The sequence below is a fragment of the Spinactinospora alkalitolerans genome (genome assembly GCF_013408795.1).
GTDB classification, from domain to species: domain Bacteria; phylum Actinomycetota; class Actinomycetes; order Streptosporangiales; family Streptosporangiaceae; genus Spinactinospora; species Spinactinospora alkalitolerans.
This window is the reverse complement of sequence record NZ_JACCCC010000001.1, coordinates 1307669-1769041: the sequence shown is the minus strand read 5'-3', so window position 1 is coordinate 1769041 and position 461373 is coordinate 1307669. Positions and strand designations below refer to the sequence as shown.

At 72.5% G+C, this 461373-nt stretch carries 384 protein-coding genes, 8 tRNA genes, 1 pseudogene and 3 riboswitches (2 of these 396 only partly in view); of the genes and pseudogenes, 158 read left to right on the top strand and 235 right to left on the bottom strand.

The features are described from left to right. Positions 1 to 418: the 5' portion of a GntR family transcriptional regulator gene (locus tag HDA32_RS07880; RefSeq protein WP_179642570.1), read on the bottom strand. The gene continues 281 nt to the left of window position 1, outside the view; the window shows 418 of its 699 coding nt (coding positions 1–418); the start codon lies at positions 416 to 418; the stop codon falls past the left edge of the window. Positions 419 to 624: 206 nt separating this feature from the next. After that, positions 625 to 1875 (bottom strand): molybdopterin molybdotransferase MoeA, encoded by a 1251-nt coding sequence (locus HDA32_RS07875; protein WP_376766943.1) that lies wholly within the window; start codon positions 1873 to 1875, stop codon positions 625 to 627. Between the two features lie 220 nt (positions 1876 to 2095). Between HDA32_RS07875 and HDA32_RS07870 the strand changes: the two genes are divergently transcribed. From HDA32_RS07870 to HDA32_RS07855, 4 genes are all read left to right on the top strand, one after another. Beyond that, positions 2096 to 2168: transfer RNA gene (locus tag HDA32_RS07870), tRNA-Gly, on the top strand. A 41-nt stretch (positions 2169 to 2209) separates the two neighbouring features. Next, a tRNA-Cys gene (locus HDA32_RS07865) sits at positions 2210 to 2280 on the top strand. A 13-nt stretch (positions 2281 to 2293) separates the two neighbouring features. After that, positions 2294 to 2367: transfer RNA gene (locus HDA32_RS07860), tRNA-Val, on the top strand. A 230-nt stretch (positions 2368 to 2597) separates the two neighbouring features. After that, positions 2598 to 3317 (top strand): PIG-L deacetylase family protein, encoded by a 720-nt coding sequence (locus HDA32_RS07855; RefSeq protein ID WP_179642569.1) that lies wholly within the window; start codon positions 2598 to 2600, stop codon positions 3315 to 3317. A 228-nt stretch (positions 3318 to 3545) separates the two neighbouring features. Here HDA32_RS07855 and HDA32_RS07850 read toward each other — a convergent pair whose 3' ends face one another. Continuing rightward, positions 3546 to 4004, bottom strand: a complete 459-nt coding sequence (locus tag HDA32_RS07850; protein WP_179642568.1) for an ATP-binding protein — start codon at positions 4002 to 4004, stop codon at positions 3546 to 3548. Between the two features lie 312 nt (positions 4005 to 4316). On the opposite strand from HDA32_RS07850, the gene HDA32_RS07845 reads away from it, so the two are divergent. The 7 genes from HDA32_RS07845 (at position 4317) to HDA32_RS07815 (ending at position 9509) form a co-directional block, all read left to right on the top strand. Then, on the top strand, positions 4317 to 4853 hold the full coding sequence (locus HDA32_RS07845; RefSeq protein WP_179642567.1) for a YbhB/YbcL family Raf kinase inhibitor-like protein: 537 nt from the start codon (positions 4317 to 4319) through the stop codon (positions 4851 to 4853). Positions 4854 to 4969: 116 nt separating this feature from the next. Beyond that, positions 4970 to 5602, top strand: coding sequence for an HAD family hydrolase (locus HDA32_RS07840; protein WP_179642566.1), 633 nt, complete (start codon positions 4970 to 4972; stop codon positions 5600 to 5602). A gap of 227 nt (positions 5603 to 5829) precedes the next feature. After that, complete coding sequence (locus tag HDA32_RS07835) at positions 5830 to 6834, top strand: ATP-grasp domain-containing protein (protein ID WP_179646540.1); 1005 nt, start codon at positions 5830 to 5832, stop codon at positions 6832 to 6834. Further along, complete coding sequence (locus HDA32_RS07830) at positions 6831 to 7655, top strand: 3'(2'),5'-bisphosphate nucleotidase CysQ family protein (protein WP_179642565.1); 825 nt, start codon at positions 6831 to 6833, stop codon at positions 7653 to 7655. The genes HDA32_RS07835 and HDA32_RS07830 overlap by 4 nt, the downstream gene beginning before the upstream one ends. A gap of 187 nt (positions 7656 to 7842) precedes the next feature. Then, positions 7843 to 8265, top strand: a complete 423-nt coding sequence (locus tag HDA32_RS07825; protein WP_179646539.1) for a DUF1707 SHOCT-like domain-containing protein — start codon at positions 7843 to 7845, stop codon at positions 8263 to 8265. Between the two features lie 272 nt (positions 8266 to 8537). Continuing rightward, on the top strand, positions 8538 to 8957 hold the full coding sequence (locus HDA32_RS07820; RefSeq protein WP_179646538.1) for a DUF1707 SHOCT-like domain-containing protein: 420 nt from the start codon (positions 8538 to 8540) through the stop codon (positions 8955 to 8957). A gap of 90 nt (positions 8958 to 9047) precedes the next feature. Continuing rightward, on the top strand, positions 9048 to 9509 hold the full coding sequence (locus tag HDA32_RS07815) for a DUF1707 domain-containing protein (RefSeq protein ID WP_179642564.1): 462 nt from the start codon (positions 9048 to 9050) through the stop codon (positions 9507 to 9509). A 79-nt stretch (positions 9510 to 9588) separates the two neighbouring features. Here HDA32_RS07815 and HDA32_RS07810 read toward each other — a convergent pair whose 3' ends face one another. Beyond that, entirely contained in the window at positions 9589 to 10083 is a 495-nt protein-coding gene (locus HDA32_RS07810) for a DUF3145 domain-containing protein (protein ID WP_179642563.1), read from the bottom strand. 219 nt (positions 10084 to 10302) lie between these two features. Between HDA32_RS07810 and HDA32_RS07805 the strand changes: the two genes are divergently transcribed. From HDA32_RS07805 to HDA32_RS07785, 5 genes are all read left to right on the top strand, one after another. Continuing rightward, complete coding sequence (locus HDA32_RS07805; protein WP_312863085.1) at positions 10303 to 10860, top strand: RNA polymerase sigma factor; 558 nt, start codon at positions 10303 to 10305, stop codon at positions 10858 to 10860. Positions 10861 to 10908: 48 nt separating this feature from the next. Beyond that, positions 10909 to 11394 (top strand): hypothetical protein, encoded by a 486-nt coding sequence (locus tag HDA32_RS07800; protein WP_179642561.1) that lies wholly within the window; start codon positions 10909 to 10911, stop codon positions 11392 to 11394. Between the two features lie 237 nt (positions 11395 to 11631). Continuing rightward, entirely contained in the window at positions 11632 to 14235 is a 2604-nt protein-coding gene (locus HDA32_RS07795) for a CHAT domain-containing protein (protein WP_179642560.1), read from the top strand. Between the two features lie 62 nt (positions 14236 to 14297). Further along, a complete protein-coding gene (locus HDA32_RS07790) occupies positions 14298 to 14735 on the top strand; it encodes a DUF2203 domain-containing protein (RefSeq protein ID WP_179642559.1) in 438 nt (145 codons plus the stop codon). A gap of 71 nt (positions 14736 to 14806) precedes the next feature. Beyond that, positions 14807 to 15214 carry a DUF5709 domain-containing protein gene (locus HDA32_RS07785; protein WP_179642558.1) on the top strand — a complete coding sequence of 136 codons (408 nt, stop codon included), beginning with the start codon at positions 14807 to 14809 and terminating at the stop codon, positions 15212 to 15214. A gap of 136 nt (positions 15215 to 15350) precedes the next feature. On the opposite strand, the gene HDA32_RS07780 is transcribed toward HDA32_RS07785, so the two are convergent. The 5 genes from HDA32_RS07780 to HDA32_RS07760 form a co-directional block, all read right to left on the bottom strand. After that, positions 15351 to 16004 carry an MBL fold metallo-hydrolase gene (locus tag HDA32_RS07780; RefSeq protein ID WP_179642557.1) on the bottom strand — a complete coding sequence of 218 codons (654 nt, stop codon included), beginning with the start codon at positions 16002 to 16004 and terminating at the stop codon, positions 15351 to 15353. A 73-nt stretch (positions 16005 to 16077) separates the two neighbouring features. Beyond that, positions 16078 to 16863, bottom strand: coding sequence for an enoyl-CoA hydratase-related protein (locus HDA32_RS07775; RefSeq protein WP_179642556.1), 786 nt, complete (start codon positions 16861 to 16863; stop codon positions 16078 to 16080). A gap of 235 nt (positions 16864 to 17098) precedes the next feature. Continuing rightward, entirely contained in the window at positions 17099 to 18241 is a 1143-nt protein-coding gene (locus HDA32_RS07770) for an alkaline phosphatase family protein (protein ID WP_179642555.1), read from the bottom strand. Positions 18242 to 18323: 82 nt separating this feature from the next. After that, positions 18324 to 18917, bottom strand: coding sequence for a DUF5998 family protein (locus HDA32_RS07765; protein WP_218882370.1), 594 nt, complete (start codon positions 18915 to 18917; stop codon positions 18324 to 18326). Between the two features lie 297 nt (positions 18918 to 19214). Continuing rightward, positions 19215 to 21938, bottom strand: coding sequence for a bifunctional acetate--CoA ligase family protein/GNAT family N-acetyltransferase (locus HDA32_RS07760; RefSeq protein ID WP_179642554.1), 2724 nt, complete (start codon positions 21936 to 21938; stop codon positions 19215 to 19217). Positions 21939 to 22156: 218 nt separating this feature from the next. On the opposite strand from HDA32_RS07760, the gene HDA32_RS07755 reads away from it, so the two are divergent. Further along, positions 22157 to 23044: a carbohydrate kinase family protein gene (locus HDA32_RS07755; RefSeq protein ID WP_179646536.1), complete on the top strand. Its 888-nt coding sequence runs from the start codon at positions 22157 to 22159 to the stop codon at positions 23042 to 23044. Positions 23045 to 23384: 340 nt separating this feature from the next. Here the strand turns inward: HDA32_RS07755 and HDA32_RS07750 are convergent, their stop codons facing one another. Then, the gene (locus HDA32_RS07750; protein ID WP_179642553.1) at positions 23385 to 25532 is read right to left on the bottom strand and encodes a RecQ family ATP-dependent DNA helicase; all 2148 of its coding nucleotides are present in this window, start codon (positions 25530 to 25532) and stop codon (positions 23385 to 23387) included. 225 nt (positions 25533 to 25757) lie between these two features. Between HDA32_RS07750 and HDA32_RS07745 the strand changes: the two genes are divergently transcribed. Next, entirely contained in the window at positions 25758 to 28598 is a 2841-nt protein-coding gene (locus HDA32_RS07745) for a glycosyl hydrolase (protein WP_179642552.1), read from the top strand. Between the two features lie 55 nt (positions 28599 to 28653). Here the strand turns inward: HDA32_RS07745 and mnhG are convergent, their stop codons facing one another. From mnhG to mbhE, 7 genes are read right to left on the bottom strand one after another with little or no spacing between them, the layout of a single operon-like run. Beyond that, positions 28654 to 29037, bottom strand: coding sequence for a monovalent cation/H(+) antiporter subunit G (gene mnhG, locus HDA32_RS07740; protein WP_179642551.1), 384 nt, complete (start codon positions 29035 to 29037; stop codon positions 28654 to 28656). Beyond that, on the bottom strand, positions 29024 to 29302 hold the full coding sequence (locus HDA32_RS07735) for an MrpF/PhaF family protein (protein WP_179642550.1): 279 nt from the start codon (positions 29300 to 29302) through the stop codon (positions 29024 to 29026). The genes mnhG and HDA32_RS07735 overlap by 14 nt, the downstream gene beginning before the upstream one ends. Next, positions 29299 to 29952 carry a Na+/H+ antiporter subunit E gene (locus tag HDA32_RS07730; protein ID WP_312863084.1) on the bottom strand — a complete coding sequence of 218 codons (654 nt, stop codon included), beginning with the start codon at positions 29950 to 29952 and terminating at the stop codon, positions 29299 to 29301. Before HDA32_RS07730 ends, HDA32_RS07735 begins: the two co-directional genes overlap by 4 nt. After that, positions 29949 to 31475: a Na+/H+ antiporter subunit D gene (locus HDA32_RS07725; protein WP_179642549.1), complete on the bottom strand. Its 1527-nt coding sequence runs from the start codon at positions 31473 to 31475 to the stop codon at positions 29949 to 29951. Before HDA32_RS07725 ends, HDA32_RS07730 begins: the two co-directional genes overlap by 4 nt. Further along, positions 31472 to 31846 (bottom strand): NADH-quinone oxidoreductase subunit K, encoded by a 375-nt coding sequence (locus HDA32_RS07720; RefSeq protein WP_179642548.1) that lies wholly within the window; start codon positions 31844 to 31846, stop codon positions 31472 to 31474. Before HDA32_RS07720 ends, HDA32_RS07725 begins: the two co-directional genes overlap by 4 nt. Beyond that, the gene (locus tag HDA32_RS07715; protein ID WP_179642547.1) at positions 31843 to 32481 is read right to left on the bottom strand and encodes an MnhB domain-containing protein; all 639 of its coding nucleotides are present in this window, start codon (positions 32479 to 32481) and stop codon (positions 31843 to 31845) included. Before HDA32_RS07715 ends, HDA32_RS07720 begins: the two co-directional genes overlap by 4 nt. A 2-nt stretch (positions 32482 to 32483) precedes the next feature. After that, positions 32484 to 34973: a hydrogen gas-evolving membrane-bound hydrogenase subunit E gene (gene mbhE / locus HDA32_RS07710; RefSeq protein ID WP_179642546.1), complete on the bottom strand. Its 2490-nt coding sequence runs from the start codon at positions 34971 to 34973 to the stop codon at positions 32484 to 32486. Between the two features lie 556 nt (positions 34974 to 35529). Here mbhE and HDA32_RS07705 point away from each other — a divergent pair. The 4 genes from HDA32_RS07705 to cds1 all read left to right on the top strand — a co-directional run bounded on the left by HDA32_RS07705 (position 35530) and on the right by cds1 (position 40264). Continuing rightward, positions 35530 to 37995, top strand: coding sequence for a DNA gyrase/topoisomerase IV subunit A (locus tag HDA32_RS07705; protein ID WP_179642545.1), 2466 nt, complete (start codon positions 35530 to 35532; stop codon positions 37993 to 37995). Between the two features lie 163 nt (positions 37996 to 38158). After that, complete coding sequence (locus tag HDA32_RS07700) at positions 38159 to 38662, top strand: beta-class carbonic anhydrase (protein ID WP_179642544.1); 504 nt, start codon at positions 38159 to 38161, stop codon at positions 38660 to 38662. A 56-nt stretch (positions 38663 to 38718) separates the two neighbouring features. Beyond that, positions 38719 to 39045, top strand: a complete 327-nt coding sequence (locus tag HDA32_RS07695; protein ID WP_179642543.1) for a tetratricopeptide repeat protein — start codon at positions 38719 to 38721, stop codon at positions 39043 to 39045. Positions 39046 to 39130: 85 nt separating this feature from the next. After that, complete coding sequence (cds1, locus tag HDA32_RS07690) at positions 39131 to 40264, top strand: L-cysteine desulfhydrase Cds1 (protein ID WP_179642542.1); 1134 nt, start codon at positions 39131 to 39133, stop codon at positions 40262 to 40264. A gap of 454 nt (positions 40265 to 40718) precedes the next feature. Here the strand turns inward: cds1 and HDA32_RS07685 are convergent, their stop codons facing one another. After that, the gene (locus tag HDA32_RS07685) at positions 40719 to 42824 is read right to left on the bottom strand and encodes a DNA gyrase/topoisomerase IV subunit B (protein WP_179642541.1); all 2106 of its coding nucleotides are present in this window, start codon (positions 42822 to 42824) and stop codon (positions 40719 to 40721) included. A 357-nt stretch (positions 42825 to 43181) separates the two neighbouring features. On the opposite strand from HDA32_RS07685, the gene HDA32_RS07680 reads away from it, so the two are divergent. Next, the gene (locus HDA32_RS07680) at positions 43182 to 43412 is read left to right on the top strand and encodes a DUF7455 domain-containing protein (RefSeq protein WP_179642540.1); all 231 of its coding nucleotides are present in this window, start codon (positions 43182 to 43184) and stop codon (positions 43410 to 43412) included. Between the two features lie 77 nt (positions 43413 to 43489). Here HDA32_RS07680 and HDA32_RS07675 read toward each other — a convergent pair whose 3' ends face one another. After that, complete coding sequence (locus HDA32_RS07675; protein ID WP_179642539.1) at positions 43490 to 44203, bottom strand: GNAT family N-acetyltransferase; 714 nt, start codon at positions 44201 to 44203, stop codon at positions 43490 to 43492. Between the two features lie 151 nt (positions 44204 to 44354). Between HDA32_RS07675 and HDA32_RS07670 the strand changes: the two genes are divergently transcribed. Further along, complete coding sequence (locus HDA32_RS07670) at positions 44355 to 44534, top strand: hypothetical protein (protein ID WP_179642538.1); 180 nt, start codon at positions 44355 to 44357, stop codon at positions 44532 to 44534. Further along, positions 44528 to 45325, top strand: coding sequence for a peroxide stress protein YaaA (gene yaaA, locus HDA32_RS07665; protein ID WP_179642537.1), 798 nt, complete (start codon positions 44528 to 44530; stop codon positions 45323 to 45325). The genes HDA32_RS07670 and yaaA overlap by 7 nt, the downstream gene beginning before the upstream one ends. A 20-nt stretch (positions 45326 to 45345) precedes the next feature. Here the strand turns inward: yaaA and HDA32_RS07660 are convergent, their stop codons facing one another. The 3 genes from HDA32_RS07660 to HDA32_RS07650 all read right to left on the bottom strand — a co-directional run bounded on the left by HDA32_RS07660 (position 45346) and on the right by HDA32_RS07650 (position 50832). Then, positions 45346 to 46323 carry a hypothetical protein gene (locus HDA32_RS07660; protein ID WP_179642536.1) on the bottom strand — a complete coding sequence of 326 codons (978 nt, stop codon included), beginning with the start codon at positions 46321 to 46323 and terminating at the stop codon, positions 45346 to 45348. Between the two features lie 414 nt (positions 46324 to 46737). After that, positions 46738 to 48456, bottom strand: coding sequence for an RNA polymerase sigma factor (locus tag HDA32_RS07655; RefSeq protein WP_312863083.1), 1719 nt, complete (start codon positions 48454 to 48456; stop codon positions 46738 to 46740). A gap of 279 nt (positions 48457 to 48735) precedes the next feature. Next, positions 48736 to 50832: a SpoIIE family protein phosphatase gene (locus HDA32_RS07650; protein WP_179642534.1), complete on the bottom strand. Its 2097-nt coding sequence runs from the start codon at positions 50830 to 50832 to the stop codon at positions 48736 to 48738. Positions 50833 to 51568: 736 nt separating this feature from the next. Between HDA32_RS07650 and HDA32_RS07645 the strand changes: the two genes are divergently transcribed. Beyond that, the gene (locus HDA32_RS07645; RefSeq protein WP_179642533.1) at positions 51569 to 51823 is read left to right on the top strand and encodes a hypothetical protein; all 255 of its coding nucleotides are present in this window, start codon (positions 51569 to 51571) and stop codon (positions 51821 to 51823) included. Positions 51824 to 51997: 174 nt separating this feature from the next. Further along, positions 51998 to 53584: a hypothetical protein gene (locus tag HDA32_RS07640; protein WP_179646534.1), complete on the top strand. Its 1587-nt coding sequence runs from the start codon at positions 51998 to 52000 to the stop codon at positions 53582 to 53584. Positions 53585 to 53826: 242 nt separating this feature from the next. On the opposite strand, the gene HDA32_RS07635 is transcribed toward HDA32_RS07640, so the two are convergent. From HDA32_RS07635 to rnhB, 4 genes are all read right to left on the bottom strand, one after another. Beyond that, entirely contained in the window at positions 53827 to 54624 is a 798-nt protein-coding gene (locus tag HDA32_RS07635; protein WP_179646533.1) for a tyrosine-protein phosphatase, read from the bottom strand. 20 nt (positions 54625 to 54644) lie between these two features. After that, entirely contained in the window at positions 54645 to 55373 is a 729-nt protein-coding gene (locus HDA32_RS07630; protein ID WP_179642532.1) for a nucleotidyltransferase family protein, read from the bottom strand. Positions 55374 to 55500: 127 nt separating this feature from the next. Beyond that, positions 55501 to 57909 carry an AAA family ATPase gene (locus HDA32_RS07625; RefSeq protein ID WP_179642531.1) on the bottom strand — a complete coding sequence of 803 codons (2409 nt, stop codon included), beginning with the start codon at positions 57907 to 57909 and terminating at the stop codon, positions 55501 to 55503. Positions 57910 to 58069: 160 nt separating this feature from the next. Continuing rightward, positions 58070 to 58756: a ribonuclease HII gene (gene rnhB, locus HDA32_RS07620; protein ID WP_179642530.1), complete on the bottom strand. Its 687-nt coding sequence runs from the start codon at positions 58754 to 58756 to the stop codon at positions 58070 to 58072. A 217-nt stretch (positions 58757 to 58973) separates the two neighbouring features. Between rnhB and HDA32_RS07615 the strand changes: the two genes are divergently transcribed. Together HDA32_RS07615 and HDA32_RS07610 are read left to right on the top strand one after the other, a co-directional pair. Continuing rightward, a complete protein-coding gene (locus HDA32_RS07615; protein WP_179642529.1) occupies positions 58974 to 59666 on the top strand; it encodes a hypothetical protein in 693 nt (230 codons plus the stop codon). A gap of 295 nt (positions 59667 to 59961) precedes the next feature. Continuing rightward, positions 59962 to 60153, top strand: coding sequence for a hypothetical protein (locus HDA32_RS07610; RefSeq protein ID WP_179642528.1), 192 nt, complete (start codon positions 59962 to 59964; stop codon positions 60151 to 60153). Between the two features lie 258 nt (positions 60154 to 60411). Here HDA32_RS07610 and HDA32_RS07605 read toward each other — a convergent pair whose 3' ends face one another. Further along, complete coding sequence (locus HDA32_RS07605) at positions 60412 to 61875, bottom strand: SPFH domain-containing protein (RefSeq protein WP_179642527.1); 1464 nt, start codon at positions 61873 to 61875, stop codon at positions 60412 to 60414. Then, positions 61872 to 63605 carry an SPFH domain-containing protein gene (locus tag HDA32_RS07600; RefSeq protein WP_179642526.1) on the bottom strand — a complete coding sequence of 578 codons (1734 nt, stop codon included), beginning with the start codon at positions 63603 to 63605 and terminating at the stop codon, positions 61872 to 61874. The genes HDA32_RS07605 and HDA32_RS07600 overlap by 4 nt, the downstream gene beginning before the upstream one ends. A gap of 474 nt (positions 63606 to 64079) precedes the next feature. Between HDA32_RS07600 and HDA32_RS07595 the strand changes: the two genes are divergently transcribed. Continuing rightward, positions 64080 to 64340, top strand: a complete 261-nt coding sequence (locus tag HDA32_RS07595; protein WP_179642525.1) for a hypothetical protein — start codon at positions 64080 to 64082, stop codon at positions 64338 to 64340. Between the two features lie 87 nt (positions 64341 to 64427). Here HDA32_RS07595 and HDA32_RS07590 read toward each other — a convergent pair whose 3' ends face one another. From HDA32_RS07590 to HDA32_RS31715, 4 genes are all read right to left on the bottom strand, one after another. Then, on the bottom strand, positions 64428 to 64856 hold the full coding sequence (locus HDA32_RS07590) for a CBS domain-containing protein (RefSeq protein WP_179642524.1): 429 nt from the start codon (positions 64854 to 64856) through the stop codon (positions 64428 to 64430). A 219-nt stretch (positions 64857 to 65075) separates the two neighbouring features. Continuing rightward, positions 65076 to 68975: a vitamin B12-dependent ribonucleotide reductase gene (locus HDA32_RS07585; protein WP_179642523.1), complete on the bottom strand. Its 3900-nt coding sequence runs from the start codon at positions 68973 to 68975 to the stop codon at positions 65076 to 65078. A 144-nt stretch (positions 68976 to 69119) separates the two neighbouring features. After that, positions 69120 to 69575, bottom strand: a complete 456-nt coding sequence (gene nrdR, locus HDA32_RS07580) for a transcriptional regulator NrdR (RefSeq protein ID WP_179642522.1) — start codon at positions 69573 to 69575, stop codon at positions 69120 to 69122. 410 nt (positions 69576 to 69985) lie between these two features. After that, the gene (locus HDA32_RS31715; RefSeq protein WP_218882367.1) at positions 69986 to 70390 is read right to left on the bottom strand and encodes a LysM peptidoglycan-binding domain-containing protein; all 405 of its coding nucleotides are present in this window, start codon (positions 70388 to 70390) and stop codon (positions 69986 to 69988) included. A gap of 502 nt (positions 70391 to 70892) precedes the next feature. Here HDA32_RS31715 and lexA point away from each other — a divergent pair. Then, a complete protein-coding gene (gene lexA / locus HDA32_RS07570) occupies positions 70893 to 71603 on the top strand; it encodes a transcriptional repressor LexA (protein ID WP_376766942.1) in 711 nt (236 codons plus the stop codon). Between the two features lie 131 nt (positions 71604 to 71734). Next, positions 71735 to 72817, top strand: coding sequence for an alpha/beta hydrolase family protein (locus HDA32_RS07565; RefSeq protein WP_179642520.1), 1083 nt, complete (start codon positions 71735 to 71737; stop codon positions 72815 to 72817). 126 nt (positions 72818 to 72943) lie between these two features. Here HDA32_RS07565 and HDA32_RS07560 read toward each other — a convergent pair whose 3' ends face one another. The 4 genes from HDA32_RS07560 to leuS form a co-directional block, all read right to left on the bottom strand. Then, positions 72944 to 73777 (bottom strand): hypothetical protein, encoded by an 834-nt coding sequence (locus HDA32_RS07560; RefSeq protein ID WP_179642519.1) that lies wholly within the window; start codon positions 73775 to 73777, stop codon positions 72944 to 72946. A gap of 131 nt (positions 73778 to 73908) precedes the next feature. Continuing rightward, positions 73909 to 74667, bottom strand: a complete 759-nt coding sequence (locus HDA32_RS07555; protein ID WP_246334262.1) for a hypothetical protein — start codon at positions 74665 to 74667, stop codon at positions 73909 to 73911. 606 nt (positions 74668 to 75273) lie between these two features. Beyond that, positions 75274 to 75903 (bottom strand): hypothetical protein, encoded by a 630-nt coding sequence (locus HDA32_RS07550; RefSeq protein WP_179642518.1) that lies wholly within the window; start codon positions 75901 to 75903, stop codon positions 75274 to 75276. Between the two features lie 96 nt (positions 75904 to 75999). Next, complete coding sequence (gene leuS / locus HDA32_RS07545) at positions 76000 to 78495, bottom strand: leucine--tRNA ligase (RefSeq protein ID WP_179642517.1); 2496 nt, start codon at positions 78493 to 78495, stop codon at positions 76000 to 76002. Between the two features lie 308 nt (positions 78496 to 78803). Here leuS and HDA32_RS07540 point away from each other — a divergent pair, with 308 nt between their 5' ends. Both HDA32_RS07540 and HDA32_RS07535 read left to right on the top strand, forming a co-directional pair. Then, complete coding sequence (locus tag HDA32_RS07540; RefSeq protein WP_179642516.1) at positions 78804 to 79238, top strand: DUF6406 domain-containing protein; 435 nt, start codon at positions 78804 to 78806, stop codon at positions 79236 to 79238. Positions 79239 to 79318: 80 nt separating this feature from the next. Then, positions 79319 to 80866: a long-chain-fatty-acid--CoA ligase gene (locus HDA32_RS07535; protein ID WP_179642515.1), complete on the top strand. Its 1548-nt coding sequence runs from the start codon at positions 79319 to 79321 to the stop codon at positions 80864 to 80866. Between the two features lie 81 nt (positions 80867 to 80947). On the opposite strand, the gene HDA32_RS07530 is transcribed toward HDA32_RS07535, so the two are convergent. From HDA32_RS07530 to HDA32_RS07485, 10 genes are all read right to left on the bottom strand, one after another. Further along, positions 80948 to 81097 carry a hypothetical protein gene (locus HDA32_RS07530; RefSeq protein WP_179642514.1) on the bottom strand — a complete coding sequence of 50 codons (150 nt, stop codon included), beginning with the start codon at positions 81095 to 81097 and terminating at the stop codon, positions 80948 to 80950. Positions 81098 to 81107: 10 nt separating this feature from the next. After that, positions 81108 to 81335, bottom strand: a complete 228-nt coding sequence (locus tag HDA32_RS07525; RefSeq protein WP_179642513.1) for a hypothetical protein — start codon at positions 81333 to 81335, stop codon at positions 81108 to 81110. 174 nt (positions 81336 to 81509) lie between these two features. Next, complete coding sequence (locus HDA32_RS07520; protein WP_179642512.1) at positions 81510 to 82559, bottom strand: glycoside hydrolase family 3 protein; 1050 nt, start codon at positions 82557 to 82559, stop codon at positions 81510 to 81512. Further along, on the bottom strand, positions 82556 to 83407 hold the full coding sequence (locus HDA32_RS07515; RefSeq protein ID WP_179642511.1) for a carbohydrate ABC transporter permease: 852 nt from the start codon (positions 83405 to 83407) through the stop codon (positions 82556 to 82558). The genes HDA32_RS07520 and HDA32_RS07515 overlap by 4 nt, the downstream gene beginning before the upstream one ends. Then, positions 83404 to 84378: a carbohydrate ABC transporter permease gene (locus HDA32_RS07510; RefSeq protein ID WP_376766941.1), complete on the bottom strand. Its 975-nt coding sequence runs from the start codon at positions 84376 to 84378 to the stop codon at positions 83404 to 83406. The genes HDA32_RS07515 and HDA32_RS07510 overlap by 4 nt, the downstream gene beginning before the upstream one ends. 2 nt (positions 84379 to 84380) lie before the next feature. Further along, positions 84381 to 85658: a sugar ABC transporter substrate-binding protein gene (locus HDA32_RS07505; protein WP_179642510.1), complete on the bottom strand. Its 1278-nt coding sequence runs from the start codon at positions 85656 to 85658 to the stop codon at positions 84381 to 84383. A 220-nt stretch (positions 85659 to 85878) separates the two neighbouring features. Next, positions 85879 to 87135: a cytochrome P450 gene (locus tag HDA32_RS07500; protein WP_179642509.1), complete on the bottom strand. Its 1257-nt coding sequence runs from the start codon at positions 87133 to 87135 to the stop codon at positions 85879 to 85881. A gap of 170 nt (positions 87136 to 87305) precedes the next feature. Beyond that, positions 87306 to 87761 (bottom strand): hypothetical protein, encoded by a 456-nt coding sequence (locus HDA32_RS07495; RefSeq protein ID WP_179642508.1) that lies wholly within the window; start codon positions 87759 to 87761, stop codon positions 87306 to 87308. A gap of 94 nt (positions 87762 to 87855) precedes the next feature. Then, positions 87856 to 89121: an SAM-dependent methyltransferase gene (locus HDA32_RS07490; RefSeq protein ID WP_179642507.1), complete on the bottom strand. Its 1266-nt coding sequence runs from the start codon at positions 89119 to 89121 to the stop codon at positions 87856 to 87858. A 52-nt stretch (positions 89122 to 89173) separates the two neighbouring features. After that, on the bottom strand, positions 89174 to 90592 hold the full coding sequence (locus HDA32_RS07485) for an FAD-binding oxidoreductase (protein WP_179646529.1): 1419 nt from the start codon (positions 90590 to 90592) through the stop codon (positions 89174 to 89176). A gap of 206 nt (positions 90593 to 90798) precedes the next feature. Here HDA32_RS07485 and HDA32_RS07480 point away from each other — a divergent pair, with 206 nt between their 5' ends. Continuing rightward, the gene (locus tag HDA32_RS07480; RefSeq protein ID WP_179642506.1) at positions 90799 to 91599 is read left to right on the top strand and encodes a glutamate racemase; all 801 of its coding nucleotides are present in this window, start codon (positions 90799 to 90801) and stop codon (positions 91597 to 91599) included. 372 nt (positions 91600 to 91971) lie between these two features. On the opposite strand, the gene HDA32_RS07475 is transcribed toward HDA32_RS07480, so the two are convergent. Continuing rightward, positions 91972 to 93435, bottom strand: a complete 1464-nt coding sequence (locus tag HDA32_RS07475; RefSeq protein WP_179642505.1) for a hypothetical protein — start codon at positions 93433 to 93435, stop codon at positions 91972 to 91974. Positions 93436 to 93600: 165 nt separating this feature from the next. Between HDA32_RS07475 and HDA32_RS07470 the strand changes: the two genes are divergently transcribed. From HDA32_RS07470 to HDA32_RS07460, 3 genes are all read left to right on the top strand, one after another. Continuing rightward, the gene (locus HDA32_RS07470) at positions 93601 to 93954 is read left to right on the top strand and encodes a hypothetical protein (protein WP_179642504.1); all 354 of its coding nucleotides are present in this window, start codon (positions 93601 to 93603) and stop codon (positions 93952 to 93954) included. A 57-nt stretch (positions 93955 to 94011) separates the two neighbouring features. Further along, complete coding sequence (locus HDA32_RS07465; RefSeq protein ID WP_246334261.1) at positions 94012 to 95229, top strand: AI-2E family transporter; 1218 nt, start codon at positions 94012 to 94014, stop codon at positions 95227 to 95229. Between the two features lie 213 nt (positions 95230 to 95442). Continuing rightward, positions 95443 to 95967 carry a DUF6315 family protein gene (locus tag HDA32_RS07460; RefSeq protein WP_179642503.1) on the top strand — a complete coding sequence of 175 codons (525 nt, stop codon included), beginning with the start codon at positions 95443 to 95445 and terminating at the stop codon, positions 95965 to 95967. 33 nt (positions 95968 to 96000) lie between these two features. On the opposite strand, the gene HDA32_RS07455 is transcribed toward HDA32_RS07460, so the two are convergent. The 8 genes from HDA32_RS07455 to nadD form a co-directional block, all read right to left on the bottom strand. Then, the gene (locus HDA32_RS07455) at positions 96001 to 98082 is read right to left on the bottom strand and encodes an ATP-dependent DNA helicase (RefSeq protein ID WP_179642502.1); all 2082 of its coding nucleotides are present in this window, start codon (positions 98080 to 98082) and stop codon (positions 96001 to 96003) included. Between the two features lie 90 nt (positions 98083 to 98172). Continuing rightward, positions 98173 to 98958: a DUF427 domain-containing protein gene (locus HDA32_RS07450; protein ID WP_179642501.1), complete on the bottom strand. Its 786-nt coding sequence runs from the start codon at positions 98956 to 98958 to the stop codon at positions 98173 to 98175. A gap of 175 nt (positions 98959 to 99133) precedes the next feature. Then, on the bottom strand, positions 99134 to 100279 hold the full coding sequence (locus tag HDA32_RS07445) for a hypothetical protein (protein WP_179642500.1): 1146 nt from the start codon (positions 100277 to 100279) through the stop codon (positions 99134 to 99136). 568 nt (positions 100280 to 100847) lie between these two features. Beyond that, positions 100848 to 100920, bottom strand: a tRNA-Ala gene (locus HDA32_RS07440). Between the two features lie 250 nt (positions 100921 to 101170). Further along, a tRNA-Ala gene (locus tag HDA32_RS07435) sits at positions 101171 to 101243 on the bottom strand. 386 nt (positions 101244 to 101629) lie between these two features. Further along, positions 101630 to 102256 carry a histidine phosphatase family protein gene (locus HDA32_RS07430; RefSeq protein WP_179642499.1) on the bottom strand — a complete coding sequence of 209 codons (627 nt, stop codon included), beginning with the start codon at positions 102254 to 102256 and terminating at the stop codon, positions 101630 to 101632. 89 nt (positions 102257 to 102345) lie between these two features. Further along, positions 102346 to 102750, bottom strand: a complete 405-nt coding sequence (rsfS, locus tag HDA32_RS07425; protein ID WP_179642498.1) for a ribosome silencing factor — start codon at positions 102748 to 102750, stop codon at positions 102346 to 102348. 61 nt (positions 102751 to 102811) lie between these two features. Continuing rightward, complete coding sequence (gene nadD, locus HDA32_RS07420) at positions 102812 to 103474, bottom strand: nicotinate-nucleotide adenylyltransferase (RefSeq protein WP_312863082.1); 663 nt, start codon at positions 103472 to 103474, stop codon at positions 102812 to 102814. Between the two features lie 214 nt (positions 103475 to 103688). Here nadD and HDA32_RS07415 point away from each other — a divergent pair, with 214 nt between their 5' ends. Continuing rightward, on the top strand, positions 103689 to 104741 hold the full coding sequence (locus HDA32_RS07415; protein ID WP_179642497.1) for a M48 family metallopeptidase: 1053 nt from the start codon (positions 103689 to 103691) through the stop codon (positions 104739 to 104741). A gap of 46 nt (positions 104742 to 104787) precedes the next feature. Here HDA32_RS07415 and HDA32_RS07410 read toward each other — a convergent pair whose 3' ends face one another. The 4 genes from HDA32_RS07410 to HDA32_RS07395 form a co-directional block, all read right to left on the bottom strand. Then, positions 104788 to 105975: an ROK family transcriptional regulator gene (locus HDA32_RS07410; RefSeq protein WP_179646526.1), complete on the bottom strand. Its 1188-nt coding sequence runs from the start codon at positions 105973 to 105975 to the stop codon at positions 104788 to 104790. A gap of 166 nt (positions 105976 to 106141) precedes the next feature. Continuing rightward, on the bottom strand, positions 106142 to 107116 hold the full coding sequence (locus HDA32_RS07405) for a hypothetical protein (RefSeq protein WP_179642496.1): 975 nt from the start codon (positions 107114 to 107116) through the stop codon (positions 106142 to 106144). A gap of 111 nt (positions 107117 to 107227) precedes the next feature. Then, complete coding sequence (locus tag HDA32_RS07400; protein ID WP_218882365.1) at positions 107228 to 109990, bottom strand: PQQ-dependent sugar dehydrogenase; 2763 nt, start codon at positions 109988 to 109990, stop codon at positions 107228 to 107230. A gap of 138 nt (positions 109991 to 110128) precedes the next feature. After that, positions 110129 to 111094: a sugar phosphate isomerase/epimerase family protein gene (locus HDA32_RS07395; protein ID WP_179642495.1), complete on the bottom strand. Its 966-nt coding sequence runs from the start codon at positions 111092 to 111094 to the stop codon at positions 110129 to 110131. Positions 111095 to 111655: 561 nt separating this feature from the next. Between HDA32_RS07395 and HDA32_RS07390 the strand changes: the two genes are divergently transcribed. Genes HDA32_RS07390 through HDA32_RS07360 form a run of 7 tightly spaced genes read left to right on the top strand, consistent with a single transcriptional unit; the run spans position 111656 to position 118820 of the window. Continuing rightward, positions 111656 to 112891, top strand: coding sequence for an inositol-3-phosphate synthase (locus tag HDA32_RS07390; protein ID WP_179642494.1), 1236 nt, complete (start codon positions 111656 to 111658; stop codon positions 112889 to 112891). After that, positions 112888 to 113742, top strand: a complete 855-nt coding sequence (locus HDA32_RS07385; protein ID WP_179642493.1) for an SCO3242 family prenyltransferase — start codon at positions 112888 to 112890, stop codon at positions 113740 to 113742. Before HDA32_RS07390 ends, HDA32_RS07385 begins: the two co-directional genes overlap by 4 nt. Continuing rightward, positions 113739 to 114605 carry a sugar phosphate isomerase/epimerase family protein gene (locus HDA32_RS07380; RefSeq protein ID WP_312863081.1) on the top strand — a complete coding sequence of 289 codons (867 nt, stop codon included), beginning with the start codon at positions 113739 to 113741 and terminating at the stop codon, positions 114603 to 114605. Before HDA32_RS07385 ends, HDA32_RS07380 begins: the two co-directional genes overlap by 4 nt. 11 nt (positions 114606 to 114616) lie before the next feature. Continuing rightward, the gene (locus HDA32_RS07375) at positions 114617 to 115348 is read left to right on the top strand and encodes an EboA domain-containing protein (RefSeq protein ID WP_312863080.1); all 732 of its coding nucleotides are present in this window, start codon (positions 114617 to 114619) and stop codon (positions 115346 to 115348) included. 55 nt (positions 115349 to 115403) lie between these two features. After that, on the top strand, positions 115404 to 116267 hold the full coding sequence (locus HDA32_RS07370; RefSeq protein WP_179642492.1) for a TatD family hydrolase: 864 nt from the start codon (positions 115404 to 115406) through the stop codon (positions 116265 to 116267). A gap of 4 nt (positions 116268 to 116271) precedes the next feature. Then, positions 116272 to 117441, top strand: a complete 1170-nt coding sequence (gene eboE, locus HDA32_RS07365; RefSeq protein WP_179642491.1) for a metabolite traffic protein EboE — start codon at positions 116272 to 116274, stop codon at positions 117439 to 117441. Then, positions 117438 to 118820, top strand: coding sequence for an alkaline phosphatase family protein (locus tag HDA32_RS07360; RefSeq protein WP_179642490.1), 1383 nt, complete (start codon positions 117438 to 117440; stop codon positions 118818 to 118820). The genes eboE and HDA32_RS07360 overlap by 4 nt, the downstream gene beginning before the upstream one ends. 64 nt (positions 118821 to 118884) lie before the next feature. On the opposite strand, the gene HDA32_RS07355 is transcribed toward HDA32_RS07360, so the two are convergent. Both HDA32_RS07355 and HDA32_RS07350 read right to left on the bottom strand, forming a co-directional pair. Further along, on the bottom strand, positions 118885 to 119322 hold the full coding sequence (locus HDA32_RS07355; RefSeq protein ID WP_179642489.1) for a CBS domain-containing protein: 438 nt from the start codon (positions 119320 to 119322) through the stop codon (positions 118885 to 118887). A 132-nt stretch (positions 119323 to 119454) separates the two neighbouring features. Continuing rightward, complete coding sequence (locus tag HDA32_RS07350) at positions 119455 to 120711, bottom strand: glutamate-5-semialdehyde dehydrogenase (protein WP_179642488.1); 1257 nt, start codon at positions 120709 to 120711, stop codon at positions 119455 to 119457. A gap of 353 nt (positions 120712 to 121064) precedes the next feature. On the opposite strand from HDA32_RS07350, the gene HDA32_RS07345 reads away from it, so the two are divergent. Continuing rightward, the gene (locus HDA32_RS07345) at positions 121065 to 121925 is read left to right on the top strand and encodes a type IV toxin-antitoxin system AbiEi family antitoxin (RefSeq protein WP_512700859.1); all 861 of its coding nucleotides are present in this window, start codon (positions 121065 to 121067) and stop codon (positions 121923 to 121925) included. A gap of 132 nt (positions 121926 to 122057) precedes the next feature. Here HDA32_RS07345 and proB read toward each other — a convergent pair whose 3' ends face one another. The 16 genes from proB to HDA32_RS07265 form a co-directional block, all read right to left on the bottom strand. Continuing rightward, positions 122058 to 123191 (bottom strand): glutamate 5-kinase, encoded by a 1134-nt coding sequence (gene proB, locus HDA32_RS07340; RefSeq protein WP_179642486.1) that lies wholly within the window; start codon positions 123189 to 123191, stop codon positions 122058 to 122060. A gap of 146 nt (positions 123192 to 123337) precedes the next feature. Next, positions 123338 to 124702, bottom strand: coding sequence for a GTPase ObgE (obgE, locus tag HDA32_RS07335; RefSeq protein WP_179642485.1), 1365 nt, complete (start codon positions 124700 to 124702; stop codon positions 123338 to 123340). A 197-nt stretch (positions 124703 to 124899) separates the two neighbouring features. Beyond that, positions 124900 to 125172 carry a 50S ribosomal protein L27 gene (gene rpmA, locus HDA32_RS07330; RefSeq protein ID WP_179642484.1) on the bottom strand — a complete coding sequence of 91 codons (273 nt, stop codon included), beginning with the start codon at positions 125170 to 125172 and terminating at the stop codon, positions 124900 to 124902. 15 nt (positions 125173 to 125187) lie between these two features. Further along, entirely contained in the window at positions 125188 to 125499 is a 312-nt protein-coding gene (gene rplU, locus HDA32_RS07325; protein WP_179642483.1) for a 50S ribosomal protein L21, read from the bottom strand. A gap of 230 nt (positions 125500 to 125729) precedes the next feature. Further along, positions 125730 to 128585: an Rne/Rng family ribonuclease gene (locus HDA32_RS07320; protein ID WP_179642482.1), complete on the bottom strand. Its 2856-nt coding sequence runs from the start codon at positions 128583 to 128585 to the stop codon at positions 125730 to 125732. 160 nt (positions 128586 to 128745) lie between these two features. Then, entirely contained in the window at positions 128746 to 129528 is a 783-nt protein-coding gene (locus HDA32_RS07315) for a TIGR03936 family radical SAM-associated protein (protein WP_246334260.1), read from the bottom strand. 595 nt (positions 129529 to 130123) lie between these two features. Further along, on the bottom strand, positions 130124 to 132058 hold the full coding sequence (locus HDA32_RS07310) for a TIGR03960 family B12-binding radical SAM protein (protein WP_179642480.1): 1935 nt from the start codon (positions 132056 to 132058) through the stop codon (positions 130124 to 130126). Positions 132059 to 132137: 79 nt separating this feature from the next. After that, positions 132138 to 133250: a rod shape-determining protein RodA gene (gene rodA, locus HDA32_RS07305; RefSeq protein ID WP_246334758.1), complete on the bottom strand. Its 1113-nt coding sequence runs from the start codon at positions 133248 to 133250 to the stop codon at positions 132138 to 132140. Between the two features lie 119 nt (positions 133251 to 133369). Then, positions 133370 to 135598 carry a penicillin-binding protein 2 gene (gene mrdA / locus HDA32_RS07300; protein ID WP_179642478.1) on the bottom strand — a complete coding sequence of 743 codons (2229 nt, stop codon included), beginning with the start codon at positions 135596 to 135598 and terminating at the stop codon, positions 133370 to 133372. Further along, complete coding sequence (gene mreD / locus HDA32_RS07295; protein WP_179642477.1) at positions 135595 to 136143, bottom strand: rod shape-determining protein MreD; 549 nt, start codon at positions 136141 to 136143, stop codon at positions 135595 to 135597. The genes mrdA and mreD overlap by 4 nt, the downstream gene beginning before the upstream one ends. Further along, positions 136140 to 137276 (bottom strand): rod shape-determining protein MreC, encoded by a 1137-nt coding sequence (gene mreC, locus HDA32_RS07290; protein ID WP_179642476.1) that lies wholly within the window; start codon positions 137274 to 137276, stop codon positions 136140 to 136142. The genes mreD and mreC overlap by 4 nt, the downstream gene beginning before the upstream one ends. A 55-nt stretch (positions 137277 to 137331) precedes the next feature. Continuing rightward, complete coding sequence (locus HDA32_RS07285) at positions 137332 to 138366, bottom strand: rod shape-determining protein (RefSeq protein ID WP_179642475.1); 1035 nt, start codon at positions 138364 to 138366, stop codon at positions 137332 to 137334. A 179-nt stretch (positions 138367 to 138545) separates the two neighbouring features. Beyond that, positions 138546 to 138953, bottom strand: coding sequence for a nucleoside-diphosphate kinase (gene ndk / locus HDA32_RS07280; protein ID WP_179642474.1), 408 nt, complete (start codon positions 138951 to 138953; stop codon positions 138546 to 138548). Between the two features lie 104 nt (positions 138954 to 139057). Next, positions 139058 to 139390 (bottom strand): DUF4233 domain-containing protein, encoded by a 333-nt coding sequence (locus tag HDA32_RS07275; protein ID WP_179642473.1) that lies wholly within the window; start codon positions 139388 to 139390, stop codon positions 139058 to 139060. A 2-nt stretch (positions 139391 to 139392) separates the two neighbouring features. Then, complete coding sequence (locus HDA32_RS07270) at positions 139393 to 140688, bottom strand: bifunctional folylpolyglutamate synthase/dihydrofolate synthase (protein ID WP_179646522.1); 1296 nt, start codon at positions 140686 to 140688, stop codon at positions 139393 to 139395. A 203-nt stretch (positions 140689 to 140891) separates the two neighbouring features. Next, complete coding sequence (locus tag HDA32_RS07265; RefSeq protein WP_179642472.1) at positions 140892 to 142343, bottom strand: LVIVD repeat-containing protein; 1452 nt, start codon at positions 142341 to 142343, stop codon at positions 140892 to 140894. Positions 142344 to 142618: 275 nt separating this feature from the next. Here HDA32_RS07265 and HDA32_RS07260 point away from each other — a divergent pair, with 275 nt between their 5' ends. Further along, positions 142619 to 143302 (top strand): DUF305 domain-containing protein, encoded by a 684-nt coding sequence (locus HDA32_RS07260; protein ID WP_179642471.1) that lies wholly within the window; start codon positions 142619 to 142621, stop codon positions 143300 to 143302. A 35-nt stretch (positions 143303 to 143337) separates the two neighbouring features. On the opposite strand, the gene HDA32_RS07255 is transcribed toward HDA32_RS07260, so the two are convergent. After that, positions 143338 to 143847 (bottom strand): septum formation initiator, encoded by a 510-nt coding sequence (locus HDA32_RS07255; protein ID WP_179642470.1) that lies wholly within the window; start codon positions 143845 to 143847, stop codon positions 143338 to 143340. Between the two features lie 102 nt (positions 143848 to 143949). On the opposite strand from HDA32_RS07255, the gene HDA32_RS07250 reads away from it, so the two are divergent. The 5 genes from HDA32_RS07250 (at position 143950) to HDA32_RS07230 (ending at position 147443) form a co-directional block, all read left to right on the top strand. After that, entirely contained in the window at positions 143950 to 144654 is a 705-nt protein-coding gene (locus tag HDA32_RS07250) for a response regulator transcription factor (RefSeq protein ID WP_179642469.1), read from the top strand. Then, entirely contained in the window at positions 144651 to 145955 is a 1305-nt protein-coding gene (locus HDA32_RS07245; protein ID WP_179642468.1) for a sensor histidine kinase, read from the top strand. The genes HDA32_RS07250 and HDA32_RS07245 overlap by 4 nt, the downstream gene beginning before the upstream one ends. Before the next feature lie 106 nt (positions 145956 to 146061). Then, a complete protein-coding gene (locus tag HDA32_RS07240; RefSeq protein WP_179642467.1) occupies positions 146062 to 146625 on the top strand; it encodes a PepSY domain-containing protein in 564 nt (187 codons plus the stop codon). A 123-nt stretch (positions 146626 to 146748) separates the two neighbouring features. Beyond that, positions 146749 to 147036 (top strand): hypothetical protein, encoded by a 288-nt coding sequence (locus HDA32_RS07235; protein ID WP_179642466.1) that lies wholly within the window; start codon positions 146749 to 146751, stop codon positions 147034 to 147036. Continuing rightward, entirely contained in the window at positions 147033 to 147443 is a 411-nt protein-coding gene (locus HDA32_RS07230; RefSeq protein ID WP_179642465.1) for a PIN domain-containing protein, read from the top strand. Before HDA32_RS07235 ends, HDA32_RS07230 begins: the two co-directional genes overlap by 4 nt. A gap of 54 nt (positions 147444 to 147497) precedes the next feature. Here the strand turns inward: HDA32_RS07230 and clpX are convergent, their stop codons facing one another. From clpX to HDA32_RS07205, 5 genes are all read right to left on the bottom strand, one after another. Beyond that, on the bottom strand, positions 147498 to 148778 hold the full coding sequence (gene clpX, locus HDA32_RS07225; protein ID WP_179642464.1) for an ATP-dependent Clp protease ATP-binding subunit ClpX: 1281 nt from the start codon (positions 148776 to 148778) through the stop codon (positions 147498 to 147500). A gap of 285 nt (positions 148779 to 149063) precedes the next feature. After that, positions 149064 to 149723, bottom strand: coding sequence for an ATP-dependent Clp protease proteolytic subunit (locus tag HDA32_RS07220; protein ID WP_179642463.1), 660 nt, complete (start codon positions 149721 to 149723; stop codon positions 149064 to 149066). 66 nt (positions 149724 to 149789) lie between these two features. Beyond that, entirely contained in the window at positions 149790 to 150350 is a 561-nt protein-coding gene (locus tag HDA32_RS07215) for a ClpP family protease (RefSeq protein ID WP_312863405.1), read from the bottom strand. A gap of 294 nt (positions 150351 to 150644) precedes the next feature. Then, positions 150645 to 152048, bottom strand: coding sequence for a trigger factor (tig, locus tag HDA32_RS07210; RefSeq protein ID WP_179642461.1), 1404 nt, complete (start codon positions 152046 to 152048; stop codon positions 150645 to 150647). Positions 152049 to 152264: 216 nt separating this feature from the next. Next, a tRNA-Pro gene (locus HDA32_RS07205) sits at positions 152265 to 152339 on the bottom strand. 110 nt (positions 152340 to 152449) lie between these two features. Between HDA32_RS07205 and HDA32_RS07200 the strand changes: the two genes are divergently transcribed. Continuing rightward, positions 152450 to 152523 (top strand) — tRNA-Gly (locus HDA32_RS07200). A gap of 98 nt (positions 152524 to 152621) precedes the next feature. On the opposite strand, the gene HDA32_RS07195 is transcribed toward HDA32_RS07200, so the two are convergent. The 10 genes from HDA32_RS07195 to HDA32_RS07150 form a co-directional block, all read right to left on the bottom strand. Then, the gene (locus HDA32_RS07195) at positions 152622 to 153812 is read right to left on the bottom strand and encodes a tyrosine-type recombinase/integrase (RefSeq protein ID WP_179642460.1); all 1191 of its coding nucleotides are present in this window, start codon (positions 153810 to 153812) and stop codon (positions 152622 to 152624) included. Further along, entirely contained in the window at positions 153812 to 154036 is a 225-nt protein-coding gene (locus HDA32_RS07190) for an excisionase family DNA-binding protein (RefSeq protein ID WP_179642459.1), read from the bottom strand. Before HDA32_RS07190 ends, HDA32_RS07195 begins: the two co-directional genes overlap by 1 nt. Further along, complete coding sequence (locus HDA32_RS07185) at positions 154036 to 155724, bottom strand: replication initiator (RefSeq protein WP_179642458.1); 1689 nt, start codon at positions 155722 to 155724, stop codon at positions 154036 to 154038. The genes HDA32_RS07190 and HDA32_RS07185 overlap by 1 nt, the downstream gene beginning before the upstream one ends. Next, positions 155725 to 157125, bottom strand: a complete 1401-nt coding sequence (locus HDA32_RS07180) for an FtsK/SpoIIIE domain-containing protein (protein ID WP_179642457.1) — start codon at positions 157123 to 157125, stop codon at positions 155725 to 155727. Next, positions 157125 to 157379 (bottom strand): hypothetical protein, encoded by a 255-nt coding sequence (locus HDA32_RS07175; protein ID WP_179642456.1) that lies wholly within the window; start codon positions 157377 to 157379, stop codon positions 157125 to 157127. The genes HDA32_RS07180 and HDA32_RS07175 overlap by 1 nt, the downstream gene beginning before the upstream one ends. 96 nt (positions 157380 to 157475) lie before the next feature. Next, positions 157476 to 157739: a hypothetical protein gene (locus HDA32_RS07170; RefSeq protein WP_179642455.1), complete on the bottom strand. Its 264-nt coding sequence runs from the start codon at positions 157737 to 157739 to the stop codon at positions 157476 to 157478. Next, entirely contained in the window at positions 157739 to 158152 is a 414-nt protein-coding gene (locus tag HDA32_RS07165) for a plasmid replication, integration and excision activator (RefSeq protein ID WP_179642454.1), read from the bottom strand. The genes HDA32_RS07170 and HDA32_RS07165 overlap by 1 nt, the downstream gene beginning before the upstream one ends. Positions 158153 to 158273: 121 nt before the next feature. Continuing rightward, positions 158274 to 159005 carry a GntR family transcriptional regulator gene (locus tag HDA32_RS07160; RefSeq protein ID WP_179642453.1) on the bottom strand — a complete coding sequence of 244 codons (732 nt, stop codon included), beginning with the start codon at positions 159003 to 159005 and terminating at the stop codon, positions 158274 to 158276. A 70-nt stretch (positions 159006 to 159075) separates the two neighbouring features. Continuing rightward, complete coding sequence (locus HDA32_RS07155; RefSeq protein WP_179642452.1) at positions 159076 to 159294, bottom strand: hypothetical protein; 219 nt, start codon at positions 159292 to 159294, stop codon at positions 159076 to 159078. Between the two features lie 6 nt (positions 159295 to 159300). Beyond that, positions 159301 to 159573, bottom strand: a complete 273-nt coding sequence (locus tag HDA32_RS07150; protein ID WP_179642451.1) for a hypothetical protein — start codon at positions 159571 to 159573, stop codon at positions 159301 to 159303. Positions 159574 to 159861: 288 nt separating this feature from the next. Here HDA32_RS07150 and HDA32_RS07145 point away from each other — a divergent pair, with 288 nt between their 5' ends. From HDA32_RS07145 to HDA32_RS07120, 6 genes are all read left to right on the top strand, one after another. Then, positions 159862 to 161280, top strand: coding sequence for a helix-turn-helix domain-containing protein (locus HDA32_RS07145; RefSeq protein WP_179642450.1), 1419 nt, complete (start codon positions 159862 to 159864; stop codon positions 161278 to 161280). After that, positions 161277 to 161813 carry a flavoprotein gene (locus tag HDA32_RS07140; protein WP_179642449.1) on the top strand — a complete coding sequence of 179 codons (537 nt, stop codon included), beginning with the start codon at positions 161277 to 161279 and terminating at the stop codon, positions 161811 to 161813. The genes HDA32_RS07145 and HDA32_RS07140 overlap by 4 nt, the downstream gene beginning before the upstream one ends. 33 nt (positions 161814 to 161846) lie before the next feature. After that, positions 161847 to 162503, top strand: a complete 657-nt coding sequence (locus tag HDA32_RS07135; RefSeq protein ID WP_179642448.1) for a hypothetical protein — start codon at positions 161847 to 161849, stop codon at positions 162501 to 162503. Between the two features lie 419 nt (positions 162504 to 162922). Further along, positions 162923 to 163228: a hypothetical protein gene (locus HDA32_RS07130; RefSeq protein ID WP_179642447.1), complete on the top strand. Its 306-nt coding sequence runs from the start codon at positions 162923 to 162925 to the stop codon at positions 163226 to 163228. A gap of 416 nt (positions 163229 to 163644) precedes the next feature. Beyond that, positions 163645 to 164148, top strand: coding sequence for an adenylyltransferase/cytidyltransferase family protein (locus HDA32_RS07125; protein ID WP_179642446.1), 504 nt, complete (start codon positions 163645 to 163647; stop codon positions 164146 to 164148). A 152-nt stretch (positions 164149 to 164300) separates the two neighbouring features. Next, the gene (locus HDA32_RS07120; protein ID WP_179642445.1) at positions 164301 to 166187 is read left to right on the top strand and encodes an ABC transporter ATP-binding protein; all 1887 of its coding nucleotides are present in this window, start codon (positions 164301 to 164303) and stop codon (positions 166185 to 166187) included. A gap of 84 nt (positions 166188 to 166271) precedes the next feature. Here HDA32_RS07120 and HDA32_RS07115 read toward each other — a convergent pair whose 3' ends face one another. The 9 genes from HDA32_RS07115 to HDA32_RS07075 form a co-directional block, all read right to left on the bottom strand. Beyond that, complete coding sequence (locus HDA32_RS07115) at positions 166272 to 167879, bottom strand: MDR family MFS transporter (RefSeq protein WP_179642444.1); 1608 nt, start codon at positions 167877 to 167879, stop codon at positions 166272 to 166274. A 147-nt stretch (positions 167880 to 168026) separates the two neighbouring features. Further along, a complete protein-coding gene (locus HDA32_RS07110; protein ID WP_312863079.1) occupies positions 168027 to 168617 on the bottom strand; it encodes a TetR/AcrR family transcriptional regulator in 591 nt (196 codons plus the stop codon). Between the two features lie 395 nt (positions 168618 to 169012). Then, on the bottom strand, positions 169013 to 169771 hold the full coding sequence (locus HDA32_RS07105) for an aminoglycoside adenylyltransferase family protein (protein WP_179642443.1): 759 nt from the start codon (positions 169769 to 169771) through the stop codon (positions 169013 to 169015). Positions 169772 to 169982: 211 nt separating this feature from the next. Then, complete coding sequence (locus tag HDA32_RS07100; RefSeq protein WP_312863078.1) at positions 169983 to 170525, bottom strand: (2Fe-2S) ferredoxin domain-containing protein; 543 nt, start codon at positions 170523 to 170525, stop codon at positions 169983 to 169985. Positions 170526 to 170630: 105 nt separating this feature from the next. Continuing rightward, positions 170631 to 171452, bottom strand: coding sequence for a M23 family metallopeptidase (locus tag HDA32_RS07095; protein ID WP_179642442.1), 822 nt, complete (start codon positions 171450 to 171452; stop codon positions 170631 to 170633). 398 nt (positions 171453 to 171850) lie between these two features. Next, a complete protein-coding gene (locus HDA32_RS07090) occupies positions 171851 to 172063 on the bottom strand; it encodes an antitoxin (protein WP_179642441.1) in 213 nt (70 codons plus the stop codon). 158 nt (positions 172064 to 172221) lie between these two features. Next, a complete protein-coding gene (locus tag HDA32_RS07085; RefSeq protein WP_179642440.1) occupies positions 172222 to 172446 on the bottom strand; it encodes an antitoxin in 225 nt (74 codons plus the stop codon). Between the two features lie 89 nt (positions 172447 to 172535). Next, positions 172536 to 173876, bottom strand: coding sequence for a magnesium transporter (mgtE, locus tag HDA32_RS07080; protein ID WP_179646519.1), 1341 nt, complete (start codon positions 173874 to 173876; stop codon positions 172536 to 172538). A 308-nt stretch (positions 173877 to 174184) separates the two neighbouring features. Further along, on the bottom strand, positions 174185 to 175288 hold the full coding sequence (locus tag HDA32_RS07075) for a PP2C family protein-serine/threonine phosphatase (RefSeq protein ID WP_179642439.1): 1104 nt from the start codon (positions 175286 to 175288) through the stop codon (positions 174185 to 174187). 309 nt (positions 175289 to 175597) lie between these two features. Here HDA32_RS07075 and HDA32_RS07070 point away from each other — a divergent pair, with 309 nt between their 5' ends. Next, the gene (locus tag HDA32_RS07070; protein ID WP_179642438.1) at positions 175598 to 176872 is read left to right on the top strand and encodes a GNAT family N-acetyltransferase; all 1275 of its coding nucleotides are present in this window, start codon (positions 175598 to 175600) and stop codon (positions 176870 to 176872) included. A gap of 443 nt (positions 176873 to 177315) precedes the next feature. On the opposite strand, the gene HDA32_RS07065 is transcribed toward HDA32_RS07070, so the two are convergent. From HDA32_RS07065 to HDA32_RS07045, 5 genes are all read right to left on the bottom strand, one after another. Then, the gene (locus tag HDA32_RS07065) at positions 177316 to 177783 is read right to left on the bottom strand and encodes a ribose-5-phosphate isomerase (RefSeq protein WP_179642437.1); all 468 of its coding nucleotides are present in this window, start codon (positions 177781 to 177783) and stop codon (positions 177316 to 177318) included. Positions 177784 to 177891: 108 nt separating this feature from the next. Beyond that, complete coding sequence (locus HDA32_RS07060) at positions 177892 to 178032, bottom strand: hypothetical protein (protein WP_179641193.1); 141 nt, start codon at positions 178030 to 178032, stop codon at positions 177892 to 177894. A gap of 213 nt (positions 178033 to 178245) precedes the next feature. After that, positions 178246 to 179670 (bottom strand): aldehyde dehydrogenase family protein, encoded by a 1425-nt coding sequence (locus HDA32_RS07055; protein ID WP_179642436.1) that lies wholly within the window; start codon positions 179668 to 179670, stop codon positions 178246 to 178248. 536 nt (positions 179671 to 180206) lie between these two features. Beyond that, entirely contained in the window at positions 180207 to 180371 is a 165-nt protein-coding gene (locus HDA32_RS07050) for a hypothetical protein (protein ID WP_179642435.1), read from the bottom strand. 56 nt (positions 180372 to 180427) lie between these two features. After that, positions 180428 to 181039: a mycothiol-dependent nitroreductase Rv2466c family protein gene (locus HDA32_RS07045; protein ID WP_179642434.1), complete on the bottom strand. Its 612-nt coding sequence runs from the start codon at positions 181037 to 181039 to the stop codon at positions 180428 to 180430. Positions 181040 to 181290: 251 nt separating this feature from the next. On the opposite strand from HDA32_RS07045, the gene pepN reads away from it, so the two are divergent. The 3 genes from pepN to HDA32_RS07030 all read left to right on the top strand — a co-directional run bounded on the left by pepN (position 181291) and on the right by HDA32_RS07030 (position 186151). Beyond that, positions 181291 to 183840 (top strand): aminopeptidase N, encoded by a 2550-nt coding sequence (gene pepN / locus HDA32_RS07040; RefSeq protein ID WP_179642433.1) that lies wholly within the window; start codon positions 181291 to 181293, stop codon positions 183838 to 183840. 162 nt (positions 183841 to 184002) lie between these two features. After that, positions 184003 to 184746, top strand: a complete 744-nt coding sequence (locus HDA32_RS07035) for an IclR family transcriptional regulator (RefSeq protein ID WP_179642432.1) — start codon at positions 184003 to 184005, stop codon at positions 184744 to 184746. 115 nt (positions 184747 to 184861) lie between these two features. Then, on the top strand, positions 184862 to 186151 hold the full coding sequence (locus HDA32_RS07030) for an SLC13 family permease (RefSeq protein WP_179642431.1): 1290 nt from the start codon (positions 184862 to 184864) through the stop codon (positions 186149 to 186151). 51 nt (positions 186152 to 186202) lie between these two features. Here HDA32_RS07030 and malQ read toward each other — a convergent pair whose 3' ends face one another. Further along, complete coding sequence (malQ, locus tag HDA32_RS07025; RefSeq protein ID WP_179642430.1) at positions 186203 to 188257, bottom strand: 4-alpha-glucanotransferase; 2055 nt, start codon at positions 188255 to 188257, stop codon at positions 186203 to 186205. A 146-nt stretch (positions 188258 to 188403) separates the two neighbouring features. Here malQ and HDA32_RS07020 point away from each other — a divergent pair, with 146 nt between their 5' ends. Next, entirely contained in the window at positions 188404 to 189612 is a 1209-nt protein-coding gene (locus tag HDA32_RS07020; RefSeq protein ID WP_246334258.1) for an MFS transporter, read from the top strand. 64 nt (positions 189613 to 189676) lie between these two features. Here HDA32_RS07020 and HDA32_RS07015 read toward each other — a convergent pair whose 3' ends face one another. Further along, a complete protein-coding gene (locus HDA32_RS07015; protein WP_179642429.1) occupies positions 189677 to 191107 on the bottom strand; it encodes an amidase in 1431 nt (476 codons plus the stop codon). Positions 191108 to 191467: 360 nt separating this feature from the next. Here HDA32_RS07015 and HDA32_RS07010 point away from each other — a divergent pair, with 360 nt between their 5' ends. Then, positions 191468 to 192130, top strand: a complete 663-nt coding sequence (locus HDA32_RS07010) for a nuclease-related domain-containing protein (protein WP_179646518.1) — start codon at positions 191468 to 191470, stop codon at positions 192128 to 192130. A gap of 246 nt (positions 192131 to 192376) precedes the next feature. Then, complete coding sequence (gene ilvD, locus HDA32_RS07005) at positions 192377 to 194248, top strand: dihydroxy-acid dehydratase (protein ID WP_179642428.1); 1872 nt, start codon at positions 192377 to 192379, stop codon at positions 194246 to 194248. Positions 194249 to 194317: 69 nt separating this feature from the next. On the opposite strand, the gene HDA32_RS07000 is transcribed toward ilvD, so the two are convergent. Next, entirely contained in the window at positions 194318 to 194521 is a 204-nt protein-coding gene (locus tag HDA32_RS07000) for an FmdB family zinc ribbon protein (RefSeq protein ID WP_179642427.1), read from the bottom strand. Between the two features lie 355 nt (positions 194522 to 194876). Here HDA32_RS07000 and HDA32_RS06995 point away from each other — a divergent pair, with 355 nt between their 5' ends. Further along, on the top strand, positions 194877 to 195257 hold the full coding sequence (locus HDA32_RS06995; protein ID WP_179642426.1) for a MerR: 381 nt from the start codon (positions 194877 to 194879) through the stop codon (positions 195255 to 195257). Between the two features lie 43 nt (positions 195258 to 195300). Continuing rightward, complete coding sequence (locus HDA32_RS31345) at positions 195301 to 195432, top strand: hypothetical protein (protein ID WP_281370373.1); 132 nt, start codon at positions 195301 to 195303, stop codon at positions 195430 to 195432. Positions 195433 to 195532: 100 nt separating this feature from the next. On the opposite strand, the gene HDA32_RS06990 is transcribed toward HDA32_RS31345, so the two are convergent. Further along, entirely contained in the window at positions 195533 to 196033 is a 501-nt protein-coding gene (locus tag HDA32_RS06990) for an HNH endonuclease (protein ID WP_179646517.1), read from the bottom strand. Between the two features lie 364 nt (positions 196034 to 196397). Here HDA32_RS06990 and HDA32_RS06985 point away from each other — a divergent pair, with 364 nt between their 5' ends. The 3 genes from HDA32_RS06985 to HDA32_RS06975 all read left to right on the top strand — a co-directional run bounded on the left by HDA32_RS06985 (position 196398) and on the right by HDA32_RS06975 (position 200397). Next, positions 196398 to 198497, top strand: coding sequence for a prolyl oligopeptidase family serine peptidase (locus tag HDA32_RS06985; RefSeq protein WP_179642425.1), 2100 nt, complete (start codon positions 196398 to 196400; stop codon positions 198495 to 198497). Between the two features lie 143 nt (positions 198498 to 198640). Further along, complete coding sequence (locus HDA32_RS06980; protein ID WP_312863076.1) at positions 198641 to 199108, top strand: acyl-CoA thioesterase; 468 nt, start codon at positions 198641 to 198643, stop codon at positions 199106 to 199108. A 92-nt stretch (positions 199109 to 199200) separates the two neighbouring features. Continuing rightward, the gene (locus tag HDA32_RS06975; RefSeq protein WP_376766940.1) at positions 199201 to 200397 is read left to right on the top strand and encodes an MFS transporter; all 1197 of its coding nucleotides are present in this window, start codon (positions 199201 to 199203) and stop codon (positions 200395 to 200397) included. Here HDA32_RS06975 and HDA32_RS06970 read toward each other — a convergent pair. From HDA32_RS06970 to HDA32_RS06865, 22 genes are all read right to left on the bottom strand, one after another. Continuing rightward, positions 200375 to 200890, bottom strand: a complete 516-nt coding sequence (locus HDA32_RS06970; protein ID WP_179642424.1) for a globin — start codon at positions 200888 to 200890, stop codon at positions 200375 to 200377. The two genes, HDA32_RS06975 and HDA32_RS06970, sit on opposite strands and share 23 nt — an antisense overlap. A gap of 168 nt (positions 200891 to 201058) precedes the next feature. Further along, positions 201059 to 202723, bottom strand: coding sequence for an energy-dependent translational throttle protein EttA (gene ettA / locus HDA32_RS06965; protein ID WP_179642423.1), 1665 nt, complete (start codon positions 202721 to 202723; stop codon positions 201059 to 201061). Positions 202724 to 202774: 51 nt separating this feature from the next. Continuing rightward, positions 202775 to 203842: a DUF4192 domain-containing protein gene (locus HDA32_RS06960; RefSeq protein WP_179642422.1), complete on the bottom strand. Its 1068-nt coding sequence runs from the start codon at positions 203840 to 203842 to the stop codon at positions 202775 to 202777. A 58-nt stretch (positions 203843 to 203900) separates the two neighbouring features. Further along, positions 203901 to 205259: a GGDEF domain-containing protein gene (locus HDA32_RS06955; RefSeq protein WP_179642421.1), complete on the bottom strand. Its 1359-nt coding sequence runs from the start codon at positions 205257 to 205259 to the stop codon at positions 203901 to 203903. 723 nt (positions 205260 to 205982) lie between these two features. Then, positions 205983 to 208595 (bottom strand): YfjP family GTPase, encoded by a 2613-nt coding sequence (locus tag HDA32_RS06950; protein WP_179642420.1) that lies wholly within the window; start codon positions 208593 to 208595, stop codon positions 205983 to 205985. Next, positions 208592 to 210367 (bottom strand): GTPase, encoded by a 1776-nt coding sequence (locus HDA32_RS06945; protein ID WP_179646514.1) that lies wholly within the window; start codon positions 210365 to 210367, stop codon positions 208592 to 208594. Before HDA32_RS06945 ends, HDA32_RS06950 begins: the two co-directional genes overlap by 4 nt. A 32-nt stretch (positions 210368 to 210399) precedes the next feature. Then, positions 210400 to 211731, bottom strand: coding sequence for a uroporphyrinogen-III C-methyltransferase (gene cobA / locus HDA32_RS06940; protein ID WP_179642419.1), 1332 nt, complete (start codon positions 211729 to 211731; stop codon positions 210400 to 210402). Between the two features lie 336 nt (positions 211732 to 212067). Next, the gene (cobT, locus tag HDA32_RS06935) at positions 212068 to 214737 is read right to left on the bottom strand and encodes a nicotinate-nucleotide--dimethylbenzimidazole phosphoribosyltransferase (RefSeq protein ID WP_179642418.1); all 2670 of its coding nucleotides are present in this window, start codon (positions 214735 to 214737) and stop codon (positions 212068 to 212070) included. Between the two features lie 194 nt (positions 214738 to 214931). Continuing rightward, a complete protein-coding gene (gene cobC / locus HDA32_RS06930; RefSeq protein ID WP_179646513.1) occupies positions 214932 to 215957 on the bottom strand; it encodes an Rv2231c family histidinol phosphate aminotransferase CobC in 1026 nt (341 codons plus the stop codon). Between the two features lie 1000 nt (positions 215958 to 216957). Beyond that, complete coding sequence (locus HDA32_RS06925; RefSeq protein WP_179642417.1) at positions 216958 to 217869, bottom strand: sirohydrochlorin chelatase; 912 nt, start codon at positions 217867 to 217869, stop codon at positions 216958 to 216960. A gap of 79 nt (positions 217870 to 217948) precedes the next feature. Continuing rightward, complete coding sequence (locus HDA32_RS06920) at positions 217949 to 218563, bottom strand: precorrin-8X methylmutase (protein ID WP_179642416.1); 615 nt, start codon at positions 218561 to 218563, stop codon at positions 217949 to 217951. Further along, complete coding sequence (locus tag HDA32_RS06915) at positions 218560 to 218814, bottom strand: 4Fe-4S dicluster domain-containing protein (RefSeq protein ID WP_312863074.1); 255 nt, start codon at positions 218812 to 218814, stop codon at positions 218560 to 218562. Before HDA32_RS06915 ends, HDA32_RS06920 begins: the two co-directional genes overlap by 4 nt. A 177-nt stretch (positions 218815 to 218991) precedes the next feature. Continuing rightward, positions 218992 to 220746 carry a precorrin-3B C(17)-methyltransferase gene (gene cobJ / locus HDA32_RS06910; RefSeq protein WP_179642414.1) on the bottom strand — a complete coding sequence of 585 codons (1755 nt, stop codon included), beginning with the start codon at positions 220744 to 220746 and terminating at the stop codon, positions 218992 to 218994. A gap of 133 nt (positions 220747 to 220879) precedes the next feature. Then, positions 220880 to 222154: a precorrin-6y C5,15-methyltransferase (decarboxylating) subunit CbiE gene (cbiE, locus tag HDA32_RS06905; RefSeq protein ID WP_312863073.1), complete on the bottom strand. Its 1275-nt coding sequence runs from the start codon at positions 222152 to 222154 to the stop codon at positions 220880 to 220882. Next, positions 222151 to 222618 carry a GNAT family N-acetyltransferase gene (locus tag HDA32_RS06900; protein WP_179642413.1) on the bottom strand — a complete coding sequence of 156 codons (468 nt, stop codon included), beginning with the start codon at positions 222616 to 222618 and terminating at the stop codon, positions 222151 to 222153. The genes cbiE and HDA32_RS06900 overlap by 4 nt, the downstream gene beginning before the upstream one ends. Positions 222619 to 222735: 117 nt before the next feature. Beyond that, positions 222736 to 223899: a cobalt-precorrin-5B (C(1))-methyltransferase gene (locus tag HDA32_RS06895; protein WP_179642412.1), complete on the bottom strand. Its 1164-nt coding sequence runs from the start codon at positions 223897 to 223899 to the stop codon at positions 222736 to 222738. Further along, on the bottom strand, positions 223896 to 224756 hold the full coding sequence (gene cobM / locus HDA32_RS06890) for a precorrin-4 C(11)-methyltransferase (RefSeq protein ID WP_312863072.1): 861 nt from the start codon (positions 224754 to 224756) through the stop codon (positions 223896 to 223898). Before cobM ends, HDA32_RS06895 begins: the two co-directional genes overlap by 4 nt. Then, the gene (cobI, locus tag HDA32_RS06885; RefSeq protein ID WP_179642411.1) at positions 224753 to 225493 is read right to left on the bottom strand and encodes a precorrin-2 C(20)-methyltransferase; all 741 of its coding nucleotides are present in this window, start codon (positions 225491 to 225493) and stop codon (positions 224753 to 224755) included. The genes cobM and cobI overlap by 4 nt, the downstream gene beginning before the upstream one ends. A gap of 1 nt (position 225494) precedes the next feature. Beyond that, complete coding sequence (locus HDA32_RS06880) at positions 225495 to 226106, bottom strand: GNAT family N-acetyltransferase (RefSeq protein WP_179642410.1); 612 nt, start codon at positions 226104 to 226106, stop codon at positions 225495 to 225497. Then, entirely contained in the window at positions 226106 to 227491 is a 1386-nt protein-coding gene (locus HDA32_RS06875) for a cobyrinic acid a,c-diamide synthase CobB (RefSeq protein ID WP_312863071.1), read from the bottom strand. Before HDA32_RS06875 ends, HDA32_RS06880 begins: the two co-directional genes overlap by 1 nt. Positions 227492 to 227831: 340 nt before the next feature. Beyond that, positions 227832 to 228434 (bottom strand): cob(I)yrinic acid a,c-diamide adenosyltransferase, encoded by a 603-nt coding sequence (gene cobO / locus HDA32_RS06870; RefSeq protein WP_179642408.1) that lies wholly within the window; start codon positions 228432 to 228434, stop codon positions 227832 to 227834. A 26-nt stretch (positions 228435 to 228460) separates the two neighbouring features. Further along, on the bottom strand, positions 228461 to 230467 hold the full coding sequence (locus HDA32_RS06865) for a VWA domain-containing protein (RefSeq protein ID WP_218882860.1): 2007 nt from the start codon (positions 230465 to 230467) through the stop codon (positions 228461 to 228463). A gap of 74 nt (positions 230468 to 230541) precedes the next feature. Beyond that, a riboswitch (cobalamin riboswitch) is annotated at positions 230542 to 230726 on the bottom strand. A 219-nt stretch (positions 230727 to 230945) separates the two neighbouring features. On the opposite strand from HDA32_RS06865, the gene HDA32_RS06860 reads away from it, so the two are divergent. Beyond that, complete coding sequence (locus HDA32_RS06860) at positions 230946 to 232364, top strand: amidase (protein ID WP_179642406.1); 1419 nt, start codon at positions 230946 to 230948, stop codon at positions 232362 to 232364. A 113-nt stretch (positions 232365 to 232477) separates the two neighbouring features. Continuing rightward, complete coding sequence (locus tag HDA32_RS06855) at positions 232478 to 233890, top strand: APC family permease (RefSeq protein ID WP_179642405.1); 1413 nt, start codon at positions 232478 to 232480, stop codon at positions 233888 to 233890. A 12-nt stretch (positions 233891 to 233902) separates the two neighbouring features. Here HDA32_RS06855 and HDA32_RS06850 read toward each other — a convergent pair whose 3' ends face one another. Then, on the bottom strand, positions 233903 to 234163 hold the full coding sequence (locus HDA32_RS06850) for a DUF6504 family protein (RefSeq protein ID WP_179642404.1): 261 nt from the start codon (positions 234161 to 234163) through the stop codon (positions 233903 to 233905). Positions 234164 to 234535: 372 nt separating this feature from the next. Between HDA32_RS06850 and HDA32_RS06845 the strand changes: the two genes are divergently transcribed. Further along, positions 234536 to 236770, top strand: coding sequence for a serine/threonine-protein kinase (locus tag HDA32_RS06845; protein WP_179642403.1), 2235 nt, complete (start codon positions 234536 to 234538; stop codon positions 236768 to 236770). 79 nt (positions 236771 to 236849) lie between these two features. Continuing rightward, positions 236850 to 237815, top strand: coding sequence for a quinone oxidoreductase family protein (locus tag HDA32_RS06840; RefSeq protein ID WP_179642402.1), 966 nt, complete (start codon positions 236850 to 236852; stop codon positions 237813 to 237815). A 75-nt stretch (positions 237816 to 237890) separates the two neighbouring features. Here HDA32_RS06840 and HDA32_RS06835 read toward each other — a convergent pair whose 3' ends face one another. From HDA32_RS06835 to cobN, 4 genes are all read right to left on the bottom strand, one after another. Further along, entirely contained in the window at positions 237891 to 238982 is a 1092-nt protein-coding gene (locus HDA32_RS06835; protein ID WP_179642401.1) for an SPFH domain-containing protein, read from the bottom strand. 65 nt (positions 238983 to 239047) lie between these two features. Further along, on the bottom strand, positions 239048 to 239488 hold the full coding sequence (locus HDA32_RS06830; protein ID WP_179642400.1) for an NfeD family protein: 441 nt from the start codon (positions 239486 to 239488) through the stop codon (positions 239048 to 239050). A gap of 175 nt (positions 239489 to 239663) precedes the next feature. After that, entirely contained in the window at positions 239664 to 242537 is a 2874-nt protein-coding gene (locus HDA32_RS06825; RefSeq protein ID WP_179642399.1) for a penicillin acylase family protein, read from the bottom strand. Positions 242538 to 242849: 312 nt separating this feature from the next. After that, entirely contained in the window at positions 242850 to 246710 is a 3861-nt protein-coding gene (gene cobN / locus HDA32_RS06820) for a cobaltochelatase subunit CobN (RefSeq protein ID WP_179642398.1), read from the bottom strand. Between the two features lie 97 nt (positions 246711 to 246807). Then, positions 246808 to 246932, bottom strand: a riboswitch (cobalamin riboswitch). An 89-nt stretch (positions 246933 to 247021) separates the two neighbouring features. Here cobN and HDA32_RS06815 point away from each other — a divergent pair. The 6 genes from HDA32_RS06815 (at position 247022) to HDA32_RS06790 (ending at position 251915) form a co-directional block, all read left to right on the top strand. Beyond that, positions 247022 to 247354, top strand: a complete 333-nt coding sequence (locus HDA32_RS06815; RefSeq protein WP_179642397.1) for a hypothetical protein — start codon at positions 247022 to 247024, stop codon at positions 247352 to 247354. Between the two features lie 84 nt (positions 247355 to 247438). Next, positions 247439 to 247996 carry a hypothetical protein gene (locus tag HDA32_RS06810; protein ID WP_179642396.1) on the top strand — a complete coding sequence of 186 codons (558 nt, stop codon included), beginning with the start codon at positions 247439 to 247441 and terminating at the stop codon, positions 247994 to 247996. Positions 247997 to 248199: 203 nt separating this feature from the next. After that, positions 248200 to 248853 carry an ABC transporter permease gene (locus HDA32_RS06805; RefSeq protein WP_179642395.1) on the top strand — a complete coding sequence of 218 codons (654 nt, stop codon included), beginning with the start codon at positions 248200 to 248202 and terminating at the stop codon, positions 248851 to 248853. Further along, positions 248846 to 250147, top strand: a complete 1302-nt coding sequence (locus tag HDA32_RS06800) for an ABC transporter ATP-binding protein (protein WP_179642394.1) — start codon at positions 248846 to 248848, stop codon at positions 250145 to 250147. Before HDA32_RS06805 ends, HDA32_RS06800 begins: the two co-directional genes overlap by 8 nt. After that, positions 250144 to 250929 (top strand): ABC transporter permease, encoded by a 786-nt coding sequence (locus HDA32_RS06795; protein ID WP_312863070.1) that lies wholly within the window; start codon positions 250144 to 250146, stop codon positions 250927 to 250929. Before HDA32_RS06800 ends, HDA32_RS06795 begins: the two co-directional genes overlap by 4 nt. A gap of 11 nt (positions 250930 to 250940) precedes the next feature. After that, positions 250941 to 251915, top strand: a complete 975-nt coding sequence (locus HDA32_RS06790; protein ID WP_179642393.1) for a glycine betaine ABC transporter substrate-binding protein — start codon at positions 250941 to 250943, stop codon at positions 251913 to 251915. Here the strand turns inward: HDA32_RS06790 and HDA32_RS06785 are convergent. Together HDA32_RS06785 and HDA32_RS06780 are read right to left on the bottom strand one after the other, a co-directional pair. Beyond that, a complete protein-coding gene (locus tag HDA32_RS06785; RefSeq protein WP_179642392.1) occupies positions 251912 to 253438 on the bottom strand; it encodes a cobyric acid synthase in 1527 nt (508 codons plus the stop codon). The genes HDA32_RS06790 and HDA32_RS06785 overlap by 4 nt on opposite strands. Positions 253439 to 253765: 327 nt before the next feature. Continuing rightward, positions 253766 to 254740 carry a cobalamin biosynthesis protein gene (locus HDA32_RS06780; protein ID WP_179642391.1) on the bottom strand — a complete coding sequence of 325 codons (975 nt, stop codon included), beginning with the start codon at positions 254738 to 254740 and terminating at the stop codon, positions 253766 to 253768. 620 nt (positions 254741 to 255360) lie between these two features. On the opposite strand from HDA32_RS06780, the gene HDA32_RS06775 reads away from it, so the two are divergent. After that, positions 255361 to 255433, top strand: a tRNA-Arg gene (locus HDA32_RS06775). A 276-nt stretch (positions 255434 to 255709) separates the two neighbouring features. Here the strand turns inward: HDA32_RS06775 and HDA32_RS06770 are convergent. Next, complete coding sequence (locus tag HDA32_RS06770) at positions 255710 to 256783, bottom strand: methyltransferase domain-containing protein (protein ID WP_246334255.1); 1074 nt, start codon at positions 256781 to 256783, stop codon at positions 255710 to 255712. 833 nt (positions 256784 to 257616) lie between these two features. Between HDA32_RS06770 and HDA32_RS06765 the strand changes: the two genes are divergently transcribed. Then, positions 257617 to 259299 (top strand): BCCT family transporter, encoded by a 1683-nt coding sequence (locus HDA32_RS06765; protein WP_179642390.1) that lies wholly within the window; start codon positions 257617 to 257619, stop codon positions 259297 to 259299. A 211-nt stretch (positions 259300 to 259510) separates the two neighbouring features. Further along, on the top strand, positions 259511 to 259849 hold the full coding sequence (locus HDA32_RS06760) for an STAS domain-containing protein (protein ID WP_179642389.1): 339 nt from the start codon (positions 259511 to 259513) through the stop codon (positions 259847 to 259849). A 52-nt stretch (positions 259850 to 259901) separates the two neighbouring features. Here HDA32_RS06760 and HDA32_RS06755 read toward each other — a convergent pair whose 3' ends face one another. From HDA32_RS06755 to egtA, 12 genes are all read right to left on the bottom strand, one after another. Beyond that, positions 259902 to 260099, bottom strand: a complete 198-nt coding sequence (locus HDA32_RS06755) for a hypothetical protein (protein ID WP_179642388.1) — start codon at positions 260097 to 260099, stop codon at positions 259902 to 259904. A 33-nt stretch (positions 260100 to 260132) separates the two neighbouring features. Beyond that, positions 260133 to 260489, bottom strand: a complete 357-nt coding sequence (locus tag HDA32_RS06750; RefSeq protein WP_179642387.1) for a DUF8129 domain-containing protein — start codon at positions 260487 to 260489, stop codon at positions 260133 to 260135. Positions 260490 to 260537: 48 nt separating this feature from the next. Beyond that, positions 260538 to 261743 (bottom strand): zinc-dependent alcohol dehydrogenase, encoded by a 1206-nt coding sequence (locus HDA32_RS06745; RefSeq protein ID WP_179642386.1) that lies wholly within the window; start codon positions 261741 to 261743, stop codon positions 260538 to 260540. A gap of 107 nt (positions 261744 to 261850) precedes the next feature. Next, a complete protein-coding gene (locus HDA32_RS06740) occupies positions 261851 to 263443 on the bottom strand; it encodes a polyamine aminopropyltransferase (RefSeq protein ID WP_179642385.1) in 1593 nt (530 codons plus the stop codon). Then, positions 263443 to 263862, bottom strand: coding sequence for a DUF350 domain-containing protein (locus HDA32_RS06735; RefSeq protein ID WP_179642384.1), 420 nt, complete (start codon positions 263860 to 263862; stop codon positions 263443 to 263445). Before HDA32_RS06735 ends, HDA32_RS06740 begins: the two co-directional genes overlap by 1 nt. Before the next feature lie 51 nt (positions 263863 to 263913). Next, positions 263914 to 264336, bottom strand: coding sequence for a hypothetical protein (locus tag HDA32_RS06730; protein ID WP_179642383.1), 423 nt, complete (start codon positions 264334 to 264336; stop codon positions 263914 to 263916). After that, positions 264326 to 264883, bottom strand: coding sequence for a DUF2617 family protein (locus HDA32_RS06725; RefSeq protein WP_179642382.1), 558 nt, complete (start codon positions 264881 to 264883; stop codon positions 264326 to 264328). Before HDA32_RS06725 ends, HDA32_RS06730 begins: the two co-directional genes overlap by 11 nt. A 4-nt stretch (positions 264884 to 264887) precedes the next feature. Continuing rightward, on the bottom strand, positions 264888 to 265487 hold the full coding sequence (locus HDA32_RS06720) for a DUF4178 domain-containing protein (RefSeq protein ID WP_218882855.1): 600 nt from the start codon (positions 265485 to 265487) through the stop codon (positions 264888 to 264890). A 222-nt stretch (positions 265488 to 265709) separates the two neighbouring features. After that, positions 265710 to 266675: an L-histidine N(alpha)-methyltransferase gene (gene egtD / locus HDA32_RS06715; RefSeq protein ID WP_179642380.1), complete on the bottom strand. Its 966-nt coding sequence runs from the start codon at positions 266673 to 266675 to the stop codon at positions 265710 to 265712. A 15-nt stretch (positions 266676 to 266690) separates the two neighbouring features. After that, positions 266691 to 267425 carry an ergothioneine biosynthesis protein EgtC gene (gene egtC / locus HDA32_RS06710; RefSeq protein ID WP_179642379.1) on the bottom strand — a complete coding sequence of 245 codons (735 nt, stop codon included), beginning with the start codon at positions 267423 to 267425 and terminating at the stop codon, positions 266691 to 266693. Positions 267426 to 267561: 136 nt separating this feature from the next. Then, positions 267562 to 268893: an ergothioneine biosynthesis protein EgtB gene (gene egtB, locus HDA32_RS06705; RefSeq protein WP_179642378.1), complete on the bottom strand. Its 1332-nt coding sequence runs from the start codon at positions 268891 to 268893 to the stop codon at positions 267562 to 267564. Next, on the bottom strand, positions 268890 to 270092 hold the full coding sequence (gene egtA / locus HDA32_RS06700; RefSeq protein ID WP_179642377.1) for an ergothioneine biosynthesis glutamate--cysteine ligase EgtA: 1203 nt from the start codon (positions 270090 to 270092) through the stop codon (positions 268890 to 268892). The genes egtB and egtA overlap by 4 nt, the downstream gene beginning before the upstream one ends. Before the next feature lie 162 nt (positions 270093 to 270254). On the opposite strand from egtA, the gene HDA32_RS06695 reads away from it, so the two are divergent. The 3 genes from HDA32_RS06695 (at position 270255) to HDA32_RS06685 (ending at position 273962) form a co-directional block, all read left to right on the top strand. Continuing rightward, entirely contained in the window at positions 270255 to 270728 is a 474-nt protein-coding gene (locus HDA32_RS06695; RefSeq protein ID WP_179642376.1) for a hypothetical protein, read from the top strand. A 115-nt stretch (positions 270729 to 270843) separates the two neighbouring features. Further along, on the top strand, positions 270844 to 272826 hold the full coding sequence (locus tag HDA32_RS06690) for an acyl-CoA dehydrogenase family protein (protein WP_179642375.1): 1983 nt from the start codon (positions 270844 to 270846) through the stop codon (positions 272824 to 272826). A gap of 275 nt (positions 272827 to 273101) precedes the next feature. Then, positions 273102 to 273962 carry an aldo/keto reductase gene (locus tag HDA32_RS06685; RefSeq protein WP_179642374.1) on the top strand — a complete coding sequence of 287 codons (861 nt, stop codon included), beginning with the start codon at positions 273102 to 273104 and terminating at the stop codon, positions 273960 to 273962. Positions 273963 to 273983: 21 nt separating this feature from the next. Here the strand turns inward: HDA32_RS06685 and HDA32_RS06680 are convergent, their stop codons facing one another. The 8 genes from HDA32_RS06680 to HDA32_RS06645 form a co-directional block, all read right to left on the bottom strand. Continuing rightward, on the bottom strand, positions 273984 to 275072 hold the full coding sequence (locus HDA32_RS06680; RefSeq protein ID WP_179642373.1) for an acetate/propionate family kinase: 1089 nt from the start codon (positions 275070 to 275072) through the stop codon (positions 273984 to 273986). A 30-nt stretch (positions 275073 to 275102) separates the two neighbouring features. Next, a complete protein-coding gene (locus HDA32_RS06675) occupies positions 275103 to 277538 on the bottom strand; it encodes a phosphoketolase family protein (protein ID WP_179642372.1) in 2436 nt (811 codons plus the stop codon). An 80-nt stretch (positions 277539 to 277618) separates the two neighbouring features. Then, positions 277619 to 278230: a TetR/AcrR family transcriptional regulator gene (locus HDA32_RS06670; RefSeq protein ID WP_179642371.1), complete on the bottom strand. Its 612-nt coding sequence runs from the start codon at positions 278228 to 278230 to the stop codon at positions 277619 to 277621. A 26-nt stretch (positions 278231 to 278256) separates the two neighbouring features. Beyond that, on the bottom strand, positions 278257 to 279414 hold the full coding sequence (locus HDA32_RS06665; RefSeq protein ID WP_179642370.1) for an acyl-CoA dehydrogenase family protein: 1158 nt from the start codon (positions 279412 to 279414) through the stop codon (positions 278257 to 278259). Further along, on the bottom strand, positions 279411 to 281378 hold the full coding sequence (locus HDA32_RS06660; RefSeq protein ID WP_179642369.1) for an acetyl/propionyl/methylcrotonyl-CoA carboxylase subunit alpha: 1968 nt from the start codon (positions 281376 to 281378) through the stop codon (positions 279411 to 279413). The genes HDA32_RS06665 and HDA32_RS06660 overlap by 4 nt, the downstream gene beginning before the upstream one ends. 117 nt (positions 281379 to 281495) lie before the next feature. Next, on the bottom strand, positions 281496 to 283094 hold the full coding sequence (locus HDA32_RS06655) for an acyl-CoA carboxylase subunit beta (protein WP_179642368.1): 1599 nt from the start codon (positions 283092 to 283094) through the stop codon (positions 281496 to 281498). Next, complete coding sequence (locus tag HDA32_RS06650; RefSeq protein ID WP_179642367.1) at positions 283091 to 284809, bottom strand: acyclic terpene utilization AtuA family protein; 1719 nt, start codon at positions 284807 to 284809, stop codon at positions 283091 to 283093. Before HDA32_RS06650 ends, HDA32_RS06655 begins: the two co-directional genes overlap by 4 nt. Positions 284810 to 284921: 112 nt before the next feature. Then, positions 284922 to 285407 (bottom strand): Lrp/AsnC family transcriptional regulator, encoded by a 486-nt coding sequence (locus HDA32_RS06645; RefSeq protein WP_179642366.1) that lies wholly within the window; start codon positions 285405 to 285407, stop codon positions 284922 to 284924. Between the two features lie 314 nt (positions 285408 to 285721). Here HDA32_RS06645 and HDA32_RS06640 point away from each other — a divergent pair, with 314 nt between their 5' ends. The 11 genes from HDA32_RS06640 to HDA32_RS06590 all read left to right on the top strand — a co-directional run bounded on the left by HDA32_RS06640 (position 285722) and on the right by HDA32_RS06590 (position 296991). Next, positions 285722 to 286081, top strand: a complete 360-nt coding sequence (locus HDA32_RS06640) for a hypothetical protein (protein ID WP_179642365.1) — start codon at positions 285722 to 285724, stop codon at positions 286079 to 286081. A 202-nt stretch (positions 286082 to 286283) separates the two neighbouring features. After that, on the top strand, positions 286284 to 287330 hold the full coding sequence (locus HDA32_RS06635) for a thiamine pyrophosphate-dependent enzyme (protein ID WP_179642364.1): 1047 nt from the start codon (positions 286284 to 286286) through the stop codon (positions 287328 to 287330). After that, positions 287327 to 288343 (top strand): alpha-ketoacid dehydrogenase subunit beta, encoded by a 1017-nt coding sequence (locus tag HDA32_RS06630; protein WP_179642363.1) that lies wholly within the window; start codon positions 287327 to 287329, stop codon positions 288341 to 288343. The genes HDA32_RS06635 and HDA32_RS06630 overlap by 4 nt, the downstream gene beginning before the upstream one ends. Before the next feature lie 7 nt (positions 288344 to 288350). Continuing rightward, the gene (locus HDA32_RS06625; RefSeq protein ID WP_179642362.1) at positions 288351 to 288671 is read left to right on the top strand and encodes a biotin/lipoyl-containing protein; all 321 of its coding nucleotides are present in this window, start codon (positions 288351 to 288353) and stop codon (positions 288669 to 288671) included. A gap of 11 nt (positions 288672 to 288682) precedes the next feature. Beyond that, the gene (locus HDA32_RS06620; RefSeq protein WP_179646508.1) at positions 288683 to 289441 is read left to right on the top strand and encodes an alpha/beta fold hydrolase; all 759 of its coding nucleotides are present in this window, start codon (positions 288683 to 288685) and stop codon (positions 289439 to 289441) included. Positions 289442 to 289664: 223 nt separating this feature from the next. Continuing rightward, positions 289665 to 290729, top strand: a complete 1065-nt coding sequence (locus HDA32_RS06615; RefSeq protein WP_312863068.1) for a BMP family lipoprotein — start codon at positions 289665 to 289667, stop codon at positions 290727 to 290729. 114 nt (positions 290730 to 290843) lie between these two features. Then, positions 290844 to 292436: an ABC transporter ATP-binding protein gene (locus HDA32_RS06610; protein WP_179642361.1), complete on the top strand. Its 1593-nt coding sequence runs from the start codon at positions 290844 to 290846 to the stop codon at positions 292434 to 292436. After that, entirely contained in the window at positions 292433 to 293869 is a 1437-nt protein-coding gene (locus HDA32_RS06605) for an ABC transporter permease (protein ID WP_179642360.1), read from the top strand. Before HDA32_RS06610 ends, HDA32_RS06605 begins: the two co-directional genes overlap by 4 nt. Then, a complete protein-coding gene (locus HDA32_RS06600) occupies positions 293866 to 295113 on the top strand; it encodes an ABC transporter permease (protein WP_179642359.1) in 1248 nt (415 codons plus the stop codon). Before HDA32_RS06605 ends, HDA32_RS06600 begins: the two co-directional genes overlap by 4 nt. A 52-nt stretch (positions 295114 to 295165) precedes the next feature. Further along, entirely contained in the window at positions 295166 to 295573 is a 408-nt protein-coding gene (locus HDA32_RS06595; protein ID WP_312863067.1) for a cytidine deaminase, read from the top strand. Between the two features lie 146 nt (positions 295574 to 295719). After that, on the top strand, positions 295720 to 296991 hold the full coding sequence (locus HDA32_RS06590; RefSeq protein WP_179642358.1) for a thymidine phosphorylase: 1272 nt from the start codon (positions 295720 to 295722) through the stop codon (positions 296989 to 296991). Here HDA32_RS06590 and HDA32_RS06585 read toward each other — a convergent pair. The 5 genes from HDA32_RS06585 to HDA32_RS06565 form a co-directional block, all read right to left on the bottom strand. Then, the gene (locus tag HDA32_RS06585; RefSeq protein ID WP_218882360.1) at positions 296942 to 297595 is read right to left on the bottom strand and encodes a DUF6058 family natural product biosynthesis protein; all 654 of its coding nucleotides are present in this window, start codon (positions 297593 to 297595) and stop codon (positions 296942 to 296944) included. The two genes, HDA32_RS06590 and HDA32_RS06585, sit on opposite strands and share 50 nt — an antisense overlap. Then, a complete protein-coding gene (locus HDA32_RS06580; RefSeq protein WP_179642357.1) occupies positions 297588 to 298340 on the bottom strand; it encodes an ArsR/SmtB family transcription factor in 753 nt (250 codons plus the stop codon). Before HDA32_RS06580 ends, HDA32_RS06585 begins: the two co-directional genes overlap by 8 nt. Before the next feature lie 51 nt (positions 298341 to 298391). Next, a complete protein-coding gene (locus HDA32_RS06575) occupies positions 298392 to 298952 on the bottom strand; it encodes a DUF488 domain-containing protein (RefSeq protein WP_179642356.1) in 561 nt (186 codons plus the stop codon). 287 nt (positions 298953 to 299239) lie between these two features. After that, positions 299240 to 300889, bottom strand: a complete 1650-nt coding sequence (locus tag HDA32_RS06570) for a phospho-sugar mutase (protein WP_179642355.1) — start codon at positions 300887 to 300889, stop codon at positions 299240 to 299242. Between the two features lie 139 nt (positions 300890 to 301028). Next, positions 301029 to 301832, bottom strand: a complete 804-nt coding sequence (locus HDA32_RS06565; protein ID WP_179642354.1) for a purine-nucleoside phosphorylase — start codon at positions 301830 to 301832, stop codon at positions 301029 to 301031. 323 nt (positions 301833 to 302155) lie between these two features. Here HDA32_RS06565 and HDA32_RS06560 point away from each other — a divergent pair, with 323 nt between their 5' ends. After that, entirely contained in the window at positions 302156 to 302539 is a 384-nt protein-coding gene (locus HDA32_RS06560) for a hypothetical protein (protein WP_179642353.1), read from the top strand. A 321-nt stretch (positions 302540 to 302860) separates the two neighbouring features. Here HDA32_RS06560 and HDA32_RS06555 read toward each other — a convergent pair whose 3' ends face one another. Genes HDA32_RS06555 through deoC form a run of 4 tightly spaced genes read right to left on the bottom strand, consistent with a single transcriptional unit; the run spans position 302861 to position 306710 of the window. After that, on the bottom strand, positions 302861 to 303373 hold the full coding sequence (locus HDA32_RS06555) for a GNAT family N-acetyltransferase (RefSeq protein ID WP_246334254.1): 513 nt from the start codon (positions 303371 to 303373) through the stop codon (positions 302861 to 302863). Positions 303374 to 303415: 42 nt separating this feature from the next. Then, positions 303416 to 304330, bottom strand: a complete 915-nt coding sequence (locus tag HDA32_RS06550; protein ID WP_218882359.1) for an aldehyde dehydrogenase family protein — start codon at positions 304328 to 304330, stop codon at positions 303416 to 303418. Next, positions 304320 to 305762, bottom strand: coding sequence for an aldehyde dehydrogenase family protein (locus HDA32_RS06545; RefSeq protein ID WP_179642351.1), 1443 nt, complete (start codon positions 305760 to 305762; stop codon positions 304320 to 304322). The genes HDA32_RS06550 and HDA32_RS06545 overlap by 11 nt, the downstream gene beginning before the upstream one ends. Positions 305763 to 305765: 3 nt before the next feature. After that, positions 305766 to 306710 (bottom strand): deoxyribose-phosphate aldolase, encoded by a 945-nt coding sequence (deoC, locus tag HDA32_RS06540; RefSeq protein WP_179642350.1) that lies wholly within the window; start codon positions 306708 to 306710, stop codon positions 305766 to 305768. Between the two features lie 143 nt (positions 306711 to 306853). On the opposite strand from deoC, the gene HDA32_RS06535 reads away from it, so the two are divergent. Further along, positions 306854 to 307528 carry a hypothetical protein gene (locus HDA32_RS06535; RefSeq protein ID WP_179642349.1) on the top strand — a complete coding sequence of 225 codons (675 nt, stop codon included), beginning with the start codon at positions 306854 to 306856 and terminating at the stop codon, positions 307526 to 307528. Positions 307529 to 307826: 298 nt separating this feature from the next. Here the strand turns inward: HDA32_RS06535 and HDA32_RS06530 are convergent, their stop codons facing one another. Further along, positions 307827 to 308873 carry a LacI family DNA-binding transcriptional regulator gene (locus tag HDA32_RS06530; protein WP_246334253.1) on the bottom strand — a complete coding sequence of 349 codons (1047 nt, stop codon included), beginning with the start codon at positions 308871 to 308873 and terminating at the stop codon, positions 307827 to 307829. Positions 308874 to 309146: 273 nt separating this feature from the next. Here HDA32_RS06530 and HDA32_RS06525 point away from each other — a divergent pair, with 273 nt between their 5' ends. The 9 genes from HDA32_RS06525 to HDA32_RS06485 all read left to right on the top strand — a co-directional run bounded on the left by HDA32_RS06525 (position 309147) and on the right by HDA32_RS06485 (position 320566). Continuing rightward, the gene (locus HDA32_RS06525) at positions 309147 to 310667 is read left to right on the top strand and encodes a sugar ABC transporter ATP-binding protein (RefSeq protein WP_179642347.1); all 1521 of its coding nucleotides are present in this window, start codon (positions 309147 to 309149) and stop codon (positions 310665 to 310667) included. Then, positions 310664 to 311704: an ABC transporter permease gene (locus tag HDA32_RS06520; protein WP_312863066.1), complete on the top strand. Its 1041-nt coding sequence runs from the start codon at positions 310664 to 310666 to the stop codon at positions 311702 to 311704. The genes HDA32_RS06525 and HDA32_RS06520 overlap by 4 nt, the downstream gene beginning before the upstream one ends. Next, positions 311694 to 312794: an ABC transporter permease gene (locus HDA32_RS06515; protein WP_376766938.1), complete on the top strand. Its 1101-nt coding sequence runs from the start codon at positions 311694 to 311696 to the stop codon at positions 312792 to 312794. The genes HDA32_RS06520 and HDA32_RS06515 overlap by 11 nt, the downstream gene beginning before the upstream one ends. 2 nt (positions 312795 to 312796) lie before the next feature. Next, on the top strand, positions 312797 to 313870 hold the full coding sequence (gene rhaS, locus HDA32_RS06510; protein WP_179642345.1) for a rhamnose ABC transporter substrate-binding protein: 1074 nt from the start codon (positions 312797 to 312799) through the stop codon (positions 313868 to 313870). Between the two features lie 13 nt (positions 313871 to 313883). Then, positions 313884 to 314201, top strand: coding sequence for an L-rhamnose mutarotase (locus tag HDA32_RS06505; protein ID WP_179646503.1), 318 nt, complete (start codon positions 313884 to 313886; stop codon positions 314199 to 314201). A gap of 99 nt (positions 314202 to 314300) precedes the next feature. Further along, a complete protein-coding gene (gene rhaI, locus HDA32_RS06500; RefSeq protein WP_179642344.1) occupies positions 314301 to 315467 on the top strand; it encodes an L-rhamnose isomerase in 1167 nt (388 codons plus the stop codon). Positions 315468 to 315472: 5 nt separating this feature from the next. After that, complete coding sequence (locus tag HDA32_RS06495; protein WP_312863065.1) at positions 315473 to 316927, top strand: BNR repeat-containing protein; 1455 nt, start codon at positions 315473 to 315475, stop codon at positions 316925 to 316927. 82 nt (positions 316928 to 317009) lie between these two features. Beyond that, a complete protein-coding gene (locus HDA32_RS06490; RefSeq protein WP_179642343.1) occupies positions 317010 to 319061 on the top strand; it encodes a bifunctional aldolase/short-chain dehydrogenase in 2052 nt (683 codons plus the stop codon). Between the two features lie 50 nt (positions 319062 to 319111). Continuing rightward, entirely contained in the window at positions 319112 to 320566 is a 1455-nt protein-coding gene (locus HDA32_RS06485; RefSeq protein WP_179642342.1) for a rhamnulokinase, read from the top strand. 252 nt (positions 320567 to 320818) lie between these two features. On the opposite strand, the gene HDA32_RS06480 is transcribed toward HDA32_RS06485, so the two are convergent. Continuing rightward, positions 320819 to 321511 carry an HAD family hydrolase gene (locus tag HDA32_RS06480; protein WP_179642341.1) on the bottom strand — a complete coding sequence of 231 codons (693 nt, stop codon included), beginning with the start codon at positions 321509 to 321511 and terminating at the stop codon, positions 320819 to 320821. Positions 321512 to 321737: 226 nt separating this feature from the next. On the opposite strand from HDA32_RS06480, the gene HDA32_RS06475 reads away from it, so the two are divergent. After that, positions 321738 to 322208 (top strand): PTS sugar transporter subunit IIA, encoded by a 471-nt coding sequence (locus HDA32_RS06475; protein ID WP_179642340.1) that lies wholly within the window; start codon positions 321738 to 321740, stop codon positions 322206 to 322208. After that, the gene (locus tag HDA32_RS06470; protein WP_179642339.1) at positions 322205 to 322501 is read left to right on the top strand and encodes a PTS sugar transporter subunit IIB; all 297 of its coding nucleotides are present in this window, start codon (positions 322205 to 322207) and stop codon (positions 322499 to 322501) included. The genes HDA32_RS06475 and HDA32_RS06470 overlap by 4 nt, the downstream gene beginning before the upstream one ends. A 101-nt stretch (positions 322502 to 322602) precedes the next feature. Here HDA32_RS06470 and HDA32_RS06465 read toward each other — a convergent pair whose 3' ends face one another. Further along, complete coding sequence (locus tag HDA32_RS06465) at positions 322603 to 324180, bottom strand: MFS transporter (RefSeq protein WP_179642338.1); 1578 nt, start codon at positions 324178 to 324180, stop codon at positions 322603 to 322605. A gap of 141 nt (positions 324181 to 324321) precedes the next feature. On the opposite strand from HDA32_RS06465, the gene HDA32_RS06460 reads away from it, so the two are divergent. Continuing rightward, the gene (locus HDA32_RS06460) at positions 324322 to 324981 is read left to right on the top strand and encodes a TetR family transcriptional regulator (RefSeq protein WP_179642337.1); all 660 of its coding nucleotides are present in this window, start codon (positions 324322 to 324324) and stop codon (positions 324979 to 324981) included. Between the two features lie 9 nt (positions 324982 to 324990). Here the strand turns inward: HDA32_RS06460 and HDA32_RS06455 are convergent, their stop codons facing one another. After that, entirely contained in the window at positions 324991 to 326235 is a 1245-nt protein-coding gene (locus HDA32_RS06455; RefSeq protein WP_179642336.1) for an FUSC family protein, read from the bottom strand. Between the two features lie 147 nt (positions 326236 to 326382). Between HDA32_RS06455 and HDA32_RS06450 the strand changes: the two genes are divergently transcribed. Continuing rightward, the gene (locus tag HDA32_RS06450) at positions 326383 to 327153 is read left to right on the top strand and encodes an enoyl-CoA hydratase-related protein (RefSeq protein WP_179642335.1); all 771 of its coding nucleotides are present in this window, start codon (positions 326383 to 326385) and stop codon (positions 327151 to 327153) included. Here HDA32_RS06450 and HDA32_RS06445 read toward each other — a convergent pair. After that, the gene (locus HDA32_RS06445) at positions 327150 to 328412 is read right to left on the bottom strand and encodes a heparan-alpha-glucosaminide N-acetyltransferase domain-containing protein (RefSeq protein ID WP_312863064.1); all 1263 of its coding nucleotides are present in this window, start codon (positions 328410 to 328412) and stop codon (positions 327150 to 327152) included. The two genes, HDA32_RS06450 and HDA32_RS06445, sit on opposite strands and share 4 nt — an antisense overlap. 356 nt (positions 328413 to 328768) lie before the next feature. Here HDA32_RS06445 and HDA32_RS06440 point away from each other — a divergent pair, with 356 nt between their 5' ends. Together HDA32_RS06440 and HDA32_RS06435 are read left to right on the top strand one after the other, a co-directional pair. Continuing rightward, positions 328769 to 329782: a C2 family cysteine protease gene (locus tag HDA32_RS06440; RefSeq protein WP_179642333.1), complete on the top strand. Its 1014-nt coding sequence runs from the start codon at positions 328769 to 328771 to the stop codon at positions 329780 to 329782. Positions 329783 to 329784: 2 nt separating this feature from the next. After that, the gene (locus tag HDA32_RS06435) at positions 329785 to 330168 is read left to right on the top strand and encodes a hypothetical protein (RefSeq protein WP_179642332.1); all 384 of its coding nucleotides are present in this window, start codon (positions 329785 to 329787) and stop codon (positions 330166 to 330168) included. A gap of 15 nt (positions 330169 to 330183) precedes the next feature. Here HDA32_RS06435 and HDA32_RS06430 read toward each other — a convergent pair whose 3' ends face one another. Together HDA32_RS06430 and HDA32_RS06425 are read right to left on the bottom strand one after the other, a co-directional pair. Next, positions 330184 to 332160 carry an acetoacetate--CoA ligase gene (locus HDA32_RS06430; protein WP_179642331.1) on the bottom strand — a complete coding sequence of 659 codons (1977 nt, stop codon included), beginning with the start codon at positions 332158 to 332160 and terminating at the stop codon, positions 330184 to 330186. 251 nt (positions 332161 to 332411) lie between these two features. Further along, entirely contained in the window at positions 332412 to 333887 is a 1476-nt protein-coding gene (locus HDA32_RS06425) for an aminotransferase-like domain-containing protein (protein WP_179642330.1), read from the bottom strand. Between the two features lie 114 nt (positions 333888 to 334001). On the opposite strand from HDA32_RS06425, the gene HDA32_RS06420 reads away from it, so the two are divergent. Beyond that, positions 334002 to 334508, top strand: coding sequence for a DUF3291 domain-containing protein (locus HDA32_RS06420; protein WP_179642329.1), 507 nt, complete (start codon positions 334002 to 334004; stop codon positions 334506 to 334508). On the opposite strand, the gene bioD is transcribed toward HDA32_RS06420, so the two are convergent. Both bioD and HDA32_RS06410 read right to left on the bottom strand, forming a co-directional pair. Next, positions 334465 to 335232, bottom strand: coding sequence for a dethiobiotin synthase (gene bioD, locus HDA32_RS06415; RefSeq protein WP_179642328.1), 768 nt, complete (start codon positions 335230 to 335232; stop codon positions 334465 to 334467). The two genes, HDA32_RS06420 and bioD, sit on opposite strands and share 44 nt — an antisense overlap. Further along, the gene (locus HDA32_RS06410; RefSeq protein ID WP_179642327.1) at positions 335229 to 336617 is read right to left on the bottom strand and encodes an adenosylmethionine--8-amino-7-oxononanoate transaminase; all 1389 of its coding nucleotides are present in this window, start codon (positions 336615 to 336617) and stop codon (positions 335229 to 335231) included. Before HDA32_RS06410 ends, bioD begins: the two co-directional genes overlap by 4 nt. A 152-nt stretch (positions 336618 to 336769) precedes the next feature. On the opposite strand from HDA32_RS06410, the gene HDA32_RS06405 reads away from it, so the two are divergent. Together HDA32_RS06405 and HDA32_RS06400 are read left to right on the top strand one after the other, a co-directional pair. Further along, positions 336770 to 337951, top strand: coding sequence for an 8-amino-7-oxononanoate synthase (locus HDA32_RS06405; protein ID WP_312863063.1), 1182 nt, complete (start codon positions 336770 to 336772; stop codon positions 337949 to 337951). A gap of 296 nt (positions 337952 to 338247) precedes the next feature. Beyond that, a complete protein-coding gene (locus HDA32_RS06400) occupies positions 338248 to 339360 on the top strand; it encodes an SGNH/GDSL hydrolase family protein (protein WP_179642325.1) in 1113 nt (370 codons plus the stop codon). Between the two features lie 15 nt (positions 339361 to 339375). Here HDA32_RS06400 and rocD read toward each other — a convergent pair whose 3' ends face one another. Continuing rightward, entirely contained in the window at positions 339376 to 340653 is a 1278-nt protein-coding gene (gene rocD / locus HDA32_RS06395) for an ornithine--oxo-acid transaminase (protein ID WP_179642324.1), read from the bottom strand. A 443-nt stretch (positions 340654 to 341096) separates the two neighbouring features. Between rocD and HDA32_RS06390 the strand changes: the two genes are divergently transcribed. From HDA32_RS06390 to thiD, 3 genes are all read left to right on the top strand, one after another. After that, positions 341097 to 342740, top strand: coding sequence for an acyl-CoA synthetase (locus HDA32_RS06390; RefSeq protein ID WP_246334252.1), 1644 nt, complete (start codon positions 341097 to 341099; stop codon positions 342738 to 342740). Positions 342741 to 342789: 49 nt separating this feature from the next. Next, positions 342790 to 343896 carry a serine/threonine-protein kinase gene (locus HDA32_RS06385; RefSeq protein ID WP_179642323.1) on the top strand — a complete coding sequence of 369 codons (1107 nt, stop codon included), beginning with the start codon at positions 342790 to 342792 and terminating at the stop codon, positions 343894 to 343896. Positions 343897 to 343942: 46 nt separating this feature from the next. Then, positions 343943 to 344037: riboswitch (TPP riboswitch) on the top strand. Further along, complete coding sequence (gene thiD / locus HDA32_RS06380; protein WP_179642322.1) at positions 344026 to 344853, top strand: bifunctional hydroxymethylpyrimidine kinase/phosphomethylpyrimidine kinase; 828 nt, start codon at positions 344026 to 344028, stop codon at positions 344851 to 344853. Its footprint overlaps the riboswitch before it by 12 nt. A gap of 80 nt (positions 344854 to 344933) precedes the next feature. Here thiD and HDA32_RS06375 read toward each other — a convergent pair whose 3' ends face one another. Together HDA32_RS06375 and HDA32_RS06370 are read right to left on the bottom strand one after the other, a co-directional pair. Then, a complete protein-coding gene (locus tag HDA32_RS06375; RefSeq protein ID WP_179642321.1) occupies positions 344934 to 346349 on the bottom strand; it encodes an alanine/glycine:cation symporter family protein in 1416 nt (471 codons plus the stop codon). A 185-nt stretch (positions 346350 to 346534) separates the two neighbouring features. Beyond that, positions 346535 to 346807 (bottom strand): DUF6457 domain-containing protein, encoded by a 273-nt coding sequence (locus tag HDA32_RS06370; RefSeq protein ID WP_179642320.1) that lies wholly within the window; start codon positions 346805 to 346807, stop codon positions 346535 to 346537. A gap of 95 nt (positions 346808 to 346902) precedes the next feature. Here HDA32_RS06370 and HDA32_RS30510 point away from each other — a divergent pair. Continuing rightward, positions 346903 to 348102 (top strand): annotated as a pseudogene (locus HDA32_RS30510) (glycosyltransferase family 4 protein); the annotation flags it as partial. A 62-nt stretch (positions 348103 to 348164) separates the two neighbouring features. Here the strand turns inward: HDA32_RS30510 and HDA32_RS06365 are convergent. After that, positions 348165 to 349442, bottom strand: coding sequence for a pyridoxal phosphate-dependent aminotransferase (locus HDA32_RS06365; RefSeq protein ID WP_179642319.1), 1278 nt, complete (start codon positions 349440 to 349442; stop codon positions 348165 to 348167). 136 nt (positions 349443 to 349578) lie between these two features. Here HDA32_RS06365 and HDA32_RS06360 point away from each other — a divergent pair, with 136 nt between their 5' ends. Then, a complete protein-coding gene (locus HDA32_RS06360) occupies positions 349579 to 350544 on the top strand; it encodes a LysR family transcriptional regulator (protein ID WP_179642318.1) in 966 nt (321 codons plus the stop codon). Here the strand turns inward: HDA32_RS06360 and HDA32_RS06355 are convergent. From HDA32_RS06355 to HDA32_RS06330, 6 genes are all read right to left on the bottom strand, one after another. After that, complete coding sequence (locus tag HDA32_RS06355; protein WP_179642317.1) at positions 350526 to 350909, bottom strand: winged helix-turn-helix transcriptional regulator; 384 nt, start codon at positions 350907 to 350909, stop codon at positions 350526 to 350528. The two genes, HDA32_RS06360 and HDA32_RS06355, sit on opposite strands and share 19 nt — an antisense overlap. Before the next feature lie 106 nt (positions 350910 to 351015). Beyond that, positions 351016 to 351315: a hypothetical protein gene (locus HDA32_RS06350; protein WP_312863062.1), complete on the bottom strand. Its 300-nt coding sequence runs from the start codon at positions 351313 to 351315 to the stop codon at positions 351016 to 351018. A gap of 330 nt (positions 351316 to 351645) precedes the next feature. After that, entirely contained in the window at positions 351646 to 352956 is a 1311-nt protein-coding gene (locus HDA32_RS06345) for a glycosyltransferase (protein WP_179642315.1), read from the bottom strand. Further along, positions 352953 to 353867, bottom strand: coding sequence for a DMT family transporter (locus HDA32_RS06340; protein WP_179646500.1), 915 nt, complete (start codon positions 353865 to 353867; stop codon positions 352953 to 352955). Before HDA32_RS06340 ends, HDA32_RS06345 begins: the two co-directional genes overlap by 4 nt. 415 nt (positions 353868 to 354282) lie before the next feature. Next, positions 354283 to 355755 carry a fused MFS/spermidine synthase gene (locus HDA32_RS06335; protein ID WP_179642314.1) on the bottom strand — a complete coding sequence of 491 codons (1473 nt, stop codon included), beginning with the start codon at positions 355753 to 355755 and terminating at the stop codon, positions 354283 to 354285. Between the two features lie 61 nt (positions 355756 to 355816). Continuing rightward, on the bottom strand, positions 355817 to 356764 hold the full coding sequence (locus HDA32_RS06330; RefSeq protein WP_179642313.1) for an NAD(P)-dependent oxidoreductase: 948 nt from the start codon (positions 356762 to 356764) through the stop codon (positions 355817 to 355819). 338 nt (positions 356765 to 357102) lie between these two features. Between HDA32_RS06330 and HDA32_RS06325 the strand changes: the two genes are divergently transcribed. Next, positions 357103 to 358683 carry a beta-N-acetylhexosaminidase gene (locus tag HDA32_RS06325; RefSeq protein WP_312863061.1) on the top strand — a complete coding sequence of 527 codons (1581 nt, stop codon included), beginning with the start codon at positions 357103 to 357105 and terminating at the stop codon, positions 358681 to 358683. A gap of 194 nt (positions 358684 to 358877) precedes the next feature. On the opposite strand, the gene HDA32_RS06320 is transcribed toward HDA32_RS06325, so the two are convergent. Beyond that, positions 358878 to 360116 (bottom strand): type III PLP-dependent enzyme domain-containing protein, encoded by a 1239-nt coding sequence (locus tag HDA32_RS06320; RefSeq protein WP_179646499.1) that lies wholly within the window; start codon positions 360114 to 360116, stop codon positions 358878 to 358880. 126 nt (positions 360117 to 360242) lie between these two features. Continuing rightward, a complete protein-coding gene (locus tag HDA32_RS06315; RefSeq protein WP_179642311.1) occupies positions 360243 to 361145 on the bottom strand; it encodes a glycerophosphodiester phosphodiesterase in 903 nt (300 codons plus the stop codon). A gap of 262 nt (positions 361146 to 361407) precedes the next feature. Here HDA32_RS06315 and HDA32_RS06310 point away from each other — a divergent pair, with 262 nt between their 5' ends. Further along, positions 361408 to 362412 carry a hypothetical protein gene (locus HDA32_RS06310; protein ID WP_179642310.1) on the top strand — a complete coding sequence of 335 codons (1005 nt, stop codon included), beginning with the start codon at positions 361408 to 361410 and terminating at the stop codon, positions 362410 to 362412. Between the two features lie 88 nt (positions 362413 to 362500). Here HDA32_RS06310 and fahA read toward each other — a convergent pair whose 3' ends face one another. Both fahA and HDA32_RS06300 read right to left on the bottom strand, forming a co-directional pair. Continuing rightward, the gene (gene fahA, locus HDA32_RS06305; protein WP_179642309.1) at positions 362501 to 363697 is read right to left on the bottom strand and encodes a fumarylacetoacetase; all 1197 of its coding nucleotides are present in this window, start codon (positions 363695 to 363697) and stop codon (positions 362501 to 362503) included. A gap of 117 nt (positions 363698 to 363814) precedes the next feature. Further along, positions 363815 to 364987: a homogentisate 1,2-dioxygenase gene (locus HDA32_RS06300; protein ID WP_179642308.1), complete on the bottom strand. Its 1173-nt coding sequence runs from the start codon at positions 364985 to 364987 to the stop codon at positions 363815 to 363817. A gap of 98 nt (positions 364988 to 365085) precedes the next feature. Here HDA32_RS06300 and HDA32_RS06295 point away from each other — a divergent pair, with 98 nt between their 5' ends. Further along, positions 365086 to 365832 (top strand): phosphotransferase, encoded by a 747-nt coding sequence (locus HDA32_RS06295; RefSeq protein WP_179642307.1) that lies wholly within the window; start codon positions 365086 to 365088, stop codon positions 365830 to 365832. A 215-nt stretch (positions 365833 to 366047) separates the two neighbouring features. Here the strand turns inward: HDA32_RS06295 and HDA32_RS06290 are convergent, their stop codons facing one another. Then, entirely contained in the window at positions 366048 to 367730 is a 1683-nt protein-coding gene (locus HDA32_RS06290; RefSeq protein ID WP_179642306.1) for an FAD-dependent monooxygenase, read from the bottom strand. 84 nt (positions 367731 to 367814) lie between these two features. Beyond that, complete coding sequence (locus HDA32_RS06285) at positions 367815 to 368774, bottom strand: MBL fold metallo-hydrolase (RefSeq protein ID WP_179642305.1); 960 nt, start codon at positions 368772 to 368774, stop codon at positions 367815 to 367817. 255 nt (positions 368775 to 369029) lie between these two features. Between HDA32_RS06285 and HDA32_RS06280 the strand changes: the two genes are divergently transcribed. The 3 genes from HDA32_RS06280 to HDA32_RS06270 all read left to right on the top strand — a co-directional run bounded on the left by HDA32_RS06280 (position 369030) and on the right by HDA32_RS06270 (position 373775). Next, positions 369030 to 370808, top strand: coding sequence for a gamma-glutamyltransferase family protein (locus tag HDA32_RS06280; protein WP_179642304.1), 1779 nt, complete (start codon positions 369030 to 369032; stop codon positions 370806 to 370808). A gap of 180 nt (positions 370809 to 370988) precedes the next feature. Beyond that, positions 370989 to 371714 carry an IclR family transcriptional regulator gene (locus tag HDA32_RS06275; protein WP_179642303.1) on the top strand — a complete coding sequence of 242 codons (726 nt, stop codon included), beginning with the start codon at positions 370989 to 370991 and terminating at the stop codon, positions 371712 to 371714. Between the two features lie 723 nt (positions 371715 to 372437). Then, entirely contained in the window at positions 372438 to 373775 is a 1338-nt protein-coding gene (locus tag HDA32_RS06270) for an IS4 family transposase (protein WP_179641472.1), read from the top strand. Between the two features lie 25 nt (positions 373776 to 373800). Here HDA32_RS06270 and HDA32_RS06265 read toward each other — a convergent pair whose 3' ends face one another. The 14 genes from HDA32_RS06265 to rimP all read right to left on the bottom strand — a co-directional run bounded on the left by HDA32_RS06265 (position 373801) and on the right by rimP (position 391408). After that, a complete protein-coding gene (locus HDA32_RS06265; protein ID WP_179642302.1) occupies positions 373801 to 374988 on the bottom strand; it encodes a C40 family peptidase in 1188 nt (395 codons plus the stop codon). A gap of 118 nt (positions 374989 to 375106) precedes the next feature. Beyond that, positions 375107 to 376825 carry a bifunctional 3'-5' exonuclease/DNA polymerase gene (locus HDA32_RS06260; protein WP_179642301.1) on the bottom strand — a complete coding sequence of 573 codons (1719 nt, stop codon included), beginning with the start codon at positions 376823 to 376825 and terminating at the stop codon, positions 375107 to 375109. 812 nt (positions 376826 to 377637) lie between these two features. After that, positions 377638 to 378381 (bottom strand): 4-hydroxy-tetrahydrodipicolinate reductase, encoded by a 744-nt coding sequence (gene dapB / locus HDA32_RS06255; RefSeq protein ID WP_179642300.1) that lies wholly within the window; start codon positions 378379 to 378381, stop codon positions 377638 to 377640. Between the two features lie 64 nt (positions 378382 to 378445). After that, entirely contained in the window at positions 378446 to 379804 is a 1359-nt protein-coding gene (locus tag HDA32_RS06250) for a M16 family metallopeptidase (protein WP_179642299.1), read from the bottom strand. A gap of 86 nt (positions 379805 to 379890) precedes the next feature. Further along, entirely contained in the window at positions 379891 to 382182 is a 2292-nt protein-coding gene (locus tag HDA32_RS06245; protein ID WP_179642298.1) for a polyribonucleotide nucleotidyltransferase, read from the bottom strand. 378 nt (positions 382183 to 382560) lie between these two features. After that, complete coding sequence (gene rpsO / locus HDA32_RS06240) at positions 382561 to 382830, bottom strand: 30S ribosomal protein S15 (RefSeq protein WP_179642297.1); 270 nt, start codon at positions 382828 to 382830, stop codon at positions 382561 to 382563. Positions 382831 to 383100: 270 nt separating this feature from the next. Beyond that, positions 383101 to 384048: a bifunctional riboflavin kinase/FAD synthetase gene (locus tag HDA32_RS06235; protein ID WP_179642296.1), complete on the bottom strand. Its 948-nt coding sequence runs from the start codon at positions 384046 to 384048 to the stop codon at positions 383101 to 383103. Positions 384049 to 384477: 429 nt separating this feature from the next. Further along, positions 384478 to 385389, bottom strand: coding sequence for a tRNA pseudouridine(55) synthase TruB (gene truB / locus HDA32_RS06230; protein WP_179642295.1), 912 nt, complete (start codon positions 385387 to 385389; stop codon positions 384478 to 384480). A 65-nt stretch (positions 385390 to 385454) separates the two neighbouring features. Beyond that, positions 385455 to 385901 (bottom strand): 30S ribosome-binding factor RbfA, encoded by a 447-nt coding sequence (gene rbfA / locus HDA32_RS06225; RefSeq protein ID WP_179642294.1) that lies wholly within the window; start codon positions 385899 to 385901, stop codon positions 385455 to 385457. A 4-nt stretch (positions 385902 to 385905) separates the two neighbouring features. Continuing rightward, positions 385906 to 386202 carry a DUF503 domain-containing protein gene (locus tag HDA32_RS06220; protein WP_179642293.1) on the bottom strand — a complete coding sequence of 99 codons (297 nt, stop codon included), beginning with the start codon at positions 386200 to 386202 and terminating at the stop codon, positions 385906 to 385908. A 116-nt stretch (positions 386203 to 386318) separates the two neighbouring features. Then, positions 386319 to 389333, bottom strand: a complete 3015-nt coding sequence (gene infB / locus HDA32_RS06215) for a translation initiation factor IF-2 (RefSeq protein ID WP_179642292.1) — start codon at positions 389331 to 389333, stop codon at positions 386319 to 386321. Positions 389334 to 389574: 241 nt separating this feature from the next. Continuing rightward, complete coding sequence (locus HDA32_RS06210) at positions 389575 to 389829, bottom strand: YlxR family protein (protein ID WP_312863060.1); 255 nt, start codon at positions 389827 to 389829, stop codon at positions 389575 to 389577. Positions 389830 to 389851: 22 nt separating this feature from the next. Next, positions 389852 to 390889, bottom strand: a complete 1038-nt coding sequence (gene nusA, locus HDA32_RS06205) for a transcription termination factor NusA (protein WP_246334721.1) — start codon at positions 390887 to 390889, stop codon at positions 389852 to 389854. Between the two features lie 24 nt (positions 390890 to 390913). After that, positions 390914 to 391408, bottom strand: coding sequence for a ribosome maturation factor RimP (rimP, locus tag HDA32_RS06200; RefSeq protein ID WP_179642290.1), 495 nt, complete (start codon positions 391406 to 391408; stop codon positions 390914 to 390916). Between the two features lie 318 nt (positions 391409 to 391726). Here rimP and HDA32_RS06195 point away from each other — a divergent pair, with 318 nt between their 5' ends. Beyond that, positions 391727 to 392251: a hypothetical protein gene (locus HDA32_RS06195; RefSeq protein ID WP_179642289.1), complete on the top strand. Its 525-nt coding sequence runs from the start codon at positions 391727 to 391729 to the stop codon at positions 392249 to 392251. Then, positions 392251 to 392694 carry a ferritin-like domain-containing protein gene (locus tag HDA32_RS06190; RefSeq protein ID WP_246334250.1) on the top strand — a complete coding sequence of 148 codons (444 nt, stop codon included), beginning with the start codon at positions 392251 to 392253 and terminating at the stop codon, positions 392692 to 392694. The genes HDA32_RS06195 and HDA32_RS06190 overlap by 1 nt, the downstream gene beginning before the upstream one ends. A gap of 29 nt (positions 392695 to 392723) precedes the next feature. Here the strand turns inward: HDA32_RS06190 and HDA32_RS06185 are convergent, their stop codons facing one another. Continuing rightward, on the bottom strand, positions 392724 to 394493 hold the full coding sequence (locus HDA32_RS06185) for a proline--tRNA ligase (protein WP_179646498.1): 1770 nt from the start codon (positions 394491 to 394493) through the stop codon (positions 392724 to 392726). 191 nt (positions 394494 to 394684) lie between these two features. On the opposite strand from HDA32_RS06185, the gene HDA32_RS06180 reads away from it, so the two are divergent. Continuing rightward, positions 394685 to 395530: a spermidine synthase gene (locus tag HDA32_RS06180; RefSeq protein ID WP_179642287.1), complete on the top strand. Its 846-nt coding sequence runs from the start codon at positions 394685 to 394687 to the stop codon at positions 395528 to 395530. 46 nt (positions 395531 to 395576) lie between these two features. On the opposite strand, the gene HDA32_RS06175 is transcribed toward HDA32_RS06180, so the two are convergent. Together HDA32_RS06175 and HDA32_RS06170 are read right to left on the bottom strand one after the other, a co-directional pair. Beyond that, positions 395577 to 396257 (bottom strand): hypothetical protein, encoded by a 681-nt coding sequence (locus tag HDA32_RS06175; protein WP_179642286.1) that lies wholly within the window; start codon positions 396255 to 396257, stop codon positions 395577 to 395579. A 46-nt stretch (positions 396258 to 396303) separates the two neighbouring features. After that, complete coding sequence (locus tag HDA32_RS06170; protein ID WP_179642285.1) at positions 396304 to 396990, bottom strand: hypothetical protein; 687 nt, start codon at positions 396988 to 396990, stop codon at positions 396304 to 396306. A 348-nt stretch (positions 396991 to 397338) separates the two neighbouring features. On the opposite strand from HDA32_RS06170, the gene HDA32_RS06165 reads away from it, so the two are divergent. The 7 genes from HDA32_RS06165 (at position 397339) to HDA32_RS06135 (ending at position 404508) form a co-directional block, all read left to right on the top strand. Further along, on the top strand, positions 397339 to 398262 hold the full coding sequence (locus tag HDA32_RS06165) for a DMT family transporter (protein WP_312863059.1): 924 nt from the start codon (positions 397339 to 397341) through the stop codon (positions 398260 to 398262). A gap of 100 nt (positions 398263 to 398362) precedes the next feature. Continuing rightward, the gene (locus HDA32_RS06160) at positions 398363 to 399544 is read left to right on the top strand and encodes a sensor histidine kinase (RefSeq protein WP_179642284.1); all 1182 of its coding nucleotides are present in this window, start codon (positions 398363 to 398365) and stop codon (positions 399542 to 399544) included. Next, complete coding sequence (locus tag HDA32_RS06155; protein ID WP_179642283.1) at positions 399541 to 400206, top strand: response regulator; 666 nt, start codon at positions 399541 to 399543, stop codon at positions 400204 to 400206. Before HDA32_RS06160 ends, HDA32_RS06155 begins: the two co-directional genes overlap by 4 nt. A gap of 213 nt (positions 400207 to 400419) precedes the next feature. Then, positions 400420 to 401661, top strand: a complete 1242-nt coding sequence (locus HDA32_RS06150) for a cytochrome ubiquinol oxidase subunit I (protein WP_179642282.1) — start codon at positions 400420 to 400422, stop codon at positions 401659 to 401661. Between the two features lie 32 nt (positions 401662 to 401693). Then, positions 401694 to 402752 carry a cytochrome d ubiquinol oxidase subunit II gene (locus HDA32_RS06145; protein WP_179642281.1) on the top strand — a complete coding sequence of 353 codons (1059 nt, stop codon included), beginning with the start codon at positions 401694 to 401696 and terminating at the stop codon, positions 402750 to 402752. Between the two features lie 682 nt (positions 402753 to 403434). Then, entirely contained in the window at positions 403435 to 403800 is a 366-nt protein-coding gene (locus HDA32_RS06140; protein WP_179642280.1) for a hypothetical protein, read from the top strand. Between the two features lie 60 nt (positions 403801 to 403860). Further along, positions 403861 to 404508 (top strand): TetR/AcrR family transcriptional regulator, encoded by a 648-nt coding sequence (locus tag HDA32_RS06135; RefSeq protein ID WP_312863058.1) that lies wholly within the window; start codon positions 403861 to 403863, stop codon positions 404506 to 404508. 173 nt (positions 404509 to 404681) lie between these two features. Here the strand turns inward: HDA32_RS06135 and HDA32_RS06130 are convergent, their stop codons facing one another. The 8 genes from HDA32_RS06130 to HDA32_RS06095 form a co-directional block, all read right to left on the bottom strand. Continuing rightward, positions 404682 to 405728, bottom strand: coding sequence for an FkbM family methyltransferase (locus tag HDA32_RS06130; RefSeq protein WP_179642279.1), 1047 nt, complete (start codon positions 405726 to 405728; stop codon positions 404682 to 404684). Positions 405729 to 406438: 710 nt separating this feature from the next. After that, on the bottom strand, positions 406439 to 406738 hold the full coding sequence (locus tag HDA32_RS06125; protein WP_179642278.1) for a Dabb family protein: 300 nt from the start codon (positions 406736 to 406738) through the stop codon (positions 406439 to 406441). A 574-nt stretch (positions 406739 to 407312) separates the two neighbouring features. Then, complete coding sequence (locus HDA32_RS06120) at positions 407313 to 407582, bottom strand: DUF6406 domain-containing protein (RefSeq protein WP_179642277.1); 270 nt, start codon at positions 407580 to 407582, stop codon at positions 407313 to 407315. Between the two features lie 220 nt (positions 407583 to 407802). Then, positions 407803 to 408912 (bottom strand): barbiturase, encoded by a 1110-nt coding sequence (bar, locus tag HDA32_RS06115; RefSeq protein ID WP_179642276.1) that lies wholly within the window; start codon positions 408910 to 408912, stop codon positions 407803 to 407805. Positions 408913 to 409032: 120 nt separating this feature from the next. Further along, positions 409033 to 409977 carry a carbamate kinase gene (locus HDA32_RS06110; protein WP_179642275.1) on the bottom strand — a complete coding sequence of 315 codons (945 nt, stop codon included), beginning with the start codon at positions 409975 to 409977 and terminating at the stop codon, positions 409033 to 409035. Positions 409978 to 410123: 146 nt separating this feature from the next. Continuing rightward, a complete protein-coding gene (locus HDA32_RS06105; protein ID WP_179642274.1) occupies positions 410124 to 411098 on the bottom strand; it encodes an NmrA family NAD(P)-binding protein in 975 nt (324 codons plus the stop codon). Next, the gene (locus HDA32_RS06100) at positions 411095 to 412969 is read right to left on the bottom strand and encodes a hydantoinase B/oxoprolinase family protein (RefSeq protein WP_179642273.1); all 1875 of its coding nucleotides are present in this window, start codon (positions 412967 to 412969) and stop codon (positions 411095 to 411097) included. Before HDA32_RS06100 ends, HDA32_RS06105 begins: the two co-directional genes overlap by 4 nt. 3 nt (positions 412970 to 412972) lie before the next feature. Further along, positions 412973 to 415093 (bottom strand): hydantoinase/oxoprolinase family protein, encoded by a 2121-nt coding sequence (locus HDA32_RS06095; protein ID WP_179642272.1) that lies wholly within the window; start codon positions 415091 to 415093, stop codon positions 412973 to 412975. Positions 415094 to 415387: 294 nt separating this feature from the next. Between HDA32_RS06095 and HDA32_RS06090 the strand changes: the two genes are divergently transcribed. From HDA32_RS06090 to HDA32_RS06080, 3 genes are read left to right on the top strand one after another with little or no spacing between them, the layout of a single operon-like run. Continuing rightward, entirely contained in the window at positions 415388 to 415900 is a 513-nt protein-coding gene (locus HDA32_RS06090) for a (2Fe-2S)-binding protein (protein ID WP_179642271.1), read from the top strand. Continuing rightward, a complete protein-coding gene (locus HDA32_RS06085) occupies positions 415897 to 416889 on the top strand; it encodes an FAD binding domain-containing protein (RefSeq protein WP_179642270.1) in 993 nt (330 codons plus the stop codon). Before HDA32_RS06090 ends, HDA32_RS06085 begins: the two co-directional genes overlap by 4 nt. Further along, positions 416886 to 418958: a xanthine dehydrogenase family protein molybdopterin-binding subunit gene (locus HDA32_RS06080; protein ID WP_179642269.1), complete on the top strand. Its 2073-nt coding sequence runs from the start codon at positions 416886 to 416888 to the stop codon at positions 418956 to 418958. Before HDA32_RS06085 ends, HDA32_RS06080 begins: the two co-directional genes overlap by 4 nt. Positions 418959 to 419029: 71 nt before the next feature. Here the strand turns inward: HDA32_RS06080 and secA2 are convergent, their stop codons facing one another. The 9 genes from secA2 to HDA32_RS06035 all read right to left on the bottom strand — a co-directional run bounded on the left by secA2 (position 419030) and on the right by HDA32_RS06035 (position 431509). Then, positions 419030 to 421330 (bottom strand): accessory Sec system translocase SecA2, encoded by a 2301-nt coding sequence (gene secA2, locus HDA32_RS06075; protein ID WP_179646495.1) that lies wholly within the window; start codon positions 421328 to 421330, stop codon positions 419030 to 419032. Between the two features lie 99 nt (positions 421331 to 421429). Further along, the gene (locus HDA32_RS06070) at positions 421430 to 422011 is read right to left on the bottom strand and encodes a GTP-binding protein (protein WP_179642268.1); all 582 of its coding nucleotides are present in this window, start codon (positions 422009 to 422011) and stop codon (positions 421430 to 421432) included. 191 nt (positions 422012 to 422202) lie between these two features. Then, positions 422203 to 422871, bottom strand: coding sequence for an SRPBCC family protein (locus tag HDA32_RS06065; protein WP_179642267.1), 669 nt, complete (start codon positions 422869 to 422871; stop codon positions 422203 to 422205). Beyond that, positions 422868 to 425321 (bottom strand): aerobic carbon-monoxide dehydrogenase large subunit, encoded by a 2454-nt coding sequence (gene cutA, locus HDA32_RS06060; protein ID WP_179642266.1) that lies wholly within the window; start codon positions 425319 to 425321, stop codon positions 422868 to 422870. The genes HDA32_RS06065 and cutA overlap by 4 nt, the downstream gene beginning before the upstream one ends. Then, on the bottom strand, positions 425318 to 425863 hold the full coding sequence (locus tag HDA32_RS06055; protein ID WP_179642265.1) for a (2Fe-2S)-binding protein: 546 nt from the start codon (positions 425861 to 425863) through the stop codon (positions 425318 to 425320). The genes cutA and HDA32_RS06055 overlap by 4 nt, the downstream gene beginning before the upstream one ends. Further along, positions 425860 to 426774: an FAD binding domain-containing protein gene (locus HDA32_RS06050; RefSeq protein ID WP_179642264.1), complete on the bottom strand. Its 915-nt coding sequence runs from the start codon at positions 426772 to 426774 to the stop codon at positions 425860 to 425862. Before HDA32_RS06050 ends, HDA32_RS06055 begins: the two co-directional genes overlap by 4 nt. Before the next feature lie 77 nt (positions 426775 to 426851). Beyond that, positions 426852 to 428324, bottom strand: a complete 1473-nt coding sequence (locus HDA32_RS06045; RefSeq protein ID WP_179642263.1) for a uracil-xanthine permease family protein — start codon at positions 428322 to 428324, stop codon at positions 426852 to 426854. 430 nt (positions 428325 to 428754) lie between these two features. After that, a complete protein-coding gene (locus tag HDA32_RS06040) occupies positions 428755 to 429681 on the bottom strand; it encodes an SHOCT domain-containing protein (protein ID WP_179646494.1) in 927 nt (308 codons plus the stop codon). Positions 429682 to 429868: 187 nt separating this feature from the next. Continuing rightward, positions 429869 to 431509, bottom strand: a complete 1641-nt coding sequence (locus HDA32_RS06035) for a PucR family transcriptional regulator (protein ID WP_312863057.1) — start codon at positions 431507 to 431509, stop codon at positions 429869 to 429871. A gap of 320 nt (positions 431510 to 431829) precedes the next feature. Here HDA32_RS06035 and HDA32_RS06030 point away from each other — a divergent pair, with 320 nt between their 5' ends. From HDA32_RS06030 to HDA32_RS06000, 7 genes are all read left to right on the top strand, one after another. Beyond that, the gene (locus HDA32_RS06030) at positions 431830 to 432603 is read left to right on the top strand and encodes an oxamate carbamoyltransferase subunit AllH family protein (protein ID WP_179642261.1); all 774 of its coding nucleotides are present in this window, start codon (positions 431830 to 431832) and stop codon (positions 432601 to 432603) included. Further along, complete coding sequence (locus tag HDA32_RS06025; protein ID WP_312863056.1) at positions 432593 to 434104, top strand: AllF/FdrA family protein; 1512 nt, start codon at positions 432593 to 432595, stop codon at positions 434102 to 434104. Before HDA32_RS06030 ends, HDA32_RS06025 begins: the two co-directional genes overlap by 11 nt. Positions 434105 to 434294: 190 nt before the next feature. Next, positions 434295 to 435716: a YlbE family protein gene (locus tag HDA32_RS06020; RefSeq protein ID WP_218882350.1), complete on the top strand. Its 1422-nt coding sequence runs from the start codon at positions 434295 to 434297 to the stop codon at positions 435714 to 435716. Positions 435717 to 435821: 105 nt separating this feature from the next. Continuing rightward, positions 435822 to 437141 (top strand): histidine--tRNA ligase, encoded by a 1320-nt coding sequence (gene hisS, locus HDA32_RS06015; protein WP_179642259.1) that lies wholly within the window; start codon positions 435822 to 435824, stop codon positions 437139 to 437141. 237 nt (positions 437142 to 437378) lie between these two features. Beyond that, a complete protein-coding gene (locus HDA32_RS06010; RefSeq protein ID WP_179642258.1) occupies positions 437379 to 439853 on the top strand; it encodes an ATP-binding protein in 2475 nt (824 codons plus the stop codon). Positions 439854 to 440437: 584 nt separating this feature from the next. Further along, the gene (locus HDA32_RS06005; protein ID WP_179642257.1) at positions 440438 to 442903 is read left to right on the top strand and encodes a helix-turn-helix transcriptional regulator; all 2466 of its coding nucleotides are present in this window, start codon (positions 440438 to 440440) and stop codon (positions 442901 to 442903) included. A 524-nt stretch (positions 442904 to 443427) separates the two neighbouring features. After that, a complete protein-coding gene (locus tag HDA32_RS06000; RefSeq protein WP_179642256.1) occupies positions 443428 to 444288 on the top strand; it encodes an AMP-binding protein in 861 nt (286 codons plus the stop codon). A gap of 58 nt (positions 444289 to 444346) precedes the next feature. Here the strand turns inward: HDA32_RS06000 and HDA32_RS05995 are convergent, their stop codons facing one another. After that, positions 444347 to 444832 (bottom strand): ATP-binding protein, encoded by a 486-nt coding sequence (locus HDA32_RS05995; RefSeq protein WP_179642255.1) that lies wholly within the window; start codon positions 444830 to 444832, stop codon positions 444347 to 444349. Between the two features lie 429 nt (positions 444833 to 445261). Here HDA32_RS05995 and HDA32_RS05990 point away from each other — a divergent pair, with 429 nt between their 5' ends. The 7 genes from HDA32_RS05990 (at position 445262) to HDA32_RS05960 (ending at position 454337) form a co-directional block, all read left to right on the top strand. Continuing rightward, a complete protein-coding gene (locus tag HDA32_RS05990) occupies positions 445262 to 446236 on the top strand; it encodes an ATP-binding protein (RefSeq protein WP_179642254.1) in 975 nt (324 codons plus the stop codon). 549 nt (positions 446237 to 446785) lie between these two features. Further along, the gene (locus HDA32_RS05985; protein WP_179642253.1) at positions 446786 to 448408 is read left to right on the top strand and encodes an ABC transporter substrate-binding protein; all 1623 of its coding nucleotides are present in this window, start codon (positions 446786 to 446788) and stop codon (positions 448406 to 448408) included. A 40-nt stretch (positions 448409 to 448448) separates the two neighbouring features. Then, positions 448449 to 449399: an ABC transporter permease gene (locus tag HDA32_RS05980; protein ID WP_179642252.1), complete on the top strand. Its 951-nt coding sequence runs from the start codon at positions 448449 to 448451 to the stop codon at positions 449397 to 449399. Then, positions 449396 to 450307 carry an ABC transporter permease gene (locus HDA32_RS05975; RefSeq protein WP_179642251.1) on the top strand — a complete coding sequence of 304 codons (912 nt, stop codon included), beginning with the start codon at positions 449396 to 449398 and terminating at the stop codon, positions 450305 to 450307. The genes HDA32_RS05980 and HDA32_RS05975 overlap by 4 nt, the downstream gene beginning before the upstream one ends. Further along, a complete protein-coding gene (locus HDA32_RS05970) occupies positions 450304 to 451959 on the top strand; it encodes an ABC transporter ATP-binding protein (protein ID WP_179642250.1) in 1656 nt (551 codons plus the stop codon). The genes HDA32_RS05975 and HDA32_RS05970 overlap by 4 nt, the downstream gene beginning before the upstream one ends. Before the next feature lie 799 nt (positions 451960 to 452758). Next, positions 452759 to 453421: a Crp/Fnr family transcriptional regulator gene (locus HDA32_RS05965; protein WP_179642249.1), complete on the top strand. Its 663-nt coding sequence runs from the start codon at positions 452759 to 452761 to the stop codon at positions 453419 to 453421. Between the two features lie 94 nt (positions 453422 to 453515). Next, a complete protein-coding gene (locus HDA32_RS05960; RefSeq protein ID WP_179642248.1) occupies positions 453516 to 454337 on the top strand; it encodes a hypothetical protein in 822 nt (273 codons plus the stop codon). A 345-nt stretch (positions 454338 to 454682) separates the two neighbouring features. Here the strand turns inward: HDA32_RS05960 and HDA32_RS05955 are convergent, their stop codons facing one another. Next, a complete protein-coding gene (locus tag HDA32_RS05955) occupies positions 454683 to 455525 on the bottom strand; it encodes a GNAT family N-acetyltransferase (RefSeq protein ID WP_179642247.1) in 843 nt (280 codons plus the stop codon). Positions 455526 to 455684: 159 nt separating this feature from the next. Continuing rightward, a complete protein-coding gene (locus tag HDA32_RS05950; RefSeq protein ID WP_376766937.1) occupies positions 455685 to 457229 on the bottom strand; it encodes an alpha/beta hydrolase in 1545 nt (514 codons plus the stop codon). A gap of 219 nt (positions 457230 to 457448) precedes the next feature. On the opposite strand from HDA32_RS05950, the gene HDA32_RS05945 reads away from it, so the two are divergent. Then, entirely contained in the window at positions 457449 to 457928 is a 480-nt protein-coding gene (locus tag HDA32_RS05945; RefSeq protein ID WP_179642246.1) for an Lrp/AsnC family transcriptional regulator, read from the top strand. Positions 457929 to 458106: 178 nt separating this feature from the next. On the opposite strand, the gene HDA32_RS05940 is transcribed toward HDA32_RS05945, so the two are convergent. The 3 genes in view from HDA32_RS05940 to HDA32_RS05930 are tightly spaced (at most 49 nt apart) and all read right to left on the bottom strand, a layout consistent with a single transcriptional unit that may run on beyond the window. After that, positions 458107 to 459804 (bottom strand): flavin monoamine oxidase family protein, encoded by a 1698-nt coding sequence (locus HDA32_RS05940; protein WP_179642245.1) that lies wholly within the window; start codon positions 459802 to 459804, stop codon positions 458107 to 458109. Positions 459805 to 459853: 49 nt separating this feature from the next. Further along, entirely contained in the window at positions 459854 to 460681 is an 828-nt protein-coding gene (locus HDA32_RS05935) for a carbon-nitrogen hydrolase family protein (RefSeq protein ID WP_179642244.1), read from the bottom strand. After that, positions 460678 to 461373, bottom strand: partial view of an amino acid permease gene (locus tag HDA32_RS05930; RefSeq protein WP_179642243.1) — the 3' end only. 804 nt of this gene lie beyond the right edge of the window; the window shows 696 of its 1500 coding nt (coding positions 805–1500); its start codon lies beyond the right edge, outside the window — the gene reads right to left on this strand; it ends in the stop codon at positions 460678 to 460680. The genes HDA32_RS05935 and HDA32_RS05930 overlap by 4 nt, the downstream gene beginning before the upstream one ends.

The following is a 461373-nucleotide window of genomic DNA, read 5'->3' as shown; positions in this document are numbered from 1 at the left end:
TGGCGTCGGTGTCGCCGACCTCCAGCCCGGCCACGCCCTCGCGCCACAGCTCCCGCAGCCGCTCGACCCCCTCGCCGGCGGCGTTGCGCGCGGCCAGCCGCGCCGACTCGGTCTCCAGCAGCGCGCGCACCGCCAGGAGCTGCTCGGCCTCGCTCTCGGTCGGCTGGTGCACGAACGCGCCGTAGCCCGGGCGCAGGTCGACCCACCCCTCGTTGCTCAGCCGCTGCAGCGCCTCGCGCACCGGCTGGCGGGACACCCCGAGCCGGTCGGCCAGTTCGTTCTCCACCAGGTGCTGCCCCGGCGGCAGCTGCCGGCGGGTGATGAGCTCCAGGAGTGCCTCATAGACGCCTTCACGCAGTGGCACCGGTCGCTGCACCCGGTTCGTCAGCAGCCCCTTGGAAAGCCGGGTTGAGGCCATAGATGTGAGACTCCGTATCCGTCACGCCGGAAATCAGCGGGGTCAATGGGGTAGTCGTGCCCCGCAGTCTACTCAGTGCCGGGCCACCGCTCCCGCTCCCGGACGGCCGCCGGCCGGTCACCTGCTCGACGAGCCGCGTTCCAGCCTCATCACACCGGCGGGGCGGCACAAGGGGACCAAAGTCCCGTTCCCGACCGGTCCCCCCGCTAGCGGGGCAGCCACAGCAGCTCCGCCGCCGGCCCCGTCCAGTCCGGCGGGACCACGGCGAGGGCGTCGGCCATGGCGGCGCCGCGCAGGACGCCCGGGCGGTCGTGGCCCACCGGCTCGGCGTGCCCGCCGTCGGCCCGCACGGCGATCAGCCGGGTGTCGCGATGGTGCGGCGCGACACCGGCACCGTCGCGCAGCGGCAGCGTCCTGGGCGGCGCGGCGCCGGGGTCGAGCCGCCCGGTCAGTGCCGCGAGCACCGGCACCAGCAGGGTCAGCGCCGCCGCCAGCGCCGCGTTGGGGTTGCCGGGCAGTCCCACGACGACGGGGCCGGGCGCCCGCTGCGGACCGAAGTGGCCGAGCAGTTGGGGATGGCCCGGCCGGCAGGCCACGCCGTCGACCACGACGGTGACGTCCAGCTCGGCCAGTGCCGTCCGGAGGTGGTCGGCCGGACCGGTGGAGGAGGCGCCGCACACGACGACGACCGAGACGTCGGGTCGGCGCGCGGCGCTCTCCAGCGCCGCCGCCATGGCGCCGAAGGTGTCGTCGACGTAGCGGGGGTCCTCCAGGGCCGCACCCGCCCATCCGGCGAGGCCGGGCAGCATCGGGCCGATCGCGTCGCGCACCGTGCCGGGGGCCGGGAAACCGGAGCGGCTGAGCTCGTCCCCGGTGATCAGGGCGGCCACGCGCGGGCGGCGGACGGTCAGGGCGTCGTGGGCCAGGCTCGCGGCGAGGCCCAGGACAGCGGGGGTGACGGCCGTGCCCGCCGGCAGCACCGTCGCGCCCGACGGGACGTCCTCGCCGGCCCGGCGCACGTGCCGGCCGGGGACCGCGTCCCCGTGGACCGCGTCGCCGCGGCGCTCGGCGTTCTCGTAGGGCAGCACCGATTCGGTCCCGTGCGGCACCCGCGCGCCGGTGGCGACCTCCACGGCCCGGGAGCGTCCCAGCTCCTCCGGGGGCGCCTGCCCGGCCAGCACCCTGCCGACCACCGTCCAGGGCCCGGGCCCGGCGACGGCGTAGCCGTCCATGGCGGAGGCGTCGTAGGAGGGCACTCCGACCAGGGCCGCCAGGTCCTCGGCCAGCACGGCCCCCAGCGCCTCGCGCAGGGGTGCGCGCACCGCCTCCGGACGGGCGCAGCGGCCCCCGATGTCGCGTGCGGCCTCCCTGGCCGCGGCCCATGGCGTCACCGCCCCGTGGCCGTGGCAGCGGGTCGTGGTCTCGTGCCGTCGATCGGCGTCCCCGTGAACTCGCACGTCTCTCTGTATATCGCCGACCGTCGGCCGCGGTTCCGTTCACCACGCGGGTCCGGCGCGGGGAACCGGTCGGGTCGCCCCCCTCACCGGACCCGCCCGACTGTGGCCCAGGTCGCGCCGGTGCGCCCGGCATTCTGATTTGCCGTCTGCGCAGATTCCGCTAAAGTTCTAGGTGCAGGAAGGGCACCGGGCCGGTGAACGGCGCGGAACCGGCCGGCACGCGGACGTGGCTCAGCTGGTAGAGCATCACCTTGCCAAGGTGAGGGTCGCGGGTTCGAATCCCGTCGTCCGCTCGGAGATCAGGGGGAGCCTCGCGGCTCCCCCGTCTGAATCCGGTGGAGTGGCCGAGAGGCGAGGCAGCGGCCTGCAAAGCCGTCAACACGGGTTCAAATCCCGTCTCCACCTCCGAGGAACACTCGGGCGGTTAGCTCAGTTGGTTAGAGCGCTACCTTGACACGGTAGAGGTCACAGGTTCGAATCCTGTATCGCCCACGAGTCGGCCCGCGTCGGTCGGCGGCTTTCGGCCGCCTGCCCCGCGGGCCGCTGCGTTTGCTGTGCTTGCCGTGCTTTCCAGGGGGACGTCTCGCCCCCAATGCGGATCACACCCGCAGACTCGCTGTCCAGGTGGAGCGGCGGGCCGGTACCGGCCCGCCGCTCCGGTGTTTCGCGCCGGGATCCTGCGGGCACCGCACATCCGGGTCGAGTACGACGGAGGGAGCCGGATGCCGGTCGGCGCCGAGGTGGAGCGGGCGCTGGTGGTCATGGCGCACCCGGACGACGTGGACTTCGGATGCGCCGGGACGATCGCGCTGTGGACGGACGCCGGCATCGAGGTGAGCTACCTCATGGTCACCGACGGCGACGCCGGCGGTGACGAGCGCACCGGGGACGGCGCGGACATGGCGCGCGTGCGCCGGGCCGAACAGCGCAAGGCCGCCGAGATCGTCGGCGTGCACGACGTGCGCCACCTGGGCTACCCCGACGGGCGGCTCGTCCCCTCCCTGGAGCTGCGTCGCGACATCGCCCGGGTCATCCGGCAGGTCCGGCCGCAGCGCATGATCATTCCCAGTCCGGACCGCAACTGGGAGCGGATGGCGCCCAGCCACCCCGACCACCTGGCGGCCGGTGAGGCGGCGATCAACGCGGTCTACCCCGACGCCCGCAACCCGCACGCCCACCCGGAGCTGCTCGCGGAGGAGGGCCTGGCCGCATGGACGGTCCCGGAGGTCTGGCTGTCCAACGGGCTCGCGCCCAACCGCTGGCCCGACATCACCGGGACCTTCGAGCGCAAGATCGCGGCGATCGCCGCGCACGCCAGCCAGGTCTCCGACGTCGAAGGGCTGAGCGGCGCGATGCGCGACTGGCTGGCCGCCAACGCCGCCCGGGGCGGCCTGCCCGAAGGCCGCCTGGCCGAGAGCTACCAGGTGGTCTCGACGCTCTAGCGTCCTGAGTCGCTGTTCGATGAACCCTGTCGTGCCGGGGTAGTGCGCTCAAGACTCATCGGGTTCCCGAGGTGGCATTGGCGAAGCTGCCCGCGGACCGCGTCACTCCCCTACCGTGTCCTGCTCCGCAGGCTCCGCGGTGTGACACAGCAGGGACCCCGCCGCGGCCCTGATGATCCGAGCACTCTACCTCCGCTGAAATACACATCGGATCAGCGACTCGGCACACTAGCCGTGTTGTCCGGCGGTCGGCTCCAGCGGGAGTTCGCACCACACGACCTTGCCCCCGGTGGGCGGCAGGTAGTGTCCCCACCGCGCGCTGACCACGTCGATCAGGTAGATGCCCCGGCCCTCCTCGGCCTCCGGGCCGACGTCCTTGAGGACCGGGGGGCGGGTGTCGGAGTCCCAGACCGAGAGGCGCAGCACCTCGCCGTCGACCCGCAGCTCCAGCATCACGGTGCCGAGGTTCGTGAGCTCGCTGTAGCGCGGCGTCCGCGTCCCGGTGGGGCCGGTGGCGTTGACCGCGTTGGTGACCAGTTCGGAGACCATCAGCTCGGCGCTCTCCAGGAGGTCGACCAGCCCCCATTCCTTGAGGCACTGCAGGGCCTCCCTGCGGGCGCAGCCGACCGCGGTGGGCATCGCGACGTAGCGCACCATGCGCACGTGGCCGGGGCCGGGACCCGTCATCACCGACGACCAGAGCTCCGCGCGCGGCGCCCGCACTCCGCAGGCGCCGGCGGTCTCCGCGTCCGTCCGCGGCGGTTCATGAGCGCTCCCCCGATCCGAGACGTCGGCCGACCGCGGCGCCGATTTTCGCGCCCTGCGTTGACCGGCCGGCGTTCGCGCAGTTCGCAGCCAATTGTAGTAACCGGGGCCGCCGGGCCCGGAAGGCTCCCGCCGTTTGTCCGCGGCCGGTGAAACCGCCTGCGGCGAGGGCATCGCACGATCATCGTGGGGTAGAACCGAAGACCGTAATACTCACCCGACTGGGAGGTATCCGTGGCTCAGGCGCCATCTCCATATGACTTTCTTCCCGACGTGCCGTCGTTCACCGTGACCAGCGACGACGTCTCCGACGGCCAGACGCTGCCCAAGGCCCAGGTCAGCGGGATCATGGGCGCGGGAGGCGAGGACGTGTCACCGCACCTGGCGTGGAGCGGCTTCCCCGAGGGCACGAAGAGCTTCGCCGTGACGTGCTTCGATCCCGACGCGCCCACGGCGAGCGGGTTCTGGCACTGGGCGGTCTGCGACATCCCGGCGGGCACCACCGAGCTCCCGTCCGGCGCCGGGGACGAGAACGGCTCCGGCCTGCCGCAGGGCGCCGTCACGATCCGCAACGACGCCGGCGGCAAGCGCTACATCGGTGCCGCTCCGCCCTCCGGGCACGGACCGCACCGCTACTTCTTCGTGGTGCACGCACTGGACGTGGAGTCGCTGGGCATCGACGACACCGCGAGCCCGGCGTTCCTCGGCTTCAACCTCTTCTTCCACACGCTCGCCCGAGCGGGCGTCACCCCCGTCTACGAGCAGGCGTGACCGACCGTTGAGGGGCCGCCCCGGCGGGGCGGCCCCTCAACGCGCCCGCTCGGGCATCCCGTGGAACGCGTCCGAAAAGCAGCACACCCCCGACCGAAGCGAAAGGCCGAACGAGCATGCCGATCACGCCCCCCGCCCCCTCCCCCGTCACCACCGTGGTCTTCGACTACGGCGAGGTCATCTCGGTTCCGCCGCCCGAAGAGGTCCGGGCGAAGCTGGAGCGGCTCAGCGGAGCGCGGCCCGAGGAGTTCTGGGCCGCGTACTGGGCCGAGCGCCGCGCCTACGACGCCGGCGTTCCGGCGTCGGAGTACTGGGGCAGGGTGGCCGGGCGCATCGGCGCCGAGTGGGACGCCGCGCGGCGCCAGGAGATCTGGGCCGCCGATGTGGGCGGCTGGCTCTACGCCTCGGCCGCCAGCGTCGCCGTCCTGGACCGGCTCGCCGGCCACGGCGCCCGGCTCGCACTGCTGTCCAACGCCCCCTCCGACATCGCGGGGGCGCTGCGGGCCTCGCCCCTGCTGGAGCCGTTCGACGCGCTGTTCTTCAGTTGCGACGTCGGCGTCTGCAAGCCCGACGCCGCGATCTACACCCACGTGCTGGAGGAGCTGGGGGCCGCACCGGCGGAGACGGCGTTCATCGACGACCGCGAGGAGAACATCCTGGCGGCCAAGGAGCTGGGCATCGACGCCCACCACTACGCCGGGACCGCCGACATGGAGGCGTTCCTCACCGACCGCCTGGGCCCGTTCTGACCCGCATCGCGGGGCTCCCCCCACGCCGAACCGGGCCATCCGGTTGTCCTGGGAACCGGAACCGGCCATAGCCGCGCACGTTCAAGAACAGGGACCTACCCTCGAAGGACGAAGACCGTCGGTCCCCGCTCACCACGCAGATCCGCACCGATCACCCCCACAAATCCAATATCGATCGGAAAGGTTCACCGGTGTCTGCTGAAGAGCTTTCCGGGCAGCCGACCGTCGTGGTCACGACCGCGGGCTCGGCCTCGACCTCAGGAACGATCCTGCACCTGCGCGAGCGCGGTTACCGGGTCGTCGCAACCGACATCGACGCCACCGCACCGGGACTGTACGTGGCCGACCGCGGCTACCTGGTGCCTCCCGGCGACACCGACGACTTCCTGCCGGAGATGCGCGGAATCTGCCTCAAGGAGGACGCGGCCGCGGTCGTCCCGCTGGTCGACGAGGAACTCGCCGTCATCGGTGAGCTGGAGGACGAGGGCATCGCCGTCTTGCTCCCCCGCTCCGGCTTCGTCACCGCCTGCCTGGACAAGTACGCGCTGATGAAGCGGCTGGCCGAGGTCGGCATCCCGGTGCCGGCGACCCGGCTGGCCTCGGACTGGGCCGGCGACCTGGAATTCCCGCTCGTGGTCAAACCGCGCTCGGGGCGGGGCAGCAGGGGCGTGGCCGTGTGCGAGTCGGCCGCCGAACTGGGCCGACTGCTCAAGGACGCCCCCTACTCCGCGGGCGACCTCGTCCTGCAGGAGCAGATCACCGGGCCGGAGTTCACCGTCTCCGTCGTGGCCTGGCGCGACGGCGCGGTGCAGGCCGTGGTCTCCAAGGAGATCATCCTCAAGCGCGGGGTCACCAAGTTCGCGGTCACCCGGCGCAACGACCGCGTGGCCGAGGTGTGCCGCGCCGTCCAGCGCGAGCTCCGGGCCGACGGCCCGTTCAACGTCCAGCTCGCCCTGGACGCGGCGGGAGAGCCCTTCATCTTCGAGATCAACCCGCGCTTCTCCTCCACGGCCCCACTGACCGCGGCCTCCGGCGTGGACGAGATCGCCGGGCTGCTCGGCCAGGCCCTGGGCGGCGGGCCGGCGCTGACCGACAAGTGGCACGAAGGACTGGTCATGGTGCGCCGGTGGGCCGACGAGTTCGTCGACGAGGCGCACTTCGGCTCGCACGGCTTCAGGCCCGGCCGCGAGATGCCGGACTACCTGGGGCCCGTCGTGCAGGCCCTCCGATGAACACCGACCGGCCCGGCCGGATCGCGCACGAGCTCGCCGACGCGCTGTCGTGGGCCGTGCTGGAGGTCGGCGTCCTGCTGCGCGAATGGCGTGCGGACTCCCGGGCCACCAGCGGCTCCTGGGAGGGGCTGCAGTTCAAGGCCGGGGCCGACGCGATGGCGCACGACGCCCTCAGCTCGCGGCTGCGGGCGATCGATCCGGGGATCCCGGTGCTCAGCGAGGAGGATCCGGCCTCGCTGGCGTCCCGACCCGACCGGTACTGGCTGATCGATCCCGTCGACGGCACGGCCAGCTACGCGCACGGCTTCCCCGGCTACGTCACCCAGGCCGCGCTGATGGCCGACCGCGGACCCGTGCTGTCCGCCATCTACGCCCCCGAGCCCGACGTCATGTACGCGGCCGTGCGCGGCATGGGGGCCACGGCGAACGGGCACTCGCTGCTGCCCTGCGGCGCCGCGCCGCCGGGCAGCGGCACCCTGATCGACAACACCCCCGAACCGCGGGGCATCGCCCGCGCCGTCCACGACCGCTTCGGCTACACCGCCTACCTGGAGTGCGGGAGCATCTCGCTGAAGCTGTGCAGGATCGCGGAGGGGTCGGCGCACCTGTTCGTCAAGGACGTCCCGGTGCGCGACTGGGACGTCGCCGCCCCGGAACTGCTGCTCGCGGAGGTCGGCGGCGCGCTGCGCAGACTGGACGGGTCGGCGTTCGACTACAGCGGAGGCTTCGAGCACACCGGACTGATCGGCGCGGCCGACCCCGCCACGTGCGCCGCGGTCGCCCGGTGGTACCGCGAGAGCGGCGGGGACGGGCTCCGGTGACATCGGCGGCGTCGGCCCGTCATCCGAAAGGCGTAGTGCGGACCGGCCGGATGAAGGATGTGCGGCCCGGTCCCGGATTCCTAGACTGGCGCTCACGGCGCGCGCCGAAGTCCGTCGCGGCCGCGCGGGGGGAGTGAGGAAAGTGGAGGCGCATCCGGTGCCGGGGGAGATCAGTTCGCAGGACCACATTCGCGCCGCCGACGCCGACCGCGACGCCGTCGCCGAACGCCTCGCCACCGCGCTCGCCGAGGGCCGCCTGGACCTGGAGGAGTACGACCTGCGGTTGAGTTCGGCCATGCGGGCCGCCACCCTGGGCCAGCTCGAACCGCTGACGGCCGATCTGCCGCTCCGGCAGGAGGCCCGCTCCCCCGAGCCCCCGGCCTCCGATGCCGGCTCCGGCGACGCGTCGCCGTGGCGGGAGTGGTTCGACGAATGGCGCTCCTGGCTGGGCGGGGCCGTCATCATGGTCGCCATCTGGGGCGGAACCAGCCTCCTCAACGGGGAGCCGCAGGCGTTCTGGCCGGTGCTCCCGCTGGGGATCTGGGCGGCGATCCTGATCGCCGGCCTGTTCTGGCCCCAGCACGACGGATGCGGCGGGAAGAGCGGGTGACCGGCGTTTCGCCGGCGGCGCCGGACGACCGCCTCACTGATGTTTGACGATCGCGTTCGCACAGGCCGCCGGCCGTCGCAGTGCGCGCAGGCCGCCGGCGGCGCAGCAGGTCCGAGCCATGGAAATCCCGCCCAGCCCCGCGAACGCGGCGGTCGGGGTTCGATCGGCCCCTGACGCCTTTTCACCCGTCCCACCACGGCGTATCGTGAATTTTCCCATCATCGGTGCGTAGGGGGTGGGCGTTGGACGACGAACGCGTTCCGCAGAGCCGCATGCGCGCCTCGGACGCCGACCGCGACGCCGTCGCCGAGCGTCTCGCGATCGCTCTCACCGAAGGCCGCCTCGACCTCGCCGAATACGAGCGCCGCCTGGACCTGGCCATGCACGCCGTCGTGCTGGGCGACCTCGCGCCGATCACCGCCGACCTGCCCGAGCCGCCCGCGCCCGGAGCCGAACCGGCCGACCTCGTCAAAGCGGGCCACCTGCCGGTCGTCTCGCCGTGGAAGGACTGGATCGACGAGTGGCGGTGGTGGCTGGGCGGCGCCATCATCATGACCGGGATCTGGGGCGTCACCAGCGTCATCGGCGGGGCCCTGCTGCCGTTCTGGCCGCTCGTTCCGCTGGGGATCTGGGCCGCGATCCTGGTCGCCGCCGCGGTGTGGCCGGACGAGAGCTCGGGCAGCCGCCGCTGAGCGCCCGGCGCCGGGCCCGCATAGGCTGGTCGTCGAGAAGGGCCGCATTGTCGAACCGCTGCGACGATTCCGCGTGAAGGTGAGGCGAGCATGGACGACGATCGCGTTCCCCCAGAGCGGCTGCGTGCCTCCGACGCCGACCGCGACGCCGTCGCCGAGCGTCTCGCGGCCGCCCTGTCGGAAGGCCGGCTGGACCTGACCGAGTACGGCGAGCGCCTGGATTCGGCGATGCGGGCGAAGACGCTGGGCGAGCTCGCGCCGATCACCGCCGACCTCCCCCCGCCCGCCCCCGTGGAGCGCGGCTCCGACCAGATGGACCCCGCCCGGCTCGGCGCGGCCGACGTGTCGGCCAGGACGTGGCGCGACCGCTTGGAGCCGTGGCGGGGACTGGCCGGGGTCTCCGTCATCATGATCGGGATCTGGGGCGTCACCAGTGTCCTCGCCGGAAGCCTCCTGCCGTTCTGGCCGCTGTGGCCGATCGGCTTCATGTTCGTCTTCGCGCTGGCCAACGCGGTGAGCGGCGAGACCGGCGGGAACAGGGACGACGGTTAGGGCGCCGGTCCCGGCGTTGTCCGGTCCCGAACCGGCGGTCGCGCCTGCGACCGCGTCGGGACCGGCGGGGGAAGAAGGGTCATCCCGCGGCGTGCAGCCAGCGCACGGGGGCGCCGTCGCCGGCGTAGCGGAAGGGCTCCAGCTCCTCGTCCCAGGCCCGTCCGGTGAGGCGGTCCAGTTCCTCGGCCAGGTCGACGCCCTGCGCCGCCGCGCGCTCCATCGCGTTGCGCAACCGCGCCTCGGGCACCAGCACCTCGCCCAGGGCGCTCGTCACCGCCGAGAACACACCGAGGGTGGGAGTGTAGGCATAGCGCACTCCGTCACATCCGGGGCTGGGCTCCTCCGTGATCTCATGGCGCAGCCGCTGCCAGCCGTTCAGGGCCGAGGCGATGGCACCGGAGGTACCCGGCGCGCCCTGCCAGTTGAGCTCGGCGCGGTAGGTCCCCGGGGCCGCGGGCTGTGCCTCCCAGTCAAGTTTCACAGGTACGCCAACCACGCCCGCGACCGCCCACTCGACGTGTGGGCACAGCGCCGCAGGCGCGGAGTGGACGTACAAGACGCCACGTGCGGACACCGAACCTCCTGATACGAACGAGTGCGCTTCCCCGACGCCCTCGTACCCACAGAGGAGATGTCCGTGTTGGGTATTCTCCTCGCCCTATTGTGCCCCATGAGTATCACCGGCACCAGGGCCGTCGGTGGCCGAAACCGGCAGACACCCCGCAACCGCCGTGCCGAACGGTTAGCGTGTTCCTCCGGCGTGGCGGGATGTGTGATTTTACTGGGGGTACGGGTGAGTGACCAGCCCCAGGACGCGACTTCCATCGCGGACCTGGTGAAGCGGGCGGCCGAGAGCGACGACCGGGCGTGGGAGGAGCTGCACGCGCGCTACTCCGGGCGGCTGTGGGTGGTCATCCGCTCCTACCGGCTCTCCTTCCACGATTGCCAGGACGTCGCCCAGACCGTCTGGTGCAACCTCAGCGAGAACCTGACCCGGCTGCGCGACCCCGCCCGGGTCGGCGCGTGGCTGGCCGTCACCGCGCACAACGAGTGCCGCAGGCAGGTCCGGCTGCGTCGGCGGACGCACCCGTACGACCCCGGCGGGCTGGACCGCCCCGACCACCGCAGTCCCGAGGCCGTCCACCTCGCCGCCGAAGGCGCCGCGGCCGTGTACGGGGCGCTGAGGCGGCTGGACCACCCCGACCGGCTCGTGGCGCTGCTGCGCCTGGAGGCGCCGGAGCTCGGCGCCGACGAGGTCGCCGAGTTGGCCGGCGTACCGGTCGGCGAGCTCGGCCGCATCAGGCGCCGTGCGTTCCGCCGACTGCGCCGGCTGCTCAGCGAGTGGCCGTGAGCTGGGCACCGCGCCGACCCGATGTGGACCCGCAGAAAGGCGACGAGGATGTCCACCGATGACGCCCCCACCGACGACGAGCGGTTCGTGACCTCGCTGCGCGGTCCGGATCCGCTGCTGGAACCGCCGCCCGAGGAGGTCGGGGCCGCGGCGCGCACCGCCTACGCCGCGCGGCGCGCCGACGCCCTCGTCGCCGATGTCCACGGCGACTCCGCCGAGGACCCGCCCGCGGGGCTGCGCGCGGCCGCCGGTCCCCTCGACGTCGCCGCCGACCCGCGGCTCCTGGTGTTCCGGGCGGCGGGCGTCGCGGTGAGCCTGGAGATCACCTGCCACGGCGACCTGCGCGACATCGCCGGGCAGATCGCCCCTCCCGGGGCGAGCGCGGTGGAGGTCCGCTGGGCCCGTGGTCACTGCGGCGGGGAGGTCGACGCCGCCGGGGCCTTCGTGGTCCGCGACGTGCCTCGGGGGCCGATCAGCGTCCTGTGCCACCGCCCCGGCGCGACGCCGATCGCCACGCGCTGGATCGCCGTGTGAGCGACCGGGAGCGGGTGGCGGGCCCGCCGAGGGCCGGTCCGGCGGCTCGGACCCACCCGGCTTCTCGGCGACCCCGGTGGAAACCGCCGGCGTTTTTCGGTGATGCCGCCACGCGGACGCGCTCCGCGTGTTATTCGTGAAGACGATGGGCGGCGGACCGTCATCGGCCGATGGCCGTACGTCGCCCCGTGACCGCTCCACCCCGCACGCTCGTCAACGGATGAAGGGCGATGGTGCATGACGGTTCGGCGAACCGAAGACGAGACGGCCCACCAGATCACCCTTGTCGCACGGGACCCCGCACGGGCCCATCTGCACGCGAGACGGCTGCTCGCCCGTTCGTCCGAACCCCGCACCAGATCCATCGCGCTGCGGCTGCTGGGACTGGCCCAGTACGAACTGGGCGCGGTGCGGGCCGCCGACCGGACGCTGGGCGAGGCCTCCGAGGTCGCCGACCGGGCCGGTCTGGCGGACGCGGCGGACCAGGCGCGCGTCTCACGGCTGGGGCTGCTGGCCCGCAGGGGAGGCGGCGGGGCGCTCGGCCCGCTGCTGGACGACGCGGTCCGCCCCGAACGCCCCGCGCAGGCGTTCGCACTGATCAACCGCGGGGTGTCGGCCTGCCAGCTCGGCCGGTTCGAGGCCGCGCTCGCCGACTTCGACGCCGCGATGCACCGGATGGGGCCCGATGCCGACGCCCGGCTGCTGCCCGGGCTGCTGTGCAACCGCGGGCTCGCGCTGATGTACGCCGGGAGGTTCGCGGAGTCGGCCGAGGACCTGTCGCGGGCGCTGGCGCTCACCGAGCAGCACGCCCTGGACCACCTGCGGGGGCTGACCCTGCAGAACCTCGGCTGCCTGGCCGTCGCCGAGGGCGACGTCGCGCGGGCCGTGCTCCGCTTCGACTCGGCCGAGGTACTGCTCCCCGAGCAGCGCAGGACCACGCTGCGGCTGGACCGGGCCGACGCCCTGGTGGCCGCGGGCATGCACAGGGAGGCCGGTGCGCTGCTGCGCTCGCTGCCGCGTTCGGGCGGGGATGCGCGCCCCGACGCCGAGTACGCCACGACCCGCCTGATCCGCGCCAAGCTGCATCTGGGCAGGGGCGACCGGACGGCCGCCGCGGCGCAGGCCGGGGAGGTGCGTGCGGCGTTCGCTCCCGACTCGGTCTGGGCGGAACTGGCGCTGCAGATCGAGTGGTCGGCGCGCTTCGTCACCGGTCGGCGGGAGCGGCCGCGGCCGGTCCCGCCGAGCGTCGGGGCCGCGGGGACCCGCTCCGGCGCCGCCGAAGGCCCCAGTGGCAGCGGGGACGTCGACGCCGCGGACGATCCGGCGCGGCCGGGCCGCTCCGGGGATCCGCTGCGGCTGCCGGAGTGGGCCGCGGACCTCCCGGCCACCGCCGGGACCGCCCGGCTGCTGGCCGACGCCGTGGCGACCGCGCCGCTGGGGCCGCCGACGCTGGCCGCACCGCGGCCCGGGCACGCCCGCGCGCTGCGGGCGCTGGCAGCGGGCGACCGCGCGGCCGTCCGGCGGGAACTGCGGCGCGCCCTGGCCGGATCGGACCGTGCTCCGGCGGCCGCGGGCCACCTGGAAACCGCGGCGCACGCCCGCGCCTCCGTTGCGGAGCTGGCCCGGCTGGGCGCCGAGATGGCGCTGTCCTGCGGCGACGCGACCGAGGCCCTGGAGTGGCTGGAGTGGCCCGAGCGCGCCGGGGAGACCGCCCCCGCGGCGCGCCGGTGCCGCGACGCGGGCTGGCTGCGGCTGCTGGACCGCTACCGCGCCGCGCACGTCCGCGCGGCGGCCGGGGACGAGGCCGCCGGGGCGGAGCTGTACGACCTGGAGACCCGGCTGGGCCTGGCGCAGTGGCACCCCGGCTGCCCGGCTCCCGCGGTCGGCGCGCCCTCGTCCGGCCCGGTGACGCACGGGATCGCGGCCGCACTGGACCGGCGCGCGTTCGTCCGCTACACCCGGCTGCGCGGAGCGCCGGTCGCCATCACGCTGGTGGACGGCCGGGCCAGGGCGCACCCGCTGCCGACCGCCCCCGCGCTCGGCGACGCGATCGACACGCTGCTGCACGCGGCGCGGCGCGACGTGACCGCCCCCGGCACCGGCGCGGGCCCGCTCACGGCCGAGCGCGCCGCCCTGGTCGCGCGGCTGCTGGTGGAGCCGGTCGCCGACGCGGTCGCCGACCGCCCCCTGGTGATCGCCCCGCCCCCGGAGGCCCAGGCGCTGCCGTGGGGCCTGCTGCCCGGTCTGCGCGGGCGTCCGGTCAGCATCGTCGCCTCGGGCCGGGCGTGGCTGCGCTGCCGACGGCGGAGGCTGCCCAGGACCCCCCGCGTGCTGCTCGTCGCCGGGGCCGGGCTCCCCGGAGCCGAGGCGGAGATCGAGGCGTTGCGGCGGGAACGCCCCGGCGCACGGGTGCTCAGCGGGGCGCGGGCGCACGCGTCGGCGCTGGTGCGCGAACTGGGGCGCGCCGATCTCGCCCACGTCACCGCGCACGGCGGCGTCCCCGCGGACGCCCCGATGCGGTCGGGGATCTCGCTGGCCGGCGGCCCCCTGTTCGCCTACGACCTGGAGCGGGTGCCGCGGCCGCCGGCGCTGACCGTGCTGTCCTCCTGCGCCGTGGGGCGGTCGGTGCCCTCCCCCACCGGGGTGCCGCTGGGCCTGGGCGCCGCCCTGCTGGCGTGCGGCGGCGGGACCGTCATCGCCAGCGTGCTGCCGGTGCCCGACATCGGGACCGCGGCGGCGATGGTCCGGCTGCACGCGGCGCTGCGCTCCGGCGCACCGGCGAGCCGGGCGGTCGCCGACCACCTGGCCGGCTCCGGTTTCGTCTGCTTCGGCGCCGGCTGAGGGCGCGGCGCACCGGACCCGCCCGGGAGCACGATCCCGGGCGGGTCGAATACGGTACGGATATGGGTGACACCGATGACGTCGTGCCGGGTCCGCAGCCGTGGGGCGCCGGCGGCGGCGAACCGCGGGTCTTCAGCGTCGCCGAGGCGCACGCGCTGCTGCCGCAGGTCAGGAAGCGGGTCGACGAACTGGTGACGGTGCGGGCCGATCTGGCCGAGCTCGCCGCGGACCTGCGCGCGGTGGGCGAGTCCGCGCTCGGCGGAATGGCCGAGCTCAAGGCGAAGGAGGCGCGGCTGAGCGAGATCCGGGCGTGGTTCGGCGAGAACGGCATCGAGGTCAAGAACCTGGCGCCGGTGCTGATCGACTTCCCGGCGGTGCTCAGCGGCGTCTCGGTCCGGCTGTGCTGGCTGGAGGGCGAATCCGGGCTCGGCTGGTACCACCGCAGCGATCTGGGCTTCATCGGGCGCCGCCCGCTGCCGCCCACCGAGCGGGAGCGCTGATCCGCCCGGCTTTACCGCTTCGGTGAGCGGCGGGCCGCATATCCCGGCGGATGCGGTGGTAGGGGGCCGACATGAGTGAGAACCGTCCCGAGAACCGCGTCGACCCCATCAACGACCAGGCCTCCGACTGGGAGGAGGTCGGCCTGCCCGCGCAGGAGGACAGCACCGAGGACAGTCCGCTGCCGCAGGAGGAACCGGTCGCGATGGACGAGTTCGGGACCACCGGCACCGAGCGGGAGGCCGGGGAGCCCTTGGACACCGCGCTGTCGCGGGAACAGCCCGACGTCGAAGAGCAGTCCCCCGACCCGGTGGACGCGGCCGAGACCGATCCCCGCTCCGAGCGCCTCGTCTCCGAGGACGAGGGGGTGCGCGAGGACCACGAAGGCACGCTCATCGCCGAGGACACGGGGTTCGACCGCGGCGTCTACAGCGCCGAGGAGCAGGCCGTCCGCGAGGAGGACGAGTCGGAGCTGCCGTGAAAGCCGGTTGACCGCCCGGCGGGACGAGGGGATGACGAACGAGCGGTCCCCCGCCACCCCGGTCGGCTCGTGAGCGCCCGTAGAGACGGCCGCCCGCCCGGGGATCCGCAGGACGCGCGGCCGTCTCCGCGGGTCGCTACCAGCCCCGTTCGCGCCACTCGGGCAGCTGCGGGCGCTCGGCGCCCAGCGTGGTGTCCTTGCCGTGGCCGGGGTAGACCCAGGTGTCGTCGGCCATCTCGGCGAAGACCCGCTCCTCCACGTCGGCCAGCAGCGACCGGAAGTCGGCGTCGCTCCCGGTCTTGCCGACGCCGCCGGGGAACAGGCTGTCACCGGTGAACAGATGGGTGCGGCCGCCCGGTTCGTCGTAGCGCAGCGCGATCGAGCCGGGCGTGTGGCCGCGCAGGTGGACGACCTCAAGCGCGCACCCCCCGACCGGGATCGTCGCGCCGTGCCCGACCGGGACGTCCACCGAGACCGGCAGCGCGTCGCTGTCGTCCGGGTGGGCGACGGTGCGGGCGTTCGTGGCGCCGACCACCTCGGCCAGCGCCTGCCAGTGGTCCTGGTGCCGGTGGGTGGTGATCACCTGGGCCAGGCCGGTGTCGCCGATGAGATCCAGAATCCGGTCGGCCTCGTTGGCCGCGTCGATCAGCGTCGCCTCACCGGTGCGGTTGCAGCGCAGCAGGTAGGTGTTGTTGTCCATCGGGCCCACCGCGAGCTTGCTGATGGTCAACTCGGGCAGTTCGCGCACGTCGGCGGGTCCGCCGACCCGCGTATCTCCGGAGTAAGTCACGCCCCCCATTGTGCTGGGTGCGCTCCGTCGGCGCCACGCCCGCCGCCGGAGCGGCGGGCGGCGGGCGCGGGGGTCACAGCGCCCAGCGCGGCGGGCGCTTCTCGAAGAAGGCCGCGCGCCCTTCGGCGGCGTCGTCGCCGCCGAAGAACTCCCGGGACAACTCGCCCATGTCGGCGAACGCGGCCTTGCGCTCCCGGTAGCCGGACTCGTTGAGCAGCGCCTTGGTGCGGTTCAGGGCGCGCGGCGCGCACTGGCGCAGGCCGTCCAGGATCCGCTCGGTGACGGCGCCGACCTCGTCGTCGGGCACCGCGCAGGTGAGCAGGCCGGCCTCTGCCGCGGCGCCGGCGTCGAACGCCTCGCCGGTGAGGAAGTACCGGCTGAGCTGGCGGTCGTGCATCCTGGCCGAGACCGGGACGGAGATGATCGCAGGGACGACGCCGATGCGCACCTCCGTGAACGCGAACGTCGCCGACGCGGGCGCGACGGCGATGTCGGCGGCGGCGACCAGCCCGATGCCGCCCGCGCGGGCCGGGCCGTTGAGCCTGGCGACGACCGGCTTGGGCGCGTCCATGATCGCGGAGAACAGGTCGGGCATGCCGGGCGCGTGGGGGTCGGGATCCTGGCCGGCGCGCTCGGCCGCGATCTCCTTCAGGTCCGCGCCGGCGCAGAACACGGGGCCGGTGCCGGTGAGCACGACGGCGCGGACGGTGTCGTCGGCCACCGCCGCGGCCAGCTCCTGGGCGAGCTCGGTGCGCAGCCGCGCCGAGAGCGCGTTGCGGTTGTGCGGCGAGTCCAGGGTGATGGTGGCGATGCCCCGGTCAACGTCCCCGCGCACCAGCGGCTCGGCGGCTTCCGGCATGGGTGCCCCTTCCATCGTCGTCAGTGGCCTGCACGGCCCCTCTTGGGTGACCTCGAAGATATCGGCCCCGCCTCCGCGCGGTCCGGCCTCCCGCCTCTTTCGGAAGGTCCGGCGAGGACGGCGGTGGGTCCGGGCGGGCGCGTTGAGAACCGTCGCAAGCTCGCCTGGGCACCTGGAACCCGCTGCCTGTCCGCCTGGCCGCCGACGACTGAGGCCGGGCGGGACCGAGGCGGTCTCAGCAGACGGCCGGGCTCGCGCGCAGCAGCGGCACGCGGAGTTCGGCCGGGGTCAGCGAGCCGTGCTGGCCGACGAGCCGCGACTCCACCGGTTCACCGACCGGGGCGACGAGCGCGACGCCGTCGCGCGCCAGCGCCAGGACGTCGCCGATGCGCGGCAGGAACTCATCGGCCACCGCGCCGAACCACCCGGCCGCCACGGCCTCGGCACGGCCGACCACCACCGCCCGCCCGGCCAGCCGCTCCCGCCACGCGGCGAGCACGTCGTCGGCCGCGCCGTCGCGGGCGTGGACCTGGCGGACCCTGGCCTCACCGGCGAGCAGGCGGACGCCCGCGCTCAGCTCCGGGTCGGACTCCACGTCGATCCGGCCGTCGGGGCCGGTGTCGACCATGCCGTGGTCGGCGGTGACGTAGAGCGCGGAGTCGGCCGGCAGCGCGTCGGCGAGCTGCTCGGCGAGCCGGTCCACCAGGCCGAGGTGGTGCCGCCAGTACGGCGAGTCCACCCCGAACATGTGGCCGTAGGTGTCGAGGTCGGAGTGGTAGACGAAGACGTAGCCGCGGTCGGCCGACTCCAGTGCGGCCTCGGCCTTGACGGCCAGCTCGGTGATGTCGTCGGCCGCGACGTAGCGGCTGCCGCGCGCTGAGGCGCGGCTGAACCCGGTGCCCTCGAACCTTCCCTCGGCGATGTAGGCGGTGGTCACACCGGCGGCCTCGGCCCGCTGGTAGACGGTGCGCCGGGGCTGCCAGACCGCGGGGTCGATCTCGGCGTCCCAGCGCAGCGAGTTCATGATCCGGTCGCGGCCGGGGACGGCGACCTGGTAGCCGAGGATGCCGTGGCCGCCGGGCGCGCACCCGGTGCCGAACGAGGTGAGGCTGGTGGCCGTGGTCGTGGGGAAGCCCGCCGTGATGGGCCCGGCCGCGTCGAGCAGTGAGGCCAGGAACGGGGCGCGGCCGCGGTTGGCGCGCAGCGGTTCCCAGCCCATGCCGTCGACGAGGAGCACGCAGGCCCGGCGGGTCGGCGGCAGGCCGAGCGCGTTGGGCTCCCCTTCGACCCCCAGCGAGGCGAGCACCGAGGGCGCGAGATCGGCCAGTGACGCCGCGCCGTAGCGCGGCGTCTCGAAGCCCGCGGTGTCCGTGCTCACTTGACCCCTTCCTCATCGGCTTCTTCGGACCCGCCGGTCCCCGGTCGGCTCCGCCGCCGGGCGGCGCCCCGCTGCGGCGGTGTCACCGGGTGGTGGCCTCCGACAGCGCCTGGGCGAAGTCGACCATGTTGGCGACGGCGTCGGCGCCGTCGGCGGCCTGGCTGACCCGCAGCGTCAGCGGCTCGGCGGTGATCGCCCCGGTGTAGCCGTGGTCCAGGTCGCAGGACTCGTCGGCGCACGCGGCGGGTTCGAGGTCGATGTGGGCGATGGCGCCCCAGTTGACGGCGAGGTTGATGCTCAGCACGACCTCGCTCGGCGGCGTGCCGGGGACGTAGGCCGCGGGGTCGGGGACGACCCTGGTCAGCGCGACGGACTGGATGGTGCCGAGCTTGATGGCGTCGGTGGTGGTGGAGGCGTGCGGGCGCTCTTCGGGGGCGGCCGGCGGGTGCTCGTCGGTGTGGCACACGATCAGCCGGGTCGGGGTGAGCACCAGGACGGTGATGTGCCGCCGCACCTCCATGCCGGGATCGAAGGTCGCCTCGTGGTGGACCACGGAGGCATCGGCGGTCTCCCCGCCGAGGGTCGCGGCCACGGCGTCGGCCACGAGTCCCGGGTAGTACCCGCTGCGCTCGATCTCCAGGCGCCAGTCGGTGGACACAGCACGCGTTTTCCTCATGCTCCCATCCTGCCCTCTCCCGGTGACCGAACGCACCCGCGCCGGCGGTCGGCGCAGCGGCACCACGGGTAACGCACCACGATCCGGGTAGGGGGGCGGCATGGACGCGACAGTGCCTCCCGTACCGACACCGCCGCCGCCCGGACCACCCCTGCCCGATCCGGAGCCGGCCCCGCCCGAGCCCAGCCCCGTCCCGCCCGAGCCTCCGGGCCCGATGCCGCCCGATCCCGAACCGCAGCCCGAACCGGCGTGAGGGCCGGAGAACGGCCGACCGCGGCCGACCGCGGCTGATCGCGGCTAATACGGAACCCGCAGTCGCCGGGGGCCGTAGTCGAGACGGACTTCGGGCGCCTCGCGCAGCCAGACGCGGGCGCCCAGGACGTGGGCGCCGTCGGCGTTGACGATGACCGGGTCCAGGTCGACGTGGGTGACCTCCGGCAGCGCGTCGACCAGGCGCGAGACCCGGATCAGCAGCTCCTCCAGCGCCTCCACGTTGGGCTGGTCGGCCAGTGACGAGGCGCCAGCGGGCAGGCCGAACAGCAGCGGCGAGGAGCGTACCGCTCGGACCAGGTCGGCGGCGTCGGCGTCGGTCAGAGGGGCCAGCCGGTAGGCGCGGTCGTCGAGCAGTTCGGCGGTGACGTCGGCGAGCCCGAAGGCGACCACCGATCCGAACGACGGGTTCTCCCCCGCCCGGATCACCGTCGGCACGCCGGGGACGGCCATCCGCTGCACCACGAGCATGGCGTCGTCGCCGAGCCGGTCGTGCAGCGCGATGTAGGCGCCCCGCACGTCCTCCGGCGAACGCAGGTCGGCGCGGATCCCGCTGCCGCCCGACCGCAGTCGCAGGTCGGGGGCGTTGGCCTTGACGACGACCGGGTAGCCGAGCTCCTCGGCCGCGGCGACCGCGGCGTCGCCCGAGGCCACCGGGATGTCGGTCCAGACCTGCACGCCGTAGCAGTCCAGCAGCCGCCGCGCGACGGCGGCCTCCACCGCGGTCTCCTCGTTGTGCACCGGTTCGCTGGTGAACCAGACCGAGTGCGGGGCGGTGCCGGCGGCCTCGGCGTCGGCGAGGGCGGCGCCGATGAGCCGGCGGGCCGCGGCGCGGTCGATGCCGGCCAGTTCGGGGTGTCGGCCGGGGTCGCGCTCGCGCCACATCGCGTACCGGGTGGCGTGGGCGAGCGCGCGCACCGCGTCCTCGGGCGCGGGGTAGGACGGCACGGACCCGCGCAGCGTCTCGCCGTCCTCGTCGACCTGCCGGAGCTCCTCCGGCAGCCCCTGGTAGCCGAGGTAGGTGGTGACGATCGGCTTGCCGGACGCAGCGGCCTTGGCCCGCATGACCTCGGCCACGTCGCTGGAGATCGGCGTCAGAGCGGGGATGAACACCACGACGACGGAGTGCACCGACTCGTCGGCCAGCGCGGCGCTGAGCGCGGCGTCGAAGTCGGCGGCGGTCGCGGTGGGGCCCAGGTCCACCGGGTCGTGCGGCCGCAGGCCCGAACGCAGGCAGGCGTCCTTGGCCAGCAGGCCGAGGGAGTCGGAGTTGCCGACGATGCCCACGCGCGGCCCCGAGGGCAGCGGCTGGTAGGCGAACAGCTGGGCGACGTCGAACATCTGCGTGATGTCCTCCACCCGCACGACGCCGGCCTGCTGGAACAGCGAGGTCACCGCGTAGTCGGGCAGCGCGAGCGCGTTGGCGGCGTGGCCGGTGGGCACGCCCTGGGAGGAGCCGCCGGTGCGCACGGCGACGACCGGCTTGTGCTGGGCGAGCCTGCGGGCCAGCCGGCTGAACTTGCGCGGGTTGCCCAGCGACTCCAGGTACTGCAGGACGACCTCGGTGCCGGGGTCCTCCTCCCAGTACTGCATGAGGTCGTTGCCCGAGACGTCGGCCCGGTTGCCCGCGGAGACGAAGGTGGACAGGCCCATGCCGCGCTGGGCGACCCGCTGCAGGATCGCGCGGCCCAGCGCACCGGACTGGGAGAAGAAGCCGATCCGGCCGCGCGAGGGGATGTCCGGTGACAGCGTGGCGTTCAGCGAGACCGCGGGGTCGGTGTTGGCGATGCCCAGGCAGTTGGGCCCGATGACGCGCATGCCCGCCGCCCGCGCGGTGCGCACCAGCTCGTCCTGGCGGGCGCGCCCGTCGGGGCCCGCCTCGCCGAAGCCGGAGCTCACCACCACCAGCCCGTACACGCCCTTCTGCGCGCACTGGTCGACGACGTCGGCGACCATGTCGGCGCGCACCGCGACGATGGCGAGGTCGACCGGGTCCGGGATGTCCAGGACGCTGGGGTAGGCGCGGACGCCCGCGACGGCCTTGGCCTCGGGGTGCACCGGGAAGACCGGGCCCTGGAAGTCGCCGGCGATGAGGTTGCGCAGCGAGGTCTGGCCGATGGTGTGCGCGGTCCTGCTGGCGCCGATGACCGCGACGGACTCGGGGAAGAGCAGCCGGGCGATGGAACGGGACTCCGCGCGCTGCTCCCTGGCCCGCATGACGTCCCTGGAGTCCTCGGTGGGCTCCAGGTCGAGGGTGAGCCGGATGACGCCCTCGTCGAAGGTCTGCTGCGCGGTGTACCCGGCCTCGCGGAAGACGTTGATCATGCGCCGGTTCTCCGGCAGCACGTCGGCGATGAACCGCCGCACGCCGCGTTCGCGGGCGGCGGCCCCGATGTGCTCCAGCAGCACCGAGGCGATGCCGCGCCCCTGGTGGGAGTCCTCCACGACGAAGGCCACCTCGGCCTCGTCCCCGCTCACCTTGTCGTAACGCACGACGGCGACCATGGGCTCGCCGATGGTCGCGATGAGGGCCACCCGGTCCTCGTAGTCCACGGTGGTGAACCGTTCGACGTCGCGCCGGGACAGCTTCGGATAGGGCGCGAAGAAGCGGTAGTAGATCGTCTCGGGCGACAACCGGGAGTGGAACTCCTGGAGCAGGTCGCCGTCCTCGGGAGTGATGGGCCGAAGATGCGCGGTGCCGCCGTCGGTGAGGACCACGTCGGCTTCCCAGTGTTTCGGGTAAGGCTGCACGGTTTTGAGGGTAAACGAGTTTGCCGCCGCCGTGCGGGAGCGAAGGGCCCGGATCGCCGCTCGGCCCCGCTCGGGCGGCCGGGCCCGAGTCGGCGGTGACATGGTTCTTCTGCCACTTCGTTACCCATGGCAACCCAGGAACCTGTTAACGTCAGGGGCACGCTTTTGACGGGTCGTCGCGCGAAAACGGTCGGCGAGGTGGTGACGGTATGACGCGAGTGGTCGTGATCGGTGATCTCATGACCGATGCGGTTGCGCGGGCTTTCCATCCATTGGCGCGCGGCAGCGACACCCCCGCGTCGGTGATCACCTACGGCGGCGGCTCCGGCGCCAACGTGGCGGCGTGGCTGGCCCTGGAGGGCGCCGAGACCGCACTTGTCGGCCGGCGCGGTTCCGACATCACGGGGCGCACCCGCGAGATGGAGCTGATGGGCTACGGCATCGACGCCCGCATGGTCATGGACCCGGAGCGCCCCACCGGCACCTGCGTGGTCATGATCACGCACCGGGGCGACCGCACGATGCTCAGCGACCCCGGCGCCAACGCCGCGCTGCAGCCCGAGGACCTGCCCCGCGACGTGTTCGGGCCCGACGGGCACCTGCACCTGTCGGGGTACACGCTGCTCAGCGAGGGCTCGCGCCGCGCCGCCCGGGTGGCGCTGCGCATGGCGCGCGAGTCGGGCATGTCGATCTCGGTCGACGGCGGTTCCCACGCCCCGCTGGAGCGCGCCGGCGCCGAGCACTTCCTCGACTGGACCAACGGCGCGCGGCTGCTGTTCGCCAACAACGACCAGGCGACCGTGCTGACCGGCCGCGAGGAGGCCGAGGCCGCCGCCAAGGTGCTGACGGCCTGGTACCCCAACGTCGTGATCAAACTGGGTGACGCCGGTGCGCTGTGGGCCTCCAAGACCCGGGACGACATCGTCGTGGTCCCCGCCGAGCCGGTGGAGCCCTCCCCGGGGTCGATCGGCGCGGGTGACGCGTTCATCGCCGGCTTCCTCCCGCCCTGGCTCATGGGCAAGCACCCCAAGGACGCCCTGGCCGGCGCCCAGCGCCTGGCCGCCCGCGCCCTGCACCAGCCCGGCGCCCGCCCCGACCTGGGCTGAGGCTGCGAGCACCGGGGATTCGCCGCCTTAACCATTGGGGTGCGAAACCCCGGCCATAGGGGTTCGCGGTGAACGGGCGGCCCGCCGTGCGACCGCAGGCCCATATGCGGGATGCCCGGCTCCGCGCGAAGCGCACCGGATGTCCTGCGGTCTGGACCGAACCCCCCGGTGTCGGTCCCAACCGGAGGCCGCGGGTCTGCTTCGCGCACGGGTGCGCAGTTCACCTCAACGGGCCTTCGGCCACACGAGAGAACGCACCCGCACGGACCCCCTCCTGGGGCGGGCCTTGCAGACCCCTTGCGGCCAAGGCCTCCTTACCCCAGAGGCGGGCTTCGGAACCCTAGCTCCGCGCGGCCAGGGTCAGCGGGAGCACGGCCTCGGCCCCGGCCTCGCGCAGCCGCCTGGCCGCCACGGTGAGGGTCCAGCCGGTGTCGGTGTGGTCGTCGACCAGCAGCACCGGGCCGTCGATGCGCGCGAGGGCCGCGCCGACCCGGTCGGGCACGGTGAGGGCGTGCCACACCGACGCGAGGCGCTGGGCGCTGTTGTGGCGACGCGGGCCGGCGCCCTGCGGACGGGTGTACTCCAGGAGGCCGACGGGCTCCAGGCGGCCCGTCCTCGCCAGCCGCTCGGCCAGATCGGTGATCATCCGCGGCCGGGTCGCCGAGGGCATCGCCACCACGCCGACCGGGCGCTCCCGCCACGGCCACGCCGCCAGCACCGTGATCAGACCCTGGAAGACCTGATCGCTCACCGGCTCGTCGGGCGCGTCCTCGGCCAGGATGCGGCGCAGCGTGTTGCCCCAGCCGATGTCGGTGAGGCGGGCCAGCGCCCGGCCCTCCTCCGCGCGGTGTTCGGGCCGGATGGTGCCCGCGGCGTCGATGTCGAGCGCGGCCATACCGGTGGGCCACTGCCTGCGCGGCGCGATCGCGGTGCCGGGGCGGCTGAGGTGGCCGGCCGCGGCCTCCCGCTGCTCGGGGTCGATCTCGACCGGCCACGCGCGCCCGGTACAGGCGTCGCAGCGGCCGCAGGGGCGCGCCCCCGCGTCGTCGAGCTGGCGGCGCAGGAACTCCATCCGGCAGCCGTCGGTGGCGATGTAGTCGAGCATCGCCTGCTGCTCGGCCTTCCGGGCCGCGGCCACCGCGGCGTAGCGTTCGGCGTCGTAGGCCCACGGGGCGCCGGTGGCGGTCCAGCCGCCGCGCACCCTGCGCACGGCGCCGTCGACGTCGAGCACCTTGAGCATCTGCTCCAGCCTGCCGCGCGCCAGGTCCACCTGGGCCTCCAGGCGCTGGGTCGACACCGGGCCGCCGGCCTGGGCGAGCGCGTCGAGGGTGCGGCGCACGGTCTCCTCCGGGGGGAAGGCCAGGCCGGCGAAGTAGGCCCAGATGTCGCGGTCCTCGCGGCCCGGCAGCAGGATCACCTCGGCCCGGTCCACGCCCCGGCCGGCCCGGCCGACCTGCTGGTAGTAGGAGATCGGCGACTGCGGCGCGCCCAGGTGGACGACGAAACCCAGATCGGACTTGTCGAAGCCCATCCCGAGCGCGCTCGTGGCGACCAGCGCCTTGACCCGGTTGCCCAGCAGGTCGTCCTCTGCCCGCTGCCGCTCCTCCTGATCGGTCTGGCCGCTGTAGGAGCGCACGGCGTGGCCCCGCTCGGCGAGGAACGCCGCGGTCTCGGTGGCGGCGGCGACGGTGAGGGTGTAGACGATGCCCGATCCGGGCAGCTCGTCGAGGTGCTGGGCCAGCCAGCTCAGTCGGGCGGTGCTGTCGGGCAGGTCCACCACCGCCAGGTGCAGGCTCTCGCGGTCGAGCCCGCCGCGCAGCACCAGCGTGCCGGCGTCGTCGCCGACCTCGAGTTGCTCGGCGACGTCGCGGGTGACCCGTTCGTTGGCCGTGGCCGTGGTGGCCAGCACGGGGATACCGGACGGGAGTTCGCGCAGCAGGGTGCGGATGCGGCGGTAGTCCGGCCGGAAGTCGTGGCCCCAGTCGGAGACGCAGTGCGCCTCGTCGATCACCACCAGGCCGGCCCCCGCGGCGAGCTCGGGCAGCACCCGGTCGCGGAAGTCGGGGTTGTTCAGCCGCTCGGGGCTGACCAGGAGCACGTCGACCGCTCCGGCCTCGATCTCGGCGTAGGTCCGCGCCCAGGCATCGATGTTGGCGCTGTTGATGGTGTGGGCCCGGATGCCGGCGCGCTCGGCCGCGGCGATCTGGTTGCGCATCAGGGCCAGCAGCGGCGAGATGATGACGGTGGGCCCCGCGCCCTCGGCGCGGCGCAGCGCGGTGGCGACGAAGTACACCGCGGACTTGCCCCAGCCGGTGCGCTGCACCACGAGTGCCCGGCGCCGCTCGGCGGCCAGCGCGTGGATGGCCGCCCATTGGTCCTCCCGCAGCCGCGCCGCGTCGCCGGCGAGCGCGCGCAGATGGCGTTCGGCCGCCTCGCGCATGGCGGAGTCGCTGCCGACGGTGGTCCCGGGTGCCGCGGAGGTAACCATGTCCCCTTGCTATCAGAGCCGGGGGACCTTCCGCGGCGCCGTCCACAGCCCCGGATTCCACACCTCCCTCACCCTGTGCAACATCTGCGTAACGGAACGAGCTCCCAGTGTTGACCCGGATGAGGTGATCTGGCTCTCTTTATCTGACTCCCGTCATATGGGAGCGCTCCCGATCACCCTGGGGATGACCGCACCTCTATCCCTCCCGACTTCGACGAGGTTGCCATGTCCCAATCCGTCCAGAGCCGATGGCGGCGCGCCGGAACCCCCCTCGCCGCCGTCGCGCTGCTCGCCGCGGCGTTTCTGACCGCACAGGCCTCCCCGGCCTCGGCCGACCAGATCGAGGTCGGCGCCGGAAGCTACGGCACCGAACCGCCGCCCGGCGGCTCCGGCCCGAGCGACCTCAACGGCCAACCGGTCTCGCCCAAGGTCACCGACGACTTCGACCAGCCGGTCGCGACCAACGACTGGTGGTCGTCGCTGATCTTCCAGCGCTACCCCGGCAATCCCTACGGGGAGAACCTCCACGCCCATCCCCTGTCGCTGCACGCCCGGTCCGGCGGGATGGAGATCGGCCACGCCCGCGAGCACGCGATCGTCGGCGACGGCATGAAGTACGAGTTCACCCACTCCCCCGACCTCGTCCTCGGCGTCCAGGGGCTCCAGGCCCCCGGCGCCAGGGTCGCCGGCTACACCGACTGGACCGTGACCGCCGACCTGTCGGACGGCTCGCGGACCCTGCGCACCACCATCGGCCACGGCCTGCCGTTCGCCTACGCCGAGCTGTCCGGCGGTCCGGCCGAGGTCGCCTTCACCGCGCCCCCGTCCGTCTGGCACGAGGACGGCTCCGTGCTCGGCGCCACCGTCAACGGTGGGCACTACGCCCTCTTCGCCCCGTCCGGGGTCGCCTGGACGCGATCGGGCGACACCTTCCGCGCCGACGTCGGTTCGCGCGGCTACGTCTCGGTCGCGGTCCTGCCCGACCCCGGCGACCTGGACCTCTTCGAGGACTACGCCTACTCCTTCGTCACCGGCACCACCCTCGACTACGGCTACGACGCCGAGTCGGCCACGCTGACCAGCCGCTACGAGGTGACCACCGAGGCCAAGGAGGGCTCGGCCGAGGGCACGCTCATGGCGCTCTACCCCCACCAGTGGAAGGAGACCACCACCCCGCTGACCGACCTCGCCTACGCCTCCCCGCGCGGGGAGATGCGGGTCGCCGAAGGCACCGGGTTCGAGACCGAGCTCACCACTCAGGGCATCATGCCCAGCCTGCCGACCGTGGACAGCGCCGACCACGACCGGATCCGCGCGCTGATCGACGAGGAGCTCGACGCCGAGGACCCGTGGAAGGGGGCCACCGACACCTACTGGACCGGCAAGGCCCTGGGACGCCTGGCCCAGCTCGTGCCGATCGCCGACTCCATCGGCTACGACGAGGGCAGGGACGAGCTCCTCGGCCTGCTCAAGGCCAGGATGGAGGACTGGCTGACCGCCTCGGGCGACGGCGACGACGCCATGTTCGCCTACGACGCCGAGTGGGACACCCTGATCGGCCACCCCTCCAGCTTCGGCGCCGACCAGGAGCTCAACGACCACGACTTCCACTACGGCTACTTCGTCACGGCCGCGGCCACGATCGCCCGCTACGACCGCGCCTGGGCGAGCGACGACCAATGGGGCGGCATGGTCAAGACGGTGCTCAAGGACGCCAACAACCCCGACCGCTCCGATGACCGGTTCCCGTGGCTGCGCTCCTTCTCGCCCTACGCCGGCCACGGCTGGGCCTCCGGGCACGCCGGTTTCGCCGCGGGCAACAACCAGGAATCCTCGTCGGAGGCCATGCACTTCGCCGCCTCCACCGCGCTGTTCGGCGCGCTGACCGGCGACGAGGAGCTGCGCGACCTGGGCGTCTACATGCACACGACCCAGGCCTCGGCGATGAGCCGGTACTGGCAGGACTCCGACGGCGACACCTTCCCCTCCGACTTCGGCCACGACGTGGTGGGCATGGTCTGGGGCGACGGCGGCGACTACCGCATCTGGTGGGACGGCGGCGACGAGGAGCACTACGGCATCAACTACCTGCCCATCACCGCGGGCTCGCTCTACCTCGGCCACGGCCCCGAGCACGCCGCGCGGATGCACCGGTCCCTGGTGGACCGGCTGGGCCGCGCCCCGGAGGTCTGGCGGGACGTGCACTGGGCGCACCTGGCGCTGTCCGACGGCGACGCGGCGCTGCGGGAGTTCGAGGCGCAGTGGCGCGACTACGAGCCGGAGTCCGGCTCCTCCAAGGCCCACACCTACCAGTGGGTCTCCACGCTCGCCGAACTGGGCCGCGTGGACACCTCCGTCACCGCCGACACCGCCCACTACGCCGTGTTCGACAACGGGGACACGCGCACCCACGCGGCGTTCAATCCCGGCGCGGCGCCCCTCACCGTGGACTTCTCCGACGGGGCCACGCTGACGGTGCCGCCGGGGCAGGTGGCGACCGAGGCCGGCGGCAGCGGCGACCCCGATGCCCCGGACGACCCCGGGGAGCCGGACGACCCCGGGGAGCCGGGCGGCATCGGCGACGGGACGCTGCACCTCACCGACGGCGGCGCCCTGTCGCCGGAGCCCGGTGCGTCCGCGGCGGCGGTCGCCGTCCCGTCAGCGGACGGCGCCAACCACGACGGCGCGCCCAATGATCCGGTCGTCTTCGAGGCCGACGGCCTCACCGGGGACTTCACCGGCGAGGGCACCGGGTTCGCCCTGGCGGTGGACTCCGGCGGCGCGGTGGGCAACGCCGTGCAGGTCCGGGTCTCCTACGACCTGGAGGGCGACGGGACCTTCGACCGGGTCGAGACCTACGCCTACTTCGCGACCGACGACCTGCCGGGCTGGGAGACCTACCGCCATTCCCAGGGCCTTGAGTCGGCCGACGGCGAACTCGGCGACCTCGACGGCGGGACCGTGCGGGTCGAGCTGTGGAGCGCCCTGGGGCACCAGGAGTCGCAGGTCCGGGTGAACGCCCCCGACGGCGGGCAATCGGTGCTCACCGTGCCGTTCACCGGCTAGGACGGCACCCTTCCGTGCGGGCCGCCCGGGTGCCCGCGCGGGAGGGGCCGCTCCCTCACCCGCGCTCGTCCTCCGGACCGGCTCGGGCGTGCTCGTCGGCCCTGGCGTGCTCGACGGCCTCGGCCAGCTCGTCGACCACCAGGTACTCCTCGTTGGTCTCGCCCCGGCTGTAGGCCACCCGGCCCAGCGTCGGGGCGAGCACCGGAGCGGTGGCGAGCTGGAACATCGCCACCAGCGCCAGCGGAACGGCCGCGCCGAGGTCGGGGAGCTGGAAGGCCGACCCCAGCAGGATCAGCAGGAGCCCGACCGTGTCGGGCTTGGTCGCGGCGTGCAGGCGGGTCAGCAGGGTCGGGAACCGCACCAGGCCGATGGTGCCGATCATGGCGAACAGCGCCCCGGTCGGCACCAGCACGGCGGTGATCCAGTCATTCGCGGTCATAGGTCCGCCGTTCCGCGAAGCGCGCCGCCGTCAGGGGTCCGAGAAACCCCAGCAGCGCGATCGTCACCATCAGCCCGACGTAGGCGTCGTCCTGCCGGATCGCGCCCTCCACCGCGATCGCGCTGACCAGCAGCACCGACAGCGCGTTCAGGGAGACGATCCGGTCGAGCACCGACGGACCGCGGACCAGCCTGATGAGCGTGCACACCGCTCCGACCCCCAGCATGGTGAAGACCGCGACGTAGACGTAGTCCAGGCCGCTCATGACGCTCCTCTCTCGTTCCGCTCGATCGCCGCGACGAACTCGCGTTCGGCCCGGTCGAAGTCGGCCAGGTCCTCGGCGGTGCCGAACGCCCGGACGAACAGCTTCTCGGTCCGGCGCACCTGCCTGCGCAGCCCCTCCACCGCATCGGGGGAGTCGATCGGGATCCCGTGCACGTAGATCACGCCCTGGTTCCGGTTGAGCTCGATCACCAGGCTGCCGGTGACCATCGACAGCCCCACGCTGACCATGGCCAGCAGGAAGTCGGAGTCGGTGCGCATCGGCACCGCCACGATCGCGCCCCGGACGCGTTTGGGCCGCCACAGCACGTGGAACGCCACGTGCGTGCTGGAGGCGAACAGGTCGTAGCCGATCCTGCCGGCCAGCCGCAGCGCGGCGAAGGGGCGGAAGACCAGCCGCACCGGGATGTGCGGCAGCTTCGCCACCGAGTAGCACATCGACGCCACGGCGAAGCCCGCGATGAGCGTTCCCGGAGCGGGGTCGCCCCACAGGACCGCCCACATCACGGTCAGCAGGAGCACCGTGGGCAGCCGCATGAGCAGCCGCTTGGTCCGGGAATGCCCCGCCTCCACCGCGCTGGAGCTCGAATCGGAACCGCGGTTGGCCGCGGGGGTCAGGTCGGCCTCGTTCACCCTGCTCCCTCCCCCATCACGGCCTCGATGTAGGCATCGCCGTCGACCAGGTCCCGCGCCGCGGTGAAGCCGACCTCGGCGAGCGGACCGCCCGCCGCCATCACGAAGAGGCCGACGCCGACCATGACGCCGGTCATGGCCGTCATGAACCGCAGCCCTCCGAGGTTGGCGCCCCTGCGCAACTGCTCCTTGGCCTCGACCATGTCCGGCAGCGGCGTCCCCCAGAACGCCCGCGTCCAGATGCGGAAGACCGCGATGAGCGTGAGCAGGCTGGTGAGCACACCGACGGCGACACCCGTGTGGACCAGCCACCCTCCGGCCGCGATACCGGCTTCGAACAGCGCGACCTTGGCGATGAACCCGGAGAACGGCGGCATCCCGGCCAGGCTCAGCGCCGGCAGGAAGAAGAACAGCGCGAGCGCCGGCGACACCGTCGTCAGACCGCGGATGGCGCGCAGCGACGTGTGCCCCACGTACTGCCGCATCAGCCCGTTGACCAGGAACAGCGTCGCCTGCACCACGATGTGGTGCACGAGGTAGACGATCACCCCGGCGATACCGGCGACGGTGCCGATCCCCAGTCCGAGGATCATGTAGCCGATGTGGCTGACCAGTGCGAACGACACCACCCGGTTGACGTCGTCCTGAACCAGCGCCCCGAAGATGCCGACCAGCATCGTCGCGATCGCCGCCCACAGCAGCACCGCCGAGATGTCGTCGCGGACGAACAGCAGCGTCTGGGTGCGGACGATCGCGTACACCGCGACCTTCGTCAGCAGCGCCGCGAAGATCGCGGAGATCCGGGTGAGCGCGACCGGGTAGCTGTCGGGCAGCCAGAAGTGCATGGGCACGATCGCGGCCTTGATGCCGAACACGACGAAGAACATCAGCGCCAGCACCATGCGCAGCTCGGGCGGTGCGGCGCCGAGCTTCTCGGCGATGTCGGCCATGTTCACGGTGCCGGTGAGCGCATAGACCAGCGCGATCCCGGTCAGGAACAGGATCGACGAGGTCAGGCTGATCGTCGTGTAGATCATGCTGGCGCGCACCCTGGCCCGGGTGGGGGCCTGGGTGATCAGCGCGTAGCTGGCGGTCAGCATGACCTCGAAGCCGACGAACAGGTTGAACAGGTCGCCGGCGATGAAGCTCAGGCAGACGCCGGCGGTCAGCACCAGGTAGATCGGGTGGAAGATCTGCGGGGTGGCGCGGCTCAGGCCGCCGATGTCCTGGCCGATCGCGTACAGCAGCACGATCAGCAGGACCACCGAGGAGACCAGCACCAGCAGTGCGGCCATGGGATCGGCGACCAGGGTGATGCCCAGCGGCGCCGGCCAGCCGCCGGCCTGGCTCACCACGACGGTGCCGTCGGCGGTCTCGCGCAGCAGCAGAGCGGCGTCGGCGACCACGACCGCGAGCGTCAGCGTGCCGACGATCTGCTGGGAGCGGGGGGTGCGCCGCAGCAGCAGGGTCACCGCCGCGCCCAGCAGCGGCACCACGAAGGGGATGGCGAGGAGGACGTTCACGAGGAGTCCTCCGGCTCGGTCAGCCGCATGATGCGCCGGTCCTCCACGTCGTCGGGCACCTCGTCGTTCTCGTCGCCCAGCCACACCCGGTAGGCGAGCGCGAGCAGGAACGTCGTGACGCCGAACGTGATGACGATGGCGGTCAGCGCCATGGCCTGCGGAAGGGGATCCGACATCTCACCCGCGGCCCCGCCCAGCAGCGGCGGCACGGTGATGGCCTCGTCGGTGAGGATCAGGGAGAGGTTGGCGGCGTGGCCGAGCATGACGATGCCGAAGACCACCCGCATCAGCGCCCGCTGCAGCAGCAGGTAGAAGCCGCCGGAGTACAGCACGCCGACAGCGATGATCAGGATGAAGCTGGGCGTGGTCACCGGCCGCCACCCCCGTCCGCCCCGGTGCGCCGCTCCCGGGAGTGCCGTTGCAGCTGCTCTTGGCGCATCTCCTCCTCCTCGGCCTCCATGCGGGCCCCCAGGGCCGCCACCACCGACAGCACGAGGCCCACCACGATCAGGAAGACCCCCGCCTCGAAGAACAGCGCGCTGAGCAGTTTGACGTGTCCGAAGACCGGCAGCGTGAACTCCCATTTCGTCGCGTAGAGGATGGGTTTGCCGAACAGCAGCGGGAGAGTGGCCGTGGTGCAGGCGATCAGCATGCCCAGCGCCAGCAGCCCGTTGGGCCGCATCGGCACGCCGGCCGCGAGCTCGTGCCTGCCGCCGGCGATGTAGCGCAGCACGTAGGCCATGCTGGCCACCAGCCCGCCGGCGAACCCGCCGCCGGGCCGACCGTGCCCGGCGACCAGCAGGAACACCGCCAGGGTGAGGATCGCCGGGATCAGGATCCGCGCCACGACCTCCAGCAGCACCGATCGCGGGCCGAACGCCGGCCGGGTGACCGTGCTCAGCCACCGCTCCCGCGGCGCCTCCCAGTCCTCGGGCGGTCCGCCGTCGCCCGTCGCGATCCGGCCGGCCAGATAGGGGCGGTCCTCCCCGGGAACTCCGACAGCCATGGTCACCTCCTCTCGTCGTCGGGTCGGGCGGAGTCGTCGATACGCCCCTCCGAGGCGTTGCCGCCGCGCGTGCCCAGCGTGGCGGTCTCGGTGACCGGCTGCTGCGGCGCGCGCGTCGCCAGCTCGGCCTCGTCCTCGCCGACATCGGCGTCGGGCTCCTCCACCACCCGGCTCCTGCGGTTGAGCAGCACCAGCGACGCGACCGCGACCGCGGCCGTCACCAGCACGACGATCTCGCCGAAGGTGTCCAGCGCACGGAAGTCGGCGAGGATCATGTTGACCAGGTTGGTTCCGCCGGCCTCCACGGCGAGGGGCGCGAACCCCCGCGATATGGGGGGGTCGGTGCGGGCGTGGGTCATCAGCCACAGCGACACCGCGATGAACGTTCCCGCGGCCACGCACATCGCGACGGTCAGCCGCTTGGGCCAGCCGTCGGGGCGGGTGCCGAACATCGTCGGCAGCCGCCGCAGCACGAACACCAGGATGATCGTCGTGAGCGTCTCCACCAGCACCAGCGTCAGCGCCAGATCGGGCGCTCCGTGCAGCACGAACAGGCCGGCGATGCCGAAGCCCAGGGCGCTGATGAGGATCAGCGCGGGGAACCGCCGGTGCTCGCGCACCGTCGCGATCGCGGTGACCACGATGATCAGAGCGATCAGGAACTCCAGCGGGCTGTCCCACAGCCGGAACCCGCTGTCGGGGCCCGGCACCTCCACGCTGCCGTTGACCAGGGCGGCGAGCAGCCGCACACCGGGCAGCGCCAGCAGCACGGCCAGGATGATGCCGAGGTAGATCGGCAGCGAACCGCTCTGCGTGCGCCGGGTGACGCTGAGCGCGGTGGAGTAGATGGTGTGCAGGAACAGGTGGTAGCCGACCTCGGCGTCGGGCCAGCGCGGCATGGCGTTCTGCACCTTGGCCACCGCCTTGCGCCGCCAGAAGAGCACCGCGCCCACGACCACGATCAGCGCGGACAGGCCGAGGGCCGGGGTGAGGCCGTGCCACAGCGCGAGGTGGTAGGGCTTGCCGTGGTCATCGTAGGCCAGCGCGTAGCCGCTCGCGATCGGGTCGGCGAGGAAGGGCAGGACGCCCAGCGCCAGGCCGAGGGCCGAAAGCAGCACCGGTGCGGCGAGGAAGGCGCCCGAGGGCCGCGTGAAGCGGCGTTCGGAGACGGTGGCCTTGTCGGCGAAGGCTCCCCAGAAGAAGCGGGCGCTGTAGGCGAAGGTCAGGATCGAGGCGAACACCAGGCCGATCAACATGACCAGCGCCGCGGTCTGCGACATCTCCGGGGCGTGGCCGGGCACGAACGCCTCCAGGGCGGCCTCCTTGCCGACGAAGCCCAGCAGCGGAGGCAGTCCGGCCATGGACGCCGCGGCGAGCCCTGCGGCGGCGGCCAGGAGCGGCATTCGCCGGCCGAGTCCGCTGAGCCGGCTGATGGTGCGCGCACCGGTCTGGTGGTCGATGATCCCGACGGTGAGGAACAGCGTCGACTTGAAGAGGCCGTGCGCCAGCAGCATGCCGATGGCGGCCACGGCGGCGGTGTGGGTGCCGGCCCCGGCGAGCAGCGCCAGGAAGCCGAGCTGGCTCACCGTTCCGTAGGCCAGCAGCAGCTTCAGGTCGTCCTGGCGCAGCGCCCGCCACCCGCCGATGACCATGGTGGTCAGGCCGAAGGCGAGCACGAGCGCGCGCCAGGGCTCGACCTCGGCGAACCCCGGCGACAGCCGCGCGATCAGGTAGACGCCGCCCTTGACCATCGCCGCGGCGTGCAGGTAGGCGCTGACCGGCGTGGGCGCCACCATCGCGCCCGGCAGCCAGTAGTGCAGCGGCGCCTGCGCCGACTTGGCGAACGCCCCCGCCAGCACCAGCACCAGGGCCAGCGGCAGCCACGTGCTGTCGGTCGGCGGGTCGGCGACCAGGTCCGAGATCCGGTAGGTGCCGCCGATCCGGCCGAGCACGATGAACCCGATGAGCATGAGCAGGCCGGGGCCCGCGGTGGTGACCAGCGCCTGGACGGCCGCGCGCCGGGCGGTCTCCTTGTGGTCGTCGTGGCCGACCAGCACGAAGGAGGAGATCGAGGTCAGTTCCCAGAAGACGTAGAGCGCGAACAGGTTGTCGGTGGTGACCACGCCCAGCATCGCCCCGGCGAAGATCGCCATGGTGGCCGCGAGCCGGCCGAGCGCGCGCTCGTCGGAGTGGAAGTAGGCGGCGCTGTAGCAGAAGATGACGGCCCCGACGCCGGAGACGAGCAGCACCATGGCGAGCGCGAGGGCGTCGAGCCGGAAGTCGAGCGTGATGCCGAGGGCCGGGACCCACGGCACGGACGCGGACGCCGAGCCCCCCGCGACGATGTCCGGTGCCTGGGCGAGGGCCCAGGCGGTGGACAGGACCAGGGGAAGGCTCGCCACGATGAACGCACGAGAGCCCATGGCGCGGATCAGCGGCGGCATGAGCACCGCCACGGCGACGTGGAGCGCGATGATGAAGGGCAGCAGCATGAGTGTCGTTATCGGCGGTTGGACCGGAGGCGCGCCTTTCTCACCACCGGGCGGCGAACGGGGCTGGGTGGAGCGTTGCGGGCGGATGCGGACGTCTCAAAGGTTATCGGCAGTCCCTCGGCTCACCTTGACGTGGAGCGGAGCAGGTGTACCATTCGCTGCCCGTGCCGGGTCCGCCGTATTCATTACTCTCCGTGTTTCCACTGGTGATCCTGGAACCCGGGTCGGACGCACCACCGTACAGGGGGGCGGAATTCCCGAAATCGCAGTGTTTGATCTCACCGGATATCCGACCTGAAACTTGACGTCCCGTTTACCGGGCGGCCTCCTCCCCGGCTTCCGGCTCCGGGACCGGTCACGGAGCGTGGAGTCCATCGGCCCGATCCCCTGCCCCGCACCGCATGAAACGGCTCACTCCGCCGCTGCGGCACCGCCCCTCTCCCGCCCCGCGGCAGGGCGTTCTCCCGCCCTCGGCGGAGCGGTCGGGGCGGTCGGAACCGAATCCATCCGCGTCCCTGGTTCGCGATGGTCGCACGCTCAGGCCAGAATTACGGGCATGGCCCGTACTACGTCCCCACCCTCTGAGGAACTCGCTGAGAAGATCATCGACATCGACGTCTCCGAGGAAATGCGCGGCAGCTTCCTGGAGTACGCCTACTCGGTCATCTACCAGCGCGCGCTGCCGGACGCCCGCGACGGCATGAAACCCGTTCAGCGGCGCATCCTCTACCAGATGAACGAGATGGGCCTGCGCCCCGACCGCGCGCACGTCAAGTGCGCCCGCGTCGTCGGCGAGGTCATGGGAAAGCTGCACCCGCACGGCGACAGCGCGATCTACGACGCGCTCGTGCGGCTCAGCCAGTCCTTCGCCATGCGCGTCCCCCTCGTCGACGGCCACGGCAACTTCGGTTCGCTGGGCGGTGACGACGCCCCGGCGGCGATGCGCTACACCGAGGCCCGGCTCAACCCCGCGGCCCGGCTCATGGTCTCCTCCATCGAGGAGGACGTCGTCGGCTTCCAGCCCAACTACGACGGGCAGGAGACCGAGCCGGAGGTGCTCCCGGCGGCCTTTCCGAACCTGCTGGTCAACGGCGCCTCCGGAATCGCGGTGGGCATGGCGACCAACATGGCGCCGCACAACCTCGGCGAGGTCGTCGCCGCCGCTCGGCACCTCATCACGCACCCCGAGGCGACACTGGACGAGCTCATGGAGTTCGTGCCCGGCCCCGACCTGCCCACCGGGGGCACCATCGTGGGGCTGGACGGCGTCAGGGACGCCTACGCCAAGGGCCGCGGCACGTTCCGCACCCGCGCCACCGTCTCCATCGAGAAGGTCACGCCCCGGCGCACCGGTCTGATCGTCACCGAGCTGCCCTACAACGTCGGCCCGGAGAAGGTCCTGGGCCGCATCAAGGACCTGGTGCAGTCGAAGAAGCTGCAGGGCATCTCCGACCTCAAGGACCTCACCGACCGCAACCAGGGCCTGCGGCTGGTGATCGAGCTGAAGAACGGCTTCAACCCCGAGGCCGTCCTGGAGGAGCTGTACCGGCTGACGCCGATGGAGGAGTCCTTCGGCATCAACAACGTCGCGCTGGTCGACGGCCAGCCGCAGACCCTGGGCCTGCGCGAGCTGCTCTCGGTCTACGTCGGGCACCGCCTCGACGTGGTGCGCCGCCGCTGCGAGCACCGCCGAGCCAAGCGCGAGGAGCGCCTGCACCTGGTCGCAGGCCTGCTCGTCGCGCTGCTCAACATCGACGAGGTCATCGCGCTGATCCGGGACTCCGAGGACTCCGGCCAGGCCCGCCGGCGGCTGATGACCACGTTCGAGCTCTCCGACACCCAGGCGCGCTACATCCTCGACACCCCGCTGCGCCGCCTCACCAAGTACGACCGGCTGGAGCTTGAGACCGAGCGCGACCAGCTCAACACCGAGATCGCCGAGCTCACCGCGATCCTTGAGTCCGACTCCAAGCTGCGCAGGCTGGTCTCCCGCGAGCTGGGCGAGGTCGCCAAGGAGTACGCGACGCCGCGGCGCACCGTGCTCAAGGAGAGCTCCGGTCTCACCCGCAGCGCCGCGGTGCCGCTGGAGGTCGGCGACGACCCCTGCCACGTGCTGCTGAGCTCCACCGGCATGCTGGGGCGCAGCGCCGGCGCGACCCTGCCGCGGATGTTCGACGGGCCGCGCGCCAGGCACGACGCGACCACCTCGGTGGTGCCCGCCACCGTGCGCGGGGAGGTCGCCGTGGTCACCGACCTGGGCCGGCTGATCCGGCTGCCCGTGCTGGAGCTGCCCGAGCTGCCCGCCGAAAGCGCGGACGCGCCGCCGCTGGCCTCCGGATCCCCGGTGACGGAGTTCGTCGAGCTGGCGGAGGACGAACACGCGGTCTCCCTGGCGACCCTCACCGGTGACGAGTCCGGTCTGGTCGTGGGCACCAGGCAGGGCATCGTGAAGCGGGTCGCCCCGGACTACCCGCAGAACAAGGACGACTTCGAGGTCATCAACCTCAAGGACGGCGACCGGCTCGTCGGCGCCACCCAGCTCGTCACGGGCGAGGAGGACCTCGTCTTCATCACCTCGGAGGCCCAACTGCTGCGCTTCGCCGCCGGCGGCGTCCGCCCGCAGGGCCGCCCGGCCGGGGGCGTCACCGGCGTGCGGCTGTCCGAGGGCGCCCGCGCACTGTGGTTCGGCGCCGTCACCGCGCCGGAGGACTCGGTGGTCGTCACGGTCGCCGGCAGCTCCACCGCGCTGCCCGGCACGCAGGCCGGTGCGGCCAAGCTGACCCCCTTGGATGCCTTCCCGGTCAAGGGCAGGGCCACCGGCGGCGTGCGCTGCCACCGCTTCCTCAAGGGCGAGGACGTCCTGCTGTTCGGCTGGATGGGCCGGGCCCCGGCCAGGGCCTCGCGGGCCGACGGCGGGCCGGTGCGGCTGCCCGATGCCGATCCCCGCCGGGACGGCTCCGGCGAGGCGCTGCCCCGCCCCATCTCGGCGGTCGGCACCGGCCAGACCGATACCGGGCGGTGACGACGCGGTCCCACCGCATCCGGCCGCCACACCGCCACGCTACAGTCGGCAACAAAACTGTCACCTTATGTTCGATCCTCAGCGGCACCGGCGCCGTGTGGCCGCGACGCGGCCGCACGGCGCTCCCGTGCCGCGCGAGCACCCGCATTCCCTGGAGTTCCACATGAGCAATGCCTTCGACGACCTCTTCGCCGCGAACGCCGACTACGTCCGCGACTTCGGCCTGGCCGGGCTCGAACCGGTCGCCGCTCGCGGGCTGGCACTGGTGACCTGCATGGACTCCCGCATCGAACCGTTGGGCACGCTGGGGCTCAAGCCGGGGGACGCCAAGATCCTGCGCAACGCCGGCGCCCGGGTCACCGACGACACGCTGCGTACGCTGGTCCTGGCCACCTACCTGCTCGGCGTGGACCGGGTTCTGGTCATGCCGCACACCCGGTGCAAGATGGCCTCGGTCTCCAGTGACGACGAAGTGCACGACGGCATCGCCCGGACCTACGGGGTCGACACCCGCAGCCTGGAGTTCAACACCACGCCCGACCAGCGGGCCGCGCTGCGCCACGACCTGGAGCGCATCCGGCACCACCCGCTGCTGCCCGCGGACCTGCCGGTGAGCGGCGCCGTCTACGACGTGGACAGCGGCCGGGTGACGCCCTTCGAGGAGTGAGCGCGGGAATGCCGCGTCGGGCCCCGCTGTTGAAATGCCCGACGAAGGGAGTGCGCATGGCGCAGACGACCTACGACACCTTTGCCCGCGGCCGGCGGTTCTTCGACCTCGGCGACCCGATCAGCGCAGCCCGGATCCTGGCCCCGCTGGCCGAGGCCGAGCCCGACAGCCGGTCGGTCCTGGAACTCCTGGGACGTGCCTACTTCCACTCCGCGCAGTTGAACAGGGCCGAGGCGACGTTCCGCAGGCTCATCGAACTCGACCCCTGCGACGCCTGGGCGCACATCGCGCTCGCCCGCTCCCTGGAGCGGCAGAGCCGCGACACCGAGGCCGCCCCGCACCGGCGGATGCACGCGGCGATGGCCGGGGGCTCCCTCGACTGACCCGACGTGACCGCTCTAGCGAACAGAGGCGAACAACGGGCCGCGTCCCCGGGGACGCGGCCCGTTCGCGTATACGCTGTCGCTCATGACAGCCCCCTCGAACGACTCCGGCGGGTCCGGCTGGATCGACCGCTCCTGTGCGCGCACGCGCTCCTGGGTCGACGAGGCCATCCGCATGGTGGCGGCCGACGCGAACCGGTCGGCCGACACCCACCTGCATGTGTTCCCGCTGCCCGGGGAATGGGGCATCGACCTCTACCTCAAGGACGAGTCGGTGCACCCCACCGGCAGCCTCAAGCACCGGCTGGCCCGCTCGCTGTTCCTCTACGGCCTGGCCAACGGCTGGATCACCGAGGGCACCACGATCGTCGAGGCCAGCTCCGGTTCCACCGCCGTCTCCGAGGCCTATTTCGCCCGGCTCATCGGCCTGGACTTCATCACGGTGGTGCCGCGCAGGACCAGCCCCGAGAAGATCGCGCTGATCGAGCGCTACGGCGGGCGCTGCCACTTCGTCGACATCCCCGCAGAGATGTACACCGAGGCCGAACGGCTGGCCGCGGAGACGCGCGGCCACTACATGGACCAGTTCACCTATGCCGAGCGCGCCACCGACTGGCGGGGCAACAACAACATCGCCGAGTCGATCTTCGAACAGCTCTCCATGGAGCGCCATCCGGTCCCGGAGTGGATCGTGGTGGGCGCGGGGACCGGCGGCACGTCGGCGACCATCGGGCGCTACCTGCGCTACCGCCGCCACCACACGAGGCTGGCGGTGGTGGACCCGGAGAACTCCGCGTTCTTCCCCGGATGGGCCACCGGAGCCACCGACTACGCCACCGGCATGCCCTCGCGCATCGAGGGCATCGGGCGGCCCCGGATGGAGCCGAGCTTCGTGCCCTCGGTCATCGACCTGATGGTCCCGGTGCCCGACGCCGCGAGCATCGCCGCGATGCGGCACCTCAACGACGTCACCGGGCTGTGCGCCGGCGGCTCCACCGGCACCAACCTGTGGGGCGTGTGGCAGCTCGTCGCGAAGATGCGCGCATCGGGCATCCGCGGCAGCGTCGTCACGCTGATCTGCGACGGCGGCGAGCGCTACCGGCACAGCTACTACGACGACGACTGGGTGGCCGCCCAGGGCATGGACCTCAAGCCCGCCACGGCGACGCTGGAGCGCTTCCTGGCCACGGGAGAGTGGGACGACGCCCCGGCGAGCTGAGCGCCGGGGGCTTTCGCCTCAGCCGAAGGACGGAGCCCGCGGTGACCGGGCGATCCTCTCGCGTGGCCGAAGGCCCATCAAGGGATCGCCCCGGCGCCGCGCCGCCCACGCCGCCACCGTGCGTGCCAGGACGCGACCGGGGTTTCGGCGCGCGCCCACGGCGGCGGGCCGCCGCGCCCGCCGACTCCGGCCACCGAGGGCGTGAAACACCGACCACAGGAGTTTGAACCCCAACCCAAAGACTGAACGCACGCCGCCACCATGGGCTCCAGGCCGAAACCGCGGTGTCGGCCCGTGTCCACGGCGTCGGCGTGCGCTTCGCGTGCGGGAGGGCGATTTTGCGTCCACGGGCCTGGCGGCCACGCGAGAGAACCGCCCACCCGCACCGCCCTCCCTCCTTGGGCGGGCCTCAAAGCCCTTGGGGTGGCCGGGCCTGTACGAAGGCCCCCTCCACTTACGCGTCGATCCGGGCCAGGTCCAGCTCCTGGGCTCCCTGGGCTATGAACTGGCGCCGGGGCGCGACCTCGTTGCCCATCAGCAGGTCGAACACTGCCGCGGCCTCCTCGGCGTGCTCGACCCGGATGCGGCGCAGCGTGCGGTGGCGCGGGTCCATCGTGGTCTCGGCGAGCTGGTCGGCGTCCATCTCGCCCAGGCCCTTGTAGCGCTGGACCGGCTCCTTCCAGGTCTTGCCCTTCTTCTCCAGCTCCAGCAGCCTGCGGTGCAGCTCGGCGTCGGAGTAGGTGTAGATGTAGCGGTCCTCGGGCTTGGCGCCGCGCTTCTTGCGGACGTTGGTCAGCTCGATGCGGTGCAGCGGCGGCACGGCGGCGTAGACGCGGCCGGCCTCCAGCATGGGCCGCATGTAGCGGTAGAGCAGCGTCAGCAGCAGGCAGCGGATGTGCGCGCCGTCGACGTCGGCGTCGGCCATGAGGATGACACGGCCGTAGCGGGCGGCCTCCACGTCGAACGTCCGGCCCGACCCGGCCCCGATGACCTGCAGGATCGCCGCGCATTCGGCGTTTTTGAGCATGTCGGCCACCGACGACTTCTGCACGTTGAGGATCTTGCCGCGGATCGGCAGCAGCGCCTGGAACTCCGAGTCGCGGGCGAGCTTGGCCGTGCCCAGCGCCGAGTCGCCCTCGACGATGAACAGCTCGCTGCGGTCCAGCCCCTCGCTGCGGCAGTCGACCAGCTTGGCCGGCAGTGCCGAGCTCTCCAGCGCGTTCTTGCGCCGCTGGGTCTCGCGCTGCTGCCGGGCCGCCAGGCGGGCCTTCGCCGCGCCGACGACCTTCTCCAGCACGGTGCGGGCCTGCTGCTTCTCGGCGCGCCTGGTGGAGGTCAGGAAGTGCCGCAGTTCCTTGCCGACCACCTGGGAGACGATCCGGCTGGCCGCCGAGGTGCCCAGGATCTCCTTGGTCTGGCCCTCGAACTGCGGCTCGGGCAGCCGCACCGTCACGACCGCGGTGAGGCCTTCGAGGACGTCCTCCTTGATCACCGGGTCGTCGCTGGCCTTGAGCAGCTTGGCGGTCCGCAACTGGTCGTTGACGACCCGGACCAGGGCGCGCTCGAACCCGGCGATGTGGGTGCCGCCCTTGGGGGTGGCGATCACGTTGACGAAGGAGCGCACGTTGGTGTCGTAGCCGGTGCCCCAGCGCAGCGCGACGTCGACCTCCAGCCGGCGGTCCACGTCGGTGGGGGTCATGTGGCCGTTGTCGTCGAGCACCGGGACGGTCTCGGTGAACTGGCCGCTGCCCTCGATCCGCAGCACCTCGCTGATCGGGCCGTCGGGGGCGAGGTAGGTGCAGAACTCGCTGATGCCCCCGTCGAAGCGGAACTCCTCCTCGTAGACCGGCTCGCCCTCGGTGCGCTCGTCGCGCACCGAGATCGTCAGGCCCGGGATGAGGAACGCGGTCTGGCGGGCGCGGTCGAGCAGCGAGTCGCGCGCGATGTCGGCGTCCTTGAGGAAGATCTGCCGGTCGGCCCAGAAGCGCACCCGGGTGCCGGTGACCTTCTTGGCCACCCGCCGGACCTGGGAGAGGCCGGAGGCCGGCTCGAAGTCGGCGTCGGGGCCGTCGGCGGCGAAGGAGCCGGGGATGCCGCGCTTGAAGCTGATCGCGTGCGTGTGGCCCTGCCGGTCGACCTCGACGTCGAGGCGGCCCGACAGCGCGTTGACCACGGACGCGCCCACGCCGTGCAGCCCGCCGGAGGCGTTGTAGGAGCCGCCGCCGAACTTGCCGCCGGCGTGCAGCTTGGTCATGACCAGCTCGATGCCGGACAGCCCGGACTTGGGCTCGGCGTCGACGGGGATGCCGCGTCCGTTGTCGCGGACCTCCACCGATCCGTCGGCGTGCAGTACGACGTCGATGCGGGTGCAGAAGCCGCCGAGCGCCTCGTCCACGGCGTTGTCGATGATCTCCCACATGCAGTGGGTGAGCCCCCGGCTGTCGGTGGAACCGATGTACATGCCGGGCCGCTTGCGGACCGCCTCAAGACCTTCCAAGACCGAAAGGTGCCGAGCGGAGTAGTCCTCGGGGTCATGGACGGCTGCGGTGAGGGCGGTCACGTGGACACTCCTGCGAAATCGAGGGTTTCGAGCGCGCGCTGTTCTCGGGGGCGAGCGCGGACGGACAGGGGCAGGCACCGTTCGAGCGCGCCCGCCTGCTGTCGAGGCCGGTGGTGCGCGCTCGATTCCGATGCCATAGGCACAGTAGTTCGAATTGCAGGGTAGCGGCACTTACCGACATCCGTGTAGCGGGCGTGTCGCGGGGAGGGAACCCGACCAGATGAATCAGTTAAGTGGAGAGGTAGCTCACAAACCGGGCTGATTCCGCTGTCGGCGTACAGGAGGGCTGGTTGGGAAGCTCTTGGTCCGGTTAGATGTTGTCCTGAGTGACTAACGCCGAGCATTGAGGAAGGCGAAGTGACTGGAACCCTTGCCCCCACCCAGCCGCTGACGGCTGCTGACCGTTGCGACCGTTGCGGAGCGCAGGCGTACGTCCGAGTGGTTCTCAACTCCGGTGGCGAACTGCTGTTCTGCGCGCACCACATGCGCAAGCACGACGACTCGCTCCGTAGGATCGCCTCGGAGATCCAGGACGAGACCGACCGACTCCACTCGACTCCGGCCACGGCCGCTGAAAACGAGCGTTAGACATAGAGAGACTTGCGGCGGTGGCCCCCCGATGCGGGGGGCCACCGCCGAAGTCTGTCCGGGGGTCGTCTCCCGCGTCAGCCTCCGCTCCGGGGCCCGGGGGAATCGAGCACCCGGTAGTGGTACCCGCTGACGGCGCCGAACCCGGCCCGCCGGTAGAGCGCGCGTGCGGCGGCATTGTCCTCGGTCACCAGGAGGTAGCCGCGCCGGGCCCCCTTGTCGTGGCCCCAACGCAGCAGGGCGTCGAGCACCGCTGCGCCCAGCCCCGTGCCGCGCGCCTCGGGACGCGTGAACATGGCGTAGACCCCGACCCATTCACCGTTCAGCGCCGCGCAACCGCGCGCGAGACCGCTGCCGTGGACGGCGTAGCCCATCGCGGCCCGGTCCATGATGCGCCCGGTCACCTCGGCGGCGCGGCCGGACGCGTCCGGTTCGGCCCGCACCTCCCGCCAGGCCCGTCCCCGGCCCGCAGCGACGGCGACGTCCTCGCCCGCCGGGGGCCGCTCCCCCAGTTCCCGTTCCATGACCAGGCTGGGATCCACCACCCGGTAGCCCCGCCCGGCCAGCTCCGCGTCCAGCGCCTCGCCGCCCCGCCAGACCTGCACGCACGGCGCCAGTCCCCGGGCCGGATAGAACTCCTCCGGCACCTCGGCGCGGGCGCCCGGCTCCAGCGCGAACGCCGAATTGGCCCGCTTGGTCACGCCCTCGCTGTACCCCAGCCGCCACCCGCCGCGCTGCTCCACGTGCAGCGCCGGCCAGTCGGCCGCCACGCGCCCGGCCCAATCGTTCACCAGCTCCACCTCCCGGAGGAAGCAGCGTATCGAAGCCGTTCAGGACGGCATCGCCCGAGCACGGCCCGCAGCACGCGGTGCGTACACTCGTCATGTCCGTGCGTGCGGGGAGCGGGAAAGCCAGGAAAGCACCGTCGTTCGAGGAGGGGCCATGACCGAGATCCTGATCGACGGCATCGACGCGGAGACGCCGGCGTGCGCCGCCGAAATCCTGGGAACCCGCACGGCGGAGGACACGGTCGACGCGGCCCTGCGGGAGACCGTGCGCCGACCGGGAGGTGTCGACGCCCTCGCCCTGAAGCACGCGAGTCCGAAAGAGAACCCATGCTGATCCTGTTGCCGCCGTCCGAGGGAAAGGCCACCACGGGGGACGGGCCGCCGCTGGACCTCTCGGCTCTGAGCCTGACCGAGGTGACCGGGGCCAGGGAGCGCGTGCTGGCGGCGCTGGAGGAGCTGTGCGCTGGGCCGGTCGAGCGGGCCCGCGAGGTGCTGGGGCTGTCCGCGGGGCAGACCGACGCGGTCCGGCGCGACCGTGAGCTGCGCACCGCGCCGACCCTGCGCGCCGCCGAGCTCTACACCGGCGTGCTCTACGACGCCCTGCGGCTGCCGGAGCTGCTGTCCGGGGACGCCGCCGGGGTCGCGCGCGAGTCGGTGCTGGTCTTCTCCGGTCTGTGGGGCGCGGTCGGCGTCACCGACCCGCTGCCGCCCTACCGGCTGTCGATGGGGGTGAAGCTGCCCCCGCTGGGCGCGCTGGGAGCGTTCTGGCGCACGCACCTGAACGACCTCCTCGACAAGCATGCCGACGGGCGGCTCGTGATCGACTGCCGCTCGGCCGCCTACGCCGCCGCGTTCAAGCCCGGGACCGACACCGCCGCCCGCACGGTCACCGTCCGGGTGCTGCGGGAGACGACGGTGGACGGCACCGTCAAGCGGTCCGTGGTCAGCCACATGGCCAAGGCGACCCGCGGTGAGATCGCCCATGCCCTGCTGGCCGCCCGCGCCGCTCCGGAGACCCCGGAGGAGCTGGCCGCGGCGCTCAACGACCTCGGCCACACCGCCGAACTCGGCGCCCCCGCTCGCGCGGGCTCCCCCCGCGTCCTCAACGTCGTCGTGCGCGGCTGAGCCGGCCCCGCGGCTCCCCGTCAGGCGATGCCCAGGCGCTGCAGGGCGTCGGAGAACTCCTCGCCGGCGCTGCCGGCTCCCAGGTAGCTCCAAGGGATGACGTGCAGGCGGTCGCCGACCCGTTCCAGGTGAGGGCGGGCGGCGTCGTCCAACCCGCAGTCGGCCAGGATCGCCCCGAAGAGGTGGTGCGCCTCCAGCCCGCGCGGGTGCGGGGCCATCGTGGCGGTCCACTTGTTCGCGGCCGCCTCCAGCTCCTCGACGATCTCCATGGTGTAGTGGTCGACGGAGAACCGCACGAACGCCCGTGACTCGCCGCTCTCCAGCAGCGGGCGCCGCTCCCGCAGCAGGTACTCGGCGTGGGCGAGGGGGAGCATCGCGGTCAGCGGCTGGCCCGCGGGGGCCGCGTCCACCACCTGGCGGGCGAAGTCGAACATCTCCTCGTGCGAGCCGCCCCACTTCTCCGCCAGGACCTGCAGCCGCCCCCAGTGCGCCGACATCAGGGTCGGGCAGCGCTCGGCGATGTTGCGCCAGATGGCGTCCTTGTGGTCCCGTTCCAGCTCCAGGCCCAGCGCGAGCCACTGCATGCACTCCCACGGGACCGGGTCGGCGGTGTCGAGCTCGGCCGCGGCCAGCAGCGGCTCGCGCGCGTTGGCCAGGGTCGCGCGGAACAGCTTGAAGCGGTCCCTGCCCACGGTCTCGGCCCAGCCGCCGCCGCGGATCTGCCACGCCTCGTCGATGAGGGTGCGCCCCAGCCACAGCAGGATGTCGGTCGCGTCGGCCTCGGTGGCGTCCTCGGTCAGCAGTTCGGTGATTCCCCCGCTGCGCCCGACCGCGGCCCTGCCCAGGGCCTCCACCCGCTGCGCCCGGAGTTCGGGGTCCTCGCGCGTCTCCCGCAGCAGCGCCGTTCCGGCCGCCAGGTATCCCTCGGAGACCGCGTCCACACCGGCGTCCAGGGCGATGTCGTGCCACGTCCGGCCGACGATGAAGTCGGTTGCCACGGTGTTCCTCGCGGCGCGCCTACGCCGTCCGAATAGCCCCATGGACAGGAAGGCTAGCGGCCGCCCCCGCCCGGGAAGCTGGACTTTCCATAACGTTTTCCCTGTTTCGCGGCACAAAGCCGCAAACCAGGCGCGGGGCGCCGGTCACGGCCGACAAAAGTAACGAACAGGTCTCGGTTCTTTATCCCGCCCATACATCCCACCCGGCATCATCGTGGGTGTCGGATGAAGGGAAACAAGGGGAACATCGCGCGGCGCCCATCGACTCGGCACCGTCCGCGCAGCCTCGCCACACTCGCGGGTACACACGGCCGGGGCGACGGGCGCCGCACACGCGTGCAGGGCCGGCCTCCCCAGCGGGAGGCCGGCCCTGCACCGCGCAACAGACGTCGAAAAGACGAGGCGAAAGACGTGTCAGTCCAGGTAGTCGCGGAGCACCTGGGAACGCGACGGGTGCCGCAGCTTCGACATCGTCTTGCTCTCTATCTGCCTTATCCGCTCGCGGGTCACACCGTAGACCTTGCCGATCTCGTCCAGGGTCTTGGGCTGGCCGTCGGTGAGGCCGAAGCGCATCGAGACCACGCCGGCCTCGCGCTCGGACAGGGTGTCGAGCACCGAGTGGAGCTGCTCCTGGAGCAGGGTGAAGCTGACGGCCTCGCCCGGCTGGATCGCCTCGGAATCCTCGATGAGGTCACCGAACTCGCTGTCGCCGTCCTCGCCCAGGGGGGTGTGCAGCGAGATCGGCTCGCGGCCGTACTTCTGCACCTCGACGACCTTCTCCGGGGTCATGTCGAGCTCCCTGGCGAGCTCCTCCGGGGTCGGCTCCCTGCCGAGGTCCTGCAGCATCTGCCGCTGGACGCGGGCCAGCTTGTTGATGACCTCGACCATGTGCACCGGGATGCGGATGGTGCGGGCCTGGTCGGCCATCGCGCGGGTGATGGCCTGCCGGATCCACCAGGTGGCGTAGGTGGAGAACTTGTAGCCCTTGGTGTAGTCGAACTTCTCGACCGCGCGGATCAGGCCGAGGTTGCCCTCCTGGATCAGGTCGAGGAAGAGCATGCCGCGGCCGGTGTAGCGCTTGGCCAGCGACACCACGAGGCGCAGGTTCGCCTCGAGCAGGTGCTTCTTGGCCCGGCCGCCGTCCTCGGCGATCCAGTTCAGTTCGTCGCGGAAGTCGAAGGACAGCGCCTCGGACTCCTCGGCCAGCTTCTCCTCGGCGAAGAGCCCGGCCTCGATGCGCTTGGCCAGCTCCACCTCCTGCTCGGCGTTGAGCAGGGGGACCTTGCCGATCTGCTTGAGGTAGTCCTTGACCGGGTCGGCGGTCGCACCGGCGGCGACGACCTGCGCGGCCGGGGCGTCGTCGTCATCGTCGTAGAGGACGAACGCCTCGTCCTCGGAGGTGTTGGCCGCGGCCTTCTCCGGGATGCCGACGATCTCGGGCTTCACGCCCGAGCCGGCGACGGGGCCCTCGATGGTCTCGGTGCCGTCGTCGGTGTCCTCGACGAGCTCCAGCTCGGCGCCGGTCTCCTCGAACTCCTCGGCCGACTCGGCCGGCTCGTTCGGCTCGGTGGCCTCGAGGTCGACGTCCTCGTCCTCGGCCTCCTCGGAGTTGGGGTTGACCTCGTCCTTCTTCCCGTCGGCCTTGGCCGTGGCCTTCGCGGCGGTCCGCTTGGCCGGAGCCGCCTTGGCCGGGGCGCCCTTGGTTCCGGCCTCGCCGGCCGCACGCTTCTTGGCGGGGGCCGCCTTGGCCGGGACCGCCTTGACCGGGGCGGGCTTGGCCGGGGCTGCGGCGGAGTCGACGACCGCGGTCACGGTCTCGGGCTGCTCCTGCGCCGCTGCTGCGCGCTTCACCTTCGTGGTGGCGGTCTTGGGGGCGGCCGTCTTGCGGCGCGCGGATTTGCGGCGAGCGGGTGCGGACTCCGCAGCACCCACGACGAGGGTCACGCCTTCCTTGGTCAGGCTGCGAAGCACAGCCTGGGCCTGCGACATCGGAATGTCGGCCTCTTCAAAGGCACGGCGCACGTCCTCGGGCTCAAGGTACCCCTGGGACCGCCCACGCTCGATCAGCTGCTGGATGACTGGCTCTTGCAGCGACTCCGGCTGCTTGGAGCGGGTCGAACTGGCAGGTGACACAAACACCTCTCGAACGGACGTGTGGCGAGATTGCTGGACTCGACGACCCGAAGAGTCAGGAGGGAAGATGGCTTTCATTCCTCACTCAAGCCCGAGATCACCCCCGCCTGCGCGGGGACCACTAGGTTTCTCTAGAGCGTATGTGCCTTCTCTAGCGCTTCGGCACATCCGCCCAGTAGGATTTTCACCGCAGACGGACGCGGATCTTCCCCCGTCTGCACGGGGACCATTGTGGATCGTCTTCCACCTTAGGCAAGGCGGGAGAGTTCTTCGTACGGTCTAGTCGGCCGGCCCCGACTCCGATGCCGGCACGTGGACGGCGAGCAGCGTGACATCGTCGTCCTGCTCATACCCAGCGAGCATGTTCTCAACAAGGTACTCGAGCATCTTCTCCGGATCGCCCACCACCTCCGCTGGCGCCTGGGACGCGACGGCAACAAGTTCGTCCAACCCCGAGGCGACCGCTCGCCTCCGGTTCTCTACTAGTCCATCGGAATAGAGGACCACGGTGTTACCGGGCGGGACGAAAAATTTGTGGTGCTCCCTGCCGGAGGGCATCCCCAGCGGGGTGGCCGGCTCGGTCTCGACCAGCCTCGGCTCGGCGTCCGGGGCGACCAGCAGGGGCGGCAGGTGCCCGGCGTTGCCGAGGTAGCCGTGCCCGGTGTCGGGCTCCAGGACGAAGTAGGCCAGCGTGGTGATCTGCTCCTCGCGCTCGGTGGCCTCGAACATCCTGTCCAGGCCGGTGAGCACGTCGGCGGGCTCGGGCATGCTGAAGGCCAGCGCGCGCAGCGCGTTGCGCACCCGGCTCATGCCGGTGGCGGCCTTGATGCCCTTGCCCATGACGTCGCCGAGCACCCCGGCCACGCGGCCGTCGGAGAGCTTGAAGGCGTCGTACCAGTCGCCGCCCACCTGGACGTACTTGGTGCCCGGATTGTAGAACGAGGCGAAGCGCATGCCGCGCACCTCGGGCAGGTCCTCGGGCAGCAGGCTCTTCTGCAGCGCCTCGGCCGTGCGGTGCTCCCGCTCGTACAGCGTGGCGCGCTCCAGGGCGAGCGCGCACTGGCCGGCCAGGGCCTCCAGGAAGACGCGCTCCTCGTCGGAGACGTCGCGGGTGGAGTTGAACGCGAAGCGCAGCGCCCCGATGGCGCGCCCCGCGCTCATCAGCGGCAGCGCCACCCAGGCGCGCTCATCGGTGTGCCGCAGGTAGGTGACCGCGTCCTCGTCGTCCTCCAGCAGTTCCAGCAGTGCCTGCGGGGAGCCGGCGATGGCGGGTCTGCGATCGCGCACCGCCATCGTCATCGTGCTGGGGAACTCCAGGCCGACCTCGTGCGGCGGCGCACCGGGCAGGTCGGGGATGCCGTCGGGGTTGAGCAGCCGCAGCCGCAGCCGCTCTCGGTCGAGCAGGGCCACTCCGGTGCGGAACACCCCCACCGCCGTCTCGCCGATCTCGGTCATGACCGTGACGACCTGGTCGACGGTGAGCGCCTCGGCGAGATCGGAGGTGGCCTTCTGCAGCCGGACCGTGCGCAGCGCCGCCTCGCCCAACTGCTGGGTGAGGCGCTGGCGCATCTCCTCGGCCTCGCGCTGGGTGGTGACGTCGGCGTGGGTCCCGACCCATTCGACGACCTCCTCCTCGCGCAGCAGCGGCACGGCGCGGGAGTGGTAGTGCCGGAAGTCCCCCGAGCGCAGCCGGACCCGGAAGGTGGCGTCGAAGGCGGTCTTGTCCTGCACGGCGTCGTCCCAGTCGCGGCCCACCCGCTCCCGGTCGTCGGGGTGGACCGCGTCCAGCCAGCCGACGCGGAGGTACTCCTCCGGTGACTGGCCGGTGACCGCGCGCCATTCGGAGCAGTCCTCGTGGGGTCTGCCGCCGGGGTCGGCGGCCCAGACGATCTGATTACTGGCCTGCAGGAGCGATCGATAGCGTTCCTCGCTGCGACGCAACGTCACCTCTGCCTTGTGTCTTTCGCTGATGTCGACCGCGATGAGCGCGACCCCGGTGATCCGGCCGTCGAGATCATAGGCGGGAAACCAGGACAGCGCCCAGTGCCGGTCGTCGTCGGGCCGCCGGGGCGTTCCGCCGATCAGGTGGTGGTCGCTGTAGACCACCGACTCCCCCGCCAGGACGGCCGACAGCGCCGCCTCGTGGGCGTGGGCGTCGGGCTCCTCGAGGAGCTCCGAGGGCGTGCGGTCGCGGCAGTCGGCGGCCGGGCGCCCGTAGATCGCCGCGAGCGTGCGGTTGACCCGCTGGTGGCGCAGGTCCGGGGTGAAGAAGGCGAACCCGATGGGCGCCTCCTTCAGCAGGGTCTCGAGCAGCGCGGCGTCCATCGGATTCAACCCGGACAGGCGGGGAAACGGAACGGACGTCTCGGTGCTCATCCTTGACACCTCCGGGATCCTTTCCCCGTCGCTGGGGGTCTATGGCTGGGGAACTCCGGCCGCTCCAACGCCGGCGGCCGAGAACTTCACGGGATCCGGGAGCCGCGGGGACGGCGCCCGCCTCCTGGGAGCGGCGGCCCCTCGCCCGACCACCGTCGCGTGCTCCCAGTCGCCTCAGCATAAGCCACGGCGCATCGCCCTCGCCGAATCGGCCGCAGCGGACAGTAAGGAGACATAGCCGAAAGTGAATGATACGTCCTGCACTGGACCCTCAGCATAAAAGGTGGAATTTCGGTCCGGCCAATTCCCGTCCGCTCCGGTTCCGGCCGGGAACGCCGACGGCCACCGCTCAAGGCGGCCGCCCGGCCTCCGGCGGACCGCGCCCGCCCACCACGGGCCGCCGCCGACGGACTCGGGGCCGCGCTCGACGGTCCCAGGAGCGTCAAGGTCGCTTTGCCGAGCCTTTGCCCGACGGCCGCGAGGTCTGCGGCCCCGCGCTCCGCCGGAGACCGGGCGGTCGAGGAGCGCTGCGGCCATAAACGCCAGTGGAGCGCGCGGCAGCGCCCCCTCGGCGTTTCCGCCGTGGACGGGACCCGAATCGGGCCGCCACGGGTCAAGCCTCGCACAAAGCCTCCGTAAGAGCCGCCCGGCGAGGTCTTGACACCGGAGTCCGGCGTTGTGAAATGGATGGTGGTCGCCGTCCAGACCACCGCCATCGAGGGGGGCGTGAGCGAGGATGCTCAAGACGTACGACGCCGGTGACCTGCAACAGGTCACCGCCCAACTCCGAACCGAGTTCGACGCGCTGCCGCACAAATGCGTGGAACGCTGCGTCGCCGACACCTGGAGATGCGCCGAGCACCTGGGCTTCAAGGTCACCCCCGGTCTTGTGGAGCGCGTCGCCAGGGAGCACCTGCAGGCCATGATCAAGTCCGAGCCCCCATCGAGTCTCCGGCCGCCGCGGCTCGCCGGCCGCGACCGGCTCGGCTGAAGCGTCCACGGGCGCGCCCCGCACGGGGGCGCGCCCCCGCGGCCGCGGCGGCCGCTTCTTTGCCGGGATCGACCGTGGTCCCGGGCCGGTGTGCCTTAGGCTCAACGGGTGTCCGTACCGCCTCCCTCACGAAAACCCGGCCCCGCACCTCTGCCCGACGAGGTCTTCGCCGAGATGCTGCGCGCCGCGCGCGCCCTGCTCGCGATGCGGCACCCGCTCGACGCCGAACTCGTCATCAGCGAACTGCTCGGCGCCTGGTGGGGACGGCGCGTGCCGGGAGTCGACGTCGAGCGCCTCCTCGGCGAGGGGCTGGTCGAGTACGCCGCCGAATCCGGCACCCCCGCCGGACTGGCGCTGCTGGCCGGCATCGCCTCGCTCGGTCCCTCGCGCAGGCAGCGCGTCCTGGCCGAGAGAGCCGTTCTCGACCTCGTCAAGCAGGGCACCGCCCGCCCCGGATGGGCCGGTTCGCTGGGCGAGGTCCGCCCGGTCGCGGCCTATGTGTCCGGCTCCAGGTTCGGCGACACCGACGAGGTGATCTGCACCTTCCGCTACGACGAGGACCCCGGGGCCGACACCGGCGAGGCCGGCCACGCGCTGATCGCCGTCGTCGACCACAACGCCGGCGGCATCCTGCGCGACGCCTGGGTGACCTCCAAGGTCGACCGGCTCCTGGAGCACTGCCGCGGCAAGACCGAGAACGATCCCATGGCCGTGTTCGACCCGATCGAACCCGAGCGCGCGCGCACGCTGCTGGAGACCGCCGTCGAGCGGACCGACCAACTGCTGGCCTCGGCGGCCGGCGGCCGCGCGCCGCGCGACACCGGGATCGGCGACTCCGCCGACGGCCCCCTGGCCACCCACCACGCCCTGGTCCGCGCCCGCGCCCGAGCGCTGCCCCGCCCGCAGAACCCGGCCAGGCCCCCGAGCTGGCGCCGCGACCGGCGCGCCGTCCTGGCCGCGCGGTTCCTGGCCTCCGACGCCGCGGCGGAGCTGTCCGACAGCTACGCCGCCAGCCGCTGCGTGGACCACATCATCAACTACGGCTGCGACATCGACTCCGGTCGGCCGCTGCGGGTGAGCCCGCGCAAGGTCGAGGCGTTCCTGCTGACCTGGCTGCCCCGCCGGGTGGTGCTGCTGCCCGAGGAGCAGGAGGCGATGCCGCACGTACTGGCGGCGTGGATCCGCTGGGCCGGGCCGCGCGGCGGCCTGCCCGAGATCGCGGTGCACGCCACGCTGGACGCGCTGTGGGAGGCCATCGCCTCCTTCGCCACCTCCTACCGGGACCCCGCCGCCTCCTTCGGGCTGCGCCAGGAGGCCGTGCGCCGACTGCTGCCCGACGGCGACCTGTCCGCGCTGCCCCGCCGCATGTTCGCGTTCCCGCTGCTGGCCGGCGACCTGCTCTCCGACGACGCGGGCGACTTCGACCCCACGACACCGACGGGCCGCCGCGCGCTGCTGCGGCTGGACCACTTCGGCGAGTACGACGCCCCCTCGCAGCGGGGTCGGCACTCCGCCGACCAGGATCCCGGAGACGGCGCGGCCGGCACCTGCACCGACAGTCCGGAGGTCCAGGAGGTGCTGGCGGCGCACGAGCGACTGGCCGAACGGCTGTGGAAGGGCGATCCGCCCAACCTGTGGGCGGCGGCCCAGCGCCTGCTGGACCGGGGCCACACCAGGATGGCGGTGCTGGAGACGCTGCTCGACGTCCTGGACGAGTCCGAGGACGACGCGGGCCTGGCCAAGCGCCTCGACGACGTCTGACTGATGTTCGGCGATCGCGTTCGCACAAGGGGCCGGCTGTCGCAGTGCGCGCAAGCCGCCGGCGGCACAGCGGATCCGCCCCCGGGAAACCCCACCCCGCGAACGCGGCGGTCAGAGCCCGATGAGCGCCCCACCTCCGTGGAACACACATCGAATCGACGACTCGACGCACCAGATCGCTGACGGGAGTCGGAGGCTGTGGCCACAGCCTCCCGCGTCGCCGACCTCATAGGGCAGAACATCTAGGTCAGCAGGCGCTCGCGCAGCGCCGACACGGTCTCGGGCTTCAGCCGCAGGCCGCCCGCGACGTAGCCGTCGAAGGAGCCGTGGACCCTGTCCACCTCGGCGAACGCCGTTTCGAGGTACTCGGTGCGCACCTCCAGCATCGGCTTGACCTGGTCGGCGTCGATGCCCTGCGTCCGGACCATGCCCATCATCCAGTCGATGACCGCGCCGAGCCGGCCGTTGCTGGCGAGGTAGTCGGCGATGATCGCCTCCCTCGGCACGCCCAGCAGCGACAGGATGACGACGGCTCCCCAGCCGGTGCGGTCCTTGCCCGCGCTGCAGTGGAACACCAGCGGCAGCGGCCCGTGCGCCGCGCGCTCGACGAGTTCCCGGTAGCCGGCGCAGGCGTCCTCCGTGCCCACCAGCATCCGGTTGACCTCGTGCATGAACCGCTCGGCACCGTTGTCGGCCAGCAGGGCGTTGGCCCGTTCGGGGTCGGCGAAGACCGCGGCGAGGTCCCCGCCGGTCCTGTGGTCGCGCTGCACGTCCAGCACGACGTACTCGGCGCCCCGGGGCACCCGGTCGGCCGCGCGGTCCCGCTCGAACACGGTGCGCAGGTCGATCAACTGGCGCAGCTCCATGCCCTCCAGCACGGCCAGGTCGGCTTCGTCCAGCCGGGACAGGGCGTCGGCCCGGAACAGCAGGCCGCGGCGGACGCGCTCGCCGCCGTTCGCGGCGGCGCCGCCGAGATCGCGGAAATTGGGGGCGGTGGTCAGCATGGGGGCGTCATTGGTCACGGACGCGACGATACCGATCCGCCCCGAACCGGTGGCGGTCAGGTCGCCAGGGCGTTCCCGCGCAGCGCCGGGATCTGCTCGCCGGCCTCCTTGACGTCCTTGACCGTGTCCACGCCGCGCCAGAAGCCGTCGATGCGGTAGCCGAAGAGCCGCCCCTCCGCTGCCAGCCCGGGGAAGGTGGTGGACTCGTGGTCGCCCTTCTCCGGCAGCAGCGGCGTCGCCGCGGGCTCGAAGACGTAGACGCCGGCGTTGATCCAGAACGGCAGCAGGGGGCTCTGGGTGAAGCCCTCGATGAGTCCGCTGTCGGTGACGTCGACGATGCCCCAGCTCGTGCGGTACTGCGCCAGCGCCAGGGTCACCAGGCCGCCCTTCTCGCGGTGGTAGGCGGTGAGCTCGTCCAGCGGGAACCAGGTGAGGACGTCGCCGTTGAGCGCGAAGTAGGGGGAGTCGGCCTCCCGCAGGCCCGACGCCGCGAACCGCAGCGCGCCGCCCCGCCCCAGCGGTTCGTCCTCGACCAGGAGGCTGATCTCCGGCCCGTCGGGACGGGCGGCCAGGTGTTCGCGCAGCACCTCGGCCTTGTAGCCGCAGGACACCACGACGTGCTCGACGCCGTGCCCCGCCAGCCACTCCAGTTGGTAGTCGATGATGGGCCGGTCGGCGACCTCGACCATCGCCTTGGGTCGGGTGTCGGTGTAGGGGCGCAGGCGGGTCGCCTGGCCTCCCGCCAAGATGACGGCCTGGCCGATGGGGGCGGTGGAACGACTCATGCAGCGGACATTAGCAGGGCGTACCGCCGGATTGGGGGCGTCATCGGACCGATTTGCGGTGGAGCACCCTGGCTTGTCCCCTAGGTGGCCGTTCAGGCGACCGGAGGGCCGACCCCGGACCCGGACGTCATCCCTGGGTGACCTCGCCGTAGGCCTGCCGCAGGTCCGCGCTCGTGACCAGGGTGAGCTCCTCGGCGGTGGCCGCGTCGCCCAGCTCCTCCGAGACCCGCAGGTCGCGGTAGGAGCACGCCTTCTCGAACAGCGACCGGGCGAAGCGGCCGTTGCCGAACTCGTCGATCCAGCCCGCCTCGCAGACGTGGCCGAAGATCTGGTGCAGGTCCTCCCTGGCCTGCTCGTCGAAGGCGTCACCGGCCCCGGCGGCCACGCGGTCGGCGATCTCGGTCAGCTCCTCCGGCGTGTAGCTGGGGAAGGCCACCCGCACGTTGAACCGCGAGGACAGGCCCGAGTTGCTGGCCAGGAAGCGGTCCATCTCCGCCGGGTAGCCGGCCAGCACGATGACCAGCCGGGAGCGGTCGTCCTCGGCCCGCTTGAGCAGGGTCTGGATGGCCTCGGAACCGAACGCGTCACCTCCGCTGTAGCCCGGGTTGACCAGGGCGTAGGCCTCGTCGATGAACAGCACCCCGCCGAGCGCGCGGTCCACCAGCTTGTTGGTCTTGACGGCCGTGGCGCCCAGGTGCTCGCCGACCAGGTCGGCGCGGCCGGCCTCGACCACGTCGGCCCGGTTGAGCAGGCCGAGCGCCGCGAACACCCGGCCGAGGATGCGCGCCACCGTCGTCTTGCCGGTGCCGGGCGGGCCGACGAAGACGAAGTGCCGCATGGGCGGCTGGACCGGCAGCCCCTGCCCTTCGCGCAGCTTGGCCATCTGGAGCTGGGCCGCGATCGAGCGGACCTGCCGTTTGACCGGGTCCAGGCCGATCATCGCGTCGAGCTCGGCCAGGGCCTCGTCGACGTCGGGGGCCTTGGTGAAGCCGGGCAGGCGCTCGGTCAACTGGTCATAGGCCGTGGCGACGTCGGCCGCGCGGATCGTGACCAGCTCCTCGGGGGCGGGCTGGCGGCCGGACTCGCCGCTGGTGACGACGCGCACGTCCCTGGCCTCGGCGGTCTTCTCCACCAGGGAGCGGACGAAGCGGCCGTTGCCGAGCTCGTCGACCACCCCGCGCTGCGCCGCCTGGTCGAAGCGCGAGCGCAGCGCCGGGCGCGCCTGCTCGTCGAGCAGGTCGCCGCGCTGGTCGAACTGGTGCTCGGCGATGCGCTGCAGCTCCTCGGGGCGGTAGCTGGGAAACGTCACCCTGGTGGCGAACCGGGAGGCCAGGCCGGGGTTGGAGGCCAGGAAGCGGTCCATCTCCTTGTCGTAGCCGGCGAGGATGACGACGAGCCGGTCGCGATCGTCCTCGGCCCGCTTGAGCAGGGTCTGCACGGCCTCGTTGCCGAACCGGTCCGACTGCCCGTCGCCGTCGTTGACCAGCGAGTACGCCTCGTCGATGAACAGCACCCCGCCGAGCGCGCGGTCCACCAGCTCGTTGGTCTTGATCGCCGTCGCCCCCAGGTACTCCCCCACCAGGTCGGCGCGCTGGGCCTCGACCACGTTCGGGGAGGGCAGCAGCCCGAAGGAGTGGAAGACCGTGGCCAGCGTGCGCGCCACGCTGGTCTTGCCGGTGCCGGGTGGGCCGGAGAACACCAGGTGGCGCAGCGGCTTGTCGACCGCGTAGCCGGCGTCGGCGCGCAGCCGGGCCGCCTCGATGGACGCGGCGATCGCCCGGACCTGCTGCTTCACCGGGTCCAGGCCGATCATGTCCTCCAGCTCGGCCAGCGCCTCGTCGACGGGGACGGGCACGGCGGCGCTCTCGGTGCCGGTCCGCCGCGTCCCCCCTCGCCCGGCCGGGGACCGGCCGCGGCCCTGCGCCGCGGCGGCGCCGGGGTCCGGAGCGGTCGGCGCGTCCCCGCGCGGCCGGGTCTCGCGGTGCAGCCGGTAGCCCGCGACCGCCCGCCACAGCAGCGCGGCGCCCGCGGCGGCCACCGTGCACGTCACGCCGAGGGCCGGCGGAACGGCGTCGGTGAGCATGCTGGTCAGCGCCACGGCCAGCCCGAGGATGAGCCCGATGAGCAGCGCCAGCAGGGTCGTGTGCCAGACCGGGAAGGCCCGGATCCGGGTCGCAGCCAGCGAGACCAGCAGCGGCAGGAGGAGCAGGACCAGCACGACCGGGGCCCCGGCCAGGGGGATCTGGAACAGCGGGTAGGCGACGGCGATCCAGGCGACGCAGACCAGTGCCGCCGCGACGGCGGCCGAGGACCGCATCAGCGCGGCGAAGACGGCCAGGACCATGACCGTCACCGCGATCGCGGCGAGAACGGGGACGTCGACCAGGAAGGCGAGCAGGGCGGCGACCGTGACGGCGGTGAACCCCGCGGCCAGGCGCGAGCGCAGGGCCTGGCGGGAGTAGGCGTCGCGCAGCCGCTGCAGCGGTGGCGTCCGCGCGGGCCTGCCGGTGGTCCGGGGTTCGTCGTTGCGCGGCATCTCCTGACCCCCCTTTACCCGTACGGCCCCGTGCCCCCGGTTTTCGGTCGTCCTCTTCGCACAGCAGTACCCCGGGGCGAACCCCATACTGCCGTCAACGGCCGGGGTTTCATAAGGAGTGGAGGTCCCGAACCGCTCGGCGTGTCGTGCTCCACCCGGGTCACAGGATGCTGAGCTGGTCGCCGGCCGCCGGCCGCACTTTGCGCAGATGCCGCCATTTCGGCAGGTCATCGAGATAAGCCCAGGACATCCGGTGGTGCGGGGTCGGCCCGTGCTCGGCGAGCGCCGCACGGTGCACCGGTGAGGGGTAGCCCGCGGCCGTCCCGAAACCGTAACCGGGGAACTCCGGGTCGAGCCCGGCCATGAACGCGTCGCGGTGCACCTTGGCCAGTACCGAGGCCGCGGCGACGCTGACGCAGGTCAGGTCGGCCTTGATCCGGGTGCGCACGGCCCAGGGCCGACCGAGGTAGTCGTGCTTGCCGTCGAGGATGACCGCATCGGGCCGCCGGGCCAGCCCGGCCAGGGCGCGGCCGGCGGCGCGACGCAGCGCCTCGGTCATCCCGACCTCGTCGATCTCGGTGGGCTCGGCCCGTCCGAACGCGTGGTCGCGCACCCAGGGCCGGACCAGCTCGCTCATGGTGATCCGGCGCTTGGGGCTGAGCCGCTTGGAATCGGTCAGGCCCTCGGGCGGCTCGGAGCCGTCGGTGACCGCGGCGCAGACCACCACGGGTCCGGCCCAGGCCCCGCGGCCGACCTCGTCGATCCCCGCGACGAGCCCCGCCCCGCCCGCGGCGAGCTCCCGCTCCAGCTCGTAGGTGGGGGGTTCGATGGAGGATTTCGCAGACACCCGACCAAGCCTAGTCCGAACGCCGCATGCCCCTCCGCCGTTTCTCCGCTGTTTCCCTGTTTCCCCCGGTTTCCGTGCGTGTTACGCAATCCCGCCCCGCCGCTCCTCTATCCTGATGACGGGCCGTGCCTCGACGGCCGCCGACAACCTGACACGGCCGCGGCGCGACCGGTCGCCGCCGCCATCACCCGCAAAAGTCCGTTGGGGGCAACCCGCCATGTCCGCCGCCACTCCTCCGTCCGGTGGAACCCCGCCCCATGGGGGGACGACGCAGCCGGCCGGAGAGGACTCGGTCGCCAAGCTCATCGAGATCGCAGACAAGCCCACGTTCGGGCGGCGGCTGATCTCCTGGGGGTCCCGGCCGCCGGGGCGCCTCTACCTCCCGGCCTGCGTCCTGATCGGTCTGGCCCTGCTCTACGAGGACAGCATGCCGGGCGGCCACCTGCCGACCTTCGTGATCGGCATGGGCGGCGGCGCGCTCCTCGCCGGGATGGGCGCGCTGCGGCTGGGCACGGCGCTGACCGTGGCCCGGCCGATGATCAGGCACTACTGGCTGCGCTGGATCACCGCGCCCCTGATCGCCCTGGCCGCCATCGCGCTGTCGGTGAGCGACGCCCCGCTCCAGGCCCGGGTCGACGCCTCGGCGCAGGAGCTGCTGCACGTGCGCGACACCCTCAACCGCTCCACCACCATCCCGCTGAACGGCGAGTGGGTCGGCCTGTACCCGTTGAAGGCCGCGTCGGTGGACGACGGCGTCACCCGGTTCACCGTGCAGGGTGCCGGACTGCTGAACGAGTCCGGCCTGGCCTACAGCTCCGAGCCGCTGCCCACCGACGTCTTCGTCCCCGGGCACGGCGGCGTGGTCTACGAGCACATCTCCGGCAACTGGTACTCCTGGACCGAATACTGACCGGGCTTCGCCCGCCGCGTTCGCGGGTCGGAACGGGATCTCCGGGGCTCGGGCCTGCCGCGCCGCCGACGCTGCGCGCACCGCGGCATCCCGCCTCCTGGACGGGCCCGACCGTCGGACACCGGTGGGAGGCCCGGCCGGTACCGAGAAGGGCCCCGGGCAAACGCCGCGGCGGCGGTGGTTCTTCTCACCGGGGGCGCCCGGCCGCATCGGGCCGCGTCTCACTCCGTTCTTAACCTCGCCGGGGTAGACCTGAGATGGACGTGAATCGGTGCTTCGCCGAGCGAGGGACGGTATGAACGAATTCATGACAACTCTGCACCTGCGCATCTACGACGCGCTGGAGTCGCTGCGCCGGGCCAGGGAGAACGGGGACGAGGACCTGGCGGTGACGCAGGCCGGTGAGATCGAGGACCTCGTGGAGATCGCCGCCCGGCACGGCGTGGACATCGACTGCGGTTACCAGGAGCTCGCCCACGCGGCATGAGCGCGAATGAGGAGCGGGAACCCGCCGCGAGGGCCCGGGGGTGCGGTGGGGCGGCGCGGAAGGGCCGGAGAAACAACTGTTCCCGGATTCCGCTGCGGCACCTTTGCGACGGGTGACGGGAATCCGGGAACAACCTCCCCCCGATACGAAAACACTACGTCGGCGGGGTTCAAGACACGGCAATACGGGGTTCAACGATTGCCGACCGCGGCCGCATCCGCGTGAGGGGGCGCCCATGGGCGCCCCCTCGTCGCGGCGTCAGCGGCGGCGCTGCCGGCCGTAGCCCTCGCCCTGCTGGAACTGCTCCTGCATGGCCTGCTGCTGTTCCTGCTGGTACTGGTCCTGCATCTGCTGCTGGCGCTGGGCCGCCGCGGCCATCGCGCCCTGGGCCTGCTGGAAGACGTCGGAGGCGGCGGCCTCGGCCTCGGACTCGCGGCCGTCGCTCCGGGCCAGCGCCGAACGGCTCCGCCGCTGCTCCCCCAACCCGGGCAGGAACTGCGCCATGAGCAGCGTGGACAGCGCCGAGGAGTCTCCGGCTCCGCCCTCGGTGCGTACGACCACCGGTTGCGGCGCGTGCTCGGCGAGCGTGGCGCCGACGTCGAGCCGGCGGCGGGCCAGCTCATACTGCAGCACCGCGCGGTTGTCCCGGTAGGACGTCGCCAGGCGGCGCTGCGCCTTGGCCTCGTTCTGCGCGGCCACCAGGTCGGCCCGGCCCCGGGTCTCGATCTCGTAGCGGACCCGCTGCGCTTCGGTCTCCTGCTCCTCCAGCATCTGCGCGACGTCCTTGCGGGCCTTGTTCAGCGCCGCGTTGACCTCGACGATCTTGGCGTCGCGGGTCTTCTTGGAGCGCTCGATGTCCATGAGCAGCGTGTCGATGCGGCGCTTGCGGGTGAGCTCCCACTCCTGCTCGTAGGCCACCAGTTCCTTGGCGACACGCTCGCGGGTGGCCAGGTGCTGCTGGTACTGGTTGGGCAACTGGACATCGGGGATGTTGCAGCCCATGATGCGCACGCCGTAGCGGCTCAGTTGCCGGTTGAGCAGGTCCTGCATGTCCGCGACGTCGGAGCCGCGCAGGTCGTAGGCGCCCTCGGTGCGCACCCGGCGGCTGCGCTGGCGGATCGCGTCCTGCACCGCGTTGGACAGCACCAGGTCGAAGTTGCTGGCGCCGATCGTGCGCACGAAGGCCACCGCGTCGATGATGCGGAACTTCAGGAAGAACTCGATCGACTTCAGCGGCACGTTCTCGTTGGTCGGGCAGGCGAGCACCGGCGCGGTGTAGGGGATCTCGGTGGAGGTGTCGACCACGAAGTCGACCCGCGACCACGGGTGCCACAGGTAGTGCCGGCCCGGGTCGAGCACGCCGACCACGGCGCCGAACTTGGTGAGCACGCCGCTGGTGCCCTGCTCGATCTCCACGATCGACGAGCGCCACCACCACAGCACGGCCAGGAGCAGCGCGATGATCGCGACCACGAAGGCCGGGATCGCCGTCCACGTCAGGGCGAACGGCTGCACGAGCAGCACGATGACCGCGTAGCACAGCAGGTAGAGGCTGATCCAGATGAGGGTCATCCACTTCAGCCCGCGACTGTCGCGCGGGATGACGACGGGGACGAGCGCCCCCTGGTCGCCGCCGCGCAGCAGGCGCGCGATGTCGCTCCACCCGGCGAGCGACTCCTTGATGCTGGAGGAGCCGCGGCCGTGCGATGCCGGCTCAGTCATTCCTGACCTCCCTGGTACGGTCCGGCCTGGCCGCCCCGCCCGGATTCGGGCCACGGCCACTCGCCGCCGGGCGCCGGATCGGCGGGCGGCGCCTGCGCCTCGGGAGCGCTTCCGGTCTCGGCGATGTCCTCGATGCGCTCGTCGATCACGCCGTCGGAGACCGACCGGCGGATCTCCTCGACCCGATCGGCTCCGGGGACGTCGTCGGTGTGCGCCGGGTCGGGCGCCTCGACGGTCTTGTCCTCGGCCTCCAGCAGCTCGGTGATCTCGGCCTCCCTGGAGGCGATGCGCTCCTGGATCTCGCCGAGGCGGGTGCGGATGGCGGCCATGTCGGCGTCGGAGAACAGGTCCTGCTCGGCGCCTCCGATGATCTGCTGCGCCACCTGCAGGAAGTTGACGCTGGCGGAGTCGCCGTCGCCGATCTGCAGCACCTGGGGCAGACTGTCGGCCACGGACTCCAGCTTGGCCATCAGGTCCTGCTGGAAGCGGTAGTTCAGGATCTCCGGGGCCTCGGCCGCGCTGACCGCGCGGATGTCCAGCGCCTGGGCCTCCAGCAGCGCGGCGTTGGCGTTGGCGGTGCTCTCGGCCTCGACGAAGCGCTGGCGGGCCAGCGCGCGGGCCCGGTTGGTCTCGCGCTCCAGCGCGGTGTCCATCTGCGCCTGGTACTGCGCGATGTCGGCCTGGATCGCCGAGAGGGTCTCGTTCAGCGAGGCGAGCTCCTTGTTGAGGTCGCCCTCGTTCTGCTCCTTGCGCAGTTGGAGCTCGTACTCGTAGGTGTAGGCCTCCTTGGCCACGCGCACCATCTCCGGTGCGGCGAGGTCCATCCGGTACTCCTGGCTGGAGGGCTCGGCGTGCGTGATGTTGGCGTTGGTGAGCCGCACCGCGGGCAGGAACTGCTGGTTGAGCTGCTCCAGCAGGCGAGCGGTGTTCTCCCCGACCAGGTCGTAGATGTCGGAGGCCTGCGTGTCGTAGATGAGGCTGCGGGTGGTCTCGCTGATGGCGTTGTTCAGCTTGTCCTGGAAGCCCTGCACGGCGCCGAGGACGAAGATGAACTGCTCGGGGTCCTCGATCCGGAACTGCAGGAAGAGGTCGACCGATGCCTTGACGCCGCTCTTGGTGGGCGCCTCCCGGATGGGGGCGTTGAAGGGGTACTCCCGCGTGGTGTTGACCAGGTAGGAGACCCGCTTCCACGGGTTGAACAGGGTGACCCGGCCCGGGCCGACGATCTGCTCGAGCTTGCCGAACTTGGTGATCAGCGCCTGGCAGCCGTCGGGAACCATGACCATGCCCTGGCGCCACCACATGAACGCGGCGATGGCCAGGACGATGATCCAGAAGTGCGGGCCGAAGACGATCAGGGTGGCGCCGGGGATCGGGGCGGTGACCAGCGAGCCGAGGAGCCCGCCGATGGCCAGCAGGATCGGCGGCAGCATCGCGGTCAGGGTACGGCCCCGCGGAATGACCATCGGAGAGATGACGTGCACCGAGCCGCTGCGGTCCTGCTCGAACTTGCTGCGGTTGAGAACCTCGCCCGCATTGTCCAGCGAGGTGGTCTGCTGCTCGATCCGGGTGCCCACCGAGGCACCCTGCTCACGGGCGGCCAGGAAGTCACCGGGATCGAGCCCGAACCCCTCTGCCGCCTGGCCGAAGGCGCTGGACACCGCCTCTCGCGGATCGCCGCCCTGGGCGACCGCTCCTGCGGCCCCGCGCACCGTCTGTGCGAAGGACATGGGCATCGACTCCTTGTTTTCGAGGAACGTCGACTCGGACGCGACGACTCCGGTCACGGTTCCGCCGCCCTGGTCAGAGTCCTGGAATCCTCCCACATCGTTATGGTCCTCCGGATGGACGGAAAATAACCATCCGTTATCCGCGCGAGGCGCTCAGAAGGCCAGGGCGGTGAACCGCGCGCGGGCGCGTATCCGGGCCGAAGCCGAGGCTGTGGCCGCCGACCCCGCCGAGGCCCGGGCGGTCCTCGACGACGTGGAGCCGCTGCGCCCCTGGTGATCGGCTTCCATCCGGACGGGATGCGGTGGCCGATGTCCCCGGATCGCCTGCGAGGCGCGCAGGGCAGTAGGCTCCGATCCCGATTCACGTCCGCCGCGCGCAGCCGCGCCTACCGGGAGCAGCCGCAGATGACCGGTCCGTATCCGCCCCAGCCCCCGCCCCACCCCGGACCGCCGACGGGTCCGCACCTGAAGGGGATGACCGCCTGGCTCGTCATCCCCATCGTGATGTGCACCGTGCTCGCGTGCGGGGTGGCGGGCCTGCCGTTCAGCGTCACCGCGCTGGGATTCATGCTCGGCGTGCACAACGCCTACAACAGCGGTCGTTACGACGTCGCGGTGAAGCGGCTGCGCTGGGCGAAGGGCTTCGGCTGGACCGGCCTGGTGCTGGGCCTGCTCAACATCGCGGCCGGGTTGACCGCCGCCGTCTTCAGCGCCATGGAGGACGCGGGTCGGTGAACCGCTCCGGCGGCGGACGCCGACCGGCGTCCATGCGGACACCCGGGCCGCCCGCCACGCCGAGGAGGACCCGGGAGCCCGGCGGGTTCACCCCTGGGTGATGTAGTTCTCCAACTGCTGCCGGTCCTGCTCGAGCTGGCTCATCCGGCTCTTGACCACGTCGCCGATGCTCACGATGCCCGCGAGCGCGCCGTCGGCGAGCACGGGGACGTGCCGGACCCGGTTCTCGGTCATCAGGACGGTCAGCGCGTCGACGGTGTCGGAGGGCGCACAGGTGATGACGGCGGCGGTCATGATCTCCGAGACCGGGGCCTCCAGCAGCCCGGCGCCCCTGGCGTGCATCTGGCGCACCACGTCGCGTTCGGAGGCGATCCCCGCGACCCGGCCGGACTCGGTCACCACCACCGCCCCGATGTTGTGCCCGGCCAGCTCCGTCAGCAGTTCGGCGACCGTCGTGTCGGGCCCGACGGTCGCCACGTTCGATCCCTTGGCCCGCAGGATTTCAGCGATCAGCATGGCGGCCACCCTTCGCTCGGTGACCGAGGGTTACCCGCCTCCCACGATCGTTAATCCCCGCGGACAACCGGGGCCGGGCCCGAGTCCGGCCCGGGGAACGCGCCGCGACGGGTTCCCGCCGACGCGGGAGGGGGAGCCGGCCCGGGCCGACTCCCCCCTCTTCGGATCGCTGTCCCACCGCTCCGCCCGGGCGGAGGCCGCGTCGGAGGCGGTCTGCTCCTAACTGCAGCCGCTGGTGGAGCCGCAGCCCTCGCAGACGTAGCAGCTACCCGACGGACGCATCTTGGTGCCGCAGGTGACGCAGAGCGGGGCGTCGGCGGTGAAGCCCTGCTGCAGCTCGACCAGTTCCGTGGTGGTGTGGGCGCTGTCGGCGTCCTCGGCCCGCTCGACCCGGGCGCGCCCGGACTCGTCGCCGGCGACCGGCGCCGACTGGGCGTAGGACTCCACCTGCGCCGCGACCTGGGCCGGGTCCTCGCCGGCGACCTGGGCGGCGCGCTCCTCCGCCGAGAGCACGCCCAGAGCGGCGCGCTGCTCGTAGGGGAGGTGGTCCAGCGCCAGGCGGCGGAAGATGTAGTCGACCACCGACTGCGCCATCCGGATGTCGGGGTCGTCGGTCATGCCCGCCGGGTCGAAGCGCATGTTGGTGAACTTCTCGACGTAGGTCTCCAGCGGGACGCCGTACTGCAGCGCGATGGAGATGGCGATCGAGAACGCGTCCATGACGCCGGCCAGGGTCGAACCCTGCTTGCCGAGCTTCATGAAGACCTCGCCGAGGCCGTCGTCGGGGTAGGACCCGGCCGTGATGTAGCCCTCGGCGCCGCCGACGGAGAAGGAGACGGTCTCGCTCGGGCGCTTCTTGGGCAGGCGGCGCCGGACCGGGCGGTTGACCTCGATGACCTCCGGCTCGGCTGCGGCCTTGTCCTCGGTCTTGGCCGTGGACAGCGGCTGGCCGACCTTGCAGTTGTCGCGGTAGACCGCGAGCGCCTTCAGACCCAGCTTCCAGCCCTGGAAGTAGATGTGCTCGAAGTCCTCGACGGTGGCCTCTTCGGGCACGTTCACCGTCTTGGAGATCGCACCGGACAGGAACGGCTGGACCGCGGCCATCATCTCGACGTGGCCCATGGGCTTGATGTAGCGCTTGCCCATGGCGCAGTCGAACACCTCATAATGCTCGGGGCGCAGGCCCGGGGCGTCGACCACGTGGCCGTTCTCCGCGATGTGCTCGACGATCGCCTCGATCTGCTCCTGCTGGTAGCCCAGGTTCTTCAGCGCACGCGGGATCGCCTGGTTGACGATCTGCATGGAGCCGCCGCCGACCAGCTTCTTGAACTTGACCAGCGAGAAGTCGGGCTCGATGCCGGTGGTGTCGCAGTCCATCATGAAGCCGATGGTCCCGGTCGGCGCGAGCAGGCTCGCCTGGGCGTTGCGCCAGCCGTTGCGCTCGCCGGTCTTCAGGCAGTCCTCCCACGACCTCGTGGCCGCGGCCGCGATGTCGCGGTCCATCCCTCCGACGACGCGCAGGTCGTCGTTTGCCGCGGCGTGCTTGCGCATGACCCGCTTGTGGGCGTCGGCGTTCTTGGCGTAGCCGTCGTAGGGGCCGACGACGCCGGCCAGCTCGGCGCTGCGCTTGTAGGCGGTGCCGGTCATCAGCGAGGTGATGGCCGCGGCGACGGCGCGGCCGCCGTCGGAGTCGTAGGCGTGGCCGGTCGCCATGAGCAGCGCGCCGAGGTTGGCGTAGCCGATGCCGAGCTGGCGGAACGCCCGCGTGGTCTCGCCGATCTTCTCGGTCGGGAAGTCGGCGAAGGTGATCGAGATGTCCATCGCCGTGATGATCAGCTCGGTCAGCTTGACGAAGTTGCCGATGTCGAAGGTGTCGTCGTCGGTCAGGAGCTTCAGCAGGTTGATCGAGGCCAGGTTGCAGGAGGAGTTGTCCAGGTGGACGTACTCCGAACAGGGGTTGCTGGCGGAGATGCGGCCGCTCTCGGGCGCGGTGTGCCAGTCGTTGATCGTGTCGTCGTACTGCACGCCCGGGTCGGCGCACTCCCAGGCGGCCTTGGCCATCTTGCGGAAGAGGTCCTTGGCGTCCACCGTGGCGACGGTCTCGCCGGTGGTGCGCGAGACCAGGCCGAAGTCGGAGTCGGTCTCCACCGCGCGCATGAAGGCGTCGGAGACGCGCACCGAGTTGTTGGCGTTCTGGTACTGGACGCTGAACATGTCGGCGCCGCCGAGGTCGACGTCGAAGCCGGCGTCGCGCAGCGCGCGGATCTTGTGCTCCTCGCGCGCCTTGGTCTCGACGAACTCCTCGATGTCGGGGTGGTCGACGTCGAGGACGACCATCTTGGCCGCGCGGCGGGTGGCGCCACCGGACTTGATGGTGCCGGCCGATGCGTCGGCGCCGCGCATGAAGGACACCGGCCCCGAGGCGGTGCCGCCGGAGGACAGCAGCTCCCTGCTGGAGCGGATGCGCGAGAGGTTCACGCCCGCGCCGGAACCGCCCTTGAAGATGATCCCCTCTTCCTTGTACCAGTCGAGGATCGACTCCATGGTGTCGTCCACGGACAGGATGAAGCAGTTGTGCACCCGCAGGTTGCCGGAGAGGTACTCGCCGCTCTCGGTCTGGATGTCGTAGACCTCCATCGAACCGAGATTCTCGATCTCCGCGATCTCCAGCCGTTTGACCGGGTGGGCCGCCAGGCCTGGAACATCCAGGCTCGCCTCCAGCTTGGCTGCCTTGACCGGGTCGATGAAGCCGATCTCCGCGGCGAACGCGGCCCGTTCCCCAGCGCCCTGGATGCCAAGGCTCCAGGTGTCATGGCGGTCGGGGCGGGGCTCGGCCTTGCGCTTCACCCGGGAAAAGATTCCGTAGCGCAGCAGCAGCCGCTGGACTCCACGGACCAGTTCCTCAGAGATCATGTCCATTCCGATACGGACCGACCTCTCCCGCTCCGTGACATAGCCCTCGGCCTGGAAGATACTCCGCAGGTAGGCCGTGACCACCGGAAGCGGCGCCGTGAACAGGCGCTCCGGCACCCGCATGTCGACGCCGCGGGCGCGCAGACCCCATTTCGCCACGAAGTCCGCCAGCCCGGTTCCGTAGAGCCGGGTACGTCGGCAATCCAACGAGGTGTCCTGGGTCTCCACTCGCCGTTCATGGCGGTGGACATCGGGCAGCACCTGCTCCAGGCTCCGAGTCACCCAGTCCAGTTCGGCCTGGGTGACCGTCATCGCCTCGATCGTCAGCGAACGGTTCGTTCCTTCGTACTGACCGACGAAACCGTCTGACTGCAGCCAGCCCGCCAGCGCCGCCTCGGAGATCTCCGCGGTGGTGATCTCCGCTTCACCGAACGAATCACGTCGGTGCCACTGCAGTTGGTCGCCCGCTGTCAGATGTCCCGCGGGCACGAACTTCCCGCTGTGTTCGCCGGTGGCCTTCCAGACGAGGTGGTCCGCTGTCACGTCCAGCGTGTATCCCGCTTTGGTGTGCAGGCGCAGGACGTTCTTGATCCCGTTGGCCTTCGTCGCCAGAATCCGCGTCACGCCGGACGCGTCATAGACCTTGGCGCCGACCGTGTCGGACTCGACGAGCTCACCGATGGGAACGAGTCCCTGCGGGGTACTCACCAGCGCGTCATAGGGCTGGCACGCCGAGACCTGCTGCTTCGAGGCCGTGCCGACGTTGAACCACACCGGGGAGTTGAAGCTGAAGAGCTGGTGGACCAGCGCGTGCTTCAGCTCGTGGTCGAAGATCTCGGCGTCGTCGTCGGAGGCGAAGTAGCCGTTCTCCCTGCCGGTGGCGGTGTACTTGCCCGCCACCCGGTCGACGAGCTGCTTGAGGCTCCACTCGCGCTCCGGGGTGCCCACCGCGCCCCGGAAGTACTTGCTCGCGACGATCTGGGTGGCGTTCATCGACCACGCGGCGGGGAACTCCACTCCGCGCTGCTCGAAGTTGACCGAGCCGTCCCGCCAGTTCGTCATGACGACGTCGCGGCGCTCCCACTCGACCTCGTCATAGGGGTGTACACCGGGTGAGGTGAAGATGCGCTGCATCTTCAGTCCCTTGCGCTGGGCCTGCCTGCCCTTGCGAGTCGACGAGCCGCCCCGGCTGTCCGTCTCCGTCATTTCGCTCCCCCTGTTCTCGCCATACCCAATTCACGCCACCGCACGATCGACCGCCCCGGGTCGGGCGGCCCTCTTCGCGCTACGTCTGATCCGCATGTTCAGCGCCTTCGCCGGCGCCGCACGTCGGCGGCACCGCGCCGGCCGCTACGACGAGGACCGGTCGGCCCGCAGGCCGACGATCTCGTTCTCGAAGTCCTCCAGGGACTCAAAGCTCCGGTACACCGACGCGAAGCGGAGGTAGGCGACCTCGTCGAGCTCACGCAGCGGTCCCAGGATGGCCAGCCCGATCTCGTGCGCGGGGACCTCGGCCGCACCGCGTCCGCGGACCGCCTCCTCCACCCGCTGGCCGAGCAGGGCCAGCGCGTCCTCGTTGACCGGGCGTCCCTGGCAGGCCCGGCGCACTCCGGCGATGATCTTGGTGCGCGAGAAGGGCTCGGTGACACCGGACCGCTTGGCCACCATGAGCAGCACGGTCTCCTGGGTGGTGAAGCGGCGCTCGCACTCCGGGCACGAACGGCGGCGGCGTATCGCGACGCCGTCGTCGGTGGAGCGGCTGTCGATCACCCGGGTATCAGGATGACGGCAGAACGGGCAGTGCATGCCGGCACGCCTCCCCCCAGATCCACATCGATCATCTCCCCGCGCACGCGCGGGCGGCCCGTGCTCACCGGCGGCGGGCAGCCCTGCGGGCGCTCTCGTCCCCTCCGAGGCGAAGGCCCCGAAGAGATCAGGTACCTACTTAAGCACAATTTGTGGGCGGCTCGCCCCCAAGTAAGCACAAGATGTTGTGGTCAACTTATGACCGTTGCCGGGCGGGCGCAAACCGGTGGGAGGGGTTCCGAGACAAATTCTCAGGTCACCGCGGGGATAACGGGAACCGATCCGGGCGTGTCGCGCGCGGACGGTGTGAGAAGCCGCGCCGATCGGCGTGCCCGACGCCACTGCGCCGGCGTCACCGGCCGGAGGGCCGGCGGGCACCGGCGCCCGTCGGGCGGTGCTGCCGACGGCGGTCAGGAGGGCAGTTCGAGCTTCTGGCCGGGTTCGAGCGTGGTGCTGGTCAGGTCGTTGATCTCGACGATCTCGTGCACGGTCCGGCGGGGGTCGTCGTCGGGCCGCACCTGCTCGGCGATTCCCCAGAGCGTGTCGCCGTCCCTGACGACGATCGTCTCCGGGGGCGGCAGCATGAGCGAATCGGCGGAGGCTCCGGCGGGCGAGGCGCCCAGGGCCACGGCGACCAGGATCAGCACGGCGAAGCCCGCGGTGGTGACGGCGGCCAGGGTGGAGATGAGCACCACCCGCCCGCGCCTGGTCAGCCTGGCGCCGTGCCGGATCGGTTCGAACGAATGGAGGTCGGGAAGCTCCGTGAGCGCTCCCGGGGCCATGACGGCCACGCCGCCACCACTCTCAGCGCTCACGGGTTCTCCTAGCCATTCGGGGATCTCCAGGGACCAGTCGTAGACGTCGCGATGGTACGCGGGGCGCTCCGCCGGGGTGAGCGCACCCCGCGGCTTTCGCCGCCGAGCGCGCGGAGCCCGCTTCCGCGCGGGTCCGGCGACGGGTCCGCCGGATTCGGAGTCGGAGGGGAGCTGCAGAGCCGGTTCAGGCATCGTCCTCACCTTCGAACGCCAGTCCATTAGAACTAACGTTCGATTATTACCGCATCCCGCCGGATTTTTCAGCACCATCTCGAACGTTTGTTTGATATTGCCTTGCCCAAGCACTAATGTTGGACATGTTTCACTGCGGTATACCGGCGCCGTCGCTCATGCGACGCCGCTTCGATACACCGTCGTTACACGACCACGGACGACGACCGCTGACAGCCCACACCGAGAACACCGACCGCCGAGGAGGCCGGACGTGCCGGAGGAGAACCACGGAACACGGGAACCTCACGCGGACGACAGATCCGTCAGCGTGCTCCGGTCCGCCGCCACGGCCACAGACGCCCAGGCCTCTGCGACCCCGCCGGACTCGGCCCCGAAACTCACGGCCCGCCAGCAGAGCGTCCTGAACGTCATCCACCGTTACGTACGGCAACGCGGGTACCCACCGTCCATCCGAGAGATCGGCGATGCGGTGGGACTGTCCAGCCCCTCCAGTGTCGCGCACCAACTGAAGGTGTTGCAACGCAAGGGCTACCTCCACCGCGACCAGAATCGCCCACGGGCGGTCGAAATTCGCATTCCCGGACAGCCTCCGGTGCGCTCCTGGGACGGACTCGGCGACGAGCACCGGGCCGCCGACGTCACCCGCGCGGCCGACGTCCCGGTCGTCGGGCGGATCGCCGCGGGCGGTCCGGTCCTCGCCGAGGAGGCGGTCGAGGATGTGCTGACGCTGCCCCGGCAGATCGTCGGCGAGGGCCGGCTCTTCATGCTCAACGTCGTCGGCGACTCGATGATCGACGCCGCCATCACCGACGGCGACCTGGTCGTCGTGCGGCAGCAGCCCGACGCCAACAACGGCGACATCGTCGCCGCGCTGCTCGGCGACGAGGCGACGGTCAAGGCGTTCAAGCGCGAGGACGACCACGTCTGGCTGCTCCCCCGCAACAGCGCCTACGCGCCCATCAACGGCGACGAGGCCACCATCCTGGGCAAGGTGGTCGCGGTCATGCGCAAGGTGTAACGAGTCGGCCTCGATTTGGCACGGGCCCGTGATCCGCACCCGGATCACGGGCCCTTTCACCGTTCTGCGACTCAATGGTTACCGCGGCGCCGCCGATCCCCGTGGAACGAAAGCGGCATACGGTAGGGGGCATGGCCTCTCCGCCCCACCCCGTTTCGACGCGCGCGCTCGGCGTCCTCGCGACCGGCGGCGCCCTGCTGCTCTCCGTCGCCTGCGCTCCCTCCGACGACCCCGACGAGGCCGGAGCCGCGCCCTCCGATATCGCCGCGGCGGAGCGCGAGGTGAGCTTCGAGAGCGGGCCCGACACCCTGTACGGCACCTTCGCCGTCCCCGACGGCGCCGAGGGCTCGATCCCCGCCGCGCTGATCATCTCCGGGAGCGGACCGACCGACCGGAACGGCAACAGCGACGCGCGGCCGGACGCCGACACCAACGCCAACTTCGCCCGGGTCCTGGCCGATGCCGGAGTCGCCTCGCTGCGCTACGACAAGCTCGGCTCCGGGGAGACCGGAACGGCCTCGCGCGAGGAGGACGACCCGGTCGGCTACGGGGTGTTCGAGGACGAGATGGCCGCCGCCTACGCGGAGCTGCTCGCCCAGCCCGAGGTGGACCCCTCCAGACTGCTCGTGCTCGGCCACAGCGAGGGCAGCCTGTTCGCGCTGCGCGCCCCGCGGGTCGTGGCGGACCACCCGCCCAAGGCGCTGATCCTGGCCGCACCGGTGGGCGACCGCTACCTGGACATCCTCGACCGGCAGCTCACCGAGCAGGTGCGCACCGGCGAGAGCGCGGGGGCGCTCGACGCCGAGCGCGCCACGGCCCTGCTGTCCGACACCCGCTACGCCATCAGCCGGATCCGTGCCGACGAGCCGGTGCCCGAGGACCTCGCCCCCGAACTGGCCCCGCTCTTCGGTCCGAGCACCGAACCGTTCCTGCGCGAGATCGATGCCATGGACCCGGTGCGCCTCGCCGAGGAGCTGCCGGCGCGGGTCAGCACGCTCGTGCTGTGGGGGACGGCCGACTCCCAGGTCGTCGACGAGGAGGTGGACCGGCTCATGACCGGTCTGGACGACGGGTCGCGGGTGGACCTTCCCGACGCCGACCACGTCTTCCGGATCCACGACGACTCCCCCGGCGCACCCGTGCTGGACGCGGACCGGCCGTTCTCGCCCGACGCCGCACCGGCGGTCACCGACTTCCTGGACCGAGCACTCTGAGGGCTTCTCCGCCCGCCTGAGGGGTTCCCCGCGCCCGGCGGCACCGGCGTCACGGGCCGGGAAAGCGCGGCGGCCGCGGCGTCCGAGGACGCCGCGGCCGCGGTCCGTCAGTCCTTCCCGGTCCTCCTAGTAACCGCCGGTCGCGATCGCGTCGGCGGCCTCACGTGCCAGGTCCTCGGCCCCGTCGATCGCCTCCTGCTCGGGGACGGACTCCTCGAAGGCGTAGTCGGTCGCCTGGTCGTAGCACGAGGTGAAGTACATGTTGGACATCCGCACGCCCACGCAGCCGAGCTTGCCCTCGGTGTCGTACCAGGCCTGAGCTTCGTCGCCCAGGCCGTCGACCGGCGTCGTGGCGTAGCCCTCGCTGGCCGTCTCCAGGTCGGTCTCGGTCTCCTCGGCCCCGCTGACGCCCGAGCGGTCGTCATTGCGCATGATCTGCAGGTAGCCGAACGCCGGCATCCCGGTGTGGCCCGAACCCGTCTGCCAGGCGCACTCCCGGCCGTCCCACCAGTCCTGACCGCCGGTGTCCATCGCCTCGTCGGTGGACCGCTGGTAGTCGGGGACCAGCGTGGACAGCGACGCGCCCTCACCGATCGAGCAGTCGGGCAGCGTCGTGTAGTAGGAGGGGCCGGCGTCCTGCGAGTTCCCGGAGTCGCCGGAGCCGCCGGCGCTGCCGCCCCCGCCCGTCTCCGTGCCCCCGGAGTCGTCGCCCGAGGCCAGGAAGACGACCCCGACGATCGCGATGGCCAGGACGACCACGATCACGACGCCGATGATGGCGGCGATGGCGCAGCCGTTGCTCTTGCGCGGCTGGGGGGACGACAGGTAGGGGTTGGGGCCGTAGGGCCCCTGGGGGCCGCCCGGTCCGGGCGGCGGTGGCGGCCCCTGAGGACCTCCCGGTCCGGGGGGCTGGGAACCGTAAGGCCCCTGCGGGGGGCCGCCATAAGGTGGCTGAGCCATGTGCTGTTCCTCGTTTTGCTATGGGATGACGTTTGCGGGCCGCGGGCGGCGGTGTCGCCGAGCCGGACCACGAGAGGCCGCGTGGCCGGTGCCGTGCCGGGCACCCACCGGTTCACGCACGGGGGCGGTGGTCAGGCGCCGGCGCCGATGGTATCGACCACTTCGCGCGCGAAATCCTCCGCGCCCGTCTTGGCCTCCTCCTCGGTGACCGGCTCCGTGCCGCTGTAGTTCGTGGCCGCCTCGTAGCAGGTCGAGATGAACAGGTTGGACATCCGGACCCCGACACAGCCGAGCAGGTTCTGATCGTCGTACCAGGCCACGGCCTCGTCCCCGAGGCCGGACAGCGGTGTGGCGGGACTGCTCCCGACCTCCCTGTCCAGGTCGGCCTCGGCCTCGGCCTCGCCGCCGACACCCAGGCGGTTGCCGTTGCGGATGAAGACCAGGCTCGCACTGGCCGGCAGACCAGAGGTGGCGGCGGTCGTCGTCCAGTGGCACTGCCTGCCCTCCCACCACTGCTGCTCCCTTGTATCGATCCGTTCGTCGAGGTCGGCCTCGTAGTCGGTGACGAGCCTCGCCAGCGCCTCCCCCTCCCCTGCGGAGCAGTCGGGGGCCGCGTCGAAGTCGCCGCCGTCGCCGTTGAGCCACACGAACGTGCCGACGCCCCCGCCGCCCAGCAGCAGGACCGCGATGACCAGGCTCACGAGTGCGGCGATCGCGCACCCCCGTCTGCTCTTGGGTGCCTCTCCCAGGTAGGGGTCTGCGTCGGCCGGGACCGGGGACGGCCCGAAGCCGGTCGGCCGGGCCGGGCCCTGCGGACCGGGCGGACCCGGCGGGCCGGGCGGCCCGCCGGACGGTCCCGGCGGCGGCCCCCCGTAGGGTGGCTGGGCCATCGGCGAGTCCCCTTTCCTGCACCGAAGGTCAGGCTGATCAGCAGATCCACGTTACTGGTCGGCCACCCCCATCCCGGCACAAAACGGGCGGCGGTTACCTGATCGACACCGCGCGTTCCGGATCCGCGGTCCTCACGGGGTCCTGACGGCTCCGATGGAACGGACGCGGCCGATTCCGGCATCCGACCCCGCCGGAATCGACATGGTTACGACGCAGTCGGAAGAAGAGGGGTTCCACGGCGAAGAGGCGGGAACCGAAAATCCGTCGCGCTCGCCACCGGCGAGGCGCTGCGCCGTCCGGTGCACGGGTACGACCGGCCCCTCGATCGCTGATGGAAGAGGGCGGGACTGCTTCCAGGCCCTGCCTGACCTCTGCGAGCCTGATGGGGCTGTTGTCGGCGCGCAGCGTCTGGCGACGCGAAAGGCCGCGGGATCTCCGCCGTGCAGGTTCCCGGCCGTCTGTGGCGGGCGACCGGCACGGGACCGTGCGGCGTGACCTTCCGTACCGCCGGCGCGCTGACGGCAGCCTTCCCGGGCCGCCAGGGGCGAACGGGGAGCTGCGACCGCGGCTTTCCAAACCCCATCAACGATCTCGGCGCCGACCGGCTACAGCGCCGCCGCCAGCTCCTCGGCGACCGCGACCGCGCGGTCGCGGGCGTCCTCGTAGTCCAGCGCCGCCCCGTCGGCGTCCTCGTCACCGCCGTACCAGATCCGCACCACGAGGTTGTCCCGGCGGAAGGCCACCTCGGCCGCGCCCCGGACGGCCGTGCTCGGCCACATCAGCGCGTCCTCGCCCAGGGCCGCCACGGGGGCCGCGCCGTCCAGCTCCCCCACGGGGGCCAGACGCCGCATCTCCTCCGCCGCGGCCTGCTCACCGCTCGTCTCACCGGCCTTGTCGGTGAAGTGCGCCGTGAAGTCGACCTGGAGGGTGCGCGGAGCGGCGTCTTCGACGTCCACCGACGACCACGCGCAGCCGCCGGCGTCGGCGTTGACCAGCGGGCCCCGCTCGGCGGAGACCAGGACCGCCGAGGGCGCCACGGATTCGACGGCGCCGGAGCCGACGGCGTCGCAGCCGGGCGCCGCGGCGAAGGCGTCGGCGGGCGCGGCCTCGGCGGCCGGCCCGTTCGCGCCCCAGACGATCCCGCCCGCGATCGAGACCGCGGTGACCACCGCGACCCCGCCCGCCGCGAGCAGCGGGCGCACGGTCCGGTTGCGCCCGGCGCCGGTCTCGGCCATGGAATCCTCGCTCCGCTCCCGTGCTGAAGGCACCGCACGGAGGAGGACGGCTGGGCGCCTGCGCTCCGCGCGGCCGGTCGGGCCCGACAGGGTCGTCTAGCCCACCACGATGTTGACCAGCTTCGGCGCCCGCACCACGATCTTGCGGATCGGGCGGTCGCCGATGAAGCCCTGGACCTTCTCCGAGGCCAGCGCCAGGCGCTCCAGCTCCTCCTCGGAGACGTCGGGCGCGACCTCCAGCTTGTCCCGCACCTTGCTGGCCACCTGCACGACGCAGGTCACGGACTCCTGGACCAGCAGTTCGGGGTCGGGGGTGCGCCAGTTGCCGACGGCCACCGATCCGGTGTGGCCCAGGCGCTCCCAGCCCTCCTCCGCGACGTAGGGGGCGAACAGCGACAGCGCGACCGCGATGACCTCGGCGGCCTCGCGGACCGCGGGGTCGGCCGCGCCGGGGCCGGAGTCGATGGCCTTGCGGGCGGCCGTCACCAGCTCCATGATGCGGGCGACCGCGACGTTGAAGCGCTGGACCTCGACCAGCTCGGTCACCTTGTGCAGGGTCCGGTGGGTGACCTTGCGCAGCGCGAGGTCGCCCGCCGCCGGGTCGGTCCCGGGGGCCGAAGCCGCCCCGGCCTGCACCATGACCCGGAACGCGCGGTTCAGGAACTTCAGCGACGCGGCCGGCGAGACGTCGGCCCAGTCGATGTCCTCCTCGGGCGGGCCGGCGAACACCACGGTCAGGCGTACGGCGTCGACACCGTACTTGTCGATCTCCTCGCCCAGGTCGACACCGTTGTCCAGCGACTTCGACATGGCCTTGCCCTGGTTGATCACCTGGCCCTGGTTGAGCAGCCGGGTGAAGGGCTCGGTGAAGTCGACCATGCCCATGTCGTGCAGCACCTTGGTGAAGAACCGGCTGTAGAGCAGGTGCAGGATGGCGTGTTCGACGCCTCCGACGTACTGGTCGATCGGCCCCCACTTGCGGACCCGGTCGACGTCGAAGGGCGCGGTGTCCATCTGCGGCGAGCAGTAGCGCAGGTAGTACCAGGAGGAGTCGACGAAGGTGTCCATGGTGTCGGTGTCGCGCTTGGCGGCGCCGCCGCACTTGGGGCAGTCGACGTTGACCCAGTCGGCGGCCGCCGCCAGCGGGGAGATGCCCTTGGGGGCCAGGTCGGCGCCCTTGAGGTTCTCCGGCAGCTTGACCGGGAGCTGCTCGTCGGGGACGGCGACCTCGCCGCACTCGGGGCAGTGGATGATCGGGATCGGGGTGCCCCAGAAGCGCTGGCGGGACAGCAGCCAGTCGCGCAGCCGGTAGTTGATCGTCCCCTCACCGGTGCCGCGCTCGGCCAGGACCCCGATGATCCGCGGGATGGCGTCGCTCTTGGCCAGGCCGTCCAGCGGGCCGGAGTTGACCAGGGTGCCCTCACCGGGAGTGGCGACACCCGTCTCGACCGGGTCGGCCTCGCCGGTCTCGACGACCACGCGCACCGGCAGGTCGAACTTCAAGGCGAAGTCCAGGTCGCGCTGGTCGTGCGCCGGCACCGCCATGATCGCGCCGTGCCCGTACTCGGCCAGCACGTAGTCGGCGGCCCAGACGGGGATGCGCTCGCCGGTGACCGGGTTGATCGCGTGGCGCCCCAGGAAGACGCCGGTCTTCTCGCGCTCGGTGGACTGGCGTTCGATGTCGGTCAGCTTGGCCACCTGCCGGCGGTAGGCCTCGAACGCCTCGCGCCGCTCGGGCGCGCACAGTTCGTCGGCCAGGGCGGCGTCGGCCGCGACGACGAAGAAGGTCGCGCCGTAGAGGGTGTCGGGCCGGGTGGTGAACACGGTGACCGGCTCGTCGCGGCCCTCGATCGCGAACCTGACGTCGGCGCCCTGGGACCGGCCGATCCAGTTGCGCTGCATCAGCAGCACGCGCTCGGGCCACTTGCCCTCCAGATGGGCCATGTCCTCCAGCAGCCGGTCGGCGTAGTCGGTGATCTTGAAATACCACTGGTTCAGACTGCGCCGCACGACCTCGGTGCCGCAGCGCTCGCACCGGCCCTGGACCACCTGCTCGTTGGCGAGCACGGTCTGGTCCTTGGGGCACCAGTTGACCAGGCCGTTCTTGCGGTAGGCCAGGCCACGGTCGAAGAAGCGCAGGAACAGCCACTGGTTCCAGCGGTAGTACTCCGGGTCGCTGGTGTGCAGCCGGCGCGACCAGTCCAGGGCGATGCCGTAGCGCTTGAACGACTCGGCCTGGGTCTCGATGTTGGCGTAGGTCCACTCCGCCGGGTGGGAGTCGCGCTTGATGGCGGCGTTCTCGGCGGGCAGGCCGAAGGAGTCCCAGCCGATCGGGTGCAGGACGTTCTCGCCCAGTTGGAACCGGTAGCGCGCGACGACGTCGCCCATGGCGAACGCCTCGGCGTGGCCCATGTGCAGGTCGCCCGAGGGGTAGGGGAACATGTCGAGCACATAGCGGCGCGGGCGGTCGTCGGCCGGGTCCTCACTGGCCGCGAAGGGGTTCTCCTTCGCCCACCGGGCCTGCCACTTGTCCTGGAGGGCGCGGGCGTCGTAGGAGTCGCTCGCCACCTGGTCTCCGTCTACCGCTGTCATCGCTGGAACTGTCCTCTACCGGTTCACGCTCGGGGCACGTCACGCCTGACGGCTCCTCAGGGGTCCCGCCGCGTCGAGCGGGCCTACCACGGTGCCACCGCCAGTCGGGTGTCTGAGCTTCAAGGTTAGCGTGGCCCCGGAGAGCTCCTCGACGGTTTTCCACTCGCGCCCCGGGCCCGGCGGCCGGCCCTCCCTGTGGAGTGCGCGGCGTTTCGGCCGGGAACGGCGGCGGGTGGTGGGAGAATGCACGGACCGTGATCATTGCCGTGGTTTCCCGCCACGTCCGAGCATGTGGAGATCTGTTCAAGATGACTGTTCTCTGTCGCGTCCGCCGACTCGCCCGCTCCCTCTCCTTCGCCGTGCTGGGGCTGGGTGTCGCGCTGGGCGCCGCGGCCTGCGGTGGCGGAGAGGAGGAGGCGGCGGACGCCGGTGCCGCCGCCGAGAGCAGCCCGGCGCCGGTCCTCGGCGCGGACGACGGCCGCGTCCAGTTGACCGAGGACGTCGCCCAGACCATCGGGGCCGGCGGCGAGGAGGGCGCCTCGCTGCTGCTCACCGGTTACGAGGAGGGCGAAGCCCCCGCCGTGCTGATCAGCGTGGAGGAGGGATCGGGTGAGACCGCGGAGTACACGCTCGAACTCGGCGACACCTTCGACGTGGACGGCGCCTCGTGGCGGGTCTCGGAGATCGGGTTCAGCGACTCCGGTTCCATGCCCGGATCCGCCACGCTCACGAAGGAGGAGTGACGCCGGCGCCCCTGCTTCCACCTCGCAGGTTACTGTGCGGTAGAACAGTGGCCGACAGCACCTTTCCTACAGGAGGCGCGATGCTGAACCTGTCCACGCTGCTGGAGGACGGCGCCCGCAACCGGCCGGAGCGGGACGCCGTGGTCTTCGGCGACCTGCGGCTGAACTACACGCTGGTCAACATGATCGCCAACCAGGTGGCCGGCCTCCTGGTGTCCAGGGGCGTCCGCCCCGGCGACAGGGTCGCGATCGCGTGCCCGAACCTGCCGTACTTCCCGTTCGTCTACTTCGGCGCCCTCAAGGCCGGCGCGGTCGTCGTTCCCCTCAACGTCCTGCTGACGGCGCCCGAGATCGCCTACCACCTCAAGGACTCCGGAGCCAAGGCGCTGTTCGCCTTCACCGGCTCGCCCGAGCTCCCGCTGGGCGAGCGCGCGTGGACGGCCTTCGGCGAGGTCGAGACGTGCGAGACCTACATCGACCTGCCCGCGGCGGCCGGGGCCACCGAGTCGGCCATCGAGGGCGCCGAGACGTTCTGGGCCGCGCTGGACGGCCAGCCCGGGGAGTTCGAGACGGTGCGCACCGAGGCCGACGACACCGCGGTGATCATCTACACCAGCGGCACCACGGGCCGCCCCAAGGGCGCGCAGCTCTCGCACAACAACCTGCTGCTCAACGCCGTCGGCTCCGACGCGCTGTTCGACAAGGAGCCCGGCGGCCACGACGTCTTCCTGACCGTGCTGCCGCTGTTCCACATCTTCGGCCAGACCACGATGATGAACTGCGCGCTGTACCGGCACGGCACGATGGTGCTGCAGGCCCGTTTCGACGGCGACGAGGCCCTGGACCTCATGGAGAAGGAGGGCGTGACGATCTTCGCCGGCGTGCCCACCATGTACTGGGGCCTGCTCGGCGCCAAGGGCGGGCACGACCTCGCCAAGATCGCCGCCACCCTCACCACCGCCGTCTCCGGCGGCGCCGCGCTGCCCGGCGAGCTGACCAAGCGGGTCAAGGAGAGGTTCGGGGTCGACGTCCTCGAGGGCTACGGCCTGTCCGAGACCTCCCCGGTCGTCTCCTTCAACAACCCCAAGCGCAGGGCCAAGCCCGGTTCGATCGGCCTGCCCATCTGGGGCGTCGAGATGAAGCTGGTCGACGGGGAGTTCAACGACGTCGAGGGCGAGGGCCCCGGCGAGATCGCGGTGCGCGGCCACTGCGTGATGAAGGGCTACCACGAGCGGCCCGAGGTCAACGAGCAGGTGATCAGCAACGGCTGGTTCCGCACCGGCGACATCGCCCGCCGCGACGAGGACGGCTTCTACTTCATCGTCGACCGCTCCAAGGACATGATCATCCGCGGCGGCTACAACGTCTACCCGCGCGAGCTGGAGGAGGTGCTGATGGAGCACCCCGCCGTGGGGCTGGCCGCGGTCGTGGGCGTCGAGCACGAGACCCACGGCGAGGAGATCAAGGCCTACGTGATCCGCCAGGAGGGCGCCGCGGTCACCGAACAGGAGCTCATCGACTGGTCCAAGGAGCGGCTGGCCGGCTACAAGTACCCCCGCATCGTGGAGTTCCGCGACGAACTGCCGATGACCGCCACCGGCAAGATCCTCAAGCGCGAACTGCGCTGAGACCCGGACGCAGCGGGCCCGGCCCACTCGTGTCGCGCCGCGGGGCGGGCCGGCCGGGGGCAGGGGCCGGGCGCGGCGCCGCTATCGGCTCCCGGGCGGCGGCCAGTCGTGCCGTTCGCCCGATCCCGCGCAGGCGTGACAGGGCTGGTGCCGGGTCACGCGCTCGCCGTCGTCGTCGGTGGTGATGATGTCGATCTCGCCAGTGCCGTTGCAGGTTCTGCAGGTGGACATCGATGCCCCCTCAGGACAGCGGTCTCCACTGAGAGTCACATACCGTGCATCGAAACTCAATGCGCTTTCCGCAGGTCTTGCAGTGCGGGCCGGGGCTGTAGTCGTCCAGGTGCTCGGCATGCCTGTCGGCGAAGTAGCGCAGGTCCATGCAGGCGTTGCACCGGATCAGGACGTTGGTCGGGCTCTTGGGCCAGGGATAGTCCGGTTCGATCGGATGACCGTCCACCTCAACGTGCACGCGCTCTCCCCCTGCTGTGTGGTTGTCCGGGGCGCGGCGACGTCCCCCCGACACCGCCCTCCCCGCCGGTGGTGACCTGGTGGGACTCACTGTTGCCAACACGATCCACGAACATCGGGCGCCGGGTCAAGGCGACGCGGCGCGGGCCGCGGCCGCGCGTCCCGCGCCGGGCCGTCACCGGCCGCCCCGGTGCCGGCACCATGCGGCCAGTTCCGCGACCCGACCGGCCGCCTCGGCCAGGCGCGCGAGCGGGACCGAACCGTCGGCCAGCGCCGCGAGGATCCGGTCCCGCACGGTCAGGAAGATCGTCTCGTCGCTCTCGTCCCCCTGGTACGGGTTGCCCAGGCACAGCAGGTCCGCGCCGGCGTGCAGCGCGGCCACCGCGCCCAGCGCCAGCCCCTCCAGCGCGGTGCGGCTGCCGAAGTACTCGGCCATCGCGCGCATGTCCAGGGCGTCGGTCAGGGCCGCCCCGGTGAAGCCGAGCTCGGTGCGCAGCAGGGCGTAGGCCCGCGGCGACACGCTCGCGGGCGCGCTGTCCAGGGCCGGGATCCTGATGTGGCCGGCCATCACCGTGCGCACGCCCGCACCGATCGCGGCGGCGAACGGCACGAGTTCCCTGTCGCGCAGCACCGCCTGGTCGATGTCGATGACCGGCAGGGCGAGGTGGGAGTCGGTGGTGGTGTCGCCGTGGCCGGGGAAGTGCTTGGCCGTGGCGGCCACGCCGGCCGACTGCAGGCCCTCGACGAAGGCCGCGCCGTGCCGGGCCACCTCGCCGGCGTCGGAGCCGAAGGAGCGCTCGCCGATCACGGGGTTGGCCGGGTCGACGTTGACGTCGACCACCGGGGCGATGCCGATGTCGATGCCCGCCGCGCGCAGCTCGCGCCCCAGTTCCGCCGCGACCGTGCGGGTACGCCGCGGATCGCCTGCGGCGCCGAGCTCCCCGTGGCCGGGGTGGGGCGATCCCCTCTGCGCGTGCAGGCGGGTGACGGAGCCGCCCTCCTCGTCGCTGGCCACCAGCAGTCCCGGTCGCGTTCCGTGCAGGGCCCCGGACAGCTCCGCGGCGTCGCCGGTGAGGTTCGGCGCGAAGTACAGCACCGCGCCGAGGTCCTCCTCGATCGCGCGCGCCAGCCAGCCGGGCACCGACGTCCCGGTGAAGCCGGGCATGAGCACCGCGTGCACCATGCGCAGCACAGCGGGGTCGCGCGCGGGGCCGGCCGGAGTCATCCCTTCACCGCACCCGCGACCAGCCCCGACACCAGCCCGCGCTGGACGAGCAGGAAGAACACCATGACGGGCAGCGTGATGACCGTGGAGGCCGCCATCACCGAGCCCCAGTCGGTGGTGTACAGGCCGAAGAACTGGCGCAGCCCCACCGCCACGGTGTACTTGTCGCCCTGGTTCATGAAGGTCAGGGCGAGGATGAACTCGTTCCAGGCCGTGATGAAGGAGAAGATGCTGGTCGCCACGAGCCCCGGCGCGACCAGCGGGAACAGCACCGACCAGAACATGCGCCCCCAGGAGGCCCCGTCGATGTAGGCGGCCTCCTCGACCTCCACCGGGACGGCCGTGACGAAGCCGCGCAGCATCCAGATCGCGAACGGCAGCGACAGCGCGACGTAGACGATGCCCAGCCCCACCAGGGAGTTGAGCATCTGCAGGTCGCGCACGAGCAGGAACAGCGAGATGACCAGCGCCTCCAGCGGGACCATCTGGATGATCAGCACCATGACCAGGACCGTGGTGCGCAGCCGGAACCGGAAGCGGGCCACCGCGACGGCGGCGAGCAGCGCCAGCAGGCTGCTCCCCGCGACCGTGATCAACGCGACGATCAGGGAGTTGCGCAGGTAGGTGAGGAAGCCGGCCTCGGTCAGGACGTGGTCGAAGTGCCGCAGCGTCAGTTCGCTCGGGAGCAGCACGTCGATGCCCGAGGTGGCCCGCTCGGCGAACGCGCTGGTCAGCATGAAATAGGCGGGGAAGAGCGTGAAGCCGAGCACCCCGGCCACGGCGAGCCCCTTGCCCAGGGTGCGGGCGGTGCGCCGGGGCGAGCGCCGCCTCCCGGTCGTCGTGGTCATCGCAGCTCCTCGTCCCGGAACAGGGCGCGCAGGTAGACGACGGTGACGGCGAGCAGCATCAGGGTGAGCAGGACCGCGATGGTCGACCCCAGCCCGTAGTTCTGCTGGCCGAAGGAGCGCACGTAGGACCAGACGCCGAAGTTCAGCACGTCGGGGTTGGATCCGGATCCCCCCGGCATCAGATAGACCTGGGCGAACACCTTGAAGTCCCAGATCGTGGACAGGATGGTGACCACGGCGAAGACCGGCCGGATCGTGGGGACGGTGACCCGCCAGAACCGCTGCCAGGCGTTGGCGCCGTCCAGCAGCGCGGCCTCGTGCAGTTCGCGCGGGATGGTGAGCAGTCCGGCCAGCACGGTGACGGCCACGAACGGGAAGCCGTGGTGCACGATGTTGAGCGTGACGATGCCGTAGAACATCAGCCGCTCGGTGAACCAGTTGAAGCCTTCGGGGCCGAGCAGGCCGAGCGCGCGCAGCAGCTCGGCGACCAGCCCGCGGTCGACGTCGAAGATCCAGATCCACACGTAGGTGCCGGTGACCGCCGGCATCGCCCAGGCGAGCATGATGCAGCCGATGACGACGGTGCGCCACAGCGGCCGCAGCGACCGCAGCAGCAGCGCCACCAGCGTGCCGAAGGCGACGGTCCCGCCCACCGCGACCACGGCGAAGCCGACGGTGTTGGGCAGCACCACCGTCCACAGGTAGGGGTCGCCGAGCAGCCGGACGTAGTTGTCGACGCCGTTGTAGTTCGACTCGCCGGAGACCACGTTGCGCAACCCGTAGTCCTGGAAGGACAGCCAGACCACGCGGCCGAGCGGGAACAGCAGCAGGATCCCGATCACCAGCAGGGCCGGGGCCAGCAGCAGCCACGGGCGCAGCCGCCTGCGCAGCCGGGCCGTGCTCCGGGAGGCCGGGGGCCGGCCGGCCGCGGGAGCGGCCGGCCGTCGACGGGTCAGGACGGGTGCGCCCACGCTCAGGAGCCCTCGTTGAGCGTCTTCTCGATGGCCTCGGCCGCGGTGGCGGAGGCCTCCTCGACCGAGGCGTCGCCGGAGAGGATGGACTGCACCATCGTCTGCAGCACCTTCTGGCCCTGCACCTTGCCGTAGGCCGGGTCGGCCGGAACGCCGCGGCCGGCCTCGCTCATCTGGACGGCGAACGGCTGGACGAGGGGGTCGTCGGATTCGGTGAACGCGGCGAGCTGCTCCTGCTTGCCGGGGAAGTAGGTGGTCTCCTCGGTCCAGCGCGCGGCGTAGTCGTCGCTGGTGAGCAGTTGGACGTACTCCCAGGCCAGCTCCTCGTCCTCGGAGCCGTTGAACACCGACAGGTGGGAGCCGCCCACGAAGCTCGGGCTGTAGCCGCCGTCGGGGCCGGGGATGGGGAAGGCGGCGATGTCGCCCTCCAGGTCGGGGTTGCCCTCCAGGATCGCCTTGGGGGTCCAGCTGCCCGAGATCGCCATCGCCACGTCGCCGTCGATGAAGGCGTCCTGGACGTCGGTCTCCAGCCAGGTGGCCGCGCCGGTGGAGGAGGTGCCGTGCTCCAGGGCGAGGTCGGTGAAGAAGGCGATGCCCTCCCTGGACTCCGGGCTGTCGATCTCGGCCGACCAGGTGCCGCCGCCGTCCTGGACCGCGATGTCGCCGCCGGCGCCCCAGACGAACGGCAGCAGCGAGTACTCCGCTCCGCCGGGGACCGGGAAGGCGGTCATGTCGCCCTTCTCCTCGGAGACGGTGACGGCGGCCTCGCGCAGTTCCTCCCAGTTCCGCGGCTCCTCGATGCCGAGTTCGTCGAAGACGTCGGTGCGGTAGAGGACCGAGCGCAGCGCGGCGTGCCAGGGCACTCCGTACAGCCGGCCGTCGACGGTGCCGGCCTCGACCAGGCCGGGCACGTAGGTCCCGGTGTCGCCCACCCGATCGGTGAGGTCGGCCAGCGCGCCGGCCTCGGCGAACTCCGGGGTCCAGGTGGTGCCGACCTCCGCGACGTCGGGCATCGTGCCGCCGGCGATGGCGGTGACGAACTTGTCGTGGGCGTCGCCCCAGGGGATGAACTCGACGTTGACCTGCGCTCCGGTCTGCGCCTCGAACTCCTCGGCCACCTCGTCGAAGTAGGCGGAGGCGTCGGGGTTGGTTCCCTCCATGATCCAGACGTCCAGGGTCTGGCCCCCGCCGTCGGCGGATCCGGCACTCCCGCAGGCGCTCAGTGCCAGCGTGAGGGCCGCTCCCAGAGCGGCGGCGGACAGGACGTGTGTTCGGCCCATCGGATCTCCCGTCCTCGTTGCTGCGGGACGCCGCGGCACCCGTGCGCTCGTCTCACCGGCCCCGGCGACATGTAAGAAACCTACGCAAAAACGGGGCGGCTGTGAAGTAAACCACACGAGATGGAACCGTATCCCAAGACATGCACGTTAAGCGATAATAGCGACACGAAAGGTGACGGGAAATCCGCCGCTCCGCTGGGAGCGGCCTCATGGTCTCCGGCTAGAACGCGCAGGGCAGCGACTTGATGCCGTTGACGAAGTCGGAGAGCAGGCGCTGCGGTCTGCCCGTGGAGCGGATCCCGGGCACACGGCGGTGCAGTTCGCGGAACATCACGGTGATCTCGCGGCGGGCGAGGTGGGCGCCGAGGCAGAAGTGCGGGCCGGGGCCGCCGAAGCCCACATGGGGATTGGGGCTGCGGGTGACGTCGAAGCGGTCGGGGTCGGTGAACACCGTCTCGTCGCGGTTGGCCGAGGCGTAGTACAGGACCACCTTGTCCCCCGCCCGGTAGAGCCGGCCGTTCATCTCGTGATCCCTGGTGACCGTGCGGCGCATCCAGGTCACCGGGGAGGCGTGGCGGACGATCTCCTCGACCGCGGTCGCGGCGTGCGCCTCGAAGTCCGACCACCAGAGCTCGCGCTGGCCGGGGTGCAGGGTGAGCAGCTTGAGCCCGTGGGAGATGGCGTTGCGGGTGGTCTCGTTGCCGGCGACCGCCAGCAGGATGAAGAAGGAGCCGATCTCCTGGTCGGTGAGCGACTCGCCGTCGATGTTGGCGTTGACCAGCGCCGACGTCAGGTCGTCGGTCGGCTGCTCGCGGCGCCTGCCCGCCAGCTCCGACAGCAGCCCCGCCAGCTCGCCGCCCGCGGTCAGCAGGCGGTGGACCGCGACGTCGGGGTCCCTGCCGAGGTACTCGGGGTCGGCGCCGGCCAGCACGACGTTGGAGTTCTCGAACACCATGGCGCGGTGGCTCTCGGGGATGCCCATCATCTCGCAGATGACGACGAGCGGCAGGCGCGCGGCGACCTCGGTGACGAAGTCGCACGGCCCCTTCTCCAGCAGCTCGTCGACGATCTCCTCGGCGATCCGCTGGACGCCGTCCTCCAGCCTGGCGAGCATGCGCGGCGTGAAGCCGCGGCTGACGATGCGCCGCATGCGCGCGTGCCGGGGGTCGTCGAGATTGATCATCGAGCCGAAGAACTCGTTGAACTCCTGCGGCATGTCGGGGATGGAGACGGCGCTGGGTTCGGAGGCGAACACCGACGGCGTGCGGCTGGCCTCGACCACGTCGGCGTGGCGCACCAGCGCGTAGTACCCCGGCCCCGCGGGGACCGGCCCCATGTCGACCTCGTCGAAGAACACCGGCGGGTGCAGGCGCAGCCGCGCGAACGCCTCGTGGCGTTCGCTGAGCGGCCTGCCCCAGAAGTCCAGGTCCGACAGGTCGATGCCGTCGAGGTCGGAGGGTCGGGTCGCCTGAGACATGGGGGTGGCCCTTCGGGTCGGTGTGCGGCACGCCACCCCTACTCTTTACACGCGAGTGCTCTGTGTCAAGTGGCGGGGGCGCGGAGTCCGCCGGCGACGCCGCGGGGCCCGGCCGATGGCGGCCGGGCCCCGTGGTGGACATCGCTGCTGCGCGGGCGGTTTCGAGCCGGTCACTCCGCGATGCCCGAGGCGATGCGCAGGGTGGAGAGCAGTTCGGTGGGACTGTAGATCGCCTGCCCGATCGCCGCGGAGAAGGCGGCCAGCATGTGCATGAAGATCAGCGGATCGCCCTGGGTGAAACGCTCGGCGATCGCGTGCTCGCCGACCGAGTACGCCTCCCAGGCGCTGATCACCGCGAACTCGACCTCGGGGGGCAGCAGGTCGGCCACGGCCCTGGCGACGGCCTCGCGGGAGTCGGCGGGCTTCCAGACCACTCCGGTCTCCTGGACCCTGCGGGTGAGGAAGGTGGCGAAGACCTTCAGCTCCGAGGTCGCGTCGTCCACGCCGTCGGCGGCCGTGACGCCTTCGACCGCGCTCTCGACGGCGTCCCGGTCCTTGTTGACATAGGCGTCGATCAGTGCGATGGCGAGGTGCTTGATGTGGTCGACGTCGTCTGTTCCGGACATGGTCCCATCATGCCCCGCCCGGCCCGGGATTACCGAACCCGACATGGGGCCGGCGGGGGCGCCGACCGGTTCCGGCGCCCCCCGTCCCCGGGCCCTAACGCGCGGAAGGCTCGAAGTCCGGGCGCAGCGGCATGCCGGCGTCGGTCCCGTCGAGCTTGACACCGAGGATCTGGTGGAGCTGGACCACGTTCCTCTCGAAGCCCAGCACGCAGCCGGCCATGTAGAGCCGCCACACCCGCGCGGTGCCCTCGCCGACCTCCCGCACCGCGGCGTCCCAGTTGCGGTCGAGGTTGGCACCCCAGTCGCGCAGCGTCAGCGCGTAGTGGTCGCGCAGGTTCTCCTGGTGGTGGATCTCGAAGCCGGCGTCGTTCATCTTCGCCTGGAGCCAGCCCGGCCCCTCCAGCTCGCCGTCGGGGAAGACGTAGCGGTTGATCACGCCGCCCGGCACCCTCGGCGGCAGGTCGTTGCGGGGCCGGGTGATGCAGTGGTTGAGCAGTCGGCCGCCCGGCTTGAGCTTGGCGTGCAGGGAGGCGAAGTAGTCCGGTACGTTGCGCATGCCGATGTGCTCGGTCAGGCCGATGGAGCTGATCCGGTCGTAGACGCCGTCGGGCACGTCGCGGTAGTCCATGTGCCGCACCTCGGCGAGGTCGCCCAGCCCCTCCTGGGCGATCCTCTTCTGCGCCCACTCGGCCTGCTCCTTGGACAGCGTCACCCCGAGCGCCTTCACCCCGTACTCGCGCGCGGCGTGGATGACCATGCCGCCCCAGCCGCAGCCGACGTCGAGCAGCCGCATCCCCTCCGCAAGGCCCAGCTTGCGCGCCACCAGTTCGTACTTGTGGAACTGCGCCTGCTCCAGTGAGGCGTCGGCGGCCGGGTAGACGGCGCAGGTGTAGGTCATGGAGGGACCCAGCACCAGCTCGTAGAACGCGTTGGAGACGTCGTAGTGGTGGTGGATGGCCTCGGCGTCGCGCCCCTTGGAGTGGCGCGCGCCCAGGCCGAACAGCCGGGAGCGGCGCACCTCCTGCGGGGGCGGCGGCACCCGGTTGACCAGCTTGACCCAGCCGATGTCCCTGACGATCCGGGCGAACTCCCGCGGGGTGATGCCCTCGCCGAACGTGATCTCCGACATCCGCTGCAGCGCGGTGTACATGTCACCTTCAAGGTCGAGGTGACCGGAGACGTAGGCCCTGGTCAGCCCCAGTGCGCCGGGCGCCTGGGCAAGGTAGTTCAGTGCCACCGGGGTCCGGACGACGAGTGCGACGTCACTGTCCGGGTCACCCGCGGTGCTGCCGTCGTAGGCGCGGAACCCAACGGGTGCCGAGGCACCGACGACCCGTTCGAAGATCTCCGCCAACCTCATTGCTTTTCCCTTCTCACCGCACGTCGCCCCTCCCCTGATGCGGGCCGGCGTGTCACCTGTTTCCCACGCACTTGGCGTAGAGGCCGAGGAGTCGCTCGCCGGGGTCATAGGCGTGCTTGAGCCGCCGGTAGGCGTCTCCGTTGTACAGCCGCCAGAACTCGTCCTGCGTGTAGAACGCGTCGGAGTAGAGCGACTTGTGTCCGCCGAGCCGGCCGACCTCCTGCTCGACCAGGCGGTTGTAGTGGTGCACGCCCTGCCCCGGGCGCCTGGGGACCATGCCCCAGAAGCCGAAGTTGACGTACAGCCGGTCCTGCTCCAGCGGGTAGAGCGGCCAGACGTGGTCGTCACCCGGAGCGGGCTTCTCCCGCAGGCGCAGCGGGCACATCCAGATCGGCGCCATGCCGACCTCTGAGTGGAAGAAGTCGAGGAATTCCGCGCCGCGGTCGACCGCGACCTCGATGTCCTGGATGAGCGGCTCCGACTGCGGCCTGCCCCGGTAGTGGGCGAGCAGCCGGCTGAAGTCGGTGCGCCGGTCCAGGGCGACCAGTCTGCGGTAGACGTCGGAGCGCTTGAGCGAACGCGGCCACAGGCGGCGCACCGTCGGGTTGTGCAGGCCGAACGCGCGCGAGCACCAGAACCAGTCGGTGTCCCAGCGCCACAGGTAGTCGTGGACGGTGAGGTAGTCGCCCGGCCCTGGGCCCGCGTAGCGCGGGATGGAGGTGTGGTAGATGTCGGTGCCGGTGTAGTCGCTGGTCCAGGGGGCCCTGTCGACGAACGAGGCCAGGGTCAGGTACAACTCGCCGGGGGCGGCGGCCATGCCGTCGACGAAGTCCACCCGCTCGCCGTCGTGCTCGGCCGCGGCGCAGATCCGGGAGAAGGCGTCCATGGCCTCGCCCGCGTCGGAGAAGCGCAGGTGGCGCAGGTGCACGTACGGCTTGACCGGTTCCAGCTCGATGCGCAGGCGCAGGCTGTAGCCCAGGGTCCCGTAGGAGTTGGGGAAGCCGTGGAAGAGCTCCCGGTGCTCGTTGTCGCGCCGCGCCACGACGACGTCGCCGGAGCCGGTGAGGACCTCGATCTCCTGGACCGACTCGTGCGGCAGCCCGTTGCGGAAGGAGGAGGACTCGATGCCCAGGCCGGTGACCGCGCCGCCCAGGGTGATGGTGCGCAGTTGCGGCACCACCAGCGGCATGAGCCCGTGCGGCAGGGTGGCGGCGACCAGGTCCTCGTACGTCGTCATGCCGCCGACCTCGGCGACCCGCTCGACCGGGTCCACCGACAGCACCGAGTCGAAGGCGCCGACGTCGAGCCCGGGGGCGTCGCCGGAGTCGCGGAAGCGGAACAGGTTCGACGTGGGTTTGGCCAGGCGCACCGGAGCGCCGGCGGGAAGCCGGGCGTAGTCGCGTCGGAGCCGCTGGACGGCCGCGACGTGGTCGGCGAGGTCACGCTGGGAAGGCTGACGACTCACATTCACCCGCTTCGTCACAAGGGGTCATCGTATTTTCCGGCCGCGTCGAATGGCCAGCGACACGGCCACAGGCCACCATATTCCTACCTGCAGGTAACCGCACGGGGTTATCCCCGGCGCTCGCATGCCGTTGTTCACCTCGCGGAGCGGAGTGGATCGGGCGCGGTCCGTGGCCGCTCCGGAGCGGGCCGGTGGGCGTAGGATCGGCAGACGTGCGCATCGTCCTCGTCGACTCAGGGATCGGACTGCTCTCCACCGCCGCCGCACTGCGGAAGGCGCGCCCGGACGCAGATCTCACGCTGTCCATGGACCCCGACCACATGCCGTGGGGCCCGCGTCCCCCGGCCGAGATCGCCGAGCGGGCGCTGGCGGGGGCACGGGCGGCCCTGGACGGCGGGCCCGACGCGATCGTGGTGGCCTGCAACACCGCGTCGGTGCACGCGCTCGACGCGGTGCGCGCCGAACTGGAGCCGGGGATCCCGGTCATCGGCACCGTGCCGGCCGTCAAACCGGCGGCCGACCGCGGATCGCCCATCGCCATCTGGGCCACCCCCGCCACCACGGGGAGCCCGTACCAGAACGACCTGATCGAGCGCTTCGCCACCGGCGTGGCGGTGACGCCGGTGGCCTGCGACGGACTGGCCGACGCCGTGGAGTCCGCCGACGGCGCGGCGATCGACGCGGCCGTCGCCCGGGCCGCGGCGCGCACACCCGGCGGCGTCGCGGCCGTGGTGCTCGGCTGCACCCACTACGACCTGGTGAGCGAGCGCGTCATCGCGGCGCTGGGGCACCGGCCCGCCCTGTTCACCGCCGCCGGGGCCGTCGCGGCGCAGACCCTGCGCCGACTCGGTGCCGCCGCCCGGCCCGACGCGCCCCGCACCGGCACCGTCACCGTGCTGGCCAGCGGGCGCCCCGCCGAACTGCCCGCCGCCGCCCGCGGCTACCCCGCGGGCGCCCTGCTCTGTTCGGCCCAGGAAGATCTGCGGGAAGCCCCGGCTCCAGGGAGCCTTTAAGGTTCGCTCCAGGATGGAAGCGGCGCGCGGGTGGGCGATTCTCTCGCGCGGCCTCCAGGCTCGTGGACGGAAAAACCGCCCTCCCGCGCGCGAAACGCACGCCGACGTCATGGGTACAGGCCGACACCATGGTTTCGGCCCGGCACACGAAATGGCGGCGTGGGTGGCGCGGCGCCGGGGCGGTCCCCGGGGTGCCTCCGGCCGCGCGAGAGGATCGCCCGGTCACCGCGGATTCCATCCTGTGGCCGAGGTTCAAGGCACTTTTTGGTCGAGGACGGCGGGCACGGTCGCCCAGTCACCGCAAACCCCGGCACCGGATCGGGCTCAAAGACTTCCGGTGGCCGGGAGCGAGAATGGTGGCCGATCACCGCACTACACCGGCTCGTCCTGCGGGACGGCGGCGTCGGCGAGGGTGCGCACCAGGGCGCGGACCCCGGCCGTGTCGTCGCCGTGCAGCAGGGTCTCCAGCAGCGCCAGCGCCGCCGTCCGGTCACCGGGCGCGCTGCGGACCCTCCTCCACTGGGGTTCGGCCGCGGCATCGGTGAGCATCAGGGTGCGGCCGACCTGGCCGAGCGCGTTGAGCAGCGTGGTGTCGTCGGGCCGCCGGGCCAGTCCGGCCAGCACCAGGTCGGCCTGCTGCTCGGGGTCGACCTGCTCGGGCGGTTGCGCGTGCAGGTGGGCCAGGAGGCCGTCGGCCGGGACCGGCAGGACCGCGGCGGGGATCCGGCCGATCTCGGAACGGGCCTCGATCAGGTCCTCGCGCAGGTCGCCGCCGCGCCTGATCTCGGACAGCGCGCGCTGCGCCCGCTCGGCCGCGCTGCCGGCGACCCACCGCGCGCCTCGGGCGGCGGCGAGCCGCGCGGCGCTCAGCGACAGCTCCAGGCAGGGCCGATGCGACCCCACCCGCTCCAGGTGGCGCGACCACGTGGTCAGGGCGACGCCGACGCGCCAGTCGTTGCGCACCGCGCCCTGGGCGACGAGGTGCTCGACGGCCTCCACCCAGGCCGACCGGAGGTAGGGGTGCGCCTCGGCCTCACCGACATCGGGCAGCGCGGCCAGGGCCTCCTCGACCGGGTAGGTGCCGACCCGGGCCAGCCATGCCAGCAGCCGCACCCGCTCGAACCGGATCCGCCGGTGGGCATCGGCACGAGCGGCGCCGCGCGGCCAGTTCGCCACGCCCGCCCGCTCCAGGTGCCGCAGAGCGGCCAGCGCATCGGCGTGCCGGTCCAGGTGGCGCAGCGCCCGGACGTAGCCGAAGCCGTAGTACAGCCCGACGTCGGCACCGGTGGCGCGGACCGGGACCGCCCGGGTGTCCAGGTGGCGCACCGCCTCGTCGGGCCGCTCGTCGTCGACCAGCATGTCGGCGTGCGCGACCGCCAGGGACTCGAACGCCGGCGTCCCCGGCTCGGCGTGCGCGGCGGCCTCGGCCAGCAGCGCGGCCCGGTCCACCGCGTGACCGGGGCCGTCGATGTTGGCGTAGCAGTTCAGGACGTTCTCCGCCGCGCAGGCCGCCGGCGGGCACGTGCCGCCCGACGCCGCGGGACCCTGCGCGTGCGCGCCGCGCAGCCGCGCCTCGGCGTCGGCCAGGGCCGCGGTGCCCTCCTTGCGGTCGCCCACCCGCGCGGCGACGGGCCAGTGCCGCAGGTAGTTCTCCAGCCACGCGGCCCCTTCGGCGCCGCGCGCGGCGCGCAGCGCCGCGGGCATCTCGGCCCGGAGCCGGGCGGTGTCCCCCTCGGCCGCCAACCGCGGCATCCGGACCACCGATTCGGCGAGCTCGTCGTGTCCGTCGGCCCGCAGCTTCTGCGCCGTTTCGCCCACCCATGTCCACAGCGTCATGAACCCGCCCCCTTCGTGCGCGCAGACACCGAAAGTAGCAGCGTGATTACGCTCGCGTACGGGAAACGCGAAAAAGTCGCCCTCGCGCCTGCCTATAGACTTCGGAAGAACCGGGGGGATCACACGGGAACGGTTGCCACGCTGAGGAATGGGAGCGCTGCGGACATGGGTTGGCGAGACCGATTCGGCCTCCGGAAGGTGCGACGACGCAAGGGCGGGAAGAACCGCTTCGACCGCCACGCCGACGACACCGACATCACCGCGCTCATCGAGTTCGCCAAGAGCCGCGTGGGCGTGGAGTTCTACGTCGAGCCCGAGACGTTCGCCACCGGCACCACGGCCGTCGCGGTGGCCACCGACGGTGAGTGGATCCGGCGGCGGGTGGGTGCCCCCGAGGTCATAAAGAAGGTCGCGCACAACCTTGCGGCCCCGGCCTACGATGTTGAGATCGTCGGTTATCCCAAGCGCATGCGCGAGTGGACGGCGCGCAACAAACGAGGTCTGTCCCTGGAGGACTGAGCCGGGGCGGAACGGCCGTCCAGGCGTGCCCCGAGCAGAAGGAAGTCCCGGCGCCCCATGAGCGCTTCCAAGAACGAGCGGACGGCCCAGCGGCGGCCCTCCCCCGCCAAGAACGGCATGCCCTCCTGGCTGCCCAGGGCGATGATGCTGGCCGTGTGGACCATTGCGGCCTTCGGCATCGCCTGGTGGCTCTTCGTCCAGTTGCAGGACCTGCTCGTGCTGCTGCTGATCTCGCTGTTCCTCGCGCTCGCGCTGGAACCGGCCGTCAACTGGCTGCACCGGCACCGCTGGCCGCGCGGGCTCGCCACCGGCGCGGTCATGCTGCTCGTGTTCGTCATGGTCGCCTCCTTCTTCACCGTGCTGGGGTCGATGCTGGTCAGCCAGGTCGTCGATTTCGTCGACGAGCTTCCCGCGATGACCCGCGCGGTGCTGCGCTGGATCAACGCCACGTTCAACACCGACTTCTCGCCCACCAACCTGCTGAGCGAGATCTCCAGCGCCAGCGGGCTCATCGAGCAGTACGCCTCCAGCCTGGCCGGGAACCTGTGGGGCGCGGGGACGACCGTGCTGGTCCTGCTGTTCAACGGGCTGACGATCGCGCTGTTCACGTTCTATCTGTGCGCCGACGGCCCGCGGTTCCGCCGCACCATCTGCTCGGTGCTGCCGCCGCGCACCCAGCGCGAGGTGCTGCGCGCCTGGGAGATCGCCATCGACAAGACCGGCGGCTACATCTACTCCCGCGCCCTGCTCGCGCTGATCTGCGCCGCGGCGCACTACCTGGCGCTGACCGTGCTGGACATCCCGTTCGCGTTCGCGCTGGCGCTGTGGGTCGGGGTTCTCTCGCAGTTCATCCCGACGGTGGGCACCTACATCGGCGGCGTGGTCCCGGTGCTGGTCGCGCTGATGGAGGGCCCGTGGCCGGCCATCTGGATCCTCGTCTTCATCACCGTCTACCAGCAGTTCGAGAACTACGTGCTGCAGCCGCGCATCACGGCCAGGACCCTCGACATGCACCCCGCGGTGGCGTTCGCCTCGGTCATCGCCGGCGCCGCGATCCTGGGCGCACCCGGCGCGCTGCTCGCGCTGCCCGCGGGGGCCAGCCTGCAGACCTTCCTCAGCATCTACATCAAGCGCTACAGGGTCGAAGAGCACCCGCTGCTCGACGCCGATCCGGACGACGCGAAACCCAAACCTGAGCCGGCCGCACGGCGGGACGCCGAAACCGACGGCGATTCGGCCTCCGACGACTCCACGACCGTCGCCGACAACGCCTGACAACGCCCTGGCCTGGGAGCCGACCCCGCCCCGGCGCCCGATGCGTCCTATATCATCCCGAGTCCGCGTTTGGGAGGAAACAGACAGGCCATTCCGGCCGTACGTAGATCTTTTTGGGCATTGATGACGACAGTTTGCAGGAACTCCTTCACCGAACCGGTTCCCTAATGGAGGGTTCCCATCGCATACTCGCCTGGGAGGGGGACTGCCACGATGAAACAGGAGCTCACCGCTCTGTGCTGCGATTGCGGCGCGATCCGCAGGGTCAGCGCCTACCGCGGCATAGGAGAGGCGCAATCGGCCTACGGCCTTGCGAGGTGCGTTGTCTGGCGGTTGTGCCGACCGTGCGGCCACCGCACCTACCACGCCTACCTGCGCACCGACGACGACCGCGACGAGCTCGAAGACGCCCTGAAGCTGGACGACGCCCTGGCCGCCGAGGCCCTGGACGAGGAGATCGAGCAGATGCGGCTGTGCGGGGTCGAGATCGGCCACGCCCCCGTACCGGCGATCTGGGACGGCCAGCCGGTGGGAATGGTCACCCAGCGGCTCACCGACCACTCCTACGCCATCGTGCTCGACCCCAACGCCTCGGTCGTGGCGCGGCTGAAGCTCATCGACCTCATGTGGAACGAGCTGTCGATCGGCGACCACGACGACCGCTGGTACATCCACCCCGCCGACGACGAGTCCCCCGGCTACGCGGTCCGGCTCTTCGGCTACCGGCTGCGCCGCTAGCCGCCGGGCAGGCCGGTACGGCGCGGCGCCGTGTCAGACCGCGCTGCCCACCGGCGCGGCGGCGTCGAGCCGACGCAGCGCGGCGCGGGCCACCTCGGGGTCGGTGGTCCCCCAGTAGGGCGGCAGAGAGGCCCGCAGGAACCCCCCGTAACGCGCGGTGGCCAGGCGCGGGTCGAGCACCGCCACCACACCCCGATCGTCCATGGCGCGCAGCAGCCGCCCCGTCCCCTGGGCGAGCAGCAGCGCGGCGTGGGTCGCCGCCACCGACATGAAGCCGTTGCCGCCGTGCGCGCCCACCGCCCGCTGGCGGGCCGAGGACAGCGGGTCGTCGGGGCGCGGGAACGGGATGCGGTCCACGATCACCAGTTGCAGCGACGCCCCCGGGACGTCGACCCCCTGCCACAGCGACAGCGTGCCGAACAGGCAGGAGCGCTCGTCCTCGGCGAACTCCCCGACCAACTGGCCGGTGGAGTCGTCGCCCTGGCACAGGATCGGGTGGTCGAGGCGCTCGCGCAGATCCTCGGCGGCCTGCGCCGCGGCCCGCATCGAGGAGAACAGCCCCAGCGTGCGGCCGCCGGCGGCCTCGATCAGCCCGGCGATCTCGTCCAGGTAGCGCTGGTCGAGCCCGTCGCGACCGGGCGGCGGCAAGTGCTTGGCGACGTAGAGGATCCCGCTGCGGGCGTGATCGAAGGGCGAACCGACGTCCAGCCCCCGCCACCGCGGCTCACCGGCCGCGGTGTGGGAGTCGTCGGCGTCCTCCCCTGCCTCGCGCGCGTCCTCCGCCGCCTCCTCGGCCGCCGCGGGGCGGGGCCGGGTCTCCTCGCCCGCCGTCTCCCTGCCGAGCCCCCACTGCACGGCCAGCGTCGTGAACGATCCGCCGAGCGCGAGGGTGGCCGAGGTCAGCACGGTGGTGCGGTCGCCGAACAGCTTCTCGCGCAGCAGGCCGCCGACCGCCAGCGGCGCCACGTGCAGGCCCGGCGGCTGCTTGGGGCTCTTGGTGAGCCACACGACGTCGCGCCGGTCGCGCAGCGGCGGCTCGAAGGACTCCAGGACGCGCACGGCGGTGTCGTGCACCTCCTCCAGCGCGGCCAGCGCGAGCCTGCGCGCGGTGGCGGCCTCGGGGTCGTTCTTGTTCTCCGGGCCCAGCGCGGAGATGCAGCCGTGCGCGGCGTCGCGGACGCTCGCCACGGCGCCGGCCAGCGCCTCGGGCAGGTGGTCGACGCGTCCCGGCTCGGCGTCGGTGAAGATCAGCGCGAGTCCGTCGGCGGTCTCGCCGAGGCGCTCGGTCAGCTCGACCTCGCACAGGCGGGCCGCGCGCTTGGCCGCGGTCGCGACCGCCCGCTCGGTCAGCGCGCCGCTGGCCGCCGATGTCACCCGGTCGACGAGCTCGTGGGCCTCGTCGACCAGCAGCACGCGGTGCTCGGGCAGGATCTGGTAGCTCTGCATGGCGTCGATGGCGAGCAGCGCGTGGTTGGTCACCACGACGTCGACGCCGCCGGCCTCGGCCCGCGCCTGCTCGGCGAAGCATTCGACGCCGAACGGGCAGGCCGCGGCGCCCACGCACTCGTTGGCCGCGACCGAGACCTGCCGCCAGGCGAGGTCGCCGACGCCGGGCACGAGTTCGTCCCGGTCGCCGGTGACGGTCTCCTCGGCCCACTCGTGCAACCGCTGGACCTGCCGGCCCAGCGAGGACAGCGCGCGGGGGTCGAACAGTTCGACCTCGTCGGGCTCGGCGTCGGCCGCGGTCTGCAACCGGTGCCGGCACAGGTAGTTGCGCCGCCCCTTGAGGATGGCGAACGTGGGCTCGCGCCGGAGCAGCGGCGCCAGCGCGGCGGCCAGCCGGGGCAGGTCGCGGTCGATGAGCTGGCGCTGCAGCGCGATGGTCGCGGTGGAGACCACGACCGTGGTGTCGTTGGCCATGGCGTGCCGGATCGCCGGCACGAGGTAGGCCAGCGACTTGCCGGTGCCGGTGCCGGCCTGCACGACGAGGTGTTCCTCGATGTCGATGGCGGCGTCGACCGCTTGGGCCATCGCCACCTGCCCGTCGCGCCGCGCCCCGCCGAGGGCGCGCACCGCGGCGTCCAGTAGTTCGTCGACGTCCGGGAGATCAGCCACGCATGTGACAGTACCGGTCCGCGGAACCGGGCGGGGACCGTTGTCCACAGCCGCTCGTGCGGCGCGGCCGCGCCGCCGCGCCGGCCCCGGTCACTCCACCGTGACGGTCAGCTCGTCGTGCAGGAAGCACAGGTACTCGCGGACGTTCTGGGCGTCCTTGAGCGGATCGGGGTAGGACCAGGCGGCGTCGGCCACCTCGCGGTCCCCCACGCGCAGGTGCCAGTAGAAGGCCTGTCCCTTGTACGGGCAGTACGTCCGCTTCTCGCTGGGGACCAGCAGCTCGCCCCGGACCCCTTCGAGCGGGAGGTAGTGGCGATTGGGCAGGCCGGTCTCGGAAAGGACCCTCGGATGGTCGGTCAGCGCGATCTCCTCGTCCCCCAGCCGCACCAGCACCCGCCTGGCCGACCGGCGGACGTCGACCCGGTGGAAGGGGTCGCGCAGGTGGCCCTCGACCTGCTCCTCCTCGTCGTACCATGCGTCGGCCGCGTCCCAGTACATCGCCGCGAACCCGCGCAGCCAGGCGGCCTCGGGCACGGGCTCCGGATAGGCCCACACGGCGTTCTCCGCGACCGCGCCGTCCACCGCGACGTTCCAGTAGGCCGCGTCGCCCTTGTACGGGCAGTGGGTGGTGTGGCCGCTCGGAGTGAGCAGGTCCTGCGCGATGTCCTCGATCGGCACGTACAGCACCGGCAGCAGCCCGGTCTCGTGGACCAGGCCGCCCCGTTCGGAGTCCAGCACCGTGCGCCCGCCGATCACCGCCCGCACCCGCCGCGGGAACGGGTGCATGAAGAGCGCGTGCCGGGGCGCGTCGAGGGCGTAGTTCACCGTCGTGGGGGCGTCCGCGGCCAGTGGGCCCCCGCCCAGGGTCAGCGACATGGTCTTTCCTCTCCTCGCGTGATCGCCGTCGGCGGTGGTCATGCCCCGAAGAGCGGCGCGGCAGACATCGGCGCCGACGCCGCGGCGACGGCCTCCGCGAGCCGCCGGGCGAACGCGGGCGGGGCCCCGCCGATCGATCGGTGGGGCCCCGCTGACCGGATGCCGAAGACCGCCGTCAGGAGGTCTCGTCGGCGCCGGTGTCAGCCGACGCGGACCGGCGGCGGCGCGACAGGTACATCGCGGCGCCGCCACCGCCGACGGCGACCACCGCGGCGGCGATCAGACCGCCGAGCGCGGCGCCGGTGACGGGCAGACCGCCGTCGGCGTCGCCGTCCTCGCCGTTGTCGTCCGCGGGCGGAGCGGGCTTGTCGTCGCCGTCACCGCCGCCGTCGCCGTTGTCGCCGTCGCCGGGCGGGGTGCTCGGGTCACCGCCGCCGTCGCCGTCGCCGTCGCCGGGCGGGGTGCTCGGGTCGCCGCCGCCGTTGTCGCCGTCACCGTCGCCATCGCCGTCACCGTCACCGTCGCCATCGCCGTCGCCGTCGCCGGTGACGTCCTTGTCGCTGAAGACGCCGGTCGTGGCGAAGTCCAGGCGGTGCTCGAAGTACTCGCCTTCGGCGGGCGTGACGTTGAACTGCACCAGCAGCCAGGAGTTGGCCGTGGTGACGTGGTCGGCGCCGTTCTCCTCGAGCTCGGCGGAGTGCTTGGTGGCGACGACCTCGACCGTGGCGTCGGTGAACTCGAAGGTCTCGCTCCAGGAACCGCCCTGGAACTCGACGCTCTCGCCCAGGACCTTCAGGCCCTCGACCTCGATGCTGGTCGACGCGCCCGCGTCAGCGGTCCAGGTGGAGGTGGACGTGGCGGAGCCCAGTTCGAGGATCTCGGTCTGCGCGGTCTCGTCCAGGGTGGTGAGGAGGTCCTCCCCGCTCCCGCCGTCGCAGAGCCCGCTGTAGGACACACCGGCGATCGACGCGGTGGCGGTGAGCTCGTCGCCGGTGCGGGTCACCGAGCTCTCCGCGGACTCGGGAGCGCGGGAGTCGCCCCAGTTCTGCGCGCCGCCGCCGCTGGACCAGTCCGCCGAGGCGTCGCCGTCGGCGCGGTCGGTGCTGACATCGCCGACGGGGGGCGCGCTGAGGCAGAACTCGTCGGTGGCGATGCGGGCGTTGGCGTAGTGCGCGCCGCCGGTCCCGGGGGCCGAGGGGTCGGCCTGGGCCGGCGCCGCGGCGGCGAGCGTGAGCGCGCCGGCCGCGGCGAACACGCCGCCGGAGGCCGCCAGGCGCCGGGCGAACACTCGGGTGGGGGCGGCGGGGGATATCGGAGTCAAGGTCGACCTCTGCTTGTCTACTCGTCGGATGTCCTGGGCACGGATCACGGGGCTGTCCGCGCAGGCCGAGCGGGGGCGGAGAGATCCAAGCGGGAACAGGGGATGGACCGGTCGCGGCACGGGAACCGATGAGGGTGCCACTGCCCGTGCGCCTCAGGACGCGAATCGCCACACGATTCGCCAGGAGATGGAATCAACCTACATTCCGCGCTCATTTCACAGAAGCCATGAATCGCCACATTCGCGACACGGACGGTGAGGCCTCCCGGAGCGGTCGCCGAGCAGCGTCGCAGGACATCGGCATCGCCGCTGGTCAGTGGATGTTCGCGGAGAAGACCCTCGCTTCCTCACCCGGTCGCCGGTTGAGGTTTACCGCCTGGCCGTAACCGGCCAGGACAACGGAGCGGGACGCACTGACCACGCACCGCGCCGGAGCCGCGCACGAAAAATCCCGCATCCGACCGGATGCGGGATTTCGTTCCTCGGGGGCTCGGGGGTCGCCCCCCGGAAAACACAGCGGCCCGCGCGGAAGGTGACCGAAGGCCACCGACCAGCGCGGGCTGGCTCGTGGAGCTATGGGGATTCGAACCCCAGACCTCTTCCATGCCATGGAAGCGCGCTACCAACTGCGCCATAGCCCCTTGCTGCGAGTACAACTCTACATGACATCGGCGAGTGCTCTGACCAGTGCGCACAAGGACTTTCACGCCTTGACCGACCGCGCCGCCGCAGTCCCGCCTCAGCCCCGACCCGCGATCCGGCGCATTCCCAGCGACCTTGACCTTGTGGGTCCTGAAAACGTTGCGATAACCCCGACAAGGCCGAGATCGGCGAGAGAACCGCCGCAAAAAAGGCCGCCCCTGTGTGCAGGGGCGGCCCTTGAATCCGCTGTGGAGCTATGGGGATTCGAACCCCAGACCTCTTCCATGCCATGGAAGCGCGCTACCAACTGCGCCATAGCCCCCGATCGGGAAGTCCGCCGCAGGGTGTTCCCCGTGCCGACTCCCTGAACGATAGCGGAATCCACGCGGTTCGTCGAAACGAATCCGCCCGACCGGACGGCCCGGTTAGATGTACCGACCGTGGGGTTGGAGGGCTGTGGCCGGAGTTCTTTCGTTCACCACCGCATGACCTGGGGAGGCTGCCGTCAGCGCGCCGGCGCCTGCGGCGCTAAAGGTCCCGCCGCACTTGTCCGTGCCGGTCGCCCGCCATAGACGGCCGGGGCCTTGAGCGGCGGCGATCCCGCCACCTTTCGCGTCGCCGGACGCTTCGCGCCCGACAACAGCCCCACCGAGCCCGCGCGACCACAGCAGGGACCGGAGACGATCCCAGCCCTCTCCCATCAGCGATCTAGCGGTCGTCGCCGAGCACGCGCTCCTCGGGCAGGCTCGCCGCGTTGTGCTCCAGCAGCCGCCAGCCGCCCGAGCGCAGCGGGCCGAGCACCGACCACGAGCAGTTGCCGAGGGGCCCCAGCACCTCGCGGTACTCCGCCGGCAGGCCCAGCATCCGGTTGATGCCGGCGCGCAGCGCTGCGCCGTGGCTGACGACCACCAGGACCCCGTCGGCCGGCACCTTCTCCAGGCCGCGGCCGATCACCTCGGCCACCCGCTTGCCGACGGCGGTCATCTCCTCGCCGTCGGGGATGTCCATGTTCCCGTAGCGCTCGGGCCAGCGCTCCCGGATCTCGGTCCCGGTCAGCCCCTCCCACTGCCCGCCGGAGCGCTCCCGCAGCCCCTTGTCGTGCTCCACCGGCAGCCCCGTGCGGCGGGCCAGGGCCGCAGCGGTGTCGGCCGCCCGGCTCAGGTCGGAGGCGACGATCGCGTCGGGCCCCAGGGCGGTGAGGAGCCGGGCGGCGTGCTCGGCCTGGGCCGCCCCGGTCCGGTCCAACGGGATGTCGGTCTGCCCCTGGAAGCGCTTCTCCAGATTCCACGACGTCTGGCCGTGCCGCCAGCAGACGACGCGACGGGTCTCGGTCACAGGGCCTCACTTCTCACAACTCGCGGCCGCCTCGCTCCCGGCCGCTGGGAATCGTCCGGCGCCCCGGGAGCGGGCGGGGGCGACGGCTCCTAGGAGCCGTCGCCGGAGCCCTCGGCCTCGCGCACCGCGCCCTTGGCGGTGTCGGGGAGGGTGATCTCGGGGCAGTCCTTCCACAGCCGCTCCAGGCCGTAGAAGCCGCGCTCCTCCTCGTGCTGGATGTGCACGACGACCTCGACGTAGTCCAGCAGCACCCAGCGGCCGTCGCGCTCCCCTTCGCGGCGCACCGGCTTGGCTCCGGCCGTGCGGAGGCGGTCCTCGACCTCGTCGACGATGGAGCGCACCTGGCGGTCGTTGGGCGCGGAGCACAGGACGAACGCGTCGGTGATGACGAGCTGGTCGCTGACGTCGTAGGCGACGATCTCCTGGGCGAGTCTGTCGGCCGCGGCCTCGGCGGCGATGTTCACGAGCTCGACGGCCCTGTCCGTGGCGGTCACGATGTGCTAGCTGCCTCCCCTGGGTCTGCCTCGACGGCGGGGCGTCTCGCGCGGACGGCCGTCACGGCGTGCCGTCCATCACCCGATCGTCGAGGTAGAGCCCGGTCTTGTTGATGTAGCGGACGATGCCGTCGGGCACCAGGTACCAGATGGGTTCGCCCTTGCGGACGCGTTCCCGACACTCGGTCGAGGAGATGGCCAACGCGGGGATCTCCACGAGACTGACCTTGCCGTCGGGCAGTCCGGTATCGGTGAGCCGATGCCCGGGACGGTTACAGCCTACGAAATGTGCGAGCTCGAAGAGCTCGTCCACATTGCGCCAGCTCAGGATAGCGCCCAGCGCGTCGGCCCCGGTGATGAAGAACAGCTCCACATCGGGGCCGAGGATGTCGCGCATCTCGCGCAGCGTGTCGATGGTGTAGGTCGGCCCCGCCCGGTCGACCTCGATGCGGCTGACCCGGAACTGCGGGTTCTCCGCGGTGGCGATCACCGTCATCAGGTACCGGTGCTCGGCCGGGGTGACCTTGCCGGTCTCCTTCTGCCACGGCTGCCCGGTGGGCACGAACACCACCTCGTCGAGGTGGAACAGATGTGCGACCTCGCTGCCGGCCACCAGGTGGCCGTGGTGGATGGGATCGAATGTGCCGCCCATGATGCCCACGCGGCGCGGGCGGGACCGGCCTCCCTCGGCCGCCTCGGACGTGCTCGTCGGTTCGTTCGGCACCCTGCTGCTCCGTTTCGGCCCCGCTGTCGGGATTCGTGGTCAACGCCGAGATTAACCCGATGCACATCGGCGCTATTCCACCCCTACCCCCACACGTCGCCGCAAGTACCCGCGTACCCCTCCAGCGGGCGCCCCGCACCCGCGGGCAGAAACGCGTCATATCTCGATACCGGAAATCGTGGCGCGGCCCCTGATGGCGACATAGCATGCCGACATGGCCAACTCTCCCGACCGCACCCGCGTCCGACTCACCGCCATCTCCTCCCGAGCCTACGAGCACCCGGCCGATCGCGGCGCACTGGTCGCGTTGCGGTCGCTGCGGGGGTTCGACGAGGTCTTCAAACGGCTCTCGGGCCTGTTCAACGAGCGCGCACTGCGCCTGATGTTCCTCTCCAGCTCCGTGCGGGTGAGCGAGCAGCAGTTCCCCGAGGTCCACGACTACGTCCGCGACGCCGCCTACGTCCTGGACCTGGACGAGGTCCCCGAGCTCTACATCCAGCAGAATCCGCGGCCCAACGCCATGGCGATCGGCAGCAGCAAGCCGTTCATCGTCATGACGACCGGGCTGTTCGACCTCCTCGACGCCGAGGAGCAGCGCTTCGTCGTCGGCCACGAGGTCGGCCACATCCTGTCCGGGCACGCCGTCTACCGCACCATGCTGCTGGCCCTGATCGGGCTGGCGGCACGGGTCGCCTGGATCCCGCTCGGCTACATCGGCATCCGCGCGATCGTCGCGGCGCTGGAGGAGTGGTACCGCAAGTCGGAGCTGTCGTGCGACCGCGCCGGCCTGCTCGCCGCCCAGGACCCCGATGCCGCCAAGCGCGCGCTGATGAAGCTGGCCGGCGGCTCCCGGCTGGCCGAGATGAACACCGACGCGTTCCTGGAGCAGGCGCGCGAGTACGACCGCGGCGGCGACGCCCGCGACGGCCTGCTGAAGCTGCTCAACCTGGTGGGCCAGACCCACCCCTTCGCCGTGATCCGCCTCGCCGAGCTGGACCGCTGGATCAGCGACGGCTCCTACCGGCGCATCCTGGGCGGCGACTACCCGCGCCGCGACACCGACACCGACGCCTCCATCGGCGAGGAGGCCCGCAACGCGGCGAAGTCCTACCAGGAGTCCTGGGAGCGCACGGCCGACCCGCTGGTGGGCACCCTGCGCGACGTGGCCGGCAGCGCGGCCAGCGCCGGCGGCAAGCTGTTCGACACGGTGGCCGACCGCTGGAAGGGCGCCGGGCGCCGCGACGGCGGCGGCAACGGCACCGCCTGAGACGGCCCGACCGGGAGAGGGACCGCGGCCGCGCTCCCCTGGCCGCTCACTCCACCGCGTAGAGGGCGTCGCTGACCATGCGGGCGGCGCCCACCACTCCGGCGTCGTCGCCCAGTTCACTCAGCACGATCGGCATGTTGCCGGTGGCCAGCGGCAGCGAGCGCCGGTAGACCACGCCGCGGATCTCCGACAGCAGCAGGTGCCCGAGGTTGGCCACCCGCCCGCCGATGACGATCAGCCCGGGGTTGATGAAGGAGACCAGGCCGGCGAGCGTGAGGCCGACCCTGCGGCCGCCCTCGCGCACCATCTGCACCGAGCACGCGTCGCCGCGGGCCGCCGCGGCGCCGACGTCGACCGCGGTGAGCTCCCCCCGCTCCCCCAGCATGTCCAGCAGCACCCGGGAGCGCCCCGCGCGGGCGGCCGCGGTGGCGTCGCGGGCCAGCGCGGCGCCGCCGAACACCGCCTCCAGGCAGCCCTTCTCCCCGCACGCGCAGATCGGCCCGGACTCCTCGACGGTGATGTGGCCGATGTCGCCCGCGCAGCCGTCCACCCCGCGGTACATGTGCCCGCCGACCATGATCCCGCAGCCGATGCCCGTGCCGATCTTGACGAAGAGGAAGTTCTGCGCCGAGCGCGCCACCCCGGAGTGCTGCTCGCCCAGCGTCATCACGTTGACGTCGTTGTCCAGCAGCACCGGGCAGCCCAGCTCGCGCGCCATCGCGTCGCGGACCGGGTAGCCGTCCCAGCCCGGCATGATCGGCGGTGACACCGGGACTCCGCGGTCGAAGTCGACCGGCCCCGGCACCCCGACCCCCGCGCCGACCAGCCGGTGCGGGCTCTCCTGCTCGGCCAGGAGTTCCCTGGTGATGCGCAGGGCGGTGGGCAGCACGCTCTCGGGGCCCTCGCGGACGTCGATCTCCTCGGCGGCCTTGGCCAGGACGCGCAGCCGCCCGTCGGTGATGGCGACGCCCAGCGAGGTGGCGCCGATGTCGACGCCGGCGAACCTCAGGTCGGCGCGGAAGTCGACGATGGTGGAGCGGCGGCCGCCGCGCGAGGTGGCGGGTCCGGCGTCCCCGGCGAGTTCGAGCTCGGTGAGCCGGCCGACCTCGGCCGCGATGGTGGTCCGCGACACCTGGAGGCGGTCGGCGAGCTCGGCGCGGGACAGCGGCCCCTCGTCGCGGAGCAGCCGCAGGATCCTCGCCTGGGTCCGGGTCTCCGCCCTGCTCGCGAGCATTGCTGCCACGTGAGCATCCTGCCACACCGGCATCCCGGCGACGGCGGACCCGCTCCCCCTGTCTCCCCCGGTCAATCAGCACCCCTTGCCGTTGTGTCGCGCCGGGCACCGATCGGGCCCCCGCCGCGGCGGCGGGGGCCCGTCCGGTGCTCGAGAAGTGCCGGGGTCAGAACGCCTGACCGGCCTTCTCCGCCTCGGCTTCGGCCGCCTCGCGGCGGTCGTCGGCCTTGGCCTCCAGTCCCTCGGAGCGCTCCTGCACGGAGAGGGTGCGGGCCTGCGCCGAGCCGATCTCGCCCAGCTCTCCGTTGATCGTCCCACGCACGCGGTTGTCCTGCCCGGCCAACGCGACGGGGTCGTTGTCGCGGGCGGTCAGGTCGCCGCGGATGATGTTGTCGTCGATGTGGACGGTGGCGGTGTTGCCCTTCACGGTCACGTTGTTGTGCCAGTAGCTGGTCGCCGAGCAGCCGGCGACGGGGCCGTCGGAGCCGATCTGCACGGTGTCGGAGTTGCCGGTGTAGGTGGCGTCGCCGTAGACCTCGCCGCCGCAGAAGATGCTGCCGTGGGCGTTGCCGGCGACCCTGAGGTCGCCGTCGACCACGCTGTCGTAGAGGTCGGTGTAGCCGGTGCCGTCACCGGTGAAGTCGCCGCCGATGGTGGAGGACTCCGCGAAGAGGTCGCCGGTTCTGGCGTTGACGTTGCCGTCGACGCTGGAGCCGATGGAGAACACGAAGCCCTGCACGGTCGATCCGTCGACGGCGACCGCGCGCAGGTTGGCGGACAGCTCGCTGTCCTCCAGGTAGGCGCCGAAGGCACTGCGCGCGGTCACGGCCCCGCTGATCTCGGTGTCGGTGGTGTCGAGGTAGCCGTCCTCCCGGACGATGACCTTGCCCTTGAAGGTGCCGCCCTTGACGACGAGGTCGGCGCCGGCCCGCACGGTGACGTCGCCCTCGACGGTGGTTCCGGTCAGCGTGCAGGACTTGCCGGCGGGGACGACGAGGTCGCCGGGGACGGTGACGGCGCCGCCCTGCCCGTTGCAGGAGGTGACCAGGTCGGCGGCTGCCGGAGCGGCGAGGAACGCGCCGCCGCAGAGGGTGAGCAGTGCCGTCGTGGTCGTCGTGGCTGCGATGCTGCGGAGCTTCATGGGTTCCCTTTCTGGAGGAGACCGCGATGGGGGATGGCGGCGCCGGAGCACCTGGGGTGCCGCTCGGGCGGTTGTGCCGCCCGAGCGGCGTCGGACAATGGTACGGGCCGATCAGTCGCCGAGGCTCTCGATCACCCCTTGGGCCTTCCAGAACAGCTCCTCGGCGAGAGCGGAGTCGGGCACGTCGGCGCGAGCCATGTCCTGGAACTCCTCCAGTTGTGCGACCGCGGGTTCGGCCCTGCCGCCGTCGTGGTGCCGCACGGCCACGTCGACCTTGTTGGCCAGCCGCTTCTCGACCCTGCGGTCCAGGTCGGCGTCGGCGACCGCGGTCGCCAGGGCGTCCAGCCCGTCGCCGGCCGCGGCCGGCTCGGCGACCCCGTGGCCGCGGAAGAGCAGCGAGTCCAGGTCGACGCCGCCGGTCGTGGTGACGTAGAGCGTTCCGGTCTCCCCCGAGGTGTCGCCGAGGAAGGTGGAGGCGCTGACGTAGTCGCCGGCCCCGCCGGTCGCATCGACGGGGATCTCGCCGATCACCGGCCCGTCGGGGGCGTTCCAGCGCAGCGACACGGTGCCGCCGGCCTCCGAGGCGGCGCGCAGGGTCACGCCGCTGATCCCGGTGAAGTTGAACCGGTCGAAGGAGATCCAGTCGCCCTCGGCCAGCGAGCCGACCTTGCGCTGACCGCTGGCGCCGCTGTCGTCGACGATCTCGCCTCCGCTGAGCTCACCGGCCCACTCGGCCTCGCGCAGCTTCGGGGTGAGGTAGAGCGACGCCTCGCCCGTCGCGGCGGGGACGCCTTCGGCTCCGCCGTCGGTGTAGGTCAGCAGGAAGACGCCGTAGGTGTTCTCGGTCTCGCCGTGGTCGGAGTCCGAGGGGGTGGGGATGGTCCCCGAGCAGCCCTCGCCCGTGGCGCCGGGGTGGGCGTGGCTGTCGTGCCCGATGCCGAACTGCCAGGCGGCGCGGGCGCAGTCGACGGCGTCGCCGTCCTCGGGGTCGGTGATGGTGGAGTCGAAGGCGACGGGGTCGCCCCAGTCGAAGAAGCCTCCGTCGACGGGCGTGGTCAGGGTGACCTCGGGGGCGGTGTTGCCGACCACGACGGTGTCCGACACCAGGCTGAACTTCCCGGAGGTGTCGGTGACGCGCAGCCGGGGGAAGTACTCGCCCTTCTCCTCGTAGGTGTGGGTGGCGGTGGGGCCGGTCGCGGTGAACTCGCCGTCACCGGTGAAGTCCCACTCGTAGGTGAGCTCATCGCCTTCGGGGTCGGTGGAGGCCGAGGCGTCGAACTCCACGGTCAGCGGCGGCTGCCCGGAGCTCGGCGTGGCCGTGAACTGCCCGGCGGGCGTCTTGTTGCCTTCGGCGTAGTCGATCCGGTAGAGGCCGGCGTCGGGGTTCTCCGTGAAGAAGCCGGTGCCGTACTCCAGGACGTAGAGCGAGCCGTCGGGGCCGAACTCCATGTCCATGATGCCGCGCCAGGGTGGGGCCGCGATCGAGTCGAGGTGGTCGTTGGGCAGGACGTTCTCGATCTGGGAGACGGATCCGTCGGGACCGTCGACGGTCAGGGCCGCCAGGTAGTTCTGCGAGAACTCGCCGAAGAACGCCTTGCCGTCCCAGTGCTCGGGGAACTTGCCGGGAGCGGGGTTGTCGGCGTCGTAGTGGTACACGGGGCCGCCCATGGGGCCCTGGCCGCCGCCGCCGAAGGCGGTGAGCTCGGGCCATGGCTGGTCGTCGTCTGAGTCGCCGTACCACAACTGCGGCTCGGTGGCGGGGACGGGGATGTCGGTGAGGCCGGTGTTCCAGTGCGAGTTGTTGACCGGGGCGTCGCAGTCGAAGAACTCGCCCGGGGTGCCGGTGGCGAAGTCCCACTCGTTGTACTCGGCGTTGGGGCCGTGGCAGTAGGGCCAGCCGGCGTTGAGCGGCTCGGACGTGGACTGCCACTCCACGTAGCCCATGGGCCCGCGGTCGGGATCGGCCGTTCCCGCGTCGGGACCGTAGTCGCCCCACATCAGGGCGTCGGTCTCGGGGTCGACGGTCATCCGGAAGGGGTTGCGCACGCCCATGACGTAGATCTCGGGGCGCGTGCCCTCGGTGCCCGGCTCGAAGAGGTTGCCCTCGGGGACGGTGTAGGAGCCGTCCTCCTGCACGGTGATGCGCAGGATCTTGCCGCGCAGGTCGTTGGTGTTGCCCGCGGAGCGGCGCGCGTCGTAGCCGGGGTTGTAGCCGGGGGCGTCGTTGTTGGGCGCGTAGCCGTTGGCGCCCGGGGCCGAGGCCGGGGTGTTGTCACCGGTGGACAGGTAGAGGTCGCCCTCGGAGTCGAAGGCGATGTCGCCGGCGACGTGGCAGCACTGGCCGCGCTGGGTCTCGACCTCGATGATGGTCTGCTCGCTGGACAGGTCGAGGGCGCCGGCCTGCTCGTCCCAGGTGAACCGGGAGAGCCGGTTGTTGCCCTCCCAGGTGTCCCAGAACGACTCGTCCTCCCCCTCGGGCAGCCGGTTGGGGGCCGACCCGCTCGGCGTGTCCAGCGGCGGGGCGTAGTAGACGTAGACCCAGTTGTTCTCCTCGAAGTCCGGGTCGAGGTGGATCGTCTGGAGACCGTCCTCGGAGTTGGCGTAGACCGGGATCGTGTTGACGACCTTGGTGACACCGGTGCCGGGGTCGGTCAGCCGGACGTCGCCGTCGCGCGCGGTGTGCAGGATCCGCTTGTCGGGCAGGATCGCCATGTCGACCGGCTCGCCGACGCTCTTGGTCAGCGTGATCCGCTCGTAGTTGTTCCAGTCGGTGGCCGGGGCCGCGTTGGCGGTGGCGGGTAGGGCGATCGCGAACGCGCTCAGCAGGATGGCGCCCGCCAAGAGACTGAGCAGGCGTCGGGGGGCGGAGTTCACACGGGGCTCCTTGTGGCGTTGCCTGGGGGGTGACGGGGGGGCGCGCGCCGCGGCCCGGCGCCGCCGGGGCGAAAGGGCGCGGCGCCGCCCGATGTCGCGCGGCCTGGTCCGGCCGGCTCCAGCGGGGCGCGGCGCCGGTCAGCCGCGCAGGCGGTACATGGCGTCGTAGCTGCGCTCGGCGTTGCCGAGTGAGTTCACCGGGTGGGGCGGCGCGGCGGTCGAGCCGGCGTTGTCCTGCTCCCAGATGCCGTGGTGGGCCCCGCGGCTGCGGAGCGAGCTGAAGAAGCGCCGGTAGGGCAGGTCCCCGGCGCCGAACTCGATGATGTCGTAGCCGTTGCCGTTGTCGGGGTTGGTCTTGCCGTCCTTGACGTGGAACAGGGGGTAGCGGCGCGGATGGGCGTTGACGTAGTCGACGGGGTCGAAGCCGGGGTAGCGGTACTGGCCGGCGAAGGCCCAGTAGATGTCCATCTCCAGGAACACCAGGTCGGGGTCGGTGTTGTCCAGGAAGACGTCGTAGAGGCGGACGTCGGGCCGGTCGTCGGCGAAGGCGAACTCGCCCGCGTGGTTGTGCTGGTAGAACTTGATGCCGCGCGCTGCTGCGGCCGCCCCGAAGGTGTTGAACTCCTCCGCGGCGGCCTGGTAGCCGGCGACCGTGTTGACGTGAGTGGGGGCGTTGGCGGTGCCGACGTACTTCAGGCCGAGGATCTCGGCGTTGTCGAGCTCGCGTTCCGTGTCGGAGCGCCACGCGGACAGCCCCACGTGGCTCCCCACGGCCTTGAGCCCGTTGTCGTCGAGCAGTTGCCGGATCTGCGGGACGGTGATCGGGCCGACTTGGCTCTGGGTGTAGCCGGCGAACTCGATCTCCTGGTAGCCGATGCGCGCCAGCTCCTCGAACACCACGCGGAAGCCGAGCTCGGCGACCTTGTCGCGGATGGTGTAGAGCTGGATGCCGATCTTGCCCGGCGGGATCAGCCGACCGTTGGCGGCGTGGGCGGGCGCGGCCAGCGCCCCGGAGACGGTTCCGGCGCTCACCGCCACGGTGGTCGCCGCGAGTGTGCGCAGGAACCCGCGCCGTCCGAGTTCGGTCCTGTCGATTCTGGCCATGCCTTCTCCTTCGCGCACTCCGGGTGCTCCGCAGGGGTGACCCGCGCCGCGCTCGGCCGGGTCACCGGTGTGCCCGTGCGGCCGGCCTGGGCCGGTCGGGGGCAGCTCCCCGGCCACTCCGCGGTCGCCTAGCACAGGCTCGGGGTGGTCGGGCCGTCACAGGTGTGAAGTTACACACGGATCCCCGCAAAAGGAATATCTTTCACCGAAAATAATCGAACTTCGTCCAGTTGCCTGACAAAGCCGATCTTCCTCGACGGCGTCGATCCGGATCGAGTCCCGGCGGGACGCGGACGCGTCACCCGAGCAGTCACCACCTCTCTCACCAGTGGAAATACCACGTCCCTCGCCGTCATCCGCCCGGATGCGGCCGCCTCTGCCGGCCGCCCATCGGCCGCTGTTGCGGCCGCGGCTTTCGTCATCTGGTTGGCGAAGCGCCGTGACAAACCGTTTTCCGAGTCTTGACCGCTCGTAGCCGAGCGGTTTAGCTTTCGAGACATCCGACGTATGTCTGTGACCGGGAACACAGGCCTCTGGTCCGTGTGTCGCGAGGAGGACGCCATGTCAGCCCCCGTGCCCAAGCAGCCCCCCGAACCGGGAGCCGCCCGCCTCGCCGGGGAGGGCGATCCCCGGCCGCGCGGACGGATCGGCGCCTGGTTCATCGGGGCGCGCGGATCGGTCGCCACCACCGCGACCGTCGGGTCCCTCGCCCTCGGGGCCGGACTCGGCGCGCGGACCGGCTGCGTCACCGAACTGCCCGAGATCTCCGGTGCGGGACTGCCCGGAATCGGCGACATCGTCATCGGCGGCCACGACGTGAGCGCGGTCCCGCTGACCAAGCGGGCCGAGGAGCTGGCGGCATCGGGCGTCGTCCCCGCCCACCTGCCCGCCGCGCTGACCGACGCGCTCGCCGCCGTCGACGCGCGGCTGCGCCCGGGGGTCCGCGCCCTCGACGAGGAGCCCCAGCGGGCGACCGCCGCGCGCGTCGAGGCCGACTTGCGGGCCTTCCGCGACGAGCACCGGCTCGACCGCGTCGTCGTCGTCGACCTCACCAGCACCGAACCGCCCGCGCCGCAGACCCCGGCGCTGAGCGATCCGGACGCGCTGGAGCGCGCACTGGACGCCGGTGAGTCGCCGCTGCCGGGCAGTTCGCTCTACGCCTACGCCGCCCTGCGCGCCGGCTGCCCGCTGGTCGCCTTCACGCCCAGCCCCTCGGTCCGCCCGCCCGCGCTCACCGGGCTCGCCGAGCGCATGGGGCTGCCCTGGGCCGGCTCCGACGCCAAGACCGGCGAGACCCTGGTCAAGACCGCGCTGGCTCCGCTGTTCGCCACGCGCGCGCTGCAGGTGCGCTCGTGGGCCTCCTACAACCTCCTCGGCGGAGGCGACGGCGCCACGCTGGCCAGCGCGGACAACGCCGCGAGCAAGATCACCACGAAGGGGCGCGGCCTCGAGTCGATCCTCGGCCATCCGGTCGACGGCCCGCTGCACATCGACTACGCCCCCGACCTCGGCGACTGGAAGACCGCATGGGACCACATCTCCTTCGAGGGGTTCCTCGGGGTCCGGATGTCCCTGCAGTTCACCTGGGCCGGCTGCGACTCGGCGCTGGCGGCCCCGCTCGTGCTGGACCTGGTGCGCCTGATGGCGCGCGCCCACGAGACCGGCGCGACCGGGCCGGTCGGCGCGTTCGGCTTCTTCTTCAAGGACCCGGCCGGCAGCGAGGAGCACCGCCTGGCCGCCCAGTGGGAGGAGCTCACCGCCTGGTGCGCCCGGGCCGCGGCGGGAGGGGGCGCGTGAGGTGGCGCGACGCGGCCGAACTGGTGCGGCTGCCGGCCGCGCTGACCGTACCCGGTGACACCCTCGCCGGCGCGGCCGCCGCGGACTGGCCGGACGGCCGCCGCACGTGGGCGCTCCCGGTGGCGTCGACCCTGCTGTACTGGGCCGGCATGGTCCTCAACGACTACGCCGACCGCGCGGTCGACGCGGTCGAGCGCCCCGAGCGCCCCATCCCCTCGGGCCGGGTCAGCCCGGGCGACGCGCTCGCCCTGGCCTCGGGGCTGACCGCCGCCGGGATCGCGGCGGCGCGCTGGGGCGGCGGGCGCCGGGCCCTGCGGACCGCGCTCCCCCTCACCGCGGTCATCTGGTGCTACGACCTCGCGGGCAAGCGGGGTCCCCTGGGCCCCGTCCTTATGGCGAGCGCGCGCGGCCTGGACGTGCTGCTCGGAGCGGGCGGGCGACCGCGCGCCGCCGCCGTGCCGGCCCTCGCCCTCACCGTGCACACCGCCGGGGTGACCGCGCTCAGCCGCGGCGAGGTCCACGGCGCCTCCCCTGCCACGGCCGGGTTCGCCGTGGCCGCCACCCTGACCGGTGCGGCGCTGGCCGCGGCGCCGCAGCGCCCGAAGCGCCCGGCCGGCGCGGCCGCCGCATTCGCCGCGCTCTTCGCCACGACCGTGGGACGCGCGCAGGCCGCGGCCCTGCGCTGCCCGGACGCCGGTACCGTCCGCGGCGCAACCGGCGCCGGCATCCGCGGGATGATCCCGCTGCAGGCGGCGCTGCTGGCCAGGGCGGGGCATCCGGTGCGGGCCACCGCCCTGGTCTGCGCCGGCCCGGTCGCGCGCGCGGCCTCGAAGGCGGTATCGCCCACGTGAGCCTGCGCCTGGGGTACGGAACCAACGGGTTCGGCGGCCACCGCCTCGACGACGCCCTCGCCGTCATCGCCGGGCTCGGCTACGACGGCGCGGCGCTGACCCTGGACCACCCGCACCTCGACCCCTTCGCCGACGACCTGGCCGCGCGCACCGCCGCGGTGGCCCGCCGCCTCGACGACCTCGGCCTGGCCGTCGTGGTGGAGACCGGCGCCCGCTACGTCATGGACCCGTGGCACAAGCACGAGCCGACGCTGGTCTCGGCGGTCGGCCGGGAGCGCCGGACCGACCTGCTGCGCCGCGCCGTGCGGGTGGCGGCCGATCTCGGCGCCGAGGCCGTCTCGTTCTGGTCCGGCACCCTCCCGGAGGGCACCGACGAGCGGACCGGCTGGCTGCGGCTGGTGGACGGCGTCGCACCGGTGCTGGAGGAGGCCGAGCGGCTCGGGGTCCGACTCGCCTTCGAACCCGAGCCCGGCATGTTCGTCGACACCCTCGACGGCGTCCTGGAGCTGCGGTCCCGGCTCGGCGACCCCGAGCCGCTCGGCGTCACCCTCGACGTGGGGCACTGCGTGTGCAACGAACCGCGCAGCGCCCCCGAGACCGTGCGCGCGGCCGGCCCGCTGCTGGCCAACGTGCAGGTGGACGACATGCGGCCCGGCGTCCACGAGCACCTCGAACTGGGCGAGGGCGAGATCGACCTGCCCGCCGTGCTGGGCGCCCTGGTCGACGCCGGCTACACCGGGCTGGCGTCGATGGAGCTGCCCCGGCACGGCCACGCGGCCCCGGCGGTGGCGGCGCGCTCGATGGCGGCCCTGCGCCGGGCGCTGGCCGACGCCGGTGCGCCGCGCACCGCGACGACCACGTGAAGGGCGGAGACGTGAACGCAGGAGCGATGGGGGCGCTGCCCGAGGAGGCGCGGCGGCGGCTGCGCGCGCTGACCGATGAGATCACCGGCGACCCGGACGCCATCGCCGTGCGCTTCCCCGCCGCGGCCCGGCTCGTCGCGCGCGGCCCCGCCGACCCGGCCGACCCGTCGGGCCTGCTGGGGCCGACGCTGGACGACCGGGTCCGCGCGGCGCTGCTGGCGGCGCTGCGCGACGCCCCGGCCCTGAGCGGGCGGCCCGACCTGCTCGCCGAGGAGGTCGCCGCGCTCTACCGCTTCGGCGACTCCGACGAGAAGCGCGCCGTCCTGCGCGCGCTGGACGGCCTCGACGTCGGCGCGGTCGCCCCCGAGCTGATCGACGACGCGCTGCGGACCAACGACCCGCGGCTGATCGCCGCGGCCATGGGCCCCTGCGGCCACCGGTTCCTCACCGCGCCCGCCTGGCGGCACGGCGTGCTCAAGTGCCTGTTCACCGGCGTCCCGCTGGCCGCGGTGCACCGGCTGGACGAGCGCGCCGACGCCGAACTGGCCCGCATGGCCGGCGGCTTCGCCGTCGAGCGGGTCGCGGCCGGCCGGGCCGTGCCCGCCGACACCTGGCGCCTGGTGGGCGAGGACCCCGAAACGCTGCGGGCGCTCACCGCCGAGGCGCGGTCACCGCACCCCGACCGCCGCGCCGCCGCGGAGCGCGCGCTCGCCGAGCGGCGCCGCCCGCGCGCCCCCGGTTGACGCGAGCGGGCCGCACTCCCGCGCCGAGCCGCCCCATGACCCGGAGGAGACGAACATGCGCATCTTCGACCCGCACATCCACATGACCTCGCGGACCACCGGCGACTACGAGGCGATGCACGCGGCCGGCGTCCGCGCCCTCGTCGAGCCGGCCTTCTGGCTGGGCCAGCCGCGCACCAACGTCGGCTCCTTCTGCGACTACTTCGACGGGCTCGTCGGCTGGGAGCGCTTCAGGGCGGCCCGGTTCGGGATCAGGCACCACTGCACCATCGCGCTCAACCCCAAGGAGGCCAACGACCCCCGCTGCACCGGGGTGCTCGACGTCCTGCCGCGCTACCTCGCCAAGGACGGGGTGGTCGCGGTCGGCGAGATCGGGTTCGACTCGATGAGCGAGGCCGAGGAGAAGGCGTTCGCCCGCCAACTGGAGATGGCCGTGCAGCACGACCTTCCGGTGCTGGTGCACACCCCGCACCGGGACAAGGCGGCCGGCACCAGGCGCACCCTCGAACTCGTCGCCGCCTCGGGGATCGCGCCCGAGCGGGTCCTGGTCGACCACCTCAACGAGACGACCGTCGACCTGGTCGCCGGCACCGGGTGCTGGATGGGCTTCTCGATCTACCCCGACACCAAGATGGACGAGCACCGCATGGTGCGCATCCTCGCCGAGCGCGGCCCGGACCGGGTGCTGGTCAACTCGGCCGCCGACTGGGGGCGCAGCGATCCGCTGAAGACCGCGAAGACCGGGCGGGCCATGCTCGACCACGGGTTCGGCGACGACGACGTCGACCGGGTGCTGTGGCGCAACCCGGTGGAGTTCTACGGGCAGAGCGGGCGGCTGCTGCTCGACGACATCGAGGCCGGCGACCCGGGGGCGACCTTCGCCGGCAACTCGGTGCTGCGCGGCGGGCGGGAGGACTGAGGCGATGCGGCTGCGCCACCCCGACGGCACGCTCGTGCACGTCGCCTACTGCACCAACGTGCACCCCGCCGAGGATCTCGACGGCGTCCTCGACCAGGTGCGCCGCTACGGCGCGCCGGTCCGGGCCGCGCTCGGGCTGGACCGCGTCGGCCTGGGGCTGTGGCTGCCCGCTCCCCTGGCCCGCCGCCTGGCCGGCGACCCCGGCGAGACCGAGCGGCTGCGCACGGCCCTGGAACGCTCCGGCCTGGAGGTGGTGACCCTCAACGCCTTCCCCTACGCCGGGTTCCAGGCCCCCGTCGTCAAGGGTCGGGTGTACCACCCGGACTGGACCGAACGGGAGCGCCTGGACTACACCCTCGACTGCGCCCGCGTGCTCGGCCGGCTGCTGCCCGACGACGCCCGGCGGGGCAGCGTCTCCACGCTGCCGCTGGCCTGGCGCGCGCCCTGGGACGCCGGCCGGCGCCGACGCGCCCTGGACAACCTGGACCGGCTCGCCGCCGGCCTGGGCGCGCTCGCCGCCGAGACCGGGCGCCCGGTGCGCGTCGGCCTGGAACCCGAACCCGGATGCGTCGTGGAGACCACCGGCGACGCGGCGGAGCTGCTCGCCGCGGTCGACCGTGACCACATCGGGGTGTGCCTGGACACCTGCCACCTGGCGGTGGCCTTCGAGGAGCCCGACGAGGCGCTGGCGCGGCTGGCCGCCGCCGGCCTGCCGGTGGTCAAGACGCAGGCGTCGGCGGCGGTCCAGGCGCCGCGGCCGGCCGGAGCCGACGCCAGGGCCGCGCTGTCCTCCTTCGCCGAGGACCGCTTCCTGCACCAGGTGCGCGAGTCCGCGGCCGACGGGATCCGCGCGCGCGACGACCTGCCCGACGCGCTGGCCGGCGAGGCCCCCCTGGACGGCGACGGCCCGTGGCGGGTGCACTTCCACGTCCCGCTGCACCGCCGCCCGCTCGCCCCGCTGGAGGGCACCCAGGAGCACCTGTCCCGCACCCTCGCGGCCCTGTTCGGCCCCGGCGCGCCCGTCACCGACCACGTCGAGGTCGAGACCTACACCTGGTCGGTGCTGCCCGAGCACCAGCGGCCCGAGGGCGACGCCGGGCTGGTGTCGGGCTTGGCCGGAGAGCTCGCCTGGGTGCGCGGCCGACTCACCGAGATCGGACTGGAGGACGCATGAGCCGACTGCTCGTCATCGACGTCGTGGGGCTGACCCCGGCCCTGCTGGAGCACGCCCCGCGGCTGCGCGCGCTGGCCGACCAGGGGTGGCAGGCGCCGCTCGACACGGTGCTACCCGCCGTGACCTGCCCCGTCCAGTCGACCTTCCTCACCGGAGGGCTCCCCCGCGACCACGGCATCGTCGGCAACGGCTGGTACTTCCGCGACGTCGGCGAGGTCCACCTGTGGCGCCAGCACAACCGGCTGGTCCAGGGCGAGAAGGTGTGGGAGACCGCGCGCCGGCACCGGCCGGGATTCCGCACCGCGAACGTGTGCTGGTGGTATGCGATGGGCGCGACCACCGACTGGACCGTGACGCCCCGGCCGGTCTACCACGCCGACGGCCGCAAGTCCCCCGACTGCTACGCCCGCCCGCCCGCGCTGCACGACGAGCTGACCGACGCGCTCGGCCCCTTCCCGCTGTTCCAGTACTGGGGGCCGACCGCGTCGCTGCGCTCGACGGAGTGGATCGTGGCCGCGACCCGGCGGCTGCTGCCCCAGGCCGACCTCACCCTGTGCTACCTGCCGCACCTGGACTACGACCTGCAGCGTTACGGACCCGACGGGCCCGAGGCGCTCGCAGCGGTGCGGGCGGTGGACGCGGCCCTGGCCCCGCTGCTGGACGACGCGAGCGGCCTCGGCGCGAACGTCGTGGTGCTCAGCGAGTACGGCATCGCGCCGGCCGCGCACCCGGTGCACGTCAACCGGGCCCTGCGCGAGGCCGGGCTGCTGGAGGTCCACGTCCAGCACGGCATGGAGTACCTCGACCCGTGGACGTCGCGGGCCTTCGCCGTGGCCGACCACCAGGCCGCGCACGTCTACGTCGCCGACCCGGCCGACCTCGACGCGGTGGCCGACCTGTGCCGCGGACTGGACGGCGTCGACCTGGTGCTGGACCGCGAGGCCCAGGCCGCGCACGGCCTGGACCACGAGCGCTCCGGCGAACTGGTGCTGGTGGCCGACCCCGGGGCGTGGTTCACCTACTACTACTGGCTGGACGACCGGCGCGCGCCCGACTTCGCGCGGGGGGTGGAGATCCACCGCAAACCCGGCTACGACCCGGCCGAACTGTTCCTGGACCCCGCCGACCGCACCGCGAAACTGCGCGCCGGCCTGGGCCTGGTGCGCAAGAAACTGGGGCTGCGCTACGCGATGAACGTGGTGCCCCTCGACCCCGGCTGGGTGCGCGGCACGCACGGCAGGATCCCCGACGATCCGGCGCAGGGGCCGGTGCTGCTGTGCGGCGACCCGTCACTCGCCCGCGACCGGATCGCCGCCACCGACGTCTACGACCTGATCCTCGACCTGGCCGGAGTCCCGGTCCACGCTCGCCGGTCGTGACCTCGCGGACGCCGAACCGGCCGATGCTCTGAACGCCGGTGAGGTCACGACCGGCGAAGGGCCGCTAGCCGGTCACGAGGTCGGCCTCCCCCGACTTGATCGACCCGATCAACCGGGCGATCTGCTCCTCCGACAGGTTGGGCGCGAGGTCGGACTCGCTGATCATGCCGACCAGCCGGTGGTTGTCGATCACCGGCATCCGCTTGATCTTGTGCCGCATCATCCGGGTCAGGATCTGGTCGACGTCGTCGTCGGCGCCGGCGCAGAACGGCGTGCCCTCGGCCATTTCCCCGGCCCGGCACTCGTTCGGGTCCATGTCCTCGGCCAGGCACTTCACGACGATGTCGCGATCGGTGATGATGCCGTGCAGCCGGTCGTCCTCGCCGCAGATCGGCAGCGATCCCACGCCCAGGTCGCGCATCTTGTGCGCGGCCGCCATCACCGTCTCGTTCTCCCCCACGCATTCCGCTCCGCGGTGCATGATCTCCGCTGCAGTGGTCATGACTCTTCCTCCCCCGTGGCACGGGGCCCCGTGTCCGGGGCCCTGTGCGTCTCCCTACCCTTTTCGCGGCAGGGACCCGTTCTGCGCGGGTAAGCCGTTATTAAAGGTGCGAACGGCCCGGGGCGGGAGAGGTTAGCGGACGTGGCCGTCGCCGGTCACCACGTACTTGGTGGAGGTCATCTCCGGCAGGCCCATCGGGCCCCGGGCGTGCAGCTTCTGGGTGGAGATCCCGATCTCGGCGCCGAAGCCGAACTCGCCGCCGTCGGTGAAGCGGGTCGAGGCGTTGACCATCACCGCGGCGGAGTCCACCCGCGACACGAAACGCCGCGCGGCCGACTGGGAGTCGGTCACGATGGCCTCGGTGTGCGCCGTGGAGTACTCCCGGATGTGGGCGACCGCGTCGTCGAGGGAGTCGACGACCTTCACCGCGAGGTCCAGGGACAGGTACTCGGTGGTCCAGTCGGCCTCGGTGGCGGGCACGACGGCGTCGTCGAAGGGCCGGACCCGGTCGTCGCCGTGCACGGTCACGCCGAGGTCGCGCAGGGACGTCAGCAGCGGCGGCAGGAAGCGCTCGGCGATGCCGGCGTGCACCAGCAGCGTCTCGGCGGTGTTGCACACCGAGCAGCGCTGCGTCTTGGCGTTGACCGCGATGGCCAGCGCCTTGTCGAGGTCGGCCGCCTCGTCGACGTAGACGTGGCAGTTGCCCTCGCCGGTCTCGATCACCGGGACGGTGGACTCGTTGACCACGGTCTGGATGAGGGAGCCGCCGCCGCGCGGGATGAGCACGTCGACCAGGCCGCGCGCCCGCATGAGCGCCTGGGCGGACTCCCTCCCGGCACCGGGAACGAGCTGCACCGCGTCGGCCGGGACCTCGGTGCCCTCCAGCGCGCCGCGCAGCACGTCCACGATCACGGTGTTGGAGGAGTAGGCGGAGGAGGAGCCGCGCAGCAGCGCGGCGTTGCCGCTCTTCAGGCACAGCGCGGCGGCGTCGACGGTGACGTTGGGGCGGCCCTCGTAGATGATGCCGATGACGCCGAGCGGCACCCGGATCTGGCGCAGCTCCAGCCCGTTGGGCAGCGTCTTGCCGCGGATCACCTCGCCGACCGGGTCGGGCAGCTCGGCGACCTCGCGGACGGCGTCGGCGATCGCGGCGATCCGCTCGGTGGTGAGCGTGAGCCGGTCGATCATCGCCTCGCTCGTGCCGTTCTCGCGCGCGCGGGCGACGTCCTCGGCGTTGGCCTTGACGATCTCCTCGGCCCGCTCGACGAGGGCGTCGGCCGCGGCGAGCAGCGCGCCGTCCTTCACGGCCCGGTTGAGCGGTGCGAGGTCGGCCGCAGCGTCCTTGGCCCGCTCCGCGACTCCGCGAACGTCCCGCTCGATGTCGGTCATGGTGGTGTCCCGGCTCTCTCGATCTGGTCGGCTATGCCTGAAGGCTATCCGGTCGGCGATCCGATCAATCGACGAACGCCCCCTCATGCTCGGCACCGGCTGATCCAGTACAGGTCACAGAGCTCCCCGAACCACGACAGACTCGAGAAGGCTGCCGTCAGCGCGCCAGCGCTGGCGGCGCGAAAGGTCGCGGTCCACCGACGAGACAGCCCCCGGCCATCGGTGTACTCCGCCGACCGGCTGGCTCCTGTGGACAGCCGCAGCACCGCATCGACCGCACGGGCGAAACTCAGGCATGACGAACCCCCTGCCCCCATACGGAGCCCATATCTCCGGAGTCGACCCGCGTCGCCATGTCCGTGACTACGGCCGGAAGCTGTCGGCACGAGCGCAAGAACTCAGTGCCGCCGTACCAAACATCGTCTTCGTGGGCTGTACCGCAGCGGTGCTGCACGGCGTCGACGTCCTGCCGCTGGGAGCACCTGAGGCCCATTGGCCGCTGGAGGCCGCGGTGCCGTCCGGCGTCTGGCGTCTGGCGCCCAGGCATACCCGGGGCGGTGTTCCGCGAACTGAACATTCCCGACGAGCACACCGCGGCCGTCAGTGAAGTGACCGCCACCTCCTTGGAGAGGACCGTGACCGACTGCGCCGGATGGATGTCCCGGCCGCAGGCGCTGGCGGCGGTCGACCAGCTCCTGCGCGCCGGAGCGGTCGCTGCGGCGGCCGACAGGATCAGCCGGGCGGCGGCCGCCTCGCCTCACAGCGTCCGAGCACGCCAGATCCTTGCCGTGGCAGACGCCCGCTCCGAATCACCCGGCGAGAGCCAGACCCGCTGCCTGATCATCGACGCCGGATTCCCACGTCCCGAGTGCCAGATCCCGCTGTTAGGCGGGAAGGTGCGACTGGACATGGGATATCCCGAGCTGCATCAGGCGGTGGAGTACGACGGCCGTGAGCACCACTCCCTTGACGCCGCCCGCCACGATAAGGAACGGCGGCGCCGCATCGGCGACGCCGGCTGGAACGTTCTCGTTGTCACCCGCGACTCGATCCTGGTCAATCCAGAGATCTTCTACCGTCAACTCATGCGACGAATGCTCGATTCGGGTTGGCGGCCCCGTACAGGCGAGCTGAAGATGATCCAGCGCCGCATCAACTACATCTGCATGAAGCATCGACAGGCTCGTGAGCAGGGTCGCCTACTGTTCCTCTGACCGCTTCCGGTGGCACATGTCCGAGGACTGTCTTTACCCGTGACCTTTCGCGCCGCCAGCGCTGGCGCGCTGACGACAACCTTCCAGGTCACCAGTGGTGGACGGAGAACTGCGCCCACAGGGGCAGGACCGTCAGGGGGCCGGTGCGCTGCGGCGGGGAGTCCTCGACAGCAGCACCAGGCCGTCGCGGTGCACGATCTCGCGTTCGTACTCGGGGCCCAGTTCGCGGGCCAGCCAGCGGGTGGAGCGGCCCATCAGGTTGGGGATCTCGGCCGCGTCGTAGTTGACCAGGCCGCGCGCCACGGTCCGGCCGTCCTCGTCGCACAGGTCCACGGGATCGCCGGCCGAGAACTCGCCTTCGACCTTGATCACGCCCGCGGGCAGCAGCGACGCCCGCCCGCCCAGCACGGCGCGCACCGCGCCCGGGTCCAGGACCACCCTGCCCCGCCCCGCCGTGGCGTGCGCCAGCCACAACTGCCGGGTCGAGGGCCTGCGCCGCCGGGCCGGAGCGAAGAACGTCCCCACCGGCTCGCCGTCCAGCGCGGCCCCGGCGTTGGCCGCCGACGTCAGGATGGTGGGCACGCCCGCCTCCGTGGCGATCCGCGCCGATTCCACCTTGGTGACCATGCCGCCGGTGCCTACCCCGCGCCGGCCCGCGCTGCCGATGTCCACGCCTTCGAGGTCCTCCGGCTCCCGGACCTCGGCGATCCTGCGCGTGCCCGGACGGCTGGGATCGCCGTCGTAGAGCGCGTCGACGTCGGAGAGCAGCAGCAGCGCATCGGCCCGCAGCAGGTGCGCGACCAGCGCGGCCAGCCGGTCGTTGTCGCCGAACCGGATCTCGTGCGTGGCCACGGTGTCGTTCTCGTTGACGATCGGCACCGCCCCGATGTCGAGCAGCCGGGTCAGCGTCCGCTGGGCGTTGCGGTGGTGCGCGCGCCGCATCATGTCGTCGACCGTGAGCAGGACCTGCGCGGCCGTGAGGCCGTGATCGGCGAACGCCCTGGTGTAATGCGCCACCAGCAGGCCCTGGCCCACGCTGGCCGCGGCCTGCTGCGTGGCGAGGTCACGCGGCCGCGTGACCAGCCCCAGCGGCGTCATCCCCGCGGCCACCGCGCCGGAGGAGACCAGCACGATCTCCACGTCGGCCGCCCGCCGCGCCGCCAGCACGTCGGTCAGCTCCCGAATCCTGTCGCGGTCGATGCGGCCGTCGTGCGTGGTCAGCGACGACGACCCGACCTTGACGACGACGCGGCGCGCCCGCGTCATCTCCGCCCTGCGGCCCGCCGCCGCCCCGGGCTCCGCGGCCGCGGAGCCCGATCCTCCCCCAGACTGTGCGCTGTGCACGTCCCACGTTCCAATCTGCGTGTTCGCTCAAGCGGTCAGACGGCTGGAACAGGGGTCCCCGCGCGACGTCAGCCCAGCCGGGAGTCGGTGCCGCGCGGGCCGGTCGGGGCCTGGTCCACGTCGACCGTGGGGTCCCAGTCGAAGACCACGGAGTCGTCCTCGTCGCCGATGTAGACCTCGGCGCCCTCGACGGCACCGGCCTTGGCCAGGGCGTCCTCGATGCCGAGGCGGTTCAGCCGGTCGGCGAGGTAGCCGACGGCCTCGTCGTTGGAGAAGTCGGTCTGGCGCACCCAGCGGGCCGGTTTGTCGCCGCGCACCCGGAAGGTGTTGTCGCCGAGCGGGACCACCTCGAACGGGATCTCCCCGATCTCGCGCGGACGAAGCACCAGGCGGGTGGGTTCGGCCGGGGGCCGGGCGGCGCGCGCCGCGGCCACCTGCTCGCCCATGGCGAAGGACAGCTCGCGCAGGCCCTCCCTTGAGGCCGCCGAGACCCGGATGACCTTCAGCCCCCGCTCCTCCAGCATCGGCTGGACGAACTCGGCGAGTTCGCGGGCCTCGGGCACGTCGATCTTGTTGAGCACGACGATGCGCGGCCGGTCCGACAGGTCGACCTCGGTCCGCTCGCCGTAGGCGGCCAGCTCGGCCTCGATCACCTCCAGGTCGGAGATCGGGTCGCGGCCCTGCTCGTAGGTGGCGCAGTCCAGCACGTGCACCAGCGTCGAGCAGCGCTCGACGTGGCGCAGGAAGGCCAGGCCCAGCCCCTTGCCCTCGCTGGCGCCGGGGATCAGTCCGGGGACGTCGGCGACCACGAACTGGGTGGCTCCGGCCTCCACCACGCCGAGGTTGGGGATGAGCGTGGTGAACGGGTAGTCGGCGATCTTGGGCCGCGCGGCGGACAGCGCCGCGATCAGCGAGGACTTGCCCGCGCTGGGGAAGCCCACCAGGCCGACGTCGGCGATGGTCTTGATCTCCAGGCGGACGTCGATCTCCTCGCCGGCCTCGCCCTTCAGGGCGAACCCCGGGGCCTTGCGCCTGGGCGAGGCCAGCGCGGCGTTGCCCAGGCCGCCGTTGCCGCCCTGGGCGATGACCAGCCGGGTCCCCGGCCCCACCAGGTCGGCGACGACCTCGCCGGCCGTGGTCGTCACGACCGTGCCGTCGGGCACGGCGAGCACCAGCTCCGCGCCGTTGGCCCCGGAGCGGTGGCCGCCCTGGCCCGGCGTGCCGTTGCCGGCCTTGCGGTGCGGCCGACGCTGGTACTCCAGCAGGGTCGCGGTGTTGGTGTCGACCTCCAGGACGACGTCGCCGCCCCTGCCGCCGTTGCCGCCGTCGGGCCCGCCCAGCGGTTTGAACTTCTCCCGGTGCACGGAGGCACAGCCGTGCCCGCCGTCACCGGCCTTGATGTGCAAGACCGCTTCGTCGACGAAGTCGGGCATGTGTCTCTCCTGCCGGTTGAACGCACGTAGGGCGGGCCAGTGCTACTGGCCCGCCCTCGTGCTGCGAAAATCCACTGGCGCTGCACCGCGCCGACCCGGAAACGCTCCCGCTCGCGCGGGGAGCGCGTGGCCCTCGCCACCACCGGTCCCGGTGTCGGCCCCGTATCCGGGGTGCACAACGCTTCGGCGTGCCGACCCTATTCCGCGGGAACCGGGGCAGGGGCCGGGACGATGTTCACGGCCTTGCGGCCGCGCCGGGTGCCGAACTCCACCTGGCCCGCGACGAGCGCGAACAGGGTGTCGTCGCCACCGCGGCCGACGTTGTCGCCGGGGTGGAAGTGGGTGCCGCGCTGGCGGACGAGGATCTCGCCGGCCTTGACGGCCTGGCCGCCGAAGCGCTTGACGCCGAGCCGCTTGGCGTTGGAGTCGCGCCCGTTACGGCTGGACGATGCGCCCTTCTTGTGTGCCATTTCGAGCTCCTCCTGCTACTTCGAGGCGATGCCGGTGATGCGGACCTGGGTGTACTTCTGGCGGTGCCCCAGGCGCTTCTTGTAACCGGTCTTGTTCTTGTACTTGAGGATGTTGATCTTGGGGCCCTTGGCCTCGCCCAGGACCTCGGCGGTGACCTGGTAGCCACCGAGCTCGGCCGCATCGCTGATGACCTTGCCGTCGTTGACGACCAGCAGCGGCTCCCACTGCACCGTCGAACCGATCTGGTCGGTCACCTTGTCGATGTTCAAGACGTCATCGACGGAGACCTTCTCCTGTCGGCCGCCCGCTCGCACGATCGCGTACACCGGGAAACTCTCTTCCTGCTCGCTTCAGAAAAAATGCGCTCTAAATCGACCGCAGTCTCAACACCACTCGCCCACCCAACGGGGGCGTGGGAATCGAGGAGCCGGTCTCGGGCGCGCGAACGTTTGGGGCGCGCCGACGCACCGACCCTTAGATTACCATCCGCCCGTTGGGGGCGAGCACGTCCGCGGACGGTCCCGGGTGGGACCGCCCCGACCCGCCCCCGGGCCGGTCACCCCGCCTCGGCCACCGCCGATTCGGGGGCCGCCGCGGCGGACTTGCTCCGCCGGCTCCGGCGCCGACGCGGTCGCTCGGCGCCGCTGTCGGCCCCGTCGGCGCCGTCATCGGCGCCGGCGGACCCGGCCGCCTCCTCTGGCGCACCGGACTCCGCCTCGGAGCCGCCGGTGGCCGCGGGTTCGGCGGCCGCGGCCTCCTTCTTCCGGCGCGAGGACCTCCGGGTGGTCTTCTTCTCGGGCTCCGCCGGCGCCGCCTCGGGCTCGGCCGGCGGCTGCTCGGCGGGCTTGGCCTCCTCGGACCCGGCGTCACCGCCGGAGCCCTCGGCGGAGGAGGCGGCCTTGTCGGCCTTGTCGGCCTTCTCCTGCTTCTCGGCCTTCTCCGAGCCGCCCTTGTTCTTCTTCTTGCCGCGCCCGTTGCCGTTGCCGCCGTTGCCGCCGCCCGACTTGGTCTCGACCGGCTCGGTCGACAGGTGCAGGCCCCGGCCGTTGCAGCACTCGCAGGTCTCGGAGAACGCCTCCAGCAGCCCCTGGCCGACCCGCTTGCGGGTCATCTGCACCAGGCCCAGCGAGGTGACCTCGGCCACCTGGTGCTTGGTGCGGTCCCGGGACAGGCACTCCAGCATGCGCCGCAGCACGAGGTCGCGGTTGCTCTCCAGCACCATGTCGATGAAGTCGATGACGATGATGCCGCCGATGTCGCGCAGCCGGAGCTGGCGCACGATCTCCTCGGCCGCCTCGAGGTTGTTCTTGGTGACCGTCTCCTCGAGGTTGCCGCCCTGGCCGGTGAACTTGCCGGTGTTGACGTCGACCACGGTCATGGCCTCGGTGCGGTCGATGATCAGCGAGCCGCCGCTGGGCAACCACACCTTGCGCTCCAGCGCCTTGGCGATCTGCTCGTCGATCCGGTAGGCCTCGAAGACGTCGCGCTCGCCCGACCAGTGCGACAGGCGCTCGGCCAGGTGCGGGGCGACGTAGTCGACGTACTCCTTGACCGTGGACCACGCCTCGTCGCCGGAGACCACGAGGCTGGAGAAGTCCTCGTTGAAGACGTCGCGCACCACGCGCACGGTGAGGTCGGGCTCGCTGTTGAGCAGCGCAGGGGCGGTCGCCGACTTCGACTTGCGCTTGATCGAGTTCCACTGGGCGGCCAGGCGCGAGATGTCGCGCTCCAGCTCCTCCTCGCTGGCGCCCTCGGCCGCGGTGCGCACGATGACGCCGGCGTTGTCGGGCATGACCTTCTTCAGGATCTGCTTGAGCCGGGCGCGCTCCTTGTCGGGGAGCTTGCGGCTGATGCCGGTCATGGAGCCGTCGGGCACGTAGACCATGTAGCGGCCGGGCAGGCTGATCTGGCTGGTCAGCCGGGCGCCCTTGTGTCCCAGCGGATCCTTGGTGACCTGCACCAGGACCGACTGGCCCGACTTCAGCGCCGACTCGATCCGCTTGGGCTGGCCCTCCAGGCCGGAGGCGTCCCAGTTGACCTCGCCGGCGTAGAGCACGGCGTTGCGCCCCTTGCCGATGTCGACGAACGCCGCCTCCATCGAGGGCAGCACGTTCTGCACCCGGCCCAGGTAGACGTTGCCGACGTAGGACTTGTGGGAGGCGCGGTCGACGTAGTGCTCGACCAGCACGTCGTCCTCGAGCACCGCGATCTGGGTGCGCTCGCCGTTGCGGCGGACGACCAGGTCGCGCTTGACCGACTCGCGGCGGGCCAGGAATTCCGACTCGGTGATGATCGGCGCGCGGCGCCGGCCCTGCTCGCGGCCCTCGCGGCGGCGCTGCTTCTTGGCCTCCAGGCGGGTTGAGCCCTTGACGGCCTGCACCTCGTCCTGGGCGGGCGCCGCGGCGCGCGGCTCGCGCACCCGCACCACCGTGTTCGGCGGGTCGTCGGGGCCGGGGGCCTCCTCGCCGCCCTCACCGGCGGACCTGCGGCGACGGCGGCGGCGACGGCGGCTGGAGCCGCCGTCCTCCCCGGCGTCGTCATCGGTGGAGTCGGCCTCGACCTGCTCGATCTCGGTCGATCCCGAGCGCTCGTCGGCGGGCTCCTTGGACTCGCCGGCCGATTCCGCGTCGAATCCTTCGTCGCCGCCGCGCGACTTGCCCCGGCCGCGGCCGCCGCGGCGCCGCCGGCGACGCGAGGGGCGGTCGTCCTCGGCGTCCTCGCCCGCCGTCGGTGCGGTCTCCTCGTCCTCGGCCTCGTCGACGCTCTCCTGCTCCGGCTCGGCGCGGACGGGGGCCGTCTCCGCGCGCTCGCTCGGCACCGGCGGCTGGAAGAGCACCATCGGCGGTTGGAAGGACACCGCGGCGGGACCGGCGGGCGCCTCGGCGGGCCGGGCGGACTCGGCGGTCGGACGCTCCTCCGCCGCGGACCGCTGCTCGGCCGCGTCCCCGGGCTCGGCCGCGTCCCCGGATTCGGCGGCGGCCGCGGGCTCGGACCCGGTGGCGGCCGCAGCGTCATCGGCCGCGGCCGGCGCCTCGTCGGCCGCCTTGGCCTTGCGGGTGCGGGTCCGCGTGGTCTTGGGCGCGCCGGCGCTGCGCGTGGCGCGCGAGGTCTTCCTCCTGCTCTCCCGCGCCGGCTCGGCCTCGGCCGGGACTGACTCGACCGGGGCGTCGGCGTCCGCGGCCGCGGTCGTGGCGGGTACGGTCACCGGCGCTGCGGGAGCCGGCTCGGGCTCCGGCGGCGGCCCGGCGGGGCGGGTCGCGGCGCTGCGGCGCCGGGCCCGCTTCTCCCGGGCGGCCGTGTCGGCCTGCGCGGACGCATCGGTCGCCGCCGATTCCGTCGGCGCCGGTTCGTTCGGTTCAGTTGTATGTCCCGCGGTGCCTTCGGCACCGCTGCTGGGCTCGTTTTCGAGCATCCGGGCGGTCTCCCGTCAGAGTCCTCGGGCGCGGCGGCGGCGCGTTCGCCGCGGCCGCTGCGCGCGAGGACTGTCGTCGCTGTGTCGGCGCCGGTAGCGCGCTCGGCGATACCGGGTCAAAGTCCTGAAGGGCGCGCCCACGTTCCCCGAACGAGGTCACTCATGTGACGCGCTTTCGCGTGGGCGCCGACGACCGTGGTGCGTCCTCCGCGAGCGGGGCGATCCCCTCCGCCCCGCCACCGTCCTCGGCCCGTCCCCGCCCAGCACTCTGGGCCGCCGCGATGTCAGCGGCGAACGGGTCGGCGAGCACGCCGGAGGCCTCGTCAAGCGGCCCCTGCGCCAGCCGGGTCATCAGTGGTGATGACGGCGGCGCGAGGCCGGCCACCTGTCGAAGGCCGGTCACCACGTCGTCCGGTCGAACGGCAGGTGTCGTGTGCCGGACGACCATCCGAAGTATGGCATATGTCTCGTGTTGCTCCGTTGCGGCGCACCCGTCCACATCCAGGCGGAGGACGGGCGAGCGGGTGTCGAAGCGGCGGCGGCCCTTCTTGGTGAGCCGTTCCACCTCGATCTCGCCGGCCGCGAGGAACGCGGCCGCCGCGGCCGCGGCGTCGTCGGGGGCGACGCCCGGCAGTTCTACCTGCCACTCCGATGCCTCCAGGCGGTCGGCCAGACCGCCCGCCGCGGCCTCCACGACCCCGACGACGTCGATGCCCGCGGGCATCGCGTCGTCGAGCCGAACACGCACCTGTTCGGGATCGCAGGGCTCGGTCAGCGTGAGTTCGAAGTACTCCGCCTCACTCGCCACCCCCGTGGGAGCGGCGCCCGTGTAGGAGATCTTGGGATGAGGCGTGAACCCCGCTGAGAAGGCGACGGGAACCCGGGCCCGGCGGAGCGCGCGTTCGAGCGCGCGGGCGATGTCGCGGTGACTCGCGAACCGCATCCGGCCGCGCTTGGCATAGCGCACGCGCAACCGTTGGCCCTGGTTTCCGGTGGAGGGCGAGGTCGTGCCCTCAGGTGCGGGGGGCAGCGCTGCTCCTTTCCTCGATTACTCCCGTGTCCGGGTGCGCCCCGTCGGCCGGCGCGCACCCACCTGGGAGATCCACGTCCTATTCAGCGTACGGTGCGCTCCGGGAGCCTCGCGCCATCGGCCCGGGCGAACCGTCCGATTCGCGCGGCTCGGGAGGGTGTCAACCGATGAGCGGATGACACCTCGATCAGTGACGGATCACACACGTATGTGCTGTTCCCCTCGCGGGCGGACTTGAAAAGCCCCTGGAAGAGTTGCGTCGCCCACAGTTCACCCGCTGGTCACCGCCGATCGCCCTCACCACGCTGAACTGCGATGATCCGGAGAGCACAAAATTTTTCGCGGAATCCGGAAATCTTTGCCAACCTCCGTCGGGTGCTGATCGTCTAAGTACACGTATGGCCCGGCGCGAGCGGGGCGCCGGGCCATACACACGAGCACGAAAGCGGGCCCCGGCACCGAAGGAAGGTGCCGGGGCCCGCCGTCGTCGGTGTCGCCGACCGAGCGGTCACACCACGGTGAGCGGCAGCAGCTTGGACCTGTCGGCCGGACCGACCTGGATCTCGGTGCCCATGCTCGGGCACACGCCGCAGTCGTAGCAGGGAGTCCAGCGGCAGTCGTCGACCTCCAGCGACTCCTCGCCGTGCAGCGCGTCCTGCCAGTCCTGCCACAGCCAGTCGCGGTCCAGGCCGGCGTCGAGGTGGTCCCAGGGCAGCACCTCGTCGGCGTCGCGCTCGCGCACCGTATACCAGTCGACGTCGACGGGCTCGTCGGCCAGCGCCGCCTCCGCGCAGGCCGCCCAGCGCTCGTAGGAGAAGTGCTCGCTCCAGCCGTCGAAGCGGCCGCCGTCGCGCCACACCGCCTCGACGACCCGGCCCACGCGGCGGTCGCCGCGCGAGAGCAGGCCCTCGATGACGGAGGGGCGGCCCTCGTGGTAGCGCAGGCCCACCGACTTGCCGTACCGGCGGTCGGCGCGCAGCGTCTCCTTCAGCTTGTGCAGCCGCGCGTCGACGACCTCGTGCGAGGTCTGCCCGGCCCACTGGAACGGGGTCTGCGGCTTGGGCACGAACCCGCCGATGGAGACCGTGCAGCGGATGTCCTTGCGGCCGGTGACCTCGCGACCGGTCCTGATGACCTCGCGGGCGAGGTCGGCGATCGCGAGCACGTCCTCGTCGGTCTCGGTGGGCAGGCCGCACATGAAGTACAGCTTCACCTGCCGCCAGCCGGCGGCGTAGGCCGCGGTGACGGTGCGGATGAGGTCGGCCTCGGTGACCATCTTGTTGATCACCCGGCGCATCCGCTCGCTGCCGCCCTCGGGGGCGAAGGTCAGGCCGGAGCGGCGCCCGTTGCGGGTGAGCTCGTTGGCCAGGTCGATGTTGAAGGCGTCGACCCGGGTCGAGGGCAGGGACAGGCCGGTGTTGGTGCCCTCGTAGCGGTCGGCCAGCCCCTTGGCGATGTCGCCGATCTCACTGTGGTCGGCGCTGGACAGCGACAGCAGGCCGACCTCCTGGAAACCGGAGGACTTCACCCCCTGCTCGACCATCTGTCCGACGGCGTCCTTGCTGCGCTCGCGCACCGGGCGGGTGATCATGCCGGCCTGGCAGAACCGGCAGCCGCGGGTGCAGCCGCGGAAGATCTCCACGCTGTAGCGCTCGTGTACCGACTCCGCCAGCGGCACGATCGGGTTCTTGGGGTAGGGCCAGTCGTCGAGGTCCATGACGGTGTGCTTCTGCACCTGCCACGGCACGCCCGGCCGGTTGGGCGCGTACTTCTCGATCCGGCCGTCGGAGAGGTAGCCGACGTCGTAGAAGCCGGGCACGTACACGCCGCCGCCGGCGGCCAGGCGCAGCAGCAGCCCCTCGCGCCCGCCGGGGCGCCCCTCGCGCTTCCACTCGCGGACGACCTCGGTGACGGCCAGCGCGATCTCCTCGCCGTCGCCGAGCACGACGGCGTCGAGGAAGTCGGCGATCGGCTCGGGGTTGAACGCCGAATGCCCGCCGGCCAGCACGATCGGGTGGTCCTCGCCCCGGTCGGCCGCGCGGATCGGGATGCCGGCCAGGTCCAGCGCGGTGAGCATGTTGGTGTAGCCCATCTCGCTGGCGAAGCTGATGCCGAACACGTCGAAGGCGCCGACCGGCCGGTGGGCGTCGACGGTGAACTGGGGGACCCCGTGCTCGCGCATGAGCTTCTCCAGGTCGGCCCAGACGGCGTAGCTGCGCTCGGCGAGCACGCCCTCGCGCTCGTTGAGGACCTCGTAAAGGATCTGGATGCCCTGGTTGGGCACGCCCACCTCGTAGGCGTCCGGATACATCAGGGCCCAGCGGACCTCGGTCTCGTCCCAGTCCTTGACGACGGAGTTGAGTTCCCCGCCCACGTACTGAATCGGCTTCTGCACGCTGGGCAGGAGCGCCTCCAGACGCGGAAAGACGGATTCGATGGGCATGGCGACGGGCCTTTCGAAGGTGCCTGGGTCCACTCACGGATCCCTCCAGGCTAATCGCTGGCGCCGGCTGCCGGGTCCTTCAGTCGAACCCGCGGGCGCGGCCGTGGATGCTCAGCACCAGCCCGATCGCGATGAAGTGGGCGATGGTGGCCGTGCCCCCGTAGGAGACCAGGGGCAGCGGCAGCCCGGTGATGGGCATGATCCCCACCGTCATGCCGATGTTGATGAAGGACTGGAAGGTCAGCCACGCCGCGACGCCCGCGCAGACCAGGCGGCCGTAGGGCTGGTCGCATTCGGCGGCCACCCGCAGGATCCGCCACACGATCACGCCGATCAGCGCGATGATGGTGCCGCCGCCGATGAACCCGAGCTCCTCCCCCGCGACGGTGAAGATGAAGTCGGTGTGCTGCTCGGGCACGAACCTGCCGCTGGTCTGCTCCCCCTCGAACAGCCCGGTGCCGTTGAACCCGCCGGAGCCGACCGAGATGATGGCCTGATTGGCGTTGTAGCCGGCGCCCCGCGGGTCGGCCATCGGATCGACGAACGCCGTGAAGCGCGCGATCTGGTAGTCCTTGAGCAGCCCGGACCACCACACGGCCAGCGCGCTGAGCACGCCGCAGGAGATCAGCCCGATGGTCCAGCCGACGGAGGCGCCCGACAGCGCCAGCATGCCCAGGTAGAGGGAGCCGAGCACCATGGCGGTGCCCAGGTCCGGCTGGGCGAGGATCAGCCCCAGCGGGACCGCCAGCGCGACCAGGCTGAACAGCACGTCCCACGTGGTGGGCACGTGCTCGCCGTCCCGATGCTCGCCCAGCAGCGCCGCCACGCCCAGGACGAGCGCGATCTTGGCGATCTCGCCGGGCTGGGCCTGGAACGCGCCGATGACGATCCAGGACCGGGAGCCGTTGATGACCGCACCGAGCGGTGTGAGCACCAGGACCAGGCCGATCACGGCGGCGACGAAGACGACGGGCGCGTAGGCGTGCGACGTCCGGTGGTCCAGGCAGGCCACGACCAGGCACAGCACCGCCCCGATGCACAGGTGCAGCAGGTGGCGCTGCAGGTAGCCCAGGGCCTCGCTCGGATGGGTGTCGCCCGCGGTGGACGCCCACACCAGCAGGGCCCCCAGGAGCGACAGCGCGGCGACCGCGGCCAGCAGCGCCCAATCGATCCGGCGCGGGAGGCGGTCCATGACCAGCCGCCCCGCTCGGTTGTGCCACGACCTCTGCGGAAGGAACGGACTCTGGTGGAGCGACATGGTGGGCCATCTCCGGTTGGGACGACGGTGGACGGTGACTGCTGCGCGATCCGCTACTTGCGGTAGCCGTCGGGCGGGGCGACCGTGCCGTCGGGCCGGACCTGCGGCAGCTTCTCCGGCGGCGCGCCGCCGGGCAGGGCCGGTTCGCGCTCCCCGGCCTGCTCCTCCTCTCCGCCCTCGCCCGCCGGCCCGGCCTGCGGCGTCGGGGCGAAGCCGTAGATGCCCTCGTAGATCTCCCTGGCCACCGGGGCCGAGGCGACGCCGCCGGTACCGCCCTGGGAGATGAAGACGACGACGGCGAACTGCGGGTCGTCGGCCGGGGCGTAGGAGGCGAACCAGGCCGACTCCCGCTTGCCGACGATGGTCGCCGAGCCCGTCTTGCCCGCGATGGACACCTTGTCCTGCGGGAACCCGTTGAAGGCCCCGGCGGCGGTGCCCTCCTTGGGCACCTGGGTCAGCGCGTCCTGCAGGTACTCCAGCGTCGTGTCGCTGACCGGCAGCCGCTCGGTCCCGCCCGGCGGGATCCGCTCGGCCTGCTTGCCGTCGGCCGAGACGAAGGCCTTGCCGATCCGCGGCTCGTGCAGCGTCCCGCCGTTGGCGATGGCGGCGTAGGCTCGGGCGAGCTGCAGCGGGGTGACCAGCACGTCGCCCTGGCCGATGGCGAAGTTCGCCGCGTCGCCGGCCCGCCACACGTAGCCGTCGGCGCAGTGCTCCTCGGCGACGGTGTGCAGGTAGTCGGCGTGAGCCGGATCCTCCTCGGCGACCTCGGGGTAACCCGTCTCGGCCCGGCGGCAGCTGTTCTCGCGGGTGTCCTCCCAGTACTGCTGCTTCCACTCCCGGTCGGGGATGCGCCCGGCCGCCTCGTGCGGCAGGTCGATGCCGGTGGGCGAGCCGAACCCGTACCCCTTGGCCATCTCCGCCATCGCGTCCTCGGGGTGGGCCACCGGGTCCATTCCGCCGTCCTCCTTCCACATGTCGTAGGCGAGCTGGTAGAAGACGGTGTTGCACGAGACCACGATGGCCTTGTGCAGACTGATGCTGCCGTGGGCGCTGCTCTCGTAGTTGCGGAACGCGCGGTCGCCCACGGTGACCGAGCTCGGGCAGTTGTAGTCGGCGTCGAGCGGGGAGCCGTTCTCCACCGCGGCCGACAGCGAGGACGCCTTGAAGGTCGAGGCCGGCGGGAACTGCCCCTGCACGGCCCGCGAGATCAGCGGCTGGCCCGCGCCCTCAGCCAGCAGCCCCTCGTAGGTCTCCTGGTCGATCCCGCCGTTCCAGACGGCGGGATCGTAATCGGGCATGCTGGCCATCGCGATGACATGGCCGGTCCGCACGTCCAGGACCACGCTCGCGGCCGAGTCGGCCGGGTACCCGGACTTCTTCGACCGCTCCACGCCCCGCCTCAGCGCCTCTTCCACGATGCCCTGCACCTCGGCGTCGATACTGGTCACCAGATGCTGCCCCGGCTCGGGCGGGGTCTCGGAGATCAGCCCCCTGACGTTGCCCATGTTGTCCACGGCCAGCGTGCGCACCCCCGGGTCGCCGCGCAGGCGGGCGTCGTAGACGGCCTCCAGGCCGTCGCGGCCGACCCGGTCCACGCCGCTGAACTGGGCGCGCAGCTCCTCACGCTCGGCGAGTTCATCCTCGGTCACCGGCTGCAGGTAGCCGAGGAGCTGGGCCGCGTCCTCGCCGCCGGGGTATTCGCGGACGGCGTGCTGCTGGGCGGAGATCCCGGGGAAGTCCTCCTGCTGCTCCATGATCTGCAGGGCGACCTTGGGGGCGACGTCCTCGGCCAGGGTGATGGGCTGGTAGGGCGAGCCCGGCCAGCAGGGGCGGCTCACCTCCGGGCCGCACAGCCGGGTGCGCCGGCTCAGCTCCTCGAACGGGGTCCCGAGCACCTCGGCGACCCGGTGCAGCACCGCCTCGCCCTCGTCCTCCTGGGCGAGCAGTGCGTGGTAATCGGCCGAGACCACGAGTTCGGTGTGGTTGCGCACGAGCGGGCGCCCGACCGCGTCCAGGATCTGGCCGCGCGTGGCCGGCACGATGAGGTTCTGGGCGTGGTTGGCGGCCGCGCGCTGCTTGTAGTGCTCGCCCATCGGCACCTGCAGGTACCACAGCCGCCCCGCGAGCACGGCCATCAGGGCGATCACCAGCACCTGCGCGGTGAGCAGGGCGCCGCGCCCCCGGTGGCCGGGCCGGGAACCGGTCGGGCCGCCGGGGGCGCCCTTGCGCCTTCTGCCGCGTTTGGCGCCGCCGGCGCCGCTGATCCTCTTCCGGATGCTCATCGCGTCCTCCCCCCGTTCGACCAGGGGGCCTCTCCGATCGCGGCGAACTCGTTCTCGGCCAGGCCGCGCATCACCCAGAACACCGGGTACAGCACGAACGGGCTCACCACCATGGTCATGAGCAGCACCAGCGGCGTGGTGCCGAGCACGGCCGGCACGGTCACCCGCGGGTCGCCGAGCACGGCGCCGATGAAGGCGTAGCCCAGGGAGACGCCGACCGTGCTCAGCGCGACGATGCCGAAGGGCCACAGCCCGGAGTGCGCCATCGGCTCGCGCAGGGAGCCGACCAGGTAGCCGGCCAGGCACAGGAGCATCGCGTAGCGGCCGATCTCGTGGTCGGCGGGCGGCAGGGCGTCCACGGCCAGGCCCGAGGCGAACCCCGCCACGGCACCGGTGGCCGGCCCGGTGCGCAGGGCCAGCGCCGTGACGGCGAGCAGCACCAGGTCCGGTGCGACGCCCCAGGGCAGCGACAGCCGGTTGACCACGGCCGTCTGCAGGATCACGGCGACCGCGGCCAGCAGTGCCGCCACCAATCCGCGGGTCATGACGGCTCCTCCTCGTTCTCCCGGCCCAGCGGGCCGGTGTCGCCCGCACCGGAACCGTCTCCGGTGCCTCCGGGGGGCTCATCGGTGTCGACTCCGGTGCCCGGCTCGTCGGCCGCACCGGTCCCCTCCCCGCCGGTCCCCTGCTCCGGCTCCTGCCCGGTCCCCTGGTCGGCCTCCCGGTCGGCTTCCTGGTCGGCGGCGGCCTCCTGGTCCGCCCCGTCCCGGGCTGCGTCCTCCGCCCGGTCGTCGGGGCCGGGCACCGACGGCGGCACGGAGTCGCGCGGATCGCTCTCCGGCGCGGCCACGACCACGCCGACCACATCGAGGCGGCTGAAGTCGACGACCGGTTCCACGTCGGCGGTGCGGCTCAGCGCGCCGGGGGTGTCATGGACCTCGCTCACCGCGCCGATGGGCACGCCGGGGACGTACGGGGCGTTGTCGTGCGAGCCGAGCGAGAGGATCTGCTCGCCCTTCTCGACCGTCGCGGTCGCGTCCAGCAGTTCGAAGCGCATCGGTGCGGACGTGCCGACCGCCTGCGCGCCGCCGCTGACCACGCCGATCTCCTTGGAGCCGGCCAGCCGCGCGCCCACAGAAGAGGAGCCGTCGGTGACCAGCCGGACGGTCGAGGTGGTCTCGCCGGCCTCGGTGACCCGGCCGACCAGGCCGTCGCCGTTGAGCACCGTCATCTCGGTGTCCACGCCGTCGCGGCGGCCGACGTCGAGGGTGACGGTGTCGGCGTAGCCCTGGACGGTCAGCCGGGTGACGGCCTGGGCCGGCACGATCTCGTAGTCGCCCAGGGAGGCCAGGCGCAGCAGGTCGGCCAGGTCGTCGGAGCGCTCCCGTTCGCGGTCGCGGGCGGCGAGCTCCCTGGTCAGTTCGGTGTTGCGCGCCTGGAGCTCCTCGATCCGCTCGCTCGCGCCGGGCGCGGCCGCCAGCGCCCGGTAGGCGTCGGTGATCGGGGCGGTCAGGGTGGAGACCGCCGTCGAGATCGGGGCGAAGGCCATCTGGCCCGCGGTGCGCGCGGTGCCGATGACCGGGTTGCCGTCGGAGCGCGAGTCCAGGACGATCAGGACCGCCGACACCAGCAGCAGCAGACCGAGGATGAACCGGGACCGGGTGTTCTCGCGCAGCATCACGGGCCCCCTGTCGTCGTGGGCGGCGGTGCGGTGGCGGCGGGCGCCGGCATCGTCAGCGCCGCCGTTCCGGAACCAGCACCTGGTTGAGGCGCTCGTAGTTCTCCACGCAGGTGCCCGAGCCGATGGCGACGGAGTCCAGCGCGTTCTCGGCGAGGTGGATCGGCATCCCGGTCTCGTGCCGCAGCCGCTCGTCCAATCCGTTCAGCAGCGCGCCGCCGCCGGTGACGGCGATGCCGCGGTCCATGACGTCGCCCGACAGCTCGGGCGGGCACTTGTCCAGCGTGGTGCGGACGGCGTCGATGATCAGGGCGACCGGTTCCTCGATGGCGTGGCGGACGTCGGCGGCGGACATGACCACCGTCTTGGGCAGCCCGCTGACCAGGTCGCGCCCCCGCACCTCGGCGTGCAGCTCCTCGGGGCCGGCCGGGTAGGCCGAGCCGATGGCGACCTTGAGCTCCTCGGCGGTGCGCTCCCCGACCATCAGGGAGTACTCCTTCTTGACGAAGGTCATGATGGCCTGGTCGAGCTCGTCGCCGCCGACCCTGATGGACTGGGAGGTGACGATGCCGCCCATGGAGATGACGGCGACCTCGGTGGTCCCCCCGCCGATGTCGACGACCATGTTGCCGGTGGGCTCGTGCACCGGCAGGCCGGCGCCGATGGCGGCGGCCATGGGCTCTTCGATGATGTAGACGCGCCGGGCTCCGGCCTGGTAGCCGGCCTCCTTGACCGCGCGGTGCTCGACGGAGGTGATGCCGCTGGGGACCGCGACGACGAGGCGCGGCTTGGCGAAGTGGCGGCGGCGGTGGATCTTCTGGATGAAGTAGCGCAGCATGCGCTCGGTGATGTCGAAGTCGGCGATGACGCCGTCCTTCAGCGGCCGTACCGCGGTGATGTTGCTGGGCGTGCGACCGATCATCTGCTTGGCGTCGATGCCCACCGCGACGATTTTGCCGGTCGAGGTGTTCAGGGCGACGACCGAGGGCTCGTTGAGGACGATTCCCCGGCCTCGCACGTAGACCAAGGTGTTCGCGGTCCCGAGGTCGACCGCCATGTCGCGGCCGAGAAAAGCAAGGTTATTGGTCATTAAACGTCCTCAGCGGCACCAATCGGGTGCGGCTTGCCCGGGGCGGTCAATACGACGTCGATCCGCACGGACCCGGATCGAGCTACTCGTATCGTAACGCTGCGCATCCGAGCCGCTACGCAAACACACCGGTTGGCCGCGGCCGCCGAGGACGTGAAGGAGAGGCCGCGAAACTCAGGTCAGGCCAGGTCGGGGAAGAACAGCTTGATCTCGCGCTCGGCGGAGTAGGTCGAGTCCGAGCCGTGCACGATGTTCTGCTGCACCTCCATGGCGAAGTCGCCGCGGACGGTGCCGGGCGCGGCCGCGACCGGGTCGGTGGCTCCGGCCAGGGCGCGGAACGCCTCGACCGAGCGCTCGCCCTCCACGACCATCGCCACGAGCGGGCCGCCGGTGATGAACTCGACCAGGGACTCGAAGAACGGCCTGGAGGCGTGCTCCTCGTAGTGGGTCTTGGCGGTGCCGGCGTCGAGCGTGCGCATGTCCAGCGCGACGATCTTCATGCCCTTGCGCTCGATGCGGGAGATGACCTCGCCGATGATGTTGCGCCGCACGCCATCGGGCTTGATCAGGACAAGGGTGCGCTCCACGGTTGTTGCCTCCTCGGCGACTAGACGGTGATCGGTGGATCCGGTGGTTTCAGCGCGGCCATCCCTGGGAACGCAGCACCTCCGGCCGAGCGCAACCCTACCGGTTAGGCCCGATCGCCCGCGGCGGCTTTCATCGCGTCGGTGCGCCGCCCCAGGAGGACCCCGGCGACCCACAGCCCGGCGAAGACGACCCCGATCACGACCATGCCGGGGACCAGGACGGAGCTGGCCAGCAGCGCGGCCTGCAGCGCCCAGCCGGCGTAGAACGCCCAGCGGAACCGCTGCAGGCAGGCCAGCACCAGCGCCGCGGCGGCGAGCCCGCCCCACACGCCGCCGGCCAGCGCCGGGGAGTGCCCGCCGAGCTGGATCGCGACGGGAACGGCCAGGCCGATGGCGATCACCTCGAACGCCAGGACGACGGCGCAGATGGTGCGCACCCTCACTCCCCCTTCATGAGATGCGCGGCGTCGCCGGCGGTGACGACGGAGCCGGTGATGAGCACGCCCGCGCCGCCGAACTCGCCGCTCTCCTCGGCCAGCGTGACGGCCTGATCGATGGCGTCGTCCAGGCGCGGCGCCAGGTGCACCCGGTCGGGGCCGAAGACCTCCTCGGCGACCTCCTTCAGCTCCTCGGGGCCCATGCTGCGCTGCGAGGAGTTGCGGGTCACCACGACTTCGGCGAGCAGCGGCTCCAGCGGCTCCAGGATGCCGGCCACGTCCTTGTCGGCCATGATCGCGACGACGCCGACGAGCCGGCTGAAGGTGAACGCCTCCTCCACGGTCGCGGCGGCGGCGGCCATGCCGGCCGGATTGTGCGCGGCGTCCACCAGGACCGTGGGGCTGCGCCGGACGACCTCCATGCGGCCGGGCGAGGCGACGCCGCCCAGCGCGGTGCCCACCAGAGCGGGGTCGAGCTGGTCGTCGCCCTCGCCGGGCGCGGCGAAGGCCTCCACGGCGGCGACCGCGACCGCGGCATTGCCGGCCTGGTGCGCCCCGAACAGCGGCAGGAAGACGCCGTCGTAGCCGCCGCGCAGCCCCTTGAGCGCGACCTGCTGCCCACCGACGGCGATGTCGCGGTGCACCACGCCGAACTCCAGCCCCTCGCGGGCGACCCTGGCCCCGATCTCGGAGACGCGGCGCATCAGGACCTCGGCCGCGGCCAGCGGCTGCTGGGCCAGGACCGCGATGGAACCGGGTTTGATGATCCCGCTCTTCTCCTCCGCGATGCCCTCGACCGTGTCGGGGAGGAACTGGGTGTGGTCGATGCCGATGGGCGTGACCACCGCGACGTCGGCGTCGACGACGTTGGTGGCGTCCCAGCGCCCGCCCATGCCGACCTCGATCACGGCCACGTCGACGGGCGCGTCGGCGAACGCCGCGTAGGCCATGGCGGTGAGGACCTCGAAGAACGACATCGGCACGTCGCTGTCGGCGTCGACCATCTCCACGTAGGGCAGGATGTCGACGTAGGTCTCGACGAACCGCTCCTCGGAGATCGGTTCGCCGTCGATGACGATCCGCTCGCGCATGCTCTTCAGGTGCGGACTGGTGTAGCGCCCGACCCGCAGGTGCCGCTCGCGCAGCAGCGCGTCGATCATGCGTGCGGTCGAGGTCTTGCCGTTGGTGCCGGTCAGGTGGATGGCGCGGTAGCTGCGCTGGGGTTCGCCCAGCAGGTCCATGAGCGCGCTGATGCGGTCCAGCGTGGGATCGATGAGGGATTCGCCGGCGCGGGCCATGATGGCCGCCTCGACGGCGCGGTAGTCGGAGCTCGAGGTCACGTTCTTCCGAAGGTCAGGGTCGGTTCGGGTGCACTCCCGAGTCTAGGTCGTCGTCGCGCCGGCCCGGAGGCGGCGTGCGCCCCCGGCACCCGCGGGGCCGGGAGACGGCGGTGGCCCGCCGCCCCTCGAAGGGGCGGCGGGCCACCGGACCGCGTCGGAGACTACCGCCTGCCGGGCTTGTAGCGCGGCTGGCTCTGCGGGTTGAACTCCTCGTAGGTCACGTTCTCGGCGCCCCTGAGGCGGCGGTCGTTGACCTGCAGGACGTCCAGGCCCTTCTGGATGTCGGAGGAGTAGATGTGGCCGTTGTAGTAGTAGGCCGACCACGAGCCGCCCGTCACCATGCTGGTGTCGGAGAGCGGGCCGCGCTCGAAGTAGGCGATCTCCTTGGGACGCCTGGGGTTGTTGAGGTCGATGACCGACACCCCGCCCTGGTACCAGGACTGCACGAAGTAGTCCTTGCCGGGAACCGGGATCAGCGAGCCGTTGTGGGCGACGCAGTTCTCGGTGTCGGCCTGGTGCCGCGGGAGTTTGAAGTAGCTGGCGAAGTCCAGCTCGGGCTCGTTGCCGGTGCCGACCTTGCCCTTGACGTCGAAGATCGCGTCGGCGCCGCGCTGGGGGCCGACCTCCTCGTTGCAGGTGGCCGCGCCGCCGCCGCCCAGCTCGTCGGTGAAGAGGACGTTCTTGCCGTCGTTGGTGAAGGTGGCCGAGTGCCAGAACGCGAAGTTGTCGTCCTGGACGCGCTCGATCACCTCGGGCTGCAGCGGGTCGCTGATGTCCATCAGGACGCCGTCGCCCATGCAGGCCCCCGCGGCGATGTCGCGCTCGGGGTAGACGGTGATGTCGTGGCAGCCCTGGGTCGGCAGCAGCAGGCCGGGCTGGTCGTGGTTGCCGCCGTCGGGGAAGAGCACCGGCTCGCCGGCGATGGCGGCCGAGGCCGGATCGTCCTTGGGGACCTCGATGATCGAGATCTTGTCGTGCGGCGGCTGGCAGTTCGGGAAGCTCGACGACGGCGAGTAGGACGAGACGTAGATGTAGTCGGTCCCGTCGTCGCCCGGCACCAGCGTCTGGGTGTGGGAACCGCAGTCGGTGCGCACGGCCGAGACGTACTGCGGGTCGGCCTTGTCGGAGATGTCGAAGATCCGCACGCCCTCGAACGCGTCGGGGTCGGAGGCGCTGACGGCCGGGCTGCCGCAGTCCTCGTCGGCCCTCGGGTAGTCGACGGCGAAGTAGACCAGGTCGCCGCTGACCGAGACGTCGCCCTGGCCGCCCTGGCACAGCACCTGGCTGACGATCTGCGGCTCCGCGGGGTCGGAGATGTCGTAGATCGTGAACCCGTTGTAGTTGCCGCCGATGGCGTAGTCGCCGGTGAAGGCGAGGTCGCTGTTGAACGCCCCGGTGGAGGCGAAGGCGCCCTGCTTGGGCACGTTGGCGAGATGGACCAGGTTGTCGCTCGTGACGACCTCGTCCACGCCGGGAACGGTGTCCGCGGCGGCGGCCCCGGGTACCAGGGCCGTGGTGCAGGCGAGGGCTATCGATCCCAGGACAGCCACGCCGACGCGACTCACGCGCGATCGCAGCGACCGTCTTGTGGACGGTCTGGGGGATGCCGGCATGCTTGGCTCCTCTCCACTACACGCCGAAAATTAGCGAAAACATACAGAGAAGGTCCTACGTGTGCATAGAGGGCGAGAACCGCACTGAGCTGGAGAGAAGTTTCTGACCAGAGGTTTGCGCAGGTCGGAAAGGTACTATCACTCTCCGTAATCAGAGTGTGTTCTATGTCACACTGGACAATTCGGCGCTCTCCGCCCCAGAGTCGAAAAGGAAGTGACCGCAGCGAGGCGGTGACATCGGGAAAGGGGCGCGTGTGCGGCGTGGGCTTGTTGCGATGGCCGGTGCGGCCCTTCTCGCCCTGGGAGCCACCGCGTGCGGCGGCGGCGAGCAGGAGCAGGCCGGCGACGACATCCCGGTCCTGGCCCCGGGAGCGCCCGGCGAGTCCGCCTCCCCCGCCACCGACGAGCAGTTGGCCGCGGTCGAGGAGTCCCTCACGCACAACGAGGCCGACTTCGAGTATGTGAGCAGGATGGTCGCGCACCACGAGCAGGCCCTGGAGATGACCGATCTGGTCCCGGACCGCGCCGAGCGCGAGGAGATCGGCAAGATCGCCGACCGCATCGCCGCGGCCCAGGACCCCGAGATCGAGGTCATGGAGGAGTGGCTGGAGGCCAACGTCTACGGCCCGGCCAGGGAGAACTCGGCGCACCGCAACTACTGCGGGCTCGACGGGGGCGAGGGGCACGACCACGGCGGCGACTGCGTCGAGGTCGACCACTCCGACATGCCGGGCATGGCCAGCGACGCGCAGATGGCCGACCTGGAGGCCGCCGAGGGCGAGGAGTTCGACGAGCTGTTCGTCGAACTCATGGTGACCCACCACCAGGGGGCCGTCACCATGGCCGAGGAGGAGCTCCTGGACGGCCGGCACCAGGTGGTGCTGGAGATGGCCAACGACGTCATCGCCGAGCAGAGCGTCGAGATCGGCCGGATGCGGGAGGTCCTCGGCGAGGACTGACCGACCGACCGGGGCCGGGCCCGGCCCCGGGGGCTTCAGTCGTCGTCACCGTCGTCGCCCAGCAGCCGCGGCCCGTCCCCGCCGCAGGCGAGGATCACCTCCACGTCGTCGTCACCGCCCTCGAACTCCACCGAGACCTCGGAGCCTGGACCGACCTCGGCGTCGTCGACGGTGTAGCCCTGGGCCGGTGTCCACCAGTCCAGGACGGCGCTGCCGTCGGCGCAGGTGGCCGCGACCGTGCCCCCGGCGCTCTCGAAGACCTCGGACCTGCCGTCGGCCGGCGCGTCCGGATTGGTCTGCGCGCCCTCGGGCGGGGCGGGCGTCGATCCGCTCGGGCTCGGTTCGGGGGGCGGCCCGGCCGACGACGGCGAGGCGGAGGGCCCCGCGTCGGCCAACTGCCGCTCCACACTGGCCTGGGACATCGGCTCGACCGGCTCGGAGGTGATGCCGGTGCCGAGCAGGTTGACCGCTGTCACGCCGACGGCGACGGCGACGACGGCCGCCACCAGCCAGCCGCCGACGGCGAGGAGGGACTGGCGTTTCATGGCCCCCACTCTGCCGAGCCGAACCCTAAGAGAACCTTAACGGAGAGCTATCCGGACGTCTCGCCGACGATGCGCGACCAGGCGGTTGGCTACCGTTCAACCGTGGCCCAGTTACTGCTGATCGAAGACGATCCCACGATCCGCACCTCCCTCACCCGCGCCCTCGGCGAACGCGGGCACGCGGTCTCCTCGGCGCCCACCGCCATGGCCGGGCTGCGCGAGGCCGTCGACGCCGCCCCCGACCTCGTGGTGCTCGACCTCGGCCTGCCCGACCTGGACGGGCTGGAGATGCTGCGGATGCTGCGCGCCGTCTCCCGGATCCCGGTGATCGTCGCCACCGCCCGCGACGACGAGCGCGAGATCGTGCGCGCCCTGGACGTCGGAGGCGACGACTACGTGGTCAAACCGTTCAGCGCGGCGCAACTGGACGCCCGGATCCGGGCCGTGCTGCGCCGCCTGGGGGCCGGAGCCGACACCGACGAGGCGGTCGCCGTCAGCGGCCTGCGGGTCGATCCGGCCTCGCGGGAGGCCACCCTGGACGGCCGCCCCCTGGACCTCACGCCCAAGGAGTTCGATCTGCTTCACTACCTGGCCAGCCGAACGGGGCAGGTGGTCTCGAAGAAGGAGCTGCTCACCGAGGTCTGGCGGGTCCCCTACGGGGGTGCGGACAAGTCGGTGGACGTCCATCTGTCGTGGCTGCGGCGCAAGCTCGGGGAGACCGCGCAGCGCCCCCGCTACCTGCAGACGGTGCGCGGTGTCGGGGTGAAGCTGACCGAGCCGCGCGGCGGGGAGGACGGTACCGGGTGAGGCGGCGCCTGACGATCCTGGTCGGCGCCACCACGTCGCTGGTGCTGGTGGCCTTCCTGGTGCCGCTCGCGCTGCTGGTGCAGACGGTCGCCTACGACCAGGCGCTCAATTCGGCCTCCCTGGAGGCGCGGACGCTGAGCGTGGTGGCCGCCACCGGCGACGAGGCGTCGCTGCGCGCCACCGTGCAGCGCACCAACTCCGGGGAGCCGTTCCCGGTGACGGTCTTCCTCCCCGGCGGCCGGGTGATCGGCGAGCCGGCCCCGGAGTCGGCGGCGGTGCGGCTGGCCCGCAGCGGCCGGACGTTCAACGCCGAACTGCCCGACGGCGGGGTCGAGGTGCTGTTCAGCGTCGGGGCGCCGGACGGCACGTCGGTGACCCGCGTCCTGGTCAGCGAGGAGCAGTTGCGCTCCGGCGTCTACCGCGCCTGGCTGATCCTGGCCCTGATGGGCGTGGCGCTGCTGCTGATCAGCCTGGCCGTGGCGAACCGGCTGGCGCGCTCGCTGGTGCGCTCCATCGACGAACTGGCCGGCGCCTCGCACAGGCTCGCCGAGGGCGACCTGAGCGCCCAGGCCCGGCCGGACGGCCCGCCGGAGATCAACGCGGTCGCCGCGACGCTGAACACCCTGGCCGCCCGCATCAGCGACCTGCTCGTCGGCGAGCGCGAACGGGTGGCCGACCTCTCCCACCGGGTGCGCACCCCGCTCACCGCGCTCAAGCTCGACGCGGAGTCGGTGCGCGACCCCGAGGAGCGGGAGCGGCTGGAGACCTCCATCGCGGCGCTGGAACGGGCGGTGACGCAGAGTATCAACGACGCGCGCCGCCCGGCCGAGGACGGCGGCCGCTGCGACGCCACCCGGGTGGTGCGCGACCGGGTGGAGTTCTGGACCGTGCTCGCCGAGGACCAGGAGCGGCGCTTGGACGCGGAGCTGCCCGACCGCCCACTGGCCGTCGGCGTCGCGGGCGACGAGCTGGAGTCGGCGGTCGACGCGCTCCTGGGCAACGTCTTCGCGCACACCCCCGAGGGCACCGCGTTCTCGGTGCGGCTGCGCGCGGCCGACGGCGGCGGCGCGGTCCTGGTGGTCGAGGACGAGGGGCCGGGCCTGAGCCGGTCACCGCAGCGGGGCGAGAGCGGCGCCGGCTCCACCGGGCTCGGGCTGGACATCGCCCGCCGCGCAGCCGAAGGCTCCGGCGGGTCCTTCGCGGCCGACTCCCCCGTCGGCGCGCGGATCACCCTGCGCCTGGGGCCCGCCGGGGATCCGCGCCAGGCGGTGACCGCGCGCCGGGCGCCCGGGGCGTTTTGACGCTTTGTTTGCCCTCCTCCAGCAGATCTCCCGCGTTTTGGGGCAGCGGATGCACGAGCACGATCCAGCACCGGACCGGGCGAGGAGAGGAGAGGAGAGGAGAGCCATGCGAGGCTTCGGCGCCGCCGGCGGTCCCGGCCGGGTGGTCGCGGGCATGGCGGTGGTCATGCTGGCCCTGGTGAGCGGGTGCGGACGCCCTCCCGCCTACCCCGAGGGCGTGGAGATCACCGAGCAGCCGGGCGAGCCGGCCTTGGAGGAGGGCGACGATCCGGCGAATCCGGAGATCGACATCCTCGCGGCCGCGGACATGGCCGGGGAGCAGGTCCCCGAGGGCGTGCTCTACGACATCGAGCTGGAGCACGGCCGGGAATGGCACGTCGACCTCATGGTCGGCGACCGCAGCCGCGAGGTCGTCATCGACAGCGCGAACGGAAACATCACCGAGGGCAGCGGGCAGGGAGCGCCCGTGAGCGAGCCCTTCGACACCGCGCCCCCGGTGAGTCTGGAGGAGGCCGTGGACACGGCCTTGACCGAGACCGGAGGGAAACTGTCCAACGAGGCCAACCTCGCGTTCGAGGAGGGACGAACCACCTGGGAGGTCCACGTCGACGACGCCCGCGTCGTCAGCCTCGACGCCGACTCCGGCGAGGTCGTCGACATCGACGGCTGAGGCGGTCGATGCCGGTACCGGGATGCGGAGGCCGCCGTGCGCCATCCAGGATCCTGCACACCGGCGTCCGCTCTCGCGCGAAAGTCCAGGACAGGCCGATCCTACCCGAAGTAGGATCGGCGCATGAGCACGCAGAAGCTGTCCATAACGGTTCCCGAGGAGACGCTCCGGGAGATCAGACGCTCCGCCGAAGAGGCCGGGCTGTCGGTTTCCGCCTGGATGTCCCAGGCAGTGGAGTTGGTACTGCAGACCCAGGCCGGACTCGACTTCGTCGCCGAGTACGAGGAGACGCACGGTCCCCTCAGCCCCGATTCGGTCTCCCGGGCACAGGCCGAGATCCACGATGCGCTGGCCAGGTCGCACGCCGACAGCGGTGCAGCCGAGCACCTTCTCGAACGGGAGGCGTGTTGATCCAGGTCGTCGGCCGCCGGCCGGTTCTCTACGATGCCGGAGCGCTTCTCGCCGCCGAACGCGGTGACCCGGAGATGCTGTCACTGCATCGCGGCTTCTGCATGGAACTCATGCCCAGAATCATTCCCGCATCGGTGTTGACCCAGGTCTGGCGGGATGGAGCCTGCCAGGCCCGCCTGGCGCGCTTCCTCAAGAGCTGCAAAATCCACGCCACTCCGGAGGACACCGCGCGCGAAGCCGGATTGCTCCTGGGAAGATCCGGCACCAAGGATGTGGTGGACGCGACGGTCGTGGCCACGGCCAGAAGCCTGGGAGCCACCATGATCGTCACCAGCGATGAGGGCGACATCAAGAGGCTGTGGGAAGTCGCCGACAGCCGTGTGCACGTGACCATCCGGCACGTCTGAACAGCGGAGCGGGGAGTGGCGGCCGCCACTCCCCGCTCCGCCCGGCCGACGGCCTCAGGCGCTCTTCTCCTCGCGCTCGGTCTCGGCCGCGAGCTTGGCCCGGGGCACGATCGTGGGGTTGACGTGCTCCAGCACCGCCTCGCGGGTGATGATCACCTGCGCGACGTCCTCGCGGCTGGGGACCTCGTACATCACCGAGAGCAGGACCTCCTCGATGATGGCGCGCAGGCCGCGGGCGCCGGTGCCGCGGATGATCGCCTGCTCGGCGATGGCGTCGAGCGCGTCGTCGGTGAACTCCAGCTCCACGTTGTCGAGCTCGAACAGCCGCTGGTACTGCTTGACCAGCGCGTTGCGCGGCTCGGTGAGGATGCGGATCAGCGCGGCGCGGTCGAGGTTGTGCACGCTGGTGATGACCGGCAGCCGGCCGACGAACTCCGGGATCATCCCGAACTTCAGCAGGTCCTCGGGCATCACGTCGGAGAACTGGTCGGTGTCGTCGAGGTCCTGCTTGGAGTGCAGGATGGCGTTGAAGCCCATCCCCTGCTTGCCGACCCGCGACTCGATGATCTTCTCCAGGCCGGCGAAGGCTCCGCCGCAGATGAACAGCACGTTGGTGGTGTCGATCTGGATGAACTCCTGGTGGGGGTGCTTGCGCCCGCCCTGCGGCGGCACGCTGGCTGTGGTGCCCTCCAGGATCTTCAGCAGCGCCTGCTGCACGCCCTCACCCGAGACGTCGCGGGTGATCGAGGGGTTCTCGCTCTTGCGCGCGACCTTGTCGACCTCGTCGATGTAGATGATGCCGGTCTCGGCCTTCTTGACGTCGTAGTCGGCGGCCTGGATCAGCTTGAGCAGGATGTTCTCGACGTCCTCGCCGACGTAGCCCGCCTCGGTCAGCGCGGTGGCGTCGGCGATCGCGAACGGGACGTTGAGGATCTTGGCCAGGGTCTGCGCCAGCAGCGTCTTGCCCGAGCCCGTGGGGCCCAGCAGCAGGATGTTGGACTTGGCGATCTCGATGTCCTCGTCGCGCGGGCGGTCGCCCTCGGACTGGACACGCTTGTAGTGGTTGTAGACCGCGACCGACAGCGCCTTCTTCGCCTGCTCCTGGCCGATGACGTAGGAATCCAGGAATTCGTAGATTTCGCGCGGCTTGGGGAGGCTGTCCCATTTCAGCTCGGTGGCGTCCGCGAGCTCCTCTTCGATGATCTCATTACAGAGGTCGATACATTCGTCGCAGATGTACACACCCGGTCCGGCAATGAGCTTCTTCACCTGCTTCTGGCTCTTGCCGCAGAACGAGCACTTCAGCAGGTCTCCACCGTCGCCGATGCGTGCCACCCAGCTACTCCTTAAAACGTAGGCCACCCCGTCTTCGCGTCACCCGGCGTGGCGCGGGAACGCCGGTCCGCGGCCCTCCCGGGTCCCGGTGGCGGCGACAAGCCCATGTCCTGGACGAGCTACCGCCATTTCAGGATATGCGCTCCCTGCGGGGTGACCAACGGGATGATCTGTGCGTCGTTCCCACGAGCCTAAGCGAAGAAGCGGGCCGACCACACATCGCGCGGTGCGCGGCGTGCGATCCGCCGGCCCGTCTTCTCCCACGCGTCCTCATTGGGACCGACCCTACTTGACCGACGCCTTGCGGTAGGGGAACACGTCATCGATGATGCCGTACTCCTTGGCTTCCTCCGCGGTGAGGATCTTGTCGCGCTCGATGTCGCGCGAGATGTCCTCGGGCGTCTTGTCGGTGTGCCGGGCCAGCGTCGTCTCCAGCTGCTTGCGGATCCGCATGATCTCGTTCGCCTGGATCTCGATGTCGGTGGCCGCGCCGTAGGTGCCCTCGATGGCGGGCTGGTGGATCAGGACCCGCGAGTTGGGCAGCGCGGCGCGCTTGCCCTTGGTGCCGCCGGCGAGCAGCACTGCGGCGGCCGAGGCGGCCTGGCCGATGCAGACCGTGGAGATGTCGGGCCGCACGAACTGCATCGTGTCGTAGATGGCCATCAGCGCCGTGAACGACCCGCCCGGCGAGTTGATGTACATCGTGATGTCGCGGTCGCTGTCGATGTGCTCCAGCGTGATCAGCTGGGCCATGATGTCGTTGGCCGACGTGTCGTCGATCTGCACGCCGACGAAGATGATCCGCTCCTCGAAGAGCTTGTTGTACGGGTTCATCTCCTTGACGCCGTACGTCGTGCGCTCGACGTAGGAGGGCAGGATGTAGCGGCTCTGCGGAGACGCCGGCGCCATCCCGCCGCCGTAGGGGTTGAGGTTGTACTCGGTCATGTTCGAGCCTTCCACACTGTGGGTGTCCACACGGGTGAATTCGTCCTGAACCGGCGGCGGGGCCGGCTACCTGTTCCCGGACACCACGTCCGGGGTGTTGGACAGGACCTCGTCGATGAAGCCGTAGTCCTTGGCCGCGTCGGCGGTGAACCAGCGGTCCCGGTCGGCGTCCTTCTCGATCTGCTCGATCGACTGGCCCGTGTGCAGGGAGACGCGCTCGAAGAACATCCGCTTCACGTACATCAGCTGGTCGGCGAGGATCCGGATGTCGGACTCCGTCCCCCCGATGCCGCCGGAGGGCTGGTGCATCATGACGCGGGTGTGCGGCAGCGCGTAGCGCTTGCCGGGGGCGCCCGCGCACAGCAGCATCTGCCCCATGGAGGCGGCCAGGCCCATGCCCACGGTGCGGACGTCGTTGGGGATGTACTGCATGATGTCGTAGATCGCCATGCCGGCGGTCACCGAACCGCCGGGTGAGTTGATGTAGAGCGTGATGTCACGCTGCCGGTCCTCGGCGGACAGCAGCAGCAGCTCACCCACGATGCGGTTGGCGATGTCGTCGTCGACCTGCTGGCCGAGGAAGACGATGCGCTCGCGCAGCAGCCGCTGCGACGTCTGGTCGAACATCGGGGGAATAGGCGACTCGGCCGTACGGGCGTCGATTCGCATGGACTCATTGAAGGTCGGCGGCACTCTCGTCACCTGCTCCGGAATCGAAACGGTTGCGACGCTTGCGACACTAACGGTCTTCACCGCTCCTCTCGCACGGATCCCGCCCCTGTTCGCTTTGAGCGCAGGTGCCGGACGCCGCGGCCCGGGTGTTTCACGGGCGGCGAAACGCACACGAGTCCCGCCCCGGCCCGCGTGGGGTCGGAAGCGGGACTCGTGGTCGCGCGGGAGTGCGGCGAGAGCCAGAGAAAACTACGCCTTGCTGCCGGTCTCGGCCTCCTCGGCCGGTGCCTCCTCGGGGGCCTCGGCGGCGGTCTCGGGGGTCTCGGCGGCGTCCTCGGACTCCTCGGGGGCGTCCGGCTCGATCTCGTTGCCCGACTCGTCGGTGATCTTGGCCTTCTCCACGACCAGGCTCATGGCCTTGGCGCGGACGACCTCGGTGTAGGCGACCCGGATCTGGTTGGACTCGACCAGGTGCTGGGCGAGCTGGTCGGGGGAGATCCCCATACGCTGGGCCTGCTCGACCACGTACTGGCTGAGCTCGTTGTTGTCGGCGGCCAGCTCCTCCTGCAGGGCGAGCTGGTCGAGGATGAAGCCGGCCTTGACGGCCGATCCGGCGCCCTTGGTGAGCTCCTCCTCGAACTCCTCCTCGGTCTGCTCCTGGGCCTCGAGGTAGGACTCCTTGGTCAGCCCGCTCTGCGTGAGCTGCTGCTCCAGGCTCTGCCGGCGGCGGGTGATCTCCTCGTCCACCACGCTGTCGGGCAGCGGGATGTCGATGGAGTCGACCAGCTTCTCCAGCGCGCGGTCGCGGGCCTGGGAGAGCTGCTGGAGGCGGCGGGACTGCTCCAGGCGGGTGCGGACGTCGGCGCGCAGCTCCTCGATCGTGTCGAACTCGCTGGCCATCTGCGCGAACTCGTCGTCGAGCTCCGGGAGCTCCTTGACCTTGACGCTGTGCACGGTGACGGTGACGTCGGCCTCCCTGCCCTCGTACTCACCGCCCACGAGCTTGGTGGAGAAGGTCTTGGACTCGCCGGTGGACATGCCCTGGAGGGCATCGTCGAGCCCCTCCAGCATGGTGTTGGTGCCGATCTCGTAGGAGATGCCGCTGGCCTGCACGTCATCGAGCTTCTCGCCGTCGATGGCGGCGGACAGGTCGATGGAGAGGTGGTCGCCGTTCTCGGCGGGGCGTTCGGCGCCGGTCAGGGTGGCGAAGCGCTCGCGCAGGTTGCCGACCTGGTCGTCGACCTGCTCGTCGGTGACATCGGCGTCGTCGACCGTGACCTCGAGGCCCTCGTAGTCGGCGACCTCGAACTTCGGGCGGATGTCGACCTCGGCGGTGAAGGTCAGCTCGTCGCCGTCCTCCAGCTTGGTGATCTCCACGTCCGGCTGGCCGAGAGCGAAGACGTCCTTCTGCTGAACGGCCTCGTTGTAGAGCTCGGGAACCGCGTGGTTGACCGCTTCGCTGATCACCGCGCCGCGGCCGACGTAGCGGTCGATGAGCCGGGCCGGCGCCTTACCCGGGCGGAAGCCCTTGATCCGGACCTGCTTGGCGAGCGACTTGTATGTCACGTCGAAGGCGTGGTCGAGTTCCTCGAAAGGAACCTCGATGGTCAGCTTGACCCGGGTCGGGCTGAGCTCCTCGACATCGGTCTTCACGGGGCGGTACTCCTAGATTTCCGGCTGTTTTCCGGTACGACCCGGAACGGCACGCGGCAACGGCGCGAAGCGACGGCCGACGCCGACTGCGGGGCGCCACAAGAGATTGAGAACTCTGCGTGATTTTCTTGCCAATCACGCCAAGTCTAGGGCAGATACACGGGGACTCACGGCCGATGGACACTCGGAAGGACCCACGAGCCGCACGTCGTTTCGTCGGGGAGGCGGGATTCGAACCCGCGGCCTCATGCTCCCAAAGCATGCGCGCTAACCAAGCTGCGCTACTCCCCGTGAGCCTCACGCGGACACCCACGGATGGGCGCGACCAACGCTGCGGAGACTGTAGTCTTGTCTCCGTCGGCTCCACGAGTCTAGAGGAAACTCAAGAGGCCCGGCGCCATGCGGGCGTAGTTCAATGGTAGAACTCCAGCCTTCCAAGCTGGTCGTGCGGGTTCGATTCCCGTCGCCCGCTCCAACAGCCCAAGGGCCAGGCCGTCCCCGATGCCGGGAACGCCTGGCCCTCGGTCGTGTCGGGCACCGGCACGCCCCGTGTGCCCGTTGCGTGCCCGATGCTCAGATGCGGGCACCGGAGGACGGCGGGTCGCCGTCGTCGTCATCGCCAGACTCTTCGGTTTCCTCCGGTTCGACGTCGCGCCCGCGGACCGAATCGGCGAGTTCCTTTGCGGCCCGCTCCCCCACCGCATCACTCAGTTCCCTGGCCCGGTCCTCGCGCGCGTGCAGGTAGACCAGCGCCGCCCGCGTGCTGGAGTGCCCCATCCGGTTCATCAGCTCCCGCAGTGAGGCGCCGGCCTCGGCGGCGTAGGTGTTCCCGGCGTGGCGAAGGTCATGGAAGTGGACGCCGGGAAGCCCCGCCTCGGCGCGCGCGGACGTCCAGATCGCCGCGAAATTGGTGCGTCGCAGCGGATTGCCCCGCTTGCCCACGAAGACCAGTCCGTCCGGCCCCTCCTCGGCGTAGTCCGCCAGGTGCCGCCGCAGATCGGCGATGATCAGGCCGGGCAGCTGCACCGTGCGGCGGCTCGCCCTGGACTTGGGCGGGCCGAACCGGACTCCCCCGAGTTCATAGGCGGTCTCCCGGACGGTCACGGTCCGCCGGTCGAGGTCGAGGCGGTGCCGCCGGAGCCCGACCAGTTCGCCCCACCGCAGACCGCCGAACGTCGCGAGCAGCACGAGCGCCCGGTAGCGCGCCGGGACGGCACCGGCCAGCCGGTACACCTCGGCCACCGACAGCGCCGGACGCTCCTCGCTGTGCTCCTGGCCCGCGCCCTCGATGCGGCACGGGTTCTCCCGGATGAGCCGGTCCCGCACGGCGGTGTTCAGGACCGAGCGCATCAGCCGGTAGGCCTTGGCCACGGTCACCTTCCCGACCTTGGCCCTGCGCCGAGCGGCCCGCCAGGTGCGCACGTCGGACTCGCGGATGTCCTTGAGGAATATGTCGCCGAACGTGGGGTTCAGGTGCAGGCGCAGCAGGCTCTGATACAGGTCGGCCGACCTCGGCGCGAGGTCGCGTTCGGCCACCCACTTGTCGGCGTAGTCACGAAACGGCACCGACCCCGCGTCGGGGTCCCACCAGCCGTCGCGGGTGATCTCAGCCTCCTTGAGGGTGAGCCAGCGGTCCGCCTCCTTCCTGGTCGCGAAGGTGAAGGGGGCCGGCCGGTCGATGCCGTCGGGGCCGGGATAGCGCGCCTGCCAGCGACCGGAGTTGAGTTGCCGAACGCGTCCGAACCGCCGCTTCTTCGACGCCATTAGGCAGCCCTCCTCGTGTGCAGGCGAACGGGCTCGACGACGCCGGAGGCGATGAACTCATCCAGCGCGGTTTCCGGGATGCGCACGTGCCGTCCGATGCGCACGAAGGTGATCCGCCGTTCCTCGATGAGGCGACGCGGGTAGCGCTCGGAGGTGTTGAGCCGCTCGGCCGCTTGGGCCACGGTGAGCAGTCGGCCGGTGGCACGGGTCCTCTTCCTGTCCATCACGCCGCCCTTTCTCCGGTTGCCGAAAGATCGGTCTGCCGTGCCGCGTCGAGTTGGGCGCGGCGTTTGAGCGACTCCCCCACCGCGCGTAGAAGCCGGTGTTCGCGCGGGGGAACGTCGGGGTCGGTGGGTCGGGCGAGTTCCCAGGCGACGTCGTTGCTCGCTACGGAGAGCCGCACGGGCGAGCCGGGTTGCCCGGTGTCGTCGTCGGGGTCGGCTGTGGGGTCGACGCCGAGGGCGTCGAGGACCCAGGCCAGCCGGTCGGCCTTGTGGTCGGCCAGCGTCTTGCCCGACCATTTGCGCGAGACCAGCACGCGCCGCCCGGCATAGCCGAGGTGTTCGCGCTTGTGGGCTTTGGACCGGCAGTAGCCGGGGCGCAGGCCCGCTTTGGCGTCTTGGGGTTGGATGCCGTAGCGCAGCCAGTTGGCGCAGCGCGGCGAGCAGGGTTCGAACCGCAGCGCCTGCACCAGCCGGTCAACGTGGCGTTCCTGCGCGTCAGACTCGATCGTGTGGCATTCGGCGATGTCCTTGGTCAGGTACTTCGCCAGGTAGCGCACGCACCGGTCCGCGTCGGCCGACCCGGCAAGGACCCCTTTGGCATCCACCTGCGGACCGAACCGCACCACGTGCATCGGCTCAGCATCCAGGTCGTCATCGAGCGCGTCCAGTGCCTCATCCCAGGTGGGCAGGAGTTCCCCCGTCACGGGGTCGAGGTAAGTCCCGGCGTCCTCATCCCAGACCGGAACGCGCGCCCCCTCGTACTTCACTTCATCGGCCGCAGGCCACCACACCTGGTGGTAGGTCGCCGCCGCGATCTGGCGCAGCTCTGAGCGGGGAATCGTGCCCCGGGTGGCCATGTGCAGGTGCGGCGCGAGGCGACGTTGAGGTTCGACGGTGGCGAAGTACTGCACATCGAAGCCGGCCACCCGGCGCAGGTTCTGCACGAACCGGTCGATCAGCTTGGAAAAGTGCAGCGCATCCCGAGCCGCCCGCCGATAGTCGTAACTGCCCGGATCCACCGGAGTGCCATCACTCTTCACCCGCCCGTAGCTGTCACACGTGAGGGTGACGAACAGGGACGGCCGGAAGACCTTGCCCGAGGCCGGATCCTCGAAGGTCTGGCCCACGGTGCGCCGCACCATCGGACGCTTGGGCAGCTCCGGAGCATCCTGGCGCCGTTTCGTCGAGCGGACCCGCCGCGGCTTCGACGAGGAGCCCGAGTCCGGAGAGGGAGCGGCCTTGCCCCGCAGCCCCGAGCCAGTGATCTCCTCGTCGAGATCAGCGATCGCCGCATCCAGCGCCGCCAACGCATCCGGATCGGCATTGCCGGAGGAGGCCAGCGCATCGCGTTCGGCGGTGACCATCGCGCGCTTCTCCACCCAGGAGCGCTGCACCTCGGACGGCTCATCCGGAACCACGGTCGGTTCCTCGGCCAGGTGCCAGCCCTCCTCACACTGCGTCCGGCGAATGGAGCGCTTACGGCGCGCGCAGGAAGGGCAGCGGGATTCCAGCGTGGACCCGCACGGCACGTCCACGATCTCGGTTGCTCCCGTGGCCAGATCAGTACGCCGAAGAGATACCGGACGGATGCACACGCCCTTGTCTGCGGCGATCTGCTCGGCGACCTCCCGCGCCAGCGGTTGGGCCATCCGCTCGGCGCGGGTGGTCTTGCCGGTCGGAGTCGGCATTCAGGCGACCCCCTCAGCCGTCATGGCGTCGATGTCGGCATCGCTGACGAACGCGGCCCGCACCCGCACCGGCACCGGGGAGCCCTCCAGCCGGACGAAGGCCACCCCCGGCAAGTCCGGGTCGATCAGGTGCGCGTTCGCGCCTCTCTCGCGCGCCCCGTCGCCGAGCACCATGTCCACCTGGCTCGCTTCATCCAGGCGTAGCGCGATCTTGTCGGGGAAGAGGTTGCGCAGGTTCAGCACCTCCTTGCGCGGATCCTGGAGTGCGGCCAGCACCGACACCCCGACCGAGCGGCCCTGGCTAGTGAGGGTGGCGAGGGCGTTCTCGGCGCGGCGGCGGATGTCGCGGTCGGGGTGGTAGGCGGTCACAAACGCCACCTCGTCCACCACCACGGCCACGAACGGGTCATCCTGGGTGGGCGTATGGGTGCGCTGCTTGCCCGCATACCGCGCCGCCCGGTCCTGCATGGTGGCAACCGCCGCTTCGAGCAGGCCCACCGCTGTCTCCCCGGTGTCGGCATACCTGGCGAACAGGGACCGTCCGTAGGACAGCTCCATCCGCTTGGGATCGACCGCCCACACCTGCGCCGTACCGTCCTCGATCGCGGGCAGCATCGCGCGCACCGCCGACCAGATCACCGAGCCCTTACCGGCACCCGTCACCCCCACGGTGAGCACGTGGGTTCCGTGCAGCCGCAGCCGCCACGGGGCGCCGTCCTCACACAGCCCCATCGGCAGCGCCTTGAGATCCACCTCGGCCGGAACCTCCAGCGCGTCAATCGGGTCGGCCAGGGTGTCGAAGCGGGGGAACTCCAGCACCACATCCCGAGGCCCGTTGACGGTCACCCGGCACGACGGCGCGCCGAAGCCGTGCGCCAGCTCGCTCACCCGCTGTTCCACATCGGTCGGGGCGGTGCCGGCCACCAGGCGCACCCGCACCCGGTCCGACCACTCAGAGCAGGTCACCCGCCGGATGCGCGGCAGGTACTGGCGCTCCTGGTAGGACTCCGCCAACCCGGCGACCACCAGCACCGGTTGCCAGTGCCGCCGATACACCCACACCCACCGCCACGCCGCCAAAGCCCGCAGCGCCACACACCGCCGGAACAAGTCCGGCCACCGACGCCACCACACCAACAACCCCACATCGGCCACCGACCACACCACCGCCAGCGCCACCCAGCCGAACCAGTGCGCGACCGCAGCCGAGACCGCCACCGTGCCCACCGCGACGGGAAACCGGATAGGCAGCAGGACGAGCAGAGTCACGAGGCGGGTGATCCAGCGGGCGAGGATGAAAATCCCCGGGGTCTCCACCACCGGAGTGGAGAACCGCACCGTTTGCGCCGGAACCGGCGCGGTGGGCTGCACCGCGGCCCCGGCGTTCCTGGAACGCAGCATCACACCTCACCGCCGTCCAGGCCGCAGCGCTCCCGCACCTCGGCCAACTGGCGACGCACATCAGCCGCCACGTCCTGAGCTTCAGCGTCATCGGGGTGTTCGGCCGCGACGCGATCGAACAGCGCCGCCTTGCGTTCGAAGAACGCCACGTCCTCGGCCGGAGTCTCGGGCGAGGTCCCGCCGAAGCGGCCCAGGACCTCGGACAGGAAGTCCGCCACATCCCGGGCGGTCACGCGTTCTGGCTGTTCAGACATAACCTGGACACACCTCTTCCAAAGGATTCGCAGCTGGAGGGAGAGAGAAGGGGCGGCCATCGGTGTTGCAGCACCAGGCCGCCCCGCCTTGCTTTGCTACTGGGGATCGGTCGGCAGACCTCGGAACATCCGCTCGCACGCCACCGCGAACGCCTGGGCCTGTTCGGCCAGCAGCCGCGCGAACGCGACATCGGAGGCCGAGACCCGCGCCGTGTCGGAGGTGCCCAGGGTGAGCCGGGTTCCGGCCACCTCCAGCACCAGCACCGGCGTGCGCGCCGGGTAGGACCGCGCCGTGGCCGAGGAGCCGCCGCGTGCGTGCAGGCTCACCACGTTGGCCGCAGCACCGCCGCGCCCCGCCATCAGGCAGCGTCCTTCGCGGCCGGAGCCGAGCGACGTCCCGCACCGGCAGCGCCGGGAGCCTTCACGCCCCGGGCGCGCAGCGAGTAGGCCACGCGGGGACGGCGCCCGTTGTCGTCGACGTAGGGCATCACCGCCATCCCTTCGAACTCGATGGGGCGGAACGGCAGGCCCGGCACCTCATCGGGCAGCGTCGGGCACACCTCGGCGGCGACCTTGACCTTCACGCTCTTGGCCTTGCCCCGCGCCTCGGGGTCGGCGTCGATCACGTCCACCGCCCACAGCGGCAACCCCGACTCCTTGTCCAGCTGGGGCCGCTTGGTCTCGAAGTCGGTGATCGCCTCCACGCCCAGCGCATACGCCCCCGCCGGGAACACCGTCCCGAACGCCACCGGCAACGCACCCTGAATCGCCATCAGACCCATTCCCATCTATCAGGAAGCAGAAAAACCACAACCTGTACTGTCAGGTTGTGGTTCGACGGTATGCGAGCGAATCTGATAGGTCAAGTTGTGCAGGACTGATTTTCTGTCCGGTTCAGTTGAGCGGGTAGACATCGCGCAGCTCGTGCCGGTCACCGGGCAGCACGGCGTCAATGAGTTGCAGCGCCTTACCGTCGGCATCATGGCCGGTCACGACGATGTTGAGCACCGCAGAGCCCGGCGTGATCCCCAACGCCTGGGCCTCTTCGGAGGTCGCCGCGCGGGCGATGGTGCGTTCCACCGCGTGGTCAAGCCGGATCCTCTTGCGTTCGAACAGGTGCCGCCGGATGCTCGGCCCCAGTGGCTCAGCCGAGGTGAAGCGGGTGCCCGAGGCCAGTTCCAGCGGGAACCATGCCGAGACCAGTTCGGTCGGCCCGTCCTCGTCGCTGATCACGTACTGGCGCAGGAACGCCTTGACCGGAGTGGGCAGCTCCAGCAGGTTCGCCGCCCGGGGCGAGGCGACCACGATGCCGGCCTGCAGCAGCTCCGCCGACTGGGCCTCTTCGGAGCCCTCCAGTAGTTCGAGGCCGGGCCGGGACAGCTCTTCGGTCGCCTTGGGTGCCGTGCCGCGCACGTAGGAGCCCGAGCCGGTCTGGGTGTAGATCAGGCCCTCGTCGCGCAGCACGTCCAGGGCGTTGATGACCGTCGGCCGCGACACCTCGAACTCCTGGGACAGGCGTCCCTCGGAGGGCAGGGCGTTTCCCGGGCGGTAGGCACCGGAGGCGATGCGTTCGCGGATCACCCGCGCCACACGCTCGTATTTGCGTTCGCCGTCCTTGGCCGTCATCCCTACCATCCCAGGTCAGCCGACATGATCTATCAAATGAGACTAACAGCGGGACCTGTAGACGTCAGCCCTACAGGTGGTCTCCCGCCACACATTCATGCTCGCGCCGCACCAGTCGCACCTTGAGGCGCATCGTCGCCGCGTCGCAGGCGGTGAAGTGAATGCCCCCGTGCACGGCGATCCAGCCCCCGTCCGGCAGCGGCCGGAAAATCCATCCCGGATTCTCCCGGGCGAGCTCCTTGGCGATCAGCCCTCGAATCCGCGCCAACTGCGCGTCCAGCTCAACCACCGCCGGTCATCCCCGCCGGGGCAGCCGACCCTGAAGGTAGCGCACCACCCCGCGCGCCGCCGCCCACGGATCCGAGGCCACCGAACGCTGATACAACCCGTCGTGCAGCACATAGGAGCCCCGCTGGGTGGCCGAAACCCACACCGAGCCGCCCGGAGCCTCGATGCGCAGTTCGGCCAGGCCCTCGACCACGGCCGCGTCCACGCACAGCCACGCCAGCCGCGCCCGCAGCGCGTTCAAGTGCGCCAGCTCCCGCGCGGTGTTGCGCTCGCAGCTCACGCAGCGCCCTCCTGCGGCACCACCGCGGTCTCACCCGAGCCGCCGCAGTCCCAACAGTCCTCCCGCGACTTCTGCACGTCCAGCCGCGCGAAGTCCGCGCGTCGCAGAGAGCGCCGAGCCCGCACCCAGCGCCAGCCCCGCCCCCGGCAGGTGTTGCACGTACCGCCCGCATTCCCGTCCATGCAGACGACGATTCCGTTACGGGACAGGCGTTCCCATCCCCACTGGCTATCCCAGGTGGGGATAATGGCGGTGGCCGAATCCGCGAGACGCGATCGAGAGGCCCCGATGCCCGCACGAGCGTTGGAACCGATCGGCATTCCCGTATGGGCATGGCGCCGCGAGGAGACCCGCCGCCTCCTCCAGGAACGCGACGTCGCCGGCCTCCTGCGGTTCGCCCAACGGTACGGCGGAGCCAGTCAGACCAGACTCGCCGCCGCCACCGGAATCGCCCAGGGGCGTATCAGCGAGATCCTCAACGGCCGCAAGAGTGTCACCGCCTTCGAGGTGTTCGAGCGCATCGCCGACGGCCTGAACATGCCCGACCCCGCCCGGATGCTGTTCGGCCTGGCCCCGCAGAACCTGGCCATCCTCACCGGAGATGGCAGCGCCAACGCCGCCGCAGCCCCCGCCATCCCCGCGCCTAGCGTGGAACCCAACGGGCAGGAGGACAGCGTGAGACGACGCGAATTCGTTGGCCTTGCAGGATCGACCCTGTTCGGCGCGGCAGCGGCACCGGTGGCCGGGCTGGAGGACATCGCCACCGCCCTCACCCGCTACGCCCAGAGCGCCCCGAGCCCGCCACCGCAGAGCCTCAGCCTGCCGTCTCTGGCCAAGGCGGTCCGCGCGGCCAAGATCGGCTACCAGGCATGCCACTACTCCACCGTGGTCAAGCAGCTCCCCGGCCTGCTGTCGCGCCTGGACACCGCCACCCGGCACTTCGACGGAGACGACCACCTCAGAGCCCAGGTACTCAAGGCCGAGGCCTACCACGTCGCCGCCAGCGTCCTGCTGAAGTCGGAAGAACGCGGACTGGCCTGGTTGGCGGCCGACCGCAGCATGCAGGCCGCCGAGCGCAGCCAGAACCCCACCACCGTCGGCGCCAGCGCCCGTATCGTCACCCACGCCCTGATGAAGGACCGCCACTACGGCGCGGCGACCGAACTGGCCTTCACCATGGCCGAACGGCTCGACAGCGCCGAAGGCGAGCCCACGCCCGACTCGCTGTCGGTCTACGGCGCCCTACTGCTGCGCGGAGCAGCCGCAGCGGCCAAACGCGAAAACCGCGGCCAAGCACTGTCCCTGCTCGACGAGGCCGAGACCGCGGGCCGAAAACTCGGCGGCGACCACAACCACCAGTGGACCGCATTCGGCCCCACCAACGTCCTCTTGCACCGGGTCAACATCGCCGTATCACTGGGCGACGCGGGCAGCGCCATCGACCACGCCCGCCAGGTCGAGCTGGCCAACATCGACGTCACCGAACGCAAAGTCACCCTGTTCGTCGACGCCGCCCGCGCCTACAGCCAGTGGAACAAACTCGACCGCGCCTATGAAGCCCTCATGACCGCCGACCAGCTCGCCCACGAGGAACTGAAGGCCCGCCCGGTCGTCCACGACCTCATCAACGACATCAGTCAGCGCGCGAATGGCCACCTGCGCACCAACATCACCGAACTTGCCGAAAGGGTGGGCCTCACTCGATGAGCAACGGCAAAACGCTCTACGTCGTCGTCTGCGCGGCCGGCCCCGCCGCCGACGTCGGATTCCTCATCGACCAGGCCCACGAACAGGGCTGGACCGTCCAGGTCATCTCCACCCCGAACGCACTGGCCTTCATCGACACCGAAGCCCTCGAAAAACAGACCGGCTGCCCCGTCCGCAGCGCCCACCGCAAACCCGGATCCCCGCGCAGCCCCAAAGCCGACGCCATCATCATCGCCCCGGCCACCTTCAACACCATCAACAAACTCGCCAACGGCATCGCCGACACCTACGCCCTCGACGTGGTCAACGAAGCCATCGGCCTCGGCATCCCCGTCGTCATCCTCCCGTTCGTCAACTCCGCCTACGCCAACCGCGCCCCCTTCCAACGCAGCGTGGAACTCCTACGCAAAGAAGGCATCCCAGTCCTCATTGGCCCAGAGGTGTTCGAGCCACACAAATCAGGTAGCGGAAGAGAAAACACAGCCCATTTCCCGTGGTCCGCCCCTCTCAATGAAATAACTTTCAAGCAATAAGTTAGACGTCCGCCTGAAGAGACTTCGCGCAACGTGATTTTTGATCAGCTCATTTCCACGCTCGGCGCCGCCGGGGGAATATCGGCGATTGTAGCCTACCTCACCTCTAGAATTCAGAGAAGCGCTACCGTCGAATCAGCTCAGATTGCCGCCTCCGCCCAACTCAACTCCGCATTGCATCAACTTCAATCGCAGTCTGATCTAGAACGACAAAAAGTAACTCAGACTGAAAAACAAGCGTCCTTCCAGGCGCTGAGTGTCTGGCTGCACGACCTTGAAGTCATGATAGATGACATCTGGGCTGGACTCTGCGGTGAAGACCTCAGCGAAAGAGAGAATGCGCGGAGACTTATAGAGGAAATCCCGTGGGAGGGGCGACGCCTTCCACGCGAAATAGTGCAGAGGAAATACTTGTGGAGTAGTGAGACACGAAACCTGGTTGGTGAAATCATCGGCCATCTAGGGACCCTATACAACACATCCAAGGGCGCACTTGTCTGCCTGGATGACGAACGCACAATTTCCCCTTTTTACGGTAAAGACGAGAGGCGGGTTAGGTTAGGGGAATGCAAGTCGGAAGTATGGCAAGCTCGGAGTGATTTTCTGTCTCTTCGAGAGATGGTATATTCCAATCTTCATGATGAGACCTTCGTTCCCTCGAGTTTAAATTCGAATCGGTTGCCGAATTGAGCTGTATGAGATCAAGACGACGGCGCTTCGCGCCGTCGCTACCGGCTTGCCGTCCGCGCGCTCGGGCTGCGGGCTGGCGCCCGGTCCCGAGCGTGCGGACGGACGCCGGGATGGATTGAGGCGAAGGCCGACCGCAACTCATCCGGCCCCGCAGGGACGCGCCGTCGCGTTGGTCGGCTCTCAGAAGCGCCACAGCGACCTCTGAGTCTTCCGCGCTGTCGATCCGGCGTTCTGGGTCCCGAGGCACTCGATCGCGCGACTCTGACTGTCTGAGGCTGAGGCGCCGACGCGATCGAGCACCTCGGACCGGGACCGTGGTTGCTCACCGCTGGGGTTGCCGTGTGCGTCGCTGTAGGCGAGCATGAGCGCCCCACTATCTCGGGGGCACCCTTGGCCCCTACCGGAGCGGCGGAAGGCATATGGCGCTGCCTCAGAAGGGTTCACGGATCATCACGGTCGATGGCGTCGCCTACCGGTGGCGGGTGCGCAGCCGTCCCACCTACAGCCAGGGCATAGGTCAGGCGCCCATGACCTTCGCCGTCGAACTCGCCGACAGCCCCGGGCGGACACTCGTGGTCACCACCCCGCACCCGCATCCGGGCAACTGGATGGGAGCATCCGCCACCGCGATCACCCCTGCGGCCGTCGCCGCGAGCATCCGGGCAGCACTCGACGAGGGATGGCGGCCGGACTCCCCAGGAGCGACCTACCGCCTCAGCCGGTAACCGGGATCCGTGCCCGTTGCGTGCCCGTTGAGGGGAAGGATCACGGGGACTCACGGTCACTCAGAGAGCTCACTCAGGGAGCGACGGCCGGTTCCGTTGCAGGTGAGCCCTCTCACAGATCGACCGATCGGCGGGTCAGCGATCTTCCAAGCTGGTCGTGCGGGTTCGATTCCCGTCGCCCGCTCCACAGCAGCAAGGGCCAGGTCGTCCCCGATGCCGGGAACGCCTGGCCCTCGGTCGTGTCGGCGGTCGTGCCGCAGGGATGGCGGGGATCGGACGGCGGCGTGCCGCGGCGGGGGAATAGCCTGGTGCGCGGGGTATGTTCTTTGATCGGGCGCCGTCGCCCGTTCGACCGGCGCGATGGCGGCTCCGCCCGCGTCGCGGCCGGCCCGCGCGCCGTGCTGATGGGTGGAGTGATGACGAGGACCGATCCGCCGCGGGGCAGTGCGCCCGCGCTGACGCTGAACTGGTTTTCCCCGCCGTCGCCGACGGCCGGCCCCGTGATCGTCACCGGAGTCTTCGACGTCCTGCACGTCGGGCACGTGCGCTATCTCTCCGCCATCCGCGAGCGAGGGTTCCCCCTGGTCGTCGGGGTCGAGGCGGACGAGCGCGTGCGCGCGTGGAAGGGGCCGGGGCGCCCCGTCAACCCGGCCGAGGAGCGCGCCGAGGTGCTCGCCGCGCTGGCCTGCGTCGACGGGGTCTTCACCATCTCCGGCTCCCCGGACGTCACCGACTGGGAGCACTACGCCGAGCTGCTGCGCCCACTGCGCCCGGCGGCGCTGGCCTACACCAGCGGCGACCCCTACGCCGAGGCCAAGCAGCGCGGCGCCGCGGCCCTGGGGGCGCAGGCCTGGGAACTCCCGCTGACCGAGGGCCGCTCGACGAGCGCGACGCTGGGCCAGCTCACCCGCTCGCTGTGACCGGCGCGCCGGGCGCGCCCCCGACCGGCCTGGATTTATTCCCGCCCGCCCGGCCCCGTGTCCGCACCCTGCCACGCGGGAAGCTCCCGGTGACCGGCCGCGTTGAGGTGATCGTCCGATACGTCGGCACATGAGCGGAAATGGGGCCGGGCATGGCAATGATGATGGGCGGACCGCCCGCCTTCAGAGCACTCGTCAACGACGGCGCGGCGAGGGGCGCGCGCCTGCCGCCGGGCACCATCGGGCGCATCATCGGCTACGCACGGCCGCACTGGCGGTCCATCGTGGTGTTCCTGCTGGTCACGTCGTTCAGCGCCGGGATCGTGGTGGCCAACCCGCTGCTGCTGAAGGCCATCATCGACCGCGGGATCGCCCATGGGGACGCCTCACTGGTGACCGGGCTGGCGCTGGCCGTCGGCGCGCTGGCGCTGCTGGAGTCGGTCCTCGGCCTCACCGGCCGGTGGCTGTCGGCCCGGATCGGCGAGGGCGTCATCTACCTGCTGCGTACGCAGGTCTTCACGCACGTCCAGCGGATGCCGCTGGCGTTCTTCACCCGGACCCAGACCGGTTCGCTGATCAGCAGGCTCAACACCGACGTCGTGGGGGCCCAGCGGGCGATCACCTCGGTACTGCAGTCGGTGGTGTCCAACCTGATCAGCGCCGTCGCGGTGCTGGTGACGATGATGGCGCTGTCCTGGCAGATCACCCTGGTGGCGCTGCTGCTGGTCCCGCTGTTCGTGCTCCCCGCCAAGTTCATCGGGCGCAAGGTCGCCACGGTCTCGCGCGACGGGATGGAGCTCAACGCCGAGATGAGCTCGCTGATGACCGAGCGGTTCAACGTGGGCGGCGCCATGCTGGTGAAGCTGTACGGCCGGCCGGAGGAGGAGAGCAGGGGGTTCGCCCGGCGCGCCGGGATGGTGCGCGACATCGGTGTCACCCAGTCGGTCTTCGGCGGCCTGCTGTTCACCCTGATCGGCCTGATCACGGCGCTGGCGACGGCCACGGTCTACGGCATCGGCGGCAACCTGGTGATCGGCGGCGCCTTCGAGCTGGGCACCCTGGTCGCGCTCACGACGCTGCTGACGCGGCTGTACGGGCCGATCACCGCGCTGTCCAACGTGCACGTGGAGGTGATGACGGCGCTGGTCAGCTTCGACCGGGTCTTCGAGATCCTGGACCTGAAGCCGATGATCGAGGACGCGCCCGATGCGGCCCCGCTGCCCGAAGGTCCACTGCGGGTGGAGTTCGACCGGGTCTCCTTCCGCTACCCCTCGGCCGAGGAGTCCTCGCTGGATTCCCTGGAGCTCATGCCGCACGCCGAGACCCTCGACGACACCCAGGTGCTCAGCGAGGTCTCCTTCGCCGCTGCCCCCGGGCAACTGGTGGCGCTCGTGGGCCCCTCGGGGGCGGGCAAGACGACGCTGACCCACCTGGTCTCCCGGCTGTACGACCCCACTGAGGGGTCGGTGCGCATCGGCGGGCTGGACCTGCGCGGCGTCGAGGGCCAGTCGCTGCGCGACACCGTCGGCGTCGTCACCCAGGACACCCAGCTCTTCCACGACACCGTCGGCGCCAACCTGCGCTACGCCCGGCCCGACGCCGACGACGACGAGCTGATCGCGGCGATGCGCGCCGCGCAGCTCGGCCACCTGCTGGACGCGCTGCCGGACGGGTTGGAGACGATGGTCGGCGACCGCGGCTACCGGCTCTCCGGCGGGGAGAAGCAGCGGCTGGCGATCGCCCGGCTGCTGCTCAAGGCGCCCTCGGTGGTGGTGCTGGACGAGGCGACCGCGCACCTGGACTCCGAGTCCGAGGCGGCGGTGCAGGAGGCGCTGCGCACCGCGCTGGCCGGGCGCACCTCGCTGGTCATCGCGCACCGGCTGGCCACCGTGCGCGAGGCCGACCAGATCCTCGTCCTGGAGGACGGCCGGCTCCTGGAGCGCGGCACGCACGAGGAGCTGCTCGCGCACGGCGGCCTGTACACCGCCCTGTACCGCACCCAGTTCGCCGCGCAGGAGAAGCGCGGCGCCGCCCGGTGAGTCACGGCCCCTGAGGCCGGCGGGAGGGCGGGCGCGCACGGGCGCCCGCCCTCCCGCGTCGTCCCCGCCGGCTCGGGGCCGGTCCTAGACCCCGGCCGGCTCGGTGGTTCCGGCGGTCTCCTCCTGGGCCGGGCCGACCTGCGTCGACAGCGGCTTCTCGGTGACGAAGAAGGAGAGCACGAAACCGACGAACGCGATCGGGACGGCGAAGAGGAAGATCGGCGGCATCGCCTCGGCGAAGGCCCGCACGATGAAGTCCTGCACCTGCGGCGGGAACGCCTTGAGCATCTCGGGGGTCAGCGAGCTGATCCCGGCCTCGCCGCCCTGGACCTGAATGCCTCCCGCGGCCTCCGGCGGCAGGGACGCCATCTGGTCGTTGAGCCTGCCGACGAACAGCGCGCCGAAGACGGAGATGCCGAAGGACGCGCCGATCTGCCGGAAGTAGTTGGTCGCCGACGTCGCGGTGCCCAGGTCGCGCTTTGCAGCGGTGTTCTGCACGATCAGGATGAGGTTCTGCATCACCGAGCCCACCCCGAGACCCAGCACCAGCATGCCGGACGCGTTGAACAGGTAGGGCGTGTCGGCGTCCATCTGCGACAGCAGGACCAGGCCGACCATGATGACCGCCGTGCCGATGATCGGCCACTTCTTGTACCGGCCGGTGGCCGAGATGATCCGGCCGGTGCCGATGGTCGCCGTCAGCATGCCGGCCACCATCGGCAGCATCAGCAGGCCCGATTCCGTGGCCGTCGCGCCGTTGACCATCTGCAGGAAGGTCGGCAGGTAGGAGACCGTGCTGAACATCGCGATGCCGACGGTGACGCCGATGATCGAGGCGAGCACGAAGTCGCGGTCGGCGAAGAGGCGCAGCGGGATGATCGGCTCGGCGGCGCGGCGCTCCACGACCACGAACAGCGCTGCGGCGGCGACCGCGGCGGCGGCCAGGCCGAGGATCACCGGGTCGCTCCACGCGTACTCGTTGCCGCCCCAACTGGTGGCCAGGATGACGGCGGCGCTGGCTGCGGCGAGCAGGGCGGTGCCGAGGTAGTCCAGCCTGGGCTTGGGCCCGGAGGGCTTGGGCAGCCGCAGCACCACGGCGGTGACGACGAGCGCGACCGCGCCCAGCGGCAGGTTGATGTAGAAGATCCAGCGCCAGTCCATCTGGTCGGTGAAGAATCCGCCCAGCAGCGGACCGGCCACCGAGGACAGGCCGAAGACCGCGCCCATGAAGCCCATGTACTTGCCGCGCTCGCGGGCCGAGACGACGTCGGCGATGATGGCCTGCGCGCCGATCATCAGCCCGCCGCCGCCGATGCCCTGGACGGCGCGGAAGACGATGAGCTGGGTCATGTCCTGGGCGATGCCGCACAGCACCGAGCCGATCAGGAAGACCACGATGGCGAACTGGAAGACGCTCTTGCGGCCGAAGAGGTCGCCGGCCTTGCCGTAGATCGGCATTCCGATGGTCGCGGCGAGCATGTAGGCCGTGACCACCCAGGACAGGTGCTCCAGCCCGTTGAGTTCGCCGACGATGGTCGGCAGCGCCGTGGAGACGATGGTCTGGTCCAGCGCGCCCAGCAGCATCGTCAGCATCACGCCGACGAAGATCAGCTTGACCTGTCTGGGGCCTGGATTCGCGCCGGACGCCTCCGGTTCCGGCTCGGGCGCGGATCGCGCGGTGGTCGTACTCATTGGGCGAATGCTCCTGGTGTCGCGAAGGTCACGCCCACGCGTGGCCTGAGGTCATGGTCAGGACGGCGTGCGCCACCGCGGTGCTCGCGGTCGAACACGGCCGGGCGGGTCAGGTCCCGGCGGAAGGGGGGCCGGACGAGGCCGGGGTCAGATCCCCTGCTTCAGTACGTCGAAGGTTTCGGCGAGGATGCCGTGCAGCTCGCCGCGGCCGCCGTTGCACACCCAGCGCCGCATGGAGAACCGCATGGCCGCTGTGCCGACGGCCGCGGTCAACTGCGGCCGGACGGCGTCGGGGTCGTCACCGGTGCGTTCGGCGACGGCGACGGCTATGGCGCGCTCCGTTTCGATGAACGCGGTCATGAACTGGGGGCGGAGCAGCTCCGGGTAGCGCGCCATCAGCTCCTTGCGCCACCGGACCTCCTCGATCGACGGCGCGTACTCCTCGAAGGGCGATGTCAGGAGCAGTTTCAGGTCCTCCACCGTCTCGCCGGTCGGTCCCCCTTCGGCGAAGATCCGCATCGCCTCGGGCCCCGGCTGCGGCGGCCCGTCTCCGACCAGCGCCTCCTCCTTGGAGGAGAAGTAGTTGAAGAACGTCCGCGCCGAGACGTCGGCGGCCGCGGCGATGCCTTCGACCGTGACGTTCTCCAGCCCGTCCTCCGCGGCCAGCCGCAGCGCCTCGTGCTGCAGCGCCCGTCGCGTCGCCTGCTTCTTGCGCTCCCGCAGCCCCAAGGCGTCCACCCCCGACTTCCGACACCGACAATATTTGCACACTGCGCAAATTTTCGCAAAGCGCATTTATTATGACCCTTGTCTCACCCCGAGGAGGGAATGGAAGCGTCCCGCCCTCGCGGGCCCGGACGAGCACGGCCCTCGCCCCCGGAACGCGCTCCAACCCCCGGTCCCGGAGCCCTCTTCATCGTGACGGCGCCCCGGCCACGGCCGCTGCGAGTCGGCATGGACCGGTGTGGAGGAACGCTCCCGGTGGAACAGGAGCCGACCGGGATTCGACACCCCACCGGAGATCGTGCAGGCCGTCCTCGCCCTGCACCGGGTCGAGAGCGACCACCGCGCACGATGAAGGGCTCAAGGGTGCGACGTGCCGGCTTCGACCGCACCGCGCGCGGCTGCGGGCCTCAGCGGCGCGACAGCCGGTCGATCTCGGTGAGCACCCGGTCCACGTGCGGACGCACCTGTGCCCTCAACTCGCCGCTCCAGCCCTCCTCGGAGTAGCGGCGGTTGAGATACAGCTCCTTGGCGTGCTCCAGGACGGGGCGGCACTCCGGCGGGAGCCGGGCCAGGGCCCAGTCGGCGGCGGCGTCCTTCGGCTTGATCTCGCCGGTGGCGAGCGTGGTCCAGATGCGAGCCAAGGTCAGCACGACGTTGCGGGTGTCGCCGTCCAGTTCGTCGAGCAGGTCGGGGATGCCCGCCACGCTCGCCCGGAGCAGGTCCGCGTGCGGCACGGGGTCCAGGACCTGCGCCGGCGGCGGACCGGAGAGGGGATGGTCTCCGGCCAGCACCGTCGTGATCAGCAGGGCCAGATCCGGCATCGGTTCCGGCCGAGGGACCGCACCGGCCTCGAACTCCTCGCGCAGCCACTCGCCGTACAGGAAGTCACCGGTCGGCGGGAACCTCCACGGGCGGACCTCGGACTGGACGACCACGGTGAGTTCGATCGGGCGGGTCCCGTCCGCGAGACCGGAGATCGTGAGCAGTCCGCCGAGGAGTGCCCGTCGCCGCCGATCGTCCATGCGCCGCCGGGAGACGACGAGGACGTCCACGTCGCTGGCCGGTTTGAGGCCGCCGAGCACGCAGGATCCGTGCAGGTAGGTGCCGATGGCCTCACGGCCCAGCACGTCGCCGACCAGTCCCACGACCTCGCGAGTCCGATCCATCACCCCAGTGTCCACCACCGGCCGGGAGAGCTGCATCCGCTTTTCCCGGTGCGTGTGCACACTCCAGATCGTTGACGGGGCAAGACGGGGACTGCTTCCGGGCCCTGCCGTGGTCCCGCCGACCTGGTGAGGCTGTCGTCGGCGCGCAGCGTCCCGTGCGGGTGCGGCGGGGCCGGGAAGGCCGAATCGGAGCAGCAGGAGCGATCGGGCGTCACTTCTTCGACTTCTTTTTCTTTCCGGATTTCTCCTTGGCGCCCTTCCCGGTCGGCCCGTCCCGGCGGTCCTTCTTCTTCTCGGGCCTGTCGACCTTCTGCTCCTTCTTGTCCTTTTTGGCCTTCTTCTTTTCCTTCTCGGCCTTCTTGTCCTTTTTGTCCTTCTTCGGCTTCTTGGCGTCCTTGCCGGTCAGGTGGGGCTCCAGGGTGGTGGGGAGAGGGGCGATCCCCGGGCCGCCGGCGAAGATCCAGTCGTCGAGGTCGTCGATCAGCCGGTCCTCGGTGAAGTCGCCGAGCCATACCGGCCGCCCTCCCGCGGCGCGACCGGCCGAGGAGGGCTGGACCACCACGACGTTGGCCTTGAAGCAGATGCCCAGACACGTGCTGAGGCGCACCGGGACCGCTCTGCCCTCGTGGTCGCCCAGGGCGCTCAACCGCGCCAGTTGGCCCTTGTGGTCAACGCCGGGGCGCTTCTTCTTCGTGCCGCAGCAGCAGCCCCGGCACACCACGAGCCGGCACGGCCCGCCTGACGGCGTCACCACGTTCCACCCCTTTCGCGCCGATTCGCCCGTTTGTCGCTATCACCGTATCGGCGCAGTTCAGGGCGGTGAGCATCGGCACCTCGAGGGTGGGCGAGGGGCGCGGCCTCAGACCCGGAACGGCCGCCATGCCTCGGGCAGACCCGCGTCGGACAGGTCGGCGCACGCCTCCGCCGGCCAGCGGAACGGCAGCCCCGCCGCGAGCCAGGCGCGCGGGGCGTCCATGAGCTGGAAGCGCACCTGGGGTTCGGTCGAGCTCCCCGAATTGCCGCAGCGCGCGACGGGATCGCCGACCGCGACCCGGTCGCCCGGGCGCACCAGCAGCGATCCCTTCTTCAGATGGGCCAGCGCGGCGAAGGCGCCGTCGCCGAGATCGATGACCACGTGGTTGCCCAGCAGACCGGCGGGGCCGCGCAGTTCCCGGACCGCGCTCTCGGCGATCATGCCGAACAGCCACGGCCAGGAGGTGCGGCTGCGGTGGTCGCGCTGCCGATCGTGCGCGCGCACCACCACGCCGTCGACCGGCGCGTACACGGGCGCGCCGAAGCCGGGGAAGTCCTCGGGCGCCCGGCTCAGCGGCCGCCACCCGATATCGGGGCGGGAACCGTCGCCGGGTTCGGCGACGAGCCCGACGGCGTAGGTCTGGCCGTAGGCGTGCATGCCCTGGCTGGGGACGTGGTCGGCGGGGCTGCTCAGCGCCATCCACCGCCCGCGCACCGGCGGCGCGACCGTCCTCGGTTCGCCGCGCACCCGGCCCAACCGCAGGTAGACCAGCAGTCCGATGGCGAACACCGGACCCCGCACCCACCACGACAGGTGCAGCAGCCCGCCGAAGGCGAGCAGGAGCGCCCCGCCCCACATGAGCGGCACCCGGACTCGGGCCAGGAGGACGGGCAGGAGCGGCGGGCGCACGCGCGTGGAGGAGGGCATACCTCCATCTTCCCGGCGATCCCGGCCCTTCGGGCCCCGGGTCGGCGGTTCCAGCACCGGTGCGGTCGGAACCGCCGAGGAGCGTTGACCCGCTACCGGAATGCGCTAGAACCGGCGCGGGCGGCCGCGGCCGGAGGTGAGCCGGCGCAGGGCCCGGGTGATGGTGGCCAGTTCGTTGCCGCGGCCCCGGCGCGCCACCGGGCGGCGGCCCGAGTGGGACCTGCCGCCGGCGGGGGAACCACCGGCCGAGCGTGTGTGGAGGAGGCGCCGTGCCTCTCCGACGATTCGGTTGAGGGCGGACATGAGGGGTCACTCCCTTTGTTCAGGTCCTGCTTTTCCTCCTACTGCCCCGAATCGGCGTGATCACGCACCGGCTCCGCCTTTTCCGTCGGCGCGGATCACCGTCCTCCCCGGTAGGGCCCGCCGTGGTCGCGGCCGCGGCCGTGGTGCCGCTGTCGGCCGAGGTACTTCACGGCGGCCCCGGTCGCCTTGTCGACCTGCCGGTCGTACCTGCCGCCGGTACGCCGCTTCACGAACTCCCCCGCCGAGTGCACGCCTCGGCTCGCCTGGTGCGGATTCCTCCTGACGAAGTGCAGGACCTGTCGCAGCATGCTCTTCCAGCCGGCCATCCCCGTCACACCCTTTTCGTCCGTGTCGTCTCAGGCGCTCTGCCAGGAGAACGCGTCCGCGCCGCCGCGCGTTCCCCGCGTCTCCCCCTGGACAGCGGCGCGGCCCCGGCCACCAATGGGGCCGGGGCCGCGCGCGGACGCTACCGCTGCTCCTCGGGATCGTCCTGGCGGCGCTCGCCCTCCTCGCCCTGGCGGTCGAGGTAGTCGTTGGCCGCGCCGCCGGCCCGGTCGATGTGCTCGTCGTACTTGCCGCCGGTCCGGTCCTTGGCGAAGCCGGTGGCCTTGTCGATCCCCTCCGAGGTTTTCTCCCTGTTCTGGGTCGCCGCCTTCTTCAGCTTGTCGAAGGCGTCTCCGAGTCCGGCCATCGTCATTACCCCCTGTAGGACGCAGGCACGTTCCTTTTCGGCCATACCCGATCACGGACATCGGCATGCGTGAAATGCGGACTCGATGATCAGATGCCGAGGACGGCACGGGCGACGGTGAAGTAGATGAGCAGGCCGGTCGCGTCGACGAGGGTGGCGACCATCGGGGCCGAGACCACCGCGGGGTCCACGCCCATGCGGCGGGCCAGCAGCGGCATGCTGCTGCCGATGACCGCCGCCCAGGTGCAGATGGCGATCACCGAGGCCGCGACCGCCACCGCGATGTCGAACCCCACCAGGGACGATCCGATGATCAGCGCGATCAGCGCGAGCATGATGCCGAGCAGGAATCCGACCCGCGATTCCTTCCAGGCCACGCCGGGCAGGTCGCGGATCCGGACCTCGCCGACCGCCAGGGCGCGCACGATCGCCGTGGCCGACTGCGAACCGACGTTGCCGCCGGTCCCGGTCAGCATCGGCACGAACAGGGCGAGCGCCGTCACCTCCTCCAGGGTCCCCTCGAACCCCTGCATGACGTTAACCGTCAGGGTGGAGGCCACGATCAGCAGCAGCAGCCACACCGACCGCGCCCGGGCCAGGCGCAGCACGCCCACGGCGACGTAGTGCCCGGCCACCGGGCTGGCGCCGGACTGCCGGGCGATGTCCTCGGAGTCGGCGGCCTCGATGAGCTCCAGGGCGTCGTCGAAGGTCAGCAGGCCGACGAAGCGCTCCTCCGAGTCCACGACCGGCAGCGCGACCAGGTTCGCCTGCTGAACGAGGCGGGCCGCGTCCTCGGCCGGCTCGGTGGCCCGCACTCGGGGCACCAGGACGTCGACGACGTCCTTGATCGCGGTCTCGGGTTCGCTGACGACGAGGTCGCTGAGCCGCACCGTCCCGGCCAGGCGCCGCCCGTCGTCGACCACGGGCAGGATGTCGACGGTCTCGGCGTCGGTTCCCCTCGCGCGCACGACCTCCAGCGCCCGCCCCACCGTGAGGTCGCGGTGCAGGATGACCGTCTCCGGCGTCATGTACCGGCCGACGGACTCCTCCGGGTAGCCCAGCAGGGCCGCCGTCATCTTGCGCTCGGAGGGGCTGAGCCCGGCCAGCGCCCGCGTGGCGATCTTGGCCGGCGCCTCCCCGATCAACCGCGCGCGGTCGTCGGGGTCCATCTCCTCCAGCAGCTCGCGGAAGGCCCCGTCCCGCAGCCCGACGAGGATCTCCTGCTGGTGGAAGGGGTCGAGCTCCTCGAAGACCTCCAGTTCGCGGTCCTTGTCGAGCAGCCGGAAGGGGACGGCGGCCAGATGGCTGTCCATGCGCGCGAGTTCGTCGGCGATCTCGTAGGGGGGATGCTCGGCCAGCCACAATCGCATGCCGGTGAGGTCGTTGGCCTCGACCAGGTCGATCAGTTCGACCCGCTCTTCTTCGTCCATGCCGAGCACCCCCTCGTCATAACGCGCCATCCGGGAATCCGGTGGAAGCGGTCGCGCACCCCCCGGGGCACGCGCGGGCCGGGACACGGGGCCATGGGCGTGCGCGGACCGGCCGTGCACGGGCGGCTGCGGGTGTGCAGCGCTCCCGGATGCGGGATGGGCGTGCCGACTCGGCGGTCCGGGCCACCGACGCCGCGGGCGGTGGCACACACGTGGAACGGGCCGCGACGGCGAGGCGCCGCTCGTCTGCCCGGGGAACACACCGACCCTACCGGCACCGCGGACGATCGGGCGCACCCGCCCGGCTCTCAGGAGCGCCAGATCACCACGAGCGCGCAGTCGTCGTTCTTGTCCTTGCTGAGGGTGTCGACGACCTCGTGGGCCCCTGCCCCGAAGCCCCTGGTCACCAGCTGCTCGGCGACGCCCAGCAGGCGGTCGACCCCGGCGTCGAGGTCCTCGCCCGGGGTCTCGATGAGTCCGTCGGTGTAGAGCATGATCGCGTCGCCGCGGCGCAGCCGCCCCTTCACCGGGGTGTAGGTCATCTCGGGGATGACGCCGAGGACGACCCCCTTGGCCTCGGTCGTGGACCAGTTCCCGGCGCCGCTGTCGAACTGGACCGCCGGCGGGTGGCCCGCCGAGGTGATGAGGTAGTCCCCGGTGTTGAGGTCGATGCTCAGGTGAACCGCCGTCACGAAGCCCTCGCCCACGGCGGTGCGCATGAGGTAGTCGTTGCAGTGCGCGAGGAAGTCGGCGCTGGGAACGGCGCTGATCAGACCGCCGAACGCGCCGGACAGCAGCAGCGCCCGGGTCCCGGCGTCCACGCCCTTGCCCGAGACGTCGACCACGGCGAGGTCGAGGCGGTGGTCGTGGCGCATCGAGACCACGAAGTCGCCGCCGAAGGAGGACCCGCCGGCCTGCTGCAGGATCGCCGTGGAGCCCCATCCCTCGGGCATGTCGGGCAGCCGGCCCTGGGCGCGCAGCCGGTCGCGCAGCTCCAGCAGCATCTTCTCGCCGCTCAGGCCCTGCACGCCGAGCCGTTCGCGCACGCCCGACAGCAGGTAGGCCAGCACGGCGGTGACGCCGATCGTCACCAGCAGTCCGGGGCCCACCTGGCCGAAGTCCAGCGCGAAGGCGGTGAACAGCAGCACCGCCGCCACGACCACGAGCAGGAACGCGAGGCTCTTGCGCTTGAGGAGCAGTCCTCCGGCGAGCACCGTGAGGATGACCGCGCTGGGCGGGAACCAGCCGGGCGGTCCCCACACCGCGCCGATCCCGATGCCGACGGCGAGCACGACGAGCGTGATCAGCACCAGCCGGTACCGGAACAGCACCTTGCGCCTGAGCACCGCGACCAGTCGCTGCGCCAACGAGCGTGCGCGGCGAACGAGTCTGGGGGTGGTCGAGGTGTTCATCGTTGCCGAACTGTAGCGCGCGAAAGCATCCCGAGCACGTTGCGCCACGGATGCCGCGGCCGTGATTCGGCGTATGGGGTCGGCCGATATCCGCCCAGCGTGCAAGCCGGAAAAAGCGCAGAACTACTCATGGTCCAGTATGAGCCGAGAACCCGGCGGGCGTCAGGCCTTCCGTCCCCGTTCATCCGCGAATTGGAGCGAAATCACCCCCCGGGGGGAGACCCTGCGCGACGGGTCCGGGCGCCCCTGTCCGGCGGCACCGGCAAAACCATTGGCGCCGGCCGAGCTCCGGCTGATAGGGAGATGAGCATGTCCTTCTCGCACGACACGGCCGCCTCCGGCGGTGCCCTGCCATGGCGGATCCGCCCCATCGAGGAGCCGGAGTTCCCGACGTTCGTCGCCGTGTTCGAGGAGGCGTTCGCCTCCGCGGGTGATCCGTCCCGGCACGCCGAACGAGCCCGCCCGATCGCCGAGTTCGACCGCACGCTGGCCGCCTTCGACGGCGACCGCGTCGTCGGCACCACCGGCATCCGCTCCTTCACCATGACGCTGCCCGGAGGGCAGCGCCCCGTCGCCGGGGTCACGGCCGTCTCCGTGCTGCCCACGCACCGGCGGCGCGGCATCCTCAGCGCGCTGATGCGCCGCCAGCTCTCCGACATCCGCGAGCGCGGCCGCGAGGCGGTGGCGGCGCTGTTCGCCTCGGAGGCGCCCATCTACGGCCGCTACGGCTACGGCCCGGCGGCCAGGTCGGTGGACCTGACGCTGCGCCGGGGCGAGGGCGCGCTGCGCGCCGACGCCCCGCGCGACCCCGCGCTGCGCGTGCGGCTGGCCGCGCCGAAGGAGGTCCGCAAGGAGCTCGCCCTGGTGCACCAGGGCTCGGCGGCGCAGCGGGTGGGCGAGTTCGTCCGCGACGACAACTGGTGGAAGGTGCTGCTGGAGGACCCGGAGGACGAGCGCGGCGGGTTCAGCGAGGCCAAGTGTGCGCTGGTCGAGGACGACGCCGGCCCGCTCGGCTACGCGCTCTACCGCATCCGCCCGGCCTGGGACGCGCACGGCCTGGCCGACAGCGCGCTGCACGTCGGCCAGCTCCACGCCACGGCGCCGGCGGCCTACGCCCTGCTGTGGGAGCACCTGCTCAGCCGCGACCTCGTCACCACCGTCACGGCGGGCAACCGGCCGGTGGACGACCCGCTGCTGCACCTGCTGACCGAGCGCGACCGGGCGCGGTCGATCCTGACCGACAACCTCTGGGTCCGGCTGGTGGACCTGCCCCGGGCGCTGGAGCAGCGGGCCTACTCCGCGCCGGTGGACCTCGTCATCGAGGTGACCGACCGGGTCTGCCCGTGGAACGCCGGGCGCTGGCAGCTCTCGGCCGACACCCGCAACGCCCGCTGCGAGCCGGCCGAGCGCGAACCGGACGTGCGCCTGGACGTCGCCACCCTGGGTGCGGCCTACCTCGGCGGCACCCGGCTCGGCTCCTACGCCGCGGCCGGCCTGGTGACCGAGGAGCGCGAGGGAGCGGTGGCCGAGCTGGACACGGCGCTGAGCCACCCCACCCAGCCGCACTGCGGGGTCATCTTCTGACCGCTCCCGGACCCCGCGGACGATTTCGCCGACCGGCAGGGCTTTTCAGCGGCCCGCAGCCGTATTACCGTCGCAGCAGAGCGTGACCGGGCGAGCGAGCGGAAAGGCGGGCGGATCGGACGTGCCACGCACTCACATCAGCCTGTCCGCGGCGATGCGGGCGCGCGACGTCTCACGTCCGCATGCGGACATCGTCCCCTTCTCCGCGGGCGACGGCCCCGGGCACGCCGGGCCCGGCCCGGTCACGGGTGAGGAAGGAGGATCCGCGCCGGTGGAACGGCAGCGCAGCGGATCGGACTCCTCCGCGGACGCCCGGAAGGCAGTGACCGGGCCGGACGCCCTCGTGGTGCCGCCCGCGCCGCGGCCGAAGAAGCGGAACAGGCGCCGCCGGCGGCGGTGACCGCGGGCACGTCCCCAGGCTCCGGTGAGACCTCCGGCGGGCGTCAAGGCAGCGGCGGGAGTTCCCCGGTCCGCTCGTAGCGGCTCAGCATGTCGATCCGGCGGGTGTGGCGCTCCTCACCGCTGTAGGCGGTGGCCAGGAAGGCCTCGGTGAACCGCGTGGCCTCCTGCGCGGAGTGCATCCGGGCGCCGATGCTGACGACGTTGGCGTTGTTGTGCTCGCGGGCGAGCTCCGCGGTCTCGGTGCTCCACACCAGGGCGGCGCGGACCCCCTTGACCTTGTTGGCGGCCATCTGCTCGCCGTTGCCGGAGCCGCCGATCACCACGCCCAGGGCGCCCTCGTCTCCCGCGACGCCCTCGGCGGCGCGCAGCACGAACGGCGGGTAGTCGTCGGCCGCGTCGTAGCCGGCCGGGCCGGCGTCGACGACCTCGTGCCCCTGCTCCTTGAGCCAGGAGACGAGGTGCTCCTTCAGTTCGAAACCTGCATGGTCGGATCCAAGATAAACACGCACGAACCCCAGTGTCGCAGGTCATGGAAGCGGGCGGCGACCGGGGAGGCGCCGGGGAGACACGATCGCCCGGTGCCCTCGGGGGGCACCGGGCGATCGGGAGCGCCGCGGCTAGGCCGTCGCGACGTGGAAGATGGCGAGGCCCATCGCGCCGAACAGCACCAGCGAGGCCAGCGCCACCAGATTGCTCACGACCATGGCCATGACGTCCTTGCGCAGCGGACCGGCCTTGGACGGGGATGACTGGCTCAACTTCGACCACCTTGAAACGGATCGGGAAACGTCTGCACCGGATTCAACAAGAATTCTGGCACACCCCATCGCGGTCCCCGACGTGGTGTCGGTTACCTCGGCCCGGCCGGCACGGACAGACGAATCTCCAGGTCGTCGAGGAGCGGATCGGGCTCGGCGGAGCGCCGGCGCCCCACCGGAGGGGCGGGCGCGGTACGCCCGCCCGCACGGCCCCTACAGCTGGACGGCCTTCGTCTCGCAGAACTCCTCGAGTCCGAAGACGCCCCACTCCCTGCCGACACCCGACTGCTTGTACCCGCCGAACGGGGCGAGCGGGTTGAAGGCGCCGCCGTTGACCTCGATCTGGCCGGCGCGCAGCCGACGGGCGACGGCCAGCGCGTGCTCCTTGTCTCCGGCCCACACCCCGGCGGCGAGCCCGTAGGGGGTGTCGTTGGCGATCTCCACGGCCTCCTCCTCGGAGCCGTAGGGGATCAGCACCAGGACCGGGCCGAAGATCTCCTCCTGGGCGATGCGCATGTCGTTGCGCACGTCGGCGAAGACCGTGGGCCGCACGAAGAAGCCGCGCTCCAGGCCCTCGGGCGCCTCGGCGCCGCCGGTGGCCAGCCGCGCGCCCTCGGCCACGCCCTGCTCGATGTAGCCGCGCACCCGGTCGCGCTGCGCGGCGGAGACGAGCGGGCCCATCCGCACCCCCTCCTCGAAGGGGTCGCCGACCGTGAACTTGGCCGCGTAGCCGGCCGCGAGCTCGACCGCGGCGTCGTAGGAGTCGCGGTGCACCAGCATCCGGGTGAGCGCGTTGCAGCTCTGGCCGCTGTTGCGCATCACGTCGGCGACGCCCCGCTTGACCGCGTGGTTGAGGTCGGCCCCGGGCAGGATGACGTTGGGCGACTTGCCGCCGAGCTCCAGCGCGACCTTCTTCACCGTGGCGGCGGCCACCTCGGCCACGCGCTTGCCCGCGCGGCCGGAACCGGTGAAGGACACCATGTCGACGTCGGGGTGGGCGGCGATCGCCTCCCCGACGACGGGACCGGTGCCCGAGACGAGGTTGAACACCCCGGCCGGCAGGCCGGCGTCGTGGAAGAGCTCGGCCAGCGCGTAGGCGCCGAGCGGCGCGACCTCGGTGGGCTTGAGCACCACGGTGTTGCCGGCGGCGAGCGCGGGGACCACCTTCAGCACGATCTGGTGCAGCGGGTAGTTCCACGGGGTGATCGCGCCGACGACGCCGAACGGCTCGCGCACGACGAGGGAGGTGCCGACCTCCTCCCCCGAGAAGAACCGCTCGCCGACCTCGCCGCCGAGCATGTCCAGGTAGGTCTGGAACATGGTGAGGGGCAGGCCGGTCTGGATCTGGGAGGCGAACTTCAGCGGCGCGCCCATGTCGGTGGCCATGGCCCGGGCGATGTCCCCGGCCCGCTGGGTGAACAGCTCGTGGGCGCGGGCGAGGTGGGCGCGGCGTTCGGCGACCGGGAGCGCCGACCACGCGGGGAAGGCCGCCCTGGCCGCCGCGACGGCGCGGTCGACGTCCTTGGGGTCGCCGGCCGGGACCTGGTCGATGACCTCCTCGGTGGTGGGGTTGACCACGTCGATGGCCTGGGCCGAGGCGGAGTCGGCCCAGGCGCCGTTGAGGTAGAGGGATCGCATACGGGCTGCCTTTCCCAGAATCAGATTCCATTATTCGCCGGGAGACCGAGCGTAGCCCGCGCGGTCTTGAGCGCCGCCACCCGCCCTGGCTCCGATCCCCACCGAGGCTCGCATCAGTTGGGCGGTGCACCCGACGGGGACCGACCGCGGCTCGGTGACCGGGGGCCCGCCGTGCGGCCTCCATCGCCGACGCTTCTATGTCGAGTGAGGCGGCTACAGGGGGTGGGCTGCCGCGGTCGCGTAGTGATGGCGGCACGAGCGAATCCGCTACCCGCCCTTTCCGGTCCCGGCCGTCTCCGCCGGGGTGCGGGAGAGCCTGGAAGGGGAGGCCTGTGCGCGCCGCCGGCGCTACGCGCACCGCGACAGCCCCCCGGACGAATCCGCCTCCTCGTCACCGGCAGGCCGGCGCGACCAGGGAGTGTTTGACGAAGGCTTTCGGCTGCCCCTACTGTGCGCTGCTCCGCAAGCTCCGCGGCCTCGCACAGCGGGGGCCCTGCCTGGTGGCCGCGAGCCCGAAATGATTCGGAAAACACGACCTAACCCCAGTGCGGAGGACGCTCCTCCAGCAGCCGTGCGGTGTCGTCGGAGTCGAAGGCCGACTCCCCCCAGCCCGTCCCGCGCTCGTCACCGGTGATGTCGGGCAGGATCTCCAGGTCGTCGTCGAACGGCTCGACCCGGCGCTCGTCGTCCGGTGCGCTCATCACTCACGTCCTCCACTGCTGCGCCGCGGCTCGCCGCCGACGGCTCGTCGGTCGGATCAGTCGAAGATCGGATCGCGGGTGCGGCTGCGCTTCAGCTCGAAGAATCCATCGGTGCCCGCGACCAGCAAAACGCCGTCCCACAGTCTGCCCGCGTCCTCGCCCTTGGGCGCCGGCGACACGACGGGACCGAAGAACGACACGCCGTCGACCGAGATCACCGGGGTGCCCACCTCGTAGCCGACCCGGTCCATGCCGTCGTGGTGGGACTTGCGCAGGGCCTCATCGTAGTCAGCGGAGTCGGCGGCCTCGGCCAGGTCCCGCGGCAGGCCGACATCGGCCAGCGCGGCGGCGACCGTCTCGATGCCGCGGGGTTCCCTGCGGTTGTGGAACCGGGTGCCCAGCGCGGTGTAGAGCGGGCCGAGCACCTCGTTGCCCAGGCGCTCCTCTGCGGCGATGGCCACCCGCACCGGCCCCCAGGCGTCTTCGAGCATTCTCCGGTAGTCCTCGGGGACGTCCTTGTCCTCGTTGAGCACCGCCAGGCTCATCACGTGCCAGCGGGCCTCGATCGGGCGCACCTTCTCGACCTCCAGCAACCAGCGGGAGGTCATCCACGCCCACGGGCACAGAGGGTCGAACCACAGGTCGACCGGGGTGCGTTGCTCGGTCACGCTCGTCTCCTCAAGCTGTTCGGTGAAGCATCGGTGGAAGCGGGGCGGCGAAGGGCCGACGGCGGGGGTGCCGCCGCACCGGTTCGCCTCACCATGGCCAACCCCCGTAATCGGTTCCGCATTCCGCGCCGATGCGTGGCAGGATCGGACGGAGAATCTTCCGAGGTCGCCACGTGCCGCGCTGACCCGCGGGCTGGCGAGGAGTCATCGAAGACGGCCGGCGAGGACGGCGGCCGTGAAGGGAGCGGGCCGTGGCGGGCAACCTGACGCGCGAGGAAGCGAGGGAACGGGCTCGAATCCTCGACGTCACCTCCTATGACGTGGAGCTCGACCTCACCTCCGGCGATCAGACCTTCGATTCCACCACCGTGGTCAGGTTCGACTGCTCCGAGCCGGGCGCCGGTACCTTCGTGGACCTGGTCGCCGCCGGGGTGCGCAGCGTCGAGCTGAACGGGCGCGGGCTCGACCCGGCCGAGGTGTTCGACGGCGAGCGGATCGCGCTGCCGGAGCTGGCGGCGAGCAACGAGCTGCGCGTCGTCGCCGACGCCTCCTACATGCGCACCGGTGAGGGCCTGCACCGCTTCGTCGACCCGGTCGACGGCAAGACCTACCTGTACTCGCAGTTCGAGACGTCCGACGCGCACCGGATGTACGCCTGCTTCGACCAGCCCGACCTGAAGGCCACCTTCGAGCTGACCGTGCTGGCGCCGGCCGACTACGAGATCGTCTCCAACAGCGCGCCCGACGCCGAGCGCGAGCCGGCCGAGGACGCCGAGGACTCCAGGGTCCGCTGGCACTTCCCCGCCACCAAGCCCGTGTCGACCTACATCACCGCGCTGATCGCCGGCCCCTACCACGTGGTGCGCGACGAGCACGACGGCATCCCGCTGGGCGTCTACTGCCGGGCCTCGCTGGCCGAGCACCTCGACGCCGACGCGATCATCGAGGTCACCCGGCAGGGCTTCGACTTCTACCACGGCCTCTTCGGCCTGCGGTACCCGTTCGGCAAGTACGACCAGCTCTTCGTGCCGGAGTTCAACGCCGGGGCCATGGAGAACGCCGGCGCCGTGACGTTCCTGGAGGACTACGTCTTCCGTTCCCGCGTCACCGACGCCAGCTACGAGCGCCGCGCCGAGACGATCCTGCACGAGATGGCGCACATGTGGTTCGGCGACCTGGTCACCATGCGCTGGTGGGACGACCTGTGGCTGAACGAGTCGTTCGCGACGTTCGCCAGCGTCCACTGCCAGGCCGAGGCCACGAAGTGGAAGGACGCCTGGACGACCTTCGCCAACGTCGAGAAGGCGTGGGCGCTGCGTCAGGACCAGCTTCCCTCGACCCACCCGATCGCCGCCGACATCCCCGACATGCAGGCGGTCGAGGTCAACTTCGACGGCATCACCTACGCCAAGGGCGCCTCGGTCCTCAAGCAGCTCGTCGCCTACGTGGGCGTGGACGCGTTCTTCGCCGGCGTGCGCGAGTACTTCAAGGAGCACGCCTGGGGCAACACCGAGCTGGGCGACCTGCTGCGCCAACTGGAGCGCGCCTCCGGCCGCGACCTGTCGACCTGGTCGCGCGAGTGGCTGGAGACCGCGGGCGTCAACACGATGCGCCCGGAGTTCGAGGTGGACGCCGACGGCGCCTTCACCTCGTTCGCGGTGCTGCAGGAGGCCGCCCCCGACCACCCGACGCTGCGCTCGCACCGCCTGGCGATCGGCCTGTACGACCGCACCGAGGACGGGATCGTGCGCCGCGAGCGGGTGGAGCTCGACGTGTCCGGCGAGCGGACCGAGGTGCCGCAGCTGGTCGGCATGGCCCGGCCCGACCTCGTCCTGGTCAACGACGACGACCTCACCTTCACCAAGATCCGGCTGGACGAGCACTCGCTGGCCACCGTGGTCGACGGCGTGGGCGAGATCCGGGCGTCGCTGCCGCGGACCCTGGCCTTCTCCGCGGCGTGGGACATGACCCGCGACGCCGAGATGGCCGCCCGCGACTACGTCAGCCTGGTCCTCTCCGGCCTCAGCGGGGTCGGCGACGTCTCGGTCGCGCAGACGCTGCTGCGCCAGGCGGTCTCGGCGCTGTACAACTACGCCGATCCGGACTGGCGCGACACCGGCCTGACCCTGCTGGCCGGACGGCTGCAGGACCTGCTCACCGCGGCCGAGCCGGGCAGCGACCTGCAACTGGCCTACGCGCACGGCTTCGCCAACGCCGCGGTCTCCGGCGAGCACCTGTCGCTGCTGCAGGGCCTGCTCGACGGCGCGATCACCGTCGAGGGCCTGGAGATCGACACCGACCTGCGCTGGACCCTGCTGCGCAGCCTCGTGGTCAGCGGCACCGCCGGCGAGGAGGAGATCGCCGCGGAGCTGGACGCCGACCCGACCGCGACCGGCGAGCGCTCGGCCGCCGGCTGCCGGGCCGCGATCCCGACGGCCGAGGCCAAGGCCCTGGCCTGGGACCGCATCGCCGCCGGCGAGATGGCCAACGCCGAGTTCCGCGCGACCCTGCTCGGCTTCACCGAGCCGGCCCACCACGAGCTGCTGCGCCCCTACGTCGACCCGTACTACGCGCTGCTGGGCGAGGTGTGGAACAAGTGGACCGGTGAGTTCGCGCAGACGTTCGCCGAGATCGCCTACCCGCGCCACCTGATCGAGGAGGAGACGCTGCGCCGCACCGACGCCTACATCGAGGCGGAGAAGCCGGCTCCGGCGCTGCGCCGCCTGCTGGTCGAGGGCCGTGCCGGCGTGCAGCGCGCGCTGAGCGCCCGGACCAGGGACGCCGAGGCCGCGAAGCGGTAGCGGCCGCCCTGCGGCGACGGCGGAGGCCGCCGCGATCTTAAGGGATCGCGGCGGCCTCCGCTTTTTCAGCTCTTTTTCGTGCCGCTATTTGGCACACTTGTGACTCTTGTCTCGTGACGTAGCACACGGCTAAGGTACAACCCGGACATAAGGAGAACATTCGTGCGATCGGTCATCACCGCGCTGCACGTCCTCGACGCAGTGGCGGAGCGGCAGCCCATCGGGGTCAGCGACCTGGCCCGGGCGATGGACATCCCCAAGAGCTCGGTGCAGCGGGCGCTGCGCGCGCTGGAGTCGGCCGGATGGATCCGCTCCGTCGCGCCGGAGCAGGGCAGCGGCTGGGTCCTCACCACCAAGGCCGGAGACCTCGCCCAGCACATCGCCGGCGATCTGGGCGTCCGCGAGGCGGCGCTGCCGGTCATGGCCGAGCTGCGCGACCGCACCGGCGAGGAGGTCCACCTGACGATCCGTGAGGACCAGGAGGTCGTGGTGATCGAAAGGGTGGAGTCCACCCATCCGGTCCGCATCCACTGGCCCGCAGGGACCCGCTCGCCGTGCCACGCCAGCGCCAACGGCAAGGCGATCCTGGCCCATCTGCGCCCCGCGGACCTCGCCGTCGCCCTGCCCGGCCCCCTGCCCGGGTTCACCGAGTCGACCATCACCGCCCCCGAGAAGCTGCGCGCCGAACTGGCCGCCGTGCGCGCCCGGGGCTACGCGGTCGCGCGCAGCGAACTGCGCGCCGACATCGCATCGGTCGCCGCGCCCATCCTCTCCCCATCGGGGACCCCGATCGCGGCGCTGAGCGTGTTCCTGCCCATGCACCGCCTGGACGACGACACCGCCCCGCTCGGCGAGCTCGTGCGCGCGAACGCGCAGCGCATCGCCGCCGCCGTCGCGACCCGCTGACTCCTCGCCCCTCCCGTTCCGCCGCCCGGACGGCTCACGCCCGAAGGCGGCGGACGACAGGGTTCGTCCGGCCCTGTTCCCCGTCCCCGTCCCCGTCCCTTCTGAAAGAAACCCCATGTCACTACAGCTTCTGTCCGCCCTGGGCCTGGTACTGGTGTTCGCTGTCGCCATGGCCAGGCCGGTGAGCATCGGCGTGATCGCCCTCATCGCGGCATTCGTCGTCGGCACCGTGTTCGCCGGCGAGACCGCGGACGAGATCGCCACGGGCTTTCCCGGCGGCCTGTTCGTAACCCTGGTCGGCGTCACCTACCTGTTCGCCATCGCCAAGGCCAACGGCTGCGTCGACTGGATGGTCCAGAGCGCGGTGCGGGTGGTCCGCGGGCGTCCGGCCGCCATCCCCTGGGCGTTCTTCGCGCTGGCCGCGATCCTGACCTCCATCGGTGCGGTCAGCCCTGCGACCGTGGCCGTCCTGTTCCCCATCGCCATGAGCCTGGCCGCCGTCTACGGCATACGCCCGCTGCTGATGGGCCTGCTCACCAATCTGGGCGCCACCGCGGGGAGCTTCTCGCCGCTCGGCATCTTCGGCATCATCGTCAACGGCGTGATGGACGGCAACGACATGGGCTCCAACCCCGCGTTGCTGTACGCCACCACGTTCGTCGGCAGCCTGGTGGCCGCGGTGGTCACCTTTTTCCTCTACGGAGGGCGCGGGCTGCTGCGCCGCGGCTCCCCCGAGCAGGACGGCGGGTCCCCGGCCGAGGGCACCGGCGGCGGCACCGCCACGGTCACCGCGCTGGATCCGGTCACCCTCAACGCCGAGCGCATCACCACCCTGATCGGCTTCGTCGTCCTGGTCATCGGCGCGCTCCTCTTCGGAGTGGACATCGGCTTCCTCGCCGTGGCGGTCGCCGGCGCCGTCGCGGTCCTCTTCCCCGCCCACGCCAAGGGCGCGATCGAGCACGTCAGCTGGGGCGTGGTCCTGCTCGTCGGCGGCCTGGTGACCTACGTGGAGCTGCTGGAGCGGATCGGGACGATCGACTGGCTGGGCAGCGGCGTCGCCAACGTGGGCTCCCCGCTCATCGCCGCACTGCTGATCTGCCTGATCGGCGCAGTCGTCTCCGCCTTCGCCTCCACGACCGGCATGCTCAGCGCACTGATCCCGCTGGCGGTCCCGCTCATCGCCACCGGCCACATCGAGGCGCTCGGCCTGATGATCGCCCTGTCGCTGTCCTCCTCCCTGGTGGACGTGTCCCCGTTCTCCACCAACGGCGCGCTGGCCCTCGCCAACGCCCCGGAGAAGGAACGCGACCGCGTCTACCGCGGACTGCTCACCTTCGGCCTGGCGATGATCGTCATCGCACCGCTGGTGTCCTGGCTGGCGTTCGTCGTCCCCGGCTGGGTCTGACCGGTCCCGCCCGCTCCGCCCGTTCCGGCCGGAACGGGCGGGGCCGCTGTCTCACGTCCTCGGGTGGAAGTCCCCGGTGATCGGGTGCAGCACCCGGCGGGCCGACTCGACGAGCCGCGGATCGGCCATCAGCTCGTCGAGCAGGATCGGCTCGCCCTCGGCGTTGGTCAGCGGGATGCGCCAGTTCGGGTACTCGTCGCTGGTTCCGGGCTGGTTCTGCATGCGGCGCTCGCCCACCACGTCGGTCAGCGCGACGCCGATCATCCGGGCGGGGGTACGGGCCAGGTAGGCGTGCAGCGCCGCCACCACGGCACCGGGGTCGGAGACCGGATCGACGGAGGCGTCCAGGAGGCCGAGCTCCACCAGCAGGGCGCGCCAGGAGGCCACCTGGCGCTCGGCCTCGGCGCGCTCCTCCTCCGCCGGGCGGGTCAGCAGCCCCAGCCGGTCGCGCAGCTCGACGTGCTCGGCCGACAGGTAGGACGCCACGGGCGGCAGGTCGTGGGTGGCGACGGTGGCCAGGCAGTCCCGGCGCCACCGCTCGGGGCGGCGCGGTCCGTCGGCGTCGCGCTCGAACCACAGCACCGACGTGCCGAGGATGCCCCGGTCGGCGAGGTGGCCGCGCACCCACGGCTCCACCGTTCCGAGGTCCTCCCCCACCACGAGCGCGCCGCACTCGTGCGCGGCCAGGGCCAGCGCCCCGACCATGCCCTCGTGGTCGTAGCGGACGTAGGTGCCCTCGGCGGGCGAGGCCCCTTCGGGCACCCACCACAGCCGGAACAGCCCCATCACGTGGTCCACCCGGATCCCGCCGGCGTGCCGCATCGCCTGGCGCATCTGCTGGGAGAACGGCAGGTAGCCCTGCTCGGCCAGCCGGACGGGGTGCCAGGGCGGCTGCGCCCAGTCCTGGCCCTGCTGATTGAACTCGTCGGGCGGCGCGCCCACGCTGACGCCTGAGGCGAGGGCGTCGCGGTACATCCAGGCGTCGGCGCCGCCGGCCTGAACGCCCACGGCGAGGTCGTGCACGATGCCCACCGCCATCCCGGCGGTCCGCGCGCTGGCCTGCGCCGCGGCGAGCTGGTCGTCCAGGATCCACTGCACCCAGCGGTGGAAGTCGACCGTGGGCCAGCGCCGCAGCGCCTCGGCGCCCACGGCGTGCGCGCCCACGTCGCGCAGCGGCCGGGGCCAGCGCCGGTAGTCGAAGCCGTGCTCCTCGGCCAGCGCGCACCAGGTGGCGTACTCCACCAGCGGCGCGCCCTCGCGTTCGAGGTAGGCCTGGAGGGCCGCCTCCCGTGCGGGACTGCGCCGCACCTGATAGAGCATCTCCAGGGCCGCCCGCTTGGCAGACCAGACGGCGTCGCGGTCGAGCAGGTCGGCGGTGCGGCCCTGCTCGCGCAGCGGCCGGGCCAGGCGCTGGATCGCCTCCCGGTGCACCGGCTCCAGGTTGATGTACTCCGGGACGTCCTCGATGCGGATGTAGAGCGGGCTGGCGTAGCGGCGGCTGACCGGCAGATAGGGCGAGGGCTCGATGGGCGGGACGGGTTCGGTGGCGTGGATCGGATTGACCAGGGTGAAGGAGGCGCCGAGGTCACGGGCGCTCCAGTCGGACAGCTCGGCGAGATCGCGCAGGTCCCCCAGCCCCCAGGAGGCCCGGGAGCGCACCGAGTACAGCTGGGCCATGAGCCCCCACGTCCGGCGGTCGGGCACGGCCGGGGGCCCGGCGAGCCGGCCGGGCGCCACGAGCAGCGGGGCGCGGCTGCGGACGTCGCCGTGCTCGACGTGCAGCAGGTGCGTGCCGAGCGGCAGGTCGGGCCCGAGTTCGGCCCAGGAGCCGCTGTTCAGCTCCACCCAGGCCCGGGCCCCGTCGGGCAGCGACAGGCCGGGGGTGCGCCCGGATCGGGTGACGACCGCCGGCGGGAGCATGCGGCCGGCCTGGCGCTCCCAGTGCGCCTCCAGCGCCGCGCGGGGATCGGCGACGTCCAGCCCCAGGGCCGTCAGGACGTGGCGCAGGGTGTCGGCCGGCACGGTCACCCGGGCGCCGCGCCAGTCGACGTAGGTCGTCGCGACACCGTGTTCCTCCGCCAGCCGGGTCAGCTCAGCATCACTCACAGAAACCGATGATGCCCTATGCGTGGGGCCCTCGCCCGTCCACCATGCGAATGCCCCGGATCCCCGACGCATCGGGGGACCCGAGCCGGAGCGAAAAGCGACAGAGCACCCCATTCGCCACAGACCGGCACCGATCGACCGGCATAATGAACCGAGTGCTGACGTCCTACCGCCGGCTGCTCGGCGTCCCCCGTCTCCCCTCACTGCTCTTCTGGTCGCTGCTGGCCCGCCTGCACATCGCCGGGCTGCCCATCGCGGTGACGTTCCTGGTCGCCGGGTGGACGGACTCCTACGCGCTGGCCGGGCTCGTCTCCGGCGCGCTCACGGTGGGCACCGCGCTGGCCGGGCCGGTCCGGGGACGCATGGCGGACCGGGGCTCCACCGACCGGCTGATGGCCGGCTCCGGCCTCGGCTACGCCGCCGGCCTGGCCGCCCTGGCGCTGCTGCCCGCCGCGCTGTGGTGGGCCGCCATTCCCCTCGCCCTGGTCACCGGCCTCTTGCTGCCGCCGGCCGGCCAGATCGGCCGGGCGCTGTGGCCGCGCATCACCACCGGACCGGCGCGGCAGGCCGTGTACGCCTCCGAGGCCACCCTGCAGGAGCTGCTGTTCGTGGTGGGCCCGCTGCTGGCCGCGGGCGCGGTCGGTGTCATCGGAGGCCGGGGCGCCGTCGTCCTGCTGGCCGCGGTCTCCCTGACCGGCGCGCTCGGCTTCGCCGTCGCGCTGCGCCGGGCCGGTCTGACGGGGGTCGCGGGGATCGGCGGCGCGCAGGGAGGACCGCGGCGCTCCCTGCTCGGCCACCCGCCGCTGGCGCTGGTGATCGGGCTGTGCCTGCTGCTGGTCGGCGGCCTGGGCGCCGTCGACCTGGTGATCGTGGCCTGGGCGCGGGAGCTCGGCGCTCCGGGCTACGCCGGCGGACTGGCCGCGATCTGGGCGCTCGGTTCGCTGGTCGGCGGCCTGGTCGCCGGCGGCCTGCCCGGCGCGCCGCACATCCCGCGGCGGGCGTTCGGCGCGGCGGCGGGCACCGCCCTGCTCGTCCCGCTGCTGCCGCCGGTCCTGCACCTGCCCTCGCCGTGGCTGATCTCGCCGGTGCTGTTCGCCTCGGGTCTGGCGATCGCGCCGACCCTGGCCGCGGTGATGGACCGGCTCGGCGAGCTCGCGCCGGAGCACCGCCGCGCCGAGGCGTTCGGCTGGCTGTCCACCGCGACCACCACCGGGATCTCGTTCGCCGCCCCACTGACCGGTTGGCTGATCGACCTCGGCGGCGTCGCCGCCGGTGTGGCGGGGGCCGCCCTGCTCGCCCTGGGAGCCGCGCTCCTCAGCCTGTTCGTCCGGCCGGGCCCGAGCGCAGGGCGCTGACCGCAGGAGCCGCGGGACGGCCCCGCCGGGCAGGGGCCCGGCGGGGCCCGGCCGCCGCCTGCGGCTACTCCGTCCAGATCGGCGGTTTGCGGCCGATCCACGGCCGGGCGGCCTCCAACTGGGCCGACAGCGAGATCAGCGTCGCCTCCCCGCCCATACGCCCGGCGAGCATGACGCCGATCGGCAGCCCGTCCCCGTTCCAGTGCAGCGGGACGTTCACGGCCGGCTGGCCGGAGACGTTGTACACCGTGGTGAACGGGGTGAACAGCGTCATCCGGCGGAACTCCTCCGCGGGGTCGGCCCCCGAGTCGAAGTGGCCGACCTCCACCGGGGGCGCGGCCAGCGTCGGGTTGAGCACGGCGTCGTAGCGTTCCAGGCGCGGCAGGGCGGCCCTGACCCCCTGTTGCAGACCGGTGGTGGCGTCGAGGTAGTCGGCGATCGAGCTCTGCCCGGCGCGCTCGCGCAGCCATCGGGTGAGCGGGCGGAGCCGGCCCTCCTCGTGCTCGGGCACGGGGTAGCGCGTGGCCATCGCCGCCCACACGACCTCGAACAGGCGCAGCAGCGACCCGTCGAAGGGGGCGGGGATCTCCTCCACCTCGTGGCCCAGGCCCACCAGCAGCCGCGTCGCGTCCTCGTAGGCATCGACGACGTCGGGGTGCGGCTCCACGCCCGGCACCGGCGGGGTGGCGAACCGGGCGATGCGCAGCCGCCCGGGGTCCCGATCGGCGTGGGAGAGGAACGTCTCGCCCTCGGGCAGGGGCTGCGCGGTGTGGTAGTCGCCGGGCCGGTTGACCGCGATGACGTCGAGCATCAGCGCGGCGTCGCGCACCGTGCGGCTGAGCGGGCCGGTGGCGGACAGGCCGATGAGGTCCGGCCGCACCGGCGCCTGGGTGACCCGGCCCCGGCTGGGCTTGATGCCGTAGAGTCCGCACGCGCTGGCCGGGATGCGGATCGAGCCGCCGCCGTCGCTGCCCTGCGCCATCGGCGCCAGGCCTGCGGCGACCGCCGCCGCGGCCCCTCCGCTGGAACCGCCGGCCGAACGCGACAGGTCCCACGGCGTGCGCGCGGGCGGTGCGATGTCGTTCTCGGTGTAGCAGGACATGCCGAATTCGGGCGTGTTGGTCTTGCCGGTGAACACCGCGCCCGCCCGGCGCAGCTCGGCGACGAAGTCCTCGTCGACCTGCGCCACCTGGTCGGCGTGGACCCGGGAGCCCCAGGTCCAGCGCACGCCGGCGAGCATGTCCAGGTCCTTGATCGGGACCGGCACGCCCAGGAGGGGTGGGAGCTCATCCGGCGTGTCGGAGAGGACTCGATTTTCCGCTTTTTCGGCCTGTTCTCTGGCCAGCTCCGGAGTGACCGTAATAAAGGCGCCGAGAAGGTCGTCGAACCGCTCGATCCGGGCCAGGTAGTGATCGGTGACCTCGACGGGGGACAGCTCGCGGCGGCGGATGCGCTCCGCCTGCTCCACTGCGCTCAGATCATGAATCTCGCTCACGCACCGAGAGTAGGGTGCCGGGGATCCCGGGGCGCAGCGGGGGCCGGAGGGCCTCTCTAGAGAGGTGGGAAGAACCATCATTCCCGGCCAAGACTCTCCGAACACGTGAGAAAGCCCCTTCACCAAGGAACAAAAGTGTGAGTTTTCCCGGACTAGGACTCGGATAAGGATCGAACTACTCTCAGCATCGTGGAATCGGCAACCAGCACCAAGAACGGCAACGCTCCGTCCTCCGAGGACGCCCGCCGGCAGGGATCGGGCTCCACCTCTCCCTTTGTCACGCGCGGCGCCGACCGCAGGGATTCCGACGACTCCAAGGGAGCCAAGGACAGGACCCGGGCCACCTACGGGACCCTGCTGATGCCGGGAGCCGCCCGGCGCTGGTCGCTCCGCGGCGCCGCCGCCGTCGCCGCCGGGCTGCTGGCCGGGCTCCTCACCGCCGACTGGCGCATCGGCGCCACGTTCGCCGTGGCCGTCCTGATCGCCTTCCAGGTCCACTCCTCCAGGCGCCGGTCCGAGATCCCGCACTGGCGCAGGCCCTCGGCCGCCCAGCGTCGCACCGAGGCCCAGCTCAAGGTCATGAAGCGGGTCGGCTACCGCGTCCTGCACGCCCGCAGGACCCCCGGCGGCAACGGCCAGATCGACCATTTCGTCGTGGGCCGGCGCGGCGCGTTCGCGATCGACTCCGAGGCGTGGGACAAGCGGCTCCCGCTGCGCAACAAGCTGGAGAAGCTCTACCACGGCCGGTTCTCCAAGAACGAGCGCATCGACGAGGCGCTGGACGAGGCGCGCAAGGCCGAGCGGCTGATCAGCGAGGAGCTGGGCCGCCCGATCACCGTGCGGGCGTCGCTGGCCATCTACGGGCCCACCATGCCCTGGGACAGCCATCGGCTGCGCGGCGTCGACATCATCACCGGCACCAAGGTCCGCAGGTGGCTGCGCGCCGGCAAGGACCGGCTCAGCGACCGGGAGATCGAGGAGATCTACCTGGCGGCCGAGAAGGTCCTGCCGCCGCGGGGCTGAGCGGGCCGGACCGGGCGGCCGCGGTCGACGGAGACCCACATCTCACCATTTGAGATGATCGATCTTTGCCATCGAGACGCGAGCATTTCACCCGCGGGGATACCATCGGTAGAACTGCACGTTGTACCCGACCCCAAGGCGGGAACCGTCGCCCGGCACCGCTGCGCGCAGCGGACCGGCGGCCGCACCGGCTCCGCACCGCCTTGAGCACCCTGGTACCGGTTCGTCTCGACGGGAGCTCACCCCATGCCCGCGCTTCGCTCACGCACGGTCACCCATGGCAGGAACATGGCCGGCGCACGCGCTCTCATGCGCGCGTCCGGCGTGGAACGCGAGGACTTCGGCAAGCCGATCGTCGCGGTGGCCAACAGCTTCACCCAGTTCGTCCCGGGCCACGTGCACCTCCGCGAGGTCGCCGACGTGGTGGCCGGGGCCGTGCGCGAGGCCGGCGGCGTGCCGCGGGAGTTCAACACCATCGCCGTCGACGACGGCATCGCCATGGGCCACGGCGGCATGCTCTACTCGCTGCCCAGCCGCGAGCTGATCGCCGACGCCGTCGAGTACATGGTCAACGCGCACTGCGCCGACGCGCTCGTGTGCGTCTCCAACTGCGACAAGATCACCCCGGGCATGCTGCTGGCCGCCATGCGGCTGAACATCCCGACGGTGTTCGTCTCCGGCGGCCCCATGGAGGCCGGCAAGGTCACCGTGGTCGACGGCACCGCCACCAAGGTCCGCAAGCTGGACCTGATCAACCCGATGATCGCCTCCGCCGACGAGAGCGTCTCCCAGGCCGAGCTGGACGAGATGGAGGAGGCGGCCTGCCCCACCTGCGGCTCCTGCTCCGGCATGTTCACCGCCAACTCGATGAACTGCCTCACCGAGGCCATCGGCCTGGCGCTGCCCGGCAACGGCACGGTGCTGGCCACGCACGTCGCGCGCAAGCGGCTCTACGAGGACGCCGGCCGCCTCGTCGTCGAGGCCGCGAACCGCTACTACCGCGACGACGACGAGTCGGTGCTGCCGCTGTCCATCGCCACCCCCGCGGCGTTCGGCAACGCGATGGCGCTGGATGTGGCCATGGGCGGCTCCACGAACACGATCCTGCACCTGCTGGCCACGGCCACCGAGGCGGGCGTGAAGTTCGGGCTGCCCGAGATCGACGAGCTGTCGCGGCGGGTGCCCTGCCTGTGCAAGGTCGCGCCGAACACCGAGAAGTACCACATCGAGGACGTCCACCGGGCCGGCGGGATCCCGGCGATCCTGGGCGAGCTGGCCAGGGGCGGCCTGATCGACACCTCGCTGCCCACCGTCCACGGCAAGACCGTGGCGGAGTTCCTGGCGGAATGGGATCTGGGCTCCGACTCGGTCGACACCGAGGCGGTGGAGCTGTTCCACGCGGCCCCGGGCGGTCGGCGGACCACCAAGGCCTACTCCCAGGACGCCCGCTGGGACAGTCTGGACACCGACCGCGAGGCCGGCTGCATCCGCTCGGTCGAGCACGCCTACACCGCCGACGGCGGTCTGGCGGTGCTGTCCGGCAACCTCGCCCCCGACGGCGCGATCGTCAAGACCGCGGGCGTCGAGGAGGAGCTGTGGACGTTCACCGGCCCGGCCAAGGTGTTCGAGAGCCAGGAGGACGCGGTCGAGGGCATCCTGAACAAGCGGATCGAACCCGGCGACGTCGTGGTCATCCGCTACGAGGGCCCCAAGGGCGGCCCCGGCATGCAGGAGATGCTCTACCCGACCAGCTTCCTCAAGGGCCGCGGCCTGGGCAAGGCGTGCGCGCTGATCACCGACGGCCGGTTCTCCGGCGGCACCTCGGGGCTGTCCATCGGGCACGCCTCCCCCGAGGCCGCGGCGGGCGGTGACATCGCCCTGGTCCGCGACGGCGACGTCATCAGCATCGACATCCCGAACCGGGGCCTGGCGCTGGAGGTCGCGGCCGAGGAGCTGGCCGAGCGCCGCCGCGCCCTGCTGGAGGAGCTGGGCGGCTTCCGCCCGAAGGACCGGCAGCGCCCGGTGAGCGCGGCGCTGCGCGCCTATGCGGCGATGGCGACGTCGGCCTCCACCGGTGCCGCCCGCGACGTCACCCAGCTGGAGCAGCGGGGCCTGTAGCGACGACGAGAAGGGGGTGGCCGCGCGGACCGCGCGGCCACCCCCTCGCCGTTTCCAGCGCCGCGCGGCTCAGCCGCAGCACCCCCCGCCGCAGCACCCGCCGCCACCGCCGCTGGGCTGCGGCGCGACGCCGCCGACGGCGACGGTGGACAGCAGCTTCACGGTGTCGTCGTGGCCCTGCGGACACTCGGCGGGCTCGTTGGCCCGCGCCATCGGACGGGAGACTTCGAAGGTGTCACCGCAGGAGCGGCAGCGGTAGTCATAGCGAGGCATGGCACCAGGATAGGAGGCGCCGGTTCTCCACGTCTGCCTAGATTGATAGGCAAATTTAAGCCTAGCACCCTAGGCTTGTCGCACGGTTCGAGGTTCCAAAACTCCCGCCGAAGTCCTTCGCGCAGCCCGAGCGCACGCCCGTAGAAAAGGGCTCACTCTCCAGCGCAAGGTCACCGGTGGCCGCGTTCGGGGTTTCGGGGTAAGGGGTCGCATCAGGTCTGGCAGGTTCTCGACGGCAATGGAGACGTCGTCGCCCAGAGCATCATCCCCGGCCACAGCCATGATCTCGCTCGGGGAACGCTGAACGGCATCGAGGAAGCCTTGGAGCCGGCTTTTGGAAAGGGGTGGCTCGACCATGGATAGGCCGGTTTATCGCGTCACGGTCCGCCAGGAGGACAAGCGGTGGGTCGCCGTCACCGATGGCATCGCGGGCGGCGTTGTGGAGTCGCGGCGGCTGGACCGAATCGAGGATGAACTGCGCGACGGCCTGGCACTGCTCCTCGACAAGGACTTCGATTCCTTCGACCTGGAATGGGACTACCGGCTGCCCCCTCGGATGGCCCGAGCGGTCGAGGAGTTCGAACGGGCCCGCCGCGAGCGCGAGGCCGCCGAAGAGCACTACCGGCAGGCCGCACAAGAGGCAGTCGAGGCCCTCGACGGTCTCTCGGCCCGCGATGCCGGGATACTGCTGCACTTGAGCAATCAGCGCATCACGCAACTGCGCTCGGACCGGTGATCCCGTATGACCACAGAAGAGGAGTCGCACCCTGAAGAGCTTGATGACCTGGTGGCTCCTGGCCGGGTTGTCCCCGCCACGGCCTCCGGTCCGCTGCCCCCCGCCTCCGGGGCAGGTCGATGGCACCATCGACTCCGCCGAGGTCGTCTCCGAATTGCGCGAGGACCGGTTCTGACCGCCCTTCCTGAGATTTGAACAGGACTCCACTTCGGTGGCCGTAGAACCCACCGCGTCCGGGACCGGGTGGGACCCTTGACCGGTCCCGGACGCCGCGGCTACGCCGCGGTTCTCGCCATGTAGGGCGCCCACAGGGGGTCGCCGTGCTGCTCGCCGTTGATGAGCCGCCAGTGCAGCCCTCGGGGAACCGTGGGGGTGACGTTCAGCTCCCAGCCGAGCTCGTCCAGGAGACGGTCGGCCTTGCGGTGGTTGCACGTCTTGCAGGAGGCCACGACGTTCTCCCACACGTGTGCGCCGCCGCGGCTGCGCGGGATCACGTGGTCGATGGTCTCGGCCCGCTTCCCGCAGTAGGCGCAGTGGTGTCCGTCCCGGCGCATGAGCGCCACCCTGGTGAGCGGCACCCGGCGCCGGTAGGGCACCCGGATGTAGCGGCGCAGCCGGATGACCGACGGCACCGACAGCGCCGTGGTGGCCGAGTGCAGTACGGCGCCGGCGGCGTCGCAATGCACGACCTCGGCTTTTTCCCGCAACACCAGCAGGATCGCTCGGCGCAGCGGCACGGTCGTCAGTGGTTCATAGCTGGCGTTGAGCAGCAGCACGTGGCGGCTGACTGTGCCGCCCTCCGTACCGCGCCGGGCGCTCATGCCGACCTCCGGGCCGTCGGATCGCCGACCGCCCGTGTCTCGTCCCCGGCCAGCCTGTCGGCCAGCCAGGAGACCTCCCTGTGGACCGGCCGGGCGACCGGTACTGTTCGCGTTGCCACACGGACCTCCCGTGGGTGGTGCTTCCCGCCGAGTAACGTCCCGCATTCAGTTTGCTTTGTCAGACCAGGTTGCCGCCACCCCATTTATGCGTGGTGTCACGAAAACAACGAAGACCGGCGGGGCGCGGGAGCCGATGACCGTCCGGTGCGGGCGCCGGCGCGACGGGAGGGCCGCGCCGCGTGCGGATAGAGTTCATGGCATGCCTGAACCCCGCTACCCCTCCGCCGAGCGCCTGGAGCTCACCGAGGAGCTGCACGGCCGCCGGGTCCCCGATCCCTACCGCTGGCTGGAGGACCCCGACTCCACCGGGACCAAGGAATGGTCCAGCGCCCAGGACGCGCTCTTCGGCGACGCGGCCGCGGACCTGCCCGGCAGGCGGTGGTTCGGCGACCAGGTGCACGCGCTGCTGGGCGCGGGGTTCGAGGGCGCTCCGGCCTGGCGCGGCGAGCGGCGGTTCTTCACCCGCCGCACGGCCGAGCAGGAGCACGGCGTGCTCTACACCGTCGACCCCGGTTCCGGGGCCGAGCGCGCCCTGATCGACCCCACGGCCCTCGACCCGGACGGGACCACCACGCTGGACTCCTGGCGGCCGGACCGCGAGGGCCGGCTGCTGGCCTACCAGCTCTCCGAGGGAGGCGACGAGGAGGCCCGGCTGCGGGTCATGGACGTCGCCACCGGCGAAGCGGTGGACGGGCCGATCGACCGCTGCCGCTACTCCCCCATCGCCTGGCTGCCCGGCGGCGACGCCTTCTACTACGTGCGGCGGCTGGCGCCCGACCTGGTGCCCGAGGGCGAGGAGCAGTACCACCGGCGCGTCTACCTGCACCGGGTCGGCACGCCCGTCGAGGAGGACGTGCTGATCTTCGGCGAGGGCCGGGACAAGACCGAGTACTACGGCGTGGCGGTGAGCCGCGACGGCCGGTGGCTGCTGCTGACCTCCATCCGCGGCACCTCCTCGTGCAACGACGCCTGGATCGCCGACCTGGCGGAGAGCGGCCCGGAGGCGCCGCTGCTGTCGGTCATCCAGGAGGACGTGGACGCCGACGCCTCCCCCTACGTCGGCCGGGACGGCCGGCTGTACCTGTTCACCGACCGCGACGCGCCGCGCGGGCGGCTGTGCGTGACCGACCCGCGCACTCCGGGCCACGAGCACTGGCGCACCCTGATCGACACCGACCCCGGCGCGGTCCTCAGCGACTTCGCGATCCTCGACGGGGCCGAGCTGGAGTCCCCGCTGCTGCTGGCCGGGTGGCGGCGGCACGCGATCAGCGAGGTCACCGTGCACGATCTCGACACAGGGGAGCGGCTCGGCGAGGTCGCCCTGCCCGGCCTCGGCTCGATCGGCGGCCTTATGGAGCGCCCGGAGGGCGGCCACGAGGCGTGGTTCACCTACACCGACAACACCTCCCCCGTCGGCGTCCACCGCTACGACGCGCGCACCGGCGAGGTCACGTCGTGGGCGACCGCTCCGGGCGCCCCGGAACCGCCCGAGGTCACAACCGAGCAGGTCACCTACACCTCGCGCGACGGCACGCCGGTGCGGATGCTGGTGCTCTCCCCGCCCGACGCCGACGGCCCGCGGCCGACCGTCCTGTACGGCTACGGCGGCTTCTCCGTCTCGCTGACCCCCGGCTACTCGGCGACGGCGCTGGCCTGGGTGCGCGCCGGCGGCGTGTACGCGATCGCCAACCTGCGCGGCGGCCTGGAGGAGGGCGAGGAGTGGCACCGCGACGGGATGCTCGGCAACAAGCAGAACGTCTTCGACGACTGCGCGAGCGCGGCCGAGCACCTGATCGCCACCGGCGTCACCACCGCCGACCGGCTGTCGGTCATGGGCGGCAGCAACGGCGGCCTGCTGGTGGGGGCCGCGATCACGCAGCGCCCGGAGCTGTACGCCGCCGCGGTGTGCTCGGCCCCGCTGCTGGACATGGTGCGCTACGAGCGGTTCGGCCTGGGCCAGCTCTGGAACGTCGAGTACGGCAGCGCCGACGACCCCGAGGCGCTGGACTGGCTGCTCGACTACTCGCCGTACCACAACGTCGACGAGGGCGTGCGCTATCCGGCGACGCTGTTCGCGGTGTTCGCCAACGACACCCGGGTCGACCCGCTGCACGCCCGCAAGATGTGCGCGGCGCTGCAGCACGCGACCTCCGGGTCCGTGGCTGAGCGCCCGATCCTGCTGCGCTGCGAGGCCGAGGTCGGGCACAGCTCCCGCTCGGTCAGCCGCAGCGTCGGCCTGAGCGCCGACCAGCTGGCCTTCCTCGCCCACCACACCGGCCTGACGGTGCCGCCGGCCTGACCGCCGCAGGACGGCGCCCCGGTAGCCTCCTCACCGGTCCGGCCGTGGCCGCGCCCCGACCCGATCGGCCGGGGCGGTTCGGCCGTACCGGCCGGACGGTTGGCACAATCGGACATGCCGCGTCGAAGAAGGGATGAGCAGCAGTGACAGAGGTCGCGACAGAAGAGGCCGTGCGGAACGGGAGCGGGGACGGCGGGTCCGCGCGCCGGCACGTGCACCTCGCCCACATCCGGTTCGCCGACCTCGACCCGCTGAACCACGTCAACAACGTGCGGATGCTGACCTACCTGGAGGACGCCCGCATCTCGTTTCTGAGGTGGGACGACCGCGCCGACGGGCGGTCGCGGTTCGGCGGGCTGGTGGTGGCCCGCCACGAGGCCGACTACGTCCGGCCGCTGCTGCTGCGCCGCGAGCCGGTGCGCGTGGAGACGTGGGTGACCGAGGTGAGGAACGCCAGCTTCACGCTGGAGTACGAGGTCCTCGACGACGAGCAGGTCTACCTGCGCGCCAAGTCGGTCCTCGTGGGGTTCGACCTGGAGGCCCAGCGCGTCCGCCGCCTGGACGACGCGGAGCGGGAGTACCTGCTCGGCCACCTGGCCACCGGGAGGTAGCGTCCGCGGCGGCGGATCGGGCGCCGTCGCCGCCGACCGCTCGCCCGCAGCTCGGGGAAACCCGGATCAACACCGTTGACGAGCCTGGTCCGGTGATCGTGGGAAATCGTTGGTTCATCCTCTGTCTCGCCATCGTCGCCCAGATCGCGAGCATCTCCGCGCTGTTCGGGGTGCCGTTCGTCATCCCCGCCCTGCGGGAGGCCTACGGCCTGACGATCGCGCAGGCCGGGACGCTGGCGGGGCTGCCGAGCCTCGGACTGCTGCTGACCCTGCCGGGCTGGGGCGTGGTCATCGACCGCTACGGCGAGCGGTTCACCATGACGGCCAGCCTGCTGCTGACCGCGTCGGCGCTGTCCCTGCTGGCGGCGGTGGACGGGCCTGTCGCCGCCGGAGCCGTGCTGACCCTGGTGGGCGCGGCGGGCGGACCGGTGAACGCCGCAGGCGGACGGCTGGTGCTGGGCTGGTTCTCCGCCCGCGAGCGGGGGCTGGCGATGGGGCTGCGCCAGGCCGCCCAACCGCTCGGGATGGGGCTGTCGGCCGCGCTGATGCCGATCATCGCCGAGCGGCACGGCTTCGTCGCGGCGATGCTGCTGCCGGCCGCGCTCGCCGTGGCCATGGCTCCGCTGGTGGCGGTCTTCGCGGTGCGGCCCGGCCCGGACCCGCGGGGCGGGGACGCCATGATGGCGGCCGAGACCGCCTCGCCCTACCGGCACGCCGCCATCTGGCGGGTGCACGGCGTAAGCATGCTCTTGGGCGTCCCGCAGTTCACCGTGATGACCTACGCGCTGGTCTACCTGGTGGAGGAGCACGGCTGGTCGGCGCCGCTGGCCGGGGCGGTCATCGCGGGCACCCAGGTCCCCGGTGCGCTGGCCCGGCTGGGCACCGGGGCCTGGTCGGACCGGGTGGGCAGTCGGCTGCGACCGGTGCGGATCATCGCCGCGGTCTCGGGGGCCGCGCTGCTGCTGCTCGCCGGCGCCTCGGTCGCCGTTCCCGCGGCGGCCGTCGCGCTCCTGCTCGCCTGCCTGGTGCTGTCGATGAGCCACAACGGGCTGACCTTCACCGCCGTCGCCGAGACGGCGGGCCTGGCCTGGGCCGGGCGGGCCATGGCGGCGCAGAACTCGCTGCAGGCCGTCAGTTCCACGCTGACACCGGTGCTGATGGGCGTGGTGATCGCGTGGCAAGGGTTCACCTCGGCGTTCGCCGCCGCGGCGCTGTTCTGCGCGCTGGCCGTCGCCGTCGTGCCGGTGGGCCGCCGCTCCCCCGGCGCTACTTCAGCGAGATCCGGATGACCTCGCCGTCGCCGCCGTCGTCGTCGCCGCCATCGGACCTGACCGTGATGGAGGCGGGGTCGGCCGCCCGGGCGGCGGGTTCGGCCGCCTCCTCGGGCACGTTCACCATGCTGTGCGCGGCGTAGACCATGTACTCCCACAGTTGCCGGTCCAGCTCGGCCGGCAGCCCGAGGTCGTCGACCGCGGCGCGCATGTGGACCAGCCAGCGGTCCCGTTCGGCCGCGCCGATGCGGAACGGGAAGTGGCGCATGCGCAGCCGGGGATGGCCGCGGCGCTCGCCGTAGGTGCGGGGACCGCCCCAGTACTGGATCAGGAACAGCCGGAGCCGCTCCTCCGCGGGGCCGAGGTCCTCTTCGGGGTACATGGGCCGCAGCAGAGGGTCGTCCGCGACCCCTTCGTAGAAGCGGCGGACGAGGCGGACGAACGTCTCCTCGCCGCCGACCGCCTCGTAGAAGCTCACCGGGGCATCACTGTCATCGCGCGGGGAAGTCATAATCGTCTGCCAGCTTATGCCGTGGCGGCGCGGAAGGCGACCGTTGGTCGCCCTCCGCGCGAAGGCCGCCGGGAGAGTACGGCCCTGTCATGCCCTCCCGCTGCTTTGCGCGGGTGCCGGGGCCGCGCCGCAGCCTCCGCGGGCCCCGATCGCATCGCCGCCTCCGGGTCAACCCCGGGTGAGCTTGCGGTGCGTGACCGCGTGCGGGCGCGCGGCCTCGGGGCCGAGGCGCTCGATCTTGTTCTTCTCGTAGGACTCGAAGTTGCCTTCGAACCAGAACCAGTCGGAGCCGCCCTCCCACGCCAGGATGTGCGTCGCGACCCGGTCCAGGAACCACCGGTCGTGGCTGGTGATCACGGCGCAGCCGGGGAAGTCCAGCAGCGCGTTCTCCAGCGAGCCGAGCGTGTCGACGTCGAGGTCGTTGGTGGGCTCGTCGAGCAGCAGCAGGTTGCCGCCCTGCTTCAGGGTGAGCGCGAGGTTGACCCGGTTGCGCTCGCCACCGGAGAGCACACCGGCGAGCTTCTGCTGGTCGGAGCCCTTGAACCCGAACGCGGCGACATAGGCCCGGCTCGGGATCTCGACGTTGCCGACCCGGATGAAGGACTCGCCGTCGGAGACGGCCTCCCAGACGTTCTTGTCGTCGGCGATCCGGCCGCGATACTGGTCGACGTAGGAGATCTTCACCGTGTCGCCGACGTTGATGCTGCCGGAGTCCGGCTTCTCCTCACCGACGATCATCTTGAACAGCGTCGTCTTTCCCACGCCGTTGGGGCCGATCACACCGACGATGCCGTTGGGCGGCAGCGAGAAGCTGAGGTCGTCGATGAGGACGCGGTCATCGAAGCCCTTGGTGAGGTTCTTGACCTCCACCACGCTGGTGCCCAGGCGCGGGCCCGGCGGGATCTGGATCTCCTCGAAGTCCAGCTTGCGGGTCTTGTCGGCCTCGGCCGCCATCTCCTCGTAGCGCTGCAGCCGCGCCTTGCTCTTGGTCTGGCGCGCCTTGGCGTTGGAGCGGACCCACTCCAGCTCCTCCTGCAGGCGCCTCTGGCGCTTGACGTCCTTCTGGCCCTCGACCTTCAGCCGCGTGGCCTTGGTGTCGAGGTAGGTGGTGTAGTTGCCCTCGTAGGGGTAGAGCTTGCCCCGGTCCAGCTCCAGGATCCAGGTGGCGACGTTGTCCAGGAAGTAGCGGTCGTGCGTGATCGCGATGATCGTGCCGGGGTACTTCTCCAGGTGCTGCTCCAGCCACTGCACGCTCTCGGCGTCGAGGTGGTTGGTGGGCTCGTCCAGCAGCAGCAGGTCCGGCTGCTCCAGCAGGAGCTTGCACAGCGCCACGCGGCGCTTCTCGCCGCCGGAGAGCACCGAGATTTCGGCGTCGGCCGGCGGGCAGCGCAGCGCGTCCATCGCCTGGGCGAGCTGGCTGTCGAGGTCCCAGGCGTTGCGGTGGTCGAGCTTGTCCTGCAGCCTGCCCATCTCTTCGAGCAGCTCGTCGGAGTAGTCGGTGGCCATCTTCTCGGCGATCTCGTTGAAGCGGTCGAGCATCGCCTTGGTCTCGGCCACGCCGTCCTCGACGTTTTGCAGGACCGTCTTGTCCGGGTCGAGCTGGGGCTCCTGGGCCACCATGCCCACGCTGAACCCGGGCATGAGCCGCGCCTCGCCGTTCGACGGCTGTTCGACGCCGGCCATCAGCTTCAGCAGCGTGGACTTGCCCGCGCCGTTCGGCCCCACGACACCGATCTTGGCTCCGGGCAGGAACGACCCCGAGACGTCGTCCAGGACAACCTTGTCGCCGTGCGCTTTGCGCACATTTCGCATCGTGTAGATGTACTCCGGCATGTCTTCAAGACTAGGGCTTCGCCGCCGGTGCCCTGGCCAGTCCTCGAGGTCTCAGCCGCCGTCCTGCTCCGCGACGGGGGCACGGCCCTCCAGCCACTCTGGCGTGAAGTGCCGCCAGTCGCCGGGTGAGACGCCGCACCGCAGCGCCTGGCGGATCAGCTCCGCCATCGAGTAGCCGGGGACGGCGGCGTCGACGCGGTCCAGGGCGAGGTCGGCGAGTACGCCGTCACCGCTCAGCCATGCCGCGAAGGCCAGGAGGGAGCCGGGAGCGGCGCTGTAGGGCGGTTCGATCCGGCGCAGCACGTGCCGCCACAGCAGGACGTGGGCCTGGGCGCGCTCGCGGCGGATGTGCGCCCACGCCTCGTCGCGCACCCGCAGCGAGAGCAGCAGGACCCCGAGCCAGGCGATCGTGTCGGGGGCCTCGGGCGGATCGCCGCCGAGCGCCGCCGCGACGACCCGGCGCACCGTGCGCACGCCCTCGGCCCGGACGGCGATCTCGAACGCGGCGTGGCCGCCGGGATCCGAGCGGCCCCACAGCCGGGCGCACCGCGTCTCGGCCCGCAGGGTGGCCCGCTCCATGTCGGCCCGGCCCCGCCCGCCGATGGGCGCGATCGATGCGGCGAGGTCCTCCCGGTCGCGCCGGGCGGTGAGCCCCGCGGCGACGGCTCCGGCCGGGACCGCGGAGGAGCCGACGTCGTAGGCGGTTCCGCCGGGCGGACAGCACCGGGGCGAGCCGCACAGATGGGACCAGTAGCGGCCGCCCTGGACGCGCAGCGCCTCGGCGACGCGCACGCCGGATCCGGCCAGGATCTCCCGGACCGCCTCCAGGCAGGGGGTGACGCGTTCGGCCGGTCCGTACCCCACCGCCAGGACCCGGTCGCACCCCTGCCTGCCGAGCGGCGCGATCAGGGTGGAGGCGAGCTGCGCCGCCGCAGCGGGATCGGCCGGCAGGTCGCAGCGGGTGGTGAGGCGGACCCGGGCGGAGCGCCCGCCGAGGCCGATGACGATGACGTCGTCGCCCGGATGGAAACCGAGCAGGAACGGGATCGCGGCGATGATGTCGGTGGGGGTGGAAAGGGTCAGGACGGGGTTCGGGCGGGAGTCGCCATTGGTGACCATGCGTTCACGGTGCGGCACGGCCGCGGAGCGCGACAACCCGGATTTCAGGGGCTGTGGATTACTCCGCCGCCGGGGCCGTCCGACCTCCGCCGCCGGGGCGCCCGGCGGGCCGCTCGGTGAAGTCCGGCATGCCCGACACCGGCAGGCACACGCGGTTGCGCCCGGAGTCCTTGGCCCGGTAGAGCGCGAGGTCGGCGGCTGCCAGCAGTTCGATCAGGTCGCGGCCGTGCACGCGCAGCAGCGCCGCTCCGACCGAGATCGTGACGGTCACCGTGGTCTCGTCCACCGGCAGCGCCATGCGGCCCACCCGCGAGCGCAGCCGCTCCGCGATCCGGCACGTCTCGGCCATGTCCGCTCCGGGGAGCAGCACGACGAACTCCTCGCCGCCGAACCGCCCGACGACGTCGTACTGGCGCAACTGGTGGGTGAGGGTGGTGGCGACGCCGAGGAGGACCTGGTCGCCGAACAGGTGCCCATAGGTGTCGTTGACCCCCTTGAAGTGGTCGATGTCGATGATCAGCACGGCCAGGGGACGCCCCGAGCGCATCGCGCGCACCAGTTCGGCCTCGGCCTCGCGCTCCCAGGTGGCGGCGTTGAGCAGGCCGGTCTTGGGGTCGGTGCGGGCCGCGGTCTGGAGCTGCTGGAACAGCAGGCTGCGCTGGAGCAGCAGCACCGGCGGCAGGACGAGCGCCAGCAGGTACAGCGACAGCCCGCACAGGATCGCCACCGTGAGTCCCACGCACAGTTCGGCCCAGTCCAGCAGGATCGCCTCGCGGTCCCAGATCAGCCGGCGCCTGGGCGTCTCGCGCGCGCTGAGCCGCACCGCGCCGGCCACCAGCGCCGTGTTGAGGACGCTGAACAGCGCGCAGCACAGCACGGCGGCCAGGAGGCCCGGACCGCTGATCAGGACGCTCTGCTCGGTGATTCCGCTGACGCCGTCGAGGAGGACGACCTCGCCGGTGACGATCGCGTGGAAGGCCGTCGACGCGGTGAACCCCGCCAACGCCACCGACGCCACGCTGAAGACCCGCCGGAACACCACGGCCCGGCGGATCCGGAGCTGCAGCATCACATAGATCGGGATCGGCACGATCAGCGAGTAGAAGGGCGGCAGGAGCAGCAGCATCGGGATCCACCACGCGCCGAGCAGGTCCCGCACCACCCCGCCGGGCATGCCGAGCCTGCGCATGGCCTCCACGCAGACGACCCCGCAGGTGACCAGCGCGGCGGCGGTGCAGACCTCCTCCAGCCGGATCCGGGTGACCAGTCCGCCGGCGACCGCGAGCACGAGGTCGCACGCGATGACGAGGAAGACGAGGCACGCCAGCGGGCGCGGCTGCGCGAACAGCGGCCACGCCCGCATCCTGGAGGTCCAGGACCGCTCACGATCAGTAACGGCCGACCGCGCCACCGTCATTCTGGCCTCCCGACTTCCCGCCCGCCGTCCGATCCGGCGGAGTCAGCCGACCCCGTGGTCGGCGACCGCCCTCCGCGCCGGCGGGGTACCGACTGAGAACACGATGAGAGATTACATGGAGTAATACTGTAATTGCTAACTGTGCATCAGAGTGGGAAAACCGCTACATTGAGCCGTGCTGCACCGCATCGATGACGTTGTGGACGGTCATGCAGGGCGCCGCTGCCGCCGTGCGCGGCGACGGCCGGGGTGAGCCGCACGGCTCGGGAGGACCCCGTGACCGCCGGGCGGACCGGTGCCGGTGAAGCCGCCGAGACCCTCCGGATCCGGGCCCGGGCTCACCGGGCCGAACGGGGTCCCGGCGGGCGATCGCGCGAGAGCGCGGCCGATGACCAGGAGGGGGAAGGCGGGGCGTCTCCACCGGGTGATGCAGCCGGGTGGTCGGTGTGCCCGCCATCTGACAAGGGTTGGAGGAATGATGACCGCTGGCATCCAGTGGGTCTGATCCCGACGGCGTTCTTGTGAACGGTGACGCCGGGCGGGGGTCCTCCCCCCGTCCGGCGTCGTCGTGTTCAGCGGATACCGCCGATTCCACGGTCCCACTGGAACGGCGGCTCAGACCTGCTGCGCGGCCCCGCGTTCGGCCGGGTGGCGGGCGGCTTCACCGAAAGAGCGGCGGCGACGGTGGGCGTTCCTCGCCGCTCGGGCGCCCCGGCGCCGGCTTCAGTGGGTCTTCGTCGTCCGCGCGGCGGCCAGTGCCCGGCAGTAGCGCTGGTACTCCCCGAGCTCGCGCTCCATGGGGGCCGCGATCCGCTCGGCCGCGATGGCCCGCACCCGCTCGGTGCCCTGCTCCTCCACGCGCTCGCGCTGACGGGACGCCGCGACCGCGACGAGATTGCGGCAGCCGACGTCGGTCAGCCAGCCCACGAGCAGGGTCGCCACGAACACCACCGCGGCGAACGCGATGAAGACCGGGTCGTCCAGCACCGCGACCCCGGTCATTCCGCCGCCGATCCAACTGACCAGCAGCACCCCCAGCCAGACCAGACCGGCCCCCGCCATGGCGATCAGCAGGTACTGCCAGACGCGGACCGCCTGCCACCACGACGGCGTCTCGTCGGCGTCGGGCACCGCGTCGGCGATCGCCCGGCCCAGTTGGTCGGGCAGCTCGTCGATGTCGCGGCGCGCGGCGGAGCGCACCCGCTTGGGCCACGGCTCGGGCAGCTCCCCGGCGGCCCGGTCGGCGGCGTCGACGACGGCCGTGTCGATCTCGGCCTGCTGCACCCCGATCGGCCCGTTGAGCCCGCCCTTGACGTCCTCGCGCAGGAAGTCCAGCTGCATCGTGCGCAGCGGGTCGCGCCGCAGCCGGCGCACCCAGCGCAGGACCGGCCAGCCGACGAGCCCCGACCCGCGGCGCTCGTGCGCGGTCTCGGTGGCGTCGGCGATGGCGGAGACGCCGGCGGCCTCGGCCAGCTCGGTGACCAGGGCGCCGCGCGCGTGGTCGGGCAGGTGCGCCGCGCCGCCCCCGGCGTCGCCGTGGGCCTCGAAGTCCCGGGTGACCTGCTCCAGGTCGGCGACGAGGCGGTCGATCGAGGCCCGACGCTCGACCACCGTCTCCACCAGCAGCTCGCGCAGGTCGCGCATGCCGTGGCCGGTGACGGTGGAGGAGGTGAGCACCCGCGGGTGCACCCCGGACTCGGTCTCCAGCAGCCGCCGGAGGTCGGTGAGGAGCTCCTCGACCTCCTCGTCGTCCACCCGGTCCACCTGGTTCAGCACGGCGACCGTCACCGCACCGTGCCCCGCCATTTCGGCGAGGTAGCGGTGGTGGACCGCCGCGTCGGCGTACTTCTGCGGGTCGAGCACCCACACCAGCAGGTCGACCGACCCGATGAGGCGCTCGGCCTCGGCCGTGTGCTCGGCCCGGACCGAGTCGTGGTCGGGCAGGTCCAGCAGGATGAGTCCGGTGAGGTCGGAGTCGCCCTTGTCGAGCTCGCTGGCCCGGGAGTGGCGGTGGCGCGGCGGGACGCCCAGCCAGTCGAGCAGGCCGTCGGCGCCCTCGACGCCCCACACGCAGGCGTGCGCCGACGACGTGGTCGGCCGGGTGATGCCGACCCGGGAGAACTCCAGTCCGCACAGCGCGTTGAACAGCGAGGACTTGCCGCTGCCGGTGCCGCCGGCCAGCGCGACCACGGTGTGGTCGCTGGACAGCCGCAGCCGCGCCCCGGCGTGGCTGAGCAGGCCGCGGGCCCGGGTGATGAGCTCGGGACCGAAGTTGTCCCTGCCGATCTCGACGAGGGTGGCCAGGGCGTCGAGCCGCGCGATGAGCTCGGCGCGCGTCGTGGCCGGCATGGGGCGCCAGCTCTCCCGGGTGGCGGGCCGGTACTCCTCCTCGTCGCCGGCCTCGCTCCGGGCCTCCTCCGGCGGCGTCCACGCCGCGGTCCCCCGCCGATCGCCCTCGGGCTCGGCCTCCCCGTCCCCGGGGTCTTCCGCGGCGTCGGCGTCGACCCGGGGCAGGGGGCCGGTGCGCCGTCCGGCGATGGCATCCTCTTCGGTCACCGCTCCGACCAGGCTGCCGACCCAGTCGGCGAGGTTGTCGGGGTCGCCGGGGTCGCCGGGGTCGCCGCGACCGGCCGCACCGCCCTCGGCGGGGGCCCGGCGCGAGGGCGCGGCGTGCCGCCCGTGCGGGACCCGCTTGGGCAGGGGCTCCGGGTCCTCGGAGGCGCCGCGCTCGGCGGCCTCCTCATCGACGGACGCGTCCGGCCGCCCGTCGGTCCCCTCCCCGAGCGGCGCGGTCTCGGCGGCGTCGGCCGGTTCGGGGGCGGCCTCGGCGGCGGGGGCCTCCGGACGGCGGCGGGGAGGGACCGGCGCTCCCGGAGCGGGGTCCGCTGCCGCCGGAGCCGGGGCCTCGGGGCGGCGCCAGCCCGCGTCCGGGGCCGCCGTCGGGCCCTCGTCTTCCGGGTCCTCGGCGCCGCTCGGCACCGGACCGGGATCGGTGTGGGCGTCCACGGCCCGGCGCAGGTTCGGGTAGGAGCCGGTGGCCGCATCGCCGGAGCCGGGCCTGCGGGCCGCAGGGGACCGCTCCGCCGCGGGTCCGGCGCCCGTCTCGGGACCCCACGCGGACGTCTCCGCGTCCCGGGCCGGGCGGGTCCACGCCCCGCGCCACGGCCGCGCGTCCTGCTGGGCCGGGACGCCGTCGGCGTCGGACCGGCGGTCCTGCCCGGCGGTCGGCCCGGAAGGGGTGCCGTCACCGTGCGGGGCGGGCTCCGCTGCGCCGTCCCGGGGCCGCGCCGCGCCCGCTTCCTCGTCGGTCTGAGCGGGGTTCCGGTGAGTCGTCATCGCGCAATCTCAAGGTTGTACGTGGCTTGGTAGAGCTGGACGGCGTCGTCCTCGTCGGGCAGGTGCGCCGCTGCCAGCGCGTCGGTGAACCGCTGCCTCTCCTCCTGGAGGAGTTCGCCTGTGCGCGCCCGGAGGTCCTCGCGGGCCCTGGCCCCGATGTTACGCAGCGATTCGGAGCCGAACAGGGCTTTGAGCAGGCGCTGCGGGGCCGCGCTGGTCCCTTGCGACACCGCGACGTCGGAGGTGCCGAAGCCGAGCAGACCGATGATGAGGACCAGCGCGAACGCCTCCTCGTCGTAGGTGACGAACCGGGCCACCGACCGCTTGGCGACGCCGTCGGAGGCGATGAGGTCCACCACGGTGCGCCGCCAGGCCGCGATGGCCGTCCGCGCCCTGCGGGGCAGGTCCTCCGGGACGCCGGCGAGCTCGTGGCGCTCGGCGAGCGCCTCGGCCCCGGGGACGGCGCCCCAGCGCTCCACGACCTCCTCGGCCGCGCGCTCGGCCGAGGAGACGACCAGCGCCTCGACGCCGTCGCGGACCGCCTGGTCCAGCGCGTGCACCCTGGACGCGGGGTCGGTGCCGGCCTTGGCCCTGCGCCTGGTGCGCACGCGCAGGGAGCGGACGAGCTCGCCGCTCGCCGCGACGTCCTGCCAGCGGGCGAGGACGTTGCCGCGCAGCAGCGACCCGTTGCGGGTGGCCTCGTCGATCTCCGCCAGCGCGGCGGAGTGGGCGGAGTCGACGGCCGCGCCGAGGACCCTGCCCGCCTCGGCCTGCACCTCGACCTGCTTGGCGAGTTCGGGCACCCGGGTGCGGAAGCTGTTCAGCACGCCGGCGAAGGTCCGGCGCGAGACGGTGTCGCGCTGCACCAGGTCGCCGGCGACGTCGGCGAGGTAGTCGCGGACGGGGTCGGCGGTGTTGGCGGTGAACCTGCCCCCGGCGACCTGGTCGGTCTCGGGGATGGTGAACCGGGTGGCGTGGCCCAGGCCGTTGGCCTCCAGCATCGCGCCGAAGTGGTCGACCAGCTGGTCGCGGCCGCGCCGCGGCACGCGCGAGAGCACGACGGCCAGCGAGGTGTCGCGGTCCCGGGCGACCTGCAGGAACTCCCACACCCTCGCGTCGGCGTAGCGGCGGCTGGTGGTGACGAACACCCACAGGTCGGCGGCGTCGAGGAACTTGGCGGCGAACTCGTGGTGGGCGGCGACGGCGGAGTCGACGTCGGGGGTGTCCAGCAGCGCCACCCCCTCGGGCATGCACTCGCTCGCCGCCAGCACCAGCATGCCGTCCTTGCCCGGCATGGCCAGCCCCTGCTGGCGCACGCGCGGCAGCGTGGGCAGGAAGGACGCCTCGCTGAACCAGCCGACGTCGGCGGGGTTGCAGGCGAGCACCGGGCTGTTGGTGGTCGGGCGGCGCACGCCGGTGGTCGTGACCTGTTCTCCCACCAGGCTGTTGACCAGGGTGGACTTACCCGCTCCGGTGGACCCGGCCACGGCGATCAACAGCGGTGTGTCGGCCTTGCGCACGCGCGGCAGCACGTAGTCGTCGAGCTGGGCCAGAACGTCGCTGCGGGCGGTCCGGCCCTCGTCGGCGCCGGGCAGTCCCTCTGCGAATCCGAGGTCCTGGATCCGGACGCGCAGCGTTTCGAGGACCTTCTCCAACTGCGCGTCGCTGGCCACGGGACCACGGTGCTTCGGACCGCCGCGCGCGTCCGCGGACCGTCCGGGCGCCGATCGTCCCGGTCCCGTCGCTTCCGGCACAGCAGGCGGCCGGGTCATGGCGGTTCCGCCCTTCTCATCGGTCTTCGCGGTCACAGAACCCGATTCCCCTTGCGACCCGTGTCACTCCTGTCATCGGCCGATCGTGCCGCCGATTCACCGGACAGGGGCGGGGAACCGGCATGATCGGGCCCTCCGTGCAGTATGTCAAGCTCCCGGGCCGCGTTCACCACTTCTCCGATGACCACGATCGCCGGAGGCCGGACGCCGCCCTCGGCCGCGATCCCCTCCACGGTCTCCAGGGTCGCGACGACCGTCCGCTGGGTGGGCAGGGTGGCGTCCTGCACGATCGCGACGGGGGTGTCGGGCGCCCGGCCGTGCCCGATGAGCGCCGCGGCGATGGCACCGATCCGCTCGACGCCCATGAGCACCACCACGGTGCCGTTCACCCGGGCGAGCGCGCCCCAGTCGACGGTGGAACGCTCGTCGTCCGGCGCGACGTGCGCCGAGACGATGTGCACGTCCTGGGCGACGCCGCGGTGGGTGGCCGGGATCCCCGCGGCGGCGGGTCCGGCCAGCGCGCTGGTGACCCCGGGGACGACGGTCACCGGGACTCCCTCGCGCACGCAGGCCGCGGCCTCCTCGGCGCCGCGGCCGAACAGGAAGGAGTCGCCGCCCTTGAGCCGGACCACGAACCGGCCCTGCTTGGCGCGGTCGACGAGCACCCGGTTGATCTCCTCCTGGGTCGTCGAGCGCCCGTAGGGGATCTTGGCCGCGTCGACGATCTCGACGTCGCCGGGCAACTGGTCCAGCAGTGAGGTGGGGGCGAGCCGGTCGACCACGACCACGTCGGCCTGCGACAGCAGTTGGCGGCCGCGCACCGTGATCAGGCCGGGGTCGCCGGGGCCGCCGCCGACCAGGGCGACCCCCCGCAGCGGCTCGCGGCCCCTGCGCGCGTCCAGCGTGCCCTCGGCCAGCCCCTCGGTCACGGCGTCGCGCAGGCCGGCGGCGCGCCGCGGATCGCCGTCGGCGATCACCCCGACGGTGACGCCGGCCGCGGAGCCGCTGGCCGGGGTCCAGGCGCTAGAGGCGTGCCGGTCGTCGGCGCGCACGCACCACACCCGGACCGAGTCGGCCTCCTCGGCCACCGCGGCGTTGACCCCGGGGTCGTCGGTGGCGACGTGCACCAGCCAGAAGTCGCCGAGGTCCCCGTCGCGCACGTCCCCGGGCCGGTACCCGCGCCGCTCCCAGCTCAGCCGGCCGGCCGCGGCGAGGTCCTCCAGCGTCGCCGTGACCTCGGGGGAGATCAGGGTGACCCGCGCGCCCGCGTCGAGCAGAACGGGCACCCGGCGCTGCGCGACGCGGCCCCCGCCCACGACCAGGACATCGCGTCCGTCCAGGCGCAACCCTAGAAGGTACGTCACCGAGGCAGCCCTCCAACAATCGCAGAATGTGGCCCCTGCGTTCCCAGGCGGCCATGGTGCTCCGCCGCACGCCGGTCCCCACCATTGTGCGGTGCCCGGCCACGGGCGGCGCCCTCCTTCGGGCGTGTCGCCCCGCTCGGTCCCGCGCCGAGGGTCGGCGGCGCGGACGGCGAGCGGCCGTGCTCCTGCCTCCAAAAAAATACAGTGTCAAACCGGGATTACGGCTACGTCTCAATTCCCCGAAGCGATCCGGAACACTGTCCTCCGGGCGGCGCCGACGCGCTGACCGCGGGTTTTGGCCGCCCTCGGACCGGGGCCCCGGGGCGGCGAACCGGGTCACCGCCGCTCGGTCACACCGGCCGCGTCGAAGGTCGCCACGTCGCGCAGCGCGCGCACCGCGCCCTGCATGAGCGGGAGCGCGAGCAGCGCACCCGACCCCTCGCCCAGCCGGAGTTCGAGGTCGACCAGCGGGCGCAGCCCCAGGTGCTCCAGGACCGCGGCGTGCCCCGGCTCGCTGGAGCGGTGGCCGGCGACGCAGGCGTGCAGCGCGTCGGGGGCGAGCGCCGCGACGGCCAGCGACGCCGCGCCGGCGATCACCCCGTCGAGCAGAACGGGCACCCGCAGCGCCGCGGCGCCGAGGACGAACCCGGTCAGCGCCGCGTGCTCCAGGCCGCCGACGGCGGCGAGCACGCCCACCGGATCGCCGGGGTCGATGTCGTTGGCCTCCAGCGCCCGGCGCACGACCTCGATCTTGCGCTCGTGCGCCGCGTCGTCCAGTCCGGTGCCGCGGCCGGTCACCTCGGCCGGATCGCGGCCGGTGAACGCGGCGATGAGCGCGGCCGAGGGCGTGGTGTTGGCGATGCCCATGTCGCCGGTGACCAGGCAGCGGTTGCCGGCGGCGACCAGGTCGCGCGCCACCTCGATGCCGGCCTCGATGGCGTAGCCGGCCTGGGTCCTGGTCATCGCCGGGCCCTGCGTGCAGTCGGCGGTGCCGCGCGCGATCTTGCGGGGCAGCAGTCCGGGGACGCCCGGCAGGTCGCCGATGACGCCGACGTCGACGACGGTCACCTCGGCGCCCACCTGGTCGGCGAACGCGTTGACGACCGCGCCGCCGTCCAGGAAGTTGTGCACCATCTGGGTGGTGACCTCCTGCGGCCACGAGGTCACCCCCTGGGCGTGCACCCCGTGGTCCCCGGCGAAGATCGCGACGGCCGCGGGTTCGGGGACGGGCGGGGGGCACTCGCCGGCGAGGCCGGCCAACTGCACCGAGATGTCCTCCAGCACGCCGAGCGCCCCCGGCGGCTTGGTCATCCGGCCCTGCCGGTCGCGGGCGTCGCCGACGGCGCGCCGGTTCGGCGGGCCGATGGCCGCGATGGTCTCCTCCAGCAGGCTGGTGGGCTGCTCACCGGGCAGGCCCCGGCGTCCGTAGTGGTCGCGGTGCACGGCCCAGGACAGCGGCCGGCGCTGCGCCCAGCCGCCCAGCGCCAGTTCGGGCTCCGTCGGGAAGTCGTCGACGTAGCCGATGCACAGATAGGCCACGACCTCCAGGTGCGGGGGCAGGTCGAGTTCGCGGGCGAGGTCGCGCTCCTCGAAGAAGCTCACCCAGCCGACGCCGAGCCCTTCGGCGCGCGCCGCCAGCCAGAGGTTCTCCACCGCCAGCGCGACGGAGTACCCGGCGGTCTGCGGCTGGGCGTGCCGGCCCAGGGTGTGCCGTCCCCCGCGGGTGGGGTCGACGGTGACCACGATGTTGGCCGGGGTGTCGAGGATGGCCTCGACCTTGAGCCCGGAGAAGGCCCGTGCGCGGGCCCCGGGCAGCGCCCTGGCGTAGCGCTCGCGCTGGTGCCCGACGAGGTCCTGGACGCGGGCGCGCACGTCGGGGTCGTTGATGACGACGAAGTCCCACGGCTGCGAGAAGCCGACGGAGGGCGCCTGGTGCGCGGCCTGCAGGACGCGGATCAGCACCTCGTCGGGCACCGGATCGGAGCGGAAGCCGACGCGGACGTCGCGCCGCTCCCGGATCGCGCGGTAGACGGCCGCCCGCTCGGGATCGGTGTAGGCGTGCGCGGCCGAGGCGGGGCCGGCCGGGTCCGCGGCCGTCTCGGCGGGTTCGGAGGGCTCCGGCAGCGGAGCCGCGGCATGTGCGTTCACGGATTCGCCCTGCGGTTCGGGTGCGGCTGGTTCCGGCGGGTCGGCGGCCCGCTGCCCGGAGGCCGGATCGGCGACCGGGGCCGGGGCGGTCGCGGCGCCGTCGGCGGCCGGGGAGTGCGTACCGGGATGGTCGGGGACCGCGGGGGTCCGGTCGTACCCGGCCCCGCGGAACGGGATGACGTTCGGTTCCAAGGAGTGGTCCGTGTCCTGGTGGGGGGCCTCCTGCGGGACGCCCTGGTCGGCGGAGGGACGCGGTGGGGCCGCGCGGGCGGGCTCCGCGGCCCGCTGAGGGGCCTCCGCGGTCTGCCGCAGGCCCTGTTCACGGGTGTCCGGATCGACGGAGGGACGCGGCGAAGCCGCGCGGGCGGACTCCGCGGCCCGCTGAGGGGCCTCCGCGGTCTGCCGCAGGCCCTGTTCACGGGTGTCCGGATCGACGGAGGGACGCGGCGAAGCCGCGCGGGCGGACTCCGCGGCCCGCTGAGTCGTCTCCTGCCGGGCGCCCTGCTCCGCGGCCTCGGGGCCGCCCTGCTCGGAGGGCGCGGTGTGGAACGGGTTGGGCCGCTCGCGCCGTCCCTGGTCGGCTCCAGGCCGCCGCGCGGTCCCCGGTCCCGGGGCCGGCGGCGGGGGCCGGAGCGATCCCGCTCCGCGGCCCTGCTCGGGCAGGTCGTCGAGGAGCCCGCCGCCCCACGCCGCGGTGGGGTCGGGCCTGACGGCGTCCCAGCGGGTGGGATCGTGGCCGGCCCGCCCGTCCGCGCCGTACGGGCGCCCCTGCTCCCGCGGGGCCCACGGCCGGTCGCGCCGGGAGCGCTCCTCGCCCCGCCCGCGGTCGGCGGGGTCGCCTCCGCTGCCGCCGCTCATGGGGTGCCCCCGGCGCCGCGGAACACGCGGGGTGGAAGGGCTGCGCCGCCCGGCCGGGCCGCGGCGGGCGCCGGGGCGCGGTGAACGGGCATCGTGTCGTCGACGGTTGTCGGCAAGTCTCCCCCTCAGTGGTGATGTAGGGACGCCGGTCGTCTCCCCTTCGGCCGCGAAGCGAGCGGTATCCCCGGCACGGCCTAGAGCAACTCTGCCAGAATCCGGGTCATTCGGGAGTTGGTCCGGGAGTCTCGAACGGCCACGCGCAGATGGTCGGCGCCGAGTCCAGGGAAGGTGTCGCCCCTGCGGACCGCGACCCCGCGCTCCCGCAGGGCCGATCGGAGGCGCTGCGCACGCGGCGCCCGGAGCAGCAGGAACGAGGCCGCGGCCCCCGGGGTGACGTGCACACCGAGGCCGCGCAGGTCCGCGGCGAAGCGCTCGCGCTCCGCGGCCAGCCCGCGGGCCCAGGCGTCTGCCTCGGCGACCGCGCGTGGCGAAGAGCACGCCACGGTGGCGACGAGCGCGGGGGTCGAGACCGACCACAGCGGTTGCGCCTCGCCCAGTCGGCGCACCATGGCCGGCTCGGCCAGCAGGTAGCCGGCGCGCAGGCCGGCGAGCCCCCAGGTCTTGGTGAGGCTGCGGACGACCACGAGGCCGGGGAGGTCGGCGCGCGCGCTCAGCGACTCCGGTTCGCCCTCGACGCAGTCGGCGAACGCCTCGTCGACGACGAGGACGCGGCCGGGTCTGGCCAGTCCGGCCAGCGCGGCCGCCGGGTGCAGGACCGAGGTCGGGTTGGTGGGGTTGCCGACCATCACCAGGTCGGCGTCGTCGGGCACCGCGCGGGGGGCGAGGACGAAGTCCGGTTCCAGGACGGCCCGGTGCACCTCGTGGCCCGCCGCGCGCAGCGCCGCCTCGGGCTCGGTGAACTGCGGGTGCACCACGACCGCCCGCCGAGGCCGCAGGACGCGGGCCAGCAGCACGAACGCCTCCGCGGCGCCCGCGGTGAGCAGCACCTCCTCCCGGGCGCGGCCGTGCCTGCGGGCCACGGCACGCCGGGCCGGCTCCGGGTCGGGGTAGGCCGCGAGGTCGGCGATCGACGCCGCGACGCGCTCGGCCAGCCAGGGCGGCGGCGTCGCGGTGCGCACGTTGACGGCGAAGTCGAGCAGGCCGGGGCCGACCTCGGAATCACCGTGGTGACGGAGGTCGACGGAGCCGGATCCGGCCATGTCGTCGCATTCCGTCCACGGCGCACCGGGCAGGTGCCGGGTGACGGTGCCGGACCGGTGCTCATGGACCATCGATGCCCTCCTCGTTCTCCTCACCTCGTGAAACCCCGAAAGACCCCGCGGACCCGCACGGATCCCCGCATTCCCCGCGTCCCCACAACAGCCTTGAACTATATTCCGCGCCTGAACCGGCCGGCGGCTCGGGCCTGCTGTACGGCCTTGTTGGCCGGTCGGCCGGGTGGCGGGTGGCCTGGAGAAAAAGCAGCGCCAAGGGCGTCAGGGGCCCGGGCGGGCGCGCACGGTGATCCCTTCGCTGATCTTGACCTTGAGTTTCAACCTCGACCACAGGGGGTCGTGAAGGCCCGCCCCAGGAGGGGTGGCGCGCGGGTGGGCGATTCTCTCGCGTGGCCGAAGGCCCCTAGACGGAAACCGCCCTCCCACGCGCGAAGCGCACGCCGACACCATGGGCACAGACCGACGCCGCGATTTCGGCCCGGCGCCCAAGGCTGCGGTGCGCGGTCGCGTCCTCGGGCCGGGGTTCAAACCCTGTGGCCGGTGTCTCAAGCCCTCGGTGGCCGAGGTCGGCGGGCACGGTGGCCCGTGCTTTCCCCACACACCGAAACCGCGGTTGCGTCCTGGCGCCCACGGTGGCGGCGTGGGCGGCGCGGCGCCGGTGCGATCCCTTGAGGGGCCTACGGCCACACGAGAGGATCGCCCGGTCACCGCGGACCCCTCCTTGGGTTGAGGTTCACGACTCCCTGGGGTTGGGGGCGGCGTGCACCGTCGCCCGGTCGCCGCGGGTCCCTCCTGTGGTTGAGGCTTCACGATCCCCAGTGGCCAAGGTCACAACTCACGTTGACCTTGTGGGCGTTTCCGCCGCCCTCGGTGCCGCTTTCCTTCCAGGGCACCCGGTGGCCGACCGTGGGTGAGGCCACACAGCAGACCTCCGGCCGCCGAACCGCGACCGATCCCCGCCGGACCCCAGACCGACCGGGGCCCGTCAGTGCCCGTGGCCGTGGCCGTGGCCGTGCCCGTGGCCGTGGGACGGGTCGTCCGGGTGGTGGTGCGGGGTCTGCGGGGCGCCGACCCTGTCGGCGAAGCCCGGCATCGCGATCCGGTAGACGCAGGTGTCGCAGTTCATCCGGATGTCTCCGGCCACGGCCTCGTCGTAGCGCTCGGCGATCACGTCGGCCAGTCCGTCGCAGTCCCCGATCACCGGGGCGCAGCGGACGTCGAGCCCGGGATGGTCCGCGGCGAAGGCGTTGGCCTGGTCCACCACCCGATCCGGCAGGATCCCGGAGAACAGGAAGTAGGGCAGCACCACGATCCTGCGCGCACCCAGCCGGCGGATCCGCTCCAGCCCCTCGGGCACGCCGGGCCGGGCCAGCGAGATGAACGCCGGCTCCACGAAGTCGACCCCGCGCTCCTTGGCGTGGCCCTCCTGCAGCAGCCGCGCGACCTTGCACACCTCGGCGTTGGCGTCGGGGTCGCTGGAGCCGCGGCCGACCAGCAGGACGGCGGTGTCCCCCTGCTCATCCGCCGAGGCCTCCAGCACCTCGTCCATGCGCTCGGCGAGCAGCCCGAGCATCGTGGGGTGCGGGCCCAGCGGGCGGCCGTAGGAGTAGTCGAACCCCGGGCGGCGCTCCCGCTCGCGGGCGAGCGCGCCGGGGATGTCGCCCTTGGCGTGCCCGGCCGCGACCAGCATCATCGGCACCGCGACGACCCTGCGGTGGCCCCGGTCGTACAGGTCGCCGACGGCGTCGGTGAGCGGCGGCGGGGACAGTTCGATGAACCCTCCGGCGACGTCGCGGTCGTCGAACCGGCTGCCCAGGCGCTCGACGAACGCGGTGAAGTCGGCGACGCCCTTGGCGTCGCGGGTGCCGTGGCCGACCAGCAGCAGCGGAGGTCGCAATCCTTGTCCTTCCGGGTTGTGGCGGGGCGGCCGGGCCAGGGGGGTGGGAGGAGGGCCGACCGCGGGACGACGGGCTCCTTCAGCCCCCGGCCGGGGGCTCCTCCCCGGCCGGGGTGGGCCCGTACAGCAGTGCGTTGGCGGCCGCGGCGGCGACCGCCGAACCGCCCTTCTCCGAGACGTTGCTGACCTGCGGCAGGCCGCTGCCGCGCAGATCGGCCTTTGACTCGGCGGCGCCCACGAAGCCCACCGGCAGGCCGATGACGAGCACGGGGTCGACCCGGCGGGCGATGATCTCCATCAGCGCCGTGGGGGCGCAGCCCACCACCCAGACCGCTCCCGGGCCGACGTCGGAGTAGGCCAGCCGGACGGCGGCGGCCGAACGGGTGATGCCGGCGCTGCGGGCCAGCCGGGCGGCGATCGGGTCGCCGATGCGGCAGACGCTCTCGCGCGCGGTGATGCCGGAGGCGACCATGGCGACGTCGGTGACGATGGGGGCGCCGGCCGCGAGCGCCGCGGCGGCGGCCTCCACCGCCTCCTCGTCGATGACCAGGTCGGTGGCGTAGTCGAGGTCGGCGCTGGCGTGCACGACCCGCTCGGCGACCGCCCGGCTGCGGCCGGGCAGGTGCGACAGGTCGATCCGGGACCGCAGGATGCGGTAGGACTCCACCTCGATCGGGTGGACCTGGCGGTTCACGTGCGGACTCCCCCGGCGTGGTCGTGGACACGGACGTCGCCGCTCACCTCGGCGATGGCGTCGGCCGGGCAGATCTCGACGCACTCCAGGCAGCCGGTGCAGCGGTCGGCCAGGACGTCCAGCACCGGCTCGCCGGCGCCGCCCGCCCGGTGCGCCGGCCGGATCGCGTGCTCGGGGCAGGTCAGCAGGCACGCCCCGCAGGCCGTGCAGGCGGATGTGACGGCGACCGGCGCCGCAGTGAGCTCGGACACAGCCGCATCGCCCCTTCCACCTGGTGTTTCACCGCCTCGTTCGGTGCCCTCGGCGAGCCCGACCACCATATCCGCCGGACGGTTCGGGACCCGCGGACACGACCGTAGCGCAACGGTCCGGCCGCCCCCTCGCGAAGGGTCCGCTATCAGCGCCCCGCCCGGCAGGTCCGGCGCGACTCACCCCTTCCAGCGGTAGCCGCGCGGGGTGACGAACCGGCCCGCGACGGCGCGGCTCGCCGAGCCGCCCACCAGCACGACGGTGAACATGTCGACCTCGTCGACGCCGCCGGCGAGCATGTCCTCCAGCGTGGTGAGCCTGACGCGTTCGCCGTCGCGGGAGGCGTTGCGCACGTGGCCGACCGGTGTTTCGGGCGGGCGGTGCTCGGCCAGGATCTCCAGGGCGCGGGCGAGCTGCCAGTCGCGTCTGCGGCTGCGCGGATTGTAGAAGCACACCGCGAAGTCGCCCTCGGCCGCGGCGCGGACCCGGCGCTCGATGGCCTCCCACGGGGTGTGCAGGTCCGAAAGCGAGACGTAGGCGTGGTCGTGGCCGAGCGGCGCGCCCAGCAGGTTGGCCGCCGCGGCGGCCGCGGTGATGCCGGGGACGCCCACGACGTCGATGTCGGCACCGGCGAAGTCGAGCGCGGGGCTGGCCATCGCGTAGACGCCGGCGTCGCCTGAGCCGATCAGCGCGACGGCCGCACCGGTGCGCGCGGCGCAGACGGCGCTGCGGGCGCGCTCCTCCTCCTGGCCGAGCCCGCTGTCTAGGACCCGGGTCCCGGGCCGCAGCAGGTCGCGGACCTGGTCGACGTACTGGTCGAGGCCGACGACCACCGATGCGCGCCCGAGTTCGGCGACCGCGCGGGGCGCGGTGAGGTCGCGGGCGCCCGGGCCCAGCCCGACGACGGCGAGCCTGCCGCGGGGACGCAGCCGGGCGATCGCGACGGTGGCGTTGGCGGATTTGCGTTTGGCCACGACGAGCTCGGCCGCGCGCCCGGCGTCGGCGGCGGTGCGCAGCGCGGCGGCCTCGGCGACGCTGGGGGTGCCCACCTCGGCGCGCACGACCTCGCTGGGGTTGGGGACGTCGACCGCCGCGAGTTCGGCGGCCGGACGGGTGACGACGTCCCAACCGCGGTCGCGGGCGGCCGCCAGGATGCCGGCCTCGTCGGCCTTGAGGTCGACGGTCGCGACGGCCCGGACGGAGGCGGGGGCCAGCCCGGCGTCGGCCAGGGCCGCGTCGACGAGGCCGCCGACCTCCTCGGCCGGCGCGCCGCGCGCCGATCCGACGCCCACGACGAGGGACGGCGGCCGGTAGACGAGGGTGAGCGGGTGCCCGGGCCCGTCGGGGGTGCCGGGGCCGTCGGTCCGGTCGGTGACCGCGATGACGGCGGCGGCGTCGGCGGCGGGCGTCGCGGCGTCGGCGCTGTCCGGCAGCGCGGGCAGCGGCCAGTCGCCGGCCCCTTCGAGCCGGACCGGTTCGCCGGAGAGCAGTGCCGCGCCGACGCGCGCGAGCGGCCCGGGGTCGGCGACGGTGAAACCGAGGTCGGCGCCGTAGGAGTCCAGCGGGGTGCCGGCGACGCTGTCGCTGGCCGTGGTGACGACCGGCTCGCAGCCCAGGACGGCGGCGACGCGATGGGCGAGCTCGTTGGCGCCGTGGTGGCCGCCGAGCACGGCGACGGCGAACCGCAGCGACTCGTCGACGCAGACGACCGGCGGGTCGGTGCTCTTGTCGCCGAGAAGCGGGGCGAGCACCCGGACGGTGGCGCCGACGGCGAGGAAGCCGACGACGGCGCCGCTGCCGGTGAACGCCCGGCGCAGCGCCTCGGCGGGCGGCTCGGCCCGGACGACCTCCGCCTCATCGGGCCAGGCCGCGACCAGCCTCCCGGCCGCCGCCCGCCCGGCTGCCGTGACGGCGATGACACCGATGTCGGCCATGTGCACCTTTCTGTCGTGTTCCGTTCGATCGTGTCCCGATGGCGTCGATGACACCGGTGGCGTCTATGGCACCTACGGCGCCGGGTTGTCCACAGGCTTCCCGCACCGACTGGCCACGGGGGGTTGACAAGGGTCAGGATGTTGCCACGCGGTTCCCACCGGAGTCGGGTGGTCTGCCCCCGGACGGGGCGGGGCGTGCCGTTGCGCGGATCAGGGTGACCGGGTTGGTGGCGGCGAGACGCAGGGAGCCGTTGGGGAGGTCGGCCAGGCGCGAGGCCTGGAGTTGGGTGCCGCCGACCTCGTAGCCGTGGAGCAGCAGCAGGTCGCGCACGGACTTGATCCGGTCCACCGATGCCAGCGCCACCACGATGCGCTCGGGGCGGCACAGGGCGACCGCCGCTTCGATCGCGTCGTCGCCTCCTCCGCCGAAGAAGGCGGCGTCGACGCCGGTCCGTCCCGCGGCGCCCTCCAGCGTCCCGGGGGCCTCGCCCTCGACCACGCGGACACGCACGCCGTGGCGGGCCGCGTTGGCCCGGATGCGCGCGCAGTCCTCGGGACCGCGCTCGAAGGCGACGGCGTGCGCGCCGAACCGGGCGCACTCCACGGCCACCGAGCCGCTGCCGGCGCCGACGTCCCAGACGGTCCGGCCGGGGCGCGGCGCGAGGTGGGCGAGCGCCAGGGCGCGCACCTCCGCCTTGGTGATCATGGAGCCGCGGTGGTCGAAGTCCGCCTCGCCCAGCGCCCAGCCGTCGGGGGCGCCCTGGTGCCCCTGCAGCCACGACGCCGCCGGGGAGACGGCGCGGTCGGGGTCGACGGAGAGGACCACGTTGGGGTGGGCCCAGTCGCGGTCGGCACCGGCCGCAGCGGTGACCCGCGCGACGTCCTCCTCCGCCGTGCCCAGGCGCTGCGCGACGTAGACGTCGCGGCCCGCGTCGAGCAGCTCCCCGGCGAACGCCTCGGGCCCGGCGCCGCCGGGCGCGGTGAGGATCGCGGCCTTGGGGTGGGCCAGCGCGGCCGCGAGGGCGCGGCCGACGCAGCGCCCCCGGTCGGCGCGGCCGTGCGCGGATACGACGATCGCGTCGTCCCACGGCAGCCCGATGCGGGCGAAGGCGAGCGCGGCCGAGGAGACCGCGGGGACCACCCGGGGCCGGGCGCCCCGTTCCCGCAGCGCCCGCACGACGCCGAAGAAGCCCGGATCGCCCGAGGCCAGCACGACGGCGGTCCCGCGCCAGGCGAGCACCTCCTCCAGCGCGCCCGGAAGGCTCCCGATCGCGACGCGCCGCGCCCGCTCCGGCACGGGTGCGGCGGCGAGGTGCCGTTCGGCGCCGGCGACGCAGGTGGCGTCGGCGAGCGCGGCGGCGGCCGGAGCGCTGAGCGGACCGCCGTCCATTCCGACGACGGTGATCACTCCGGCGCCTTCTCCAGAGCGAGCTTGAAGCCGACGTGGGAGGCGGTGAAGCCGAGCCGCTCGTAGAAGCGGTGCGCGTCGGTGCGGGAGGCGTTGGAGGTGAGCTGCACCATGCGGCAGCCGCGGCGGCGCGCCTCGTCGACGGCCCAGCCGATCAGGCCCGAGCCGAGCCCGCCGCCGCGCATTTCGCCGCCGACCCGCACGGCCTCGATCTGGGCGCGGGTGGCGCCCCGGTGCGAAAGTCCCGGCAGGAACGTCAACTGCAGGGTGCCGATGATCTCCGCGTCGCGCTCGGCGACCACGAGGAGCTGGTGGGGGTCGGCGTCGATGGCGGCGAACGCCTCCCGGTAGGGGCCGAGGTCCCCGGGCGTCTCGCGGGCGGCGCCGAGCTCGTCATCGGCCAGCAGCGCCACGATGGCGGGAAGGTCCCTGGGGGCGGCGCGTCGAATGGAGAAATCGCTCACCCCCCAAGGATCCCAGGTTCCCTCCGGCCGCGGCCTCACGGGTCCTGGAACGCGCGGCCGCGGGGTTCGGGGCGGGCGGCGGGTCAAGGGGGCGGCGGGCCGGCGCACGGCCACGGGTCAGGGCCGGCGCGGATGGGAGGCCACCACTCGGCGGCCGGTGAAGTCGACCATGGCGACCTCGGCCTGGACCGCGCCGCCGGTGAAGCGGGTCAGCACGTCGGCCACCCTGCGGCACAGCTCCGTGCCGGCGCCGCCCAGCAGGCCGGCGCCCTCCCACAGCTCGTAGGCGTGCCTGCCGGTGTTGGCCGCGTCGACCTCGCGGGCCAGCTCCTCCGCGCCGCCGACGGCGCGGGTGATCTCGCCGAGCAGTTCGGTGGAGACCTTGGAACGGGTGTAGTGGGTCATCAGCACCCCCGCTGCGAGCTTGGTGAGCTTGCCGGCCATGCCGACGAAGACCACCCGGGTCAGGCCGTACTCGACCGCCCGGCGCAGCGCGGCCCCGGTGAAGTCGCCGACCTCGACGAAGCACACCCCGGGCAGATCGGGGTGCCGCGCCATCGCGCCCTTCTCGGTCCGGCCTCCGGTGCACAGCACGAGCGTGTCCTCGCCCTGGGCCGCCATCACCGACACGGCCTGTTCGACGCTGGCCCGCCAGGACGCGGTGGAGAAGGGGCGCACGACACCGGTGGTGCCGAGGATCGAGATGCCGCCGAGGATGCCCAGCCTGGCGTTGGTGGTCTTGCGCGCCATCTTCTCGCCTTCGGGCACGCTGATGACCACCCGCAGTCCTTCGGCGCCGACGTCGGCGGCCTCGCCCACCGCCTGGGCGATCATCGCGCGCGGCACCGGGTTGATCGCCGGGCCGCCCGGCTCCAGCCCCAGGCCCGGCCTGGTGACGACGCCGACCCCGATCCCGCCGTCCAGCTCCAGCCCGGGGTCGGCGCGCCGGGTCACGGTGGCGGTGACGTGGGCGCCGTGCGTGACGTCGGGGTCGTCGCCGGCGTCCTTGACCACGACCGCCTCGGCCCGGTCCGGCGACAGCAGCTCGCAGCGCTGGGTCGCGAAGGTGATCCGGCGGCCCGACGGCAGCGCCACCTCCACGACCTCCACGGGCCGGCCCGTGCGCAGCGCCTCGGCCGCGGCCTTCGCCGCCGCGGAGGCGCAGGTGCCCGTCGTCCAGCCGGTGCGCAGCGCTTTCCGGCGCACCTTCATCGTGCGCGGGAGGTCGGGTTCGCGCAGCTCGGGACCTGGCTCGGAGCCCGGCTCGGGGACGTCCGTCATGCCCGCCGCGCCCGCCGCAGCTCTTGGCGCGCCCCGGGTTCGGCGCGCCGGTGGCCGTGGAAGTGCCCCGGATGGTACAGGTGCGAGCGCGTGCCGCCGGCCGACAGCGCGGGGCCCACCAGCACCAGCGTGTGCTTCCAGAGCCGGTGCTCCTTGACGGTGGCCTCCAGCTCGCCGAGCGTGCAGCGCACCAGCAGCTCGTCGGGCCAGGTGGCCTGGTAGGCGACCACACAGGGCGTCTCGGGCGGGTAGCCGCCCTCCAGCAGCTCCTGCTGCAGCGGGCCGGAGCGCGCGGCGGAGAGGAACAGCGCCATGGTGGTGCCGTGCCGGGCGAACGCGCGCACCTCCTCGCCCTCGGGCATCGGGGTCTTGCCGCCGCCCAGGCGGGTGAGGATGACCGACTGCGCCACCTCGGGGACCGTCAGTTCGCGTTGGACCAGGGCCGCCACCGCGCTGAAACTGGACACGCCGGGGACGATCTCGGTGGCCGCGCCCAGTTCGGCGCAGCGGTCCACCTGCTCCTGCACCGCGCCCCACAGGGCCGGATCGCCGGAGTGGACGCGCACCACGGTCAGGCCGTCGCGGGCCGCCCGCTGGTAGTAGGGCAGGACGCCCTCCATGGGCAGCTTCGCCGAGTCGACGATCTCGGCGTCGGCGCGCGCGTGCTCCAGCACGTCGGGGTGGACCAGGCTGGCCGCCCAGATGACGACGTCGGCCGCTTCGATGGCGCGGGCGGCGCGGATGGTGAGCAGGTCGGCCGCTCCCGGTCCGGCCCCGACGAAGACGACCTTGCCGTTCTTGCCGCTCTCGCCGCTCCGGCCCTCACGGGCTCCTCCTCCGTTCACAGCTTCCCTCACAGCTTCCCTCCTCGCTCGGTGCGCCGCGCCGGCGCGATCAGCGTCGACAGGTACGGCAGCGCCGCACCGCCCAGGTCGGCGACCGGGGCGATCTCCTCGCCGTCCAGCCCCAGGCGGGAGCCGTAGACGGCGCCGTCCAGCCGACCGGTCTCGCGCAGCGCCTCGGTGACCTGGGGAGCGACGCGGCCGAACTTGTAGACGACGACGCTGCCGTCGCGGCCGAGGGCCCGGCGCAGGCCGTCCGCGCCCCCGGTCGCCGGAAGCAGCGTCAGCGGCTCGGTGCCCTCGACCAGCACGGTCGCGGATCGGGCCGCGAGGTCCTGCATGGCGGTGATCCCGGCGACCGTCTCGGTTTCGACTCCGGGCACCAGCTCCCGCACGGTCTGCGCCAGGTAGGTGAAGGTGGAGTAGACGTTGGGGTCGCCGATCGTGGCGAAGGCCACGGTGCCCGCGCCGCGCCCGAAGTGGCCGGCGACGGTCCGCGCGGCCTCGTCCCACGCCCGCACGCGCCGCTCGCTGCGCCCGTTGCGGTCGTTCAGCGCGAAGACGACGCGCTCGATCCGCCCGTGGTCGACGTGGGCGCGGACGGTGGCCTCGGCCCGCCCCTGCTCGTCCGGCGTCATGACCGGAACCAGCACGACGTCGGCCGCACGCATCCGCCGGATGGCCTTGACCGTGACCGACTCCGGATCGCCCGGTCCCACACCGACCCCGACGAGCCGTCTGCTCACACCCATGTCATCCCGTCTTCCTGTTCGTCCGCTGTTCGCCATCCGGTCGGCGCCGATCCAGGTCCGCCGGGATCAGGCTGTAGACCGCGAGGTCGGTGCGCCCCTCGTGCAGCGGCATGGCGTTGCGCTCGACGCCCTCGTAGCTGAAACCGGCCTTGTCCGCGACGCGGCGCGAGGCGGTGTTGCCCGTCGCCGCCTTCAACTCCACGCGCTCGAAGCCCTGGTCCAGCAGGGCCCAGCGGCTGATCGCGATGACCGCCTCGGGGGCGAGGCCCTTGCCGCGCGCCCATGGGGCCACCCAGTACCCCACCTCGGTGTTGCGGGCCGCCCACAGCGTGCGGGTCAGCCCGAAGGAGCCGACGAACGTGCCCGTCCACCGCTCCAGCGCGGCCCACTGCTGGCCGTCCCCGTCGGCCCGCGCCCGCGGCGCCTCCACCCGGCACCACTGCTCGGCGTCGGCGCGGGTGTAGGGCCGGCCGGGAGCGGGGATCGGCAGCCACCGCCGGGTGAGCGGGTCGGAGGCGCTGCGGTGGACGCCGTCGATGTCGGCCTCGGTGAAGGCGCGCAGGGTCAGCCGGTCGGTCTCCAGGACCACCATGGGCAGGACGTTCTCGGCCATCAGGCCTCCCTTCCGGCGCGGGTCCGCGCGACCGCGAGGAAGCGGGACGCGACGTGCGGGGCCCCCGCCCAGTGCAGGTGGAGGTAGGAGGCGTTCAGCGCCGCGCCGGCGAACCCCTCGGGGCCGCTCGCCTCCCACTGCCACGCGGGGTCGGCGCCGTGCGCGGGCGCGACGGCGGTGCGGTGGAACTCGTGGCCGTTCACCCGGGTCCCCGCCGGGGCGAGCACCGAGTCGCGCACCGCCACCGCCGCGCGGTAGCCCAGCGCGAGGCGCTCGCTCATGTGCGCCTCGGCCGGCACGACGCCGCACATGGGGGCGCCGTCGAGGCTGCGGGCGAGGTAGAGCAGTCCGGCGCACTCGGCCGCGATCGGGGCGCCGCGCGCGGCCAGGTCGGCGACCGCCCGGCGCAGCGGCTCGTTGGCCGAAAGCTCGGCGGCGTGCACCTCGGGGAACCCGCCGCCGATGACGAGCCCGGCGGTTCCCGCGGGCAGCCGCTCGTCGCGCAGGGGATCCACGGTGACGACCTCGGCCCCGCCCGCACGCAGCAGTTCGGCGTGCTCGGTGTAGGAGAAGGTGAAGGCCTGGCCGCCCGCGACGGCGACGGGGCCGCGCACCGGCCCGGCGTCCTCGGCCTGTTCGGCGGCCGGGTCCCACGGCGGCGCGGACAGCGGCGCCGCGTCGCGGGCCAGCGCCACGATGGCGTCGAGGTCGCAGGAGTCGGCGACCAGTGCGCCGAGGGACGCTACGGCCGCGTGCGCGGCGGAGCGGCGCTCGGCAGCGGGCACCAGCCCGAGGTGCCGCGAGGGTACGGCGACGGCGTCACTGCGCCGGATCGCGCCCAGCACCGGCACGCCGGTGCCGTCCAGGGCGTCGCGCAGCAGCTCCTCGTGCCGGTCGGAGCCGACGCGGTTGAGGACGACGCCGCCGACGCGCACCCGGGGTTCATAGGTGCAGAAGCCGTGCACCAGCGCCGCGACGGACCGGCTGGTGCGGGCGGCGTCCACGACCAGGATGATCGGCGCCGCGAGCAGGTCGGCGACGTGCGCGGTGGAGGCGAAGTCGCCGGGGCCGCGGAAGTGCCGCGGCTGCGGCGCCCCGTCGAACAGCCCCATGACGCCTTCGACCACCGCGATGTCGGCGCCGGCCGCCCCGTGCCGGAACAGCGGCGCGACGCGCTCCTCGCCGCACAGGACCGGGTCCAGGTTGCGCGGCGGCCGCCCGGTGGCCAGCGCGTGGTAGCCGGGGTCGATGTAGTCGGGCCCCGCCTTGTGCCCGGAGACCCGCAGCCCGCGCGCCGCGAGGGCGGCCATGAGCCCCGTCGCGACGGTCGTCTTCCCGCTCCCCGACGCCGGAGCCGCCACGACGACCCGAGGCACCTGCGACACGACGGTTCCTTTCGTCATGAGCCCACTGGGGGTCTTGAACCCCGACCATAGGAGGGACCCGCGGTGACCGGGCAACGGTACGCACCACCCCGGCCACCGGAAACCTTTGACTTCGCCCCAAGGTGGGATCCGCGGTGACCGGGCGATCCTCTCGCGTGGCCGAAGGCCCCCACAGGGATCGCCCACCCGCGCGCCATCCCTCCTGCGGCGGGCCTACAAGGCCCCCTGGGGTCAAGGTGGAAGGGACCCACCCGCACGCCATCCCTCCTGGGGCGGGCCTTAAAAACCCCCTGGTGCCGGGGTTCGTTCCCGGGGACCAAGGCTCGCACGCCCCGCCCCCTCACCACTCGATGCCGCGCTGGCCCTTCTGGCCGGCGTCCATCGGGTGCTTGACCTTCGTCATGTCGGTGACCAGGTCGGCCGCGTCCAGAAGGCGCGGGTCGGCGTCGCGGCCGGTGATGATGACGTGCTGGGTGCCCGGGCGGTCGCGCAGGGTCCGCACCACGTCCTCGACGTCGACCCAGCCCCACTTCATCGGGTAGGTGAACTCGTCCAGCACGTAGAGCCGGTACCTTTCGACGGCCAGGTCGCGCTTGATCTGGGCCCAGCCCTCGGCCGCGTCGGCCGCATGGTCGGCCTCGGTGCCGGGGCGCTGGATCCAGGACCAGCCCTCCCCCATCTTGTTCCAGGTGACGGCGCCGCCCTCACCGGACTCGCCGAGCACGCGCAGCGCCTTCTCCTCGCCGATCCGCCACTTCGCCGACTTCACGAACTGGAACACCCCGATCTCCCAGCCCTGCGCCCAGGCGCGCGTGGCCAGGCCGAACGCGGCGGTGGACTTGCCCTTGCCGACGCCGGTGTGCACGATCAGCAGCGGCCGGGCGCGGCGCTGGCGGGTGGTGAGCCCGTCATCGGGGACGTGGCTGGGTTTGCCCTGCGGCATGGTCGTTCGTCTCCTCGTTCGTCCGGTCAGGCCGCGCGGCGGGTGTGCCGCACCAGGCCGGTCAGCGCGTCGGCGCCCAGTTCCTCCAGGCCGACCCGCGCGCCACCCGTCTCCGCGGCCAGCCGGCCGGCCAGGCCCAGGCGCACCGGGCCCGATTCGCAGTCCACGACCACGCTCTGCACGCCCTGGGCGCGGATCCGGGCGCCGGCGCGCAGCGCGTCGTCGAGGCCGCCGTGGGTGGCCCTGCCGTCGGTGACGACGACGAGCAGCGGGCGGCGGCGCGGGTCGCGCATCCGTTCCACCCGCAGCACGTCGGCCGAGCGCAGCAGCCCCGCGGCGAGCGGGGTGCGCCCGCCGGTGCGCAGCTCGCGCAGCCGCCGCGCCCCCGCCTCGACCGATGACGTGGGCGGCAGCGCCACCTCGGCGCCGCGTCCCCGGAAGACGACCAGCCCGACCTTGTCGCGGCGCTGGTAGGCGTCGAGCAGCAGGCTCAGGACCGCGCCCTTGACCGCGCGCATGCGCGTCCGGGCCGCCATGGAGCCGCTCGCGTCCACGCAGAACAGCACCAGGTTGCCCTCGCGCCCCTCGCGGACGGCCTCGCGCAGGTCGCCGGACCTGAGCACCAGCCCGGGGCCGCTGCGGCCGCGGGCGCGCTGGTGCGGGGCCGCGGCGCGCAGGGTCGCCGGCAGGTGCAGCGCCGCGGCGCGCTCTCCGGGCGTCCGCGCCCCCGAGGTGCGCCCGAACGGGGTCTCGGCCCTGGAGCGGCGCCCGGGCGTGCCCGCACCGATGCCGGACACGCTGAGCAGCCGGGGCCGGTAGGTCTCGCCGGGGTCGGCCGCGGCGTCCTGCGGCGCGGGGCCGGACCCGTCCTCGGTCCGCTCGTCCGCCGCGTCGCCCGCCGCCTCCTGCGCGGCACCGGACCCGGGCGGCCGCTCGCCGGGCGCGTCGCCGGACGGCGCGCCGCCGTCACCGGGAGACTCCCCCGACCCGGGGCCGCCGTCGTCAGGGCCGTCCGGGTCGTCCTCAGGGCCTTTTGGGTCCGCATCACCCGCCTGGTCCAGCGCCTCCCGCAGTCGGTCCTCGTCGAGGTCAGGAGCGTCGAAGGGGTCGCGGCGGCGCCGGTGCGGCAGCGCGAGGCGGGCGGCGTCGCGCACGTCGTCGGCGGTGACCTCGGCGTGGTCGCGCCACGCCGCGAGCGCCATGGCGGCGCGGGCGGTCACCAGGTCGGCGCGCAACCCGTCCACCTCGAAGGCGGCGCACACGGCGGTGACCTGGCGCAGGGCGGTGTCGGTGAGCACGACGCCGGGCAGCCGCTCGCGCGCCCGGCGGATGTGCCGGGCGAGCTCGGCCTCCTCCTCGGCGCGGGCGGCGGCGAACGCCTCGGGGTCGGCTTCGAAGGCCAGGCGCCGGCGCACCACCTCGGCGCGCTCGGCGGGGTCGCGGGTCGCCGCGACCTCGACGGTCAGGCCGAACCGGTCGAGCAGCTGCGGGCGCAGCTCGCCCTCCTCCGGGTTCATCGTCCCGACCAGCAGGAAGCGGGCGGCGTGCCGCACCGAGACACCCTCGCGCTCGACGTGGGAGGTGCCCATGGCCGCGGCGTCGAGCAGCAAGTCCACGAGGTGGTCGTGCAGCAGGTTGACCTCGTCGACGTAGAGCACGCCCCGGTGCGCCGCGGCGAGCAGGCCCGGTTCGAACGCCTTCACGCCTTCGGTGAGGGCCCGCTCGATGTCGAGGGAGCCGACGAGCCGGTCCTCGCTCGCGCCCACCGGCAGCTCCACGAGCCGGGCCGGGCGGGTCCGCGCCGCGGCCGTTCCGTCCGCCTCCGCCGGATGCGGGCCGTCCGGGCACTCGGGATCGGGAGCCGCGGGGTCGCAGGCGAACCGGCATCCGGTGACGGCGGCCAGGTCGGGCAGCAGCGCAGCCAGCGCGCGCACGACGGTCGACTTCGCGGTGCCCTTCTCGCCGCGCACCAGCACGCCGCCGACGGCGGGCGAGACGGCGTTGAGCAGCAGCGCGAGCTTGAGGTCGGCCATCCCGACGACCGCACTGAAGGGGTAGCGGACAGCGCTCACGGGGGTCCTTTCCTTCCGGGTCTCCACGCCCGTACGGTTGGGTCGCGGTGCCGGGCAGTCTCCTGGCTCCCAGATCGCCGCTCCTCCGCGGCCTTCCCACCGGCGTCGCCGGCAGTGGCGCTGATCGCGGGTTCACTCCCTGGTCACAGTGGCGGGACCGTCCCGGATTCGCACCGGGTTCCTGCCATGGGCACCGCGTCCCAGCATGACACACCGGTCGGGACGGGCCGCCCGCCCGGGTGGACTCGCCGATACCTGTGAGCGAGGACGGCCTCCTGTCCGTACCTCCCTTCGGTCGGTACCTTGCCCTGGAACCATGGAGATGGACGAGAGTTGCCCAACCGGGCCGCGGGAATCGGCAAGATACCCCCTGGTCCGGGTCGAGCCGGTCCGGCTGTCATGGAATGCGGACCGCCCGATCGCACCTGCAGGAGCGCCCATGCACGAGGAGATCACCTACCGCTCGGCCCGGGAGCTGGCGCGGATGCTGCGCGCCCGGGAGGTGTCGGCCCGCGAGGTGGTCGGGGCGCACCTGGACCGGATCGCGGCGGTCAACCCCGCGGTCAACGCGGTGGTGACGGTGTGCGCGGAGCGGGCGATGGCCGAGGCCGCCGCCGCCGACGAGCGCCTGGCCTCCGGCGCCGGGGTCGGCCCGCTGCACGGCCTGCCGATCGCGCACAAGGACACCCACGAGACCGCGGGCGTGCGCACCACGTTCGGCTCGCCGGTCTTCGCCGACCACGTGCCCGAACGCGACGAGCTGATCGTGGAGCGGATGCGCGCCGCGGGGGCCATCACGATCGGCAAGACCAACGTGCCGGAGTTCGCGGCCGGATCGCACACCTTCAACCCGATCTTCGGGACCACCCGCAACCCCTACGACACCGCCAAGTCGGCCGGCGGCAGCAGCGGCGGGGCCGCCGCCGCGCTCGCCGCGGGGATGCACCCGCTCGCCGACGGCTCCGACATGGGCGGCTCCCTGCGCAACCCCGCCTCCTTCAACAACGTCGTAGGCCTGCGCCCCACCCCCGGGCGAGTGCCCACCCATCCGGCCCCGCTGGGCTGGTCCACGCTGTCGGTGCAGGGCCCGCTGGCGCGCGACACCGCCGACGCCGCCCTGCTGCTGTCGGTGCTGGCCGGTCCCGACCCGCGCAGCCCGATCGCGGTGGCCGAGCCGGGCGCCGGCTTCGCCGAACCGCTGGAACGCGACCTGAGCGGGCTGCGCGTGGCCTGGACCCCGGACCTCGGCGGCGCCTTCACCTGCGAACGGACCGTGCTCGACGCGCTCGCCCCGCAACTGAGGACGTTCGAGGGACTGGGCTGCCGGGTGGAGGAGGCCGCCCCGGACCTCAGCGGGGCCGACGAGGTGTTCCGGACGCTGCGCGCGTGGCTGTTCGAGAGCAACTTCGGCCCGCTGCTCGACGCCGACCCGGGCCGGCTCAAGGCCAGCGTCGTCTGGAACATCGAGGAGGGGCGCAAGCTCAGCGGGGCCGACCTCGCCCGCGCCGAGCGGCTGCACACCGCGCTCTTCCACCGCGTGCGGGAGTTCTTCGAGCGCTACGACGTGCTGCTGCTGCCGGTCAGCCAGGTCGCGCCGTTCGACGCGTCGCAGGAGTTCCCCACCGACATCGACGGCGAGGTGCAGGAGACCTACCTGGACTGGATGCGCTCGGCCTACTGCATCTCGGTCACCGGCAGCCCCGCGCTGTCGGTCCCGGCCGGATTCACCCCGGCGGGGCTGCCGGTGGGCCTGCAGATCGTCGGCCCGCACCTGGCCGAGCGCCGCGTCCTGGAGGTCGGGCACGCCTTCGAGCAGGCCACCGGCTTCGGCCTGCACCGCCCGCCGCTGGATCGCTGAGTTCCGCGGAGGCCGGGTGGGCCCGACACGCCGCGATATAGGGCGCGGGGGTATTCCATTTCGGCGCCCCAGGGGCAACGCTGGCCACACGTACGGTGACAGGAGGGACGCCCATGAACACGCGAAGCGAAGGGTTCATCCGGGTCCTGGGCCGGGGCGACGTCCTCGCCCTCGCCTTCGGTGCGATGATCGGTTTCGGCTGGGTCGTGCTCACCGGTGAGTTCCTCGACAGCGCCGGAAGCCTCGGCGCCGCGCTGGCCTTCGTCATCGGCGGCACGATCGTCGCCCTCGTCGGTCTCACCTACGCCGAACTGGTGTCGGCCATGCCGCGGGCGGGCGGCGAGCACAACTACGCCCTGCGCGGCCTCGGCGCGCACGGCGGTTTCGTCGCCTCCTGGGGCATCGTGCTGGGCTACCTCAGCGTCGTGGCCTTCGAGGCCGTGGCGCTGCCCGAGACCGTCCTCTACCTCTTCCCCGACATGCAGGCCGGCCGGCTGTGGTCGGTCGCAGGCTACGACGTCTACGCCTCGTGGGCCGCGGTCGGCATCGTGGCCGCGATCGTCATCACCGCGCTGAACTACGTCGGCATCCGCCCGGCCAGCGTCTTCCAGGTCATCGCCGTGCTGTTCCTGCTGGCGGTCGGGGCGACGCTGCTGCTCGGCGCGTTCGTCGGCGGCTCGACCGAGAACATGCGCCCGCTGTTCTCCGGCGGCGCGACCGGGCTCATCGCGGTGCTGGTGGCGACGCCGTTCCTGTTCGTCGGCTTCGACGTGATCCCCCAGTCGGCCGAGGAGATCAGGCTGCCCTACCGGCAGGTCGGCAAGCTGCTGATCCTCTCGGTCGTCTGCGCCAGCGCGTGGTACATCCTGATCATGCTGACGGTCGGCTCGGCCCTGTCGCGCGAGGGGCTGCTGGACGCCCAGCTCGCCTCCGCCGACGGCATGGCCGCGCTGTGGGACAGCCGGACCATGGGCACCGTCCTCATCCTCGGCGGCATCACGGGCATCCTCACGAGCTGGAACGCCTTCCTCATCGGGGCCAGCCGGCTGCTGTACGCGATGGCGGTGTCGGGCATGGTGCCGCGCTGGTTCGGCCGACTGCACCCGAAGTACAAGACGCCGGCCAACGCCCTGCTGTTCATCGGCGGGCTGTCGGTGCTCGCCCCGCTGTTCGGCGACCAGATGCTGACGTGGCTGGTCAACGCGGGAGGCATCAACATCGTCATCGCCTACATCATGGTGGCGACGTCGTTCCTGGCGCTGCGCCGCCGCGAGCCGGGGATGGCGCGCCCCTTCCGGGTCCCGGCCGGCACCGCCGTGGGCGTGCTCGCCCTGGTGCTGAGCCTGGGCCTGGCCGTGCTCTACCTGCCGGGCATGCCGGCCGCGCTGGCCTGGCCCTACGAGTGGCTCATCGTCGGCGGATGGTGGGTGCTGGGCGCGGTCTTCCTGTGGCGGCTGCCGCGCGTCGCCGCGGGCGCGGACGCCGAGGAGCGCCTCCTCACCGCGATCGCCCGCCGCGGGGGTTGACCCCCGCGCCGCTCACCTGTGCGTCCGGGAGAGCAGCCACTGCTCTCCCACCGAGTCGTAGCGGAGCTCGTAGACGTCGGCGCCGGGTTCGGGGCCGACCTGCACGCGCCAGAAGCGGCGCCGGGGCCGGCCGCTCCCGGCCTCGGGCGAGAAGTCCGAGCGCACGGTGACCCAGTGGTCCAGAATGCGCCGCACCACGTAGATCCGCCCCTCCCACATGAAGCGGACCGGTCTGCCGTCCTGCTCCCACACCGTGATCGGCGTGCCGTACATCCGCCCCACCAGCTCCCCTCATGAGACACGCGCCACCGAGGGCGCGCGGACCGGCTTTCGTCTGCGGGGAAGAGCAGACCTCTATTCGAACATCTGTTCCAACCCTATCGAAGATCGTCACCGCCCGGAAGCGTGTGAGCCGCCGCCGTGGCCGGATTCCGACCGGATTCCGACCGCGCGGCACCGGGTCCGGACGGCCGCCGGCGGTTCGCGGTGCGGCGCGTGCGCGTGGTTGACTCGTCTGCACACGAACGAGATTCCGATCGGCGCCGCGCCCCCGCCCCCTTACGCGGTCCGGGCCGCTGGGACCGCGTCCGGGGCTCGATACGCTATGAGGCGCGAATCACGCGATCCACAAAGGAATTCACCACTGTGACGTCAAACGGGCACGAGCGCGCCAAACCCCTCCGTACGGGTGATCCGCACGAACTGGGCGGGTACCGCATCGTCGGCCGTCTCGGCCGGGGCGGCATGGGCACGGTCTACCTCGCCAAGGACGAGGCCGACCGCTCGGTCGCGGTGAAACTCATCCATCCCGACCTCAGCGACGACGAGGCCTTCCGCCGCCGGTTCGCCCGTGAGGTGGAGTCAGCCCGCAGCGTGGCCCGCTTCTCCACCGCCGCGGTCATCGACGCCCGGCTCGAAGGCGACCCCCTCTTCATCGTCTCCGAGTACGTCGCAGGGCCCAACCTGGCCGAGGCCATCGCGGCCGACGGCACCATGTACGGCGGCACCCTGGACAGCCTGGCCATGGGCGTCGCGGCGGCGCTGACCGCGATCCACGGCGCCGGGGTCATCCACCGCGACCTCAAGCCGGCCAACGTGCTGCTGTCCTCCGTGGGCCCGAAGGTGATCGACTTCGGCATCGCGCGCGCCATGGACGACGACAGCGCCGTGACCCGCTCCAGCCAGCTCATGGGCACGCCGGCCTACCTCGCGCCCGAGCTCATCGAGGGCCGCGACATCACCGCGGCCTCCGACATCTTCTCCTGGGGCTGCCTGGTCGTCTTCGCCGGAACCGGCAAGGCCCCGTTCGACGCGCCGACCGTGCCGGCGGTGCTGCACCAGATCGTCTCCATGGCGCCCAACATGGAGGGCCTCGACCCCACGCTGCGGGAACTGGTCACGCAGGCGCTGGACAAGGATCCGGCCAACCGCCCCACCGCCCAGCAGCTGCTGAACCGGCTGATCGGCCAGGAGGATCCCAGCAGGGCGGTGATCGACCAGACGGTGGTGCGCTCCTGGACCCCGCCCTCCACCACGCGGCCGACCGGGATCGCCGCCGCCGGTGCCGCGGGAGCGGCCGCCGCCGCGGCGGCGGCCTCCGACGACCCCGCCGCGACCCCGCCGAACGGCGGAGAGGACGGCATCGCGACGGAGAACCTGTCGCAGCAGGCGACGGCCGCCATGCCGCCGGACGGTCCCGGGACCGCCGCCTCCCCCGCCACCCGGCCCTACGACCAGCCCTCGCCGCCGACCGGCGTCGCCTCCCACCCGCCGCAGCCCTCGGGCCCCCAGCAGCCCCCCTATGGTCCGCCTGGTCCGCCCTCCGGGCCGCAGCAGTCCGGCTTCGGCCCGCCGCCGGTGCAGCAGGGGCCCTACGGCCACGGGCAGCCCGGACAGCCCTCGTTCGGCTCCGGCCCCCAGCAGCCCCCGCTCGGACCGCCCTCCGGCCCGCAGAGTCCCTACGGCGGCCCTCCCGGCCCCGGGGCGCCGCCTCCCGGCGCCTCGGCGTCCGGCCCGGCCGGCGGGGGCCGGGGCAGGGTCAGGCTGAGGACGGTCGGCATCGCCGCGGGCGCCGTGGCCCTGGTCGCCGCGGCCGCGCTGGTCGCGGTGCAGGTATTCGGCGATCCGTCCTTCCCCGAGGGCACCCTGGTCTACGGCGAGGACTTCACCAGCGCCGAGACCGCCTGGGGGGACGAGTACGACAAGGAGTTCGAGGACGACTCCTCCTCCGGCCACGTCGACCAGCAGTTCGCGCTGCGGGCCACACAGGACGACCCCTCCTGGCAGAGCTACGCGCCCTTCACCGGGGGCACCCCCGAGCAGGCCTCCGTCAGCGTCGACATCACGGTCCAGAGCGGCCCGCCGTACGCGCAGGCGGGTCTGTTCTGCTCCGGCACCTCCGAGGAGGTGGACTACGAGAACGTCTACTCGCAGTACGAGGCGCTGGTGCGCCTCGACGGGTCGGGGGCCGTCATCCGCCGCAACGCCGGCCAGAACGGCTCGTCCACGATGAGCACCGTCGACTCCGTGCCCGGGTTCGTCGACACTGGGGAGAGCCGTTCGGCGGGGATCTCCGAAGGGGACCACGCCGCAGTGGACTACGCCGCGGGAGACGGCTCCACGGAGGGCTCCGAGCCGACCAACCGGCTGCAGATGACCTGCGAGCGGGATCAGGAGGCCGAAACGGTCACGATCCGGCTGTGGGCGGACGGCGAGTTCATCACCGAGGCCGTCGACGAGAACCCGCTGGAGCACGGCGCCACCGGACTGCTGATCCGGCGCGAGGGCGGGGGCAGCGGCGGCGACGCGGTCGTCTACTTCGACGACTACCAGCTCAGCGACATCGGGGAGCCCGGGACCCCTCAGCAGACCGGGGAATAGCCGGACGGCCGTCCGCCGCTGAAGCGGGCGTCATCGAACACGGGCACCGGCCCGGCGGTTACGGACAAGGAGCACCCGCATGCGCGCCATCGTCATCGAGGAGACCGGCGGACCCGAGGTCATGCAGATGGCCGAGGTCTCCGACCTCGAACCAGGCCCTGGGCAGGTGGTCGTCGACGTCGAGGCCCGGGGCGTCAACTTCATCGAGATCTACCAGCGCTCCGGCGCCTACGCCGTGCCGACCCCGTTCACCCCGGGTGTCGAGGGCGCCGGCACGGTGAGCGCCGTCGGCGAGGGCGTCACCGCCGTCTCCGCGGGGCAGCGGGCCGGCTGGGTGATGCTGCCCGGCTCCTACGCCGAGCGCGCGGTCGTCCCGGCCGACCGCGTCGTCCCGATCCCCGACGGCGTCACCTCCGAGCAGGCCGCGGCCGTGCTGCTGCAGGGGATGACGGCGCACTACCTGACCCACTCCACCCACCCGGTGCAGCCGGGCGACACCGTGCTGGTGCACGCGGCGGCCGGGGGCACCGGCCTGCTCATCACCCAGCTCGCGAAGCTGCGGGGCGCCAGGGTCATCGGCACCGTGTCCACCGAGGCCAAGGAGCGGATCGCCCGCGAGGCCGGCGCCGACGAGATCATCCGCTACACCGAGACCGACGTCGCCGAGGCGGTGCGGTCGCTGACCGGCGGCGCCGGGGTGGCCGCGGTCTACGACGGCGTGGGCGCCGACACCTTCGACGCGAGCCTGGCCAGCCTGCGCCCGCGCGGCGTGCTCGCGCTGTTCGGGCAGTCCAGCGGCGCGGTGCCGCCGGTCGACCCGCAGCGCCTCAACGCCGCCGGCTCGGTCTTTCTGACCCGGCCCAACCTCGCCCACCACGTCGCCGAGCGCGCAGAGCTGCTGGACCGCGCCTCCGACGTGCTCGGCCTGGTGGCGGCCGGGAGCCTGAAGGTGCACGTGGGCGGCCGCTACGACCTCGCCGACGCCGCCGGGGCCCACGCGGACCTGGCCGGGCGCACGACCACCGGCAAGCTGCTGATCGTCTGACCCCGGCTCCCGGCCCCCGGAAAGGAGCCCCGCGCTCCTCCCCGGGGGTGCGGGAGGAACGCGGGGCCGATCGGGTCAGGACTGCGTCCGCTGCCCCGGGAGCTGGGTCGGGCCCGCGGCCGCCGCCTCGGCCTCGGCCCTGGCGTCGGCCACCGCGGCCTCGGCGTTCTCAGCGGCCTCGTCGGCCGCCTGCGATGCGTTGCCGCTCAGCGGGTCGCCCGAGGTGAGCTGCGGCGTCCCCGCCTCCTCGTCCTCCTCCTCTTCCTCCGGTCGCTCGGGGCGCGGCTTGGCCGCGCCGCCGGTGCCCGCGAACCCCTGGGTGACGCTCTGGATGGCCTGGGTCAGCTCGCCGGGGATCACCCAGAAGGTGTTGTTCTCGCCGTTGGCCAGCTCCGGCAGCGTCTCCAGGTACTTGTAGGCGAGCAGCTTGGAGTCGGCGTTGTTGGCGTGCACCGCCTGGAACACCCGCTCGATGGCCTTGGCCTCGCCGTCGGCGCGCAGGATGGCGGCCTGCTGCTGGCCCTGGGCCTCCAGGATCGCCTGCTGCCGGGCGCCCTCGGCGGTGAGGATCCTGGACTGCCGCTCGCCCTCGGCCTGCAGGATGACCGCGCGCTTGTCCCGCTCGGCCCGCATCTGCTTCTCCATCGCCTCCTTGATCGTCGGCGGCGGGTCGATGGCCTTGATCTCCACCCGGTTCACCCGGATTCCCCACTTGCCGGTGGCGTCGTCCAGGACGCCGCGCAGCCGCGTGTTGATCTCCTCGCGTGAGGTCAGCGTGCGCTCCAGGTCCATCCCGCCGATCACGTTGCGCAGCGTGGTGACGGTGAGCTGGTCGATGGCCTGCAGGTAGTTGGCGACCTCGTAGGCGGCGGCGCGGGGCTCGGTGATCACGTAGTAGAGCACGGTGTCGATGTTGACCACGAGGTTGTCCTCGGTGATCACCGGCTGCGGACGTGAGGTGAACACCTGCTCGCGCAGGTCGAACTTGGTGTTCACCCGGTCCACGCCCGGGATGATGAAGTTCAGGCCGGGTTGGAGGGTGCGCAGGTAGCGCCCGAACCGCTCGATGTTGTAGGCGCGGGCCTGCGGCACGATCCGCACCGTGGACACGACCGCCACGATCGCGATGGCCGCGAGGACGATGAACAGGATCTCAAGTCCGAACATCTCTTGCCTGCCTTGTCAACGGGTGTGAGGTTGAGGTCATGCGTGCCGCCGAGGGCCTGGGAGGCTCACGGCAGCGCCTCCCTGGGGTAGACGACGGCCGTCGCGCCTTCGATCTCCATCACGTCCACGTGCACCCCGGCCGGGATCACCAGGGTCTCGTCGAGGGCGCGGGCCGACCATTCCTCCCCGGACAGTTTGATCCGCCCCTGGTCGCCGGTGACCTCTTCGATCACGAGGGCGGACTTGCCCACGAGGGCGGCGGTCCCTGAGCGCAGCGGAGGGGGCTGGCGCAGGTGGCGGCGCGCGATCGGCCGCACGAACCACAGCCCGGCGCCTGCGGTGACCACGAAGGCCAGGACCTGGGCGACGACTCCCAGTCCCAGCGCGCCGACGACGCCCGCGACCAGCGCGGCGATCGCCAGCAGCCCCAGTGACAGGGTCAGCGTGAAGATCTCCGCGACGCCCAATGCCACGGCCGCTACCAACCAGATAATCCACAACGGCATAATCACCGGCCTCCCGTCCAGTGTGGCGGGTATCTCTAAAGCTACCCCTGGACTCCGGGTGGACACACTTTTACCGGAGTCACAGCCGGGACACGGAAGAAACACGCCGCGCCCGCGGCGCGGGAGGGGCCGGGGCGGCCGCCGGGGCCGCTCCCCGGCGGCCGCCCCGCGCCGGTCACCGCCTCCGGTCGGCGAACTGGTGCACGATCTGATAGGTCGGGCGGTTCTGCCAGGCCACGCGGTACATGGCCACCCCGCCCAGCGGGGAGTGGATGATGGAGTCGGCGCAGAGCTGGTCGCCGGCCTCGCAGTCGGCGTCGCCCGGGTAGACCTCCTCGGCCGGCGTCGCCGCGGCCGCGGCGAGCGAGTCCAGCAGGACCCCGCGGCACCGCGCCAGGTCGCCGCCGCCGCAGTAGGTCCGCTCCAGCGGGCCGGCGACGTCCTCGCCGAGCACCGCGCGCAGGTCCTTGTCGACGTAGGACCACCAGCCGTACTGGAAGCTGGACCCCTTGTGCGCCTGCCCCTGGTCGACGCCGCCGGAACCGCCGCCGCCCGTGTGCCCCGACGGCGACTCGTCGACCTGGACCGCACCGGTCATCTGCGCGTACAGCCCTTCGCCGAGTCCCGGTTCGAACTGGGCCCTGACCAGCAGCGGCCACCAGGCGTCCATGACCCGGACGGCCTCGGCGTGCTCGTAGGCGCCCGCGCCCTTCTCCGGCTCCCTGCGCTGCGCGCCCGACTCCATCCAGGCGCGCAGGTCCGCCACTGTCGCGGCGAGGCCGGGATCCCCGATCGGCTCGCTCTCGACCACATCCAGCAGCTCGGGCAGCACCTGCTCGCCGCGCAGGTCGACGGCCGCGGCCTCCTCCATGACCTGGACCAGCGTGGCCGGGGTGAAGGCGTGGCCCTCGTCGACCAGCGCGCTCACCCGGCCGTCGAGCAGGTCGGCCCGGTGCACCGAGCCCGTCGCGTAGCCGGAGGTATAGCCGGCGGCGGGCTTGTTGTTCCAGTTGACGTAGTAGTCGGCGTTGCGGGAGTTGGGGTGCTGCTCCAGCGGGGTGTGGTCGGCACCGTTGGTGACGGGGTCCCAGTCGGACCAGCCGGCCGGGGAGTCGGCCAGGATCGGCATGGTCGGGTTGGTGCCCTCGGTGCGCACCGGGTTGGCGCCGGAGTTGACGTAGGCGATGTCGTCGGCGTCGCTGTAGTGCCAGTTGAAGGCGTAGCCGATGTCCATCGCCGCCTGCTGGAACTCCTCGGCCGAGGTGATGAGGCCCGGGTCGTTGAACTTCTGGAAGCCGATGATCGAGTCGACCTCGCGCAGGTAGGTGGAGCGGCGGGTGGCGAACGCCATCGGGGTGCCGTCGACCGTGCCGAATGAGTCGACCAGGCCGAACTTCGAGCGCAGCGCCGTCAGCGTGTAGGAGCCCGCCGCGGTCTGGTCGGCGACGGTCGGCTCCCACTCGTTGGCCACGCTGAGCTCCTCGAAGGGCACGCAGTCCGCCCCGTCGCGGTAGTGCCGGGACTCCACCGTCGGCTCGCCGCCGCCGGGCTCGCACAGCTCGACCGCGAAGGTGTCGGTGATGTCCTGGCCGGCCGAGGTCGGGCTCCACGCGTAGTCGGCGCCCCGGCCGATCTGCACGTAGAAGCTCACGCCGGGGAACGAGGCGCCGCGGGCGCTGATGCCGGGCCCCTGAAGCTCCTGGACCATCAGCAACTGGGGCGAGTAGTAGCCGGTCTGCGGCCCGGAGACCGAGATCGGGTTGCCGTCGGCGGTGTGCTCCCCGGAGACCACGAGCGCGTTGGACATGCTCGGCTCGCCCTCGAACAGGTCGGCGGGGAGCACGCCCTCGTTGAACACGCCCTCGGCCGCCGTCAGGTCGCCCGACTCCGCCATCTCCGCCAGCCGCTCGCGGTCCCGCTCCGGCAGGTCCTCGACCGTGCCGGCGCCGGCGCCCCCGTCGCCTTCCCCGTCTCCCGCGGACGCGGCCAGGGGGGAGGCGGTCGCGCCGCTGCGCGCCGACCCCGTCTCGTCGTGCACGATGTCGTAGGCGACGACGGAGCCGGGGTCGGGCAGCGCCTCGCCGACCGGGTCCTGCGGCGTCTGAGCGTAGGGGAAGTCGCCCTCGACCGTGACCACGGCCTCCGGGTCGTTCTCCATCCGCCAGCTCCGCCAGACCCGCTCGCCCTCCTCCGGGCCGTACTGGTCCTGGAAGGCGGCCTTGAGCAGGGCCGACCGGACCTCGCCGCCGCCCCCGCCGCCGAAGAGCAGGCCGACCATGGCCGCGATGCCGACGATGTCGGTCCTGGCGAAGTGCTCGATCTCGCCGGCCTGGGTGATGGCGTCCTTGTGGCCGGTGAGAACGTACTCGCCGGGGTAGTCGCGTCTCCTCTGCGACCGGTCGATGTAGGCGTTGACGCCTTCGAGGTAGGCGTCGACGTCGGCCAGCGCCTGCGCCCCGCGCTCCCCGCTCGCCGCGATCCGGTCGATCTGGGCCCGCTTGTCCTCCTCGGTGTAGGGGGCGCCGCGCCACAGGCTCTGCTCCAGCGCCCGGTTGCCCTCGGCGCCGCCGGCGAAGCTCGTCAGCTCGCCCCGGCCGAGGTTGCGCAGCAGGTCCATCAGGAACAGGCGGTCCTCGGCAGCGGCGTAGCCCGCGCCGTACATGGTGCCGTCGCGGGTGGTGCCGTAGATGTGCGGAATGCCGTGGTGCTCGTCGCGGACGACGGTGACGTCCTCGCGCGGGGAGTAGCGCCGGCCCACGTCCTCCTCGGCCACGCCGAAGGAGGCGTCGAGGAAGTAGTCGCCGAGCCGGTCGCCGGTCAGGCCTTCGTAGTCGTGCAGGAGGTCGTCGTAGGCCTCCAGTTGGGTGTCGGAGTGGGCGGGCCGGGTGCCGAACACCTGGTTGCCGAGGATCTCGACGAGGGTCGCGTCGCCGTTCTGGCCGGGCGCCAGGATGTCGTGGCACCCGTCGCCGCAGTAGTCCTCGACGGCCGCCATGAGTTCGGCCGCGTCGGGTCCGTCCGGTTCCGCGGCCGCCGGGGCGGCCGCCATCACACCTGTTGCCAGACACGCGACCGCCACACCTGCCGCGGCGACCGCGCGCCCTTGAGAGCGTCGGGCCATCTGCACACCTCGTTCACGGGGGGTTGGCGGCAGATTACGTACGGGAAACACATTCGCGAAAGAGTTTCACGTTCTCCGTCGGCCCGACCGCGCCCCCGCGCCCGAGAGCACCTCTCGGCCCCTCGCGTGCGACGCCCCCTATTACCAGCGGTAACCCCTCAACCACCCCGCCGGATCCACACCGATCCCCACCCGTCAACCCCCTGACCGGTTCCGGCCCCGTCCGCGCCGGGCGGGGCGCTACTCGCCGTCCTCCAGGGCGCCTTCGAGGTGGAGGTAGGTTTGACGCAGCCGGTCCAGGGTCTGCTGGTCGGGGGACTCCCAGAGGTCGCGGTCGGCGGCCTCCAGGAGGCGCTCGGTCATGCCGCGCAGGGCCCAGGGATTGGAGCGCTCCAGGAACTCGCGGTTCTCCGGATCGAAGACGTAGGTCTCGGCGAGCTTCTCGTACATCCAGTCGTCGACCACGCCGGCCGTGGCGTCGTAGCCGAACAGGTAGTCGACCGTGGCGGCCAGCTCGAAGGCGCCCTTGTAGCCGTGCCGGCGCATCGCCGCGATCCAGCGCGGGTTGACCACCCGCGCACGGAAGACCCTGCGGGTCTCCTCGCCCAGGGTGCGGGTCTTGACCTGGTCGGGCGTCGCGGAGTCGCCGACGTAGGCCGCGGGGTCGGCGCCGGTGAGCCTGCGGACCATCGCGACCATGCCGCCGTGGTACTGGAAGTAGTCGTCGGAGTCGACGATGTCGTGCTCGCGGGTGTCCTGGTTCTTCGCGGCCACCGAGATCCGCCGGAACGACGCCTCCATGTCCGTGCGCGCCTCCCGGCCCTCCAGCCCGCGGCCGTAGGCGTAGCCGCCCCACACCGCGTAGACCTCGGCCAGATCGGTGTCGTCGCGCCAGTTGCGGGCGTCGATCAGCGGAAGCAGCCCGGCGCCGTAGGCACCGGGTTTGGAGCCGAAGATCCGGGTGGTGGCGCGCCGCCAGTCGCCGTGCTCGGCGTGGTCGGCCAGCGCGTGGGCGCGCGGGTAGTTGCTCTCGGCCGGCTCGTCCAGCTCGCTGACCGCGGTGATCGCGTCGTCGATCAGGCCGATGACGTGCGGGAAGGCGTCCCGGAAGAAACCGGATATGCGCAGCGTGACGTCGATGCGCGGACGGCCCAGTTCCGCGAGCGGGACGACCTCGAAGCCGGTGACCCGGCGCGAGGCGTCGTCCCAGGTCGGCCGTACCCCCAGCAGCGCGAGCACCTCGGCGACGTCGTCGCCCTGGGTGCGCATGGCCGCGGTGCCCCACACCGTCAGGCCCACCGACTCCGGGTGGCGGCCGGTGTCGTCGAGGTGCCGCCGGACCAGCGAGTCGGCGAGCGCCTGGCCGACGTCCCAGGAGTTGCGCGAGGGGATCGCCTTGGGGTCGACCGAGTAGAAGTTGCGGCCGGTGGGCAGCACGTTGACCAGCCCGCGGGTGGGCGAGCCCGAGGGGCCGGCCGGCACGTGGCCGCCGTCGAGCGCGTGCAGCACCGCCTCGATCTCCCCGCTGGTCGCGGCCAGCCGCGGCACGACCTCCTCCGCGGCGAAGACGAGCACGCGCACGGCGTCCGCGGCCGCGTCCCCGTTCGGGAGGTCCCGCCCCAGCACCTCGCGCACCACCGCCTCGGCCTTGTCCGCGACCCAGCCGAGCTCGTCCATGCCCTCGACCAGGCGGCGGGCCAGCGCGTCGATCAGGTCGACCGCGTCGGAGGCGGTGCGCGCCGGGCCGGTGGCGAGCGCGATCAGCGCATCGGGGACGGCGACGGCCACACCGGGCTCGGCCAGCAGCGCCCGCTCCTCCAGTCCGAACCCGGCGGCCAGCGCGGCGCGCAGACCGGGCAGCGCGCCGGCCCGGCCGGCCCACACCTGCGCGGCCCGCAGCACCGCCATGACCAGGTTGACCCTGGCCTCCCCTTCGGGCGCCGCGCCGAGCACGTGCAGGCCGTCGCGGATCTGCACGTCCTTGATCTCGCAGAGGTAGCCGTCGACGTGCATGACGAAGTCGTCGAAGTCCTCGTCGCCGGGCATCTCCTCGGTGTGCAGGTCGTGGTGCAGCTCCGCGGCCTTGATCAGCGTCCAGATCTGCGCCCGCAGCGTGGGGGCCTTGTCCGGATCGAGGTCGCTGACCTGCGCGTACTCGTCGAGCAACTGCTCCAGTTTGGCGATGTCGCCGTAGGTGTCGGCGCGCGCCATGGGCGGCACCAGGTGGTCGACGACGGTGGCGTGGGCGCGCCGCTTGGCCTGGGTGCCCTCGCCGGGATCGTTGACGATGAACGGGTAGATCAGCGGCAGGCCGCCCAGCACGGCGTCGGGGGCGTCCTCGGCGGCCAGGCCCAGCCCCTTGCCCGGCAGCCACTCCAGCGTGCCGTGCTTGCCGAGGTGGATGACCGCGTCGGCCCCCATCCCCCCGTCCCCGGTGGCCGTCTCCAGCCAGCGGTAGGCGGCGAGGTAGTGGTGCGAAGGGGGCAGGTCGGGGTCGTGGTAGATCGCGATCGGGTTCTCGCCGAAGCCCCGCGGCGGCTGGATCATCAGCACGACGTTGCCGAAGCGCAGGGAGGCCAGCACGATCTCGGGGTCGCCGGAGGAGTCGTCGACGTAGAGCCCGCCCGGCGGCTCGCCCCAGTGCTCCCTGATGCCGTCGCGCAGCTCGGTCGGCAGCGCCTCGAACCAGCGGAGGTAGTCCGCCAGCGGGACCCGCGCCGAGGCCCGCGCGAGCTGCTCCTCGGTCAGCCACTCGACGTCGTGGCCGCCCGCGCCGATCAGCGCGTGGATCAGCGGGTCGCCGTCGTCGGCGCGGCGGTCCTCCTCCGGTCCCGGCACCCGCCACAGCGCGTCGTCGGGGCCGAGGTCGTAGCCGCGCGCCGCCAGCTCGCGGAGCAGCCGCACCGCCGAGGCCGGGGTGTCCAGGCCGACGGCGTTGCCGACGCGGGAGTGCTTGGTCGGGTAGGAGGACAGCACCACGGCCAGGCGGCGCTCGGCCGGCGGCACCGATCGCAGCCGGGCGTGGCGCACCGCGATGCCGGCCACCCGCGCGCTGCGCTCGGGGTCGGCGACGTAGACCGGGATGCCGCTGGCCGGGTCGGTCTCCTTGAACGAGAACGGCACGGTGATCAGCCGGCCGTCGAACTCGGGGATGGCCACCTGCATCCCGGCGTCCATCGGCGTCAGCGCGGCGTCGGAGGCCCGCCACTTCTCCCTGCCGGAGGTCAGCACCAGCCCCTGCAGGATCGGCATGTCCAGGGCTGCGAGCGCGCCGGCGTCCCAGGCGTCCTCGTCGCCGCCGCCGGCGTCGGCCGCCACCGCTCCGCGCTCCTGGTCGCGCTCGCCTCCGCCCTCGCTCCGCGGACGGCTCTCACCGAGTTCCCGCCACGCCTTCCGAGGACCGCCGCCCACTCCGCTCGCTCCTCGGCTCGCCGCTCCGCCCGCCGCCAGCACGGTCGTGATGATCGCATCGGCCCGGTCGAGCAGGGCGAACAGGTCCGGGGACGTCTCGCGCGACAGGCCCCGCAGCGAACCGGAGAACACCGGCAGCGCGTTGGCGCCCGCGGCCTCGACCGCATCGCACAGGGTGTCGATGAACGCGGTGTTGCCGGAGAGCTCGTGCGCGCGGTAGAAGACGACCGCCACCGTCGGGCGGTCCGTCCGCTGCGCGCGCTCACCGTGTACGCCGTGGTCGGGCATCTTCTCCGGCGCCTCGAACCCCTCGCCGGTGAGCAGCACGGTGTCGGAGAGGAACCGGGCGAGCTGGCGGAGGTTGCCGACCCCGCCCTCGCACAGGTAGGCGTGGGCGTCGGTGGCCACCCCCGAAGGGACGGTCGACAGCGCGACCAGCTCGGCGTCGGGTGCGGCCTCGCCGCCCAGCGCCACCAGCGGCACCCCGCTGCCGCGCAGCGCGTCGAGCCCGCGCGGCCACGCCTCGCGCCCGCCCAGCAGGCGCACCACCGCGACGTCGACCCCCTCCAGCAGGGCCGGGACCTCATCGGGATCGGTGCGCGCCGGGTTCGCGGTGCGGTAGCCGGCTTCGGCGGCGCTGGCGGCGAGCAATTCGGTGTCGGCCGTGGACAGCAGCAGGATCGTAGCCACGCGTGGTCCTTCTTCCGGTCGGGAACCGTCTTTTCGCGGTTCGTCGGGGCGGATCCGGCGGATCCGTCCCGGTCTCTCCCAGGTGCGCGACGGCGCGGAGTCTCCTGGCTCAGGCTTCTCGGCCGGCCCCGGCCTTCCCACCGGCGTGCGGCAGTGGCGTCGTGCGGGGCGGCTCCCCCTTCACAGTTGCGAAGACAGCCACGGATTCCCACCGTGTTCCTCAGCGCCGTCGCCCTCATCTTCGCAGAAGGGCGGGAGACAACAGGCCCACGCATCGGGCATTGTAGGACCGAACAGTCAAGGAGCCCCCCATGTCCGACAACGTTCACCCCACCACCGACACCCCGGCCGCAGACGCCGACCGCATCGAGGAGACGGCCCGCGCGATCGCGGCCAGGCTGGAGCGCAACGGCACCACCGCCTACCACTACGGCGGCGAGGACGACCGCGACGCCACCCGCGAGGCAGCCGAGCGCGCCGGGCGCATCCTCGACCGGCCCGTGTGCACCAGCATCGGCGAGGACCGCGTGTTCATCTGGCTGAAAGACTGGAGCCCCAGCCCGCCGGAGGAGGAACTGGGCAACGTCCGCCAGCGCGACCCCGCCGAGCGCGCGTTCCCGCCCCCCGGGGAACAGGGGTCCTGAAGGCGCGACCGAGCCGCTACCGGTCGCCGCCGGATCGGTCCCAAACGGTGCCGCGGGCCCTGCGGGTTTGGAAGAATCCTCGGCATGAGCCATTACCCCGACCCCCAGCAGGGCTCCGGCGACCCGTACTACGGACAGCCCGGCGGCACTCCGCACCCTCAGGACCCCTACGCGCAGGGCGGAGTCCCCTCGGGCGGCTACCCCTCAGGGCAGATGGTGCCCTACGACCAGGGCGCGCAGACCGGCGGCTGGCAGACCCCCGGGTACCAGCAGTCCGTTCCCTCCGGAGGGCAGCCGGTCGCCGCCCTGGGCGACATCACGGTGACCCAGACCGAGGTCATCACCCCGGGAGGCGCCTTCCCGCTGCGGGGCAGCACATGGAGCATCAACGACATGTCCCACGTGCAGGAGAAGATGGCCACGTGGGCGCTGGTCGTCGCCCTCATCGGCTTCTTCTTCATCTGCGTCTTCAGCCTGTTCTTCCTGCTGGTGAAGGAGAAGACGGTCAGCGGAAGCATCCAGGTCTCCGTGCGCAACGGCCAGGCCTTCCACACCACCCAGGTCGGGGTGTACGGCCAGGGCCAGATCAATCAGGTGCACCAGCAGTTCAACTACATCCGCTCCCTGGCCGCCGCCGCCTGACCCCTCCGCCGCACCGGGCCCGCCGGTCCTCCGGCGGGTGTTCCATCGCACACCGGCGTGTCTCCTCCGCCACACGTTTGGTAACAGAAAAGTCACCCTTTTTCCAAGGAGCGAGTACTCCACGACCAGCCGGTTAAAACCGGCCTCATGGCTGAAACCCCTGCTCCCCTACCCTCCCCCCGTGCCAGGGAGGCGGCCGCGTCGTGACCCTCTTGGAGTACATCGCGAGCCGTTCCGACAAGCTCGCCTTCCAGACGATCCAGCACGCGAGCATGATCGCCCAGTGCGTGCTCATCGCCGCCGCGGTCGGCGTCGTCATCGGGATCCTCGTCCACCGGAACGAGCGGGCGACGGCGATGGCCACCGGGACCACCAGCGTGATCTTCACGATCCCCTCGATCGCCATGCTCGGCCTGCTCATCGCCCCTCTGGGCCTGGGCGTCGCGCCGAGCGTCACGGCCATCACGCTGTACGCCCTGCTGCCCATCCTGCGCAACACCGTCGTGGGCCTCAACGGCGTCGACAGCACGCTGGTCGACGCCGCCCGCGGCATCGGCATGAGCAGGCTGCGGGTGCTCCTGCGCGTCCAACTGCCGCTGGCCTGGCCGGTGATCCTCACCGGCCTGCGCATCGCCACCCAGTTGGCCATGGGCATCGGCGCGATCGCCGCCTTCGTCTCGGGCCCCGGCCTGGGCGACCAGATCTTCTCCGGCCTGGCCCGGATCGGCGCGGCCAACGCGCTCAACGCCACGTTGGTGGGGACCCTGGGCATCGTGCTCCTGGCCCTGCTGTTCGACGCCGTCTTCGTCCTGATCGGCAAACTGACCACTTCTCGAGGAATCCGGATCCATGCCTGAGACCACTTCCGCCCCCCAGTCCCTGGCCCAGCTCGCCGCCGACGGCGAGAACGGCGGCGGCGTTCCGATCGAACTGATCGAGGTGTCCAAGCGCTACGGTTCCACCTCCGATGCGGCCGTGGACGACCTCACCATGACCATCCCCGCCGGCCAGATCGTGGTCCTGCTGGGCCCGTCGGGCTGCGGCAAGACCACCACGATGCGGATGATCAACCGGCTGATCGAGCCGACCTCGGGCCGCATCACGATCGGCGAGATGGACGCCCGCGCCCAGAAGCCCGATGAGCTGCGCCGCCACATCGGCTACGTGATCCAGCAGGCGGGCCTGTTCCCGCACATGACGGTGGCGAGCAACATCGCGCAGGTCCCGCAGATGCTCGGCTGGGACGGGCAGCGCATCACCAGGCGCGTGGACGAGCTACTGGAGCTGGTCGGCCTGGCCCCCTCGGAGTTCCGCGGCCGCTACCCGCGCCAGCTCTCCGGCGGCCAGCAGCAGCGCGTGGGCGTGGCCCGCGCGCTGGCCGCCGACCCGCCGGTGCTGCTGATGGACGAGCCCTTCGGCGCGCTCGACCCGATCACCCGCGAGAGCCTGCAGGACGAGCTGCTGCGGCTGCAGGAGGAGCTGTCCAAGACCATCGTCTTCGTCACCCACGACGTCGACGAGGCGCTGAAGCTCGGCGACCGCATCGCGATCCTGGACACCGGCTCCAAGATCGTGCAGTACGCGACGCCCGAGGAGATCCTGGCCAACCCGGCCAGCGACTACGTCGAGCAGTTCGTCGGCGGCGAGTCCTCCATGAAGCTGCTGAAGCTGACCCGGGTCCGCGACGTCGCGCTGGAGAACGCCGTGCGCACCGCCGCCGACGAGGACGTCGCCGAGGTGCGCCGCCGCATGGAGGAGGCCGAGTGCGACTGGGCGGTCGTGCTGGACGACCAGGAGCGCCCGCTGCGCTGGGAGAGCCGGGCCGACCTGGAGGACGCCTCCGGCCCCATCGGCGACCTGCCGAGCGGCGAGGAGGACCGGATCGACACCGTCATCTCCGGCCGCTCCACGCTGCAGGAGGCCGTCGAGGCGCTGATCAACGCCGACCAGGAGGTCGTCCCCGTCGTCGGCAGGCGCCGCCGCTACGTCGGCGCGGTGACGCTGTCGACGGTGCAGCAGGCGATCTCCGAGGTCAAGGAACGCGAACGGCGGCTCCGCCGCGAACGGCTCGCCGCAGGGGAGTCCGCCGTGTCGGTCACGGCGGCCCCGGCCGCTTCGGGGGCGACCGCCGAGGGCGGTGACCGCTCGTGAGCACCACCATGACCGAGACCGCGGGCTCCGAGGACCGCGCCGGCCGGGCGACGACGCCGGTGGGCGGCAGTTGGCGGGTGTTCATCACCCCGGCCGTCGTCGTGCTGCTCGCCGCGGCGGCGATGGCCTACCCGCAGTTCGCCGACCTGGACAGCACCGAGGCGCGTTCGCTCAGCCTCGGCTACATCGGCGTCAAGACCTGGGAGCACGTCCTGCTCACCCTGGCCTCGACGGTCCTGGTGCTGGCCATCGCGATCCCGCTGGGCATCCTGGTGAGCCGCCGCTGGATGCGCTGGTCCACGCCCGTGGTGCTGGCCATCGCCAACATCGGCCAGTCGGCCCCGCCCGTGGGCGTCATCGTCCTGCTGGCCGCCCTGGTCGGCATCGGCTTCTGGCCCGCGGTCGTCGGGCTGGTCATCTACAGCGTGCTGCCGGCGCTGCGCAACACCATGGTCGGCCTGCAGCAGGTGGACCCCTCACTGATCGACGCGGCGCGCGGCATCGGGATGCCGGCGCGGCGGGTGCTCGGCAGGGTCGAGCTGCCGCTGGCGATCCCGGTGATCCTCGCCGGCATCCGCACCACCCTGGTGCTGAACGTGGGCGTGGCGGGCCTGGCCGCCTTCATCGGCGCCGGCGGGCTGGGCGACCTCGTGGTGGCCGGCGTCAACACCAGCCGGGTCCTCACGCTGTTCATCGGGTCGGTCCTGATCGCCCTGCTGGCCCTGCTCGTCGACTGGATCGCGGGGCTGGTCACCAAGGCCCTGCAACCGAAGGGACTGTAATGCGTCGCCACATGCGTCTGACCGCCGCCGGTGTGGGGCTGGCGGCGCTGGCCGCCGGCTGCGGGCTGCAATCGGCCGCCGGGTACATCCCCCCGGTGGAACCCGGCTCGATCGAGCACCACCCGGAGCTGGAGGGCGAAGAGGTCCGGGTGACCTCCAAGGAGCTCACCGAGCAGCTCATCCTCGGCAAGATCGCCGTGCTGGCGCTGGACGCGGCCGGCTTCGAGGTGGTCGACCAGACCAACATCCAGGGCAGCGACAACGCCCGCCGGTCGATGCTGGCCGGTGAGAACGACCTGATGTGGGAGTACACCGGGACGGCCTGGCTGATCTACGAGGGCCAGGAGGAGGTGATCTCGGACCCGCGCGCGCAGTTCGAGGCGATCCGCGACCTGGACCTGCAGGAGAACGACATGGTCTGGCTCGACCCGCCGGCCCCGATGAACAACACCTACGCCATCGTGGTCACCCCCGAGACCGCCGAGGAGTACGACCTCGAGGGCATCTCCGACATCGAGAACATCCCGGAGAACGAGCGGTCGCTGTGCATGGACACCGAGTTCTTCAACCGCGACGACGGCCTGGCGTCGCTGCGCAGGGACTACGAGCTGTCCGAGGAGGAGTTCCCCTCCAGCTCCGACGTGATGTCCTCCGGCGTGGTGTACCCGGCCGTCAGCAACGGCACGTGCACGCTCGGCTCGGCCTACTCCACCGACGGCCGGATCAAGGCGCTCGGCCTGGAGCTGCTGGAGGACGACAAGGAGGCGTTCCCGATCTACAATCCGGCGATCACCGTGAAGCAGGACTTCGCCGAGAGGTACCCGCAACTGCGGGAGATCTTCGCGCCGATCGCCGAGGAGCTCGACAACGAGACGATCACCGAGCTCAACGCCCAGGCCGACCAGGAGGGGCAGGACCCCGTCTACGTGGCCAGGGACTGGATGGTCTCGGAGGGCTTCATCGAGGAGGGCGACAGCCTGGTCTAGAAGACGGGCGCCGGCGGGACCACCGGCAGGCCGCGCGGCGCCCCCGACTCCAGGAGCCGCCAGAGCGCCCCGGTGTCGGTGTTCGCCTCGACCAGGTCGCCCAGGGCGTCCAGGCGCGCGGTGCGCTCGGCGGCGAAGTCGGTGCCGGGGGCGCAGGCGAAGTCGCGGCCGGCGTGCGCGGCGACGTCGGCGAGGAAGGCGCGGCGGAACGCGTCGTTCTCCAGCGCGCCGTGCCAGGTCGTCCCCCACACCGCTCCCGAGCGGCAGCCGTCGAGGAAGGGCTCGGTGCCCGGCCGGGCGAAGTCGACCTCGATGGCGCCGTGGTGGATCTCATAGGCCCGCACCTCCTGGCCGTAGGCGGTGCCGCGCGGCCGGCCCAGGGTCTTGCCGGGCGCGAAGACGACCCGCGCGGGCAGCAGGCCCAGCCCGTCGACCTCGCCGGCGCCCGACTCCACGTCGTCGCGGATCCGCCCGGCCAGCATCTGGTAGCCGCCGCAGATCCCCAGCACCGGCAGGCCGCGCGCCGCGCGGGCGGCGACGGCGTCGGCCAGTCCCCGCTCCCGCATCCAGGCCAGGTCGGCGACCGTGGCGCGGCTGCCGGGCAGGATCACCAGGTCGGCGTCTGCCAGCTCGTGCGGCGCGGTCACGAAGCGCACGTCCACGCCGGGCTCGACGGTCAGCGCGTCGATGTCGGTGAAGTTGCTGATGCGCGGCACCCGCACGACGGCGACGCGCAGCGTCTGCGCGCCCAGCGGCGCGCGCATCGGCCCGCGGTCCACGCTCAGCGCCAGCGAGTCCTCGACGTCCAGCCACAGCCCGTCGAGCCAGGGCAGCACGCCGTGCACCGGGCGGCCGGTCAGCCGGCGCAGCATGTCCAGTCCGGGCTCCAGGAGCTCGGGGGCGCCGCGGAACTTGTTGATCACGAACCCCGCGATCAGCGCCTGGTCGGCCGGCTCCAGCAGCGCGAGCGTGCCGTGCAGCGCGGCGAAGACGCCGCCGCGGTCGATGTCGCCGACCACCAGCACGGGCAGGTCGGCGGCGCGCGCCAGCCCCATGTTGGCGATGTCCCCGGCGCGCAGGTTGATCTCGGCCGGGCTGCCGGCCCCTTCGCAGATGACGACGTCGTAGTCGGCGCGCAGCTCGGCGAGGGACTCCACCGCGACCTCGCGCAGCCGGTCCTTGAAGTCGCGGTAGGTGACGGCGTCGGCCTCGCCCACGGGGCGTCCGCGCACGACGACCTGGCTGCGGCGGTCGCCGCCCGGCTTGAGCAGGACCGGGTTCATGGCCGCGGTGGGTTCGATCCCGCACGCGGCGGCCTGCGTGGCCTGGGCCCGGCCGATCTCGGCGCCGTCCGGGGCGACCACCGAGTTCAGCGACATGTTCTGCGCCTTGAACGGGGCCACCTTCACGCCCTGGCGGGCCAGCCAGCGGCACAGCCCGGTCGCGACGACGCTCTTGCCCGCGTCGGAGGTGGTTCCGGCGACCAGCAACGCGGGGGCGTCGCCGACGCGTGCTGTCCGCATCAGGTCAGGTCCTCGTCTTCTCGATTCGCGGGCCCGGCCGTCGCGGCCGCGCCCGCCGGGTGAGGGGGTGCGCTCCGGGCCCCCGCGGGCCTGCGGCCCCGCCCTGGGCGGCGCGCCTGGTTTGGGCGGGAGGCCCGGACATCACGATATAGCCGGACGGCCGGGTGGGCGCGAGGGACGCCCCCGCAGGCGCGGCGGCGCACCGGTTCGCGCCGCCGCATCGGCCGAGGGGACCGACGAGGAGGAGCGCCACCGCCCGTCTCTGCGAACGCGGCGGGAGAGCGGGAGGCCCAGGCGGAGCTGCGGGCCCTCCGCATGGACGTGTTCTCAACCGCGTGAGCCCGGTCGGCGGGCCGGGATCCAGGCGGCGGCCGCCGCGAGCACGGCGGCCGCCGCGTTGACGGTCCGGGCCAGCCGGACGGCGCGGCGGATGTCGCGCACCCGCGGGCCGCGGCCCTCTCCGAGTTCGGGGCGGTGCTCCACCCGGCCGCCGTAGACGTTGGCGCCGCCCAGGCGCAGGCCCAGGGCGCCGGCGAACGCCGCCTCGCACTGGCCGGCGTTGGGGCTGGGGTGGCGGCGCCCGTACCGGCCGCGGATCCGCCACGCGGCGAGCGGACTGCCGGAGACCACCGGGGCCGCCGCGGCCGCGAGCACGGCCGTCAGCCGGGCCGGCGCCCAGTTGGCCACGTCGTCGAGGCGGGCCGCGGCCCAGCCGAAGCGCTCGTAGCGCTCGCTGCGGTGCCCGACCATCGCGTCGAGGGTGTTGACCGCGCGGTAGCCGAGCAGGCCGGGCAGGCCGAGCAGGGCGCCCCACATCAGCGGGGCGACAACGGCGTCGGAGGTGTTCTCCGCGACCGACTCGACGGTGGCGCGGGCCAGCCCGTCGGCGTCGAGGGTGCTCGGGTCGCGCCCGCACAGGTGCGGCAGCCGGCGCCGAGCCGCCGCGAGGTCGCCGGCCTCCAGGGCGTCGGCCATCCGGTCGGCCTCGCGCCCGAGCATGGCGCCGCCGACGACGGCCCAGGTGGCCGCGCCGGTGAGCGCGGCGCGCCGCCACGGCCGTGCGTCGCGCTGGCCCGCGGCTCCCAGCGCGGCGACCGGAAGCACGGCCAGCACGGTGAACGCGGCGCCCCGCGCCCGGCTCGGTGCGTGCAGGCTGCGCTCCAGTGACCCGGCGGCCCGCCCGAACAGCGCGACCGGGTGCCCCCGCTCGGGGTCGGGCAGCACGCGGTCCAGGGCCGCCCCTGCGAGCAGGCCGAGGGCGAGCGGCCAGGAGGTCTGCGTCGGGTGTCGCTGCGTCTGCACGGACCCAACCGTAATGCGCGCGACAGCGGCTTCGCCGTTTCCTTTTCCTTCCCATGAGGAGGAACGATCGTTAACAACTCTGCGTATCTCCTCGTATACCGTGAGTAGCAGCAGGACTCCCCTCGTGAACCTCCCCCCGTGTTCGGCCGGGCCGGAGAGGAGGGGACCTCATGAGCATCGCGCTGATCGCCGCGTTCCTCGTCGCCATCGGCCAGTACTGGACGTGGTAGGGCCACCGGGCGGCCGCGCGGCGGCCCCGATCGGGGGCTCGGGGTTCGCGAAACACCATTGATGCACGCCACCCCGGGGGTTGATCACCGGTAGCGTGTTCTGCGGGCGCCAATAGGAACCGGTTTGGTGGAGACCGCGCGCTAACGGGGCGCAACTACGAATGACCATAGTTGGTACAATTTCGTCCGCCCTTGGGTGACATCTTCCGAATACCCTAGAATGTCGCCTCAGAGCCAGGCGCGCACCACGCGGTACGGCGACTCACGACGCCGACCGCAACCGCGCACCCCTGGCGCCCGCACCACCGCCCGAGCCGCGCCGCGGCCTCCTCGTGAACCTCCGGACCACAGGGGCACCAGCGGCGACCGGCCACACCATAATTGAACCCGGCACCCGTAGCTCAGTGGATAGAGCACCGGACTTCTAATCCGATGGTCGCAGGTTCGAATCCTGCCGGGTGCGCCGAGAAATCCCAGGTCGCATCCGATTCAAGCGGTTTGGCGTCCTGACTGTGTCCGACGGTCGGATTCGCACAGGGGGCCGGCTGTCGCGGTGCGCGCAAGCCGCCGGCGGCGCAGCAGGCCCGAGCCCTGGAAATCCCCGACCCGCGAGCGCGGCAGTCAGAGCTCGATCAAAGGTCGTGCGGTCCGCGGCTTGCCGGGGTCCCGGTCGCTTCGGAGGCCGCCGGGAGAGCGCGGCCCCCTTCCCACGCCCGTCCCGCGCCGACGAGCCGGCCCCTCACGGAGTGAGCGTCACGATCGAGGGGCGCGCGCCGAACAGGCCGACCGAGATGACGTCGCGCGGCTGGAGCCCCGCTGACTTCGCGTGCGCGAGGTGCTCCTCCGCCTCGTGCAGGAGCAGCACCGCCGACCCCTGGGGGGCCAGCACGCGCCTGACTTCGCTGTAGAACCGCTCCGGATGTCCCGCCAAGGCGGCGTGCGCCTCGACCTGGCGGTCCCATGGCGGATTGCTGACGACCCGATCGATGCGGGCGGAGGCGACCGGCATCCGGCCGGCGTCGGCGACCGCCCAGGCGATCGCACCCGCTCCGTCGGCGCCCGCCGCAGCGGCGTTGGCCGCGGCCGCCGCGGGAACCTCCATGTCGCTGTCCGAGCCGAGCAGCCGTGCGCCAGGGGTGACGCCGCAGGACTCGATCAGGATCGTGCCCATCCCGCAGCAGGGGTCGAGCACGCGCATCCCCGGCTCGGTGCCGGACAGCCGGGCCATGGCCGCGGCGAGCGGAGGGTGCGTGGTGCCGGGCGTCGACGCCTCCTTGTAGGGGCGGCGGTGCAGGGGCCGCTCGGCGATGCGCAGCGCCAGCACCGCCTGCTCCCCCTCCACCGTGACCCGGAAGGACGCGCTCCCCTTCGGCGGCGCGCTCCCGCCCCGACGGGAGTGGTACGGCAGCCGCAGAGCGGCCGCCACCTGCTCGCCCACGGTGTCCTCGATGTCGTACCTGTTGTAGTTGCGCCGACCGAGGAACGACGCGGCGACGTCCACCCCTGAGGCCGTATCGGGGCCGCCGCACGCACGGCGCGTCCCGAGCAGCTCGCGCAGCGGCGCGTCACGCGCGAGCTCGGCGAAGGAGGGCAGGTCGGCCTTCGTGTGCCCGACACCGTCGATGACCGCGGCCAGGAGGAACAGGTCGTCGACGGTGCGGAGGCCGAGAAGCCGGGGGTCGGGGGCGGCCGCGGCGCACCACACCTCGCGATGGCGCAGATACTCCACCTCGCCCAGGCCCTGCTCCTCGATCTCCCGCGCCGCGATGTCCTCAAGGCCGCGCAGCGTCCGCGCCATCAGGCGAACAGCCATCGGTCACCGGTTCCTTCCTGTGGCGCATGACAGTGCGACGGACGCCCCGATCCGGCGGGGCGGGCGGACGTCCGCGCCCGAAGACACCTTACCGGCCCCCGAGAGGCCGGACCCGGGCCGAGCGCCGCCGCCGGAACCGCCCCGAACAGCCGGGAAGGCAGACGGGCCGCGAGTACGGCCGGAGTTCTCTTCGGGAGCGGTACGACAGAATCCAGGTCACGCGGAAGGCGACTTTTCGATCCGGCCGAATTAACGTCCAGCGGTGTGAACTCCGAATTGGCGCCCCGGGACCCCGGACCCGATTGGACGAGGTAAGTGAGGTACTTGAAGATCGGGCCGTTGCAGGACATCATCGATATTCACGGCAACCGTGCGGTCGGGCCCGGGCCAGCGAGTTCGTGCCGCACCGGCTTCAGCGGCGGGCCCGGCCGCGTTCGGGGCCGAACGTGGCCATATTCGTGCTGTCTCCGGCGGGGAAGGCGCCGGTCGCGCGCCGATCGCGGTGTTCGGCCGCAGGTGGGCTCCGGTCCGGGCCAATCAGTAAATAAACATCTCAACGGCGTCTCAATACGGCAACGGCATAGGATTGTTGACAACCAAAGTCGACCACCACTAATCTCCCGCTCTATCTCGAGTTCCAGACTCGTTCCCGCGGAGTATCCGGTCGGCTCCGGCCGGGTCACCACCGCGGATTCGGCGGAACTCCCCCTGGATGGAACGAGCGGGACACATTGGCGACATCGATCGGCATCCACTGAACAGACAGGCGAGTTCGCTCCTGACAGGGGAGCAGAAAAAGTTGGCCGCCACCAGATCACCGACCGGAAGCCGCGATGCTAGATAACCTCGCCCGCAGGTTCGGGCTACGCACCAATCCACAGATCTTCTTCGTCTCCACACTGCTAGCGGTCATATTCGTCGTTGGGACGATTCTCTTCACCGAGCAGGTGAACGAACTCTTCAGCAGCATGACGGGATTCATCCTGTCGTCTCTCAGCTGGTTCTACATCCTCGGGGTCACGGTCTTCCTGGGATTCCTGATCTGGATTGCACTGAGCCGATTCGGCGCGGTGCGCCTCGGCGGCCCCGACGCGCGTCCGGAGTACAGCAACGGGGCCTGGTTCGCGATGCTCTTCGCCGCAGGCATCGGCACCATTCTGATGTTCTGGGGCGTTGCGGAGCCCATCAACCACTACGCCAATCCGCCGCAGGCGCCGGTCGGGATGAGCACCGAGGAGTTCGCCCAGACCGCGGGTGCCGCCAAGCAGGCGATCACCTTCACCAACTACCATTTCGCCCTGCACACCTGGGCGATCTTCACCCTGCCCGCGCTCGCCTTCTCCTACTTCATCTTCAAGCGCGGGCTGCCGATGCGGGTCAGCTCGATCTTCCACCCGTTCCTCGGCGACCGGATCCACGGCCCCATCGGCAAGGTCATCGACGTCACCACGATCCTGGGCACGCTGTTCGGCCTGTCGGTGTCCATCGGGCTGGGCTCGGCGCAGATCAACAGCGGGCTCGCCCACCTGTTCGGCCTGCCGACCGACACCGACAACCCGGTCACCCTGGTCAACCAGCTCGTCATCATCGCGGTCATCACCGCGATCGCGACCATCTCGGTGGCGCTCGGCCTGGACAAGGGCATCAAGCGGCTGTCCAACATCAACATCGTGATGGCGATCGGGCTGCTGATCTTCGTGTTCTTCGCCGGGTCGACGCTGTTCCTCGCCAAGGGCGTGGTCGAGCAGACGGGCGACTACCTCGCCAGGATCATCCCGCTCGCGTTCTGGAACGACACCTACGCCGACACCGGGTGGCAGGACGGCTGGACGGTGTTCTACTGGGCGTGGACCATCACGTGGGCCCCGTTCATCGGGATCTTCGTCGCCCGCATCTCCAAGGGGCGCACGATCCGGCAGTTCGTGACGGGGGTGCTGGGCCTGCCCTCCCTGTTCAGCGTGGTCTGGTTCGGCGTCTTCGGCCTGGCCTCGTTCGACATCGAGCAGAACAACCCGGGAGCGCTGGTCACCCCGGTCGTGGAGGAGGGCGACATCCCCGGCGCGCTGTTCGCCTTCCTGGGGGCGTTCCCGGTGCCCGAGACCATCACCACCGTGATCGCGCTGATCGCGGTGGTGATCGTGGCGATCTTCTTCATCACCTCGGCCGACTCCGCCGCCCTGGTCATCGACATGATGTGCAGCGGAGACCAGAACACGCTGCCTCCGGCGCGCCAGCGCATCTTCTGGGCGATCCTGGGAGGCCTGGTGGCGCTCGCCTTGGTCGGCGGTGCCGGGGCGGCCGCGCTGGACGCCCTGGCCGAGGTCATCACCGTGGTCGGCCTGCCGTTCTTCATCATGTCGTTCCTGATGATGGCCTCGCTGGTCTCCGCCCTGCGCAAGGATCCCGACGTACCGGGCAACGAGGCGCTGCGGCACCAGGAGCACGAGCGGCCCGACTCCGGGACCGACAGCGAACCCGAGCCCGAGCCGGCGACGGCGCGCGCGGACGGCGACTGACCCCGCCGGCCCCGAAGGGCCCCGCCTCCCGACCGACCGGGGGGCGGGGCCCTCGCCGTTTCGGCCGCGATTCCGCGAATATCAGCAAAGCGCATTTTTGCCCGCGTTTTAAGAATTGCCTGATAGACAGAGAGGGCGGTCATTGAAGAGCGCGATCCCAGGTCAGGTCGGCGGCCTCTTCCGCCCCTTTCTCGAAGGAAAACGAAAGCGTATGCGTATCGCGGCCTCATTGCCGGTCCGACAGCACGGGCGGCACCTCGTCATCACGCTGCCCGCCGAAATCGATGTCTGCAACCGCGACGAGATCCTCGATCAGCTCCTGCCGCTGCTCAACTCCGGCCCCGGATCCCTCGTCCTGGACATGAGCGACACGACCTTCTGCGACTCCGCCGGGGTGAACCTGCTGATCCGCATCCGCCATCGTGCCCGGCTGCTGAAGCGCGACGTGTGCGTGGTCGCCCCGCACGGCGCCGTGCGCCGGGTCTTCGAGATCTGCGGCCTGGACCGCGCCCTCAAGATCCACCGCGACCCGGCCGGACTCCCGAGCTGAACGGGGCCGGGCCGGGGCCGCTCGCGCGCCCCGGCCCGGCCCCGCCGGCGGATTACACCCCCGGCTCGCGGTCCCCCTCGGGTCCGCGGCCGCGCTCGGTCCGCCGGACCGGCTCGTGGTCGGGTTCCCCTTGGAGTTCGCGGTTGGCCTCCTCGTTGGCCCCCTGGTCGTTGGCGATCCCCTCGTCCTCCAGCCGCTTGCGCTCGTGCGCCCGCTGGATGTCGTACTTGTGGCTTCCTGGTCGCGGCATGGTCGTCGCCCCCTGCTCCTTGCGCGATTGCGGTCAGGGTTTCGGATCGTCGCCCTTGGGGCGGGCCGGCTGGGCCGGCACGCCGTGCGGCGGCGCACTGGTCGGCGGGCTCACGCCGCCACCGCTGACGGAGGAACCGCCCTGCGGCGCCGGCGGCGTCTCCGGCCGGTTCTCCTGCGATCCGGGTGAGGGCCGTGCGCCCTCCGTCAACTGCGTGAGGCGCTGCTCGAGCATCTCCAGGACCGGCGTCCGTTTGCCGTGCGCCTCCTCATAGCCGATGAGCTCGCGCATCTGCTCCTCCGACAGCGAGCGGACGCGGTGCTGCAGCGTCCCCATCGGCAGGTGCTCGTAGTCCGGGATCGCGAGATCGTTCCTGTTCCTCTCGGGCATCGGCCTCCTCCAATCCTGCGGGGCGGTCGCGGGTCGCGCGGGGCCGCCCTACGCGGTCGTGATCGCCACCTTCGTCCAGCCGGGCTCGCGGTGGTCGAAGGCGCGGTAGGCCTCCATCACGTCGCCGATCGGCATCTCCTGGGTGAGCACCGAGGTGATGTCGACCGTCCCGCCGGCGACCAGTTCGATCAGCTCCGGGATGTACTTGCGGTGGTTGCAGTTGCCCATCTTCAGCGTCAGGTTCTTGTTCATGGCGGCGCCGATCGGGAAGCTCGTCATGGACGGCGGGTAGACCCCGATGATCGACAGCGTCCCCGCCTTGGCCACGGCCTCCACGGCCCACTGCGCCGCCTGGGACGGCGCGTCGCCCGGGATCCAGGTCCGGCCCTCGGGACGGGCCTGGGGCACGATCCGGGAGCGCTCGGCCTCGAAGTCGTCCTGCGACGACCCCTGCGCGGCGGGCCCCTCCTTGGGGCGCTCGGCGTCGACGCCCACGGCGTCGATCACCCGGTCCGGCCCGATCCCCCCGGTGAGCTCGACCATGGTGGCCACCGGGTCCTCGGCGTTGTAGTCGATGACCTCGGCGTGCAGCGTGCGCGCCTGCTCCAGGCGGCTGCGCACCCCGTCGACGGCCAGCACCCGGCCGGCGCCCTGCATCCGGGCGCTCAGGATCGAGAAGAGGCCCACCGGCCCGCACCCCATGACCGCGACGGTGTCCCCCGGGCTGATGTCGGCCAGTCGCGCGCCGAACCAGGCCGTCGGGAAGATGTCGGAGATCAGGATGGCCTCTTCGTCGCTCACCTGCTCGGGCAGCGCGACGAGTCCGACGTTGGCGAAGGGTACCCGCACGCGCTCGGCCTGGAGCCCGGGGAAGGACCCGGTCGCCTCCGGCCCGCCGAAGAACGCCGTCCCCGCGCGCTTGCCGCCGGGGTTGGCGTTGTCGCACTGGGCGAAGTAGCCGGCGCGGCAGTAGCTGCACGTGCCGCAGCCGATCGTGGAGGGGATGACGACCCGGTCGCCCGGCTGGAAGTTGCGCACCTGCGAGCCGACCTCGGTGACCACGCCGACGCCCTCGTGGCCGAGGACCGTCCCCGGCTGCATGCCCGGCAGCGTCCCCCGCACCATGTGCAGGTCGGTTCCGCAGAGCGCGCTGGTCGTGATCTGCACGACGGCGTCCTGCGGGTCACTGATCGACGGCTCGGCGACGTCCTCCAGCCTGATGTCTCCGACACCACGCCACACAACGGCTTTCACGGTCTCTCCTCCCATCCGCGGCGGGCTCGCGCCCGTTGCCGCCGAGGTGGACAACGGCTGACCCGGCCGCCTACCCGAGGCCGCAACCGTCAAACCGTGCGCGCTGGTCAGTACCCCCGCCACGCCTCCCGGTGGTAGTCGATGATGCGCGGGTGCAGCAGGGTGGAGGGCAGGGACTCGGTGGGCCGCCGGTCCTTGGGGAAGACCTGGGCCGCCCGCAGGGTGGCCTCGTCCAGGAAGCGCGTCCGCGGGTGCTCCTCGGGCAGCTCGGCCGGCGGGGCCTGCGCCTCGGCCGCCAGCAGGAAGCCCCAGTTGCCGAAGCTCGGCACGTCCACGTTGTAGGGGGTCGAGCGCAGCCCGGCCTCGCGCATGCTGCGCTCGACGCTCCAGTAGGCCTCGTTGGCGAAGTAGGGCGAGCCGGCCTGCACGGCGATCCGGCCGCCTTCGGCCATCGCCCGCCTGGCCAGGGTGTAGAACTCCACCGAGTACAGCTTGGCGGTGCCGACGTCGTCGGGGTCGGGCATGTCGGCGACGATCACGTCGAACCGTTCGCCGTTCTCGCGCAGCCAGGTGAAGGCGTCGGCGCTGACCACGTCGACCCGCTCGTCGTCGAAGGCGCCCTCGTTAAGTTCCGTGATCGCGGGGCGGGTGCGCGCGAGCTCGACCACGGCGGGGTCCAGGTCGACCAGCGTGACGTGCTCGACGTCGTCGTAGTCCAGGATCTCGCGCAGGGCCAGCCCGTCTCCCCCGCCCAGGACCAGCACGTCGGCGTGCGGGCCGTTCATCGCCGGGTGTACCAGCGACTCGTGGTAGCGGTACTCGTCCAGCGAGGAGAACTGCAGGTCCCCGTTGAGGAACAGCCGGGTGTCGACGCCGTCGAAGCTCCTGGTGAGCACGATCTCCTGGTAGTCCGACCGCTGCGCGTAGACGACCGGGTCGCGGTAGAGCGCCTGGCGCGCGTCCACCTCGAAGCGCTCGGAGAGGGCGAAGGCCGTGCCCAGCCCGGCCAGCACCAGGACCAGCCCCGCGGACAGGAGCACCCGGCCCCGGCGGCTCAGAGCGCCCCGGAACAGCCACAGCACGACCGCCACGCCCACGACCGCGTTGAGCGCGCCGACCACCAGCGCGCCCTTGGGCAGCCCGAGCAGCGGCAGCAGCAGGAACGGGAAGGCCAGGCCGCCGATCAGGCCGCCCACGTAGTCGGCGGCGAACAGGTCGGCGACCGCGCTGGCTGCGTCCTGCCTGCGGATGCGCTGGATCATCGTCATCAGCAGGGGGATCTCCGCGCCGATCAGGACGCCGATGACGAAGGCGATGGCCACCAGCGCCGGCTGGTACAGCGAGAACCAGGCGAAGGCGGCGTAGAGCAGCAGCACCGACAGGCCGCCGACCAGCGACAGTGCTCCTTCGACCACGGCGAAGAAGAACGCCGGCCGCCGCGCCAGCCGCTTGGCCGCCAGCGAGCCGACGCCCATCGCGAAGACCATGACCGACAGCACCACCGACGCCTGCGTGATGGTGTTGCCGAGCAGGTAGCTGCCGAGCGCGACGAGCGCCAGCTCATAGACCAGCCCGCAGGCGGCGCACACGAAGACCGCCAGCAGCACCAGGAACCGGGCCGCGCGCGGCCGGACCGGCATGCGCAGCGGTCCCGGGTCCTCGGAACCCGCGGCGGCGGGCGCCGTGGCGGTGTCCGACATCAGGAGATGGCCGCGGCGACGACCAGGGCGACGGCGATGTGGGCGCTGGCGTTGACCCAGGCCGCCGGGTGCAGCTCGTTGTCGCCGACGATCGAGCCGAGCCTGCCCGGGGTGAGCGCGTCGAGGATGAGGAACGAGGCGGCCATCAGCGCCAGGCCGACCGCGCCGTAGGCCGCCGTGCTGATCAGCCCGTTGGCCAGTCCCTCCTCGCTGGCCAGGATCGCCGAGACCACGACGAGCGCGGTTCCGAGGGTGTTGGCGGCCACGATGAGGGTGGCGTTGCGGTTGCGGTCGGTCCAGATCAGCTCGTGCAGCTTGCCGGGGGTGAGCAGGTCGACGGCGATGTAGCCCAGCGCCATGAGCAGCGTGCCGACGACGCCGTAGGCGAGGCAGGCGCCGATGTTGTAGAGCAGGTCCATCTGATCCTCATCTTGTCGGGGTGGGAGGAGGGGGAATCGGGGAGCGTGCGATCACTTTCCCCAGCCGGGGCCGCCGCCGCGGTTGCTGCTGCCGCCACCGGAGTAGCGCTCGTTGTCGGAACGGCCGGAGGAGCCGGAGTAGCCGGAGGAGCCGCGGGAGCCGGACCGGCAGCCGACACGGTCGAACTCGCCGTTCACCAGCCTGTAGTCGCCGCCGCGGTCGTAGACGTAGTCGTCTCCGACCCGGTCGTAGTCGCCGTTGCCGCGGTCGTAGACGTAGTCGCCGTCGACCAGCGCATAGCTGCCGTCGTTGCGGTCGTAGACGTAGTCGTCTCCGACCCGGTCGTAATCGCCGCAGTGGCGGCTGCCGCCGCAGCCGACGAGCAGCAGGCCGAACACGGCGGCGCAGGCGACGGCTCCGACGGCGGTCGGCCATCTCCGTTTCGCGGGGGTCGATGAGGCGTCAAAGGGCATCGCCGGGCGTCTCCGTTTCCGGTCTGGGGGTGGATCGGCGCAGGGAAACCGATGTCGTCGTCGTCACGAGCTCGCCGCTCTGCGGGTAGGCGTGCCAACTGCGCCAGCGGAGCGTGCGGCCGTCGGTCTCGGTGACCAGCCCGGTGACCGCGAGGGAGTCGCCGGGGAAGGTGGCGAGCAGCCCGCGCGGGTGGTCGGCGACGGCCAGGCTCGCCTGCGCCACCTCTTCGGCGAACGCCTCGGGGCCCAGACGCCGCACCGAGCTCGCGAAGTCGTAGTGGTGCGGCCCGGCGGCTGAGGAGGCCGCGTGGCGCGGCAGCCCGCCGGCGGCGCCGGGCAGGCAGGCCACGGTCTCGGCCAGGCGCTCCCGACCCGCCTCCAGCAGGACCTGGTGGGAGGCGCCCAGGATCCGCAGTTCGATCCGGACCGCGCCGTCGCCGGACTCCAGCACGCGCGCGGCCAGGGGCTCGACGGGCGGGTGTTCCAGGGTCCAGGTCAGGTCGGCGGCCCTGGTGTCGACGAACGGCTCGGTGATCGTCTGCCGCACCGCTTCAGCTTCCCGGGTAGACGGTGAAGGAGCCGGGCGCGACGGCGACGCCGAGGCTCGGCTCCCACCGGCCGTGGTCGAAGCGCTCGAACGCCAGGTGCCGCCCCTGCGGCGCCTCGTAGTCGGCGTAGTCCATGCCGCCCTGGGCGCGCAGTCCCGTGGTGCCTTCGGAGCGGTAGGAGGCGGTGCCGCGCTCCACCAGCCGGTAGCGGACGCCCTCCAGTTCGAGGGTGTCGGCGTGGGGGGTGAGGTCGAGTTCGGGCCGGGCCGTCCACATGACCATCTGGACGTCGGGGTCCTCCTCGACCGAGAGCCAGCGGCGCCCCTCCTCGACCTCCAGGAAGTGCTCGGCCCAGTCGTAGCCCCCCTCCGACAGCCGGAGGCTGCCGCGGATCCAGGTCCGCTCGGTCCCGAAGTCCAGCATGTCGCCGGCCTTGATCCGGGTGGGGTCGCCGCTGGTCTCGGCGACGTCGGCGAACGGGTCGCGCGGGGGCCGCGGGGACCCCGCATCGGGCGGGGCGGGCGCGCGGCGTGAGCGCCACAGCAGGTACAGCAGCACAGCGAGCACGGCGAGTACCCCCGCCGCGATCAGGACCAGCACCAGTTCTTGCACCGTTCGCCCCCCGGTTCCCGTTCGAGCCCTGGCACGCCGGGGCGAGCCTACCGACCCCCGACGTGCGCCGTTCGCGGCATCTATGACGGATGACCGCCAAATCGGGTTCCGTCCCGCTCGCGACGTCACGGCACCGCAACCCGCCCGCGACACGGCCGTGTCCGGGCACGGGGAACCGGGGCGCGGGGGAACCGGGGCGGGAGGGCCGGGCGCCTACCCCGGCTCGGCGACCACCACGGTGAAGTCGCCCGCGGGATCGGTCCAGGACCGCACGAGCGCGAACCCCGCGCCGGCCAGCTCGGTCCCGATCGCCTCGGGGCGGAACTTCGCCGAGATCTCGGTGCGCAGCTCCTCCCCCCGCGCGAAGCCGACCGTGAGGTCGAGCCCCGCGATGCGCACGCGCTGCTCCTCCACCGCGCGCAGCCGCATCTCGATCCACTCGGCCTCGGCGTTCCAGACGGCGGCGTGGGTGTAGGCGCCGACCCGGAAGTCGGCTCCGAGCTCGCGGTTGATGACCCGCAGCACGTTGCGGTTGAACTCGGCGGTCACGCCGCGCGCGTCGTCGTAGGCCGCCAGCAGGCGCCCGGGGTCCTTCACCAGATCCAGGCCGAGGAGCAGGGAGTCGCCGGCCCCCAGCGCCGTGCGCAGGTCGCGCAGGAAGGAGCCGCGCTGCGCCGGCGTCTGGTTGCCGATCGTGGAGCCCAGCATCGCGACCAGGCGCCGCCCTCCGGTGGGGAGCAGGTGCAGGTGCCGCTCGAAGTCGGCGACCACGGCGTGCACGGCCATGTCGGGGTGGTCCCGGGCGACCTTGGCCGCCGCCTCCTCCAGGAAGTCCCCGCTGACGTCGACGGGCACGAAGCGCCGCAGCGTGCCGGCCCCGCGCAGCGCGTCCAGCAGCAGCCGGGTCTTCTCCCCCGACCCCGACCCCAGTTCCACCAGCGTGTCGGCGCCGGTGACGGCGGCGATCTCAGCAGCGCGGGCGGCCAGGACGGCGCGTTCGGCGCGGGTCGGGTAGTACTCCCGCAGCCGGGTGATCTCCTCGAACAGGGCGCTGCCGCGTTCGTCGTAGAACCACTTGGGCGGCAGGGTCTTGGGCGCGGAGGTCAGGCCGTCCCAGACGTCGCGGCGCAGCGCCTTGGCCAGGTCGTCGGCGGTGAGATGGCGGTCGATGCGCAACATGGTGCCCTCCTGGCCTCATCGGACGGCCGTGATGGTGACGTCGTCGGTGGTGGCCGTGACCAGCGAGTCGTCGGGGACGCGCCGCCAGGCGGGGTCGTCGTCGCAGGGCTCGGAGGCGATCAGGACCGAGCCGTCGCCGTGGCGCACGTAGAGCGTGTCGCCGCAGGCGGTGGCGGCGAGCCGGGTGCCGTCGGCGGCGAGCAGGTTGTAGCGGCCGGAGGAGCAGGAGCGGGCCGCCTCGGCGACGGCGGCCAGCGCCCGCTCCATGGACTCGCCCTTGCGCCACAGCCGCACGGCCATGGCGAACAGCGGGGCCGAGTCCACCGGCGCCCGCGCGTCCAGGACCCCGGAGGGGATGGGCGGGCCCAGCGCCTCGGCGACGGACTCGTAGTCGGCGACCACGCCGTTGTGGCTGAACAGCCAGGTGTCGGCGCGGAAGGGCTGCGCGCAGGACTCGTCCACGGGGAACCCCACGGTCGCGTCGCGCACCGCGGCGACGACGCAGGCGGAGCGGGTGACCCGGGCGACGTCGGCGAAGGAGGCGTCGGCCCAGATCGGCATGGCGCGGCGGTAGCGCACGGGCTCGGAGCGGACGGGGTCGTACCAGCCGACCCCGAACCCGTCGGCGTTGACCGAACCGTGCACCTGCTCGCGCGGCGCGTAGGACTGCGCGTGCAGCGAGTGCGCGGAGGCATACAGCAGCTCGTGCAGGGTCTGGGGCGGCCCGAGGTAGGCCATGTGTCGGCACATCAGCGGCTCACCTCTCCGGTCGTCCACAGCCCGGCCACCGGAGGTGGCGCGCCGGGGGCCGCGCCGGGTTGACTTGAGAAAAGGGGTCCCCCCGGGACCTCACCTTCGGCGTGCCCTGCGCGGTGCGGCCCCGGCATCAGAGCCGCTCCGCGTCGCGGGCGCAGCGGAACCCGGCGAAGATCTGCCGGCGGATCGGGAGGTCCCAGTTGCGAAACGTCGCCCGCACCGCGCCGGGGTGGGTGGCCCAGGAGCCGCCGCGCAGCACCTTGGACTCCGCGCCGAAGAAGACCTCGGAGTACTCCTCGTAGGGGAAGGCCCGGAAGCCCGGATAGCCGCGGAAGTCGCTGGAGGTCCACTCCCAGACGTCGCCGATCATCTGGCGGACGCCGTGCGGCGAGGCCCCGGCGGGGAACGCCGCGGCCGGCGTGGGCCGCAGCAGGCGCTGGCCGAGGTTGGCCCGGTGCGCGTCGGGCTCGGCGTGGCCCCAGGGGAAGCGGTGCGAGGCCCCGGTCGCCGGGTCGTGGCGGGCCGCCTTCTCCCACTCGGCCTCGGTGGGCAGCCGCTTGCCGGCCCAGCGCGCGTAGGCCTGCGCCTCGTGGAAGCAGACGTGCTGCACCGGCTCGTCCGGCGGCACCTGCTCCACGCGCCCGAACCTGCGGCGCAGCCACTGTCCGGCCTCGCACCGCCAGAAGGCCGGCGCGCGCTTGCCCGAGCGGGTGCGCCACTCCCAGCCGGCGCGGCTCCACCAGCGGGGCTCGCCGTACCCGCCGTCGGCCATGAACTCCAGGTAGGCGGCGTTGGTGACGGCCGCGGTGTCGATCCAGTACGCCGGGAGGTCGACGGTGTGGGCCGGGCGCTCGTTGTCGTAGGCCCACGGCTCGTCGCTCGTCCCCATGGTGAAGGGGCCGGCCTCGATCAGCACCTCGGCCGCCCCGGGCGGCGCCCCGGGCCCCGGCGGACCGGGGTCGTCCAGCCGCGGCAGCACCGGGTCGCCGGTGCGGAGCTGGTGGGTGGCCAGCATGGTCTCGCCGTGCTGGTGCTCGTGCTGGATGACCATGCCGTAGACGAAGCCGCCGTCCAGCAGCGGCGATCCCGGGCCGAGGTCGGCCCGCTCCAGGGCCTCCAGCACGCGGGCCCGCACCCCGGCGTTGTAGTCCTGGGCCTCGCGCGGGGTCAGCAGGGGCAGGTGGATCCGCTCGGCGCGGGGGTTCTCGAAGGCGTCGTAGAGGGCGTCGATGTCGGGCCGGATCGCCTGCCGGCCGGCCGCGGTCCGCACCAGCCACTGCTCCTCGTAGTTGCCGACGTGGGCGAGGTCCCACACCAGCGGCGACATCAGCGGCGAGTGCTGCTTGAGGAGCTCCCCCTCGTCGAGGGCGTCGACGGTCAGTCCGTGGCTGCGCAGCCGGACCCCGTCGAGTTCGTCGGCGATGCGCTGCTTGAGCCGTTCTTCGTCGGGCCGATCGGTCATGTCCGTCCTTTCAGCGCGTCGTCGGCGGGGCAGCGGCCCCGCTCGACGTAGCGTTCGCGGTAGGCGTCCACGAGCGGGACGAGTTCTGCTGAGCCCATCGCGGGCAGCGCGGCAGCGGCGGCGGCGAAGCAGGCGCGGGCGCACGCGGCCAAGGCGGGATCGCCGAGCGCGTCCCTCGCGGCGGTGAGCCACGCGGTGCGGTCGGGGTCGGCCCCGCGGTACAGCTCGTCGGTCGCCGCGGCGGCGGCTTCGGCGGCGCCGGGGTCGTCGAGCAGCGCGGAGGCCACCGCGAGCGGCACCGCCCACCACCGGCCGGGCAGGGCGTCGATCATCCGCAGCTCCAGCCAGCCGTGCGGGCGCACCGGCGGGAACAGCGTGCTCAGGTGGTAGACGAGGTCGTCGAGGGTCGGGCGGCGGTGGTGGTGGCCGTCGGCCAGCCAGTCGCCGAACCGCAGCCCGGGGTCGATGATCCAGGGTCCGTCGGCGCGCCGGATCGTCATCAGCCTGGCCCGCAGCGCGTAGTCGGTCCAGGCCTCGACCGGGTCGCCGCAGACCGCGGGGCGGGTGCGGGAGGAGTCGATCGCGGCCCAGATCGCCCAGCGGGTGGACCGCCAGCCGGTGCGGCCGCCCCGCCAGACGGGAGAGTTGGCGAACGCCGCGACGAACAGCGGGCCGAGGCGGTGCACGAGCCGCCAGCGGCGCTCGGCGTCGGCGCGGTCCGCGCCGATGTCCAGGCAGACCTGGAGCGAGGCGGTGCTGCACATCATGGTGCGGCCGGTCGGGCCGGCCGTCCGGAAGTAGCGCTCCATGGCCGCGTAGCGGGGAAGCGCCAGTTGCCGGGTCGGCGAGCGGCGGGGATCGAGGCCTTCGCCGTGCAGCCGGAGTCCCGCCTCCCGGAGGCGGGCTTCGATGTGGGCGAGATCCGCGGCGAGCGCCGCGTGGGCGGCGGCGGGTCCCTTCTGGGGCAGCGAGCTGAGCTCGAGCTGCCCGCCGGGTTCGTAGCTGATGGCGCTGCCGGCCGGTGGCGGCCCCGCCTCGGTGACGAGGGCGGAGAGCCGGTCGAGCGGAACGGGATCGTCGGGGCGGGCGGGATCGGTGACGAGCCACTCGGACTCGACGCCGACGAGCCCCGGAGGGCCGGTCTTGAAGCAGATTCCGTGGATGTAATCGTGGACTTCGGTCTCGGTGAGATACCCCATGGGTCACCCCCAGTCAGGCGCACTGACTGCTCTGCCCCGGTTCGGTCTGAACATAACCTGCGTCCGCATTCCGGTGCCACCGCCTTGGCCGGCTCCTCCAAACCAGAACGTTCTCGCTGGTTAACGCTTCCTTTAGGCGGTCAACGCCTATTGTTGTTTCGCATGGATGAGAGAACCGAGAAGAACAGCGACGGGGCGCCGCACGGCGAGGCATCGGCGTCGGAGGAGCCGGCGCGGCGCGACGACGCTCAGGCCGCCGCGGAGCAGGGTGAGCATCCGATGGCTCCGGGCCCGTCCCCGCGGCCGGGTGTGCTGGCCGCCGAGACGTTCGGTATCGCCGCCATCGTGATGAGCGGCGCGGCCCTCATCGGCACCCGGCTGGTCGAGATGCTCGCCAGTGTGACGGCCGCCGACCAGTCCGCGGCGGTCTCCGGCGTCATTCTCGGAGACGGCATCACCGCCCTGTGCGGGGTACTCCTGGGAATCGTGGGGCTGGCGCGCACCGACGCGGCCAGCCGACCCTGGGCCCGCTGGCTGGCGGGGGCGGCGATCGTGACCGGCGCTCTCGCGCTTATCACCGCTGGGGCCGCCTACATGCTGGTTCCGCCTCCCGCACCGATGCCCCCGATGCAATAGCGATCCACCGGATCGGCGCCGCCCCGGGGCTTGCCGGTGTCAGGCTCCGCCTACCGTGGGCAGAAGTGGGAAGTGCTACGACGGTGATGAACCACGGCGACTTTGGGGGCGGCCCATGACCGACATCGATGTTGCGGACAAGGTTGAGGGGGCCGACGTCGCGGCTCTGCGCGAGCTGCTGGACGGACGCTGGGCGCACGTGCGGCGGCAGGCGCGGGAGATGCTGCGCGGGGAGCTGTTCGCGCCCGTCCACGGGTTGGACGTCGAGGCGCACCGGGCGCGAGTCGCCGAGCAGCTGCGGGCGATCGCCGGGACCGAGGTGCCGGGCTACGGCTTCTCCTCCGAGTACGGGGGTTCCGACGACGTCGGCGGGTCGGTCGTCGCGTTCGAGATGCTGGTGTGCGACCTGTCGCTCATGGTCAAGGTCGGCGTGCAATGGGGCCTGTTCGGCGGCGCCGTCCAGGCGCTGGGCACCGAGCGGCACCACGCCGCCCACCTGCGGGACGTGATGTCGGTGGAGCTGCCCGGCTGCTTCGCCATGACCGAGACCGGGCACGGCTCCGACGTGCAGCGGCTGCGGACCACGGCGGTCTACGACCCCGGCACCGAGGAGTTCGTCGTCCACACCCCCGACGACGCGGCGCGCAAGGACTACATCGGCAACGCCGCGCGCGACGGGCGGATGGCGGTGGTGTTCGCCCAGCTCTTCTCCGGCGGACAGGGCCGCGGCGTGCACGCCCTGCTGGTGCCGATCCGGGACGGGCGGGGGCGCCCGACGCCCGGTGTGCACATCGAGGACTGCGGGCACAAGGCCGGCCTCAACGGCGTGGACAACGGGCGGCTCCGATTCGACGGGGTGCGGGTGCCCCGGACCGCGCTGCTCAACCGGTACGGCGACGTCGCCGCCGACGGAAGCTACTCCAGCCCCATCGACAGCCCCAACCGGCGCTTCTTCACCATGCTCGGCACGCTGGTGCGCGGCCGGATCAGCGTGGCCGGCGGAGCGGGTACCGCGGCCAAGGCCGCGCTGGCCATCGCCGTGCGCTACGGCGAGGCGCGGCGGCAGTTCGGCCGGCCGGGGACCGGCGAGGAGGTCCGGATCATGGACTACCTCGCCCACCAGCGCCGGCTGCTGCCGGCCCTGGCCAAGAGCTACGCGCTGCACTTCGCCCAGGAGGAGCTGGTCTCCCGGCTGCACGACGGCTGGACCGGCGAGCCGCTGGACGAGCACGGCCAGCGGGAACTGGAGTCGCGCGCCGCCGGGTTGAAGGCCGTCTCCACCTGGCACGCCACCGACGTGATCCAGACCTGCCGGGAGGCGTGCGGAGGGGCCGGCTACCTCTCGGAGAACCGGCTTCCGCAGCTCAAGGCCGACACCGACGTGTTCACCACGTTCGAGGGCGACAACACCGTGCTGCTGCAACTGGTCGCCAAGAGCCTGCTGACCAACTACCGCGACGAGTTCGGCAGCCTCGACACCCTGGGCATGGCGCGGTTCGTGGCCGGGCAGTTCTTCGAGACGGTCATCGAGCGCACCGCCGCCCGCTCCATCATCGAGCGCCTGGTCGACGCGGCGCCCGGCCGGGGCGAGGGCGGCGACCTCTACGACCGGGGCTGGCAGTGCAAGCTGCTGGAGGACCGCGAGGAGCACGTGCTGGAGGGCCTGGCGCGGCGGCTGCGCCGGGCCGGGGCCGACGGCGTCGACGCCTTCGAGGTGTTCAACAACGCCCAGGACCATGTGCTGCGGGCCGGCCGCGCGCACGTCGACCGCGTCCTGCTGGAGGCGTTCGTGGCGGCCGTCGACCGCTGCTCCGACCCCGGCGCCCGCGCGCTGCTGGACCAGGTGTGCGACCTGTACGTGCTGTCCACCATCGAGGCCGACCGCGCCTGGTTCCTGGAGCACGAGAGATTGACCCCGGCGCGGGCCAAGGCGGTCACCTCGGCCGTCAACGCGCTGTGCCGCCGGCTCCGCCCGCACGCGCGCGACCTCGTCGACGCCTTCGGGCTCGACGACGCGTGGCTGGCCGCGCCGATCGCGTTGGGCGCGGAGGCCACCCGCCAGCAGACGCAGCGGGCCGCGATGGCGGAGACGGACTGACCGGGCCGTACCGCCGGCCTACCGGGCGGCGTCGGCGGGCAGGGAACCCGCGTCGACGCGCGGGTGGGCCCCCTCCACCTCGACCCCAGGGGTCTTCAACCCCAGCCCCAGGAGGGAGGGGCCTTCACGGCCCCCGATGGTCGAGGTTGAAACTCACGGTCAAGAACGGCAGGAGAACCACCGCACAACGGACATCGCGTGCGGCGCCCGGGACCGGTCCGCGGCCGCGTCCCCGCCCGCACCGCGTACGACATCGACCCCAGGGAGACCTCTCCATGCACACGCGTACCATCGGCGGCCGGTCCGTCAGCGCCATCGGCCTCGGGGGCATGCCCTTGTCGATCGAGGGCCGACCGGACCGGGCGCGCTCGATCGCGACGGTGCACGCCGCTCTGGACGCCGGCGTGACCTTCATCGACACCGCCGATGCCTACCACCGCGACCCCGGGGAGACCGGGCACAACGAGTCGCTCATCGCCGAGGCGCTGGCCTCCTACGGCTCCGGCGCCTCCGATGTCCTCGTGGCGACCAAGGGCGGCCACCTGCGGCCCGGCGACGGGACGTGGACGCTCGACGGCCGCCCCGAGTATCTGAAGCGGGCCTGCGAGGAGTCGCTGCGGCGGCTGGGCGTGGAGGCCGTCGGCCTCTACCAGCTCCACCGGCCCGACCCCGACGTGGCCTACGAGGACTCCGTCGGCGCGCTCAAGGAGCTGCTGGACGAGGGCAAGATCCGGATGGCCGGCATCTCCAACGCCGACCCGGGCCGGATCGGCCTCGCCAACGAGGTCCTGGACGGCCGACTGGCCTCGGTCCAGAACCAGTTCTCGCCCCGTTTCCGCTCCAGCGAACCCGAGCTCGGACTGTGCGACTCACTCGGCATCGCGTTCCTGCCCTGGAGCCCGCTGGGCGGCATCACCCGGGCCGGCGAACTCGGCACGCAGCACGCGGCCTTCGCCGCCGTCGCCAAGGAGCGCGGGGTCGGCCCGCAGCAGGTCTGCCTGGCCTGGATGCTGGCGAAGTCGCCGGTCGTCGTGCCCATTCCCGGCTCCTCGCGGCCCGAGACCGTCCGCGACAGCGCGGCTGCCGCGGAGCTGGAGCTCAGCGCGGAGGAGCTGGCCCGCCTCGACGAGGCCTGACAGCGGCGGGACCGGTCCCGGTCATCCCCCCAGGACCGCGCGGACGTCCTCGGCGATCTGGACGTCCTCGCGGGCGGTGACGACGAGGGTGCGCACGGAGGCGTCCGCTGCGGTGATCTCGGCGTCGCCGCCCGCCCCGTCGTTGGCCTCGGGGTCGACGCCGACGCCGAGGAAGCCCAGCCCTTCGGCGGCCCCGGAGCGCACCCGCGGCGCGTGCTCGCCGACGCCGCCGGTGAAGACCAGGGTGTCCAGGCCGCCCAGCGCCGCGGCCATCGCGGCGGTCTTGGCGCGCAGGCGGTGCAGGTAGACCGCGAGCCCCAGTCCGGCGTCGGCGTCGCCGGAGTCCGCCCGTTCGACCACCTCGCGCATGTCGGCGGTGCCGGCGAGCCCGGCCAGCCCGCTGTGCTTCTCCAGCCCGTCGTTGAGCTCCTCCAGCTCCAGGTGGGCGTTGCGCAGCAGCCACAGCAGCAGTCCCGGATCGACGTCGCCGCTGCGGGTAGCCATGACCAGGCCCTCCAGCGGGGTGAAGCCCATCGTGGTGTCCACGCTGCGGCCGCCGCGCACGGCCGCCAGCGACGCCCCCGAGCCGAGGTGGGCGACGACCAGCCGGCCGGGGTCGGCGCCGAGCAGTTCGGCGCTGCGCCGGGCGGCGTAGGCGTGGGAGATCCCGTGGAAGCCGTAGCGGCGCGGGCGGTACTCCTCCCGCCACCGCTGTGGGATCGCGTAAGTGGCCGCCTCCTCCGGCAGGCCGGCGTGGAACATCGTGTCGAAGCAGGCCACCTGCGGCACGTCCGGGAGCACCCGCTCCAGGACCGAGATCCCGGCCAGCGCCTTGGGCTGGTGCAGCGGGGCGAGGTCGACGAACTCGCGGAGCCGCCGCAGGACCCGGTCGTCGATGCGGACCGGGTCGGTGAAGTCCCGCCCGCCGTGCACGACGCGGTGCCCGACGGCGTCCACGCCGGCGAAGTCCGCCAGCGCGGCGGCCATCTCGCGCGTGGACACCACCCCTTCGGTGACCGTCAGGTCCTGCTGGTCCAGCAGCTCGTTGTCGGCGTCGAGCAGGCGCAGCTTGACGCTGGCGGAACCGGTGTTGACGACGAGAACACGCACGTCTTCGTCCCTCCTTCCTGCCGGGAAGCGCTAGTGCGGCCACGCCCAGTCGCGGATGTCGGGCGCGTCCTCGCCGAACTCGCGGGTGTGGGCGCGGCAGCGCAGGCGCTCGTCGGCCATGTGCTGGCGCAGGTGCGCGGCGCCGACCCCCAGGCCGGGCACGCGGTCGATCACGTCCATGACCAGGTGGAAGCGGTCGAGGTCGTTGAGCATGACCATGTCGAAGGGCGTGGTCGTGGTGCCCTCCTCCTTGTAGCCGCGCACGTGCAGGTTGGCGTGGCCGGCGCGGCGGTAGGTGAGGCGGTGGATCAGCCACGGGTAGCCGTGGAAGGCGAAGATCACCGGCCGGTCGGTGGTGAAGACCGTGTCGTACTCGCGCTCGTTCAGGCCGTGCGGATGCTCGGTCTCCGGCTGCAGCCGCATCAGGTCGACCACGTTGACCACCCGGACCTTCAGCTCGGGCAGGTGCCGGCGCAGCAGGTCGGCGGCCGCGAGCGCCTCCAGGGTGGGCACGTCGCCGGCGCAGGCCAGCACCACGTCGGGCTCCTCCCCGGCGTCGCTGCTCGCCCAGTCCCAGATGCCGACGCCGCGCGCGCAGTGCGCGTTCGCCTCGTCCATGGACAGGTAGTTCAGCGCGGGCTGCTTGCCGGCGATGATGACGTTGACGTAGTCGCGGGAGCGCAGGCAGTGGTCGGCGGTGGAGAGCAGGGTGTTGGCGTCCGGCGGCAGGTAGACCCGGATGATCTCGGGTTTCTTGTTGACGACGTGGTCGATGAAGCCGGGATCCTGGTGGCTGAAGCCGTTGTGGTCCTGGCGCCACACGTGCGAGCTGAGCAGGTAGTTCAGCGAGGCGATCGGGCGGCGCCACGGCAGGCCGCGGGTGACCTTCAGCCACTTGGCGTGCTGGTTCAGCATCGAGTCCACGATGTGCACGAAGGCCTCGTAGGAGTTGAACAGCCCGTGCCTGCCGGTCAGCAGGTAGCCCTCCAGCCAGCCCTGGCAGAGATGTTCGCTGAGCACCTCCATGACGCGGCCGTCGGGGGCGAGGTGCGGATCGCCGGACCGGTACTCGGCGTTCCAGGCCCGCCCTGTGGCGTCGAAGACGGCGTCGAGCCGGTTGGACGAGGTCTCGTCCGGCCCCATGATCCGGAAGTTCTCCGGATTGGCCCGGATGACGTCGCGCAGGTAGCCGCCCAGGACGCCGGTCGCCCCCGAGGCCGTGGTGGCCGGCTCGGGCACGTCGACGGCGTAGTCGCGGTGGTCGGGCAGGATGAGGTCCTTGAGCAGCAGTCCGCCGTTGGCCCTGGGGTTGGCGCTGATCCGCCGCTCCCCCTCCGGCACCACGGCCGTCGCCTCGGCGACGGGCGCCCCCTCGGGGCCGAACAGCTCCTCGGGGCCGTAGCCGCGCATCCACTCCTCCAGCAGGCGCAGATGGTCGGGGTCGTCGCGCACGCCGCTGAGCGGGACCTGGTGCGAGCGCCACGTCCCCTCGATCCGGGCGCCGTCCACCTCCTTCGGGCCGGTCCAGCCCTTGGGGGTGCGCAGCACGATCATCGGCCAGCGGACGTCGCGGCCGGCGGACCCGTCCTCGTGCGCGCGGCGGCGGATCTCCTCGATCCCGTCCAGCGCCGCGTCGAGGGCCGCGGCCATCTCCCGGTGCATCGCCTCGGGCTCGTCCCCGGAGACGAGGTGCGGCTCGTAGCCGTTGCCCCTGAGCATGGCGACGAGGTCGGATTCGGGGATGCGGGCCAGGAGGGCGGGGTTGGCGATCTTGTAGCCGTTGAGGTGCAGGATCGGCAGCACCGCGCCGTCGCGGACCGGATCGACGAACTTGTCGGACAGCCAGCTACCGGCCAGCGGGCCGGTCTCGGCCTCGCCGTCGCCGACGACGGCGGCCACCACCAGGCCGGGGTTGTCGAACGCCGCGCCGTAGGCGTGGGAGAGGGCGTAGCCGAGCTCGCCGCCCTCGTGGATGGAGCCGGGGGTCTCCGGGGCGACGTGGCTGGGCACGCCCCCGGGGAAGGAGAACTGCCGGAACAGCTTGCGCATGCCCTCGGCGTCGCGGGTGACCTCGGGGTAGATCTCGGTGTAGGTGCCGTCCAGCCAGGCCGTGGCCACAGCGGCGGGACCGCCGTGGCCCGGGCCGACGATCCACATCATGTCGGTGCCGCGCCGGCTGATCTGCCGGGACAGGTGGGCGTAGACGAAGTTCAGTCCGGGCGTGGTGCCCCAGTGGCCGAGCAGCCGGGGCTTGATGTGCTCGGGGCGCAGGGGCTCGGTGAGCAGGGGATTGTCGAGCAGGTAGATCTGGCCGACCGACAGGTAGTTCGCCGCGCGCCAGTACCGGTCGATCCGGCCGAGCTCCCCGGGGCCGAGTCCGCCGGGACCGGGTGGCTGCTCGGATGACTGGAACGGCTGATCGTGCGGTCCCCGCGCCGCCGCGGCGCCGGGTGCGGTCTCGCTCACTGTGCCCCCCTCGGGCCGGTGGGTTCGGGTACCCCGACGCCCCTACCCGCGCCGCGCCCGTCTACCGGGGTGCGGGCCGCTTATCGCGCCGCGTCGAGCTCCCGCTCCAGCATCCGCGCCCACTGCCGGACGACCCGGCCGCGGCGGGCGCGGTCGTCGGTGAGGAGGTTGGCCAGGCCCAGGCCGCGGACGAGGTCGAGGGTGGCCTGCACGGACTCCCGCACGCCCGGCCCGGACTCGTCGGCCCCGAGCAGGTCCAGGGCCGCCCGGTGGGCCTCCCTCCCGATGTCCTCCTCCAGCGGCACGACGTGGGCGCGCAGCGCCGGATCGTGCGCCGCGGCGGCCCACATCTGCAGGGCCGCCCGGAACTCCAGCCCGCTGTAGACGTCGGCGAACATCTCGACGATCGCCTCGACCCTGGAGGTCTCCTCGGGCAGCGCGGCTGCGCGGCGGTGGATGTCGTCGAGCCGCTTCTCCCCCACGTAGCGCACCGCGGCGGTGAACAGGTCCTCGCGGGTGCGGAAGTGGTGCTGGGCCGCGCCCCGGGACACCCCGGCGCGCTCGGCCACCACCGCGACGGTGCTGCCGGACCAGCCCACCTCCGCCAGGCAGCGCACCGCGGCCGCCAGCAGCCGCCGCCGCGTGGCGCGGCTGCGCTCCTGCCGGGGTTCGCGGACCGATGGTGCCGCCACCGCTCTTCCCCCTCCGGGTCGAGACTTCAGTACGACTTCGGCAGGCCGAGCGAGTGCTGGGCCACGAAGTTGAGGACCATCTCACGGCTGACCGGCGCGATCCTGCCCAGGCGCGACGTCGCGATCGCCGCGCCTAGTCCGTACTCGCTGGCCAGGCCGTTGCCTCCGAGGGTCTGCACCGCCTGGTCGACCGCGCGCACCGACACCTCACCCGCAGCGTACTTGGCCATGTTCGCCGCCTCGCCCGCTGCCGCGTCGTCGCCGGCGTCGTAGAGCGCCGCGGCCTTCTGGGTCATCAGCCGGGCCAGCTCCAGCTCGATCTTGATCTGGGCCAGCGGGTGGGAGAGCCCCTGGTGGGCGCCGATCGGGACGCCCCACACCTCCCGCTCCCCCGCGTAGCCGACGGCGCGGTCGAGGGCGTGCCGGGCCGACCCGGTGGCCAGGGAGGCGGCCATGATGCGCTCGGGGTTGAGGCCGGCGAACAACTGGAGCAGGCCGGTGTCGGGGTCGCCGACGAGCGCGTCGGCCGGCAGCCGCACGTCGTCCATGAACAGCCCGAACTGGTGGTCCGGGCTGACCAGGTCCATCTCGATCCGCCGGGCCTCGGACCCCGGGGCGTCGGTGGGCACGATGAACAGGGCGGGTTTGAGCCTGCCGGTCCCGGCGTCCTCGGTGCGGCCGACGACGAACACCGCTTCGGCCACGTCCACGCCGGAGATGTAGGTCTTGCGGCCGCTCAGCAGCCAGTCGGCGCCGTCGCGGCGCGCCGTGGTGGTGATGTTGTGGGAGTTGGATCCGGCGTCGGGCTCGGTGATGCCGAACGCCAGGATGCTCTCGCCGGAGGCGATCCCGGGCAGCCACCGCTCCTTCTGCTCCGGCGTGCCGAAGCGCGCCAGGACGGTGCCGCAGATCGCCGGGGAGACCACCATCATCAGCGTGGGGCAGCCCCCGGCGCTCAGCTCCTCCAGCACGGCGCCGAGGTCGCCGATCCCGCCCCCGCCGCCGCCGTACTCCTCGGGCAGGTTGACCCCGATGTAGCCGAGCTCGCCGGCCGCGGCCCACAGTTCGGCCAGGTACTCCCCCGATCGGGCCCTGGCCCTGTAGTACTCGGCCCCGTACCCGCCGACGAATCCGGCGACGGCCTCGCGCAGCGCGGTGCGCTCCTCGGGTTCGGTGAAGGTCACGTGCTCTCCTCCTCTGTGACGACGGCGAGCACCGAGCCGGACTCGACCCGCAGGCCGACGGCCGCCGGCAGGTCGGCGACGACGCCGTCGGCGGGCGCGGTGATCCGGTGCTCCATCTTCATGGCCTCCAGCCACATCAGCGGCTGCCCCCTGGCGACCCGCGCGCCGGGGCCGACCGCGAGCCGGCTGACGGTGCCGGGCATGGGTGCGAGCAGGGTGCCGGGCGCGACCTGCGCCGAAGGGTCGGAGAAGCGTCCGACGGGAACCAGCGCGACCGGCCCGAGCGGCGAGTCGACGCAGGTCATGTCCGTATAGGCGGCGACGTCGAACGTCCGGCGCACGCCGTCGGCGACCAGCACGACCCGTTCCGGATCGGCCCGGACGAGCTCGACCCCGTCGTGCCCCTCCGCCCGCAGGCCCGAGCGGGTGAAGAGGTAGCCGACCTCGATCTTCTCGCCGTCCGGGGCCCGGTAGGCCTTGCGCTGCGGCTGCGAGGCGAGGTTGCGCCACCCGCTCGGCAGGCCGCCCAGCACGCGCGCGCCGCGCCGGTTGCCCGCCGCGTCGGCCAGGGCCGCGGCCAGCGCCGAGAGGCGCCGGGCCCCGGGATCGGCGAGCGGGCGGGCCAGAGCGTCCAGGCCGTGCTCGGCCAGGAACCCGGTGTGCACCTCGCCGCGCCCGAACGCCGGGTGGTCCAGCAGGCGCACGAGCAGGTCGCGGTTGGTGACGACGCCGTGGATCCGGCTCCCGGCCAGGGCCGCGGCCAGGCGGCGGACGGCGTCGCCGCGGGTCGGCGCCCAGGCGACGGCCTTGGCGAGCATGGGGTCGTGGTGCACGCTCACCCGAGCGCCGTCCTCGACTCCGCTGTCCAGCCGGACACCGGAGCGGCCGGGGGCCTCGAACCGCGCGATCGCCGCCGGCACCTCGAACCGCAGGACCGTGCCGCTGTGCGGCCGCCAGTCCCTGGCGGGGTCCTCGGCGTAGAGCCGGGCCTCCACCGCGTGCCCGCGCGGCGCCGGCGGCCCGCCCTCCAGCGCGGCCCCCTCGGCGATCCGGAGCTGCCACTCCACCAGGTCCAGCCCCGTGACGCACTCGGTGACCGGGTGCTCCACCTGCAGCCTGGTGTTCATCTCCAGGAACGCGAACGACCCGTCGGGGGCGAGGAGGAACTCCACCGTCCCGGCACCGACGTAGCCGATGCTCCGCGCCGCCAGCACGGCCGCCTCGTGCAGCGCGCGGCGGGTCGGCTCGCCGATGCCGGGCGCCGGCGTCTCCTCGATGATCTTCTGGTGCCGGCGCTGGATCGAGCAGTCCCGCTCGCCCAGCGCCCACACCGTTCCGCGGGTGTCGGCGAGGATCTGCACCTCGATGTGCCGGCCGGCCCGCACGTAGGGTTCGCAGAACACCGCGGGGTCGCCGAACGCCGAGAGCGCCTCGGAGCGCGCGGCCTCGACCTCGCCGGGCAGCTCCGCGAGCGAGCGCACCACCCGCATCCCGCGCCCGCCGCCGCCGGCCGAGGCCTTCACCAGCACGGGCAGGTCCGGCTCGGCGATGTCCCGCGGCCGCAGCTCGGGCAGCACCGGCACCCCGGCGCGCTCCATCAGCGCCTTGGCGCCGATCTTGGCGCCCATCTGCTCGATGGCGCCGGGGTCCGGGCCGACCCAGGTCAGCCCGGCCTCGATCACCGCGCGCGCGAACCCGGCGTTCTCGGAGAGGAACCCGTAGCCCGGGTGGACGGCGTCGGCTCCGGCGGTCCCGGCCGCGGCGACGATCAGATCGGCGCGCAGGTAGGTGTCGGCGGGGGCGGCCCCGGGCAGCCGCACGGCGGCGTCGGCCTCGGCCACGAACGGGTCGTCGGCCGTGTCATCGGTGTGCACCGCGACCGTGCCGATCCCGAGCGCGCGGCAGGTGCGGAATATCCGCCGGGCGATCTCACCCCGGTTGGCGACCAGAAGAGTGGTGATCATCGTCCTGCCTTCCCTGGCCGCCAACCGTTCCTCGCTCACTGCGCTGCCCCGCGGACAGGCGCTCCGCGCGATCGGCGCGGACCACTCCGTTCACTCGTCACTCGCGCTCCCAAGAGCTCACATCCTGAAGACGCCGAAGCCGTCCGCTCCCTCGACGGGCGCGTTGTGGACGGCCGACAGGCACAGCCCCAGCACCGTGCGGGTGTCGCGGGGGTCGATGACGCCGTCGTCGTAGATCCGGCCGGACAGGAACATCGGCAGCGACTCCGCCTCGATCTGCTCCTCGACCGCCGCGCGCATGGCGGCGTCCTGCTCCTCGTCGTAGGGGCGGCCCTTGGCCTCCGCGGACTGCCGCGCCACGATCGACAGCACGCCGGCGAGCTGCTGCGGGCCCATGACGGCCGACTTCGCGCTGGGCCAGCTGAACAGGAACCGGGGGTCGTAGGCCCGCCCGCACATGCCGTAGTGCCCGGCCCCGTAGGAGGCGCCCATCAGCACCGACAGGTGCGGGACCCTGCTGTTGGAGACCGCGTTGATCATCATCGCGCCGTGCTTGACGATGCCGCCCTGCTCGTAGTCGCGGCCGACCATGTAGCCGGTGGTGTTGTGCAGGAAGACCAGTGGCGTGGCGCTGCTGTTGGCGAGCTGGATGAACTGCGCGGCCTTCTGCGACTCCGCGCTGAACAGCACGCCCTGGGCGTTGGCGAGCACGCCGACGGGGTGGCCGTGCAGGGCGGCCCATCCGGTGACCAGGCTGGGGCCGTAGGCCGGCTTGAACTCGTCGAAGTCGGAGCCGTCGACCACGCGGGCGATCACCTCGCGCGGGTCGAACGGGACCTTCAGGTCCCCGGGCACGACGCCCAGCAGCTCCTCGGGGTCGTAGCGGGGATCGGCGGGCGCCGCGGCCGGCTCCGGGCCGGCCTTGCGCCGGTTCAGCCGGGCGACGATGCGCCGGCCGATGCGGATCGCGTCGTGCTCGTCGGCGGCGAGGTGGTCGGCCAGCCCGGAGGTGCGGGCGTGCATCTCGGCCCCGCCCAGCGACTCGTCGTCGCTCCGCTCCCCCGTCGCCATCTCGACCAGCGGCGGCCCGCCGAGGAACACCTTGGAGCGCTCCTTGACCATCACCACGTGGTCGCTCATGCCGGGCACGTAGGCGCCGCCCGCGGTGGAGTTGCCGAAGACCAGGGCGACCGTGGGGATGCCTGCGGCGGAGAAGCGGGTGAGGTCGCGGAAGAGCCGGCCGCCGGGGATGAAGATCTCCTTCTGGCTGGGCAGGTCGGCGCCGCCGGACTCGACCAGGTTGATCACCGGCAGCCGGTTCTCCCAGGCGATGTCCATCGCCCGCACGGTCTTCCTGCCGGTCCAGGGGTTGCTGGCGCCGCCGCGCACGGTCGGGTCGTTGGCGATGACGACGCACTCGACGCCCTCGACGACGCCGATCCCGGTGACGACGCTCGCGCCCACCGGGTACTCGCTGCCCCAGGCGGCCAGCGGCGACAGCTCCAGGAACGGGGAGTCGGGGTCGAGCAGCAGCTCGACGCGTTCGCGGGCGAGCAGCTTGCCGCGGCCGCGGTGCCGCTCGACGTACTTGGGGCCGCCTCCGGCCAGCGCCTTGGCGTGCTCGGCGTCGAGTTCGGCGAGCTTGGCCAGCATCGCGTCGCGGTTGGCGGCGAAGTCGGCGGCGGAGGTGTCGAGGGCGGAGCGCAGGAGGGTCATGGCAGCAGCGCCTTCGGGATGTCGATGTGCCTGGACCGCAGCCATTCGCCGAGCGCCTTGGCCTGCGGGTCGGGGCGGGTGTCGCCGCCGGCCCCGCAGCCGAGCAGGCCCTCGACGACGAAGTTGACGGCGCGCAGGTTGGGCAGCGGGTGGCGGGTGATCTCCAGGGGAGCGGTCTCGGGCAGCAGTCGGCGGATCTCCTCGGCGGTGAGCGCGTGGGCCAGCCAGCGCCAGGCGTCCTCGCTGCGCGCCCACACCCCGATGTTGGCGTCGGATCCCTTGTCGCCGCTGCGCGCGCCGAGCAGCAGCCCGAGCGGCGCCCGGCGGACGGGACCTCCAGGCGGGGGCGGCGGGAGCGGGGGGTCGGCGACGTCGGCGAGGGGGCTGCTGACGGCGGAGGGCGCGATGTCGACGCGGGTTCCGTCGGGGAGGACGGCGACGTGCGGGACCTCCTGCGCCGGGACGGCGGCCACCGAGACGGACACGCCGTCGGGCCGCGCGTCGCCCGGCGGCGAGGTGGCGTGGAAGCCCGGGAACCCGGCCAGCGCCAGCTCGACGGCCGCGGAGCTGAAGGCGCGGCCCACCGCGCGGGGGTCGGCGTCGCGCGCCGTGATCCGCAGGTGCGCGCTCGCCCCCTCCTGGGTCGGGGCGTCGGGCGCCGCCCGGTGCACGGTGCGGAACTCCAGGTGCGCGGGCTCGCGCCCGCGCAGCGCCGCGCGCATCTGGCGTTCGGCGAGCTCGGCCTTTGCCTCGACGTCGAGCCCGGTGAGGACGAGCGTCATCTCATTGGCGAAGCCGCTCATGCGGTTGCAGACGACCTTGAGGTCCGGGGGCGGCGCCTCGCCGCGGACCCCGCTGATCCGCACCCGGTCGGGCCCCTCCTCGCTCAGCCGGACGGTGTCCAGGCGCGCCGTGACGTCGGGGTTGGGGTACCGGGCACCGGCGATCTCGTAGACGAGCTGGGCGGTGACGGTCCCGACGGTGACGGCGCCGCCGCTGCCCTCGTGCTTGGTGATGACGGTCGAGCCGTCGGCGTGCACCTCGGCGATCGGGAACCCCGGGCGGGTGAGGTCGCGGCCGGCCCGCTGCAGCTCGGTGAAGAAGGCGTAGTTGCCGCCGGTGGCCTGCGCGCCGCACTCGATGACGTGCCCGGCGACGACCGCTCCGGCCAGTGCGTCGTGGTCGCCGCGCGCCCACCCGAAGCGGGCCGCCGCCGGCCCGACGAGCAGGGAGGCGTCGGCGACCCTGCCGGTGACGACGACGTCGGCGCCGGCCCGCACGGCCTCGGCGACGCCCCAGGCGCCGAGGTAGGCGTTGGCGGTCAGCGGAGCGGCGAGGCCGAGCTCATCGGCGCGCGGTAGCAGGTCGTCGCCTTCGACGTGCGCGATCCGCGCGTCCAGCCCGAGCCGGCCGGCCAGCTCGCGCAGCGCGCCGGCCAGTCCCGCGGGGTTCAGCCCGCCGGCGTTGGTGACGACGGTGACGCCGCGCTCCAGGGCGAGGCCCAGGCACTCCTCCATCTGCCGCAGGAAGGTGCGCGCGTAGCCGAGCCCCGGGTCCTTCCTGCGGTCCCTGCCCAGGATCAGCATGGTCAGCTCGGCCAGGTAGTCGCCGGTGAGCACGTCCAGCGGCCCGTCCGCGAGCATCTCCCGCACGGCCGCGAACCGGTCCCCGTAGAATCCCGAGGCGTTGCCCACGCGCAGTGGTCGACCGTTCATGCAGGAGAGCGTGTCAGGGCCGCGGGCAAAAAACAAGCACGCGTGATTGTTTCTCCTCCGCGTCGCCCCGCTTCCGCCGGTGCGCGGGGGCGGGGGCGCGTCCGGTCCGGCGTCAGTCCGGCGGGCGCACGACGGGGCGGTGCACCACCTCGTCGATGACGGTGAGGGTCTGGGTGGCGGTCACGCCGGGCAGCGCCTGCAGCCGGGTGAGGATGAGGTCGCGCAACTGGTGGGTGTCGGCGACGCGGACCAGCAGCACGATGTCGGCCGAGCCGACGACGTACCAGGCGTACTCGACCTCGGGGTAGGCCGAGATGATCTCGCGGTTGGCCCGCCAGTCGGGCTGGCTGCCCGAGATCAGCACCAGGGCCGTGACGCCCATCCCCATCTTGCCGTGGTCGGTGACGACGGAGTAGCCGCGGATCACGCCGTCGTCGGTGAGGCGTTTGATGCGGTTGTAGGCGGTGGCGCGGGAGACGTTCGCCACCGACGCGATCTCAGTGATCCCGGTTCTGGCGTCGTCGGCGAGCGCGCCGATGATCGTGTGGTCCGTGGAGTCGGGGAGCCGTCCGCCCCGCCGCTGCCCACCGTTGGCCATGCGCCTGCTCCAAGCGTCTATCGGGCTTTGACTGCTGCGTTCGCGGGTCGGGACGGAGCTTCCGGGACTCGGGCCTGCCGTGCCGCCGACACTACGCGCACTGCGGCAGCCAACCCCCTGGACGAACCCGACCGTCAAACATCACTAGACATCAACGAACGAACTACCAGGAAAAGGGCAGGTCCGTCCATTGCATTACCAATTATCGAGACACAACGGAGTTCTTCACTGACCTTTCGGGAAGTAACATCACGATTCACCGCCGGGTCTTCGACCGCAGCGAAGCACCGGACCGCAGAACGGAGGCGTCCACCGTGCCGGTTTCCTCCACCGTCCGAGACAGGGTCCGCGCCCTGCTGCCCGCCGGGGCCGAGATCCGCTACATCTTCCCAGCCTCCTGGCACGAGACGAGCTTCTTCCTCGTCGTGGTGACGGAGTCCACCGTCACCGTGGTCGCCAACCGGATGTTCAGCCGCACGCGGCCCCGGAACGTCTGGCAGGTGTTCGAGCGCGGCGTCCGCATCGGGCCGGTCGACACCCACCTCGTCCCGACGTTCGAACTGGGCGGCAGGGAGTTCGAGGTGCACGAAGAGTACGTCCCGGTCATCAACGCCGCCGACGCCGAACTGGCCGGCCGCGACGCCCTGCCGCCGGACCCCCTGGCCGACCTGTAGCGCCCGGTTCGGCACGGTGTTTCGTTCGCCTCGACTCGTCCGACGCCAGATTAGACGTTTGCGGACCTGAGCGCACTGACCTGACGCGTTTGTTTCGACTTCTTGCCGATATCTGGCGCAACTGTCGATCCATTGCGCACAATCGGTGCCATACAGCCACGGACTTCGCATCCGTATCACCGGCCGGAGGGAGCTCCCCGACATGCCCACGCACGAGCCGGCGGCCGCCGACGGCGCGGCCGTCGACCTGGGCGGCGCGCCACCGGAGCGGCTGCGCGGCCTCTACCGCGACATGGCCGTCGCCCGCGCCCTGGACGGTGAGGCCGTCGCACTGCAGCGCCAGGGCGTCTTCCCCGCCTACGTCTCGCTGCACGGGCAGGAGGCGGCCCAGGTCGGCAGCGCCGCCGCGCTGGACCGCGAGCTGGACTTCGCGTTCCCGACCTACCGCGAGATGGCCGTCGCCCTGACGATGGGCGTCGACATGGTGGGCTACATGGCGAGCCACCGGGCGCTGTGGCACGGCGGGCTCTACGACCCGATGGCGTCGCGCTTCGGCCCGGTCAACGCCGTCGTCGGCGGCCCCGTCCCGCACGCGGTCGGCTGGGCGCTGGGCGAGCGGCTGCGCGGCGGCCGCGGCTGCGCCATCGCCTACTTCGGCGACGGCGCGAGCTCGGAGGGCGACATCCACGAGGCGATGAACTTCGCCGGCGTCTTCGGCGCGCCCGTCGTCTTCTTCTGCCAGAACAACCAGTGGGCCCTCTCGGTGCCCAACGAGGCCCAGGTCGCCGGCGGTTCCATCGCCGCGCGGGCCACGGGCTACGGGATGCCCGGCGCGACCGTCGACGGCAACGACGCCGTCGCGGTGCACCGCGCCGTCTCCGGCGCCCTGGAGCGGGCCCGCTCCGGCGGCGGGCCGTCGCTGATCGAGGCCCTCACCTACCGGATCGGCCCGCACTCCACCTCCGACGACCCGGGGCGCTACCGCGGTCCCGAGGAGGAGCGGTACTGGCGCGGGCGCGACCCGATCGCCCGGCTGCGCGCCGCGCTGGAGGAGGCGGGGCACGCCGACTCCGCGTTCTTCGACGAGACCGACGCGCTGGCGCGCGAGCGCGCGGCCCGGATCCGCGACGGCGTCAGCGCCGCGCCGGCCCCGGACGGCGCCGAGATGTTCACCCGCGTCTACCGCGAACCCACCGAGGCGCTGCGCCGGCAGCAGCGCGCCTGGCACGAGGAGGCCGAGCTCTCATGACCGAGCTTGCGACCGCCGGAGAGCACACCGGCTCCCCAACGGCCGAGCTGTCGATGCAGCAGGCCATCAACCGCGCGCTGGAGCGGGTGCTGGAGGAGGACCGGAGCACGCTGGTGTTCGGCGAGGACGTGGGCCGGCTGGGCGGGGTCTTCCGGGTCACCGACGGCCTGCAGCGCAGGTTCGGCGAGAAGCGGGTCTTCGACACCCCGCTCGCCGAGTCGGGGATCATCGGGCTGGCCGTGGGCCTGGCGATGAACGGCTGGCGGCCGATCCCCGAGCTGCAGTTCGACGGGTTCGCCTATCCGGCCGTCGACCAGATCGTCAACCAGATGGCGCGGATGCACTACCGCACCCGCGGCGCCGCGCCCATGCCGATCACGCTGCGGCTGCCCAGCTTCGGCGGCATCCAGGCCCCCGAGCACCACGGCGAGAGCCTGGAGTCGCTGTTCGCGCACGTGCCGGGGTTGAAGGTGGCCGCGCCGTCGAACCCGGCCGACGCCTACCGGCTGCTGGTGCAGTCGGTGCGCGCCGACGACCCGGTGGTCTACATGGAGCCCAAGGCCCGCTACTGGGAGCGCCGGCCGGTCGAGCTCACCGAGTCCACCGACCCGATCGGCGTGAGCCGCGTCGTGCGGCCGGGGCGCCATGCCACGCTCGTCGCGTGGGGCGCGATGGTGCACCGCTGCCTGCAGGTGGCGGAGCTGGCCGCCGAGGACGGCGTCGACCTGGAGGTGCTGGACCTGCGCTGGCTCAAGCCGATCGACGCCGACGGGCTGGCCGAGTCGGTGGCGCGCACCCGGCGCGCCGTGGTGGTGCACGAGGCGCCCCTCACCGCCGGCCTGGGCGCCGAGGTCTCCTCCCTCATCCAGGAGCACGCGTTCCGCGACCTGGCCGCGCCGGTGCAGCGCGTCACCGGCTTCGACGTGCCCTACCCCGCGGGCCCCCTGGAACCGCAGTACCTGCCGACGATCGACCGCATCCTGATGGCGGTCCAACGGACCCTGGAGTTCTGAGACGACGATGACCGAACAGACGTTCACGCTGCCCGACCTCGGTGAGGGACTGGTCGAGGCCACCGTCCTGGAGTGGCTGGTGGAGCCCGGCTCCCGCGTCGAGCGCAACCAGCCGCTGGTGGAGCTGGAGACCACCAAGTCCGCCGTCGAGATCCCCTCGCCGCACACCGGGACCGTCGTGCGGCTGCACGCGGAGGAGGGCCAGGTGCTCGAAGTGGGCGAGGCCCTGGTGACCTTCGAGGTGGCCGACGCGGCCGGGATCGTGGGAACGGTCCCCGCCGAGGACAGGCCCACCCGCAGGGTCCGGCTGAAGCCCCCGCAGGAGTGAGCCGGGCGATGATGTACGAGATTCTGCAGGGCGAGGTGCCGCTGCGCTACGCGGTCCTCGGCGAGCCCGACGCCGACCGGCCGCCCGTTCTGCTGGTGCACGGGTTCGGCTCGAACTTCGAGGCCAACTGGGTGCGCACCGGCTGGACCGGCGCCCTGGAGGGCGCGGGCCACCGGGTGGTCGGCGTCGACCTGCCCGGGCACGGGGGCAGCGCGAAACCGCACGACCCGCGCTGCTACGCCCCGGACGCGCTGGCCGGCCGCCTCGCCGACCTGCTGGACGCGCTCGGCATCGAGCGGGCCGACGCCGTCGGCTACTCCATGGGGTCGCGGCTGGTCTGGCAGCTCGCGCTCACCCGCCCCGGCCGGGTGCGGCGCGCGGTGCTGGGCGGATTCGGACCGGTGAACGCGTTCGCCGGCACCGACCTGGACCGGCTGGGGACCGGCGACGACAGCCCCTTCGGCGCGCTGTTCGGCGCGGTCGCGGCGATGCCGGGCAACGACGCCGCCGCGCTGGCCGCCTGCGCGCGGGGCCAGGCGGCCGCGCCGTTCGATCCGGAGCCGGCCCCGCCCGGCGTTCCCCTGCTGTTCGTGGCCGGCGAGCGCGACGAGCTCGCCTCCGACGTGGAGTCGCTGGCCGCCGCGGTCCCGGGGGCCGAGCTGCTGCGCGTGCCACGGCGCGACCACCGCAACGCCGTCTCCGCCCAGGCGTTCAAGCGGAGCGCCGACGCGTTCCTGGCGCGCGAGCACGCCGTCTCCCGGCCGTCCTGATCGGCAGAGACCGCCGTTGCGCACCGCCTCCGTCACCTGCTCCGAAGGCGGGGATCGGAAACCGGCGCCACACGGTTGGTAACGTCCGTTTCGCTCCGCTCTCGCCTTCATAACAACCTTTGTGCGGCGATTGGTGACGTTTTCGCGAACGGATATTGTCCGGCTGAATAACCCGGCCGGTTCGCGCATCGCGGGCCGCCGAGGGGGCTGAAGGGGAGGAAGCGTGAAGCGCAAGACTGTCGCCAGACTCGCCGCCGCAGCGGCGGCCGGCGCACTGAGCCTGGCCATGACGGCCTGTGACAGCGGAACCGGCGGCGAAGGCGGAGAAGGCGGCGACGGGGCGCAGGAGGCCTCCGACATCCGCGTCGGCCTCGCCTACGACATCGGCGGCCGCGGCGACAAGTCGTTCAACGACTCCGCCTACCGCGGCCTGCAGCAGGTGCAGGAGGAGCTCGGCATCGAGGACGTCCAGGACCTCGAACCGACGGAGGGCGAATCCGACACCGACAAGGAGAACCGGCTCAACCTCATGGCCGAGGAGGGCTACAACGTCGTCATCGGCGTCGGATTCGCCTACGCCGAGCCGATGAAGAAGGTCGCCCCCGAGCACCCCGACGTCCACTTCGCGATCGTCGACTCCGAGATCGAGGGCATCGACAACATCACCAGCCTCGTCTTCGCCGAGGAGCAGGCCTCGTTCCTGGCCGGAGCGGCGGCCGCGCTGAAGACCGAGGAGGACCACATCGGGTTCATCGGCGGCGTGGAGACGCCGCTGATCCAGAAGTTCGAGGCCGGCTACGTCACGGGCGCCGAGCACGTCAACCCCGACATCGAGATCGAGCGGGCCTACCTCACCCAGCCGCCGGACATGAACGGCTTCCAGGACCCGGCGCGCGGCGAGGCCACCGCCAGGGGCCAGTACGACGCCGGCGCCGACGTCATCTACCACGCGGCCGGCGCGTCGGGCAACGGCGTCCTCAACGCCGCGGCCGAGGAGGATGAGCTGTTCATCGGGGTCGACAGCGACCAGTACGAGAACGCCTCCGATGAGCAGAAGCCCTACGTGCTGACCTCCGCGGTCAAGGGCGTGGACACCGCGGTGCTGGAGTTCGTGCGGTCCGTCAGCGAGGGCGAGGCCCAGTCCGGCGTCCAGCGCTTCGACCTGGCCAGCGGCGGCGTCGACTACACGACCTCCAACGAGGAGCAGATCGCCGACGTCCAGGATCAGCTCGACGAGCTGAAGCAGCAGATCATCGACGGCGAGATCGAGGTCCCGACCACGCCGTGACGCGGTGGGGCGGCCGCGGCGCGCGCAACCATCCTGCGCGCCGCGGCCGCTCGTCGTCGACACAGCCGTCCCCGCGCCCACAAGGCGCGGAGCGGCCTCGAAACGAGGAGCCGGATGAGCAGCACGCATTCCGACGGCGGGACGGCACCTCCCGCCGTCGAGCTGCGCGGGATCACCAAGCGGTTTCCCGGGGTCGTGGCCAACCACGACATCGACATCACCGTCGAACCGGGCACGGTTCACGCCATCGTCGGCGAGAACGGCGCCGGCAAGTCGACGCTGATGAAGACCCTCTACGGCATGCACCGGCCGGACGAGGGCAGCATCGCGGTCGGGGGCAGGACCGTCCAGTTGGCCTCCCCCTCCGACGCGATCAAGAACGGCATCGGCATGGTGCACCAGCACTTCATGCTGGCCGACAACCTCACGGTGCTGGAGAACGTGGTGCTGGGCGCCGAGGACCGGTACGGCATCGGGGCCGGGGCGCGGGCCCGGATCACCGAGCTGTCGCAGCAGTACGGGCTCGGCGTGCGACCGGACCGGCTCATGGAGGAGCTGGGCGTCGGCGACCGCCAGCGCGTGGAGATCCTGAAGGTCCTGTACCGGGGCGCGCGCACGATCATCCTGGACGAGCCCACCGCCGTGCTGGTGCCGCAGGAGGTCGATGAGCTCTTCGACAACCTGCGCGAGCTCAAGCGCGAGGGCCTCACCGTCATCTTCATCTCGCACAAGCTCGACGAGGTGCTCTCGGTGGCCGACACGATCACCGTGATCCGGCGCGGGACCACCGTCGCCACGGTCGCCCCCGAGGGGACCACCGCGCGGGAGCTGGCCACCCTGATGGTCGGCGGGCAGTTGCCGGTGCCCGAGCTGCGGGAGTCCACGGTCGGCGACGAGGTCGTGCTCGGCGTCGAAGGGCTCAGGGTCGCCTCGGCCGACGGCCGCACGGTCGTCGACGACGTCTCCCTGAGCATCCGCCGGGGCGAGATCGTGGGCATCGCCGGCGTCGAGGGCAACGGCCAGTCGGAGCTGATCGAGGCCGTCATGGGGATGCGCCCGGTCGAGCGGGGCCGGATCGTCCTCGACGGCACCGACATCACCGGGCGGCACACGCGCGCGATCCGCGAGGCGGGCATCGGCTACATCCCCGAGGACCGGCACCGGCACGGCATCCTGCTGGAGTCACCGCTGTGGGAGAACCGGGTGCTGGGCCACCAGACGCGGCGCCCCAACGCCAAGGGCATGTGGATCGACCGTTCGGGCGCCCGCGCCGACACGCGGCGCATCGTGGACGCCTACGACGTGCGCACCCCCGGCGTCGACGTCCTGGCCGACGCGCTCAGCGGCGGCAACCAGCAGAAGCTCATCGTCGGCCGGGAGATGAGCGGCGAGCCGAAGGTCGTCGTGGCCGCCCACCCCACCCGGGGCGTGGACGTCGGCGCCCAGGCCGCGATCTGGGACCACCTGCGCGCCGCGCGCGCCCAGGGTCTGGCGGTGCTGCTGGTCTCCGCCGACCTCGACGAGCTGATCGGCATGTCCGACACCCTGCACGTGATCCTGCGCGGCCGGCTGGTCGCCCAGGCCGACCCCTCGGCGGTCACCCCCGAGCAGCTCGGGTCGGCCATGACCGGGGCCGGGCTGGATCCCGGACACGACGCCGCCGCACGGGACCGGCGGCCGGCCACGGAAGACGAGGCTGGAGAATGAGGACGTCCATCTCCGCCCCGGTGGGCGCCGTGCTGGCCTGCGTGGTCGGCGCCGCCGTCACGGCGGTGCTCGACCTGACGCTGATCGCCCCCGCCGCCCTGGCGATCGCCGTGGCCGCGGCCTTCGTGGTGGCGGTGCTGGTCGGCTCGGCCACCCCCGACGCGGACTCGGCGCTGCACCGCGGCCTCGTCGCCCCCATCGCTCTGGTCCTGTCCGTCGTCGCCGGGCTGCTCGCCGCGGTGCTGCTCGACCTGTGGCTGATCGAGCCCGTCGCCTACCCGCTGGGCGCCCTCGCCGGTTCGGCCGCGGCGTTCCGGCTGTACCGGAGGCTCGGCACGACGCTGGCGCTGGCGATCGCCGCCGTCGCGGTCGCGGGCGTGCTGGCGCTGGCGATCACCGCGGTGGTGCTGCTGGCCACCGGCGTCGACCCGGTCTACACCTTCGGCCGGATGCTCTCCTACGGCACCGAGCCCAACAGCCTGGTGACCGTCGTCAACACCGGCACCACCTACTACCTGTCGGCGGTCGCCGTGGCGATCGGCTTCAAGATGAAGCTGTTCAACATCGGCGTCGACGGGCAGTACCGGCTCGCCGCGCTGCTCGCCGCGGCCGTCGGCGGCGCGTGGGTGCTGCCGCCGGGGCTGCACCAGTTCGTGATCATCCTGGTGGCGGTGGTCGTCGGCGGCTTCTGGGCCGGGATCGCCGGCTACCTGAAGGTGGCGCGCGGCGTGTCGGAGGTCATCTCCACGATCATGCTGAACGCCGTCGCGACCGGCATCACCGCCTACCTGCTCAGCACCGACCGGCTGGCCATCGAGATCGGCACCAACAACATCGGCACGCAGCCGATCGCGGAGTCGGGCTGGGTCCCGGGCTTCCCGACGGACTTCATGGGCGCGGGCCGACCGGTCTTCGGGCTGGTCCTGCTGGCGGCCGCCGTCGGCGTCGGCTACTGGCTGATGCTCAACCGCACCCGGTTCGGCTTCGACCTGCGCGCCACCGGGCAGTCGGCGACCGCGGCCCAGGCCAGCGGCGTCGACGTCAAGAAGATGGTGGTCGCCTCGATGGTGATCTCGGGGATGGTGGCCGGGCTGGTCGGCATGCCGCAGCTGCTGGGCGACTCCCACTACTACGCCCTGGACTTCCCGGTCGGGCTCGGCTTCACCGGCATCGCGATCGCGCTGCTGGGCCGCAACCACCCGGTCGGCATCGTGTTCGCCTCGCTGTTCTGGGCGTTTCTGAACCAGTCATCGCAGATCCTCGACTTCGAGGGCATTCCCAAGGAGATCGCCGTGGTCACCCAGGCGATGATCGTGCTGACCGTCGTCGTGGTCTACGAGGTCGTGCACCGATGGGGCCGGCGGTACCAGCAGCAGCAGGTGGGCCGGGAGCTCGGCCGGGCCGAGGCCGAGTCAGAGGAGGCCAAGTCATGACCCAGGCCGTGACAGTGGCGACCCCGGAGACGGCACCGCCGCGTTCCCGCAGCAGGTGGCGCGCTGTCAGCATCGCCGCGGCGGCGTTCGTCGCGCTGTCGGCGGTGCGGCTGGTGACCGGGCAGAGCGCGCTCACCGACAGCGGAACGATCCAGGCCACCCTGGCCTTCGCCGTACCGATCGGCATGGCGGGGCTCGGCGGGTTGTGGGCCGAGCGGGCGGGGGTCATCAACATCGGCCTCGAAGGCATGATGGTCTTCGGCACCTGGTTCGGCGCCTACGCGGCCTGGAGCACCGGCAATCCGTGGCTGGGGCTGGTGGCGGGCGTACTCGGCGGGGTGTTCGGCGGGCTGATCCACGCGGTCGCCACGGTGACGTTCGGCGTCGACCACATCGTCTCCGGCGTCGCCATCAACATCCTGGCGGTCGGCGCGATGCGCTACCTGTCGATCCTGTACTTCCAGGACACCCCGGGCGGCGGCGCGTCGCAGTCGCCGCCGCTGCCGGGGTTCCCCCGCGTGGGGCTGCCGTTCGTCGCGGATGTGCTGGGGCCGGTGCAGGACCGGGGCTGGTTCCTGGTCTCCGACCTCGCAGGACTGGTCATCGGCCTGACGACCGGGATGTCGGCGGTCACCCTGCTGGCGATCCTGCTGGTCCCCGCGTCGTTCTTCATCCTGTGGCGCACCCCGTTCGGGCTGCGGCTGCGCTCATGCGGCGAGAATCCCGACGCCGCGGAGTCGCTGGGCGTTCCGGTCTACCGCTACAAGTACATCGCGGTCCTGGTCTCGGGCGGCCTGTCCGGCCTGGGCGGGGTGTTCCTGGCGATGGTCGCCTCCTCGATCTACCAGGAGGGCCAGACCGGTGGGCGCGGCTACATCGGCCTGGCGGCGATGATCTTCGGCAACTGGCGGCCCGGCGGGCTGGCCATGGGCGCGGGGCTGTTCGGCTACACCGACGCCCTCCAGGTCCGCGGGTCGGGGACGGCGGTGCACGCCCTGCTGCTGCTGATCGCGATCGCGCTGGTGGCGGTGGCGGTCTGGCAGTGGCGGCGGGGCAAGCCGGTCGTCGCCGCCGTCTCGCTCGCTGTGGCCGCGCTGCTGACGGTGTGGTATCTCACCACCGACACCCTGCCGCGCGAGCTGGTCACCTACAGCCCGCACGTTGCGACGCTGCTGGTGCTGGCGCTGGCCGCGCAGCGGCTGCGCGCCCCGGCCGCCATCGGCCGGCAGTGGCGGCGGTCGTGACGGGCGGCGCGGTCAGTGCGGCGGGCACGGCGGGCATGAGCGAGGTGAAGCCGTGACGGGCGCGGCCGAGGTGGACTGGCCGCGGCTGCGGGTCGCGGCCGCCACCGCCATGCGCGGCGCCTACGCCCCCTACTCCGGCTTCCCGGTGGGCGCGGCCGCGCTGGTCGACGACGGCCGGGTGGTGGTCGGCTGCAACGTGGAGAACGCCTCCTACGGGTTGGGCCTGTGCGCGGAGTGCGGCCTGGTGTCGGCGCTGCACGCGAGCGGCGGGGGCCGACTGGTGGCGTTCGCCTGCGTGGACGGCGCCGGCGCGGCGCTGATGCCGTGCGGGCGGTGCCGCCAACTGCTGTGGGAGCACGGCGGCGCGGCACTGCTGATGGACACGCCCGAAGGGGTCCTGCCCCTGAGCGAGGTGCTGCCGCAGGCGTTCGGCCCCGAGGACCTGCGGCGGCGCCCGTGAGGCCCGAGGCGCCGTGACCCGGGACGCGGCACAGGACACGAGGGGGTTCCGCCATGAGGGGGGAGCCCCCTTGTCTTCAATTCTCCCAGCGGTGGGAATGTCACCGCCACCGCTACCGGCCGGTTGTGGATGGAGCAGGAGGGCGCATGGACGTCATCGACATTCTCGTCACCAAGCGCGACGGCGGTGAGCTGGGGCCCGAGCAGATCGACTGGGTGATCGACGCCTACACCCGGGGCGCGGTGGCCGAGGAGCAGATGGCCGCGTTGAACATGGCGATCGTGTGGCGCGGCATGAGCCGGGCCGAGGTGGCGCGCTGGACCGATGCGATGCTGCGCTCGGGCGAGCGGCTGGACTTCTCCGATCTGCCCCGGCCGACCACGGACAAGCACTCCACCGGCGGCGTGGGCGACAAGATCACGCTGCCGCTCACGCCCACCGTGGCCGCCTGCGGGGCGGCCGTGCCGCAGTTGTCCGGGCGCGGGCTGGGCCACACCGGCGGCACGCTGGACAAGCTGGAGGCGATCCCCGGCTGGCGGGCGGAGCTGTCGCCGGAGGAGATGCGGGAGCGGCTGCTCGACGTCGGCGCCGTGGTGTGCGCCGCGGGGGCCGGGCTCGCACCGGCCGACCGGAAGCTGTACGCGCTGCGCGACGTCACCGGCACCGTGGAGTCCGTCCCGCTGATCGCGAGCTCCATCATGTCCAAGAAGCTCGCCGAGGGGACGGGCGCGCTCGTGCTCGACGTCAAGGTCGGTTCGGGCGCGTTCATGAAGGACACCGCGTCGGCCGGGGAGCTGGCGCGCACGATGGTCGACATCGGCAACGACAACGGTGTGCGCACGGTCGCCCTGCTGACCGCCATGGACGCCCCGCTGGGGCGGCGGGTCGGCAATGCGCTGGAGGTCGCCGAGGCCCTGGAGGTGCTCGCCGGCGGCGGCCCGGACGACGTCGTGGAGCTGACCGTGACGCTGGCGAGGGAGATGCTGACCGCGGCCGGACCGACCGGCGGCAAGGACCCCGCCGACGCGCTGCGCGACGGCTCAGCCATGGACGCCTGGCGCCGGATGATCGCCGCGCAGGGCGGCGACCCCGACGCCCCTCTGCCCGAGGCCGCCGAGTCCCGGCCGATCCTGGCGCCCGAGTCGGGCACGCTGACCCGCCTGGACGCCCACGCGGTCGGCGTCGCGGCCTGGCGCCTGGGCGCCGGCCGCGCCCGCAAGGAGGACCCGGTCTCCCCCGGCGCCGGGGTCACCCTGCACGCCAAGCCGGGCGAGCAGGTCCGCACCGGCCGCCCGCTGTTCACGCTGCACACCGACGACCCCGAGCGCTTCGACCGCGCCGCCGAGGCGCTGGCCGGCGCCTACGAGATCAACGGCGAGTACGACCCGCTCCCCCTGGTGATCGACCGGGTGGGGTAGCGCCGCGCTCCCCGGCCCCGGGGAACCGGGCGCGGACGGCGTCGATCATCGTGTCCCGCGAGACGGGTCCGCCGAAGCGCAGCCGGTCATAAGCGGTGAACGGCGGCTCCAGCGCGTCGAGTCCGTCGACGGCGCGGTGGAGGTCGTCGATCCACCGCCGCGACTCCGGCCGCGGATCGCCCAGCATCCGGCCGATCGCGCCGGTCAGCTCGTCCTTGCGCCGGATGCTGTCCGGTGTGACCGAGCGCAGGCAGACGTAGCGTCCGCTCAGGTACGCCTGCCATTCCCCCGCGCCCTGCTCGGGGTCGGACCAGTGGGCCTGGAACCACTGTGCGAGCCGTTCGGTCCCGCCGGCCCGCTCGGCGGGTTCCAGCAGGTCGGCCGGAACCATTTCGGTCCCGTCGGAGCGGAGGTAGCTCGGCAGCGGCAGGCGTCGGGCGAGGATGTCGGCGCGGACGGCGTCGGCCGGGATCGACCGCGCGGCGCACAGTTCGTCGAGCGCCACGAAGTGCTCGTCGACGTAGGCGTCGTCCGCGGGCGTCATCGGGTGGTCGCCGTTGACGGCGGCGAACCGCGCGGCCACCTCCGCCTTGAGTTCAGACATGGACGGGGTCCCTTCCGGTTGGAGGTGCTGGATCCGGCCGGTCCGGCCGATCCGGCCAGTCGAGGCCGAGGAGTTCCCGCAGCGCGGCCCCGCCCTCGGGGGTGACGCGCACGGCGCGCCGGTCGCCGGTGCGCACCAGCCAGGCGCGGTCGAGGAGGATCCGGTACAGCACGGCGCCGCACGCTCCCGCCAGGTGGGGGCGGCGCTCGGTCCAGTCGAGGCACTCCCGCACCGCGGGTCTGCGCCGCGGCCAGGTCGCGGGGTCGGCGCCGAGGTCGGCGAACCAGGCGCGGCCGCGCTCGGTGATGGCCAGGCCGGATTCCCGCGCCAGCAGGCCGCGCGCCGCCATGGCGTCGGCGATGGCCACGCCGAGCCGCCCCGCCAGGTGGTCGTAGCAGGTCCGGGCCTGCACCATGGCGTGCTCGGCCCGGACCTCACGCAGCCCGCGGGGCGGGTCGTCGATGCGAGGGAGGTGCGCGGTCAGCCGTTCGATCAGGTCGGCGGTCTCGACGTCGGCCAGCCTCAGGTAGCGGTGGCGCCCCTGGCGGACCTCGGCCAGCACCCCGGCCGCCACCAGGCGGGTGAGGTGGGCGCTGGCGGTGGAGGCCGCGACCCCGGCGTGCCGCGCGAGCTCCCCGGCCGTCCAGGTCCTGCCGTCGAGCAGGGCGAGGCAGAAGGCCGCCCGCGTCTCGTCGGCCAGCAGCGCCGCGAAGGAGGCGAACCGGTGCGCCTCGGTGGTGACCATGGCTTCAGCGTGCCATCCCGACGGTTCGGCCGGCGCCGAAGTGTCCGTTCCTCAGGTCGGATCGGTCGGATCGGCCTGGTCCGCCGGGTCGGCCGGATAGGTCACGCGGTGGCCGTCCACCCTGGCGAAGGAGGTGAGCCGGTGCTCGGTGGATTTGCGCCCGTCGATGACGTCGACCACGTCGATCCCGCGCACCAGCAGGGCGTCGCCGATCAGGGAGCGGTGGCAGCGCCAGGGCACCGCTTCGGCGCACATGATGGCGGTGGGGACGCGTTCGGCGGCCTCGATGAGGTCGGCCAGTCCGGCCGCGAACTCCTCCGTCTGCATGTGGTCGGCGTAGCCGCGGAACCCGGCGTTGCGCCAGCCGGCGTTGGCCGACGACGGCCTCCGCGCCGGTCTGCGGCCGCCCAGCCCCTCGATGCGGCGGTAGGCCAGACCGGCCTCTGCCAGCGCCTCCCGCAGCGCCTCCTGCCCGAACTGCGGGTTGGCGCGGGACCCTGCGAATCTGCGCACGTCCACCACCTGGCCGACGCCGTGGGCGCGCAGCACCTCGATGAACGCGCCGATCTCCCTGGTGGAGTGGCCGATCGTGTGGACGCGGAGCCGTCCCATGGCGGTGTCCCCCTCCCTTTTCGGACCGCGCGTGGTGGGGCCGGCGCCACCGGCGCTTCGGGATCGGGCTCCCGCGGCCCCGCGGTACGCGGCACCGCATCGTTGCGGGTGTCCGTCACGCGTTTCCATTCGTGCGAGGAGATCCCACATGTCCAGTGCGGAACCGTACCGGCGCGAAGCCGTGCCGACCGGCGTGCACCTGGCGTCGGTCGTCGCTGCGCTGGTGTTCATGTTCCGGCCGGACGCCAACGCCTACTTAAGGTTCACCGAATCAACGACTCAGGACACTAGCCCCCGATGGCGCGGGCGACCGCGTCGTGCAGGGCGGTGAGGTGCTCTTCGGCCGCGCGGCGGGCGGTCGCGACGTCGTCGGGGGCGGGCAGGATCACCTCCAGGTAGGCCTTGAGTTTGGGTTCGGTACCCGACGGGCGCAGGGTGACGTGGGCGCGGACCGCGCCGCCGAGGCGGTAGCGCAGGGCGTCGGTGGGAGGCAGGCCGCCGTGGCCGACGGCGAAGTCCTCGACGGCCTCCACCGGCAGGCCGGCGAAGCCCTTGGGCGGTTCGGCCCGCAGCCGACGCATCGCCTCGGTGATCCTGGACGGTTCCTGTGCGCGCACCGACAGTTGGCGGGTGCGGTGCAGGCCGTAGCGGCGGGCCTGGTCGTCGAGCAGGTCGAGCAGGGTCCTGCCCCGCGCCTTGGCCCCCGCCGCGAGCGAGGCGACGGCCAGGGCCGCGCTGATGCCGTCCTTGTCGGCCACGGGTCTTCCCCCGTCGCCGCCCAGGCAGTAGCCCAGCGCCTCCTCGTAGCAGAAGACGTTGCGCTCGTCCTCGCCGCCCGCGCGCACCAGCCATTTGAAGCCGGTCAGGGTCTCCGCGCAGTGCACGCCGTGCGCCGCGGCGATCTTGGGCAGCAGGCTCGCCGAGACGATGGTCGTGGCGACCAGGCGGCCGTCTCCCCGGGTGCGGCCCAGCACGTGCTCGGCGAGCAGGCCGCCGACCTCGTCGCCGGTGAGCAGGCCGTGGCCGGGGACGGCGACCGCCAACCGGTCGGCGTCGGGATCGTTGGCGAGGACGAGGTCGCTGCCGTCGCGCGCACCCGCGGCCAGTGCGAGGTCCATCGCACCGGGCTCCTCCGGGTTGGGGAAGGCCACGGTGGGGAAGTCGGGGTCGGGTTCGGCCTGCTCGGGCAGCACGCGCGGGGCGGGGAAGCCCGCTCGGTCGAACGCGGCGAGCAGGGTGGCGGCGCCCACGCCGTGCATGGGGGTGTAGGTGACGGAGACGTCGCGCTCGGGTCCGAGCGGCAGGGCGGTCACCGCGGCGAGGTAGCGCTCGACGGTCTCCTCGCCGAGGATCTCGGGGTCGCCGCCGAGCGGGAGGGTGTCGACCCGGCCCACCGTGTCGATCGCGATGGAGATCCCCTCGTCCAGCGGCGGCACGATCTGGCTGCCGGCCGCGGGACCGAAGCCGCCGACGTAGACCTTGTAGCCGTTGTCGCGGGGCGGGTTGTGGCTGGCGGTGACCATGACGCCGGCATCGGCCGCGCGGTCGCGCACGGCGTGCGCGAGCACCGGGGTGGGCAGCGTGCGCGGCAGTACCAGGGCGCGGCAGCCCGCACCGGTGAGCACGGCCGCGGTGTCGCGGGCGAACTTCTCGGACCCGTGGCGGGCGTCGTAGCCGATGACCACCGTCCGTCCCGGTCCCAGCCAGCGGGCCAGTCCCGCGGCCGCGCGCATGACGGTCACCCGGTTCATGCGGTTCGGTCCGGCGCCCAGCTCGCCGCGCAGGCCGGCCGTTCCGAACTCCAGCCGTCCGGCGAAGCGGTCGGCGAGCCCGGCCTCGTCGCCGCGGTCCAGGATCGCGGCGAGTTCGGCCCGGGTCTCGGGGTCGGGGTCCTGCTCCAGCCATTGCAGGGCCTGGTCGCGGTGGTTTCCGCCCATGTGGTGCGCCGCCTTCCTCTCACTGATGTTTGACCACCGTGTTCGCACAGAGGGTTGGCGTCGCAGTGTGCGCCGCCGGCGGCACAGCAGGTCCGAGCCCTGGAAGTCCCGCCCCGCGAACACAGCGCTCAGAGTTCGATCAGAGCCGCTCGACGATCGCGGCCAGCAGCCGGCCGACGTCGGTCGCGGCCTCGCGGCCGGCCTCCAGGACCTCCTCGTGGTCGAGGGGGCGGTCGGCGAGTCCGGCGGCGACGTTGGTGACCAGGGAGATCCCCAGCACGCTCGCCTCCTGCTCCCTGGCGGCGATCGCCTCGAGGGCGGTGGACATGCCCACGAGGTCGGCGCCCATGGCGCGCAGCATCCGGATCTCGGCCGGGGTCTCGAAGTGCGGGCCGGGCATGGCGGCGTAGACGCCCTCGGCGAGGGAGGGGGCGGCGTCGCGGGCCAGCGCGCGCAGCGACGCGGAGTAGGTGTCGGTGAGGTCCACGAAGTTCGCGCCGGTCAGCGGGGAGCGCGCGGTGAGGTTGAGGTGGTCGGTGATCAGCACCGGTTGGCCCACCTCGAATTCGGAGCGCAGGGCGCCGGCGGCGTTGGTGAGGATGACGGTGCCGGCGCCCGCTGCGATGGCGGTGCGCACGTTGTGCACGACCGCGTCGGTGCCGTGGCCCTCGTAGAGGTGGGTGCGTCCGAGGAACACCAGCAGGTCGCCCTTCCCGGCCTCCCCGCGCACGGTGCGGACCCGGCCGACGTGCCCCTCGACCTGGGGCTTGCGGAACCCCGGCAGCTCGCTGACCGCGAACTCCCCGCCCACCGTTCCCAGGGCGTCGGCCGCCGGGGCCCACCCCGATCCCATGACCAGCGCGACGTCGAAGGAGTCGGCTCCGCTGCGGGAGCGGAGCTCGTCGGCCGCCTCCCTGGCGAGTTCGTGGGCGTTGGTGTGCACGGTCGGCTCTCCTCGTGGTCGCGCTACTACGATGCGGACCACCTTATACCCCGCGCGGAATTGCCCGGCGGTTTTCCGGTCATGACCGAAAGGCCGCTTCCGCACTATATGGGCCGCCCCTTTTTCGACGCACTCGGGTTATCCCCAGGAAATAGTCTTGGCTTGTTTTTTCGAGTTTCACCGAGTAGCGGCGTGCATCACATTTCCTTCTGAGTGAGGCACTGGATTCCTTGTTTTTCCGCTGCGGGGCGACATAGAATTATTGCGTGGATTCATTCGCGCCACCCCAACCGGTCGGGACCGGTGCGCCTTTCCCGCGGAACGTGGACGCGGCGCCGGTCTCGATGGTCGCGGCGTGGGTGGGAGAGGTCGGCCAGGACTCCCTTTCAGGCTCGGAGCTGCTGGATTTCGCCGCCGCCTGCGAGCGCGCCCGGCGTGAATCGGAGTCCCGGCAGCTCACCGCGATTGCACGGTCGGCCGCCGAGGCGAGATGCCGGGAGCACGGCTCCTACGGGCACGCCGAGGAGTGCGCCGCGGCCGAGATCGCCACCGAATTGGAGCTGCCGCCGGGCTATGCCGCCGGGCGGACGGGCCACGCCTCCCGGATCACCGCGTGCTTTCCCGGGGTGCACGCGTCCCTGCTGAAAGGGGAGATCGACTCCGACGCGGCAGAGAAGAGGCCTCATGGAGAAAGACTTGAGTTTTAAGCTCGGCCATCGGGGGTTGTGAACCTCAGCCCAAGGAGGGATCCGCGGTGACCGGGCGACGGTGCACGCCGCCCCCCCCCGGCCCCAGGAGGTCGTGAAGCCTCAGCCCCAGGAGAGATCCGCGGTGACCGGGCGATTCTCTCGTGTGGCCGAAGGCCCGTGGACGCAAAATCGCCCACCCGCGCGCCTACTCCTTCCCGGGGCCGAGGTTAAGACTCAAGGAAGAAGACCCCCGGAGAAAACAAGCCGGAAGTGTAAGAGGTCCGCACCGAGCCTGGGAGCGCGCGACCGGCTTCGCCCGGTCATCCGCAGATAACGGCGTCATTCCCCGACGGGGCGGCGCAGGACGTATTGGGGGCCCGCGTCGCCGCCGAGGTAGCGGCGGCCGGTGTGGGCGAAGCCGCCGGCCAGGTAGGCGCGGACGGCCGCGGGATTGCCCTCGTTCACGGTGAGCAGCACCTCGGTGGCCTCGGGGGCGATGCCGCGCACGAGAGAGTCCAGGGCCGCGCAGGCCGCCCGGCCCACCCCCTGCCCCTGCCACTGCGGGTCGATGTAGAACGCCCGCAGCAGGACGGCGCGCGCCGGGTCGTCGGCGATCTCGCCGAGGACGCCGAGGCGGTCGACGATACCGAAGCCCACCGGCACATCGGAGCACAGGACGGCGAACGGGGTGCGGTTGGGGTCTGCGTCGGCGCGCGGCAGCGTGTTGACCGCCTCGGCGCTGAAGCGATGCTGGCCCGGCGCCAGCCGGAGCTTGAGGACCGCGGCCCGCAGGTCGGCGACCCTTGGGGAGTCGCCGTCCAGCCGCACCAGCTCGACGCCCGCCGCACGCATCTCCGCCGTCCTCCCCCGTCCTTCCCGCATCGCCTTGCCCGCTCACACGCCGATCGGGTGCCAGACCGTCTTGGTCTCCAGGAACGGCGTCATCCGGATGGTCCCCGGGTCGGCCGACCAGTCCGGCGCGGGCTCGGGCCGGAGCACGCGCTTGAGGGTGTCGGCGGCCGCCTCCTCCAGTTCCGCGGCGAGGTCGCCGGCCCCGGTGAGGTCGAGGGCGTTGACGTCGGCGTGGGCGGCCAGCGGCGGGGCCAGTTCGGCGAGCCGGCCGGTGAGGATGTTGACCACGCCGCCCGGCAGGTCCGACGTCGCCAGCACCTCGCCCAGGGTGACCGCCGGCAGCGGGGCGCGCTCACCGGCGACCACGACGGCGGTGTTGCCCGTGGCGATCACCGGGGCGACGACCGAGACCAGGCCGAGCAGGGGCGCCCACGGCGGTGCGATGACCGCCACCACGCCCGCGGGCTCGGGCGCGGACTGGTTGAAGTAGGGCCCGGAGACCGGGTTGGCCGCGCCGGCGACCTGCGCGATCTTGTCGGTCCAGCCGGCGTAGTAGACCCAGCGGTCGATCGCCGCCGAGACCAGTGCTTCGGCCCTGCCCCGGCCGACGCCGTCGGCGGCCACGACCTCGTCGACGAACTGGGCCCTGCGCCCCTCCAGCATCTCGGCGGCCCGGTAGAGGACCTGCCCCCTGTTGTAGGCGGTGCGCCCGGCCCAGCCGCCGAACGCCTTGCGCGCCGCCACCACGGCGTCGCGGGCGTCCTTGCGGGAGGCCAGGGCCGCGTTGGCGAGGTGCTCGCCCTTGGCTGACGTCACGGGATAGGACCTGCCCGATTCCGAACGAGGGAACGCTCCGTTGACGTAGAGCTTGTAGGTCTTGCGCACGGCGAGCCGCTGCGGCGCGGCGGCGTCGCCCCGGTTCTCCTGCTGCTTCTTGTTCCTGCGCTCAGCCGGCAAGGTAGCCCTCCAGTCCGTGGCGCCCGCCCTCGCGGCCGTAGCCGGACTCCTTGTAGCCGCCGAACGGGCTGGCGGGATCGAACTTGTTGAACGTGTTGGACCACACGACCCCGGCGCGCAGCCGGTCGGCGGTCCACAGCATCCGTGAGCCCTTCTCGGTCCACACCCCGGCGGACAGTCCGTAGGGGGTGTTGTTGGCCTTGGCCACCGCCTCGTCGGGGGTCCGGAAGGTCAGCACCGACAGCACGGGGCCGAAGATCTCCTCCCGCGCGATGCGGTGCGCCTGGCTGACGCCGGTGAAGACCGTGGGCGCGAACCAGTAGCCGCGCTCGGGCGGTTCGCAGGTCGGCGACCAGCCCTGCGCCCCCTCCTCCTCGCCGATCCGGGCCAGGTCGCGGATGCGCGCCAGTTGCGCCGCGGAGTTGATCGCCCCGATGTCGGTGTTCTTGTCCAGCGGGTCGCCCATGCGCAGCCGCTCGATCCTGGCCTTGAGCCGGGCGAGCAGCTCGTCGGCGATCGACTCCTGCACCAGCAGCCGGGAGCCCGCGCAGCATACGTGCCCCTGGTTGAAGAAGATGCCCGACACGATGCCCTCGACCGCCTGGTCCAGCGCGGCGTCGTCGTAGACGATGTTGGCGCCCTTGCCGCCGAGTTCGAGGGTGAGCCGCTTGGGGGTGCCGGCAACGGCGCGGGCGATCTGGCGTCCGACCTCGGTGGAGCCGGTGAAGGCGACCTTGTCGGTCCCCGGATGCGCCACCAGCGCCCGCCCGGTCTCCCCCGCTCCGGTGACGATGTTGACCACGCCCGGCGGAAGTCCCGCCTCCTGGCAGATCTCGGCGAAGACCAGGGCCGTCAGCGGCGTGGTCTCGGCCGGTTTGAGCACGACCGTGTTGCCGGTGGCCAGCGCCGGGGCGATCTTCCAGGCCAGCATGAGAAGCGGGAAGTTCCACGGGATGACCTGCGCCGCGACACCGAGCGGACGGGGGTCGGGGCCCAGGCCGGCGTGCGCGAGCTTGTCGGCCCAGCCGGCGTGGTAGAAGAAGTGCGCGGCGACCAGCGGCAGGTCGACGTCGCGGGTCTCCTTGATCGGCTTGCCGTTGTCCAGCGACTCCAGGACCGCCAGCTCGCGGGCGCGCTCCTGGATGATGCGGCTGATGCGGAACAGGTACTTGCCGCGTTCGGCCCCCGGCATCGGGGCCCACACGCGCTCGAAGGCGCGGCGCGCGGCCCGCACGGCGCGGTCGACGTCGGCCTCGGCGGCCGCTGCGACCTCGGCCAGCGGCTCCTCGTCGGCGGGGTTGAGGGTGGTGATGCGCTCCTCGCCGCTCGCGGGCGTGAACTCGCCGTCGATGAACAGGTCGTAGGACGGCTTGATGGAGACGACCGCACGGGACTCGGGCGCGGGCGCGTACTCGAAGATCTGGTCTGCCACTGCCTAGTCCAACGTGTAGTAGTCGGGGCCGGGGTAGCTGCCCGTGGTGAGCTTGGTGCGCTGCATCAGCAGGTCGTTGAGCAGGCTGGAGGCGCCGAGGCGGAACCACGCCGGGTCCAGCCAGTCGTCGCCCGCGACCTCGTTGACCATCACCAGGTACTTGACGGCGTCCTTGGTGGTGCGGATTCCGCCCGCGGGCTTGACCCCGACCTGGCGGCCGGTCCGCGCGCGGTGGTCGCGGACCGCCTCCAGCATGATCAGGGTGACCGGCAGCGTTGCGGCCGGGGAGACCTTGCCGGTGGAGGTCTTGATGAAGTCGGCGCCGGCACCCATGGCCAGCCAGGAGGCGCGGCGCACGTTGTCGTAGGTGGCGAGTTCCCCGGTCTCCAGGATCACCTTGAGGTGGGTGCCGGCGCACGCCTCCTTCACCGCGGCGATCTCCTCGTGGACCTTGCGGTAGTCGCCGGCCAGGAACGCGCCGCGGTCGATGACCATGTCGATCTCGTTCGCGCCGTCGGCGACCGCGCGGCGGGTGTCGGCGAGCTTGGCCTCCAGCGGGGCGCGCCCGGACGGGAAGGCCGTGGCCACCGACGCCACGCCGACCCCGGTCCCGGCGAGCGCCTCGACCGCCACCGCGACCAGGTCCGAGTACACGCACACCGCCGCGACCTGCGGGGCCGAGGGGTCGGCCGGGTCGGGGTGGGCGGCCTTGGCGCACAGCGCCCGCACCTTGCCGGGGGAGTCGGAGCCTTCCAGCGTGGTCAGGTCGACCATCCGGACGGCCAGGTCGATCGCCTGGCGCTTGGCCGTGGTCTTGATCGAACGGGTGCCGAGGTCGGCGGCGCGCGCCTTCGCGCCGACCTCGTCCACTCCGGGAAGTCCATGCAGGTACGCCCGCAGCGACGCGTTGGACGCCGCGGTGTCTGACGCGAATGCCGTGTCGGGCACGGGCCCACCTCGATCCTCATCGATCCCGGTCCTACGCCGGGCGACCACCTTAACGCGCGGCCGGAACCCGGTGTCGTCGGGCGTGGCTAGGCTGGTGGTCCGGGGAACCGGCGCGGAGAAGACGGGGAGAAACGGGGGCGGCCATGGCGGAGTTGCGGATCTCGTCCGACGACGCGCTCGATCTGCGCAGGCTGGCCGCTGCACTGGTGGAGTCCCAGGGCTGGCCGCGCGAGCAGGTGAGCATCTGGGACAACCGCGGCGGCGAGGTCATCGTGACCGTCGACGACGCGCTGCTGCACCGGCCCGAGCCCGATCCGCTGAACCAGCCGGTGCACACCCGCAGCGACGTGCACCGGGCCTGTGAGCTGCTGCGCCGGCGCGACGACTCGCTGCGCGGCGTGGACTTTCCCCGGCTGCGCGCCGAGGCGGCGCGGTTCTTCTCGGCCGGCTGGTCGATCGCCGACCTGCTGCACGCGCTGAGTCACCGGCCCGACGGCCTGGCCTGGCCGCGAGGCGAGGGCTACCAGGGCGTCGAGTGGCTGGAGCACCGGCTGCGCAACTGGAAGACCCCGACCGGCGACATCCGCCCTTCGGTCTCCCAGGAGAGCGCGCAGTTGCGGATCGTGGGCCGCGCCGGGCTGCCCGACGACCTCGGCCGGCCCGACGACACTCCGCGGCGCGGCGGGACCGCACGCCCCGAGACCGCCAGGGCCGCGGCCGACGACGCCCGCCGGCTGATGCGGGTGCAGACCCGGACCACCAGCAACACGCTGGAACACCGCGACCGCACCGCCGCCCGCATCCACCGCGAGGAATGAACGCCGACCTTGAGGTCGGGTGTTGCCCGAATCCCGGGAGGGCTGAAGGCCTGCCCCAGGATAGAAGTGCGTGCGGGTGGGCGATTCCCTCGTGTGGCCGAAGGTCCGTGGACGGAAATCGCCCTCACGCGCGCGAAGCAGACCCGTCGACTCAGGCGCATACCGACACCGCGGTTTCGGTCTGGAGCACAGGCAGACGGCGTGGGTGGCGCGGCGCCGGTGCGATCCTTTGGGGGCCTGGCGGCCACGCGAGGGGATCGCCCAGTCGCCGCGGAGTCGGCGTCCTCGGGCTGAGGTTTCACGTCCCTCGGCGGGCGGCCGTCGAGCCTCGCACGACCAGTTCGGGGGTGAACCGGCACCGCAGGTGGCGGTGGCCGGGGTCGTCGAGCTCATCACCGAGCAGCCGCATCGCCGCGCGGCCGAGGTCGTACTTGGGCTGGGCCACGGTGGTCAGTCCCGGATGGACCAGGGCTGCGGCGTCGACGTCGTCGTAGCCGACCACGGAGAGGTCGCCCGGGGCGCGCAGCCCGCGCTCGCCGAGCCCTTTGAGCAGCCCGAGGGCGAGCTGGTCGTTGGCGCAGAAGACGGCCCCCGGCCGCGCCGCGCCGCCGAGGACCTTCTCGGCGGCGCGCTCCCCCGAGCCGGCGTTGAGCATCGGTACCTCGATCAGCCGGATGACCGCATCGGGGTCCAGGCCGCTCTCCGCGCACGCCGCGCGCAGCCCGGCCAGGCGGTCCCGGCACTGCCGGACGGCGAATGGGCCGCTGAGGAAGGCGATGCGCTCATGGCCGAGGCCGATCAGGTGCCGGCCGACGGCGAGCCCGCCGGCCCGGTTGTCGACGCTGACGCCGCACCCGGTCGCCTCCCCGGTCCCGCCGTGGTCCAGCAGTACCCAGGGAACGCCCCGGCGGCGCAGCCAGAACAGGTCGGACAGGTCGTCGTCCACCGGCATGACCACCGCTCCGGCCGCCCGCTGCTCGGCGAGCATGCGGGCCGACCTCCGCTGCCGTCCGGACCGTTCGGCGGAGTTCAGCAGGATCACCGCGCGGCCCGACTCGGCCGCCTCGTCCTCGATCCCGCGCGCCACCTCGGTGAAGAAGGGGTTGGTGATGTCGAGGACGAACAGTCCGACCGCGTCGGCGCGGCCCGAGCGCAGGCTGCGGCCGGAGGAGTTGCGCACGTAGTCGAGCTCCCGGACGGCCTCCTCCACCCGGCGCCGGGTCGCCTCGGCCACCCGGTGCGGCCGGTTCAGCACGTTGGAGACCGTGGCCCGCGAGACCCCGGCGCGGGCGGCGACCTCGTTGATGCCCACGGGGCGTTCGAGGCCTTCGGTTGAGGAGGACAAGAGGAGGGCTCCCGGCGGGGCGTCGGCATCGCGGCGGAGGACGGTTCGGAGTCGGACGGGGCTCATCGTCACACCGTCCTTAAAACGTGTCAATAGCTGTTGTACGACATCCCCGAGCACAATCACGGAGTCACAAAGCCACCGACTCTCCGTGATCACCGCACCCGAGATGATCACGAACGGTCAATTTTCGCACCGCGCTATTGACGGGACCGTGTGACCCGCCTAACGTCCCTCTCAGTTTAAAACGTTATTAACGGTGAAGGAGGGCTCATGGCCCAGCCGCCCTCACCGGCGCCGCCGCCCCTGGCGCTGGTCGATGTGGCCAAGTCCTTCGGGATGGTCAAGGCGCTGCAGGGGGTCTCGCTCGAACTGCGCGCCGGCGAGATCCACGCGCTCGTCGGCGAGAACGGGGCGGGAAAGTCCACCCTGGTCAAGACCATCGCGGGAGTCCACAGACCCGACAGCGGGCACGTCGAGGTCGACGGCGCGCCGACGGGGTTCTCCGGCCCGGCCGACGCCCAGCGCGCCGGGGTCGCGGTGATCTACCAGGAGCCCACGCTCTTCCCCGACCTCTCCGTCGCGGAGAACCTCTTCATGGGGCGCCAGCCGCTGACCCGCGGTCGGCGCATCGACCGCTCCGCGATGCGCGAGCAGACCGCGCGGCTGTTCGCCCGGCTCGGCGTGCACATCGATCCGGACCGGCCCGCCCGCGGCCTGTCAATCGCCGACCAGCAGCTCATCGAGATCGCCAAGGCGCTGTCCTTCGACGCCGGGGTGCTGATCATGGACGAGCCCACCGCTGCGCTGTCGGGCGTCGAGGTGGATCGGCTGTTCACGGTGGCGCGCTCGCTGCGGGACGCCGGCGCCGCCATCCTGTTCATCTCGCACCGCTTCGACGAGGTCTTCTCGCTGTGCGACCGCATCACGGTCATGCGGGACGGCCGCCACATCTCCACCGACCCGATCGGCGAGCTCACCGTCGACGCCGTCGTGCGGCGCATGGTCGGCCGGGACGTCACGGCGCTGTTCCCCAAGCAGGAGACCGAGTCGGGCGAGGTGCTGCTGGAGGTCGAGGGCCTGACCCGCACCGGCGTCTTCTCCGACGTCGGCTTCTCCGTGCGCGGCGGCGAGATCGTCGCCCTGGCCGGCCTGGTGGGCGCCGGGCGCAGCGAGGTCGTCCGGGCGGTGTTCGGCATCGACCGCTACGACGCGGGCGCGGTGCGCGTCGCCGGCCGCCGACTGCCCCCGGGGCGCCCGGCCGCGGCCATGGCCGCCGGGCTGGCCCTGGTCCCCGAGGACCGCCGCCAGCAGGGCCTGGTCATGGAGATGTCGGTGGAGCGCAACGCCACCCTCACCCGGCGCGGGGCGCTGAGCCGCCTGGGCCTGCTGCGCCGCTCGGCCGAGCGCGCCGAGGCCGGCGCGTGGTCGGAGCGGCTGCGGGTCAAGGCCGGCCGACTCGACGACGCCGTGTCCACCCTGTCCGGCGGCAACCAGCAGAAGGTCGTCCTGGCCAAGTGGCTGGCCACCGGCCCGAAGGTCCTGATCGTCGACGAGCCCACCCGCGGCATCGACGTCGGGACCAAGGCCGAGGTGCACCGGCTGCTGTCGGAACTGGCCGGGCAGGGCCTGGCCGTCGTCATGGTCTCCAGTGAACTGCCGGAGGTGCTGGGCATGGCCGACCGCGTCCTGGTCATGCACGAGGGCCGACTGAGCGCGGAGCTCTCCCGCGCCGAGGCCACGGAGGAGTCGGTGATGTACGCGGCCACCGGACAGCAGGAGGTGACGGCGTGAGCGCCCCCACCACCGAGGCCCCGCTCCAGGAGCACGGCGGCGGCGACGTCCGGTCCTCCCGCCGGCTGCGGCAGGTGCGCGAACTCGGCATCCTGCTGGCGCTCGTGCTCCTGATCGCGGCCACCACCGCGGTCAACCCGGGCTTCCTGTCCTCCCAGAGCATCGACGACCTGCTGCTGGGCGCGACCCTGCTGACGATCCTGGCCGTGGGCCAGACCCTGGTCGTCATCACCCGCAGCGTCGATCTATCCGTCGGCTCGGTCCTCGGGCTGTCGGCGTTCGCGGTCGGCACGCTCTTCGTGTCCTTCCCCGGCCTGCCGGTCCCGGTGGTCGCGCTGGCCGGCGTGCTGCTGGGTGCGGTGTGCGGCGCCGTCAACGGCGCGCTTGTCGCGACGGCGCGGGTCCCCGCGCTCGTCGTCACCCTGGGCACGCTGTACGTGTTCCGCGGCATCGACTACTGGTGGGCCTCCGGCACGCAGATCAACGCCGCCGACATGCCGGCCTCGTTCCTGGGGCTGGGCCGGACGAGTGTGCTGGGCGTCCCGGTCCCGGCCCTGATCGCCCTGGGCGTGGTCGTGGCCGCCGGGTGGTACCTGCGCTCCTACCGCAGCGGCCGGGAGCTCTACGCCATCGGCTCCGAGCCGCACGCCGCGCGGCTGTCCGGCATCCCGGTGGACCGGCGGATCTTCGGCGCCTTCGTCGTCAACGGCGCCCTGGCCGGCCTGGCCGGCGTGCTCTACGCCGCGCGGTTCGGCACCCTCGACGCGACCGTCGGCAGCGGGCTGGAGCTGGAGGTCGTCGCCGCGGCCGTGGTCGGAGGGGTCGCGATCTTCGGCGGCAGCGGAACCGTCTACGGCGCCGCCCTGGGCGCGGTGCTGCTCACCACCATCGGCTCGGCGCTGCCGGTGCTGCGCGTCAACGCGTTCTGGCAGGAGGCCGTGGTGGGCCTGCTCATCCTGGTCGCGATCGGCATGGACCGGCTGCTGGCGGTGCGCGCCGCCCGCCGGCTCCGAGGAGGTGAATCCCGTGGTGCCTGACGTCTCCACACCGACCACCGGCGAAGCGGCGGCCGCGCCCCGCCCGGCGGAGCCGCGCTCCGCGCTGCGGGCGCTGGCGTCCGCCCGCGGGACCTCGGTCATCGGGGCGCTGCTGGTGTCGGTCCTCGCCGCCTCCTTTCTGGTGGAGGGGTTCGCGAGCGGCCGCAACGCCGGCTTCGTGGTCCTGGACATCGCGGCGATCGCGCTGATCGCGCTGCCGATGACGCTGGTGATCATCACCGGGGAGATCGACCTGTCCGTGGCCAGCACGCTCGGGCTGACCAGCGCCGTGATGGGGCAACTGTGGGTGGCGGGGCTGCCGCTGGAGACCATCGTCCCGTTCTGCCTGGTGCTGGGCGCCGTTCTCGGTGCGGTCAACGGGCTGCTCGTCACGGTCGCCGGCCTGCCCTCGCTGGCGGTGACGATCGGCACGATGGCGCTGTACCGCGGCCTGGCCTACGTGATCCTGGGCGACCGCGCGGTGGCGGACTTCCCGCTCTCCTGGACGGGCGGGGCGACCTCGCGCATCCCCGGTACGCCGATTCCGTGGGTGGCCGTCCTGATCCTCGTCCTGGCCCTGGTCTTCGGCGTGCTGCTGCACTCCACCGCCTTCGGGCGCTCGCTGTACGCGATCGGCAGCAACGACGAGGCGGCCCGGTTCTCCGGGATCTCGGTCGGCCGCACCAAGCTGTGGCTCTTCGTGGCCACCGGCGCCGTCGCGGCGCTGGCCGGCGTCTTCTGGACGCTGCAGTACGGCAGCGCGCGGGCCGACAACGCCGCGGGCCTGGAGCTGTCGGTGGTGGCGGCCGTGCTGCTCGGCGGGGTGTCGATCTTCGGCGGCGTCGGCGCGCTGCCCGGCGTGCTCGGCGGCGTCCTGCTCCTCGGCACGATCCGCAACGCCCTGCAGCTCGCCGACGTCTCCTCCGACACGCTGTCCATCGTCACGGGCCTGCTGCTCGTCGTCTCGGTCGTCGCGCCCAATGCCGTGGCGCGGATGCGGGCGCGCCGACCCGGGCCGGGCGCACCGCGGTCGCGGCGACCCGGCGGCCCCGACGTCCCCCGTCCCTTCTCTTCGCGCACCGAGAGGTAACCATGTCCCGATCCCTTCTCCGTTACGGCGCCACAGCCGGCGCGCTCGCCGGCCTGGTGCTGATGACCGCGGCCTGCGGCACGACGACCCGCGGCAGCACCGAGGACGAGGCCGGCGCGAGCGCGACCGGCGAGGCCGACCCCAACGCCGAGATCCCCGAGGGCCTGGCGATCAGCTTCCTGCCCAAGCAGCTCAACAACCCCTACTTCACCTACGCCGACGCCGGCGGCGAGGAGGCCGTCGAGGAGGTGGGCGGCGAGTACAAGGAGGTCGGCCCCTCGGATGCCAGCGCCTCCTCGCAGGTGAGCTACATCAACACGCTGAGCCAGCAGGGCAGCGACGTGATCGTGCTCGCGGCCAACGACCCCAACGCCGTCTGCGGCGCGCTGAACCAGGCGCGCCAGGCCGGCGGCAGGATCGTCACCTACGACTCCGACACCGACCCCGAGTGCCGCGACGTCTTCATCAACCAGGCCTCGGCCGAAGGGCTCGCCCAGACCCAGGTGAAGTTGATCGCCGAGCAGGTCGGCGGCGAGGGCGAGATCGCCTTCCTGTCGGCCTCGCCCAACGCCACCAACCAGAACGCCTGGCTGGAGCTGATGGAGGAGGAGCTGGCCAAGCCGGAGTACGAGGGCATCGAGGTCGTGGACACCGTCTACGGCAACGACGACGACCAGAAGTCCTTCCAGGAGATGCAGGGCCTGATGCAGTCCCACCCCGACCTCAGGGGCGTCGTCTCCCCGACGACCGTGGGCCTGGCCGCCGCGGCGCGCTACCTCAGCGGCTCCGAGTACAAGGGCGACGTCGCGCTCACCGGTCTGGGCACGCCCAACCAGATGCGCGAGTACGTCGAGGACGGCACCGTCGAGGAGTTCGCGCTCTGGGACCCCAAGGACCTCGGCTACCTGGCCGCCTACACCGGCGCCTCGCTGGCCGCGGGCCGGATCACCGGTGAGGAGGGGCAGACCTTCGAGGCCGGGCGGCTCGGCGAGTACGAAATCGGCGCCGAGGGCGAGGTCGTCCTCGGCCCGCCGACGGTCTTCAACGCCGACAACATCGACGACTACGACTTCTGATCGGGAGGTGGAGATGCGGCGCGTCTGCTTCCTGCTCCAGGTCCGGCCCGACCGCCTCGACGAGTACCGCGAGCGCCACGCGTCGGTGTGGCCGGAGATGCGCGCGGCCCTGCACGAGAGCGGCTGGCACAACTACTCGCTGTTCTGCCGCGAGGACGGCCTGCTGGTGGGCTACCTGGAGACCGAGGACTTCGAGGCCGCCAGGGCCGCCATGGAGCGCACCGGCGTCAACGCCCGCTGGCAGGCCGAGATGGCCCCGTTCTTCCAGGATCTGGACGGCCGCCCCGATGAGGGGATGCTCCCCTTGACCGAGGTCTTCCACCTGGACTGACAGCGGGCACCTCGCAGCCGGTGGGGCATTGACCACCCGCACTTTTAAAACGTTAAAATACGTCCGGCGCCGCCGTCGGACACGAGTCAGGAGTCTGCAATGAGCGACATCACCGCCGCGCGGGCGGCACTGCGGCAACAGGCCGTCGAACTGCCCTCGTGGGCGTTCGGCAACAGCGGCACCCGGTTCAAGGTGTTCGCACAGCCGGGCGTGCCGCGCAGCCCCGAGGAGAAGATCGCCGACGCCGCGCAGGTGCACCGCTTCACCGGCATCGCGCCGAAGGTCGCACTGCACATCCCGTGGGACCGGGTCGACGACTACGCCAAGCTCGCCGAGTACGCCGGGGAGCTCGGGATCGAGGTCGGGACGGTCAACGCCAACGTCTTCCAGGACGACGACTACCGGCTGGGCAGCGTCGCCAACCCCGACCCGCGGGTGCGGCGCAAGGCACTGGACCACCTGCTGGAGTGCGTCGACGTCATGGACGCGACCGGCTCCCGCGACCTGAAGCTGTGGTTCTCCGACGGCACCAACTACCCGGGCCAGGACGACATCCGCGCCCGCCAGGACCGGCTCGCCGAGGCGCTGGAGGCCGTCCGCGACCGCCTCGGCGACGGCCAGCGCATGCTGCTGGAGTACAAGCTGTTCGAGCCGGCCTTCTACACCACCGACGTGCCCGACTGGGGCACCGCCTACGCCCACTGCCTCAAGCTCGGGGACAAGGCCCAGGTGGTGGTGGACACCGGACACCACGCGCCCGGCACCAACATCGAGTTCATCGTGGCGTTCCTGCTGCGCGAGGGCAGGCTCGGCGGGTTCGACTTCAACTCCCGCTTCTACGCCGACGACGACCTGATGGTGGGCGCGGCCGACCCCTTCCAACTGTTCCGGATCATGCACGAGGTGGTGTGCGCCGGCGCACACGAGCCCGAGGCCGGCGTGGCCTTCATGCTGGACCAGTGCCACAACATCGAGCCGAAGATCCCCGGCCAGATCCGCTCGGTCATGAACGCGCAGGAGGCCACGGCCAAGGCGCTGCTGGTCGACGCGGAGGCGCTGGCCGCGGCCCAGGCCGCGGGCGACGTGCTCGGCGCCAACGCGGTCCTGATGGACGCCTACGACACCGACGTCCGCCCGCTGCTGGCCGAGCTGCGCGGGGAGCAGGGTCTGGAGCCCGACCCGATGGCCGCCTACGCGGCGTCCGGATACGCCGAGCGGATCGCCGCCGAGCGCGTCGGCGGCACCCAGGCCGGATGGGGGGCCTGAGAACCGTGCGATCCCCCATGCGCGCCCTGGCCACCGGCCTCGGCGCTGCGGCCGTCCTGCTGCCGTTCGCTGTCTCGGGCACCGCCCACGCCGACCCCGCCCCCGCGCAGGCCCCGCTGTCGGCGACGCCCATCGGCAGCACCACCCCCGACGACGAGGCGCTGTACTTCGTCTCCTACGACGGCCTGGTCAACAACGGCTCCTACCAGCAGAGCGGCATCCTCACCCACGGCGACTTCCAGTACGCCGCCTGGTACACCGACACCCGGCACGCCGTCATCGCGCGCCGCGACGTCACCAAGCGCGGCGCGGCGGGCCGGTGGCGCACGGTGCGACTGCCGCACCGGCTCAGCACCGACGACTCCCACAACTCGATCTCACTGGGCGTCTCCGCCGGCGACGGCCGACTGCACGTGGCCATGGACACCCACAACACCCCCGTATACTACGTGCGCTCCGAGGCCGGGCTGGTGGACGAGCGGGGCGACGGCCACTGGAGGGCCGACTCCTTCGGTCCGGTGCAGCGGACGCTGGGGGGCGTGGACCTCGGCGGCATCACCTACCCGCGGTTCGTCTCCGCGCCCGGCGGCGGCCTCCAGTTGAGCTACCGCACGGGCGGCTCCGGCGACGGGACCACCGAACTGGCCGAGTACGCCGACGGGCGCTGGGAGAAGCTGGGCGCCTGGTCCTCCCCCGAGGGAGAGTTCCGCGCCAACGGCGGCGTCAGCGACAGCCGCAACATGTACCTGCACGGGATCGGCTACGACGACTCCGGGCGGCTGCACGCCTCGTTCACCTGGCGGGAGGCCGCAGCGGGCGGGGAGGTCCTCTGCCACCCCGGCGGCCTGTCCAACCACGACACCGGCTACGTCTACAGCGACGACGAGGGGCGCACCTGGCGCACCGGCGACGGCGCGCTCGCCGCGGTCACCGGCACCGAGCGCCGCGTGTCGGTGCGGACGCCCGGCCACGTCGCGGACCCGCTGGACGTCGACCAGGCGCTGATGAACCAGGAGTCCCAGGCCGTGGACTCCAGCGGCAATCCGCACGTCATGGTCAGCTACGTGCCCGGGCGCTTCACCCACTGCGTCACCGACTTCGTCGAGCAGCGCAGGACCCACGGCCGCACCTTCCACCTGCACCGCGACAGCACTGGCGCATGGCACAAGGCCGAGCTGCCCGAGCCGCTCGGCGCGTTCGGCCGCTCCCGGCTGGTGCTGACCGCCGACGACGACGCCTACGCGGTGCTGCCGGGCGGGCGCATCATGGCCGCCTCGGCCGAGAGCGGCTGGACCGACTGGACCAAGGTCTACGACGGCTCCGACGTCAACGCCTTCGGCGAGGTGCTGGTGGACGAGTCCCGCGTGGACTCCGACGGCGTGCTCTCGGTCTTCTACCAGGAGCCCAGCGAGGGCACCGAGCCCTCCCCCGTCCGCGTCGCCGACTTCCGACTCGGGTGAGCCCGCGGGGCCGGTCCGGAAAGGCCGGCCCCGGCCCCGCGGATCCGCACACCGCCGCCAACCACATCGAAGGACTGAGGAGATGACCTCTCACACACCCCACCCGCAGGTCGAGGCGCTGCTGGAGCGCTCGCACCGGCTGGGCGCCGACCCGCGCAACACCAACTACGCCGGCGGCAACGCCTCGGCGAAGGCCGACGCCGTCGACCCGGTGACGGGCGAGCCGGTGGAGCTGATGTGGGTCAAGGGCTCCGGGGGCGACCTCGGAACGCTGCAGGAGTCGGGTCTTGCCGTGCTGCGGCTGGACCGGCTGCGCGCGCTCACCGGGGTGTACCCGGGGGTGGAGCGCGAGGACGAGATGGTCGCGGCGTTCGACTACTGCGCCCACGGCAAGGGCGGCGCAGCGCCCTCGATCGACACGGCGATGCACGGCCTGGTCGAGGCCGCGCACGTCGACCACCTGCACCCCGACTCCGGCATCGCGCTGGCGTGCGCGGCCGACGGGGAGAAGCTCACCGCCGAGTGCTTCGGCGACCGGGTGGTGTGGGTGCCCTGGCGGCGGCCCGGCTTCCAACTGGGCCTGGACATCGCCGCGGTCAAGGAGGCCGACCCGCAGGCCATCGGCGTGATCCTGGGCGGGCACGGGATCACTGCCTGGGGGGCGACGAGCGAGGAGTGCGAGGCCAACTCCCTGGAGATCATCCGTACCGCCGAGTCCTTCATCGCCGAGCGCACCGGCGAGGCCCACCCCTTCGGCCCGGTGGTCGAGGGCCGCGCACCGCTGCCGCGCGAGGAGCGGCGCGCCCGCGCCGCCGCCCTGCTCCCGACCGTGCGCGGCCTGGCCTCCACCGACCGGCCGCAGGTCGGCCACTACACCGACTCCGATGCGGTGCTGGACTTCCTCTCCAGGGCCGAGCACCCGCGGCTGGCCGCGCTGGGCACCTCGTGCCCCGACCACTTCCTGCGCACCAAGGTCCGCCCGCTGGTGCTCGACGTCGCGCCGGACGCCCCGATCGAGGAGGCGGTCGAGCGGCTGAAGGAGCTGCACGCCGCCTACCGGGAGGACTACCGCGGCTACTACGAGCGCCACGCCGCACCGGACTCGCCGGCCATGCGCGGAGCGGACCCCGCGATCGTGCTGGTCCCGGGCGTGGGCATGTTCTCCTTCGGCAAGGACGCCCAGACCGCCAGGGTGGCCGGGGAGTTCTACGCCAACGCCGTCAACGTGATGCGCGGCGCCGAGGCGGTCTCGTCCTACGCCCCGATCCCCGAATCGGAGAAGTTCCGGATCGAGTACTGGGCGCTGGAGGAGGCCAAGCTGCGGCGGATGCCCGAGCCCAAGGCGCTGGCCAGCCGGGTGGCGTTCGTGACCGGCGGCGGGTCGGGCATCGGCCGGGCGATCGCGCACCGGCTGGCCGCCGAGGGCGCGTGCGTGGTGGTGGCCGACCGCGACGCCGACTCCGCCGCGAAGGTCGCCGGGGAGATCGGCACCGCGGACGCGGCCGTGGCGGTCACCGCCGACGTCACCGACGCCGACCAGGTCGCGGCGGCGCTGCGGGAGGCGGTCCTGGCGTTCGGCGGCGTGGATCTGGTGGTCAACAACGCGGGGCTGTCCATCTCCAAGCCGCTGCTCGAGACCAGCGAGGCCGACTGGGACGTCCAGCACGACGTGATGGCGCGCGGCTCCTTCCTGGTGGCCCGCGAGGCCGCACGGGTGCTCATCGACCAGGGCACGGGCGGCGACATCGTCTACGTCTCCAGCAAGAACGGCGTCTTCGCCGGCCCGAACAACGTCGCCTACGGCGCGGCAAAGGCCGACCAGGCACACCAGGTCCGGCTGCTGGCGGCCGAGCTCGGCGGGCACGGCATCCGGGTCAACGGGGTCAACCCCGACGGCGTGGTGCGCGGCTCCGGCATCTTCGCCGGCGGCTGGGGGGCGCAGCGGGCCGCGGTCTACGGGGTGGAGGAGGAGAGGCTCGGCGAGTTCTACGCCCAGCGCACCCTGCTCAAGCGCGAGGTCCTGCCCGAGCACGTCGCCAACGCCGTCTACACCCTGACCTGCGGCGAACTCAGCCACACCACCGGCCTGCACATCCCCGTCGACGCCGGCGTCGCCGCGGCGTTCCTGCGCTAGCCCGCGCCGCGCCCCCGAAGAAGCAGTCCCCGAACCACGAGGTGCCCGCCATGCCCGAACACCGTTCCTTCGCAGCCGTCGACCTGGGCGCCTCCAGCGGGCGCGTCGTCGTGGGGCGGGTGGGGGCCGGTGAACTGAGCCTCGGCGAGGTGCACCGGTTCGGCAACGAGCCGGTGCGGCTGCCGAGCGGGCTGCACTGGAACGTGCTCGGACTGTACCGGGAGGTGCTGCGCGGGCTGCGGCGGGCCGCCGAGGCGCGGCCGGTGTCGGTGGGCGTGGACTCCTGGGCCGTGGACTACGGTCTGCTCGACGGCACCGGCGCGCTGCTGGGCGACCCGCACCACTACCGGGACCCGCGCACCGACGGCGTCGCCGAGCAGGTGGTGCGCGAGGTCGGCGCGGCCGAGCTGTACGCGGCCAACGGCCTGCAGTTCCTGCCGTTCAACACGATCTTCCAATTGGCCGCGGCCAGGGGTACGCCCCGGCTGGCGGCCGCGCGCACGCTGCTGCTCATCCCCGACCTGATCGGCTACTGGCTGACCGGGAGCATCGGGGCGGAGGTCACCAACGCATCCACCACCGGGCTGCTGGACGTGGCGCGGCGGTCCTGGTCGGGGGAGCTGGCCGCGGCCGCGGGGTGCGATCCGGCGCTGCTGCCCGCACTGCGCGAACCCGGTGAGCGCATCGGCGAACCGCTGCCGGAGGTGGCGGCCGCGACCGGGCTGGAGGGGACCGCGGTCACCGCCGTCGCCTCCCACGACACCGCATCCGCCGTGGTCGGTGTGCCGGCCGCGGCCGCGGACTTCGGCTACGTCTCGTGCGGCACGTGGTCGCTGGCCGGCCTGGAGCTGGCGGCGCCGGTGCGCACCGAGGCCGCGCGCCGGGCGAACTTCACCAACGAACTGGGCGTGGAGGGCAGCACGCGGTTCCTGCGCAACATCATGGGGCTGTGGCTGGTCCAGGAGACCCTGCGGACCTGGGAGCTGGACACCGCGGCGCTGCCGGGGCTGCTCGCCCGGGCCGCGGCCGCGCCGCCGTTCGCCGCGCTGGTCGATCCCGACGACCCGAGGTTCCTGCCGCCGGGCGACATGCCCGCGCGGATCGCGGCGTACTGCGCAGAGACCGGCCAGGCGCCCCCGCCGGACCGGGGCGCGCTGCTGCGCTGCGTGCTGGAGAGCCTCGCGCTGGCGCACCGACGCACCATCCGCGGGGCCGCGCGGCTGGCCGACCGGGACGTGCGGGTCGTGCACCTGGTCGGCGGCGGTGCGCGCAACGAACTGCTGTGCCAGTGGACAGCCGACGCGCTGGGCCTGCCGGTGGTCGCCGGACCGGTGGAGGCCACCGCGATCGGCAACGTCCTCGTCCAGGCCCGCGCGGCCGGGGCCGTCGGCGACCTCGCCGAGATGCGCGGACTGACCGCGGCGACCCAGGAGCTGCGCCGCTACGACCCGGTCGGCGACGAGCGTGCCTGGACCGCGGCCGCGAGCAGGATCGGCCTGGAGTAGCGGCGGGTCACCGATCCGGCGCGCTAGAACGTGAGTTTCGACCTTGGCCACTGGGGGTCTTTGACACCAGCCCCAGGTGGGATCCGCGGTGACCGGGCGATCCTCTCGCACGGCCGAAGGCCCCCAAAGGGATCGCACCGGCGCCGCGCCGCCCACGCCCTCCCTCCTGGGGCCGGCCTTCACGACCCCCTGGAGTCAAGGCGGAAGGGACCCGCCCGCGCGCCTACTCCGTCCCGGGGCCGAGGTTGAGACTCAAGTAAAGAACTCCGTCAGTTTGCCGAGGTGGCTGACCGTGTGGAAGCGGTCGTGCTCCTCGGGCGGGTCGACGCCGTCGGAGGCCCGGGGCGCCTGGTGCGGGATCAGGACGGCGCCCATCCCGGCCTCAAGGGCCGGCCAGGCGTCGGAGCGGACGGAGTTGCCGATCACCCAGGTGTCGGCCGGTTCCAGGCCGTGGTTCTGGGCGAAGGCGCGGTAGGTGGCCGGGTCCTTCTCCCGCACGACCCCGATGCTCTCGAAGACCGGGGCCAGGCCGGACGCCTCGATCTTGGCCTCCTGCACGGCGGGGTCGCCCCTGCCGATGAGGAACAGCCGGTGCCGCTCGCCGAGGGCGCGCAGGGTCTCGGGGACGCCGTCGAGCAGGCCGATCGCGCGCTCCCGGATCGGGGCGCACGCCTCGCGCAGCACGGCGCGGTCGGCCTCGCCGGGAGGGGCGTTGGGGCGCAGCCGGGCCAGGCAGTCGGTGAGGCTGCGCTCGAAGACGCCGGCGCCGTGGCCGTAGGTCGCGAAGTTGGCCAGTTCGGCGTCGTTGAGCACCTCGCGGACCTGTTCGGGGGTGAGTGTGGGATGGGCGAGGTGGTCGATGAACACCTCGATCGCGCGCTCGAACAGCGCGTTGTCCTCCCACAGGACGTCGTCCGCGCCAAACACCAGGTTGAGCCGTTGCACGCTCGTCTCCCCTCATTCCCCCAATGCGTTCGAGGTCGGAGTCAACTCTTCCCCTGCGGGGCTCCGCCACACGCGGGCCCGGCCAATCTTGCGCGCACGCGCCGACGGGTGTAGGAGCGCGGCCCGCACCGCTGCCGGGGCGCCCCTTCCGGCCGCGACACCTCGGCCCCGGTTGCGTTACTTCCGCGCGGATCCGGCCTAGCGTGGGAGACCGGGAGGACTGCACATGGAGGAGCCCGCGCTGTCACGGCTGCTGCCGGTCGAGGCGGTCGTCACCGGCATCGAGGCCGAGGACTGGCGCGCGGCGATCCGGGCGGCGGGTGAACTGCTGGTCGCCGCCGGCGCCACCACCGGCGCCTACACCGAGCAGATGCAGCGCGCGGTGGAGGAGTACGGCCCCTACATCGTGATCGCGCCGGGGCTGGCGCTGGCGCACTCGCGGCCCTCCGGCGCGGTGCTGCGCGACGGCCTGTCCTGGGCGGGCCTGGCCTCCCCCGTGAAGTTCGGCCACCCCCGGAACGACCCCGTGCGGCTCGTCATCGGCCTGGCGGCCCTCGACCACGACGGCCACTCGGCGGCGCTGGCACGGCTCGCCGGGATGCTGGGCGATCCGGACCGGCGCGAGGCGCTGCTGGACGCCGACGGCCCGGCGCGGGTGCACGCGGTCATCGCCGACTACGAGAAGGGTCCCCGATGAAGCTCCTCGTCGTGTGCGGCATGGGCGTCGGCACCAGCGTCATCCTCAAGACCAACGCCGAGCGGGCAATCCGCGATCTGCGACTCGACGCCGAGGTGGAGGTCGCCGACGTCGGCACGGCGCGCGCCGCGGCCGCGACGGCCGACCTCGTGCTCACCTCCGGCGAGCTCGCGGCCGAGCTGGGCGACCTGGGCGCGCCGGTCGTCCTCGTCACCGACTTCCTGGACGCCGACGAGATCAGGACGAAGATCGGCGCCGCTGTCGGAACCGGGTCCGGACCCGCCTCTTCCTGACGGATCCGGACCCGGCCGTCCTCGTCGAGCCGGCTCTCGTCGATGCACCTGACCGGCGAGCAGGGTGCCAAACCGATCCGGCGCATTCTTTGCGCTCTTTACTAGACGTGCACGGCGGGCTGCTCGGTGCGCGGCGCCGGCTTCATGGCCAGGGACAGCAGCGCCGCGAGGAACATGACGACGGCCGAGACGCCGAAGGCCAGGTGCATGCCGTCCATGAACGCCAGGTGGCTGGCGCCGGTGATGGCCGCGGCGACCTCGGCGCTCGCGCCCTCGGGGACGGCCGCGGCGCCCTGGGACACCAGTCCCTGCATGGCGGCGAGCTCCGCTGCGTCGGGCCTGGGCAGGCCCGCGTCGGCGAAGTGTCCCGGGAGCGCGCCGGCGATCGTGACCGACAGCAGCGCGCCGAGGACCGCGGTGCCCAGTGAACCGCCGAGCTGCATGGCCGCCTGCTGCATGCCCGAGGCGACGCCGGCCAGCTTGACCGGCGCGTTGCCGATGATCGCGGCCGTCGCGCCGGTCATGACGAAGCTCAGGCCGCCGCCGAGCAGCACGAATCCGGCGGAGATGTGCACCACCCCGCTGTCCGTGGCCAGTTGGGAGAGCACCAGCAGGCCCAGCGCCGCCGCGGTCAGTCCCGCGGCCGTCGGGACGCGGGTGCCCACGCGGTCCATGAGCCGGCCGGCGAGCGGCGAGCCGACCGCCATCATGGCGGTCATCGGCAGCAGTTGCAGGCCCGACTCGATCGGGCTCATCCCGTGCACGCCCTGCAGGTAGAACGTCACGAAGAACAACGATCCCATGAGCCCCAGCGCCATGAGGATCATCAGGACGGTGCCGATCGAGACGGAGGACGAGCGGAAGATCCCCAGCGGCAGCAGAGGATCGGCGGCCAGGTGCTCGCGCAGTGCGAACGCGACCGCGAACACCAGGGCGAGGGCCAGCACGAGCAGCGTCTCCGGGTGCGCCCATCCGATGGTCGGCGCCTCCACCAGTGCCCAGACCAGCGCGAAGATGGCGACGCTGAGCAGCAGGATGCCCGGGGCGTCGAGCCGGGAACCGGCGTCGACCGCCCGGTTCGGGGCCAGCAGCCACACGCCCAGGCCCACGGCCAGCAGGCCCACCGGGACGTTGATGTAGAAGACCGACTGCCAGCCGAACACGCCCACCAGGAACCCGCCGACGATCGGGCCGGCGGCGGTGGCGCCGCCGAGGAGGCTGCCGAAGACGCCGAAGGCGCGGCCCAGCATGTGCGGCGGGAAGCTCGAACGCAGCAGTCCCATGGCCGCCGGTGCGATGATCGCGCCGAAGACGCCCTGGAGGACGCGGAAGGCGACCAGCAGGATCACGCCCGAGGACAGCGCGATCGCCACCGAGGTCAGCATGAAGCCGACCACCCCGATCATGTACATCCGGCGGTGCCCGAACCGGTCCCCCAGCTTGCCCGCCGTGATCAGGAAGACCGCCAGTCCCAGCAGGTAGCCGTGGGTGACCCACTGCAGCTCCGCCAGCGAGGCGTTCAGGTCGGCGCCGATGACCGGGTTGGCGACCGCGACGATGGTGCCGTCCAGCGCGACCATCATGACGCCGAACGCGATGGCCACCAGGGTGCCCCACGGACCGCCGCGGAATCTCTTCGGCGCCGGCGCCGAAGGCTCGGCGGTGGTGGTACTGGTCATGGGTCCCCCCGTCGTCTCGTGTTCTCCCGCAAAAACCCCGGGCAGATTATGTCAGCGGCTGACATTTGGCAGCAAATGCCTTTTTGTGACGCGGCGGTGTATCCTCCCCGGCATGGAGGTGATCGGCGGATGGAGGCGGACATGACGACCTCGGAGGCGGACACGCCGCCCCTCGGGCTGCGGGAGCGCAAGAAGGCCCGAACCCGCGACGCGCTCATCGACGCGGCGCTGCGGCTGTTCGGCGAGCGCGGCTACACCGCCACCACGACCGAGGAGATCGCCGCGGCCGCCGACGTCTCCCAGCGCACCTTCTTCCGCTACTTCGCCGGCAAGGAGGAGGTCGTCCTGGCCGCCCAGGACGCGATCGAGGAGGTCTTCCAGGCCAAGTTCGCCGCCCGCCCCCCGACCGAGCAGCCCTTCACCGCGCTGGGCAACGCGGTCCACGACGCTTGGACGGAGCTGGACGCGAACGCCCTGGAGACGCAGATGCTCATGGTGCGGCTGATCGACGAGTGCCCGCAGCTGCTCGCCGCGCACCTGCGCCGCTCCAGCGAGCACCAGGACCGGCTCGTCGCCGAGATCGCCCGGCGCGCCGGCGTCGACCCCGTCGCCGATCCGCGCCCCCGGCTGGTGGCGGCGGCGTTCGGCTCCGCGACCCACGTCGCGCACACGCTGTGGTGCCAGCGCGGCGGGGACGACCTGGCCGAGCTGCTCGCCACCGGCAGGGACTGCGTCGAGCGGCTGGTCCCCGCGCTCACCGAGCCCTGGCACGCCGAGCGCGCGGCCGGCACCGGCCGCTGAGCCGGGGCCTCAGGACTGCATCCGGTCCTCGCCGGTGCGCAGGGGCTCGCCGACGGCCTGGGCCAGCGCCTCGCAGCAGTACTGGAACTCCTCCAGCAGCCTGGAGGCGTCGACCAGCAGGATGCCGTAGGCGTGGGAGTGGTCGGCCGAGTCCAGCGAACTCTGCCGCGCGGTCTCCTTCAACCGCTCGTAGCAGCGCCGGGCGCGGTCCAGGTGCCCGCCGAACGCGCCGACCTGCTCGCTCAGCCGGGTGTCGGTCAGCTCGCTGAGCTCCTGAGTGATCGCGCCGATGGAGGCGAGGAACTCTCCGTAGGCGGACAGGAACTCCCCGTGCGACCCCTCGGTCCCGCCCTCCGCGCGACCGTAGTAGTGCAGGCCCCGGGCGATCGAGCTCAGTTCCTCGACGGCCCGGGCCAGCGCGTTCACGGTGGTCCGGTAGCCGCTGAAACCGGGGGTGCCGCGGTGCAGCAGCCGGCGCGGGTTGAAGTAGATGCTCTCCTCCGCTGTTCCGACCGAGGCCTCCGCCTGCTCCACCATCGCCCTCATGTCGCGGGCGCGCCGCCACCAGTCGTCGGTCCGGCCGGAGCCGGGCGCGCCCTCGCGCAGCACCGGGGACATGTCACCGAGCAGGTCGTACATGGCGTGCGACAGTGACGTGACGCCGTGGCGGGCGCTGCGGTAGCGCATCGGGGGGAACAGCACGAGGTTGACGACCACGCCGAGGGCGGAGCCGATGAGCACCAGCACGACGATGCTGCCGAGCTGCGTCAGCCGGTCGGAGGTGCTGGTGGCCATGGCGAAGGTGGAGTAGGCGAAGAACGCCGCCGTGGCGACGCTGTTGCCCTGCGAGCCGAGCCGCCGCCACCGCCCGATGGCCAGTGCCGCGACCGCGGCCAGCGCGAACGTCCACAGGTGCGGGCCGAGCAGGAAGCCCAGCGCGCCCTGGAGCGCGACGCCCAGCGCGATGGCCAGGACGTAGTGCAGCGACTGCGTCAGCGACCGGTAGATCGTCGCCTGCATCATCAGCACCGCGGAGAACGGCGCGAACGCCGGCGACTGCGCCTGCAGCACGGTGTCGGCCAGCACCCAGGACAGGAAGGCGGCCACGGAACTCTTGAGGACGAAGAACACCGTGTCGCGGTCGTGGCCGCTGTAGGCGCGAGCCCGCTTGGCCCTCGCCGCGATCCGCTCGCGGACGCCGAGGTCCTTCCGGCCGCCCGGCTCCCGCCGCTCCCGCTCGACGCGCTCCCCCATCGACTGCCCCGCACCCCTCGGATCGTCCCGCCCCGCGACCGCCCCCGGTCACCGGCATGCCCCACCGCTGCCCCCGGCCGGTCACCGCAAACCGGCGGCCCGGGCGGCGGCCTCGACTGCGGCACCGGCCCGGCGTAGCGTCCTGGCATGGGCCACGAACACGTTCTCGTCGAACGGGACGGCGACCACGCCACCATCACCATGAACCTGCCCGAGCGCCGAAACGCGCTGTCGTCGGCGCACATGCGCGAGCTGACCGAGGCGTTCGACGCGGTGTCGGAAACCGACGCGCTGGGGATCACGCTCGCGGCCAACGGTCCGGTGTTCTGCGCCGGGCACGACTTCGCCGATGTCGCCGCCGCCGACCACGCCGAGGCGCGGGAGCTGCTGCGCACCTGCACCGCCCTGATGGGCCGCATCCAGTCCGTGCCGCAGGTGGTGATCGCCCGCGTGCACGCGCTGGCGACCGCAGCGGGCTGCCAACTGGTGGCGAGCTGCGACCTGGCCGTCGCGGCCGGCAGCGCCGGCTTCGCGGCGCCGGGCGGCAAGGGCGGCTGGTTCTGCCACACCCCGATGGTGGCGGTCTCCCGCAGCATCGGGCGCAAACGCGCGATGGAGATGGCGTTGACCGGCGACGTGATCGACGCCGCGACGGCGGCCGAATGGGGCCTGGTCAACTACGCCGTGCCCGACGAGGAGCTGCACGCGGCGACCCGCGACCTGCTGGACCGCGCCACCCGCGGCAGCAGGCGCAGCAAGGCGCTGGGCAAGCAGACGTTGTACGCCCAGTTCGACCGCCCGGAGTCCGACGCCTACGCCCACGCCGTCGAGGTGATGGCCGCGGCCAGTCAGACCCCTGAGGCCCGCGAGGGCATCGCCGCCTTCCTGGAGAAGCGCCGACCGGACTGGCCGGCCTAAGCGCGCGGGCCCGGGCTCGGACCCGGGCGCGGGTCGGGGGGAACGACGAGGTCGGCGCCGGTGCGGGCGAGCCGGCCCAGAACCCGCTCCAAGGGGCCGCGGCCCAGGATGAGGTGCCACAGGGCCGCCAGGACCAGCGCTCCCGCGACGAACAGCTCCAGCCGGAACGGGGCGCTCTGATCGGCCGAGGCGCCGATCAGGGCGATCACGACGACGTGTCCGACGTAGACGGTCAGCGCCATGGACCCGGCCGCGGTCAGCGGGTAGAGGCCGTCGCCCAGGAGGTCGGCCAGCACCAGGCAGGCGGTGAGCACCAGCAGTGCGGTGCCGACGGCGCCGGCGATCTCGAACGTGGTGCCGCTGTGCGGGGAGGCGACGAGCAGCCACAGCGGACTGCTGGTGGGCACCTCGCCGTGCAGCGCGTTGATCTGCTCCGCCATCCACTGGCGCAGCGGCTCCATCGCGGCCGGGTCGGACGCGGGCAGCTCCGCGGAACCGTAGAAGGCCTCGATCTCCACGGCCAGCAGCCGATCGATGCCGCCGAGCGGATACATCAGCAGCCACGATCCGCCGTAGCCGAGCAGCACCAGGCCCAGGCCGACCGCCGCGGCCCGCACCCGGACGGCGGTCGAGCGCAGGTCCATCCGCCCCACGGCCATCCCCGCGACCACGAACGCCATGAAGGTGCACGCCGGGTAGTAGCCGGTGATCAGGAAGTCGGAGACGCCGCCGATCGAGCCCGCGGAGTACCCGGGCTCGCCCATGGCCGAGCGGACCAGGAACGACACCTGCGGCCCGAGCGCTGCGACACCGGCCGCGACCGCGGCCAGGGCCGGGGCCCGCAGCCGCAGCAGGGGCAGCGCCAGCAGGAAGAACCCGCCGTAGTAGGTGAGGATGATCGCGATCGGTGCATCCAGCAGGTCCAGCAGGCCGCCGAGCAGCGCCAGGACCACCGCGCGCACCAGGACCCGCATGCCCACCCGGTACAGGGGGTCGCCGGACAGGGGCGCCAGGTGCCCCGACATCAGCGCCAGCGACACCCCGGCGAGAAACGCGAACAGCGCCGAGGAGCGGCCCCGCGTGAGCTGGTGGAAGGCCTCGGCCGCCGTCCCGTCGAGCAGGCCGATGGAGCCCACGCCCAGGTGCACGGTGAACATGCCGAACACCGCCAGCGCACGTGCGGCGTCCACCCCGGTGATCCGGCCCGTGCGAGCCGGGACCGCGTCCTGTGTTCCCGTATCGGGCACCTGCTGAGACACGACGTCCAGGCTATGGCGTGTTCGGCGGTCTTGTCCTCCCGGCGGCTCCCCGAGACCCGGACGCCGGACCGCCGCCCCGTCGAAGCCCTGGTCAGAGCAGTCCGACCCGGCGGGTAGCGTGGGCGGCCGACGCGGCACCCGCCACCGGACGACGCGGACGGCGGCGGCCGCGCAGCGCACTCCTCCCCCGATGGCCCGAGCCCTCGGTGCGCCCATGGCGCGTGCCCCTCTCCCCCGGCACGCGCGCCCGGGAGCCGGTCACCCCGGTTGCCCGGTCCCACGACCCGGATGTGATCCGTGATGCCCATGTGCGCAAAACGACATCGGATGAGACGCCGCCTCGGCCGTGAATCGCCGTGGCGCTGACCCGTTCCCTTTTCCCGGGCGGGGTCGGCCGCGCGGTCGTGATCGTGCTCACCGCGGCCGTGCTCGCCGTCTGCGGTCTCGTCGGCGCGGCTCCGAGCGCGGCGGACGCGACTCCGTGCCCCGGCTGCGGCAAGGCGCAGCGCTCCACCGGCGCCGCCGAGGAGCTGAAGCGGACCGCGCCCCTGGCGAAGCTGCGCGAACTGCGCGATTCCGGGGCCGCTCGGTTCCAGGAGCCGGCGTTGCACTCGGTGGAGGGGGATCCCGCATCCGGCGCGAGCGGCCCGCCCGACGCCCGCTACGCCGAGCTCGACGAGTACCGGCTGTTCGCCGAGGGCGACGACCCCGTCCACTGGCGCCACATCCGGCAGCAGCAGATCGGGGACTGCTGGCTCATGGCCACGATGGGGGCGATCGCCGCCGCCGACCCCGGGCTGATCCGGGAGATGATCACGGCCAACCCCAACGGCACCTACACCGTGGCCTTCCCCGGCGCGCGGCCGGTCACCGTCACCCCGGACCTGCCCCTGCACGACGGGAAGCCCGTCTTCGCCGGATCCGACCCGGAGCAGCGGGTGATCTGGCCGGCGATCCTGGAGAAGGCCTACGCCCAGCGGGAGGGCGGGTACGGCGAGCTGGAGAACTGGCATTCCGGCGCGGCGATGAGCGCCTTCAAACCCGGCTCCGGCCTCGGCGACTACCTCCCGTCCTTCCTGATGAACCCCCTGATCCGGACCGACGTCGACGACCTCTACGCGAGGTTCGCCGAGCGCGGGGAGGCCATGACGCTGTCGACGTCGCCCCTCAGCGGCGACCGGCCTCTCATGCGGGAGGGCGAACTCGTGTCCGGGCACGTCTACTTCGTGGTCGCCGTCGACGCCGCGGCCGACACCGTCACCGTGCGCAACCCCTGGGGGGAGCACACCGGCGACATCGTGCTGACCGAGGACGAGATCAACCGCAACATCACCGCGATCCACTCCAGCCTGATGCGGGAGGAGCGATGACCATGCGACCGACTCCGGTGGGCGGGCTCGCGGGGCCGCTCGTCGCGCTGGCCCTGGTCGGCGGCGCCGCCGGCTGCATCGGCGGAGGGGACGGCGCGGCACCGCCCTCCTCTCCCGCCTCGTGGTCCGGGGCCGCGGAGGCGCACACCCTGCACCAGGGCACCAACCTCGGCGACGAGGACCTCAACGTGGGCCTGGCCGACGTCTCCGGCGGCACGGCCGTGCTGCACGTCGCCGCCGACGACTTCGACTTCGACGTCCTGCGCGGCCGGCAGGGCGCCTCCTTCCAGGTGGGGCGCAGGGCGATCACCCTGCAACGGGTCGACGAGGACGGGGAGGCCGTGGTCCTGGCCGTGCAGGATCCCGGCCCGCCCTCCGCGACCTGAATCGGGACGGAGCAGTCAGCCCCGCTCCCCCGCCAGCGCGGAGAAGTAGTCCAGCGCCCCCGGGTTGACGAGGGAGTCGCGGCTGGCGACCCGCTCGGGGGCCTCGCCCATCAGGATCCGCTTGACGGGGACCTCCAGGACCTTGCCCGACAGGGTGCGCGGCACCTCCGAGATCGCGCGCACCGCATCGGGGACGTGCCGGGGCGAGCAGTCCTCCCGGATGCCCCTGGCCAGCCGCCGGGTGAGGTCGTCGTCGAGCACGGCGCCTTCGCGCAGCACCACGAACAGCTCGATGCGCGAACCGCCCTCCTGCTGCGGGACGTCCACGACCAGCGCGTCGACGACCTCGTCCAGCGCGAGCACCGCCCGGTAGATCTCGCTGGTGCCCATGCGGACGCCGCCGCGGTTGATGGTGGAGTCGGAGCGGCCGTAGATGATCGCGGTCCCGCGCTCGGTGATCTCGATCCAGTCGCCGTGCCGCCAGACGCCCGGGTACACCGAGAAGTAGCTGTCGCGCAGCCGCTCCCCGCCGGGGTCGCCCCAGAAGTAGATCGGCATCGACGGCGCGGGCTCGGTCACGACCAGCTCGCCGACCTCGCCGATGACCTCCCTGCCCTCGGGGTCCCAGGAGGCGACGGCCATGCCCAGGGAGCGCGCCTGGATCTCGCCCTCGTGGACCGGCAGCGTGGGCACCCCGCCGACCAGGCAGCTGCACACGTCGGTGCCGCCGCTGGTGGAGAACAGCCACAGCCCGGAACCGAACTCCCGGTAGCACCAGGCGAAGCCCTCGGGCGACAGCGGCGAACCGGTGGAGCCGATCGCGTGCAGCGCCGACAGGTCGCGGTCGCGCGCCGGGCGGACGCCCTCCTTCATGCACGAGGCCAGGTAGCCGGCGCTGGTGCCGAAGACCGTGACCCGCGCCCGCTCGGCCAGGTCCCACAGCGCGCCGAGGTCGGGGTGACCGGGGTTGCCGTCGTACAGCACGATGGAGGCCTCCGTCAGCAACACGCTGACCAGGAAGTTCCACATCATCCAGCCGGTGGTGGTGAACCAGAAGACGCGGTCGCCGGCGCGGGCGTCCAGGTGCAGGTTGAGGTTCTTCAGCTGCTCCAGCAGGATGCCGCCGTGCCCGTGCACGATGGCCTTGGGCAGACCGGTGGTGCCGGAGGAGTACAGCACCCACAGCGGGTGGTCGAAGGCGACGGGCTCGAACGTCAGGGCGGCGCCCTCGCCCGCGGCCTCGAACTCCTCCCACGACAGGGCGCCCTCGACGGGCTCGTCGCGCAGGTAGGACAGCACGACCGCGTGCTCCACCGTGGGCAGCCGCTCGCGCAGCGCCGCGACGACGTCGCGCCGGTCGAAGTCCTTGCCGCCGTAGCGGTAGCCGTCGACGGCGAGGAGCACCTTCGGCTCGATCTGGGCGAACCGGTCGGTGACGCTGCGCACGCCGAAGTCCGGCGAACACGACGACCACACCGCGCCGACGGCGGCGCAGGCGTAGAACGCCGCCACCGCCTCGGCGATGTTGGGCAGGTAGGCGACGACGCGGTCGCCGGGGCCGACCCCGAGTTGGCGCAGCCCCGCCGCGATGGCCGCGGTGCGCCGCTTCAGCTCGCCCCAGGTCCACTCCCCCAGTACGCGCAGCTCGGAGGCGTGCCGGATGGCCACGGCGTCGTCGTCGCGGCCGTGGAAGATGTGCCGGGCGTAGTTCAGCGTCGCGCCGGGGAACCAGGTGGCGCCGGGCATCTCCCGGTCGGCCAGGACCTGCTCGTAGGGCGTGTCGGCCCGGACGCCGAAGTAGTCCCAGACGGCCGCCCAGAATCCGTCGAGGTCGGTCACCGACCAGCGCCACAGGGAGTCGTAGTCGTCGGCGTCGACGCCCTTCGCGCCGCGGGTGTCGCGCACCCAGCGGGCGAAGGCCGTGATGTTCGCGCGCTCGCGCCGGTCGCCGTCGGGTTCCCAGAGCACCGGTGGCTGTGGCCGTTGGGACATTCTCGCGCCCTTCCTCGGTGTTCGGCGGGTGCCGGAGGGTCAGCGTCCGGCTTTCGCCCACGTACGGATGTTGGCCAACATTGAACAACAGGTGTGCCCTCCGCCACTCCCCCGGGGGCGTGCTTCGCGCTCGTCGAACTTTGACCGCCACGTTCGCGGGGCGGGGTTTCCAGGGCTCGGGCCTGCTGTGCCGCCGGCGCTGCGCGCACTGCGGCAGCCGGCCTCCTGTGCGGAGCGACCTCGGACACCGGTCAGACGACGACGCGCAGGGGCGCCTCCTCGCAGGGGCCGTGCCGGCGCAGTTCGGTCCAGGCGCGGGCCAGCCTGCGGACCAGCTCCTCCAGGACCTGCGGCCCGAAGCCGAACGGGAGCCGGAAGAACTCCCGGTAGGTCTCCCCGTCACCCGGCGCCATCACCGATCCCGGCACGATCTCGACGCCGTGGCGCAGCGCGATCTGGGCGAAGACCTGGGCGCTGGTCCCGGGCAGCCGCACCCAGAGCGCTGAGCCGCCGTCGGGCCGCCGCCACGTCCACGACGGCAGCGCCTCGCGCAACCGCTCCTCCAGCAGCGCCAGCCGCTCGCCGAGCATCCGCGACCGCGTCAGGGCGAGCCCGTCCAGCCGGGGGATCAGCCGGGCGGCGACCGCCTGGTCCAGCAGAGGGCTGCCCAGGTCGGTGAGCGCCTTGCGGCGGCTGATCCGCTCGGCGATCTCGGCGGGGGCGCGCAGCCAGCCGATGCGCAGCCCGGCCCAGCCCACCTTGGCCAGCGACTCGACGGTGACCACCTCGGCCTCCGGCGGCGCGAACGCGGCCATCGGGCCGGGCTCGTCGGGCGCGCGCATGCCGGTGTAGGCGCTGTCCTCCAGCACCGGGACGCCGTACCGCGCAGCGAGCCCGGCGATCTCGCGCCGCCGCGCGGCCGACATCATCACCCCGGTCGGGTTGTGATAGCTCGGCATGACGTAGAGCAGGTGCGGGCCGCGCTCGCGCAGGGCCTCCCTGACCGCGACCGGATCGACGCCCTCGAAGTCCAGGGGCGCGGTCAGCAGGTCGGCGCCCGTCGCGCGCAGCAGGTCCAGGCACCCGGCGAAACTGGGCGACTCCACCAGCACGGGCGAGCCGTTGCGCAGGTACAGCCCCGACACCAGCGCGACCGCCTGCTGAGCGCCCGTGGTCACCACGATCTCCTCGGGGCGGGTGGGCAGCCCGCGCCGGGTGTGGTGGTCGGCGATGGCCGCGCGCAGGGCGGGCAGGCCGCGCGGGTGGTAGCCGGCCTCGGCCATCAGCGCGGGCAGCTCCTCGGCGGCCACGTCCCGGACCGCCTCGGCCACCTCGGGCAGTCCCTCCGCGGTGACGCAGGACAGCGAGATCAGCTCGCTCGGGCCGTCGATCAGCCGCTGGTATATCGGGCGGCTGCGCCCGCCTGGCACCCAGCCGTCGGAGCGCACCGGCGCCAGGGCCGGGTTGACCCGTGTGCCGCTGCCCCGGCGGCTGTCCAGCACCCCTTCGGCGCGGAGCTCGTCGTAGGCGGCGACCACGGTGGTGCGGCTGACGGCGAGCGCCGCGGCCAGGAGGCGTTCGGAGGGCAGCCGCTCGCCCACGGCGAGGGTTCCGCCCTCGACCGTCCGGCGCAGCGCACGGGCGAGTTTGCGGTAGAGCGGGCCGTCCCCGCCGGACCATCCGCCCAGGAGGGTCGCCAGCTCGTCCACACCGTGAGAAGAGTCCATTTCACGCTCCATTGGCCCTACCGGATCCCGCACTCCACTGCGATATTGGCATTGAAATTGGTCTTGGTCCATGGTTCGAATGGACTCTTTACCGGATCGTGCCGGGAGGCGCACATGTCGTCGTCAACGCCCACGCTCTCGGCGGTCGCGCCGCCGGCCGCCGACCTCTCCCGCCCGCGCCCCGCCGCCGCGGCCGGGTCACCGGTGCCCCCGGTCCCCGTGCTGGCCCAGGCCCACGCGATCCTCCTGCCGGCCGACGCGGGCGAACACGGCGCGGAGGTGGCCGAACTCGCCGCCGCGCTGCGGGCGCGCGCGGCCGGGCATCCGGGGCACGTGGCGGTCGTCGAGGCCGGCGACGCCGGGACGCCGGAGGTCTCGCTGTGGCGTTCCCTCGCCGACCTGCGCGACTTCGCCTACCGCAGCAGGGACGACCTGCTCGCCTGGCGGCGCCGGACCGGTCTGCCGGTCGCCACGGAGCGGGCGCTGTGGTGGATCGGGGACGGCCGGCGGCCCTCCGCGTCCGAGGCCCGCGCCCGGCTGGCCGACCTCAGGGAGCACGGACCCACCCCGCGCGCCTTCACCCTGCGCAGTCCGGTCCCGCCGGGGTCCGCACGCGGTTGAGGCCCGGCTCCGGCGCGTACCGGTGCCGGAAGGCCTGCGCGTTCCAGGTGCCGCCGAGAGGCGGAGCGAGTGCGGCGGCCGCGGCAGCGGCGAACTCCTTTGCCGGGCGGCGCGGGAGTCCCTCGGGGAGGGCGCCCAGCAGCGGGGCGCCCGCGGCCTCGGGGAGATCGGCGAGGTTGCAGCGCTCGGCCAGGTCGGGAGCCGGCGGCCAGCCGCCGATCAGCACGCCCGGGCAGTCCAGGCCGCGGGCGCGCAGGGCCTCGGTCGTCAGCGCGGTGGCGTTCAGCGTTCCCAGCCCGGAGCGGGCCACCACCAGGACCGGGGCGCCCAACTCGGCGGCGGCGTCGGCGATGGTCGCACCGGTGTCGTCGAACCGGACCAGCAGCCCGCCCGCGCCCTCGACGAGGACCAGGTCGTGCCGCTCGCGCAGCCCGGCGACCGCTTCGGCGACCCGCCGGACCGGCATCGGGGGCAGTGCGGCGCGGCGGGCGGCCGTGGCCGGCGCCAGCGGCTCGGGGTAGCGGGCCAGCTCCACTGCTGTCACGCCGGGGACCAGCCGGGCCACCTCGTCGGCGTCGCCCCGCTGCGCGCCGACCACGCCGGTCTGCGCGGGTTTGAGCACGGCGACGCGTTCACCGCTCGCGGTCCGGACGGCGGCGACGGCCGCGGTGGCGACGGTCTTGCCGACCTCGGTTCCGGTGCCGGTGACGACGAGGACGCTCATGCCCCGACCGAGGCCCGGGCCGCGGCGAGCATGCCGCCGGTGATCCGCTCGATGTCGGCGGCGTCGCTGATGTAGGGCGGCATCGTGTAGACGAGGTCGCGGAACGGCCGCAGCCACGCCCCCGCGCGCAGGGCGGCCTCGGTGGCCGCGCGCATGGCGACCGGCCGGTCGAGCCGGATGACGCCGATCGCGCCGAGCACCCGCACGTCCTCGACTCCCGGCAGCGCGCGGGCCGGCTCCAGACCGGCGCGCAGCCCCGCCTCGATCCGCGCGACATCGGCCCGCCAGTCCCCTCCGAGCAGCAGCCCGATCGAGGCGTCGGCGACGGCCGCGGCCAGCGGGTTGCCCATGAACGTCGGGCCGTGGGCGAGCACCGGGACCTCGCCGCCGGCGATGCCCTCGGCGACCTCGGTCGTGCACAACGTCGCCGCCATGCTGAGATAGCCGCCGGTGAGCGCCTTGCCCAGGCACATCACATCGGGGCAGACCCCGGCGTGGTCGGCGGCGAACAGCTCGCCGGTGCGGCCGAACCCGGTCGCGATCTCGTCGAAGACCAGCAGCACGCCGTAGCGGGCGGTGATCTCGCGCAGCGCCCGCAGGTAGGCCGGGCTGTGGAAGCGCATCCCGCCGGCGCCCTGCACCACCGGTTCCACGATCACCGCGGCGAGCTCCCCGGCGTGCGCCGCGACCAGTTCTTCCAGGTGGCGCAGGTAGGCGGGGTCCGGTTCGGCCGCGAAGCCCTCGGGCGGGGCCGCGGCGAAGACCTGGCGGGGCAGCACGTCGCCCCACAGCGCGTGCATGCCGCCCTCCGGATCGCACACCGACATCGCGTGGAAGGTGTCGCCGTGGTAGCCGCCGCGCCAGGTGAGCACCCGGCGCTTGGCCGGCCGGCCGAGTGAGCGCTGGTACTGCAGGCACATCTTCAGCGCGACCTCCACGGAGACCGAACCGGAGTCGGAGAGGAAGACGTGCCGCAGCGGATCGGGGGTGGTCTCGACCAGGGTGGCGGCGAGCCGCGCGGCGGGCTCGTGGGTGAGTCCGCCGAACATGACGTGGGAGAACCGGTCCAGTTGCGCGCGCACGGCCTCGTCCAGGACGGGGTGGGCGTAGCCGTGGATCGCCGACCACCACGAGGACATGCCGTCCACGGCCTCGTGCTCGGTGCCGTCGGCCGCGGTCAGGTGCAGCCGGGTGCCCTCGGCCCGGCGCACCACGAAGGGCGCGTCGGAGGGCCGTGTGCCGACGGCGGTGGCAGCGGCTTCGTAGGGATGCCACACGTGCGCGCGGTCCACCTCGCGCACCCACGCGGCGCCGCTTCCACGATCCGCGCTGCCCGCCCTGTTCGCCCTACTCGCGGCCGACTCCGTCACTGTGTGTAGCGTCATGGCGCTCCATGCTGCCAATCCGCGCCGCCGGCCGGAAGGCGGGCGGCGCCAGAGAATCCGCGCCGATCTTTGTCGGGTTCCACGGATGACGGGTGCGGGCGCGGCGTGTGAGGGTCATGGGGACCTGGCGGGGGACGGGAGGGAGCGCGATCGTGACGGCCGACGTGCAGGCGGCGGACCCGTTCGGCTGGCTGGAACGGGCGGCCGCGGAGCGGGCGCGGGCCGGGCTGACCCGGCGGCTGCGCCCCCGGGGCCGGCACGAGGACGTGCTGGACCTGGCCGGCAACGACTACCTGGGGCTGACCCGCCATCCCGTGGTCACCCGCGCCGCCGCCGACGCCGCCGTGCGCTGGGGCGCGGGCGCGACCGGTTCGCGCCTGGTCACCGGCAGCACCGCCCTGCACGGTGAGCTGGAGGCCGAGCTGACCGACTTCCACGGCGCCGAGGCCGCCCTGGTGTTCTCCTCCGGGTTCGCCGCCAACCTGGGCATGGTCACCGCACTGTCCGGAGCAGGGACCCACCTCGTGTGCGACCGGTACAACCACGCCTCGCTGATCGACGCGACCCGGCTGGCCAAGGCCTCCGGCGCGCGCGTGTCGCTGTTCGGCCACGCCGACGCCGCGGCGGCGCGGGCGGCCCTCGCCGCCGCGGCCGAGCCCCGCCGGCTGGTGGTCAGCGACACCGTGTTCTCCGTGGACGGCGACCTCGCCGATGTCGCCGGGCTGGCGCGGGCCTGCAGGGAGCACGGCGCGGCACTGGTCCTGGACGACGCGCACGGCCTGGGGGTGCTCGGCGACAGCGGCGCGGGCGCCCTCAGCGCCGCCGGGCTGAGCGGGGCCGGCGACGTCGTGGTCTCGGTGACGCTGTCGAAGTCGCTGGGCGCGCAGGGCGGCGCGGTCCTGGGGCCGCGCGGAGTCATCCGGCACCTCGCCGAGACGGCGCGGACGTTCGTCTTCGACACCGGGCTCGCGCCCGCGTCGGCGGGCGGCGCGCTGGCGGCGCTGCGGCTGCTGCGCGCCGAACCGGAGCGGGCCGCGCGGGTGCGTTCGACCGCCCGCAGGCTGGCGGCGGGACTCACGGCGGCGGGACTGCGCACCGGCGCCCCCGGCGCCGCCGTCGTCTCCGTCCGCGCCCCCTCCCCTGATGCCGCGGTGCAATGGGCCCGGCGCTGCCTGGATGCGGGCGTGCGGGTGGGCTGCTTCCGGCCGCCCTCGGTCCCCGACGGACACTCCCGGCTGCGGCTGACCGCCCGGGCCGACCTCACCGAGGACGAGATCGGACGCGCACTGGAGGTCGTCACCGCCACCCGGCCCGAGGGCCTTCGCCGATCTTGACCTTGGGTTTCAACCTCGGCCCCGGGACGGAGTAGGCGCGCGGGTGGGCCCCCTCCGCCTCGACCCCCTGCTGAGGCCGGGGACGGCGTACACCATCACCCGGCCACCGCGAGTCCCTCCTTCGGCTGAGGCTTCACAACCCCCGATGGCCGAGGTTGAAACTCACGTTGAAGGGGCCGGGCGCGTTTAAACCCCGCCGCGCCCGGGCCGGTTCCGGCCGAATCCGCGGTGTGCCGCGGCGGGTAATCTTGTGGCCGGTACGCCGACAGTGGCAGAGCGGAAGGCGGAGCGGGGCAGTGCGGAAACCGGCCGTCGGAACACGGACCCTCGTCCTCGGTGCCATCGCCGCCGTGCTGGTCGTCACCTGCATCGTCGTCGCCGCCGTGCCCGCGACGCGCGGCGCGGTCCGGCAGGCGTGGTGCGATCTCTCCGGCACCTGGTGCGGCCCGGGCCTCCCTCCGCCCGGCGACGGGCCCGACGAGGACGGCCGGCTGGTCGAACTGTCCCCTGTCGAGGCCGCGACCTGGGGAAACTACTACGCCCTCGGCGACTCCTACTCCTCCGGCGACGGCGCCGAGGACTACGCGCCCGATACCGCCGTGGCGGACGGGTGCTGGCGCTCGGCCAACGCCTACCCCGAGACCGTGGCCCGCTCCTACGACTTCGCCGGCGAGCTGACCTTCCTGGCCTGCAGCGGGCAGCGGGGCAACGTGATGCTGGAGTCGCTGGACTCGGAGGACTCCCAGATCGCCTCGCTCACCCCGCACACCTCGCTGGTCACGATCGGCATCGGCGGCAACGACCTCGGGTTCACCTCGGTGCTCAAGACCTGCATGCTGCGCGTCCCGCTGCTGGAGAGCAGCGCCTGCCAGGCCCAGGAGGACGACGTCGACAAGCGCATGCGCACGTTCGAGGCGACCTTCGCCGACGTGCTCGCCGAGGTCCGCGAGCGCGTCCCCGACTCCCGGGTGATCGTGCTGGGCTATCCGCGCCTGTTCGTCGAGGAGCCCTCCGGGCTGTACTACACGCTGACCTCGGGCGACCAGATCTGGCTGAACGACACGATCCAGCGGTTCAACGAGCAGTTGGAGGAGGCCGTCGCCGAGGTCGACGCCGGGATCGCCGATTGGGGCGAGGTCGGCAGCGTGGAGTTCGTGGACGTCTACGACGCGCTGGACGGCCACGAGGTGGGCACCGAGGAGCCCTGGGTCAACGGCGTCCTGCTGCGCAGCCTCACCGACGGCATCACCATCGACCGCAGTACCTTCCACCCCACGTCGGAAGGGCAGAACGCGGTGAGCGCGCGGGTGCGTGCCCAGGTCGAGGAGGGACCGGGCCGCCCGATCTACGCGACACGCTCGACGGTGGACAACGCCAGCCCCGAGGTGCTGGCCGCCGAGACCGAGTGAGCCCGGCCCGCGGCCTCACCGACCGGCGCGCAGGTCGGTCAGGACCTCTCCCAGCTGGTCCAGGCCCCAGTTGAGGTCCTCTTCGGTGATGACCAGCGGCGGCGAGAGCCGGATGGTCGAGCCGTGGGTGTCCTTGACCAGCACGCCGCGCTCGGCCAGGCGCTCGCAGAGGTCGCGCCCGGTGGCCAGCGACGCGTCGACGTCGACGCCGGCCCACAGCCCGATGCCGCGCGCGGCGACGACGCCGTTGCCGATGAACTCCTTGATCCTGGTGTTCATCACCTCGCCGAGGCGGCGTGCGTCGTCCAGGTAGGGGCCCTCGCGCAGCATCCGCACGACCGTGCTCCCCATCGCGCAGGCCAGCGGGTTGCCGCCGAACGTGCTGCCGTGCTGGCCCGGCCTGATCACGCCGAGCACGTCGGCGTCGCCGACGACCGCCGAGACCGGCAGGATGCCGCCGCCCAGCGCCTTGCCGAACAGGTAGAGGTCGGCGACGACCCCTGTGTGCTCGCACGCCCGGACCGTGCCGGTGCGCCCGAGGCCCGACTGCACCTCGTCGGCGATGAGCAGCACCTGTTCCCGGTCGCAGATCTCGCGGAGGCGGGGCAGGTAGTCCGGCGGCGGGACGATGACGCCGGCCTCGCCCTGCACCGGCTCGACCAGAACCGCCGCCGTGGTGGCGTCGACCGCGGCGGCGACGGCCTCGGCGTCGCCGTAGGGGACGACGCGGAAGCCCGGGGTGTAGGGGCCGAAGCCGCCGAACGCCTCGGGGTCCTCGGAGAAGGAGACGATGGTGGTGGTGCGGCCGTGGAAGTTGCCCCCGGCCACCACGATGGTGGCCTCGTCGGCCGGGATCGCCTTGACCTCGTAGCCCCACTTGCGGGCGACCTTGATCCCGGTCTCGACCGCCTCGGCCCCGGTGTTCATCGGCAGCACCTGCTCCTTGCCGACGAGCTCGGCGAGCGCGGTGACGTAGGGGGCGAACCGGTCGTTGTAGAAGGCGCGGCTGGTGAGCGTCACCCGGTCCAGTTGGCGGTGCGCCGCGGCGAGCAGTTCGGGATTGTGGTGGCCGAAGTTCATCGCCGAGTACCCGGCCAGGCAGTCGAGGTAGCGGCGGCCCTCGACGTCGGTCACCCATGCGCCGTCGCCTTCGGCGATGACGACGGGCAGAGGGTTGTAGTTGTGCGCCGAGTGCGTCTCGGCGAGTCCGATGTGCTGTGTGGTGGAGACGACGGGGCCGGCAGGATCGCTGCCGCTGACCGCGTCGTGGCCCAGACTGCGCGTGTTGCTCATCCAGTTGCCTCCGATCACCATTGATCGTTGTTCGATCGTTGGATACCCGCTCGGATAACGCACAAAGCGCCCGTTCGGGCGGCCTCAAGCAGTGGAACAGATGGGATCTCGCAGGCGCAAGGGTGCGGTGCCGCCATAGTGGGGCGCCCAGAGCTGTCAGATCGCGCTCTTGCCCCGTGCCCGATGTCGCCCCGACGGCCGGCGCGAATCCGTCGCGGCCGGTCGGGTAGCGCCGTGACCTTGGGCACAGCCGCACGGTGGCGCGTTCGCGCCGTTCCGGGGCCGCGGACCGGGCGGGCGGGGAAAAGCCGTGGCGACACGGGGTTTTCGGCCCGGACCCGTTCCCGGCGCAGACCGCACCCCGGTCGGACGTGACCTGCCCCATACCTGCAGGATCGGTCGTCATACCTGTCCCGGGGTAGAACCGCGACTGAGGGGCACCCATGACCGAAATGCGATGTACCGAACCGGGCCCGAGCGGTTCCGGCGGCCTCTCCCTGCCCGCACTGCTGGAGGCGGTCGCCGGCGCCGTGCCGGAGCGCACCGCGGTGGTCGCCGGGGAGCGCCGCATCTCCTTCGCCGAGCTCGACCGGCGCGCCACCCGCGTGGCCCGGCACCTGTGCGCTGCGGGGGTCCGCCCGGGCGAGCACGTCGCGATTCTGGCGTTCAACCGGGCCGAGTGGCTGGAGTCGGCGTTCGGGGCCTGGCGCGCCGGAACCGTCCCGATCAACGTCAACTACCGCTACGTCGCCGCCGAACTGCGCCACGTCCTGGCCGACTCCGACGCGGTCGCGCTGATCGCCGAGCGCTCGCTCACCGGCCCGGTCGCCGGGATCACGGCCGACCTGCCCAAGCTGCGCCACGTCGTGCTGCTGGACGACGGCTCCGGCGCCGCCCCGCTGGCCGGCGTCGACTACGAGACCGCGCTCGCCCGGGCCGGGGCCGGCTCCCGCGGCCTGCCCCGCACCTCCGGCGACGACCTCTACCTGCTCTACACCGGCGGCACCACCGGCTACCCCAAGGGCGTGATGTGGCGCCAGGAGGACCTGTTCCGGGTGGCTCTGGAGCGCCGTCGCCCCGGCTCGCCCCGCGCGGCCGGCCCCGGCGAACTGGGCGCCCGCGCCGCACGGGCCCGCGGGCGCGCGATGCTGGTCCTGGGCCCGCTGATGCACGCCGCGGGCCAGTGGAACGCCCTGGCCATGCTGTTCAGCGGGCAGACCGTGGTGCTCAACACCGACCGGGCCTTCGATCCGCGCCGCGCCGTGGCGCTGGCCGACCGCGAGGGCGTGCAGATGGTGCAGTGCGTGGGCGACGCCATGGCGCGCCCGTTCGCCCAGCGCCTGCTCGCCGAGCCGCACCGGTGCGCCGGACTGCACGTGCTCAGCTCCGGCGGCACTCCGCTGAGCCCGGCCGTGCGGGAGCTGTGGCGGGCGTGGCGGCCGACTGCCGCCCTCAACGACAGCTACGGCGGCTCCGAGACGGGCGTGTGCGGCGCGTCCGGGGCCGAGGGCGACACCCGCCGCTTCACCATGGGCGCCAGCGTCTCGGTGCTGGACGAGGCGCTGCGGCCGCTGCCGCCCGGCTCCGAGCAGATCGGCCGGATCGCGCGCACCGGCCGGATCCCGCTCGGCTATTACAACGATCCGGCCACGACCGAGCGGACGTTCCCCGTCGATGCCGACGGCCGGCGCTGGGTGATGTCCGGGGACTTCGGCACGGTCGCCGAGGACGGTTCCGTCGTGCTGCTCGGGCGCGGTTCGGCCGTCATCAACACCGGTGGCGAGAAGGTCTACCCCGAAGAGGTGGAGTCCGTCCTCAAGTCGCACCCCGGCATCAGCGACACGATCGTGGTCCCCGCGCCGGACGAACGGCTCGGTCAGCGCGTCACCGCGGTGGTCTCACCCGCGCCCGGCAGCAGTCCCACCGACGAGCAGTTGCGCGACTTCTGCCGCACCAGGCTGGCCGGTTTCAAGGTGCCGCGCCGCTTCCACAGGGTGGAGGAGGTCAAGCGCACCGCGGTGGGCAAGCAGGACTACCGGTGGGCCGCCGCCGTGGTCCGGGACCCGGCGTCCGTGGCCGAGAGGTGACCGTCCGCGCGATGCGCCGGCGGCGATGCCGGCGCTATCGTCGTTGACCATGGGCCCGCAGATACTCGCCGAACGCTACCGACTGGTCGAGCCGATCGGCCACGGCGGCATGGGGACCGTCTGGCGCGCCGAGGACGAACTGCTGCACCGGCAGGTCGCCGTCAAGGAGGTCCGGGTCTCCCGCGACCTGGAGGCCGACGTCCGCGACGAGCTGGTGCGCCGCACCATGCGCGAGGCCCGGATCTGCGCGGGACTGAGCCATCCCTCCATCGTCACCGTCCACGACGTCGTGCAGGAGGCCGACCGGCCGTGGATCATCATGGAGCTGGTCCGCGGCCGCGGACTGGACCAGGTGGTGCAGGACGACGGGCCGCTGCCGCCCCGCCGCGTGGCCGAGATCGGCCGCCGGCTGCTCGCCGCGCTGCGTGCCGCGCACGAGGCCGGCGTGCTGCACCGCGACGTCAAGCCGGGCAACGTGATGCTGCTGCCCGACGGCCGACCGGTGCTCAGCGACTTCGGCATCGCGGTGTCGGACTCCGAGGACAGGCTCACGCTCACCGGACGGCTGCCCGGCTCCCCCGGCTACGTCGCGCCCGAACGGCTGCACGACGGCACCATGACCCCGGCGGCCGACCTGTGGTCGCTGGGCGCGACCCTGTACTTCGCGGTCGAGGGCCGCTCGGCCTACGAGCGCGACACCCCGGCGGCCCGGCTCACCGCGGCGATGCAGGAGGCCCCCGACCCGGCCCGGCGGGCCGGTCCGCTGCGCCCGGTGCTCAACGGCATGCTGCAGCACGACCCCGAGCACCGCCTGGTCGGCGCCGCGCTGGACTCCGCACTGGCCGACGTCGCCGCCGGCGGCACCACCGAGGACCTCACGCCCACTCGGCTCGACGTCTCCGGACTGGCGCCGCCCCGCGCCGTGACCGGGCCGAACACCCCGCTGCCGGTCGGGGCGAAGATGACCATGGGCGCCCCCGGCGGCTTCGGCGCGGCGCACCGCGGCCGCTGGTGGGGCCTGCTCATCTCGCTGCTGGTCGGCATCGTCACGCTGATCCTCGCGCCGCTGCTGGTGGAGTACCTGTCCAGCACGCTGCTACCGGAGGACCAGCCCGGCCCCTCGCCGTCGTCGCAGACGGCCACGCCCGGCGGCTGAGGCGGTCGGGGACGGCGTTCCCGCCATGATCGTTGCTAGCGTTGTCACCATGGGCGCGGGGTGCCGGATCGGTCCGGCTGAGAGCACACCCGTGAACCTGATCTAGGTAGTGCTAGCGAAGGGACGTCCTTGACCAGCTTCAACATCCTGTCCATCGCCGGAACCGACCCCAGCGGCGGCGCGGGGATCCAGGCCGACCTCAAGACCTTCTCGGCCCTGGGCGGCTACGGCATGAGCGTGGTGACCGCGCTCGTCGCACAGACCACGACCGGCGTGCGCGAGGTGCACGAGGTCCCGCCGGAGTTCATCACCAGCCAGCTCGACACGCTCCTGAACGACGTCCGGGTCGACGCGGTCAAGATCGGCATGCTGGGCAACACCGGCGTCATCGACGCCGTGGTCCGGGCCATCGACGACCACCGGCTGCCCAACGTCGTGCTCGACCCGGTCATGGTGGCCAAGAGCGGCGACCGGCTGCTCGCCGCCGACGCGATCGAGGCGGTGCGGTCGCAGCTGCTGCCGCGCGCCGACCTGGTCACGCCGAACCTGCCCGAGGCCGCCGAACTCCTCGGCGAGGAGGAGGTGCACGACCTGGCGTCAATGGGCGAGCAGGCCACGAGGCTGCTGACGCTGGGGGCCAGGCAGGTGCTGCTCAAGGGCGGCCACCTCAGCGGGCAGAGCAGCACCGATCTGCTGGTGGCGGCGGAGGCGGCCCCCGAGACGTTCTCGGCCGAGCGCATCCCCACCAAGAACACCCACGGCACCGGCTGCACGCTGTCCTCGGCGATCGCCGCGCTGCGCCCGCAGCGGCGCGCCTGGTTCGAGGCGGTGCGCGACGCCAAGAACTACCTCACCGAGGCGCTGCGGCACGCCGACGACCTGGAGGTCGGCCACGGCAAGGGCCCCGTCCACCATTTCCACGCCTGGTGGGGCGAGGGGGTCGGGGAGCGCGGCTGAAAGGGGCGGACGGCGAGGGGCGCCGCGGCCGGTGGCCGCGGCGCCCCTTTCGCTCCGCCGCTCGCTGCCCTGCGCCGTCGCTAGCGGACGTCGACCATCGGCGCGTCGGGATTCCTCCAGTCGGGGTTGGCGAAGTACTTCTTGGTCTCGGCGGCCACGATCGGCGAGAGCAGCAGCAGGCCGACCAGGTTCGGCAGCGCCATCAGGCCGTTGGCGATGTCGCTGAAGCTCCAGACCGTGGTCAGCTCGAGGGTCGCCCCGACCATGACCACGAGCGTGAACAGCACCCGGAACGGGACCACGGCCACGCGGCCGAAGAGGAAGTCCATGCAGCGCTCGCCGTAGTAGCACCAGCCGACGATGGTGGTGAAGGCGAAGAACATGACGCTGATGGCGATGATGTAGCCGCCCACCGTGCCCAGGGCCGGCGAGATCACCGAGAGGCCATCGCTCATGGCCGCCGACGTCATCAGCGAGCCGTCCGTCTTGTCGCCCTCCTGCCAGGCGCCGGTGACGATGATGACCAGGCAGGTCATCGTCACGACGATGATGGTGTCGATGAAGGTCTGGGTCATGGAGACCATGGCCTGGCGCACGGGCTGGTCGGTCTTCGCCGACGCGGCCGCGATGCCGCCGGTGCCGAGGCCGGACTCGTTGGAGAAGATGCCGCGCGCCACGCCCTGCTGGATGGCGAACAGCAGCGCCGACCCCAGCAGACCGCCGGTCGCGGCGCTGCCGGTGAACGCGTCGCGGAAGACCAGGGCGATCGCGGCCGGCAGGTCGCCGACGTGCACGATCAGGATGGTCAGCGCGGCGAGGATGTAGACCACGATCATCAGCGGGACGACCCCGGAGGCGAACCGGCCGATGCTCTTGATGCCGCCGAGCACCACCGCGCCGACCACGACCACCATCACGATGCCGGAGACCCAGGTCGGAACGCTCCAGACGCTCTCGAGCTGGGCGGAGACGGTGTTGGCCTGGGTCATGTTGCCGATGCCGAAGGAGGCGAGCGCGCCGAACAGCGCGAACAGCACGCCCAGCGTCTTGCCGAGGCCGCCGCCGAGGCCGCGGCTGAGGTAGAACATCGGGCCGCCGCTCATCTCGCCCTTGCTGTCGGGGCGGCGGTACTTCACGCCGAGCAGCGCCTCGCTGTACTTGGTCGCCATGCCCAGCAGGGCGGTCATCCACATCCAGAACAGCGCGCCCGGGCCGCCGACGCCGATGGCCAGCGCCGCACCGGCGATGTTGCCGACGCCCACCGTGGCGGCCAGCGCCGTGCTCAGAGCCTGGTAGTGCGAGATGTCGCCCTTGGCTCCGCCGTGCTCCTTGCGGCGGATGAGCGCGAGCCACAGGGCGTGGCCGAGCACCCGGAACTGCAGGCCGCCGAGCCGAACCGTGAGGAACAGCCCCGTCAGCAGCAGTAGCGGAATGAGGACGAAGGGTCCCCAGACGACCCCGGAGACCAGGTCCAGAATGCTTTGGAGTTGCTCCATGAACGACTTTCCTTTGGTTCGGTCGGGGATCCGTCATCTCCCCGCGACCACTTGTGGTGGGCGCCGGTCCGATGGCGGTGGTACGTACCGGAGGTGCACCGGGCACGGGATGCAGCCAAACATTTACACCGCTTCGTCACTTTCGCGTCACGGTTCGTCCACGCCCTGATTGCGGCTGCGGCGGGTCAGGGGCGGGAGGAGTCCGGTCGGGCCCGCTCCTCGCCGTCCTCGGCCTGCGCCAGCGCGAGCCGGCTGATGAGGGCCGCCGCGCTCTCGGGGTCGGCGCCGCGGCCCACCGCGATGCCCAGCAGGTAGGTGGTGAGCGGAGCGGCGGGGCGCGCCACGGAGTGCGCGGCGTCCTTGGCCAGGTCGAGGATCCGATCGACGTCGGCCTTGCCGATCTCGTCCTGCAGCTCCAATTCGGCGCAGACGTGCTGCGCCCATTCGGTGAGGGTCACCGGGACTCCTTTCGACGCGGTGGCGCGGGAACGCGCCTCCATGGTCGCGCGAATTCCGCCCGTTCGGAAACCCGCCGCCCCCTCCATCCCCCACGGTGCCGACGCCGCCGCGCTCCGCTCCCCCTCAACGGGCGTTCATCCGCGGACCCGGCCCGGTTCACGTCGGCTGTCTAGCGTCGACGGCGTGGTCCGGCGTCGACGGGCGCCGGAGAGGACCCGCCCTTGGGAGACAGACCCATGCCCGCCACCCCCGCCGCACCCCCTCCACCGACCCGGCGGCGCCGCTGCGCGTCGCGATCGTGACCGAGTCCTTCCTGCCCCAGGTGAACGGTGTGACCAACTCGGTCTGCCGGATCGCCGAACACCTCGCCGCGCGCGGCCACCGGGCCGTCATCCTCGCTCCCGGTCCCGGCCCGGCCCACTACGCCGGCTTCCCGGTGCTGCGCCTGCCCGGTGTTCCGCTGCCGGGATACCGGAGCTTCTCCGTCGGGTTGCCCACCCGCCGACTGATCACCACGGCGCTGCGCGGCTTCGCCCCCGACATCGTCCACCTGGCCTCACCGGCGTTCCTCGGGCACGCGGCGGTGGAGGTCGCGCGGCGCTGGGCGCTGCCCACCGTCGCGGTGTTCCAGACCGACCTGGTCGGCTTCGCCGCCCGCTACGGGATCCCGGCGGGCGACGCGCTGTGGCCCTACCTGCGCCGGATCCACGCCGCCGTGGACCGGACACTGGTCCCCTCCTCCGCGACGCTGCACCGGCTGGCCGAGCGGGACTTCCCCCGGCTCGGCCTGTGGCAGCGCGGTGTGGACGGCGAGCGCTTCCACCCGCGCCACCGCGACGAGGGGCTGCGCCGGCGCCTCGCACCGGGCGGGGAGGTGCTGGTCGGCTACATCGGGCGGCTGGCGCGGGACAAGCGGGTCGGCCTGCTCGCCCACGTCGCGCGGTTGCGCGGGGCGCGGCTGGTGATCGTGGGCGACGGGCCCGACCGGGCGCGGCTGCGCCGGATGCTGCCGGACGCGGTGTTCCTGGGGCAGCGCACCGGCGCGGAGCTGTCCCGGCTGCACGCGAGCCTGGACGTCTTCGTGCACACCGGCGCCGACGAGACGTTCTGCCAGGCCGTGCAGGAGGCGCTGTCCTCGGGCGTACCCGTCGTGGCCCCGGCCTCCGGCGGACCGCTGGACCTGGTGATCCCCGAGCACAACGGGCTGCTGTACGCGCCGGACTCGGTGCGCGAGCTGCGCCTGGCCACCGGCCGGCTGATCCACAGCCCGGACCTGCGCGGTCGCCTGGCCGCGGCCGCCCGCGCCACCGTGTGCGCCCGGACGTGGGATGCGATCAACGACGAGCTCATCGGCCACTACCGCGCCGTCATCGCGCCCAGTGGGGCGGTCACGTCCTCCAGCACCTCGCTGAGCCGGTCCAGGTGGGCGCGGATCCACGGCAGTGCCGTGGGATCGTCGGCGGCCAGGGCGCTGTAGCGCCGGGCCTGGGTGTCGCCGTAGAGCAGGCTGGTCGCCACCCGCAGCCGCAGCGCGTCCCCGCTCTCGCCGAACTCGGCGGCCGGCAGCACGCCCATCCCGTAGGTGTCGAGCAGGAACCGGGCGAGTTCGGGCCCGGTGGTGACCCCGCGCTCCAGGAGCCGCTCCCGCCAGGCGTCGAAGTCGGGGTACAGGTAGAACGCCGCCTGGGGCGCGGCCACCATGGCGCCGGCCGCCGCGAACCGGTCGGCGACGGCGCGCGCGACGATGCCGTGCAGCCGTCGGCTGCGCGCGATGTGGTCGGCGATCTCGGCGGGCTCACCGAAGGCGTAGGCCGCGACCTGCTGGACCGGCCCGGTCGGGCTGGACCAGATCTCGCTGGCCACGCCGAGCAGTTCGGCGCGCAGCCGCCCGCCCAGGTCGTTGTCCGGCAGGCGGGTGACGCCGAGCCGCCAGCCGCCCAGGGCCAGGTTCTTGCTGAGCCCGGTGGAGACGACGGTGCGTTCGGGGGCGAACTCCGCGGGGCTGTGCACGGCGGTGGCGGGGTCGTGCACGAGGTCGCGGTAGATCTCGTCGGAGACGATCACCAGGTCGAGGTCGCGCGCGACCTCGGTGAGCCTGCGGACGGTCTCGCGCGAGGCGACGGTCCCGGTGGGGTTGTCGGGCGTGGTGACGACGACGGCGCGCACGTCTCGCCCGCGGCCGCGGGCCTCGGTCACGGCGGCCTTGAGCAGGTCGGGCTCCGGCACCCCGCCCTGCGCCGGCGGGGTCGGCACCATGATGGGCCGGTGGCCGGCCAGCCGGGCCTGGGCCGCGTAGCTGACCCAGCTCGGTGAGGCGAGGGCGACGTCGCCGCCGATGGCCAGGAGCAGTCCGTAGAGCAGCGGTTTGCTGCCCGGTCCGGCGACCACCAGGTCCGGGTCGGTCCGCAGACCGCGGCGCCGCCAGTACCCCGCCGCAGCGACGCGCAGCTCCTCGATGCCGGCGACCGGGCCGTAGGCGTTTCTGTCACCCCCCGCCGACAGGGCGTCCCGCAGGGCGGGGTGGACGGGCAGGCCCGCTTCACCGAATCCCATCGGCAGGACGGGCAGGCCCCGGCGCCGCTTCTCCGCCATCGCCTCATTGACGGCGAGAGTCGCGGACACGGTGACAGACATCGGGAAATCAACTCCACATACGTCCGGTGACGACGAATGCCGATCACGAGTGCACGAAGATCGACTACCCCCAGCCTGCCCATTCATGTCCATCAGGACAAGCGAGCCTTTTCGATGGGTACCCTAAGGTGGTCTTATGCTCGACCTGCGGCGGTTACATCTTCTTAATGAATTCGCGAACCAGGGCACGATCGCGGCCACCGCCGCGGCCCTGGGCTACACGCCTTCGGCGGTGTCGCAGCAGCTTTCGACGCTGGAGCGCGAGGTGGGCGCGCCGCTGCTCGACCGCACCGCGCGCAGCGCCGAACTCACCGACGCCGGCAGACTGCTCGCCGAGCAGGCCGAGCAGATCCTGGCGATGGTCGAGGCCGCCGAATCGGTGCTGGCCTCGCAGGCCGGCGTGGCGCTGGGCCGGGTCACCATGACGGCGTTCCCGACCGCGGCGGTGGCGTTCGCGCCGTCGCTGGCCCAGCGCCTGGGCGAGCACGAGGGCATGCAGCTGGTGCTGCGCCAGACCATGGAGGGCACGGGGACCCGCCTGGTCAGCACCGCCGAGGTCGACGTCGCCCTGGTCGACGACTGGTCGGGCCGCCGCCCCGACAGCGCAGCGGGCAAGCTCCGCCACTACCACCTGCTGCACGACCCCATGGTGCTCGCCGTGCCCGAGGAGCATCCGCTGGCCGATCCCGACGTCGAGGTGGACCTGCGCCGACTGCGCGACGAGTCATGGGTGACGGCGCCGCAGGGCGAGCCCTCCCGCGGCGCGACCGACCGGCTGCTGGCCGAGTTCGGCGGCGCCCCGGCCGCCGCCTGGGAGTTCGAGGGGCTGGGCACCATCCTCAGCCTGGTGTCGCGCGGGATCGGGATCGCGGCGGTGCCCGCGCTGGCGCTCACCGCCGGAACCGGAGGGATCGCCATACGCCGCCTGCCGCACGGCGCGCCGGTGCGCGACGTCTACGCCGTGGTGCGCGGCGGCAGCGTGCGGCGCCCGGCGATCAACGCCACCCTCCAGGCGCTCTACGCCGCGGCGCAGGACGTGCGCCGTGCGCTCGGGGCGACGCCGGGCGCGGACGCCGTGAGCGGTCAACGGCCGGCGTCGTAGCGCTCGCGCGCCCGCAGGACGCGCGGCAGGCCGGCCTCGGCCCAATCCCGCAGCGCGTCCAGCGGGGCGACGGCGTCGCGCCCGAGGTCGGTGAGCCGGTACTCCACGCGGGGCGGCACCTCGGCGTGGACCTCGCGTTCGACGAGTCCGTCGCGCTCCAGCTCGCGCAGCGTGTGGGTGAGGACCTTCGGCGTCACCCCGCCGATGGCGCAGCGCAGCTCCGAGAAGCGGTGTGTGCCCCGGACCAGGTGCAGGATGACCAGCACACTCCACTTGTCGCCGACGCGGTCGATGAGCCGGCGGGTGGGACAGGCGGGGTCGTCGAGGTCACCGGGCCGGTCCGGCGTCGACTCCTTGCTCTCCATGTCGAAAGCATATGTCGCCGATGCGCCGATATCTGATGGAAACCACTGGAGTGACCTGCCGGTTCAACGCACGCATCGGCGGCCGTCGGTACCGGGGCGATCACGCTCAGCCCTCGACGTACCCGTCGGCGCAGCCGCCCACCACGGGGAGGCGGCGGCGCAGCCGCTGGAGGCGGCGTCGCAGGCGGCGCGCGATGTGGCGGGTCCGGTCCCGATCCTCCCGCGCGTTCCACCAGCGGGCGTAGGCGTCGATGCGCTCCCGCCGCAGCACGTCGAGTTCGGTCTCCAGCAGCCGCACCCTGCGCGCCAGTTCGGCGTGCTCGCGTTCGTGGACGGCCATCACGGCCTCGTGGGCGTCGGCGTCGCGCTCCGCGCGGTCGATCCGGGCCGTCAGCCCATCGACCACGGACGATGACCCGCTGCGTCTGCCCCCAACGAACCACACGTGTGAGGGTGTTTCCCGGACCAGGGAGATATCACCGGAACGTGTCGCAAAAAGTACGGAAAGTGACGTAGGCGCCGGGCCGAACCATTCCGTCCCGGCGCCCGATGCGCGGCTAGATGTGCTACTGACGTTGACGGGAGAGGGCTGGGACTGTCTCCGGGTCCCTGCCGTGGTTGTGCGGGCCCGGTGGGGCTGTCGTCGGCGCGCCGGCGCTGACGGCGGCCTTCCCAGGTCATGCGGTGGTGAACGGAGGACTTCGACCACAGCCCTCCACCCCCGCGGTCAGTTCGTCTAGGCCGCCATCGCGGACCGGCGCCCGGCCCGAGGGAGACCGGTGGTGACGAGGCCGTACTGCGACGGGACCGTGCGGGTCGGCCGGACCTCGGCGTAGATCTCCTCGAACCGGTCCAGCGAGCGCCGGTGGTCGTGGGTCTGCGCGATCTCCCTGCTGGCCGCGCCCATGGCCGCCCGGCGCTCCGGGGACTCCAGGACCGCGAGCAGGTGCCGGGTCAGCGCGGGGACGTCTCCGGGAGCGTAGAGGTAGCCGTTGCGGTCCGGGTGCACCAGGTGCGGCAGCGCCAGCGCGTCGGCCGCCACCACGGGCAGCCCGGTGGACATCGCCTCCAGTGTCGCGATGCTCTGCAGCTCGGCGACGCTGCCGATCGCGAACACGTCGGCGGCGAGGTAGGCCAGCGGCAGCTCGTCGTCGGGGACGAAACCGAGGAAGCGCACCCGGTCGGCCAGGCCCAGCGACTCGGCGAGCCGCTTCAACTCGGCCTGGCGCTGTCCGGTGCCGACCAGGGCCAACTGGGCGTCGCGGCGATCGAGCAGCCCCGGCATGGCCCGGATCAGGTCGTCGATGCGCTTCTCCTCGTCGAGCCGGCCGACGAACACCATGGTCTCGCGGTCGGGCAGATCGAAATGCCGACGCGCCTCCCTGCGCTTGTCCGGGCGCGGCTGGAAGCGCTCCAGGTCGATGCCGCACGAGACGGCCTCGATCGGGCGGCTGAAGCCCTTGGCGGACAGCAGCCTGGCCGCGCGCTCGGTGGGCGTGGTGACGCAGTCGGCCTCATAGGCGATACGGATCATGTCCCGCCAGGCCAGCGCACCGACGAGCGTGTGCAGGCGATCGGGGACGTGGGCGTGGGCGAACAGGTTGTCCGGCATGAAGTGGTTGGTCAGCACAACCGGCGTGCCCGATGTGCGGGCGCCGCGGATCGCGGCGCGGCTGATCGTGAAGTGGCTCTGGGCGTGCACGACGTGCGGGGCGAGCCGGTCGATGATCCGGGCGACGTGCCCGGTCACGCCGAGCGGCACGGCGGTGCGCATCGTGGGGTGGACCAGGACCGAGGCCGAGCGCAGCCGGTGCAGCGTGACGCCGTCGGCGTGCTCCACCCTCGGCCGGCCCGCGGCCGAGGCGCACACCACGTGGACGTCGTCGCCGCGCGCGGCCAGGCCGGTGGCCAGGCGGTAGGTGAAGTAGCCTGCGCCGTTGACGTCCGGCGGGTAGGTGTCGGTGGCGATCAGGATCCGGCTCCGCGAGCCCGGGGCCCGGTTCGCGCTGCTCCTGGCGGCGGGGGATCGCCGACTTGTCGCGGTCATGTCGCTTCTCCTGAAGTCGTGCGGACGAGATCGGTCCGGGATTTCCCACTGGTGCGTCCGGCGGCCTCGGGGTTGCGGTTCTTCGCCCTGGCCAGCACCGCCGTCCCCACGATGGCCAGGAGCGCGGCGGCCGTGGCCAGCACCTGGTCCAGCGGCGTCGTGGGCAGCCCCTCCCCCAGCAGCAGCGTGCCGATCCCCGCGCCCGTGATGGGATCGACGACCAGGAGCGTCGCGTAGGCCGCGGCGAAGTGGCCGGTGCGGTAGGCGTTCTGCTGGAGCAGCCCGCCGAACACCGCGACGACCACGGCCAGCACGGTGAGCCAACTGAAGACCGCCGTGAACTGCGTCGCCGTGTCGGAGGCCACCACCCGGGCCAGAGCCGAGGTCGTGCCCAGCGCGGCGCCCCCGAGCGTCGCCAGCAGCACGGCCCTGGGCCCTGCCGGCACCCAGTGGGCCGCGGCGTAGGCGACCGCGCCCGCGGCGATGACGCCGCCGGTGAGCAGCAGCGCCGTCGACATGGGCATGACGGGCTGGACCGAGGTGTGCGGGAACAGCAGCAGCACGCCGCTCAGCCCGACCATGACCGCCAGGCCGGCGACGACCTGGCTCGCGCGGACGCGGCGCCGGTTGAACAGCGCGGAGAGCACGATCGCGAACAGCAGGCCGGTGACCCCGATCGGCTGGATGATGGTCAGCGGCGCCCCACTGAGCGCGACGAGGTGCAGCGAAACGCCGGCCGCGGCGGCCAGCGTGCCGAAGATCCATCGGGGCCGCCGGACCAGGTGGAGCAGAAAGCCCATCCGGGCGATGCTGTGTCCGGGGGCGCGAACGGCGTCGCGTTCCTGCAGCGCCGAGCCGAGCGCCATGCAGAACGCGCCGGCGAGCGCGATGCCCACCGACCAGATCAGCATGGCGGCCACGACCCTCCGGTTCGGACGCCGCGGCCGTGGTGGCTCCTCACGGCGTTCCTCCCCTCCTCCGATTCGGCGTCCCGGCGACGCCGATCACAGGAAAACCGTACGAAGAGGGGCGGTGGAGAGGCGATACAGTCACCACCCGGAGCCCGGTAGTGCCAGCCCCACCATCGGTGCGGGACGGCGGTGCGCCGGTCGGGCCCGCCCGTTTCGATTCGTGCATGTGAATCACCCCCGCTCCCCCGCTACCCGCTCTCCCGCCGGAAACGACCGGCCGCGCGCGCCCGTGTCGCGGGTCCGCCCTGCGGCCGTCGCTCAAACGGTAGGTATTCCGCTCCCGCTTGGCCTCGTCCGGAAGGCGGGGAGTCCGGGGAGGGAACTCCGCCGGAAATGTGCGGCCGACCGGCGGCGATCAGGTGAGGTAGGGCGTGAGCAACTGGTCGACGGGGGCGTGGTCGTCGGTGAGGACCATCCCGTCGCGGATCCAGTGCCGGAGGAGGCCGGCCTCGACGAGCCGGCCGGGCTCCTCGGCGTCGGCGACGGCGCGCTCCAGCGCGCCGGTCTCGATCGGGTCGTCGGCGGCGACGATGACGTGGTTGCCCCCGGCCGGGGAGCCGAACCCGTCGCGGTGGCCGATGACCCGGACGTGGTCGAAGACCGTGGCCAGCGTGGCGACCTCGGCGGCGAGGAAGTCCCTGGGGCCGCGGTCGATGATGTTGGCGACGTAGACGCCCCCGGGGCGCAGCACCCGGTGGATCTCGGTGGCGAACTCGCGGGTGGTCAGGTGCCAGGGGACGCTGAGGCCGCCGAAGGCGTCGCCCACGACGACGTCGTAGGCGCCGGTGCCGGACCCGGTGATGGCGATGCGGGCGTCGCCGTGGCGCACCGACAACTCCGGCCCGGTGCGCAGGCCCAGCTCGGTCCGTGCCATCTCGGTGACGGCCGGATCGACCTCGAAGACCTCGCTGTCGGAGCCGGGGCGGGTCTCGGCCAGCCACCGGGGCAGGGTGTAGGCGCCGCCGCCCACGTGCAGCGCCGACAGCCCGCCCTCGGGGGCGAGGGTCTCGATCGCGGCGCCGAACCACTGGGTGTAGCCGAACTCCAGGTGTCCGGGGTCGTCGAGGTCGACGTAGCCGTGGCGGAGGTCGTCGAGGACGAGCACGCGCCCGGAGGGGCGGTCGGGATCGGACTCCACGCGGGCGCAGTAGTAGGCCGTCTCGGCGTCGCACGGGGAGCGCACGCCGACGAGCAGGCCCGCGCCGAGCAGGGCGACCGCGAGCATGGCCGGGCCCTGTCTGCGGTCGCCCGGCAGGCCGTGGCGCAGCAGGAGGAAGCCCCCGAAGGCGATCAGGCCGCCGCCCGTGGCCAGCAGCACGACGGAGACAGGGAACGCGGCGATGAGGACGTAGCCGGTCAGGAACGTCCCGGCGAGCGCGCCGACGGTGCCCCAGGCACTGAACCGGCCGACGATGCTGCCGGTGCGGTCGAGGTCGGCCAACTGGGTCTTGACCACGACCGGGGTGACGGCGGACAGCAGCGCCACCGGCAGGGCGATGCTGGAGGCGACCAGCAGCAGCGCGGTGATCGGCCCCGCTCCGGTCAGGGACGGGCCGAGCCCCAGCACGATCGGGCGCGCCAGCATGGTCAGTCCGCCGCCGAACACCAGCAGTGGTCCCAGCAGCTTGAGCGGGGGTCTGCGGTCGGCCGCGTCCCCGCCGTACTTCGCGCCGAGGGCGATGGCGCCCAGGGCCACGCCGATGGCCGCGGTGTAGGTCTCCAGCGTGTCGCCGGCGTAGGGCGCGGCCAGCCGGACCACGGCGACCTCGAGCACGAGGACGACCGCCGACGAGAGGATGACGACCGCCGTGGCCAGGATTCGGTTCACCCGTCCGAGCGTACCCGCGCCGGGGCCCCGGCCCCTCTGGTGAGGCGCTGCCAGGTCGGCGTCAGGCCGACACCAGGGGCGATTCGGAGTCGGAGCGGACCACGGGGTCCAGGGGGATGCCGCGGTCCCGCCAGGCCAGGACGTTGCGGGCCAGGCGGAGGACCCGGTCGCGGGTGTAGTGCACCGGCTTGGCGGGGGCGCTCGGCGAGATCAGCACCGCCGGGTGGCTGCGCAGCGGGCAGAGCTCGTGGGCGTGCCGGTCGGCGGCGGGCGTGTGACCGGAGGCCAGGCCGGCCAGCCTGCCGGTGTGCAGCGCCGTGAGAACGTCCTTGCGGTCGACCAGGCCGTGGCGGGCGATGTTGACCAGGATCGCGCCGCGGCGCATCCTGGCGATGGCCCCGGCGTCGATCATGCCGGCGGTCTCCGAGGTGAGCGGCGTGTGCAGGGAGACCACGTCGCAGGCGGGCAGCAGCGCTCCGAGGTCCAGCCGGTCCACGCCCGGGGGCCACGCGCGCGCGTAGGGGTCGACGCCGACGATCCGGCCGAACAAGGGGCGGGCGAGTTCGGCGAAGCGGGTGGCGACCTTGCTCATGCCGACCAGGCCGAGGGTGAGGTCGCGCGGGCGCCGGTGGTCGCCGTGGTCGCGGGCGAGCCTGCGCAACTGGGCGAGCGCGAGGGCCAGGGCGTGGTGGGCGACCTGGTCGACCTCCCTGCCCTGCGGGAGGCGGGCCACCCACAGGCCGCGCCGCTCGGCGGCGGCCGCGTCGACGGGGGCGTCGTCGCTCATGGACACGACCAGGCGCAGCGCGGGCAGCCGGTCCAGCAGCGCCGCGTCCACGGCGGTGTCGTGCACGATGAGCGCCACCGCTGCGGGGGCCCCGGCGGCGATCCGCCCGGGCTCGCTCGTTCCGAGCACCCGCACGTCGAAGCCCTCACCGGTGAGCAGTTCCACTGCGGGAGCGGGGTCGAGCCCTCCGGTGTCCGCGATGGCCACGCACGGGTCGGCCACGAGCCACCTCCACAAGGTCGAAGACGGTCAAGAACCGGTCATCAGCTTTGAAAAGTACCTTTTGGAGCCCCGGAGCGACAGTGCTCCGGAGGCGCCGCTCGGCGTCGTTCCGGTGAGAAGTCCGTGTTCTGCGGGATCGGCGGCCGCGGAGGGACCCGATGAGATATCGGTCACGTAGCTCTGCGCGCCCGCGTCGCCCCTCTCCGTGGTCGTCCGTGTTCGGTGGCCGCACGCCCGCGCCCCGTTCCGGGCTCCTCACCCGCGCCGGTATGTCGTTTTCGCGCCGATCGTGGCAGCATGAGCGGGACCACTGGTCTAGACCGGAAGAGGAGCTCCCCGTGCCCGAACGCCTGCTGGTCCCCCGCCCCGCCGAACACCTCCCCGGTGAGGGCGAAGGGTTCGGCCTCGACGCCGACACCCGGATCGACGCCGACGCCGCCGCCGGGGGCACCGCCGCGTGGCTGCGCGCGGAACTGGGCGCGGCCACCGGGCTGCCGTTGGCGCCCGGAGACGGCGGCGGCCCGCTGATCCGGCTGCGCGTGGACGCGACCGCAGGGCTCGGCGCCGAGGGCTACCGGCTGGCGGTCGACGCCTCGGGCGCGCGGATCACCGGGCACGACGCCGCCGGCGTCTTCTACGGCGCCCAGACCCTGCGCCAACTGCTGCCCGCCTCCGCCTACCGGCGCGCGCCGCTGGACACCGGGGCATGGACGCTGCCGGCGGTCCGGATCACCGACCGGCCGCGGTTCGGCTGGCGCGGCTGCATGCTCGACGTCGCGCGGCACTTCATGCCGAAGCACGACGTGCTGCGCTTCATCGACCTCATGGCCCTGCACAAGCTGAACGTGCTGCACCTGCACCTGACCGACGACCAGGGCTGGCGGATCGAGATCAAGCGCTACCCCCGGCTCACCGAGGTGGCGTCGTGGCGGCGGGAGAGCCAGGTCGGCGCGGCGCAGCCGCCCGTCTTCGACGGCCGCCCGCACGGCGGCTTCTACACCCAGGACGACATCCGCGAGATCGTCGGCTACGCCGCGGCCCGCCACATCACGGTGGTCCCGGAGATCGACGTGCCCGGCCACTCCCAGGCCGCCATCGCCGCCCACCCCGAACTCGGCGCGGGCGAGCGGCTGGAGGTCGGCACGGAGTGGGGGATCATCGACAACGTCCTCGACGTCTCCGACACCGTGCTGGAGTTCTACCGCACCGTCTTCGACGAGGTCATGGAGTTGTTCCCCGGCGAATACATCTGCGTCGGGGGCGACGAGTGCCCGAAGAAGCAGTGGAAGGCCTCCGAGTCGGCCCAGGCCCGGATCGAGGCCGAGGGGCTGGCCGACGAGGACGAGCTGCAGAGCTGGTTCATCCGGCACTTCGACGACCACTTCACCGCGCGCGGCCGGCGGCTGCTGGGCTGGGACGAGATCCTGCAGGGCGGCCTGGCCCCCGGCGCGACGGTGGTCTCGTGGCAGGGGACCGAGGGGGGCGTCGCGGCCGCCCGCGCGGGGCACGACGTCGTGATGTGCCCGACCCGGACCTCCTACCTGGACTACCGGCAGTCCGCCGGCGAGGAGCCGATCCCGGTCGGCACCGTGCTGGGCCTCGCCGACGTCTACGCCGCCGACCCGGTGCCGGCCGAGCTGACAGGGCCGGAGGCGCGGCACGTGATCGGCGCGCAGGTCAACGTCTGGACCGAGCACATGGACTCGCCGCGCACGGTGGACTACATGGTCTTCCCTCGACTCTCGGCGTTCGCCGAGGCCGTCTGGTGGGCCGGTGAGCGCGACTACACCGAGTTCCTGCCCAGGCTGGAGTCGCACCTGGAGCGCCTGGACGCGATCGGCGTCGAGTACCGTCCCCTGGACGGCCCGCGCCCCTGGCAGCTCCGCCCGGGAGTCAAGGGACGCGGCCGAGCCGACTAGAGCCGATGCCGTTCAGTCGGCGCTGCGCGATATCCGTCAAGGCGGCCACGGGGCCAGGGCTCCCCCGGCCGAAGTCCACGGAATCAGGCCGTCGTCAGCGCGTCGGACGCGCTCGGCCACGGGGAGAACCGTCGGCCACCGGCGTGCCACTGACCCGCGAACCTTGACTTCACGGCATTGCGGCCAGAGGCCGACTAGAAGTAGGTCCGCAGCACGTCGACGACGGTGTCGTCGTCGGCGACGACCGGGATGAGGCGCCAGCGGTCGAATGCGGTGCACGGGTGGGAGATGCCGAAGCCCACCAGGTCGCCGGGGGCCACCCGTACGCCCGCGGGCAGGCTGAGGTAGGCGTGGTGGTCGTTGAGGGCGGTGACCTCGGCCCCGGAGAGGTCCGCCTGCTCACCGTCCGGGCGGCGCAGCACCCGCGGGACGGGCGGGCCCGCGTCGGAGTTGGCCTCCCTGCGGCCCATGGTGGCGATGGCCAGGCCGGGTTCGGGCACCGAGGAGATCTGCGCCCAGATCTCCAGCGCTCCGGCGAGGTCGTCCTCCGCGCCGCCGGCCCGGCGGAACGGCGAGTTGCGGTGGTAGAGGCCGTCGTCGTGGGCCACGTAGGCCCCGCTGCGCAGGACCACGCGCAGGTCGCCGCGGTCGGCCAGCTCTTCGGCGACGACGTCGAACCAGGAGCTGCCGCCCACGGACAGGATCGGCGGAGCGGCCACCAGCCCCTCGGCGCCCAGGCGCGCCGCGTCCCCGGCCAGCCCGCGGACGAAGTCGCGCACGGCGTCGCCGGTGGCCAGCCCGCCCTCGTACCCGGCGACGCCGGCGAGCTCCAGTCCCGGCGCCGCGGCGACGGCGCGGGCGACCTCCATGACCTGGTCCTCGGTGCGGCAGCCGGTCCGGCCGCCGGGGAAGCCCCGCTCGACCAGCATCCGCAGCGGGCGCCCTCCGGGCCGCCGCGCGACGGCGCCGGCCGCGACTTCGACGCCGGCCGGCGAGTCGGCGTAGCAGAGGAATTCGAAGTCGGGGTCGCGGTCCAGCTCCGCCGCGATCCAGCGCAGCGCCGTGGCGTCGAGCAGCTCGTTGGCGAGCAGCACCCGCGGCATGCCGAAGCGCCGGTAGGCCAGCACCTGGTTGGCCGTTGCCGCCGTGAGGCCCCAGGCTCCGGCGTCGAGCTGGGCCTGGAACAGAACGGGCGCCATGGAGGTCTTGCCGTGCGGGGCGAAGGTGAGCCCGTGCGCGGCGGTGAACTCGGCCAGGGCCGCGATGTTGCGCTCCAGCTTCGAGCGCCGCAGCACCATGATCGGCCAGGTGAACGCGCCGCCGAACAGGTGGGGGCGGCGCGCCGCGAACTCGCTGACCGCGATCGGCCGCCCCGGCCACCAGAATCCGGTCGCCCGCCAGTCGATCTGCTCGTCGGGAATACGCAGCCTGATCCGCTCCACGACTTCTGCCCCTCGCTCGTTGCGTCGACTCGCCCGCCGCGAGCATAGCCGCCCGCCGGCCCGGGGCTCCGCGAAGACGCGGTCCCGGTCCGGCGGGAACAGGGCCGGCGCCGGGTGCTAGGCGGTCTCCTCCGCGATGACCTTGCGCAGCACGTCGGGGTAGTCGGAGATGATGCCGTCGACGCCCTTGGCGATGGCGGCGCGCATGTCGGCGGGCTCGTTGACCGTGTAGACGTAGGTCTCCAGTCCCGCGTCGTGCACGGCGTCGACGTAGTCGGCGTCGATCCGGGTGTGGCTGGGGTTGATCTGGTCGGCCCACTCGGCGTAGTCGGCGATCTCGTCCTCGGGCACGACGCCCAGCAGGCCGTGCGGGATGCGCGGCAGGATCCGGTGCGAGGTCTCCACGGAGTCCCAGTCGAAGCTCTGGATCACCAGGCGGTGCGCGCGGTGCGGGCGGGCCGGGGCCAGCCACCACGGGTTGTCCTTGAGCGTCGAGGCGATCTGCTCCTCGATGCCCGGGTACAGCTCGGGCGACTTGACCTCCAGCAGCAGGTTCAGCCGGTGCTCGCGCAGCCGGTCGAGGCCCTCCTGCAGGGTCGGGACCGGTTCGCCGGCGTAGGCCGCGTCGAACCAGGACCCGGCGTCGAGCCGGCGGATCTCGGCCAGCGTGAAGTCGGCGACGGCGTAGGACTCGCGGTCGGGGAAGACCGACTCGACGTCGGTGGTGCGGACGAGGTCGGTGTCGTGGACGAGCACCAGTTCCCCGTCCTTGGTGCGCTGGACGTCGACCTCGACGGTGCCGGCGCCGCGCGCCTCGGCCTCGTCGATCGCGGCCAGCGTGTTCTCCGGAGCGTAGGCCGAGGCGCCCCGGTGTGCGACGTCGACCACGGTGGGCCGTGCGCCGCCGGAGCCGGCGCGGTCACCTGCCTCCCCAGCTCCGGGGGCCGCGGCGGCCACGCCCGCGCCGCTGACGGCGACGCAGGTGGCGGTGATGGCGATGAATCCCAGCCGTCTGAACATGGCGCTCCCTCATCGAGCCCGATTCACTGACCGTCTCAGGCTCATAGCGATCGGTTACCGACAGATGTCGGCCAGGCGAGCCGCCGATGCCCCTCCGGAGAATCCCTTCCGTTAGCACCGACGGACGACCGCCCGCCTCGCCGAACACACATCAGGTTGTAAGCATTTGATTACTTATTGCAAGACCTTTGGGGCGACCAGTACACACCGTAACCTCGTGTGTTGCAATCATGACGTTGAGTAGTCACACGAAAGGTCGAACATGCGCAAGCCACATAAGACGTGGGTCGCTCTGGCGGCGGCGGCCGCCGTGTCGGTGACCGGATTCGGCGCCCTCGGCGCAACGGCGGCGGCCGCGGACCGGCCCGCGCTGTCCTGGGACGTGCCGGGACAGGAGTCGTCGTACTCACTGGACGGGTTCAGCATCGGCTACCTGCCGCCCGGCCTCGAGGGCCAGAGCATGAAGACCCACGCCGCCGCCGAGGACGGCGCCCGCACCTCCTATGTCGCGTGGACGGAGGGCCGCGGCGCCACCAACGGCAAGGTGACGATCATCCGCTCCGACGAGATCAGGACCCTGGAGGACCTGCGCGACAGCCGCTACCGGCGGCTCGACGCGGAGTCGCTGGAGAAGATCGACAACAACGGACGCGAGGCGTACCTGTCGAGGTCCACCGGCGACCTGTTCTGGGTCGAGCGGCCGGGGGTCGGCGTGCTGGTGTACCTGCGGCCGGAGCGGTGGGACTCCGGCGAACTGGTCAGGATGGGCGAGGGCGTCCAGGAGCGGAGGGGGTTCGTCCGGCCCACCTTCGACGGGTTCGATGGCGTGAGCGCGCAGTTCGTCTCGGTGGGACGGAGCCGGGACGGCGAGCCGTCCGCGGATTCGGGCTACTGGAACGAGGCCGGGGAGGACTCGCAGGACTCCAAGGACGCGGCGGACACCGCGGCCGTCAAGCAGTGCCTGGCCGATTACGTGCTCACTCCCCCGCCCTCCGCCCTGAGCGAGGACATGGCCAAGGTGCAGTGGGACGAGGAGCGGTGGAACGAGGCGGCGGCGCCCGAGCGCAAGGCCGCGGTCGACCACTGCGCCGAGCAGCTCGGCATCGAGAAGTGGCGGATCAACGCCCTGCTGGCCGAGACGGAGAAGCCGGCGGAGGAGGAGTCGGCCGACGACGAGACCGAGACGCCCCGCTCCGACGAGGCCGAGGAGCCCCGCTCCAAGACCGAGGAGTGGCCCTGGCCGTGGACCATGCTGCCCTGGCTGTAACCGGTCGGCGCCGGCCCGCCGGGCGGGCGCGCGTCCGGTCGTCCACCGGGCGCCGGGGCCTGCGGGGCGCTGATCCGCCGGGCAGGCCCTACCCGCAGGCGGGCCGGACCGTTCCCGTGACCTCGCCGAGGTTGATGGTGCCGCCGGCCATGCCCCGCGCCGTCGCGGAGACGGCGACCGCGTCGCCGTCCTCCAGGAACGTGCGGACGGACCCGTCCGCCAGCGTCAGCGGCTCGGCGCCGCCCCAGCTCAGTTCCAGCAGGGAGCCGCGCTGGTCGCGGCGGGAGCCGGAGACCGTGCCGGACGCGTAGAGGTCGCCGGTGCGCAGCGACGCCCCGTTGCTGGTGAGGTGGGCCAGCATCTGGTCGGCCGTCCAGTACATCGCCGCATAGGGCGGGCGGGAGACGACCTCCCCGTTGAGGCGCACCTCCAGCGCGAGGTCCAGGCCCCAGTCGGCGACGCGGTGCAGGTGCGGCAGCGGCTCCGGCGTCTGCTCGCGCCCGGCGAACCGGGCCGCGCCCAGGGCGTCGAGCGGCACCACCCACGGCGACACCGACGTGGCGAACGACTTGCCCAGGAACGGGCCGAGCGGGACGTACTCCCACGCCTGGATGTCGCGTGCGCTCCAGTCGTTGACCAGGACGACGCCGAACACGTGCTCGGCGAAGTCGGAGACCGGCACCGGCCGCCCCATCGACGTCCCCTTGCCCACGACGAACCCCAGCTCGGCCTCGATGTCGAGCCGGGTGCTCGGCCCGAACAGCGGGCCGTCGGAGTCGGGGGACCTCCGCTGCCCCGAGGGGCGCACGATGTCGGTCCCCGAGGGCACCACCGTCCCGGAGCGGCCGTGGTAGCCCACCGGCAGGTGCCGCCAGTTCGGCTTGAGCGGCTCCTCGTCGGGGCGGAAGATCCTGCCGACGTTGGAGGCGTGCTCCAGCGAGCAGTAGAAGTCGACGTAGTCGGCGACCTCGAAGGGGGGCCGCAGGTCCACCTCGCCCAGCGGGACCAGATGAGGCTCGGCGGAGGCGCGGCCGCCCTCGCTGGTCAGCATCCCCGAGACCTTGGCCCGGGTGGCCCGCCACGCGGTGGACCCGCGCGCCATGAACGGATTGAGCGAGGGCGCCGAGAACTCGGGGTCCCCCAGGGCCGCGGCGAGGTCGAGGACGTGGTCGCCCACGCGCACGCCCACCCGCGGTCCCCCGCCGGAGCGGGTGAACACCCCGTAGGGCAGGTTGTCGGCGCCGAACCCGGATTCGTCGGCTCCGGGTACCCAACTGCTTGTCACGGTCCTCCTCGTTGTGTGGATGTCACCCGCCGCGCGGAAGCGCCCCGGAGCAAATCCCCTGCCCCGGGTCGGCCCGATCACACCACCCGGTCCGGCAGGCCCGGCCGCCCGGCGCCGTCAGCGGGCCCAGGTCCAGGCGTAGCCGGGGTCCTCGGCCCGGCGGCCGGCCGGGCCGAGGCCGAGCGGGCGGAAGGTGTCGATCATGACGGCGGTCTCCGAGGTCTGCCGGGCGCCCAGCGCGGCCTCGACCGCACCGGGCTGGGGACCGTGGGTGAACCCCGCCGGGTGCAGCGAGATCGAGCCGACGTCGATGCCCGACCCCCTGCGCGCGGCGTAGTCGCCGCCCACGTAGTACATGAACTCGTCACTGTCGACGTTGTGGTGGTTGTAGGGGATGGGCACGGCGTCGGCGTGGAAGTCCAGCGGGCGCGGGCAGAAGGAGCACACGACGAAATTGGGGCCCTGGAACGTCTGGTGGACCGGCGGCGGCGCGTGCGTCTTCTTCACGATGGGTTCGAAGTCGTCGATGTTGAAGGCATAGGGGTAGAGGCAGCCGTCCCACCCCACGACGTCGAAGGGGTGGTGCGCGAAGGTCATGCGGGTCAGGCCGCCGCGGGTGCGCACCAGGACCGGGGTGGGCGCCTGGGCCTCGGGGCCTTCGGCGAGCAGCGGTTCGGCCGGGGCACGCAGGTCGCGCTCGCAGTAGGGGGCGTGCTCCAGGAACTGTCCCTGGTCGGACAGGTAGCGCCTGGGCGGGCGGATGTGCCCGGCGGCCGCGATGACCAGCGCGTTGACGCGGCCGTGCGGCACCCAGCGGTGGATGGTCCCGGTGGGCACGACCACGTAGTCGCCTTCGGCGGCCTCGATGGCCCCGTAGGTCGACTCCAGCCGCACCGACCCCGACTGGACGTAGACGGTCTCGTCGCCCACGGAGTTGCGGTAGAGCTCGCTGGCCCCGTCGACCGCCGCGAAGCTGATCCGCACGTCGTCGTTCGCGGCGAGCAGTTGCCGGCTCCCCACGAGGTCGCCGCCCGCGGGCAGGTCCTGGGTGCGGAAGCGCCGGGGCGCCAGCGGGAGATTCGGCGTGACCTCGGCGTCGGGGCCGCCGGGTTCGGTCACGGGCTCGGTCTTGACGATCGCCGTGGGCAGGTGGCGGTGGTACAGCAGCGAGGAGTCGGAGGAGAACCCCTCCTCCCCCATGAGCTCCTCGGCGTAGACGCCCCCGTCGGGGCGGCGGAACACGATGTGGCGCTTGCGCGGGAGCTCGCCGACGGCGCGGTAGTACGGCATCGCGGGGTCCTTTCTCGGCCGGCGCCGCGATCGGCGCCGGACCGGTCGCACGGACGTGCGCTCGCGCCCGTGGGCTTGCGGTCGTGCAGAATGGGCGGATGGCCGAGGAGCTGCTGCCGGGCGGCCGCGTCAACGAGGTCGTGCGCGTTGGTGCCACCGTACGTCGCCGCCCGCCGGAGCGGGCGGCGTACACACGGCGCCTGCTCGGCTTCTTCGAACGGTGCGGCTGGAGCGGGGCGCCGCGCTTCCTGGGGACGGACGACCGCGGCAGGGAGGTCCTGGGCTTCGTCGAGGGGCACGTGCCGTGGCGGATTCCGCGAGCGCCGGACGTGGACGCCGACGAGAGCCTGGTCCGCGTGGCCAAGCTCGTCCGGGAGTTCCACGACCTGACGGCGGGCACCGCACTGGCCGCGGGCTCGGAGGTCGCCTGCCACAACGACCTGTCCCCTAAGAACACCGTCTACCGGGGCCCGGACGGCGGGCGGCGCCCGGTGGCGTTCATCGACTGGGACGCCGCCGCTCCGGGCGAGCGCGTCCACGACGTCGCGCACGCGTGCTGGCAGTACGCCGGCCTCGGCCCCGACGGGGCCGGCGTCGCGGAGGCCGCCCGGCGGGCCCGGCTGCTCTGCGACGCCTACGGGGCGATCGACCGCCGCCGGCTGATCGGAACGGTCCTGTGGTGGCAGGACCGCTGCTGGAGGGGGATCGAGGCCGGGGCCGCGGCCGGCGATCCGGCGATGGCCGGGCTGCGGGAGTCCGGTGCGGCGCGCGCGGTGCGCGAGGCGTGGCGCTGGGTCGACCGGCACCGCGGCGAGCTGGAGGCCCGATTGTCGGACCGGCGCTGAGCCGGGCTCCTTCTCCGGGCCTGCGCGCCCGCCCAGACCCCCACCGTCCTCGCCGCCGCCTCCCCGCCCGAGGCCACCCGACGCCCGGCAGACCGCAAGGCCGCACAGCGGGCCTGGGCCGCCCCCGGCCCCATGACCGGATTCCGCACAGTCGACGAAAGCCTCGGTAAGGGCCTGCGGTGGGGTGTTCCCCGGCCGTCCGGAGCGGTGCGCGTTCACCGCAGCCCTTCGGGCACCGCGGCCGGACGGCCGCAGGCGCGGTGGACCGCAGCAAGCACCGCGTCGGCGTCGTCGGCGGGCACGACGGCGCACAGGTGGGCGTCGGGGCGCACCACGTGCGCGGTCGTGCCGTCGCAGCGCAGCGCCGCGGCCAGGGTCCCGGTGGGGTCGATGTCGTCGAGGGCGAACGCGCTCACCGGCAGGTCGGCGCCTGCGAGCGCCGCGGCGAGCGCGCGGGCCCGGCCGGTGCGGGCGGTCAGCACGGTGAAGCCCGGACCGAGCAGCCGGCGCAGCCGGACCGCCTCCGGGCGGCCGGCCACCCGGCACGGGCCGTCGGGGCAGATCACGCCGGGCACGGGCGGGCGGGGCGCGCCGGCCTCGGCCGGCACCGCTTCGGGCGCGGCCGGCACGGTGGTCAGCCGCGATCCGGTGTACCAGTAGGGCTCGGCGAGCTTGCCGGAGTCGATCCGGGACCGCGCCCCGGGATCGGTGACGGCCAGCTCCAGCGCGTCGCGGCGGCGCCGCCGGTGCTCCTCGTCCTTGGGCACCAGGAACCGCATCGTGTCGCCGGTGACCCGCAGGTTCTCCTGCGCCGCGGCCCAGCGCTCCTCGTGGTAGCTCTCCAGCAGCGCCTCGGCCGCCGCGGGGGACGGGCCGGCGCGCACGACCGCCAGCTTCCAGGCGAGGTTCTCGGCGTCCTGCACGCCGGAGTTGAGCCCCCTGGCCCCGAACGGCGCGTAGAGGTGGGCGGCGTCGCCGGCGAGCAGCACCCGGCCGTCGCGGAACCGCTCGGCGCAGCGCTCGTGGAACCGGTAGACCGAGGCCCACACGATCTCGTAGGGCCGCTCCCCCACGATCTTGCGGATCCGCTCCTCCAGGGCCCCGCTCGCGCGCTCGGCCTCCAGGTCGTAGCCGTCGGGCACCTGCCAGTCGATGCGCCAGGTGGAGTCGGGGCACTGGTGGACCAGCACCTGGCGCCCGGGGTTCCACTCGGGGTCGAAGTGGAACCGCCGCTCGTTGGGGAAGGGCAGTTCGGCGCGGATGTCGCAGATGAGGAACCGGTCGGCGAAGGACTCCCCGGGGAAGGCCGCGCCCAGCAGCTTGCGGACGGCGCTGTGCGAGCCGTCCGCGCCGACCAGGTGGGTCCCGCGTGCGCTCGCCGGGCCCGCGGCGCCGTCGGTGTCGGCGCGCACCCCGTCGGCGTCCTGGCTGAGGCCCACCACGCGGCGGTCGTAGCGGATGGTGACGAGCGGTTCGGCCTCGGCCGCGCTCAGCAGTTCGCGCTCGACCCGCGCCTGGGAGATGTTGATCCACGGCGGCAGTTCGGCGTCGAACGCGCCGCCGCGCCTGGGGAAGGTCACGGTGCGCAGCTCGTGCCCGCGGTAGTAGGTGCGCGCGGTGGTCCAGGTGGTGCCTTCGGCCAGCAGCGGGGCCGCGGCGCCGAGCCGGTCGAAGGTGTCGAGCACGTCGCGCTGGAAGCAGATCGCCTTGGAGCCGCTCTCGTGGAAGTAGGCGGCGTCGCGCTCCCGTTGGGCCTCCAGGACGAGGCTGGGCACGCCGAACCGGGCCAGGGCGAGCGCGGCGCACAGGCCCACCGGGCCGGCCCCGGCGATCAGCACCGGGTCGCCGGGCGGGGCGCCGTCACCCGGTGCGGTGGGCGGCGGGACAGTGGGCGTCATGGTCACTCCCGTCTGATTCTGTTCCGGTGCCGGGGTTGCGCGCCGTCCTGGCCGTGCCGCGGCTCCTCCCGCGGACGGACGGCGTCAGCCCTGGAGCCGGGCCCACACCTCGCGGTCGCGTTCGGCGGTCCAGACGGTCGGCCGCTCCACGCCGTCGTACTCCTCCCACAGCCGCGCGACGTCGAACGGGAGGCAGTGCTCGAAGATCGGCCAGCGGCCGAACTCGGGCGCCAGCGCGGTGTGCGCGGCCTCGAACGCCTCCCGCAGCGTGCCGCCGCGCCCGTGCACGGCGCCGACCCGCTCCCGCATGACGTCGAGGAAGCCGCGGGTCTGTTCGACGGCGGCGGCGCAGGCCTCTCTTCCCCTGGCCACCGCGCCGCGGCCGCCGACCAGCGCCTCGGCGCCGAACCCGGCCACGCGGTCGAGCGTGCCGGTGGCCCAGTCGTGGTGGAAGGCGTCGCCGGTGTAGAGGGCGGCCTGGGCCTCGACGAGGTCGCCGGCGAACAGGATCCTGTGCTCGGGCAGCCATGCGACGATGTCGCCCTCGGTGTGCCCGCGCCCGCAGTACTGCAGGACGAGGTCGCCGCGGTCGCCGCCGAGGTCGATGGTGAAGCGGTCGGTGAAGGTGGCGGTGGGCCAGGTGAGGCCGGGGATGGACTCGGGCTCCTTGAACAGCCGCGGCATCCGCCCGTACTCGCTGTCCCAGTCGGCCCGGCCGCGTTCGGCGATCAGCTCCCGGGTGCGCTCATGGGCGACGATCACGTCGGCGCCGAAGGCGTCGGCGCCCAGGACCCGGACCGCGTGGTAGTGCGAGAGCACCAGGTAGCGGATCGGTTTGTCGGTGTGCTCGCGCAGCCTGGCGAGCCATTCCCGTGCCGCGACGGGTGTGGCCAGCGCCTCGAAGCAGACGAGGAAGTCCTCGCCCTCGATCGCGCCGACGTTGGGATCGCCCTCGGCCGTGAGCGCGTAGACCCCGTCGGCGAGCACCTCGAGTGTCTGCTGCTTCGCATCGAGGTCGGCGGAGCTTGCGAACGGCTTACCCATGCACGGCACCTCTGATCGATTATCGAACCTAAAGCTCGCTTTTGGAATCATGCTAAATGTGACGCACGCCACCGACAAGGCGCGCCGACGGGTTTTTCCCGGCGCGTGGAGTCAGGGGGAGTCAGGGAGGCGGTGCCGGTGCCCCCGGACCCGTGGACGGCATACCGTGTACTGGAATACCTCGGATCGGTAACCTGGCCACGACCTGAGGGCCGTCCGGCCCATCCGGCGCACCGACAGGAGGCGGACCACCCCATGCCCGACTTCACCACCCGTCCCGAGCTCCGCGGCCGATTCGGCATGGTGGCATCCACCCACTGGCTGGCCAGCGCCGCGGGCATGTCGGTACTGGAGCGGGGCGGCAACGCCTTCGACGCGGCCGTGGCCACCGGGTTCACGTTGCAGGTCGTCGAGCCGCACCTCAACGGACCCGCGGGTGAAGTGCCGATCATCTTCCAGGCCGCAGGAGGCGGCCCCACCGTGCTGTGCGGGCAGGGCCCGGCGCCCGCGGCCGCGACGCCCGATGCGTTCGCCGGGCTGGACCGGATCCCCGGCAGCGGGGTGCTGCCGGCCTGCGTGCCCGGCGCCTTCGACGCCTGGCTGCTCCTGCTGCGCGACCACGGCACGATGCGCCTGCGCGACGTGCTGGAGCACGCCATCGGCCACGCCCGGCACGGCTACCCGCTGATGCCGCAGATCGTGCAGAAGATCGCCGAGCTGGAGCAGGTGTTCACCCAGTGGTGGCCCTCCTCGGCAAAGCTGTACCTGCGCGGCGGCACCGTCCCGTCCGCCGACTCCTTCCTCGCCAACCCCGCGCTGGCAGCGACCTACCAGCGGATCGTGACCGAGTCGGAGCGCTCGGCGCGCACCAGGGAGGGCGAGATCGACGCCGCCCGCCGGATGTGGCGGGAGGGCTTCGTCGCCGAGGCGATCCTGGACTTCCTGGCCGCGCCGGTGCCCGACGGCTCCGGCGAGTCCCACCGGGGCCTGCTCGGCGGGGACGACCTCGCCGGCTGGCGCGCCTCCTACGAGGACCCGGTGAGCCTGGACTACGCCGGGCGCACCGTGCACAAGACGGGACCGTGGGGCCAGGGGCCGGTGTTCCTGCAGCAGTTGCGGCTGGCCGAGGCCCTGGGGACCGGTGAGTCGGACGTGCTCTCCCCTGAGTTCGCGCACCGGGTGATCGAGGCCGCCAAGCTCGCCTTCGCCGACCGCGAGGCGTGGTACGGCGACCCCGGCTTCACCGACGTCCCGCTGGAGGCGCTGCTCTCGGCCGACTACGCCGAGCGCCGCTCCGGGCTGGTCGGCGAGCAGGCATCGCTGGAGCTGCGCCCCGGCGACCCCGACGGCCGCACCCCCTACCTGCCCGAGCTCCGGCTGGCCGGGGAGACCGAGCGGGCCGCCGGCACCAGCGGCGAACCGACCGTGAACCGCGCCGGCGAGCAGCGGGGCGACACCTGCCACCTCGACATCGTGGACGCGCACGGCAACATGGTCTCGGCCACGCCCAGCGGCGGCTGGCTGGCCAGTTCCCCGGTGATCGAGGAGCTCGGCTTCCCGCTGGGGACCAGGGGCCAGATGTTCTGGCTGGACCCGCGCTCCCCCAGCATGGTGGCCCCGGGCAAGCGCCCCCGCACGACGCTCACCCCCACGCTGGTCACCCGCGGCGGCGAGCCGGTGATGGCCCTGGGCACGCCGGGAGGCGACCAGCAGGACCAGTGGTCGCTGACCTACTTCCTGCGCCTGGTGCACGGAGACATGAACCTGCAGGAGGGCATCGACGCCCCGATGTTCCACACCAACGCCTTCCCCGGCTCCTTCGACCCGCGCGAGACGGCGCCGGGGGAGGTGGTCGTGGAGTCCAGGTTCGGCGAGGCCGCGATCGCGGAGCTGCGTCGGCGGGGGCACCGCGTGGTGGTGTCGGAACCGTGGTCGCTGGGCCGCCTCTCCGCGGTGAGCCGCGACCCCGAGAGCGGCGTCCTGCGCGCCGCGGCCAACCCCCGCGGCGCCCAGGGGTACGCGATGGGGCGGTAGGACCTCGCCGCCGACCGCGGAAACCGCGCCTCCGCCGTTGAACCAATGTGATACGCGCTACATTGATCCGCTTGAGGCGCATATCGTTGTGCGATTATGGATCACGAGCATGCCCAAGCGAGGGAAATCACGAGTTTCTCGCGACTCGGTTCATGAAATCCGATTCATGAGGAGAAGTGCATGACGGAAGGCGTCGGCCCGGCCGACCGCGGCCGGCGGCCCGACTCCGCGGGAACGCGCTCCCAGACTCTGGACCGCGGGATCCGGGTGCTGGAGGCCCTGCGCGACGCTCAGGCCCCCATGGCCATCGCCGAGCTCGCCCGGTCGCTCGGGGTGCACCGGTCCATCGTCTACCGGATCCTGCGCACGCTGGAGGACCACCGCCTGGTGAGCCGCACCGCCGACGGCGCCTACGAACTGGGACTCGGACTGCCGATCCTGGCGCGCGGGGTCCGCCACGACCTGCAGTCCGCCGCACTGCCGGTCCTGTCGCTACTGGCCAACGACCTCGGCAGGACCGCGTTCCTGGTGGTGCCGAGTGGGAACGAGGCGATCACGCTGCTGACCGTGGAGCCGCGCCAGTCCGTCGCCCACATCGCCTACGCGCCCGGCATGCGCCATCCCCTCGACCGGGGCGCCCCCGGGCTGGCCGTGCTGGCGGCGTGGCCTCCGCGGCCCGACGAGCGCCCCGAGGTGGCCGAGGTGCGCTGCCGCGGCTGGGCCTACTCCCGCAGCGAGGTGCTGCCGGGGATGTCGGCGGTGGCCGCCCCGATCCACTCGGCGGCCGTGGTGGCGTCGGTGGCCACCGTCTACCTGGAGACCCCCGTCCCCGGCGGCCGCAGCCGGCAGGAGTTGGGGGAGCGGGTCCTGGCCGCGGCAAAGGAAATCATGGTTGATTTGCCGTAGGCCGCCGTGATTTCGGCTATTTTAGGACTGATGCCGCAACGGCGTTGGTCTCTTGCCAAAGCGGCCATGTGCGGCTTATGTTGACGCGGTAGCAAGCGCAGCTCCATTACCGAGGGCGTCGACCGATAATCGAATAGCCTCGCGCAGGGACCGTTTCGCTGACAACCCCCTCCCTCAGCGGCACGCCCTGCCCTCCCTCCTGCGGAGCCAGCCTTCCCCTCCCGGTTGGCCTGAGGCAGGAGACGGAAGGGGCCGTGTGGCGCCGGCGCGGCGTGGCACGGCCCCTTCGCCATGTGTGCGGACCGGACCGCCGTGTCCGCGCCCTCACTCTCCGGAGGTCTTTGGCCTCAGCCCAAGGACGGAGCCCGCGGTGATCGGGCGCCGGTGCACGCCGCCCCCAGCCTCAAGGGGTCGTGAAGCCTCAACCCAAGGAGGGATCCGCGGTGACCGGGCGATCCTCTCGCGCGGCCGAAGGCCCATAGACGGAAATCGCCCACCCGCACGCCCTCCCTCCTGGGGCCGGCCTTACCAACCCCCTGGGGTCGAGGAGTGCTCCCACGCGTCTCAGGCTCTCGACAAGGCTTCAGCGCACGTCTAGTCGCAATGCCGTTCAGTTAGGGGCTGATGTGCCTTGTCAACCCCGGCCCCTGCCCCCTGGAGCATGAAGAAGGGGTTCCCTGGTAGAACAGTCATCTCTCACAACGCCTGTCACCAGGGAACCCCTTGCCCGACCATTGTGCCACGACCCGCGAAGTCCGCTCCGCCCCCAGCGTCTTCGCCCCCGGCCACCTGGGAGAACTCACCCAGATCGTGCCCTTCGAGATGGTCGACGCCGTGCTCGCCGAGCGCGGCAGACACCACCAGCGACTCCGTCTCCTGCCCGCCCGCGTCGTGGTGTACCTGCTCCTGGCAGGTGGACTGTTCGCCCCCTTGGGCTGGACCGCGATCTGGCGCAAACTCACCAGCGGCCTGAACCTGACCCCCCGCCCCACCGCCTCGGCGCTGTTCTACGCCCGCAAACGCCTGGGCCCCGCACCCCTCAAAGCCCTGTTCACCCTCCTGGCCGACCCCACCCACACCGCCCACCGGTTCAAAGGGCTGCTGGTGTGCGCCATCGACGGCACCCTGCTGGACGTGCCCGCCTCAGCAGCCAACCGGAGTGTGCACCGCTCCCAGGGAGCGACCCGCTGGGCCGGGGCGGGCTACCCCCAGCTACGGCTGCTGGCCCTGGTAGCGACCGGCTCGCGCGCACTCCTGGCAGCCACGTTCGGCCCCGTCCGCCACGGCGAGACGGCCTACGCGCCCGCCCTGTGCCAGGCGATGGGCCCAGGCCGGCTGGTCCTGGCCGACCGCGGCTTTGACGCCGCCACCGTGCTGGAAGAGTTCACCGCGACCGGAGCCGAGATACTCGTGCGCATGAGCGCCGGCAGCAACCCCCGACGGCTACGCCGACTCAAGGACGGGACCTGGCTGGTCATGCGCGGCAAGCGGCGGCTACGGCTGATCGAGGCACAGATCACCATCGCCACCGGCCAGGGCCAAAGCACCGGCCGCTACCGGTTGGCCACCACCCTGGTCGACGTCGACCGCTACCCGGCTACCGACCTGGTGGCCCTGTACCACCAGCGGTGGGAGATCGAGACCGCCTACGGTGAGCTGAAGTCCTCCCTGCTCGGCCGCCGGGTGCTGCGGGCCAAGGACCCCGAAGGGCTGGAGCAGGAGGTGTGGGCGCTGCTGGCGACCTACCAGGTGGTGCGGTACGCGATCGCTGACGCGGTGACCGCCACCGGCCACAGCCCGCTCCAAGCGAGTTTCACCGTGGCGGTCGAGGCCGCCCGGGACTGCTTGGTCCGGGCCGAGAACACCATCGCCGGCGAGCGGGTCGACCTGCGGGGGGTGATCGGGCAGCAGGTGTTGGCGAACCTGCTGCCCCAGCGGCGTCTGCGGACGGCGCCGCGGGTGGTCAAACGCGCGATCTCGAAGTACCACGCCCGCTCCAACGGGGTAGACCGCACTACCTACAAAGCCACCGTGGACATCACGGTGTTGACAGAGCCCTGACTTCCTTAACTGAACGGCATTGCGTCTAGTCGGCGGCGTGCACGCGGACGACGCCGGCCATCTTGGCCGTCCGCACGTCGGTGACCTTGACGACGTCGCCGGTGCTCGGCGCCTCCAGCATCCTGCCGTCGCCCAGGTAGATCGCCACGTGCGAGATGTAGTCCGGGGCCGTGGGGTCGCTGCGCCAGAAGATCAGGTCCCCGCGCCGGGCCTCGTCGTAGTCGACGTGCTCCCCGGCCCACCACTGGTCGTGCGTCACGCGGGGAACGGCCACGCCCGCGCGGGCGAACGCCCACTGCACCAGGCCCGAGCAGTCGAACCCGCCCTGCGGGGTCTCACCGCCCCACACATAGGGCACGCCCAACTGCGACTCGGCCGCGGCGATCATCTCCTCGACCGTATCGCCGCCGACGGCCGCGCCCTCGGCCCCGGCCGGGCGGGCCTCGGGCTCCTCGGCCAGCAACTGCAGGCCGACGTCCTCGCCCAGCACCTCGGCGAGGTCGTCGCGGACCTCCCACAGGTCGGCGTCGGGCGCCGAGATCACCAGGGCGTTGCCCTTGGGGAAGCCCAGGTCCTCGGCCACCTCGCGGGAGATCAGCCCGTCGATGCCGGCCACGCCGGACGTGGCGTGCGTCCAGACCTGGCGGTCGACCTCGCCCTTGCCGCCGGCCACCGTGATCTCGCTGCCGACGTCGAGGCCGCGCTGCTTGCCCACCTCGTTGGAGAGCGCGATGCGCCCCTCGGCGACGCCCTGCCAGATCTCGTCGGACTCGGCCGAGGGCTCGGGGGCGTAGTTGCGGAAGGACGAGGGGTCCACGCCCAGCACGCTGGTGGGCTCGCCGTCGATCCGCACCCTGGCCGCGTCCACCACCTCGGCGGAGGCCACTCCGTCGAGCTTCGCGACCTCCTCGACGGTCTCCTCCGACAGCCCTTCGGGCGCCACGGCGAAGTACTCCCGGGAGCGCGCCTCGCTGAACGGCTCCACCTCGACGTCGCGCTCCAGGTCGCCCTCGTCGGCCACCTCGGGGGCGGACGGCTCCGGCGACTCGCCCGAGGCGCGCGCCGACGCCCCGTCATCGCGGCCGACGTCGATCGGCGGGCGCGGCTGGACGTTCGGACGCACGTCGTCCGCCCATGCCGGAGCGCCGAACGCGCTGAAAGCCACCGCGAAAGCCACCGTCGAACCCGCACAAGCCGACAGACGATGCCGCACCCTCGAACCCACCTTCCAGCGCGCTGCCACGTTGGGTACAAGGATGGGTCCAAAACGGGCGGGTTTCAAGCCGCGAAAGCATGAACGACGCGGCATCCGGCCGCCGCGACGCGGCGCCTCACGCGTCCGCGTAGCACTCCACCACCGCGATGTCCAAGGGGAACCGCACCTCGGTCGCGCCGAACAGCAGGTGACGGGTCTCGACCTCGGCCCCGCGCAGCACCTCGACCGCCGAATCGACCGCGGCGCGCGGGACGTGCAGGACGAGCTCGTCGTGCTGGAAGAAGACCGTCTGCGGAACTCCGGCGCCGGGATCGAGCGCGGCGAGCCCGCGCCGCACGGCGGCCATGAACACCAGGGCCCATTCGGCCGCCGTGGCCTGGATGACGAAGTTGCGGGTGAACCGGCCCCGTTCGCGCGCCGCACGGCCGGCGGGGTCGCCTTCATCGGAGTCCCGCCCATCGCGCCCGTCCGGGGCACCGGACCCGGCGTCGCCCAGCACGATGCGCCGCCACATGGGCGAGGGCGGCGGGCAGGTGCGCCCCAGCCAGGAGCGCACCAGCAGCCCCTCCTCCCCCGCCCGGGCCGCGGCGTCCACGTACTCCATCGCGCGCGGGAACGTGCGCCGCATGGTGCGCAGCAGCGGGGCGGCGTCCCCGCCGGTCTGGCCGTACATGGCGGCCAGCACGCCGATCTTGGCCCGCTGGCGGTCGCCCTCGAACGCGCCGGCCAGGCGGGCGTAGAGGTCGTCGCTGCCGGCCGCGGCGGCGAGCGCGTGGTCGCCGGAGACCGCGGCGAGGATGCGGGGTTCGAGCTGGCCGGCGTCGGCGGCGATCAGCGTCCAGTCGGGGTCGGCGACCACCGCGCGGCGCACGACCTTGGGGATCTGCAGGGCCCCGCCGCCGCGCGTGGCCCAGCGGCCGGAGACGACGCCGCCCACAACGTAGTCCGGCCGGAACCGGCCATGCTGGACCCAGGTGTCCAGCCACGTCCATCCGTTGGCCGAGTGCAGCCGGGCCAGCTCCTTGTAGCGCAGCAGCAGCGGCACGACGGGGTGCTCCACCCGGCGCAGCACCCACGAGCGGGTGGAGGGGACCGGATGGCCGATGGCGGCGAACGCCCTGAGCAACTGGGCCGGGGAGTCGGGGTTGACCTGGCGGCCGAACGCGTCGCTGATCCGCTCGGCGAGCTCGGCCAGCACGCCGGGGCGGGCGCCGGCGGAGGGGCGCGGGCCGAGCTGCTCGGTGAGCAGCTTGTCGTGGACGTCGGCGCGCCAGGGCACGCCGACGTGGGCCATCTCCACCGCTGCCAGGGCTCCGGCGGACTCCACGGCCGCCAGCAGCGCGAACCGGTCGGGACTCGGGAGCGCGGCGATGCGGCGCTGCTGGTCGGCGTGGACCTCGACGAGCGCGGCGAGCCGGTCGACGTCGGGCGGCAGCGTGGAGAGGTCGGGTTCGAACAGCGTCGCCTGGGGGACGACGCCGGTGCCGGGGTGGTGAGCGAGGTCGGGCGGGACGTCGCGGCCGTGCAGCCGCGCCCACGCCGCGCCCAGCGAGCGCGCCTCGCCGAAGCGCCCCTGGTGGCCCAGCAGCAGCGCCTCGACCAGTGCGACGTCGTGGCACCGGCCGATCCGCAGCGAGTGCTCCATGAGGGGCGGGTAGACCTCGTCGGTGGACGCCCACACCCACCTCGGCGACTCCGCCGCGTGCTTCTCATAGTCGGCGATGGCGCCGGCGAGGTCGCTGACCCGCCACAGGCTCGCCTCCGACACCCCGTCGGCGGCGAGTTCGCGCAGTCGTCCCCCGCCCTCTCCGTCCGGGACCACCGCGATGCGCATGCTTCCAGTGTGCTCCTCTCCAGTGACAAACGGACCCATATCCGCGGGGGAACACGCGGGTGCGCCGGACCGGGAAGGGCGCAGCTGCGCCGATCTTGAAGTTGTCGGGGTTATCGCAGCGTTTTAAGGCCCGACAACTTCAACTTGGGTTTGAACCTCGGGCCCGGGACGGAGTGGGCGCGCGGGTGGCCCCCCTCCTCGACCCCAGGGGGTCGTGAAGGCCCGCCCCAGGAGGGAGGGCGGGCCGACACCGTGGACGCAGGCCGACACCGCGGTTTCGGCCCGGCGCCCAAGCAGACGGCGTGGGCGGCGCGGCGCCGGTGCGATCCCTTTCATAGGCCTTCGGCCACGCGAGAGGATCGCCCGGTCACCGCGGATCCCACCTGTGGCTGAGGCTTCACAATCCCCAGAGGCCAAGGTCAAAACTCACGGTCAAGATCGCCGAGAGAAGCGCCGCACAGCAGGCCTCCGGTAACCGAACCGCAACCGATGGCCACCGACGGCCCCACCGGACTTCCGCAGAACTCGGTACTGAGGTTTGCAGAAGTTGTGCGGGGTGGGATGGCGGGGAGGCTGCGGCGGGAGCGCGGCCCCTTTCCTCGGGCGGGATGCTTTATCGCCGCCGGTGGGCCGCGCCCCGCCGCCGAAGCAGACGGCAAAGGTGTGCGCGAACCCGCGCCACCGCTTCGGCCGGGAGGCGCGGCCCCACGCCGGGCTCACCGGTGAAGGACGCGCCAAGAGGGCCGCACTCTCCCGGCGACCTCCCGCAGAACCGTCCCTGCACCTAAAGGCCCACTCGACTTCTGCAAACCTCAATAAAGCCCCAGCAGCGGCTCCAGGCCGACGGTGAGCTGCTCCGGCAGGTCGGCGATGCGACGCACGCCCAGCAGCACGCCGGGCATGAACGACTCCCGGTTCATCGAGTCGTGCCGGATCGTCAGCGTCTCGCCGTGCGTGCCGAAGATGACCTCCTGGTGGGCGATGAGCCCGGTCATGCGCAGCGCGTGCACCCGCACGCCGTCGACGTTCGCGCCGCGGGCGCCCTCGATCTCCGACGTGGTCGCGTCCGGCATCGGGTCGGCCCCGGCCTCGGCGCGGGCCCGGGCGACGAGCTCGGCCGTGCGGTGGGCGGTGCCGCTGGGCGCGTCGGCCTTGTTCGGGTGATGCAGCTCGACGATCTCCGTCGACTCGAAGTAAGGCGCGGCCTTGGTCGCGAAGTGCATCATCAGCACCGCGGCGATGCCGAAGTTCGGGGCGATGAGCACCCTGACGCCGGGGTTCTCGGCGAGCAGGTCGCGCACCTCCGCGAGCTTGGCCTCGTCGAACCCGCTGGTCCCCACGACGGCGTGGATGCCGTTGGGGATGAGCCAGCGCAGGTTGTCCATCACCACGCCGGGGTGGGTGAAGTCGACGACGACGTCGGCTCCGAGCACCCCGGCGCGCTCGTCGGCCGCGTCGACGGCGGCCACCAGTTCGGTGTCCGCGGCCCCTTCGACGGCCCTGACGACTTCCGACCCCATGCGCCCTTGGGCGCCAAAGACTCCTACCTTGATCACGCGTTTCACCGTATCGGATCGGGAGGCGCCCTCCGGCTCCGGCGCGTCGGGATCGAAACCGCCGTCAGAACCGCCGGTCCTGCTCGTAAGGGCCGACGACGGCGAGGGCTTCGGGGCGGCGCAGGACGTCGGCCGCCACGGCGCGGACGTCGTCCATCGTCACCGCGTCGAAGAGCGCGAGGTCCTCCTCCAGCGAGTAGTGCCGCGGGTAGCCCAGCTCGTGCATCGTCAGGCGGCCCATCCGGGAGTTGGTCCCCTCCGTGCCCAGCACCCACGAGCCCTGGATCTGGCCCTTGGCCCGCGCCAGCTCCTCGTCGGTGATGCCGTACTCCGCGACCTTGGCCAGCTCGTCGCGGCAGACGTCGAGCACCTCGTCGATCTTGTCGGGCAGGCATCCCGCGTACACCTGGAAGACCCCGGTGTCGGCGTAGCTGCCGGCGTAGCCGAAGACCGCGTAGGCGAGGCCGCGCTTCTCCCTGACCTCCTGGAACAGCCGCGAGGACATGCCGCCGCCCAGCGCGGAGCTCAGGACCTTCAGCGCGTACCAGCGCTCGTCGGTGCGGGTCACCCCCTCGGTGCCGAGGATCAGGTGGGCCTGCTCGGTGTCCTTGGACTGCAGCACCGCGCCCGGGTGCACCGCCACGGGCGCCCCCGGTCCGCGCGGGCCGGACGGCCGCGCGTCGCCGGCCGCCGCCAACTGCGGCCGGAAGGCATCGCGCACCTGGTCGACCACTGCGGCGTGGTCGAGGTTGCCGGCCGCGGCGACGATGAGCTCGCCGGGAACGTAGCACTCCCGGTACTGCTCGAAGATCCGGTCCCTGGGCAGGGCGGAGATGGTCTCGTCGGTGCCGAGCACCGGGCGGCCCAGCGGGGTGTCCGCGCCGAAGAACCGGGCGGCGAAGAGGTCGTCCACCACGTCGCTGGGCTCGTCCTCATACATCGCGATCTCTTCGAGGATCACGCCGCGCTCGGTCTCGACCTCCTGCGGGTCGAGCACCGAGCCGGTGAGCATGTCGCTGACGACGTCGATGGCCAGCGGCAGGTCCCGGTCCAGCACCTTCGCGTAGTAGGTGGTCTGCTCCTTGGTGGTGTAGGCGTTGTGGTCGGCGCCCACGCCGTCGAGCAGCGCGGAGATCTCCAGCGCGCTGCGGCGCCGGGTCCCCTTGAACAGCAGGTGCTCCAGGAAGTGCGCGGAGCCGGCGTGCGCGGCGTCCTCGTCACGGGAGCCGGTGGTGGCCGAGATCCCGAACGCCGCCGAGCGCACGCCGGGCATCGTCTCGGTCACCACGCGCAGGCCGCCGGGGAGCACCGTCCGGCGCACCTCGCCCGAGCCTTCCCCGGCCCGGACCAGGGTGAGCGTGCTGTCGGGCTCCTGCTCGGCCGCTGTGACGGCGGTGGCGGCCGAAGGCACTGTGCTGCTCATACGTCCTTGTCTCCACGTCTCCACGAAGATTCAAGGGCGGTCGCACCGGCACACGGTGCGACCGCCCTTTCGAGCCGGGCTGCGGATCAGGTGTTCTCGCCCCGACCGCCGCGGGTGCGGCGGCGCCGGCGCTCACCGTCGCCGGAGGAGGGGGCCTCGCCGTTGCCCTCGGCCGCGTCGGCGCCGGAGGACTCGGAACCGGCCGCCTCGGCCTCGACGACCTCGACCGGGACCAGGGAGAGCTTGCCGCGGTCGTCGATCTCGCGGATCTCGACCTGGATCTTCTCGCCGATGCTGATCACGTCGTCGATGTTCTCGATGCGCTTGCCGCCGTGCAGCTTGCGGATCTGCGAGATGTGCAGCAGGCCGTCCTTGCCGGGCAGCAGCGAGACGAACGCGCCGAACGCCGTCGTCTTGACGACCGTGCCCAGGTAGCGGTCGCCGACCTCCGGCATCGTCGGGTTGGCGATGCTGTTGATCGTGTCGCGCGCGGCCTCGGCGGACGGGCCGTCGGTAGCGCCGATGTAGATCGTGCCGTCGTCCTCGATGGTGATCTCGGCGCCGGTCTCGTCCTGGATCGAGTTGATCATCTTGCCCTTGGGGCCGATGACCTCGCCGATCTTGTCGACGGGCACCTTGACGGTGAGGATGCGCGGCGCGTGCGGGCTCATCTCGGCCGGACGCTCGATGGCCTCCTGCATGACGTCCAGGATGGCCAGGCGTGCGCCCCGGGCCTGCTGCAGCGCGGCGGCCAGCACGGAGGCCGGGATGCCGTCGAGCTTGGTGTCGAGCTGCAGCGCGGTGATGAGTTCCTGGGTGCCGGCGACCTTGAAGTCCATGTCGCCGAACGCGTCCTCGGCGCCGAGGATGTCGGTCAGCGTGACGTACTCGCCGCCCTCGCTGATCAGGCCCATCGCGATGCCGGCGACCATCTCCCTGAGCGGGACGCCGGCCGACATCAGCGACATCGTCGAGGCGCAGACCGATCCCATGGAGGTGGAGCCGTTGGAGCCGACGGCCTCCGATACCTGCCGGATCGCGTAGGGGAACTCCTCGCGGGACGGCAGCACCGGCAGCAGCGCCCGCTCGGCGAGCGCGCCGTGGCCGATCTCGCGGCGCTTGGGCGAACCGACGCGGCCGGTCTCACCGGTGGAGTACGGCGGGAAGTTGTAGTTGTGCATGTAGCGCTTGGTCCGCTCGGGGTTGAGCGTGTCGACCATCTGCTCCATGCGCAGCATGTTCAGCGTGGTGACGCCCAGGATCTGGGTCTCGCCGCGCTCGAACACCGCCGAGCCGTGCACCCGCGGGATCACGCCGACCTCGGCGGTGAGCTGCCGGATGTCCTTGGGCCCGCGGCCGTCGATGCGGACCTGGTCGCGGATGACCCGCTCGCGCACGAGCTGCTTGGTCAGCGAGCGGAACGCCGCGCCGATCTCCTTCTCTCGTCCCTCGAAGGCCTCGGCGAGCTTCTCGGCGGCCAGCGCCTTGACCCGGTCGAGCTCGGCCTCGCGGTCCTGCTTGTCGGCGATGGTCAGCGCCTGGGCCAGCTCGGCGCGGGTCTCGTTCTCGACCGCGGTGTAGACGTCGTCCTCGTAGTCGAGGAAGACCGGGAACTCGCCGGTCTCCTTGGTGGCCTGGTCGGCCAGCGCCTGCTGCGCCCGGCACAGCACCTTGATGAACGGCTTGGCCGCGTCCAGGCCCTCGGCGACGGTCTGCTCGTTGGGGCCGACGGCCCCGTCGGCGACCAGCTTGAGCGTGTTCGGCGTGGACTCGGCCTCGACCATCATGATCGCGACGTCGCCGTCCTCCAGCACGCGGCCGGCGACGACCATGTCGAAGGTGGCGTCGGCGAGCTCGGTGTGGGTCGGGAACGCCACCCACTGCCCCTCGATCAGCGCCACCCGGACGCCGCCGATCGGGCCGGAGAACGGCAGGCCGGAGATCTGGGTGGACATCGAGGCGGCGTTGATCGCCACGACGTCGTAGAGGTGGTCGGGGTGCAGCGCCATGATCGTCTCGACGACCTGGATCTCGTTGCGCAGCCCCTTCTTGAACGACGGGCGCAGCGGCCGGTCGATCAGGCGGCAGGTGAGGATGGCGTCCTCGGAGGGACGGCCCTCGCGCCGGAAGAACGAGCCGGGGATGCGGCCCGCGGCGTACATCCGCTCCTCGACGTCCACCGTCAGCGGGAAGAAGTCGAGGTTGTCCTTCGGACGCTTGGAGGCCGTGGTCGCGGACAGGACCATGGTCTCGTCGTCGAGGTAGGCCACGGCGGAGCCGGCGGCCTGGCGGGCCAGCCGACCCGTCTCGAAGCGGATGGTACGGGTGCCGAAGCGGCCGTTGTCGATCACGGCCTCGGCGGAATATGCGCCCTCCATGGGCGACCTCCTACACGGATTGGATACTCGAGATCCCGCGTCCGTGCCCCGGTGTCGTCTCGTCGATCACGACGGCCGGCCATCGATCGAAGCCCTCGGCGCGCCTGCGGGCGGGCCGAAGACCACTACCGAGGACCGGCGGCGACGTGGCAGCCGGAGGTAGGGGCGCGGGAAAGCGCTCGATTCGGTTGTCGACCGCCGCGCGGCGGTTGCCCCGCAGGCCACGGCGGCCGGTCTCACACCAGAGTACTAAGAATCAATTTGGTATCGCACTCCCACGAAAAGCAATTTGGTATCGCACTCCCGCGAAACCGATCTGGTGTCGCACTACTACAAGAGAGGGAGCGGCCGTGGCCACTCCCTTGGCTGAGATGTCCGCTAGCGGCGCAGACCGAGGCGCTCGATCAGCTTGCGGTAGCGGTTGATGTCCTTCTTCGCGATGTACTGCAGAAGGCGGCGCCGGCGACCGACCATCAGGAGCAGGCCGCGACGGCTGTGGTGGTCGTGCTTGTGCGACTTCAGGTGCTCGGTGAGCTCGATGATCCGGTGCGTCAGGATCGCGACCTGGACATCGGGGGAGCCGGTGTCGCCGTCCTTGGTGGCGTACTCGGCGATGATCTTGTTCTTCGTGGCGGTGTCGATCGACACGACGCTCCTTCTCAGTTCTCGGCACGCCGGTGCTGTGAATGTCCGCGCCGCCCTCGAAGAGGGAGCCGGCGCGGATCCGGCGACCATGCGTGCGAACAGTCACCGGGTGGATCGGCGATCGCGCGGAGCGGGGGCGGTGCCGCCCTCGACGCCCGTCGGGCACGATCGAAGACGCCGGTCATCGGACCGGCTGCTCTTCAGCGTACTACCTTCCCGCGCCCGCCCGGACCACCGCTCGGCGGGCGCCGGGGCCGCGGGAGGCGGCCGGGGTCACTCCCCGATGAGCAGTTCCCTGGTGCGGGCGACGTCGCGGGCCATGGCCTCGATGAGCTCCCCGACGCTGTCGAAGCGCAGCATCGGCCGGATGTGGTGCAGGAGGTCCACTGCCATGTGCCGGCCGTAGAGGTCGAGGTCGTCGCGGTCCAGCGCGTAGGCCTCGACGGTGCGCCGATCGCCCTCGAAGGTCGGGTTGGTGCCGACCGAGACGGCGGCGGGCCAGCACGATCCGTCCTCGTCCGGCCCGACCGGCAGCAGCCGGCCGGCGTAGACCCCGTCGGCGGGGACCGCGGTGCCGGGCGGGAGGTCGAGGTTGGCGGTCGGGAAGCCGAGCAGCTCCCTGCCCCGGGCCGCGCCGTGCACCACCACGCCCTCGACCCGGTGCGGCCGCCCCAGCTCCTCCAGCGCTCCGGCGACGTCGCCCTCGGCGACGAGGCCGCGGATCAGCGTGGAGGTGATGGTGTCGGCCCCCGCGACCCGCCGGACGCCCTCCGCGGTGAAGTCGTACTTCTCCCCCAGCGTGACCAGTGTCTCGACGTCGCCGGCGGCCTTGTGGCCGAACCGGAAGTCCTCGCCCACGACGACCGCGGCGGTGTGCAGCCGGTCCACGAGCACGCGCTGGACGAACTCCTCCGCCGACAGCGACGCCAGCTCCCTGGTGAACGGCAGCACGCAGACGGCGTCGGCGCCGTGCTCCTCCAGCAGAGCGGCCTTGCGCTCCCCCGATGTCAGCGCGGCCGGGGCCGCGCCCCCGCGCACCACGGAGTCGGGGTGCGGGTCGAACGTGACGACCACGACGGGCAGCCCCAGCCTGCGGGCGTGCTCGGCGGCCCGCCGCAGAATGGTCTGGTGGCCGCGGTGCACACCGTCGAAGACCCCGACGGTCACGACGGAGCGTCCCCAGTCCCGGGGTATCTCATCCGGTCCGAGCCAACGCCGCACGATCACACAGCTCCCCTCGCGCCGATGGTGGTGGGTTCCTCCCCGAACCAGGGTGCCACGTCCCCGCGCCTCCTCCTCCGCCGAGCCACGCCCCCATCGGGATTGGAGCCACCGCCAGCCGCAATGCCGTGAGGTTGAGAAGCGGGTGGGAGTGTCGAGGGGTGTTGCGGGGCCATTACTCCCCTGGCCGGAGCCTGCGAAACAAGGCTGTCGTCAGCGCGCCGGCGCCGGCGACGCGAAAGGTCGCGGTGTCGGCGCGTGTACAGGTCCGGTGGCCGGACTCTGGCGCGTAAAAAGCCGGGCGAGACCTCTCACGCGGCCACCGCCGACGCGCTGACCGCGGCCTTGCCAAGCACGCTCGACCCCGGGGAGACCTGTGGGACACCGGTCGGCACCGGCTCGGCGAACCTCAATCTCACGGCATTGCCGCTAGGCGAACACCACGATCGGCTTGCTGTAGCCGGGATGCTCCTCGGCGAGCGCGAGCACGCTGCCGTCCGGGGCGAACAGGCCGATCGGCCCCGGACCGAGGCCTGCGGCCGGGATGCGGTTGCCGTGGGCGACCCTGCGCGCCTCCTCCTCGGTCAGCACGCGGCTGGGGAAGGCCACCGACACCGCCTCGGCCAGCGGCACCGCGGTGAACTCCTCGGCGAGCCGGTCCAGCGTGCGGGCCCCGGCCAGGTCGTAGGGGCCGACCCTGGTGCGGCGCAGCGCCGTGAGGTGGCCGCCGACGCCCAGCGACGCGCCCAGGTCGCGGGCCAGCGACCGGATGTAGGTGCCGCTGGAGCAGGTGACGCGGGCGTCGACGTCGATGAGGAGCCCCTCGGAGTCGGGCACCCGCCGGACGTCGCCGACGGCGAACTCCGACACGGTCACCGGCCGGGCCTTGAGCTCGACCTCCTCGCCAGCGCGGGCCTTCTTGTAGGCGCGCCGGCCGTTCACCTTGATCGCGCTGACCTGCGGCGGGACCTGCTGGATCGCTCCGGTGAGCCGCGCGGCGCCGGCGCGCACCGCCGCGTCGTCGACCCCGTCGGCCGGCGTCCGGGCCAGCGGCTCGCCCTCGGCGTCGTCGGTGTCGGTGGTCGCGCCCAGCCGGATGGTGGCCTCGTAGACCTTCTCGGTCAGCGTGAGATGCCCCAGCAGCCGGGTGCCCTTCCCGATGCCCAGCACGAGCACGCCGGTGGCCATCGGGTCGAGCGTGCCGGCGTGGCCGACCTTGCGGGTCCCCGCCAGTCTGCGGACCCGCGCGACGACGTCGTGGGACGTCCAGTCGGCGGGCTTGTCGACGATGGCGACGCCGTCGGGCGCGGCCGCGCGCGGCGTGTCGGCGCTGGTGCTCATGTGGAGGTGCTTCCTCGTGCTGCCGGACGACCCGGCCGGGTGGGGCGCGTGCGGGCCGGGGACCGCTATTCGCCGTGGTCCTCGTCGTCGTACTCGCGCGGTGCCTTGTAGGGGTCGGCTTCGCCGGCCGGCCGGGCGGTGGCCGCGGCGCGGGCGACCTCCGCGTCGGCCTCGCGGGCCTTGGCCAGCAGTTCCTCGATGTGCTGGGCGTTCTGCTGGACCTCGTCGGCCACGAAGACCAGGCTCGGGGTGTGGCGCAGGCCGGTCTGGCGACCGACCTCCGAGCGGATCACGCCCTTGGCGCTCTCCAGCGCGGCGGCCGTTCCGGCCTTCTCCTCGTCGGAGCCGAACACCGTGTAGTAGACCGTCGCGTCGCGCAGGTCGTTGGTGAGCCGCGCGTCGGTCACGGTGACGAATCCGAGCCGCGGGTCCTTGATGCGGCGCTCCAGCATCTCCGCCACGATCTTCTGGATCCGGTCGGCGAGCTTGCGCGCGCGTGCGGCGTCAACCATGTCTCTAATCTTCCTCTTGACTGAAGAGCCGCTGCCTGGCGGAGAGCAGCTCGATCTCGGGGCGGCCGGCGACCAGCCGCTCGCAGGCGTCGAGGACCTCGACGCAGTGCGCGGCGGTGGAGGAGGCGACGGCGATCCCGATCTCGCAGCGCCGGTACAGGCTCTGGTCGCCGGTCTCGGCGACCGAGACGGCGAACTTGCGGTGAAGCTCGGCCACGATGGGCCGTACCACCGAGCGCTTCTGCTTCAGGGAACGGACGTCGCCGAGCAGCACGTCCAGGGTCAGAGCCCCAACGAACACGCGTTCACCCCGTGGTTTGTCTGTTGTTGTACCGCTCGCGGCGGGTCGGTGGAGGGCGGACCCAAGGACCCGGGCCCCGGCTCGGCAGCCGGGGCCCGGGGATGACGCGAAGGGCGTCAGTCGCGCGGCTTCTCCCGCATCTCGAACGTCTCGATGACGTCCTCGAGCCGGATGTCGTTGTAGCCGACTCCGATACCGCACTCGAAGCCCTCGCGGACCTCGGTGGCATCGTCCTTGAACCGGCGCAGCGACTCCACCGTGAGGTTGTCGGAGATGACCACGCCGTCCCGGATGAGGCGGGCCTTGCTGTTCCGCCTGATGGTGCCGCTCCGGACGATCGAACCGGCGATGTTGCCGATCCTGGGCACCTTGAAGACCTCGCGGATCTCCGCCGAGCCGAGCTGGACCTCCTCGTAGACCGGCTTGAGCAGGCCCTTGACCGCCGCTTCCACCTCGTCGATCGCCTGGTAGATGACCGAGTAGTAGCGGATGTCCACGCCCATCCGGTCGGCGAGCTCGCTGTTCTTGCCCTCGGGCCGAACGTTGAAGCCGATGATGATCGCTTCCGCGGAGGCGGCCAGGTTGATGTCGTTCTGCGTGATCGCACCGACACCGCGGCCGATGACGCGGATGCTCACCTCGTCGCCGCCGGCCTCGATCTTGAGCAGCGACTCCTCGAGCGCCTCGACCGAACCGGACATGTCGCCCTTGATGATGAGGAGCAGCTCGTTGCGCGCCCCCTCCTCAAGGGTCTTCTGCCAGTTGTCCAGCGTGACCCGGCGGCTCGCCTTCGCCTGCTGGGCGAAGCGCTCGCGCGCCTCGCGCTGCTGGGCGATCTGGCGTGCGACCCGGTCGTCCTTGACGACCAGGAAGTTGTCGCCGGCGCTGGGCACGTTGGTCAGACCGAGCACCTGGACCGGGCGGGACGGCTCGGCCTGCTGCACGTTGTCGCCGTTCTCGTCCAGCATGGCCCGGACGCGGCCGTAGGCGTCGCCGCAGACGATCGAGTCGCCCACGCGCAGCGTTCCGCGCTGGACCAGCACCGTGGCCATGGAGCCGCGGCCGCGGTCGAGGTAGGCCTCGATCGCGAGGCCCTGGGCGTCCTGCTCCGGGTTGGCGCGCAGGTCGAGCGCCGCGTCGGAGGTCAGCACGACCGCCTCGAGCAGACCGTCGATGTTGACGCCCTGCTTCGCGGAGATGTCGACGAACTGGACGTCGCCGCCGTACTCCTCGGCCACCAGGCCGTACTCGGTGAGCTGGGCCCGCACCTTCTGCGGGTCGGCGCCCTCGACGTCGATCTTGTTGACCGCGACCACGATCGGTACCTCGGCCGCCTTGGCGTGGTCGATGGCCTCGGCCGTCTGCGGCTTCACGCCGTCGTCGGCCGCGACCACCAGCACCGCGATGTCGGTGGCCTGCGCACCGCGGGCACGCATGGCGGTGAACGCCTCGTGACCCGGGGTGTCGATGAAGGTGATCTTGCGATCGTCATCGTCGACCACGGTCGCGACCTGGTAGGCACCGATGTGCTGGGTGATACCGCCGGCCTCGCCGCTGACCACGTTGGTGTTGCGGATCGCGTCGAGCAGGCGCGTCTTACCGTGGTCGACGTGGCCCATGACGGTCACCACCGGCGGACGCGGCATGAGGTCCGCGGGACTGCCCTCGTCCTCACCGAACTCGATGGAGAACGATTCGAGCAGCTCGCGGTCCTCGTCCTCGGGGCTGACGACCTCGATCTTGTACTTGAGCTCCTCGCCCAGCAACTGCAGCGTCTCGTCCGGCAGCGACTGGGTCGCGGTGACCATCTCGCCCAGGTGCATCATGACCTGGACCAGCGACGCCGGGTTGACGTCGATCTTGTCACCGAAGTCCGAGAGCGAGGCGCCGCGGGACAGCCGGATGGTCTGGCCGTTGCCGCTCGGGATCTTCACGCCGCCGAACGACGGAGCGCCCAGCTCGTTGAACTCCTGACGCCGCTGCTTCTTGGACTTGCGGGCACGGCCCGGACGACCGCCGGGACGCCCGAAGGCGCCCGCCGTGCCGCCGCCGCGACCACGACCGCCGCCACCGGGACGGCCGCCGAAGCCGCCGGGACGCGGACCGGCACCGGGACCACCGGGACCGCCGCCGCGCGGACCGGCGCCGACGGGGCCACCGCGGCCGCCACCGGGACGGCCGCCACCGCGGCCACCGCCGCCGCCACCGCGACCGCCGCCACCGGCGGGCGCGGGACGCGAGGACGGCATGTTCATCGGGCTGGGGCGCGGACCGCCACCGGGACGCGGACCACCGGCGCCGGGGCCGGGCCGCGGACCGCCGGCACCCGGGCCGCCGGGACGCGGGGCCTGCGGGCGCGGGGCCTGGGGACGCGGCGCACCGCCGCGCTCGCCACCGCCGCCGGGACGCGGCGCACCACTGCGCTCGCCACCGCCGGGGCGCTGACCGCCCTGACCGCCCTGGCCACCCTGACCGCCTTGACCGCCCTGCGGACCGGGACGCGGGCCCGGACGCGGCGCCGGCTTGGCGCCCATGCCGCTGGCCGTCGAGGCGAACGGGTTGTTGCCCGGACGCGGACCCGTGGACCGCGGACCCGGACGGGGCCCCTTGCCCTCGGAACGCCCGGTGCGCTCGCCGCGCTCCGGACGCTCGCCGCGCTCCGGACGAGGACCGCGCTCGGGGCGCGGGCCGCGTTCGGGACGGTCGCCGCCGGGCTTGGCGGGCTGCTCCGGCCTGCCCTGGCCACCGGTCGGCCCCGCGGGGCGCGGACCGGGCCGGGGACCCGGCTTGGGAACGCCGCCGGCGGGCGGCGACGCGGGACGGGCGCTCGGCTTGGGTCCCGGCTTGGGGACCGAGGGCCGCTGAGCCGCGGCGCCGTTCTCGCCCGCGGCCGGGGCCTTGTCCTCACCGCGCGGACGCGGCTTGGGCTCCGCCGGGCGGGACTTGCGCTCGCCGCCCTTCTTCTCGGCGGCGCCGTTGTTGAAGGCTTCCTTGAGTCGACGGACGACCGGCGCCTCGATCGTCGAGGACGCCGAACGCACAAATTCGCCCATTTCGTTGAGCTTGGCCAGGACGGCCTTGCTCTCAACACCGAACTCCTTGGCGAGTTCGTATACCCGGACCTTCGCCACTGCTCTCCTCTACTCGGTCCGGGACATGGGCTTGTGCCGGACCGTCGCTAGCTTGACGTACTCATCGCTGCGTACTCATCGAGCGCTCATCGCAATCTCGACCCGCTTCCGACTCGTCTGTTACACAACAATGGGTCAGTTACATCGGACATGCCGACATAGCAAGACCCGCCGACCGTCCGGTAGTTCCAACCGAACAGGCGGCGCGATCATTCCAACCCTATCCGGAACTGCGACCGACTCAAACGCGCGGGGCGGCGGCGAAGTGCGCGGCGACGCGCGACGCGTCCAGTCGGCCCGTGGCCCGGAAGGCCCGGTTCCACGCCTTGCGCCGGTCGGCCGTCTCCCAACACGTCGGGTCGGGGTGCAGGTAGGCACCTCGGCCCGGCATGCGTCCGGCGGTGTCCGGCGTGATCATGTCGCCCTCGACCGCCAGCCGCAGCAGATCGGACTGGGCTGCTCTGGACCGGCACCCCACGCACGTGCGCACGGGCACCGATCGGTCAGCGCCTCCCATTCTAGCGGGCCGGCGCGTCCGCCGGGCCGGAAGGCCGGTCGTCGCCGGTCTCCACGAAGGGTTCGGCGGTCCCGGCCGACTCCGTCGGCTCGGCGTCGGACCGGATGTCGATCCGCCAGCCGGTGAGCCGGGCGGCGAGGCGGGCGTTCTGCCCCTCCTTGCCGATCGCCAGCGACTGCTGGTAGTCCGGCACCGTGACGCGGGCGACCCTGGCGACGGCGTCGAGCACCTCGACGTGGGTGACCCGCGCCGGGGACAGAGCGTTGCCCACGAACACCGCGGGGTCGTCGGAGTGGTCGACGATGTCGATCTTCTCGCCGTGCAGTTCGGCCATGACGTTGCGGACCCGGCTGCCCAGCGGACCGATGCAGGCGCCCTTGGCGTTGACCCCGGCCTTGTTGGACTTGACCGCCATCTTGGTGCGGTGCCCGGCCTCGCGCGCGATCGCCGCGATCTCGACGGTGCCGTCGGCGATCTCGGGGACCTCCAGCTGGAACAGCTTGCGGACCAGGTTGGGGTGGGTGCGCGACAGCGTCACCGACGGGCCCCGGTGCCCCTTGCGCACCTGCACGACGTAGGCGCGCAGCCGCTCGCCGTGGGTGTAGTTCTCGCCGGGCACCTGCTCCTGCGGCGGCAGGATGGCCTCGATCCTGCCCAGGTCGACCAGGACGTTGCGCGGGTCCTTGCCCTGCTGGATGATGCCGGAGACGACCTCGAACTCGCGGCCGGCGAACTCCCCGAGGGTGAGCTCGTCCTCGGCGTCGCGCAGGCGCTGCAGGATGACCTGCTTGGCCGTCGAGGTGGCGATGCGGCCGAACCCGGTGGGGGTGGCGTCGTACTCCCGGATGACGTTGCCCTCGTCATCGGACTCCTCGGCCCACACCGTGACGTGCCCGCTGGTGCGGTCCAGCTCGACCCGCGCTGAGGACTCGGTCCCCTCCTGCCGGTGGTAGGCGATCAGCAGGGCGTCCTCGATCGCCTTGACGACGAGGTCCACTGAAATGTCCTTCTCGCGCTCCAGGCTGCGCAGGACACTCATATCGATATCCACGGGGCTCCCCCTCTAGTCCGCCGCGTCGGCGCCGGGGCCGGTTTCGGCATCGCGGCGAAATTCAATCTGGACCTTGCCGCGCCCCAGGTCGGAATAGGCGTATACCCGACTCTGACCGTCGGCGTCCAGGGTGACGCCGGATTCGTCGGCCTGCGTCACGCGTCCCCGTACCTCGCCACCGCCGGCGAGCGGGGCGTGCACCAGGCGTCCCCGCGCCCGCCGCCAGTGCCGAGGTTGCGTGAGCGGTCGGTCCACGCCCGGCGAGGTCACTTCGAGCACGTAAGGGGCATTGCCCATGACATCGGAGGCGTCGAGCGTACTGGAGATCGTCTGGCTGACCTCCCCGACGGAGTCGAGGTCGACGCCGTCGTCGGAGTCGACCACGACGCGCAGCAGGCGACGCTTGCCGACCGGGGTGACCTCAACGGCCTCCAGGTCCAGCCCGGCCTCGGCCAGGACCGGTTCCAGCAACCGCGCCAGACGGTCGTGGCGAGCCTGCGCGCCCATCAGTGATCCTCCTCGGCGGTCTCCGCCCGCTCTCCGCAAGGGGCGGGGCGGTCCAGCTCTGCACAAAGTTCGTCCGCGCGTCCGGGCAGACGGCGGTTTGAACCAAGAGTATCCACAGTCGGCGCATACCCAGGCATGCTCCGGCTCCACATCGCGCGGGAGAATTCCCCGTCCCGGTCCGGCCCGCCCCGCCTGCGGCGCGCGCGAAGGGCGTGCGCGTCGTGGAAAGATGGGTCGCACACCCCATGTCCGCACGCCTTCGCGGGGCCGCCGACGCGTGCGGCGCCCTTGTCCCGCACGGCTTTCGAGGAGGCACGGTTGCGCCACGACCCGGTCAGCCGGCGCACGGTCATCGCCGGTGCGATCGCGGGCCTGGCCGCGGTCGGCTTGAGCGGTTGCCAGGGCGCGCGGTGGTACCCCAGCGAGATCTCACCGGACGAGTACCTGCTTCGCGGCGCGATCGCCGAGAAGGAGCGGATCGTCGCCCGGTACCGGGCGACGATCTCCGCCGGTCGGGGACCGGTCGAACTGCTGGAGCGGCTCGTGGGCGACCACGAGCGCCATCTCGGCGCGCTGCGCGACCGGCTGCCGGAGCGCGAGGAGGAGCCCCGGGGCGGCGCCACCGGCGCGCCCGAGGCCGGCGGCGCACCCGAGACCGCGCCGGAGCCCGACGCTCCGGTGCCGGTCCCGGCGCTGCGGGTGGCCGAGGAGGCCGCGGCGGCGTCCCGCGCCCGCCAGATGACCGAGGTCGCCGACTCCGGCCTGGCTCAGCTCTTCGCCAGCGTCGGCGCCTGCGAGGCCGGCCACGCCCACCTGCTCTCGACCGAGACCCCGGAGGCATGATGAGCGCCACGACCGGCCCCGAGGGGTTCGACCACATCGAGGCGCTGCAGAACGCGCTGCGCGCGGAGCACGCGGCCGTCTACGGCTACGGGTTCGTCGGCGCGAACTCCGGCGACGCGGCGCGGAAGCGGGCCTACGAGCACCTCGACGCGCACCGCGGCCAGCGCGACACCCTGCGCGCGGAGCTCCTCGAACGCGACGCCGATCCGGCGGCCGGGGAGCGCGCCTACGAGCTGCCCGCCGAGGACGGGCCGGACGCGCTCGCGCAGTTCGCCGCCGGGCTGGAGCGGACGGCCGCCCAGGCCTACCTGGAGCTGGCCGCCGCCGGCGATCCCGAACTGCGCGACCTCGCCGGGCGCTCCCTGAAGTCGACGACCGTGCGCTCGCTGGCATGGGGCGCCGACCTGATGCCCTTCCCAGGCTTCCCGGGAGGGGAGTTGTAGCGGCCCCTCCGGGGCGGGCCGCCGCCCCGTCAGGCGTCCTTGACGATCGCGGCGACCTTCTCCACCACGGTGTCCACGGGGATCTCCTCGCGCTCGCCGCCGGCGCGGTCGCGCAGCTCCACGACGCCGGACGCCAGGCCCTTGCCGACGATGACGCCGGTGGGGACGCCCAGCAGTTCGGCGTCGGTGAACTTCACGCCAGGCGAGACGCCCTTGCGGTCGTCGACGATGACGCGCACGCCCCTGGCCGCCAGCTCCTCGGCGATGCGCAGCGCGACCTCGATCTGCTCACCCTTGCCGGTGCCGACCACGTGCACGTCGGCCGGGGCGACCTCGCGCGGCCACACGACGCCCTTGTCGTCGTGGGACTGCTCGACGATCGCGGCGACCACCCGGGAGACGCCGATGCCGTAGGAGCCCATGGTGACACGCTTGGGCTTGCCGTCGGGGCCGAGCGCGTCGAACCCGAAGGTGTCGGTGTACTTGCGGCCGAGCTGGAAGACGTGGCCGATCTCGATGCCGCGCGCGGTGTAGAGGGTGCCGCGGCCGTCGGGTGAGGGGTCGCCGTCGCGCACCTCGGCGGCCTCGATGGTGCCGTCGGGGGTGAAGTCGCGGCCGCACACCAGGTCCACCACGTGGTGGTCGGGCCGGTCGGCGCCGGTCACCCAGGCCGTGCCCTCGACGACGCGCGGGTCGACCAGGTAGCGCAGCTTGTTGTCCAGCAGCGCCCTCGGCCCGACGTAGCCCTTGACCAGGAACGGGTTGGCGGCGAAGTCCGCCTCCTCCAGCAGCTCGACCTCGGCCGGCTCCAGTGAGGCCTCCAGCCGCTTCATGTCGACCTCGCGGTCACCGGGCACGCCGATGCCGAGGACCTCCCACTCGGTCTCCCCCGGGCGGCGGATCTTGACCAGCACGTTCTTCAGCGTGTCGGCGGCGGTGAAGGTCCGGGGCCGCTCGTCGGCGCCGCGCAGGCCGGCGCCGTTGAGGAAGTCCACCAGGGTCTCGATGGTGGGGGTGTCGGGCGTGTGGTGCACCTGCGCCTCGGGCCGCCCCTCGACGGGCCGCGCCGGGGGGACCGGCGTGCGCACGGCCTCGACGTTGGCGGCGTAGTCGGAGCCGGTGCTGCGGACGAAGGTGTCCTCGCCGGTGTCCGCCTCGGCGAGGAACTCCTCGGAGGCCGAACCCCCCATGGCGCCGGAGGTCGCCGCGACGACGACGTAGTTCAGGCCGAGCCGGTCGAAGATCCTGATGTAGGCGTCGCGGTGCAGCTCGTAGGAGCGCTGCAGGCCCTCGTCGTCGATGTCGAAGGAGTAGGCGTCCTTCATGTGGAACTCGCGGCCGCGCAGGATGCCGGCCCTGGGCCGGGCCTCGTCGCGGAACTTCTCCTGGATCTGGTACAGGATGACCGGGAAGTCCTTGTAGGAGGAGTACTCGCCCTTGACCAGGAGCGTGAACAGCTCCTCGTGGGTGGGGCCGAGCAGGTAGTCGGCGCCCTTGCGGTCGACGATGCGGAAGAGGCTGTCGCCGTACTCGGTCCAGCGGCCGGTGGCCTCGTAGTACTCGCGGGGCAGCAGGGCGGGCAGCAGCACCTCCTGACCGCCGATGCGGTTCATCTCCTCGCGCACCACGTTCGCCACGTTCTCCAGGACGATCTTGCCGAGCGGCAGCCAGGAGTAGACGCCGGGCGCGGCGCGGCGCACGTAGCCGCCGCGGGCGAGCAGCTTGTGGCTCGGCACCTCAGCGTCCGCCGGGTCCTCGCGCAGGGTGCGCAGGAACAGGGTCGACATCCGCAGCAGCACGGCCACTCCTCGAACAGACACGGGAAAAGAAAAGAGAGGAGTTCCAGGCTAGCGGTCCGGCGTACCGCTCGCAGCCGCGCGCCGGATCGGCGCCGCGCGAGCGCGGTCCCCGCCACGGCGGCCGGGTCCCGGTTCGTCTACCGTGTGTGCGGGCCGACCGGCCCGAGGGACGGAGTCGACGGGTGGGGATCATGGGCGAACGCGGCGCCGGGACCGGGGGCGGACCGGAGCGGCCGGCCGTGGAACTGCTGCGCGACGCCGACCGCCCCGAGTCGTGGATGCTCGTGGTGGACGGCACCCCGCAGTCCCATGTGGACCTCTCCGACCCCACCTACCTGGACTTCGAGTACATGCGGCGCTTCGGGCACGTGGTGGACCTGCTGGCGCCCGAGCGCGCGCCCATCGACGCGTTCCACCTCGGTTCGGGCGCGCTCACCCTGGCCCGCTACATCGCCGCCACGCGGCCCGGGTCCCGGCAGCGCGCGGTCGACATCGACGCCGGCCTCATCGAGCGCGTCCGCCGCGACCTCCCCTGGGACCGGCGCGCCGACATCCGCGTGGGCACCGGCGACGCCCGCGCCTGGCTGGGCGAGCGACGCGCCGACGCCACCGACCTGGTGGTGGCGGACGTGTTCTCCGGCGCGCGCACGCCCGGGCACCTGACGTCGGTGGAGTTCGTCACCGAGGTCGCACGGGTGCTGCGGCCCCACGGGGTCTACGCGGCCAACGTCGGCGACGGCAAGCGGCTGCGGCACGTGCGCGCGCAGGCCGCCACCGTCGGCGCGGTGTTCGGCCAGTTGGCGCTCGTCGCCGAGCCGGCGGTGCTGCGGGGGCGCAGGTTCGGCAACCTGGTGCTGGTCGCGGCCAACCGCGCGCTGCCCGTCGACGAGCTGGCCCGCCGCGCCCACCGCGACCCCGACATGGCCCGTGTGCTGACCGACGCCGAACTGCGGAGGTTCACCGCGGGCGCGACCCCCGTCTACGACACGACCGCCCAGGACTCCCCCGCGCCTCCGGAGGACACCTTCGCGGGTTAACGGTTCAACGGTGCTCTTCGCCGCGCCCCTCTCCGCCTCCGCGGCCCTAGTCCGGCAGCTCGTCCTTCATCCGCTGGAACTCCGGGCTCTCGATGAGGTGGATGCCGCTCTTGCCGTCCACCTGTTCGCTGTCCATGGCGTCCATCGCGCTCAGCCGGCCGCCGCGCCACCACAGCAGATGGTCGGTCACGGCCCGGTCCTCGCTGCTGAAACGCTTGTACACCAGCCACATCATCGGCAGGATCCGCAGGGAGCGCTTGCTCAGCAGCGGCGCGAACAGGATGGAGTTGACGCCGGGCAGCATGGCCACGGCCCCGAAGGGCGCGGGGCCGGGCAGCACGTCGCCCAAGCGCATGATGTGCGCCGACCCCGCCCAGTCCTTGCCGTAGAGCGTGTAGAGGGGCACGTCGGCGGTCGACTCGTTCGGGGTGACCTCGACGGGCTCGTAGGCCATGTTCTGCAGCGCGGCGAACCAGATGTCCTGCTTGCCCACGCCCCACGCGTGGGCGTGGTCCTGGCCGAGGAAGACCGCCTCGGTGCGGCTCTGCTTCACACACAGCGCGGCCGTGCAGCGGGAGCTGACCGAATAGGCCAGTGGGCGCTGCCCCATCATGTACGGGTCGTCGACGACCATCAGCCTCAGGTGCGGCGCGACGGCGGGGAACGGGTCCCGCATCAGTTGCGCGTGGACGTGGTCGGCCTGGCCGTGGTGGACGTTGTAGCTCATGAGGACGGGATTCCTTGTCGGGGTCCGGGAGAGGTGCTCGGGGGCGTCAGTCCGGGAGTTCGTGGTCGAGGAGGAAGCGGAACTCCTGGGACTTCTTGATCTGCACGGCGCCGTCGGGGCCCGGCCGGGTGGACATGCCGCTGACCCTGCCGCCGCGCCACAGGATGAGCTGGTCGCTGACCGGCCCCTCGGGCGGGACCATGCTCTGGTGGTGCCGGTGGAGTGCTGCGAGGACCGGGCCGGAGCGCTTGCTGCGCAGCACCGCGTAGAGCAGGGTGTTCGGGTTGGGCAGCATGACCACGGCGCCGAAGGGCGCGGGTTCGCGCATGACCTCGACCAGCCGCATCATGTGCGCCGACCCCGGCCAGGTGACGCCGTGCACGGCGTGCACCACGGTGTCGCCGGCGGCCTGGAGCGCCTGCGGCTCGTACCGGTCGTAGGCCATGTTGCCCAGCGCGGTGAACCACAGGTCCTGCTTGCTCACCCCCCAGGCCTGCGCGTGCCGCTTCTCCATGATCGCCGACTCGTACGTCGCGGGGTGCAGCCGGTAGCCCACCATCGCGGTGAGGTAGGGGTTGATCGAGTAGGCGAGCTGGTCGGGGCCCAGCATGGTGGGCTCGCCGGTGAGCAGCACCCGCAGGAACGGGGCCGCGATGTGGAAGGGCTCGCCCAGGAGCCGCGCGTGGACGTCGTGCTGCGGTCCGTTGTGCGGCCCGTGATAAGGGGGGTTCATCGTGAGTCCGGTGCTCCTTGCCGACGACTGACTGCGCTCCGCGGACCGCCGCGGGCCGGGGACCGGCCCGGGGACCGCGCGGCGGCGAGCGCGCAGTCTCAGACGCAGCCGTCCGCGGCGGCGTTCCCGCCGATCACCGCGCGAGCCGGCCCGCATCCCGCCGTGACCGCCCCGTGGGCTAGAGTCGACCCATGGCTCATCAGACCCGGCGCTTCGTCACGCCCCCGCCCGTCGCCTCCTAGGGGCGCCCTGACCGCGCCGCCGCACGGCCGCGCGGCCGTGACGACCGCGTCACCGTGACGCCCCGCGCCGACGCCTCTCTTCCCTCGTCGACGTTGGAGCACGTCCGTGTCCGATTCAGCCATGACCTCCCTCTCCCGCGCCCGCGCCACGCGGCGCGGCTTCGCACTGCTCGTCACCGCCGGACTGCTGTGGGGGACCGGCGGCATCGCCGGCGCCCTGCTGCAGTCCGGCACCGGGCTGGGCCCGTTCGCCGTCGCGACCTACCGGCTGCTGCTCGGCGGCCTGCTGATCACGGCCCTCCTCCTCGCCTCCGGCCGGCTGCGCCGGTTGGAGTGGTCGGGCGCCCTGGTGCGCCGACTGGTGCTCAACGGCGTGCTGCACGCCGCGTTCCAGAGCCTGTACTTCGGTTCGCTGGCGCTGATCCCGGTCGGGCTGGCCACGCTGGTCAAGATCGGCAGCGTGCCGGTGTTCGTCGCGATCGGCATCTGCGCGGCCGCGCGGCGCGCGCCCGGCCCCCGGCTCGCGGTGTCGGTGCTGCTCGCCGTGGCCGGCCTCGTCCTGCTGGCCGGCCATCCCGGCGTCGACGCGCCCGGGTGGCGGACGGCGGCCGGGCTCGGCTGCGCACTGGCGGCCGGGCTGGTCTTCTCGGTGATGACGCTGGTCAACCGTAGAGCGGTCGCCGGGCTGGACCCGCTGTGCAACGTCGGGCTGGGGTGCCTGCTCGGCGGGGTGCTGCTGGCGCCGGCCGGACTGTCCGCGGGGATGGCGCCGCCCGCGGACCCGGCGGGCCTGGCCCTGCTGGCCTTCCTCGGCCTGGTGCCGACCGCGTTGGCCTACCTCGCCTACTTCGGCGGTCTGGGCACGGCCTCGGACACGGCGACCGCCGTGGCCACCATCGCCGAGCCGCTGACCGCCGCGCTGCTGTCGATGGCGCTGCTCGGCGAGGAGATGACGGCGTGGGGCGCCGTGGGGGCCGCGCTGCTCGTCTCGGCGATGGCCGCCGAGTACGTGGGGCCGCGCCGCCGGTGACCCGATGCGGTGGCACTACTCCCTGCGGGGTAGTGCCACCGCGCCCGCCGACTCCCGGAGGGGGACGCGGCCGGGCGCCCGTGCGCGTACCGTCGAAGCGATGAACGGGCTCCTGGAACGGATCGGACGGATCCGGCGCGACGACGTCGCCGTCGCGCTCGCCGTGGGCGCCATCGCCTTCAGCAGCAGCTACTACGCCGAATTGGACCGCGACGTAACGTCCTACGGCAACCCGCTGGCGCCGTGGGGGCTGGTGGTCCTGGCCCTGGCGGTCGTGCCACTGCTGTGGCGCAGTTCGCACCCGATCCTCGTGGGCCTGGTCTCCTGCACCGCGACGACGGCCTACTACCCCCTCAACTTCTCCGACGGATTCGTCATCGTCGCCGGGGCGATCGCGCTGTACACCGTGGTCGAGCAGGGATACCGCGTGCGGGGCTGGCTGCTCGGCCTGGCGCAGTTCCTGATCATCCAGATCTGGGAGGCGCTGGCCTTGGGTGTGCCCCGGCCGGAGTACGCGCTGGGCATGTTCTCGTGGGTACTCGTCATCCTCATCTTCGGCGAGGTGATGCGCAAGCGCCGCGAGTACCGGGACGTGCTGCGCGAGCGGGCCGAGGAGGCCGAGCGGACCCGCGAGGAGGAGGTGCGCCGGCGCGCCTCCGACGAGCGGCTGCGGCTGGCCCGCGAGGTGCACGACGTCGTCGCGCACAACATCTCGCTGATCAACGTGCAGGCCGGTAGCGCGCTGTACCTGATCGACTCCGAGCCGGGGCGCGCGGCCGAGGCGCTGGCCACGATCAAGCAGACCAGCAAGGAGACGCTGCGGGAGCTGCGCGCGACGCTGGGCGTGCTGCGCTCCGTCGACGAGAGCGCTCCGCGCTCGCCGGCCCCGGGGCTGTCCCGGCTGGCGGAGCTGGTCGAGCGGACCCGGTCGGCGGGGGTCGAGGTCACGGTCCGCTCCGTCGGCGAGCCGCGCCGACTGGCCACCGGCACCGACTCCGCCGCCTACCGGATCGTCCAGGAGTCGCTGACGAACGCGGTCCGGCACGCAGAGCCGACGGCCGTGACCGTCGAGCTGGGCTACGAGCCGAAGGGGATGTCGATCGTGGTCGGGGACAATGGCCGTGGCGCACCGGAGGACCTGGCTCCGGGCAACGGCATCACCGGCATGCGGGAGCGGGCCGCGGCGCTCGGCGGCGACCTGCGGGCCGCGGCGGGCCGCGACGGCGGTTTCACCGTCTCGGCCTGGCTGCCGGAGTGTGCGGAGAGAACGGAAGAGGCGTGATCCGGGTACTGCTGGCCGACGACCAGGCCCTGGTGCGGGCGGGTTTCCGCGCGCTGCTCAACAGCACGCCCGACATCGGCGTGGTCGCCGAGGCCGGCGACGGAGCCGAGGCGGTCCGGTTGACGAGGACCGAGCGGCCCGACGTCGTCCTGATGGACATCAGGATGCCCGGCGTGGACGGCCTGGTCGCCACCGAGCAGATCCTCACCGACCCGCGGCTGGGTGAGACCCGCGTGGTCATCCTGACGACCTTCGACCTGGACGACTACATCTTCGACGCGCTGCGAATGGGCGCCAGCGGCTTCCTGGTCAAGGACACCGAGCCCGAGGACCTGCTGCAGGGGGTGCGTGTGGTGGCCAGGGGCGACGCTCTGCTGTCGCCCAACGTCACCCGGCGGCTGATCGCCGACTACGCCGGCCGGCCGCGCCGTCCCGAGCCGTCGGCCCGGCTGGACGAGCTCACCGACCGCGAGCGCGAGATCGTGGCCCTGGTCGGCGCCGGACTGTCCAACGACGAGATCGCCGACCGCCTGGTGCTCAGCCCCGCGACGGCGAAGACCCATGTCAGCCGCGCGATGATCAAGCTCAGGGTGCGCGACCGCGCCCAGCTCGTCGTGCTGGCCTACGAGACGGGGCTGGTCAGGCCGGGCTGGACGGACTGATCGGCGCTCCGCTCGGTGGGGCGGGGCACCGGGCCCTTCGGGGTCGGTCAGGGACGGGTCGGGGTCCTCCCCTACGCCTGAGGGTGTAGCGGCTCGGAGCGCGCACTCCGCACGGGGTAGCCCAGGAGCCTCCGAGCGGGCGATGCGGCGCGAGACGGCCGGGCGCGACCATCGAGGAGCCGCTTTCCCGACGACTCCTTGAGGAGCCCCTCAGTGCTCGACGATCCCGTCCAGTGGGCGCGCCTGCAGTTCGCGTTGACCGCGGGCACGCACTACCTGTTCGTCGCCTTCACCCTGGGAATGGCGCCGTTCATCCTCGGCGCCCAGCTCGGCGCCACCCTGCGGCGCGACGCGGCCCGGATGCGCGCCGTGCGGTTCTGGGGCGGCCTCTACCTGGTCAACTACGGCATGGGCGTGCTGTCGGGCCTGGTGATGGAGCTGCAGTTGGCGACGAACTGGAGCGGGCTGAACGACATGTTCGGCAACGTCTTCAGCGCCCCGCTGGCCGTGGAGACGATGGCCGCGTTCTTCGTCGAGTCGACGTTCCTGGGCCTGTGGATCTTCGGTTGGGACCGGATGAACCGGTGGGCGCACCTGGGCGTCTTCGCGGTCGTCACGCTGACCGCCTACTCCTCGGCCTTCTGGGTGCTGGTCTCCAACGGCTTCCTGAAGAACCCGGTCGGCTTCGAGGTCCGCGCCGGCGCCGCCGTGCTCACCGACGCCACAGCGCTGATGACCAACCCCGCGGCGCTCCTGGCGTTCGGGCACATCGTCTCCAGCGCCCTGCTGGTGGGCGGGCTGGTGACGGCCGCGGTGAGCGCCTACCACCTGAGCCGCGGCAACGACCCCGACGGGATGTTCCGGCGCGGGATCCAGCGCGGCCTCCTCGTCACCGCCCTGGGGGTCATGCCCACACCGGCGTTCGGCGGCATGCAGTACGGGCTCTTCGGCAAGGTCCCGCCGACCAGCGGGGACACGCTCAGCGCCGCCGAGATCGAACGGATCGAGGCGGCCGGGGTCGGCTCGGTGCAGACGATCGGGGAGGTCGGGCACGTGTCCATGGTGATGTCGTGGATGGGCATCGGCGCCCTGGTCGGCGCCGGCCTGCTGGTGTGGCTGGTCCGCCGGCTGGACCGGTGGCGCTGGTTCCACTGGATCCTGGTGTTCTCGCCGTTCCTGCCGTTCATCGCCAGCATCGGCGGGTGGGTCTACCGGGAGACCGGCCGCCAGCCCTGGGTGGTCACCCACCATCTGACCACGGCCGACGCGCTCACCGACATGACATCGGGGATGGCGGTGCTGTCGTTCTCCCTGTTCACCGGGGCCTTCGCGATTCTGGCGACGGTGACCTGCGGGCTGCTGGTCCGCTACGCGCGGCGCGGCCCCGAGGGCGGCCCCCTCGCTCCCGCCGCCGAGCCCGAGACCGAGTCGGCCACGCCCGTCCACACGTTCTAGAACCTCAGGCCCCGCGCACTTAGGAGAGTTCCGTGGAATCCCTCGCTGTTGTCTTCCTCGCCGGCCTGGTGGTGGGCTACTTCGTGCTCGCAGGCTGCGACATCGGGCTGGGCATGCTGATGCCCTACCTCGCGCGCGGCTCCGCCGAGCGGCGCCGGGTGGCGTCGGCCATCGCCCCCTACTTCCTCGGCACGGAGGTGTGGCTGGTCGCGGCCGTCGGGGTGGTCGCGGCCGCCTTCCCCGAACTCAAGAGCGCCGTGGTCGTGCAGCAGTGGCCGGTGTTCGTCGCGCTGCTCGCCGGATGGCTGTGGCGCGACGCCGGGCTGTGGTTCCGGGCGCGGGTGGACGCCCGCCGATGGCACGGGTTCTGGGACGCCGCCGTCGTCGCCGGCAGTTGGACCCTCGCCCTGTGCTGGGGGCTGGTGCTGGCCGCGCTGCTCGGCGGCACCGCGTTCAGCGTGTTCGGGGTGGTCTGCGCGATCGCGGTGGCGCTGCTGTTCGCGCTGCGCGGGGCCGCGTTCGGCGCCGAGCGGCTGGTTCCCGCGGACGAGAGCGCGGTGGTGCCGCCGCATCCGCTCCCCACCGCACGGGCGGCGGCCGCGGTCGCCCCTGGGAGCGCCGCGGCCCCCGTGGCGGCCGCCGCGTCCCCCGCTGCACCGGTCGCGGTCTCCGCGTCCGCCGCCGATCCGGCGGAGTCCGCCGATGTCGCGGCCCAGGCGACCCGCGTGCTGGCGCGCGCGGCCCTGGGCGCGGTGGTCCTGGCGATCGGGGCCGCGGTGCTGTCCGGCGGCACCGCGGTCGGGCGCCCGTTGTCGGCGGTCGTGGTGCTGACCGTCCTGGTCACGGCGCTCGCCTCGACCTCGGGCCTGTCCGGCCCCCGCTGGTCGCGGCATACCTCGGCGCTGGCCATGGCGGTTCCACCGCTGCTCGTCGCCTCGGCCGTTGAACTGCCCGGACTCGAATCGGAGCCGGCGACACTGGCCCTGGTGGGGGCCGGCGTGGCACCGCTCCTTCCGGTCATGGTCATCGGGCAGATCTGGCTGTACCGAATACTGCGGCGGCCGGCCGTCGCGTCCGGTTTCTTCGCCTGATCGAGCTTTGACCGCTGCGTCCGCGGGACGAGGCGGGTCTTCCCTGGCCCGGACCTGCTGTATCGCCGACGCTGCACGCACTGCGACAGCCGGTCCCTGTACGAACCCGATCGCCGAACACCGGTGAGGCGCCTGGTGCGCGCGCCCGCGGTCAGCCGAATCCGGCGCCGCGGGCCTTTTTCCGATACCGGCCGGGGGGATTGCCGATCTTGGGAACCGGGAAACCCTCTCTACGGAGCACGACGACGGTGCTCCCCCATGCGGTGCAGCGAAGCACGCGCATGCCGTGCCGGTCCTCGGCTCCGAGGAGGGACCATGCCCCAGTCCAGTCCGACTCCCCCGGCTCCCGGCGGATGCAACTGCGGTCCCGGCTGCGGTTGCGGCTGCCAGAGCGGCGGCTCCTGCAACTGCGGGGGGAACTGCGGATAGCGACCTGTTCCAGGCTCGCACGAGCGGCGGCGAATACCCCTTTCCGCCCGCCCCGCACGGGTTGTCCCAGACCCCCGGGACAACCCGTGCGCTCTTTCGTCCCCGGTGTCACCGATGCCCGGTCCGCGGCGCGGACTCCCCGGCGCGCCCCGCCGCTTTCCCCGCACAGCAGTGCAACAATCTGTAACACTAGCTTCACTCTTAGTAACATCGGGGTGAGGTCGGACGCCGTTCCGACCGGGGGGAATTCACAATGCCCATCGACGTTTCCGTTTCCGCTCCAGGGCGGCTGGACGACCACGAACGACTGCGGCTCTACATCGAAGGGGTGCGCGAGCGGGCCGCCAAGGCCGTCTCCTGGGGACCGGAGACCGTCGGCATCCCCGCGCAGCCGGCCGAGAACGCCCTGCTGCGCATCAACGACGTCGCGTTCTACGCCAACGCCCGCAGCGAGATCATCGCGTTCGCCGACACCTGCCTGAACCTGCTGTCCCTGCACCGTCCGCGCGACGGCGGCGGCGTCTCCAGCGGGCCGGCGCCGATGACGCAGCGGTGCCGCTGCTGCATGCTGCGCTGGCCCTGCCCGACGGTCACGGAGATGGCCGGCCTGCTCAAGTAGCGACAGGCCGAACGTCCGCTGTCCGACGGGCCGGGCGGAGGCGGCGCCCATAATGGGGGCGTGGACACCGAGAACGACGGCGCCCCGCGCGGGCGGGGCCGTCGGCACGGCGCGGCCCCGCCCGCCTCGGAGCGGCGCGACGCCCTGGTGCGCCTCGCGGCCGGCCTCTTCGCCGAGCAGGGGTTCCAGGCGACCACGGTCCGCCAGATCGCCGACCAGGCCGGGATCCTCTCCGGCAGCCTGTACCACCATTTCGACTCCAAGGAGTCGATCGTCGACGAGATCCTCTCGTCCTTCCTGGACGACCTGCTGCGCGACCACCGCGCGGCGGTCGCCGACGGCGGCGACCCGCGGAGGCTGCTGACCGAGCTCATCGCGGTGGCCCACGCCTGCCTGGAGCCGCACCGCGCCGCGATCACCGTGCTGCAGAACGACCGGTGCTACCTCCGGCGCCTCTCACGCTTCGATTATCTGGACCGGGCGGAGCGGGAGGTCCGGCGCATCTGGACCGGCGTGCTCAGGGACGGCCAGGACAGGGGCGCCTTCCGCTCCGACCTCGACCCCGGGCTCACCTACCGGACGGCCCGCGACGCCATCTGGGCGACGGCGCGCTGGTACCGCCCCGACGGCCCCCTGGACACCGGCGACCTCGCCCGGCACTTCACGAGGGTCCTCTTCGACGGCATCGTCCCGGAACAGCACACCTAGATCGTTGCCGGGGTCGGAAAGCTGTAGTCGCAATCCTCCATTCACCCCTGGTGACCCGGGAAGGCTGCCGTCAGCGCGTCGCCGGACGCTGCAGGCCCGACAACAGCCCCACCCGGGCCCGCAAAGGCCGAGCAGGGCCTGGAAACCGTCCCCGCCTTTCTCCCATCAACGACTTAGGCCATCGGGATGCCCAGCCCCTCCAGTTCGGCGGGCTCGCGGGTGGTGAAGAACCAGTCCCGGAACCGCTCGTGCGGCACGATCGGGCCGGCCGGGGCGAGCGCGCGCTCCCCCACCAGGTGGAACCGGTAGCCGTGCGGCTCCAGCAGTTCGCGCAGCCGTTCGCCGTCGGCCCCCGGCAGCACCTCGCAGAGGACGTCGGGCCGGTGGGCGGCGAGGAATCCCTGGCCGTGCTCGAAGACCGAGGCCTCGGTCCCCTCGACGTCGACCTTCAGCAGCACGCGCCCGCCGACCGGCGTCCGGTCGGTGAAGGAGTCCAGTGCCACGACGCCGATGGGCACGCCGTCGCGGAACCTCAGTTCGCTGGAGTAGAAGCAGGGCAGCGCGGAGTCGCCGGAGCGGACCGGCATGCCGATCGTGACGGCGGGGTCGCCGACGCCCACGTGGTGCAGGGTCGTGCGGTGCAGCACCCGGTTGCGCACGCAGTTGTCGAACAGGGCGTGGTAGACCTCCGGGACGATCTCGAAGGCGTGCGCGCGGAGCTCGCTGTTGACCGCGGTGCCGACCAGCGTGAACAGCCCCGTGTAGGCGCCGATGTCCAGCATCGTCGCCGCAGGGCGCGCCGCGGCGGCGAACAGCCGGACCGCGAAGTCGTCGGCGGGCTGCGGACGGCGCCCGCCGCCCCAGTACAGCTCCTTGGCCACCACGCAGCGCGACGGCCGCAGCATGACGTACTCGGCCCCGTCGACCCGGCCCACGACCTCGGGGACCGAGACCGGCGCCGGCAGCCGACCGGTCCCACGCAGCCGCGGCGCTGCCAGCCCGACCGCCCCGCGCATCGCGAGGTTGGGCAGCCGCCAGCCGAGCACCCGCTTGACGTGCTTCTTGGTCCCGTACCAACTGCGCCGCCGGCCCACCGGGCCCGAGCGGTAGTCGTCCTGCCGGTCGTCCCCGGGTGCGGGCGGCACCGCCGCGGACCGCTCGGCGCCGGCCCCCGGGGCCCGCGTCCAATCCGCACCGGTCCCGGTCGTCTGCTGGCCCATGTCCGCTCCCCGTGGCGCGCCGTTGCCGTGGACAGGCCCAGGCTAGTACTTCGGCCGCCGCAGGTCACGAAAGTGGCCGCGGAGCCGCCGCGGTGTCAGGGGACGTCAGCGAAAAGGTCGGGGGACGTCGCCCGCCGGAGACGGGGCGCGATCCGTCTCCGGCAGGCGACGCGTTCGTGCCCGTTGTCCGGCGCGCTCCGCGACCCAGGGGAGCCGCGGAGCGCCCCGCCGGACCCGGGGCTCTGCAAGGGAACCTAATACTGAAACCCGTTCTAGCGCAAGACCGGGTCCGCACCCCGCGCCGGAAACTTCGGGTCCGCCTCGGATCCCCCTGAGAACATAAGTATTTACCGGAAACGGCAAAGGCGCCCGAGCCGTCTCCGGCACCGGGCGCCCGATAAATGAGAACAGGATCTATTGAGGCTTGCAGAAGTCGAGCGGGCCTTTTAGGTGCAGGGACGGTTCTGCGGGAGGTCGCCGGGAGAGTGCGGCCCTCTTGGCGCGTCCTTCACCGGTGAGCCCGGCGTGGGGCCGCGCCTCCCGGCCGAAGCGGTGGCGCGGGTTCGCGCACACCTTTGCCGTCTGCTTCGGCGGCGGGGCGCGGCCCACCGGCGGCGATAAAGCATCCCGCCCGAGGAAAGGGGCCGCGCTCCCGCCGCAGCCTCCCCGCCATCCCACCCCGCGCGACTTCCGCAAACCTCAGTAGAACACTAGTCCGCGATGTTGAACTGCACCGCCGCGCGGTCGGCGAGCATCGGCCTGATGACGGCCAGCACCGCCTGGTGCTCGGGGTGGTCGCGGTAGGCGATGAAGTCCGACTCCCCCGCCACGTCCGCGCTGACCGCGAAGTCGTAGTTGCCCGAACCGATCCTCAGATCTGCGCCGAAGGCGTACGCCTTGAGCTGCGGGATCAGTCCCGGCAGTTTGGTCAGCCTCTCCTCGACCGCCTCGACCTGCTCGGGCGTGGTGCCCTCGATCCAGCGGAACAGCGCGATATGCCGAATGCCCATGCGAAGAACCTAACCCACACGGGGACACGCCCCGCCCGCACCCACCGGTCGCGCGACGCGGCCGGTGACACGGCCCCAGGGACGGGGGACAGCCCCTGGGACCGGTCGCGGCGCTCCGGCCGACCGCGGGAAGGGGCCGGTGCGGGCGCCGGGTCCGGCGCAGCGGGAGCGCGGAACAGCCTCCGACCAGCATCGAAGGTAGCGGCGGGAAGGTCTCGGCGGGAACGTGTTCCACGTAACCGAAGCGTCTCGATTCGCAGGGTCAGCGCAGCGCTCCGCTGCGTTCTGCGCACGCGGGACCGCCGCCCAGGAGACCGGGGCGCGTTCGGCCACACCGGGTCGGGCGGCCTGGCCGACCTCGACCCAGGAGATCGGCCAGGCCCGCCCCAGGAGGGACGGCGCGCGGGTGGACGATTTCCGTCTACGGGCCTTCGGCCACGCGAGAGGATCGCCCAGTCATCGCGGATCCCTCCTTGGGCTGAGGCTTCACGGCCCCCGATGGCCGAGGTTGAAACTCAAGGCCAAGATCGGCGGGCGGGAGCGCGGCGGGACAGCATCCGCGTCCGGCGCCGGATCAGCCGACCCGGACCGCCAGCAGGTAGGCCTTGGGGGACTCGGCGTCGACGATGTCGGTGATCCGCCAGGTCTGCCCGCCCACGGCGAAGGTGTCGCCGATGCGCACGTCGATCATGACCTCGGGCTGCCAGTCCGGCGGGCCCCCGATCTTGGCCACGGGTCTTCCCTGCTCGTCCAGCCAGAACCGGCCCCCTCCGACCGGGCCGCCTTCGAACCGGTCGTTCCGGCCGTAGGTGATCTTCTCCTGTGCGCCGAGTTCATGGGCCACGTCGGACTCTTTCCCTGCCGTATGAGCCGAGCCTCGGTCGTGGCAATGCCGGGGCATTACCGGACCATTGTTTTCAAACGCGGATTCCCGAACCCTATCGGGCCCCAGGGCAATTGCATACCGGAGAACATCCCTGGAATTGCGGGTTTCGGCGCAGGTGGCCCGGGGCATGGCGCGGCCCCCGGCGACCGGGTCGCCGGGGGCCGCGGAGCGGTCGGACTCAGGCGCCGAGGTCCACCACGGCCGCCACCGGGCCGCCGCCGGAGGGCCCCTGGTGCACGGCCGCCACCGAGACGAACACCGCCGGGTCGCCGGTGACCGCGGCGGTCACCCCGCCCACGGTCGCCTTGATCTGGCGGTGCCAGTGCACGTCGGAGTCGTCCAGCATGATGTTGCGGCGTCCGCGCACCCGGCCGGTCGGGTCGGCCTCGCACTTGAGGAACACGTTGACCAGCGCGTCGCCCAGGTCGTCGGGGTGCGGCCGTTCGGGCAGGTCCAGGCCTGCCGAGCGGATGGCCGTCCAGATCCCGTCGGAGTCCAGGGCGTCGCGCATGACGCCGTGGCCGATCCTGAAGCGCCCGCCGACGCCGCGGGCGTTGCCGACCACCACGATCTGGGCCCGGTCCAGCTCCACGCCCGAGGAGCAGGAGGCCACCGAGGAGTACAGCGACAGGTCGGAGTGGATCTGCTCGGCCTTGGGCTCCTCGATCTCCCCGAGCGCGGTGGCGATGCCCAGCGCGGTCGTGGAGTTGGAGACGTCCATGGACTTCAGGGTGTCCTCGGTGAAGACGTCGTGGCCCCGGGACTTGGCGTCGTTGATCGTCTCCAGCACCAGCAGCGGCGTCTTGGTCTGCACGTAGTGGACGTCGGCGGGGTCGGTGATCCCGGCGATCTCCATGGCCTTGCGCACGCCGTCGGCGACCTTGCGCACCATCTCGGGCCGGCCGATGTCCTCGGGCAGGATGGCCTCGCTCATGGCGACGCCGGCCGTGACGCGCGGCTCGTCGTCGGGCGCGTAGCGGCCCTCGGGGGCGTGGGCGAAGATCGTGGCGTGCGGCGAGATGACGCCGTCGGTGCCGCCGGACCACACCAGCGGCACCTCCTTGGCCTCGGCGTCGCTGCGGCTGCCCTTGGCCACCAGCACCTCGCGGAACGCCCGGTCGGCCAGGATGCGGGTGTAGTCGTTGACCCCGCCGTTGCCTTCGGTCTTGCCGATCACGGCGAGCACGTCGTCGGCGGCGAACACGCCGTCGTCGATCAGCCTGGCGAGCCCTGAGGCGTCCGTGACGCTTTCGATCGCTACCTTGTGGACCTCAATCGGCCTGGGCACCTGCGGCCCCCTCTCTTCGTCGGTCGTCTTCTTCTGCATCGGTCTCGGACACCGGGCACCCGTCGCCGCCGCCCGGCCGCACCGCTCCCTCGTTGCGGCGGCCGGTCCCGGCCGCCGGTCTCACGGCTCGACGACGGTCCCCGCCGCGCCGGCCAGCCCGGACTCCAGCCGGTCCAGCGCGGTGATGACCGCCCGTTCGCCCCCCGCCGCCACGAACCGCAGCGCGGCCTGCACCTTCGGCCCCATGCTGCCACCGCCGAAATGCCCGGCGGCGGCGTACTCGCCCAGCTCGGCGGCGCTGATCCGGCCGATGGGCCGGGCGGCCGGCGTGCCGAAGTCCAGGACCGCGTTGGGCACGTCGGTGGCGATGACCAGGGTCGAGGCGCGCACGGTGCGGGCCAGCAGCGCGGCCGTGCGGTCCTTGTCCAGCACCGCCTCGATCCCGCGCACCGCGCCCGAGGGGTCGCGCACGACCGGGATCCCGCCGCCGCCGGCCGCAACGGGCACCACGCCCGCGTCCAGCAGCGCGCCGATCGCCGGGGCGTCGAGGATCTCGCGGGGCTCCGGGGAGGGCACCACGCGCCGCCAGCCGCGGGCGCCGAGGTCGACCCAGTTCTGCCCGAGCTCGATGAGGCGCTCGGCCTCGCCGCGGTCGAGGTATCGGCCGATGGGCTTGCTGGGGCTGGCGAAGGCGGGGTCGGCCGCGTCGACCAGGGTGCGGGTGACCAGCGCGGCCGCCGAGCGCCGCAGTCCGCGGCGGTGCAGCGCCGCCTCCAGCGCGCCGACCATGGTGAACCCGATGGTGCCCTGCGTCTGCGCGCCGCACCAGTCCAGCGGCACCGGCGGCACGACGTGCGCGGCGAGTTCGTTCTTCACCAGCAGGTTGCCGACCTGCGGTCCGTTGCCGTGGGTGAGCACGACCTCGGTGCCGGCCTCGATGAGGTCGGCGACGTGCTCCATGGCGCCCTCGATGGCCTTGCGCTGGTCATCGGGGCGGGCGCTGCCGTCGGGGGTGGTCATGGCGTTGCCGCCGAGAGCGACGAGAACGCGGCGCTGTGCGGGCATCGGTCTCCTCTTGCGCTGGCCGTCCCGCTCGGGACGTAGTGCCGACTGTAGAGAACCGACCCCGCTCCAGCGCGGGCGAGAACTGCCCAAGAAGTCGGCCATGGCTGTCACATGTAGACATACGCACGCGTCCGACCCACCGTCCTTCAGTGGAGGCGGCGCTGCTCCACGAGGACGGGGCGCAGTTCGCGGCGCAGGCATTCGCGCAGGTCTGTGGCCGGTCGGCGGAGGAGGTGGCGCAGCATCCGGCCGTTGCCGCGCAGGCCGTGCACGTCGTAGTGGTCGAACATGGCCGACAGGCCGGCGACCGCGTGCTCGGGCAGGCCCGAGCGGCGCGCCCCCTCGCGCCACTCGTCGAGCGGCACGGCGACCGGGCGCACCGGGCGGTGCAGGGCGTCACCCAGCGCCGAGGCGTAGTGCCGGACCGAGACGTTGGCCGGGCCGGCCAGCTCGTAGACGGCGTGGGAGTGGTCGTCGTCGCCGCCCCGGTCGTCCAGGGACGCCAGTCCGACCCTGGCCGACCCGCGCACCTGGTCGGCGGTCACCGGCCGGCGCGGCTCCGTCAGGCATCGCGCCGCCACCGCCGCGACGTCCCACAGGTCCACCATGGCGAACTCCACGTCGATGGAGTAGGGCACCCGCAGCTCGCCCGTCTCCTGGACCTCGGCCAGGCCGCCCAGCAGATTCTGCACGTAGGGCCCCGGCTGCAGCACGGTGACGTCCAGGCCGGACCGGAACAGCGCCTCCTCCACCCGCAGTTTGGCCCAGTGGTGCGGCATCGCCTCGATCTGCGGGCGCAGCACCGAGTGGTGCACCACCCGCCACACCCCGGCGGCCCGGGCGGCGGAGACCAGCACCTCCCCCATCTCCACCTCGTCCGGGCTCATGTTCGGGGCGATGTGGTAGATCGCGGCGGCGCCGTCGGCGGCGTCCTTGAGGACGCGCCGGTCGCGCATGTCGCCGACGGCGACCTCGTCCGCGCCGCACGCGCGGACGGCGTCCTCGTGGCCGGGCCGGTGGACCAGGGCGCGTGTGGGCACGCCGGCGTGGGCGAGCGCGGTGACGACGGTGCGTCCGGTCTTGCCCGCGGCCCCGGTCACGAGGACGCACGGTTGCCTCACAGTCGATCCACCTCCGCGTGCTGCGCACCCCCGGACAGGACCGCGTACCCCGGGCCCCGGTCGAAGAAGGGGGCGTCGGAGGGCCGCTCGGCGCGCAGCCTCGCGCGCAGCCGCTCGGTCTCGGCGTGGTCGGCCAGGGGTGCGTCGGCCGGTCCGCTGACCACCACACCGTAGTCCGAAAGGGCCGCCTCGCGGGAGACTTTGCCCCAGGCGACGTCCCGGACGACCGATTCGACGGCGCGGTCCAGGGGATCGCCCCATCCTCCGCCGCCCGTGGTGCGGATCCGGATGACCTCGCCGGCCCGCACCGGCTCGTCGTCGGCCAGCCCCTCCATCTCCCGCTCGTCGGGGCCGCCCGGGTCGATGGTGACCTGGAAGGGGCGGCCGGCCCGGCCGCCCTTGACCCCCCAGCACGACAGGATGGAGCGGTCGGCGATGGACATGAACGAGGCGTCGCGCAGCATCCGGATGTGCTTCTCGTAGCCCAGGCCGCCCCGGTACCGCCCCGCCCCGCCGGAGTCGACGGCCAGGCCGAGGCGCTCCACGACGAACGGGAACCGCGACTCGGTGAACTCGGTGGGCAGGTTGCGCGAGTCGGGCACGACGTGGATGGTGTCCTCGCCGTCGGCGTAGTGCCGGCCCCCGGACCCGCCGCCGAGCACCTCGCGCATGAGGTAGGGGTTGCCGTCGGCGTCGGTGCCGTGGACGCCGGTGTAGCGGATGGTCTCCTGGTCCGCGGGCATCCTGCCGTCCACCGCCTTGGCCAGGACCCCGGCCAGCACGCCCAGCAGCCGCAGGATCACGAAGGTGCGGGCGTTGGTCGGCGCGGGGAAGACCGGGGTGAGCAGCGTGCCCTTGGGCGGGAAGCGCATCTCGATGAGCGGGACCACGCCCTCGTTGACGTCGAGTTCGGCCATGCGCTCGGGCGTGTCGGCGAGGTTGCGCAGGATGGGGGCCAGCCACTTCTTCAGGAAGTTGCCGTCGGCGTAGTCCCCGCAGTGGTTGATCGGCCCCTTGGCCTGCGGCGAGGTCCCGGTGAAGTCGATGATCACCCGGTCGGGGACCTTGGTCAGCGTGATCCGCTGGGTGTGCAGGCGGGGCTCGTCGACGCCGTCGTGCTCGGCGTAGTCCTCCCAGACGTAGGTGCCGTCGGGGATCTTGGCCAGGATCTCGCGCCGATAGGTCTCTGTGGTCGCGTCGAGGAGCGCGTCGAAGCAGTCCTCGACGGTCGCGCGCCCGTAGCGGTCGAACAGCTCCCCGAGCCGGCGCGCGCCCATCAGGCAGGCCGAGCACTCGGCGTCGAGGTCGGCGGCCAGGGAGTCGGGCATGCGGGAGTTGCGGGTCATGATGCGCAGCGCCGCCTCGTTGGGCCTGCCCCGGTCCCACAGCCGGATCGGCGGGACCATGAGGCCCTCCTGGTAGACGGAGGTGGCGCCCGAGGGCATCGAACCGGGGCAGGCGCCGCCGATGTCGTCGTGGTGGCCGAACGCCTGGACGAACGCCACCACCTCGGGGCCGTCCCCGCTGTCGTGGAACACGGGGACCGTGACGCACAGGTCGGGCAGGTGGCCGATGCCGCCCTCGGACTCGTAGACGTCGTTGTGGAAGAACACGTCCCCCGGCCGCATGGTCTCCAGCGGAAAGTCCCGGGCCACCGGGTGGACCAGGGCGGAGTAGGAGCGCCCGGTGAGCTTGCGCAGCCTGCGGTCGTGGATGCCGGCGCGGAAGTCGTGGGCGTCGCGGATCATCGGCGAGCGGGAGGTCCGCGCGATCGCGGTCTCCACCTCCTTCTCCACCGAGGCGAGCGTGCCCTCGACGATCTCCAGGACGACGGGGTCGACGGCCTTGGGGCCGGTCGTGGCGGTGGTCATGGGTCAGCGCTCCCGTGCGGTGCCGGTGGTGACGACGATGTTGCCGGAACGGTCGATCCGCGCGGCGAAGCCCGGATGGATCGGGACGGTGGAGCCGAACTCCTCGATGACGGCGGGGCCGGTGATCCGGTCGCCCGGCGCCAGGTCCCGGCGCCGGTAGACCGGGGTGGTGCGGTGGCCGGCCGGGATCCCCGCGTCGTCGAAGTAGACCTCGCGCTCCCCCGCCAGGGCGCGGGAGGCGTCGCCGTCGCGCGCGGTCGGCTCCTGCGGGAGCGGGCTGCGGATCGGGCCGACGCCGGAGACCCGCAGGTTCACCCACTCCACCTGCTGGTTCGGGTCGTCGCGGAAGTCGTAGCCGTAGAGCCGAAGGTGGGCGTCGTGGAACGCCCCGGCGACACGCTCGGCGAGGTCGGCGTCGACCGGGCCGTCCGGCACCGGGACCCGCACCTCGTAGGCCTGACCGAAGTAGCGCAGGTCGGCGGTGCGGTCGTAGCGGTGCTCGGCCCTGGCGAAGCCCTCGCTGTCCAGCGCCTCGGCCGCGCGTCCGGCGAGGGCGGCGTAGATCCCGGCGAGGCGGTCCAGGTCGAGGTCGGCGTGTCTGGCCACGGCCGTCTGCACGTAGTCGTTCTTGACGTCCACGGTGAGCAGTCCGAACGCCGAGACGTTTCCGGGGTCGCGGGGCACGATGACGCCGGCGAGGCCGAGGATGTCGATCAGCCGGCACAGCAGCAGCGAGCCGGAGCCGCCGAACGTCGCCATGTGGAAGTCGCGCACGTCCAGCCCGCGCTGGACGGTGATCTGGCGCAGCGCGTTGGCCTGGTTCCACGCCGAGATCTCCAGGATGCCGGTCGCCGCCTGCTCCGGGCCGAGGCTGAGCTGGTCGGCGACCTTGGTGATCCCCTCGCGGGCCGCGGCGACGTCGAGCGGAATCTCCCCGCCCAGCAGGTGCGGCGGGATCCGGCCGAGCATGGCGTGGGCGTCGGTGATGGTGGGCTCGGTCCCGCCGTTGCCGTAGCAGATCGGTCCGGGGTCGGCGCCGGCCGATCTCGGGCCGACCTTGAGCGTGCCCTCGGGGGAGATCCAGGCGACGGAGCCGCCGCCCGCGCCGACGGTCACGATGTCGATCATGGGGATCTTCGAGGGGAAGCGCCCGATGCTGCCCTCGGTGGTGAGGCTGGGCTCGCCGTCGACGACCACGGAGACGTCGGTGGAGGTGCCGCCGCCGTCCAGGGTGAGCACCCGGTCGAACCCGGCGTGCCGGGCGATGAACGCGGCTCCCAGCGCACCGGCGGCCGGCCCGGAGAGCACGGTCGTGATGGGCTGGTGCACGACCTCCTCGGCCGAGAGCACGCCGCCGTTGGACTTCATGATGTGGAAGGGCAGCCTGCGGCCGTCGCCGGCGGTACCGGACGCGTCGATGCGGTCCCGGATGCCGCTGACGTAGCGGGCCACGCGGGGTTTGACCGCGGCGTCGACCAGGGTGGTCATGGAGCGCTCGTACTCGCGGTACTCGCGCAGGACCTCGGAGCTGATGGAGACGACGGCGCCGGGGTGCTCGGCGCGCAGGATGTCGCGGACGCGGCGCTCGTGGCCGGGGTCGGCGTAGGAGTGCAGCAGGCAGACGCCGATCGTGTCGACGCCCTGATCGCGGAACCAGCGGGCCGCTTCGGCGGCCTGCTGCTCGTCCAGCGGCCGGATCTCGGCGCCGGTGTGGTCCAGCCGGCCGCCGACCGTGCGTACCAGGTCCACGGGGACGATGCGGTCGGGCTTGACCCAGAAGTAGGAGTTGCCGTAGCCGTCGGGCACCGCCTGCCGGGCGATCTCCAGGACGAACTCGTAGCCCTCGGTGGTGATGAAGCCGAGGCGGTCGATCCGGTCCTCCAGCAGCTGGTTGGTCGCCACCGTGGTTCCGTGCGAGATGGAGCCGATCTCCACCGCGCCGCCGAGCAGGCCGACGACCTTGGTGACGCCGTCCATGAAGCCGTCGGCCGGGTCGGCGGGGGTGGAGGGCGTCTTGGTGGTGACGAGCTCCCCGGTGTCCTCGTCCAGGGCGACGACGTCGGTGAACGTGCCTCCGGTGTCGATTCCGATCCGGACCCGCCGTGCGGACCGTTGTCCCGTCATCAGCGCAGCTCCTCCGTGCGGTGCGTGGTGTGGCTGCTACGGATTCAACTGCGCTCCGGCCGGTGATTAATCGGCAAGATCTGCCAAGGGTTTCGGCAAGGATTGGGCACCTCCCGGCCGCCCGGGCGCGCGGAGAGCGCGGTCGATCCAGATGTACTCGGCCTTGTACCGAGGTTCGCGGAAGTCGTGTGGCGGTCCGGCGACGGGGTCGGCTGCGAGCAGGCGGGGCGGTTAGGAAAGGGGGCGGCCCGGGTAGCCGATGGTGGGCCAGGGGTTCGTGACGAGGGGTATGGGATGGAAACCGACATCATGCTGCGGGTGAACGGCGAGGAGCGGCCGTTGCACGTGGACACGCGGACGTCACTGCTGGACGCGCTGCGCGAGCGGCTGGGCGTGACCTCGCCCAAGAAGGGCTGCGACCACGGCCAGTGCGGCGCCTGCACGGTGCTGCTCGACGGTCGCAGGGCGAACAGCTGCCTGGCGCTGGCGGTGGCCCACGACGGAGCGGAGGTCGTCACGGCGGAGGGCCTGGCAGCGGGCGAGGAGCTGCACCCGGTGCAGCGGTCGTTCGTGGACCACGACGGCTTCCAGTGCGGCTACTGCACGCCCGGGCAGGTGTGCTCCGCTGTGGGGATGCTGGCCGAGGCCGAGGCCGGATGGCCCAGCGCGGCGACGCCCCGCCTCACCGACCACCCCGTGCTCGACGACGCGGAGATCCGCGAGCGGATGAGCGGCAACCTGTGCCGCTGCGGCGCCTACGTCAACATCGTCGCCGCGGTCCGCGAGGCGGGAGGGGCCCGCCGATGATCCCCTTCGACTACCGGCGCGCCGAGGACGCCGCCGACGCCGTCGCCGCCGTCACCACCACCCCCGGCGCCGCGTTCCTGGGCGGCGGAACCAACCTGGTCGACCACCTCAGGCTCGGCGTCGCGGAACCGGACCTGCTGGTGGACGTCACCCGGCTGCCGTTCGACCGGATCGAGCGGCTGCCCGGCGGCGGCGTGCGGATCGGCGCGGGGGTGCGCAACAGCGACCTCGCCGCCGACCCGCTGATCCGGCAGCGCTACCCGGTGCTCTCGCAGGCGCTGCTCTCCGGCGCGTCCGGACAGCTGCGCAACCTGGCCACCACGGGCGGGAACCTGCTGCAGCGGACCCGGTGCGTGTACTTCCAGGACGTCACCATGCCGTGCAACAAGCGCGCGCCCGGTTCGGGCTGCTCGGCGCTCGGCGGCTACACCCGCTACCACGCGATCCTGGGCGCCTCCGAGCGGTGCGTCGCCACCCACCCCTCCGACATGGCGGTGGCGCTGAGCGCGCTGGACGCCGTGGTGGTCACTCAGGGCCCCGGCGGCGAGCGCCGCATCCCACTGGTCGGCCTGCACCGGCTCCCCGGCGACGAGCCCGAGCGCGACACCGTGCTGGAGCACGGGGAGCTGATCACCGCCGTCGACCTCCCCGACCTGGCCTTCGCGGCCCGCTCCCGCTACCGCAAGGTGCGCGACCGGGCCTCCTACGCCTTCGCGCTGGTCTCGGTGGCCGCGGCGCTGGACCTCGCCGACGGGCGGATCCGGGACGCGCGGCTCGCGCTGGGCGGGGTGGCGCACAAGCCGTGGCGGGCCGTCCGCGCCGAAGAGGCGCTGCGCGGCGCGCCTGCCACCGAGGAGTCCTTCCGTGCCGCGGCCGAGGCCGAGCTCGACGACGCGCGGCCACTGGACGGCAACGAGTTCAAGCCGCCGCTGGCCCGCAACACGCTGGTGGCCACGCTGCGCGACCTCGCGGGGGAGGAGGACCGATGAGCGGCCTGCTGGACGCCGAGGGGACCAGGGCCATCGGCGCGGACCTGGAGCGCCTGGACGGACCCGCCAAGGTCACCGGGACGGCGACCTACGCCTTCGAGCACCGGCTGGAGAACCCGGCCTACCTGCACCCGGTGCAGGCGACCGTCGCCCGCGGCCGGGTCACCGCCGTCGACGCGAGCGCGGCCGAGGCGCTGGACGGGGTGCTCGCCGTGCTCACGCACGAGAACGCCCACCGGCTGGCCGACATCGGGGACGCCGAGCTCGCCGTACTGCAGTCCGACGCGGTGGCCCACCGGGGGCAGGTGATCGGCGCGGTCATCGCCGAGACGCCCGAGACCGCGCGGCGGGCGGCGGGGCTCGTGCGGGCCGACTACGAGGTGCGGCCGCACGACGTCGAGCTGTCCGCCGAGCGCTCCGACCTGTACGCGCCGGAGAACGCCGACACCGAGCAGGGCGACCTCGTCTCGGCCGTCGCATCGGCCGCCGTCAGCGTGGACCGGACCTACTCCACGCCGATGGAGCACAACAACCCGATGGAGCCGCACACCACCGTCGCGGTCTGGGAGGACGCCGGGCTCACGCTGTACGAGTCCACGCAGGGCGCGCACGATGTCCGCACGACCGTGGCCGAGCTGTTCGGCCTCTCCCCGGAGCGGGTCAGGGTGATCGCGCCGCACGTCGGCGGCGGCTTCGGCTCCAAGGGCCCGCTGCACGCTCCGGTGGTGCTGGCGAGCCTGGCCGCCCGGACGACGGAGGGGCGACCGGTCAAGCTCGCGCTGACCCGCCAGCAGATGTTCGACCTGGTCGGCTACCGCTCCCCGACGATCCAGCGGGTCCGGCTCGCCGCCGACGCCGAGGGTCGGTTGTCGGCGATCGGCATCGACGTCGTCGCCCAGACCGCCCGCTCCAAGGAGTTCGTCGAGCAGGCCGGCAAACCGACGGAGACGATGTACGCCGCGCCGAACCGCAGGATCACCCACCGGCTGGCGGCTCTGGACGTCGCACCCCCCACGTGGATGCGCGCGCCCGGCGAGTGCCCGGGGATGTTCGGGCCCGAGGTCGCGATGGACGAGCTGGCCGCCGCCTGCGGCGTCGACCCCGTCGAACTGCGCGTTCGCAACGAGCCCGAGACCGAGCCGGAGTCCGGCAAGCCGTTCTCCAGCCGCAACCTCATCGCCTGCCTGCGCGAGGGCGCGCGCCGGTTCGGCTGGGCGGAGCGCGATCCGTCCCCCGGCGTCCGGCTGGAGGACGGCTGGCTCGTCGGCACCGGGGTGGCGAGCTCGACCTACCCGGTCAACCGCATACCCGGCTCGACCGCGGTGATCCGGTTCGGCGGCGGGCGCTACGCCGTGCGGATCGGCGCCGTGGACATCGGCACCGGTACCTGGACGGCCCTGACCCAGATCGCCGCCGAGGCGCTGGCCGTCCCGGTGGAGTCCGTGCGGCTGGAGATCGGCGACTCCGCGCTGCCCAAGGCCTCGGTCGAGGGCGGGTCCTCCGGGATCGTCTCGTGGGGGTCGACGATCACGGCCGCCGCCCGCGCGTTCCGCGACCGGTACGGCACCGCCCCCGCCGAAGGCGCCGAGGCCCGGGCGGAGACACCGGAGGACACCGCGAGCAGGCGGTTCGCCATGCACGCGTTCGGCGCCCAGTTCGCCGAGGTGCGGGTGCACGCCGACACCGGCGAGGTCCGGGTGCCGCGGCTGCTGGGCGTGTTCGCCGCCGGGCGGATCATCAACCCGCGCACCGCCCGTTCGCAGTTCATCGGCGGGATGACGATGGGGCTGTCCATGGCGCTGCACGAGGACAGCGTCATGGACCCGCGCTTCGGGTGCGTCGTCAACCACGACTTCGCCGAGTACCACATCGCCGCCAACGCCGATGTCGTCGATCTCCAAGCGCACTGGATCGACGAGGAGGACCCCCACGTCAACCCGATGGGGGCCAAGGGGATCGGGGAGATCGGCATCGTGGGCACCGCGGCGGCCGTGGCCAACGCCGCCCACCACGCCACCGGCGTCCGCGTCCGCGACCTTCCGATCACCCTGGACGCGTTCGTGCGCTGACCTCGGCGCCCACCGGGACAACCGCCGCGGACGGAGAAGGTCGGGACCGGCGCGGGTGGGCCGCCGTGGCCTCACCGGTTCCCGGACACGGCGTTCCTGACCCGGCCGACGACCGTTTCGAACTCGGTGCTGAACGGGTGCTCCTGGACCATGTAGGTCCAGGTGATGGAGGGGCGCTTCACGCCGGCCCCGGCGACGTCGACCCGGCCGTCGGCCACCGGCGCCTCGTCGAACGCCTCGGCCGCGCGTGCCCGCGCGTCGTCCAGGAAGCCCTTGAACGCCGGCGCCGCCTCGGCGTTGAACTCGTCCAGCGGATTGCGGCGGCCGAGGAAGCGCAGGTGGATGCCCTCGCGCAGGTCGGCGAGGAACGCCAGGTGGTCGGTCCAGCCGCGGTCGAGGTGGTACAGCGTGACCAGCCGGGCGGCCCGCGCGGTCTCCTCCTCGCCGACCTCCTCCACCAGTTCGGCGTGGCGCTCCGGGCGGTCCGAGGCGAGTTGGCGGTCGGCCAGGTCTCCGCTCAGGACGTTCTCGCGGTGCTCCAGCACGACGCCGCGCTGCAGGTCGATGAGCTTGCTGTAGCGCCAGGTGTTGCGGTGCAGCTCCAGCAGCCGCCCCTCGGCCACCCGCTGGGCGTGGTCGACGGTGTTGCGCCACGCGGAGTCGGTGATCTCGCCCTCGGCGGTCACCTCGTAGCCCCGGCTCTCCGGCGCGTTGTTGGCGACCAGGTCGTCCTCGACGCTGACGAAGAACCGCGAGCTGCCCGGGTCGCCCTGCCGCCCGGACCGGCCGCGCAACTGGTCGTCCAGCCTGCTGCTGGGGTAGCGGCCGTAGCCCATGACGTAGAGCCCGCCGGCCTCGACCACCCGGTCGCGGTCGGCCATGTCGCTGCCGCCCAGCCGGATGTCGGTGCCGCGGCCGGCCATCTGGGTGGAGACGGTGATCGCGCCGTGGGACCCCGCCTCGGCGATCACCCCCGCCTCCTCGGCGTCGTTCTTGGCGTTGAGCACGGCGCAGTCCAGTCCTTCGGCCGCCAGCCGCTTGGCCAGCCGCTCGGACTCGGCGACGTCCTGGGTGCCGATGAGGATGGGCCGGCCCGTGGTGTGGACCTCGGCGACCTCGGCGACGAGGGCGTCCTCCTTCTCCTCCGGCGTGGCGTAGAGACGGTCGGCCTCGTCGACGCGCACGCACGGCTTGTTCGGCTCGATGACCGCGACCTCCAGCTCGTAGAACTCCCTGAGCTGGTCGGCGACCGCCATCGCGGTACCGGTCATGCCGCATCGGACGGGGTAGCGCAGCAGCAGCGCCTGCACCGTGATGGAGTCCAGGACCTCCCCGGTCTCGCTGACCGCGACCCCCTCCTTGGCCTCGACCGCGGCCTGCAGGCCGTCGGGCCAGCGCTGCAGCAGCGCGATGCGGCCGCGGGACTCGTTGACCAGCTTCACCTCGCCCTCGCGCACGATGTAGTGCACGTCGCGCTCCAGCAGCGCGTGGGCGTGCAGGGCGAGGTTGACGCCGGGAAGGACGCCCGGGTCGTCCCCGGAGTACAGGTCGACGCCGTCGAGCCGCTCCTCGACCGCCTCGATGCCGGCGTCGGTGAGCTGGACGTTGCGGCCCTCGTCGTCGATCTCGTAGTGGATCCTGGGCCGCAGCTCCCTGACCAGGTCGGCCATTGCCGCGTCGGACTCGGCGGCCTCGGCCGCGCCGGCCAGCACCAGCGGCACGCGCGCCTCGTCGACCAGGACGGAGTCGGCCTCGTCGATGAGCGCGACGCCGGGCTCGGGCACCACCAGCGCCGACTCGTCGGTGGCCAGCCGGTCGCGCAGCACGTCGAAGCCCAGCTCGCTGACCGAGGCGTAGGTGACGTCGGCGGCGTAGGCCGCGCGGCGCTCCTCGGTGCCGGACTCCTGGCCGATCCGCGCCACGGCCACGCCCAGCAGGTCATACACCGGGGCCATCCACTCGGCGTCGCGGTGCGCGAGGTAGTCGTTGACGCTGATCACGTGCACCCGCTGGCCGCGCAGCGCGAACCCGGCGGCGGCCAGTGCGCCGGCGAGCGTCTTGCCCTCGCCGGTGGCCATCTCGGCGACGTGCCCGTCGAGCAGCGCCATCACGCCGAGGAGCTGGACGTCGAACGGCCGCTCCCCCAGCGCGCGGCGGGCGGCCTCGCGGCCGACCGCGCACAGCTCGACCAGGTCGTCGCGCTCATAGGGCAGCTCGGCGTTGCCGAGCTCCGCGGCCTTGGCCGTGAGTTCGGCGTCGCTCAGTTCGAGCAGCGCGGATTCTCGGTCGTCGATCGACGTCAGCAGCTTCGTATAGGGGCGCAGATCCACCGAACCCGGTTTACCGAGAACCTGGCGGACGCGGGCGGCCATTCGTCCGAACACCACAGCAGGGTAACGCGGCGGAGGGGCGAACGGTTCCCCACATACCCGGCAATCTTCTCCGGCCGCGGCGGCCGGCGCGGGCGGGTGCTAGTGGACGAGCTGGCGGCGCTGGCGCGCCTCGACCGCCATCGCGTGCTTGACCAGGGTGACCAGGGTCTTCAGCACCGATTCGCGGTCGCGGGCGTCGCACGGCACGACCGGGACCTCGGGGTCGAGGGCGAGCGCGTCGCGCAGCTCGTCGACGGTGTAGTCGTGCTCGTCGGTGAAGGAGTTCACGGCGATGAGGAACGGCAGCCGGTACTGCTTCTCGAAGTAGTCGATGGCCTGGAAGGAGTCCTCCAGCCGGCGGGTGTCGACCAGGATGACGGTGCCCAGCGCGCCGCGCGCCAGGTCGTCCCACATGAACCAGAACCGCTGCTGACCGGGGGTGCCGAAGAGGTAGAGGGTGAGGTCGGTGTCGAGCGAGATCCGGCCGAAGTCCATGGCGACGGTGGTGCTGGTCTTGTCCGGCGTCTTGGACAGGTCGTCGATGCCGACGCTGGCGGAGCTGACGGCGGCCTCGGTGCGCACCGGGGGGATCTCGGAGACCGCGCCCACGAACGTCGTCTTTCCGACGCCGAACCCGCCGGCGACGATGATCTTGGTGGAGAGCTTCGGGGAATCGTTCACTTGTCTGTAGTCCTCGCGACGCTGGCTCAAGCGCGTGCCGCCCCGGCGGGCGGGGCGGCGACCGTGCCGGGTTAGGGGGTGTGGCCGCAAGATCGACGGCTACCAAGCGAACCTAGCACCGCGAGGGCGTGCCGTGTGACCGTCCTGAGACTCCGCGCAGGTGTGAGACGCGGCGCATGTTCGGCGCCCTCTCAGCCCTTGCGGCGGCGGCCTGCGAGTACGCCGATGAGCACTCCGGCGAACGCGATCGCGGCGCCGAAGACCGCCCCCTTGACGAATTCGCCCTCGTTCGCGCCCGCGCCGACCGCGGCGGCGCGCCCGGGGAAGGTCGCCGGGACCGCGGCGCCGGTGCCGGCCGCCGCGGCGGATTCGGTGGCGGGCGCGGCCGGCTGCTCGGGGACCGCCGCCGGGACCGCCGTGCGGCCGGTGAGCTCGCCGTCGATGGCCGTGAAGAACTCCCCCGCCATCTTCCTGGCCACGCCGGTGAGCACGCGCTGGCCCACGCCGCCGACCATCCCGCCGACGACGGCGTCGGCGTCGTAGGTCAGCTCGGTGCGCCCGTCCCCCAGGTCGGCCAGCCGCACGGCGACATCGGCCTTGACCGTGCCCGGCCCTCCGGCCCCCGAGGCGCGCAGCACCAGCGAGGAGGGCTGCTCCAGGTCGGTGAGCTCCACGTCGCCGAGGAACGTGCCCTTGATCGAGGCGACCCCCGCGGTGATCGTGCCCCGGTAGCGGTCCGGGCCGGTCGTCTCCAACCGCTCGCAGCCCGGGATGGTGCGGGCCAGCACCGCCGGGTCGAGGATGGTGGCCCACACCTTGTCGGCGGGTGCGTTCAGGGTGGCGTTGCCCGTGACCTTCATGTGTCTTGGTTCTCCTGTTCGTGACTGAGGGCCCGGGCCGTGTCCCCGGACCGGCGGTGCAGCGGGCGGATCTCCCCTGCGGCGAACCCGGCCCGCAGGTGGAACAGCTCCGAGGGCGAGATCGGCATGGCGCGGATGGGGAAGCCCTCGGCGTCCTCGATCGCCGCGGCGAGCACCGCGGCGCCGGGGATCACGCCGGCCTCGCCCGCGCCCTTGATGCCGAGCGGGTTGAGCGGGCTGGGCGTCTCCAGGTGGTCGATCTCGATCCGGGGCACCTCGCTGGCGTAGGGGACGAGGAAGTCCATGAAGGAGGCGTTGAGCAGCTGGCCGCCGGAGTCGTAGGCCATCCGCTCGTACAGCGCCCCCGCCACGCCCTGGGCCACGCCCCCGTGTACCTGCCCCTCGACGATCAGCGGGTTGACCAGCTTGCCGCAGTCGTGCACGACGCAGTAGCGCAGGATCGTGATCTCGGCGGTCTCGGGGTCGGTCTCCACGATCGCGGCGTGCATGCCGTTGGCGAACGTGCAGCGCAGCGGCGAGTAGAAGTCGGTGCCCTCCAGGCCGGGCTCGTCGTCGTCGGCCACCGGCGGGCGGTCGTGGTCGGTGCCGCCGCCGAACTGGGTGGCCGCCTTCGACGCCTCGTCGAAGGCGTAGCGCAGCGGGTTGGACAGCACGGCGACGGTGCCCAGGTCGATGCCCGCGCCGGGGTTGCCCTTCACCTGGACCCGGCCGTCGGTGATCTCCAGGTCGCCGGCGTCGGCCTCCAGCGCGTCGGCGGCGATGCGCAGCGCCTTGTCCCTGAGCCTGCGCGCGGCCAGGGCGACCGCGCTGCCGCTCATCACCGCGCCGCGCGAGGCGTAGGTGCCCACCGAGTAGGGCATGCGGCGGGTGTCGCCGGTGGTCACCGAGATGTCGGACATGGGCACGCCCAGCTCGTCGGCGACGATCTGGGCGAGGATCGTCTGGTGCCCCTGGCCCTGGCTGGTCAGCCCGGTGGCCACCCGCACCCTGCCGCTGGTCTCGACCTGCACGTGGCCGCCCTCGTAGGGGCCGGGGCCGGTGCCCTCGACGTAGCAGGCCAGCCCGATGCCGACGCGGCGCCCTTCGGCCCGGGCCCGCTCCCGGTAGGACTCGAAGTCGTCCCAGCCGATGAGGTCCTTCAGCTTGGCCAGCGACGCGGGGAAGTCGCCGGAGTCGTAGACGAGCGGCCGGCCGTCCTGGAACAGCAGTCCCTGGTCGTAGGGCATCTCGTCGGGCTGGATGAAGTTCGCCGCGCGCACCTGCGTGCGGTCCCTGCCCAGGTAGTCGGCGATGGCGTCCATGGTCCGCTCCATCGCGAACACGCCCTGGGGCCGGCCGGCGCCCCGGTAGGGGGTGACGATGACGGTGTTGGTGTAGAGGCTGCGGAACTCCACCCGGTAGGCGCCGGGCTTGTAGGGGCCGAGCAGTTGGGTGGAGGTGACGATCGGGACGATGATGCCGTAGGGCAGGTAGGCGCCGTTGTCGTGCAGGATCCGCACGTCCAGGCCGAGCAGCCGGCCCTCGTCGTCGAAGCCGGCGCGCACCCGCTGGTGCTGGCCGCGCTCGTGGGCGGCGGAGACGAAGTGCTCTCGGCGGTCCTCGGCCCACTTGACCTCGTGGCCGAGCAGCCGGGCCGCCCACGGCACCATCAGCTCCTCGGGCCACGGGTGCATGATCTTGACGCCGAACCCGCCGCCGACGTCGGGGACCACGACCTCGACCTGGCCGAGCTCGAGGCCCAGCTTGGCGGCGACGGCGGCGCGCACGCCCGAGGCAGTCTGGGTCGAGCTGTACAGCCGCAGCATCCCGTCGGCGCCGTCCCAGCGGGCGTAGACGCCGCGGCCCTCCATCGGGGTGCACGCCGAGCGCTCGATGTCCAGGTCCAGTTCGAGCGTGTGCGGCGCCGCCGCGATCGCGTCGGAGGCGTCGCCGACCTCCTGCACCAGGTGCGCGGCGACGTTGTCGGGCATGCCGGCGTGCACGACGCGTTCGGCGCGCTCGGCGTTGTCGATGCCGACGACGGGGTCGAGGAGCTCGTAGTCGACCATGATGCGCTCGACCGCGTCCTCGGCCGCGTAGCGGTCGCGGGCCACCACCATCGCCACCGGCTCGCCGACGTGGTGCACGTACTCCTTGGCCAGGGCGTAGGGCGTACGGCCGTCGAGGATGGCCGGGTGCGGGATGAGCAGCGGCAGCGGCTCGGCCATCGCCCCGGACAGGTCGTCGTGGGTGTAGACGGCGACCAGCCCGTCGACGTCGAGGGCGGCCATGACGTCGACGTCGCGGATGCGCGCGTGGGCGTGCGGGCTGCGGACGAACGCCGCGGCGTAGGCGCCGGCGCCCAGGTCGTCGAGGTAGCCGCCGCGCCCGGTGACCAGTCGCTCGTCCTCGGTGCGCTGAACGGGCGCGCCGAACATCTTGGTCGTCACCGGTGTCCTCCCTCCGCCCGGGCCCGCGCCGCCCCGGCCTGCTCCGGAACCGCCGCCGACGCCGCGCGCCGGAGTTCGGCGGCGCGCAGGACCGCCTTGACGATGTTGACGTAGCCGGTGCACCGGCACAGGTTGCCGCCGATGGCCTCGCGGGCCTCCTCCTCGGTGGGGTCGGGGTTGTCCTCCAGGAAGGCGGCCGCGACGGTGAGGAAGCCGGGCGTGCAGAAGCCGCACTGCAGGCCGTGGCACTCGCGGAACGCGCGCTGGACCGGGTGCAGGTCGCCGTCCGGACGGGCCAGCCCCTCGACGGTGGTGATGTCGTGGCCCTGGGCGCTGACGGCGAACATCAGGCACGAGCGCATGGGCCTGCCGTCGATCTGCACGGTGCACGCCCCGCACACCCCGTGCTCGCACCCGACGTGGGTGCCGGTGAGCCCGAGGTCGTGGCGCAGGCAGTCCGACAGCAGCCGCCGGGCGGGCACCGTCGTCGTGTGCGGCGCGCCGTTGACGCGCAGCCGGATCTCGTGGAGTTCCTCGCTCATCGTGCGCTCCTGGTTCCGGTCGGGTCGAGTCCGGGCACCGCGGTGTCGTGGGCCGCGGCGTCGGCGGCCTCCCGCAGCGCGCGGGCGGTGAGCACCCCCGCGAGGTGGCGGCGGTACTCGGCGGTGGCGTGGATGTCGGTCTCCGGCTCCGTCCGGTCCCGCGCCAGCCGTCCGGCGGCGGCGAAGTCGGCGGTGCCGGGCGCGCGCCCGGCCACCGCCTCGGTCAGGTCCAGCACCAGCGGGACCGGCGACATCGAGAGGTAGGCGGCGCGGGCCGCCTCGATCCGCAGATCGGCGTCGAGGGTGACGACGGCGGCCACGCCGCACACCGCGTAGTCGCCGTGCCTGCGGGCCACTTCGACGAACGCGCTGCCGCTGCCCGGCGCCGGCCGCGGGAAGCGGGCCGCGACGGCGAGCTCGTCGGGGCGCAGGCAGCTCTCCATCGGCCCGATGAAGAAGTCCGCGGCCGGCACCGTCCGGGTGCCGGATGCGCCGGCCGCCTCCACCGCGCCGCCGAGCAGGGCGAGGACCGCGGTCATCTCCGCCGACGGGTCGGCGTGGGCGAGGCTGCCGACGGTGGTGCCGCGGTTGCGGATGACGGGGTGCGCCACCAGCCGCAGCCCCTGGCGCAGCAGGGGCACCGCGGCCGCAGCGGCGCCGTCGGCCTCCAGCCGGGCGTGCCGGACCAGCGCTCCCACGCGCACGCCGTCGGCGTCGACGTCGATGCGGTCCAGTCCGGTGACGCCGTTGATGTCCACGAGGTGCTCAGGCGCGGCCAGGCGCATGTTGAGCAGCGGGATCAGGCTCTGCCCGCCCGCGAGCACCTTGCCGTGCGGCCCGACCTCGGCGAGCGTCGCCAGCGCCTCGGCCGGCGTGGTCGGAGCGTGGTAGGAGAAAGCCGGTGGTTTCACGGGACTCCTCTTCGTGAGCTGAGGGGACGCCTGCGGCGTCGGGTGCGGGGACTGCGCCGCGCCCGGCGCACCGGGTGTCAGGTCCGGTCGGGGCCCTCCTTGTCCGCGCCTTCCACGGCCCTCTCCTCCTTCGCCGCCTCGGGCAGCGCCGTGTCGTCGCCGGTGCCCACGACCATGATCCCCGCGCCCTCGTCGCCCTCGGGGCGCGCACCGACCGGCCGCGGCACCATGTGCTCGGGGGCCAGCCAGACGAGCAGGTGGTAGCCGACCAGGGTGATGATCGTGCCCAGCGCGATGCCGTTGATCACGAAGGTGTCGGTGAACGCCACCTCCACGCCGCCGATGCCGGCGATGAGGCCGGCGGCCAGCGGGACGAGCACGACGGGGTTGGCGAAGTCGACCCGGTTCTCCACCCAGATCTTGGCGCCCAGCAGTCCGATCATGCCGTAGAGCACGACCGTGATGCCGCCGAGCACGCCGCTGGGCGTGGCGGCGATCAGGGCGCCGAACTTCGGGCACAGTCCGAACAGGATCGCCACGATCGCCGCCACGTAGTAGGCCGCCGTGGAGTAGATCCGGGTCGCCGCCATGACCCCGATGTTCTCGGCGTAGGTCGTGGTGGGCGATCCGCCGACGGAGCTGGCCAGCGTGGTGGCGACGCCGTCGGCGAAGATGGCGCGGCCCATGTGGGGGTCGAGGTCCTCCCCGGTCATCTCCTGGACCGCCTTGACGTGGCCGGCGTTCTCCGCGATCAGCGCGATGACGGCCGGCAGCGCGACCAGGATCGCCGATGTCTGGAAGTCGGGGGCGTGGAAGGAGGGCAGGCCGATCCATGAGGCCTCGGCGACGCCCGACAGGTCCACCCTGAAGGCGTCGACGACGCTGCCGGGTTCATCGCCGGGCACCGAGGCCATGCCGAAGACCCGGTCGAAGAGCCATGACATGACGAACCCGAAGATCAGCCCGAGGAGGATGGTGATGCGGCCGAGGAAGCCGCGCAGCAGCACGGTCGCCAGCACAACGAAGCCCATGGTGAGCAGGCCGATCCACTGGTCGTAGGGCCAGTAGGCCGTGGCGACGACGGGGGCGAGGTTGAAGCCGATCAGCATGACCACCGCGCCGGTGACCGCGGGCGGGAACGCCTTGAGGATGACGTGCGGGCCGAGCAGGTGGATGAGCACTCCCGACAGCGCGAGGACCGCGCCGGCCACCAGGATGGCGCCGGTCACGGTGGCGCTGTCGCCGCCCGCGGCGCGGATGGCGGTCACGGCGCCCACGAACGACGCACTGGTGCCCAGGTAGCTCGGGATCTTCCCCTTCACGATGAGCAGGAACAGGATCGTGCCGATGCCCGACATCATGATGGCCAGGTTGGGGTCCAGGCCCATGACGATCGGGAAGACGAAGGTCGCGCCGAACATCGCGACCACGTGCTGGGCGCCCAGGCCCGCGGTCCTGCCCCACGACAGCCGTTCGTCGGGCTTGACCACCGCTCCCGGGGGCGGGGCGCTGCCGTCCCCGTAGAGTTTCCAGCCCAAGCCGAGTTTCATACCCGCCTCCAAAAGACGACTCTGGCGCGACTGGGTTCCCCGGCGGACCCGGCCTGCAACCCCTTTTTCGCGAAGCCCGGAGAGTGACCTGCTTCACTGAATGGGGCAACCCTAAGGAGCTGCGGAAACCGGCTTCACTGGCGACAACTGCTAAACACTCTCCCCTCAGTTGTGCAGTGCTGCCCAACTCCGCCGGCGGGCGCGGTGCGGGCCGCGCGGGGAACCACGCGCTCCAAGTCCGGCACGGGCAGGTGTCGGAGCCGTCTCCGCCCCATTGCGGCCCGGTTACGGCGGACGCGCGGTCTCACTGATGTTCGACGGCCGGATCCGCACAGGGGTCGGCTGTCGCGGTGCGCGTAGCGTCGGCGGCACGGCGGGTCCGAGCCCTGGAAATCCCACCCTGCCCCGCGAACGCGGTGGTCGAAGCTCGTCAGATGTCGCCGATGAGCCTGTCCTTGAGCCGGTCGAACTCCTCGGGGGTGATGACGCCGGAGTCCCGCAGTTCGCCGAGTTGGCGCAGCTCGTCCAGGAGCCGCTGGGTGCCGCCGGGCGCAGCGGACGCCGCCGCGGCCGGGCCGGCGGGCGGGGCGGCGGGCGGGCCGGCGGGCGGGGCGCCGGCATGGCGGTCGGCGTCGTCCGCGGCCCGCCGCAGCCGGGCCGTGATTTCCTTGAGCCCGTCATCGCCGACGACGTCGAACGCGGTCTCCCCGCTGGAGGTGTGCACGACCAGCGATCCCGCGGCCTCCCCGAAGCCGGCCGACGACATCTCCACCGACACGATCTGCCCGACCGGGATGGACAGGGTCGACGAGCCGAACATCCGGCTCTCCGACACGTGCAGCAGCCGCCGGTCGGTCACGACGACGAGACCGGAGTCGCCGTCATGGGACCCGGATGTCATGAACTCCACGGTCTCGTCGTCCGTGACCTGCTCGGGGAGCGCCCGAAGCGACCTCTTCGCCAGGAACAGGTCGGCGTCGCTCGCCGCGCGGGCGATGTCCTCGCGCAGCACCACGTCGTCGAAGGGCTGCTCGACCGGGGGCTCCCGGTCGGCGCACAGCTCGGCCACCAGGGGGCGCACGGCGGCGACCTGGTCGTCGCCGGTGAGCAGCAGGATGTCGGAGTTCCGGCTCGGATCGGCGTCCGGCCTCCGCGGCTCACCGATGCGGTGCAGCCGGAAGTAGGGCTTGGCGAGCCAGCCGCCGTCCACGGTCTCGGCCCAGGCGATGACGCCGCGCGGGAACCTTCGGTGGCCGAAGCGGGCCTTCGCCGGGTCGGCCTGCGGTCCGAAGACGAACACCAGATCGCCGTTGTCCTCGACGACGAGCGTCCCGTCGTGCCCCCACAACTGCCACATACCGCCTCCGTCCTCTCCTCAGCGCGCGCTTGGGACTCTAATGCGTGCGCGGTCGGAAACTGACGACGGCGGCGACGGCGTGGGCGAATAGTTATATTCCACCCCGAATCGCCCTGTTCCGCCTTCCGTGCCCTGACGGCCGCCGCCACGATCCGTCCGGCCGGCATCCGGACGCCCGCGCCGCCTCCTACGGCCGCAGCCCGCGCATCCGGATCACCCTGAGCGCGACCATCAGGTTCAGCCGCAGGTGCGGGTCGGTGGTGAAGGGGCCGAGCATGCGCTCCAGCTTGCCGATGCGGTAGCGCAGCGTGTTGTAGTGGAAGTGCAGCAGGCGGGCGGTCTCGGCGACGTTGAGGTTGTTGTCGAGCAGCACCTCCAGCGTGGTGCGCAGGTCCTCGGTCTCGGCGTCGCCGCGCTCGGCGAGGTCCCCGAGCGTCTCGGTCATGAACGCCCGCAGCTCGGCACTGTCGGGGACCAGACTGATGAGCCGGAAGACGCCGAGGTCGTCGAAGTCGGCGACCGCTCCGGAGCCGTGCATCTGCCGCCCGACCCGCGCGGCCTGCTTGGCCTGCTCGTAAGCCGTGGGAATCTCCTCGGGGGAGGCGGCGACCCGGCTGACGCCGGTGGCGAAGGGCCTGCGGCCGCCTCCGCCGTCGCCGGAGACCTGGGCGACCATCGAGCGGACCGTCCGGGCGTGGTCGGAACCGGAGGACCCGGCCCCCATCACCACCACGACCTCCTGGCTGTAGCCGGCGATCGCGGCCTTGGGGTCGCGCTCCCGCACGACCATGGTCCAGGCGCTGGCGAAGCGCTCGTGGACCGGCCGCAGGTCGCCGGCCGCGGGCACGGGCGAGGCCGGTTCGGGGTCCATCTCGGCGACGACGACCACCAGCGGGCGATCGATGTCCCAGCCGAGCGTGGCGCAGTGCCGGACGGCGTGCTCGGGATCGCCCGCGCGCCCGGCGAGCAGGTCGCGCAGGAAGTCGCCCTGGTACTTGCCCTCCACGGCGGCGACGGCGAGGTCCTTGGTGATGACCAGCGCCGCGGTCGCGGCGGCCCGCTCCAGGACGTGTACGTCGGTGTGGTCGATGGGCCGCTCGTGGCTGATCAGCACGATCCGCCCGTGGTCGAGGTTCCCGGCGAGGATCGGCACCTGCACGACGCGCGGGTCGTCGTCGTCGAGCGCGCGGACCCCGTGCTTGAACCGCTCCATGTGGAAGCGGCCGCTGGTCAGGTCGAAGTGGTGCGGATCCCGCAGCACCTCCTCGGACACCCCCGAGCGGGCGAGCACCCGGCCGTCGGGGGTGGTGACCATGACGCCGCCGTCCAGCAGGGCGGGCAGCTCGTTGGTGATCGCCGCGAGCCCTCCGCCGGCCAGGATGACGTTGACCAGGACGCGGTGCACCTCCTCCGAGCGCGCGAGCGTGGCCGCCTGCCGGTTCAGGATGTCGGTGAGGAGCTGGTTGAGCACGTCGTCGAAGGCCACCTCGTCGCCCAGCAGCAGGATCGGCAACCGCAGCTCGTCGGCCGCGCGCAGCATCTCCCCCGGCAGCTCGTCGACGTAGCGGCCGAGCTTGACCGCGACGGCGGCCAGTCCTCGTTCGGCGAGGTCGCGCACCAGCCGCACCATGTCCTGCGGGGTGTTGCGCAGCGGGTAGCCGGTGGTCAGCAGCAGCTCGTCCGGCTTGACCCACGGCAGGATGTCGGGGACCTCCATGACGTTGAGCCGCTGGATGACGCGGTCCAGGCCCGCGGCCCCGGCCACGACCTCCGCTCCGGACAGGCTCGACAGACTCAGCGCGTCGGCGACCGTCAGGCCACGCGCCAACGTGCTGGATGACCGGACACGGTCCGCGCTCGGCAGATTCTGTGCAGTGTCGGCCGGATCGTTGGCAACGTTTTCCATGTGTAGACGATAGCGGCTCGCATAGCGTCGTCCTCCAGGAAGCCGGGAGCGTGAAGGGGGTGGGCGTGAGCGCGCGATCACCGCACCAGGGCTCTCGCGCCCGTGAAGCCTGCCGGGCGCGGGTTCCGGCGGCCGCGACGCATCGGGCGGCCGCCGCTGACAGGCTTCATGACATTGTGACCGGCCCATTTCGGCCGACTCGAATACTGGGCGTCTTCCGCGCGGCGGTCTACCTTGAGGTTGTGGACCCTCCGCGGTCGGCCGTGATCGCGGTACTGGCACACGACGCCGTGCGGTTGCCCAATGGAGTGGTCCTCGCCGAGCCGCAGAGCGCCGCGCCGTTCGCGGACGTCGCCGAGGCGACGTCGGCCCGGATCGGTCGGCGCTGCGTGCGGTTCGACGGCCCCGCCGGCTCACTTTCCGTCCGAGTGAGCCGGTGGTGGCGTCCCCGGCCGCCCCGCCCCCTCACGAGGGACGACGCGGCCGCGGCGACACGGGCCGCCGCCCGACTGCGCGACGCGCTCACCGGCGTCACCGGGGGCCTGCCCGCCGAGGCCACCGCCCCACTGCACACCGCCCTGGACGGCGCCGACCGGGCCGAACGCGCCTGCGCCGGCCTGATCGGCCTCGGCCCCGGCCTCACTCCCAGCGGCGACGACGCGGTCTGCGGCTTCCTGCTGGCGGTGCGGCACCTGGGCGGACCCTCGCTGTGCCGCCCGCTCGCCGACGCCGCACTGGCCCGCGCCGCGACCGCGACGACGGCGCTGTCGGCCTCACTCATCGCGCACGCCGCGCGCGGCGAGAGCTGCCCCGAGGCCACCGACCTGCTCGACGCCGCCGCCGGCCACGGACCGGTCGGCCCGGCGCTGGCGGCGCTGCGCGCGATCGGCCACACCTCGGGAACCGACCTCGCACTCGGCGTCCTCGCCGGGGCGCTGGCCGTGTCGCGCACCCGCCCGGGCCCGTCCGGCGCGGCAGACTCGACCCAGCAGACAAGGAGTACCCGTGACCACTGACCCGACCGGCACGCGCGCCATGACGGTGGACGTCCGCAGGGGCACCTACCGCGACTCCGTGGGACTCATGCGAGTGAGCAGGGAGGTCGCCGCGCTCGACGGGGTCGAGGCCGCGCTCGTGGCGATGGCCACCGAGCTCAACCTGGGACTGCTCGCCGACATGGGCGGCGCGGCCCCCGCCGACGTGGGGCCCAACGACCTGCTCGTGGCCGTGCGGGCGGTGGACGAGGAGGTCCTGGCCGCCGCGCTGCGCCGGGCCGACGAGGAACTGGCCGCCATGGCGGGCGGCGGGGGCGGCGGGGGCGGCGCGGCCCGGGCGCCGGCCCGAACGGTCCGCGCCGCCGCGCGCGCGGCGGCGCCGGAGTCGCCGCCCACGGTCGCGCTGGTCTCGGTGCCCGGCCGCTACGCGGCCGCCGAGGCGTTCGACGCCATGGACGCGGGACTGGACGTGCTGGTCTTCAGCGACAACGTCCCGCTGGAGCACGAGATCGCGCTGAAGGAGGCGGCCGAGCGGCTGGGCCGGCTGGTGATGGGGCCGGACTGCGGGACGGCGGTGATCGGCGGGGCCGGGCTCGGGTTCGCCAACGCCGTGCGCCCCGGCCCCGTCGGCGTCGTCGCGGCGTCGGGGACCGGGGCCCAGCAGTTGATGTGCCTGCTGGACGCGGCGGGCGTCGGCGTCGGCCACTGCCTGGGCGTGGGCGGCCGGGACCTCTCGGCGGAGGTCGCGGGCCGCTCCACCCGGCGGGCGCTGCACCTCCTCGACGCCGACCCCGGCACCGAGCGGATCGTGCTGGTCTCCAAGCCGCCGGCGCCCCAGGTCGCCAAGGAGATCGAGGCCGAGTGCGCCGCCCTGGCCACGCCGGTGCACCTGGTGCTGCTCGGCGGCGACGGCACCGACATCAGCGCCGCGGCCGCCGAGGTCGCGACCGCGCTGGGCCGCCCGGCGCCCGCGTGGCCGACCTGGCTCCCCGACGAGCCGGTCCGCCCCCGCGCCGGCGCACTGCGCGGGCTCTTCTGCGGCGGGACGCTGGCCGACGAGGCCATGGTGATCGCCTCGGCCGTCCTCGGCCCGATCGCCTCGAACATCCCGCTGCACCCCGACGACGAGCGCTGGACGCTGGACGCGGGCCTGCGCTCCGACGACCACCTCGTCATCGACTTCGGCGACGACGACCTCACCGCCGGCCGGCCGCACCCGATGATCGACCCGTCGGTGCGCGAGGAGCGGCTGGCCGCCGAACTCGCCGATCCGGCGTGCGGCGCGGTGCTGCTCGACGTCATCATCGGGCACGGCTCCCACCCCGACCCCGCAGCGGGCGTGGCGGCGGTGCTGCGCGCCGCGGACTCGCCCGCCCCCGTGGTCGTCACGCTGTGCGGCGCCGAGGACGACGCCCAGGGCCTGTCGGCCCAGGCCGAGACGCTGCGCGCCGCGGGCGCCGAGGTGTACCTGTCCAACGCCGAGGCCACCCGTCGGGCGGTCGCCCTGCTGACGGCACCGTGACCGGCCCATACCCCGCCCTCCCTAAGGGGGGCCGCCCACCCGCTCCGGAAAGGCCCGCCCGTGCTCTCCGGGGCTCCAGCCTCACCGGATCCGTACTGACCGCGCGGCCACATCATCCTCACCTGTGGACGGCCGCAACGGGCGGGCCCGCCAGAGGGCCCGACCCCGCATCGCGATGAAAGGCTCATCCATGTCCGGAGAATCCGCGCTGCTCACCACCGATCCGTCCGTCGTCTCGGTCGGGGCGGGGATGTTCGCCGACGCGCTGGCGGCGCAGGCGGTGCCCGTCACGCGGGTGGGCTTCCGGCCGCCCATGGGGGACGGCTCCCTCGACGACGCCCTCGTGCGGGTGCTCGCCGACCCGCGGCGGGCCGCGGCCAACGCCACCGCGGTCGAACGCGTGCTCGCCGTGCGCCCGCAACTGGTGGACGTGCGGCCGGCCGGCGAGGCGCTCGGGCTGGAGGCCGGCGACTTCCTGCACGCCGGGCCGCCCGTCGACTGGGAGCGGGCCTCCGGACCGCTGCGGGGCGCGCTGATGGGCGCGATGGTGTTCGAGGGCCTCGCCGCCGACCCCGACGCGGCCGAACGCGCCCTGGCCTCGGGCGCGGCCCGGCTCGACTCCTGCCACCACCACGCGGCCGTGGGGCCGATGGCCGGGGTGATCAGCCCCTCCATGTGGGTGTTCGAGCTGGCCGACCCCGCGACCGGCCGCCGGTCCTGGTGCTCGCTCAACGAGGGCCTGGGCAGGGTGCTGCGCTACGGCGCCTACGGCCCCGAGGTCATCGACCGGCTGCGCTGGATGTCGGCCGTGCTCGGGCCGCTGCTGCGCGACGCCGTGCGGGCGCACGGCCCCGTCGACATCGGCGCGATCGTCGCCCAGATGCTGCAGATGGGCGACGAGGGGCACAACCGCAACCGCGCCGGGACGCTCATGCTGCTGCGCGAGGTGCTGCCCGAGCTGGTCGGCGGCGGCGCGCCGGCCTCCGACGTCGCCGAAGCCGTCCGGTTCGTCAGCGGCAACGACCACTTCTTCCTGAACCTGGTGATGCCGGGAGCCAAGCTCATGATGGACGCCGGGCGCGACGTCCCCGGCAGCACCATGGTGGTGGCGATGGCCCGCAACGGCACCGACTTCGGCGTCCAGGTCTCCGGCACCGGCGACACCTGGTTCACCGCGCCGGCGGAACTTCCCGACGGCCTCTACCTGGGCTCCTACGGCCCCGATGACGCCAACCCCGACATCGGCGACTCCACGATCGCCGAGACCGCGGGGATCGGGGGCTTCGTGATGGCCACGGCCCCGGCGATCGTGCGCTTCGTCGGCGGCGACGTGGACTTCGCGCTGGCGACGTCGCGGAGCATGTACGAGATCACGCTCGCCGAGAACCCGGCCTTCCAGCTCCCCATCCTGGACTTCCGGGGCGCACCGACCGGCATCGACGTGGCCGGGGTCGTGCGCACCGGCGTCCTGCCGCAGATCAACACCGGCATGGCCGGCAGGGTGCCCGGCACCGGACAGGTCGGGGCCGGCCTGGTCAACCCGCCGGCGCGCTGCTTCGCCCTGGCGATGGCGGCGCTCGCCGAGGCGGCCCCACCGCTGTCCACCAGGTGAGAAGGGGGTGGTGCGGACCTCGCGCGGTTGCCGGGGCGCGGCGCGCCAGGGCCTAACATTGGACTGGTCCGACCCGGTGCAAGGCTTAAGGAGCCAACCGAACCCATGTCCGAGCAGCGCATCGTCCGTCCCACTCCCATCAGCGGCTTCCCCGAGTGGTTGCCCCAGATTCGGTCGGTGGAGCAGCGCTGGCTGGACCATATCCGCGCCGGGTTCGAACGCTACGGCTTCGCTTCGGTGGAGACGCCCTCGGTCGAGGCGCTCGACGTGCTGATGGCCAAGGGCGAGACCTCCCAGGAGGTCTACACCCTGCACCGGCTCCAGGCCGACGCCGGTGACGACAGCGACGCGCGGCTGGGCCTGCACTTCGACCTGACGGTGCCGTTCGCCCGCTACGTGGCGCAGCACTTCAACGAGCTGGTCTTCCCGTTCAAGCGCTACCAGGTGCAGCGCGTCTGGCGCGGCGAGCGCCCGCAGGAGGGCCGGTTCCGCGAGTTCACCCAGTGCGACATCGACGTCATCAACGTCGACCAGGTGCCGCTGCACTTCGACGCCGAACTGCCCCGCATCGTCCACGAGGTGCTCTCGGGCCTGGACATCCCGGCCTGGACCCTCAACATCAACAACCGCAAGGTGCTGCAGGGCTGCTACGAAGGCCTGGGCATCGGCGACCCGCTCGCGGTCATCCGCGCCGTCGACAAGCTGCACAAGATCGGCGCCGACGGCGTGCGCGCGATCCTGGTCGAGCAGGTCGGCCTCAGCGACGAGCAGGCCGGGGTCTGCCTCGACCTCTCCGGCATCAGGGGCTCCGACACCTCCGTGCTCGACCAGGTCGCCAAGCTGGGGGTGCGGTCGGAGCTGCTGAGCGAAGGCCTGGACGAGCTCGGGTTCGTGCTGGACTCGCTCTCCGACCTGCCCGCGGGCAGCGTGGTGGCCGACCTGTCGATCGCCCGCGGCCTGGACTACTACACCGGCACCGTCTACGAGGCGACGTTCGACGACGACCCCGGCTACGGCAGCATCTGCGCCGGCGGCCGCTACGAGAACCTGGCCGGCCAGTTCATCCGGCGCAGCCTGCCGGGCGTGGGCATCTCCATCGGCCTGACCCGGATCTTCGCCAAGCTGGTGGCCGAGGGGCGTATCGACGCCGGCCGGCTGTGCCCGACCGACGTCCTGGTCGCGGTGCCCGGTGACGCGCGCCGCGCCGACGCGCTGCGCACGGCGGCCCTGCTGCGCGAGCGCGGGTTCAACACCGAGGTCTACCACCAGGCCGCCAAGATCGGTAAGCAGATCCAGTACGCCTCGCGCAAGGGCATCCCGTTCGTGTGGTTCCCGCCGTTCGAGGACGGCGGTCCGCACGAGGTCAAGGACCTGGCGACCGGCGAGCAGACCGAGGCCGACCCGGCCTCCTGGACGCGCGCCTGACGGGAGCGCCGGGGCCGGCCCGCGCGGGCCGGCCCCGGCGCGGACGCGCCCGCGACTCGGGGGCCGAAAGTTCCTTGACGCGCTCCCGCCCCGCTTTTTCATGCCCGAAATCGGCCACTTCGCGGACATGGCGACTCCCGCCTGAGAGACTCGCCTGAAGGCTCGCGTTCGCGCCGGGCGATCGCCGACGCGTCCGAGCGGTTCACGCGACCCGGTCGGCCGAAAAAAGACGAGGCCATGTCACATCCTCGCCACCATCTGCCCGCATACACAGGCCCGTTCATCGGCCGGGAGCGCGATGTCACCGACCTCTGCGTCCTCCTCGGTGATGCGCGCATGGTCACCCTCACCGGCACCGGCGGAATCGGCAAGACCCGGGTGGCCGTGCGGGTGGCCGAGCGCTGTCTCCCCCGCTTCCCCGACGGGGTCGTCCTCGCCGACCTGAGCGGGGCGGCGACCGAGGAGCAGGCCATGCGCGCGGTCGCGCGCGCCCTGGGCGCCGCCGGAGACGGCGGGAACGGGGCCGAAGCGCCGTCGCGCACCTCGGTGGCCGCGCTCCTGCGCCCGCAGCGGATCCTGCTGCTGCTCGACACCTGCGAGCGCGCCGTCGCTCCGCTGGCCGGGCTGTGCAGGACGGTCCTGAGCACCTGCCCGGAGGTGCGGATCCTGGCCACGAGCCGCGAGCCGCTGCGCATTCCCGGCGAGACGACCTGGCGGCTGCCGCCGCTGTCGCTGCCCGCGCGGCGCACCGGCCCGTGGCGCGCGCCGGCGCGGCCGCCCCGGTCGCCGGTCCCGGAGGAGATCTGGCCGGTCCCCGTGGAGGAGGCGCTGCGCCACGACGCCGTGCGGCTGTTCGTCACCCGGGCCACGGCCGCGCGGCCCGGGTTCGAGGCGACGCCGCACAACATCGGGCACATCATCGAGGTCTGCCGGGAGCTCGACGGCGTGCCGCTCGCCATCGAACTGGCCGCGGCCCGGATCCGGGTGCTGTCGGTCGAGCAGATCCTGGAGCGCCTGGACGACCGGTTCCCGCTGCTGGCCCGCACCGACCGCGACCTCCCTCCCCGGCAGCGCACGATGCGCGCGGCGGTGGAGTGGAGCCACCGGCTGCTGACCGAGCCCGAGCAGGTGCTGCTGCGTCGGCTGTCGATGCTGTCCGGATGGCCGCTGGACATGGCGGAGGACCTCTTCGCCTTTCCGCCCATCCCCCGCGACGACGTCCTCGACCTGCACGAGTCGCTGCTGGACAAGTCCCTGATCGTCCTCGACTCCGAGTCCGACGGGGCCGCGTGGTACCGCCTGCCGACCGCCGTCCGCGCCTACGCCGCCGAGATGCTCGCCGCGAACGGCGAGGAGGAGGTCTACCACCGCCGCTTCCTCGACTACGCCGTGTCCGGGATGGAGCGCGCGGCCGCGCTGGTGTCCGGCCCGATGCTCTGGGCGCGCCGCCGCATGGTGGCCGAGAGGATCGATCGCGGCCGGGAGGACCTGAACCGCCTGCTCGTCTGGGCGCTGGAGCACGGCGAGGTCGCCGAGGGGCTGCGGCTGTGCACGGCGATGCGCACCTACTGGATCATGCGCGACCTGTTCGCCGAGAGCAGCGCGCTCCTGCGCGACCTGCTGGCCGCCGCGCCGCCGGACCTGCCCGACCCCGTGCGCGCCCGTGCGCTCGTGGTCTACGCGGAGCTGTGCCTGGACGTCGACGGTCCTGCCGCCGCCGAGGCGGCCGCGGCGCAGGGGCTGCGGCTGGCCCGCGAGCACGGCGACGAGGCGGCGGAGGCCGCCGCGCTCGCCGCCCTGGCCGGCACCGCTCTGCGCACAGAGGGCGTCGCCGCCGGGTGGCGCGACGGGCAGGCGGCCCTGGAGGCGTCCCGGCGCAGCGGCGACCGCGCCACCGAGATGCTGACCCTGGGCACGCTGGGGATGCTGGCCAACCAGCGCGGCGACCACGCCGCGGCCGAGCGGTTCCTGAACGAGTCCCTCACGGTCGCCGAGGACCTCGGTGACGCGTGGAGCGCCGCCCGGTGCCGCAACGGCCTGGGCATGCTCTCGACGCGGCGCGGCGACCTCTCCTCGGCCGCCGACCACCTCAACGCCGCGCTCGCGGTCTTCGAGGAGACCCGGTCCGGTCCGGACTCCGCCCGCTGCCTCGCGGGCCTGGGGCGGCTCGCGATCGTGCGGGGCGACGTCGCCGAGGCGCGGCGCCGGCTGACCGAAGGGCTGCGGCTCAGCGTCGTCTCCGGCCGCGGGCTCGCCATCGCGCGCGCCCTGGAGACCCTGGCCGGTCTCGCCATGGCCGAGGAGCAGCCGACCAGGGCGGCGACGCTGGGTGCGGCGGCCGAGGCGATCCACGCCGATCTGGGCCGCCACGGCCGCTACAGCGCCCGGCTGCGCTCCCACGCCGGGCGGCGCCTCGGCGCGGAGGCGGCGGCGGCCGCCTGGAGCAGGGGCCGGACCCTGTCGCTGAAGGAGGTGGTGGAGGAGGCGTTGTCCTTCCCCGAACCGCCGAGCTCGCCGTCGCCGCTCACCCCGCGGGAAAACGAGATCGCGGGGCTGGTCGGGGCCGGCCTGTCCAACCGCGAGATCGCCGGGCGGCTGTTCATCAGCCAGGCGACCGCCGCCCGCCACATCGCCAACATCTTCGCCAAACTCGGCTTCTCCTCGCGCGCCCAACTGGCTGACTGGACCGGCCACCACGACGTCGACCCTTGAGAGCTGAAGGCCGGCCCTTGGGGGCGAAGGAAGCCTTGGCTTCAGGGGGTCTTTGAGGCCCGCCACAGGAGGGAGGGCGTGCGGATGGCCATTCTCTCGTGTGGCCGAAGGCCCGTGGATGGAAATCGCCCACCCGCGCGCGAAGCGGACCCGCCGCTGTGGGCGCGCACCGTCACCGCGGTTTCGGTCTGGCGCCCAGAGTGGCGGCGTGGGTTGCGCGGTGCCGGGGCGATCCCTGTAGGGGGCCTCCGGCCACGCGAGAGGATCGCCCAGTCACCGCGGATCCCCCCTTCGGCTGAGGTCGAAGACTCCTTGTGGTCAAGGCTGAAACTCAAGGCCGAGGGTGGGGCTCAACGCCGGGAGCCGTGGAGTCGCCGCCCGAGCGCCGAGCCTTAGGTCCCTCGGAGCCGGGCCGAAAGGCACTGATTCCGGGATACCGGTTGCGCGGGTGCGCCGGAGCGGTTAAGAACAGAACTCCGGGCACCGGCGGGAAAGGCTCCCGGTCGCAGCTCGTTCGCCGCAGCAACGCCCCCACCCCCGGGCGGGGTGGGGGCGATCCCCCGACCCCCTATTCGCGTGAGGCCATGGCATCACACACCGCGCCGGCGCGGCAGAACCTGCCCTTGGAGACCGATGGCTTCATCGGCCGTGAGCGCGACGTGAGCGACCTGCTCCGGCTGCTCGACGTCAATCGGCTGGTCACGCTGTGCGGCGTGGGCGGCATCGGCAAGACCCGGCTGGCCCTGCGCGTGGCCACGCACGCCACCGGTTCCTTTCCCGACGGCGTGTGGCTGGCCGAACTCGCCGACGTCCGCACCCGCGACGAGGTCGTCTCGCGGATCGCCTCGGCCGTCGGCGTCCGCGAGGAGACCGGCCGGGAGCCCGGCGCGACGCTGCAGGACGCGCTGCGGCCCCGGCGCCTGCTGCTGGTGCTGGACAACTGCGAGCACGTCATCGACGACGTGGCCGCCGTCAGCCGGTCGGTGCTGGACTTCTGCCCGTCGGTCTCGCTGCTGCTGACCAGCAGGGAGCCGGTCCGCATCGGCGGCGAGTCGGTGTGGCGGGTGCCGCCGCTGTCGCTGCCGCAGCGGCACGGCGACGCCGATCCGGGCGAGTCGGAGGCGGTGCGGCTGTTCGTCGAGCGCGCCCGCTCCTGCGCGCCCGACTTCGCCGTGACGCCGGAACGGCTGCGCACCGTGGCCGGCATCTGCCGACGGCTCGACGGCATCCCACTGGGCATCGAACTGGCGGCCGCCCGGGTCCGGCTGCTCTCCCTGCCCCAGATCGCCGACCGGCTGAGCGATCGGTTCCGCTTCCTGACCAGCGGGGACCGCGGCGCTCCGGCCCGCCAGCGGACGCTGCGCGCCGTCATCGACTGGAGCCACGCGCTGCTGAGCGACGCCGAACGGGTCCTGCTGCGGCGGCTGTCGGTGTTCTCCGGCTGGAACCTGGAACTGGCCGAACAGGTCTGCTGCGACGAACTGCTGCCCAAGGTCGACGTCCTCGACCTGATCACCTCCCTGGTGGACCGGTCCCTGGTCACGGTCGTCGGCGAACAGCGGGGACGGGTCCGCTACCGGCTGCTCGACACGATCCGGCACTACGCCGCCGAACGGCTGGCCGAGGCGGGCGAGGAGGTGGCTCTGCGGACCCGGCACCGCGAGCAGATGCTGCGGATCGCCGAGGACCTCGCCGACGACGTGGGGCACCGCACCGGACTGCCGTGGTCGCAGCGCCTTCTGCTCTGGCAGCAGGCCGTGGCCGAGTACGACAACCTGCGCGCCTCGCTGAACTGGTCGGTCTCCCGGGACGATGTGGAGGAGGGCTTGCGGCTGTGCGTCGCGATGCGCCCGTTCTGGATGGCCAACGGGCACTTCGCCGAGGGCATCTGCTGGACCGACCGGCTCCTGGCGATGGACGGCGCGAGCGGGGTCGGGGAGGCGCTGCGCGGCCGGGCCATGGTCCGCCGCGCCGAACTGGCCTGGGAGCAGCCGGACCACGCCCGGGCCCGCGAGATCGGCGAGGAGGGGCTGCGGCTGTGCCGGGAGGCCGGTGACGACCCGTCGGTGGCACTGGCCCTGAACACCCTCGCCATGATCGACGTCCGCGGCCGCCGCTACGACCGGGCCCGGCGGCGGCTGGCCGAGGTGACGGAGCTGACCCGCGGGATCGGCGACCGCTGGAACGAGGGCATCGCCCGCGGGATCCTCGGCGCGCTGGCCGCCCGCGAGGGGAGCCTCGACGCGGCCGACGCCCACTACGAGGCGGCGATGGCGATCCTGCGCGACTCCGACCACCGGTGGGGGGTGGGCCGCACCCTCATCGGCCGGGGGACGGTCGCCGAGGCGCGGGGCGACCTCCTCGACGCCGACCGCTACTTCCGCGAGGCCCTCGACATCCTGCGCGGCGTCGGGGCATCCCCGGAGCTCGCCCGCTGCCTGGCCGGGGTGGGCCGGGTCGCCGCTCGGCAGGGGGCCACCCGGCAGGCCTACGACTACCTGAGCGAGAGCCTGCTCATGAGCCACGGGACGGGCCAGCGCATGGGGGTGGCCCGGTGCCTGTCGGCCATCGCCGGGGTGGCCGCCGGCCAGGGGCTGGCGGAGGAGGCCCACCGCATCGCCGGCGCGGCCGCGGCCATCCGCGAGCGCGCGGGGTTTCCCCCGTCGGCCTCGGCCCGGCCCGCGGTGGCGGAGGAGTCCGCGGTCGACTCCCGCACGCTCGACTCCCGGTGGGAGCAGGGACGCGGTCTCAGCGTGGAGGAGAGCGTGGCGGCGGCGCTGCACCTGATCGACGCGGGACGGGTCCTGCCGCCGCCCCCGGTCGGTGCCGATACGGCCGCGGAGCGGACCGCTCCCCCGTCCCTGACCCCCCGTGAGCACGAGATCGCGCTGCTCATCGGGGACGGGATGGGCAACCGCGCGATCGCCGAGGCGCTGTTCATCAGCCCCGTCACGGTCGCCCGCCACGTGGCCAACATCCACACCAAACTGGGTTTCAACTCCCGGACCCAGATCGCCGCCTGGATCTCCGAGCACACGGTGCGGTCGTAGCCGTACTTCGCCCGTCTCCTCGGCGGCCGGACGGCCACGGCCCGCTGTGCACCCTGGCGGACCCACCGCATCAAAACCCTTGTGACCTGCTGGAACGCTGTCTACATACCGAGCGGGGACAAATCTACATATGCAGCTGCACACGTGGATGCATGTGCAAACGCTCAGGAAAACGCTAATCTCTTATCCGTGAACCCGTTCATCCGACTCCGCTCGGCGGCATCGGAATGGAACCGGTTCATGCGTCCTGGGACGCAAGTCCCCGGGGCGTCGTGGACCGCTGCGGACGCGGACCGGTCGATCGGCCGGCGCCTTGCTCCGTGAACACGGGGGCGATGGAGCAGACGATCGCCGATCATCCACGACATCGCTGGGAACCGTGCGGCCGCGGGTGCCTTTGAGGGGAGGCATCCGCGGCGTCAACGGCACGGCGCTCCCGGGCTCGCCACGTGGAGGGGGCGTGACGAGCCCGGTCGGCGATCCCCTCCGGCCACGCAGACCTGGCGACCATATGGAGGGGACGCATGGAGGTTGACCGGCCATCCGGCTCCTCTCGCGCGGAACGGCCCGTTCCCCCCGATGCCCGCGCGTCCCCCGCCGGATCGCTCACCGGCGGACTGCTCGAACGGCTGAGACGCCGCGACCGGCGCTCCTTCGTCGCCGACTCCCTCGGCGGGCGGATCGGCGCCGTCGAATTCGCCGGCACCGTCGAGCGCGCCGCGTCCGGGCTCGGCCGCCGCGGCATACGCCCCGATGACACGGTGGGGATCCTGGCCCCGGTCGGCACCGCCCGGCTCACGGCCGTGTACGCGGCGATGGCCGCGGGCGGCGTCGCGCTGCCGCTGGAACTCGCCTCCGACCTGGAGACGCTGATCGATGTGCTGGTCGAGACGGACACCCGGCTGATCGTGGTGACCGCGGCGCTGGCCGACGTCGCGCTGGAGCTCGCGGAGCGGTCCAGGGTGCGCCAGGTCGTCGCGTTCGGCGGCGCCCCGGAGACGACTCCGTTCGACGAACTGCTGCTCCCCTCCCCCGGCGGCGCCGCCCCGGTCCCCCCGCGCGGCCGGTCCGGCAGCGGCGTGCTGAGCTACGCTCCCTGCTCCGGCCGGGGCGTGCGCACGGCCCTGCACTCCCACGCCGATCTGCTCGGCCGCTTCCACCGACTGGGCGACGAGCTCGGCGTCACCGGCTCCGACGTCGTCGCGGTCGAGAACGGCATGGCCGAGTCCGACCGTGCCGCGCTGGCCGCCGTCGCGCTGTGGAACGGCGCTTCCGTGGTCGCCGTCGCCCTCGACGACGAAGAGGGCGGGCGGCGGGTCCTGGCCGGTTTCGGCGCGACGGTCCGGGGCCGCCCGGTTCCCCGGCGCATCGGCGTTCCCGCCTGAACCCGGTCGGCCCCAGCGGCGCGGCCCGCGCGCCGCGGGGTCCCGCGCCCGGCCCGAATCAGTCGATCTCGAACCAGGCGACGTGGGTGGCGTCGGTCCAGTACTCCCCGCTGCGGGACGTGCAGTTCTCGATGATGAGCTTGCCCCGCCCGTAGTCCTCGCCGTCCTCGCGCAGCGCCCCGCCTTCGGCCGTCTCGGTGGTCTTCTCCCCCTGGTCGGCCACCGCGATCCTGACGCAGTCCTGGTCGGTCCGGATGAACAGCGTCATCACGCCGCCGATCTGACCGGACCGGGAGTGCAGCAGCGCGTTCGTCGCGAGTTCGCTGACCGCGAGCTCGGCGTCGTCCTGAACCGATCCGGGGTGGCCGGTCCGCTCCAGGAACTCGCGCACCCTGGCGCGGATCGAGCGCACCGCGGTGAGGTTGCCGACGCAGCTCCACACGGTGTGATCGGTGGCGGTCCCGAGAAGCTCGTCCGTGTCCAGGGCGGGGGCGTCGAACGGGTCAGCAGCGGCGCATTCCTGAAGTCGCTGCGATTCGCTCATCCCCGTATCACTCCCATCAGCACCCGATAGCACCTGCCACCCGAGCCCTACCCGTCAGACCGCGACGGCCATCACCCTAGACAACAGCGCACCATGCACAGCACAGCACACCGAGGGGACCGCTATCTCGCGTACCCCACAAAACGCGGCCATGTGTCGTCTCGCGATACGACAAAGGAAACCGGCCACGCGCCACCGAAACCTCCCCGACCTGCAAGTTTTGCGGCAACGGACGGCGGAGCGGCGGCACGGGCCCGCTCCGGCGGCCGCGCCGCGCCGTGGGTGATCCCACATCCGGCACACGGATCCGGGGAAATGCCGTACACACCACGCCTCAGCAACGATAATCATTTTCTGTCATATCGGCGACCCGAGGGCGACCTCGGCCGCCGCGGGAACCGACCGTCGTCGTGAAAGGCAAGACTACTCGTGAAGATCGCGTTCGCAGGCAAGGGCGGCAGCGGTAAGACCACCCTGTCGGCCCTGTTCACCCGGTACCTCGCGGGAGCAGGCCTCCCCGCCGTGGCGATCGACGCCGACATCAACCAGCACCTGGGGGCCGCCCTGGGCGTGCCGCCCTCCGAGCTCGCCGGCGTCGCACCGCTCGGCTCGCACATCGACGAGATCAAGGAGGTGCTGCGCGGCGACAACCCGCGCATCGCCTCGGCGGGAGAGATGGTCAAGACGACGCCGCCCGGCCGCGGGTCGCGGCTGCTGGACCTCTCCCCCGACAACCCGATCCACCGGCGTTTCGGCCACCGGACCGACGGGGCGACCCTGATGCTCACCGGCCCGTTCGGCGAGGACGACCTCGGCGTGGCCTGCTACCACTCCAAGGTGGGCGCGGCCGAGCTCTACCTGAACCATCTGGTCGACGGGCCGGGCGAGTACGTCGTGGTCGACATGACCGCCGGCGCCGACTCCTTCGCCTCGGGCCTGTTCACCCGCTTCGACGTCACCTTCCTGGTGGCCGAGCCGACGCTGCGCGGGGTCGGCGTCTACCGGCAGTACGCCGAGTACGCCCGGGACCACGGCGTCACCATCAAGGTCATCGGCAACAAGGTCCAGGGCCCCGACGACGTGGAGTTCCTGCGCGAGCACGTCGGCGAGGCCCTCGACGTCTGCCTGGGGCAGTCGGCGTTCGTGCGGGCGATGGAGAAGGGCCGCCACCCCGACTTCGGCGAACTGGAGGAGGACAGCGTCAAGGCGCTGGCCCGGATGCGCGACACCGTCGACGGCACCGTCAAGGACTGGGCGAAGTTCACCCGCCAGAGCGTGGAGTTCCACCTCCGCAACGCGCGGGCGTGGGCCGATGACGCCACCGGAGCGGACCTGGGCGCGCAGGTGGACCCGGAGTTCGTCATGGGACCGCAGGCTCTGACGGGGCGACCGGTCGCCCCGTGACCGACGGCTCCCGCGGGCCGGCCCTCCCGATGCCCGGGCCGTGCGAGTCGAGCACCGCGGCCGGCCCAAGACTCCGACAAAAGGGACGAAAAGGGCAAAACACGCAGTAAAAACACAGTTCAGCCACCCGATGGCATCGATTGCATCACAACCGCACCGCCGCGAAGTCCGGGAAAACCGGGTGCGGCGCGGGGATCGCCGCACCTCCGCGTTGCGAAAAAAGCAACGCCTCGACGCGGCGGCACGGGCGGGTTTCCCCAGTGAGACCGGGGTCCCCGCCTCCTCGGGGGCCGGCGCCCGCCGCACCCGGCCGAGTCCGGCACAAATACCCAAAGTAACCGACTCATCACGGTTTGACCTGGGAAAGCGAGCTGAGGACCATCGGTTCCGCCGGTGCGCGCCCTGAGGGCGCGTCCGGTTCCTCAATCCTTGTTGGTCCTCATTCGGGAAGGACGGGCTCGGGAACGCTTCGCACGCGGCGGCCGCGCACGGCCGGGCGGATCGCCCTCCCCTGACCGGCCCCCGGAGCAAAAGCCGAAGAGGTGTGTCGTGCCATCGTTACCGCGGAAGCCCGATCGCGATCCGAGGAGCGCTCCCGCCCACGGCACGACCCGCCGCGACGTGCTCAGGTTCGGTGCGGCCGGCGCGGTCGTCGCCCCGGCCCTCGTCGCGTGCGGTTCGGCCGCCAACCCCGACGCCTACGTGCGCCAGCAGGACTACGACGACCCCCGGCGCGGCGGCCGGCTGCGCATCGGCATCGCCGGGGGCTCCGCGGCCGACAGCATCGACGCCCACATCGCGGTCGACAACACCGACATCGCGCGGGTCTTCAACCTCTACGACACGCTCTGCGCCTTCGGCACCGACTACGCGATCGAGATGGCGCTGGCCGAGTCCATCGAGCCCAACGCCGAGGCGACGGTGTGGACGGTCGTGCTCAGGGAGGGCGTGAAGTTCCACGACGGCAGGGACATCACAGCCGCCGACGTGGCCTTCTCACTGCGCCGCATCACCGACCCCGACGACCCCAAGACCGGCGCGGCCGGCTTCGCCACGCTGGACCGGGACGGCATCGAGGCCGTCGACGAGCGCACGGTCAAGGTCCCGTTCACCGAGGCCACCGTCAACCTGCTCGACGTCCTCGCCGAGTACTACAGCGGGATCGTGCCGCAGGACTACGACCCGGCGGCCCCCGTGGGATCCGGCCCGTTCAAGTACCAGGACTTCACCGCCGGCGTGCGCAGCCTGTTCACCCGCTTCGACGAGTACTGGCGCGAGGGCGAGCCCTTCGTCGACGAGCTGGAGATCATCAACTTCCCCGACGACACCGCGCGCGTCAACGCGCTGCTCGGCGGCCAGGTCGAGGCCATCAGCCAACTGCCGCACAGCCAGGTCAAGGTCGTCGACGCCTACGACCACCTCGCCGTCCTGGAGTCCGAGAGCGGCCAGTGGCTGCCGTTCACCATGCGGGTGGACAGCGAACCCTTCGACGACGTGCGCGTCCGCCAGGCGTTCCGGCTCATCGTGGACCGGCAGCAGATGATCGACCAGGCGCTGTCGGGCTACGGCTCCATCGGCAACGACCTCTACGCCCGCTTCGACCCGGCCTACGCCGACGACCTCCCCCAGCGCGAGCAGGACATCGAGGAGGCCAAGCGGCTGCTGGCGGAGGCCGGCCACGGGGACGGCCTGGAGGTCGAGCTCGTCACCGGCCCGATCAACGCCGGGGTCGTCGAGGCCGCGCAGGTCTTCGCCGAGCAGGCCAAGGCCGCCGGCGTCACCGTGAACCTGCGCAGGGTGACCTCGGAGGAGTTCTACGGCGACAACTACCTGAAGTGGGACTTCGCCCAGGACTTCTGGGGCACCCGCAACTACGTCTCCCAGGCCGCCCAGGGCAGCCTGCCCGACGCGCCGTTCAACGAGACGCACTGGGCCGACGAGGAGTGGATCGACCTCGTCAAGGAGGCCCAGGCCACCGTCGACGACGACGAGCGCGCCGAACTGCTGCACAGCGCGCAGGAGATCGAGTACGAGCGCGGCGGCTACATCGTGTGGGGCTTCACGACCGTGATCGACGGCTACAACGCCAACGTCAAGGGCTTCGAGCCGTCGGTGACCGGCCACCCGCTGACGGGCTACCGCTTCCGCGGGGTGTGGTTCGAGACGAAGTGACATCCGTGAACCCGCCCCACGCACCAGAAGGCCACCGCACATGACACGTCTGATCCTCAACCGCCTGCTGTTCGGGCTGATCACCCTGTTCGCGGTCTCCGTCGTCGTCTTCCTGGCGACCCAGACCCTGCCCGGCGACGCGGCCCGCGCCATCCTCGGCCGCGAGGCGACCCCGGAGCGGCTCGACGCCATGCGCGAGCAGCTCCACCTCTACGATCCGCTGGTCGTCCAGTACGGCAAGTGGCTCGCCGGCGTCGCGACCCTCGACTTCGGTCAGTCCTTCGCCGCCGGCCTGCCGGTCGGCGAGTACCTGGCGCCGCGCGTCTCCAACTCGCTGTGGCTGATGGGCTTCGCCGCGATCATCGCCACCCCCGTCGCGCTCGCGCTCGGCGCCTACAGCGCCCTGCGCCGCGACAAGGGGACGGACCACGCCACGTCCATGGGCACGCTCATCCTGGCCTCCCTGCCGGAGTTCGCCGTCGGCATCGTGCTCATCCTGGTCTTCTCGACCGGCTGGCTGCGGCTGTTCCCCCCGGTCTTCGGCGGCGGGGCCGGCGCGGTGTGGCAGTACCCGGACCAACTGGTGCTGCCCGTGCTCACCCTCGCTCTGGCGGTCAGCCCGCCGATCGTGCGCATGATGCGCGCCTCCATGATCGAGGTCCTGGAGAGCGAGTACGTGCAGCAGGCACGGTTGAAGGGGCTGCCGGAGCGCACCGTGATCTGGCGGCACGCGGCCCCCAACGCGATCGGCCCGGTGGCCCAGGTCATCGCGCTGCAGTTGGCCTGGCTGGCCGGCGGCGTGGTCGCCATCGAATACCTGTTCCGCTTCCCCGGCATCGGCCTGGCGCTGATGGACGCGATCACCACCAGGGACCTGCCCGTGATCCAGGCCGTGGTGCTGCTGATCGCCGGTGTCTACATCGTGGTCAACCTGCTGGCCGACATCGTGGGTCTGGCCGCGAACCCGAAGGTGAGGGTGTCCGCACGATGAGTACGACGACGGAGGCCGGCCCCCCGGTCGACAGCGCCGCCGCACCCGCCGCGGCCGCGCCGAAGCGGCGCCGCGCCGGCCTGTTCCGGACCGCGTGGCGCTACGGCCGCACCAAGGTCGGCGTGGTCCTGGCCGGGCTGATCGTGGCGATCGCGGTCCTCGGCCCCTTCATCAGCCCGCACACCCCCACGGAGTTCGTCGGCGAACCCTACGTGACCAGCGCGGAAGGCGTCCTGTTCGGCACCGACCAGCTCGGCCGCGACGTGCTCAGCCGCTTCCTCAACGGCGGCTACACCCTGCTCCTGCTGGCCGGGTCGGCCGCGCTCGGCGGCGTCGCCGCGGGAACGGTCCTGGGCATCGTGGCAGGCTACCGGCGCGGCTGGCCCGACGAGCTGATCATGCGCCTCAACGACATCGTCCTGGCTTTCCCCCAGCTCATCGCGGCGCTGCTGGTGATGTCCGTCATCGGCCCCCGGGTGTGGCTGATCGTGCTGATCGTCGGGGTCACGCATGTGCCCCGGGTCGCCCGCGTCATCCGCGAGGCGACGCTGCGGGTGATCGAACAGGACTTCATCAAGTCCGCCGAGGCCATCGGCGTGCCCCGGTGGAAGATCATGGTCCGCGAGATCCTGCCCAACATCACCAGCCCGCTGCTGGTGGAGCTGGGGCTGCGGCTGACCTACTCGATCGGCGTGGTCGCCGTCCTGGGCTTCCTCGGCATGGGCCTGCAGCCGCCGACGGCCGACTGGGGCCTGATGATCAACGAGAACCGGATCGCCATCACGGTGCAGCCGTGGGCGGTGGCCCTGCCCGTGGCCGCGGTCGCGGTGCTGACCATCGGGGCCAACCTCATCACCGACGGGCTCTCCCGGGCCTCGATCGGCATCGACAGAGGGGTGGAGAAGTGAGCGCAACGACCGAGGCCGTCGACACCGGTTCCGAGCGGATCGCCCTGGACGTCTCCGGCGTCACCGTCGTCGGACACCCCTCCGACGTGGAGATCATCTCCGACGTCTCGCTGCGCGTGCGGCGCGGTGAGATCCTTGGCCTGGTCGGGGAGTCGGGGTCGGGCAAGACGACCCTGGGCCTGGCGCTGCTGGCGCACTGCAAGCGCGCCACCGAGATCACCGCCGGCGCGATCGAGGTCTCGGGCCGGGCGCTGCTCGGGCAGTCCCCTTCGGCCGTGCGCAGACTGCGCGGCCGCGCCGTGGCCTACATCCCGCAGTCGCCGGCCTCGGCGCTCAACCCGGCGCTGCGGCTGCGCACCCAGCTGCGCGAGGCGCTGCCCGAGGACGTGGGCGGCGACGAGCGCGTGCGCGAGGTGCTGCGCGAGGTCGCGCTGCCCGACGACGACGCGTTCCTCGGCCGCTACCCGCACCAGCTTTCGGGCGGCCAGCAGCAGCGCATCGCGATCGCGATGGCGTTCATCGGCCGACCGGACCTGATCGTGCTGGACGAGCCCACCACCGGGCTGGACGTCACCACGCAGGCGCACGTGCTCACCACCATCAGGGAGATGACCCGCACCTACGGCACCGCCGGCGTCTACATCAGCCACGACATGGCGGTGGTCGCCGACCTCGCCGACGAGATCGCGGTCATGTACAAGGGCGAACTGGTGGAGCGGGGCCCCGCAGCCGAGTTGATCGGCGCGCCGAAGCACCCCTACACGGTCCAGTTGCTGCGCGCGGTCCCGCTGCTCAAGACCAGCGGCGAGGAGGAACCCGGGGACGAACCGAAGACCCCCGTCCTGCGGGTCAAGGACCTGCGGGCCTCCTACGGCCGGACCACGGTGCTGGAGGGGATCGACCTCGACGTCGCCCCCGGCGACTGCGTGGCGCTGCTCGGCGAGTCCGGGTCGGGCAAGACGACGCTGTCCCGCTCGATCGTCGGCCTGCACCACCAGTTCACCGGTGAGCTGACCTTTGACGGCGAGGCCCTGGCGCCCAGCAGCTACAAGCGGACCGCCGACCAGCGGCGCCGGGTGCAGTACATCTTCCAGAACCCCTACGAGGCGCTGAACCCGCGCAAGCGGGTGCGCGACCTCGTCCTGCAGCCGGTCCTGCACCTGATGGGCCGGGTCGCCGACCCGGACGGGGCCGTCGCCACCGCCCTGGAGCGCGCCGCGCTGCCGGCCGAGTACGGCGAGCGGTTCCCCGAACAGCTCAGCGGCGGCGAACGGCAGCGGGTGAGCATCGCCCGCGCCATCGCCACCCGGCCGGACCTGCTGATCTGCGACGAGATCACCTCGGCGCTGGACGTCTCGGTGCAGGCCGAGATCGTGGAGCTGCTGCGCAACCTGCAGGACGACGGCATGGCGCTGCTGTTCGTCACGCACAACATCGCACTGGTCAGCAACATCGCCCAGCGGGTCGCGGTGCTCAACAAGGGCAGGATCGTGGAGTACGGGGCCGTCGGCACGGTGCTGGCCGACCCGCAGCACGACTACACCCGCGCGCTGATCGCGGACACGCCCGACTTCGAGCTGTCCTTCGGCGAGTCGCCGATGCACACGAGCATGCGCGACGACCGGAGGAGCGGGGCGGCCGAGCGGACGTAACGCCTTTTTTCGGCGATGGCGTCAGGGGCCGTCCGGGACCCGCCCGGCCAGGGCCGTCTGCGCGCGCCTGGATCCAGCCGAGCTGGTTGGAGTTCAGGCCCCGGGCGTCGTCGCCGCTGGTGACCGCCTCCGCCTTCTCGGAGTCCTTGGACGCCGTGGCCAGCGCCAGGCTCTGGCCGCCGAGCAGTGCGCCGGAGCCGGGCAGGGCGGTGACGTCGAACTCCGGTTCGGCCGGGGCTGAGCCGTTCTGTCCCGGACCACCATGACTCGCCGCCTGTGGGGACGCCGCCATCCGAAACGCCCCGAAGCCGCCGTCCACCCTTTTCACGCGGCTCAACGGTAGACAGTTTCGGATGCTCCTTTCCACGGAAAAGGTGACTTTGGCCACCTCCGGCGATGTCACCGTTTCCCCTTCCCTGACCGCCCGCTCCGAATAAGGGAGCGCACGCGGGTCCGCCCGTCCCATTTTCGGATGCCCCCTCCCGGAACGGGACCGGCACGCGGCGCATTCGTCGCTGCGCGGAGCGCGCCCGCCCCGCGGCGGCGTCCCGACGCCCCCACGCGGGCACCTATTATCAAATAGGACACGGGGCCTCATATCACCCAGAGGCAACACCTTTCTTCCCTGTCTGATCGTTTTCGGGTGGCCGTTTTTAGGGAATGGCTATGTCCGTTCCCCACAAAACGGAAATCCGACCCCGCCGTTCCCGGACGGCATCCGAGATACGAAAAACCCTGGACGATGCGGCTCGATGGTTTACCTCACCGTTCCTGGCCCGCCAAAAGCGTTGTCGGCCAGTTGGACGAATCGCAGCGTGGTGACCTGCTCTCCCTCGGGACCCGGCGCGAATTCGCGGCGGGCCAGGTCCTGCTCCACCAAGGAGAATCGAGCACGCACGTGTTCGTGCTGGTCGAAGGGCACGTCAAGATCCTCAGCGAATCCGGCAGCGGCCGGACGATCCTGCTGGCGGTCCGCTCCCGAGGCGACCTCGTCGGCGAACTGGCCGGCATGGACGGCAGCACGCGGATGGCCCGGGTGGCGGCCATCGGGGCCATCGCGGCCCGGCTGCTGCCCTTCGACGAGTTCGAGGGCTTCCTGCACCGGCACCCGGCGGCCTTCCGGGTGGTGAACGGATCGGTGGCGGCGAAGCTGCGCTCGGCCACCGACAAGATCATCGACTTCAGCAGCCAGGAGGTACCGGTCCGGGTGGCGCGCGCCCTGCTGCGCGTCCTGGCCGACCACGGGCGTCCCGTCGCCGGCGGCGTCTCGATCGGCATCCCGCTCACCCAGCCCGAGCTCGCCGCCATCGTCGCCGCCTCGGAGCCCGCCGTGCACAAGGCGCTCGCCGAGCTGCGCAAGCACGAGGTGGTCAGCGTCGGGTACCGCAGCTACGTCGTGCGGGACCTGCCGGGCCTCAGGCGATTCGCCGAGCTGCCCGGGGAAATCCCGGCAACACCGTAGCAATACGGGATCTCCCCCGTTGATCCGCGCGACCGTGGATGCGGTCACCCCCGACGGGCCTCCCCCGCCGATCCCCCGTAAGAAAGGTGTCCGGATGGAGTACCCCACCCCCGCCATTCGCCGCATGTGCCTGGCCGTGGACGCGGAGTCCTACGGCGGGCGGGGCCGCAGGGCCCAGATCGACGCCCAGGAGTGGCTGATCAGGATCATGGACATGGTCTGCGACAACGCGGACCTGGACCGCTCCTGCTGGGACGTGCAGCCGCAGGGCGACGGAGAACTGGCGCTGCTCCAGCCGGGCATCGAGGAGGCCCGGGTGATCGCCTACTTCACCCACGAACTGGCGATGGCCCTCTACCACCACAACGCGAACCTGCGCGACGAGGCGCGGCTGCGGCTGCGCGTGGCCTTCGACCAGGGCAACGTCTCGCTCGGGGCCAACGGCTACGCCGGCGCCGCCGTCGTCTCCGTCTGCCGGCTGCGGGACTCGGCCGAGGCCAAGAGGGCGCTGCGCGACAACCCCGACGTCGACTTCGCGCTGGTGGTCTCCGACTCCATCTACAGCGACGTCGTCGGCCAGGGCGACTACGACCTCTACAGCAGGGAGTTCACCCCCGTCGAGGTCGCCGACGAGGAGAAGTGCTTCCACGCCAGGGCCTGGATCCACGTCCCGACCACCCGCGCCAGGGCCGTCGGCCCGCGCCGGGAGCCCGCCGCGGAGCCGGCGCGCTGGTGGGCGCCGCACATCACGAACAACGGGCCCCAGGCCCACGTCCGCTACAACTACGGGACCGTCACCGTCAACGGCGGCGGTGGCGTCACCGACCAATACGAGGAGGCCGACCCGTACGGCCGGGTCAACGGCGACCGCCGCGGGGACGGCGGCCTGGACCCCCGCGTCAACGGACGGCGCTGAGACCGCGGGGCGCCGAGGCGCCCCGATGAGGGCCCCTCCCGAGCCGGGAGCACGGCCGGCCTCCCTGCCCCCGAGGCGGCCGTGCTCCCTCCCGCCCCGGTCGCACCGGTCCGGACCGGCCGCGGGCGAGGAACCGGGGCGGCGCGGTGCCGGACGGACACGGCGCCGCCCCGGAGAACACCGCCTGAGATCGTTGACGGGAATTGGAAAGCTGTGGCCGCAGTCCTTTCGTTCACCACCGCATGATCCGGGAAGGCTGCCGTCAGCGCGCTGGCAACAGCCCCACCAGGCCCGCAGGACCCCGGCAGGGCCTGGAGACCGTCCCGGCCTTCTCCCGTCAGCGATCTAGAACAGCACCGACATCACCGCGTCGACCTCCTGGAAGCCGACGCGGCGGTAGGCGGCCCTCGCGGGCTCGTTGTAGTCGTTGACGTAGAGGGTGACCCGCGGGGCGATCTCGGCCAGGGCCGTGTCGACCACGGCGGCCATGCCGCCGAGGGAGTGTCCGCGGCCGCGCAGGCCGGGGTGCACCCAGACGCCCTGCACCTGGCAGGCGTGCGGAGTGACGGCGCCGACCTCGGCCTTGAACACGACCCGGCCGTCCTCGATGCGGGCGAAGGCCCGGCCGGTGCGGACCAGCTCCTCGACCCTGGCCCGGTACAGCGAACCGCCGTCCCCGGAGTCGGGCGGCACGCCCACCTCCTCGGTGAACATCGCGACGCAGGCCGGCAGCAGGATGCCCAGTTCGCTCACCCGGACCCGGCGCACCAGCGGGTCGGGGGCGACCAGGGGCGGGGCGGACAGCTCCAGCACGGGCTGGCGCGTCCGGATGGCGCGGGCCGGGCCCCAGTACGGGCCGAGGCGCCGCCACAGGTCCGAGACCGCGGGGATGGGGCCGACGATCGAGGAGCACCTGCGCCCCTGCCAGCGGGCGTGCTCGGCGAAGTGCCGGACGGCCTCGGGGCCGGCGTTGACCGGGACCAGGTTGGCCCCGGCGTAGCACAGCGCGGTGATGGACCCGCGCTCGATGTAGCCCCACAGTTCGGCGCCGAGCTGGGCCGGGTCGAGCCCCGCGGCGTGCAGGCGGGAGCTGACGAAGACGTTGCCGATCGGGTCGGCGTCGAGCAGGGCGTGCACCTCGGCGGAGTCGCGCTCGCCCAGCACGCGTACCGGTGAGGTCCGAAGCACTGGCATCACCTCACCTGCTAGCAACCACCATGAGCGGCGAGGGGGCGCGGTCGCCCGCGGCCGCCACCGTATCCGGTCGGCACCGTCGACGTCGGCATCCCCTGCTTCTCCCGCGGTCCCAGCCTAGACGACCGATCCGCCGACACCACCGGGGACCGGTCACGGCCGGGCCTCCGGCGCCGGTGCGGTCTGGGCCCGGTGCGGCTCCGGTTCGGGCGGCGCCGGGCAGGTGAGGTCGGCGCCGTCGGCACCGCCCCCGGCCTCGGGCAGTTCACCGGTGCGCAGATAGTCGGCCACCGCGTCGTCCACGCAGGTGTTGCCGCTCAGCGAGACGCCGTGCGTGACGCCGCCGTCCTCGATGACCAGCCGCGAGCCGGGGAAGCGCTCCCGCATGGCATAGGCCCCGTGGAGCGGAGTCGGGCCGTCGTCGGTCGCCTGGACCAGCAGTGCGTCGGAGACCTCGGACCCGTCGACCTGGAACCACGGACCGCCCTGGACCGGCCAGAACATGCACGGAGCGTTGTACCAGATGTTGTTCCAGCCCAGGAAGGGCGCCTCGGCGTGCACCTCCCGCCCGTCGGCGCGCCAGGTGGTCCAGCTCCTGGGCCAGACCGAGTCGGTGCACTCGGTGGCCAGATATGCGGCGTAGGCGGGCTCGTCCTCGGCGCTCTCGCCGAACCTCTCGTATGCGGCGATCAGCGCGGCCGGGTCGTCGTCGTTGACCTGGTCGGCCAGGGCCCGGGCCAGTGGCGGCCAGTAGGCGGCCGCGTAGGCCGCCACGAGGTAGGTGCCCTCGTACTCGGTCGGGCCGACCGCCTGCTCGGGCCGTTCGGCGAGCCCTTCACGCACCTCGTAGTAGTGTTTGGCGACCTCGTCGCCGGTGGCGCCCAGGCCGTAGACGTCGTCGTGCCGGGCGATCCAGTCGAAGAAGTGGCCCGTCGCGGCGTCCAGCGAGCGGCTCTGTGCGAGGTTGCCCTCGTACCATCCGCGGTCCGGGTCGACGATGCTGTCCAGCACGAGGCGGCCGACGCGGTCGGGGTACAGCGTCGCGTAGACGGCTCCGAGGTAGGAGCCGTAGGAGTAGCCGAGGTAGTCGATGCGCTCGACGCCGAGCGCCGCGCGGATCGCGTCCATGTCGTGCGCGCTGTCCACGGTCGTGGCGTGTTCGAGCAGGTCGCCGTTTGCCGCCCGGCACGACCGGGCGTAGTCGGCCGCGCGGTCGAGCAGCGCGTCCTCGTCGGCCGCGTCGTGCGGCACGGTGTCGGGCCGCACCGGATCGAAGTGGCCGGGATCGCAGGTGAGGGCCGGGGTGCTCGCGCCGACGCCCCGGGGGTCGAAGGCGACGACGTCGTAGCGGTCCCGCAGGTCGTCGGGGAGCCCGAGCGCGACGATGGAGGCCCACCCGCGGCCGCTGCTGCCGGGACCGCCGGGGTTGACCAGGAGCGTCCCCGTGCGCTCCCCGCGGGCCGGAACCCGGGAGAGCGCGAGGGTGACGCTCTGCTCCGGTCCGGCCGCGGAGCCGCGATCCATCGGGACGTCGAGCGTGGCGCATTCGAGCCGCTCGTCCTCGCGGGGCCGCAGATCGGCGCACCCGCCCCAGTCGAGCCCGCCGGGCTCGGCCGCCGCCGGCGCCGATACGACCCCTGCGGCCAGCAATGTCCCGGCGGCGATCGCCGCCACCGCCCCGCCGGCGCGTCGTTTCACCCGACTCCCCCTTGAACACTCGGTGACACCATGGATTCTCTCCGTGTTATTCGAGTATGCCTGGAAGCGACACGGCGGCGGCCGGAATCGTCCCGATCGCCCCGGCACCGGCGCGGACGCGGCGCCGGAGCGCTCTTCATCGGGGCACCGGTAGCATCGTCGGCGGCGGAGCCGGACGCGGCAGCGCGGGACCGGGGAGAACTCAGGGGGTGGACAACGGTGCGGCTGGACGACGTTGACGAGCGGATCGTGGCGCTCCTGGGCGCCGACGCCCGCGCGACGTTCGCCGAGATCGGGGCGGCCGTCGGGCTGTCCGCCTCGGCGGTGAAGCGCCGGATCGACCGGCTGACGGCCTCGGGGGTGATCCGCGGCTTCACCGTGCGGCTGGACCCGGCCGCGATCGGCTGGGGCACCGAGGCCTACATCGAGCTCTACTGCCGCGCCCGCACCTCGCCCACGGAGATCCGGGCCGGCCTCACCGGCTGCGCCGAGGTCATCTCGGCCTGCACCGTGACCGGCGACGCCGACGCGGTCGTGCACATCCGGGCCCGCGACGTGGGGCACCTGGAGGAGACCATCGAGCGGATCGGCGCCCAGCCCTTCGTGGTGCGCACGAAGAGCACCCTGGTCCTGTCCCGCCTGGTCGACCAGCAGGTGCTTCCCGAACCGGCCCCGGACATGGCGCCGGCGGGGCTGTGAGACCTCGACCCCGGGGGTCAAGGCCCGCCGCAGGACGAAGGTGGCGCGCGGATGGGCGATTTCCGTCCATGGGCCTTCGGCCACGCGAGAGAATCGCCCAGTCACCGCGGGCTCCGTCCTGCGGCTGAGGTTCAAGGCCCCCTGTGGTCGAGGTTCATGCCTTCAGGGCCGTCGGCCTTCAGTCGTCGGGGAGTTCGATCGGGGCGATGTCGTCGAACACGTCGCCGGGGCCGGGGTTGGCGGCGTCGGTCCGGCCGCCCAGGTGGTGCATCACCCCCCACACGGCGTTGAGCGCGGTCTGCACCGCGCCCTCGGCCCAGCCGGCCGTCCACGAGATGTCGTCGCCGGCCAGGAACAGTCCGCGGTGGCGCTCTTCGAGGTCGTCCTGCTTGAAATGGGTGAACAGCCGCCGCTGGTAGCGGTAGTGGCCGGGCAGGTTCGCCTTGAACGCGCCCATGAAGTAGGGCTCCGCCTCCCAGGAGACGGTGACCGGGTCGCCGATGATGTGGCCGCGGATGTCCACGCCGGGGTAGATCTCCCCCAGTGAGGCGAGCATGACCTCCAGCCGCTCGTGCGGCGACAGCGGCAGCCACTTCAGCGAGTCGTCGCACCAGGTGTAGGACATGCAGATCGCCGCGGGGCGGTCCGGCCCCGCGTCCAGCAGGTAGGTGCCCCGGGTCATGCGGTCGGTCAGCGTCATGCTCATGGTGTCGCGGCCGGTCGCGGGGTCGACGTCCCGCCAGAACGGGCGGTCCACCGGAACGAACAGCTTGGAGGACTCCATGTAGTGGGTGCGTTCGATCGCCGTCCAGTGGTCGATCGGCAACAGCGCCTCGTCGCACTTGACCTTGCTGAGCATCATCCAGCTCTGCGCGGTGAACACCGCCGCCCGATAGGTGCGGATCGCCCCGGAGGCGTCGGCGACCGTGACGTTGCCGGGCGCGGTGCGGTACATGCGGGTGACGGCCGGGCGCGGCCGCCCGCCCTCGTGCAGGGAGCGCAGGGTCGTCCCGGTGGGCCAGTGGTCCGCCTTGTCCGGCACCCGGTCCCACAGCCGCAGCGGAAGCCGCCGACTACCGCCGACGATGCTCAGGTGGTCGTCGTCGGCGCCGGTGTAGACGACGCGCAGGATCTCCAGGATGGAGTTGGGGAAGTCGGTGTCCCAGCCGCCGGTGCCGAAGCCGACCTGGCCGAAGATCTCCCGGTGCCGGAAGGAGGCGAAGGCCGGGGAGTCGCACAGGAAGCCGTAGAACGTCTGGTTGTCCATGGTGGGGACGAGCTCGTTCCAGACGGCCTTCATCCGCGCGACGTCGCGGTCGCGGATCGCCTGCTGCATCTCGCCGAAGCGGGCGCCCTCCTCAAGGGTGCGCCACCAGGCCCGCGACACCTCGTCGTAGACCGGCGGCAGGTCCTGCGCGGTGCGCGCGTAGTGCGCGCGGCCCTTGAGGTCGACCACCGTGCTGGGCGCGGCCGGCGTCAGCGGGTTGGGGAACGGCTCGGTGCGCAGGCCCACCTTGTCGATGTAGTGGAACAGGGCCGTGGACGACGGCGGGAAGCGCATGGCGCCCATCTCGGCGACCACGTCGTCGGGGCAGCCGTCGAGCTCGACGGTGCGCAGCCGGCCGCCGATCTGGTCGGCCTCGTAGACGACCGGCCTGAGCCCGAGCTTCATCAGCTCGTAGGCGGTGACCATCCCGGAGAGCCCGCCGCCGATGACGGCGACCTCGGTGCCGTGGCTGTCGGGCGGCACCGAGCCGAGACCGGCGGGGTGGGCCAGGTAGTCGTCGTAGCCGAACGGGAAGTCCGGCCCGCACATCGTCAGCGGCCGCTCCGCCCGGACGGTCGGCGGGACGGCGACGGGGACGGCGGACGTCATGGGCGTGGTCCTCCTCTGGTGGGGGTGGGGGGCGGAATCGAACGGGGGATCAGCGCGGGTCGGCGAGCGACCCGTACAGCTCGGGGCGGCGGTCGGCGAGGTAGCCGATCTCCCTGCGGGCCGCCGACAGCCGTTCGGCGTCGACGTCGGCGACGACCAGTTCGTCGTCGCCCCCGGCCCGGGCGAGTTCGGTGCCGTCGGGGCCGATCAGGCAACTGAGCCCGCAGTAGTCGAGCTCGCCTTCGCGGTCCCGCCGGTTGACGTAGGCGACGTGGATCTGGCTCTCGATCGCGCGCGCGGGGACGAGGGTGCGGGCGACGGCCTCGTAGGGCCGCATCAGCGCCGTCGGGACCAGCAGCAGTTCGGTGCCTGCCAGCGCGTGCGCCCGCACGGTCTCGGGGAACTCGACGTCGTAGCAGATCAGCAGCCCGACCCGGACGCCGTCCACGGTCGCCTGCACCACGGCGGTGTCCCCGGCCGCGAACGCCCTGCGGTCGATGTCGCCGAACAGGTGGGTCTTGCGGTAGCGGGCCGCCGCCCGGCCGCGCGCGTCGACCAGTTGGACGGCGTTGTGCACGCGGGGACCGTCGCGCTCGGGGAAGCCGTAGAGCACGGCGATCCCCGCCTCGGCGGCGATGGCCGAGACAGCGCGGCGCATCGGCCCGTCGGCCGGCTCGGCCGAGCGGGCGACGCCATCGCCGATGTTGTATCCGGTCAGCGACATCTCCGGGCAGACGAGCAGTCGTGCCCCCTGCCGCGCGGCGCGCCGGGCGGCATCGGCCAGCAGCCGCAGGTTCTCCGGCACGTCGGCGGAGTGCGCCGACCCCTGGTGCAGGGCGACGCGCAGGACGCCGCCCGTGGTCCGGGCCTCGCTCATGGGCGCGTTTCCCGGGCCGTTCCCGGCTCCAGCCGCGAGCGGCGCATCCCGTAGCCGAGGTAGAGGGCCAGCCCCGCCAGCATCCACGCGGCGAAGGTCAGCCAGGTCACCAGGCTCAGGCTCACCATGAGGTAGCCGCAGGACAGCACGCCGAGGATCGGCAGGACCGGGGAGAACGGCACCCGGAACGTGCGGGGCAGCTCCGGCCGGGTCCGCCGCAGCACCAGCACCGCGACGTTGACCAGACCGAACGCGAACAGCGCCCCGATGCTGGTGGCGTCGGCCAGGTGGCCGAGCGGGATCAGCGCGGCGAGCAGCGCGATGAACGCCGAGACGATCAGGGTGTTGGCGCGGGGCGTGCGGCTGCGCGGGTCGATCCGCGAGAAGATCCTGGGCACCAGGCCGTCGCGCGACATGGTGAACAGGATGCGGGTCTGGCCGTAGAGGACGACGAGCACGACGCTGGAGATCGCGATGACCGCGCCGATCGACAGCACCACCGACCACACCCAGCCGCCGGTGACCGTCTCCAGCACGTAGCTGAGCGTGGCGTCGGTCCCGGCGAAGTCCTGCCACGGCACCGCGCCCACGGCCGCCAGCGCGACCAGGCAGTACAGGGCCGTCACCACGACCAGTGACAGGATGATCGCCCTGGGCAGGTCGCGCTGCGGGTTGCGGGCCTCTTCGCCGGC

Coding starts and splice junctions, on each gene's coding strand:
- HDA32_RS07855 (WP_179642569.1), top strand. CDS start 2,598: ATGCCGGTCGGCGCCGAGGTGGAGCGGGCGCTGGTGGTCATGGCGCAC.
- HDA32_RS07850 (WP_179642568.1), bottom strand. CDS start 4,004: ATGACGGGTCCCGGCCCCGGCCACGTGCGCATGGTGCGCTACGTCGCG.
- HDA32_RS07840 (WP_179642566.1), top strand. CDS start 4,970: ATGCCGATCACGCCCCCCGCCCCCTCCCCCGTCACCACCGTGGTCTTC.
- HDA32_RS07830 (WP_179642565.1), top strand. CDS start 6,831: ATGAACACCGACCGGCCCGGCCGGATCGCGCACGAGCTCGCCGACGCG.
- HDA32_RS07820 (WP_179646538.1), top strand. CDS start 8,538: ATGCGCGCCTCGGACGCCGACCGCGACGCCGTCGCCGAGCGTCTCGCG.
- HDA32_RS07815 (WP_179642564.1), top strand. CDS start 9,048: ATGGACGACGATCGCGTTCCCCCAGAGCGGCTGCGTGCCTCCGACGCC.
- HDA32_RS07800 (WP_179642561.1), top strand. CDS start 10,909: ATGTCCACCGATGACGCCCCCACCGACGACGAGCGGTTCGTGACCTCG.
- HDA32_RS07795 (WP_179642560.1), top strand. CDS start 11,632: ATGACGGTTCGGCGAACCGAAGACGAGACGGCCCACCAGATCACCCTT.
- HDA32_RS07790 (WP_179642559.1), top strand. CDS start 14,298: ATGGGTGACACCGATGACGTCGTGCCGGGTCCGCAGCCGTGGGGCGCC.
- HDA32_RS07785 (WP_179642558.1), top strand. CDS start 14,807: ATGAGTGAGAACCGTCCCGAGAACCGCGTCGACCCCATCAACGACCAG.
- HDA32_RS07775 (WP_179642556.1), bottom strand. CDS start 16,863: ATGCCGGAAGCCGCCGAGCCGCTGGTGCGCGGGGACGTTGACCGGGGC.
- HDA32_RS07765 (WP_218882370.1), bottom strand. CDS start 18,917: ATGAGGAAAACGCGTGCTGTGTCCACCGACTGGCGCCTGGAGATCGAG.
- HDA32_RS07750 (WP_179642553.1), bottom strand. CDS start 25,532: ATGGTTACCTCCGCGGCACCCGGGACCACCGTCGGCAGCGACTCCGCC.
- HDA32_RS07745 (WP_179642552.1), top strand. CDS start 25,758: ATGTCCCAATCCGTCCAGAGCCGATGGCGGCGCGCCGGAACCCCCCTC.
- mnhG (WP_179642551.1), bottom strand. CDS start 29,037: ATGACCGCGAATGACTGGATCACCGCCGTGCTGGTGCCGACCGGGGCG.
- HDA32_RS07735 (WP_179642550.1), bottom strand. CDS start 29,302: ATGAGCGGCCTGGACTACGTCTACGTCGCGGTCTTCACCATGCTGGGG.
- HDA32_RS07715 (WP_179642547.1), bottom strand. CDS start 32,481: ATGGCTGTCGGAGTTCCCGGGGAGGACCGCCCCTATCTGGCCGGCCGG.
- mbhE (WP_179642546.1), bottom strand. CDS start 34,973: ATGCTGCTGCCCTTCATCATCGCGCTCCACGTCGCCGTGGCGGTGCTC.
- HDA32_RS07705 (WP_179642545.1), top strand. CDS start 35,530: ATGGCCCGTACTACGTCCCCACCCTCTGAGGAACTCGCTGAGAAGATC.
- HDA32_RS07700 (WP_179642544.1), top strand. CDS start 38,159: ATGAGCAATGCCTTCGACGACCTCTTCGCCGCGAACGCCGACTACGTC.
- HDA32_RS07695 (WP_179642543.1), top strand. CDS start 38,719: ATGGCGCAGACGACCTACGACACCTTTGCCCGCGGCCGGCGGTTCTTC.
- cds1 (WP_179642542.1), top strand. CDS start 39,131: ATGACAGCCCCCTCGAACGACTCCGGCGGGTCCGGCTGGATCGACCGC.
- HDA32_RS07670 (WP_179642538.1), top strand. CDS start 44,355: ATGACCGAGATCCTGATCGACGGCATCGACGCGGAGACGCCGGCGTGC.
- yaaA (WP_179642537.1), top strand. CDS start 44,528: ATGCTGATCCTGTTGCCGCCGTCCGAGGGAAAGGCCACCACGGGGGAC.
- HDA32_RS07650 (WP_179642534.1), bottom strand. CDS start 50,832: ATGAGCACCGAGACGTCCGTTCCGTTTCCCCGCCTGTCCGGGTTGAAT.
- HDA32_RS07645 (WP_179642533.1), top strand. CDS start 51,569: ATGCTCAAGACGTACGACGCCGGTGACCTGCAACAGGTCACCGCCCAA.
- HDA32_RS07640 (WP_179646534.1), top strand. CDS start 51,998: ATGCTGCGCGCCGCGCGCGCCCTGCTCGCGATGCGGCACCCGCTCGAC.
- HDA32_RS07630 (WP_179642532.1), bottom strand. CDS start 55,373: ATGAGTCGTTCCACCGCCCCCATCGGCCAGGCCGTCATCTTGGCGGGA.
- HDA32_RS07625 (WP_179642531.1), bottom strand. CDS start 57,909: ATGCCGCGCAACGACGAACCCCGGACCACCGGCAGGCCCGCGCGGACG.
- HDA32_RS07615 (WP_179642529.1), top strand. CDS start 58,974: ATGTCCGCCGCCACTCCTCCGTCCGGTGGAACCCCGCCCCATGGGGGG.
- HDA32_RS07610 (WP_179642528.1), top strand. CDS start 59,962: ATGAACGAATTCATGACAACTCTGCACCTGCGCATCTACGACGCGCTG.
- HDA32_RS07605 (WP_179642527.1), bottom strand. CDS start 61,875: ATGACTGAGCCGGCATCGCACGGCCGCGGCTCCTCCAGCATCAAGGAG.
- HDA32_RS07600 (WP_179642526.1), bottom strand. CDS start 63,605: ATGTCCTTCGCACAGACGGTGCGCGGGGCCGCAGGAGCGGTCGCCCAG.
- HDA32_RS07595 (WP_179642525.1), top strand. CDS start 64,080: ATGACCGCCTGGCTCGTCATCCCCATCGTGATGTGCACCGTGCTCGCG.
- HDA32_RS07590 (WP_179642524.1), bottom strand. CDS start 64,856: ATGCTGATCGCTGAAATCCTGCGGGCCAAGGGATCGAACGTGGCGACC.
- HDA32_RS07585 (WP_179642523.1), bottom strand. CDS start 68,975: ATGACGGAGACGGACAGCCGGGGCGGCTCGTCGACTCGCAAGGGCAGG.
- nrdR (WP_179642522.1), bottom strand. CDS start 69,575: ATGCACTGCCCGTTCTGCCGTCATCCTGATACCCGGGTGATCGACAGC.
- HDA32_RS07565 (WP_179642520.1), top strand. CDS start 71,735: ATGGCCTCTCCGCCCCACCCCGTTTCGACGCGCGCGCTCGGCGTCCTC.
- HDA32_RS07560 (WP_179642519.1), bottom strand. CDS start 73,777: ATGGCTCAGCCACCTTATGGCGGCCCCCCGCAGGGGCCTTACGGTTCC.
- HDA32_RS07555 (WP_246334262.1), bottom strand. CDS start 74,667: ATGGCCCAGCCACCCTACGGGGGGCCGCCGCCGGGACCGTCCGGCGGG.
- HDA32_RS07550 (WP_179642518.1), bottom strand. CDS start 75,903: ATGGCCGAGACCGGCGCCGGGCGCAACCGGACCGTGCGCCCGCTGCTC.
- leuS (WP_179642517.1), bottom strand. CDS start 78,495: ATGACAGCGGTAGACGGAGACCAGGTGGCGAGCGACTCCTACGACGCC.
- HDA32_RS07540 (WP_179642516.1), top strand. CDS start 78,804: ATGACTGTTCTCTGTCGCGTCCGCCGACTCGCCCGCTCCCTCTCCTTC.
- HDA32_RS07535 (WP_179642515.1), top strand. CDS start 79,319: ATGCTGAACCTGTCCACGCTGCTGGAGGACGGCGCCCGCAACCGGCCG.
- HDA32_RS07530 (WP_179642514.1), bottom strand. CDS start 81,097: ATGTCCACCTGCAGAACCTGCAACGGCACTGGCGAGATCGACATCATC.
- HDA32_RS07520 (WP_179642512.1), bottom strand. CDS start 82,559: ATGACTCCGGCCGGCCCCGCGCGCGACCCCGCTGTGCTGCGCATGGTG.
- HDA32_RS07515 (WP_179642511.1), bottom strand. CDS start 83,407: ATGACCACGACGACCGGGAGGCGGCGCTCGCCCCGGCGCACCGCCCGC.
- HDA32_RS07505 (WP_179642510.1), bottom strand. CDS start 85,658: ATGGGCCGAACACACGTCCTGTCCGCCGCCGCTCTGGGAGCGGCCCTC.
- HDA32_RS07500 (WP_179642509.1), bottom strand. CDS start 87,135: ATGTCTCAGGCGACCCGACCCTCCGACCTCGACGGCATCGACCTGTCG.
- HDA32_RS07495 (WP_179642508.1), bottom strand. CDS start 87,761: ATGTCCGGAACAGACGACGTCGACCACATCAAGCACCTCGCCATCGCA.
- HDA32_RS07490 (WP_179642507.1), bottom strand. CDS start 89,121: ATGAGGTTGGCGGAGATCTTCGAACGGGTCGTCGGTGCCTCGGCACCC.
- HDA32_RS07475 (WP_179642505.1), bottom strand. CDS start 93,435: ATGACGCTGTGGACATGGGTGGGCGAAACGGCGCAGAAGCTGCGGGCC.
- HDA32_RS07470 (WP_179642504.1), top strand. CDS start 93,601: ATGGGTTGGCGAGACCGATTCGGCCTCCGGAAGGTGCGACGACGCAAG.
- HDA32_RS07465 (WP_246334261.1), top strand. CDS start 94,012: ATGAGCGCTTCCAAGAACGAGCGGACGGCCCAGCGGCGGCCCTCCCCC.
- HDA32_RS07460 (WP_179642503.1), top strand. CDS start 95,443: ATGAAACAGGAGCTCACCGCTCTGTGCTGCGATTGCGGCGCGATCCGC.
- HDA32_RS07450 (WP_179642501.1), bottom strand. CDS start 98,958: ATGTCGCTGACCCTGGGCGGGGGCCCACTGGCCGCGGACGCCCCCACG.
- HDA32_RS07415 (WP_179642497.1), top strand. CDS start 103,689: ATGGCCAACTCTCCCGACCGCACCCGCGTCCGACTCACCGCCATCTCC.
- HDA32_RS07410 (WP_179646526.1), bottom strand. CDS start 105,975: ATGCTCGCGAGCAGGGCGGAGACCCGGACCCAGGCGAGGATCCTGCGG.
- HDA32_RS07405 (WP_179642496.1), bottom strand. CDS start 107,116: ATGAAGCTCCGCAGCATCGCAGCCACGACGACCACGACGGCACTGCTC.
- HDA32_RS07395 (WP_179642495.1), bottom strand. CDS start 111,094: ATGGCCAGAATCGACAGGACCGAACTCGGACGGCGCGGGTTCCTGCGC.
- HDA32_RS07390 (WP_179642494.1), top strand. CDS start 111,656: ATGTCAGCCCCCGTGCCCAAGCAGCCCCCCGAACCGGGAGCCGCCCGC.
- HDA32_RS07370 (WP_179642492.1), top strand. CDS start 115,404: ATGCGCATCTTCGACCCGCACATCCACATGACCTCGCGGACCACCGGC.
- eboE (WP_179642491.1), top strand. CDS start 116,272: ATGCGGCTGCGCCACCCCGACGGCACGCTCGTGCACGTCGCCTACTGC.
- HDA32_RS07360 (WP_179642490.1), top strand. CDS start 117,438: ATGAGCCGACTGCTCGTCATCGACGTCGTGGGGCTGACCCCGGCCCTG.
- HDA32_RS07355 (WP_179642489.1), bottom strand. CDS start 119,322: ATGACCACTGCAGCGGAGATCATGCACCGCGGAGCGGAATGCGTGGGG.
- HDA32_RS07350 (WP_179642488.1), bottom strand. CDS start 120,711: ATGACCGACATCGAGCGGGACGTTCGCGGAGTCGCGGAGCGGGCCAAG.
- HDA32_RS07345 (WP_512700859.1), top strand. CDS start 121,065: ATGTCCGTGACTACGGCCGGAAGCTGTCGGCACGAGCGCAAGAACTCA.
- proB (WP_179642486.1), bottom strand. CDS start 123,191: ATGACGCGGGCGCGCCGCGTCGTCGTCAAGGTCGGGTCGTCGTCGCTG.
- obgE (WP_179642485.1), bottom strand. CDS start 124,702: ATGCCCGACTTCGTCGACGAAGCGGTCTTGCACATCAAGGCCGGTGAC.
- rpmA (WP_179642484.1), bottom strand. CDS start 125,172: ATGGCACACAAGAAGGGCGCATCGTCCAGCCGTAACGGGCGCGACTCC.
- HDA32_RS07320 (WP_179642482.1), bottom strand. CDS start 128,585: ATGCTCGAAAACGAGCCCAGCAGCGGTGCCGAAGGCACCGCGGGACAT.
- HDA32_RS07315 (WP_246334260.1), bottom strand. CDS start 129,528: ATGCGGTTCGCGAGTCACCGCGACATCGCCCGCGCGCTCGAACGCGCG.
- HDA32_RS07310 (WP_179642480.1), bottom strand. CDS start 132,058: ATGCCCATCGAATCCGTCTTTCCGCGTCTGGAGGCGCTCCTGCCCAGC.
- rodA (WP_246334758.1), bottom strand. CDS start 133,250: ATGGACCGCCTCCCGCGCCGGATCGATTGGGCGCTGCTGGCCGCGGTC.
- mrdA (WP_179642478.1), bottom strand. CDS start 135,598: ATGAGCATCCGGAAGAGGATCAGCGGCGCCGGCGGCGCCAAACGCGGC.
- mreD (WP_179642477.1), bottom strand. CDS start 136,143: ATGACCCGCGGATTGGTGGCGGCACTGCTGGCCGCGGTCGCCGTGATC.
- mreC (WP_179642476.1), bottom strand. CDS start 137,276: ATGCTGCGCGAGAACACCCGGTCCCGGTTCATCCTCGGTCTGCTGCTG.
- HDA32_RS07285 (WP_179642475.1), bottom strand. CDS start 138,366: ATGACCAATAACCTTGCTTTTCTCGGCCGCGACATGGCGGTCGACCTC.
- HDA32_RS07270 (WP_179646522.1), bottom strand. CDS start 140,688: ATGGCCCGCGCCGGCGAATCCCTCATCGATCCCACGCTGGACCGCATC.
- HDA32_RS07265 (WP_179642472.1), bottom strand. CDS start 142,343: ATGCCGGCATCCCCCAGACCGTCCACAAGACGGTCGCTGCGATCGCGC.
- HDA32_RS07260 (WP_179642471.1), top strand. CDS start 142,619: ATGGCCGGTGCGGCCCTTCTCGCCCTGGGAGCCACCGCGTGCGGCGGC.
- HDA32_RS07255 (WP_179642470.1), bottom strand. CDS start 143,847: ATGAAACGCCAGTCCCTCCTCGCCGTCGGCGGCTGGCTGGTGGCGGCC.
- HDA32_RS07240 (WP_179642467.1), top strand. CDS start 146,062: ATGCGAGGCTTCGGCGCCGCCGGCGGTCCCGGCCGGGTGGTCGCGGGC.
- HDA32_RS07235 (WP_179642466.1), top strand. CDS start 146,749: ATGAGCACGCAGAAGCTGTCCATAACGGTTCCCGAGGAGACGCTCCGG.
- HDA32_RS07220 (WP_179642463.1), bottom strand. CDS start 149,723: ATGACCGAGTACAACCTCAACCCCTACGGCGGCGGGATGGCGCCGGCG.
- HDA32_RS07215 (WP_312863405.1), bottom strand. CDS start 150,350: ATGTTCGACCAGACGTCGCAGCGGCTGCTGCGCGAGCGCATCGTCTTC.
- HDA32_RS07195 (WP_179642460.1), bottom strand. CDS start 153,812: ATGGCGTCGAAGAAGCGGCGGTTCGGACGCGTTCGGCAACTCAACTCC.
- HDA32_RS07190 (WP_179642459.1), bottom strand. CDS start 154,036: ATGGACAGGAAGAGGACCCGTGCCACCGGCCGACTGCTCACCGTGGCC.
- HDA32_RS07185 (WP_179642458.1), bottom strand. CDS start 155,724: ATGCCGACTCCGACCGGCAAGACCACCCGCGCCGAGCGGATGGCCCAA.
- HDA32_RS07180 (WP_179642457.1), bottom strand. CDS start 157,125: ATGCTGCGTTCCAGGAACGCCGGGGCCGCGGTGCAGCCCACCGCGCCG.
- HDA32_RS07175 (WP_179642456.1), bottom strand. CDS start 157,379: ATGTCTGAACAGCCAGAACGCGTGACCGCCCGGGATGTGGCGGACTTC.
- HDA32_RS07170 (WP_179642455.1), bottom strand. CDS start 157,739: ATGGCGGGGCGCGGCGGTGCTGCGGCCAACGTGGTGAGCCTGCACGCA.
- HDA32_RS07165 (WP_179642454.1), bottom strand. CDS start 158,152: ATGGCGATTCAGGGTGCGTTGCCGGTGGCGTTCGGGACGGTGTTCCCG.
- HDA32_RS07160 (WP_179642453.1), bottom strand. CDS start 159,005: ATGACGGCCAAGGACGGCGAACGCAAATACGAGCGTGTGGCGCGGGTG.
- HDA32_RS07145 (WP_179642450.1), top strand. CDS start 159,862: ATGCCCGCACGAGCGTTGGAACCGATCGGCATTCCCGTATGGGCATGG.
- HDA32_RS07140 (WP_179642449.1), top strand. CDS start 161,277: ATGAGCAACGGCAAAACGCTCTACGTCGTCGTCTGCGCGGCCGGCCCC.
- HDA32_RS07130 (WP_179642447.1), top strand. CDS start 162,923: ATGGCGCTGCCTCAGAAGGGTTCACGGATCATCACGGTCGATGGCGTC.
- HDA32_RS07125 (WP_179642446.1), top strand. CDS start 163,645: ATGACGAGGACCGATCCGCCGCGGGGCAGTGCGCCCGCGCTGACGCTG.
- HDA32_RS07120 (WP_179642445.1), top strand. CDS start 164,301: ATGGCAATGATGATGGGCGGACCGCCCGCCTTCAGAGCACTCGTCAAC.
- HDA32_RS07115 (WP_179642444.1), bottom strand. CDS start 167,879: ATGAGTACGACCACCGCGCGATCCGCGCCCGAGCCGGAACCGGAGGCG.
- HDA32_RS07105 (WP_179642443.1), bottom strand. CDS start 169,771: ATGGATCGGACTCGCGAGGTCGTGGGACTGGTCGGCGACGTGCTGGGC.
- HDA32_RS07095 (WP_179642442.1), bottom strand. CDS start 171,452: ATGCCCTCCTCCACGCGCGTGCGCCCGCCGCTCCTGCCCGTCCTCCTG.
- HDA32_RS07090 (WP_179642441.1), bottom strand. CDS start 172,063: ATGCTGCGACAGGTCCTGCACTTCGTCAGGAGGAATCCGCACCAGGCG.
- HDA32_RS07085 (WP_179642440.1), bottom strand. CDS start 172,446: ATGGCCGGACTCGGAGACGCCTTCGACAAGCTGAAGAAGGCGGCGACC.
- mgtE (WP_179646519.1), bottom strand. CDS start 173,876: ATGGACGAAGAAGAGCGGGTCGAACTGATCGACCTGGTCGAGGCCAAC.
- HDA32_RS07075 (WP_179642439.1), bottom strand. CDS start 175,288: ATGAACACCTCGACCACCCCCAGACTCGTTCGCCGCGCACGCTCGTTG.
- HDA32_RS07070 (WP_179642438.1), top strand. CDS start 175,598: ATGTCCTTCTCGCACGACACGGCCGCCTCCGGCGGTGCCCTGCCATGG.
- HDA32_RS07055 (WP_179642436.1), bottom strand. CDS start 179,670: ATGCGATCCCTCTACCTCAACGGCGCCTGGGCCGACTCCGCCTCGGCC.
- HDA32_RS07050 (WP_179642435.1), bottom strand. CDS start 180,371: ATGAGCGCACCGGACGACGAGCGCCGGGTCGAGCCGTTCGACGACGAC.
- HDA32_RS07030 (WP_179642431.1), top strand. CDS start 184,862: ATGTCACTACAGCTTCTGTCCGCCCTGGGCCTGGTACTGGTGTTCGCT.
- HDA32_RS07020 (WP_246334258.1), top strand. CDS start 188,404: ATGAACCGAGTGCTGACGTCCTACCGCCGGCTGCTCGGCGTCCCCCGT.
- HDA32_RS07010 (WP_179646518.1), top strand. CDS start 191,468: ATGCCGGGAGCCGCCCGGCGCTGGTCGCTCCGCGGCGCCGCCGCCGTC.
- ilvD (WP_179642428.1), top strand. CDS start 192,377: ATGCCCGCGCTTCGCTCACGCACGGTCACCCATGGCAGGAACATGGCC.
- HDA32_RS07000 (WP_179642427.1), bottom strand. CDS start 194,521: ATGCCTCGCTATGACTACCGCTGCCGCTCCTGCGGTGACACCTTCGAA.
- HDA32_RS06995 (WP_179642426.1), top strand. CDS start 194,877: ATGGATAGGCCGGTTTATCGCGTCACGGTCCGCCAGGAGGACAAGCGG.
- HDA32_RS31345 (WP_281370373.1), top strand. CDS start 195,301: ATGACCTGGTGGCTCCTGGCCGGGTTGTCCCCGCCACGGCCTCCGGTC.
- HDA32_RS06985 (WP_179642425.1), top strand. CDS start 196,398: ATGCCTGAACCCCGCTACCCCTCCGCCGAGCGCCTGGAGCTCACCGAG.
- HDA32_RS06970 (WP_179642424.1), bottom strand. CDS start 200,890: ATGACTTCCCCGCGCGATGACAGTGATGCCCCGGTGAGCTTCTACGAG.
- ettA (WP_179642423.1), bottom strand. CDS start 202,723: ATGCCGGAGTACATCTACACGATGCGAAATGTGCGCAAAGCGCACGGC.
- HDA32_RS06960 (WP_179642422.1), bottom strand. CDS start 203,842: ATGGTCACCAATGGCGACTCCCGCCCGAACCCCGTCCTGACCCTTTCC.
- HDA32_RS06955 (WP_179642421.1), bottom strand. CDS start 205,259: ATGACGGTGGCGCGGTCGGCCGTTACTGATCGTGAGCGGTCCTGGACC.
- HDA32_RS06950 (WP_179642420.1), bottom strand. CDS start 208,595: ATGACGACTCACCGGAACCCCGCTCAGACCGACGAGGAAGCGGGCGCG.
- HDA32_RS06945 (WP_179646514.1), bottom strand. CDS start 210,367: ATGACCCGGCCGCCTGCTGTGCCGGAAGCGACGGGACCGGGACGATCG.
- cobT (WP_179642418.1), bottom strand. CDS start 214,737: ATGAGCGGCGGCAGCGGAGGCGACCCCGCCGACCGCGGGCGGGGCGAG.
- cobC (WP_179646513.1), bottom strand. CDS start 215,957: ATGGCCGGATCCGGCTCCGTCGACCTCCGTCACCACGGTGATTCCGAG.
- cobJ (WP_179642414.1), bottom strand. CDS start 220,746: ATGGCCGACATCGGTGTCATCGCCGTCACGGCAGCCGGGCGGGCGGCG.
- HDA32_RS06895 (WP_179642412.1), bottom strand. CDS start 223,899: ATGACGGACGTCCCCGAGCCGGGCTCCGAGCCAGGTCCCGAGCTGCGC.
- cobI (WP_179642411.1), bottom strand. CDS start 225,493: ATGGGTGTGAGCAGACGGCTCGTCGGGGTCGGTGTGGGACCGGGCGAT.
- HDA32_RS06880 (WP_179642410.1), bottom strand. CDS start 226,106: ATGGCCGAGAACGTCCTGCCCATGGTGGTCCTGGAGACCGACCGGCTG.
- cobO (WP_179642408.1), bottom strand. CDS start 228,434: ATGCCGCAGGGCAAACCCAGCCACGTCCCCGATGACGGGCTCACCACC.
- HDA32_RS06865 (WP_218882860.1), bottom strand. CDS start 230,467: ATGGCCGACCTCAAGCTCGCGCTGCTGCTCAACGCCGTCTCGCCCGCC.
- HDA32_RS06860 (WP_179642406.1), top strand. CDS start 230,946: ATGCACGAGGAGATCACCTACCGCTCGGCCCGGGAGCTGGCGCGGATG.
- HDA32_RS06855 (WP_179642405.1), top strand. CDS start 232,478: ATGAACACGCGAAGCGAAGGGTTCATCCGGGTCCTGGGCCGGGGCGAC.
- HDA32_RS06850 (WP_179642404.1), bottom strand. CDS start 234,163: ATGTACGGCACGCCGATCACGGTGTGGGAGCAGGACGGCAGACCGGTC.
- HDA32_RS06840 (WP_179642402.1), top strand. CDS start 236,850: ATGCGCGCCATCGTCATCGAGGAGACCGGCGGACCCGAGGTCATGCAG.
- HDA32_RS06835 (WP_179642401.1), bottom strand. CDS start 238,982: ATGTTCGGACTTGAGATCCTGTTCATCGTCCTCGCGGCCATCGCGATC.
- HDA32_RS06830 (WP_179642400.1), bottom strand. CDS start 239,488: ATGCCGTTGTGGATTATCTGGTTGGTAGCGGCCGTGGCATTGGGCGTC.
- HDA32_RS06825 (WP_179642399.1), bottom strand. CDS start 242,537: ATGGCGGCCGCCCCGGCGGCCGCGGAACCGGACGGACCCGACGCGGCC.
- HDA32_RS06815 (WP_179642397.1), top strand. CDS start 247,022: ATGTCCGACAACGTTCACCCCACCACCGACACCCCGGCCGCAGACGCC.
- HDA32_RS06810 (WP_179642396.1), top strand. CDS start 247,439: ATGAGCCATTACCCCGACCCCCAGCAGGGCTCCGGCGACCCGTACTAC.
- HDA32_RS06800 (WP_179642394.1), top strand. CDS start 248,846: ATGCCTGAGACCACTTCCGCCCCCCAGTCCCTGGCCCAGCTCGCCGCC.
- HDA32_RS06790 (WP_179642393.1), top strand. CDS start 250,941: ATGCGTCTGACCGCCGCCGGTGTGGGGCTGGCGGCGCTGGCCGCCGGC.
- HDA32_RS06785 (WP_179642392.1), bottom strand. CDS start 253,438: ATGCGGACAGCACGCGTCGGCGACGCCCCCGCGTTGCTGGTCGCCGGA.
- HDA32_RS06770 (WP_246334255.1), bottom strand. CDS start 256,783: ATGGCTGTTCGCCTGATGGCGCGGACGCTGCGCGGCCTTGAGGACATC.
- HDA32_RS06765 (WP_179642390.1), top strand. CDS start 257,617: ATGCTAGATAACCTCGCCCGCAGGTTCGGGCTACGCACCAATCCACAG.
- HDA32_RS06760 (WP_179642389.1), top strand. CDS start 259,511: ATGCGTATCGCGGCCTCATTGCCGGTCCGACAGCACGGGCGGCACCTC.
- HDA32_RS06755 (WP_179642388.1), bottom strand. CDS start 260,099: ATGCCGCGACCAGGAAGCCACAAGTACGACATCCAGCGGGCGCACGAG.
- HDA32_RS06750 (WP_179642387.1), bottom strand. CDS start 260,489: ATGCCCGAGAGGAACAGGAACGATCTCGCGATCCCGGACTACGAGCAC.
- HDA32_RS06740 (WP_179642385.1), bottom strand. CDS start 263,443: ATGTCGGACACCGCCACGGCGCCCGCCGCCGCGGGTTCCGAGGACCCG.
- HDA32_RS06735 (WP_179642384.1), bottom strand. CDS start 263,862: ATGGACCTGCTCTACAACATCGGCGCCTGCCTCGCCTACGGCGTCGTC.
- HDA32_RS06730 (WP_179642383.1), bottom strand. CDS start 264,336: ATGCCCTTTGACGCCTCATCGACCCCCGCGAAACGGAGATGGCCGACC.
- egtD (WP_179642380.1), bottom strand. CDS start 266,675: ATGTTGCGCATCGACCGCCATCTCACCGCCGACGACCTGGCCAAGGCG.
- egtC (WP_179642379.1), bottom strand. CDS start 267,425: ATGTGCCGACACATGGCCTACCTCGGGCCGCCCCAGACCCTGCACGAG.
- egtB (WP_179642378.1), bottom strand. CDS start 268,893: ATGACCGATCGGCCCGACGAAGAACGGCTCAAGCAGCGCATCGCCGAC.
- egtA (WP_179642377.1), bottom strand. CDS start 270,092: ATGGGGTATCTCACCGAGACCGAAGTCCACGATTACATCCACGGAATC.
- HDA32_RS06695 (WP_179642376.1), top strand. CDS start 270,255: ATGGATGAGAGAACCGAGAAGAACAGCGACGGGGCGCCGCACGGCGAG.
- HDA32_RS06690 (WP_179642375.1), top strand. CDS start 270,844: ATGACCGACATCGATGTTGCGGACAAGGTTGAGGGGGCCGACGTCGCG.
- HDA32_RS06685 (WP_179642374.1), top strand. CDS start 273,102: ATGCACACGCGTACCATCGGCGGCCGGTCCGTCAGCGCCATCGGCCTC.
- HDA32_RS06660 (WP_179642369.1), bottom strand. CDS start 281,378: ATGATCACCACTCTTCTGGTCGCCAACCGGGGTGAGATCGCCCGGCGG.
- HDA32_RS06655 (WP_179642368.1), bottom strand. CDS start 283,094: ATGACCCTCCTGCGCTCCGCCCTCGACACCTCCGCCGCCGACTTCGCC.
- HDA32_RS06650 (WP_179642367.1), bottom strand. CDS start 284,809: ATGAACGGTCGACCACTGCGCGTGGGCAACGCCTCGGGATTCTACGGG.
- HDA32_RS06645 (WP_179642366.1), bottom strand. CDS start 285,407: ATGGCCAACGGTGGGCAGCGGCGGGGCGGACGGCTCCCCGACTCCACG.
- HDA32_RS06635 (WP_179642364.1), top strand. CDS start 286,284: ATGCCCACGCACGAGCCGGCGGCCGCCGACGGCGCGGCCGTCGACCTG.
- HDA32_RS06630 (WP_179642363.1), top strand. CDS start 287,327: ATGACCGAGCTTGCGACCGCCGGAGAGCACACCGGCTCCCCAACGGCC.
- HDA32_RS06625 (WP_179642362.1), top strand. CDS start 288,351: ATGACCGAACAGACGTTCACGCTGCCCGACCTCGGTGAGGGACTGGTC.
- HDA32_RS06620 (WP_179646508.1), top strand. CDS start 288,683: ATGTACGAGATTCTGCAGGGCGAGGTGCCGCTGCGCTACGCGGTCCTC.
- HDA32_RS06610 (WP_179642361.1), top strand. CDS start 290,844: ATGAGCAGCACGCATTCCGACGGCGGGACGGCACCTCCCGCCGTCGAG.
- HDA32_RS06605 (WP_179642360.1), top strand. CDS start 292,433: ATGAGGACGTCCATCTCCGCCCCGGTGGGCGCCGTGCTGGCCTGCGTG.
- HDA32_RS06600 (WP_179642359.1), top strand. CDS start 293,866: ATGACCCAGGCCGTGACAGTGGCGACCCCGGAGACGGCACCGCCGCGT.
- HDA32_RS06590 (WP_179642358.1), top strand. CDS start 295,720: ATGGACGTCATCGACATTCTCGTCACCAAGCGCGACGGCGGTGAGCTG.
- HDA32_RS06585 (WP_218882360.1), bottom strand. CDS start 297,595: ATGTCTGAACTCAAGGCGGAGGTGGCCGCGCGGTTCGCCGCCGTCAAC.
- HDA32_RS06580 (WP_179642357.1), bottom strand. CDS start 298,340: ATGGTCACCACCGAGGCGCACCGGTTCGCCTCCTTCGCGGCGCTGCTG.
- HDA32_RS06575 (WP_179642356.1), bottom strand. CDS start 298,952: ATGGGACGGCTCCGCGTCCACACGATCGGCCACTCCACCAGGGAGATC.
- HDA32_RS06570 (WP_179642355.1), bottom strand. CDS start 300,889: ATGGGCGGAAACCACCGCGACCAGGCCCTGCAATGGCTGGAGCAGGAC.
- HDA32_RS06555 (WP_246334254.1), bottom strand. CDS start 303,373: ATGCGTGCGGCGGGCGTCGAGCTGGTGCGGCTGGACGGCGACTCCCCA.
- HDA32_RS06535 (WP_179642349.1), top strand. CDS start 306,854: ATGGCGGAGTTGCGGATCTCGTCCGACGACGCGCTCGATCTGCGCAGG.
- HDA32_RS06525 (WP_179642347.1), top strand. CDS start 309,147: ATGGCCCAGCCGCCCTCACCGGCGCCGCCGCCCCTGGCGCTGGTCGAT.
- rhaS (WP_179642345.1), top strand. CDS start 312,797: ATGTCCCGATCCCTTCTCCGTTACGGCGCCACAGCCGGCGCGCTCGCC.
- HDA32_RS06505 (WP_179646503.1), top strand. CDS start 313,884: ATGCGGCGCGTCTGCTTCCTGCTCCAGGTCCGGCCCGACCGCCTCGAC.
- rhaI (WP_179642344.1), top strand. CDS start 314,301: ATGAGCGACATCACCGCCGCGCGGGCGGCACTGCGGCAACAGGCCGTC.
- HDA32_RS06490 (WP_179642343.1), top strand. CDS start 317,010: ATGACCTCTCACACACCCCACCCGCAGGTCGAGGCGCTGCTGGAGCGC.
- HDA32_RS06485 (WP_179642342.1), top strand. CDS start 319,112: ATGCCCGAACACCGTTCCTTCGCAGCCGTCGACCTGGGCGCCTCCAGC.
- HDA32_RS06475 (WP_179642340.1), top strand. CDS start 321,738: ATGGAGGAGCCCGCGCTGTCACGGCTGCTGCCGGTCGAGGCGGTCGTC.
- HDA32_RS06470 (WP_179642339.1), top strand. CDS start 322,205: ATGAAGCTCCTCGTCGTGTGCGGCATGGGCGTCGGCACCAGCGTCATC.
- HDA32_RS06465 (WP_179642338.1), bottom strand. CDS start 324,180: ATGACCAGTACCACCACCGCCGAGCCTTCGGCGCCGGCGCCGAAGAGA.
- HDA32_RS06460 (WP_179642337.1), top strand. CDS start 324,322: ATGACGACCTCGGAGGCGGACACGCCGCCCCTCGGGCTGCGGGAGCGC.
- HDA32_RS06455 (WP_179642336.1), bottom strand. CDS start 326,235: ATGGGGGAGCGCGTCGAGCGGGAGCGGCGGGAGCCGGGCGGCCGGAAG.
- HDA32_RS06450 (WP_179642335.1), top strand. CDS start 326,383: ATGGGCCACGAACACGTTCTCGTCGAACGGGACGGCGACCACGCCACC.
- HDA32_RS06435 (WP_179642332.1), top strand. CDS start 329,785: ATGCGACCGACTCCGGTGGGCGGGCTCGCGGGGCCGCTCGTCGCGCTG.
- HDA32_RS06430 (WP_179642331.1), bottom strand. CDS start 332,160: ATGTCCCAACGGCCACAGCCACCGGTGCTCTGGGAACCCGACGGCGAC.
- HDA32_RS06425 (WP_179642330.1), bottom strand. CDS start 333,887: ATGGACTCTTCTCACGGTGTGGACGAGCTGGCGACCCTCCTGGGCGGA.
- HDA32_RS06420 (WP_179642329.1), top strand. CDS start 334,002: ATGTCGTCGTCAACGCCCACGCTCTCGGCGGTCGCGCCGCCGGCCGCC.
- bioD (WP_179642328.1), bottom strand. CDS start 335,232: ATGAGCGTCCTCGTCGTCACCGGCACCGGAACCGAGGTCGGCAAGACC.
- HDA32_RS06410 (WP_179642327.1), bottom strand. CDS start 336,617: ATGACGCTACACACAGTGACGGAGTCGGCCGCGAGTAGGGCGAACAGG.
- rocD (WP_179642324.1), bottom strand. CDS start 340,653: ATGAGCAACACGCGCAGTCTGGGCCACGACGCGGTCAGCGGCAGCGAT.
- HDA32_RS06390 (WP_246334252.1), top strand. CDS start 341,097: ATGACCGAAATGCGATGTACCGAACCGGGCCCGAGCGGTTCCGGCGGC.
- HDA32_RS06385 (WP_179642323.1), top strand. CDS start 342,790: ATGGGCCCGCAGATACTCGCCGAACGCTACCGACTGGTCGAGCCGATC.
- HDA32_RS06375 (WP_179642321.1), bottom strand. CDS start 346,349: ATGGAGCAACTCCAAAGCATTCTGGACCTGGTCTCCGGGGTCGTCTGG.
- HDA32_RS06365 (WP_179642319.1), bottom strand. CDS start 349,442: ATGTCTGTCACCGTGTCCGCGACTCTCGCCGTCAATGAGGCGATGGCG.
- HDA32_RS06360 (WP_179642318.1), top strand. CDS start 349,579: ATGCTCGACCTGCGGCGGTTACATCTTCTTAATGAATTCGCGAACCAG.
- HDA32_RS06355 (WP_179642317.1), bottom strand. CDS start 350,909: ATGGAGAGCAAGGAGTCGACGCCGGACCGGCCCGGTGACCTCGACGAC.
- HDA32_RS06345 (WP_179642315.1), bottom strand. CDS start 352,956: ATGACCGCGACAAGTCGGCGATCCCCCGCCGCCAGGAGCAGCGCGAAC.
- HDA32_RS06340 (WP_179646500.1), bottom strand. CDS start 353,867: ATGCTGATCTGGTCGGTGGGCATCGCGCTCGCCGGCGCGTTCTGCATG.
- HDA32_RS06315 (WP_179642311.1), bottom strand. CDS start 361,145: ATGTTCAGACGGCTGGGATTCATCGCCATCACCGCCACCTGCGTCGCC.
- HDA32_RS06310 (WP_179642310.1), top strand. CDS start 361,408: ATGCGCAAGCCACATAAGACGTGGGTCGCTCTGGCGGCGGCGGCCGCC.
- HDA32_RS06300 (WP_179642308.1), bottom strand. CDS start 364,987: ATGCCGTACTACCGCGCCGTCGGCGAGCTCCCGCGCAAGCGCCACATC.
- HDA32_RS06295 (WP_179642307.1), top strand. CDS start 365,086: ATGGCCGAGGAGCTGCTGCCGGGCGGCCGCGTCAACGAGGTCGTGCGC.
- HDA32_RS06290 (WP_179642306.1), bottom strand. CDS start 367,730: ATGACGCCCACTGTCCCGCCGCCCACCGCACCGGGTGACGGCGCCCCG.
- HDA32_RS06285 (WP_179642305.1), bottom strand. CDS start 368,774: ATGGGTAAGCCGTTCGCAAGCTCCGCCGACCTCGATGCGAAGCAGCAG.
- HDA32_RS06280 (WP_179642304.1), top strand. CDS start 369,030: ATGCCCGACTTCACCACCCGTCCCGAGCTCCGCGGCCGATTCGGCATG.
- HDA32_RS06275 (WP_179642303.1), top strand. CDS start 370,989: ATGACGGAAGGCGTCGGCCCGGCCGACCGCGGCCGGCGGCCCGACTCC.
- HDA32_RS06260 (WP_179642301.1), bottom strand. CDS start 376,825: ATGCGCATCGCGGTGGTCCCGGACGGAGAGGGCGGGGGACGACTGCGC.
- HDA32_RS06250 (WP_179642299.1), bottom strand. CDS start 379,804: ATGAGCAGCACAGTGCCTTCGGCCGCCACCGCCGTCACAGCGGCCGAG.
- HDA32_RS06245 (WP_179642298.1), bottom strand. CDS start 382,182: ATGGAGGGCGCATATTCCGCCGAGGCCGTGATCGACAACGGCCGCTTC.
- truB (WP_179642295.1), bottom strand. CDS start 385,389: ATGAGCACCAGCGCCGACACGCCGCGCGCGGCCGCGCCCGACGGCGTC.
- rbfA (WP_179642294.1), bottom strand. CDS start 385,901: ATGGTTGACGCCGCACGCGCGCGCAAGCTCGCCGACCGGATCCAGAAG.
- nusA (WP_246334721.1), bottom strand. CDS start 390,889: ATGAGTGTCCTGCGCAGCCTGGAGCGCGAGAAGGACATTTCAGTGGAC.
- rimP (WP_179642290.1), bottom strand. CDS start 391,408: ATGGGCGCGCAGGCTCGCCACGACCGTCTGGCGCGGTTGCTGGAACCG.
- HDA32_RS06190 (WP_246334250.1), top strand. CDS start 392,251: ATGAGCGCCACGACCGGCCCCGAGGGGTTCGACCACATCGAGGCGCTG.
- HDA32_RS06180 (WP_179642287.1), top strand. CDS start 394,685: ATGGGCGAACGCGGCGCCGGGACCGGGGGCGGACCGGAGCGGCCGGCC.
- HDA32_RS06175 (WP_179642286.1), bottom strand. CDS start 396,257: ATGAGCTACAACGTCCACCACGGCCAGGCCGACCACGTCCACGCGCAA.
- HDA32_RS06170 (WP_179642285.1), bottom strand. CDS start 396,990: ATGAACCCCCCTTATCACGGGCCGCACAACGGACCGCAGCACGACGTC.
- HDA32_RS06160 (WP_179642284.1), top strand. CDS start 398,363: ATGAACGGGCTCCTGGAACGGATCGGACGGATCCGGCGCGACGACGTC.
- HDA32_RS06140 (WP_179642280.1), top strand. CDS start 403,435: ATGCCCATCGACGTTTCCGTTTCCGCTCCAGGGCGGCTGGACGACCAC.
- HDA32_RS06130 (WP_179642279.1), bottom strand. CDS start 405,728: ATGGGCCAGCAGACGACCGGGACCGGTGCGGATTGGACGCGGGCCCCG.
- HDA32_RS06125 (WP_179642278.1), bottom strand. CDS start 406,738: ATGGGCATTCGGCATATCGCGCTGTTCCGCTGGATCGAGGGCACCACG.
- HDA32_RS06110 (WP_179642275.1), bottom strand. CDS start 409,977: ATGCCCGCACAGCGCCGCGTTCTCGTCGCTCTCGGCGGCAACGCCATG.
- HDA32_RS06100 (WP_179642273.1), bottom strand. CDS start 412,969: ATGACCACCGCCACGACCGGCCCCAAGGCCGTCGACCCCGTCGTCCTG.
- HDA32_RS06095 (WP_179642272.1), bottom strand. CDS start 415,093: ATGACGGGACAACGGTCCGCACGGCGGGTCCGGATCGGAATCGACACC.
- HDA32_RS06090 (WP_179642271.1), top strand. CDS start 415,388: ATGGAAACCGACATCATGCTGCGGGTGAACGGCGAGGAGCGGCCGTTG.
- HDA32_RS06085 (WP_179642270.1), top strand. CDS start 415,897: ATGATCCCCTTCGACTACCGGCGCGCCGAGGACGCCGCCGACGCCGTC.
- HDA32_RS06080 (WP_179642269.1), top strand. CDS start 416,886: ATGAGCGGCCTGCTGGACGCCGAGGGGACCAGGGCCATCGGCGCGGAC.
- secA2 (WP_179646495.1), bottom strand. CDS start 421,330: ATGGCCGCCCGCGTCCGCCAGGTTCTCGGTAAACCGGGTTCGGTGGAT.
- HDA32_RS06065 (WP_179642267.1), bottom strand. CDS start 422,871: ATGAAGGTCACGGGCAACGCCACCCTGAACGCACCCGCCGACAAGGTG.
- HDA32_RS06055 (WP_179642265.1), bottom strand. CDS start 425,863: ATGAGCGAGGAACTCCACGAGATCCGGCTGCGCGTCAACGGCGCGCCG.
- HDA32_RS06045 (WP_179642263.1), bottom strand. CDS start 428,324: ATGAAACTCGGCTTGGGCTGGAAACTCTACGGGGACGGCAGCGCCCCG.
- HDA32_RS06040 (WP_179646494.1), bottom strand. CDS start 429,681: ATGTGGCAGTTGTGGGGGCACGACGGGACGCTCGTCGTCGAGGACAAC.
- HDA32_RS06020 (WP_218882350.1), top strand. CDS start 434,295: ATGTCCGGAGAATCCGCGCTGCTCACCACCGATCCGTCCGTCGTCTCG.
- hisS (WP_179642259.1), top strand. CDS start 435,822: ATGTCCGAGCAGCGCATCGTCCGTCCCACTCCCATCAGCGGCTTCCCC.
- HDA32_RS06010 (WP_179642258.1), top strand. CDS start 437,379: ATGTCACATCCTCGCCACCATCTGCCCGCATACACAGGCCCGTTCATC.
- HDA32_RS06005 (WP_179642257.1), top strand. CDS start 440,438: ATGGCATCACACACCGCGCCGGCGCGGCAGAACCTGCCCTTGGAGACC.
- HDA32_RS06000 (WP_179642256.1), top strand. CDS start 443,428: ATGGAGGTTGACCGGCCATCCGGCTCCTCTCGCGCGGAACGGCCCGTT.
- HDA32_RS05995 (WP_179642255.1), bottom strand. CDS start 444,832: ATGAGCGAATCGCAGCGACTTCAGGAATGCGCCGCTGCTGACCCGTTC.
- HDA32_RS05980 (WP_179642252.1), top strand. CDS start 448,449: ATGACACGTCTGATCCTCAACCGCCTGCTGTTCGGGCTGATCACCCTG.
- HDA32_RS05975 (WP_179642251.1), top strand. CDS start 449,396: ATGAGTACGACGACGGAGGCCGGCCCCCCGGTCGACAGCGCCGCCGCA.
- HDA32_RS05960 (WP_179642248.1), top strand. CDS start 453,516: ATGGAGTACCCCACCCCCGCCATTCGCCGCATGTGCCTGGCCGTGGAC.
- HDA32_RS05940 (WP_179642245.1), bottom strand. CDS start 459,804: ATGACGTCCGCCGTCCCCGTCGCCGTCCCGCCGACCGTCCGGGCGGAG.
- HDA32_RS05935 (WP_179642244.1), bottom strand. CDS start 460,681: ATGAGCGAGGCCCGGACCACGGGCGGCGTCCTGCGCGTCGCCCTGCAC.